This is a genomic window from Gordonia sp. Swx-4 (genome assembly GCF_030316175.1).
Taxonomy (GTDB): Bacteria; Actinomycetota; Actinomycetes; order Mycobacteriales; family Mycobacteriaceae; genus Gordonia; species Gordonia alkanivorans.
Genome location: NZ_CP128197.1, coordinates 3963490 through 4424862, shown reverse-complemented (window position 1 = coordinate 4424862; position 461373 = coordinate 3963490). Strand labels below are relative to the sequence as shown.

Annotated in this window: 373 protein-coding genes (2 of these 373 cut by a window edge); 244 read left to right on the top strand and 129 right to left on the bottom strand. The window is 67.7% G+C overall.

The features are described from left to right. The 8 genes from ftsH to PWF70_RS19995 all read left to right on the top strand — a co-directional run. On the top strand, positions 1-151 hold the 3' portion of the coding sequence (gene ftsH, locus PWF70_RS20030; protein ID WP_286352758.1) for an ATP-dependent zinc metalloprotease FtsH. The gene continues 2261 nt to the left of window position 1, outside the view; the window shows 151 of its 2412 coding nt (coding positions 2262-2412); its start codon lies off the left edge, out of view; the stop codon is at positions 149-151. A gap of 10 nt (positions 152-161) precedes the next feature. Further along, the gene (gene folE, locus PWF70_RS20025; RefSeq protein ID WP_005197834.1) at positions 162-773 is read left to right on the top strand and encodes a GTP cyclohydrolase I FolE; all 612 of its coding nucleotides are present in this window, start codon (positions 162-164) and stop codon (positions 771-773) included. A 17-nt stretch (positions 774-790) separates the two neighbouring features. After that, complete coding sequence (gene folP / locus PWF70_RS20020) at positions 791-1699, top strand: dihydropteroate synthase (protein WP_465396164.1); 909 nt, start codon at positions 791-793, stop codon at positions 1697-1699. Then, positions 1692-2060 carry a dihydroneopterin aldolase gene (gene folB, locus PWF70_RS20015; RefSeq protein WP_119033146.1) on the top strand — a complete coding sequence of 123 codons (369 nt, stop codon included), beginning with the start codon at positions 1692-1694 and terminating at the stop codon, positions 2058-2060. The genes folP and folB overlap by 8 nt, the downstream gene beginning before the upstream one ends. Further along, complete coding sequence (gene folK, locus PWF70_RS20010; protein ID WP_286352757.1) at positions 2060-2587, top strand: 2-amino-4-hydroxy-6-hydroxymethyldihydropteridine diphosphokinase; 528 nt, start codon at positions 2060-2062, stop codon at positions 2585-2587. The genes folB and folK overlap by 1 nt, the downstream gene beginning before the upstream one ends. Continuing rightward, positions 2584-3099 (top strand): DUF3180 domain-containing protein, encoded by a 516-nt coding sequence (locus tag PWF70_RS20005; RefSeq protein WP_286352756.1) that lies wholly within the window; start codon positions 2584-2586, stop codon positions 3097-3099. Before folK ends, PWF70_RS20005 begins: the two co-directional genes overlap by 4 nt. Before the next feature lie 160 nt (positions 3100-3259). Then, positions 3260-4444 carry a DUF6779 domain-containing protein gene (locus tag PWF70_RS20000; RefSeq protein ID WP_286352755.1) on the top strand — a complete coding sequence of 395 codons (1185 nt, stop codon included), beginning with the start codon at positions 3260-3262 and terminating at the stop codon, positions 4442-4444. Between the two features lie 291 nt (positions 4445-4735). After that, a complete protein-coding gene (locus PWF70_RS19995) occupies positions 4736-5521 on the top strand; it encodes a hypothetical protein (RefSeq protein ID WP_286352754.1) in 786 nt (261 codons plus the stop codon). A 68-nt stretch (positions 5522-5589) separates the two neighbouring features. On the opposite strand, the gene PWF70_RS19990 is transcribed toward PWF70_RS19995, so the two are convergent. Then, positions 5590-7011, bottom strand: a complete 1422-nt coding sequence (locus tag PWF70_RS19990; RefSeq protein ID WP_286352753.1) for a serine/threonine-protein kinase — start codon at positions 7009-7011, stop codon at positions 5590-5592. 302 nt (positions 7012-7313) lie between these two features. Here PWF70_RS19990 and PWF70_RS19985 point away from each other — a divergent pair, with 302 nt between their 5' ends. The 4 genes from PWF70_RS19985 to PWF70_RS19970 are packed head-to-tail and all read left to right on the top strand — an operon-like array spanning position 7314 to position 10641. Beyond that, positions 7314-8366: a Rossmann-like and DUF2520 domain-containing protein gene (locus tag PWF70_RS19985; RefSeq protein ID WP_286352752.1), complete on the top strand. Its 1053-nt coding sequence runs from the start codon at positions 7314-7316 to the stop codon at positions 8364-8366. After that, positions 8363-9367 (top strand): pantoate--beta-alanine ligase, encoded by a 1005-nt coding sequence (panC, locus tag PWF70_RS19980; protein WP_174718303.1) that lies wholly within the window; start codon positions 8363-8365, stop codon positions 9365-9367. Before PWF70_RS19985 ends, panC begins: the two co-directional genes overlap by 4 nt. Before the next feature lie 2 nt (positions 9368-9369). Beyond that, positions 9370-9810 (top strand): aspartate 1-decarboxylase, encoded by a 441-nt coding sequence (gene panD, locus PWF70_RS19975; protein WP_286352988.1) that lies wholly within the window; start codon positions 9370-9372, stop codon positions 9808-9810. Positions 9811-9837: 27 nt separating this feature from the next. Beyond that, positions 9838-10641, top strand: a complete 804-nt coding sequence (locus PWF70_RS19970; protein ID WP_286352751.1) for a type III pantothenate kinase — start codon at positions 9838-9840, stop codon at positions 10639-10641. A 53-nt stretch (positions 10642-10694) separates the two neighbouring features. Here PWF70_RS19970 and PWF70_RS19965 read toward each other — a convergent pair whose 3' ends face one another. Then, positions 10695-11282, bottom strand: a complete 588-nt coding sequence (locus PWF70_RS19965) for a TetR/AcrR family transcriptional regulator (protein WP_286352750.1) — start codon at positions 11280-11282, stop codon at positions 10695-10697. A 61-nt stretch (positions 11283-11343) separates the two neighbouring features. Here PWF70_RS19965 and PWF70_RS19960 point away from each other — a divergent pair, with 61 nt between their 5' ends. The 5 genes from PWF70_RS19960 to PWF70_RS19940 all read left to right on the top strand — a co-directional run bounded on the left by PWF70_RS19960 (position 11344) and on the right by PWF70_RS19940 (position 16764). Beyond that, on the top strand, positions 11344-12327 hold the full coding sequence (locus PWF70_RS19960; RefSeq protein WP_182372973.1) for an alpha/beta hydrolase: 984 nt from the start codon (positions 11344-11346) through the stop codon (positions 12325-12327). Between the two features lie 65 nt (positions 12328-12392). Then, positions 12393-13514, top strand: a complete 1122-nt coding sequence (locus tag PWF70_RS19955) for an FAD-dependent oxidoreductase (protein ID WP_286352749.1) — start codon at positions 12393-12395, stop codon at positions 13512-13514. Between the two features lie 153 nt (positions 13515-13667). Beyond that, positions 13668-14123, top strand: coding sequence for a rhodanese-like domain-containing protein (locus PWF70_RS19950; RefSeq protein WP_286352748.1), 456 nt, complete (start codon positions 13668-13670; stop codon positions 14121-14123). A 95-nt stretch (positions 14124-14218) separates the two neighbouring features. Further along, entirely contained in the window at positions 14219-15775 is a 1557-nt protein-coding gene (gene lysS, locus PWF70_RS19945; RefSeq protein ID WP_051989281.1) for a lysine--tRNA ligase, read from the top strand. A gap of 101 nt (positions 15776-15876) precedes the next feature. Next, positions 15877-16764 (top strand): type IV toxin-antitoxin system AbiEi family antitoxin domain-containing protein, encoded by an 888-nt coding sequence (locus tag PWF70_RS19940; protein ID WP_154884653.1) that lies wholly within the window; start codon positions 15877-15879, stop codon positions 16762-16764. A gap of 25 nt (positions 16765-16789) precedes the next feature. Here PWF70_RS19940 and PWF70_RS19935 read toward each other — a convergent pair whose 3' ends face one another. After that, entirely contained in the window at positions 16790-18373 is a 1584-nt protein-coding gene (locus PWF70_RS19935) for a FadD3 family acyl-CoA ligase (protein ID WP_286352747.1), read from the bottom strand. A gap of 42 nt (positions 18374-18415) precedes the next feature. On the opposite strand from PWF70_RS19935, the gene PWF70_RS19930 reads away from it, so the two are divergent. From PWF70_RS19930 to PWF70_RS19900, 7 genes are all read left to right on the top strand, one after another. After that, positions 18416-19690 carry an acyl-CoA dehydrogenase family protein gene (locus PWF70_RS19930; RefSeq protein ID WP_286352746.1) on the top strand — a complete coding sequence of 425 codons (1275 nt, stop codon included), beginning with the start codon at positions 18416-18418 and terminating at the stop codon, positions 19688-19690. Next, positions 19691-20515: an SDR family oxidoreductase gene (locus PWF70_RS19925; RefSeq protein ID WP_286352745.1), complete on the top strand. Its 825-nt coding sequence runs from the start codon at positions 19691-19693 to the stop codon at positions 20513-20515. A gap of 59 nt (positions 20516-20574) precedes the next feature. After that, the gene (locus tag PWF70_RS19920; protein WP_286352744.1) at positions 20575-21732 is read left to right on the top strand and encodes an acetyl-CoA C-acetyltransferase; all 1158 of its coding nucleotides are present in this window, start codon (positions 20575-20577) and stop codon (positions 21730-21732) included. A 303-nt stretch (positions 21733-22035) separates the two neighbouring features. After that, positions 22036-23565 carry an aldehyde dehydrogenase family protein gene (locus PWF70_RS19915; RefSeq protein WP_005197786.1) on the top strand — a complete coding sequence of 510 codons (1530 nt, stop codon included), beginning with the start codon at positions 22036-22038 and terminating at the stop codon, positions 23563-23565. Positions 23566-23674: 109 nt separating this feature from the next. After that, entirely contained in the window at positions 23675-24316 is a 642-nt protein-coding gene (locus tag PWF70_RS19910) for a TetR/AcrR family transcriptional regulator (protein ID WP_286352743.1), read from the top strand. Between the two features lie 48 nt (positions 24317-24364). Then, positions 24365-26269 (top strand): ABC transporter ATP-binding protein, encoded by a 1905-nt coding sequence (locus PWF70_RS19905; RefSeq protein WP_286352742.1) that lies wholly within the window; start codon positions 24365-24367, stop codon positions 26267-26269. Beyond that, entirely contained in the window at positions 26266-28002 is a 1737-nt protein-coding gene (locus PWF70_RS19900; protein ID WP_006360707.1) for an ABC transporter ATP-binding protein, read from the top strand. Before PWF70_RS19905 ends, PWF70_RS19900 begins: the two co-directional genes overlap by 4 nt. Positions 28003-28141: 139 nt before the next feature. Here the strand turns inward: PWF70_RS19900 and PWF70_RS19895 are convergent, their stop codons facing one another. Genes PWF70_RS19895 through echA20 form a run of 4 tightly spaced genes read right to left on the bottom strand, consistent with a single transcriptional unit; the run spans position 28142 to position 31710 of the window. Beyond that, complete coding sequence (locus PWF70_RS19895; protein ID WP_006360706.1) at positions 28142-29230, bottom strand: NAD(P)H-dependent flavin oxidoreductase; 1089 nt, start codon at positions 29228-29230, stop codon at positions 28142-28144. Further along, on the bottom strand, positions 29227-30027 hold the full coding sequence (locus PWF70_RS19890; protein WP_373278722.1) for a CoA-transferase subunit beta: 801 nt from the start codon (positions 30025-30027) through the stop codon (positions 29227-29229). Before PWF70_RS19890 ends, PWF70_RS19895 begins: the two co-directional genes overlap by 4 nt. After that, the gene (locus PWF70_RS19885) at positions 29994-30923 is read right to left on the bottom strand and encodes a CoA transferase subunit A (RefSeq protein WP_006360704.1); all 930 of its coding nucleotides are present in this window, start codon (positions 30921-30923) and stop codon (positions 29994-29996) included. Before PWF70_RS19885 ends, PWF70_RS19890 begins: the two co-directional genes overlap by 34 nt. 1 nt (position 30924) lies before the next feature. Beyond that, a complete protein-coding gene (gene echA20, locus PWF70_RS19880) occupies positions 30925-31710 on the bottom strand; it encodes a (7aS)-7a-methyl-1,5-dioxo-2,3,5,6,7,7a-hexahydro-1H-indene-carboxyl-CoA hydrolase (protein WP_006360703.1) in 786 nt (261 codons plus the stop codon). Positions 31711-31801: 91 nt separating this feature from the next. On the opposite strand from echA20, the gene PWF70_RS19875 reads away from it, so the two are divergent. The 3 genes from PWF70_RS19875 to PWF70_RS19865 are packed head-to-tail and all read left to right on the top strand — an operon-like array spanning position 31802 to position 33907. After that, positions 31802-32590: an SDR family oxidoreductase gene (locus PWF70_RS19875; protein WP_006360702.1), complete on the top strand. Its 789-nt coding sequence runs from the start codon at positions 31802-31804 to the stop codon at positions 32588-32590. A 43-nt stretch (positions 32591-32633) separates the two neighbouring features. Then, on the top strand, positions 32634-33530 hold the full coding sequence (locus PWF70_RS19870) for an SDR family oxidoreductase (protein WP_006360701.1): 897 nt from the start codon (positions 32634-32636) through the stop codon (positions 33528-33530). Beyond that, a complete protein-coding gene (locus PWF70_RS19865) occupies positions 33527-33907 on the top strand; it encodes a DUF8021 domain-containing protein (protein WP_006360700.1) in 381 nt (126 codons plus the stop codon). The genes PWF70_RS19870 and PWF70_RS19865 overlap by 4 nt, the downstream gene beginning before the upstream one ends. 80 nt (positions 33908-33987) lie before the next feature. Here PWF70_RS19865 and PWF70_RS19860 read toward each other — a convergent pair whose 3' ends face one another. Beyond that, positions 33988-34644, bottom strand: coding sequence for a GNAT family N-acetyltransferase (locus tag PWF70_RS19860; protein ID WP_006360699.1), 657 nt, complete (start codon positions 34642-34644; stop codon positions 33988-33990). 156 nt (positions 34645-34800) lie between these two features. On the opposite strand from PWF70_RS19860, the gene fadD8 reads away from it, so the two are divergent. After that, positions 34801-36447 carry a fatty-acid--CoA ligase FadD8 gene (gene fadD8, locus PWF70_RS19855; RefSeq protein ID WP_006360698.1) on the top strand — a complete coding sequence of 549 codons (1647 nt, stop codon included), beginning with the start codon at positions 34801-34803 and terminating at the stop codon, positions 36445-36447. 130 nt (positions 36448-36577) lie between these two features. On the opposite strand, the gene PWF70_RS19850 is transcribed toward fadD8, so the two are convergent. Continuing rightward, positions 36578-37525 (bottom strand): helix-turn-helix transcriptional regulator, encoded by a 948-nt coding sequence (locus tag PWF70_RS19850; RefSeq protein ID WP_006360697.1) that lies wholly within the window; start codon positions 37523-37525, stop codon positions 36578-36580. Between the two features lie 85 nt (positions 37526-37610). Between PWF70_RS19850 and PWF70_RS19845 the strand changes: the two genes are divergently transcribed. Then, positions 37611-38216, top strand: coding sequence for a TIGR03086 family metal-binding protein (locus PWF70_RS19845; RefSeq protein WP_006360696.1), 606 nt, complete (start codon positions 37611-37613; stop codon positions 38214-38216). Positions 38217-38225: 9 nt separating this feature from the next. Here PWF70_RS19845 and PWF70_RS19840 read toward each other — a convergent pair whose 3' ends face one another. Then, on the bottom strand, positions 38226-39470 hold the full coding sequence (locus PWF70_RS19840) for a cytochrome P450 (RefSeq protein WP_006360695.1): 1245 nt from the start codon (positions 39468-39470) through the stop codon (positions 38226-38228). Positions 39471-39904: 434 nt separating this feature from the next. On the opposite strand from PWF70_RS19840, the gene PWF70_RS19835 reads away from it, so the two are divergent. Beyond that, positions 39905-40513, top strand: coding sequence for a TetR/AcrR family transcriptional regulator (locus PWF70_RS19835; RefSeq protein WP_286352741.1), 609 nt, complete (start codon positions 39905-39907; stop codon positions 40511-40513). Here PWF70_RS19835 and PWF70_RS19830 read toward each other — a convergent pair. Both PWF70_RS19830 and PWF70_RS19825 read right to left on the bottom strand, forming a co-directional pair. Then, entirely contained in the window at positions 40510-41004 is a 495-nt protein-coding gene (locus PWF70_RS19830; protein ID WP_286352740.1) for a nitroreductase family deazaflavin-dependent oxidoreductase, read from the bottom strand. The two genes, PWF70_RS19835 and PWF70_RS19830, sit on opposite strands and share 4 nt — an antisense overlap. A 7-nt stretch (positions 41005-41011) precedes the next feature. Next, positions 41012-42175, bottom strand: a complete 1164-nt coding sequence (locus PWF70_RS19825) for a steroid 3-ketoacyl-CoA thiolase (RefSeq protein WP_006360692.1) — start codon at positions 42173-42175, stop codon at positions 41012-41014. Positions 42176-42519: 344 nt separating this feature from the next. On the opposite strand from PWF70_RS19825, the gene PWF70_RS19820 reads away from it, so the two are divergent. From PWF70_RS19820 to PWF70_RS19800, 5 genes are all read left to right on the top strand, one after another. Then, entirely contained in the window at positions 42520-43839 is a 1320-nt protein-coding gene (locus PWF70_RS19820; RefSeq protein ID WP_006360691.1) for a cytochrome P450, read from the top strand. Next, complete coding sequence (locus tag PWF70_RS19815; RefSeq protein WP_006360690.1) at positions 43836-44285, top strand: nuclear transport factor 2 family protein; 450 nt, start codon at positions 43836-43838, stop codon at positions 44283-44285. Before PWF70_RS19820 ends, PWF70_RS19815 begins: the two co-directional genes overlap by 4 nt. A gap of 177 nt (positions 44286-44462) precedes the next feature. Continuing rightward, entirely contained in the window at positions 44463-44942 is a 480-nt protein-coding gene (locus tag PWF70_RS19810) for an RNA polymerase sigma factor (RefSeq protein ID WP_006360689.1), read from the top strand. Then, entirely contained in the window at positions 44939-45562 is a 624-nt protein-coding gene (locus PWF70_RS19805; RefSeq protein ID WP_006360688.1) for a hypothetical protein, read from the top strand. The genes PWF70_RS19810 and PWF70_RS19805 overlap by 4 nt, the downstream gene beginning before the upstream one ends. Next, the gene (locus tag PWF70_RS19800; protein ID WP_006360687.1) at positions 45559-46107 is read left to right on the top strand and encodes a carboxymuconolactone decarboxylase family protein; all 549 of its coding nucleotides are present in this window, start codon (positions 45559-45561) and stop codon (positions 46105-46107) included. Before PWF70_RS19805 ends, PWF70_RS19800 begins: the two co-directional genes overlap by 4 nt. A gap of 43 nt (positions 46108-46150) precedes the next feature. Here PWF70_RS19800 and PWF70_RS19795 read toward each other — a convergent pair whose 3' ends face one another. Genes PWF70_RS19795 through PWF70_RS19785 form a run of 3 tightly spaced genes read right to left on the bottom strand, consistent with a single transcriptional unit; the run spans position 46151 to position 49421 of the window. Beyond that, positions 46151-47329 (bottom strand): thiolase family protein, encoded by a 1179-nt coding sequence (locus PWF70_RS19795; protein WP_006360686.1) that lies wholly within the window; start codon positions 47327-47329, stop codon positions 46151-46153. Then, positions 47329-48378: a thiolase family protein gene (locus tag PWF70_RS19790; RefSeq protein ID WP_006360685.1), complete on the bottom strand. Its 1050-nt coding sequence runs from the start codon at positions 48376-48378 to the stop codon at positions 47329-47331. Before PWF70_RS19790 ends, PWF70_RS19795 begins: the two co-directional genes overlap by 1 nt. Further along, entirely contained in the window at positions 48378-49421 is a 1044-nt protein-coding gene (locus tag PWF70_RS19785; RefSeq protein ID WP_006360684.1) for a Zn-ribbon domain-containing OB-fold protein, read from the bottom strand. Before PWF70_RS19785 ends, PWF70_RS19790 begins: the two co-directional genes overlap by 1 nt. Before the next feature lie 92 nt (positions 49422-49513). Here PWF70_RS19785 and PWF70_RS19780 point away from each other — a divergent pair, with 92 nt between their 5' ends. Further along, positions 49514-50551: an LLM class F420-dependent oxidoreductase gene (locus PWF70_RS19780; RefSeq protein ID WP_006360683.1), complete on the top strand. Its 1038-nt coding sequence runs from the start codon at positions 49514-49516 to the stop codon at positions 50549-50551. 15 nt (positions 50552-50566) lie between these two features. On the opposite strand, the gene PWF70_RS19775 is transcribed toward PWF70_RS19780, so the two are convergent. Beyond that, the gene (locus PWF70_RS19775) at positions 50567-51568 is read right to left on the bottom strand and encodes a TIGR03617 family F420-dependent LLM class oxidoreductase (protein WP_006360682.1); all 1002 of its coding nucleotides are present in this window, start codon (positions 51566-51568) and stop codon (positions 50567-50569) included. 16 nt (positions 51569-51584) lie between these two features. Continuing rightward, complete coding sequence (locus PWF70_RS19770; RefSeq protein WP_042377526.1) at positions 51585-52406, bottom strand: crotonase/enoyl-CoA hydratase family protein; 822 nt, start codon at positions 52404-52406, stop codon at positions 51585-51587. 61 nt (positions 52407-52467) lie between these two features. On the opposite strand from PWF70_RS19770, the gene PWF70_RS19765 reads away from it, so the two are divergent. Together PWF70_RS19765 and PWF70_RS19760 are read left to right on the top strand one after the other, a co-directional pair. Continuing rightward, positions 52468-54093, top strand: coding sequence for an acyl-CoA synthetase (locus PWF70_RS19765; protein WP_035754629.1), 1626 nt, complete (start codon positions 52468-52470; stop codon positions 54091-54093). A gap of 54 nt (positions 54094-54147) precedes the next feature. Then, entirely contained in the window at positions 54148-55287 is a 1140-nt protein-coding gene (locus PWF70_RS19760) for an NAD(P)H-dependent flavin oxidoreductase (RefSeq protein ID WP_286352739.1), read from the top strand. Between the two features lie 186 nt (positions 55288-55473). On the opposite strand, the gene PWF70_RS19755 is transcribed toward PWF70_RS19760, so the two are convergent. The 5 genes from PWF70_RS19755 to PWF70_RS19735 form a co-directional block, all read right to left on the bottom strand. Then, positions 55474-55716 carry a hypothetical protein gene (locus PWF70_RS19755; protein WP_035754632.1) on the bottom strand — a complete coding sequence of 81 codons (243 nt, stop codon included), beginning with the start codon at positions 55714-55716 and terminating at the stop codon, positions 55474-55476. A 349-nt stretch (positions 55717-56065) separates the two neighbouring features. Beyond that, the gene (locus PWF70_RS19750; RefSeq protein WP_006358688.1) at positions 56066-57457 is read right to left on the bottom strand and encodes a hypothetical protein; all 1392 of its coding nucleotides are present in this window, start codon (positions 57455-57457) and stop codon (positions 56066-56068) included. Positions 57458-58091: 634 nt separating this feature from the next. Further along, positions 58092-59621, bottom strand: coding sequence for an AMP-binding protein (locus PWF70_RS19745; protein WP_286352738.1), 1530 nt, complete (start codon positions 59619-59621; stop codon positions 58092-58094). Next, entirely contained in the window at positions 59618-60739 is a 1122-nt protein-coding gene (locus PWF70_RS19740; protein ID WP_006358685.1) for an acyl-CoA dehydrogenase family protein, read from the bottom strand. Before PWF70_RS19740 ends, PWF70_RS19745 begins: the two co-directional genes overlap by 4 nt. Positions 60740-60765: 26 nt before the next feature. Next, on the bottom strand, positions 60766-61971 hold the full coding sequence (locus PWF70_RS19735; protein ID WP_035754638.1) for an acyl-CoA dehydrogenase family protein: 1206 nt from the start codon (positions 61969-61971) through the stop codon (positions 60766-60768). Between the two features lie 145 nt (positions 61972-62116). On the opposite strand from PWF70_RS19735, the gene PWF70_RS19730 reads away from it, so the two are divergent. The 13 genes from PWF70_RS19730 (at position 62117) to PWF70_RS19670 (ending at position 75326) form a co-directional block, all read left to right on the top strand. Next, entirely contained in the window at positions 62117-62311 is a 195-nt protein-coding gene (locus PWF70_RS19730; protein ID WP_035754640.1) for a ferredoxin, read from the top strand. Between the two features lie 83 nt (positions 62312-62394). Next, positions 62395-63285: a 3-oxoacyl-ACP reductase gene (locus PWF70_RS19725; RefSeq protein ID WP_035754642.1), complete on the top strand. Its 891-nt coding sequence runs from the start codon at positions 62395-62397 to the stop codon at positions 63283-63285. A gap of 63 nt (positions 63286-63348) precedes the next feature. Then, the gene (locus PWF70_RS19720; RefSeq protein WP_279958340.1) at positions 63349-64113 is read left to right on the top strand and encodes an MlaE family ABC transporter permease; all 765 of its coding nucleotides are present in this window, start codon (positions 63349-63351) and stop codon (positions 64111-64113) included. Positions 64114-64116: 3 nt separating this feature from the next. Then, positions 64117-64968 carry an MlaE family ABC transporter permease gene (locus tag PWF70_RS19715; RefSeq protein ID WP_004022039.1) on the top strand — a complete coding sequence of 284 codons (852 nt, stop codon included), beginning with the start codon at positions 64117-64119 and terminating at the stop codon, positions 64966-64968. A 57-nt stretch (positions 64969-65025) separates the two neighbouring features. Then, entirely contained in the window at positions 65026-66147 is a 1122-nt protein-coding gene (locus PWF70_RS19710; protein WP_006358680.1) for an MCE family protein, read from the top strand. Further along, complete coding sequence (locus PWF70_RS19705; protein WP_006358679.1) at positions 66140-67198, top strand: MCE family protein; 1059 nt, start codon at positions 66140-66142, stop codon at positions 67196-67198. The genes PWF70_RS19710 and PWF70_RS19705 overlap by 8 nt, the downstream gene beginning before the upstream one ends. Then, the gene (locus tag PWF70_RS19700) at positions 67195-68418 is read left to right on the top strand and encodes an MCE family protein (RefSeq protein ID WP_006358678.1); all 1224 of its coding nucleotides are present in this window, start codon (positions 67195-67197) and stop codon (positions 68416-68418) included. The genes PWF70_RS19705 and PWF70_RS19700 overlap by 4 nt, the downstream gene beginning before the upstream one ends. A gap of 2 nt (positions 68419-68420) precedes the next feature. After that, positions 68421-69680, top strand: coding sequence for an MCE family protein (locus PWF70_RS19695; protein ID WP_035754644.1), 1260 nt, complete (start codon positions 68421-68423; stop codon positions 69678-69680). After that, positions 69677-70972 (top strand): MCE family protein, encoded by a 1296-nt coding sequence (locus PWF70_RS19690; RefSeq protein WP_006358676.1) that lies wholly within the window; start codon positions 69677-69679, stop codon positions 70970-70972. Before PWF70_RS19695 ends, PWF70_RS19690 begins: the two co-directional genes overlap by 4 nt. Continuing rightward, positions 70972-72411, top strand: a complete 1440-nt coding sequence (locus PWF70_RS19685) for an MCE family protein (protein WP_006358675.1) — start codon at positions 70972-70974, stop codon at positions 72409-72411. Before PWF70_RS19690 ends, PWF70_RS19685 begins: the two co-directional genes overlap by 1 nt. Continuing rightward, a complete protein-coding gene (locus tag PWF70_RS19680) occupies positions 72408-73334 on the top strand; it encodes an Rv1363c family protein (protein WP_006358674.1) in 927 nt (308 codons plus the stop codon). The genes PWF70_RS19685 and PWF70_RS19680 overlap by 4 nt, the downstream gene beginning before the upstream one ends. After that, a complete protein-coding gene (locus tag PWF70_RS19675) occupies positions 73334-73996 on the top strand; it encodes a hypothetical protein (RefSeq protein ID WP_006358673.1) in 663 nt (220 codons plus the stop codon). The genes PWF70_RS19680 and PWF70_RS19675 overlap by 1 nt, the downstream gene beginning before the upstream one ends. 406 nt (positions 73997-74402) lie before the next feature. Then, on the top strand, positions 74403-75326 hold the full coding sequence (locus tag PWF70_RS19670; RefSeq protein WP_143932415.1) for a hypothetical protein: 924 nt from the start codon (positions 74403-74405) through the stop codon (positions 75324-75326). A 40-nt stretch (positions 75327-75366) separates the two neighbouring features. On the opposite strand, the gene PWF70_RS19665 is transcribed toward PWF70_RS19670, so the two are convergent. From PWF70_RS19665 to PWF70_RS19650, 4 genes are all read right to left on the bottom strand, one after another. Further along, positions 75367-76095, bottom strand: a complete 729-nt coding sequence (locus PWF70_RS19665; protein WP_042377536.1) for a heme-binding beta-barrel domain-containing protein — start codon at positions 76093-76095, stop codon at positions 75367-75369. Positions 76096-76376: 281 nt separating this feature from the next. Further along, positions 76377-76682 (bottom strand): DUF1416 domain-containing protein, encoded by a 306-nt coding sequence (locus PWF70_RS19660; protein ID WP_006358670.1) that lies wholly within the window; start codon positions 76680-76682, stop codon positions 76377-76379. A 5-nt stretch (positions 76683-76687) separates the two neighbouring features. Then, positions 76688-77527, bottom strand: a complete 840-nt coding sequence (locus PWF70_RS19655) for a sulfurtransferase (protein WP_006358669.1) — start codon at positions 77525-77527, stop codon at positions 76688-76690. Between the two features lie 410 nt (positions 77528-77937). Beyond that, positions 77938-78795, bottom strand: coding sequence for an LmeA family phospholipid-binding protein (locus PWF70_RS19650; RefSeq protein WP_035755843.1), 858 nt, complete (start codon positions 78793-78795; stop codon positions 77938-77940). A gap of 207 nt (positions 78796-79002) precedes the next feature. Between PWF70_RS19650 and PWF70_RS19645 the strand changes: the two genes are divergently transcribed. The 6 genes from PWF70_RS19645 (at position 79003) to pstB (ending at position 84896) form a co-directional block, all read left to right on the top strand. Continuing rightward, on the top strand, positions 79003-79806 hold the full coding sequence (locus PWF70_RS19645; RefSeq protein ID WP_006358666.1) for a winged helix-turn-helix domain-containing protein: 804 nt from the start codon (positions 79003-79005) through the stop codon (positions 79804-79806). A gap of 4 nt (positions 79807-79810) precedes the next feature. Next, complete coding sequence (gene mshD, locus PWF70_RS19640) at positions 79811-80692, top strand: mycothiol synthase (protein ID WP_006358665.1); 882 nt, start codon at positions 79811-79813, stop codon at positions 80690-80692. 241 nt (positions 80693-80933) lie between these two features. Beyond that, entirely contained in the window at positions 80934-82007 is a 1074-nt protein-coding gene (pstS, locus tag PWF70_RS19635) for a phosphate ABC transporter substrate-binding protein PstS (RefSeq protein WP_006358664.1), read from the top strand. A 156-nt stretch (positions 82008-82163) separates the two neighbouring features. Further along, complete coding sequence (gene pstC, locus PWF70_RS19630) at positions 82164-83192, top strand: phosphate ABC transporter permease subunit PstC (RefSeq protein ID WP_006358663.1); 1029 nt, start codon at positions 82164-82166, stop codon at positions 83190-83192. 2 nt (positions 83193-83194) lie between these two features. Further along, a complete protein-coding gene (gene pstA / locus PWF70_RS19625; protein ID WP_006358662.1) occupies positions 83195-84094 on the top strand; it encodes a phosphate ABC transporter permease PstA in 900 nt (299 codons plus the stop codon). 25 nt (positions 84095-84119) lie between these two features. After that, positions 84120-84896: a phosphate ABC transporter ATP-binding protein PstB gene (gene pstB, locus PWF70_RS19620; RefSeq protein WP_006358661.1), complete on the top strand. Its 777-nt coding sequence runs from the start codon at positions 84120-84122 to the stop codon at positions 84894-84896. A gap of 61 nt (positions 84897-84957) precedes the next feature. Here pstB and PWF70_RS19615 read toward each other — a convergent pair whose 3' ends face one another. The 6 genes from PWF70_RS19615 to PWF70_RS19590 form a co-directional block, all read right to left on the bottom strand. After that, positions 84958-85107: a hypothetical protein gene (locus PWF70_RS19615; RefSeq protein WP_164905310.1), complete on the bottom strand. Its 150-nt coding sequence runs from the start codon at positions 85105-85107 to the stop codon at positions 84958-84960. A 167-nt stretch (positions 85108-85274) separates the two neighbouring features. Next, positions 85275-85937: a phosphate signaling complex protein PhoU gene (phoU, locus tag PWF70_RS19610; RefSeq protein WP_042377541.1), complete on the bottom strand. Its 663-nt coding sequence runs from the start codon at positions 85935-85937 to the stop codon at positions 85275-85277. A gap of 106 nt (positions 85938-86043) precedes the next feature. After that, on the bottom strand, positions 86044-88308 hold the full coding sequence (locus PWF70_RS19605) for an LCP family protein (protein WP_006358658.1): 2265 nt from the start codon (positions 88306-88308) through the stop codon (positions 86044-86046). Between the two features lie 175 nt (positions 88309-88483). Then, on the bottom strand, positions 88484-89569 hold the full coding sequence (gene dusB / locus PWF70_RS19600) for a tRNA dihydrouridine synthase DusB (RefSeq protein WP_035755863.1): 1086 nt from the start codon (positions 89567-89569) through the stop codon (positions 88484-88486). Between the two features lie 113 nt (positions 89570-89682). Beyond that, on the bottom strand, positions 89683-90675 hold the full coding sequence (locus tag PWF70_RS19595; protein WP_035755837.1) for an acyl-ACP desaturase: 993 nt from the start codon (positions 90673-90675) through the stop codon (positions 89683-89685). A gap of 338 nt (positions 90676-91013) precedes the next feature. Further along, entirely contained in the window at positions 91014-91565 is a 552-nt protein-coding gene (locus tag PWF70_RS19590; protein ID WP_006358655.1) for a nuclear transport factor 2 family protein, read from the bottom strand. Between the two features lie 116 nt (positions 91566-91681). Here PWF70_RS19590 and PWF70_RS19585 point away from each other — a divergent pair, with 116 nt between their 5' ends. The 3 genes from PWF70_RS19585 (at position 91682) to PWF70_RS19575 (ending at position 95929) form a co-directional block, all read left to right on the top strand. After that, complete coding sequence (locus PWF70_RS19585) at positions 91682-93571, top strand: protein kinase domain-containing protein (RefSeq protein ID WP_035755860.1); 1890 nt, start codon at positions 91682-91684, stop codon at positions 93569-93571. After that, complete coding sequence (locus PWF70_RS19580) at positions 93571-94407, top strand: fibronectin type III domain-containing protein (protein WP_280073074.1); 837 nt, start codon at positions 93571-93573, stop codon at positions 94405-94407. Before PWF70_RS19585 ends, PWF70_RS19580 begins: the two co-directional genes overlap by 1 nt. Before the next feature lie 121 nt (positions 94408-94528). Further along, complete coding sequence (locus PWF70_RS19575) at positions 94529-95929, top strand: WS/DGAT/MGAT family O-acyltransferase (RefSeq protein ID WP_006358652.1); 1401 nt, start codon at positions 94529-94531, stop codon at positions 95927-95929. 4 nt (positions 95930-95933) lie between these two features. Here PWF70_RS19575 and PWF70_RS19570 read toward each other — a convergent pair whose 3' ends face one another. From PWF70_RS19570 to PWF70_RS19555, 4 genes are read right to left on the bottom strand one after another with little or no spacing between them, the layout of a single operon-like run. Beyond that, positions 95934-97967 (bottom strand): NAD(+) synthase, encoded by a 2034-nt coding sequence (locus PWF70_RS19570; RefSeq protein WP_006358651.1) that lies wholly within the window; start codon positions 97965-97967, stop codon positions 95934-95936. 48 nt (positions 97968-98015) lie between these two features. Next, positions 98016-98840: an NAD(+) synthase gene (nadE, locus tag PWF70_RS19565; protein WP_286352737.1), complete on the bottom strand. Its 825-nt coding sequence runs from the start codon at positions 98838-98840 to the stop codon at positions 98016-98018. A gap of 44 nt (positions 98841-98884) precedes the next feature. Beyond that, positions 98885-99379 carry a SixA phosphatase family protein gene (locus PWF70_RS19560; RefSeq protein ID WP_006358649.1) on the bottom strand — a complete coding sequence of 165 codons (495 nt, stop codon included), beginning with the start codon at positions 99377-99379 and terminating at the stop codon, positions 98885-98887. Then, positions 99376-99663: a hypothetical protein gene (locus PWF70_RS19555; RefSeq protein ID WP_006358648.1), complete on the bottom strand. Its 288-nt coding sequence runs from the start codon at positions 99661-99663 to the stop codon at positions 99376-99378. Before PWF70_RS19555 ends, PWF70_RS19560 begins: the two co-directional genes overlap by 4 nt. A gap of 115 nt (positions 99664-99778) precedes the next feature. Here PWF70_RS19555 and PWF70_RS19550 point away from each other — a divergent pair, with 115 nt between their 5' ends. Next, a complete protein-coding gene (locus PWF70_RS19550; RefSeq protein WP_035755857.1) occupies positions 99779-100651 on the top strand; it encodes a DMT family transporter in 873 nt (290 codons plus the stop codon). Positions 100652-100691: 40 nt separating this feature from the next. On the opposite strand, the gene PWF70_RS19545 is transcribed toward PWF70_RS19550, so the two are convergent. Then, complete coding sequence (locus PWF70_RS19545; protein ID WP_006358646.1) at positions 100692-101135, bottom strand: flavodoxin domain-containing protein; 444 nt, start codon at positions 101133-101135, stop codon at positions 100692-100694. Positions 101136-101411: 276 nt separating this feature from the next. Here PWF70_RS19545 and PWF70_RS19540 point away from each other — a divergent pair, with 276 nt between their 5' ends. The 3 genes from PWF70_RS19540 to mmsB are packed head-to-tail and all read left to right on the top strand — an operon-like array spanning position 101412 to position 105063. Continuing rightward, positions 101412-102944: a CoA-acylating methylmalonate-semialdehyde dehydrogenase gene (locus PWF70_RS19540; RefSeq protein ID WP_006358645.1), complete on the top strand. Its 1533-nt coding sequence runs from the start codon at positions 101412-101414 to the stop codon at positions 102942-102944. A gap of 14 nt (positions 102945-102958) precedes the next feature. Continuing rightward, a complete protein-coding gene (locus tag PWF70_RS19535) occupies positions 102959-104134 on the top strand; it encodes an acyl-CoA dehydrogenase family protein (RefSeq protein WP_006358644.1) in 1176 nt (391 codons plus the stop codon). A gap of 59 nt (positions 104135-104193) precedes the next feature. Continuing rightward, positions 104194-105063 carry a 3-hydroxyisobutyrate dehydrogenase gene (mmsB, locus tag PWF70_RS19530; protein WP_006358643.1) on the top strand — a complete coding sequence of 290 codons (870 nt, stop codon included), beginning with the start codon at positions 104194-104196 and terminating at the stop codon, positions 105061-105063. 68 nt (positions 105064-105131) lie between these two features. On the opposite strand, the gene PWF70_RS19525 is transcribed toward mmsB, so the two are convergent. Both PWF70_RS19525 and PWF70_RS19520 read right to left on the bottom strand, forming a co-directional pair. After that, on the bottom strand, positions 105132-106001 hold the full coding sequence (locus PWF70_RS19525; RefSeq protein ID WP_280088714.1) for a type IV toxin-antitoxin system AbiEi family antitoxin domain-containing protein: 870 nt from the start codon (positions 105999-106001) through the stop codon (positions 105132-105134). A gap of 100 nt (positions 106002-106101) precedes the next feature. Next, the gene (locus PWF70_RS19520) at positions 106102-106605 is read right to left on the bottom strand and encodes a MarR family transcriptional regulator (protein WP_005201490.1); all 504 of its coding nucleotides are present in this window, start codon (positions 106603-106605) and stop codon (positions 106102-106104) included. Positions 106606-107431: 826 nt separating this feature from the next. Between PWF70_RS19520 and PWF70_RS19515 the strand changes: the two genes are divergently transcribed. Both PWF70_RS19515 and PWF70_RS19510 read left to right on the top strand, forming a co-directional pair. Beyond that, a complete protein-coding gene (locus PWF70_RS19515) occupies positions 107432-125731 on the top strand; it encodes a non-ribosomal peptide synthetase (protein WP_286352736.1) in 18300 nt (6099 codons plus the stop codon). A gap of 96 nt (positions 125732-125827) precedes the next feature. After that, entirely contained in the window at positions 125828-126811 is a 984-nt protein-coding gene (locus PWF70_RS19510) for a hypothetical protein (RefSeq protein WP_280073083.1), read from the top strand. Positions 126812-126889: 78 nt separating this feature from the next. On the opposite strand, the gene PWF70_RS19505 is transcribed toward PWF70_RS19510, so the two are convergent. Continuing rightward, positions 126890-127531, bottom strand: coding sequence for a TetR/AcrR family transcriptional regulator (locus PWF70_RS19505; protein WP_006358639.1), 642 nt, complete (start codon positions 127529-127531; stop codon positions 126890-126892). A gap of 219 nt (positions 127532-127750) precedes the next feature. On the opposite strand from PWF70_RS19505, the gene PWF70_RS19500 reads away from it, so the two are divergent. From PWF70_RS19500 to PWF70_RS19460, 9 genes are all read left to right on the top strand, one after another. Further along, positions 127751-129298, top strand: coding sequence for an amino acid permease (locus PWF70_RS19500; protein WP_006358638.1), 1548 nt, complete (start codon positions 127751-127753; stop codon positions 129296-129298). Between the two features lie 167 nt (positions 129299-129465). Then, positions 129466-130314, top strand: a complete 849-nt coding sequence (locus PWF70_RS19495) for an urea amidolyase associated protein UAAP1 (protein WP_006358637.1) — start codon at positions 129466-129468, stop codon at positions 130312-130314. A gap of 29 nt (positions 130315-130343) precedes the next feature. Continuing rightward, entirely contained in the window at positions 130344-131012 is a 669-nt protein-coding gene (locus PWF70_RS19490; protein ID WP_006358636.1) for an urea amidolyase associated protein UAAP2, read from the top strand. A gap of 53 nt (positions 131013-131065) precedes the next feature. Then, positions 131066-133120 carry a 5-oxoprolinase/urea amidolyase family protein gene (locus PWF70_RS19485; protein WP_035755822.1) on the top strand — a complete coding sequence of 685 codons (2055 nt, stop codon included), beginning with the start codon at positions 131066-131068 and terminating at the stop codon, positions 133118-133120. After that, on the top strand, positions 133117-134787 hold the full coding sequence (atzF, locus tag PWF70_RS19480) for an allophanate hydrolase (RefSeq protein WP_035755820.1): 1671 nt from the start codon (positions 133117-133119) through the stop codon (positions 134785-134787). Before PWF70_RS19485 ends, atzF begins: the two co-directional genes overlap by 4 nt. Before the next feature lie 231 nt (positions 134788-135018). Next, entirely contained in the window at positions 135019-136797 is a 1779-nt protein-coding gene (locus PWF70_RS19475; protein ID WP_280073086.1) for a hypothetical protein, read from the top strand. Positions 136798-136978: 181 nt separating this feature from the next. Further along, positions 136979-137173, top strand: a complete 195-nt coding sequence (locus PWF70_RS19470) for a hypothetical protein (RefSeq protein ID WP_006358632.1) — start codon at positions 136979-136981, stop codon at positions 137171-137173. Positions 137174-137347: 174 nt separating this feature from the next. Beyond that, positions 137348-138232, top strand: a complete 885-nt coding sequence (locus tag PWF70_RS19465; protein ID WP_035755854.1) for a DUF3558 family protein — start codon at positions 137348-137350, stop codon at positions 138230-138232. Further along, the gene (locus PWF70_RS19460; RefSeq protein ID WP_006358630.1) at positions 138229-138780 is read left to right on the top strand and encodes a DUF3558 domain-containing protein; all 552 of its coding nucleotides are present in this window, start codon (positions 138229-138231) and stop codon (positions 138778-138780) included. Before PWF70_RS19465 ends, PWF70_RS19460 begins: the two co-directional genes overlap by 4 nt. Before the next feature lie 45 nt (positions 138781-138825). Here the strand turns inward: PWF70_RS19460 and PWF70_RS19455 are convergent, their stop codons facing one another. Then, complete coding sequence (locus PWF70_RS19455; RefSeq protein WP_035755815.1) at positions 138826-139659, bottom strand: acyl-[acyl-carrier-protein] thioesterase; 834 nt, start codon at positions 139657-139659, stop codon at positions 138826-138828. Between the two features lie 100 nt (positions 139660-139759). Between PWF70_RS19455 and PWF70_RS19450 the strand changes: the two genes are divergently transcribed. The 5 genes from PWF70_RS19450 (at position 139760) to PWF70_RS19430 (ending at position 145453) form a co-directional block, all read left to right on the top strand. Then, positions 139760-141448, top strand: coding sequence for an FAD-dependent oxidoreductase (locus PWF70_RS19450; protein WP_075863984.1), 1689 nt, complete (start codon positions 139760-139762; stop codon positions 141446-141448). 2 nt (positions 141449-141450) lie between these two features. Next, positions 141451-142728 (top strand): glycosyltransferase family 4 protein, encoded by a 1278-nt coding sequence (locus PWF70_RS19445; protein ID WP_005201455.1) that lies wholly within the window; start codon positions 141451-141453, stop codon positions 142726-142728. Then, positions 142715-143443, top strand: coding sequence for a class I SAM-dependent methyltransferase (locus tag PWF70_RS19440; RefSeq protein ID WP_006358627.1), 729 nt, complete (start codon positions 142715-142717; stop codon positions 143441-143443). Before PWF70_RS19445 ends, PWF70_RS19440 begins: the two co-directional genes overlap by 14 nt. Then, positions 143440-144495 carry a prenyltransferase/squalene oxidase repeat-containing protein gene (locus tag PWF70_RS19435; RefSeq protein ID WP_035755810.1) on the top strand — a complete coding sequence of 352 codons (1056 nt, stop codon included), beginning with the start codon at positions 143440-143442 and terminating at the stop codon, positions 144493-144495. The genes PWF70_RS19440 and PWF70_RS19435 overlap by 4 nt, the downstream gene beginning before the upstream one ends. Positions 144496-144595: 100 nt before the next feature. After that, complete coding sequence (locus tag PWF70_RS19430; protein WP_035755807.1) at positions 144596-145453, top strand: LLM class F420-dependent oxidoreductase; 858 nt, start codon at positions 144596-144598, stop codon at positions 145451-145453. 7 nt (positions 145454-145460) lie between these two features. On the opposite strand, the gene PWF70_RS19425 is transcribed toward PWF70_RS19430, so the two are convergent. Then, complete coding sequence (locus tag PWF70_RS19425) at positions 145461-146063, bottom strand: TetR/AcrR family transcriptional regulator (RefSeq protein ID WP_006358624.1); 603 nt, start codon at positions 146061-146063, stop codon at positions 145461-145463. Between the two features lie 184 nt (positions 146064-146247). Here PWF70_RS19425 and PWF70_RS19420 point away from each other — a divergent pair, with 184 nt between their 5' ends. From PWF70_RS19420 to PWF70_RS19410, 3 genes are read left to right on the top strand one after another with little or no spacing between them, the layout of a single operon-like run. Next, positions 146248-147639 (top strand): flavin-containing monooxygenase, encoded by a 1392-nt coding sequence (locus PWF70_RS19420; RefSeq protein WP_035755805.1) that lies wholly within the window; start codon positions 146248-146250, stop codon positions 147637-147639. Further along, positions 147636-148592, top strand: a complete 957-nt coding sequence (locus PWF70_RS19415) for an alpha/beta hydrolase (RefSeq protein ID WP_035755801.1) — start codon at positions 147636-147638, stop codon at positions 148590-148592. Before PWF70_RS19420 ends, PWF70_RS19415 begins: the two co-directional genes overlap by 4 nt. After that, positions 148589-149347, top strand: coding sequence for an SDR family NAD(P)-dependent oxidoreductase (locus PWF70_RS19410; RefSeq protein WP_081724879.1), 759 nt, complete (start codon positions 148589-148591; stop codon positions 149345-149347). The genes PWF70_RS19415 and PWF70_RS19410 overlap by 4 nt, the downstream gene beginning before the upstream one ends. Before the next feature lie 25 nt (positions 149348-149372). Here the strand turns inward: PWF70_RS19410 and PWF70_RS19405 are convergent, their stop codons facing one another. After that, entirely contained in the window at positions 149373-150065 is a 693-nt protein-coding gene (locus PWF70_RS19405) for a class I SAM-dependent methyltransferase (protein ID WP_035755798.1), read from the bottom strand. 49 nt (positions 150066-150114) lie between these two features. Between PWF70_RS19405 and PWF70_RS19400 the strand changes: the two genes are divergently transcribed. The 7 genes from PWF70_RS19400 to PWF70_RS19370 all read left to right on the top strand — a co-directional run bounded on the left by PWF70_RS19400 (position 150115) and on the right by PWF70_RS19370 (position 157808). Continuing rightward, entirely contained in the window at positions 150115-151089 is a 975-nt protein-coding gene (locus PWF70_RS19400) for an NADPH:quinone oxidoreductase family protein (protein ID WP_035755796.1), read from the top strand. A 58-nt stretch (positions 151090-151147) separates the two neighbouring features. Next, a complete protein-coding gene (locus PWF70_RS19395; RefSeq protein WP_006358618.1) occupies positions 151148-151417 on the top strand; it encodes a DUF2277 domain-containing protein in 270 nt (89 codons plus the stop codon). A gap of 120 nt (positions 151418-151537) precedes the next feature. Next, entirely contained in the window at positions 151538-151906 is a 369-nt protein-coding gene (locus tag PWF70_RS19390) for a hypothetical protein (RefSeq protein ID WP_081724878.1), read from the top strand. Further along, positions 151906-154305 carry a TPR repeat domain-containing protein gene (locus PWF70_RS19385; protein WP_286352735.1) on the top strand — a complete coding sequence of 800 codons (2400 nt, stop codon included), beginning with the start codon at positions 151906-151908 and terminating at the stop codon, positions 154303-154305. The genes PWF70_RS19390 and PWF70_RS19385 overlap by 1 nt, the downstream gene beginning before the upstream one ends. 157 nt (positions 154306-154462) lie before the next feature. After that, positions 154463-155059 carry a hypothetical protein gene (locus tag PWF70_RS19380; protein WP_230461834.1) on the top strand — a complete coding sequence of 199 codons (597 nt, stop codon included), beginning with the start codon at positions 154463-154465 and terminating at the stop codon, positions 155057-155059. A gap of 265 nt (positions 155060-155324) precedes the next feature. After that, entirely contained in the window at positions 155325-157055 is a 1731-nt protein-coding gene (locus PWF70_RS19375) for an ABC transporter substrate-binding protein/permease (RefSeq protein WP_286352987.1), read from the top strand. Positions 157056-157058: 3 nt separating this feature from the next. Beyond that, the gene (locus tag PWF70_RS19370; RefSeq protein ID WP_006360327.1) at positions 157059-157808 is read left to right on the top strand and encodes an amino acid ABC transporter ATP-binding protein; all 750 of its coding nucleotides are present in this window, start codon (positions 157059-157061) and stop codon (positions 157806-157808) included. 4 nt (positions 157809-157812) lie between these two features. Here the strand turns inward: PWF70_RS19370 and PWF70_RS19365 are convergent, their stop codons facing one another. The 4 genes from PWF70_RS19365 to PWF70_RS19350 form a co-directional block, all read right to left on the bottom strand. Further along, positions 157813-158613, bottom strand: coding sequence for a FadR/GntR family transcriptional regulator (locus PWF70_RS19365; RefSeq protein WP_006360326.1), 801 nt, complete (start codon positions 158611-158613; stop codon positions 157813-157815). A 175-nt stretch (positions 158614-158788) separates the two neighbouring features. Then, positions 158789-159709: an amidohydrolase family protein gene (locus tag PWF70_RS19360; RefSeq protein WP_035753463.1), complete on the bottom strand. Its 921-nt coding sequence runs from the start codon at positions 159707-159709 to the stop codon at positions 158789-158791. A gap of 46 nt (positions 159710-159755) precedes the next feature. Beyond that, positions 159756-160748, bottom strand: coding sequence for an alcohol dehydrogenase catalytic domain-containing protein (locus tag PWF70_RS19355; protein ID WP_035753466.1), 993 nt, complete (start codon positions 160746-160748; stop codon positions 159756-159758). 4 nt (positions 160749-160752) lie between these two features. Further along, positions 160753-161394: a PaaI family thioesterase gene (locus PWF70_RS19350; protein ID WP_035753467.1), complete on the bottom strand. Its 642-nt coding sequence runs from the start codon at positions 161392-161394 to the stop codon at positions 160753-160755. A gap of 194 nt (positions 161395-161588) precedes the next feature. Between PWF70_RS19350 and PWF70_RS19345 the strand changes: the two genes are divergently transcribed. Genes PWF70_RS19345 through PWF70_RS19330 form a run of 4 tightly spaced genes read left to right on the top strand, consistent with a single transcriptional unit; the run spans position 161589 to position 166678 of the window. Beyond that, positions 161589-162386, top strand: a complete 798-nt coding sequence (locus tag PWF70_RS19345) for a 1-acyl-sn-glycerol-3-phosphate acyltransferase (protein ID WP_035753469.1) — start codon at positions 161589-161591, stop codon at positions 162384-162386. 21 nt (positions 162387-162407) lie between these two features. Further along, complete coding sequence (locus PWF70_RS19340; protein ID WP_035753472.1) at positions 162408-164057, top strand: AMP-binding protein; 1650 nt, start codon at positions 162408-162410, stop codon at positions 164055-164057. A 3-nt stretch (positions 164058-164060) separates the two neighbouring features. After that, positions 164061-165509, top strand: a complete 1449-nt coding sequence (locus tag PWF70_RS19335; protein WP_155225511.1) for a wax ester/triacylglycerol synthase domain-containing protein — start codon at positions 164061-164063, stop codon at positions 165507-165509. Beyond that, the gene (locus tag PWF70_RS19330) at positions 165506-166678 is read left to right on the top strand and encodes an alpha/beta hydrolase family protein (RefSeq protein WP_035753474.1); all 1173 of its coding nucleotides are present in this window, start codon (positions 165506-165508) and stop codon (positions 166676-166678) included. The genes PWF70_RS19335 and PWF70_RS19330 overlap by 4 nt, the downstream gene beginning before the upstream one ends. A 26-nt stretch (positions 166679-166704) precedes the next feature. Here the strand turns inward: PWF70_RS19330 and PWF70_RS19325 are convergent, their stop codons facing one another. The 5 genes from PWF70_RS19325 to PWF70_RS19305 form a co-directional block, all read right to left on the bottom strand. After that, a complete protein-coding gene (locus PWF70_RS19325; RefSeq protein ID WP_286352734.1) occupies positions 166705-168057 on the bottom strand; it encodes an alpha/beta hydrolase domain-containing protein in 1353 nt (450 codons plus the stop codon). Beyond that, complete coding sequence (locus PWF70_RS19320; RefSeq protein WP_035753484.1) at positions 168054-168443, bottom strand: carboxymuconolactone decarboxylase family protein; 390 nt, start codon at positions 168441-168443, stop codon at positions 168054-168056. The genes PWF70_RS19325 and PWF70_RS19320 overlap by 4 nt, the downstream gene beginning before the upstream one ends. After that, entirely contained in the window at positions 168440-169321 is an 882-nt protein-coding gene (locus PWF70_RS19315) for an NAD(P)-dependent oxidoreductase (protein WP_006360316.1), read from the bottom strand. The genes PWF70_RS19320 and PWF70_RS19315 overlap by 4 nt, the downstream gene beginning before the upstream one ends. Beyond that, entirely contained in the window at positions 169318-170058 is a 741-nt protein-coding gene (locus PWF70_RS19310; protein WP_006360315.1) for an SDR family oxidoreductase, read from the bottom strand. The genes PWF70_RS19315 and PWF70_RS19310 overlap by 4 nt, the downstream gene beginning before the upstream one ends. A gap of 92 nt (positions 170059-170150) precedes the next feature. Continuing rightward, entirely contained in the window at positions 170151-171617 is a 1467-nt protein-coding gene (locus PWF70_RS19305; RefSeq protein WP_035753614.1) for an aldehyde dehydrogenase, read from the bottom strand. Positions 171618-171681: 64 nt separating this feature from the next. On the opposite strand from PWF70_RS19305, the gene PWF70_RS19300 reads away from it, so the two are divergent. The 8 genes from PWF70_RS19300 to PWF70_RS19265 are packed head-to-tail and all read left to right on the top strand — an operon-like array spanning position 171682 to position 178626. Continuing rightward, complete coding sequence (locus PWF70_RS19300; RefSeq protein WP_006360313.1) at positions 171682-172263, top strand: TetR/AcrR family transcriptional regulator; 582 nt, start codon at positions 171682-171684, stop codon at positions 172261-172263. After that, positions 172263-173507: a cytochrome P450 gene (locus PWF70_RS19295; RefSeq protein WP_006360312.1), complete on the top strand. Its 1245-nt coding sequence runs from the start codon at positions 172263-172265 to the stop codon at positions 173505-173507. The genes PWF70_RS19300 and PWF70_RS19295 overlap by 1 nt, the downstream gene beginning before the upstream one ends. Further along, positions 173507-174343 carry an SDR family oxidoreductase gene (locus tag PWF70_RS19290; protein WP_006360311.1) on the top strand — a complete coding sequence of 279 codons (837 nt, stop codon included), beginning with the start codon at positions 173507-173509 and terminating at the stop codon, positions 174341-174343. The genes PWF70_RS19295 and PWF70_RS19290 overlap by 1 nt, the downstream gene beginning before the upstream one ends. Then, positions 174340-175707, top strand: a complete 1368-nt coding sequence (locus tag PWF70_RS19285; protein ID WP_006360310.1) for a cytochrome P450 — start codon at positions 174340-174342, stop codon at positions 175705-175707. Before PWF70_RS19290 ends, PWF70_RS19285 begins: the two co-directional genes overlap by 4 nt. After that, the gene (locus PWF70_RS19280) at positions 175707-175904 is read left to right on the top strand and encodes a ferredoxin (RefSeq protein WP_006360309.1); all 198 of its coding nucleotides are present in this window, start codon (positions 175707-175709) and stop codon (positions 175902-175904) included. Before PWF70_RS19285 ends, PWF70_RS19280 begins: the two co-directional genes overlap by 1 nt. An 11-nt stretch (positions 175905-175915) precedes the next feature. After that, entirely contained in the window at positions 175916-176461 is a 546-nt protein-coding gene (locus PWF70_RS19275) for a Cif family virulence factor (protein ID WP_035753617.1), read from the top strand. 6 nt (positions 176462-176467) lie between these two features. Continuing rightward, positions 176468-177736: a hypothetical protein gene (locus tag PWF70_RS19270; protein ID WP_006360307.1), complete on the top strand. Its 1269-nt coding sequence runs from the start codon at positions 176468-176470 to the stop codon at positions 177734-177736. Next, positions 177733-178626 carry an SDR family NAD(P)-dependent oxidoreductase gene (locus PWF70_RS19265; RefSeq protein ID WP_035753491.1) on the top strand — a complete coding sequence of 298 codons (894 nt, stop codon included), beginning with the start codon at positions 177733-177735 and terminating at the stop codon, positions 178624-178626. Before PWF70_RS19270 ends, PWF70_RS19265 begins: the two co-directional genes overlap by 4 nt. 13 nt (positions 178627-178639) lie before the next feature. On the opposite strand, the gene PWF70_RS19260 is transcribed toward PWF70_RS19265, so the two are convergent. The 5 genes from PWF70_RS19260 to PWF70_RS19240 all read right to left on the bottom strand — a co-directional run bounded on the left by PWF70_RS19260 (position 178640) and on the right by PWF70_RS19240 (position 184047). Then, positions 178640-179632, bottom strand: a complete 993-nt coding sequence (locus PWF70_RS19260) for an NAD-dependent epimerase/dehydratase family protein (RefSeq protein WP_006360305.1) — start codon at positions 179630-179632, stop codon at positions 178640-178642. Then, positions 179629-180684, bottom strand: a complete 1056-nt coding sequence (locus tag PWF70_RS19255) for a phosphotransferase family protein (protein ID WP_006360304.1) — start codon at positions 180682-180684, stop codon at positions 179629-179631. Before PWF70_RS19255 ends, PWF70_RS19260 begins: the two co-directional genes overlap by 4 nt. Then, positions 180681-181763 (bottom strand): TIGR03857 family LLM class F420-dependent oxidoreductase, encoded by a 1083-nt coding sequence (locus tag PWF70_RS19250; protein ID WP_006360303.1) that lies wholly within the window; start codon positions 181761-181763, stop codon positions 180681-180683. The genes PWF70_RS19255 and PWF70_RS19250 overlap by 4 nt, the downstream gene beginning before the upstream one ends. Before the next feature lie 4 nt (positions 181764-181767). Next, on the bottom strand, positions 181768-183357 hold the full coding sequence (fadD1, locus tag PWF70_RS19245) for a fatty-acid--CoA ligase FadD1 (RefSeq protein WP_006360302.1): 1590 nt from the start codon (positions 183355-183357) through the stop codon (positions 181768-181770). A 228-nt stretch (positions 183358-183585) separates the two neighbouring features. Beyond that, positions 183586-184047, bottom strand: coding sequence for a hypothetical protein (locus PWF70_RS19240; protein ID WP_006360301.1), 462 nt, complete (start codon positions 184045-184047; stop codon positions 183586-183588). A gap of 103 nt (positions 184048-184150) precedes the next feature. Here PWF70_RS19240 and PWF70_RS19235 point away from each other — a divergent pair, with 103 nt between their 5' ends. The 6 genes from PWF70_RS19235 (at position 184151) to PWF70_RS19210 (ending at position 191371) form a co-directional block, all read left to right on the top strand. After that, positions 184151-185092 (top strand): PaaI family thioesterase, encoded by a 942-nt coding sequence (locus tag PWF70_RS19235; RefSeq protein ID WP_006360300.1) that lies wholly within the window; start codon positions 184151-184153, stop codon positions 185090-185092. Between the two features lie 191 nt (positions 185093-185283). Continuing rightward, a complete protein-coding gene (locus PWF70_RS19230) occupies positions 185284-186087 on the top strand; it encodes a TIGR03084 family metal-binding protein (RefSeq protein ID WP_006360299.1) in 804 nt (267 codons plus the stop codon). Between the two features lie 60 nt (positions 186088-186147). Further along, entirely contained in the window at positions 186148-187311 is a 1164-nt protein-coding gene (locus PWF70_RS19225; protein WP_035753498.1) for an acyl-CoA dehydrogenase family protein, read from the top strand. A gap of 47 nt (positions 187312-187358) precedes the next feature. Further along, positions 187359-188531 carry an acyl-CoA dehydrogenase family protein gene (locus PWF70_RS19220; RefSeq protein ID WP_006360297.1) on the top strand — a complete coding sequence of 391 codons (1173 nt, stop codon included), beginning with the start codon at positions 187359-187361 and terminating at the stop codon, positions 188529-188531. 10 nt (positions 188532-188541) lie between these two features. Next, positions 188542-189186: a TetR/AcrR family transcriptional regulator gene (locus PWF70_RS19215; RefSeq protein WP_006360296.1), complete on the top strand. Its 645-nt coding sequence runs from the start codon at positions 188542-188544 to the stop codon at positions 189184-189186. A gap of 112 nt (positions 189187-189298) precedes the next feature. Next, complete coding sequence (locus PWF70_RS19210) at positions 189299-191371, top strand: FUSC family protein (protein WP_006360295.1); 2073 nt, start codon at positions 189299-189301, stop codon at positions 191369-191371. 37 nt (positions 191372-191408) lie between these two features. Here PWF70_RS19210 and PWF70_RS19205 read toward each other — a convergent pair whose 3' ends face one another. Together PWF70_RS19205 and PWF70_RS19200 are read right to left on the bottom strand one after the other, a co-directional pair. Beyond that, on the bottom strand, positions 191409-192527 hold the full coding sequence (locus tag PWF70_RS19205; protein WP_006360294.1) for an NDMA-dependent alcohol dehydrogenase: 1119 nt from the start codon (positions 192525-192527) through the stop codon (positions 191409-191411). A gap of 50 nt (positions 192528-192577) precedes the next feature. Next, the gene (locus PWF70_RS19200; protein ID WP_006360293.1) at positions 192578-194074 is read right to left on the bottom strand and encodes an aldehyde dehydrogenase family protein; all 1497 of its coding nucleotides are present in this window, start codon (positions 194072-194074) and stop codon (positions 192578-192580) included. 258 nt (positions 194075-194332) lie between these two features. On the opposite strand from PWF70_RS19200, the gene PWF70_RS19195 reads away from it, so the two are divergent. Beyond that, positions 194333-195484, top strand: coding sequence for an HPP family protein (locus tag PWF70_RS19195; RefSeq protein WP_006360292.1), 1152 nt, complete (start codon positions 194333-194335; stop codon positions 195482-195484). 29 nt (positions 195485-195513) lie between these two features. On the opposite strand, the gene PWF70_RS19190 is transcribed toward PWF70_RS19195, so the two are convergent. Then, a complete protein-coding gene (locus PWF70_RS19190; RefSeq protein WP_035753501.1) occupies positions 195514-197184 on the bottom strand; it encodes a sigma-54-dependent Fis family transcriptional regulator in 1671 nt (556 codons plus the stop codon). A 68-nt stretch (positions 197185-197252) separates the two neighbouring features. Between PWF70_RS19190 and PWF70_RS19185 the strand changes: the two genes are divergently transcribed. From PWF70_RS19185 to PWF70_RS19145, 9 genes are all read left to right on the top strand, one after another. After that, the gene (locus PWF70_RS19185; RefSeq protein ID WP_035753502.1) at positions 197253-198128 is read left to right on the top strand and encodes an exodeoxyribonuclease III; all 876 of its coding nucleotides are present in this window, start codon (positions 197253-197255) and stop codon (positions 198126-198128) included. Between the two features lie 163 nt (positions 198129-198291). After that, entirely contained in the window at positions 198292-198897 is a 606-nt protein-coding gene (locus tag PWF70_RS19180) for a DUF8020 domain-containing protein (protein WP_035753503.1), read from the top strand. 81 nt (positions 198898-198978) lie between these two features. After that, positions 198979-199641, top strand: coding sequence for a class I SAM-dependent methyltransferase (locus tag PWF70_RS19175; protein WP_006360288.1), 663 nt, complete (start codon positions 198979-198981; stop codon positions 199639-199641). Positions 199642-199648: 7 nt separating this feature from the next. Next, positions 199649-200452: a hypothetical protein gene (locus PWF70_RS19170; RefSeq protein ID WP_006360287.1), complete on the top strand. Its 804-nt coding sequence runs from the start codon at positions 199649-199651 to the stop codon at positions 200450-200452. A gap of 408 nt (positions 200453-200860) precedes the next feature. Next, positions 200861-201232 carry a 30S ribosomal protein S12 gene (gene rpsL, locus PWF70_RS19165; protein WP_004020596.1) on the top strand — a complete coding sequence of 124 codons (372 nt, stop codon included), beginning with the start codon at positions 200861-200863 and terminating at the stop codon, positions 201230-201232. A gap of 6 nt (positions 201233-201238) precedes the next feature. Continuing rightward, complete coding sequence (rpsG, locus tag PWF70_RS19160) at positions 201239-201709, top strand: 30S ribosomal protein S7 (RefSeq protein WP_005199940.1); 471 nt, start codon at positions 201239-201241, stop codon at positions 201707-201709. Positions 201710-201795: 86 nt separating this feature from the next. Further along, entirely contained in the window at positions 201796-203901 is a 2106-nt protein-coding gene (gene fusA, locus PWF70_RS19155) for an elongation factor G (RefSeq protein WP_006360286.1), read from the top strand. Between the two features lie 110 nt (positions 203902-204011). Then, complete coding sequence (tuf, locus tag PWF70_RS19150) at positions 204012-205202, top strand: elongation factor Tu (protein ID WP_006360285.1); 1191 nt, start codon at positions 204012-204014, stop codon at positions 205200-205202. Between the two features lie 220 nt (positions 205203-205422). Further along, on the top strand, positions 205423-206169 hold the full coding sequence (locus PWF70_RS19145) for an alpha/beta fold hydrolase (protein WP_035753618.1): 747 nt from the start codon (positions 205423-205425) through the stop codon (positions 206167-206169). On the opposite strand, the gene PWF70_RS19140 is transcribed toward PWF70_RS19145, so the two are convergent. Beyond that, a complete protein-coding gene (locus PWF70_RS19140; protein WP_006360283.1) occupies positions 206166-207104 on the bottom strand; it encodes an oxygenase MpaB family protein in 939 nt (312 codons plus the stop codon). The genes PWF70_RS19145 and PWF70_RS19140 overlap by 4 nt on opposite strands. A gap of 100 nt (positions 207105-207204) precedes the next feature. On the opposite strand from PWF70_RS19140, the gene PWF70_RS19135 reads away from it, so the two are divergent. The 10 genes from PWF70_RS19135 (at position 207205) to PWF70_RS19090 (ending at position 215640) form a co-directional block, all read left to right on the top strand. After that, complete coding sequence (locus tag PWF70_RS19135; RefSeq protein ID WP_006360282.1) at positions 207205-208191, top strand: o-succinylbenzoate synthase; 987 nt, start codon at positions 207205-207207, stop codon at positions 208189-208191. 93 nt (positions 208192-208284) lie between these two features. Beyond that, a complete protein-coding gene (locus tag PWF70_RS19130; protein WP_035753507.1) occupies positions 208285-209622 on the top strand; it encodes a cytochrome P450 in 1338 nt (445 codons plus the stop codon). A gap of 5 nt (positions 209623-209627) precedes the next feature. Continuing rightward, a complete protein-coding gene (locus PWF70_RS19125; protein WP_035753510.1) occupies positions 209628-210275 on the top strand; it encodes a TetR/AcrR family transcriptional regulator in 648 nt (215 codons plus the stop codon). Between the two features lie 75 nt (positions 210276-210350). Further along, entirely contained in the window at positions 210351-211250 is a 900-nt protein-coding gene (locus PWF70_RS19120) for an SDR family oxidoreductase (protein ID WP_035753517.1), read from the top strand. A 14-nt stretch (positions 211251-211264) separates the two neighbouring features. Next, positions 211265-211861: an Rv1363c family protein gene (locus PWF70_RS19115; RefSeq protein ID WP_035753619.1), complete on the top strand. Its 597-nt coding sequence runs from the start codon at positions 211265-211267 to the stop codon at positions 211859-211861. Continuing rightward, on the top strand, positions 211858-212367 hold the full coding sequence (locus PWF70_RS19110) for a hypothetical protein (protein ID WP_035753520.1): 510 nt from the start codon (positions 211858-211860) through the stop codon (positions 212365-212367). The genes PWF70_RS19115 and PWF70_RS19110 overlap by 4 nt, the downstream gene beginning before the upstream one ends. Continuing rightward, positions 212367-213053, top strand: coding sequence for a hypothetical protein (locus tag PWF70_RS19105; RefSeq protein ID WP_075863999.1), 687 nt, complete (start codon positions 212367-212369; stop codon positions 213051-213053). The genes PWF70_RS19110 and PWF70_RS19105 overlap by 1 nt, the downstream gene beginning before the upstream one ends. Continuing rightward, positions 213050-213613 (top strand): hypothetical protein, encoded by a 564-nt coding sequence (locus tag PWF70_RS19100; protein ID WP_035753521.1) that lies wholly within the window; start codon positions 213050-213052, stop codon positions 213611-213613. The genes PWF70_RS19105 and PWF70_RS19100 overlap by 4 nt, the downstream gene beginning before the upstream one ends. 69 nt (positions 213614-213682) lie before the next feature. Next, the gene (locus tag PWF70_RS19095; protein ID WP_035753523.1) at positions 213683-214888 is read left to right on the top strand and encodes an NAD(P)/FAD-dependent oxidoreductase; all 1206 of its coding nucleotides are present in this window, start codon (positions 213683-213685) and stop codon (positions 214886-214888) included. A gap of 5 nt (positions 214889-214893) precedes the next feature. After that, positions 214894-215640 carry a DNA alkylation repair protein gene (locus PWF70_RS19090; protein ID WP_035753524.1) on the top strand — a complete coding sequence of 249 codons (747 nt, stop codon included), beginning with the start codon at positions 214894-214896 and terminating at the stop codon, positions 215638-215640. A 4-nt stretch (positions 215641-215644) separates the two neighbouring features. On the opposite strand, the gene PWF70_RS19085 is transcribed toward PWF70_RS19090, so the two are convergent. The 3 genes from PWF70_RS19085 to mftR all read right to left on the bottom strand — a co-directional run bounded on the left by PWF70_RS19085 (position 215645) and on the right by mftR (position 217885). Further along, positions 215645-216034: a DoxX family protein gene (locus PWF70_RS19085; RefSeq protein WP_286352733.1), complete on the bottom strand. Its 390-nt coding sequence runs from the start codon at positions 216032-216034 to the stop codon at positions 215645-215647. 36 nt (positions 216035-216070) lie between these two features. Further along, positions 216071-217129, bottom strand: a complete 1059-nt coding sequence (locus PWF70_RS19080; RefSeq protein WP_035753527.1) for a ferredoxin--NADP reductase — start codon at positions 217127-217129, stop codon at positions 216071-216073. A gap of 126 nt (positions 217130-217255) precedes the next feature. Beyond that, complete coding sequence (gene mftR / locus PWF70_RS19075) at positions 217256-217885, bottom strand: mycofactocin system transcriptional regulator MftR (RefSeq protein ID WP_035753528.1); 630 nt, start codon at positions 217883-217885, stop codon at positions 217256-217258. A gap of 160 nt (positions 217886-218045) precedes the next feature. On the opposite strand from mftR, the gene mftA reads away from it, so the two are divergent. The 5 genes from mftA (at position 218046) to PWF70_RS19050 (ending at position 222109) form a co-directional block, all read left to right on the top strand. Further along, positions 218046-218153 (top strand): mycofactocin precursor MftA, encoded by a 108-nt coding sequence (gene mftA / locus PWF70_RS19070; protein WP_035753529.1) that lies wholly within the window; start codon positions 218046-218048, stop codon positions 218151-218153. Then, positions 218153-218512: a mycofactocin biosynthesis chaperone MftB gene (gene mftB / locus PWF70_RS19065; RefSeq protein WP_035753531.1), complete on the top strand. Its 360-nt coding sequence runs from the start codon at positions 218153-218155 to the stop codon at positions 218510-218512. The genes mftA and mftB overlap by 1 nt, the downstream gene beginning before the upstream one ends. A gap of 69 nt (positions 218513-218581) precedes the next feature. Beyond that, positions 218582-219871: a mycofactocin radical SAM maturase gene (mftC, locus tag PWF70_RS19060; protein ID WP_035753532.1), complete on the top strand. Its 1290-nt coding sequence runs from the start codon at positions 218582-218584 to the stop codon at positions 219869-219871. Between the two features lie 93 nt (positions 219872-219964). After that, entirely contained in the window at positions 219965-221164 is a 1200-nt protein-coding gene (mftD, locus tag PWF70_RS19055) for a pre-mycofactocin synthase MftD (protein WP_035753535.1), read from the top strand. A gap of 132 nt (positions 221165-221296) precedes the next feature. Continuing rightward, positions 221297-222109: a mycofactocin-coupled SDR family oxidoreductase gene (locus PWF70_RS19050; RefSeq protein WP_075864003.1), complete on the top strand. Its 813-nt coding sequence runs from the start codon at positions 221297-221299 to the stop codon at positions 222107-222109. Positions 222110-222262: 153 nt separating this feature from the next. Here the strand turns inward: PWF70_RS19050 and PWF70_RS19045 are convergent, their stop codons facing one another. Beyond that, a complete protein-coding gene (locus PWF70_RS19045; protein ID WP_286352732.1) occupies positions 222263-223372 on the bottom strand; it encodes a CaiB/BaiF CoA transferase family protein in 1110 nt (369 codons plus the stop codon). A gap of 178 nt (positions 223373-223550) precedes the next feature. Here PWF70_RS19045 and mftE point away from each other — a divergent pair, with 178 nt between their 5' ends. From mftE to PWF70_RS19015, 6 genes are all read left to right on the top strand, one after another. Next, positions 223551-224261 carry a mycofactocin biosynthesis peptidyl-dipeptidase MftE gene (gene mftE, locus PWF70_RS19040; RefSeq protein ID WP_280088728.1) on the top strand — a complete coding sequence of 237 codons (711 nt, stop codon included), beginning with the start codon at positions 223551-223553 and terminating at the stop codon, positions 224259-224261. Then, on the top strand, positions 224258-225859 hold the full coding sequence (gene mftF / locus PWF70_RS19035; protein ID WP_280088729.1) for a mycofactocin biosynthesis glycosyltransferase MftF: 1602 nt from the start codon (positions 224258-224260) through the stop codon (positions 225857-225859). Before mftE ends, mftF begins: the two co-directional genes overlap by 4 nt. Positions 225860-225894: 35 nt before the next feature. Beyond that, positions 225895-227226 (top strand): mycofactocin system GMC family oxidoreductase MftG, encoded by a 1332-nt coding sequence (gene mftG, locus PWF70_RS19030; RefSeq protein ID WP_279939718.1) that lies wholly within the window; start codon positions 225895-225897, stop codon positions 227224-227226. A gap of 137 nt (positions 227227-227363) precedes the next feature. Next, on the top strand, positions 227364-227795 hold the full coding sequence (locus tag PWF70_RS19025) for a PPOX class F420-dependent oxidoreductase (protein WP_279939719.1): 432 nt from the start codon (positions 227364-227366) through the stop codon (positions 227793-227795). After that, a complete protein-coding gene (locus PWF70_RS19020; RefSeq protein ID WP_483154512.1) occupies positions 227782-228468 on the top strand; it encodes a hypothetical protein in 687 nt (228 codons plus the stop codon). The genes PWF70_RS19025 and PWF70_RS19020 overlap by 14 nt, the downstream gene beginning before the upstream one ends. Before the next feature lie 169 nt (positions 228469-228637). Next, on the top strand, positions 228638-229501 hold the full coding sequence (locus PWF70_RS19015; RefSeq protein WP_279939721.1) for an LLM class flavin-dependent oxidoreductase: 864 nt from the start codon (positions 228638-228640) through the stop codon (positions 229499-229501). A gap of 91 nt (positions 229502-229592) precedes the next feature. Here the strand turns inward: PWF70_RS19015 and PWF70_RS19010 are convergent, their stop codons facing one another. From PWF70_RS19010 to PWF70_RS18995, 4 genes are all read right to left on the bottom strand, one after another. Beyond that, on the bottom strand, positions 229593-231221 hold the full coding sequence (locus PWF70_RS19010) for an NCS1 family nucleobase:cation symporter-1 (RefSeq protein WP_280088730.1): 1629 nt from the start codon (positions 231219-231221) through the stop codon (positions 229593-229595). A gap of 158 nt (positions 231222-231379) precedes the next feature. Then, positions 231380-232072 carry a GntR family transcriptional regulator gene (locus tag PWF70_RS19005; protein ID WP_279939723.1) on the bottom strand — a complete coding sequence of 231 codons (693 nt, stop codon included), beginning with the start codon at positions 232070-232072 and terminating at the stop codon, positions 231380-231382. 8 nt (positions 232073-232080) lie between these two features. Continuing rightward, entirely contained in the window at positions 232081-233994 is a 1914-nt protein-coding gene (locus PWF70_RS19000) for a S9 family peptidase (protein ID WP_279939724.1), read from the bottom strand. Continuing rightward, positions 233991-235790: an N-acetylglutaminylglutamine amidotransferase gene (locus PWF70_RS18995; RefSeq protein ID WP_279939725.1), complete on the bottom strand. Its 1800-nt coding sequence runs from the start codon at positions 235788-235790 to the stop codon at positions 233991-233993. Before PWF70_RS18995 ends, PWF70_RS19000 begins: the two co-directional genes overlap by 4 nt. A gap of 251 nt (positions 235791-236041) precedes the next feature. On the opposite strand from PWF70_RS18995, the gene PWF70_RS18990 reads away from it, so the two are divergent. From PWF70_RS18990 to PWF70_RS18975, 4 genes are all read left to right on the top strand, one after another. Continuing rightward, complete coding sequence (locus PWF70_RS18990) at positions 236042-237307, top strand: hypothetical protein (protein ID WP_155829518.1); 1266 nt, start codon at positions 236042-236044, stop codon at positions 237305-237307. Positions 237308-237419: 112 nt separating this feature from the next. After that, complete coding sequence (locus PWF70_RS18985; protein WP_139319580.1) at positions 237420-237749, top strand: hypothetical protein; 330 nt, start codon at positions 237420-237422, stop codon at positions 237747-237749. Positions 237750-237752: 3 nt separating this feature from the next. Further along, the gene (locus PWF70_RS18980) at positions 237753-239015 is read left to right on the top strand and encodes an Rv0964c family protein (protein ID WP_035753580.1); all 1263 of its coding nucleotides are present in this window, start codon (positions 237753-237755) and stop codon (positions 239013-239015) included. After that, positions 239012-239290, top strand: coding sequence for a hypothetical protein (locus PWF70_RS18975; protein WP_035753582.1), 279 nt, complete (start codon positions 239012-239014; stop codon positions 239288-239290). The genes PWF70_RS18980 and PWF70_RS18975 overlap by 4 nt, the downstream gene beginning before the upstream one ends. On the opposite strand, the gene PWF70_RS18970 is transcribed toward PWF70_RS18975, so the two are convergent. After that, complete coding sequence (locus PWF70_RS18970; protein ID WP_035753584.1) at positions 239283-239759, bottom strand: hotdog fold domain-containing protein; 477 nt, start codon at positions 239757-239759, stop codon at positions 239283-239285. The genes PWF70_RS18975 and PWF70_RS18970 overlap by 8 nt on opposite strands. Positions 239760-240164: 405 nt before the next feature. On the opposite strand from PWF70_RS18970, the gene rpsJ reads away from it, so the two are divergent. From rpsJ to PWF70_RS18895, 15 genes are all read left to right on the top strand, one after another. Further along, on the top strand, positions 240165-240470 hold the full coding sequence (rpsJ, locus tag PWF70_RS18965; RefSeq protein ID WP_003938093.1) for a 30S ribosomal protein S10: 306 nt from the start codon (positions 240165-240167) through the stop codon (positions 240468-240470). Positions 240471-240489: 19 nt separating this feature from the next. Then, complete coding sequence (rplC, locus tag PWF70_RS18960; protein WP_035753586.1) at positions 240490-241146, top strand: 50S ribosomal protein L3; 657 nt, start codon at positions 240490-240492, stop codon at positions 241144-241146. Next, complete coding sequence (gene rplD / locus PWF70_RS18955) at positions 241146-241835, top strand: 50S ribosomal protein L4 (RefSeq protein ID WP_035753588.1); 690 nt, start codon at positions 241146-241148, stop codon at positions 241833-241835. Before rplC ends, rplD begins: the two co-directional genes overlap by 1 nt. Before the next feature lies 1 nt (position 241836). Continuing rightward, positions 241837-242142: a 50S ribosomal protein L23 gene (gene rplW / locus PWF70_RS18950; RefSeq protein ID WP_005194638.1), complete on the top strand. Its 306-nt coding sequence runs from the start codon at positions 241837-241839 to the stop codon at positions 242140-242142. A gap of 30 nt (positions 242143-242172) precedes the next feature. Beyond that, complete coding sequence (gene rplB / locus PWF70_RS18945; protein WP_035753589.1) at positions 242173-243009, top strand: 50S ribosomal protein L2; 837 nt, start codon at positions 242173-242175, stop codon at positions 243007-243009. A 17-nt stretch (positions 243010-243026) separates the two neighbouring features. Beyond that, positions 243027-243308: a 30S ribosomal protein S19 gene (gene rpsS / locus PWF70_RS18940; protein WP_004020551.1), complete on the top strand. Its 282-nt coding sequence runs from the start codon at positions 243027-243029 to the stop codon at positions 243306-243308. Continuing rightward, positions 243308-243718, top strand: a complete 411-nt coding sequence (rplV, locus tag PWF70_RS18935; RefSeq protein WP_035753592.1) for a 50S ribosomal protein L22 — start codon at positions 243308-243310, stop codon at positions 243716-243718. Before rpsS ends, rplV begins: the two co-directional genes overlap by 1 nt. A gap of 2 nt (positions 243719-243720) precedes the next feature. Continuing rightward, the gene (gene rpsC / locus PWF70_RS18930; protein ID WP_004020549.1) at positions 243721-244527 is read left to right on the top strand and encodes a 30S ribosomal protein S3; all 807 of its coding nucleotides are present in this window, start codon (positions 243721-243723) and stop codon (positions 244525-244527) included. Positions 244528-244530: 3 nt separating this feature from the next. Further along, positions 244531-244947, top strand: coding sequence for a 50S ribosomal protein L16 (gene rplP / locus PWF70_RS18925; RefSeq protein ID WP_004020548.1), 417 nt, complete (start codon positions 244531-244533; stop codon positions 244945-244947). Then, positions 244947-245180 (top strand): 50S ribosomal protein L29, encoded by a 234-nt coding sequence (gene rpmC, locus PWF70_RS18920; protein WP_005194647.1) that lies wholly within the window; start codon positions 244947-244949, stop codon positions 245178-245180. The genes rplP and rpmC overlap by 1 nt, the downstream gene beginning before the upstream one ends. Further along, positions 245177-245467, top strand: a complete 291-nt coding sequence (gene rpsQ, locus PWF70_RS18915; protein WP_286352731.1) for a 30S ribosomal protein S17 — start codon at positions 245177-245179, stop codon at positions 245465-245467. The genes rpmC and rpsQ overlap by 4 nt, the downstream gene beginning before the upstream one ends. Before the next feature lie 123 nt (positions 245468-245590). Continuing rightward, the gene (locus PWF70_RS18910; RefSeq protein WP_006360248.1) at positions 245591-246880 is read left to right on the top strand and encodes a sensor histidine kinase; all 1290 of its coding nucleotides are present in this window, start codon (positions 245591-245593) and stop codon (positions 246878-246880) included. A gap of 120 nt (positions 246881-247000) precedes the next feature. Next, entirely contained in the window at positions 247001-247981 is a 981-nt protein-coding gene (locus tag PWF70_RS18905) for a DUF8320 family protein (RefSeq protein ID WP_232283189.1), read from the top strand. Continuing rightward, positions 247965-249194: a sensor histidine kinase gene (locus PWF70_RS18900; protein ID WP_006360245.1), complete on the top strand. Its 1230-nt coding sequence runs from the start codon at positions 247965-247967 to the stop codon at positions 249192-249194. The genes PWF70_RS18905 and PWF70_RS18900 overlap by 17 nt, the downstream gene beginning before the upstream one ends. Next, positions 249191-250291: a DUF8320 family protein gene (locus PWF70_RS18895; protein ID WP_157139170.1), complete on the top strand. Its 1101-nt coding sequence runs from the start codon at positions 249191-249193 to the stop codon at positions 250289-250291. The genes PWF70_RS18900 and PWF70_RS18895 overlap by 4 nt, the downstream gene beginning before the upstream one ends. A gap of 24 nt (positions 250292-250315) precedes the next feature. Here the strand turns inward: PWF70_RS18895 and PWF70_RS18890 are convergent, their stop codons facing one another. Further along, the gene (locus tag PWF70_RS18890; protein ID WP_006360243.1) at positions 250316-250687 is read right to left on the bottom strand and encodes a GNAT family N-acetyltransferase; all 372 of its coding nucleotides are present in this window, start codon (positions 250685-250687) and stop codon (positions 250316-250318) included. Continuing rightward, positions 250684-251181: a phosphoribosyltransferase gene (locus PWF70_RS18885; RefSeq protein ID WP_006360242.1), complete on the bottom strand. Its 498-nt coding sequence runs from the start codon at positions 251179-251181 to the stop codon at positions 250684-250686. Before PWF70_RS18885 ends, PWF70_RS18890 begins: the two co-directional genes overlap by 4 nt. A 453-nt stretch (positions 251182-251634) precedes the next feature. Between PWF70_RS18885 and PWF70_RS18880 the strand changes: the two genes are divergently transcribed. From PWF70_RS18880 to PWF70_RS18840, 9 genes are all read left to right on the top strand, one after another. Beyond that, complete coding sequence (locus PWF70_RS18880) at positions 251635-252480, top strand: glycosyltransferase family 2 protein (protein WP_232283188.1); 846 nt, start codon at positions 251635-251637, stop codon at positions 252478-252480. A gap of 411 nt (positions 252481-252891) precedes the next feature. After that, complete coding sequence (locus PWF70_RS18875) at positions 252892-254376, top strand: ATP-binding cassette domain-containing protein (protein WP_006360240.1); 1485 nt, start codon at positions 252892-252894, stop codon at positions 254374-254376. Between the two features lie 67 nt (positions 254377-254443). Continuing rightward, entirely contained in the window at positions 254444-255202 is a 759-nt protein-coding gene (locus tag PWF70_RS18870; protein ID WP_198136089.1) for an ABC transporter permease, read from the top strand. A 53-nt stretch (positions 255203-255255) separates the two neighbouring features. After that, positions 255256-256065 carry an ABC transporter permease gene (locus PWF70_RS18865; protein WP_232283192.1) on the top strand — a complete coding sequence of 270 codons (810 nt, stop codon included), beginning with the start codon at positions 255256-255258 and terminating at the stop codon, positions 256063-256065. Between the two features lie 372 nt (positions 256066-256437). Continuing rightward, positions 256438-264573 (top strand): non-ribosomal peptide synthetase, encoded by an 8136-nt coding sequence (locus PWF70_RS18860; protein ID WP_286352730.1) that lies wholly within the window; start codon positions 256438-256440, stop codon positions 264571-264573. 58 nt (positions 264574-264631) lie between these two features. Continuing rightward, positions 264632-306694, top strand: coding sequence for a non-ribosomal peptide synthase/polyketide synthase (locus PWF70_RS18855; protein WP_286352729.1), 42063 nt, complete (start codon positions 264632-264634; stop codon positions 306692-306694). Positions 306695-306787: 93 nt separating this feature from the next. After that, positions 306788-320650 (top strand): non-ribosomal peptide synthetase, encoded by a 13863-nt coding sequence (locus tag PWF70_RS18850; protein WP_006360235.1) that lies wholly within the window; start codon positions 306788-306790, stop codon positions 320648-320650. Positions 320651-320771: 121 nt separating this feature from the next. Continuing rightward, a complete protein-coding gene (locus tag PWF70_RS18845; RefSeq protein WP_006360234.1) occupies positions 320772-320999 on the top strand; it encodes an MbtH family protein in 228 nt (75 codons plus the stop codon). 305 nt (positions 321000-321304) lie between these two features. Beyond that, on the top strand, positions 321305-321622 hold the full coding sequence (locus PWF70_RS18840) for a hypothetical protein (RefSeq protein WP_006360233.1): 318 nt from the start codon (positions 321305-321307) through the stop codon (positions 321620-321622). A gap of 120 nt (positions 321623-321742) precedes the next feature. On the opposite strand, the gene PWF70_RS18835 is transcribed toward PWF70_RS18840, so the two are convergent. Together PWF70_RS18835 and PWF70_RS18830 are read right to left on the bottom strand one after the other, a co-directional pair. After that, the gene (locus PWF70_RS18835; protein ID WP_006360232.1) at positions 321743-322378 is read right to left on the bottom strand and encodes a hypothetical protein; all 636 of its coding nucleotides are present in this window, start codon (positions 322376-322378) and stop codon (positions 321743-321745) included. Between the two features lie 80 nt (positions 322379-322458). Continuing rightward, positions 322459-322992, bottom strand: coding sequence for an MTB12 C-terminal domain-containing protein (locus PWF70_RS18830; protein WP_006360231.1), 534 nt, complete (start codon positions 322990-322992; stop codon positions 322459-322461). Positions 322993-323124: 132 nt separating this feature from the next. Between PWF70_RS18830 and PWF70_RS18825 the strand changes: the two genes are divergently transcribed. Together PWF70_RS18825 and PWF70_RS18820 are read left to right on the top strand one after the other, a co-directional pair. Then, positions 323125-324225: an LLM class flavin-dependent oxidoreductase gene (locus PWF70_RS18825; RefSeq protein ID WP_006360230.1), complete on the top strand. Its 1101-nt coding sequence runs from the start codon at positions 323125-323127 to the stop codon at positions 324223-324225. After that, positions 324222-324917, top strand: a complete 696-nt coding sequence (locus tag PWF70_RS18820) for an FMN reductase (RefSeq protein ID WP_006360229.1) — start codon at positions 324222-324224, stop codon at positions 324915-324917. Before PWF70_RS18825 ends, PWF70_RS18820 begins: the two co-directional genes overlap by 4 nt. A 29-nt stretch (positions 324918-324946) precedes the next feature. Here the strand turns inward: PWF70_RS18820 and PWF70_RS18815 are convergent, their stop codons facing one another. Further along, positions 324947-325954 (bottom strand): pirin family protein, encoded by a 1008-nt coding sequence (locus PWF70_RS18815; RefSeq protein WP_006360228.1) that lies wholly within the window; start codon positions 325952-325954, stop codon positions 324947-324949. 48 nt (positions 325955-326002) lie between these two features. Beyond that, positions 326003-326758 carry an acetoacetate decarboxylase family protein gene (locus PWF70_RS18810; protein WP_204717486.1) on the bottom strand — a complete coding sequence of 252 codons (756 nt, stop codon included), beginning with the start codon at positions 326756-326758 and terminating at the stop codon, positions 326003-326005. A 419-nt stretch (positions 326759-327177) separates the two neighbouring features. Between PWF70_RS18810 and PWF70_RS18805 the strand changes: the two genes are divergently transcribed. After that, entirely contained in the window at positions 327178-327828 is a 651-nt protein-coding gene (locus PWF70_RS18805) for a helix-turn-helix transcriptional regulator (RefSeq protein WP_035755171.1), read from the top strand. A gap of 225 nt (positions 327829-328053) precedes the next feature. Then, on the top strand, positions 328054-328431 hold the full coding sequence (locus tag PWF70_RS18800; protein WP_035754971.1) for a LuxR C-terminal-related transcriptional regulator: 378 nt from the start codon (positions 328054-328056) through the stop codon (positions 328429-328431). 44 nt (positions 328432-328475) lie between these two features. Here the strand turns inward: PWF70_RS18800 and PWF70_RS18795 are convergent, their stop codons facing one another. From PWF70_RS18795 to PWF70_RS18765, 7 genes are all read right to left on the bottom strand, one after another. Next, positions 328476-329444, bottom strand: coding sequence for an alpha/beta hydrolase (locus PWF70_RS18795; RefSeq protein ID WP_419773243.1), 969 nt, complete (start codon positions 329442-329444; stop codon positions 328476-328478). Between the two features lie 160 nt (positions 329445-329604). Next, positions 329605-330429 (bottom strand): anti-sigma factor, encoded by an 825-nt coding sequence (locus PWF70_RS18790; protein WP_280088750.1) that lies wholly within the window; start codon positions 330427-330429, stop codon positions 329605-329607. Further along, on the bottom strand, positions 330422-331030 hold the full coding sequence (sigK, locus tag PWF70_RS18785) for an ECF RNA polymerase sigma factor SigK (RefSeq protein WP_280088751.1): 609 nt from the start codon (positions 331028-331030) through the stop codon (positions 330422-330424). The genes PWF70_RS18790 and sigK overlap by 8 nt, the downstream gene beginning before the upstream one ends. A 47-nt stretch (positions 331031-331077) precedes the next feature. Continuing rightward, positions 331078-331860: an ABC transporter permease gene (locus PWF70_RS18780; protein ID WP_280088752.1), complete on the bottom strand. Its 783-nt coding sequence runs from the start codon at positions 331858-331860 to the stop codon at positions 331078-331080. Then, positions 331850-333070, bottom strand: coding sequence for an ABC transporter ATP-binding protein (locus PWF70_RS18775; protein WP_280088753.1), 1221 nt, complete (start codon positions 333068-333070; stop codon positions 331850-331852). Before PWF70_RS18775 ends, PWF70_RS18780 begins: the two co-directional genes overlap by 11 nt. Continuing rightward, complete coding sequence (locus PWF70_RS18770) at positions 333048-333305, bottom strand: MbtH family protein (protein ID WP_143932523.1); 258 nt, start codon at positions 333303-333305, stop codon at positions 333048-333050. The genes PWF70_RS18775 and PWF70_RS18770 overlap by 23 nt, the downstream gene beginning before the upstream one ends. Beyond that, entirely contained in the window at positions 333305-347095 is a 13791-nt protein-coding gene (locus PWF70_RS18765; RefSeq protein WP_280088754.1) for a non-ribosomal peptide synthetase, read from the bottom strand. Before PWF70_RS18765 ends, PWF70_RS18770 begins: the two co-directional genes overlap by 1 nt. Before the next feature lie 572 nt (positions 347096-347667). On the opposite strand from PWF70_RS18765, the gene rplN reads away from it, so the two are divergent. The 4 genes from rplN to PWF70_RS18745 are packed head-to-tail and all read left to right on the top strand — an operon-like array spanning position 347668 to position 349147. Then, the gene (gene rplN / locus PWF70_RS18760; protein WP_005197644.1) at positions 347668-348036 is read left to right on the top strand and encodes a 50S ribosomal protein L14; all 369 of its coding nucleotides are present in this window, start codon (positions 347668-347670) and stop codon (positions 348034-348036) included. A 2-nt stretch (positions 348037-348038) separates the two neighbouring features. Then, on the top strand, positions 348039-348356 hold the full coding sequence (rplX, locus tag PWF70_RS18755; protein WP_005197643.1) for a 50S ribosomal protein L24: 318 nt from the start codon (positions 348039-348041) through the stop codon (positions 348354-348356). A 1-nt stretch (position 348357) separates the two neighbouring features. Then, positions 348358-348960, top strand: coding sequence for a 50S ribosomal protein L5 (gene rplE, locus PWF70_RS18750; RefSeq protein WP_035754990.1), 603 nt, complete (start codon positions 348358-348360; stop codon positions 348958-348960). 1 nt (position 348961) lies between these two features. Then, a complete protein-coding gene (locus PWF70_RS18745) occupies positions 348962-349147 on the top strand; it encodes a type Z 30S ribosomal protein S14 (protein ID WP_005197641.1) in 186 nt (61 codons plus the stop codon). Positions 349148-349496: 349 nt separating this feature from the next. Here PWF70_RS18745 and PWF70_RS18740 read toward each other — a convergent pair whose 3' ends face one another. Beyond that, the gene (locus PWF70_RS18740; RefSeq protein ID WP_279940824.1) at positions 349497-352916 is read right to left on the bottom strand and encodes a hypothetical protein; all 3420 of its coding nucleotides are present in this window, start codon (positions 352914-352916) and stop codon (positions 349497-349499) included. Between the two features lie 375 nt (positions 352917-353291). After that, positions 353292-353747 carry an SRPBCC family protein gene (locus tag PWF70_RS18735; protein WP_035754991.1) on the bottom strand — a complete coding sequence of 152 codons (456 nt, stop codon included), beginning with the start codon at positions 353745-353747 and terminating at the stop codon, positions 353292-353294. Positions 353748-353953: 206 nt separating this feature from the next. Between PWF70_RS18735 and PWF70_RS18730 the strand changes: the two genes are divergently transcribed. Together PWF70_RS18730 and PWF70_RS18725 are read left to right on the top strand one after the other, a co-directional pair. After that, positions 353954-354811, top strand: coding sequence for a ParA family protein (locus PWF70_RS18730; RefSeq protein ID WP_035754993.1), 858 nt, complete (start codon positions 353954-353956; stop codon positions 354809-354811). Continuing rightward, positions 354808-355299, top strand: a complete 492-nt coding sequence (locus PWF70_RS18725; RefSeq protein ID WP_006360211.1) for a hypothetical protein — start codon at positions 354808-354810, stop codon at positions 355297-355299. The genes PWF70_RS18730 and PWF70_RS18725 overlap by 4 nt, the downstream gene beginning before the upstream one ends. Before the next feature lie 30 nt (positions 355300-355329). Here PWF70_RS18725 and PWF70_RS18720 read toward each other — a convergent pair whose 3' ends face one another. Next, a complete protein-coding gene (locus tag PWF70_RS18720) occupies positions 355330-356739 on the bottom strand; it encodes an AIM24 family protein (protein ID WP_006360210.1) in 1410 nt (469 codons plus the stop codon). Between the two features lie 267 nt (positions 356740-357006). Between PWF70_RS18720 and PWF70_RS18715 the strand changes: the two genes are divergently transcribed. Beyond that, a complete protein-coding gene (locus PWF70_RS18715; protein WP_164905311.1) occupies positions 357007-357147 on the top strand; it encodes a hypothetical protein in 141 nt (46 codons plus the stop codon). 52 nt (positions 357148-357199) lie between these two features. Here PWF70_RS18715 and PWF70_RS18710 read toward each other — a convergent pair whose 3' ends face one another. Further along, a complete protein-coding gene (locus PWF70_RS18710; protein WP_035755178.1) occupies positions 357200-357799 on the bottom strand; it encodes a DUF4262 domain-containing protein in 600 nt (199 codons plus the stop codon). A gap of 132 nt (positions 357800-357931) precedes the next feature. Between PWF70_RS18710 and PWF70_RS18705 the strand changes: the two genes are divergently transcribed. The 13 genes from PWF70_RS18705 to PWF70_RS18645 all read left to right on the top strand — a co-directional run bounded on the left by PWF70_RS18705 (position 357932) and on the right by PWF70_RS18645 (position 369390). Beyond that, complete coding sequence (locus PWF70_RS18705) at positions 357932-358657, top strand: EthD domain-containing protein (RefSeq protein WP_035754995.1); 726 nt, start codon at positions 357932-357934, stop codon at positions 358655-358657. 254 nt (positions 358658-358911) lie between these two features. Continuing rightward, positions 358912-359310, top strand: coding sequence for a 30S ribosomal protein S8 (rpsH, locus tag PWF70_RS18700; RefSeq protein ID WP_006360199.1), 399 nt, complete (start codon positions 358912-358914; stop codon positions 359308-359310). A 13-nt stretch (positions 359311-359323) separates the two neighbouring features. Then, positions 359324-359860 carry a 50S ribosomal protein L6 gene (gene rplF / locus PWF70_RS18695; RefSeq protein ID WP_006360198.1) on the top strand — a complete coding sequence of 179 codons (537 nt, stop codon included), beginning with the start codon at positions 359324-359326 and terminating at the stop codon, positions 359858-359860. Positions 359861-359863: 3 nt separating this feature from the next. After that, positions 359864-360268 carry a 50S ribosomal protein L18 gene (rplR, locus tag PWF70_RS18690; protein ID WP_006360197.1) on the top strand — a complete coding sequence of 135 codons (405 nt, stop codon included), beginning with the start codon at positions 359864-359866 and terminating at the stop codon, positions 360266-360268. A 46-nt stretch (positions 360269-360314) separates the two neighbouring features. Then, positions 360315-360962, top strand: coding sequence for a 30S ribosomal protein S5 (gene rpsE, locus PWF70_RS18685; protein ID WP_005197623.1), 648 nt, complete (start codon positions 360315-360317; stop codon positions 360960-360962). A 2-nt stretch (positions 360963-360964) separates the two neighbouring features. After that, positions 360965-361144: a 50S ribosomal protein L30 gene (rpmD, locus tag PWF70_RS18680; protein ID WP_005197622.1), complete on the top strand. Its 180-nt coding sequence runs from the start codon at positions 360965-360967 to the stop codon at positions 361142-361144. A 3-nt stretch (positions 361145-361147) separates the two neighbouring features. Further along, entirely contained in the window at positions 361148-361588 is a 441-nt protein-coding gene (gene rplO / locus PWF70_RS18675; RefSeq protein ID WP_006360196.1) for a 50S ribosomal protein L15, read from the top strand. 200 nt (positions 361589-361788) lie between these two features. Beyond that, positions 361789-363117, top strand: a complete 1329-nt coding sequence (secY, locus tag PWF70_RS18670) for a preprotein translocase subunit SecY (RefSeq protein ID WP_035754997.1) — start codon at positions 361789-361791, stop codon at positions 363115-363117. Beyond that, entirely contained in the window at positions 363114-363668 is a 555-nt protein-coding gene (locus PWF70_RS18665) for an adenylate kinase (RefSeq protein WP_035754999.1), read from the top strand. The genes secY and PWF70_RS18665 overlap by 4 nt, the downstream gene beginning before the upstream one ends. A 22-nt stretch (positions 363669-363690) precedes the next feature. Next, a complete protein-coding gene (gene map / locus PWF70_RS18660; RefSeq protein WP_279939329.1) occupies positions 363691-364485 on the top strand; it encodes a type I methionyl aminopeptidase in 795 nt (264 codons plus the stop codon). Between the two features lie 186 nt (positions 364486-364671). Then, positions 364672-365661, top strand: coding sequence for an aldo/keto reductase (locus tag PWF70_RS18655; RefSeq protein WP_035755003.1), 990 nt, complete (start codon positions 364672-364674; stop codon positions 365659-365661). 262 nt (positions 365662-365923) lie between these two features. Further along, on the top strand, positions 365924-367216 hold the full coding sequence (locus PWF70_RS18650) for an alpha/beta hydrolase (protein WP_155225485.1): 1293 nt from the start codon (positions 365924-365926) through the stop codon (positions 367214-367216). After that, entirely contained in the window at positions 367213-369390 is a 2178-nt protein-coding gene (locus PWF70_RS18645) for a bifunctional lysylphosphatidylglycerol flippase/synthetase MprF (protein ID WP_279940826.1), read from the top strand. Before PWF70_RS18650 ends, PWF70_RS18645 begins: the two co-directional genes overlap by 4 nt. Positions 369391-369470: 80 nt before the next feature. Here the strand turns inward: PWF70_RS18645 and PWF70_RS18640 are convergent, their stop codons facing one another. After that, positions 369471-370898, bottom strand: a complete 1428-nt coding sequence (locus tag PWF70_RS18640) for an alanine--tRNA ligase-related protein (RefSeq protein ID WP_155225484.1) — start codon at positions 370896-370898, stop codon at positions 369471-369473. A 147-nt stretch (positions 370899-371045) separates the two neighbouring features. Here PWF70_RS18640 and PWF70_RS18635 point away from each other — a divergent pair, with 147 nt between their 5' ends. Further along, positions 371046-371195, top strand: coding sequence for a hypothetical protein (locus PWF70_RS18635; protein ID WP_155225483.1), 150 nt, complete (start codon positions 371046-371048; stop codon positions 371193-371195). Here PWF70_RS18635 and fdhD read toward each other — a convergent pair. The 5 genes from fdhD to PWF70_RS18610 all read right to left on the bottom strand — a co-directional run bounded on the left by fdhD (position 371185) and on the right by PWF70_RS18610 (position 374348). Next, entirely contained in the window at positions 371185-372045 is an 861-nt protein-coding gene (gene fdhD, locus PWF70_RS18630) for a formate dehydrogenase accessory sulfurtransferase FdhD (protein WP_075863937.1), read from the bottom strand. The two genes, PWF70_RS18635 and fdhD, sit on opposite strands and share 11 nt — an antisense overlap. 16 nt (positions 372046-372061) lie before the next feature. Continuing rightward, positions 372062-372511 carry a D-aminoacyl-tRNA deacylase gene (dtd, locus tag PWF70_RS18625; protein WP_035755010.1) on the bottom strand — a complete coding sequence of 150 codons (450 nt, stop codon included), beginning with the start codon at positions 372509-372511 and terminating at the stop codon, positions 372062-372064. A 54-nt stretch (positions 372512-372565) separates the two neighbouring features. Further along, positions 372566-373066: a hypothetical protein gene (locus PWF70_RS18620; protein ID WP_042376819.1), complete on the bottom strand. Its 501-nt coding sequence runs from the start codon at positions 373064-373066 to the stop codon at positions 372566-372568. 146 nt (positions 373067-373212) lie between these two features. Continuing rightward, on the bottom strand, positions 373213-373959 hold the full coding sequence (locus tag PWF70_RS18615) for an SIMPL domain-containing protein (RefSeq protein ID WP_035755013.1): 747 nt from the start codon (positions 373957-373959) through the stop codon (positions 373213-373215). After that, positions 373956-374348: a phage holin family protein gene (locus tag PWF70_RS18610; RefSeq protein WP_035755014.1), complete on the bottom strand. Its 393-nt coding sequence runs from the start codon at positions 374346-374348 to the stop codon at positions 373956-373958. The genes PWF70_RS18615 and PWF70_RS18610 overlap by 4 nt, the downstream gene beginning before the upstream one ends. 295 nt (positions 374349-374643) lie before the next feature. Between PWF70_RS18610 and infA the strand changes: the two genes are divergently transcribed. The 8 genes from infA (at position 374644) to truA (ending at position 379399) form a co-directional block, all read left to right on the top strand. Further along, on the top strand, positions 374644-374865 hold the full coding sequence (gene infA / locus PWF70_RS18605; RefSeq protein WP_004023539.1) for a translation initiation factor IF-1: 222 nt from the start codon (positions 374644-374646) through the stop codon (positions 374863-374865). Positions 374866-374984: 119 nt separating this feature from the next. After that, positions 374985-375098 carry a 50S ribosomal protein L36 gene (gene rpmJ, locus PWF70_RS18600; RefSeq protein WP_005207978.1) on the top strand — a complete coding sequence of 38 codons (114 nt, stop codon included), beginning with the start codon at positions 374985-374987 and terminating at the stop codon, positions 375096-375098. A 210-nt stretch (positions 375099-375308) separates the two neighbouring features. Then, entirely contained in the window at positions 375309-375677 is a 369-nt protein-coding gene (gene rpsM / locus PWF70_RS18595; protein ID WP_006360180.1) for a 30S ribosomal protein S13, read from the top strand. Further along, positions 375677-376084 (top strand): 30S ribosomal protein S11, encoded by a 408-nt coding sequence (gene rpsK, locus PWF70_RS18590; RefSeq protein WP_004023536.1) that lies wholly within the window; start codon positions 375677-375679, stop codon positions 376082-376084. The genes rpsM and rpsK overlap by 1 nt, the downstream gene beginning before the upstream one ends. 24 nt (positions 376085-376108) lie before the next feature. Further along, entirely contained in the window at positions 376109-376714 is a 606-nt protein-coding gene (rpsD, locus tag PWF70_RS18585; RefSeq protein WP_006360179.1) for a 30S ribosomal protein S4, read from the top strand. Between the two features lie 89 nt (positions 376715-376803). Further along, positions 376804-377856 carry a DNA-directed RNA polymerase subunit alpha gene (locus tag PWF70_RS18580; RefSeq protein WP_005197582.1) on the top strand — a complete coding sequence of 351 codons (1053 nt, stop codon included), beginning with the start codon at positions 376804-376806 and terminating at the stop codon, positions 377854-377856. Positions 377857-377937: 81 nt separating this feature from the next. Further along, complete coding sequence (gene rplQ / locus PWF70_RS18575; RefSeq protein ID WP_006360178.1) at positions 377938-378504, top strand: 50S ribosomal protein L17; 567 nt, start codon at positions 377938-377940, stop codon at positions 378502-378504. 19 nt (positions 378505-378523) lie between these two features. Next, complete coding sequence (truA, locus tag PWF70_RS18570; protein ID WP_286352986.1) at positions 378524-379399, top strand: tRNA pseudouridine(38-40) synthase TruA; 876 nt, start codon at positions 378524-378526, stop codon at positions 379397-379399. Here the strand turns inward: truA and PWF70_RS18565 are convergent. The 3 genes from PWF70_RS18565 to PWF70_RS18555 form a co-directional block, all read right to left on the bottom strand. Further along, complete coding sequence (locus tag PWF70_RS18565) at positions 379396-380028, bottom strand: TM2 domain-containing protein (protein WP_286352728.1); 633 nt, start codon at positions 380026-380028, stop codon at positions 379396-379398. The genes truA and PWF70_RS18565 overlap by 4 nt on opposite strands. 68 nt (positions 380029-380096) lie before the next feature. Further along, a complete protein-coding gene (locus PWF70_RS18560; protein ID WP_035755022.1) occupies positions 380097-380603 on the bottom strand; it encodes a hypothetical protein in 507 nt (168 codons plus the stop codon). A 48-nt stretch (positions 380604-380651) separates the two neighbouring features. Next, positions 380652-381722: an alpha/beta fold hydrolase gene (locus PWF70_RS18555; protein ID WP_035755024.1), complete on the bottom strand. Its 1071-nt coding sequence runs from the start codon at positions 381720-381722 to the stop codon at positions 380652-380654. Positions 381723-381914: 192 nt separating this feature from the next. Between PWF70_RS18555 and PWF70_RS18550 the strand changes: the two genes are divergently transcribed. Continuing rightward, entirely contained in the window at positions 381915-382586 is a 672-nt protein-coding gene (locus tag PWF70_RS18550; protein WP_241548712.1) for a DedA family protein, read from the top strand. A 9-nt stretch (positions 382587-382595) separates the two neighbouring features. Here the strand turns inward: PWF70_RS18550 and PWF70_RS18545 are convergent, their stop codons facing one another. Then, complete coding sequence (locus PWF70_RS18545; protein ID WP_280088756.1) at positions 382596-384086, bottom strand: MinD/ParA family ATP-binding protein; 1491 nt, start codon at positions 384084-384086, stop codon at positions 382596-382598. Positions 384087-384516: 430 nt separating this feature from the next. Between PWF70_RS18545 and PWF70_RS18540 the strand changes: the two genes are divergently transcribed. The 13 genes from PWF70_RS18540 (at position 384517) to ahcY (ending at position 395144) form a co-directional block, all read left to right on the top strand. Then, the gene (locus PWF70_RS18540; protein ID WP_127962580.1) at positions 384517-384903 is read left to right on the top strand and encodes a hypothetical protein; all 387 of its coding nucleotides are present in this window, start codon (positions 384517-384519) and stop codon (positions 384901-384903) included. An 8-nt stretch (positions 384904-384911) separates the two neighbouring features. Beyond that, on the top strand, positions 384912-385226 hold the full coding sequence (locus PWF70_RS18535) for a YbaB/EbfC family nucleoid-associated protein (protein WP_006360170.1): 315 nt from the start codon (positions 384912-384914) through the stop codon (positions 385224-385226). A 57-nt stretch (positions 385227-385283) separates the two neighbouring features. Then, a complete protein-coding gene (locus PWF70_RS18530) occupies positions 385284-385592 on the top strand; it encodes a type VII secretion target (protein WP_035755030.1) in 309 nt (102 codons plus the stop codon). Next, the gene (locus PWF70_RS18525; protein ID WP_280088757.1) at positions 385589-386932 is read left to right on the top strand and encodes a hypothetical protein; all 1344 of its coding nucleotides are present in this window, start codon (positions 385589-385591) and stop codon (positions 386930-386932) included. Before PWF70_RS18530 ends, PWF70_RS18525 begins: the two co-directional genes overlap by 4 nt. Continuing rightward, positions 386929-387240, top strand: a complete 312-nt coding sequence (locus PWF70_RS18520; protein ID WP_280088758.1) for a PE family protein — start codon at positions 386929-386931, stop codon at positions 387238-387240. Before PWF70_RS18525 ends, PWF70_RS18520 begins: the two co-directional genes overlap by 4 nt. 85 nt (positions 387241-387325) lie before the next feature. Beyond that, positions 387326-388390 (top strand): PPE domain-containing protein, encoded by a 1065-nt coding sequence (locus PWF70_RS18515; RefSeq protein ID WP_280088759.1) that lies wholly within the window; start codon positions 387326-387328, stop codon positions 388388-388390. Beyond that, positions 388387-389193 (top strand): ESX secretion-associated protein EspG, encoded by an 807-nt coding sequence (locus tag PWF70_RS18510; protein WP_035755037.1) that lies wholly within the window; start codon positions 388387-388389, stop codon positions 389191-389193. Before PWF70_RS18515 ends, PWF70_RS18510 begins: the two co-directional genes overlap by 4 nt. 118 nt (positions 389194-389311) lie before the next feature. After that, the gene (locus tag PWF70_RS18505; protein ID WP_006360164.1) at positions 389312-389626 is read left to right on the top strand and encodes a WXG100 family type VII secretion target; all 315 of its coding nucleotides are present in this window, start codon (positions 389312-389314) and stop codon (positions 389624-389626) included. A gap of 31 nt (positions 389627-389657) precedes the next feature. Then, positions 389658-389954: a WXG100 family type VII secretion target gene (locus PWF70_RS18500; protein ID WP_005197550.1), complete on the top strand. Its 297-nt coding sequence runs from the start codon at positions 389658-389660 to the stop codon at positions 389952-389954. 203 nt (positions 389955-390157) lie between these two features. Then, positions 390158-391735, top strand: coding sequence for a sodium-dependent transporter (locus tag PWF70_RS18495; RefSeq protein ID WP_241548714.1), 1578 nt, complete (start codon positions 390158-390160; stop codon positions 391733-391735). Then, a complete protein-coding gene (locus PWF70_RS18490; RefSeq protein WP_035755039.1) occupies positions 391735-391914 on the top strand; it encodes a methionine/alanine import family NSS transporter small subunit in 180 nt (59 codons plus the stop codon). Before PWF70_RS18495 ends, PWF70_RS18490 begins: the two co-directional genes overlap by 1 nt. 124 nt (positions 391915-392038) lie before the next feature. Then, on the top strand, positions 392039-393577 hold the full coding sequence (locus tag PWF70_RS18485) for an amino acid permease (RefSeq protein WP_035755041.1): 1539 nt from the start codon (positions 392039-392041) through the stop codon (positions 393575-393577). Positions 393578-393668: 91 nt separating this feature from the next. Continuing rightward, positions 393669-395144: an adenosylhomocysteinase gene (gene ahcY, locus PWF70_RS18480; protein WP_006360159.1), complete on the top strand. Its 1476-nt coding sequence runs from the start codon at positions 393669-393671 to the stop codon at positions 395142-395144. A 98-nt stretch (positions 395145-395242) separates the two neighbouring features. Here ahcY and PWF70_RS18475 read toward each other — a convergent pair whose 3' ends face one another. Both PWF70_RS18475 and PWF70_RS18470 read right to left on the bottom strand, forming a co-directional pair. Continuing rightward, the gene (locus tag PWF70_RS18475; RefSeq protein WP_241548715.1) at positions 395243-396004 is read right to left on the bottom strand and encodes a hypothetical protein; all 762 of its coding nucleotides are present in this window, start codon (positions 396002-396004) and stop codon (positions 395243-395245) included. A 130-nt stretch (positions 396005-396134) separates the two neighbouring features. Beyond that, complete coding sequence (locus PWF70_RS18470) at positions 396135-396767, bottom strand: dTMP kinase (RefSeq protein ID WP_040004319.1); 633 nt, start codon at positions 396765-396767, stop codon at positions 396135-396137. A gap of 98 nt (positions 396768-396865) precedes the next feature. Here PWF70_RS18470 and mtrA point away from each other — a divergent pair, with 98 nt between their 5' ends. Genes mtrA through lpqB form a run of 3 tightly spaced genes read left to right on the top strand, consistent with a single transcriptional unit; the run spans position 396866 to position 400970 of the window. Then, positions 396866-397543 (top strand): MtrAB system response regulator MtrA, encoded by a 678-nt coding sequence (gene mtrA / locus PWF70_RS18465; RefSeq protein ID WP_004023513.1) that lies wholly within the window; start codon positions 396866-396868, stop codon positions 397541-397543. Next, a complete protein-coding gene (gene mtrB, locus PWF70_RS18460) occupies positions 397540-399210 on the top strand; it encodes an MtrAB system histidine kinase MtrB (RefSeq protein ID WP_040004318.1) in 1671 nt (556 codons plus the stop codon). Before mtrA ends, mtrB begins: the two co-directional genes overlap by 4 nt. Then, positions 399207-400970, top strand: a complete 1764-nt coding sequence (gene lpqB, locus PWF70_RS18455; RefSeq protein ID WP_006360155.1) for an MtrAB system accessory lipoprotein LpqB — start codon at positions 399207-399209, stop codon at positions 400968-400970. Before mtrB ends, lpqB begins: the two co-directional genes overlap by 4 nt. 19 nt (positions 400971-400989) lie before the next feature. Here the strand turns inward: lpqB and PWF70_RS18450 are convergent, their stop codons facing one another. Continuing rightward, a complete protein-coding gene (locus PWF70_RS18450; protein WP_241548716.1) occupies positions 400990-401658 on the bottom strand; it encodes a ComF family protein in 669 nt (222 codons plus the stop codon). 385 nt (positions 401659-402043) lie between these two features. Between PWF70_RS18450 and hpf the strand changes: the two genes are divergently transcribed. From hpf to PWF70_RS18405, 9 genes are all read left to right on the top strand, one after another. Continuing rightward, a complete protein-coding gene (gene hpf / locus PWF70_RS18445; protein ID WP_006360153.1) occupies positions 402044-402865 on the top strand; it encodes a ribosome hibernation-promoting factor, HPF/YfiA family in 822 nt (273 codons plus the stop codon). Positions 402866-403040: 175 nt separating this feature from the next. After that, positions 403041-405854: a preprotein translocase subunit SecA gene (gene secA, locus PWF70_RS18440; RefSeq protein ID WP_280088927.1), complete on the top strand. Its 2814-nt coding sequence runs from the start codon at positions 403041-403043 to the stop codon at positions 405852-405854. Between the two features lie 52 nt (positions 405855-405906). After that, positions 405907-406512 (top strand): Rv3235 family protein, encoded by a 606-nt coding sequence (locus PWF70_RS18435; protein ID WP_279939311.1) that lies wholly within the window; start codon positions 405907-405909, stop codon positions 406510-406512. A 48-nt stretch (positions 406513-406560) separates the two neighbouring features. Further along, positions 406561-408036 carry a wax ester/triacylglycerol synthase domain-containing protein gene (locus PWF70_RS18430; protein ID WP_006360150.1) on the top strand — a complete coding sequence of 492 codons (1476 nt, stop codon included), beginning with the start codon at positions 406561-406563 and terminating at the stop codon, positions 408034-408036. Positions 408037-408114: 78 nt separating this feature from the next. Further along, complete coding sequence (locus PWF70_RS18425) at positions 408115-408681, top strand: DUF6912 family protein (protein ID WP_279939309.1); 567 nt, start codon at positions 408115-408117, stop codon at positions 408679-408681. 81 nt (positions 408682-408762) lie between these two features. Then, a complete protein-coding gene (locus PWF70_RS18420; protein ID WP_040004317.1) occupies positions 408763-409878 on the top strand; it encodes a ferredoxin reductase in 1116 nt (371 codons plus the stop codon). A 109-nt stretch (positions 409879-409987) separates the two neighbouring features. Beyond that, on the top strand, positions 409988-411106 hold the full coding sequence (locus PWF70_RS18415) for a GNAT family N-acetyltransferase (protein WP_006360147.1): 1119 nt from the start codon (positions 409988-409990) through the stop codon (positions 411104-411106). Positions 411107-411356: 250 nt separating this feature from the next. After that, a complete protein-coding gene (locus tag PWF70_RS18410; RefSeq protein WP_006360146.1) occupies positions 411357-412685 on the top strand; it encodes a fatty acid desaturase family protein in 1329 nt (442 codons plus the stop codon). Positions 412686-412754: 69 nt separating this feature from the next. Then, positions 412755-413951 (top strand): fatty acid desaturase family protein, encoded by a 1197-nt coding sequence (locus PWF70_RS18405; protein ID WP_241548717.1) that lies wholly within the window; start codon positions 412755-412757, stop codon positions 413949-413951. Here PWF70_RS18405 and rsgA read toward each other — a convergent pair. Genes rsgA through PWF70_RS18385 form a run of 4 tightly spaced genes read right to left on the bottom strand, consistent with a single transcriptional unit; the run spans position 413905 to position 416906 of the window. Then, positions 413905-414948 carry a ribosome small subunit-dependent GTPase A gene (rsgA, locus tag PWF70_RS18400; RefSeq protein WP_042377382.1) on the bottom strand — a complete coding sequence of 348 codons (1044 nt, stop codon included), beginning with the start codon at positions 414946-414948 and terminating at the stop codon, positions 413905-413907. The two genes, PWF70_RS18405 and rsgA, sit on opposite strands and share 47 nt — an antisense overlap. Then, the gene (gene aroA / locus PWF70_RS18395) at positions 414945-416210 is read right to left on the bottom strand and encodes a 3-phosphoshikimate 1-carboxyvinyltransferase (protein ID WP_042377380.1); all 1266 of its coding nucleotides are present in this window, start codon (positions 416208-416210) and stop codon (positions 414945-414947) included. The genes rsgA and aroA overlap by 4 nt, the downstream gene beginning before the upstream one ends. A 57-nt stretch (positions 416211-416267) precedes the next feature. Next, on the bottom strand, positions 416268-416651 hold the full coding sequence (locus tag PWF70_RS18390; RefSeq protein ID WP_042377378.1) for a VOC family protein: 384 nt from the start codon (positions 416649-416651) through the stop codon (positions 416268-416270). Beyond that, positions 416652-416906: a hypothetical protein gene (locus PWF70_RS18385; RefSeq protein WP_005197507.1), complete on the bottom strand. Its 255-nt coding sequence runs from the start codon at positions 416904-416906 to the stop codon at positions 416652-416654. A 183-nt stretch (positions 416907-417089) separates the two neighbouring features. Between PWF70_RS18385 and PWF70_RS18380 the strand changes: the two genes are divergently transcribed. Next, positions 417090-417467 (top strand): cupin domain-containing protein, encoded by a 378-nt coding sequence (locus tag PWF70_RS18380; RefSeq protein WP_039880293.1) that lies wholly within the window; start codon positions 417090-417092, stop codon positions 417465-417467. Positions 417468-417549: 82 nt separating this feature from the next. Here PWF70_RS18380 and PWF70_RS18375 read toward each other — a convergent pair whose 3' ends face one another. After that, on the bottom strand, positions 417550-419247 hold the full coding sequence (locus PWF70_RS18375) for a nucleobase:cation symporter-2 family protein (protein ID WP_042377375.1): 1698 nt from the start codon (positions 419245-419247) through the stop codon (positions 417550-417552). A 75-nt stretch (positions 419248-419322) separates the two neighbouring features. On the opposite strand from PWF70_RS18375, the gene PWF70_RS18370 reads away from it, so the two are divergent. Further along, positions 419323-419811 (top strand): NUDIX hydrolase, encoded by a 489-nt coding sequence (locus PWF70_RS18370; protein WP_042377373.1) that lies wholly within the window; start codon positions 419323-419325, stop codon positions 419809-419811. A gap of 87 nt (positions 419812-419898) precedes the next feature. Here PWF70_RS18370 and PWF70_RS18365 read toward each other — a convergent pair whose 3' ends face one another. From PWF70_RS18365 to PWF70_RS18290, 16 genes are all read right to left on the bottom strand, one after another. Next, positions 419899-421440, bottom strand: coding sequence for a PH domain-containing protein (locus PWF70_RS18365; RefSeq protein ID WP_042377368.1), 1542 nt, complete (start codon positions 421438-421440; stop codon positions 419899-419901). Further along, positions 421427-421945: a PH domain-containing protein gene (locus tag PWF70_RS18360; RefSeq protein ID WP_286352727.1), complete on the bottom strand. Its 519-nt coding sequence runs from the start codon at positions 421943-421945 to the stop codon at positions 421427-421429. Before PWF70_RS18360 ends, PWF70_RS18365 begins: the two co-directional genes overlap by 14 nt. A gap of 54 nt (positions 421946-421999) precedes the next feature. Continuing rightward, the gene (locus PWF70_RS18355) at positions 422000-422761 is read right to left on the bottom strand and encodes an SDR family NAD(P)-dependent oxidoreductase (protein ID WP_042377364.1); all 762 of its coding nucleotides are present in this window, start codon (positions 422759-422761) and stop codon (positions 422000-422002) included. 69 nt (positions 422762-422830) lie between these two features. Further along, a complete protein-coding gene (locus PWF70_RS18350; RefSeq protein WP_042377362.1) occupies positions 422831-424609 on the bottom strand; it encodes an acyl-CoA dehydrogenase in 1779 nt (592 codons plus the stop codon). Between the two features lie 329 nt (positions 424610-424938). After that, complete coding sequence (locus PWF70_RS18345; RefSeq protein ID WP_042377361.1) at positions 424939-426732, bottom strand: sigma-54-dependent Fis family transcriptional regulator; 1794 nt, start codon at positions 426730-426732, stop codon at positions 424939-424941. A 251-nt stretch (positions 426733-426983) separates the two neighbouring features. Next, on the bottom strand, positions 426984-428636 hold the full coding sequence (groL, locus tag PWF70_RS18340; RefSeq protein ID WP_286352726.1) for a chaperonin GroEL: 1653 nt from the start codon (positions 428634-428636) through the stop codon (positions 426984-426986). 46 nt (positions 428637-428682) lie between these two features. Then, positions 428683-429708, bottom strand: coding sequence for an NAD(P)-dependent alcohol dehydrogenase (locus PWF70_RS18335; protein WP_006360130.1), 1026 nt, complete (start codon positions 429706-429708; stop codon positions 428683-428685). 3 nt (positions 429709-429711) lie between these two features. After that, positions 429712-430512: an iron-sulfur cluster assembly protein gene (locus PWF70_RS18330; RefSeq protein WP_119032976.1), complete on the bottom strand. Its 801-nt coding sequence runs from the start codon at positions 430510-430512 to the stop codon at positions 429712-429714. Beyond that, positions 430509-431555 (bottom strand): amidohydrolase family protein, encoded by a 1047-nt coding sequence (locus tag PWF70_RS18325; protein ID WP_286352725.1) that lies wholly within the window; start codon positions 431553-431555, stop codon positions 430509-430511. The genes PWF70_RS18330 and PWF70_RS18325 overlap by 4 nt, the downstream gene beginning before the upstream one ends. A 154-nt stretch (positions 431556-431709) precedes the next feature. Beyond that, a complete protein-coding gene (gene mimD / locus PWF70_RS18320; protein ID WP_006360127.1) occupies positions 431710-432057 on the bottom strand; it encodes a propane 2-monooxygenase effector subunit MimD in 348 nt (115 codons plus the stop codon). Then, the gene (locus PWF70_RS18315) at positions 432054-433172 is read right to left on the bottom strand and encodes an aromatic/alkene monooxygenase hydroxylase subunit beta (RefSeq protein WP_042377350.1); all 1119 of its coding nucleotides are present in this window, start codon (positions 433170-433172) and stop codon (positions 432054-432056) included. Before PWF70_RS18315 ends, mimD begins: the two co-directional genes overlap by 4 nt. A gap of 29 nt (positions 433173-433201) precedes the next feature. Then, positions 433202-434242, bottom strand: a complete 1041-nt coding sequence (locus tag PWF70_RS18310) for a 2Fe-2S iron-sulfur cluster-binding protein (RefSeq protein ID WP_286352724.1) — start codon at positions 434240-434242, stop codon at positions 433202-433204. 136 nt (positions 434243-434378) lie between these two features. Continuing rightward, complete coding sequence (locus PWF70_RS18305; RefSeq protein WP_035755187.1) at positions 434379-436016, bottom strand: aromatic/alkene/methane monooxygenase hydroxylase/oxygenase subunit alpha; 1638 nt, start codon at positions 436014-436016, stop codon at positions 434379-434381. A 188-nt stretch (positions 436017-436204) separates the two neighbouring features. Then, the gene (locus PWF70_RS18300; RefSeq protein WP_035755089.1) at positions 436205-437344 is read right to left on the bottom strand and encodes a LuxR C-terminal-related transcriptional regulator; all 1140 of its coding nucleotides are present in this window, start codon (positions 437342-437344) and stop codon (positions 436205-436207) included. A 32-nt stretch (positions 437345-437376) separates the two neighbouring features. After that, complete coding sequence (locus tag PWF70_RS18295) at positions 437377-438759, bottom strand: FAD-binding oxidoreductase (RefSeq protein WP_286352723.1); 1383 nt, start codon at positions 438757-438759, stop codon at positions 437377-437379. A 423-nt stretch (positions 438760-439182) separates the two neighbouring features. After that, complete coding sequence (locus tag PWF70_RS18290) at positions 439183-440376, bottom strand: aminotransferase class I/II-fold pyridoxal phosphate-dependent enzyme (protein ID WP_035755095.1); 1194 nt, start codon at positions 440374-440376, stop codon at positions 439183-439185. A gap of 60 nt (positions 440377-440436) precedes the next feature. On the opposite strand from PWF70_RS18290, the gene PWF70_RS18285 reads away from it, so the two are divergent. Then, positions 440437-440910 (top strand): NUDIX hydrolase, encoded by a 474-nt coding sequence (locus tag PWF70_RS18285; protein ID WP_006360120.1) that lies wholly within the window; start codon positions 440437-440439, stop codon positions 440908-440910. Between the two features lie 87 nt (positions 440911-440997). Next, positions 440998-441192 (top strand): hypothetical protein, encoded by a 195-nt coding sequence (locus PWF70_RS18280; RefSeq protein WP_006360119.1) that lies wholly within the window; start codon positions 440998-441000, stop codon positions 441190-441192. 18 nt (positions 441193-441210) lie between these two features. On the opposite strand, the gene PWF70_RS18275 is transcribed toward PWF70_RS18280, so the two are convergent. Next, entirely contained in the window at positions 441211-441846 is a 636-nt protein-coding gene (locus PWF70_RS18275; protein ID WP_286352722.1) for a hypothetical protein, read from the bottom strand. Between the two features lie 353 nt (positions 441847-442199). Between PWF70_RS18275 and PWF70_RS18270 the strand changes: the two genes are divergently transcribed. From PWF70_RS18270 to malQ, 7 genes are all read left to right on the top strand, one after another. Continuing rightward, on the top strand, positions 442200-443573 hold the full coding sequence (locus PWF70_RS18270) for an oxygenase MpaB family protein (protein ID WP_286352721.1): 1374 nt from the start codon (positions 442200-442202) through the stop codon (positions 443571-443573). 97 nt (positions 443574-443670) lie between these two features. Further along, on the top strand, positions 443671-444537 hold the full coding sequence (locus tag PWF70_RS18265; RefSeq protein ID WP_286352720.1) for a ParA family protein: 867 nt from the start codon (positions 443671-443673) through the stop codon (positions 444535-444537). Positions 444538-444656: 119 nt separating this feature from the next. Continuing rightward, on the top strand, positions 444657-445106 hold the full coding sequence (locus tag PWF70_RS18260) for a lipoprotein LpqH (protein WP_006360115.1): 450 nt from the start codon (positions 444657-444659) through the stop codon (positions 445104-445106). A 206-nt stretch (positions 445107-445312) separates the two neighbouring features. Continuing rightward, positions 445313-445588: a GlsB/YeaQ/YmgE family stress response membrane protein gene (locus PWF70_RS18255; protein ID WP_035755099.1), complete on the top strand. Its 276-nt coding sequence runs from the start codon at positions 445313-445315 to the stop codon at positions 445586-445588. A gap of 127 nt (positions 445589-445715) precedes the next feature. Continuing rightward, positions 445716-446369 (top strand): NAD(P)H-binding protein, encoded by a 654-nt coding sequence (locus PWF70_RS18250; RefSeq protein ID WP_006360113.1) that lies wholly within the window; start codon positions 445716-445718, stop codon positions 446367-446369. 4 nt (positions 446370-446373) lie between these two features. After that, the gene (locus PWF70_RS18245; RefSeq protein ID WP_006360112.1) at positions 446374-447792 is read left to right on the top strand and encodes an FAD-binding oxidoreductase; all 1419 of its coding nucleotides are present in this window, start codon (positions 446374-446376) and stop codon (positions 447790-447792) included. Between the two features lie 12 nt (positions 447793-447804). After that, on the top strand, positions 447805-449946 hold the full coding sequence (gene malQ / locus PWF70_RS18240; protein ID WP_502876426.1) for a 4-alpha-glucanotransferase: 2142 nt from the start codon (positions 447805-447807) through the stop codon (positions 449944-449946). A gap of 46 nt (positions 449947-449992) precedes the next feature. Here the strand turns inward: malQ and PWF70_RS18235 are convergent, their stop codons facing one another. Continuing rightward, complete coding sequence (locus PWF70_RS18235) at positions 449993-451234, bottom strand: MFS transporter (RefSeq protein WP_035755101.1); 1242 nt, start codon at positions 451232-451234, stop codon at positions 449993-449995. Between the two features lie 111 nt (positions 451235-451345). Between PWF70_RS18235 and PWF70_RS18230 the strand changes: the two genes are divergently transcribed. Continuing rightward, complete coding sequence (locus PWF70_RS18230) at positions 451346-452536, top strand: ATP-grasp domain-containing protein (protein ID WP_006360109.1); 1191 nt, start codon at positions 451346-451348, stop codon at positions 452534-452536. Between the two features lie 73 nt (positions 452537-452609). Beyond that, entirely contained in the window at positions 452610-454106 is a 1497-nt protein-coding gene (locus tag PWF70_RS18225; RefSeq protein ID WP_286352719.1) for a flavin-containing monooxygenase, read from the top strand. Between the two features lie 10 nt (positions 454107-454116). Here the strand turns inward: PWF70_RS18225 and PWF70_RS18220 are convergent, their stop codons facing one another. From PWF70_RS18220 to PWF70_RS18210, 3 genes are read right to left on the bottom strand one after another with little or no spacing between them, the layout of a single operon-like run. Further along, positions 454117-454731 carry a TetR family transcriptional regulator gene (locus PWF70_RS18220; protein WP_006360107.1) on the bottom strand — a complete coding sequence of 205 codons (615 nt, stop codon included), beginning with the start codon at positions 454729-454731 and terminating at the stop codon, positions 454117-454119. A gap of 17 nt (positions 454732-454748) precedes the next feature. Next, on the bottom strand, positions 454749-455429 hold the full coding sequence (locus PWF70_RS18215; protein WP_035755109.1) for an ABC transporter ATP-binding protein: 681 nt from the start codon (positions 455427-455429) through the stop codon (positions 454749-454751). Further along, on the bottom strand, positions 455426-456553 hold the full coding sequence (locus tag PWF70_RS18210) for an ABC transporter permease (protein ID WP_035755111.1): 1128 nt from the start codon (positions 456551-456553) through the stop codon (positions 455426-455428). The genes PWF70_RS18215 and PWF70_RS18210 overlap by 4 nt, the downstream gene beginning before the upstream one ends. Positions 456554-456692: 139 nt before the next feature. Between PWF70_RS18210 and PWF70_RS18205 the strand changes: the two genes are divergently transcribed. Further along, on the top strand, positions 456693-457721 hold the full coding sequence (locus PWF70_RS18205; RefSeq protein WP_035755113.1) for a zinc-binding alcohol dehydrogenase family protein: 1029 nt from the start codon (positions 456693-456695) through the stop codon (positions 457719-457721). A gap of 1 nt (position 457722) precedes the next feature. On the opposite strand, the gene PWF70_RS18200 is transcribed toward PWF70_RS18205, so the two are convergent. Continuing rightward, positions 457723-458499 carry an SOS response-associated peptidase gene (locus PWF70_RS18200; RefSeq protein ID WP_035755199.1) on the bottom strand — a complete coding sequence of 259 codons (777 nt, stop codon included), beginning with the start codon at positions 458497-458499 and terminating at the stop codon, positions 457723-457725. Positions 458500-458561: 62 nt separating this feature from the next. Next, positions 458562-459056, bottom strand: a complete 495-nt coding sequence (gene ybaK, locus PWF70_RS18195) for a Cys-tRNA(Pro) deacylase (protein ID WP_006360101.1) — start codon at positions 459054-459056, stop codon at positions 458562-458564. A 182-nt stretch (positions 459057-459238) separates the two neighbouring features. On the opposite strand from ybaK, the gene PWF70_RS18190 reads away from it, so the two are divergent. Together PWF70_RS18190 and rsrA are read left to right on the top strand one after the other, a co-directional pair. Continuing rightward, on the top strand, positions 459239-460072 hold the full coding sequence (locus PWF70_RS18190) for a sigma-70 family RNA polymerase sigma factor (RefSeq protein ID WP_006360100.1): 834 nt from the start codon (positions 459239-459241) through the stop codon (positions 460070-460072). Continuing rightward, on the top strand, positions 460069-460356 hold the full coding sequence (gene rsrA / locus PWF70_RS18185) for a mycothiol system anti-sigma-R factor (protein ID WP_035755116.1): 288 nt from the start codon (positions 460069-460071) through the stop codon (positions 460354-460356). Before PWF70_RS18190 ends, rsrA begins: the two co-directional genes overlap by 4 nt. 122 nt (positions 460357-460478) lie before the next feature. Here rsrA and PWF70_RS24235 read toward each other — a convergent pair whose 3' ends face one another. Then, complete coding sequence (locus tag PWF70_RS24235) at positions 460479-460553, bottom strand: 50S ribosomal protein bL37 (protein WP_369758845.1); 75 nt, start codon at positions 460551-460553, stop codon at positions 460479-460481. A gap of 142 nt (positions 460554-460695) precedes the next feature. On the opposite strand from PWF70_RS24235, the gene PWF70_RS18180 reads away from it, so the two are divergent. Both PWF70_RS18180 and PWF70_RS18175 read left to right on the top strand, forming a co-directional pair. After that, positions 460696-460911, top strand: a complete 216-nt coding sequence (locus tag PWF70_RS18180) for a biotin/lipoyl-binding carrier protein (RefSeq protein WP_035755118.1) — start codon at positions 460696-460698, stop codon at positions 460909-460911. A 38-nt stretch (positions 460912-460949) separates the two neighbouring features. Next, a protein-coding gene (locus tag PWF70_RS18175) for a sensor histidine kinase (protein WP_035755120.1) crosses the window boundary here: on the top strand, positions 460950-461373 show its start. 1082 nt of this gene lie beyond the right edge of the window; the window shows 424 of its 1506 coding nt (coding positions 1-424); it begins with the start codon at positions 460950-460952; its stop codon lies off the right edge, out of view.

The following is a 461373-nucleotide window of genomic DNA, read 5'->3' as shown; positions in this document are numbered from 1 at the left end:
GCGCGATTGGTCGGCACCGGGATGGCCGCCGGAGCAGCCCTCGACAGATCGTCCCGCCTCCAACGGGACCAACGGCTGGGGCCGGCACGGCGACAACGGGAATGCCCGGCCGGACAGTGCCGGTGAGGGTGATGACGGGCGAAGCTCGTAAGGTTTGACGCATGACGATCAGCGAGGGGCGCGACACCGTGGTGAACGGACACCGGTCGGAGTTCGATCAGGCACGCGCCGAAGCCGCGGTTCGCGAGCTGTTGCTGGCGGTCGGCGAGGACCCCGACCGTGAAGGTCTGCTCCGGACGCCCACCCGTGTGGCCAACGCCTACCGTGAGATGTTCGCCGGGCTGTACACCGACCCCGACGAGGTTCTCGCCACCACCTTCGACGAGGACCACGACGAGCTGGTGCTGGTGAAGGACATCCCGATGTACTCGACCTGCGAGCACCATCTGGTGTCCTTCCACGGTGTCGCGCACGTCGGTTACATCCCCGGCGAGTCGGGCCGCGTGACCGGCCTCTCGAAGCTGGCCCGGCTGGTCGACCTGTACGCCAAGCGCCCGCAGGTCCAGGAGCGCCTGACCACCCAGATCGCCGACGCCATCATGCGGAAACTGGAACCCCGCGGCGTCATCGTGGTCATCGAGGCCGAACACCTGTGCATGGCGATGCGCGGCATCCGGAAGCCGGGGGCGACCACCACGACCTCGGCGGTCCGCGGAATCTTCAAGACCAGTGCGGTATCCCGCGGCGAAGCCCTCGACCTGATCACCCGGTGACCCCGGCCGATCTCCCGATGACTCCCTCGATCGCGGTCCCGACCGGTGGTGGGAACCACCGGACTCTGGTGATGGGCGTCCTGAACGTCACCGCCGACTCCTTCTCCGACGGCGGCCGCTACCTCGACACCGACGCGGCGATCGCGCACGGACTCCAGTTGATCGAGCAGGGCGCCGACCTCATCGACGTCGGTGGTGAGTCGACGCGTCCGGGCGCCATCCGCGTCGACCCCGACCTCGAGGCCGAGCGCGTCGCCCCGGTCATCGCAGCACTCGCCGCGCAGGACGTCGTCGTCTCGGTCGACACCATGCGCGCCGACGTCGCAGCCGCCGCGATCGAGGCGGGTGCATCGATCGTCAACGATGTGTCCGGTGGTCGCGCCGACGCCGACATGGCGCGCGTGGTCGCCGACGCCGGACTGCCGTGGATCCTGATGCACTGGCGGCCGGCGGGTGAGAGCACGGACCGTCGGTTCACCCACCGCATCGGTGATGTCGGCGGCTACCGCGACGTGGTCGCCGAGGTCAGCGGCGAGTTGCTGGCGCAGGTCGACGCCGCGGTCTCCGCCGGTGTCGACCCGGACCAGCTCATCCTCGATCCTGGACTCGGCTTCGCCAAGACCGCCGAACACAACTGGGCACTACTGCACGCGCTGCCGACCTTCATCGGACTGGGCTTCCCCGTCCTCGTGGGCGCCTCCCGCAAGCGGTTCCTCGGCACCCTCCTCGGTCGCGACGGCGTCGACCGTCCACCAGTCGGCCGCGACATCGCGACCGCGTCGATCTCGGCGCTCACCGCCGCGGCCGGCGCATGGGGCGTCCGCGTCCACGATGTGGCGAGCACCTACGACGCCGTGACCGTTGCCGAGGCCTGGCGTGCGGGCGGCTCACGCACCACATTCGGAGCAGGAGGGTCACATGGCTGACCGGATCGAACTACGCGGTCTGAAGGTCCGGGGGAATCACGGGGTCTTCGACCACGAGCGCGAGGACGGCCAGGACTTCTTCATCGACGTCGTCCTGTGGCTCGACCTGAGTGCTGCGGCCGACACCGACGATCTCGCCGAAACCGTCGACTACGGCGCACTGGCCCAGCAGGTCGCGGCGATCGTCGGGGGCGAGCCGCGCAATCTGATCGAGACGGTCGGCGCGGAGGTCGCGGAGACGATCATGGCCGACGAACGCATCTCCGCCTGCGAGGTCACCGTGCACAAGCCGTCGGCGCCGATCCCGCTGACCTTCGACGACGTCGCGGTGGTGACCCGCCGCTCCAGGAAGGGCATGTGATGAGTCGCGCGGTTCTCTCGGCCGGTTCGAATGTCGGGGACTCCCTGGGCCATCTGCGGTCGGTCGTCGAGGGTTTCGCCGACGAACTCGTCGCGGTCTCCGCGGTGTATGCGACACCGCCCTGGGGTGGGATCGAACAGGACACCTTCCTCAACATCACCCTGATCGTCGACGGTCCGTCGAGTGCACGGCAATGGCTGGACCGGGGCAACGGGTTGGAGCAGGCCGCCGACCGCACCCGTGAAGTGCGTTGGGGGCCGCGAACTCTTGATGTCGACGTCATCTCGGTGACGGAGTCCGGCCGGGTCGTCGTCGACGATGACCCGGTGCTGACGCTTCCGCACCCGCGGGCGGCGCAGCGCGCGTTCGTCCTCATCCCATGGCTGGAGATCGAACCGGAGGCCACGTTGTGGACGCCGGAAGGGGAGCGGCCCGTGCGTGACCTGGTCGATGCCCTCGACGCCGCCGAGCGGGACGCGGTGCGTGCCGTCGAGCGCATCGGCCCGGCCGGGGGTGGGGCGTCATGACGCTTCCCGACCCACGCCGTCCGGGGCAGGACGACGAGGAGGCCGGTCTCGGTCCCACCCGACTCCGCGACCTCGTCGTCATCGCCGCGGTCACTGCGATCGCCGCGTGGATTCTGGTGCGCTACAACTACAACGACTTCCCGCCGCTGCCGCTCCTGGCCGGGATCGTGCTCTATGTGCTGGCTGCCCTCGAGGTCGTCATCGCCTTCGTCGTGCGGTCGAGGGTCGAGTCCCGAGAGGTGGGCCGCGCTCGCGGACAACTGCATCCGCTGACCGCGGCGCGAGTGCTGGCCCTTGCCAAGGCATCTGCCTTTCTCGGGGCGATCGCCGTCGGCGTGTGGACCGGACTGCTGGTGTTCCTCCTCGGACAGCAGCACGTGACGGCCGCCGATCAGGACCGGCCCGGCGCGATCGTCGGTCTGATCGGCGGCGTTGTGCTGGTGTGCGCGGCGATGTGGCTCGAGTACTGCTGCCGGGCGCCCGAGGACCCACCCGCCGTCGGCGAATCCTGATATCCGCTCGCCGGCGAACCGCCGCAGGATTCTCGGGACGGGGGAGCGGAACCGATTCGGCGGACCTCGGCGAATATGGGCTACATAACACGTCGCCGATCTGAGAAACTCCGAACCCGGTTCGCGTGTGAATGTACTGACAGCGGGTAAGTTCACGATCATGACGACCTCGAACGGCCGTTCTGCCGACTCGCGACGCTCAAGTCGGTCGGCGGCGCAATGGCTGCTCGGTCTGTTGATCGTGCTCGCCCTCGCGGCCAGCGTACTGATGGTCTTCACCGACCGCCTGTCGATCCTGGGTTCGCTGGCGGTCATCGCTGCCCTGTGGGCGGCGGTCATCGGCGCGATCCTCGTGACCAAGTTCCGGCGGCAGGCCGAGAGCGCCGAGGCCAAGAGCCGAGACCTCCGACTGGTCTACGAACTGCAACTCGAGCGGGAGATCGCCGCGCGGCGTCAGTACGAGCTCGATGTCGAGACGACCATCCGCAAGGAGATCACCGCCGAGTCCAACGAGGAACTCTCCGAGCTCAAAGCCCAGGTGCTCGCACTGCGTTCGAGTCTGGAAATGCTTCTCGGAGAACCGCTCCCGGATCAGCGGGCCGCGTTGTCGAGCGAGAAGATGCGCGAGCTCGCCTCCGGTCTGTCCGGAGCCCACGCGGGTTCCTTCGGCGGGGAGTTCGGCGGCGTCCCGCCCTATCGCTCGACCTACGACGACGACGGCCTGCGCGCCGCACGCGACTTCGCGGCCACCGCGCCTACCGCGGACGACGGTCGCCACACCGGGCCCGTCGACCCGAACGAGATGACCGAGGTCATCCCCGTCATCACCGACGAACCGATCTCCGGCCGCATCGCCACCGAGGTCCCGGTCGAGGAGGTCGACCAGCACTCCGCCGGTTCGAAGCCGTTCGCCCCGGGTGCCGATGAGTCCTCGACCGCCGGCACCGATGCTGCCGAGGACGTGTCGGACGCGGAGGTCGTCGACGACGATCCGCGCGTCGCCGACGACTCGGCCGCCTACGTCGACGAGACGCCGACCGATGAGTGGGAGACCGCTGCGAACGCCGAAGCTCCGGCCGAGTCCGCCGAGACCGGCCCTGCACCGGAAGAGGAAGCGTCGGCGACCTCCGACGTCGAGGCCCCCGCGTTCCTCGGTGCCGCCGGTCGGCACGAAGGAAGTGCCGGACGACCCGCCTCGACGTACGGTGGTGGCCGCCGCCGACGCGCAGCCGACGACGACTCCGAGTCGGCGCATTCGGCGGGCCTGCCGGTCTCTGAACTGCTCAACCAGTTGCGTCAGCAGTCCGACACCACCGGTGGTGGCCGCCGGCGACGCGAGGGATGACATCCGCGCCGCCATAGTCGCCAAAACACCGGCCCGCCTTTTTCTTACCGGCGAGTCAATTCTTTTCGGGATTCACCGGAACCCGACCCGAATACGCCGGCAATCGTCGCGCGAACATCGCCCCGGGCGCCGTCGGACAATGCCGGCCGACCGTTTCCGCCCGTCGCTGAGCCGGTCGTCGGCAGACGCTTCGGCGAATTCGTATCAAATCCGTCATCTTGTCGGATCACTTCTGTGACGTAGGTGTTCATTCGTGCCGTAGAAGTTGGACGATCGCCCTAGACTGCCCCCATGAGCGGAGCTCTGGCAGGTGGTGAGCCCGATCTGGTCGACCGAGCCGGCGCCCCTTACGTGCCGCTCCGCCACACCGACCGCGGGACCGCGATCAAACGGTCGCTGGTGAGTGTGTCGCTGTTCCTGCCGCTGCTCGCGTGGTGGCCGATGGTGTTGTGGCTGTTCACCTTCGATCCGCTCAACGAGACCCCGTTCCCGGAGTACTACGCCGACTACGTCGCCAACGGGCCGGCGACGAGCCTGATCCTGATCTGGACGCTCACGGCGCTGATGCCCGTCTACATGGTCCTGGTACTCGCGTTCTGGTCACGCAGTGTGGTCCGCGCGGCCATCGCGGTCCCGGTCGGGGCGATCGGGGCGTTGGGTTTCTGGGGCGGTCAGGTCCCGGTGCTGGTCCGCTCGGGTGAGTACGGGATTCTCAATTGGTGTTCCGAGCACATGCCGGCGTGGGTCGTGTTGCTGATCGTCGCGTGGTCGATAGCGCGCCGGAGACAATTCTGGTGGGTTCTCGCCACTCCGGTGATCGCTTTGCTCGCGATCAATGCCTACGAGGGGTGGGCGGCGAATCCGGTGGACACGATCGTGAACGGCACCGGCGATCTCCTGGGGGTGCCTGCGGCCGAGGTCCTCGATCCCTTCTCGCCGCGCTTCCGGTCGCCGTTCGACGACTCCGTCGACATCATCGCCGGTGTGGTGACGCTGTGGATCGTCGACGCGGTGATCGGTGCGCTGGCGCGACAGGGCCGACCTGAGCCGACGACGTACACGAACGACCAGCTCTGAGCCTCGCCGTTCGCGGAAAGCGTCGTACGGGTGAACCCAGGAGTAGTCGGGTCACGACCGCCCGGGCGTCAGAACTGCAGGGCGATCGCCCGGCCGATGGTGAACCCGAGCAACCCGAGGCTGAGGAGCATTCCCAGGACGCACAGGATCCGGGCCAGTCGTGCCGCCGAGGAGGCGCGGCCGCGTCCGGCAAGGTACCAGCCGGCGACACCGACGGGCAGGCCGAAGCCTCCGACGACGCTGAGCGGCACCGCCGCGATCCCGCAGGCCAGCGATGCCGTGGTGTAGCGCGCCGGGTCGGTTTCGGGCGGTGGAGGCTCGATCACGTGCAGGTCCCCGGAGGCCCGGATCATCGTCGACTCGAGGGCGGGACCGGGGACCGTCTGTCCGGGGAGTTCCGAGTACGCCGTCGCCGCGGGGAACCCGTGACCGTGTGAGGACGCCGGGGGAACGTGGCCGGTGTCGGCGGGCCGCGGTCTCGCCGGTACCGGCGCGGCGCCCACGCCGGCGGCCTCGGTCGGCGGCAACACCCCGCGGACACGCATCGTCGTGGCCTGGGTTGGGATCGGACTGCTCGCTCCCATCCGGGCTCGGGGCGCCGCGGCACCGGGACGCGGGGCGGGAAAGAAGCCGGTGGTGTCGACCGCGTACCGGAACTCGGCGGCGAACGCGCCTGCCGAGGGCGGCCGGTCCGCGGGGTTCTTGGCCAGCCCGTGGCGCACCGCCTCCGACACCGCCGGCGGGAGGCCGCGGCGCAGGGACGACACGTCCGGCGGGGGTGTCGTGAGGTGATGATGGATCATCATCATCGGTGTTCGGGCGGTGAACGGAACTGTGCCCGTGAGCAGTTCGAAGGTCGAGCAGGCCAGCGAATAGACATCGCTGCGCGCGTCGAGGGTCTCCGCCGAGAGTTGTTCGGGTGACGAGTAGGGGAACGAACCGAGCACCAGGTTGGCCGACGTCAGCGATGTTCCCCCATCGGTCTGGCGGGCGATCCCGAAGTCCGCCAGGCGGATACGACGCTCATCAGCGCCACCGGTGTCGGATTCGGCTGCGCTGATGAGGATGTTGGCGGGTTTCACGTCGCGGTGCAGCAGCCCGTGGCGATGGGCATGGTCGAGGGCGGCGCCGATCGAATCGCACACCGCCGCGACGTCATCGAGCGGAAGTCCTCCGGGTGACGCCTTGACGAGGGCCGCCGCATCGGTGCCGGCCACGTACTGCATCGAGATCCACAGCCGGCCGTCGACCTCACCGCGGTCGTAGACGCTGACGATGCACGGATGGTCGAGTTGGGCGGCCAGGTCGGCTTCGCGAGTGAAGCGTGCCCGGAAGGTCGGATCGTTGGACACGTGCTCGGCGAGCACCTTGATGACGTCGAGGCGGGGGAGTCGAGGATGTTGCGCGAGGTAGACCGCGCCCATGCCGCCGGCGCCGATCTTGCGCACGATCGTGTAGCCGGCGAACTGGGTACCCGTTTCCAGGCTCATCTGCGGATCCCCTGAGGTCGGTCGATGGAGCGATGAACGCCTAGGACGGGCCTCAGCGTACGCCGGTTCGGCCCAGGTCACAGCTGGGTCTGTCGGCCGACGGACACCGACGGCCGTCAACTCGCCGTCGGCGGCGGACGAGAGCCCCGGGTGACACCTGTCACACAGTTGGCCCGGACCGCCGCGAGAGTCCTACCCTTGCTCTGCAACGTCTGGTACCCGTGCCGAGGCCGCCGTGGAGAGAACTTCATCCACGCGGAATCCGGCGAAGGCGGGACTGGAACGAACCATGGAGGACAGCGGTGACCTCACCGATCGGTGATCCCGGCGTGCCGTTCGCACGGCAGACCGGTGGCGACGACGCCCACGGCAGCACTGCCGAGGACGCTTTCGGTGACCGCCCGTATCCGGTCCGGTCCGATCCTTTTCCCGGTACCTCGAACCTGCCTGCACCCGCCCGCCTCACGGTCGGCATCGTCTCGGCCGGTCGTGTGGGAACCGCGCTCGGCGAGGCGCTCGAGAAGGCCGGCCACGTCGTCGGCGCGGTCGTCGCGCGGTCGCCGCAGTCGCGGGCCCGCGCCGCCCAGCGTCTCCCCGAGTCCGAGATCCTCGACCTCGAGGCCGTCGTCGCCCGTTCGGAGCTGCTGCTGCTGAGCGTGCCGGACGCCCGGCTGAGCGCGGTGATCGACGAGATCGCGGCATCGGGTGCGCTGCGTCCCGGCACGATCGTCGCCCATACCGCCGGCGCCCAGGGCGTGGACATCCTCGCGCCGGTGACCGCACGCGGCGCTCTCGGACTGGCGCTGCATCCCGCGATGACCTTCGTCGGCTCCGCTGAGGACACCGCGCGCCTGACCAATGCCTGCTTCGCGGTCACCGCCGCCGACCCCGTCGGCGAGGCCATCGCGTCGTCGCTCGTCCTGGAGATGGGCGGGGAACCGGTACGGATCGCCGAAGCCGACCGCATGCTCTACCACGCGGCACTCGCCCACGGCGCGAATCACCTGATCGCGCTGATCTCCGACGCTGTGGCCGCGCTGAACGTCGCGATCGACCACTCCGGACGCGACGCCGCGACCGTCGACGGAAGCGGCACGCGGCTCGCCGAACGCATTCTCACCCCACTCGTGACCGCGTCGTTGAACAACGTGCTCGAACTTGGCCCGTCGGCGCTCACCGGTCCGGTGGCCCGCGGCGACGCCGAGGCCGTCCGCCGTCACCTCGACGCACTGCGCGCCGTGCCCGGCGGGTCCGGCGACCACGGGATCGCCGAGGCGTACCGGACCCTCGCCCGCCGCGCCGCCGAGCGCACCGACGCCCCGGCCGCGCTCCTCGACTTCCTGGACGGGCGATGAGCACCGCCGAGCTCCGGACCACCGATCAGACACCGCCGATCAAAGGAGATGCCGTGAGTGTCCCGCCCGACGAGACGCCGACCTACAAGGCCGGTCAGATGACCGTGCACCGCGAACCGGCGACCCTCACCCGGGTGACCCGCGCGCTGCGCGCCGCGGGCAAGCGGGTGGTCCTGGTCCCGACGATGGGTGCCCTGCACGCCGGCCACCTGCAACTCGTGCGGGCGGCGAAGGCCAAGGGCAACACGGTTGTCGTCGTCTCGATCTTCGTCAACCCGCTGCAGTTCGGCGCCAACGAGGACCTCGACGCGTACCCGCGCACCCTCGACGCCGACCTCGCGCTGCTCGAGCCGCTCGGTGTCGAGCTCGTCTTCGCGCCCAATGCCGCGTCGATGTACCCCAACGGACAGCGGACGATGGTGCACCCCGGCGAGGCCGGTGGAATCCTCGACGGCATCTCGCGCCCGACCCATTTCGCCGGGATGCTGACGGTGGTTCTCAAGCTGCTCAACATCGTCGGACCCAACGCCGCCTTCTTCGGTGAGAAGGACTATCAGCAGCTCGTGCTGATCAAGCAGATGGTCACCGACCTCGATCTCGACGTCGAGATCGTCGGCGTCCCGACCGTCCGCGAATCCGACGGGTTGGCGATGTCGTCGCGTAACCGCTACCTGACGCCCGAGCAGCGCGAGCTGGCCACGACGCTGTCGGCCGCGCTGGTCGCCGGCGCCCATTCCGCCGAGGGTGGTCGGGACGCAATCGTCGCGGCGGCCCGGTCGGTGCTCGACACCGTCCCCGAGATCGATGTCGAGTACCTCGCTCTTCGCGGCCGTCAGCTGGAGGAGGCGCCGGAGAAGGGGGCCGCACGGCTGCTCGTCGCCGCGCGCCTCGGAACGGCGCGTCTCATCGACAACGTCGGCGTGAACGTCGGCGGGCTCGCCGCACTCGAAGAAGAAATCGCCTGGAACAACGCCGCCACCACCACGACAGAGGGACGATGACCATGCTGCGCACCATGATGACTTCGAAGATCCACCGCGCCACCGTGACCCAGGCGGACCTGCACTACGTCGGTTCGGTGACGATCGACCAGGATCTGCTCGACGCCGCGGGACTGCTCGAGGGCGAACAGGTCACGATCGTCGACATCGACAACGGCGCACGTTTGGTGACCTATGCGATCGCCGGTGAGCGCGGCAGCGGTGTCATCGGGATCAACGGTGCCGCAGCGCATCTCGTGCACCCCGGCGACCTCGTCATCATCATCGCCTACGGCATGCTGAACGAGGCCGAGCTGAAGGAGTACGCGCCGAACGTCGTCTTCGTCGACGACCGCAACCGGATCCTCGAAGCCGGCGATGACCCGGCCCACGCACCCGAGGGCTCGGGCCTGCTCGACCCGCGGCAGCTCGACGGCCCGGTCTTCGCCGACGCGACGGTCTGACGCCGGCGAACGACACGGAGCCCATCGATGCTGCTCACCGTCGACGTCGGCAACACCAACATCCACCTCGGCGCGTATGCCGGGACCGGGGATCACGCACGTTTGGTGCGTGATTGGCGCATCCACACCGACCCGCACTACACCGCCGACGAACTCGCCTGGGTCTTCCGCGGCATGCTCGGCTCCGACATCGAGCAGGTCACCGGCGTCAGTGCACTGTCGACGGTGCCGTCGTTGCTGCGCGAGCTGCGGGTCATGCTGCCCCGCTACTTCGGCGACGGCCCGCACATCCTGCTCGAACCCGGTGTGCGAACCGGTGTTCCGTTGCTGGTGGACAACCCCAAGGAGGTCGGCACCGACCGCGTCTCCAACTGCCTTGCCGCACATCACGAATACGGCGGGCCCTGCATCGTCGTGGCCTTCGGTACCGCGACCGTCGTCGACGCCGTGTCGGCAAAGGGGGAATTCCTCGGCGGCGCCATCGCCCCCGGCGTGAACCTGGCGGTCGAGGCGCTCTCCGAGCACACCGTGACCGTGCGCAAGGTCGAGTTGATGCCGCCGCGCAGCGTGCTCGGCAAGAACACGGTCGAAGCCCTGCAGTCGGGCATCCTGTACGGCTTCGCCGGCCAGGTCGACGCCCTCGTCGACCGCGTCTGCGACACCGTGCCCGGCTTCGACGGCGACGACGTCACCGTGGTCGCCACCGGATACCTCGCCCCGCTCATGTACGACGAATGCCGGTCCCTCACCGACCACCACCCGCACCTGACCCTCGAAGGACTGCGCCTCGTCCACGAGCGCTCGAAGGCGAATCCGCGTCGCGGCAAGTAATCCCACCATCGGCTGCCTGGAACGCTACGTCGCCCGCGAAGTCTTCGAAGACCTCACCGCCGACCCCGTAGTGCCCCTTCGGTGTACGCCACGATCTGTTCGGCCAGTTCGGCGGCCTCGAGTCCGGTGCCGGTCAGCTGGTGGATCTGCGCATCGATGGCAGGGAACACGAGGCGCAGATCGGCCACCGCGTCGTCCGGGGTCCATCCGTCGGCGACGAGGTGATCGCTCAGCCGCGCGATGAGGCGGGTCGCCAAGCCGGCATACAGCTCGCCGACGACCCCGGGGCTCGCCAGTTCGCGGAGCCGGCCATGTGCCCGACCGTGAGTCGAATTCTCGGCGACTGCGACGGCGACCACCTCGCTCAGCACGGTCGGCCAGGTGGCCGGTCGGACCGGATGTGCGTCGAGCACGGCCACCATCTTCGCCTCCGCTGCGACGAGATGACGCGCCGCCAGCTCGTCGAAGATTGCCTGTTTGTCGCCGAAGTACTGATAGATCGAACCGACCGAAACCCCGGCGGTCTCGGCGATCCGGTTGGTGGTCAGAGCATCGCCCTCGGTGTCCAGAAGCTGAGTCGTCGCCTCCAGGATCACCTCGACGGTGAACGAAGAGCGTTGTTGCCGTGGTTTTTTGCGCATGTTCGAGATTCTGGGTGAATGCGAGTTGTGCCGGTCTCCGCCAGCGCCCGACGATTGATGGGTGACTTCCGAATCGTACATACGCTTCCTGCCCGAACCCTGGCGTTCCACCGCCGCGGGCGTCGAGGCCACGTCGTCGTGGTGGAGGTGGCCGGCGAGCGAGACGCGCCCGGCGGGACCCGTCGACGTCCACATCCGGCGTGCGTCGCGACCGGCGGCGCCGCTACGGGTGCTCCTACTGCACGGGGGCGGCGGACATGGCGAACTCGTCTGGCCGCTGGGGGCCGTGCTGGCCGGTGAGGGGTACGACGTTCTGGCACCCGATCTGCCGCAGTACGGGCGAACGCGGGTTCCCGAACCCGGCCGGGTCCGCTATCAGGACTGGGTCGATCTGATCGGTGACCTGATCGCCCGCGAGTCGGAGCGCGACCCGCGGCCGATCGTCGTGTTCGGTGCGAGTCTGGGCGGGATGCTCGGATACGAGGTGGCCGCGCGCGGTTCCTCCGTCGCTGCGGTCGTGGCCACCTGCTTGCTCGATCTTGCCGGCGATCCGGCGGCGCGTCGGGCGGCCGCTCGGACCCCGATACTGGCCCGCCTGCTCCCGCTGATGTCGACCGCGGCGCGGGTCGGGCAGCTTGCCCGCCTGCGGTTCCCGATCCGCTGGGTCGCGCCGATGTCGAGGATCAGTCTGAACCCGGAGCTCGCGCAGGCCTGCATCGACGATCCGCGTGGGGCGGGTTCGGTTGTCTCTCTGGGTTTCCTGGCGGACCTGATGACCCACGAGGTTCCCGTGCCGGAGGACTATCGGGGGCCACGGGTGGTGCTGGTTCATCCGGCGGCCGACACCTGGACACCGCCGGAGATCAGCATCCGGTTCGCACAACGGATCGCAGCGCGAACCGACATCCACCTGCTCACCGGCTGCGGTCACTTCCCGGTCGAGCAACCGGGCGTCGACGAGCTGGCCGGGCGTCTGCGGACACTCGGCGCCGAGTTGATCGAGGCCGGGATTGCGGAGTCGGGGTCAGCCGAACACAGGCAGTAGTCGCCGAGCAGGATTGCGGACGGCGTTCGGCGATCTAGCCTCTTCTCCATGCGGAGGAGAACGTCGTGAAGGTCGCCGTGGTCGGCGCGGGCATCGCCGGTCTGTGTACGGCGGCCGGGCTGTCGTCGTCGGGCGCGGAGGTGATCGTGATCGAGCGTGCGCCCGAGGTTCGTGGGGGAGGGTCGGGGCTCAGCCTGTTCGGCAACGGGCTGCAGGCGCTGGAGTCGCTGGGGCTGCGATCGGTGGTCCCCGAGGCGCCCGGGGTTTCGCCCACCCTGAACGGAACCCGTCGTCCCGACGGCCGATGGCTCACCCGCTTCGACCCGTCGGCGATGGAGGACCTCCGCGTCGTGCGGCGCGGCGACCTCCACGAGGCGCTCCTCGGCAGGCTCGGATCGGGCGTCGAGATCCGGACCGGAACCGGCGTGCGCGAGGTGTGCGGCAGGACCGTCCGGTTCGACGACGACACCACGATCGACGGTTGCGACCTGATCGTCGGAGCTGACGGTCTGCGGAGTCGGGTGCGTCCCGCGGTCACCTCCGACCCGGGCGTGGCCTACCGCGGCTACGTCGCGTGGCGCGCCATCACGGCGCGGCCCGTCGCCCCCGACGCGGCGGGCGAGACGATGGGGCGCGGACAACGGTTCGGCATCGCGCCGCTACCAGACGGACACGTCTACTGGTTCGCCGCGGTCAACTACGACGCGGGTGTCGAAACGGGCGGCTTCGACCAAGTGCGACAACGCTTTTCGTCGTGGCATGCGCCCATCGGGGAGATCCTCGACGCGACCGATCCGGTGGACGTCGGGGTGCTGCCCATCGAAGAGCTCGCGCGGCCGCTGTCCTCCTTCGTGCGGGGCCGATGCGTGCTCGTCGGCGACGCCGCCCACGCGATGACGCCGAATCTCGGGCAGGGTGCCAACCAGGCGATGGAGGACGCGGCGACCCTCACCGCACTACTGGGCCGAGCAGGGGCAGACGTCGACGACGCTCTGCGAACCTACGACCGTCTCCGTCGGCGGCGTACCCAACGCATCGCGCGTCAGGCGTCCGCCGTCGGGAAGGTCGGGCAGTGGAGGTCGGCGCCCGCGGTCCGGTTGCGTGATCTGGCGATGCGGGCCGCCCCGGACGCGGTGCTCAACGCTCGGTTGCGACGCATTCAGGATTGGCAACCGCCCGTGCGGTGATCGTCACCGGAGTCTGGTCCGGCGCGCTGACCTGTGGCATACTCGTCGCCGTGATCAAGAGCTGTCAGGAGTGTTGTCAGGGCTAGTTCCGCATCCGCGGCTGCCCTACTTCGCGCTCCCCGCTCGTTTTCGATCACCTGAGGACTCCCTCTCATGACCGCTTCGGTTGCCACCCCTGTTCTGTCCCGCACCGTCTTCGCCGCGACCGCGCCGACCGTCGCCCCGGCCCCCGCTGCGCCCCTGTCGCTACTGGTCGGCGACTACAAGAAGGCCGTCGCCGAGGGGGCCACCCCGGTGGACGTCCGCTCGCATCGACGACGCCAGATCGACGGCGCACTGTTCGGCGCGCTCGCCATCGACGCCGTCGAGGTCCTCGACCGCCTCACCCCCGGCACCTCCGAGTCGCTGACCGCGGCCCGAACCGACTCCCGCTGGATCCTCGTCAGCGAGGACGGTCACGAGGCCGAGTGGCTGGCCTGGCACCTGCAGGCGCGGGGCGTCCACGGTGCGGTGTTCGTCGTCGGTGGGCATCGCCGGATGCGTCAGGCCAAGGTCAACGGCCGCATCCACCCGGACGAGCTCGCCATGATCTCCGCGCACGAGAGCTGAGCCGGTCCGTACGTCCCTGGCCCGTCCCTGTCGCGGCTGTCACAGCAGGTGCGGCGAGTTGGGAGTCGGTGACCGGCCCCGATAGTGTGCGTGGGGTGAGTGACAGCCCGACCAGTGCCGCTTCCACCGCGGCCGAGAAGACCACGGACGCCGACGACCAGACTCCCGAGCAGCTGCGAATCCGACGCGAGAAGCGCGAGCGCATCCTCTCCGAGGGTCGCGAGGCGTACCCGGTCTCGATTCCGCGCACCCACTCTCTCGGCGAGATCCGCGCCGCCTACCCCGACCTCGAGGCCGGCACCGAGACCGGTCAGCACGTCGGTGTCTCCGGGCGCGTGATCTTCCTGCGCAACAAGGGCAAGCTGTGCTTCGCGACCCTCCAGGAGGGCGACGGCACGCAGCTCCAGGCGATGGTCAGCTTCAACGGCGTCGGCGAGGAAGCGCTGGGCCGCTGGAAGTCCGACGTCGACCTCGGCGACATCGTCTTCATCTCCGGCGAGGTCATCAGCTCGCGCACCGGCGAGCTGTCGGTGATGGCCGATGGCTGGCAAATGGCGTCGAAGTCGTTGCGGCCGTTGCCGGTTGCCCATAAGGACATGAACGAGGAAACCCGGGTGCGTCAGCGCTACGTCGACCTCATCATGCGCCCGGAGGCCCGCGAAACCGCCCGCACCCGCATCAAGGTGATGGCCGAACTCCGTGCGGCACTGGGCCGTCGGGGATTCCTCGAGGTCGAGACCCCGATGCTGCAGACGCTGCACGGCGGTGCCGCGGCGCGCCCGTTCGTCACGCACTCCAACGCCTTCGACATGGACCTGTACCTGCGCATCGCACCGGAGTTGTTCCTCAAGCGCTGCGTGGTCGGCGGCATCGAGCGTGTCTTCGAGATCAACCGCAACTTCCGCAACGAGGGCGCCGACTCCACTCACTCGCCCGAGTTCGCGATGCTGGAGACCTATCAGGCCTACGGTACCTACGACGACTCCGCGAAGATGATCCGCGAACTCGTGCAAGAGGTTTCGCAGGCCGCGCTGGGTACCCAGACCCCGACCATGCCCGACGGTTCGACCTACGACCTGTCCGGCGAGTGGACCTCCCTGGAGATGTACCCGTCGCTGTCGGAGGCGCTCGGCGAGGAGATCGTGCCCGCCGGCAATCCGGACGAGACCACCGTCGAGCAGCTGCTGGCGATCGCCGAGCGTGTCGGCCTGGAGATCCCCAAGGACAAGGGCTACGGCCACGGCAAGCTCGTCGAGGAGCTGTGGGAGCACATGGTCGGCGAGAAGCTGGACCAGCCGGTGTTCGTCCGCGACTTCCCGGTCGAGACCTCTCCACTCGTGCGTTCGCACCGCTCGGTGACCGGCGTCGTCGAGAAGTGGGACCTCTACGTCCGCGGCTTCGAGCTGGCCACCGGGTACTCCGAGCTCGTCGACCCCGTCATCCAGCGCGAACGCTTCGTCGACCAGGCCCGCCTCGCAGCCGCCGGCGACGACGAGGCGATGGTCCTCGACGAGGAGTTCCTCGCCGCGATGGAGTACGGCATGCCCCCGACCACCGGCACCGGCATGGGTATCGACCGCCTCCTGATGGCCCTCACCGGCCTCGGCATCCGCGAGACCATCCTCTTCCCGCTGGTGAAGCCCCGCACCTAGCCGTTTTGGATTTCGTAGAAGTTATGGACGCTATATCCATGTAGCTTCTACGGATTTGTGGGGTGGGGAACCGCGCAGGGTCGGCGTGCGTCTGATGATGCATGCCTCAGGACCTGCGCGCGATGATCGCGGCACATGACGGAGTCTTCGGTACGACGCACCTGCGCGAGTGTGGGATCACAGCGGATGGGGTGCGTCATCGGGTCGCGACGGGGGAGTGGGTTCGCGAGGCGCGTGGCGTGTTCCGCGTTGCCGACCGACTCGTCGACGACCGGATGACCGCGCGACTCGCCGTCCTACGGGCCGGGCCAGGCGCGGCACTCGCCAGCGGATCTGCGGCCTGGTGGCATGGCCTCATCGACGCGGCGCCCGAGTCGGTGACAGTGATCGCGCCCCGTGGACGCCATGGCGATCCCATCGAGGGAGCGAACGTCTGGCACCGGACGCTCGACACCCGAGACCTCACCGAGGTCGACGGCCTCACCGTGACGAGCTGCGAGCTCACGGTCCTCGACGCCGCGGTGGATGTGGGAGTCAAGGTGATGGACTCGGCACTGCTGAAGAAGCGGGTCAAGCTGGCCGACCTCGACGCCGTTCAGCGGCGCAACGCGGGGCGTCGTGGTTCACCGCGTGCCCGCGCCATGCTCGAGGCGATGTCGTCGGGTGCACGGTCGGAGGCCGAGCGCATCACCGTCCGCCTCCTCCGGTCGTCGGGCCTCTGCGGGTGGAAGACCAACGTGCCCGCTTGCGGGTACGTACTCGACATCGCTTTCGAGGCCGAACGTGTCGACATCGAGATCGACGGAATGGCCTTCCATAGCGATGCGAAGGCGTTCCAGCACGACCGGACCCGTCAGAACGTGCTCGTTGCCAACGGTTGGACCGTTCTGCGGTTCACGTGGCGCGACGTCACCACTCGGCCGAACTGGGTGCTCGCGCAGATCCGCACCGCCCTCCGCCTGCGATCGGTAGAAAACACAGGCGCATAGAGCGCATTATCTCTACGAAATCCGTCTAGGGGAGATTGCGCTTGAGGATCTTGCCCGAGGCGTTGCGCGGGAACTCGTCGACGAACACCACCGAGCGGGGCACCTTGAAGTTGGCGAGGTGTTGCTTGGCGAAGGCGATGACCTTCTCCTCGTCGAGTTCGGCGTCCTTGCGGACGGTCAGGTAGGCGCGGCCGACCTCGCCGAGCCGGTCATCGGGGACGCCGACCACGGCCGACTCGGTAACACCGTCGAGGCGGGCGAGGGTCTGCTCGATCTCGGCGGGGTAGACGTTGAATCCGCCGCAGATGTACATGTCCTTGAGCCGGTCGGTGATCTTGAGGTTGCCGTGCTCGTCGATGGTCCCGATGTCGCCGGTGTGCAGCCAACCATCGGCGTCGATGGTCTCTGCGGTGGCCTCCGGGTTGTCGAGGTATCCGAGCATCACCATGTCGCCGCGGGCGAGGACCTCGCCGTTGTCGCCGAGCTTGATCTCCATGCCCTCGAACGCGCGCCCACAGGTGTTGGCGACGGTCTCGTCATCGTCATCGGGCGTGCACGTCGAGACGAAACCGCTGGCCTCGGTCAGTCCGTAGGCCGTGATCACGGTCTCGATGCCGAGTTCTGTCTGGAGTCGTTCGATGAGCACCACCGGAACGATCGACGCCCCGGTGACCACGAGTCGCAGGCTGGAGAGGTCGTAGTCGGAGCGCTTCGGGTCGTCGAGGATGGTCTGGAAGATGGTCGGGGCGCCGGGGAAGACCGTGGCGTGCTGGTCGGAGACGAGCTCCATCGCCTGCTGCGGCGAATACACCGCCAGCGGCAGCATGGTCACGCCGAACAGCACGCTCGGCAGGATGCCTGCCTTGTATCCGAAGGTGTGGAAGTACGGGTTGACCATCAGATAGCGGTCGTCCGGGTTCAGGCCGCCGTTGGAACCCCAGGCGTGCGCGCCGGAAAGCGTCTGCCGGTGGGTGGCCATGACGCCTTTGGACTTTCCGGTGGTGCCGGAGGTGAACAGGATGTCGGAGAGATCGTCGGGGGAGATCGCTTCGGCTCGGCGATCCGCCTCTGTCAGCGCGTCAGCGGTCTCGCGCGTCAGGAAGTCGTCCCAGTCCACCGCGCCGTCGGGGGTCGGCGACCCGCCGGACAGCGGCACCCGGATCACCAGATCCGGCAGCTGGTCGCGGTGGTCGCGTAGCAGCTCGGCCGCGTGGTCGGCGCCCAGGAACTCACCCGACACGACGATCCCGCGCGCGCCGGAGCGTTCGACGATCTCGATGGCCTCGCCCGCGGTGTAGCGGGTGTTCAGGGGGACCAGTGTCGCGCCGGCGTAGTGGACGCCGAGGGCGGCGATCGGCCAGTGGTAGCTGTTCGGCGACCAGATCGCCACGCGGTCGCCCGCCTCGATGCCGGAGGCGATGAGCGATGCGGCGAAGGTGCGCACCGCGTCGTGGATCTGCGACCACGTCAGTTCGAGCTGCCGATCTGTCGAAGGGGCCCACTGCCCGTCGACGATGGCGATACCGTCAGGCCAGCTGCGTGCTGCACGCTGCAACGCGGCCGGCGTCGTCGTCACGGAGAGAGTCCCTGTCCGGGAGGTCTGCGCCATGCGGCCCAACCTAGCACTTGCTTGGTGGGTTATGCTAGCGCCATGACCTCGATCAACCTTGCGGATCGTGGTGTCGACCTGGGTGAATGGGCCAAGTCGACGCCGAACGCCGCCGACGAGTTCGCTGCCGCTGTGCGGTCGTGGCTCGACGAGAACCTCGCGGGCGACTTCGCACATCTGAAGGGACGTGGCGGGCCGGGCAGCGAGCACGAGTTCTTCGCCGAGCGGCTCGAATGGGACCGGCACCTCGCGAGGGCGGGCTGGACCTGCATCGGCTGGCCGACCGAATACGGCGGCCGAGGCGCGACCCTCGAGCAGCGCATCGTCTTCCACCGCGAGTACGCCCGCGCGAACGCGCCCGCCCGCGTGAACCACCTGGGCGAGGAACTCCTCGGGCCGACGCTCATCGAGTACGGCACCGACGAGCAGAAGAAGCGGTTCCTGCCGGGCATCGTCGACGTCACCGAACTCTGGTCGCAGGGTTACTCCGAACCCGGCGCCGGCTCCGACCTCGCGGGCGTCTCGACCACCGCCCGCCTGCAGGAAGGCGGTGACACAGGCGGCAAGTGGATCATCAACGGGCAGAAGATCTGGACCTCGCTCGCCCATGTCGCGCAGTGGGTGTTCGTGATCGCGCGTACCGAGAAGGGGTCGGCGCGGCATGCCGGCCTCAGCTTCCTTCTGGTCCCGCTCGACCAGCCCGGCGTCACCGTGCGACCCATCCAGCAGCTCACCGGCACATCGGAATTCAACGAGGTCTTCTTCGACGACGCGGAGACCGACGCCGACCTGATCGTCGGCGAACCCGGCGACGGCTGGAAGGTCGCCATGGGTCTGCTGCAGTTCGAGCGCGGCGTGTCGACGCTGGGTCAGCAGGTCGGTTTCGCGCGCGAGCTGGAGAACCTCACCGAGGTGGCCCGGGCCAACGGTGCGGTCGACGACCCCGAACTCGCCTCGCGTCTCGCACGCGCCGACATCGGGCTGAAAGTGATGCGCGCACATGCGCAGCGGACACTCGACGGCGACGTGACGAGTCAGGCAGGCGCCGCATCGGTGTCGAAGCTGCTGTGGGCCAACTGGCATCGCGACCTCGGCGAGCTGGCGATGGACGTCGTCGGCGCGCCGACCCTGATCGGACCCGACGCGACCGCGGAGGGGCAGACCAACGACATCGCCGATCCCGAGCACGTCGAACTCGACGAATGGCAACGGCTGTACCTCTTCACCCGTGCCGACACCATCTATGGCGGCTCGAACGAGGTGCAGCGCAACATCATCGCCGAGCGGGTGCTCGGCCTTCCCCGAGAGGCACGCTGAATGACCGCAACGGATGCAGGTACCCAAGTGATCTCACCGCTCGCCACCCCACCCGCCGAAACCCCCGGTCACAACCTGTTGCTGGGCAAGAAGGTCGTCGTCACCGCGGCCGCCGGTACCGGCATCGGCTTCGCCTCCGCGCGTCGTGCGCTCCTCGAAGGCGCCGATGTCCTCGTCTCCGACTGGCACGAACGCCGTCTCGGGGAAGCGGCGGAGAAGCTGGCCGCGGAGTTCCCCGAGCGCACCGTCACCCAGCGCACCTGCAACGTGCAGGAGACCGCCGAGGTCGACGCCCTGATCGTTGACGCCGCAACGCAACTCGGCCGCATCGATGTCCTGGTCAACAACGCCGGACTCGGCGGCGAGACCCCGGTCGCCGAGATGACCGACGAGGAGTGGGACCGCGTCCTCGACATCACGCTGACCGGCACCTTCCGCGCCACCCGAGCCGCACTGCGTTACTTCGGTTCCGTCGAACACAACGGCGTGATCGTCAACAACGCCTCGGTTCTCGGCTGGCGCGCCCAGCGCGGACAGGCCCACTACGCCGCCGCGAAGGCCGGCGTCATGGCGCTGACCCGTTGCTCCGCACTCGAAGCCGCCGACGTGGGCGTGCGCATCAACGCGATCGCGCCGTCGATCGCCAAGCACCCCTTCCTCGCCAAGGTCACCAGCGACGATCTGCTCGACGAGCTCGCCTCCCGCGAGGCGTACGGACGCGCCGCCGAGGTGTGGGAGGTCGCCGCGACCGTCGCCATGCTCGCCAGCGACTACACCACCTATCTCACCGGCGAGGTCGTCTCGATCTCCAGCCAGAGGGCCTGAGTCCAGTTCCTGGACGGCGCCTGACCACGACTTACCCGAAAGACCAAGGAGTACCGCTCATGTCCACACCGCAGGCCTACATCGTCGACGCGATCCGCACCCCGGTCGGCAAGCGCAACGGCTCGCTCGCCAAGGCCCACCCCGCCGACCTCGGCGCCCACATCATCTCCGCGCTCGTCGAGCGCACCGGCATCGACCCGGCCGCCGTCGACGACGTCGTCTTCGGCTGCCTGGACACCATCGGCGGTCAGGCCGGAAACGTCGCCCGCACCGCATGGCTCGCCGCCGGTCTGCCGCTCGAGGTGCCCGGCACAACCGTCGACCGCCAGTGCGGATCGAGTCAGCAGGCCATCCACTTCGCCGCGCAGGGCGTCATGAGCGGCACGCAGGACATCGTCGTCGCCGGCGGCCTGCAGAACATGAGTGCGATCCCGATCTCGCAGGCCATGATCTCCGGCAAGGAGTTCGGATTCACCACGCCCACAGCCGAATCCAAGGGCTGGCAGGAACGCTTCGGTGATTCGCAGATCTCGCAGTTCGTTGGTGCCGACATGATGGCCGAGAAGTGGGACATCAGCCGCGAGGACATGGAGCGCTGGGCTCTGCAGTCGCACGAGCGCGCCCGGGCCGCGATCGCCGCCGGCAAGTTCGACAAGGAGAACGTCGCATTCGGTGACTGCGTCGTCGACGAATGCCCGCGCGAGACGTCGTTGGAGAAGATGGCCGGCCTGCAGGTCCTCGCCGAGGGCTCGCGCCTCACCGCCGCCGTCGCCTCGCAGATCGCCGACGGCGCGTCGGCCACGCTCGTGGTCTCCGAACGCGCCCTCAAGGAACACAACCTGACCCCGCGCGCCCGCATCCACCACATGTCGGTCCGTGGCGACGACCCGGTGATGATGCTGTCCGCACCGATCCCCGCCACCAAGCACGCGCTCGACAAGACCGGCCTGTCGATCGACGACATCGACGTCGTCGAGATCAACGAGGCCTTCGCTCCGGTCGTGCTCGCCTGGCTCAAGGAGACCGGCGCCGACCCGGCCAAGGTCAACCCCAACGGCGGAGCCATCGCCCTCGGCCACCCGCTCGGTGCCACCGGCGCCAAGCTGTTCGCCACCCTGCTCAACGAACTCGAGCGCACCGGCGGCCGCTACGGCCTCCAGACGATGTGTGAGGGCGGCGGGACCGCCAACGTCACGATCATCGAACGGCTCGGCTGAGATAGGCGGTCAGCCGCGGGTGTGAGGGCGGCGGGACCGTCAACGTCACGATCATCGAACGGCTCAGCTGATTGCCAGCGCGAACTGACACGTTCCAACCGAAAGGTCGGGACCTCCCCGGACATCCTCTCGGGCGAGGTCTCGACCTATCGCCGTACCGGTCGTACCCTTCTGGCAACCGACGTGCCCACATGCACGTGTGATCTGGCGCATACTATGGTGTGGGACAAGCGGACTTTTTTGTTTCAAAGTCCACATCGCCGCACGTCCGACCTGCAGCAAGAACTACCTGAGGGGATCTCGATGACAAAGCCTGCTGAGCACACCAGCACCGGGGCGCCGATCGCAAAGCGCGGCGTCTCGTCCGAAGAGCACACACTGACCGAGCTCGTCGAGATCCAGCGGGCCGCGTTCCTCCGTGACGGCATCCCCGACGCCGACACCCGCATCGACCGCATCACCCGTCTGGCCGCGCTACTGCTCGACCACTCGGACGAGATCGCCGCGGCGCTCACCGAGGACTACGGTTCGCGTCCGCGCGAGCTGTCGCTGGCCGCCGACGTCGCCGGCTGCATGATCGACCTCACGCACCAGCGTCGTGGCGTCAAAGAGTGGATGGGCGAGACCAAGTACGCCAAGGTCCAGGGCCTGCTGGGGTACAAGCAGAGCGTCCGCCACGACCCGCTCGGCGTCGTCGGCATCATGGGTCCCTGGAACTTCCCGCTGCAGCTGACGATCGTCCCCGCCGGATCGGCTTTCGCCGCGGGTAACCGCGTGATCCTGCGCCCGTCGTCGATCACCGCGAGGACCACCGACGTCATCGCCAAGTACGCGCCGGACTACTTCTCCATCGAGGAACTGGCTGTCGCCACCTCGAAGCACGGTTCGGGCTCGGACTTCGCGAAGCTGAAGGTCGACCACATGTTCTTCACCGGTTCGCCCGAGGTCGGCGCCTCGGTGGCCCAGGAGGCCGCCAAGAACCTGATCCCGGTCACCCTGGAACTCGGTGGCAAGAACCCGGCCGTGGTCGACCTCGACGCCGACATCGACAAGGCCGCGAAGATGCTCGCCGACGCCCGCCTGGTCAACGGCGGCCAGGTGTGCCTGTGCCCCGATTACGTCTTCGTCCCGGAGGCCAAGCTCGGCGAGTTCACCGACAAGGTCGTCGCCCGCTGGACCGAGCACTTCCCGACGATCTACGACAACGACCAGTACACCGCGACGATCAACCAGAAGAACTTCGATCGCATCGTCGGCCTCATCGACGACGCCGTCGAGCTGGGCGCCGAGAAACGCCAGGTCATCCCCGGCGGCGAGCCGCTGCCGAACGCCGAGCGTCGCAAGATCCCGCCGACGCTGCTCACCGGCGTCAAGGCCGGCATGAAGATCGAGGAGGACGAGGTCTTCGGTCCGGTGCTGACTGTGTACCCGTACCGTGAGCTGTCCGAGGTCATCAGCCACATCGCGTCGCACCCGCATCCGCTGACCATGTACTGGTGCGGCGATCGCAACGACCGCTTCGAGAAGCTGGCCGACAACACCCGCAGCGGTTCGATCAACGGCAACGACTTCGCCATCCACCTGTTCAGCGGTGACCTGCCGTTCGGTGGCGTCGGACGTTCCGGCATGGGCGGTTACCACGGCAAGACCGGCTTCGAGACCTTCAGCCACGCCCGCGCGGTCGCGTTCTCGACGCTGCCGCTCACCGTCGCCGAGATGATGTCCCCGCCGTTCCTGGCCAAGGACTCGAAGATGACCGATCAGCAGCTCAAACTGTTCAAGTTCTTCAACTCCCGCGCGATCAAGAAGGTGCGCAAGCGCCTGGGCGCGTGACACCGCCGCGCATGACCTGCGCATAGCAACTCCGCTTGGCCGGGTTCGTCGTACGACGTACCCGGCCAAGCGCTTGCTAGGGTGATGGGCAGACTCTCCAGGAGGATGCGTGTCCCCACGTGGCCAGACGAAGACCAATGACAAAGCCGGCGCCGACACCGCCGTCCGTTCGTCGCGCCGCGACGAGTTGCTCGCCACCGCCGGGCGGATGTTCGCCGAGAACGGCCTGCGTTCGACGACGGTTCGCGACATCGCCGACGCCGCGGGAATCCTGTCGGGAAGCCTCTATCACCACTTCGACTCGAAGGAGTCGATGGTCGACGAGATCCTGCGCCGATTCCTCGACGACCTGTTCGCCCGCTACCGCGAGATCGCCGGAGCGGGACTCCCGGCAAGCGAGACGCTCCGCGGGCTCGTCGTGGCGTCGTTCGAGTCCATCGACGCGGAACGCAACGCGGTCGCGATCTACCAGGACGAGGCCAAGCGGCTGTCGGGGCAGGAGCGCTTCGGCTACATCGGCGAGCTGAACGTCGAGTTCCGCCAGCTGTGGCACGCGGTCCTGCAGCGTGGTGTCGACGACGGTGAGTTCCGTCCGGATCTCGATGTCGAACTGGTCTACCGCTTCATGCGCGACACCGTGTGGGTGGCCGTGCGCTGGTACCGCCCGGGAGGTCCGATGACCGTCGAGTCGATCGCCGACCAATATCTGTCGATAGTCCTGGACGGCATCCTGCCCCGCCGACCGCAGTAAGTTAGGGTACCTTTTCCTACGGCGGCCGGCGGCCGATAAGGTGCGGCTATGACAATTGGCGGAACACAAGTGGCCGCACCTGCGCCGACTCCGGAGCCCGGGGACGCGCCCGACGATCCGAAGGCCGCGCGGATCAAGGCCCGTGCGGAGGCCAAGGCCAAGGCGGCGGCTCTCGCCGATGTGCTGGCACCGGTGAAGACGCGCACCGTTCTCGCCCAGTTCGTCCAGATCTTCGCCTCGGCGGCCACGGTAGTGCCCTTCATCGGCATCGTCGAACTCGGTCGCACGCTGCTGGCGTCGGGACCCACCGACACCGGCCGCGTGTGGTTGGTCGTGTGGCTCGTCGTCGGCGGGCTCGCGGCGCGGGCCCTGTTCGCGTTCCTCGCGCTGGCGATCACCCACTTCGCCGACCTCGACCTCCAGGCACAACTCCGAATCCGCATCGCCGACAAGCTGGGTCGGCTCCCGCTCGGCTGGTTCAGCCGCACCAGTTCCGGTGCGGTGCGCAAATCGGTGCAGAACGACGTCGCGGACCTGCACTACCTGGTCGCCCATGCCCAGGTCGAGGCGACCGCGGCGGTCCTGTCGCCGATCTTCGCGCTGATCTACTGCTTCGTCCTCGACTGGCGACTCGGTCTGCTCGCGCTGGCCACCGTGCCGCTGTACGCCCTGACCTACTCCTACATGGCGCGTGACCTGACCGCCGAGATGGAGAAGATGGACAAGGGTGTGGCCCGGATCAGCGCCACCATCGTCGAGTTCATCGCCGGCGTCGCGGTGGTCAAGACGTTCGGGCAGACCGGAAAGGCCCACCGTCGCTTTATCGATGCCGCCGACGAGTTCAACGACGACTTCGCCGGCTACATGGGCCCGATGCTGCGCGTGCAGGCCATCACGACGGTCCTGATCTCCGCTCCGCTGATCCTGCTGGTCAACCTCGGTGTCGGCTACTGGTTCGTCGACAAGGGCTGGGTCACGCCGATCGAGCTGGTCGGTTCGACGCTGATCGCGATGATCCTGCCGACTGCGCTGCTCACCGTCTCGACGGCGGTCCACACCCGTCAGCAGGCCTCGGCTGCGGCACTGCGCATCGCCGACCTGCTCGCCGAACCCGAACTGACCATCCCCGAGAACCCACAGGTCCCCGCCGGCCACGACGTGCGAATCGACAACGTGCACTTCACCTATCCGCCGCGTCTCGGCGTGCCGTCCGGGGTGAAGGCGCTCGACGGCGTCAGCGTCGAACTCGCCGAAGGCACCGTGACCGCGCTGGTCGGGCCGTCGGGCAGCGGCAAGTCGACGCTGGCGACCCTGCTGCCGCGTTTCGGCGATCCCGACTCCGGATCGGTGCGCATCGGCGGCGTCGACGTCCGCGACATCGCTCCCACCGAGCTCTACCGCCACGTCGGCTTCGTGTTGCAGGACGTGCAGCTGCTGACGATGTCTGTCCGGGACAACATCCGTCTCGGTCGGCCCGAGGCCACCGAGGAGCAGGTCCACGACGCCGCTCGTGCGGCCCAGATCCACGAGCGCATCCTGGAACTGCCCGACGGTTACGACACCGTCGTCGGCGACGGTGCACACTTCTCCGGCGGTGAGGCGCAACGCGTCTCGATCGCTCGCGCACTGCTCGCGGACACCCCGATCCTCGTTCTCGACGAGGCGACCGCCTTCGCCGACCCGGAGTCGGAGGCGCAGATCCAGCAGGCCATCGGTGCGCTGATGGTCGGGCGGACGGTTCTGGTCATCGCACACCGGCTCGGTTCGATCACCCACGCGGACAACATCGTCGTGCTGGACCGCGGGCGCGTCGTCGAACAGGGACGTCAGGACGAGCTGGTCGCCAACGGCGGTCTGTACGCGTCGATGTGGGCCAGTTACGAGGCCGGCACCACCCGGCAGGACGAGAAGATCGCGCTCGGCGTGGTCGGAAGTGACGAGGTGGCGCGATGATCCGCGGTTTCTACACGATCCTGGGTTCCGAGCGCGCCCGGATGGTCGTCTTCCTGAGTTGGGTCGTCCTCTACGGCGTCGCCCAGGGACTCGCGATGCTCACGCTCGTCCCGATCACCGAGAACCTCCTCGACGGTGACCTCTCGGCCGCCGCGAAGTGGTTGTGGCCGTTGGCCGTTCTGGTGTTGATCTGCACGGTCAGCGCCTACGTCCAGTCCCTCAAGGGCATGACGATGGCCCTGTACGCGATGCGTATGCTGCATCACCGGCTCGGCGATCACATGGTGACGCTGCCTCTCGGCTGGTTCACCCGCGAACGCATCGGCGACGTCTCGCAGATCGCCGTCAAGGGAACGATGTTCGTCGGCAGTACCGGTGCGCACTACATCACGCCGGTCGTCGTGAACACGGTCAGCTCGGTGGTCGTGGTGATCGGGATCTGCCTGTTCGACTGGCGCATCGGCCTGCTGATGGTCGCTGGAACGCTGGTTCTCATGTACATCGGCAAACTGTCCAGCCGGTTCCTGGCGAAGGCCGAGCGCCGCAAGCGGGCCGAGGCCGTGAAGGTCAACAACCGGGTGCTGGAGTACGCGCGTTGCCAGGCGGTGTTGCGTGCCTTCGGCGCCGCCGACTCCGCTCACGCACCGCTGGCCGAGGCGCTCGGTCAGCAAGCGCGCGTGGGCAAGTCGATGCTCTGGCGATCGATCCTCGGCATCCTGCTCAACGGCCTGTCGGTCCAGGTCGTGTTCAGCGCGGTCCTCGCCCTCGGTGCCTGGCTCGCGGTGGCCGGCCACATCGAGCCTGCCCTGCTCGTCGCGGTGTTCGGACTCGCGGCCCGCTTCTTCGGCCCGATCGGCGAACTCGCCGAGCTCGGTTCGACGCTGCGCATGTCGACCGACGAGATCAACCGCATCACCGGTGTCCTCGACACCGACCGCATGCCCGTCCCGGATCAGCCGAAGCCGATCACCGAGCCGGGCGCGGTCGAACTGTCCCACGTCGCTTTCGGTTACGAGAACGGCACTCCGGTGCTGCGGGACGTGTCCGTGCGGGCGCAGCCGGGCACGATGACCGCACTCGTCGGACCGTCCGGTTCGGGCAAATCGACCATCTTCCGGCTGATCGCCCGGTTCTACGACGTCGACGGCGGTTCGGTGAAGGTCGGGGGCACCGATGTCCGCGACCAGGAGACCGGCGCACTGATGGGCCAGCTGTCGCAGGTCTTCCAGGACGTCTACCTCTTCGACGACACCCTCTGGGAGAACATCAAACTCGGTCGCCCCGACGCCACCGACGACGAGATCCGCGCGGCTGCCGAGACCGCCGGCGTCACGTCCATCGTCGAGCGTCTGCCCGATGGCTGGCAGACCGTGGTCGGCGAAGGCGGGTCGGCCCTGTCCGGTGGTGAGCGCCAACGTGTCTCGATCGCACGCGCGCTGCTCAAGGACGCCCCGATCGTGCTCTTCGACGAGGCGACATCCGCCCTCGACCCGGAGAACGAGGCGCACGTCGCGGAATCCATCCGCCGCCTCGCCGACCGCAGCACCGTGCTCGTCATCGCGCACAAGCTGTCGACCGTGACCGCCGCCGACCAGATCGTCGTCCTCGACGACGCGGGCGGCGTCGACGACATCGGCACCCACGACGAATTGCTCAGCCGCGGTGGCCGTTACATGGAGTTCTGGAACCAGCGCACCGCAGCCGCCGGCTGGACGCTCACGGCGGCGAAGTAGCCCGACCCTCGCTGCCTGAGGTGCGAGGAGCGAAAGCGACGAGCCACGAAGGCCTGCTGACATGACGTCGGCGGCCCTTCGTGGCTCGCTCCGCTCGCACCTCAGGCAGCAGAGGGGTGGCCCGAAGTAGCGATTCTGCTCAACCCAGCGACCCGAGCGTCTTCAACCGCTCGTGGGCCTGGTGCATGATCGACTGGATCAGCTCGTCGCAGCTGGGCAGGTCCTCGATCATGCCGACGACCTGACCCGAGGCGAGGACACCCGCGCGGGTGTCGCCCTCGACGAGACCGGCCTTCAGCAGCATCGGGGTGTTCCCGGCCATGATGACCTGCTGCCACGTGCGTTCGCCCGACTTCTTCATCGTGCGACCGTCTCTGAGCATGGTGGTCCAGCGCATGCCGGTCATCTGCTTGAACTCGTTGGCATTTCGCGCGGCGGCGAACAGCGCCTTCACCGGGCTGCCGCTCTCGAGTGCCTCGACGAGCGGGGTACGCAGCACGCGGTGGGGCATACCGTCGACCTTCACCGAGACGACGGTGTCGTTGAGCCCGCGCTGCAGATACTCGTGCTTGACCGAGTCGGGGACCGCGCTGTCCGACGTCAGCAGGAAGCGGGTACCCATCGCGACGCCCTGGGCGCCGTAGGCGAGCGCCGCGGCCAGTCCGCGACCGTCGAAGAAGCCGCCGGCCGCGACGACCGGCATGTCGATGTTCTTGGCTGCCAGGGCATCGAGCACCGACGGCAGCAGCAGGGTGGTCGCGACCGGGCCGGTGTGGCCGCCGCCCTCGCCGCCCTGCACGATGACGGCGTCCGCGCCCCACGACGCGACCTTCACCGCGTGCTTGGCCGCGCCGATCGACGGGATCACGACGATGCCGTGGTCCTTGAGTTTCGCGATCAACTCGGGCTTCGGGGCGAGCGCGAACGACGCGACCTTGACGCCTTCACGGATCAGGAGATCGATCCGTTCCGGTGCGTCGGTGGCGTCGGCACGCATGTTCACACCGAAAGGCTTGCTGGTCAACGACTTTGTCTTGGCGATGGCCGCCTCGAGCTCGCCGTAGGTCATCGTCGCCGACGCCAGGATGCCGAGACCGCCGGCGTTCGACGTCGCCGAGGTCAGCGACGGCCCGGACACCCAGCCCATACCGGTCTGCACGATCGGGTACTCGATCCCGACGAGTTCGGTGAACGAGGTGGACAGGCCCGCAGCCCTGGCCGGACTCATCGGACTTCCTTGTTGCGAACGCCCCTGGGATCGAGCACGTCTCGGATCAGGCTCAGTTCCTCGGCGGTGGGCTGCCGCGTCTCCGGCGCGTCGGCCAGACCCTCGATCTCGAAGCCGGTGTTCTCTGCGACCTCGTCGGCGGTGACCCCCGGATGCAGCGACAGCGCGCGCATCGTGTGATCCGCCCCGCCGAAGTCGAAGACGCCCAGATTGGTGACGACGCGGTGGATGTCGAGATCGTCGAACGCCGGGTTGGCCGGGTCGACCTTGTCGAAGCCGACGCCGGAGACGATGTCCACCGAGTCTCCGAAGACCCGGGCGGAGTGGCGGGGCACCCAGTAGCTCGTCGGGTGGTTGATCGTGTTGCCGGGCGCGCCGCGCACACCGAACATCTGGCGTGTCGGCTTCTGCAGCGGGCCGAACGCGGAGAGGTTCTGATTGCCGTACCGGTCGATCTGGTTGGCGCCCATGACCACGTGGCGACGGCCCGACGCCACGACGTCGAATACCTTGCGGAACGGCATCCAGCCCTCGATGGGGCCCGACTTGCCGATGCCCGGGGTGTCGGCGAAGATCAGCGCCTCGCCGTCGGTGATCAGCAGGTCTGGTTCGGTGGTGAGGCGCGCCAGGCGGGCTCCCAGCAGGGGCACCGGCGCCATCGGCGACGCCATGATCTCGCCTGCACCGGAGAAGATGTCGGCACACGAGATGACGCAGTACTCGGCACGACCCACTTCTGCGGGGGCCTGGCTCTCGACGGTGCTCACTGTCCGTCCTCCTTCTGCTCGTCCTGCCATGCGCTGACCTCGCGCTGGTAGGTCTCCTCGTCGACCTGGAGGAACCTGCGGGAGAATGCCTCCCAGGTGTCGGGTTCCTTGGCGCTGGCGACGTAGAACTGCTGGAACTTCTCATCCCGCCCGTAGTCAGCTGTGACATTGGGCCCGCTCGCTGCGCTCCCGGCACCCGCGAAGGTGAAGTGGGCGCCGTTGGGCGTGTGCACCACCCGGTCGACGTTCATCCGGTTCAGCAGGAGTCGCTGATGCGGAACGGTTTTCACGAGCACCTCGGTCGACACGAGCTGGTCGGTCTCCAGGTAGCGGCGCTCGGCGGCCGCGCAGTAGAGGTCGTCGAAGTACGGGTCGACGCCGGTGTAGGCGGCGTTGCCGTGGGCGTCGGCGAGATCGAGGTGGACGAAGGCGGCGTCGAGCTTCAGCGCGGGCATCGCGATCAGCGTCTGGGTCCGGCCGTCGGCATCAGGGTAGGGCGACTGGACCGTCTTGAGTTCACCTTCCCAGAACTTCAGGACGTCGGAGCCGAGTCCGGCGCGGATCGGGAGGAACGGTAGACGGGCGGCCGCGGCCTCGAGGCCGCACTTGACCATGCCCTCGTCCATCTCGCGCACCTCGATCTCGCCGTTGGTGCGTGCCTTGGCGAACCACGGGTCGTAGAAGGGGGCGGAGTCGAGGGAGACGAATCCGTAGTAGGCGCGACGCACCTTGCCTGCGGCGCAGAGTAATCCGAGGTCGGGGCCACCGTAGGTCACGACCGTGAGGTCCTTGACGTCCGAGCGGGCGATCGCGCGGACCAGTGCCATCGGCTTGCGGCGCGAACCCCAGCCGCCGATGCCGATGGTCATGCCGTCGCGGAGTTCAGCGACGACGTCGTCGAGGGTGCTTGTCTTGTCGGTCGGCATCTCAGGCGTGTCCTCCGTTGTCAGAAGCGTTCGAGGCGAGGGGCTTACCGGTCGAGACGAAGGCGTCGCGATGTTCGTCGGCGACGCCGGCCAGGTTCAGCTCGAAGGTGAAGCCCTGTTCGAGGCGGTAACTGGCCTTCACGTCGACCGGGTCGATGTGGTTGATGGCCTCCTTGGCCGCCCGGATGACCCGGGTGTCCTTGGCGGCGATGGCCTCGGCGACCTCGAGCGCGGCGTCGAGGAGCTCCTCGCGGGGCACGACGCGGTACACCGAACCGAAATGCTCGAGCTGCTGGGCCGTCACGTTCTTCGCGGTGAAGTAGAGGGTGCGCATCATGTGCTGCGGCACCAGGCGGGCGAGATGTGTTGCTGCACCGAGTGCTCCGCGATCGACCTCGGGAAGGCCGAAGACCGCGTCGTCGGAGGCGACGATGACGTCGGCGTTGCCGACCAGGCCGATGCCGCCGCCGACGCAGAAGCCGTTGACCGCGACGATCACCGGGACCGCACAGTCGTAGACGGCGCCGAAGGCCGCCGCACATCCGCGGTTGGCGCCGATCAGGGCGTCGAAGCCCTCGGTGGCCTGCATCTCCTTGATGTCGACGCCGGCGTTGAAGCCGCGTCCTTCGGCGCGCAACACCACGACATGCGTCGCCGGGTCGACGCCGGCTGCGGTGACCGCATCGGCGAGTTCGAACCACGCCGCCGATGGCAGCGCGTTGACCGGCGGGTAGTCGACCGTGATGGTCACGATGCCGGATTCGGTACGTGTCGTGGTGATCGGCACGCGTGCTCCTCTCGTGGCTGCCTTGGCAACCTCGTGGGCTGCGCAAGCATTGAACCAAGCAAGTGCTTGGTTGTTTGGTAGGGTAGCACCCATGCAGACGCAGTCACAGGCCGAGCTGGGCCTGGTCGGGAAGGTTGTCCTGGTCACCGGAGGCGCGCGCGGCGTCGGGGCGGGTATCACCCGGGTGCTCTCGTGCCTGGGTGCCCGTCCGGTGATCTGCGGTCGCAACGCCGACAGCCTGGCCGACGACCTCCGCGAGTTCGATTTCTTCTCCTGCGACGTCCGCGACGCCGCCGCCGTCGAGGCGATGGTCGACGGCATCGTCGGCCGGGCCGGACGCCTCGACGGGGTGGTCAACAACGCCGGTGGGTCGCCCTTCGCGCTGGCCGCCGACGCCTCGGTCCGCTTCGCGAGCAAGATCGTCGACCTCAACCTCCTGGCGCCGCTCGCCGTGGCCAAGGCGGCGAACGCGGTCATGCAGACGCAGCCGGACGGTGGCGCGATCGTCAACGTCTCGAGCGTCAGCGGGCACCGACCCTCGCCGGGCACCTCGGCCTACGGTGCGGCGAAGGCCGGCCTCGACAACCTGATGACCTCGCTGGCCGTGGAATGGGCCCCGAAGGTGCGGGTCAACTCCGTCGTCGCCGGACCCGTCGAGACCGAACAGTCGCACCTCCACTACGGAGACGATGCCGGGGTCGCGGCCGTCGGCGCCACCATCCCGCTGGGCCGGATGGCGACGCCCGTCGACGTCGGGAACGCCGTTGCCTTCCTGCTCTCGCCGCTCGCCGGTTACATCAGCGGTTCGACGCTCACCGTGCACGGCGGGGGCGAGAAGCCCGCGTTCCTCGACGCCGCGACCGCCGGCAATGCCGTTTGATTCATCTGATCCACAAGTCTTTGCAGTTCAGAAAGGAAACACCGTGAGCAGCAAGTTGAATGAGGGCCGCGTCGTCATCGTGACGGGTGCCGGACAGGGCATCGGTCGGGCTCACGCCCTCGCCTTCGCCGCCGACGGCGCCAAGGTCGTGGTCAATGACTACGCGGAGAACCTGGCTGCCGGGGTCGTCGACGAGATCCGCGCGGCCGGCGGCGAAGCCGTTGCATCGGTGGGCGATGTCGCGGACTGGGCGAGCGGCGAGACCATGGTCGCCACGGCGCTCGAGACGTTCGGTCAACTCGACATCCTCGTCAACAACGCCGGTTTCGTCCGCGACCGGATGCTGGTGTCGCTCTCGGAGGATGAGTGGGACGCCGTCATCCGCGTGCACCTGAAGGGGCATTTCGTCGGACTGCGCCATGCCGCGGCCTACTGGCGCGCCGAGGCCAAGGCCGGCCGCACCCCGCAGGCGCGGATCATCAACACGAGTTCCGGTGCCGGACTGTACGGCTCGGTGGGCCAGGGCAACTACGTCGCCGCGAAGGCGGGAATCTCCGCGCTCACCATCCAGGCGGCCGCCGAGCTGGGTGGCTACGGCGTCACGGTCAACGCGATCGCGCCCGCGGCCCGAACCCAGATGACGATGGGCGCCGGCGACGAGATGGCCGCACAGATGGCCGCACCCGCCGATGGCTCCTTCGACGCGATGGACCCGGCGAACATCTCGCCGCTCGTGGTGTGGCTGGGTTCACCCGAGGCGGGGTCGGTGACCGGCCGGGTCTTCGAGGTCGAGGGCGGCAAGGTCTCGGTGACCGACGGCTGGCAGCGAAGTGTGGAGCGCGACAAGGGTTCTCGCTGGGAGGTCGCCGAGCTCGGCCCGGTGATCGAGGAGATCCTGGCCAAGGCGCCGGTCCCGATGCCGGTCTACGGCGCGCGGTGACCTCGGCGGACGACAGAGACCAACAGCGGGTCGCGGCGGCCCGGGCGTATGTCGACGCCCTGGTCAGCCACGACCCGTCAGCGGTGTCGCTGCATCCCGACTGCACCCGCGTCGAGTTCGGCGTGCGTACGGGGCGCAACGGACCGCACATCGCCCGCAGCCTCGCGAAGGGTCCGCAGTTCCGCCTGATCCATCGCGTCTCGGACTTCACCGCGACCGTCGACGGGCACAGCGTCACCACTCGCTACGTGGTGCACGTCCGCCCGCGGGCACTGCGCCTCGGTGCCCCGGTGTCGGAGACGTTCGTCGTCGACGAGGAGAACCGGATTCGCGCGATCGTCGCGCGGTTCGGGCTGCCGCGGCCCCAATCCGCCTGACCTGCAACGGAGAACGACGACGAAACGGCCGAACCCACCACCCCGTCGGGCAGTGGGTTCGGCCGTTTCGTGCTGTGAGACTAGGCGCCGGGTGCGCGCACGACCATCGGCACTCCGGGGAAGTACGCGGCCATCTCCGAGCGCGACTTGCGCAGGGCGGCGGTTCCATAGCCGGACTTGCGGTACTGCGGGTGAATCCAGATGCGCAGGTCGACCTCGCCGTTCTTGAGCTCGCCGAAGACGAAGCCCACCTTGGAGTCTCCCTCGACGGCGACGAGCCACACGGCCTCCTCGGCGTCGACGCGGTCGGTGGCGGCGCTGATCTCGGCGGCGACGTCACCGGCCGGTGCTCCCGAACCGTCGCCTGCGGTGCCGAGTTCGTCGGTACGGGCCGCGAACAGTTCGGCGTCGGCCTGCGGGTCGAACGGACGCAGGTCGAGGGTGTCCCCGCTACTGGCCGGACGCTCCACCAGGGTGAAGGTCAGGGCGTTGTTGAGGTCGTCGAGCTCAGCCTGATTCTTGCGGCGCTCGTCCTTGGTCAGCTGGTTCAGCTTCATGTCCAGGATCGCCTTCGCACCCAGCTGCGACTTGCCGAGCAGCTCGACGATGGCGGTGACGGCCTCGTCGTGATTCTCCGCGTCGACGATGGCGTCGAGGACCTCGTGTCGCCGCTCAAGCGCGGTGAGCAGGGCGTCGGCGATGTCGCGGCGAGTGGTGGCCAGGTCAAGATCAGTCATGCTTCGATCCTAGGACACCCCCGGCCCTTCCGGGGCTCGGCATCGTGGGTTCGAAACCGTGCCGGCGGCGTCGAGTTAGAACAGGTTCTACGCATCAGAACCGCCATTTTGGTGGAGGTTCTTTCGAGAACCTGTAACACGTCCTAGTCTTGTGGCATGACGAACGAGGGCACGACGACCGCACCGACCGACTTCGATCACCTTCGCGGGGGCACGCACATGGGCGACCTGATGGTCGCCGCGCTCAAGCGCCATGCCGATCGCACGGTGTTGTCCCTGGGGGACACCGAGATGACGGGTGGTGAGATGGCCGCCGCGATCAGCCGGTACATCCAGGCCTTCGAGGGTCTGGGCGCGGGCACCGGCACGGCGGTCGGTCTGCTGGCCCTGAATCGTCCGGAGGTGCTCTTCGTCATCGGGGCCGGCCAGACGCAGGGATGGCGACGCACCGCGCTGCACCCGCTCGGCTCGCTCGACGACCATGCCTACGTCCTCGCCGACGCCGGCGTCTCGACCCTCATCATCGACCCCGTGCCGATGTTCGTCGAGCGGGCGGCCGCCCTGCTCGAACGCGTCCCCGGCCTGAAGCAGGTGCTGACCCTCGGTCCGGTGCCCGAGCAGTTGTCGGCGCAGGCCCGTGACGTCATCGCCGAGGCGGAGAACTTCGAGCCGAAGCCGCTTGTCGCCGCGCATCTGTCACCCGAGCACGTCGTCTCGATCACCTACACCGGCGGGACCACCGGAAAACCCAAGGGCGTCATCGGAACCGCGCGTGCGATGGCGACCATGACGCAGATCCAGCTCGCCGAATGGGAGTGGCCGGAACACCCGCGGTTCCTGCTCTGCACCCCGCTGTCGCATGCGGGTGCGGCCTTCTTCATCCCGACTCTCATGAAGGGCGGGTCGATGGTGGTGCTGTCGAAGTTCGACCCCGCCGAGGTCCTCAAGACCATCGAGGAACAGAAGATCACGGCGACGATGCTCGTGCCGTCGATGCTGTATGCGCTGATGGATCACCCGGATTCGCGGACGCGTGATCTGTCGTCGCTGGAAACCGTGTATTACGGTGCGTCGCCGATCAATCCGGTGCGTCTCGCCGAGGCGATCGAACGGTTCGGCCCGATCTTCGCCCAGTACTACGGTCAGTCCGAGGCGCCGATGGTGATCAGCTACCTCGCCAAGGGCGATCATCCGGGTCCGGGGGAGGACCAGCGTCGCCTCAGCAGTTGCGGCCGGCCGTCGGCGTTCCTGCGCACGGCTCTCCTCGGCCCCGACGACAAGCCCGTCCCCCAGGGCGAACCGGGCGAGATCTGTGTCGCCGGACCGCTTCTCGCCGGTGGTTACCTCGGCCTCCCGGAGCAGACGGCCGAGACCTTCCGCGACGGATGGCTGCGTACCGGCGACGTCGCGCGTGAAGACGAGGACGGCTTCTGGTTCATCGTCGACCGCACCAAGGACATGATCGTCACCGGCGGCTTCAACGTGTTCCCCCGCGAGGTCGAGGACGTCGTGGCCGAGCATCCGGCCGTCGGCCAGGTCGGCGTGATCGGTGTGCCCGACGAGAAGTGGGGTGAGGCCGTCACGGCGATCGTCGTCCTGCGTGCCGATGCGGACGCCGACGACGCGGCCAAGGAACGCATCACTGCCGAGATCCAGCAGACGGTCAAGGACCGCAAGGGTGCGGTGCAGTCGCCGAAGCGGGTCATCTTCGCCGAGTCGTTGCCGCTGACCGCCCTGGGCAAGCCGGACAAGAAGGCGCTGCGGTCGCAGTACTGGGCCGACTCCGAGCGCGGGGTCGGCTGACCTCAGACGTCCACCTGAGAACCGCTCCTGACAAGCACCCCTGAAAACGCCCGCTGTGGCCGGGCCGTCGACATATTCGCCGAACCGCCTGTGGAGGGTCGACTCCAGGGGCAGATCGCATGGGCGGTTCTCAGTGGCGTGCGAGGACTGCCCGGGCGCGGTCGGCCAGGGTCTCCCGGACCCACTCCGGTTCGAGTACGACGATGTCGCGGTCGAACATCAAGCCCCACAACGCACCGGCGGCATGCCGATGGTCGGCGAACCGGAGTCCGACGCGCTGCCGATCTCCGGCATCACTCAGCGTCTCTGCGGAGAGTGCGGTTGCCCGGAGCGTCTCGACGTCCGCGGGGGCGCAGTCGACCACCACGTCGACCGGATCGAACGAGGACCGGAACGCCGCGCGCCGACGCTGCCAGATCTCGTCGAGATCCACGTCCTCGTCGCGTACCGCCGGCTCGTCGAGGACCTCGACCTCGCTCATCCGGGACAACCGGTACATCCGTTCCTCGGTCCCCTCACGCGACCCCGCACCGTGTGCGACGAGGTACCACGTGTCGCCGGCGATGATGAGTCCGACCGGATCGAGAAGCCGTTCGCGTGCCTCGTCGGCGTCGCGCGGGCGGTAGCGGGTGCGGATACGCCTGCCCGCGAAGACCGCGAACTGCACCGGATCGAGCGCATGGAGTTCTTCCGGCCTGCGCACGAATCCCTCGGGACGGACGAGTACCCGCTGTGCGGCCCTGACCGCGGTTCCCCGGTACGCCTCGGGAATGGCCGCGGTGACCTTGCGCATCGCACTGGCGAAGGCGGGGGAGTCGAGCCGACCCGTTCCGGCGAGCAGTGAGGTCGCCTCCTCGACTGTCAGACCGGTCAGGTCGGTGCGGTAGCCGGGGACCAGCGAGAAGCCGCCGTGCCTGCCGCGCTCGGCGTACACCGGGACCCCGGACAGCGAGAGTGCCTCGATGTCGCGCAGCACGGTCCGCTCCGACACCCCGAGTTCGGCGGCGATCGTCGACGCGGTCACCCGATCGTGTCTCTTGAGCAGCATCAGGACCGCGATGAGGCGTTCGGCGCGCATGCCCAATCATCTCGCAAAAATATGACAGAAGATGTCAGGTTTCACGGTTTGACTGGACTCGTCAGTCAGCGAGAGAGGAAAGAACATGAACGCACCGACCACCCCACCGGATCCCCGCCCGGCCTTCGCGGCCGCCACCACCTGGGTCACCGGACTGCTCTCCGAGGTGACCGCCGAGCAGCTGGCCGCGCCGACGCCGTGCGACGAGTTCGACGTCCGCACGCTCGGGGCCCATCTGCTGGCGACGGCCCAACGAGCGGCGGCGCTACCCGAGGGGGTCGACGTACGGGCCATGCCGTTCATCGCCGACCGTTTCGACGCGCAGGAGTACGCAACGGTCGTGGCGCGGGCGGTCGGCCTCTGGTCCGACGACGCCGTGCTCGCCAGGATGGTGCAGGTGCCGTGGGGTGAGGTGCCCGGCGCCGGCGCGTTGTGGGGTTACGTCAACGAGACGATCGTGCACGGATGGGATCTCGCGGTGGCGACCGGGCAGCCGTCGGAAGCGGTTCCGGAAGCCGCCACCGCCACCCTCGCGATCGTCCGCCGGTTCATCCGGCCCGAGATCCGCCAGGACCCGAACGTCCCCTTCGGCGTCGTCGTCGAACCCCGCGACGGGGCGGGACCCGTCGAGACCCTGGCGAACTGGTCCGGACGAGATTCTGCCGCATGGGTTTCGGCGGCAACCCGGTGAACCCGGTGATCAGCTGCGATACGCGACGTCGAGCTGTTTGACCCCGTTCAGCCAGCCCGATCGCACGCGACGCAGCTCGCCGAGTCGTGCGATGTCGGGCAGGGTGTCGGCGATGGCGTTGAAGATCAGGTTGAGTTCGAGCCGGGCGAGGTTGGCGCCGATGCAGAAGTGGGCGCCGTTGCCGCCGAAGGACAGGTGGGGGTTGGGATCTCGCGTGATGTCGAAGGTGAACGGGTCGTCGAAGACCTCTTCGTCGAAGTTCGCGGAGCTGTAGAACAGCCCGACGCGCTGGCCGGCCGCGATGTCGACGTCGCCGAGTCGGGTGTCGGCCAGTGCGGTTCGCTGGAAGCCGTGAACGGGTGTCGACCACCGCAGGATCTCTTCGATGGCGGTCGCGGGACGTTCGCGTTTGTACAGATCCCACGTCTCCGGGTGGTCCAGGAAAGCGTTCATCCCGTGCGAGGTCGCGTTGCGGGTGGTCTCGTTGCCGGCGGTGATGAGCAGGACGACAAAGAATCCGAACTCGATCTCGGTCATGCCCTCGCCGTCGATGTTGGCCTCGATGAGGGTGGTGATGAGGTCGTCGGTGGGGTTGTTGCGTCGTTCCTCGGCCATCGCATAGGCGTAACCGAGTACCTCGGCATTCGCGGTTGCCGGGTCGATCGTTTCCTCAGGATCATCGTTGTTGATCATCGCGTCGACGAGCACATGGAGGCGCTCGCGATCGGCCTGCGGGACGCCGATGAGGTCCAGGATCGACTGCAGGGGAAGGTGTACGGCGATGTCGTCGACGAAGTTGCCCCTGCCCTTCGCGGCCGCGGCCTCGACGATCTCGTGCGCCGAGGCGGTCAGCTGTTCCTTGAGCAGCGCGACGGAGCGCGGAGTGAACATGCGCGACACGATCTTTCGCAGTCGAGTGTGCTCCGGCGGATCATGGTTGATGAGCAGTGCCTTGGTCAGTTCGATCTGGTCCGGGGTCACGTAGTCGGGCAGGCACAGGATCGCGCCCTTGGCGTTGGTGGACCACAACTGGTGGTTCTTCGAGATCTCACGGATATGCGCGTGCTTGGAGATCACCCAGAATCCGCCGTCGGTGAAGCCGGACGTACCTTCCGGTTGCGCGTTCCACCAGACCGGCGCGGTGCGTCGTAGCTCGGCGAACTCCCGCACCGGCATGCCGTGCTGCTGGAGCAGGTCGGGATCGGTGAAGTCGAAGCCGTCGTGGAACGGGCCGGCCCTGGTCGGTGTCGTCATCTCGAACCTCCGGTCGACGGGCACGCGCGTACGCGGTGTGTGCTGCGTCACCACACCATACGTCAATTGGCTATCCGTATGGTCTATCGCGACACGCTCGCTCCCTGGTCCGAAGGACGCGGCACCAACCCTCGCTGACCGGGACTGAGGTGCGAGGAGCGCAAGGCGCCGGGCAGAGAGGTGACGAAGGGGAGTATCGAAGTCGACGGCCACGGCCTCGATGACCCTGGTATCGCGAGCCATCGGGCAGGTGCATCATTACGAGGACGAAAGTCTCGTCCCCCTGAGTACTGTCCGAGGGAACATTGCCCTCGTACATACCTCAGGGGGATGAGACGAGCTTCGGCTTGCGCGATGTCGCGTGGGCCGCTTGTTGAAGCCTTCCGAGACGACCTCGTCAGGGCCCTCGAACGGGCCGGTAGGCTCGTGAGCTGATGCGCACACACGGTTGGGGCGGCCAGGTTCCCGTCAACGATGCGGAGGCGGTTGCGCGCATCCTGGCAGCGACCCGCACGACCATCGACCGGCGCGGCACGGCCACCAGCATCGCCGACGTGGCACGCGAACTCGGGGTCACCCGGCAAACCGTCTATCGCTATTTCTCCGGCACCGAAGAGTTGTTGTCGGCGACGGCACTCGACGCCGTCGAGGGTCTGCTCGAACGGGTGATGACACGACTGGCCGGGATCACCGAACCCGACGCCGCCCTCGTCGAGGGCATCGCAGCAGTGCTCGAGGAGCTCGCCGAGGACGACTACGTCGGCGTGCTCCTGCGGGCCGACAAGCTGAGCGTTCCGGTGGCCGGCGGCTTCACCTCCGACGACGCCAGACGATTCGCGCGGACGATGGTCGACCGGCTGGAGGCCAGCTGGGATGACCACGGCTACGACGACGCCGCCCTTGACCTGATTGCCGAAATCGTTTTGCGCACATTGCAATCGATGGTGCTCGACGCAATGTCGCACCGGACCGGCGCCGAGCTGCGCGCGTTCCTCGACGCCTGGGCCGGCGCCGCGGTACGGGAGCTCGCGCGACGGGGTTAGCTCTGCGCCGGCTCGCAGATGACGACCGGGATCGTCCGGTCCGTCCACGCGACGTACGTGTCGAAGTCCGCGTAGACCTCGACCAGTTCCGGCCACACGCCGGCGCGTTCGGCCTCGGTGGCGGTACGCGCCGTGAGCTCGAAGGTCTCCTTGCCCAGCTGGATGGTGACGGCCGGATTGTCGCGCAGATTGAGGTACCAGGCCGGGTGTTTCGCCGAGCCGCCCTGCGACGCGACGACGACGAACTGGTCGCCGCGACGAAGGTAGACCAGCGGCACCGTCCGGGGTTCACCCGATTTGCGTCCGATGGTGGTCAGCAGGCACACCGGCGCGGGCTTCTTCAGGCCCGCGCCGACGCGCCAGGTGCCGCCGATGCGGCCGCCGGTTGCCTTGTACAGCCGCGTGTTGATCCGCGAGCCGACCTTGATGAGTGTGCCGACGATCGGCGAATCGAGCTGTGCGGGCTTCTTGTCCGGGTCGAGGAGGGGCATCCGATACTCAGATGCGCTCGAGGATGGTGCCGGTGGCCATGGCGCCGCCAGCGCACATCGTGATGAGAGCGGTCTGGCCGTCGCGGCGCTCGAGCTCGTGCAGTGCGGTCGTGATGAGGCGGGAACCGGTGCTGCCCACGGGATGTCCGAGGGCGATGGCGCCGCCGTTGACGTTGACGCGATCCATGTCGGCGTTGTGGACCTGGGCCCAGCTGAGCACGACCGAGGCGAAGGCCTCGTTGATCTCGACGATGTCGATGTCGGACAACGACATCCCCGACTTCGCGAGGACGCGCTCGGTCGCCTGGACCGGGCCGTCGAGGTGGAAGTGGGGTTCCGAACCGACGAGCGCCTGCGCCTTGATGCGGGCGCGCGGGGTCAGTCCGAGTGCGCGGGCCTTCGCCTCGTCCATGATCAGGACAGCGGCTGCGCCGTCGGAGATCTGCGACGACGTTCCGGCGGTGTGGATGCCGCCCTCGATGACGGGCTTGAGTGCAGCGAGGGATTCGAGGGTGGTCTCACGCAGGCCCTGGTCGCGGCTGACGTCGATGATGTTGCCGGTGAACTCGCCCTCCTTGGTCCGTTCGGGCGCCTTGAACGAGAGGATCTCGCGGCCGAAACGGCCTTCGTCCCAGGCTTGACGGGCGAGGCGCTGGCTGCGCTCACCGAGTCCGTCGACGTCGGCGCGGGTGATCCCGCGACGCTTCGCGATGCGCTCGGCCGCCTCGAACTGGTTCGGCAGGTCAACGTTCCACGAGTCCGCGTGGTACGGGCCGGCGCTGGTGCCGACATTCGCACCGAGCGGCACGGTGGTCATCGTCTCCACGCCGCAGGCGATGCCGACCTCGATGGCGTCCGAGGCGATGAGCCCGGCGATGAGGTGGTTGGCCTGCTGGGCCGATCCGCACTGGGCGTCGATCGTCGTGGCGCCGGTGTGCTCGGGGAGTCCGGCGGACAGCCACGCCTTGCGGGAGACGTTGCCCGCCTGTGAGCCGGCCTGCGTGACGCAACCGCCGATGACCTGCTCTACGAGTGCCGGGTCGATACCGGCCTTCTCGATGAGACCGCGCTGTGTGATGCCCAGCAACTCCTCTGCATGGAGGCCTGACAACCACCCGGCGCGCTTGCCGATCGGCGTGCGTACTGCTTCCACGATGACCGGAACGCCCATCTCAACTCCTTCGTTCACCCGGCGGAACCAGTCCGTCGTCTACGGGTCGACGGCGCTTCGACGGATGTGCCGAGGCCGTGTATTCAAGCTAGAACATGTTCTATGTTTGCGTCCATGGGCGGCATTGGAAGGCTGGTCGCGACCGCCTCGAGCGGCGATTCGAGCCCTCCCGCTGCCTACTGGAACGTAGTGGATGTTACTTGTTCCATGGATTAAGTCCGCAGGTGGGGGACCATCCGGTCATCCAAAACTAGAACAAGTTCTCATCGGGGGCTGTCGCGTGTGTCACAATGTGGTCTAATGAGAGTGAAACAGGTTCTAAATCTCCAGCGAGGTGGTGTGACGTGACCCAGGCCCAGAGTGCCCCGATCGGCAGTGAGCCGACCACGGCGGATTCTGCGCGCACGAGCCCTTCCGACGTCGTCGGCAAGTGTGCGTTCATGGAGCAGGAGGGGTGGGATTTCACCAACCCGGACCTGCTCGAGCAGGGAATCCCAGTGGAGGAGTTCGCGCAGCTCCGTAAGACCGCGCCGGTCTGGTGGAACGCCCAGGCACCCGGCAAGGGTGGTGGCTTCCACGACGGCGGGTACTGGGTGATCTCCAAGCACGCCCACGTCCGCGAGATCTCCAAGAACAACGATGACTGGGAGACCAACGCCAACGGCGTCATCATGCGTTTCGAAGACGACATGACCGCCGAGCAGATCGAGATCACCAAAGCGCTGCTGATCAACCACGATCCGCCGGAGCACACCCGCCTCCGCAAGCTGGTCTCCAAGCTGTTCACCCCCCGTGCGGTGCACTCGCTGGAGGAGAAGCTCGACGACGCCGCCCGCGAGATCGTGTCGCGTGCCGCGGAGAAGGGCACCGGCGACTTCGTCAAGGATGTCGCCGTCGACCTGCCGCTACTCGCCATCGCAGACCTCCTCGGTGTGCCCCAGGAGGACCGCGAGAAGCTGTTCGACTGGTCGAACTCGATGATGAACGCCGACGATCCGGACTACACGACGGATCCGCAGCAGGCCAACGCCGAGATCCTCGGTTACGGCTACCAGATGGCCGAGGAGAAGCGTCGCAATCCGGGCGACGACATCGTCACCACTCTCGTCAACGCCGACATCGACGGCCAGCATCTCGACGAGACGGAGTTCGGGTTCTTCTTCATCCTGCTGACCGTCGCCGGCAACGAGACCACGCGCAACGCGATCAGCCACGGTATGAACGCCTTCCTGGACAACCCCGACCAGTGGGAACTGTTCAAGAAGGAGCGTCCGGCGACCGCGGTCGACGAGATCGTCCGCTGGGCCACCCCGGTCAACTGCTTTCAGCGAACCGCCAAGCGCGACACGCAGATCGGCGGCGTCGACATCAAGAAGGGCGAGCGCGTCGGAATGTTCTACGGCTCGGCCAACTACGACGAAGATATCTTCGACGATCCGTTCTCGTTCAACATCCTTCGCGACCCGAACCCGCACGTCGGCTTCGGTGGCAACGGTGCGCACTTCTGCGTCGGCGCCAACCTGGCACGCATGGAGATCAACCTGATGTTCAACGCGCTTGCCGACCTCGTCCCGGACATCACCAAGCTCGACGCGCCTCGTCGTCTCCGCCACGGGTGGATCAACGGTGTCAAGGAACTCCGCGTCGACTACGGGACGAAGTGACCGCAGCTGAAGAGGCACCCGCCTACCTGAACATCGACCGCGAGAACCATCCCGCTGTCGTGGCGGGGCGTCGTTCCCGAGAGTTCGTGGAGTCCCGCGACAAGCAGGCGTGGATCGACAACTTCGCGCCGGACGCCATCGTCCAGGATCCGGTGGGCCCCTCGATGTTCGACCCCGAGGGTGTCGGATTCCGGGGATACGACCGCATCTCGGAGTTCTGGGACAAGTCGATCGCAGCCACCGAGAGCATCGAGTTCCGCTTCGACGAGGAGATCATCTGCGGGAACGAGGTCGCCTACATCGGCAGCATCGTCACCCACATCGCAGGTCACGTCTCCGAGGCACGCGGCGTGTTCACCTACCACGCCGACTCGGAGGGCCGGCTCTCGGCGCTCCGGGCCTACTGGGAGGTCGAGAGGACGATCAACTCGGTGCGCAAGGCCTGACCTCGCACAACGATCCGCCGCGGGCGGGACCGGTGACCACGTCACCTGTCCCGCCCGCGGTTTCTTCGTCCGATCCGTCGTTACAGCCGGCGGTGCCGGGCGGAAGATGAGTCGAGGGAACGTCGACACGAAAGGTGTGAGGACTCGGAGTCCGGCGCGATCGACCAGTTCGACGCGGTGTACCGCGAACACGTTGCGGGGGTCTGGCGCTACGTGCGTACACGCGTGCCGGGAGACGCCGACGCCGACGATGTGACCGCGGAGGTGTTCGCCAAGGCGATTCGTTCGCGGGGCGGCTTCGACGACCGGCGCGGCACGATAGGCGGGTGGCTCATCGGGATCGCCAGACACGTCGTGGCGGACTGGTGGGCACGCAATGCCCGGGAGGTGCCCGTGGCCGAGGTGGATGTCGACATCGACCGGCGCGGGGCCGCCGCGGATGATCCGGAGACGGCGATGCTGCGGGCCGCAGACGTCGAGGATGTCCGAAGCCGGTTGTGGGTGCTCACCGCCCGGGAGCGTGAGGCGGTCACGCTGCGATTTGCCACCGAGCTGACCTCGGAGGAGATCGGAGCGGCGATGGGTATCTCGGCGACCGCCGCCCGGATGCTCGTCTACCGAGGCGTGGCGAAGCTGAGGGAGGTGATGCCACAGTGACGTCGCCTGATCCGTACGAGGCCGACGTGGCCTTCGACCCTGTCGAGATCGCCGCCGCTGCGCGTCTCGACGACGACATCGCAGCAGTCCTGGCCGGCTCCGCCCGGCCGGGGTCGGTGGACCCCGACCTGGTGGTGCTGGCGAACGCGTTCCGGCGCGAGCCGTCCGCGTCGACGTACGCCGCCGTCGAACGACGGGTCGCCGAGGCGAGGCCGCGGGACAGTCGGTGGCGATGGTCGCTCGCGCAGGTTTCCGCAGCCGTGCTGGGCATCGTGCTGGTCGTCCACGGTGTGGTGAACATGGTTGCAGGCGAGTGGATCTCGACCTCGCTCGGCGAGCCGTACAACCAGCACGCGATGATCGACGGCGGCCTCGCGTTCATCGCGATCGGTGCCGCGATCGCGGTGGCGTCGACGCGTCGGCGTGGGCTGCCACTGGCGGTCATCGTCGGGGTGCCGCTCGGGCTGGTCATGGGCGGCCGTGGCGTGCACGAGATCGGGGTCTTCGCGTGGGGGGCCGTGGCGCACGGGTCGGCGGGGCTGGCGGCGATCGTTCTGCTGGTCACATACTTGATCGCGTGGCGTTACAGCCACCGGCGAGGACGGGAAGAACCGGTATGAGATCACTACATCGAATCCGACACTTCATTCGCGCATTCGGACGGGCGAAACGCAATCGCGCCGACCTCGTCCGGCACATCGGACGCCGTCCGCTGCTCGCCGGGGCGACGGTCGGGGTGGAGACCGCCATGCTGCTGTCGAACAAGGTGGACCCGAAGCTGAAGGATCTCGCCGAGCTGAAGGCCGCCGGAATGGTCAGCTGCGAGTTCTGCCTCGACATCGGGTCGGTGCTGGCGGCGAGCTCCGGCGTCACCGAGCAGCAGCTTCGCGATCTCCCGCGGTACCGGGACTCGCTGGCCTACAACGAGGTGGAGAAACTCGTCATCGCTTACGCCGAAGCGATCACCCTGACCCCGGCGGTCGGCGACGATCTCGCCGACCTGCGCCGGCGCCTCGGTGAACACCTCACGGAGACTCAGATCGTCGAACTCGCGATGACCGTCGCCTGGGAGAACCAGCGGGCACGCCTCAACCAGTCGCTGGGTGTCCGCCCGACCGGAATGTCAGATGGCGCGACCTGTGCTCTGCCCGAACGGATTTCGTAGCATTCATGCGCAGATGGCGCGCAAGAATGCTACGAAACGCCGGTCAGTGGAGCGGCTTGTCGGCTCCGACGAGCCACATCGAGAAGTACTGTGAGCCACCGCCGTAGGCGTGACCCAGGGCCTTACGGGCACCGTCGACCTGGTGGTCGCCGGCCTTGCCCATGACCTGGATCGCGGCCTCGGCGAAACGGATCATGCCCGACGCGCCGATCGGGTTCGACGACAACACGCCACCCGAGGCGTTGAGCGGGATGCGGCCGCCGATCTCGGTGTCACCGGATTCGGTCAGCTTCCAGCCCTGGCCTTCGTCGGCGAACCCGAGGTTCTCCAGCCACATCGGTTCGAACCAGGAGAACGGCACGTAGATCTCGGCGACGTCGATCTCGTCGAGCGGATTGCTGATCCCGCCCGACTTCCACAGTGCGGCAGCGGCATCGCGGCCGGCCTGCGGACTCACCACGTTGCGGTGGGCGAAGGACAGCGGTTCGGTGCGCATCGCGGTGGCGTGGATCCAGGCGACCGGGTTGCCGGCGGCGACCGCGTCGTCGGCAACCTGTTCGTCACCGATCACGACCGCACACGCGCCGTCCGACGACGGGCACGTCTCGTCGTAACGGATGGGGTCCCAGAGCATCTGCGAGCTCATGACCTTCTCGACGCTCTGATCCGGCTGGTGGAGATGCGCAAGGGGATTGAGGGCGCCGTTGCGACGGTCCTTCGCCGCGACCATCGCGCCGATGTGCTCCGGGGCGCCCGACTGGCGGATGTAGGAACGCACGTGCGGCGCGAAGAAGCCGCCCGCGCCGGCGCCGACCGGTTTGGTGAACGGCACCGGGATCGACAATGCCCACATCGCATTGGACTCGGACTGCTTCTCCCATGCGACGGCGAGCACGCGCTTGTGGACGCCGGCGAAGACCAGGGACGCGGCCACGTTCGCCGTCGAACCGCCGACCGAGCCGGCGGTGTGCACGCGGATGAGCCGCTTGCCGACCGCGCCGATCGCCTCCGCCATCGCGAGCTCGGGCATCATCGACCCCTCAAAGAGGTCGGGGGCCTTGCCGATGACGATCGCGTCGATGTCGTCGAGGGAGACCTTGGAGTCGATCAGTGCCGCATCGATGGCCTCGCGGACCATCCCGGCCATCGTGACGTCGGATCGCTTGGCAACGTAGCGGGTCTGGCCGGTACCGAGGACCGCCGCACGGTTCTTGTGCCCCATCAGTTTCCGCCTCCCGCGTTGTTCTGTGCGCTCAAGGTGACCACCATGTTCTGCTGCAGCAGTGGACCGCTCGTCGCGTGGGCGACGGCGGTTCCGGCGTTGCCGCTCAGGATCTCGTGGGCCGCGTAGCCGATACGCTGCAGGCCCGCAGAGAACAGCGAGTTGCCGGCCAGTGCGCCGCCGGACGGGTTGATCCGCACCGAATCCGGGAGACCCAGAGCGTTGCGCACGATGATCTCCTGGTGGGTGTACGGCGCGTGGATCTCCGCGACGTCCACGGCGCGACTCGCATCGCCGAACGCGGTGTCTCCGGCGAGCTTCGTCGACGGCGAGATGGTCAGGTCCCGAGCGCCGAAGTTCGGGGTGTCGATCCGGTGGTCCCAGCCGGTGACGAACGCCGGATTGGCCACCAGTTCACGGGCTTTGCGTTCGCTGGCGATGACGACCGCGGCGGCGGCGTCGGTGTAGGGCGCGATGTCGTGGCGGCGCAGCGGACTCGCGACGTAGTCGCTCGCCAGCAGATCGTCGACGGAACCGCCGGACGTGCGGGCCCCGATGGCGGCCATGTCGGCCTCGGTCCAGGTTCCGGCGTCGACGCCGGCGCGCGCCTGCAGGGCCGCGAGCGACCGGGCGTCCGGACGCAGCGGGGCGACCGTATAGGGGTCGGTCTGCAGCGCCAGGGTCTGGTCGGTGTTGCCCGCGGAAGCCTTGCCGAAGCCGTAGGCCAGCGCGAGGTCGACCTCGCCGGTGGCGATCTTCACCCACGCCTCATACAGCGCCCAAGCGCCGTCCATCTCGACGTGGGACTCGTTGATCGGCGGCATCGCCCCGATCGAGTCGATCGCGGAGATGAACGAGAAGGCGCGTCCGGCAAGGTAATCTGATGATCCGCTACACCAGAACTCGATGTCGGTGCGGGCGATGCCCAGTTCGGCGTAGAGCTTGTCGAAGCAGGGGATGAGCATCTCGACACCGTTGGTGGTGCCGTGGCTTCCCTCGATGTTGGGGCTGTGGGCGAATCCGATGATCGCGATCGGTGGCAGTGTCATCAGAGGTGATCCTTGTAGGTTTCGTAGTCGGCGTCTGGTTCGCCGGTGGGCGCGAAGTGGCTGATGTTGCCGATCGAGTACTCCCACTCGTCTTCGGGGAGCCAGACGGCCTTGACTCGCATGCCCATTCGGACATCAGCGGCCTCACAGTCGAGGATCAGGTGCAGGAACGGGATGTCCGCGCCGTCGAGGAGCACGTAGGCGGCCACGTAGGGCGGCTTGATCCGCTGGCCCTGGAACGGCACGTTGACGATGCAGAACGTCGTCACGATACCGGTGTGTGCGAGTTCGACGCGTTCGACGGCCCGTGACCCGTCGGCGGGACTCACCCCGCGGGGCGGGAAGTACACGCGACCTTCGTCGACGCCCGAACCGATGCGGGTGCCGATCAGCTTGCCGGCCTTCAATCCTTCGAGGTAGACGGACTCCTCCTCGTTGGCGGAGTGCGTGATCTCGGTGGTGACGGGGGTCGGGATGACGACGAGGCCGGTGTCGGCGCCCTTCGGTGCGTCCGCGGTGTTCTCGGGTGCGGCGTCGGTGCTCTCACCCGGGGCGAAGTACGCGATGTCGTCGATGCGGCCGATCCGTGCCGCGGAGAACACCGCGTGCACGCGCAGGCCGGTCGAGATCTCCGACGGGGAGTCCACCGAAACCGCGTGCAGCAGTGTGGTGTCCGCGCCGTCGAGTTTGATCAGGGCCCAGGCGAAGGGCTTGTCGAGCGGCTGTCCGGGCACCGGGGCGTCGTGCCAGGTCCAGCTGGTGACGGTGCCGACGGTCGAGACCTCCACGATCTCCGTCGACTGTTGTCCGGTGACGGGATCGAATTCGACCGGCGGCACAGACACTGCGCCGTCGCTGCCCTTCGACCCCACGATCCGGCCGTCGCGCAGTGCGAGCGCGAACTGGCTCAGCACCGGGCCCAGTGACCGGGTGTAGTCGAAGGAGTTGATCAGGGGAGCGGTCAGGATCGGGGACTTCGGCTCGGGCACCGTGGCAACGGGACTGGCGATGGGGTTGCCGGCGGCGGGAGACGTTACGCTCATGCTCACGACTTGAGTAGAACACGTTCTAGTATTGGACACAAGATGCATGTCAGGCCGCGAGATTCCCGACGGCCCGGCGAGAGGGGAGTGGAGTGAAACTCGGTCTGCAACTCGGATATTGGGGTGCCGATCCGATCCCGAACGCGCCGAAGTTGATCGCGGTCGCGGAGGAGTGCGGGTTCGACGCGGTGTTCACCGCGGAGTCCTGGGGATCGGACGCTTACACACCGCTGGCGTGGTGGGGCGCGGCGACGTCGCGCATCCGGCTCGGCACCGCGGTGGCCCAGCTGTCGGCACGGCCGCCGACATCGCTGGCAATGCATGCGTTGACCCTGGATCACCTGTCGAACGGCCGGCATATCGTCGGCCTCGGTGTCTCCGGGCCGCAGGTGGTGGAGGGCTGGTACGGCGAACCGTTCGGAAAACCGTTGGCGCGCACCCGCGAATACGTTCAGGTGGTCCGCGACGTGCTCGCGCGTGCCGACAAGGTGACCAACGACGGGCCGCACTATCCGCTGCCATATCCCGCCGACGCGCCCGGTGCCACCGGACTCGGCAAGCCGCTCAAGCCGATCACGCACCCGCTGCGCGCCGATTTGCCGATCTGGCTGGGCGCCGAAGGTCCGAAGAACGTCGCGCAGACCGCCGAGATCGCCGACGGCTGGCTCGCCATCTTCTTCAGCCTCGGACTCGCCGATCAGTACAACTCCTGGCTCGACGAGGGCTTCGCCCGCCCGGGCGCCCGCCGCAGCCGTGAGGACTTCGAGGTCGCCGCCACCGTGCAGGTCGTCATCACCGACGACGTCGCGTCGGCGATCGAACTCTACCGGCCCTCGACCGCGCTGTACGTCGGCGGAATGGGCGCCAAGGAGAGGAACTTTCACGCCGAGCTGTACAAGCGGATGGGTTACGGCGAAGCGGTCGACGAGATCGTGAGTCTGTTCCTCAGCGGCAAGAAGGCCGAGGCGATGGCCGCGGTGCCCGACGAGATGGTCCGCGAGACGATGCTCGTCGGCACCGCCGACGAGGTCCGCGCACAGATCAAGGAATGGGAGGCCGCCGGCGTCACCATGCTGATGGTCACCGCCCGCGACACCGACACCATCCGGCAGCTGGCGACGCTGGTGTGATCCGTGTTTGGGGCGCTACGCCTCGAGGCCGTCCATGATCTCGGCGAGCGTCTCGTCGGCGAGCGGGAACGGTTGGTAGATGGCGACATCCGTGGCGATGTCATCCGATCGTGCGCGGATCGTCGCGGCCACGTCGCGGGGGCTGCCGTGGGCGACGATGAGCTCGAGGAGCTCGTCGTCGACGAGTCCGACCATCTCGGCCCAGCGGCCCTGCTTCGACAGCAGGTTGAGTTCGGTCTGGAGGTCGCCGTAGCCGTGCAACTCCAGCACCGGCCGATAGGCCGGTGTGGAGCCGTAGAACGACAGCAGGCGCCGGGCCGCGTCGACCGAGGTCTCGAACTCCTCCTCGGTACGACCGGTGGCCACGATGATCTCCGGCATCACCGAGAAGTCCTCACGACGACGCCCCGACGCCGCCAGGCCGGCGTCGACACGCGGCAGGATCGATTCGCGGACGAACCGGTCGGTGGTGAACGGCATGACGAGCAGGCCGTCCGCATGTTCGGCGACGGCGCGGGTGAGGCGCGGTCCCAGGGCACCGACGAAGATCGGTGGCAGCCCGTGCGGATTCGGTCCGGGGTTGAACATCGGCGTCATGAGCCGATGGCGGTAGAACTCGCCGTCGAAGTCGAGGCGGGCGCCGTTCTGCCAGCAGTCGAAGATCGCGCGTAAAGCGGCGACGAATTCGACCATGCGGTCGACCGGACGCTCGAACGGCACCCCGAACCGCTTCTCGATCTGCGGGCGGATCTGAGTCCCCAGTCCGAGCGTGAACCGGCCGCCGCTGAGCAGCTGGAGATCATTGGCCTGATGGGCGACCGTGATCGGATTGCGTGGGAACGCGATCGCGACGTTGGTCATCAGCGCGACGTCGTCGACGCCGGACGCGCCGAACAGCGGGCTGAAGACGTCGTGCGGGCCGTCGAACGTGAACACCCCGTCGACTCCGACGTCCCGTAACGCCCGGGTGCGTTCGGCCGCGTGCTGTGGACCGAAAAGTGCGGTGTGGATTCTCACCGGCGGTGGGTGGCTCTCACTCTCCGGTGAACTCCGGGGTGCGCTTCTCCGCGAACGCGCGGGGTCCGACCTTGGCGTCCTTCGACTTGAAGACCGCGACGCCGATCTTCGCGTCGAGCTCGAAGGCGTCGAGTTCGTGCAGACCCTCGGTGTCGCGGATGGTCTTGAGGATGCCCTGGACGGCGAGCGGACCGTTGGCGGCGATCTTCTCGGCCAGCTCGAGCGCCTTGTCGAGTGCCTTGCCGTCCTCGACGACGTGGCCGATGAGGCCGTACTCGAGGGCCTCGCGTGCGGTGACGTGACGGCCGGTCAGCAGGATGTCGCAAGCGACGGTGTAGGGAATCTGGCGGACGAGGCGGACCGCGCTGCCGCCCATCGGGTAGAGGCCCCAACGCGCTTCGGACACACCGAACTTGGCGCTCTCGCCGGCGATGCGGATGTCGGTTCCCTGCAAGATCTCGGTACCGCCTGCGATGGCCGGGCCCTCGACCGCGGCGATCAGCGGCTTGGTCAGGCGACGGCCCTTCAGCAGCGCCGGCAGCGACGCGGGGTTCCAGGCGCCGGAGTCGACGGTGTCACCGGGGGCCTTCTTGTTCATGCTCTTCAGGTCGGCCCCGGCGCAGAAGTAACCGCCCGCGCCGGTGAGGATCGCGACCCGGATGTCGGGATCGGAATCGACCTGATCCCAGGCCTCGGTCATGATCCGCATCATCTCGGTGGAGAGCGCGTTACGCGCCTCCGGACGGTTCATCGTGACGATGAGGATGTGTCCGCGCTTCTCGACGAGGCACTCAGGAGCCTTGTCGGTGACGGACTCGGTGGGGGTGGCTGTGGTCATCGCTGTCTCCCGGTCATATTCCGCACTTGCCCAGAACGATAACACGTTCTAATTTTGAGCCATGGCCTATACGATCGCTGATCTCATCGAGCACGCCGTCGACCTTGTTCCGGAGCGGGTCGCCCTGGAATCCGGCGATCGCAGCCGTAGCTATGCCGAACTCGAGGCGCGGTCCAACGCCCTCGCCCACAAGCTCCGCGGACTGGGTGTGCAACCCGGTGACCGGGTCGGCCTGTACAGCAGAAACACCATCGAGTCGGTCGAGTCGATGATCGCGATCTTCAAGGCCCGGGCGGTCATGGTGAACGTGAACTACCGCTATGTCGAGGCCGAATTGGAGCACATCTTCACCGACTCCGGGATGAAGGTCCTGATCCACGAGCGCCGCTACTCGCCGCGGGTGTGCAACACGTTACCGAAATCGCCCTCCATCGAGTACCGCATCGCCATCGAGGACGGGACGTCGGAAGACCTGTGCTGTGAGGGCCACGGCGACGCGATCCGCTACGAGGCCGCCATCGCCGAGTCGTCGTCGGAACGCGATTTCGAGGAGCGGTCGAACGACGACCTGTACATGCTCTACACCGGCGGTACCACCGGGAAACCGAAGGGCGTCGTCTGGCGTCAGGAGGACGTGTGGCGCGTCCTCGGCGGCGGAATCGACTGGTACACCAGCGAACCCATCCCCGACGAGTGGCACCTCGCCAAGACCGGCGCCGACGGCGGCCAGCTGGTTCGGTACCCGATCCCGCCGTTCATCCACGGCGGCTCGCAGTGGGCGATCTTCCAGTCGCTGTTCGCCGGCGGAAAAGCCGTGGTGTACCCCGAGTTCAGCGGGTCGTCGGCCTGGGAGATCGTCGAGCGACACAAGGTCAACGTCGTGTTCATCACCGGAGATGCCATGGGGCGCCCCATGGTCGAGGCGCTCGGACAGGGCGAGGAGTACGACCTGTCGAGTGTCGTCTCGATCGCCTCGTCGGCCTGTCTGTTCTCGCCGAGTGTGAAAGAGCAGTTCCTGGAACGATTCCCGAACGCGGTGATCGTCGATGCGATCGGCTCGTCGGAAACCGGCTTCGGCGGTCTGGGCATCGTCGCGAAGGGCACCCCGCACACCGGTGGCCCGCGCGTGAACGCCGACAGCGAGACCCACGTTCTCCGCGAGGACGGTACGCCGGTGGAGCCGGGCAGCGGCGAGGTCGGGGTGCTGGCGCGGTCCGGGCATGTGCCGCTGCGCTATCACAACGATCCGGAGAAGTCGGCCAAGACGTTCAAGGTCTTCAACGGCGTGCGCTACTCGCTGCCGGGTGACAACGCCGTGCTCGAGGCCGACGGCAGCATCACGATGCTCGGTCGCGGCTCGGTGTCGATCAACACCGGTGGCGAGAAGGTCTTCCCGGAAGAGGTCGAGGGCGCGCTCAAGGCACATCCCGACGTCTTCGACACCGTCGTGGTGGGCGTCGCCGACGACCGTTGGGGTCAGCGCGTCGCCGCGGTGATCGCCGCGCGCGACGGAGCCCGACCATCCCTGGAGAGCCTCAACGACGTCGTGCGCAAGGAACTCGCGGGCTACAAGTGCCCGCGCAGCGTCTGGTTCGTCGATGAGATCAAGCGTTCGCCCGCAGGAAAACCCGACTATCGCTGGGGGGCGGCGGTCACTGCCGAACGACCCGCCGACGAAGCGCTGTAGCGCCGAAAATCTGACAGAGGCGCTGTAGAGCGCCGGAAACGAGTAGTAGCAAAAATGCGTACAGAACTCGCCGACAAGTTCGGCATCGAATACCCGATCTTCGGGTTCACGCCCAGTCAGGATGTCGCGGCCGCGATCAGCCGTGCCGGCGGACTCGGCGTGCTCGGGTGCGTGCGGTTCAACGAGGCCGAGGAACTCGACGAGGTCCTCGAGTGGATGCACGAGAACACCGACGGTAAGCCGTTCGGCGTCGACATCGTGATGCCGGCCAAGATCCCGACCGAGGGTTCCAAGGTCGACCTGGATTCGATGATCCCGCCGGAACATCGGGCGTTCGTGGAGCGCACGCTCGACGACCTCGGCGTTCCGCCACTGCCCGGTGAGGACCGCGTCAATGCGGGCGTGCTGGGTTGGCTGCACTCGGTGGCCCGCTCGCATGTCGACGTCGCCATGGAGCATCGTCGTAAGTACGGGCAGATCAAGCTGATCGCGAACGCTCTCGGTTCGCCGCCGTCGGACGTCATCCAGACCGCACACGACAACGGCGTGCTGGTCGCCGCGCTCGCGGGCGCGAAAGACCATGCGCTGCACCACGTCGAGGCCGGCGTCGACATCGTCATCGCCCAGGGATACGAGGGTGGCGGACACACCGGCGAGGTCACCTCGATGATCCTGTGGCCCGAACTCGTCGACGCGGTCGGCGACACCGCGCCGGTGCTCGCCGCCGGCGGCGTCGGTAGCGGCCGCCAGATCGCAGCTGCGATCGCGCTGGGTGCGCAGGGCGTGTGGATGGGGACCTACTGGCTCACCGCTGCCGAGTACAAGCTCGGAGTGCCGGAGGGATCGGACAGGCCGTCCACCGTGCAGCAGGCGCTGCTCAAGGCGACGTCGCGGGACACCGTGCGTCGTCGTATCTACTCCGGCAAGCCCGCCCGCCTCCTGAAGACCGCCTGGACTGACGCCTGGGACGCCGACAACGCACCCGAGCCGTTGCCGATGCCGTTGCAGAACCTGCTCGTCGCGGAGGCGCACGCGCGGATCTCGGCTGCCGACAACCCAGACGTCGTCGCGATGCCGGCAGGCCAGATCGTCGGGCGCTGCAACGCGATCACCCCGGTCGCCGATCTCATCGCGGACCTCGTGAGCGAGTACGAGGAGGCCGTCGGCCGGATGAACAAGACGCTCCACAGCTGACCCGCTCCACAAACCCATCCCTTTTCCTCAAACACGCCCCGACGACGACGGGCGGGTATACGGAAAAGGGGTGGGTTTGTGTCAGGGGCGGTAGGTACAGCGCCGGCCGCCACGATTTTGACGGACGCAATCATCCCTTGTTAGCTGGTTGCCCTCGGTGCCAGGGGGCCTGGAAAAGCCGCGTCGTCAATCCATCACGACGAAGAATGCGATCGCGAGACCTCCAAGGACAAAAAGAGTTCCGATCGCGACGCCGGTGCAAATATGCCTCGTTTTCCCGTGCGCGTACATCCCGATTGCGCCAGCAAGAAACAGAAGTATGTCGAGGACCAGTCCCGGCGCCCAAAGGAGCGTGTATGCGAGTAGAGATACCGCTGATGCTGCGACAGTGACGAACGGCGTCACAGGTCCGAAGAATCGCTTATCCATCAGTCAAGACTCCAGGACGGTCAACAGAACAGCGCTGGCGAAAACTGTTCCTGAGATGATTGCAGGCCATTCCCGCCACGGCTTCCCGATCGCCAGGAGGGCGCACGAGATAACAAGGGTTCCCGCCAGAAGAAGTAAGCGCGAGGCGACAGCTGGCCATGCCGGGATGACGTTGGGTATCAGGAATGTCACGTACATCAGTAGGACGGCCATGAACGTTTGCACCACGAAGGTGGTTTGGGGTGCGTGACGGTTCGAGTCGTTTTGACTCTCCTCTGGAGTCATCGGCCGAAGGGGTGATAAGAGTCGGAGAAAGAAAACCTCGTCAGACCGAGAACGTCTTGGCGATTCATCGCGCTCCTTCAAGCTCAGGAGGATCGTCCGCGCTACCCAGGTCGGTCATGCCGGTAATGTTGCCTAGGTCAATCGGATACGAGTGATTGCCAGGTGACGTGTACTTCTCCGTCGGAAAGCGATCGAGGTCATTGTCGTAGTCTCCGTAGTCGTGATGGAACTTGAGGTTCAACATAGGTCCGGTCTTGTCGTGGTCGCCCGCGTCGTCGCGGTGAAGGACCTCAGTGCGGCCGTCAGGTAGATGCTGGTACGTCTCCATCGACGGATAGTCTGTGGCCTCGCCTGAAACGCGAGCGCCGCCGGCCTCAGGTGTGACAATGGTCTGGCCATTCACGGACCAACCGAGGTCCGCTGCGATCTCAGGGGCCAGTGGATCTGAACCTTCGTAGACGATTGCGACCGTTCCGTCAGCCAGTTGGCTGGCCTTGACCGAGGGCGTCCCGGTCTTCACATTGCCGTGCTCATCGACAGATGGATTCTGGCGTGCGACGATTACGCCATTCTCATAATCGATGAAGTATGACACGCGGGTGTCTTCGGGTGCGAAGTTGACATCGAATTCGCGATTGTCGCCTAGATTCCTAGGGAGTGGCAGCGGTTTGTCCGCTTTCATGCCGGCGATGACCTCGTCAATAGGAATGAACAATCCAGTGGCTACAACGCCTTGCCCGGGGACAGGTCTTATCTTTATGACACTGATAGCCGGCGGCACGCCCTTGTTCTTCGGGTCGTAACTGTGCGGATCGAGGGCGGCGGCAATGCGCCAGTCGTTCGCCGTGGCGGGCATGTAGCCGTATACCTGCTCAAAGGCCTTCGCCTGATTGGTTGTTCGCGTCATGGTGCCGCTGGCGGTAGCGATGGACGCAGGGGTGATTCCACCGATTTCGCTGAGCGCCGATTCAATCGCGTTTTTGGTGTCGGTAACTGCCTGGTCGGATGCCGTGCCGTGAGCAGGCAAAGCCGTTTGATGTTGGAAGGCGAGATCTGCGCTGTACTCGGCGCCGGACGGGGCCGTGTTCGGGTCGAACGTAACGGTGTACTCGCGGCTTCCGCGGTCGAGGATATAACCTTGGTCGCCCGCCGCCTCCGTAGCGTTCTTGAGTGTGGTAACAGCACTCTCTATATTCGCCGCTCCGGAAGTGGCGGCGGATGCCAGATCGCCATACTCGTCCGCGACGTTCCTCAGCCATCGCGTGACCGATTCTGCTCTCGAATCAGCTGGTCCTCGGGCCTCGCCTGTCCATTCAGCGGGGGTGAGGTCGAGGACTGGGTTCCCGGCTAGAGGTGCTTCCAGGTCGAGGCTCGCTTTGAGCGCGAATATCCCGTTCGCGATGGAGACGAGGTTTGAGGGCTTCCATGACGTGACTTCGTTGTAGCTAGGCGGCATCTAACATGGCGCCCTCGTGAGTACGTCCATCAGGATTGGCACCGGAACCGGGTGGTCTGTCGCAGGTCCGACACGTGCGGGGTACGCGACCGCGTCGCGGATGAGCTTCCCGCTGCTCTGATCCGTTTCGACGGTGGTGTTTCGGCATGCCATCACCAGCTCTGCGAATGCTGATACAGCATTGGAGGCAGTCGACAAGGAGCTTTGGATTAGACGATCACCGTGCGCAGCGATACCTGACATGTCGTCAGTCGCGCCTCGGAAAGAGCCAGCGAGTGTGCTGAACGTTTGAGTCATAAAGCTGGTTCCGAGGCCAGCATTGAGGCTGAGGTCGCCGATGCGGGTCGCACAGTCGTGAATCTGGGTGGCGGCCGAAACCAGCGACGGCGGCTCTACGATTAGTTCTGACATCATCTCCCCCGCATGTTCCGGTCGAAGCTAGCACGCACAACGCAGTCCTGGCGTTTTGCCGTCGCCAACGTCGTTCACACCCTAGTGGGACCAGTGGGATCGCTGGGGAACGATCCACATGCAGCGGCAGGATCGCGGGCACAGGCGCCCACAAACCCACCCCTTTTCCGTAAATCCGCCCCGTTAGCGAGGGGCGGGTTTACGGAAAAGGGGAGGGTTTGCGTCAGGGGCGGTAGGCGCGACCGTCGCGCCGCCAGGTGGGCGGCTCCGGATTCGCCGCGAGCAGGCGCTTGACGGTCTTGAAGGTCGCGGTCTCGGGCAGCGCGTCGACGATCCGCACGCGATGTGGCCACTGTTTCGGGCCGAGATCGTCCTGCGCGGAGAGGAACTCGGCGAAGTCGTCGGGGTTCAGGCTTCCGTCTACGACGACCACCGCCTCGATCTCGTCGCCGATCTCCACCGGAACCCCGTGCACCGCGGCCTGTCGGATCGCGGGATGCCGCAGCAGGATTCGTTCGATGGGCCCGGTGCCGAGGTTCTCGCCGTCGACGCGCAGCCAGTCACCGAGTCGGCCGGCGAAGTGCAGGTAGCCGTCGTCGTCGACCCAGGCCAGGTCGCCCGTGTGGTAGATGCCGCCGTGCATGCGTTCGGCGGTGGAATCGGGATCGTTGTAGTAGCCGGCGAACAGTCCCGGCCCGGAGGAGTTCACGATCTCGCCGATCACACCGGTCGGCACGGGTTGTCCGGTCTCGACGTCGACGACGGCCGTCGGTTCACGCAGGGGACCCAGCGCGTCGTGCGGGGTGTCCGGCGTACGCGTGATGGCGACACCGCCTTCGGTGGAACCGAATCCGTCGACGACGCGGCAACCGAACCGCTCGGCGAATCGCTTCCGGTCCACCGCCGACGCCTCGTTGCCGTACATGATCCGCAGTGAACTCGATGCGTCGTCGGGATGCGGGTCGGTGGCGAGGATGTAGTTGAGGGGCTTGCCGACATAGTTGGCGTAGGTCACGCCGTAGCGGTGGAGGTCGGCGACGAAGCCGCGCGCGGAGAAGCTGCGGCGCAACGCGATCGACGCACCGCTGGCCACTGCCACACTCCAGCCCGCGATCATCGCGTTCGAGTGGAACATCGGCATCGACAGATAGACGACGTCGTCGGCGCCGATCTCGAAACGCTCGGCGAGCATCGGTCCGCTGACCGCGAAGGTGCGATGGGTGCAACGCACGGCCTTCGGATCGCCGGTGGTTCCCGACGTGAAGATCAGCATCAGCAGATCGTCGGGTGAAGCCTCGGCAAGCGGCGCCGCAGCAGCGGCAGAGACCGCCGACGACCACTCCCGCCCGTCGACGTCGACGACGCGGACATCGCCGAGGTCGACGTCGGTCAGCAACTCGCGGGTGTCGTTGCCGTACAGCACGATCTGGCAGTCGGCGCGTGCGACATCGGCCGCGAGCGCGGCTCCTCGGCGGGTCGTGTTCAATCCGACGAGGACGAATCCGTGCCGTGCCGCGGCCGCGAACAGGGCGGCGAATTCTGCTGTGTTGGAGAGCAGTACGCCGACGTGTGGAGGTCGCTCCGGCGACAACCACTCGAGCAGGACGCCGGCCCGGACCGCGGCATCGTCCAGATGACGCGCCCAGGGGGTGAATTCGTCCTCGAAGTGCACACCGCGATCGGTCACGGCGGACAGGTCGGCCAGCAGGCCGGCGACCGTGGACCGCTGGGTCACGGCTCCCGAGACGCTCACGCCGGGGTGGCGGCCAACTCGGTGCCGATGGCGCGCACCGACGCGGTCGCCGAACCGTAGGCGAACTCGTTGTGCTTGGCGCGCAGGAAGTACCGGTGGACCGGGTGGCTGGTGTCGAGGCCGACGCCGCCGTGGACGTGCACCGTCGTGTGCGCGACCCGATGACCGGCTTCAGCGGCCCAGAACTTGGCGGTGGCGATCGCATTGTTGATCTCACCGGCATTGTCCGAGTTGGCCAGCAGCCAGGCGGCCTGCGTGGTGGTCAGGGCGAGACCCTGGGCATCGATGTACCCATCGGCCAGACGCTGGGCGACGGCCTGGAACGAGCCGATCGCGCGACCGAACTGCTCACGCTCACGGGCGTATTCGGCGGTCAACTCGAGTGCGCGCCCCACCACGCCCGTCTGCTCGGCGCTGCAGGCCAGCGTCACCCGGACCCGAAGCGCGTCGGCCACGTCCGAACCCGCCAGCACGGCGTCGGAATCGACGGGAACGTCGGCGAACTCGACGTGTGCGGTGGGGATCAGGCCGGTCGCCGGGGTGGCGGTGATCCGGATGCCTTCCGCGGTGGTGGGAACCGCCACCACGACGACTCCGTCGGGGCCGGTTGCGTTGACCAGCAACAGATCCGCTGCCTCGGCGTAGGGCACGCCGACCTTGACGCCGGACAGTCGGGAGCCGTCGGAGGAGAGCGTCGTGGTGGGGGAGTCGGTCGGCGAACCCAGGTCCTCCTCGATGGCCACCGACACGACGAGACCACCCGACGCGGCGGACGCCAGCACCCGGTCGCGCAGACCGGACGAACCGTGTGCGGCGATCACGGGCAGCGCGGCCACCGCGTGCTGGCCGAACGGCACCCGTGCGAGCACCCGGCCGAGTTCGGTTGCGACGAGGGCGTTCTCGATGACGCTCAGGTCGCCACCGGCATCGCCGACGGCCGCCGACGACAGTTCGAGTCCCAGCAGACCGGCGCTGCCTAGTTGCTGCCAGAGATCGGAGTCGATCGGCGCGCGGGTCGACTCGAGGTCGGCGACGCGTTCGGGCGTGCTGACGGAGGTGGCGATGTCGCGGGCCAGGCCGCGGACGTCGTCACCGGATTCGGGGAGGGAGAAGTCCATGGTGGAGAGCCTTTTCGAGGGTGGGGTCAGCGACGCTGGTGCGGCAGGCCGAGGGCGAGCATGGCGATGATGTCGCGCTGGATCTCGTTGGTGCCGCCACCGAAGGTGAGGATCAGCGAGGTGCGCTGGAAGCGTTCGAGGCGACCGTTGATGTGGGCGCCGGGGCTGCCGGCGCGCAGCGTCGCGGCCGGGCCGACGACTTCCATGAGCAGGCGGTAGGCCTCGGTCGCGAACTCGGTGCCGTACACCTTGGTCGCCGAGGCGTCGGCCGGCGACGGCGCGCCGCCGGAACTGGCCGCCGAGGCGATCTTCCAGTTGATGAGCTTGAGGAACTCGACCTTCGCATGCACCCGGGCCAGGTTCTGCTGAACCCACGGGGCGTCGATGACGCGTTGGCCGTCGCCGGTCTTGGTCTGCTGCGCCCAGGCGATCGTCTCGCGCAGAGCGGTCTGGATCGGTGCCGCGCTGCACAGCGCGACCCGCTCGTTGTTGAGCTGGTTGGTGACCAGGGGCCAGCCGCCGCCCACCTCGCCGACCACCGACGATGCCGGCACCCGCACGTCCTGGTAGTAGGTGGCGCTGGTGTCGACCCCGGACATCGTGTGCACCGGCGTGTAGCTGAAGCCCTCGGCGGTCGTCGGCACGATGAGCACCGAGATGCCCTTGTGCTTCTTGCCGCCCTCCTGCAGCGTCGACGGGTCGGTGCGGCAGGCGAGCCAGATGTAGTCGGCGTACGGGACCAGGCTGGTCCACATCTTCTGGCCGTTGATCACGTAGTCGTCGCCGTCGCGGACCGCGGTGGTGCGCAGGGCGGCGAGATCGGTACCGGCGCCCGGCTCGGAGTAGCCGATGGAGAAGTGCAACTTGCCCGCGGCGATGCGCGGCAGGAAGAAGGACTTCTGCTCGTCGGTGCCGTAGTGCATGATCGTCGGCGCCACGGAGTTGATGGTCAGGAACGGTACGGGCGCACCCGCGATGGCGGCCTCGTCGGTGAAGATCAGCTGATCCATCATCGAACGGTTCTGGCCGCCGAACTCGGTGGGCCAGCCCAGGGCGAGCCAACCGTCGGCGCCCATCTGCTCGACGACGTCGCGGTAGGCGTCACCCTCGCCGAGCTCGCCACCGTCGCCGCCGGACAGAGCGGCCCGGCGGTCCTCGGTCATCAGGTTCGAGAAGTACGCGCGGAGCTCCCGCCGGAGCTCGGACTGTTGATCGGTATAGGCGATTCGCATCGAAACTCCATGGGTGGGTGGCTAGCGTCCGGACCCCGCTTGTGGTCAAGTTATGGGGGTAAGGCTCGTCTAGTTTCTGAAACACGTTCTAACCTGTTCTGGCAGCCCCGTCAACAGGCGACGAGCCGGTGAGGAGAAGGTTCTGATGCGTATCAAGGCAGATTTCGACCTGTGCGAGTCCAATGCCATCTGTGTGGGGATGGCGCCGGACTTCTTCGACCTGGACGATGAGGATTACCTGGTCATTCTCCAAGAAGAGATCCCCGCGGACCGCGTCGAGGAACTGCGACAGGTGGCGGCGAACTGCCCCAAGTCCGCCCTCACGGTCGTGGAGGACTGACCCAGCTGGAACTCCCGTTCGGTTCCATCCGACGGGGAATCATGCTAGAACAGGTTCTAGTTTCAGCTCAGGAGGAATGTCGGGTGGGTTACTCGTTGGACGGTCGCGTCGCGGTCGTCACCGGTGCAGGTGCAGGTCTCGGGCGGGCGGAGGCCATCGGCCTCGCGGCGGAAGGTGCCACGGTCGTGGTGAACGACCTTCCGGCAGCGCTCGATTCGAGTGATGTCATCGACACGATCACGTCGGCCGGTGGCCGCGCGGTCGCCGTCGGGGGTGACATCAGCGACTCGTCCACCGCCAGTGCCATCATGGCCGCGGCCACCGAGCAGCTCGGCTCACTCGACATCGTCGTGAACAACGCAGGCGTGGTCCGCGACAAGATGCTGTTCAACATGACCGACGACGAGTGGGATCTGGTCATCCGCGTTCACCTGCGGGGCCACTTCCTGCTCAATCGCAATGCGGCGTCGCACTGGCGTGCGGCGTCGAAGGCCGCTGGTGGCCCGGTCTACGGCCGGATCATCAACACCTCCTCGGAGGCCGGGCTGCTCGGCCCCGAGGGACAGGCCAATTACGGTGCCGCCAAGGCCGGCATCACCGCGCTCACGCTGTCCGCGTCGCGAGCACTCAAGCGTTACGGCGTCCGCGCCAACGCGATCTGTCCGCGTGCCCGGACCGCGATGACCGCGGACGTCTTCGGAGACGCGCCCACCGACGGCGTCGATCCGCTCGATCCAGCACATGTGGTCCGGCTCGTGAGCTACCTCGCCGGACCCGAGGCCGACGGCGTCACCGGTCAGGTGTTCGTCGTGTACGGCCCCAAGGTCACCCTCATGGCGGCACCCACGGTCGACGAGGTGTTCACCGCCGACGGCGATGCCTGGGACTCCGACGACTTGGCCAAGACCCTCACGGGCTTCTTCGCCGACCGCGATCCCGGACGCACGTTCTCGGCAAGCGCTCTGGTCAACTGAGCATTTCGTCGAGTTTCTGCGTGATAGGTTTCGCGATGGTTCGAGGGTGAAGGGGGTCCGCTGGTGCTGAGCAAACTGGCCACGCCCCTTGGGGGGATCGGCGACTTCGTGGCGCTCGGCGTCGAATCGGCGCGCGAGTTGTTCCATCGCCCGTTCCAGTGGCGGGAAACAGTAGAACAATCGTGGGCGATCGCCCGTGTTTCGATGGTGCCGACGCTGCTCGTCGCCATCCCCTTCACGGTGCTCGTCAGCTTCACGTTGAACATCCTGCTGCGCGAGATCGGCGCGCAGGATCTGTCCGGGGCCGGCGCCGCCCTGGGAACGATCACCCAGATCGGTCCGATCGTGACGGTGCTGATCGTGGCGGGTGCGGGTGCCACCGCGATCTGCGCGGACCTCGGTGCCCGCACCATCCGCGAAGAGATCGACGCGATGAAGGTGCTCGGCATCAACCCGATCCACCGGCTCGTCGTGCCGCGCATCGTGGCGTCGACCGGCGTCGCGCTGCTGCTGAACAGTCTCGTCTGCACCATCGGCATCGGCGGCGGCTTCATCTTCTCCGTCTATCTGCAGGACGTGAACCCGGGCGCCTTCGTGGCCAACCTGACGCTGCTCACCGGCTTCGGTGAGCTGATGATCTCCATGGTCAAGGCCGCCTTGTTCGGCCTCTTCGCCGGCATGGTCGGCTGTTACCAGGGACTCAACGTCAAGGGCGGTGCGAAGGGTGTGGGCGACGCCGTCAACGAGACCGTCGTGTATTCGTTCATGGCGCTGTTCGTGGTCAACGTCGTCGTCACCGCGGTCGGACTCAAAGCGACGGCGGGCTGAGCGATGGTACTTCCTTTCACAACCCGATTCCGGACCGCGCGCGTCGCGGTGAAACGAGCCGGCGAGGACTGGGACCAGATCGGCGATCAGGCACTGTTCTACTGGGACAGCGTCGTGTCGATCCCCCGCGCGATCAAGCACTACAAGAAGGAGACCCTGCGGCTCATCGCCGAGATCTCCATGGGTACCGGCGCGCTCGCCATGATCGGCGGAACCGTCGTGGTCGTCGGCTTCCTGACGCTGTTCACCGGCGGCACGATCGCCGTCCAGGGTTACAGTTCGCTGGCCAACATCGGCGTCGAGGCGCTCACCGGCTTCTTCTCGGCCTTCATCAACGTGCGCATCGCGGTGCCGGTGATCTCCGGTATCGCCCTCGCGGCGACCATCGGTGCCGGAGCCACCGCGCAGCTCGGCGCCATGAGGGTCTCGGAGGAGATCGACGCCCTCGAGACGATGGCGATCTCCTCGATCCCGTATCTGGTCAGCACCCGCATCATCGCCGGCCTGATCGCGATCATCCCGCTCTACGCGCTGGCCTCGCTCGCCTCGTTCCTCGCGAGCCGCTCGGCGACGGTGTTCCTCTACGGACAGTCACCGGGTGTGTACGACCATTACTTCGACACCTTCCTGATCCCGTCGGACATCCTCTGGTCCTTCGTGCAGGCCATCTGCATGGCCGTCGCGGTGATGCTCATCCACACCTATTACGGGTACAACGCCTCCGGCGGCCCGGTCGGCGTGGGCGTCGCGGTCGGCAACGCGGTCCGCGCGTCGCTCGTCGTGGTCGTCGTGATCACCCTGCTCACCTCCCTCGCCATCTATGGCGCGGACGGCAAGTTCAACCTGGCGGGCTAAACCATGAGCAGAAAACAAGAACGGACACGGAGAACCCGTCGCCTGGCCGCCGTCGCGATGGTCGCGGCGCTGCTCGCGCTGATCATCGGCGCCAGCGCGTCGTTCCTCGGCGCGTTCAAGGGCACCCAGCAGATCACCCTGGTCGCGCCGCGTGCCGGCCTGGTGATGAATCCCGACGCCAAGGTCAAGCTGCGCGGGGTCGAGGTCGGTCGCGTCGGCAAGATCGACGAGCAGGGCGGCAACGCGATCCTCACCCTCGACATCGCGAACGACTCGATGTCGAAGATCCCGGGCAACGTGGTCGCCGACATCAAGTCGAACACCATCTTCGGTGCCAAGGCCGTGAACTTCGTCGTGCCGGGCGAGGCCGAGGGACAGCTCAGCGCGGGCGACGAGATCTCGGCCGACCGCGTGGTCGTCGAACTCAACACCGTCTTCCAGCAGCTTGTCTCGGTACTCGCCGACCTGCAGCCGGAGAAGCTCAACGCGACGCTCGGCGCGGTCGACACCGCGCTGTCGGGTCAGGGAGAGGACATCGGTGTGGCGCTCGAGCAGCTGACCACCCTGTTGGGCAAGACCAATCCGCATCTGCCGGCGCTGAACCGGCTGTTCCGCGAGGGCGCGACGGTCACCAACGTCTACGCCGACTCGATGCCCGACCTGATGCGCACCGTCGACAACTTCACCACCGTCGGGAACACGTTGGTGGACAACACCTCCAACCTCGACGCGCTGCTGATCAACGCCACCGGGATGGCCAACACCATCGACGGCGTCATCGCACCGACGAAGAAGACCCTCATCGGTGCGCTGTCGGATCTGAATCCCATTGCGGCGCTGCTCGGTTACAACTCGCCGGGCATCAAGTGCTTCCTCACCGCGGGCGCCATCGCCTCCGAGGTCGCCGCGCCGTTCATGGGCGGCCGCAACGGTATGCTGATGCTCGACGCCGGTCTGCTGCCCGGTAGGGACCCCTACGCCTACCCGTACGACCTGCCCGAGGTCGGGGTCGAGGCACCGCCCACCTGTGCGGGTGGCCTGTCCGACCCGGGCACCACCGATCACGCCCCGTTCTTCGTGGGCGACAATGCACCTCAGCCCTACCAGCCCAGGACCGAGCCGAAGGCGAACTCGAAGAAGCTGTTCCAGATCTTGTTCGGGGAGCCGCCCCGTGGATAACCGCGCACGCGCATTCCGCGCGATCCTCATCAAGCTCGGCGCGTTCACCGTGGTGATGATCCTGGTGTTCGTCGCGCTGGTCGTGGTCTTCAGCCGCTACCGCTCCGGGGCGTCGAACGAGTTTTCCGCGGTCTTCACCAGTGCCTCGGCCATGAAGTCGGGCAGCAAGGTCAAGATCGCCGGCGTCGAGGTCGGGGCCGTCGGCGACGTGGGGCTGAACCGTGCCAACGAGGCAGTGATCACCTTCTCCGTCGACGAGCAGTACCCGCTCCCGAAATCCGTTCGGGCACTGATCCGTTACGAGAACCTCACCGGTGACCGCTATCTCGAGCTCCAGCAGGGGGCCGGCGACACCTCGACCTTCCTCGGCGGCGGCGCGCAGATCCCGGTCACCCAGACCGAACCGGCGCTCGATCTCGACAAGCTCGTCGGTGGCTTCAAGCCGCTGTTCCGCACCCTCAACGCCGACGAGGTCAACGCGCTCACCAGCTCGCTGATCGCGGTGTTCCAGGGACAGGGCGGGGCGCTGAACACCCTGCTGTCCAACACCGCGTCGTTCACCGATGCCCTCGCCGACCGGGATCAGCTCATCGGTGACGTCATCGACAACCTGAACACCACGCTCGCGACGCTCGACGGCGACCGCGCGGGACTCGACACCAGCGTCGACCTGCTGCAGCAGCTGGTGACCGGGCTCGCCGAGCAGAAGGGCACGATCGGCAACGCTCTCACGCAGACGTCTCGGGTCACCAACGGTCTCTCCGACCTCCTCTCGACGACCCGGCCCACGCTGCAGTCGATGGTCACCAACACCGGCCGGGTGTCGGAGGAGCTGCTGGCTGCCGAGCCGTTCGTCCGGAACCTGCTCACGCGCCTGCCGGAGGACTACAAGACCCTGTCCAACCTCGGTTCCTACGGGGCGTGGCTGCAGATCTACTTCTGCCGCCTGCGTCTCCTGCTCCCCGCACCCGGTGGGCAGACGATCATCTACACCTCGAACAACGTGATGGGTGACACCACCCGTGCGGGCGGAAGGTGTGACGGCTCATGAGCCTTCCCTTCGGCGGCATGTTCTCCAGCCGCAGAACAGAATCGGACCAGGCCGACATCGCGCGCGAGGAGAAGCACGGCGGACGCACCCGCGCCCAGGTCGGTGTCATCGGCATCGTCGTCATCGCCTTGGTGGTCATCACCGCGATGCAGATGGACAAGCTGCCCTACCTGGCGCCCATCAGCACCTACAGCGCGTACTTCGACGACGCCGGCGGGTTGGCCAAGGGCGACATCGTGTCGGTCTCCGGTGTGCAGGTGGGGACGGTCGAGGGCATCGAACTCGCCGGCACCGACCAGGGCACCAAGGTGAAGGTGTCCTTCCGGATGGACGACACCATCGAGATGGGCGACGAGACACAGGCCGCCATCCGCACCGAGACCGTGCTGGGCCGCCGCAACCTGACGGTCATCCCGCACGGCGGCGAACGCATCAAACCGGGCGGATCGATCACGCTGGGCAACACCATCGCGCCGTACTCGCTGCAGGACGCGCTCGAAGGTGCCACCGACACGATCTCCGGAACCGACACCGACCAGCTCAACACCGCGCTGAACACCCTCACGGTCACCTTCTCCGAGACCCCGGATCAGGTGCAGGGCGCGGTCGACGGCGTCGCCCGACTGTCGAAGGCCGTCGCCGACCGCGACGACGAACTCCGGGCCCTGCTCGCCAAGGCCAACCAGGTCAGCAAGATCGTCGGGGACCGCAACGACCAGATCAACCGACTGCTCATCGACGCCAACGCACTCGTCGGCGAGATCGAGATGCGCCGGTATGCGCTCGATCAGCTGATCAAGGGGATCGGCGACGTCACCACGCAGCTGCGCGGCTTCATCGCCGAGAACAACGCCCAGCTGACACCGGTGCTCGAGAAGTTCGACCGCGTGGCGAACATCCTCACCGACAACGAGAAGAACCTGAAGGAGACGATCGACCGGTTGGGTCCGTTCGCCAACACCCTCGGTGAAGCCGTCGCATCCGGTCCCAACTTCGATTCCCTGGTCGGCCTGAACACCTTCGGCGACTACACCGCCATCTTCCTGAACGCGCTGCGCGGCCGGTACCCGCAGGTCTGGCAGTCGCTGATGTACTCGGCTTTCCCGCTGATCCCGGACAACTACAAGCTGGGCCCGCCGGACAACACCGACACCCCGCGCGGTCCGCTGCCGTCCCCGACCTATCCCAAACCGGCACCGACCACGAGAGGAGGACGGTGACCATGACCATCGGACGCAAAGTCCTGCTCGGCGTGCTCGCCGTCGTGCTCGCCATCGCCCTGGTCGTCGTCGGGCGGACGGTCTTCCTGAAGTCCACGACCAACACCTTCACCGCCTACTTCGGCTCGGTCGCCAGCCTCTACGAGGGCGACCCGGTGCGGGTGCTGGGCGTCAACGTCGGCAGCGTCTCGAAGATCACGCCGCGCGAGAACGACGTCAAAGTCGAACTGCGCGTGGACAAGAGCATCGACATCCCCCAGGACGCGAAAGCGGTCATCGTCGCGCAGAGCCTGGTGTCGGGGCGGTTCCTCCAGCTGACCCCGGTCTACTCGGGCGGACCGACCATGCCCGACGGCCACGACATCCCGATGGATCGCACCGCCGTCCCGATGGAATGGGACGACATCAAGGCCCAGCTCACCAAGCTGACCGAGGCAATCGGTCCGGAGGGACCGGATCAGGGCTCGGCGGCCAAGGCGGTCAACGTCTTCGACGAGAACCTCGCGGGCAACGGTGCCGCGATCAACAAGTCGATCCGTGAGGTGTCCGATGTGATCGGCACCCTCGCGGCCGGACGCGGAGATCTGTTCTCGACCATCCAGAACCTGCAGAAACTGACCGATGCCCTCGCGGGCAGTCACGAGCAGCTCGTGCAGTTCAACGGCCGGATCGCCTCGGTCAGTTCGGTTCTCGCCGACAACACGACCGAACTCGACGAGGCGCTCAAGGGTCTGGACTCGGCCATGACCGACGTACAGGTCTTCATCGACACCAACAAGGATTCGCTGTCGTCGTCGGTGGAGCGTCTGGCGTCGACGACCAAGATCGTCGCCGACAAGAACGAGCAGGTCGAGGGTGTGCTGCACTCCGCACCCAACCAGCTCGCGAACTTCTACAACATCTACAACCCGCTCTCCGGTTCCCTGTCGGGTGTCTTCGGCCTCGCGAACGGCACCAACCTGATCACGCTGCTCTGCGGCTCGATGGATGCCACCAACCGGCCGGGGACGTCCAAAGTGGACATCGACAAGTGTGTGGAGATCCTCGCGCCGGTGCTGTCGTCGATCTCGATGAATTACCCGCCGTTCCTCGCCAACCCGGTGCAGGGAGCGAATGCGTTGCCGAGCCAGCTGCAGTACCAGAACGCGGACGTGAAGGCCCGCGCCCAGGCCGGTGTGCGTCGCATCGACAACGAGACCCGGCGGGACAACGCCGGCTCTCCGCTCGGAAACCTGCTGGTGCCGTTCGGGGGTGACCGATGATGTCGTCCCGCCTGCGGGGCGGACTCGCGGCGGGCGCGGTGGCGCTCACGACGCTGCTCGCCGGATGTTCCTTCGACGGACCGAATTCGCTGCCCGTCCCCGGTGCGGCCGGAACCGGCAGCGGGTCGTACCAGATCACCGCGCTCATCCCGTCGGCCGCAGGCCTTGTCAACAACGCACCGGTCCTCATCGACGACTCGACCGTCGGCAGCGTCGGCGACATCGAGGTCCAGGACTGGAACGCACTCGTGACGATCCGCCTCAACGAGGGCGTCATCATCCCGCGCGGATCGCATGTGATGGTCGGGATGACCAGCGTGCTGGGGTCGACGCACCTCGAGATCGTCCAGCCCGCCGAACCGGAGGGCGGACGCCTAGAAGAGGGCGACGAGATCCCGCTGACCAAGTGCCCCGAGCAGTCCAACATCGTCACCGATCCGAAGGTGCCGGCGGTGCCCGACATCAACGCCGCACAACAGGTTGCGGCCTGCACCTACCCCAGCACCGAACAGGTACTCAGCTCGCTGTCGGTGGTCCTCAATGGCGGCGGACTGTCGCAGGTCGGCGACATCGTGCACGAGATGAGCGAGGTGTTCGGCGGACGCGAGGACCAGATCAAGAAGCTCATCCCGCGACTGAACACCCTCGTCGCGGATCTGGATGCGCAGAAGGACAACATCATCCGCGCCACCGAAGGACTCGATCGGTTGTCCCGCACGATGAACGAGCAGAAGGACACAATCGAACGCGCACTCGACGCCAGCCCGCAGATCCTGCAACTGCTCGTCGACCAGCGTCAGCAGTTCCTCGACACCCTCGCCTCGGTGTCGAAGCTGTCGAAGACCGCCAACGACATCCTCGACGCCAACACCGAGGACATCGTCACGATCGTCGAGGGTATCGAACCCGCCCTCGACCAGCTGCAGGCCTCGGGACCGGCGATGACGCAGTCGCTGAACATCCTGCTGACCTTCCCGTTCTACGAGCCGACCATCCGGACGATCGTCAAGGGCGACTTCGTGAACTCCGACCTCGTACTCGATCTCACGGTGGACCGCCTGAGCGAGACCATGTTCGCCAGCCTCGGCGTCACCGGACCCGAAGGCGTCTTCGGTAAGCCGGCCGGTGCGGCCGCCCGCGGACTCAATCCGTTCACCGCGCCGCTGATCCCCGGCGGGGAAAAGCTCCCGGACACCGCGGAACCGGTTCCGGCGAACCTCATCCCGCCGGTGCAGGTGCCTTCGCCCACCGCCCCGCCGACGGTGCCCGCCGATCAGAAGGGCGGCCGCTGATGAAGATCACCAGATTCGTCCGGATGCAGCTGATCATCTTCTCGATCGTCACCGTGGTCGCGATGGTCGTGATGGCGCTGTTCTACATCCGCATCCCGTCGATGTTCGGCGTCGGCAGTTATCGCGTGCAGCTGAACATGGAGACCAGCGGCGGGCTGTACCAGAACGCCAACGTCAGCTACCGCGGCGTCTACGTGGGCAAGGTCGACTCGGTGAAGCTCACCGACGACGGCGTGCAGGCCACGCTCGTCATCGACTCCGGCACCGACATCCCGGCATCGGCCAAGGCATCGGTACGCAGCGTCTCCGCGATCGGCGAGCAGTTCGTCGAGTTCACCCCGAACCCGGATCCGCCTGCCGATGCCCCGACCGGTTACCTGCACAACGACTCCGAGGTCACCGTCTCCGAAGTGCCCGTGGAGATCTCGACGATGCTGGACCAGGCCGATGCGCTCCTGAAGGAGATCGGCGACACCAAACTCCGCTCGCTCGTCGACGAGGCCTTCGTCGCTTTCAACGGCACCGGTGAGTCGCTGCAGCGCCTCCTCGATTCGATGACCCTGTTCATCGGCGAGGCCAACAAGAACACCGACACCACGATTTCGTTGATCGAACAGGGTGCACCTCTGCTGGGCACACAGTCCCGCACGGCCGACGACATCCGGGCGTGGACCCGCAACGTCACCGCGTTCACCGATCAGCTCCGGGCCGACCGCCCCGAGATCGGCGACATCCTCCGCAAGGGACCGTCGACGACGTCGAAGGCGCAGGACCTGTTCGAATCGCTCGGCGGGTCATACCCGCTGCTGGTGTCGAACCTGGGCACGATCGCCCACACCCAGGTGGTCTACCTGCCGAACTGGAAACAGATCCTGGTGCTCTACCCGCGCCTGATCAACTCGTTGATCACCGCCCTGAACACCGGCACCAACAACTTCGGGCCGAACGTGAACTTCTCCCTGAGCTTCCAGGACCGGCCAGGGTGCAACATCGGCTTCCTGCCCAAGGAGGAGTGGCGGTGGCCGTCCGAACAGACCGCTCGCGAGCTGCCCCCGGGCATGCTGTGCCGCGTCCCGCAGAACTCCAACATCGCCGTGCGCGGCGCCCGCAACTACCCCTGTGCCGAGTTCCCCGGCCGCCGTGCGCCCACGCCGGCGGAATGCCGGACCGGGTACAAGCCGAACCCCGGCTCGGTGGATCCCTTCCAGAACGGCCTGCCGTTCGGCCTGAAATGGGAGCCCGCGTCCTCCGGTACCGTGACACCGGGCACACCGAAGGACTTCGAGGCAGAGCCTGCGGTGTACGCCACGACATACGATCCGGAGTCGGGCAACTTCATCGGACCCGACGGCAAGACGTACAACGCCGGCACGGGGCGTGAAGGGCAGGGACAGAGCAGTACATGGCAGACGATGATCAGCGGGACGGTCAGTCCGTGACCCCTGAGGGCACCGGCACCACCACCCCGGTCACCAGGAACCCGACCGACACCACACCGAACCGCACCGGCTCCACCGACCGTCGGGCGGCCAAGCGTCCGGTCCGATCGGCACCCATTCGCCGCGGCCGCTCGGGGGGAAAGAAGCCGTCACAGCGCTCAGCGGCAACCCCGGTGACCGAGACGGCCGTCGAGGACACAGCCACCCCGAATGCAGCCGCCCCGGATGCCGTGGAGACCCCGGCCGACCGGAACGCGGAGACCGCGACCGGTGCGGTGTCGCTCACGAAGCCGGACGCCGGGGAGGAGATCGCCCCCGATCCGTCAGAGGTCGAGAAAACCGTCAGCTACCGGGAGCGGCGTCGCAACCGACTGGCGTCGAAGACCCCGGAGAAGACGGGCAAGGGCAAGGTCCGCTACCGCGGCTCCGGCCGGCGGTCGTCGCGGACCGTGGTCGGCGTCGTCGTCGGGATCGTGCTCATCGCCGTCTGCGCGGTGGCGTCGGTGGTGTTCGCCCTCGGCATCGCCCGCCAGGACCAGCAGAACGACCTGCGGGCCGAGTACTCGGCATTCGCCTCGCAGGTGTTGATCAACCTGACGAGCATGAACCCCGACACCGTAGACCAGACACTGAAATCGGTGCAGGACGACACCTCCGGCAAGGTCAAGCAGGAGGTCCAGAACAACATCCAGCAGGTCGCCTCGCTCGTCCGCGACGGGAAGCTCGAGACCAAGTCGATCATCCTCAGCTCGGCGGTCACCAAGTCCGAACCCGACGAGGGATCGGTGATCATGGTGTTCGGCTGGCATCAGCAATCGCTCGACGGCCAGACCCCCGCCCAGGACAAGGTGTTCCGCTGGCGCGTCGACATGACCCGCATCAACGGTGAGCTGAAGATGACCGACTTCGAGTGGGTGGCGTGATGGCCGACAAGAAGCCCGGAACCGACAAGGGACGCCTCGGACTGATCGTGCTCACGGTGCTCGTCGTCGCGGCTCTCGCGGCCACCGCGTTCCTCGGCTACCGGTACATCGAGGGTCGATCGGTGGAGGATGCGCGCGAGTCCTCGCTCGCCGCCGCACGCGACTACGCGAACACCATGTTCGGCTACAACGCCGAGAACGTCAGCGACCACATCGACCAGTCCATGAGCGTGCTGACCGGCCCGGCCAAACCCGAGTACACCAAACTGATCACCGAGAACAACCTCGCCGCGGAGGTCCGCAAGCAGCAGGTCGTGTCCGAGGTGACCATCCAGGACGCCGGCGTGGTCACCAACACCGCCGACACCTCGAACGTGCTGATCTTCATGAACCAGTCGGTCACCCGCGGTCAGAAGGAACTCGTCAGCATCAACCCGTCACGGCTGACCTTCAACATGGAACTCCAGGGTGACCGCTGGATGATCAACAACATCGAGGTCATCACCGACGACACCTTCCGCTCCAAGCTCGAGGTCGTCGAGTCCCTGCCCCCGGACGCCAAGCCGTTGCCCGGGCAGTCACCGGCCCCGTCTCAGGCGCCGTCCGCACCGCCCGCGGCTCCGGCCCCCGAATCGGGCGCACCCGCGGTTCCCGTGCCCTGACACTCCTCCGAAATCCCGTTGCGGGACGCCGGAATCGGGCGTACTTTCGCGGGTACACAGGGAAGGAGGTGGTCTGATAGTGATATCTCATCGGACATGTGAGGTGACCATCCGTTAGCAGCTGACCGTGTGGCATTCGTGTCGCCGGAGGTGGATCCCCGCCTCGTCAGCGCCGACGAATACCAGGTGGTCACCCGGCCCCCGCATCCCGACCCGGTCCGGTCGGCACGAGGCTCGTATGAGCGATGCGGGGGCCGTTCCATGTCCGGGCATCGTGTCCGGACATTGTCGTTCGGGTGGTGGACTACTCGAGAGTTCGGGGTGCGGGCGTTATGAACCGGAGCAGTCCGGCGATGTACCTGTCACGAATACCTGCCACAGGGGACACCCGCCCGAGGAGAGAACGATGGTCGCCACGAACGCAGTCCGCGAACAGTCGGTCGGTCCTGGTCTCGGAGGTGCTGTCGCCGACGACGCCGCTGCTCGCGACGGCCGGTGGGACGATCTGTACTGGGGTCCCGGCGATCCCGACTTCGGAACCACGACGCCGCCCCGCTTCACCTTTGCCGACCCCCACGAGGCCGGACTCTTCCATGCCGACGACGAACACGTGTCCATCCACAACCGGGGTGCCGGCCCCGCGGCCGCGCTGATCTTCTTCGTCGACGGCCGCGTCGAGCTCCGGCGTCTCGGACCCGGCGAGATGATCATCCTGCCCGACGAGGATTCGTTCACCAACGTGCAGGCGCCTCGACGCGCCGACGGTCGTCCGGTGGTCTATGGCGGGGTGTGGGTCCAGCAGGGGAGGGCGAGGCCGGTGACCATCCCGATCCCGACCGAGCGGGAGTTCCTCGCCCAGCGTTACCTGACCCCGTGGAGCACGGATTGGGTCGGCGGACTCGCCGGCTGCCGCCTACGGGACCCGGCGGAGGATCGGATCTCATACCAATACCGGTCCGGTGGAACGACTTTCACTGTTCGCAATGCCGGCGACAGCTGGGTTGCGGTCGTTCATCGGGCCGGGACGGAGTACAGCGTCGTCGAATGTGGTCCGCGTGAGCGGGTCGACTTCCCGGTCTCCCCGCACTCAGCGCAGAGCGACGTGTTCTCGGTGGTGGGACAACGGCAGACCGGTTCGCCCGGACGTGGCCCCTACGTCTCGGCGTCGGGAACCGTGCACCCCGGATGGGCGGGTCGCCCCGGAGCCGCCACGGCATACGGATCGGTTGTGGTCATGCTCGGATCGCTGGTGTACAGCGCGCTACCGAAGCGCAACCTGTACGTGGCGTTCTCGGATCGCCGACGCGGCTGCAGCCGGGTGCATCGCTGAGCGACGCCCGGAGCGCGCGTCGAGAAGAGTGCGGCCGGGCTCAGCCGACGTGGCGTCGTAGTTTGGCCGACAGTCGGGGGAAGAGGTCACCGTCGGTGCCGACCCGTTCTTCGACGTAGGCGAGGTCGCCGTCGGGAACCAGACCGTAGAGCCGCTTGGCACCGCCGGCGCGACGTCCGGACTGGGACTTGATGACGACGTCGGTCGCAAGTTCCCACGAGGTCTGATTGAGAGGCGTGCCGTAGAAGAGTTCGACCGACCCTTCGGCGTGGGCGAGGAGCAACTCGATGGTGTCGTCCTCACCGATGCGCCAGAATCCCGATTCGCGAAGGTCGGGCCGCACGAAGGCGGCGTCGTCGTCGATGACCCACGAGCGGGACTCCCAGGTGAGGAAGTTCTGGCCGTCGTGCGAGACGACGATCTGCTGCGCGAAGTGGTAGTCGGTGTCGGCGTCGACGTCGTGGCCTTCGCCCTCGCCGCGCCATACACCGACCAGCGGCAGCAGTGCCAGCAGGCCGGGATGGAGGTCGGCGCCGAGACGGAGGTTCGCGGTGTCCGCGGGCAGCGGGAGGTCGTCCCACGTAGGGATGTTGCGCTCACGGCTACCGGACTCGACGGCGCGTGCCTCGGCCTGGTTGATCGCCTCGTCGCCTGAGCGATGGGCGCCACCGTCGGCGACGACACCGTCGCCAGAAGGCACACCGTCCCCGGAGGAGGCGGCGCCGACTGGCTCGTTGCCGGCGTCACCGGCTCCCGGGTGGGACGTCACGACTCGTCGGTGACCAGGCGGTAGAGGGTGTAGACACCAAACCAGGTGATCAGCACGGCGGCCAGGATCAGCAGGATTTCGAAGAAGAGGACCACGACGCAAATTCTAACCCGGGGATGTCCGGGAAGTTCAGGGGGTCACCCTTCGAAACGCTTCGCTCCTCAGGGGACGGAAGGGGTGGACACCCACCCCTTCCAACCCTCGGAAACGACGAACCCGGTCACCGCAATGCGGTGACCGGGTTCGTCGTGGGGTGTCAGACGCCCACGATCAGGATTGCATCACTTGGAGACGATGATGTCCTGCTCGTGGATGCCGGGACCCTCGGGGCTGATCGACGCATCGCCGTTGCCCACGGAAGACAGGGCGCGAACCGTCCAGGTTCCGGGAGCGGCGAAGAACCGGAAGTCACCGGTGGGCGAGGCGACGACCTCGGCGGTGAATTCACCGGTCGAATCGAGCAGACGCACGAAGGCGCCGGCAACCGGGTTGCCCGAGCCGTCGGTGACCTGTCCGGTGAGGACGGTCTCCTTCTCCACGTCGACGCCCGCAGGCAGCTTCTGTCCCTGCTTGGGTGCAGCACACATAGTTGTTACTTTCCTTCTCCGAGTTCGATCGGGGCGCCGACCAGCGAGCCGTACTCGACCCAGCTTCCGTCGTAGTTCTTGACGTTCTTCTTGCCGAGCAGCTCGGTCAGCACGAACCAGGTGTGGCTCGAGCGCTCGCCGATGCGGCAGTACGCGATGGTCTCGCGGCTGTCGTCGAATCCCTTGTCCGCGTACAGAGCGGTGAGCTCCTCGTCGGACTTGAAGGTGCCGTCCTCGTTCGCGGTGGTCGACCACGGGATGTTGATGGCGCCGGGGACGTGGCCACGCTGCTGCGCCTGCTCCTGCGGGAGGTGCGCCGGCGCGAGGATCTTGCCGGAGAACTCGTCAGGGCTGCGCACGTCGACCAGGTTCTTGGTGCCGATGGCGTCGATGACCTCGTCGCGGAACGCGCGGATGCTCAGGTCGGGCGAGGAGGCCTTGTACTCGGTGGCCGGACGGGTGACCGCATCCGAGGACAGCGGACGGCCGTCGAGCTCCCACTTCTTGCGGCCGCCGTCGATCAGCTTGACGTCGTTGTGGCCGTACAGCTTGAAGTACCAGTAGGCGTAGGCCGCGAACCAGTTGTTGTTGCCGCCGTAGAGGATCACGGTGTCGTCGTTGGCGACGCCACGCTCGGACAGCAGCTTGGAGAAGCGGTCGGCGTCGACGAAGTCGCGACGGACGCCGTCCTGCAGATCCTGCTTCCAGTCGAGCTTGATCGCGCCCGGGATGTGGCCGCCATCGTAAGCCGAGGTGTCTTCGTCGACCTCGACGAAGACCGTGTTGTCGGCGTTGAGGTTCTGCTCAGCCCACTCGGCGCTGACCAGGACGTCGGAACGTGCCATGTCTGGTTCCTTTCGGATGAATAACTGGTGATGGATGGATCGGATGGTGCGGAATAGCGGCGAGGCGCGGACGGCGCCCGCGGCTCTGTCTGTGATGAACGAGGAGGCGCATGGAGAAGACACTCAGGCCTCGGGAGAAACGCACCCCGTCGTCATCGGCGGTGCGCATGGCGCGGCTGCGGGGCAGCGCTTGTCATGGCACACCGTCAGCGGTGCGTGCGACAGCAACAATCGGCGACACGACAGAAGTCGATCGCCCGGCGACGTGTGAGCATGTACTCACGGCGCTGTTGCATGCCAACGAGGGTACAACAGTGCCGAACAGAGTCCGAAACCCCGGGTGGATTGCACTCTGACCTGCGAGAAAAGGCTGCGAACGGAATGTGCGCGAGTCTGGTCGCGGCGTCGGGTCAGAACCGGTCCGGACGCACGTCGGTGACGCCCGATTCGGACACCAGCTGGACGTCACCGCCGAAGCTCTCCGCGCGCTGGGCGACGAGCCCCCAGGCCATCGGGAGTCGGGGGAGGACCATGCTGAACCGGTCGAGCACGGCCGCGCGCATGTCCTCGCCGACATCGGCGTCCACGTGACGTTCGGGTCCGGTGTAGAAGTCGGTGGCCCGGATCTGCAGCGCACCGTTGGTCACCGAGAGGTCGACCGCGACGCTGACTCGAACCTTCGGACCGGTGTATGCCGACGCGGACGGCGGATCGTCGGCGTCGAGGCCGTCGTCGGGCGGCAGTGCCACCGTCCCGGTGAAGACGACCCCCTCCGACCGTGAGACGACCCCGTCCTGGGGGCCACCGCTGCCGGCCTTCCCGTCGGGGCCGGGCGTGCTGACGGTCAGGTCGGTGATGTGCAGATACCGCGCGAGGGTGACCGCATCGAGGCGGGTGTAGGCCGAGATCGAGTCGGTGTGCAGAACATCACTCGCGGAGAAATCGCCTCGTCCGGGACCCCGGAATCGGCCGAGTACGGCGCCGAGTTCGCCGCGACAGACGCCGCGTACGGGTTCACAACCCGGGAGTTCGACGCCGCGGGCGGCGATCGTCGCTCCCGAGTACTCACCGTTCGCGGCCTGCGTGAGAAAGGGGAACCCGGCGAGCGTGACCTCGGGATCGAATGGGACGCGGGGGGATTCGGCGAGGGCCCGGGACAGTCGGTGTTCGCCGCGGATTGCCGCGCCGACGTCGACGAGAAGCGCGGCCGCTGCGGCGACGACCGCCACGGTCACCGCCACGACGAGGATCTTCCGCATGCCCGGCATATCGGACGACCACCCTCCCCGTCATCTGCAGCGTTGCCCCGGCCGGCTTGTTAACAGCGAAGTGCGGCGGTGGCGCTATTCTGTCATCTATCTCGCACACGTTGGTAAGGCAGCGTAAACAATCCTCGGTGACGTGTGCGTAGTCGTTCACAGCGTGGTGAGCAGATCGGAAGGTCCGGGACGGGACGAACGAGATCGGAGTTCTAGGTGGATCTCTTGTTGTTGACGGCCGACCCCAATCCGGAGTCGGTCCTGCCGTCGCTGTCGCTGCTCGCCCACAACGTGCGTGTCGCTCCGACGGAGGTGTCCTCCCTCATGGAGGCGGGCAACGCGGATGTGGCATTGGTCGATGCGCGCGCAGACCTCGCTGCGGCGCGGGGACTGTGCCGACTGTTGGGTAGCACCGGTTCGTCGGTGCCGGTGGCGGCTGTACTGACCGAGGGTGGGCTGGTCGCGGTCAATGCGGACTGGGGCATCGACGAGTTCCTGCTGCCGGGTACGGGGCCGGCGGAACTCGACGCGCGATTGCGTCTGCTGGTGGCACGCACCCGTGGCGTGGCGGCAGAGGAGACGTCGGGCAAGGTCACGCTGGGGGAGCTGGTCATCGATGAGGGGACGTACACCGCGCGACTGCGTGGACGTCCCCTCGACCTCACTTACAAGGAGTTCGAACTCCTGAAGTACCTGGCGCAGAACGCGGGTCGCGTGTTCACGCGCGCCCAGCTGCTCCAGGAGGTGTGGGGGTACGACTTCTTCGGTGGCACACGCACGGTCGACGTGCACGTGCGTCGTCTGCGTGCCAAGCTCGGCAGCGAACACGAGTCGCTCATCGGTACGGTTCGCAACGTCGGATACAAGGCGGTGCGGCCGACGCGCGGCCGGGCATCGGCTGCCGAAATCGCGGACACGGCGGAAGGTGTTGCGGCGGATGTCGACTCGGCCGACTTCGACCACGATCTCGACGGACCCGATCCCTTCGACGAGGAGTTCAGTGCCAGCGCCGGAAACTGACGAGATGCAGGTACGACGAGGCGCCGCTCCGGCGGAGGTGGCCGCCGAAGCGCACCGCATGGTGTGTGCGGCGACGTCCGCCGACGGTGTCGGACCGCTGTCGGACGACGCGGTCAAAGCGATTGACGCAGCACCGGATTCGCCTGTCGTCCACGTGTGGTCGAAGGGTGCCTACGCGAACATCGTGCCCGGTCGTGACGGCGAGCCGTCGATGATCGAGGTGGTCGTCGACCCGGAGCGGCGACGGCGGGGGCTGGGCCGATCGTTGCTCGACACCGCGTTCGCCGCGGCGCGACAGGACGGCCTCGAGGCGCGGGTGTGGGCGCACGGCGATCTTCCCGGTGCGGTGGTCCTCGCCTCGGCGATGGGGCTGCAGAAGCGTCGGGAACTGCTGCAGCTACGACGCCCCGTCGGGGAGGGACACGAACTCCCCGAGCTGGCAGTCGATCCGGGACTCACACTCCGGACCTACGCCGGGCCGGCGGACGATGCGGAGATCCTGCGCGTCAACAACGCCGCCTTCGACTGGCATCCCGAACAGGGCGGCTGGGAGCTGGATCAGATCACCGAGCGGGTTGCGGCCGACTGGTTCGACCCGGAGGGTCTCTTCCTGGCGTTCGACACCGAGGACCCGACACGGCTTCTCGGCTTCCACTGGACCAAACAACACGACGCCGATCTCGGCGAGGTGTACATCGTCGGCGTCGATCCGCAGGCTCAGGGGCGCGGGCTCGGTCGGCTGCTGACGCTGGCCGGACTCCACCACCTCGCACAGCGTGGTGTCGCCGAGATCAACCTCTATGTCGAAGGCGACAACACGGCGGCGTTGCACACGTATGAACGCCTGGGCTTCACCAGGTTTGCCGTCGACGTCGCCTACGGCTGAGTCGCGATCTCCCGCGCGCGGTGCTGCGCTGTGTGCTGATGCCGACCGTTCCGTAGCGCAGATCACTCCGGGGCGGGGTGCCGAGGTCACGGAGATATCCGCACCGGACTGCCTTGGTCGGTTCACCTGTCGTTCACCTTCTGGCGGGGATTCGGCCACCCGGCGCGCATAGCTTTCCCTTCGGACACTCCGGACACCCGAGCCTCGGGACGGAGCACGAGACGGAAAGGCAACACCTGCGGTGAGAATCAAGCGGAACGGCGCTCTGGCGGCGGTGTCGACGATCGCGGCATTGACCCTGGTGACGGCGTGTGGTGGGGGAGACACCCAGACGGTGAGTGGAGAGGGTTCCACTGCCCAGCAGAAGGCCATGGAGCACTTCAGCCAGATCCTCTCGGACGACAGCGACATCGTCCTCGACTACACCGGCAGCGGCTCCGGTGACGGCATCAAGAAGTTCATCGCCGGCGACGTCGACTTCGCGGGTTCGGACTCGGCCCTGAAGGGCGACGAGATCACCCAGGCCAAGGAACGCTGCAACGGTAACGATCCCTGGCATCTGCCGCTGGTCGTCGGACCGGTTGCGATCGCCTACAACCTCGAGGGCGTCGACAACCTCAAGCTCGACTCCGCCGTGATCGCCAAGATCTTCAACGGCAAGATCACCAAGTGGAACGATCCGGCGATCGCCGCACTCAACCCGGGTGTGCAGCTGCCCGGTGGCGACATCGTCCCGGTCTACCGCTCCGACAGCTCGGGCACGACCGACAACTTCCAGCGGTTCCTGCAGAACTCGGCGCCGAACGACTGGCCGTATGAGCACAGCAAGGAGTTCGCTCCCAAGAACGTCGGTTCGGGTGCGTCCAAGTCGACCGGAGTCGGTGACACCGTCAAGAAGACCCCCGGCTCGATCACCTACGTCGAGTGGGGCTTCGCCACCGAGAACGACCTCGGCGTCGCCGACATCGACTTCGGAGCAGGTCCGGTGGAGCTGAACGCCGCCAGCGCCGGCAAAGCCCTCGACGAGCTGGCCTTCAAGAACCCGGACAGCAAGGACCTGGTCGTCGACACCGACGCGCTGTTCGCGTCGAAGGCCCCGGGTGCCTACCCGCTGCTGCTGACGCCGTACTCCATCGTCTGCTCGGCGGGCTACTCCGACGATGCGACCAGCACCACCCTCAAGGACGCGTTCACGAAGATCCTCGGCGACGGCCAGACCGGCCTCGAGGAGATCGGCTACGTGCCGGTGCCGCAGAACTTCAAGGCCAAGCTGCAGGGCAGCATCGACGCGCTCGCCGGCAGCGGCAACGCCTGACGTGACACAACTGAACAGCGCGTGCGGGGCCGCCACGGTTTGCGGCCCCGCACGCGCGGTTGACACACTGACACGACTCTTCGCGTGTTGCACGGACTGTGAGCGGTGGACCGGGAAGTGGCCCCAATGACCAGAGCGGAAGCACAAGAGGGACGCATGACGTCGCTGAGCAAAGAGGATGGCGCGGTCTCGCCGGATTCGGACGGGCCGGCCCTTCACGGGCCGCCGGACGGAGCCGCACCCGGCGGCCTGGATTCGGCCGCCCGTCACCGCGTGGCCGACCAGGTCTTCCGCACCCTGGCGGTCGGTTCGGGATTCGTGGTCTCGCTCGTCATCGGACTCATCGCACTGTTCCTCCTCGCACAGGCCGCCCCGTCGCTGGCGAAGAACGAGGAGAACTTCTTCACCTACACCGGTGACTGGATCACGAGCGGCAGCCAGCTCGCATTCGGCATTCCGCAGCTGTTCTACGCGACGGTCGTCGTCGCCGTCATCGCTCTCCTGATCGCGATGCCGGTCGCGCTCGGGATCTCGATCTTCCTCACCGAGTACGCCCCCAAGCGCCTGGTCGGACCGATCACCTACACCGTCGACCTGCTGGCCGCGGTGCCCTCGATCGTGTACGGCCTCTGGGGCATCCTCGTTCTTGGTCCGGCGTTGGTCCCGGTGAACGAGTGGCTCGTCGGCCACCTCGGCTTCCTGCCGTTCTTCCAGCAGCCCACGCAGGTCGCGAACATGTCCACCGGCGGCACGCTGCTCACCGCGGGCATCGTGCTCGCCGTCATGATCCTCCCGATCATCACCGCGGTCACCCGCGAGGTCTTCATGCAGACGCCGAAGGGTCACCGCGAGGCGGCCCTCGCGCTCGGCGCGACGAAGTTCGAGGTCGTGAAGCTCGCGGTGCTCCCGTTCGGCTTCTCCGGCTACATCTCCGGGTCGATGCTCGGCCTCGGTCGCGCGCTCGGCGAGACCATGGCGCTGCTGCTGATCATCTCCACGGCCGGCCCGATGAACTTCAACCTCATGGAGAGCGGCGAGACCTTCGCGACCAAGATCGCGAACAACGCGGCCGAGTTCGACTCGCCCGCCAAGACCGGCGCCTACATCTCCGCCGGCCTCACCCTCTTCGTCCTGACCTTCGTCGTCAACGCCGCCGCCCGCGCGGTCGTCGCCGGAAAGAAGTGACCATGACCGTCACCACCTCGTCGCCCACGGCCGACCCGGTAAAGAAGCCCTCGGGCTTCACCCCGCTGGCCAAGCGTCGGCGCCTCACCGATCACGTCGTGCGCGTGACCGTCATCGCCGCGCTGCTCGTCGCGCTGGTGCCCCTGGTGTGGCTGGTCTCGACACTGGTCATCCGGGGCATCGAACCGCTGCTCGACATCGACTGGTGGACGCTGCCGGAACGCAAGGGCGGCGCCGCGAACGCCATCGTCGGCACGCTCATGCAGACCGCGCTGGCGGCCGTGATCTCGATCCCGCTCGGCATCTTCGTCGCCATCTACCTCGTCGAGTACGCCACCAAGAAGTCGGTGCTGGCCCGGGTCACCACCTTCATGGTCGACATCCTCTCCGGTGTCCCGTCGATCGTGGCGGCCCTGTTCGTCTACGCGGTCTGGCGCACCACCCTCGGCCTCCCGCGCTCCGGTTTCGTCGTGGCGATCGCGTTGGTGCTGCTGATGGTCCCGCTGGTGGTCCGCGCGACCGAGGAGATGCTCAAGATCGTCCCGCAGGACCTGCGTGAGGCGTCGTATGCACTGGGCATCCCGAAGTGGAAGACCATCGTGAAAATCGTGCTGCCGACGGCACTCTCGGGAATCGTGACCGGCGTGATGCTGGCCATCGCCCGCGTGATGGGGGAGTCGGCACCCGTGCTCATCCTGGTCGGCTCGACGCGAGCGATGAACTGGAATCCCTTCGACGGCAATCAGGAATCGCTACCGCTGATGATGGTGCAGCAGTACAACAACGGGCCCGGCGCCTTCGACAAGGTCTGGGGCGCGGCCCTGTGCCTGGTCATCCTCGTGGCCATCGTCTACTTCGGGGCCAAGATCGTCTCGAAGATCTTCGCGCCCAAGACCTCCTGAACACCTCTGTAGAAACGGAAAAGTCATGGCGAAGCGCCTCGACATCAAAGACCTGAACATCTACTACGGCGACTTCCACGCGGTGAAGGACGTGACCCTCGAGGTGCCGCCGCGCTGCATCACCGCCTTCATCGGCCCGTCCGGCTGCGGCAAGTCGACGGTGCTGCGCACCCTCAACCGCATGCACGAGGTCACCCCGGGGGCGTACGCCGAGGGCAGCGTGTTGCTCGACGGCGAGGACATCTACGGGCGCAACGTCGACCCGGTGAGCGTCCGGGCCACGATCGGGATGGTGTTCCAGCGGCCCAACCCGTTCCCGACGATGTCCATCAAGGACAACGTGGTCGCCGGTCTGCGTTTGCAGGGCGTGCGCAACAGGGCCGAGCTCGACGAGGTCGCGGAGCGCAGCCTGCGTGGTGCGAATCTGTGGGAAGAGGTCAAGGACCGCCTCGACAAGCCGGGCGGCGGCCTGTCCGGCGGTCAGCAGCAGCGCCTGTGCATCGCGCGGGCCATCGCGGTCTCGCCCGATGTGTTGCTGATGGACGAGCCGTGCTCAGCGCTCGACCCCATCTCGACCCTCGCGATCGAGGACCTGATGGGTGAACTCAAGAAGGAGTACACGATCGTCATCGTGACCCACAACATGCAGCAGGCCGCGCGCGTGAGCGACCAGACCGCTTTCTTCAACCTGGAGGGCGTCGGCCAGCCCGGGCAGCTCGTGGAGATCAGCGACACCGAGACGATGTTCTCGAATCCGTCGAAGAAGGCGACCGAGGACTACATCTCGGGTCGTTTCGGCTAGATCTGCGGCGATTTCACTCCGACAGGGTCCTTCCCGCCACGGGAGGGGCCCTGTCTGCATCTCACATGTTGATCAGAAGGATGACGAGCAGAGCGGCGAGCGAGGCGATGACACCGAGGTAGGTGATGATCTGCCGGCGGTGAGCGGCGGCCGCGGCGTCCTCGTCGGTCATCGCATTGAAGTCGGGTTCGATCGGCTGATGCTGGCCCATGCCCGCCACCATAACGGGGACCTGTGTGGCTGCGAAATCGTTTCCGGGCACAAACGGCCCCAGATGTTCACTGATATGAAGAGAGGCCGAGTTCAGTTCGTCGAACTGAATTCTCGGCCTCTCGAGATGTGTGCCCTCGCTCGCCCCGGGGAGGTGAGCGAGGAAGATCACCCGACGTTCTGGAACTGCTCGGGCGTCTTGCCGGTCGCGGTGAACACCACCCGGCGACCGATCAGCACGGCGTGATCGGCGAAGCGTTCGTAGTAACGGCCGAGCAGGGTCACATCGACGGCGGCGGCGACGCCGTGCTGCCATTCGCGGTCCATCAGGACGGTGAACAGGTGGCGGTGGAGGTCGTCCATCGCGTCGTCGTCCTCCTGCAGGCGCAGCGCGGCCTGGGGATCGCGGGTCTCGAGGACCTCGTGAGCGCTCTTCGCGAGGGTCACCGCGAGCCGGCCCATCTCCGCGAAGTACCCGTTGACCTCCTCGGGGAGGGCCTTCGCGGGATGGCGTCGACGGGCGACCTTGGCGACGTGCAGGGCCAGCGCGCCCATCCGGTCGGCGTCGGCGACGATCTGGAAACCGCTGACGACGCCGCGGAGGTCCCCGGCGACGGGCGCCTGGAGTGCGAGAAGGGCGAAGGACTGCTCCTCGGCGCGGGCCGACAACTGCGTCATCCGCTCGGCGTCGCCGATGACCTCTTCGGCAACGGCGAGGTCGGCTTGCAGCAGTGCCTGGGTGGCTCGCGACATCGCGGTGCCCGCGAGTTCACACATCTCACCCAGGACGTGGGTCAGCGCCTCGAGTTGCTCTTGGTAGGCGGTACGCATGTTCCCAGGATACGTCGGGAATCGGTCCAGCCCGCCCACGGCCGATGAACGCAGCGTGAACGCCCGGTGCAGAACCTTCGATGTCGGTTCGTCCGGACCGGCCGGACTAGGTGCAGGTGGTGTCGCCCGCGTTGGTGACGGCGAGGTCGTTGGGCAGGTCACCGGAGTTCTCGGCCGGCGCGAGCTGCTCGACGTTCACTGTGGCGCCGGCGTCGGGCACCGACCCCAGCTCGCCGGTGAAGTCGGACCCGAGGATGAGTTCGACACCCGACTTGACCGTCCGGTCGAGCTGGATCTCGGCGCCGGGGAACATCGCGGCCAGCGTGGCGGCCGCGTTCTGCTGTCCCGGGCCGTACCGCACGACGGTGTCGTCCCGGTCCTCCGACGCGTCGGCGACGCCGCGGACGTCGAAGCCGTACGGGGTGAGCTGCTCGGAGACCTCGGCGGCCAGACCGGTGGTGGAGGTGCCGTTGAGCACGCGGACACCGACGTTGCCGGGGTTCTGCGCGGTGGCGTTGATCCGTCCCGGGGTCTCGGTCGAGTTCCGCGAACTCGGAGCCCGTGAGGGGGCCTTCGATGTCGGCTTCTTCTTCTCGACCTTCTCACCGGGCAGTGGGAGGTCGTCGATGATCGCGTTGAAGATCGCGTCGATGTCGTCGGTGCGCGGGATCTCGTTGTTCTGACCGTCCTCGGAGGTGCCGGAGGTGGGGATGGTCAGGAAGGAGACGCGGCCGGCCTCGATGCCCTGCATCGACTCGGCGAGATTGATCAGCGACTGGGTGTCCACACCGTCGACGTAGCTGTACTCGATGAAGGTGTTGACGATGCTGTTGAGCTTGTTCGGGTTGGACAGCACGTTGCCCGACAGTGTCGACCGCAGCAGCGACGACATGAACAGCTGCTGGCGCTTGATGCGGCCGTAGTCGCCGTTGCCCTCCGAGGCGATGTTGCGGGCGCGGACGTAGTTGAGCGCGCGGCGACCGGTCAACTTCTGCTTGCCGGGCTTACGGAGGATGTGGCCGATCTCGTAGTCGTAGAGCGGGACGGTCGAACAGACCTCCACGCCACCGATCGCACGGACGACCTTCTCGAAACCGTAGAAATCCATGCCGATGAAGTGGTTGATGTTGAGACCACTCATCTGGGTGATCACGCGGACCAGGCACTGCGGGCCGCCGTAGAAGTAGACGCTGTTCAGCTTCACGCCGGTCTGTGCCGGCATCTCCGCGCCGTACTCACCGGATTCGTTGTCCCACGAGTTGCAGGCGGGCTGGTCCACTTGGAGATCGCGCGGAAAGGACACCGCGACGACGCGCTCGCGGTTGGCCGGGACGTTGACCAGGATGACGGTGTCCGAACGCGCACCCTCGGCGTCGGCAGTGGTTCCTGCACCCACCTTCGCGTTGTTGCCGCCGCGCGTGTCGGTGCCGACGATCAGGTAGGTCTCGTCACCGTTCTGGGCGTCTTTGTTGCGGATGTTCTTGTCTTCGGCGTCGACGGCGGTGACGTTGCGCCAGTTGCCGTTCCACGACTGCAGGTAGTTCCAGACGAAACCGGTGCCGACCAGGGCGGTCACACACGCGATGGCCACCAGGATGCGTCCGGTGGCGGTGGTCTTGCGGACGAGTGAGCCGCGGCGGTCGCCGTCGCCGCGTCCCGGATGGCGGCGAGGGGTCTGGCGGAGTTGCAGCGGACCGGTCAGGTCGGGGGTTCGTTCGAGCGGTTCACGCCGGGCGGGCGGCTCGCTCGGGGTGGCGGGCGGCACCATGGCGTCCTGGGCGCGCGACTCCTCGATGGCCCGCTTCGCGGTGGCCCGGTCCGACAGGTCGGGTGCCGGGTCGCCGGGCTTGTCACCGATCGTGGGGATCTTCTGGGTGACGTCGTTGCCGAAGTGATGGATCTCGGTGGGACGATCGTCGCCCGCGGGCTGGCCCCGGTCGCTCCGTCCGAGCGGGGGACGCGGGGGCGGGACCTGGTCGGGTTGCGCCGGGTCGAAGCGACGCGACCGGCCGCGGGTGGTGGGCGGGATGGACGCGGATCGACCGGCCGGGGGTGCCTGGTCGGGGGCGTCGGCGCGGGAACGTCCACGACGCGGGGTGTCGGTCGGAGGTGTCCGCGGCTCCTCCGCGTTCATCTGCTCCATGAGCTCGCGGACGGTCAGACGCGTCCGCCCGCGGACGAAACGATCGCTGGCACGCGGTTCACGGAGACTCGGGTGCGCACTCGACGCGGAGGCATCCTGGGCGCGTGGTTCCAGCGGGGGACGGCGGTCGTTCGCATCGTCCGGGCGCCCGGCACGACGGCCACGACGAGACCTGTTGGCCTCGTCCCCCGCCTCCGGTTCGTCCGGGCCCGATGTCCAACGACTCAATGCACGTTCCTCATGCCCCGAGGTCTACAAAGCGCCAACCGCGCGTCGGGGCTGGTCGACGCGGTGCGCACGCACGTACGGACCCGGCAGGCCGGGACCTCCGCGCCATCTTACTGATCACACCTGAGAAGAGGCCTCAGCCAGAGGTGCGTTGTGACGGTTTTCGCAGAATGTGTCAGCCGCCGGAGTGCATGATCTCCGCGCCGGCGGGCACGACGTCCTCGTCGGGATCGTCGAGCCAGCCGTCGGGCAGCGCGACCTTCGCCGGCGAACCCTGACGGCCTCGCGGACCGTGGCCGTCGCTGGGGAACGGCGCGTCGGCGGGCAGTTCGGACAGCAGTTCCCGTAGCTCGTCGACGCTGCCGACGAGTGCCATCCGCCGCCGGATCTCCGAGCCGGCCGGGAATCCCCGCAGGTACCACGCCACGTGCTTGCGGATCTCGCGGCAGCCCTTCATCTCCCCGTGGTGGTCGACGAGCAGCTGGCAGTGCCGGACCATGATCTCGGCGACCTCGCCCAGGTTCGGAGGAGTGGGTGCGTCGAATCCGTTGAGCTCGGCGGCGAGTTCGGCGAACAGCCACGGGCGTCCGAGGCAGCCGCGGCCGACGACGACACCGTCGCAGCCGGTCCGGTTCATCATCGCGACGGCGTCGGCGGGTTCGAAGATGTCGCCGTTGCCCAGGACCGGCACCGAGGTGACGTGCTCCTTCAGACGGGCGATCTCGTCCCAGTCGGCCTCGCCGGAGTACCGCTGTGACGCGGTCCGGGCGTGCAGGGCGACCGCCGCGGCACCCTCCTCGGCGGCGATGCGGCCGGCGTCGAGGTGCGTGCGGTGGTCGTCGTCGATGCCGATGCGGAACTTGACGGTGACCGGGATGTCGGTGCCCTCGGTGGCCCGGACGGCAGCCGCGACGATCTTGCGGAACAGCGTCCGCTTGTAGGGGATGGCCGAGCCGCCGCCCTTACGCGTCACCTTCGGTACCGGGCAGCCGAAGTTCATGTCGATGTGGTCGGCGAGGTTCTCGTCGACGATCATCTTCGCGGCCTCGTATGTGTACTCCGGATCGACCGTGTACAGCTGCATCGACCGCGGGTTCTCGTCGGGCCCGAAGGTGGTCATGTGCATCGTCACCGGATGGCGTTCGACGAGTGCGCGAGCGGTCACCATCTCGCAGACGTACAGGCCGGAGACGGTTCCGGTGCGGGCGAGTTCGAGTTCACGGCACAGTGTGCGGAACGCGACGTTGGTGACACCGGCCATCGGGGCGAGCACGACGGGGCTCGCGAGTTCGATGGAACCGATGCGGAGTTTCGCGGACGACGCAGAACCGGCGCCTTCGGAGGTCGAAGGCGCCGGGCTGCTCAGGGTCGTGCTCAGGATGCCTGCTGCTCCCGCTTCTTGGCCTCGCGGGCGAGCGAACGATCGCGCATCTCCTCGAAGCGGATGGTGTCCTTCTCGAGCTGCTCGAGGAAGGCGGCCAGCTCCTCGCGGACCTTCTCGCCCTCGGCGGTGAAGTCGTCGCGCTCGAAGACGTTCCACTTGCGCAGAACCGGCATGACGACCTCTTCGAGGTGCTGGCGGAGGTCGTAGATGCCGTGCTTGGCCATCAGCACGCCGTGCCGACGGAAGTTGGGCATACCTGCGCCGGGCATCTGGAAGTTGGTCACGATGTCGGTGACCGCGCGCAGCGTCTGGTCGGGGGCGATGTCGAAGCCCGCGCCGCAGATGTTGCGGTAGAAGATCATGTGCAGGTTCTCGTCGGCCGCGATGCGCTGCAGCATCTTGTCGGCGATGGGGTCGTTGCAGGCCTTGCCGGTGTTGCGGTGGCTGACGCGGGTCGCGAGCTCTTGGAAGGTCACGTACGCGACCGAGTGGAGGAGGCCCAGTTCGTCGGCGTGCTCCTCGAGTTCGTCGACGCGGCCGGCGTCCGCCAGCATCGGGTCGTAGCCGTTGGTCATGTGGATCATCCGGGCCTCTTCGAGGGCGACCGGATCGACACCGCGGGTGACCACGAGGTAGTCGCGCATGACAATGCCGTGGCGGTTCTCCTCGGCGGTCCAGCGACCGACCCAGTGGCCCCACGCGGAGTCCATCGAGAAGTTGTCGGCGATGACCCGGTGGTACGAGGGCAGGTTGTCCTCGGTCAGCAGGTTCGTGATCATCGCGGCCTTGGCGACCTCGTCGAGGTGCGACTGCTCGGGGTCGTAGTCGACGCCGCCGAGGGCGGCGAAGTTGCGGCCCTCGTCCCACGGGACGTAGTCGTGCGGGTTCCAGTCCTTGGCGGTCTTCAAGTGGCGGTTGACGTTGTCCTCGGCAACGGGGGCGAGCTCCTTGAGAAGCTCGAGTTGCGTCAGCTCGCGTGCCATATAGATGTCCTCCGAAACGGTGTCCGCGTGTGTCGTCGTACGTGTGTCGTCATTGTCAGCCTCGCGGCGGTGCCACGAGTGTGATCGCGACATCGTCGTGGGCGGGTCGCGCCCACCCGGGCGGATCTTGGGTGGTCTCGGACACGCGGCCGCGCAGCCCTACCCCCACTGGTCAAAGCTCTAGCCTACGGCACTCGGGACCGCGTCCCAAGTCCGTCAGTGATGCTGTCGTGTCCTGCTGGTGCCGACGTTACGACCGTCCCCGGTGGTTTCGGTCACGGTCGTCGTGGCCGGCCGCCCGGCGGTCTCGTCGCAGGTGGGCAGGGTCCCTGCCGGTGTCAGTCCTTGCTGCGGGGCCGGGCGAAGAAGGCGCCGGTGGTCGTCATCCACTGTTCGGCGGCCTCGTCGAGGTTGCCGAATTCGCGGGCCTTCTCACACCACCGCATCGCCGCCCGGCCGAACTCCATCGGGTTGTAGACGTCTTCCTCCTTGTTCCACAGGCCGTCGCCCGCATAGGTGAGGATGGTGATGTTGGTGGCGGTGATGAGGCTCTGGTCGCCGGGGTCGCGCATCGGGTTGTCGACCTCGCAGATCACCCGGCTCGTCGGGGCGTCGACGACGTGCCACAGCGAAGGAAACGACGTCATGTGGCTGCCGGGGAAGGCCGTCATGGTGCGCCAGGCCCAGGCCCGGATCTCCTCGCGGCCCCGCATCGTGCCCAGCGCGTGCTCTACGAAGTCGGCGTCCTCGGTGAACATGTCGGCGTAGCGGTCCCAGTCTCCGCCGGCCGCGACCTCGGCGACCGTGCGCTGGAACCCTGCAAACGCCTCGTTCAGTTCGTCGGCGCTGAAGGTCCCGGTGGTGTCGGTGACTTTCTCGGTGGATTTCATCGTCGCCGATCCTAGGGTTCGGATGGTGTCCTCCGGCCGCGTTTCGCGACACTCGGTAGCATTCGGTGCCTACGCATCCGCCCGAAGGCATGGGTGCAAGGGCCGATGAGGACGACATGTACCAGGTAGGGGACCTGATCGCGGGGTACCGCGTCCTCGACGTGCTCGGACGAGGCGGCATGGGCGACGTCTACAAGGCGGCCCATCCCCGGCTCCCACGGTCGGACGCTCTCAAGGTCCTGCGGTCGGGTCATGCCACGGACCCGGTCTTCCGCGCCCGGTTCGAGCGGGAGGCCGACATCGTCGCGCCGTTGCACCATCCCAATGTCGTGACCGTCTACGACCGCGGTGTCTTCGACGGGCAGCTCTGGATCGCGATGGAGTACGTACCCGGTATCGACGTCGCGCGGATGCTCGCGGCCGACTCGCCGCTCGACCCCCGGCTGGCGTGCACGATCGTCACCGGGGTGGCGGCCGGACTCGACGCCGCCCACCGTCGCGGGATCATGCACCGCGACATCAAACCCGCCAACATCCTCGTCACCCCCGGCGTCGGTGGCGGTCCCGGCAACACCGGGTCGCTGCCCCCGGAGGCGGTGAAGGTCACCGACTTCGGCATCGCGCAGGTGCTCGACGAGGTCACGAACCTGACCGGCACCGGCATCACGATCGGGACGATGCACTACGCGTCGCCCGAGCAGATCGAGGGTCGCCGAGTCGACGCCCGCAGCGACATCTACTCGCTCGGGGCGACCGCCTACGAACTCCTGACCGGTGCACCGCCTTTCGACTCCCCGTCGTTGCACGGCCTGATGACTGCGCACATGTACCACGAGCCGCCGGCGGCGAGCAGTCGCAACGGGGCGTTGCCGACCGCGGTCGACGGGGTGCTCGCACGGGCGATGGCCAAGAACCCCGACGACCGGTATCCGGCCGCGGGTGAGTTCGCCGACGCCCTCCGCGATGCCTTCGACACCCGCCAGACCCTCGTCGGGTCGGGTCTGCAGCCGACTCCCGGTGGCTATCGGTCTTCTTCGGGGCAGGCCCCGGTGGCGCCGGCCACCGGACACCCGACATCGTCTGCGGCGCCTCATGATCAACCGACCGATCCGACGACCCGAGCGCGATTGGGGCCACCGCGGAGCGTCTCGGCAGAGACCCTGCACGGATGGTCGCCCGCGCCCGCCGCGGAACCGGCCCGGCCGGCCCGCCGTGGTGTCGCCACGGTGGTCGCGATCGGGGCGTCGCTGGCGCTGATCGCCGGAATCCTCGGTGCCGGAGCGGCATTCGTGAGCACCTCCGCGGGGAATCTGGAGACCCCCAGTCCGCCCGATGCGGAGGTGTCGACGACGGCGGTCGAACTGTCCTGGAGCCACGTCGACGATGCGACGAACTACGTGGTCACCCAGAACGACGAGGTGATCTACTCCGGTCCGGGCACCAAGTTCACCGCGCCGCGTCCCGTACCGGGGACCTACACCTATCAGGTCGCCGCGCAGGACGAGGACGGCCGGACCTCCGAGTTCTCCCGCAACTCCGAGGCGGTCGACGTCTTCATGACGTGGGGCGAACTGCAACCCATCGCCGACCTCTACCACGACCTGGTGCCGGCATCACCGTTGAGCACCAACGGTTTCGACGGCATGCGGTGCTGGGGCGAGGACGGCGACCTCGCGTTCGAGTCGTCCAAGCGCACGGTCTGGTGCACCCGCTACCTCGACGAGGAGGCCAAGAACGCCGACTACCAGGTGATCATCGACGTGTACGACACCCCCGAGGAGGCGCGGGCCGCGGCCGACGTGACCGCGTACAACCTGCGCGGGACCGGTTACACGACGGCCCAGGGCCACACCGGCACGCTGTATCTCTCGGACAAGCAGCGCGATCAGGGGCAGGCCATCCTCGCCCACGACACCGGTGACCGCGCGAAATCGGTTGTGTGGGTAGTGGTTCCCGGCAAGACGGCCGCAGCCGCGGCCGATCTGCTGAAGAGGCTGCCGATCTGATGGCGCAACCGGTCACCACCCAGCCCGCGGGGCCGCCCACCACCCCGCCGCGTACGCCGACCCTGCGGCCGTGGACCATCGCGGTGATCGTCCTCGCCGTGCTGTTGACGGCGGTCGGCTCGTTCTTCTCCGTGCGGGCGTTCACCAGCGTCGACGTGCCGGACACGCCCACCGGTCTGACACTCGACGCCGGTACGGGACGCCTCGTCGCGACCTGGGAACCGGTTCCGGGGGCGACGGGTTATCAGCTCGTCCGCGACGACGGGTTCGTCGTCTACCGCGGTACGGAGACCGAGGTCCTCGACGCGGCCGTGCCCGCGGGTGAGCACACCTACCGGGTGGCCGCACTGGACGGGAACGCCGTCTCGCCGCCGAGCCCGCCGCAGTCGGTACGGACCGGCGCGAGCTGGGGTGTCTACGCGCCACTCGTCGAGCAGTTCCCCGAACTCCTCCCGCAGACGCCGGACACCGCCGCGAAGTGGAACGACACCGAGTGCGTCCGCCGATACGCCGGTGGCCGCGACGAGGTCGGCCCGTCGGAGACCGGAAACGGCAAGGTGCGCACCGTGTTCGTGGTGCGCTGTGCCGCCGGGGCCGTCGACCGCCCCTTCGGCGTGTTCTGGTTCGCCTCGAGGGATGCGCTCAACGCCGAGTACTCCCGGTCGTCGGCGACCTCGCGTCCGGTGCGGTGGAGGCACGGCACCGGCCTGATCGACGAGAACGGTCGCGGCGTCTTCAAGATCACCGACGACCCGGCCCGGGAACTGGCGATGATCGTGGTGTTGCAGACCCCCGCCCAGAACGTCCTCGAGATGGTCGATTCGATGCCGATCTGAGTCCTCCTCGAGGGGATCGGTGGCAACCTGGACGAGCGACTGAGACGAACACACATCCGGGGTCTCCCGCGTGCGGCATGATGGCGTGGGGGCCCGGGGCCGGGACGGAAAGGCTGGTGTCATGCAGCGGTTGAGTGGTTTGGATGCGTCGTTCCTCTACCTGGAGACCCGCAGTCAGCTGATGCACGTCATCGGTCTCGTGGAGATCGATCCGAGCACCATGCCGGACGGGTACGACTTCGCCAAGCTGCGTGCGGAGATGGAGCGGCGCGTCGCCGCGATCCCGGCCTTCCGCCGCAAACTCGACAACTCCGTCTTCAACATCGACCACCCCGTGTGGATCGAGGACGAGGACTTCGACATCGAGCGTCACGTCCATCGGGTGGCCGTGCCCGCACCGGGCGGTGCCGGTGAGGTCGCCGAACTGTGCGGTCATCTCGCCGGTCAGACCCTCGACCGGGGCAAGCCGCTATGGGAACTGTGGATCATCGAGGGACTGTCCAACGGCCGTATCTGCGCGATGCTGCGCATGCACCACGCCGGCACGGACGGTGTCACCAGCGCCGAGATGCTCGCCCAGATGTGCACCCTCACACCGGAACCACCTGAACTCGACTCGTCGAAGATCCGCGAGTCGGCCGGTCCGCCGTCGCGCGCGACGATCGCCGCGACGGGGGCGCTCAACTACTTCGTCCAGCGCCCGCTGGCGATGGCCAAACTGCTGCCGCGAACGGTCAGCGTGCCGGTCGGGTGGCTGCGCCGCGCCCAGCACCAGTCGGCCATGCCCGCTCCGTTCATGGCGCCCCGGACGCGGTTCAACTCGACGATCACGCCCCATCGCAGCATCGGCCTCAGCCAACTGTCGCTCGACGACGTCAAGCGGGTGAAGAACCACTTCGGGGTGAAGATCAACGACGTCGTCCTGGCCTTGGTCGGCGGTGCGCTGCGCACCTACCTTCTCGAACACGACGAACTGCCCGACAAACCGCTCGTCGGGATGGTGCCGGTGTCGGTGCACGATGCCGACGAGAAAGATCTCGTGGTCGAGGGGACCAACAAGGTGACCGGGATGTTCACCCAGTTGCCCACCGACATCGAGGATCCAGTGGAGCGACTCGAGAAGCAGGCGGAGTTCAGCCGTACGTCGAAGGAACACCACGCCGAGATCGACGCCAACATCCTGCGATCCTGGGCGCAGTTCGCGCCCGGGACCACGTTGTCGACGGCGATGAAGGTCTACGGCAACCGGAAGCTGGCGTCGGCGCATCCGCCGATCTTCAATGTCCTCGTGTCGAACGTCGCCGGTCCCGACTTCCCGTTGTACTTCCTCGGTTGTCGGGTCACCGCGGTCTACCCGCTCGGACCGATCTTCCACGGACTCGGCCTGAACATCACGGTGTTCTCCGCCGACGGGAACCTCAACATCGGCATCCTGGCGTGCACCGATCAGACCCCCGACCCGTGGGAGATCGCCAACGCGTTCGACGATCAGCTCAAGCAGCTGCTCGCCGCCTGCGACTGAACGTCTACTCTCCCCGTCCGCCCGCGAGCTGGTCCAGCCAGACGCGTGCGGACGCGTCGGACGGCGACCGCCAGTCGCCGCGGGGCGACAACGAACCGCCCGAACCGATCTTGGGGCCGTTGGGCATCGCGGTGCGCTTGAACTGGTTGCCCATGAAACGCTTCAGGAAGACGCCGAGCCAGTGCTCGATGGTCGCGGCGTCGTACTCGTTGCGCTTGTCCTCGACGAGCAGCTCCGACCACGGCCCGCTCGAGCGGTCACCCCAGGCCTGCCGGGCGAGGTAGACGACCTTGGTCGGCCGGTACCCGAATCGAGTGACGTGGTAGAGGAAGAAGTCGTGGAGCTCGTACGGCCCGACGGTGTCCTCGGTGGACTGGATCTTGCCGTCGTCGCCGGCCGGGACGAGCTCGGGGGAGATGACGTCGTCGAGGATCTCGGCGAGCACCTCGGTGGTCTCCGCCGAATGGTGGCTGTTGCTGATCATCCACCGGATCAGGTGCTGGATCAGGGTTTTCGGCACCGACCCGTTGACGTTGTAGTGGGACATCTGGTCGCCGACACCGTAGGTGCACCAGCCGAGCGCGAGCTCGGACAGGTCGCCGGTGCCGAGGACGATGGCGCCGTGATGGTTCGCCAGCCGGAACAGGTGCGATGTGCGCTCGCCCGCCTGCACGTTCTCGAACGTGACGTCGTAGACCTTCTCGCCGCGGGAGTACGGGTGGTCGAGATCGGCGAGCATCTGCTCGCACGACGGCCGGATGTCGATCTCCTTGCCGCTCACGCCGAGTGAGTTCATCAACACGTGTGAGCGACGCAGCGTCGCGCCGCCGGTGGCGAAACCGGGCATCGTGTAACCCAGGATGTTGGTGCGGGGCAGGCCGAGTCGGTCGAAGGTGTCGACCGCGACGAGCAGGGCGAGGGTCGAGTCGAGGCCGCCGGAGACGCCGATGACGATCTTGTCGATACCTGTCGATCGCAGGCGCTGGGCGAGTCCCTGCACCTGGATGTGGCGGACCTCGGCACACCGCTCGTCGCGGTCGGCGGAATCGGCCGGTACATAGGGGAACCGGGGCACGACACGGCGCAGCACATCGTCGTCGCCGCCCAGCTCGCCGAATGAGAAACCGATGCGGCGCAACGACTTCAGGCGATCGGAGTAGTCGCCGGCCTGGTCGCGCAGGCTGATCATCCGCATGCGTTCCTGCCGGATCCGATCGAGGTCGATGTCGGCGGAGATCACCTGATCGGTGGTCGCGAACTGTTCGCTCCGTGCGAGTAGGGAACCGTTCTCGGTGATGAGGGCGTCACCGTCCCAGGCGAGATCGGTCGTGGACTCGCCGTAACCCGCAGCGACATAGACGTGCCCGGAGATCGTGCGCGCGGAATGGCCGGTGCACAGATTCTTCCGGTAGGACTCCTTGCCGACGGTGACCGGGCTGCCGGAGAGATTGGCCAGCACGGTCGCGCCACCCAGAGCGGCCCAGGTGCTCGGCGGGATCGCCACCCAACCGTCCTCGCAGATCTCCACATGCAGTGCGAAGCCGGGCAGATCGGCGGCCTCGAAGATCAGATCGGCCCCGAACGGGACCTCCTCGCCTTCGACGGTCACCGTGGTGGGCACCGCGTCGCGGGCCGCGGAGAAGAACCGCTGCTCGTAGAACTCGCGATAGTTCGGCAGATACGACTTCGGGACCACGCCCAGCACCGCCCCGTCGCGGATCACGGCCGCGCAGTTGAACAGTCCGTCGCCGACGACCATCGGCAGACCCACGACGACCAGCGGCCGCAGACCCCTGCTGGCCGCGACGATCTCACCGAGCGCGACGCGGCAGCCGTCGATCAGCGCGTCCTGGTGGAACAGGTCGTCGACGCTGTACCCGCACAGCCCGAGTTCGGGGAAGACCACCAGCGCGGCGCCGTCGTCGGCGGCCTGCCGCATCAACTCGATGGTGCGTGCGGCGTTCGCGGCGGGTTCGGCGATCGTGAGGACGGGCACGGCACCCGCGACCCGGACGAAGCCGTTTGCGTAGACAGACACGTCGACAACATTAAACGGCGCGGTGTGCGGTGAGCGCGATGTCTGTCGTCAGGCCCGCCACCACGTGTCGTCGAGTTCGACCGGCGTCGTGCGCTTGTGGCGATTGCGGTGCCAGGCCGCCTCGATCCTCTCCGCCGTCTCGACCGGGACCTCGCGGCCCTCGAGGTAGTCGTCGATGTGCTCGTAGGTCAGGCCCAACTCGTCCTCGTCGGTCTGGCCCGCCTTCTCGTCGAGCAGGTCGGCGGTCGGGACCTTCGCCCACAGTTGCCGCGGCGCGCCGAGGTGACGCAGCAGCGACCGGCCCTGGCGCTTGTTCAGACCGGCCAGCGGCAGGATGTCCGCGGCGCCGTCGCCGTACTTGGTGAAGAAACCGGTGACGTTCTCCGAGGCATGGTCGGCGCCGACGACCAGGAGCCCGCGATCGCCGGCCACGGCGTACTGGGCGACCATGCGGTGGCGTGCCTTGGCGTTGCCCTTGGTGAAGTCGGAGAGCGAAGTGCCCGTCGCCTCCGAGATCTCGTCGTTGAGGGCGTCCACCCCGGGCGCGACGTTGACGGTCAGCGTCTCGTCGGCCGCCACGAACTCGACGGCCGCCGCGGCGTCGTCCTCGTCGTGCTGCACCCGGTAGGGCAGGCGCATGCCCACGAACACCGCGTCCCCACCGTCTGCGCGGACGCGCTCGACCGCGATCTGGGCCAGGCGTCCGGCGAGGGTCGAGTCGACGCCGCCGGAGATGCCGAGCACATACCCCGAGGCGCCGATCGTGCCCAGGTAGTCGGTGAGGAATCGCACCCGCCGCTCGACCTCGTCGGCCGGATCGATCGAGGGTTTGACCCCCAGGACGTCGATGATGGTCCGCTGGGTCTCACGCATTCGCGCTCCAATGCTCGCTCGGGGTCTCCGTCGACCAGCCGAGGTCACTCCTCGCGGGGTATCCGGACGCCGACGAGGTGGGCGTCGGGGTCCGGGGTCATACCGAGTCGATCCCAGGGCTGCGACACGGTGAGTACCGCATAAGCGGATGTCGGAAACCGATCTATGGGACCGGAGGGGTCGAGCGTGAGCGCGGTCTGCGGCATCCCGGGTTCGTGACCGACGACGAGCAGCGTGGACGCCTCGACAGGCGCATGGATGCGGATGGCCTCCAGCACGTCGTCGGCGTCGCCGCCGTAGATGTCCTCGACGTAGGCGACCGGCGCCCGGACGCCGGTCCGCTCGAGGGTCTGGCGGGTCCGGGTCGACGTCGAGCACAGCACCGCGTCGACGCGCAGGCCCTCGTCGGACATCCACCGTCCCGCGAGAGCGGCCTGGCGATCGCCGCGTTCGGCCAGTGGACGGTCGTGGTCACGCGTCGCCGGGGGATAGCCCGACTTGCCGTGACGCATCAGGATCAGCGTCCGCATGCCGCTCATGCGATCCCGGTGCGCCGGGATCCGGCCGGATAGGCGTCGGGGTCGGCGGCGATGGTGCGCAGCAGGCGGACGGTCGCGCGCCACGCCGCGGCCTCCTGGCGGAGGAAGGCGGCGTGCTCGTGCTCGTCGTGCAACTCGGCCTCGTCGGCCAGCGCATCGAACTCGAGATGTTCGTCGACGGCACAACCGATGAGTTCGTCCAGAGTCGTGCAGTCGGCGCAGGCCCGCTCGATCGCGGCCGCGTCGAGGGTGGCCAGGCGTTCCAGATCCGACCGATACCGCATGGTTGTCGAATGTACGCCGTCGGCGCTGGTTGCCGGCGTTGCGACACCGGGTGCAGCGTCGCCGACCGGTGCCCGATTCGGGCGCGGGGTCCGCGACGCCCTTACCCTTGTGGACGTGCACACCTGGGTACCCGCGCTCCTGGCGGTGCTGGCGGCGTTGTTGATCGCGGCCGGCACCGTGCTGCGGCAGCGTGCGTCGCGGGTCAGCGGGGCGATCACCGCCGGATGGTGGGTGGGTGCCGTCATCGCGCTCTGCGGCTTCGGCCTACAGGCGTCCGCGCTGGGTCTCGGGTCGATCCTGCTGGTGCAGCCCCTCGTCGTGCTGGCCGTGCTGTTCGCGCTGCCACTGGAGGCCTGGGCCGATCACCGGCATCCCGCGCGGATCGAGTGGGCGTGGGGTGGGGTGCTGGTCGCCTGCGTCGCGACCTTCCTCCTCGTCTCCCGGCCGGAGCCGTCACTCCGAAGACCGGATGCGCTCCTGCTGTGGGCCACGGTCGGGGCAGTCGTCGGGATCGTCGTCGGCCTGGTGTTGCTGGCACGGCGCTCCAGCCCGCACTACAAGGCACTGTTCTACGGGCTCGTCGCAGGCACGATGTTCGGGGTCTCGGCGCTGCTGGTCAAGGCGGTGATCTATCAGATCACCCACGAGTTCTGGCGCACCTTCGTCCAGCCGGAGATCTACCTGTTCGTGCTGGTCGTGGTCGGTGCGGTGGTGGCGCAGCAGCTCGGTTTCGGAGCGGGTGACCTGCAGACCTCGTTCCCGTCGATGACGGTCGCCGAGCCTGCGGTCGCGATGGTGCTCGGCGTGCTGCTGCTCGGCGAGAACCTCAACGTCTCCGTGCCCACTGCGATGTTCCTGGGCATCGTGCTCGCGATCATGATCCGGGCGGTGTGCGAGCTGGCGAAACTGTCGGCCGTCCGCGGATACGAACAGGCGGTCGCCGCAGAAGCGGAGATGCCGCCGACCGCTGGGCGGTCGGCGGCATGATCGAGCCGTGATCAGACGGTACTGAGCCCGCCTGCTCCGATCAGCCCTCGACCAGCTCCGCGATGCCCTCGGCCCACTCCTCGGCCTGCTTGGCGGGCTTGACCGACGACGAGCTGTCGTGGCGGGCGTGCTCGCCGACCTGAACCGCGCCACGCTTCGTCAGCATCTCGGCGACGATCTCGCCGCCGCGGTTGAAGGTGTCGTAGATCGAGTCGCCGAGCCCGAACACGGCGAAGCGCAGTCCGCTCAGGTCGGGGTTGACGCTCTCGAGCTCGTCGGCGAACGGCTCGGCGCCGGTGGGCAGCTCGCCCTCGCCGTAGGTCGAGCAGACGATCACCAGGAAGTCGGCGGGATCGAGGTCCTCGACCGCGTACTCACTCATGTCGTAGATCGAGGGATCGTGCTGGTTGAGCGCGTCCGCGATCGCGTCCGCGACGAGCTCACCCGTTCCGGTCTCGGTTCCGTAGAGGATGACGACCGACATATGCAGAACTCCTCTCGACGTCGGCTTTTCGCCAGAGAGGCTAGCCTAACCCGCTCTCCGTGGCTAAATCGCAGGTGGGAAGGGGGTTGGAAGAAATACTTGGATGTCCTACTATGTGGTGACAGAGGCCATAACCCCGAACTCCCGGATCGGGGCGCTCGCCGCCGGCTCACAGGCCGGCGAGGCAGGTCCGAAAGCTCCGAATACACGTCAAGGCCGTCGAGGCCGGAAGACCCGACCAGACAACCCCCAGAGAAGAATCAAAGGTGATCTGAAGTGTCCGCTCCCGCTGTCCCGTCCATCCCGCACTTCCTGAACGGCAAGCGCGTCACCGCCGAGGGCGGCCGCTTCGCCGACGTCTTCAACCCCAGTACCGGTGCCGTGCAGGCCCAGGTGCCGCTCGCCTCGACCGACGAGGTCGCCGCCGCCATCGCCACCGCGTCCGAGGCACAGAAGGAATGGGCCGCGTGGAACCCGCAGCGTCGCGCGCGCGTCCTCATGCGCTTCGTCGACCTGGTCAACAAGAACGCCGACGAGCTCGCGACCACCCTGTCGCTCGAGCACGGCAAGACCCACGCCGACGCCCTCGGCGACATCCAGCGCGGCATCGAGGTCATCGAATTCGCCATCGGCATCCCGCATCTCATCAAGGGTGAGTTCACCGAAGGTGCCGGCGGCGGCATCGACGTGCACTCGATCCGCCAGCCGCTCGGTGTGGTCGCCGGCATCACGCCGTTCAACTTCCCGGCCATGATCCCGCTGTGGAAGGCCGGCCCCGCGCTCGCCTGCGGTAACGCCTTCATCCTCAAGCCGAGTGAGCGCGACCCCTCCGTGCCGGTCCGCCTCGCCGAATTGTTCACCGAGGCAGGGCTTCCCGACGGCGTCTTCCAGGTCGTCCACGGTGACAAGGAAGCGGTCGACGCGCTGCTCACCCACCCGGACGTCAAGGCCCTCGGCTTCGTCGGCAGCTCCGACATCGCGCAGTACATCTACTCGACCGCCGCCGCCCACGGCAAGCGTTCGCAGTGCTTCGGTGGCGCCAAGAACCACGCGATCATCATGCCCGACGCCAACCTGGACCAGGTCGTCGATGCGCTGATCGGTGCCGGTTACGGCAGCGCCGGCGAGCGTTGCATGGCCATCTCGGTCGCGGTCCCGGTCGGTGAGGAGACCGCAGACCGTCTGCGCGCCAAGCTGATCGATCGCGTCAACGCGCTGCGCGTCGGCCACAGCCTCGACCCGAAGGCCGACTACGGTCCGCTGGTCACCGCCGCCGCTCTCGAGCGCGTCCGCGGTTACATCACCAAGGGCGTCGACGAGGGCGCCGAGATCGTCATCGACGGCCGCGAGCGCACCAGCAACGAGCAGACCTTCGGGGATGACGACATCTCGAAGGGCTTCTTCATCGGCCCGACCCTGTTCGACCGGGTCACCAAGGACATGTCGATCTACACCGACGAGATCTTCGGTCCGGTGCTCACCATCGTCCGCGCCGGCGACTACGAAGAGGCTCTCGCTCTCGCGTCGGATCACCAGTACGGCAACGGTGTTGCGATCTTCACCCAGGACGGCGACGCTGCCCGCGACTTCACCGCGCGGGTCGAGGTCGGCATGGTCGGCGTGAACGTGCCGATCCCGGTTCCGGTGGCGTACTACACCTTCGGTGGCTGGAAGCGTTCGGGCTTCGGCGATCTCAACCAGCACGGCCCGGCGTCGATCCAGTTCTACACCAAGACCAAGACGGTCACGACCCGTTGGCCGTCCGGCATCAAGGACGGCGCCGAGTTCGTCATCCCGACGATGGACTGAGTGCGGCCACAGATATGACCACACTTGCCGAGGCCGCAGTCGCGCGGCTCGACGGTGACGAACGCGTCATCGTCGAGACCGCCGCGGCGTTCGCGGCCAAGAAACTGGCGCCGTATGCGCTGGAATGGGATGCGTCCAAACACTTCCCGGTTGCCGAGCTCCGCGAGGCGGCCGAACTGGGGATGGGTGCCATCTACTGTTCCGAGGATGCCGGGGGCAGCGGACTCCGTCGTCTCGACGGCGTGCGGATCTTCGAGCAGTTGGCCTACGCCGATCCGGCGGTCGCGTCGTTCCTGTCCATCCACAACATGTGCGCCTGGATGATCGACCACTACGGCACCGACGAGCAGCGCAACAAGTGGGTGCCGCGGCTGGCGACGATGGAGACCATCGCCAGCTACTGCCTGACCGAACCCGGAGCCGGGTCGGATGCGGCGGCGCTCGCCACCCGCGCCGAACGTCAGGGTGACGAGTACGTCCTCACCGGCGTCAAGCAGTTCATCTCCGGTGCCGGGTCGTCGGACCTGTACGTGGTGATGGCCCGCACCGGCGACGCCGGACCCAAGGGCATCTCCACCTTCCTGGTCGAGAAGGACACCCCGGGACTGAGTTTCGGTGCGCAGGAACACAAGATGGGCTGGCACGCGCAGCCCACCGCGCAGGTCATCCTCGACGAGGTGCGGGTCCCGGCGTCGAACCTTCTCGCCGAGACCGAGGGCATCGGGTTCGGCATCGCGATGAACGGCCTCAACGGCGGCCGGCTCAACATCGCGGCGTCGTCGCTCGGTGGCGCCCAGGCGGCCTTCGACAAGGCGGCCGCCTACGTCTCGAGTCGTCGTGCGTTCGGCAACTCGCTGCTCGACGAGCCGACCATCCGGTTCACGCTCGCCGACATGGCGACGTCGCTGCAGACCTCGCGGCTCATGCTGTGGCACGCGGCGACCGCTCTCGACGACAACTCCCCCGACAAGGTGGAGCAGTGTGCGATGGCCAAGCGATTCGTCACCGACAGCTGCTACGACGTCGCAGACAAGGCACTGCAGCTGCACGGCGGCTACGGGTATCTGTCCGAGTACGGAATCGAGAAAATCGTCCGCGACCTCCGTGTGCACCGCATCCTGGAAGGGACCAACGAGATCATGCGGGTCGTCCTCGGCCGTTCGATCGCGTCCCGCTACCGGGAGAGCTGACGCGAACTCGCGCCCAACGCAATGGTTTTCGCAGGCAAACACTTTAGGGAGCAATGACAATGACGACGATCGCTTTCCTCGGTCTCGGCAACATGGGTGGCCCGATGGCCGCCAATCTGGTCAAGGCCGGCCACACCGTCCGCGGGTTCGACCTGTCGCCCGAGGCGATCGAGACCGCCAAGTCCAACGGGATCGAGACGTTTCCCGCGGCCATCGAGGCGGTGTCCGGATCCGAGGTCGTGATCACCATGCTGCCCAACGGCGGCATCGTGAAGAAGGTCTACGACGAGGTCCTGCCGGCCGCCCAGACCGGTGCGCTCTTCATCGACTCGTCGACCATCTCGGTCGACGATGCGCGGGAGATCCACCGCCGGGCCGTCGACCACGGTTTCGCGCAGGTCGACGCCCCGGTGTCGGGTGGCGTCAAGGGGGCCACCGCGGGCACGCTGGCCTTCATGGTCGGCGGCGAGGACGAGGCCTTCTCCGCGGCGCGGGGAACCCTCGACCCGATGGCCGGCAAGATCATCCACTGCGGTGCGGCGGGTGCCGGCCAGGCGGCGAAGGTGTGCAACAACATGCTGCTCGCCGTCCAGCAGATCGCCGTCGGCGAGGCCTTTGTCCTGGCCCAGAAGCTGGGTCTCGACGAGCAGGCGCTCTACGACGTCGTGACCGGTGCCACCGGCAACTGCTGGGCCATCGAGACCAACTGCCCGGTCCCGGGCCCGGTCCCGACCTCGCCGGCGAACAACGACTTCAAGCCGGGGTTCGCCACCGCACTGATGAACAAGGACCTCGGTCTCGCGATGGACGCCGTCGCCAGCACCGGTGCCCGCGCCCCGCTCGGTTCCCACGCCGCTCAGCTGTACCGCGGCTTCGCCGAGCAGCACGGTGACCTCGACTTCAGCGCGATCATCACCTCGCTGCACTAGGTCGCAGCACCTGCTCTGGTTCTCTATGACGTTGTGCCCGGTTTACGGGCACAACGTCATACTGCTTTTCAGCTGGCGGCGCGCTGACGAGCGGCTCTGACCTCGTCCACGATCTCTGTCGGGCGTTCGACGAGGTCGGCCCAGGTGAAATTGAGGACGGTCCACCCGTTCGCGACCAGTAGGTTCCGCTTCAACCGGTCTCGCCGGAACGCGGCTGCGTCGCGGTGGAATGCGAAGCCGTCGATCTCCACTGCGACCTTCACGTGCGGGATCGCGAAGTCGATGATGTACCCGTAGGCGGGCATGTTCGCGATCCAGCCGGAGACGCCACCGGCCGACAGCAGGTTCGCGGTCAGTCTCTCGGCTTCCGACCTCGCGCCATCTCCCAGGAGCCGCAGATAGGACGCTGCGCTTGTCGCGCCATGGCTCCTCGGGTAGCGGGCGTGCGCCGCCTCGAGGTCTTCCACCGTGACTCGCTTGGTCAACAGGGCCGAGTCGAGGATGCTCATCCCGATGTCGAGCGACGCGTCGAGGACGGTCAGCGAGGGTGCTGTGGTCCGCAGCCCTTCGTGCACCGTGATGTCCGCGTCATCGAGAGGCCGGTATCGGGCCAGCGCCGTCGCCGACGACCGCCGGGCGGCGCCACGCGTCTTGGTGAACACGACGTGCTTGCGGGGCTCTGCATCGTGGAGACCCAGCCACCACGCGGCAGCAGCACCACCCAGTACCGCGTCGTTGTGCACCGACAGCACTGCGATCCGTGCCTGCGCCCGCGCCGACCGTGCGTGCCCGCTGACGAGGTAGACGCCTCGCGCCACGGCCTTCCATTCGCCGACGGCCACCTTGCGCTGGATCGATGAGGAGCTGACGCCGCACTCGCGTGCCTCCTGGGCCGAGAACACACCGTCTCGACGAACGGTCAGTTCGGTGATGTCCACGATGGATTGGACGCGAGCGGCGCCGAATCGGTTCCCGCGTTATGAGCCGCGGTGTTCCGTATGACGTTGAGCCCGGAAGCCGGGCACAACGTCATACACATCAGAAGTCGCCGTTGTGCTTCCGCAACGACTGGATGGCGCCGACGAGGCCGGCCATCTCGTCGTCGGTCATGCCCACGTCGGCGAAGACCTTCTCGTTGAGGGTCTTGGTGGCGTCTTCGACGGTGGAGCGGCCGAGGTCGGTGATCTCGACGAGGGTGGTGCGGCCGTCCGTCGGGTGTGGGACGCGGCGGACGAGGCCGCCTTCCTCGAGGCGACGGATCGCGTGGGTGACGCTGGTGACGTGGACCTGGAGGCGGTCGCTGGCCTTGGTGATCGGGAGCGCGCCCTGGCGAGAGAACGCCAGCAGTCGGAGGAGCTCGAACCGGGAGAAGCTCAGATCGAAGGGGCGCAACGTGGCCTCGACACGGGCCAGCAGGATCTGGTGGGCACGCATCACCGAGGTCACCGCGACCATGCCGTCGGCGACGTCGCCCCACCCGGCCTCGGTCCAGTTGTCCCGTGCCTCGGCGATGGGATCGAAGTCCATGCTGCGCCCTGCCATGAATCCACCCTAATCGGGTTGTCGCGTCACCGATCGACGGCGCGCCAGCCATCGCCGAGGCCGGCCCGACGGAGGCCGGACGGGCTCGGGCGGGGCAGGAGCCGGCCGATGACGCCGCCGTGTCCCGTGACCGACGACCCTCACCGGGTGACCAAAGTCCCTCGGTGAGTGATAGATGGCCTCGGCGGCAACGTAACAATATGTTCGCCATGCCAGGGCAATTGCTTGACTCGGTGTCGTTTCCTGAAACGACAACCCCCGAATCGAGACCAACTGTGCTGATTTGGAATGAAGGTGTAGCTTCAATATCGAAATGATCACGGCGCCGTTAGCAGAATTCTCCATACCCTTTAGCTACGCAATCTAAAGAAATCGCGATTTGAGCCCTATGGGCGATTTGTGGCAATTATCCAAGTCGGGTTGCCACTCGAAATCGATACCCCTGCAGGCAGATTCAGTACCATACCTGGTCGGATGTGAATCTGGATCCGAATCTGCTTCTGTCGCGCGCGATATGCAGAGGTGTCCGGGAAAAACACCCGGTCCGGAGAATGTCATCCGATCGGACCAATCGGCGGATGTCATCATTCCGAGACCTTTCTCTCCTGGGTCGTATGACCGATCTAGCTTCTCGGAAATCGTTGTGGCGGAAAGTTTCGCGAGAGTACGGTCAGTTCTTGTCGGCGGGGCGACAACTATCCAGGGGGGCTGCATTGCCCATTCTCGCTTCAGGCGCGAGACGGGCAATTTGTGGTCTGACGATTCCGCCCGGGCTGTGCCCCCAGGCTCGGCGGGTGCAGTCGATGAGGACGCATGGGGAGGCCGCGTGACCATCTCAGAGAAGAACTTCGAGTCAACCTTCGACGATGACTCGGGTGCTCGGTCACGGGTCGGCACCTTGCCGCTGTCCGCGGCGCAGCGGGGCATCTGGTTCGCGCAGCACGTGGCGGGTGACCTGCCGATCTCGGTGGCGCAGTACGTGGAGATCGAAGGCGAACTCGACACCGACGTGCTGGAGGACGCCGCACGGACGACCGGAACAGAGTTCGGTTCCGGATACCTGCGGCTGATCGAGGTCGACGGCGAGCCGCGACAGTACGTCGACGAGGCGTACGGGGCCCCGGTGTACACCCTTGATCTGCGTGAAGAGCCCGACCCGGTCGGGACCGCGCATCGTCTGATGTCCGAGGACTATTCGCGGCCGCTGGATCTCCTCGTGGACCACCTCATGACTAGCGTCGTCTATCGGGTCGGGACGAACCACTACTTCTGGTATCTGCGTGCACACCACATCGCTCTCGACGGATTCGGTGCGGTCACGATGGTCCGGCGGATCACCGAGCGGTACAACGCCGGCATCCACGGTGAGGAGCCGCCACCCTGCAAGGCAAGCGATCTCGCCGACATCATCGAGCAGGACGCGTCCTATCCCGGGTCGACCCGCTACGAGAACGACCGGAAGTACTGGAGCGAACACCTCGAAGGTGCCCCGCCGGTGGTCAGTCTCGCCGGCCGACTCGGTAAGCCCACGCTGCACCCGACCCTCGTGAGCACGCCGCTGCCGGAGGAGACCGCGCGTCTCCTCGACGACGCGTCGCACGACGGTGGGGTCACCCCGGTGATCGTCGCCGCCTTCGCCGTCTACCTCGCCCGGATGACCGGAAGTCCCGAGGTCCTCCTGAGCCTGCCGGTCTCGGGGCGGCATTCGGCAGTCCTGCGACGCTCCGGCGGCATGGTCGCGAACGTCGTGCCTTTGCGGGTCCCGGTCGCGGGCTGCACGCTCGACGAGGTCGTCACCGCCGTGAAGGGGGAGCTGCTGAGCGCACTCCGGCGGCAGCGCTACCGCCAAGAAGACATCTTCCGCGACATGGGGATCGCGCGCGACGAGGCGTCGTCGTTCGGTCCGGCCGTCAACCTGATGATGATCGACAGCGAGGTCGTGTTCGGCGACGTGGCGGGTCGCCTGCACGTGCTGACGTCCGGCCCGACCTCCGACCTCTTCGTCAACATCTATCCCGGTGCGGGTCACGACAGCACGCACATCGACTTCCAGGGCAATCCGAACGTCTACACGCCCGCCGAGCTCGCCGACCATCACCGTCGGTTCCTGATGTTCCTGCACGAGTTCCTCGAAGGCGCGTCGGACGACCAGGTGGGCCTGCTCGAGCTGCTCGACGAGCACGAGCGTGACGCGCTCCTGCCCGTGCGCGGTTCGGAAGATGTTGCGCCGCAGCTTCTCCCGGACATCCTCGCCGACAGTGTGGCGCGTAACGGCGACCACGTCGCGATCGCGTCGGACGGCCGCCGGCTGACCTACCGGGAACTCGACGCCGTGTCGTCCCGGATGGCGCGCCGCCTGATCGACATGGGCTGCGGGCCGGACACGTCGGTCGCGATTCTTCTCAGACGGTCTGCCGAGTCCGTCGCCGCCGCGTGGGCGGTTGCGAAGTCCGGGGCTGCCATCGTTCAGGTGGACCCGGACTACCCACGCAAGCGTATCGAGCACATCGTCGCCGACAGCGGCGCCGAAGTGGCCATCACAGGCGACGAATTCACCGACCGGCTCCCAGAGTCGATGCCCACGGTGATCGTCGACGGCGAGGGCGGTCTCGGGGAGGGGGCCGCCCTCGCCCCGGACGAAGTGATCGGGGACCGCGACCGCATCCGTCCGCTGCGTGCGGACAACGTCGCGTACATCACCTACACCTCCGGATCGACCGGTGTGCCGAAGGGCGTCCAGGTCACGCACAACGGCCTCGCGAACCTCATCTCCGACCGATCCGAGGTCTACGGCCTGGACTCGGGATCACGGGTGTCCTATGCCCTTTCCCCGAGTTTCGACGCGTCGATGGAACAGCTGCTGACCTGCTTCGCGAACGGGTCCGCGTTGATCGTCGTGCCGCCGGACGTGATCGGCGGGGAGCGCCTCACCCGCCTGCTGGCCGACGAGGGTGTCACCCACCTGACGCTGACGCCGGCGATGCTGGCCACCGTCGAGCCGGAAGCCCTGACCGACCTGCGGGCCGTCATGGTCGGCGGCGACAAGACCGCGCCGCGCATCGTCGAACGCTGGACGCGGTGTGCGCGGATGATCAACGAGTACGGGCCGACCGAGGCGACCATCACCGCGGCGAGCAGTGTCATCGACCCGGCCGAGGACCTGACGGTCGGCCGTCCGGTGCGCGGTGCGTCGATGATGATCCTCGACCCCGCGCTGCAGCCGGTCCCGATGGGTACCGCAGGCGAGCTGTATCTGGCGGGGCCGGGTCTCGCGCGCGGTTACGCGAATCTGTTCGCGCAGACCGCGGGCCGGTTCGTCGCCAACCCCCACGGCGAGCCCGGCGAACGGATGTACCGCACCGGCGATCTCGCCCGCTGGGTCGGCAGTCCGGCCGCGCTGTCGTTGGAACTGTTGGGTCGCACCGACTTCCAGCTGAAGATCCGTGGCTACCGGATCGAGCCCGGCGAGATCGACGCGGCTCTCGTCGGCCACCCCGACGTAGAGGCGTCGATCACCGTGCCGGTTCGCAACAACGCCGGCGCGACGGTGCTCGCGTCGTACGTGTCGCCCGTCCGCGACCATCGGATCGATGTCTCCGAGCTGAGTCGGTTCGCCCGCGAATCGCTTCCGCCGCACATGGTCCCGGCGGTGATCACCACGCTCGACGCGTTGCCGCTCAACGCGTTCGGCAAGGTCGACCGGAAGGCGTTGCCTGCTCCGGTCTTCGCGGCCGCCCGCACCGGACGGCCACCGTCGACGCCCGGGGAATACCGGCTGGCACAGCTGTTCGCCGAGGTCCTCGGTGTCGACGAGGTCGGTGCCGACGACAGCTTCTTCGTCCTCGGCGGCGACAGCATCTCCTCGATCGAACTCGTGGGCCGGGCCAAGGCCGCCGGGCTGGCGTTCTCGACCCAGGACGTGTTCGAGTGCAAGACCGTCGCGGCTCTCGCGGTACGGGCGACCGACGCGTCGGCCGACGACACCCTTCGGGAACTCCCCGGCGCAGGCGTGGGTTCGTTCCCGCTGGCGCCGATCATGCACGCGATGCTCGAGCGGGGACACATCGACCGTTTCGCACAGGCCGCGCTGATCGAGCTCCCCGACGATCTCCGGCGACCCGACCTCGTGCGCGCTCTCGGCGCTCTCGTCGACCGCCACGACATCTTGCGCGCGGTCCTGCGCGACCACGCCGGCGAGGGGTTCGTCGAGGTCCGGGAGCACGGGTCGGTCGACGTCGAGGAGACGCTGACCGAGGTGTGGCTGGAGCGTCGCGACGCCGACGAGATCGACCGGGAACTACAAGCGGCCGCCGATCTGCTGGACCCGCGCGCCGGGTTGCTGACGCGATTCGTCTGGCTGCGCGACCGCGACGGCTCGAAGCCGGACCTGCTGTGGCTGGTCATCCACCACCTCGCTGTCGACGGCGTGTCGTGGCGCATCCTGCTGAGCGACCTCGCGGTCGCCCACGGTCAGATCGCCGCGGGCGGCGACCCGCAGCTCAGCACGCCGACGACCTCCGTGCGCCGCTGGGTCCACGGCCTGGTCGAGAGGTCCTCGGGCCGTACCGCCGCCGAGCTCGATCTCTGGTCGGACACCCTCGCGGCCGGCGACCGCCCAGTCGGCGCACGCGCGCTCGACCCCGACCGGGACATCACCGCCTCGGCGGGACGCGTGCGCATGCGCATTCCCGCCGACGTCACCGAGACGATCGTGACGACCATCCCCGGCCGGTTCCACGGCAGCCCCAACGACCCGCTGCTCGCGGCACTGGGACTCGCGCTGGCGCGCTGGCGGTCGCTGCACGGCGAGGCGCCGGGTGGCGAGCTGATCGCACTCGAGGGGCACGGCCGTGAGGAGTCGGCTGTTCCCGGCGCCGATCTGACGGCGACGGTCGGCTGGTTCACCTCACGGTTCCCGGTCCGGATCGACCTCGACGACATCGACCTCGACGACGCCTTCGCCGGCGGGGCAGCCGCCGGTACGGCGATCAAGCGGGTCAAGGAGTTCCTGCGCGCGGTGCCCGACAACGGCATCGGTTACGGAATGGTCCGGCACCTGGATCCGGTCGGCTGCAACGAACTCCAGAACCGGCCCGAACCACAGATCAGCTTCAACTACCTGGGCCGCGCGGGCACCCGCGACGTCTTCGGGCCGTGGACGCCGTCGCGTGAATTCGACGCGCTGGCCGGCACCGCCGACCCGTGGATGGCCCTCCCGGCGATCCTGGACATCAACGCGATCGCCGAGCCGGGTTCGGACGGCCTCGAACTCGACGCGGTGTGGGAGTTCGCCTCGCTGGTGCTCGACCGCGCCGCGGTCGAAGAACTGTCGCAGTTGTGGGTGCAGGCACTCGAGGCACTCGCCCGCCATGCCCGGGCCGACGACGCCGGCGGGTACACCCCGTCGGACTTCCCGCTCGTCGAGACCACGCAAAACGAGATCGACGGCTGGCTGCGCGATCACCCCTCGATGGTCGACGTCTGGCCGCTGACGGCACTGCAGGCCGGGCTCCTGTTCCACGCCACCTACGACGGTATCGACACCAACGCCGCCGGCGGTGTCAGCGGCGCGGACGGCTACGTCGTGCAGGCCGAACTGACCCTCGGCGGATCGCTGCGGCCGGAGCGGATGCGGCGCGCCGCACAGGCGCTCATCGACCGTCACGACAGCCTGCGCGTCGCCTTCGTCGAGACCGCCGCCGGTCCGCGCCAGCTCCTGCTGCATGACGTGGCCGTCGACTGGACGGACTCCGACCTCACCGGCATCGCCGATCCCGGGGAGCGGCACCGCGAACTGCGTCGGCTGATCACCGAGTCGGCGACCCCCTTCGACCTGACACGGCCACCGCTGATGCGGTTCCACCTCATCCGGGTCGACGACGACGAGTTCATGCTCCTGCTGACCAATCACCACATCGTGCTCGACGGCTGGTCGATGCCGCTGGTCGTCCAGGAGTTGCTGGCGCTCTACATCACCGACTCGACGGACGGCGCCGCGGTCGGGCTGCCCACACCGCGGTCCTTCCGGGACTACCTGCAGTGGCTGGATTCCCAGGATCACGCGGCGACGGTCGAGGCCTGGGAGGAGATGCTGGCCGACATCGAGAGCCCGACGCGACTGACCGGCAATCCGGAGCGGGTCGCCACCGCCGAGGTCGCACAGGTCGACCTCGACCTCGACGCCGCAACCACCGACGCGGTGCTCGGACTCGGTCGCGCCCACGGCGTCACCCCCAACACCGCCATCCAGGTGGCCTGGGCGCTGCTGCTCTCCGCCATGACCGGTCGGTCGGACGTGGTGTTCGGCAACACGGTCTCCGATCGTCCGGCCCACATCGCGGGGATCGAGCGGATGATCGGCCTGTTCATCAACACCCTGCCGGTGCGGGTCCGGCTCGATCCCGACGAGACCGTCACCGAGCTGCTCACGCGGGCGCAGGCCGAACAGGCCGCCATGCTCGATCACCGCAACATCGGCCTCGCCGAGCTCCAGCGGGCCGCGGGGATGGCCGACATCTTCGACACCGCCACGGTTCTGGAGTCCTATCCCATCGACGCCGAAGGTGTGGCGGGTGCGCTCGCGGATGCCGGGCTGCAGTGGAAGGGCGTCGTCGCTCACGATGCGACGCCGTATCCGGTCAGCCTCCAGGTCACGCCGCCGCGGCCGTCGCGGGCCGGAAGCGAGCCGGGGCAGTACGAGCTGATCCTGAAGTACGCCTCCGATCGTCTCGACGCGCAGTCCGCAGGGCTGTTGCTCGAGCGCTTCGTCATGCTGCTGGGTCAGATCGCGGCGGACCCGGGCCGGAAGGTCGCGACGGTCTCTCCGTGCTGGGACACCGAATGGGCGGAGTTGGCCCGCGTCGAGGGGCCGCCGGCCATGACACCGCGGACACTCCGGGGCATCCTGTCCGACACCGCGCGCCGCCACCCCGACATGCCGGCCGTGCGTTCGAGAGAGAACACGCTGACGTACCGGGAGCTCGACCGACGGGCCGATCGTGTCGCCCGTGAACTCATGCGCCGCGGCGCCGGACCCGAGGGTTTCGTCGCGCTGGCGCTCCCGCGGTCGGTCGAGTTGATCGTTGCCATGTGGGCGGTGGCCAAGTCGGGCGCGGCCTTCGTCGCCCTCGATCCCGGCAACCCCGCATACCGCCTGGCCGAGTTGCTGGCCGATTCTCACTGCACGCTCGGCATCACGGTCGAGGAGGTCACGAAGAACCTCCCGGATTCCGTGGACTGGCTCGTCCTCGACGCCGCCGGCCGGTCGGATGACGAAGGGGCGAAGGCGGAGTGGTCGACGACCCCGGTGGAGGCCGACAGCAGTGCGTACCTGATCTTCACCTCCGGGTCGACCGGGCGGCCGAAGGCGGTCCACATCGCCCATCGGGGGCTGCGGGACCGGGTCACCGCACTCGCCGACTATTTCGGTGTACTGCCAGGTTCGGCAGTCCTGCAGGTGGCCTCCCCGGGTTTCGACGCCTGCGTCTCCGAGGTCCTCCTCGCCCATGGCAACGGGGCCTGCCTGGTGGTGGCGCCCCAGGACGTCTACGGGAGCGTCGATCTCGAGGAACTGATTCGGGCCGAGCAGATCTCGCACGCGATCATCACGCCGACCGCCCTCAACACGATGGACCCCGCACGGGTGCCGTCGCTGGCGACGATCGCGGTGGTCGGCGAGGCCACCGGCGCGGACATCGTGAACCGCTGGGCACCCGGCCGCCGGTTGATGAACCATTACGGACCCACCGAGACCACGATCTGGGCCACCGCGGCCGACGACCTGCAGCCCGGGGAACCGGTGACCATCGGGGAACCGGTCCGCGGAGTGTCCGCGGTCGTGCTCGACGCATGGCTGCGTCCGGTCCCGGTCGGCGTGGCCGGCGAACTGTACCTGGGCGGACCGGGTCTGGCCCGCGGGTACTTCGACCGGCCCGGCCTCACCGCCTCCCGGTTCGTCGCGGACCCGCGGTCGGCGACCGGCGGACGCATCTACCGCACCGGTGACCAGGTGCGATGGATTCGCGGACGCGACGGACTCGAACTGGACTACCTGGGACGCAACGACCAGCAGGTCAAGATCCACGGCCTGCGCATCGAGACCGGGGACATCGACGCCCATCTCGCACGGCACGAGGCCGTGGCGCAGGCCGTCACCCTGGTCCAACCGGGGCCGACCGGTCAGCCGGTCATCGTGTCCTACGTCGTCGGCACGCCGGGGGAGCAGCTCGACGTCACCGCGCTACGCGCCGATCTCGCGGAATCGCTGCCGCGCTACATGGTTCCGACCGCCATCCTCGAGCTGCCGGCGATGCCGGTGACCCGCACCGGCAAGGTCGACCGGAAGGCTCTCCCCGCGTGGGACTTCCGCGCCGAGAGCGCCGGCGGCCGAGCGCCGTCGACACCCACCGAGGAGCTCATATCCCGACTGTTCGCCGAGGCCTTGAACCTCGAGGCGGTGACCGCCGACGACAACTTCTTCGCCCTCGGCGGCGACTCCATCGTCTCGATGCGACTGGTGGCCCTGGCCAAGTCGGCCGGACTGAACATCACCGGCCGCCAGGTCTTCGAGGCCAAGACGGTCGCCGCTCTGGCAGCGCTCGTCGATCCGGGCAGCGTCGGACACGACGACGCTGCCCGGCCGGTCGCCGTGGTGGAAACCGGTTCCGACGATCACGAGGCGCTCTCCGCCGATGACTTCGCCGACGTCTGCGACTCCGATGCGGAGAACCTCCGTCATCGGTACCCGGAACTGTCGGAGATCTGGCCGCTGTCGCCGACGCAGTCCGGCATCCACTTCCACTCCACGCTCGACCCGGACACGGCGGACAACTACACCGTGCAGTCGACGATCCGGTTGTCCGGGTACCTCGACGGGTCGCGGCTGCGTCGAGCCGCGCAGGCACTGGTCGACCGGCACGACATCCTGCGTGCGGGTTTCGTCGAGACCTCCCGTGGCCCACGCCAGGTCGTGGTCGGCCACGCCGAGGTCGCCTTCCGCGAGATCGACCTGTCCGACCGGCCCGCCGACCGGGCCGGGGAGGAGGCCGAGCGCATCGCCGTGGAGGACGCGGATGCAGGCTTCGACCTGAGCATCCCGTCGCTCATCCGGTTCACCCTCATCCGTCTCGACGCCGAGGCGTTCGAACTGCACATCACCAATCACCACGTGATCCTCGACGGCTGGTCGATGCCGCTGCTCATCGGCGAACTCCTCGAGTTCTACGGCGAGCCGGAGCGGATCGAGCACGCCGGGTCCGCGCCCTCGTACCGCGACTACCTGCGCTGGCTGGCCCGGCAGGACCACGAGGCGTCCATCGCCGCATGGACTCGGGCCTACGCCGACGTCGAGGGAGCCACCCGCGTCAGCCGGCGCGACCCGGCGATGTCGGGTGATCTGGCCGGCGAGGTCGGCGCGGAGCTGCCCGCCCAGGAGTTCCTGCGGTTGCGTTCCGTGGCAGCAGATTCCGCGGTGACCGTCGGCACCGCGGTGTCGACGGCGTGGGCACTCGTCCTGCGTGTGCTGACCGGCGAGACCGACGTGATCCTCGGCTCGGCCGTCGCCGGACGACCGCCGGAACTGCCGGGCGTCGAGCAGGCCCTCGGCATGTTCCTGAACACCGTCCCGGTCCGGGTCCGGCTCGATCCCGCGGCGTCGTTGCGCGACCTGCTGGTCGGTGCCCAGGACAGCAACGCCGAACTGCTCGACCATCACTACGTGGGACTCCCGGCCATCCACCGGGCGGTGGGGCTCTCGGAGATGTTCGACACCGCGCTCGCCTTCCAGTCCTTCCCGCTTCGCGAGTCGACCCTGCAGGAGCTCGTGTCCTCGGCGGGACTCCGCGTCGACGGGATCACCGGCGTCGATGCCACCCCGTATCCGCTGAGTCTCGTCGTCGCACCGAAGAACGATGTGGGAGAGGGGGAGCCGGGTCTGTCGATCACGTTGCGCTTCCGCCGCAGCGACTTCGACCCCACCCGGGCGCGGGAGATCCTCGACCTCTTCGTCGAGTGCCTGGCCCGGATCGCCGACGACCCGGACACCCGCCTGGGTGTGCTCGCGCACGGCGGTGGCGAACTGGATCTGCCTGCGTCACCGCGGAATCTCCGGCCGGCGACGCTGCCCGACATCCTCGCCGCATCCGTTGCCCGCCAACCGAATGCCATCGCGGTGACGTGCGGTGCGTCGGTGTCGTACCGCTGGCTCGACGAGCGGTCGAACCGAATGGCCAGACTCCTCCTGCGCCGAGGAGTCGGATCACAAGATGTGGTCGCCTGTGTGTTGCCGAGATCGCTCGACGCGGTCGTCGCCATCTGGGCGGTGGCCAAGACGGGCGCGGCATTCCTGCCGGTGGACCCGACCCTGCCTGCTGAACGGATCGGATACCTGCTCTCCGATGCCGATGTCAGGCTGGGTCTCACGCACGCCGGGACCGCTACCCTGGACGGTCCCGGCGTGCCCCCCGGCATCGAGTGGCTCGAACTCGACGACGAACGGCACCCGTGCCTGCTCGACGCCGAGTCGGACGCACCGATCACCGACGCCGAGCGCGGTGGGCCGATCCGGATCGGTCAGACCGCCTACGTCATCTACACCTCCGGCTCGACCGGCATGCCGAAGGGCGTGATCGTCAGCCATCGCGGTCTGGCGCGGCTCGTCGAGGCGCAGCACCGCGTCCTCTTCGCCGACGACACCGCGAGCGTTCTCCAGGTGGCCTCGCCGAGCTTCGACGCCTCGGTGTTCGAGCTGCTGATGGCGCACGGTGCCGGTGGCCGCCTGGTGGTCTCACCACCCGACGTGTACGGCGGCCCCGAACTGGCCGAACTGATCCGACGCGAACACGTGACGCACGCGGTGGTGACGCCGTCGGCCCTGTCGACCGTGCCCGAGGCGGACCTCGACACGGTGCGCGTGCTCGCTCCCGCCGGTGAGGCCGTCGGCCCGGAGCTGGTCGCGCGGTGGGCGCCGGGACGCAAGATGATCAACATCTACGGCCCCACCGAGGTCACCATCTGGGCCACGGCGAGCGAACCACTCGATCCGCACGGGCCGGTGACCATCGGCCGCACGATCGGACCGGTCGCCGGAGTCGTGCTCGACACGTGGATGCGCCCGGTGCCCCAGGGCGTCGTCGGTGAGCTCTACCTCTTCGGACCCGGACTGGCCGACGGTTACGTCGGGAAGCCCACGACGACCGCGGCCCGGTTCGTCGCCTGCCCGTTCGGCGACACCGGCGAGCGGATGTACCGTACCGGTGACCTGGTCCGGCGGGCCGCCGACGATCAGCTGGAGTACTTGGGACGCAACGATTTCCAGGTCAAGATCCGCGGTACTCGCATCGAGGTGGGGGAGATCGACGCGGCTCTCGGCGGCCGGTCCGATGTCGCCTACGCGGTCACCATCGTCCGCAGCGACAACGGGATGCCGCAGATGTTGGTGTCCTACGTGGTGGCCGCGCCGGGGGAGGAACTGTCGGGCGATGGATTGCGGGACTTCCTGTCGCAGAGCCTGCCCGCGTACATGGTCCCGGCCGCGGTCGTCGTACTCGACGAGGTCCCGCGGACCCCGACCGGCAAGCTGGACCGGGGCCGGTTGCCCGAACCGGTGTTCGCGGCAACGGAATTCCGGGCGCCGTCGTCTCCCGCGGAGTCCGCGGTGGCCACCGCCTTCGAAGCGGTCCTGGAGATCGACCGGGTCGGTGCCGACGACGACTTCTTCGCCCTCGGCGGCGATTCGCTGAGTGCTTCGGTGGTGGCGGCGCGGGTGGGTTCGGCGCTGGGAGTCCGTGTCCCGGTGCGTGCCGTGTTCGAGGCGCCCACCGTGTCGGCACTGGCCTGCCTCGCCGGATCACTGCAGGAAGGGCACCGCGCACCGCTGATCCGCGGCCCGCGACCGGAGCGGATTCCGTTGTCGCTCGCACAGCAGCGCATGTGGTTCCTCAATCGCATGGAGCCGGAGTCGCCCGCCTACAACATCCCGGTTCTGCTGAAGCTGTCCGGACGCCTCGACATCGCGGCACTCGAGGATGCGCTCGCCGACGTGATCGGCCGGCACGAGGTGTTGCGGACGATCTACCCCGACGACGCCGGTGAACCGCATCAGGTGGTGCTGGACCACGTCGCGGCCGCCGTCGAGGTGCGGTACGTGCCCGAGAGCGCGGTCGAAGAAGTGGTGATCGAGTTCGTCCGTCGCGGTTTCGACGTGACCACCAGGGTGCCGATCCGGGTGGGCGTCCTGCGTATCGACGAGCCCGGCAAGCCGGCCGGCGGTCGGTTGGACCAGGCCGGAGAGTTCCTGCTGGTCCTCGTCGTCCACCACATCGCGGGTGACGGGCAGTCCATGGCGCCGCTGGCCCGGGATGTCATGGTCGCCTACGCGGCCCGGCTCGAAGGACAGGAGCCCGCCTGGGAACCGCTCGAGGTCCAGTACGCCGACTACGCACTGTGGCAGCGGCGGGTCCTCGGTGAACCCGACGATCCGCAGTCCCTCATGCATGCTCAGCTGGACTACTGGCGGTCGACGCTGGCGGAGATCCCGGATGTGCTGGATCTGCCGACCGACCGTCCACGGCCCGCGGTCGCGAGCCTGTCCGGCGGCCACGTCCCGGTGGAGATCGACGCGCAGCTGCACGATCGCCTCATGGAACTCGCACACTCGCGGAACGCATCGTTGTTCATGGTGCTGCACGCCGCACTCGCAACGCTTCTCGGCCGCCTGAGCGGTGGCGACGACATCGTCATCGGCACCCCGGTCGCCGGCCGCGGGGAGCCCGGACTCGAACCGCTGGTCGGGATGTTCGTGAACACCCTCGCCCTGCGCACGCCGCTCGACCGTGAGCAGTCCTTCGGCGATCTGCTGGGTCAGGTCAGGGACACCGACCTGCACGCTTACGAGCACGGCGACGTCCCGTTCGAGCGGATCGTCGAAGAGCTGAATCCCCAGCGCTCGACGGCACATCATCCGCTGTTCCAGGTGGCGTTGGCCTTCCAGAACCTCTCGAAGACCGACGTCGTGCTGCCCGAGGTGACCGTGTCCCGGGCGCAGGCCGACACCGGTGTCTGCCAGTTCGACCTGCAGCTCGTGGTCGCCGACTCGTACGGCGAGAACGGTGCCGCCGGAGGCATCTCGGGCGCGATGATGTTCGCCAACGACCTGTTCGATCCGGCAACAGTCCAGGGCTTCGTGCAACGACTGTGCCGGATGTTGGAGGCGATCGTCGACGATCCGGAGACCCCGGTCGGCGAGATCGATTGGCTCGACGCCGCCGAACGTACCGACCTGCTGTCCCGCGTCGGTCGTCCGCGTCTCGCCGTGGAAGGACCGACGCCCGTGCTCCTGTCGGAGGTCTTCGCCGCTGCGGTCCGGCGCAACCCGCGCGGACCTGCGGTGATCGCCGGCGGCGTCGAGCTGACCTACACCGAACTCGACCGTCGTTCGAATCGTCTGGCGCGGCATCTCATCCGACTGGGCGCCGCACCGGAGCGGCCGGTGGCCGTCGCGGTCGAGAGGTCCCTGGACTCCGTGATCGCCTGGTGGGCCGTGGTCAAGTCCGGGGCCGCCTACGTCCCGGTCGACCCGCACTACCCGACCGCCCGTATCGATCAGATGGTCACCGATTCCGGTGCGACGCTGGGCATCACGACGCTCGGCGCCCGCGCCGGACTCCCCGGGACGATCGACTGGGTCGTCGTCGACGATCCTGCCGACGCCGCACGCATCGACGCACTCGACGACGCCGAGGTCGAGCAGGCCGAACGCCTGCGGCCGGTACGTGCAGAGAACACGGCGTGGGTCGTCTTCACCTCCGGATCGACCGGCGTGCCCAAGGGTGTCGCGGTCAGCCACGCCGGGGTCGCCGACTACCTGTCCTCACTGTTCGTCGATCCCGAGAGCGGTCCCGGCTCCCGGGTCCTGCACTTCGCGTCGCCGTCCTTCGACGCCTCCCTGCTCGAGATCCTGCTGTCGATCAGTTCGTCCTCGGCGCTCGTGGTGGCGCCCACCGATGTGCGCGGCGGCAACGAGCTCGGCGACTTCCTCCGCGATCAGCGGGTCACCCACGCGTTCGTGACCCCCGCCGCGCTGGCGTCGGTCGATCCGGAGGGCCTCGACGACCTGCGCGAGGTTCTGTCCGGCGGCGATGAGGTGCCGACCGATCTGATCACCCGCTGGGTGGGTGACGATCCGGCCCGGGCCCGCCGGTTCCGGGTGCTGTACGGCCCCACCGAGGCCACGATCGTCGCGACCGCGACCGAACCGCTGGGCGCGGGGGAGCGCTCGACCATCGGTACGCCGTTGGCCGGGATGCAGGTACTGGTCCTGGACCCGCGGATGCAGCCCGTGCCGGCGGGTGTGGCCGGCGAGCTCTACCTGGCCGGTCCGGCACTGGCCCGGGGCTACCTGAACCGCCCCGGTGTCTCCGCGTCGCGGTACGTGGCCCATCCCTTCGGCCGGTCCGGCGAGCGGATGTACCGAACCGGTGACGTCGTCCGCTGGAATGCGGCCGGTTCGCTGGAATTCTTGGGACGCAACGACTTCCAGGTGAAAATCCACGGCTTCCGGGTGGAGCTCGGTGAGATCGACTCGGCACTGGGTGAGCATCCCGGGGTGTCGTTCGCGGTCACCGTGCCGCGGCGCGACAGCGGGGTCGGCATGCGCCTGGTCTCCTACGTCGTGCCCGCTCCCGGCGAGGTCGTCTCGGGCGAGAAGCTGCGGGCCCTGCTCCTGGACTCGCTGCCGCCGTACATGGTCCCGGCCGCGGTCATGGTCCTCGACGAGATCCCGCTGACGCCGAGCGGCAAGCTCGACCGCAAGGCCCTTCCCGCGCCGCTCATCACGACCCGTCGCTTCCGCGCCCCGTCGTCCCCGGTGGAGGAGATCGTGGCCGGTGTCTTCGCCGACGTCCTCGGGATCGAGGGCGGCGTCGGTGCCGACGACGACTTCTTCGACCTCGGCGGCAACAGCCTCGCCGCCACCCGCGTCGTGTCGAGGATCGGCGCAGCACTGGGCACCAATGTCCCGGTGTCGATGATCTTCGAGGCGTCGACGGTGTCGAAGCTGGCGGCTCGGGCGGAGTCCCACACGGCCATCGGACGGATCCCGCTGGGATCGCTGGACCGGCCGGAGCGCATTCCGCTCTCGTACGCGCAGCAGCGGATGTGGTTCCTCAGTCGCATCGAACCCGACTCACCTGCGTACAGCATCCCGATCGTCGTCCGGTTGTCCGGGCACCTCGACGTCGATGCCCTGCAAGCGGCGATCGGCGACGTCGTCGACCGCCACGAGATCCTGCGCACGGTCTACCCGTACATGGATGCCGAACCGACACAGGTGATTCTGCCGCCGGCAGCCGACCGCGTCCCGGTGGTTGTCAGCTCGGTGCCCGAATCGGAGATGCCGCGGGCGATGTCGCAGCTGCTGGCGCAACCTTTCGACGTCACGTCGGAGGTCCCGGTGCGGATCAGGCTGTTCTCGCTCGGCGACGACGAATGGGTGCTCGCGGTGGTCATCCACCACATCGGCGCCGACGGTTCGTCGTTGACGCCGCTGGCCCGGGACCTGATGAACGCGTACGCGGCCCGCACCAGCGGTGGCGAACCCGGCTGGGAATCGCTGCCGGTGCAATACGCCGACTACGCGATCTGGCAGCGGGTGGTGCTCGGTGCCACCGACGACCCCGACTCGCTGCTTCGTGCGCAGATCGACTACTGGACAAAGCAACTGGCCGACGCGCCCGCCCTGCTCGAACTGCCCGCCGACCGCCCGCGGCCGCCGGCGCAGTCCTACACCGGCGGTAACGTCCCGCTGACCGTGGACGCCGACCTGCACGCCGCGCTGCAACAGGTCGCACGCGCCCACAACACGACGCTGTTCATGGTGTTCCATGCTGCGCTGGCCGCACTGCTGGCCCGGCTCGCGGCCACCGACGACGTGGCGATCGGCACCCCCTACGCCGGACGCGGCGAACGCGAACTCGACGATCTGATCGGCATGTTCGTCAACACATTGGTCCTCCGCACGCGGCTGCGCCCGGACATGACGTTGCGCGAGCTGATCGACGACGTGCGGGACACCGATCTGGCGGCGTTCGGGCACGCGGACGTCCCGTTCGAACGACTCGTGCAGGAGCTCAACCCGGTCCGGTCCGACGCCTACAACCCGCTGTTCCAGGTGATGCTGGCGTTCCAGAACATCTCGTCGGCAGACATCGAACTGCCGGAGCTGTCGGTGTCCGCCGTCGAACCCGACACCGGGATGTCGCTGTTCGACCTGCAGGTCACGGTGTCCGACACCTACGACACGAGCGGCGCGCCGGCCGGGCTCCGCGGCGGGATCACCTTCGCGACCGACCTGTTCGACGCGTCGACGGTCGCCGGCTTCGGCGAACGCCTGGTGCGGATGCTCAGTGCGCTGGCTGAGGACCCCGCATGCCTGGTCCACGAGGTCGACCTGCTCGACGACGACGAACGTCATGCGGTCCTGGTGCGGTGCAACGAGACCGCTCACGCCGTCGACCCCACCGCCACGCTGGCGTCGCTCTTCGCGGACTCGGCGGCCCGGTTCGCCGACAGCCCCGCGATCACGGCAGGCGACGTCACCCTCACCTACGGTGAGTTCGCCGGCCGCGTCAACCGGCTGGCGAGGTGGTTCGTCTCCCGCGGGGTCGGACCCGATTCGTTGGTGGCGCTGCGGATGCGGCGTTCGCTGGACCAGGTCATCGCGATGTACGCGGTGCACGCCGCCGGCGGTGCCTACGTGCCGGTCGACCCGGACCACCCGGCCGAGCGGATCGACTACATGCTCGAGTGCGCCGATCCGGTCGTCGTCCTCACCTCGCTCGACGGTGTCGATCTCGACGCATTCGACGATGCGCCGCTCACCGACGCGGACCGGCTCGGCCCGCTGACCCCGGCGAATCTCGCCTACGTCCTGTTCACCTCCGGGTCCACCGGTAGGCCGAAGGGCGTAGCGGTGTCGCACCGTTCGGTGGTGAACCAGGTGCTCTGGATCAGCGATGAATACGACCTGAACGTCGCGGACGTCGTCCTCCAGAAGACCCCGGCCACCTTCGACGTCTCCGTATGGGAGCTCTTCGCCACCCTCGTGGTGGGAGCGCGACTGGTCATCGCCCGGTCGGACGGGCACACCGACCCCGACTACCTCGCCGACACGATCGCCCGGGAGCGCGTGACCATCACCTCGTTCGTGCCGTCGATGCTCGCGGTGTTCGCCGATTCGGCGAGAACCGTTGCGCTGGAATCATTGCGGGCGCTGCTCGTGGCGGGCGAGGCCTTCGGCCCGGACGTGGTCGCCGCGGTGCGGCGGATGCTGCCGGGAGTCGAGCTGCACAACCTCTACGGTCCGACGGAGTTCACGGTGCACGCCACGGCGTACGCTGCCCATCCCGACGACACGGGTGCCGTGCCGATGGGCAAGCCGGTGTGGAACGCCCGGGCCTACGTCCTCGATTCGAGACTGCAGCCCGTGCCGGTGGGTGTGACCGGCGATCTGTACCTGTCCGGGACCCAGGTGGCCCGCGGCTACCACGGCCGGCCCGGCCTGACCGCGGAACGGTTCGTGGCCGACCCGTTCGCACCGGGGGAGCGGATGTACCGCACCGGCGACCTCGTGCGGCGACGCCCGTCCGGTGACCTGGAGTACCTGGGCCGCAGCGACTTCCAAGTCAAACTGCGCGGTCTGCGCATCGAACTCGGGGAGATTGAGGCGGTGTTCGCCGAACACCCGAAGGTCGCCCGCGCGGTCGCCACGGTCACCTCGACCGAGACCGTCGAGTTCCTCGCGGTGTACCTCGTGCCGGCCACCGGCGATGCCGAATCGCTCGACACCGACGAGGTGACGGCCTTCGCATCGACGGAGCTGCCGGGCTACATGATGCCGACCGCCGTGCTGGTGCTGGAGACGGTGCCGCTGACCGCGTCGGGCAAGCTCGACCGCAAGCGACTACCCCATCCGACGCTGAACACCGCGCAGTTCCGCGAACCGTCGACGTGGCTGGAAGGTGAGATCGTCCGCACCTTCGAACACGTCCTGGGCGTGCAGCGGGTGGGTGTCGACGACGACTTCTACGAACTCGGCGGCAACTCGCTGAGGTCGGTGCAGGTGGTCAACGACCTGAAGAGCGAACTGCACATGGACATCCCGGTCCGGTGGATGCTCTCCGCCTCGAGCCCGGCCGATCTGGCCCGGCGGATCGAGGACTGGATGGGCAACGGCGAGGGCGCCGACGCGTCGATGGAATTCGATGCGCTGCCGCCGCTCGGTTTCGACGTCCTGCTGCCCATCCGTCCGGGCGGGGAGAAGCCGCCGCTGTTCTGCGTCCATCCTGCCTCCGGTCTCTCGTGGGCCTACCACACCCTCGGCCGGCACCTCGCGTCCGGGCGGCCGGTGTACGGCCTGCAGGCACCTCAGATCGGTGGCGAGAAGGACGGTCCCACAACGGTGTCCGGTCTCGCGCGGCGCTACCTCGACGAGATGCGGGCCGTGCAGCCGCACGGGCCGTACCACCTGCTGGGGTGGTCGCTGGGCGGCACGATCGCTCACGCGGTGGCCGCCGAGTTGCGGGCCGCCGGAGAAGAGGTCGCGCTGCTCGCGATGCTCGACACCGAGGCCGACGCCGTCGACACCGACGCGATCCAGACGATCACGGCCGGTGAACTGATCAGCAACCTCGGTCCGGTCCTCGGCATCGACTTCGTCAGCGCCGACGCGACCGCGGAAGAGGCGGCCGAGCAGATCGCCGAGCGTCTCGGGACCGGACTCGGCATCGACGCCGATTCCATCGAGAACCTCACCGAGACATACAATTTGCTGCTCCGGGCGCTGGGTGACTGGCAGCCACCCGTGGTCGACGTCGACCTGCAGTACTTCACCGCGGTGCGCGACCGGCGAGCGGATGCGGTGGGACACGACGGGTGGGCGCCCTACGTCCGCGGCGACATCTCGAACGTCGACGTCGAGGTGCACCACCTCGGAATGACCGAGAACGAGGCGATCATCCGGATCGCCGGGATTCTCGACGAATACATGACTCGCACAAACGGTCACGAAGCCGGCCGTTCCGGGTCTAGCGTTTTCAACAATGGGAGATTCACCATCGAAGAAATGAGGTAGTCCATGAGCAGGTCAAGGACTTCGACCGAGCTACGCCGAACGCGCTTCCAGGGCTTGCGTGTTCGACGCCCAGCGGTCGCGATGTTGGGGTGTGCGATGGCCGCGTCGTTCGCGGTTACCGTGCCCGCCCACGCCGCCACCCCGGCGGCGGGCCCGCCGACACCGGGGATCGCGACGGTGGGGATCCCCACGATGGCGCTTCCGGCGGGGGCATTGCCGGACCTCCGCCCGGTGTCCCAGGTGGTGGTGTCCACTTCCGTTGGGCCCAAACAGGAATCGGTGGTGACATCGACCTGGCCGCGGGTCAGCGCGGGGGACAACACGATCCACCCGACGCCCCTGGGGCCCGCCCGTCGGGTCGCCGACCAGACCGCCGCGGCCGGCGACGTCGTGCGGATCGGAAACCTCGAACTCCGCCGCCCGCGCGCCGTGTCTCCGCAACTCGCCTCGGACATCAGCGCTGGGTCCGGTGAACTCGTCGCTGGGATCTCCGATGTTCTTCGGAGTAACGGGGTTTCGACCGCCCGCGCCGACAAGGTCGCCGAACAGATGGTCGGGGACGCCGCGGTCGGCGGCGTGATCGGCGCCGGGGTGGCGGCTCCGCTCGCCCTCGCCGTCGGCGGTGTCGTCGGTGGTGGGCTCGGGCTTCTCCTCACGCTTCCGCTCTGGCCCACCGGTCTGGTGTTCGGGCCGCTCATCGGAACAGCCGTGGTCGCGACTCTCGTAGCGCTCCCGGCCGTCGCGGCCGGTGTCGCCATCGGCGCGGCGCACGGCTACGACAAGGGATGGAAGGTGCCGCTCAACCGCAAGCCGGCCAAGCGGCCCCAGCCGACGACGGCCTCGCTCGATCGGGCCCCGGCGCTGGTGGCGCCATCGGTACCGGCGACCTCCATCAAGCGGCTGACCCCGATGCCCGCCGTCAAGCAGGTGGCCCCGGCGCCCGTGGTGAAGCGCGTGACGCCGACACCGGCGGTGAAGCAGATCGCGCCGTCGGCGCCCGCCCGTCGTGATGCGTTGCCGTGCACGTGGGCACGGATTGCCGAGGTCGCACTACAGGGAGGTGCCATCGGCAGCTGCTGAGCGCACGCGAGAGATCGGCCCTGACGCAGTCGCGGACTGCGTCAGGGCCGATCTCTGCTCTGGCTGCTTTCGTTCTCGCTAAGGCCGATGCTCGATCAGCATCCGGACCGCGCCGACGATCGTGTCGACGAGACCCTCGGCGGTGTGGCCGCCGAGTTCGCCGCGCTGTTCGTCGGCGCGCATCATGATGACCGACTCGACGAGGCGGAAGGGCAGCAGACAGCGCTTGTCTGCCGGATCGCCCAGCACCGCCGAGGTAAGGGCCGCGTAGGCGGCCGCGAGTTCCTGTCGCGCGGAGCGAAATTCAACGAAGCGCGGTTCCCCGACCTCGGGCAGCAGGTAGAGCGCCCCGAGGTTCCAGCGTGCGCGGGCGAGCTGTTCCACGTCGTAGCGGGCCAGGGTGAGCAGTCGCTCCAGCGCCGGTCCGTCGGCATCGAGCAGCGTGCGGGCCTGCTCGACCGAGCCGACGACCGTGGTCTCCAAGAGGTGCGCCAGGATGTCGTCCTTGGTGCTGAAGTGGTGGTACATCGAGGCCTGCCTGATGCCCACCGCCTCGGCGATCATCCGGGTCGACGTCCCGGTGTATCCGTGGCGGGTGAAGAGCTCGGCCGCGGCGTCGAGGATCTCGTCGCGAGCGGTCTCGCCCCGGCGCCTCGACGGCACCAGGCGTGGGCGCCCGGGGCTGCCGGACGTGGTGGCCGTGCGCGTGCCGGTCGCCATGATTCCTCCTGCGTTGGTGGATGTTCTCGACCTAGTTGACCATGCTCGAGAGTCCCCGGATGGCCGTGCGATCCCGCGACCTGCGCCGATTAACGCAGTCGTTACCGACGTTTTCGCAGACGGAACAGAACGGTCAATCGAAAGAAACGTGCGTTCGCTTATCTGTCACCTGACAGATACGCGCTCAACGAGGAGCTCCTCGAGAAGAAAGAACGCATCATGACCTCAACCCCGGAAAAGACCGTCGCGCAACCGGTCACCGCCCCGGCCGGTGACTTCGACGCCGACGACCTCTCCGATCTCGGTTACGACCAGCAGCTGCACCGGTCGCTCGGCAAGTTCGCCTCCTTCGCGGCCGGCTTCTCCTTCGTCTCGATCCTGACCACGGTCTTCCAGTTCTTCGGCCTGGGTTTCGGGTTCGGCGGCCCGGCCTTCTTCTGGACGTGGCCGATCGTCTACGCGGGTCAGTTCCTGGTGGCTCTGTGCTTCGCCGAAATCGCTGCGCGCTATCCGATCTCGGGTGCGATCTACCAGTGGTCGCGCCGCATGGGTGGTGAGGTCATCGGCTGGTTCGGCGGCTGGTTCATGATGATCGCGCAGGTCGTCACGGCGGCCGCGGCGGCCATCGCCCTCCAGGTGGTGCTGCCGTCGGTGTGGATGGGCTTCCAGATCGTCGGCGACGATCCCACGCTCACCAGCACCAGCGGGGCGTCGAATGCGGTCCTGTTGGGTTCGATCCTGCTGGTGATCGTCACCGCCATCAACTGTGTCGGCGTCACCTGGATGAGCCGCGTCAACAGCATCGGCGTGGTCTGCGAACTCGTCGGCGTGATCGCGGTGATCCTGGCGCTGTTCACCCACGCCCAGCGCGGTCCGGGTGTCGTCTTCGACACCGGCGTCCCCGGTCAGCAGCCCGGTTACATCTGGGCGTTCATCGTCTCGGGGCTGATGGCCGCCTACGTGATGGTCGGATTCGGCTCGGCCGGTGAACTCGCCGAGGAGACCCGCGACCCGCGCCGCGTCGCACCGCGCACCATCCGGATGGCACTGACGGTCTCGGCCATCGGCGGCGGCCTGATGCTGCTGGGCGCGCTCATGGCCGCGCCGACGCTCAGCGAGGAACTCGCCATCGGCGGCCTGCCCTACGTGCTGGACTCGGTGCTCGGAAGCTTCTGGGGCAAGGTCCTGCTCTGCGACGTCGCGGTGGCGATCTTCATCTGCACCCTCGCCATCCAGACCGCATGCTCCCGCCTGATGTTCTCGATGGCACGCGACGGCCGGCTCCCGTTCTCGAAGCAACTGGCACACGTCAATTCGCGGACGGGCACCCCGATCGCGCCATCGATCCTCATCGGCGTGCTCTGCATCGGCGTCCTGGTGGTCAACGTTGGCAACTCCGCGATCTTCGCGACGCTCGCCAGCGTGTGCATCATCCTGATCTACCTGGCCTACCTCGCCGTCACCGGTCCGATGCTCTACCGCCGGTTCCAGGGCTGGCCGCACACCGGCGGTGTCGACGCCGGCGGCCGGAAACTGTTCAGCCTCGGCCGCTTCGGGATCGTGGTGAACCTCCTCGCCGTGCTCTACGGGGCACTGATGGTCGTCAACCTCGCCTGGCCACGTGCCGAGGTCTTCGATCCCGCCGGCGACATGCCGATCCTGCGCTGGGCCGGACCGATCGTCATCGCGGTGACCGTCCTCGCCGGCATCGCGTGCTTCCCTCGCGGCAAGGAACATCCGAAGCCCGTCGACCCCGCCAAGTCCTGACTCGGGCCGAGGGTTGCGCCCACCCTTGCTGCCTGAGGTGCGAGGAGCGCAAGCCGCCGGGCTGAGTAAGCGACGAAGGAGCGCATCGAAGTCGACGAGCCACGAAGGCCCGGTGACCCGAGCTCCACAAACCCCGACCACACCCACATTCCGAGGAGACATCCGACATGACCATCACCGCCACCGGCACCGGGACCACCGCGGGAGCCCGCGAACACGCCCGGTCGCAGGCCGGTCGCATCACCGACAGCATGCCGGTCGTCCCGGCGTCGAACTGGCCGAACCCGCCCGCCGATGTGGATCCCGCTTCCCTCACCTGGGCCGAGACCGTGCCCGGGGGGAGGTACACGAGCAAGGTCCTGGCCCGCGGCACGCGGCTGAGGCTGCACGACGTCGCCGGCTCGGCCTGCGCACACATCCTGCTGTGGCGCGCCGACGCACCGTGGGAGCGGCTCAATGCGGCCGACACCGTGAAGGTTCCGTGGCAGGCCTACCTCGGTTCCGGGCATCCGCTGCTCAGTGACCAGGGACGCGTCCTGGCAACGATCGTCGCCGACGGTTCCGGGCACCACGACGCACTCTGCGGCACCACGACTCTCGCGGCCAACACCGCGAAACACGGGGACGGGAAGGTGCATTCGGCCAGCCCGGCGGGCCGTGAGATGTTCACCCTCGCCGCCGCGAAGCACGGCTTGACCCCGACCGACGTCGCCCCCTCGGTGTCGTTCTTCCACGGTGTGAAGGTCGACGACGACGGGTCGTTGCGCTCCACCGGTTCCGCGGGAGCCGACACATCGGTCGACCTGATCCTGCACCTGCCGTGTGTCGTGGCGATCGCGAACACAGCACATCCCGTCGATCCGTCGCCGACGTTCGACACCACCTCGCTCGAGGTGCTCGCGTGGAAGGCCCAGCCCGATCTCGACGCTCTGCTGGCCGGTGTCGCGGACACCGATCCCGAGTACCAGCGTGCCGTCGCCAACTCCGAAGACGTCTGGGCCGCAGCTCATTTCTGAGCTGCCCAATCTGAGAGAGGACACCACTCGTGACCACCACCATCGATCTCACCGCGGCACCCGCGGCCGATCTCGCCCTCGCTGACGGCACGGTCGTCGACGACGCCATCGTGGGCGAACGCGGCCCCTGGTCGGGCGTCGTCGCCGCCGGCGACATACTCACCATCGTCGACCTCCACGGCAATCAGGCCGTCGACACCCTCTTCTACGGGGCGGCCGATCACGCCAAGCGCTACTCGGCGCAGGCCACGATCGCCGCGCAGGGCAACATCTTCCTGACCACCGGCACCGTCATCCGCGACCAGGAGAGCGAACCGCTGATGACGATCGTCGCCGACGAGGTCGGCAACCACGACACCGTGGGCGGCGCCTGCTCGCAGGAATCCAACACCCTCCGCTACGGCCACCACACCAGGCATCAGCACGCGTGCGTCGAGAACTTCCTGATCGAGGGCAGCCGCCACGGACTCGGCAAGGCCGATCTGGTCGGCAACGTCAACTTCTTCATGAATGTGCCGGTCGATCCCGACGGCTCCCTCGGCATCGTCGACGGCCTGTCGGCCCCGGGCAAGCGCCTGGCACTCCGGGCCGAGGTCGACACCCTGGTGCTGATCTCCAACTGCCCGCAGATCAACAACCCCTGCAACGGATTCGATCCGACCGCGGTCCGCGTCATCGTGACCCGGCCCGTGGTCTGACGGCCAGTCGCGTCGATTTCCGCACCGCACAACGACCTTCGAGGAACCACACCATGACTGCCTCCACCGGGGCCGCCACGCCCGCCCCCGTCACCGTCCTGCGGTCCGGTCCGCTCACCACCATCCAGGACTGGCCCGGTCGTATCGGGTACTGGAAGGTCGGCGTCCCACCCTCCGGGCCCATGGACGACCTGTCGTTCCGCCTCGCCAACCTCGCGGTCGGCAACCCCGAGACAGCTGCTGGTCTCGAGGTCACCCTGATGGGTCCGGCGCTGCGGTTCGACGCCGACGCCGTCGTGGCCGTCACCGGCGCACCGGTGACCGTCACCGTCAACGGACGGACTGTGTCGCAATGGGTTCCGCTGTCGGTGTCGTCAGGTGACGTCCTCGACGTCGGAACAGTGGGGACGCTCGGCATGCGGGCGTACATCGCGGTGTCCGGCGGGCTCGACGCCGAGGACTACCTCGGAAGCCGTTCCACGTTCACGATGGGCCGCTTCGGGGGTCTCGACGGCCGTCCGCTCGCGGCCGGTGATCAGCTCACCCTGCTCGGCGGATCGACCGGCCCGGCGCGGCGCATCCTCGGCGACGAGCAGCCCGCCTTCACCAACACCTGGCAACTGGCGGTGACCGTCGGTCCGCACGGTGCGCCGGAGTTCTTCACCGAGGCCGACATCGGCGACGTCTTCGCCACCGACTACGAGGTGCACTTCAACTCCGACCGGACCGGCATCCGGCTGATCGGTCCCAAGCCGCGATGGGCGCGCAACGACGGAGGCGAGGCCGGACTGCACCCGTCGAACATCCACGACAACGCGTATTCCGTCGGCGCCCTGGATTTCACCGGCGACACCCCGATCCTGCTCGGGCCCGACGGCCCGAGTCTCGGCGGGTTCGTGTGCCCGGTGACGGTCGTGACCGCCCAGCGGTGGAAGCTCGGTCAGCTCAAGCCCGGTGACACGATCCGGTTCGTGGCCGTTCGCAGCGAGGCGACCGCCTCGCCGAAGGAGACCGGTCTCGGCCGGCGTGCCAGCTTCGTCGACGTTCTGTCCGCGGGCGGCGACGCCGACAACGGCATCCTCGGCTCGACGACGACCGCCGACGGATCGACGGCGGTGACCTACCGCCGCTCCGGTGACGACAACATCCTCGTCGAATACGGTGACATGCAACTGGATCTGGCCCTGCGCGCCCGCGTGCACGCGCTGAGCGAACGCATCGCCGCCGAGAAGCCCCGGGGCCTCATCGATCTCACGCCCGGCATCCGGTCGCTGCAGGTCAAAGCCGACCCGGACATGTGGTCGCAGTCCCGGATGCTCCAGTGGCTCATCGAATGTGAGAGCCAGCTGCCCGCGGCCGAGGATCTCGTGGTCCCCAGCCGAACGGTGCACCTGCCCCTGTCGTGGGACGACCCGGCCACCCGCGAGGCCATCAAGCGTTACATGCTCGGCGTGCGCTCCGACGCTCCGTGGTGCCCGTGGAACATCGAGTTCATCCGCCGCATGAACGGTCTCGACTCCGTCGACGACGTCCACCGCACGGTCTTCGACGCCAGCTACCTGGTGCTCGGCCTGGGCGACGTGTATCTCGGTGCGCCGGTTGCGGTCCCGCTGGACCCGCGGCATCGGCTCGTCACCACGAAGTACAACCCCGCCCGGACCTGGACCCCGGAGAACGCGGTCGGCATCGGCGGAGCCTACCTGTGCATCTACGGCATGGAGGGCCCCGGCGGTTATCAGTTCGTCGGACGCACCACGCAGGTGTGGAACCACCGGCACCCACAGTCGGCGCCCGGCTTCGATCCCCAGCATCCCTGGCTGCTGCGCTTCTTCGACCGCATCTCCTGGTATCCGGTCAGTGCCGAGGAACTCCTCGACATGCGCGCCGATGTCGCGGCCGGGCGCGGGGACAGCACGAAGATCGTCGACGGTGTCTTCTCGCTCGCCGAGCACCAGCAATACCTCGACGACAATGCCGCCGACATCGCCCTCCGGCGCGAGAAGATGGAGATCGCCCGCGCCGAGGAGCGTCAGAGATGGTCCGCGCAGGGCGAGTTCGCCGCCGACCTGAGCGCGGTCGGGGCCGAGAACGAGGAGCGGGTGGCATGAGCAGGGTCGACGAGATCTACATGCGGATCGCCGAGGCGGACCGTCCCGAGGTATTCATCGCGCTGCGTCCGCAGGCGGAGGTCGCTGCCGAGTACGACGCGGCTCTCGCGGCCGGCGGGCCACTGGCCGGCACCGTCCTCGCGGTCAAGGACAATGTCGACGTCGCCGGGTTGCCGACCACGGCAGCGTGCCCGGGCTACGCCTACACGCCCGCGGCCGACGCCCCGGCGGTCGCGGCATTGCGGGCCGCCGGTGCGGTGATGATCGGGAAGACGAACCTCGACCAGTTCGCCACCGGCCTCGTCGGAACACGAAGTCCGTTCGGTGCCGTTCGGGATTCGCGACGGCCCGAATACATCTCGGGCGGTTCGAGTTCGGGGTCCGCGGTGGCCGTGGCACTCGGGTTCGCCGACATCGCGATCGGCACCGACACCGCCGGTTCCGGCCGCGTGCCCGCCGGACTCCAGGGACTTGTCGGGATCAAGCCGACGGTCGGGTCGATCTCCACCGACGGCGTCGTGCCAGCGTGTGCCAGCTATGACACCGTGACGATCTTCGCGGCCGACCTGCCACTGGCGAACCGTGCGATGGCAGCGATGTCCGCCGCGCAGGGACCACGGCCGTTCGGCACGTCGGCGCCCCTGGCCGCACCGGAACGACCCGTCGTCGCCGTACCCGCCGAACTGCCGGACCTCGACGAGGCGTGGCGTGCCGCATTCGCCGAGGCGGTGCTGCGGGCCGAGGACGCCGGACTCGTGATCAAGACCATCGACCTGTCGCCCTTCCTTGCGGCGGCGAAGCTGCTGTACGAGGATGCGCTCGTCGCCGAACGACACGACGCCGTCGGCGACTTCCTGGATGCGACGGACGCGGACGACGTCGGGCTCGATCCCACCGTCGCCGGGATCATCGGTGCTGCTTCCCGATTCACCGCCGTCGACCTCCTGCGCGCACGCCGACGCCTCACCGAACTCCGTGCGGAGGCCATGGGGGAGTGGGGCGACGCGACCGTGCTGATGGTCCCGACCGCGCCGGGGCACCCGACGATCGCCGAGGTCGCCGCCGACCCGGTCGGCGTCAACTCGCGAATGGGCACGTACACCAACTTCTGCAATCTCTTCGACCTCTGCGGAATCGCCGTGCCGAGTGGCGTCGTGGCCGAAACCCAGGGCAGCGAAGCACAATTCGGTGTCACCCTGCTGGGTGCGGCGCACGAGGACGCGGTTCTCATCGAAGTGGCGGCCCGGTTCCTCGGCGTCCCCGATGTCGGGGCGTCGTGGGTGGAGACCGAGGAGTCGGTCGAGCTCGCGGTCTTCGGTGCGCACATGCGGGGCGGTCCGCTCACGCACGAACTCAGCGAACGGGGTGCCCGCTGGGCGGGGGAGATCGCGACGACGCCGACCTACCGCCTCGTCGCGCTCGACACCACTCCGCCGAAGCCCGGTCTGATCCGCGATCCTGTTGTGGGACAGGCGATCCGGGGTGAGGTCTGGCGACTGTCTGCGTCCGCGCTGGGCGAGTTCCTCGCTGCTCTCCCGGAACCGATGATGCTGGGCAAGGTCGAGGTGGCCGCCGGGGAGACCGGTCCCGCACGATGGATCGTCGGCTTCGGCTGCGCGGCCGACGCCGGTGCTGCCGGAACGGAACTCGACCGCGACCGCTGGTAGTCACGGCGTAACCGCCCGCTCCTCATCGGTATGACATCGAACCCGCAAACCGGGCTCGATGTCATACGGAACCGAGCGCCTCGCGCGATGACTGTCGACGTCCGACCTGGTCGTTTGTCCAACCCGGTGGTTTTGTGACAGGCCTCGTTTCGGCTACCAATTTTCGATTTCCGATGCTTAACTTGCTCAGCGCAAGGGGTGGGGAGAAAGAAAGTTGGACGAGTGACCAGCATGGGGCGGAACCGAACTCAGCGTTCGGAGAAGGTCGCGCGGCGCGCGGACCGCAAGCAGAAGCGTCAGCACCGCGTCGTCGCGGGCGCGGCCGCGATCGCCACGGTGGCCGCGATCGGCGCCGGGCAGGCGATGGAGCCGGCGGCCGCGGAGGCGTCCGCGATCAGTGACCTCCGAGACTGGTCGAACAGCTTCAACAAGGGGAATCCTCTCGGCGAGCTGGTGAGCGGTGTCGGAAACGGCGCGCTCGCGGACATCGCCGAAGCCTGGCGCATCGAATCCTGTGTCTCCGACGGCGCCCGCGGCGGCGCCGACTGCTCGCAGTCCAGTACCGACTTCGGCGGGATCGGCATCGCCATCGTGCTTCCCGACCGGATCGAGATCGTTCCCATCGGCGTTTACGACCCCCTGAAGAACGTGTACGACGACATCTTCTCGGGCACATTCGGTTCGATCCTGAGGACGATCGTCGGCAATCTCGGCGTGAACCTGCCGGCGACGCTTGCCGACGCCCCTGCCACCGAGGGCTCGGCAAAGGTCATCGGCAACGGTTTCCAGCTGGCGGTGGCGTTTCGCAAAGGCGACGCGACCGCCATCTCGTACCTCCCGCTCAGCATCGCGACCGCGGGCGCGAGTGACGGCCGCACGGCCAAGTCCTTCGCGCTCCTCGGCATGGCTCATGCCTGGAACACCGGCGACCTCCCGGTCACCGTGCTGGGCAAGGAGATCCTCGAGATCCCCGGTATCAAGGGCGTCGGCTGCTACGGCGGCCTCACCGGCGCCTACGCCGACGGCGTCGGAGCCTGCGCGAATGTGCTGGGCACCTTCGACTTCCGTTACCAGCAGCCCAACGGTGAGGTGCAGTTCGCGCTCACCGACCCGACGGCGCTGCTGTCAGACCCGACGGGTGTCCTCGGCGACGCCGGTCAGGAAGCGCTGCAGGGAATCCTGGCGTCGATTCTGAGCGGTTCCGGCATCGACTTCGACGGCGACTGGATGTCCCTCTCCAAGGACTTCTCCCGCCTGAGCATCGGCGGCGACTACGACCTGTTCAGCGGCAACTTCCTCCGCCTCACCAGTGACTACGGCTTCACCGGGCCGATCACCGTCGACTGGCTGGGTTCCCAGGTGACGTTCCGCCCGCTGGTCGAGGTGAACGGCGAGTACCGTCCGAACCGCCTCGGCCTCCCGGTCATCACCTTCGGGCAGCTCGACACCGGCGAGATCGTCCCGGTCATCCACATTCCGAGCTATGAGTTCCCCTTCGGCATCCCGGCGACCGGCGGCGCGGTGATCCCGCAGTCGAACGCCGTCGCCCGGGTCGCGGCCTCGGCTCCCACCGCGTTCGCGGCGTCGACCTTCGCGGAGCCGGAAGCCGCAGAGTTCGTGGGCCCCGATCTCGTGGCGGCGCCCGAGATCGCATCCGACGACTCGGGCAGCGACGTCGTCGACGAGTACGTCGGCAAGCATCGGGCGGCCGATGACGGCTACGAAGGCAAGCACCGCGCCCCTGAGGCCTCCGACGCCGGGGATTCCGACGCCGGCCCGGACAACGGCTCTGACAACGGCTCCGACAACGGTGACTCGGATTCGGACGGCGGCTCGGACTCCGCGAGCTCCGGCGGCGACGCCGGCTCGGACAGCGGTTCCAGCTCGGCCGGTGACTCCGGTTCGGACAGCGGCAGCGGCAGCTCCGGCGCCGGCCGCGACGCCGACTCGGGCAGTGGTTCCGGCAGCGACTCGGGCTCGTCGAGCGGCTCCGGCGCCGAAGCGGCCTGACACCGGCCGCCCACAGACCGGCGCCCCGGCATTGGACTCGATCCGTGCCGGGGCGTCGACCATTCTCCAGCCCCCGACCGGGGAGTCAGGGCTCACGGTCGGTCGACGGATCGACCTCCGGCCGACCCGGACGACAAATGACTACGCTGGTCGAAAAGCGGAGCCGACCAGGGAGGCCGTGATGGCGATCGATCGCGACAGAAGCAGAGCAGTGTCGGAGGTCGTCCGGCAGCATCCGGTGATGAGCCTGGTCGCGGTGTCACCGGGCGTCGCCGTGTTCGTGGTCCTGCTGGTGCTCGACCAGACGTTCCTGGCGATCCTCTTCGCCATCCTGGCCGTCGGCGGCGGGGTGTACCTGCTGTCCCGCAAGCGGTGAGCACGACGCCCGCGCGGTGAACCCCGACTCGACGATCCGCGCGGCTACAGTGGTGGCCAATGAGCCCGACCGCATCGCTGCGCGGTGCCGGCGGGCACATGCGGGTGAAGGGAGTGTGGGCGCATGATCGACGATTCGGGACGTCACCACGGCCGGACGGCCGGGTCACTGACCATGTCCACGCGCGTCGATGCCTACATCTGGGCCATCCGCCTGACCAAGACCCGATCCGCGGCGGGTGCCGCATGCCGTGGGGGCCATGTCCGCGTCAACGGCGTGACGGCCAAGCCCGCCCAGCCGGTGGTTCCGGGTGACGAGGTCCGCGTCCGGCTCGACGGGCGCGAACGCATCGTCGAGGTCACCAAGACCATCAACAAGCGGGTGTCGGCGCCGATGGCCGCCGAGTGCTTCATCGACCGGTCGCCGCCACCGCCGCCCAGGGAGATCCTGGCGAGTCAGCCGCGTCGTGACCGCGGTGCCGGCCGACCCACCAAACGCGAACGGCGACAACTCGATCGGCTCCGCGACTCGAGCTTCCTCGTCGCCTTCCTCGCCGTCGTCGTGCTGCTCGTCGGTGGTTGTTCGGACGACGAGCCGTCCGACCCGAACAGGCCGAACACCCCCGAGGCGCCCGCGCAGGCCGGTTCCGGGCCGTTCTTCGGCAAATGCGGCGGCGTGACGCTGGAAGAGGTCACCCGCATCACCGGCTTCGGCGGACTCACCGAGACCGTCAACAACACGTCGGTGTGCGAATGGGACACCACCGGCTCGCGGACAGGGGCCGTCGCCTCGTTCAACTGGTACCGCGGTTCGCCGATCGGCCGCGAAGAGGCCAACGTGAAGCTGTCGCGCGACGTGACCAACAAACTCGAGATCGACGGTCACCAGGGGTTCATCGGCTATACCCAGTCAGGCCAGATCTGTGAGGTCGGTATGGGATTCGGCGCCGACTTCTTCGAGTGGTCGATCCGGGGCGACGCGGTCGAGGCGCGGCCCATCGAGCAGATCTGCGACGCCGCACGGGAGTTGGCGAAGCTGTCCATCGAGCGTGCCTCATGAGGCGGTCACTCGCAGTCCTCGTCGCGCTCCTCCTCGGCCTGACCGCACTCGTCGGTTGCGCGCGCACGGTCGACGGTGAGCCGGTGCCGGTGGGCGCCGCCGGACAGTCCGGCAGCAGCGACATCGACACCGATCAATTCGACAAACTGCTCCTCGAGTGCGACGTGCTACCCGACGCGATGATCGCCGACGTGGTGGCCGGCGGTGGGTTCGCCGAACGGTCCTTCAGCGGTGCCATCTGCCGGTGGCTGGTGTCCGGTGCCACCGACGTCGTCAGCGTGACGTTCAACTGGTTCGAGTGGGGCAACGTCAACCTCGAGAAGGAGACGGCCAAAAAGCTCGGCTTCCAGACCGAGAACATCAAGGTCGCCAGCCAGTCCGCCTTCACCCAGCGCAGCCCCGACCGACCCGGAGTCTGCGGCGTCACCGCGAGGGCTCCGAGTCGCGGGATCTTCACCTGGTTCGTCGAACCCCGCAGCGCGCCCGCGGGCGACCCGTGCGAGGCGCCGATCAAGCTGATGGAGCTGTTGCTCCAGGGCGGTCAGTAGCCCCGGGATTTCGTAGAAGAAATGCGTGCTATGCACGCGTTTCTTCTACCGATTGGTGGGTAGCGGACCCACCGCCACGCTCGCCGCAACGACGAGCTCGTCGCCGGTACCGGGCATCATCAGCCACACGGTCAGCTGGTCGCCCTCGCGGACACGACGCAGGGTGAGGCGCGTCCCCGGCACGATCGGCCGCAGGTACTCGATGACGACGCGGTGCGGCATGTCGACGAGATCGGGGTGCTCGACCAGCTCGTCCTCGATGGCCTCGAGGTAGGCGGCGTTGTTGAGGTGCTTGAAGGGGTCGAAGTCGGTGATCCGCAGGACGTGCTCACGGTCGGGGAAGGGGATGTCCTCGGCGGCCGGGGCCTTCTCGGGGTTCATCGACTTCCATCGCAGACGGTGCTCGTCGGTCATCGACGACAACATCTCGAAGGCCTCGTCGGACAGCCGTGACGGCACGCCCTTGTCGTTGACGTTGATCCAGAACGCCTCGGTCTCGATGAGGCCGGCGGGGCGGTGGTCGGGATTGAACCGGTTGGTCTCGTGCTCGGAGGTGAGCCGCACCCGCATGTTGGTCCAGCGGGTCGACAGCGCGCCGCACCAGCGCTGGGCGGTCACCGTCGCCGGCCAGGTGATCGGCCGGATGACGTCGATGATGGTGCGCCGGACGATCCAGAAGGGCTCGGTCCTGCCGAACTCGGTGGCCTCGAGATTGTCGTTGGCGACGTCCTGCAGGTACCGCGCGACGGCGTCGAGCCGCACCCGCATGTCCTGGTCGACATCACCGGTCCGGACCCGGTATCCCGCCTGGTAGAACCGGGCGCCCTCCTTGCGGTCGGGTAGTGATCCCGCTCTCTCGCCTGACGTAACCTGGCTCACTCGGGTCCCTTCGATGGGTCGCAGGTATCTTTGCAGTTAAGATACAGTCAAGACTGAAACTAGAACACGTTCTACGTGTGGAATTACGGAGAAACAGCAGATGGCGCATGTGATTACCCGTCCATGTTGCAACGACGCCAGTTGCGTGAGCGTGTGTCCGGTGAACTGCATCCACCCGACGCCCGACGAGCCGGAGTTCTTGACTGCCGAGGCTCTGTACATCGACCCGGAGACCTGTATCGACTGCGGCGCGTGCATCGACGAGTGCCCGGTCGAGGCGATCGTCCCCGACGATCAGCTCACCGAGCGCGACGAGCCGTACCTGCAGATCAACGCGGACTACTACAAGGACCACGACGTCGAGGGCGGGCTCGTCCCGCCACGCAAGGCGCCGCAGCTGCCCGACCGGGAACTGCACGTCGCGATCGTCGGTGCCGGTCCGGCCGCCTTCTACGCCGCCGAGGAACTCGTCCGCAAACCGGCCATCAAGGTCGACATGTTCGACCGTCTGCCCACGCCCTACGGCCTGGTCCGCGCGGGCGTCGCCCCGGACCACGCCGCCACGAAGGGGGTCGAGAAGACCTTCGCGTCGGTCGCCGCCAAGAAGAACTTCGACTACTACCTCAACGTCGAGGTCGGCAAGCACATCAGCCACGACGAGCTCGTCGCCCGCTACCACGCGGTCATCTACGCGGTGGGCGCCGCGACCGACAAGCGGCTGAACATCGAGGGTGAGGACCTGCGCAACTCCGTCGCGGCCACCCAGTTCGTCGCCTGGTACAACGGCCACCCGGACTTCGCCGACCTCGACGTCGACCTGTCCTCGGAACGGGCTGTCGTCGTCGGCAACGGCAACGTCGCGCTCGACGTGGCGCGCATCCTCGTCACCGACCCCGACGAACTGGCCAAGACCGACATCGCCGACCACGCCCTGGCGAAGCTGCGCGAATCGAACATCACCGAAGTCGTGCTGCTCGGCCGCCGCGGCGTCGCCCAGGCGGCCTACACCAACAGCGAGTTCCTCGCTCTCGGCGACGTCGAGGGCGTCGACGTGGTCATCGATCCCGAGGATCTGGTCCTCGACGAGGGTTCCGAGGCTGCCCTGGCCGATGACACGCTCGACTCGACGATCGCCACCAAGATCCGGCTGGCCCGCGAGTTCGCCGAACGTCCGCAGACACCGGGCAACAAGCGCATCGTCTTCCGTTTCCTGGCATCTCCCGCCGGAATTGCCGGTGACGGCGAAGTGACTACGCTGACGTGCGTGCGCAACGCCTACACCGAAGCCGACGCCGACGCCGCCGGCCGCGTGGCCGTGAAGGCCACCGACGAGCGATTCGACCTCGAGACCGGCCTCCTTCTGCGGGCCATCGGATACCGCGGCGTCCCGGTCACCGACCTCCCCTTCGACGAGGGGCGCGGCGTCGTCCCGAACGCCGGGGGACGCGTGCAGGCCGCGACCGAGGGCGACGTGATGCCGGGGCTGTACGTCACCGGCTGGATCAAACGCGGAGCGACAGGTGGCATCGGCATGAATCGTCTGTGCGGTCAGGAGACGGCACGTGCCGTGATCGACGACTTCGTCGCCGGCGCCATCGGCGATCCGTCGACCCCGCGTGACGATGTCGCCGCACTGTGCGCCGACCGCGGTGCCAACCGCATCGACCTCGCGGGATGGAAGGCCATCGACGCAGCGGAGAAGTCCGCGGGCAAGGCCGCCGGCCGTGCACGGGCGAAGTTCGTCAGCATCTCCGAGTTCGAGGCGGCGGCCGCCGCCGGAGCGCAGTAACCGTGCGGGTTGCACTGCTGTCCTACCGCAGCAAACCTCATTGCGGTGGGCAGGGCGTCTACGTCCGTCACCTCTCCCGCGAGCTCGCGCTGCTCGGGCACAGCGTCGAGATCTTCTCGGGACAGCCGTATCCGGAGCTCGACCAGTCGGCGATCGACGCCGGCGTCACGATCACCAAGGTGCCCAGCCTCGGGCTCTACGACGAGCCGGACCCGTTCCGTACGCCGAAGCTGAGCGAGTACCGCGACTGGATCGACATGCTCGAGGTCGGATCGATGTGGACGGCGAGCTTCGGCGAGCCGCTCACCTTCAGCCTGCGGGTCGCCCGGCTGCTGAAGGAACGGCGCGACGACTTCGACATCGTGCACGACAACCAGTGCCTCGGGTACGGACTGCTCGAGATCCAGAAGGCGGGCTTCCCGCTCATCGCGACGATCCACCACCCGATCACGCGTGACCGCACCCTCGCGGTCAAGGCGGCCAAGGGCTGGCGCAAGATCACCGCGTGGCGCTGGCACTCCTTCCTGCGTATGCAGGGACGCGTCTCGCGCCGGATCCCGGAGCTGCTCACCGTTTCTCGCAGCAGCGAGGTCGACATCCGCAAGGCGTTCGACATCCCGTCGGGCCGCATCACCACGATCCCGCTCGGCGTCGACACCGAGATCTTCACGCCCGGTGCCGACCGCGTCCCGGGCCGGATCGTCTGTGTCGCCAGCGCCGACGCGCCGCTCAAGGGTGTGTCGTACCTTCTGGAGGCGGTTGCGAAGCTCGCTGCCGAGCGTGACGACGTCAAACTGGTACTGGTGTCCAAGTTGGACCCTAATGGGCCGTCTGCCAAGATGATCGAGGATCTCGCGATCGCCGACCGGGTGTCGGTGGTCTCGGGGCTCGAGGACGCCGAGATCGCGGAGCTCCTGGCCTCGGCCGAGGTTGCCTGCGTTCCGTCGCTGTACGAGGGCTTCTCGTTGCCGGCCGTCGAGGCGATGAGCTGTGGGACACCGCTCGTGGCCACTCGCGCCGGTGCGATCCCGGAAGTCGTCGGCACGAGTGAAGAGGCCGCGTTGCTGGTGCCGCCGCGGGATTCCGGGCGCCTCGCACAGGCGATCGGACGACTGTTCGACGACGCCGAACTGCGTGCGCGTCTGGGCTCGGGAGGACGCCGCCGCGCCGAGGAGAACTACAGCTGGGCGGCGGTGGCCGCGAAGACTGCGGCCCACTACGAAACCGTGCTCGCCGGACACCGGCGAGCAACAGAAGGGACGTCGAGTGCTGACAGTTGATTTCGACCGTCTGGGCGTGGGCCCGGGCACCAAGGCGATCGACATCGGGGCGGGTCAGGGACGACACTCTTTCGAGATGTTCCGTCGGGGAGCGGATGTCATCGCCTTCGACATGTCGGAGAGTGACATGGCCGACGTCGCGGAGATGTTCGACGCCATGACGGCCGAAGGGCATGTGCCCGCCTCGGCCAAGGCGCGCGCCGAGGTCGGAGATGCGCTGCGTCTTCCTTACGCGGACAACAGCTTCGACGTGGTCCTCATGTCCGAGATCCTTGAGCACATCCCGACGGACGAGGGTGCGATCAGCGAGATGGTCCGCGTCCTCAAGCCCGGTGGCGTGGCCGCCGTGACGGTGCCGCGGTACTGGCCGGAGAAGGTCTGCTGGGCCCTTTCGGACGAATACCACGAGGTCGAGGGCGGACACGTCCGTATCTACAAGGCCTCGGAACTGGCCGACAAGCTGCGCAAGGCGGGCCTCGAGGTCACCGGCATCGATCACGCACACGCCCTTCACGCTCCGTACTGGTGGCTGAAATGTGCTGTCGGCGTGGAGAACAACGACAACCTGCTGGTCAAGGGATATCATCAGCTGCTCGTCTGGGACATGATGAGCAAGCCGTGGCTGACCCGTGTGGGTGAGCAGGTGCTCAACCCGATGATCGGCAAGTCCGTGGCCCTGTATCTCCGTAAGCCCGAGACTGCCGCGTCTTCATGACGGCCGCTCCGGCTGTCCCTGGAGTGGTCACCGCCGAGCAGATGCGCGCCACCGGCGCGGCCATCGTCGGCATGCAGGAGGAATCCGGCGCACTGCCCTGGTTCCCCGGTGGGCAGACCGATCCGTGGGATCACATCGAATCGGCGATGGCGTTGTCGGTGACCGGCTTTCACGCCGAGGCCGAGGCGGCATACGAATGGTCGCGGCGTAAACAGCGAGCCGACGGCTCGTGGCCGATCCGCACCGTGTGCGGCAAGGTCGAAGACGCCGGCACCGACTCCAACTTCTGCGCCTACATCGCGGTCGGGGTCTGGCACCACTACCTGATCACCGGTGACGACGCCTTCCTGCAGCGGATGTGGCCGGTCGTCTGGTCGGCCATCGACTGTGTCCTGCGCTTCCAGCGGGACGACGGCGCGTTCCGGTGGGGCGGCGACCACCGCACCGGCGCGATGTTCGGTGAGGCCCTGATCACCGGCAACGCCAGCATTTTTCAGGCTATCGACTGCGCGATCCGGATCGCGGCCGAGCTGGATCAGCCCGACGCCGCGTGGATCGCCGCGCACACCAAACTCGGTGACGCCATCCGTACGGACACCGCGCGCGACGCCGAGTGGGAGATCTTCACACCTCCGTCCGAACATTCGATGGACTGGTACTACCCGATCCTCGGCGGCGCGGTGCGTGGGGAAGAGGGGCAGAAGCTGATCGCCCGCCGCTGGAACGAGTTCGTCGTCCCCGGCAAGGGTGTGCGTTGCGTCGACCACCGTCCGTGGGTCACCGGTGCCGAAACCTGCGAGCTGGCATTGGCTCTCGACTCGCTCGGCGACACCGCCGACGCCATCGAGCTCATCGCCTCGATTCAGCATCTGCGCGATCCCGACGGATCGTATTGGACCGGACTGGTTTTCGCCGACGGCAAACGCTGGCCGGTGGAGAAGAGCTGCTGGACCTCTGCTGCCGTCGTCCTGGCGGCCGATGCCGTGAGTCGCACCAGTGTCGCCAACGGCATCTTCCGCGATGTCCGTCAGCGGCTGGCCGTCGCGCCCTGATCGCACCCCCTGGTCTCTGTGGCGCCCATCACCTAGACTGGTGTCCAGTCAACCGTCCGATTCTGTTCCGGGCGGCCGCAACGGTGCCCGGGGAGGCCTCATGGAGTTCGGAATCGTGCAGTTCACCAGCGATCGCGGGCTCAAGCCGCACGTGCTCGCGCCGCTGATCGAGAACGCCGGCTTCGCGTCGTACTACGTGCCCGAGCACGGCCACATCCCCACCCGCCGTGACGCCGCGCACCCGCAGACCGGTGACGAGACCCTTCCCGATGACCGGTACATGCGCACCCTCGATCCGTGGACGTCGCTCGCCGCCGCCGCTGCGGTCACCGAGCGCATCCGTCTGGCGACTGCCGTGGCGCTCCCGGTCCAGTCGGACCCGATCACCCTGGCCAAGACGATCGCCACCCTCGACCACATCTCCGGGGGCCGGGTGACCCTCGGCGTGGGATTCGGTTGGAACCTGGACGAACTCGCCGACCACAACGTGCCGCCGAAGCGGCGTCGAACCATGCTGCGCGAGTACCTCGAGGCGATGCGTGCCCTGTGGACGCAGGAAGAAGCCGAGTACAGCGGCGAATTCGTGAACTTCGGGCCGAGCTGGGCGTGGCCCAAGTCGACGCAGGGACACATCCCCGTTCAGGTCGGTGCGGCCGGCAACGAGAAGAACTTCAAGTGGATCGCCCGCAGCGCAGACGGCTGGATCACCACCCCGGGCGAGGAGGACATCGAGGGTTCCGTTGCACTGCTCAAGCGCATCTGGTCCGATGCCGGTCGCGAGGGTGAGCCGGAGATCGTCGTCCTCGACTTCAGGCCGGTGCCGGAGAAGCTCGTGAAGTGGCGCGAGATCGGCGTGACCACAGTGCTTTACGGCTTGCCCGACGACTCGGTGGAACGCGCGACAGGCTACCTGGCGAAGCTGGCCGGAAAACTCGACCTCGCGCCGGCAGCCGTCTAGCGCCGGGTCAGGCGAGCGGGTCGGTACGCAGACCGGGTATCACGAACCGGTCGAGATGGCGCCGGACCTGCTCGGCGTCGTCGATGTCGATCGTCTCGCCCGGCGATGTGCCGAGGCTGATCAGCACGCGCGCAACCCATTCGGCGACCTCGTGCAGGTCGTGTCCGGCGTGGATCTCCCCGCGTCGGGCGGCGGCCTCGATGTACGGGAACCAGAAGCCGGCGAGGTCGGGTACCAGTTTCACGACGCCGACGCCCGCGCATTCGGCGAACTCCGTCGGTTCCTCGGTGCGCAATCGCATGAGGAGGGTTCCGGGGTCATCGTAGGCGCCGCGCCCGATCCGTACGCCGGCGGTCAGCTGGCCGGCCAGATCGCCGATGTCGTCGAGCGTCGCTCGTGCGTCGCGCCAGAACGATTCCGTCAGCCGCACGATGGTCGCGCCGATCATCGACGGTTTGTCGGGGTAGTGCCGGTACAGCCACGCCCGGGAGACCCCGGCGGACTCGGCGACCTGCTGCATCGTCGTCGCCCGAATGCCTTTTTCGGCCAGCAACTTCTCGGTGGCGTCGAGCAACCGGTCGTGAACCGACGGGTTGGTCGTCTCGGTCACGGGGTCTCCTGCGTCGCTCGTCGCCTGGGTCTGCTCTGTCGTCAGCGCTCCGGCGAAGACTAACAAGCCCGTAGACAGTTCGTGGAATCTGTGTACACGGTTCAGGTCATGGTGTAGACACAAACCAGATTGTGTCTACACCGCGATGTTCGATCATCACCGAAGTTTGTCCAGAGGGGGCAGCGTGCCTTTACCAACCACCGCGATCATCGGCGCCGGGATCAGCGGCCTGACCGCGGGCAAGATGCTCACCGACTACGGCGTCCCGTACACCTGCTTCGAGAGCTCCGACCGCATCGGCGGCAACTGGGCATTCGGCAACCCGAACGGCCACAGCAGCGCGTACCGGTCGCTGCACATCGACACCTCCAAGCATCAGTTGTCCTTCCGGGACTTCCCGATGCCGGATGATTACCCGGACTTCCCGCACCACACGCAGATCAAGGCGTACCTCGACTCCTACGCGGAGGCCTTCGACCTCACCTCGTCGATCGAGTTCACCAACGGCGTCGAGCACGCCCGTCGACTCGACGGTGGAGGCTGGGAGCTGGAGACCCAACGAGGTGAACGACGCCGCTTCGATCTCCTCGTCGTCGCCAACGGGCACCACTGGGACCCGCGGTTCCCGAGCTTCCCGGGTGAGTTCGACGGCATCGAGATGCATGCGCACCACTACATCGATCCGCGGACGCCGCATGACTTCATGGGCAAGCGCATCCTGGTCGTCGGCCTGGGGAACAGCGCTGCCGACATCGCGGTGGAGTTGTCGTCGAAGGCGCTCGACAACAAGCTGACCCTGTCCACCCGCTCCGGTGCGTGGATCGTGCCGAAGTATTTCGGCGGCAAGCCCGCCGACAAGTACTACAAGACCTCGCCGCACATCCCGATGGCGTGGCAGCGCAAGTTCGTGCAGATCATGCAACCGGTGACAGCCGGCCGTCCGGAGGACTACGGTCTCCCGACTCCGAATCACAAGTTCTTCGAGGCGCATCCGACGCAGTCGGTGGAGCTGCCGCTACGCCTGGGCTCCGGCGACGTCATCGCCAAGCCGAACGTCAGCCGGCTCGACGGATCGACGGTCCACTTCGACGACGGTACCTCCGACGACTTCGACATCATCATCTATGCAACGGGATACAACATCACCTTCCCGTTCTTCGACCCCGACTTCATCTCCGCCCCGGACAACCGGATCGACCTCTACAAGCGGATGTTCTACCCCGGTATCGACGACCTCGTCTTCGCCGGGTTCGCGCAGGCCGTCCCGACGCTGTTCCCGTTCGTCGAGTGCCAGGCGCGCCTGATCGGTGCGTACGCGACGGGCCACTATCGTCCGCCATCGGTTGCCCAGATGCGGGACACGATCGCGGCGGACACAGAGTTCTTCACCGGCCACATGGTCCAGAGCGCGCGACACACGCAGCAACTCGACCACTACCTCTACGAACACAACATGCGTACCAAAGAGATTCCCGACGGTCGACGCCGCGCGCAGGAGCAGGGGCCGATGACCTGGGCCGGTGTCGCGGATTCCGTGCCCGTCGGCACCGTCTCGGAAGCGGGGGCCTCAGCATGACCGCAGCGGGCACGACCACAACGTCCGGGGCGGAGACCGTCCGCTTCCCGTCGTCCGGCACCGACTGCGACGCATGGTTTTTCGCTGGTTCGTCGGCTTCGCCCTTCGAGGTCGACGGCAAACGGCCCGTCGTCGTGATGGCGCATGGTTTCGCGGGCACCAAGGACTCGGGTCTCGAACCGTTCGCCCGGCGTTTCGCGGAGGCTGGACTCGCGGTCTTCGCGTTCGACTACCGCGGTTTCGGGTTGTCCGAAGGTCAACCGAGACAGCAGATCTCGCTGGAACGCCAAGCCGACGACTATCGCGCGGCGATCGTTGCTGCGAAGAAGCAGCCCGGCGTCGACCCGAATCGGGTGATCCTCTGGGGAGTTTCGCAGTCGGGCGGTCACGTCCTGACTGTCTCCGGTGGCCGAACCGACATCGCCGCGGTGATCTCGGTGATCCCCCTCGTCAACGGGCTCGCGGCCGGTCGCGTCGCCTACGACCAGGTCGGGGGTGCGGCGATCGCCCGATCCACCGCGACCGCGGTGGCGAGTGCGCTGTCGGCGAAGCTGGGGCGCGGCCCGAAGATGATGCGCGTCGTCGGCAAGCCGGGGGACCGTGATGCGGCACTGACAGCGCCGGGGTTCCTCGAGAGCTACCTGGCGATCGCCGGACCGTCCTGGCGCAACGAGGTCGATGCGTCGGTGGGTCTGGAGATCGGCGGTTTCCGTGCCGACAAGCATGTCCACGAGCTCGACGCGCCGGTGCTCGTGCAGATCGCCGACTACGACTCGGCCGCGCCTCCTCACGCCGCGGCGAAGGCGGCGTTCAAGGCACGCGCCGAGGTCCGGCACTACCCGTGTGATCACTTCGACGTCTTCGCGGGCAACGACTGGTTCGAACCGTGTGTGGGCCACGCGATCGCGTTCCTCACCCGCAAGCTCGCGGTCGAGACGGTGACCGCCCGGTGAAGCGCGCGATCGTCATCGGGGGAGCGTCGGGAATCGGGCTCGCGACGGTCGATGCGCTGACGGCCGGGGGAGTGGAGGTCGTCGTCGCCGATGTCGACGCCGAGCGTGCCGAAAAGGTTGCGGCCGAGCGTCTCGGCACCGTCCGCGCACTGCGGCTCGACGTCACCGACGAGGATTCGGTGGTCGCGGCGTTCGACGCGGTCGGAGAGTTCGACACGGTGGTGAACTGCGCCGGACTGTCTGATCCGGGAGCCCTGACCGAACTCGAGTTGAATGCCTGGCGTCACACCGTCGACGTCTGCCTCACGGGCACGTTCCTGGTGATCAAACACGCCGGCCGACGGATCGCCGACGGCGGTTCGATCACCTGCATCGCGTCGCTCAACGGTCGGCAGCCGGGTGCCGGGATGGGTTCGTACTGCGCGTCGAAGGCGGGTGTGCTGATGCTCGTCGAGGTCGCGGCCCTGGAGTTGGCGGAACGGGGGATACGGGTCAACGCCGTATCGCCGGGTCTGGTGTCGACGCCGCTGACCGAGGGCATCGGATTCGTGCCGGGTCTCACCGAGGAGTACATCGAGAACACACCGCTCGGACGCAGCGGCGAACCCGCCGAGATCGCCGACACCATCGTCTTTCTCGCCTCCGACAAGGCGCGATGGATCACCGGAGCAGCGTTCGACGTGAACGGCGGCGCACACCTCAAGCGGTATCCCGACGTCCTCGGGAAAGCGCGCGCGATGTTGGAGCAGGCATAGGGCGCCAACGCCTTTCGGTGCAGGGTCAGGCCTGCAGCGGCGCTCCGACCTCACCCGAGTCGCGTCGGAGCACGCGCAGCGATCCTTCCGCCCGGACCTCGGTGAACTGGCCGGTTTCCAAAGCCTGGCAATAGATCTCGTAGGGCGGACGTCCGCCGTCGGCGGGGTCGGGGAAGACGTCGTGGATCAGCAGGGCGCCGCCGATGCGCACCCACGGAGCCCAGCCGTCGAGGTCGTTCTGGGCGGCTTCCATGCTGTGGCCGCCGTCGATGAACACGAAGTCGGCAGGCTTGCCCCAGATGCGGGCGGCGACTTTCGACGGTGCGAGGAGTCCGACGACGGTCTTCTCGAGTCCGGCGTCGAACATGGTGCGGCGGAAACGTGCCGAGGTGTCGAGCGTGCCGGTGTGTGGGTCGACCAGCGATTCGTCGTGGTACTCCCAGCCGGGTTGGTGCTCCTCGGAGCCGCGGTGGTGGTCGACGGTGACGAGGACGGCGTCGTTCGCCTCGGCGGCGGAACCCAGGAACACCGTGGACTTTCCGCAGTAGGTGCCGATCTCCACGCCGACCTTCGTCGAATCTGGTTGGGACAGATACTCTCCGGCGATCTCGAACAGCGTCTGGGCCTCGTCGAGCGGCATGAAGCCGGGCGCCTCGTCGGCGACTTTGCGACGTTCGGGGGACGGTGCGTTCGGCGACGGTGCCGTGGACTGTGACATGGCACAGATCCTATCGGGTGTGTGAGGGGCGCCGCGTAGGGTGACCGTTATGAAAGCTCAGGTACTCAGTGCAGAGACAGGCCCTTCCGGACTCGAATTGACCGAGGTCCCCGACCCCACTCCCGCCGACGGCCAGGTCGTCGTCGACGTCAAGTCCTGTGGAGTGTGTTTCCCGGACCTCCTGATGAGCCAGGGCAAGTACCAGCTCCGCGTGCCGACCCCGTTCACCCCGGGTACCGAGGTCGCGGGCGTGGTGCGGTCGGCACCCGAGGGATCGTCGGTGAAGGTGGGGGACAAGGTCCTCGTCGCCTCGATCGTCGGCGGTTTCGCCGAGCAGGTGGCGGCCGCGCCGGAACAGCTGCTGCCGCTGCCCGAGGGGCTCAGCTTCGAGCAGGGCTCTGCGATGGGCATCAATTATCAGACCGCGCTGTTCGCGCTGAAGACCCGCGCACACACCCAGCCGGGTGAGGTCGTCGGTGTGCTGGGTGCCGCCGGCGGTGTCGGCACCGCGTCGATCATGGTCGCCAAGGCCATGGGTGCGAAGGTCGTGGCCATCGTCCACCGCAAGGGTGCCGAGGAACTGCTTCGCAGCGCCGGCGCCGACGAGATCGTGCAGCTCGAGGAGGGCTGGGGCGACATGCTCCGGGAGGTCGCGCCCAAGGGTGTCGACGTCATGATCGATCCGTCCGGAGGTGAGGTCTTCGACGAGGCGCTGCGCCAGGTCGCGCCGGACGGTCGCTACGTGGTCGTCGGCTTCGCGGCGGGCGGGATCCCGACGGTCAAGCTCAACCGCGTTCTCTTCCGCAACATCGCGGTCGTCGGCGCGGCCTGGGGCGAGTACGTGCGCACCCATCCCGAGCTGAATCTCCCCGCGAAGCTGCACGAGGAGCTGAGCCAGATGATCGCCGACGGCATGACCCCGCAGGTCAACGTCACCTACTCGCTGGATCAGCTGCCCGAGGCGTTGACCGATCTCGCCGAGGGGCGGATTCTGGGTAAGGCGGTCGTGAAGATCGGCGACTGAGGACATCGGCTCGGCCGGCGACGATCGCAGGAGACAGCCACCTGCGAAGGGAACCGCCATGTGCCGCAACATCACCGAACTCCGCGGACTGGAACCGCCCGCCACGGCCGACGAGGTCGAGGCAGCCGCGCGGCAATACGTCCGCAAGGTGAGCGGTGTTCGGCACCCGTCGCCGGCCAACGCCGAGGCCTTCGAGGCCGCGGTCGTCGCCGTCACCGCAGCGACCCGCACCCTGCTCGACGCCCTGCCCGAGCGTCGTCAACCGCCGAAGACGGTTCCCCCGCTTCGACGCCCCGAGGTACAAGCGCGGATCGCCGCGCGGGGATAGGCACCCGGTTCAGCAAGAGGTATCGCTCAGCGATACCTATTGCTGACTGCGTTCTGCTCTACCTGTGGAGTACCTGACAGCATCCCCATCCGTGAGCGGTTAGGATCGCGAGGATGTTTGATGCTGATCGTGGCTGCGCGCATGGTGGTCATCAGATTGGGTGGGGGAAGAGTGACACCGAAGCCTGTAGAGGTGAACCCGGGCAGTCTCGCTGACGCGGCGACGCACTTGCATTCGTACGGTACGTCGATTCGGGGGATTGAATCGCCGACTTTCGGAGCGATCCGAAATTCACTGGTTGGCTTCGAGACTGCATCAGCCACTGGCAGCGTCGATGCGTCAGTGAAGCAGGCGCTGACGACGATTGCAGGCCGACACGAACAGTTTGGCGATGCGCTGAAGTCCGCCTCGAGCGTGATGGTCAATGTCGACTACGTTGCCGCTCGACTACTAGAGTCGCTTGGCAATCTCAACCAGCGTCCTGAGTGATGGCGGCAAAGACACGCAGTGTTGTTCGCGATGCGCACCCCGAGGTTCTCGCTCATGCGGCGTCCGCCTTGGTACCGGTGTCGACCGCAATCGAGAGAAAAGCCGGGGAACTCCATGCGAAGGTAACTGGCCTCGATTGGAAGGGGGCCGCTCGTGACGGGGCGGTGACCCTCGCCGACTGGGAGAAAACGCAGATGACCCGTGTCGCGGACGCTGTCGAGGAACTCGGCGAAGCGTTCAAGTCGGGGGGCAGTCGAATGGCCCCGATGGTCGAGAACCTTAATACGTCAGCTACCAATCTCGAGAACGACCAGTTCTCCGTCTCTGAGGATTGGACCGTCCGTGACCTGAGAGACCACGCATCCGAAGAGAAGCGCAACGAGGGTGACTCCACGGCACTGTCTGAGATAGCCGAAGCTCGTCGCATCCGCGGCGAAGAAGCAACCAACGAGACCATCCGACTCCAGAGGCTTGCGCAGGAGTTGCACACTGCTGACGTCGACACGAAGCGCGCGATCAGTGAAGCAGAGGAACTCATCAGAACGCTCGCGCCCGTCACAGCGGGACTCAGTGTTCGTCAGTCCGAGCTAGACCTGAAGGCGCTCAAGGATGGCAAATTGTCGCCGGTGGCCGGAGAGCGACTGAGGCAAGCGACATCCTTGAGTCCCGAGCAGCTCGAAGCGCTCCGAGGTGGGCAGGCCACGGAGATCCCCCAGGGGCAGTACAACTACCTCAGCAGCATCATGACCGAGCTCAAGACAGCGAACATGGACGAGCTTCTCAAGGTTCATAACGCTGCGCCAGGCCTGCTCGGAGACGCCTTCCGCATCATGTCGTCTCCCAACGTACACACGAAAGCGGGCTCAACCGGCGGCCTTGACCGCTTGCCTGACTCGGTTGTGTCACTGCTTCGCGAGAATCCGATCAAGCGGACGACCGCAGGTATGTCGACGGGATACCCGTACTCCTTCGCAGGGGTTCCGCGTCTCGATGACTTCAAGGCTCTGAACACGATCTTGAGTGACCGTACCGACCGTGGTCTGCAGTTGGGCACTGACGTCGATCGAGGAATGCTCAAGCAGGCATCTGAAATCGCTGGAGCTCTTCCGGACGACGAAGATAAGCTCTTTGGTCTGTACGACGAAAATCAGCGCGTCGAGGACGTGCGAAAGCTCGCGAGCTCGATGCTCACCAACTCGAGTCACGACCGGCAAGCTGTCACCGATTTCCTGACCGGGGAACGGATGGGCGTGACGGTTGCCGAGGGGCATAGATACGACGCCGATGCGCACGTGCTGAACATTCTTTCTGAACGGTGGTCTGTCGACGGTGTGAAACTCGGTGCCGAAGGCGATTTGTCTGGCGGTAGAGATCTTTTCGATTGGATCGGGGCGGCGGCACCATCCGAGGGCTACGAAGGGCAGCTCGGTGGTAGGGCCGCCAATGCATTGGCGCGCATTCTGATCGATCACGAGAACGAACTCGATTCCTTGGTCGTCGAACGAGACTCAACAGGAAATAACAAGTACGAAACCTTCGGTGACCGGAATGCTCTGCTGTCGCAGGTACTTGCCAAGAACCTCGCGCCGTATTTCGGTAACTTCGCCGGTGCTCCGGATGGGGTCTTGGTCAACCACACAGCCGGTCCGCTCGAAGACACGGTGGAGTTCTCAAAACTCATCGGGGTGCTCTCCACGGATCCCGGTGCGGGTCGAGTTGCGTTGAGCGCAGCCGTGCAATGGGAGAATTTCCTCGCGCACGAGTACGGCAGCGACCCGGAAAACTCGGAGCTCGCCACTGCCGCTGCCAAAATACACAGGTCAATGGACGACGGCTTGACCAACGCGCTCTCAACCCTCGCCGACAACGACCACTGGGAGAGATTGCGGGAGTACAACGAGAAGTCCTTCTTGATCGACTCGGCCGGAGGGCTTTTGGCCGCTGGTGGGTTGAAGATCCCTGGGCTCTCCGAGGTCGCCGGCATGGCCGTGCCACTCGTGAAGATGGATGGGGTTGCGTTGCCGACCGCTGATCCGCAGGACAACGAATCTGCATGGAAGACAGAGCTTGAGAATCTAGGGACCGGCCTCGACAAGATGACGGCCGGGCATGATCGGGTTGTTCATGTGACGTCCGGCTATCTCGAGGATCGACCCGACCTCTGGGGTAAGGTGTGGACTGCGCGCGACGGTGCTCAGATAACATTTGTGAAGCCAGGCGGGTCTCTTGACCTGGAAGTGGTTCAGGCCAACGGCCGAGAATTCACGAGATTCTCGAAGGAAATCGGCGCGGAGAGTATTCGTTTCGAATACAACGACCACTTCGGTGAATCACTCGAAGATCCGACCATTAACGATTCCGACCAGTCCATGGAGGTAGTGGACCGTGCGCCGCGCTGACGTTGTCGCAGTTGCATTTCTGTGCCTTGGGCTTGTGACTTCCTGCAGTGACATCGGTATATCTCCACCCCCGGGATCTTCGGGCAATACCGCGTCCAGTTCGGTCCGATCTATGTCCCCCTCGGAAGCCCGGGCAGCAGACCGTCTGCAGTGGAGAATGCGCTGGCGTGAGGACGGGGCTGTTGACCTGTCATCACCGACTGGGACGTTCATTCGAGGGGTCATCGAAGGAGAAACCCTTCTGCTCTTCGATTGGGATGTTGAGGGTGAGTTTCCAGGCATCAAAGATGCGATTCCCAGCCGGAAGGATTGGATGCCGCCTCTGGGCAGCAACGACTACCAGACGGTGGATGAGATCTATAAGATTGCCAATATCCGTGACATCGGCGACAACTCTGCTGTCGCGCTTGTGTGCACAACCGGGCAGGTGAGTACCGATGAAGCGGCCTTTCCGCCCTACTTCGATTCGCAGGATGTCCCTGATGCCCGCGACAGGTTTGTGGCGGTCGAGCGCTTGACGTTTCATCGCGAGGGCGAGTCGCCGCCTGAAAGCCGGCCCGGTCCCAAGCTGTTTCCCGGGTATGACGTATTCGGAGATTGGTGGGTCTCGGAGTACACGGATTCGTGGGCGCCGCCGTCGGGTCCCGACGAGTGGGGGAGGGAACCGATGCCCGACCCGAGTATTTGCGGTGACATGGGCGACCTGACATCTCCAGGCCCGTCGTTCCCGGGCTGGTCGGGCGCTGGAGTCTGAGACGCCCGAACCCGTAGCGGGTCAGTCAGCAATAGGTTTCGCTGAGCGATACATATCGCTGATCCGTGCCGCCGCCAAACCTGGCGATTCAAAATAACCCCAGCTCACCGGGGTTAGGCTCACCGGTGAGCAAAAATTTGGGACGTGACCGCGGGGTCGGGCTAGGGTCCGAGTGGTGTCCAACCACCGATCTCACCGCGCTCATCAAGCCGCTCCGCGCGTGGTTCGCCTCCTCGCACTCGCGCTGACCGCCGCCATCGTCGGCATGCTGGCCATCCTCGGCGGACCTGCGCCCCGCGCGCAGGCCGCACCTGACGACAGCTGTGCGCCGGCCGGGCTCGCGTCCGCGTCGGCCGCGCCGGTCAATCTGGCCGCGGCGGAACAGGGCGGGGAGGACACCACCCCGAACACCACGCAGATCGACCAGCTCGACCTGAATGCGCTCGAGTTGCTCGCGCCGGGAAAGCTCTCCGTCGGCACCCTCTCCGACGCCGGGCCCAGCATCTGCGTGAACAGCGCCGGAGACTTCACCGGCTTCGACAACGAACTCCTGAAGGCCGTCGCCGCGAAGCTGGGTCTGCAGATCGAGTTCAACGGCACCGAGTTCGCGGGTCTGCTCTCGCAGGTCGCCAACAACCGGTTCGACGTCGGGTCGTCGTCGATCACCACCACCGACGACCGTCGTAAGACCGTCGACTTCACCAACGGCTACGACTTCGGCTACTTCTCGCTCGTCGCGCCCGAGGGCGGTTCGATCAAGGGATTCGGCGACCTGTCGGACTCCACGCGTATCGCCGTCGTACAGGGCACCGTGCAGGACGACTACGTGATCAACACCCTCGGCCTCGACCCGGTCAAGTTCCCGGACTATGCAACGGCTTACGCGAACCTCAAGAGCGGTCAGGTCGACGCGTGGGTCGCGCCGTCGCAGCAGGCGGAAGGAGCTGTCCGCGAGGGTGACGGCACCGCGATCGTCGAGAACACCTTCAGCGTCAACAACTTCGTCGCGTGGGCGGTCGGCAAGAACAAGCCCAATCTCGTCGAGGCGTTGAACTCCGGACTCGACGCCATCATCGCCGACGGCACCTACGCGAAGCTGTACGAGGACTGGGTGCCGCGAGAACTGCCGGCGGGCTGGAAGCCGGGCAGCAAGGCCGCGCCGGCACCCGAACTCTCCGACATCGCCGCGATCGCCGCGGAGAACGCCGAGAAGGCCGGCCCGACCGAGGCCACCAAGCCGAAGAGCACGCTCCAGCAGCTCGGTGACACCTTCTTCAACTGGGACCTGTACGAGAAGTCCTTCCCGGAACTGATCAAGACCGGTCTGGTGAACACGCTGATCCTCTCGGTCGTGTCCGGTGTGCTCGGCACCATCCTGGGCATGATCCTGGCGATCTGCGGCATCTCCCGTTCCCGCTGGTTACGCTGGCCCGCACGGGTGTACACCGACATCTTCCGCGGCCTGCCGGCGGTGGTCGTCATCCTGATCGTCGGCCTTGGCGTCGGGCCGGTGGTCAAGGGGATCACCGGTAACAACCCGTACTGGCTCGGCGCGGTCGCCCTGGCGCTCCTCGCGGCGGCCTACATCGGCGAGATTTTCCGATCCGGCATCCAGAGCGTCGACGACGGTCAGCTCGAGGCGTCCCGGGCGATCGGCTTCAGCTATCGGCAGTCGATGCGATTGGTGGTGGTACCGCAGGGTGTGCGACGTGTGTTGCCGGCCCTGATGAACCAGTTCATCAGCCTCATCAAGGACAGCTCCCTGGTCTACTTCCTCGGACTGCTCGCCAGCCAGCGCGAACTGTTCGCCGTCGGCCGAGACCTCAACGCGCAGACCGGAAACCTGTCGCCGCTGGTCGCCGCGGGCATCATGTATCTCATCCTGACGATCCCGCTGACGCACCTGGTCAACTACATCGACCGTCGCCTCCGTACCGGCAGGCCCGCAGATGTCCACGATGACCCGTTGCCCGTCACCGCCGTCGAGAAGGGATAGGCCATGCCTGCCACCACCACCACACGAAAAGCGGTGTCGCTGACCGGCACCGACCTACACCTGTCGTTCGCGAAGCACCATGTGCTGCGCGGCGTCGACATCCAGGTCGACGCCGGGACGACGACGACCGTCATCGGACCGTCGGGGTCGGGCAAGTCGACGCTGCTGCGGGTGCTCAACCGCCTGCACGAGCCCGACCAGGGAGACATCCTGCTCGACGGCCGGTCCGTCCTCGAGGACAACCCGGATGAGCTGCGCCGCCGAATCGGCATGGTGTTCCAGCACTTCAACCTCTTCCCGCACAAGACGGTCGTCGAGAACGTTGCGCTCGGCCCCCGGAAACTCAAGGGGCTCAGCAAGGACGAGGCCCGCGAGGTCGCGCTGAAGCAGCTGGAGATCGTCGGGCTGACCCAGAAGGCCGACGTTCGGCCGGCGCGCCTGTCGGGCGGTCAGCAGCAGCGCGTGGCCATCGCACGGGCGCTCGCCATGACGCCGGAGGTCATGTTCTTCGACGAGGCGACGTCGGCCCTCGACCCCGAGCTCGTCAAGGGCGTGCTCGCGCTCATGGCCGACCTCGCCTCCGAGGGGATGACGATGGTCGTCGTCACCCACGAGATGGGCTTCGCGCGCAACGTGAGTGACAACGTCCTGTTCATGGACCACGGCGCCGTGGTGGAGACCGGTGAACCCGGGCAGGTCTTCGACGACGCCAAGTCGGACCGCCTGCGCACCTTTCTGTCTCAGGTGCTCTGAGACCTCACATCCACTGGACGAGTTCGTCGGACCGTTCCGGGTGACGTTCCCGGAACCGTTCGACGACCTCGCTGATGTGGTCGTGCATCAGCGTCTCGGCCTTGCGCGGCCGGCCTGCGATGATCGCCTTGGCGATGTCGGCGTGGTCGTGGCTCATCGCGTCGTCCTCGGGGATGGTGTCGCGGCCCGTTCCGAGCACGTGTTCGACGACGATGTGGTCGATGGCTTGGGTCAGCAGGGTGAGCACCCGGTTGCCGCTGAGTTCGGCGATCACTGCGTGAAAGTTGTTGAGGTCGCTGAAGATCTCGCTCTCCTCATGCTCCTCGACATCGTAATCGAGGAACCGCGCGAAGGCCGCCTCCTTCAATCTGCGGTCCTCCAGCCGGGCGACCTTGGCCGACAGCTGCGGCTCGAGGATCTTCCAGGTGTCGAAGACCTCGTCGTACGTCGCGCCGGCGAGGTGGAAGTACAGGGTCGCGGTGCGCGCGAGGTAGGACGCATTGAGCGCGCTCACGAACGGGCCTCCACCCGGACCGCGCTTGAGCGTGATCAGACCCTGGACCTCGAGGATGCGCAACGCCTCACGCAGCGTCTCGCGGCTCACCGAGTAGTTGGCGAGCATGTCGCTCTCGGCAGGGAGTCGGTCGCCCCGTCGTAGGCCGAGACTGACGATGTCGGAGACGATCGCCGCGGCGGTGGTTTCCGACGCCTTCGGGGCACGCGTGGTCTCGGACCTCGCCGAGGAATGCATCTCTCCCGGGTTGTAGATGATCGGGAGGCCGGTGCGGGCCAGTTCGCGTGTCATCATCGACCTCTTCAATTGCGGTGAAACTGGCCCGGAGCCGCTGGCTGGAATCCGATCGGTTGCACTTTACGTGGTTGCCGGGACAAGACTCGGACAAATCGTACGAGTGAATGAAACCCCGCTACGTGTTCTAACACGCGGTCGGCATCGGCGCAGGGGAGCGCATGTCTGCGGTTCAGTGCTGCTCGATCGCGAACAACCGAGCCCCGTTGCGGTAGAACACATTGCGCAACCAGTCGTCGTCCATGCCGAGGCCGGTGATCACCTCGAGGGCATGCGTGTAGCCGTAGGGGATGTTGGGGAAATCGCTACCGAAGAGGATCTTGTCCCCGGCGTCGGCGAGGCGTGACCGCAGATCGGCGGGGAACGGGGCGTTCTCCTCGGCGAAGTCGGTGAACGCCATCGTGGTGTCGAGGTGGACGTTCGGGTATTCGAGTGCGAAGTCCAGGAAGGGCTCGTACTCGGGCATGCCCATGTGCGCAATGATCAGCGGCAGCGACGGGAACCGGTGCAGCAGAGCGCGAATCGGTTCCGGTCCGGTGTGGTTTCCGGGTGCGGGACCCGAACCGCAGTGGATGATCACCGGCACCTGCGTGTCGGCGATCTGCGACCACACGCCGTCGAGCAGCGAATCCATGGGGGAGTAGTCGCCGACCTGGATGTGGGACTTGAACACCCGTGTCCCGGCCTGGATGGCACGGGATACGTACGCGGTGGCCGATTCCTCCGGGTAGAAGGTCGCGGTGTGCAGACAGTCCTCGTGGTGGGCGGCGAAATCGTTGGCCCAGCCATTGAGCCACTCCGCCATGTCGGGCTTGTGTGGGTAGACGAGCGACGAGTAGGCGCGGATCCCGAAATCGCGCAGTGTCGACACCCGGACGTCTTCGTCGGCGCGGTAGGTGATGGGCCACTCGCGTCCGACGAGCGGGCCCGCGGAGTCGAAGTAGGCCCACACCTTGTCCATCACCGGACGTGGCATGAAATGCGTGTGGACGTCGACGATGCCCGGGAGGTCGAGGTCCTGCCAGACCGCGCGCACGCGATCCGCCTCGTGGGAACTGAACGGCACTGGGGACTCCGGAACGGCACTGTTCACCTGTACGACGGTACGCCCGGCGTCGGGCCTGGGGCACGGCGGCCGGTCAGCCGACGGCGGGGGAGATCAGCACCTTCCGATGGTCGTTGGGCGCCGACAGTTCGGTGAACACACGATGCACCGCATCGAGCCCGACGATCTCGCTGACCAGTGTCGACGACCCCACCGCGCCGCGGTTCAGTTCACCGGCAGCGGTGTCGAACTCGGCCTTCGTGTAGTAGGAGACGAAGTCCATCGACGCCTCCTTGACGATACCGGCGACGGGCATGAAGTGGTCGTCGCTCAGGCACACGCCGGCGACGACGATTCGTCCGTGCGTGCTCACCGCGTCGAGAGCCGCGGCGATCATCCCGGGTTTGCCGACGCATTCGATCACCACGTCGAATCCGTCCCGGATCTGCTCGATCACCGACTCCGGTGTGTGGACCTCGGACGCGCCGGCATCGAGTGCCGCGGCGCGACGACCGGGGGAGGGGTCGGAACAGATGACCTCGCCCGCGGTCCCGCGCGACAACCAGTGCAGCACAGCTGTCCCCACCGGACCGGCACCGAGGACGAGGACGCGGTCGCCGGATTCGACCGCAGCGCGCGTCACGGCGTGCAGGCCGACCGCGAGGGGTTCGACCAGTGCGCCTTCGACCGGGTCGATGCCGTCGATGCGCACGCTCTCGGCGGCACCGACGACGACGTACTCGGCCAAGGCGCCCGGCAACACACCCAGTCCGAGCGTGCGCGCGGACGGGCACCGCGCGACGTCGCCGGTCAGACAGGCGCGACACCGGTGGCAGCCTCGGACAGGCATCGACGCGACCTGGTCACCGACGCGGAACCCCGGCGCCGCGTCGGGGCCGACCGCTGCGACCTCACCCGCGAACTCGTGACCCATCACGGTGCCGGCGGGCAGGAACGGTGCGGTCGACAGATCGGAGCCGCAGATGCCGTTCGCGGCGACCCGGAGCACGAGTTCGCCGGGGCCGGGCGTCGGATCGGGGAGTTCCACGATCTCGAATCCGTCCGCCGAGGTGACCGCCGCCCTCATGGCCTCAGCCCGCCGACCAGCGCACCGGCGGGGCGTCGAGCGCCGATCGCGGCACGATGAAGACGCCCTCGGCCTCACAGGTCACACCCTCGGCGTCGGAGATGGTGCCGCGCGCGATGCGTTTGCGGCCGGTCTGCTCGGTGACCCAGGCCCGCGCGGTCAGCGCGCCCAGCCGGGTCGGACGGAGGTAGCGGATGGTGATGGTCCCGGTGTAGCAGGCGCTCTCGTAGCTGGCGGCGTTGCCGAGGAGGTGGTCCAGAAGCATCGCGCAGACACCGCCGTGCACACATCCCGGCGGGCCCTCGTAGGCCGCGCCCAGGGTGAACTCACAGCGCACCCCGTCGTCGACATGTTCGACGTTCAGCGGCGGCGCGAGGGCGTTGCGTACCCCGATGACCGCGTTTCCCCAGGCCATACCGGTGTTCTCGCGCGTGTGCCGCACCCCGTACGGCCCGTCCATCTGCTCTGACCGCAGATCGGCGACGATCTCGGCGATCCTCCGCTGGGCGACGGCGAGGGCGTCCTCACCGACTTCGGTCCTGATCACCGCGTCGACCAGGTCGCGGACGGTGTCGGTCAGGGGTGTGTAGACCCCGCGACGGCGCTCGACCTCGGCTTCGGCGATGTCCTCGAGGATGAACTGCATATGGCTACCCATCAGTAGGTGTGGCATAGGTAACGCCGACTGGCGACGTGCACTAGAACGTGTTCTAATTCAACACTAGAACGTGTTCTAGTTTTCCGCTTTGGCGGACATCGACCACCAGGTCATCCAGCCCGAGGTGACACGTCAGGAGCGGTGATCCGCCACCCGGAGACACAACCACAGGAGTTACGACGATGAGCGCCGGCACCTTCGACCTCACCGCCCGCGACGAGACCTGGGTCAAGCGGGTCCTGCCCGTCCTGAGACTCGTGGCCAAGAAGTACTTCCGGTCCGAGGTCCGTGGCATGGACAAGGTCCCCGACGGGGGTGTCCTGCTGGTCTCCAACCATTCCGGTGGCCTGATGGCCTTCGACGTCCCGGTGATCAGCGTGGCCTTCGCCGACGAGTTCGGAGCCGAACGGCCGCTGTACACGCTCGCGCACGACCTGATCTTCACCGGCGCGGGCAAGGACGTCTTCGGCAAGTTCGGCTTCCTGCCGGCCCATCCCAAGAACGCCGTCGCCGCGCTCGAGGCGGGCGCCGCGACCATCGTGTTCCCCGGCGGTGAGTGGGAGGTGCTGCGTCCCACCAGCGAGTCCGCGACCATCGACTTCCACGGTCGCACCGGCTACATCCGCACGGCCCTCGAGGCGGGCGTCCCGATCGTCCCCATCGTCACCATCGGCGGCCAGGAGACCCAGCTCTTCCTCAACCGCGGTGACGCCCTCGCCAAACTGCTCAAGCTGGACAAGCTGCTGCGCATCGACAGTGCGCCATTCGCCTTCGGCTTCCCGTTCGGGCTCACCGCTCATTTCCCGCCCAACATCCCGTTGCCCTCGAAGCTCGTCACCGAGGTCCTCGACCCCATCGACATCACCGCCGAGTTCGGGACGAATCCCGACCACGACGAGGTGGACCAGATGATCCGCAAGCGCATGCAGCACGCCCTCGACGGGCTCGCCCGCGAGCGCCGGTTCCCGGTTCTCGGCTGACCACAACAAAGGAGATCGACGATGATCAACCAGCTCCGCGATCGCGTCACCACCTACACGTGGCTCGTTCGCACCCTCATCCGAAGTGGCTTCCTCGGCTCACTGCGACTCGACCGGTACATGCGGATGGGTCTCAACCTGCGGCGCCACGGCGGCGCCTCCCCGGTCAGCGGCATCGGTCTCGCCGCAGCTCGCGCCCCGAAGGGGCTCGCCCTCGTCGATGAGGCGGGTGAGCTGACGTGGGGAGAGCTCGACGCCCGCTGCGACGCACTGGCCGTCGGACTGCGCGAGCTCCCCGGCGCTTCGGTGAACACCGTCGCCATCCTCTGCCGCAACCACCGCGGCCTCATCGAGTCCCTTGCCGCGACATCGCGTCTCGGCGCCGACGCGGTGCTGCTCAACACCGGTTTCGCCGGACCGCAGCTCGCCGACGTCCTCGAACGCGAGGGCGCCGACGTCCTGATCGCCGACGACGAGTTCGAGGCGGTCATCGCCCCTGCGGCAGACCGTCTTCCGGAGCTCCGTCGCGTCCACGCCTGGACCGAGACCAGTCCGGTGTCCGGAGACACGACCTACTCGCTCATCGACGCGAACCTCGGCCGACGCCCCGCTCGCCCCGAGCGTGCCGGCCGCATCGTGCTGCTGACCTCGGGTACCACCGGCGCCCCCAAGGGTGCACGCCGGGGTGGCAGCACAGACATCGCCTCGCTGGCCGCGATGCTCGACCGCATCCCTTGGCGCGCAGGCGAATCCACGGTCATCGCCGCACCGATCTTCCATGCCTGGGGCTTCGGGCAGGTGGCCATCTCGGCGACCATGACGTGCACGATGATCATGCGTCGGCGCTTCGACCCGGAGGCCACCCTCGACCTCGTCCGCGAGCACGAGGCGACCGGACTCGCCGTCGTGCCGGTGATGCTCGAACGCATCATGGATCTCCCCGACGAGGTCCTCGACACCCATCCGATGCCGAGTCTGCGGTTCGCCACCGCGAGCGGTTCACGGATGCGCACCGACGCCCTGGTCGCCTTCCTCGACCGTTTCGGCGACGTCGTCTACAACAGCTACAACGCCACCGAGGCCGGACTGATCAGTACCGCCACACCTGAGGACCTGCGCGTCGCCCCGGACACCGCAGGACGACCGCTGACGGGCACCAGCGTCCGCATCCTCGACGACGACGACCGCGAACTGCCGACCGGCGAGATCGGCCGCATCGTGGTCGCCAACAACTCCGGTTTCGACGGCTACACCACCGCCGACACCAAGGCGTTCAGCGACGGGCACATGGTGTCCGGCGACGTCGGACGGATCGACGAGAACGGCCGCCTGTTCGTCGTCGGCCGCGACGACGAGATGATCGTGTCCGGTGGCGAAAACGTCTACCCACTCGAGGTCGAGCAGGTCATCGGAGTCCTCGACGAGGTCCACGAGGTCGTGGTGATCGGCGTCGACGACGAGAAGTTCGGTCAGCGCCTGGCCGCCTATGTGGTGCGCGCCCCGCAGACCCTCATCGGCGCCGACCAGATCCGGCAGCACGTCAAGGAACAGCTGGCCGGGTTCAAGGTCCCCCGCGACGTCCACTTCCTCGACGAGCTGCCCCGCAACGCCACCGGCAAGATCCTCAAGCGCGACCTGCAGTCCGCCACCCCGGAACGAAAGGTGAGCTGAACGATGAACGCACGTAACACACTCCGCGTCACCGAGCTGTTGGCCGGCACCGACGCCACCCCGCACGACGCCGAGCGCATGACCGGTCCGGATGCACTGATGCTCAATATGGAGTCCCCGTCGAATCCGATGCACACGCTGAAGGTCGCGGTGCTCGACACGACCCGACGGGGCCGTCCGCTCACACTCGACGAGATCGCCGATGTGGTCCCGTGCTACCTCGGGATGTTCCCTCGCGCCACCCAGCGGGTGCGCTGGGTTCCCGGATGTTCTGCACGCCCGTTCTGGGTGCAGGACAACGACTTCGACGTCACCCGTCACATCGATGAGATGGAGATCGCGGCTCCGGGAGGGCGTGCCCAACTCGACGCGATGCTGTCCGAACTCGCCGTGCGGCAGCTGGACCGCGAACGGCCGCTCTGGGGGCTCACCCTGGTCCACGGTCTGGAGGGCGGTCGTCAGGCTGTCGTGGTCCGCGTCCATCACGCGGTGGCCGATGGGCTGGCGGCGCTCAACACGTTCATGGCGGCCACCGCCGAACCCGGCGAGCGGATTCACCCGGCACCCATCTCCGAGGCCCTCGAGCAGGACACGAGGACCCTCACGAAGGCGGCACGCGCGGAGTCGCGGCGCCTGGTCCGTCGACTCCCGTCCGTGGTCTCGGCGGGGCGGCGCGCGGTGCGGGCGCGACGCGAGGCGGCCAACGGTGACCTGATCCCCAAGCCGCTGACGGTGCGTCGCACCAGCTTCAACGCCCGCAGCGGGGCCGACCGCGTGTGTGCGTCGGCCGACATCGCACTCGCAGACGTCCAGCGGATCGCGCTGGCCGCGGGCACCACGGTGAACGGTGCGCTCCACGGCGTGATCGCCGGAGCGATCCGCAACGAGCTCCTCGCCCGGGGTGAGGAACCCGGTGACTCCGTGACCATCTTCGGGGTCTGCAAGGACCTCGCGTCGAATCGGGTGCACGGCAACGAGATCGCCGCCGCCATGGCGTATCTGCGCTCCGACCTGGCCGATCCGGTGGAACGGATCGTCGCGACGGGCGAGAGCTGCGGAGCCACCGTCGCGTGTCGTCGGGAGGTCGGTTTCGAACTGACCGAGAAGCTCGCCACCTACACCGGCCGGCTCGGCCCGCAGTTCCGCGGGCTGGCCGCCCATCAGATGCCGGTGGTGATGAACAACATCACCACCGCCAACATGCCCGGCCCGCGGACGACGCGCTGGATCGGTGACATCGAAGTGGTCGACTGGATCTCGTTCGCACTGGCCATTGCGCCCGCGGATGTGAACCTGACGACCTACAGTTACGCCGGACGGCTCAGCATGGGACTCATCGCGACACCGGAATCCATGCCTGATCCGGCCGGGTTTCTCCGCCGGGTCGTCGAGGCCGTCGACGAGGCGACCGATGCTCTCGGTATCGGCGCCATGGCACAGGAGGCCAGTTGATCGACTGGGAGACCGAGCGGGCCCGGCTGGGATTGTTCGCGGGCGTGCTGCCTCGCGCGATCGGCAGCTCGTTGGCCGCGAGACGGGGAAATCCGGAGACGGGTGTCCCGGCGGCCGGCTGCGGACCGCGGCAGATCGGGGAGACCGCGATCGACGAGATGTTCATCGCGATCAACTCCGTGATCCGGGACATTCCGCCGATGGAGTCGGTCGAGGACATGGTGGCGCGATGCGCCGACGTCGCCGAGGAGTTCGTACGCCTCGGACCCGCTGGGATTCATCGGGATCCGGGTCTGCCCCGCATACTCTCGCGCGACCGCAAGGTCTTCGGTACCACGTCGTTCGAGCACATCGACTTCTCCGTCGACGCGAAGCTGCCGGCGTCGGTGGCGTCCCTGGACCCGTATGCCGACGGCATCTCGTCGGTCCGGGTGATGACCAAGAACCGGGCCGGTACCCGATGGCTCATCTGGGTACACGGCGCGGCGCAGGGGCGGCCGGACGATCTGTACGCCTTCCGGGCGGCCCACCTGCACAAGAAGCTCGGCTACGACGTCGCCTTCCCGGTGCTGCCCGCACACGGTGGTCGGCGCGTGACGAAGGTGTCCTACCCGGGTTTCGACCCCCTCGTGAACACGCTCATCACCATCCGCGCCGTCGCCGAGATCCGGTCGTTGATCAGCTGGATCGAGCAGCACGACCCCGCCGAGATCGCCATCGCCGGGACATCTCTGGGTGGGCCGATCGCCGCGCTGGTCGCCTCGATGGACCCGCGCGTCGCCACCGTTCTCGCGGTGGTGCCGATGCTGGACATGCACGCGACGCTGGCCCACCACATGTCCCGCGGCGGACCCAAGGGTGAGCACCTCGCATCGTTGATGCGCGACGAGTCGGTGCGGGAAGTCGCAAGTGTCATCAGCCCGCTGCGGGTCCAACCGATAGCGCCGCCCGATCGCCGGATGGTCGTCGCCGCTCTCAACGACCGCGTGACCTGGGTGTCGGCGGCACAGCAACTCCACCAACACTGGGGCGGTCGCATCCACTGGTACCCCGGAAGCCATGTCGGTCACGCCATCTCGACCGGCATCCGGCACGCGACGGACGGTTTCCTCAGCGAACCCGCCCGCCCCGCCGGCCCGGCGGCGGAAGGCCGGCGCGCGGCGTTCTGAGTCGGTTTCCCGTGACGGGGTGCGCGCTACTCGGGCACCGACTCCGGGTTCGCGTCGGCGATCAGTTCGTCACGGTCTTCGACGAGCACGAATCCTGCGGCGATGGCCGCATCGGCGGCGTCGCGGTAGTGCTTCTCGTATTCGTCGCGGGTGCCGTAGCGTTCGGCGAGGAGATGTTCCGGCACCGGGTGGGTCGACCCGAACAGCAGACAGAGTCGGGAGATCGGTTCGGAGACAACGCCGCTCAGTACCTGGGTCGGTGCGTCGACGCAGGGGGTGCGGACGCCGCCGAGAACGTTGCCGATGTCGTCGACCTCGAACTCGGGCTCGGGAGTCGTGACGCCTCGGAGACGCAACGGGTCGGCGGCGGGTGGCGGATTCCCGCCGCCGGCCCACGCACGGAGGTGGCGGAGGCCGGCGCGCAGCACGAAGCGCTGCTGACCGCGGTTCACCGGGTCGGGGCAGCCGAGGAATTCCTCGAAGTCACCGATCTGATGCAGGTCGGCATGCGAGGTGCCGGCGATCTCCCACGCCCGCAGACGACCGGTGTCCGGTTGGCGCACGAGGTGGTAGCGGAAGTTGGTCAGCACATCGGTCTCGGTCTGGACGACGAGAACCGGCGCGTCGAGATCGGTGCGGATCGTGGTGGGTTCGCCGCTGAACACGGTGCTCACGTCGATCCCGGTACCGACCTCGCCCGCGGGAAGCCCTGCAGCAGCGCGACTGTGGATGAGGAACCCGTCGAAATCCCCATCTCCGGCAACCGCATTGACGTAGGTGGTCAGTGCCATCGCAGACTGGGATTCGCCGACCGCGAGCACCGAGCCGACGGTGAGCCCGGCGAGCGGGTGGTCCGGGGTCGGGCTCTCTCCGGAGTGGTCACCGCGGACCGCGAGGCCGATCGAACGGAAGATGTCGTAGCAGTACGCATCACCGGGATGATGCAGGCCTGCGTAGCGATCGGGGTCCTTGGCGGCGAGGCTCTGGGGTTCACCGGTGGCGACGCCCACTGATCCGGTGCCGCCCTCGATGCCGACGTACTGCGCCGACACTCCCACCCAGGCATAGCCGGCACGCACCAGCTCTGCGGCGACATACGAGTACTCCGGTGCGGCATCGCTGCCGCTGCTCACGTTCAGCCACTCCACGACGGCGCAGCCGTTGAACGCGGACGCGTCGGCGGGGCGTCGGACGACGAGCCGCGTCGTGAACTCGGCTGGTGGCGTGTCCGCGTCGCCGACGAGCCGCCGGGCCAGTCCCGACGCCGCGTACTCGGTGTCGGTGTATCCGGCGGCCACGAGGTCGGGGACCGGCGAGGCGCTCAGGAGCGACGAACCCTTGCCGTCGGTCAGGGGGCGAAACGTGATCTGCTGGTTCACTTCTGCTTCCGGTGCTTCTTGATGACCTCACCGAACATGAAGTGCATTTTGGTTCCCTGGGGCCAGCCGATGTAGTAGCAGAGGAAGAGGCTGATCTCCTCGAGCTGCTCGGGCGTGAGTTCGCCGTTGCCGAGTGCGGCACCGGCCTGGATCTCGGCGACGTCGATGTTGTTGCTCGCCGCGAGTGCACCGAGCAGTAAAAGTCGCCGATCCCGGTCGGAGAGGCCCTCGCGCGCCCACACGTTGCCGAACACCTGGTCGGCGGTGTGGGCGAAGTAGTCGCCTGGACCGTCGCTCATCTCCCAGCCGTAGACCTCGGACATCCGCTTGAGGCCGCGTTTGCGCACCTCGTCGGGTGCTTCGTCGGAGATGTTGGAGCGGGTCATGCGGTTTCTCCTTCGAGGTGGGGGACACCGAGCCCGGGGGCCAGCTCGCGGAGTGCGATCTGGCCGAGGGGCAGATCGACGCCGAGGTCGTCGGCGAGTGCGAGTGCCAACGACAGGTCCTTCTCGCCCAGTGTACGAACGCCGGTGAAGATGCCGTACCACGGATCGTCGGCGTCGAGTGTCGCCGTGGTCTCGCGCAGCATGATGGCGCCGGCACCGCCGGTGATGGCGTCGGTGTGCCGAACGACCCTGCCCAGCTTGGTGATGTCGAGCCCGGCGGCCTCGGCGAGTCGCGCGGCTTCGGTGGTGGCGGTGAACGAGATGAAGTGCAGGAGGTTGCGGGCGAGCTTCATCTTGGTGCCCGCGCCGACCTCGGCTCCCGCGTGCACGAGCATGTCCGAGGTGAGCCGGAAGGGCTCCTTCAGCTTCTCGTAGGCGTCGCGCGGGCCGCCGACCATGATCGCCAGCCGTCCCGACGCCGCGCCCATCGCGCCGCCGGAGATCGGGGCGTCGAGAAGGATGACATCGCGTTCTGCGCACTGCTTCGCGAGATCGATCGCGGTGTCCGGGCCGATGGTCGAGTGGACGGTGATGATGGTGCCCGGGCGGGCCGTCGACAGGAGTCCGTCGGCACCGGTGACCACCGACCGGACCTGCTCGTCGTTCAGGACGCAGATACCGATGATGTCGGCGGCGGAGGCGAGTTCGGCGAGCGAACCGGCCGCCTTCGCACCCTTGTCGACGACCTTGGCGATCGCCTCCTCCGACAGGTCGAACACCGTGAGGCCGCCCGGCCAGGCGGCCAGGCTGCCGGCCATCGGGCCACCGATGTTGCCGAGGCCGACGTACCCCAGCCGGATCGGGGTCTCCTCTGTCATGACCGGATGACCTGCCCGCCGTCCACGTTGAAGATCTGCCCGGTGATCCAGCCGGCCTCCTCGGACAGCAGGAACAGGCACATCCCGACGAGATCTTCCGGCGTGCCGAACCGCTTGAGCGGCAGACGGTTCACGATGTCGGCGACCATCTCCTTGGGCGTGGTGGTGCGGGTGGCCTCGGTGTCGATGGGGCCGGGGGCGATCGCGTTGACGCGGATGTTCTGGCCGCCGAGTTCGGTCGCGAGCTGCTGGGTCAGGCCGTTGACGCCGACCTTCGCCAGACCGTAGAAGCCGCTGTACAGCCATGCGGCGGTGGAGGACTGGTTGACGATCGCCCCGCCGCCGTTGGTCATGTGCGGGTAGACCGCGCGGGTCACGTTGAGCGCACCGTCGAGGTTCACGCTCATGAACTTCTTGTAGTAGTCCCACGGCACGGTGATGAGGAAATCGAGCTTCATCCCGCCGTAGATCGCAGCGTTGTTGACCAGGCCGTCGATCGAACCGTAGGCGTCGACAGTCGCCGCGGCGAGAGCTTTCGCCGACTCCTCGTCGGCGACATCGGTGCTGACGTACAGGCCACCGATGTCGGCGGCGACCTGCTTGCCCTTCTCGTCGGCGAGGTCGGCGACCACGACGTTGGCGCCCTCGGCGGCCAGTGCCCGTGCGTAGGCCTCACCGATACCGCCGGCGGCGCCGGTCACGATGATGGTCTTGTTCTCGAAACGCTTGGAACTCATTGTCCTGCTTCCTGTATTGGTATTGCTCCCTGAGGTGCGAGCTTGCGAGTGTTTCTCGCTCCCTGAGGTGCGAGCTTGCGAGCCACGAAGGGTCAGGCGGGCCGCGCGACGGCCTTGGTCTCCAGGTATTCCTCGAATCCGGCGACGCCCATCTCGCGACCGATGCCGGACTGTTTGTAGCCGCCGAACGGGACGTCGGCGGAATACCAGATGCCGCCGTTGACGCCCATGGTGCCGGTGCGAACACCGTTGACCACCTTGTTGATCCGATTCTCGTCGGTGCCGTAGACCATGCCCGACAGTCCGTAGGGGGAGTCGTTGGCGATGCGGATCGCGTCGTCGTCGCCGTCGTGGGCGATGATCACCAGGACTGGACCGAAGATCTCCTCCTGCGCGACGCGTGCCGAGTTGTCGAGTCCGGAGATCAGCGTCGGTTCGACGAAGAAGCCCCTGGATTTGTCGGCCGGACGGCCGCCGCCGATCTCGATCGTGCCGCCTTCCTGCTTGGCGATCTCGATGTAGGACTCGACGCGTTGACGCTGGCGCTCGGAGATCAGCGGCCCGCAGATCGTGCCCGAACTCGTCGGGTCACCGGCCGGCAGACCGGCCAATGCGTCGCGGGTCGCGGTGATCGCCTCGTCGAGCTTGGTGCGCGGGACCACGAGTCGCGTGGTGATCGCACAGCCCTGACCGGCGTGGGTGACGACGTTGAAAGCGGCCATCGCGCAGGCCGAACCGATGTCGGCGTCGTCGAGCACGATGAACGCGGACTTACCGCCCAGCTCGAGGAAGACCTTCTTCAACGACTCCGACGCCGCGGCCATCACCTTCTTGCCGGTCGCGGTGGAGCCGGTGAAAGAGACGAGGTCGACGCGGGGATCGGTGGACAGCTGCTCGCCGAGCCGGTGGTCGGTGGAGGTGACGATGTTCAGGACGCCGGGCGGGAAGTCGGTCTCCTCGGCGACGACCTTGCCGACCAGTGCTGCGCACCACGGGGTGTCGGGTGCGGGTTTGAGGACGACGGTGCACCCGGCGGCGAGGGCCGGCCCGATCTTGGCGAAGTTGATCTGGTGCGGGAAGTTCCACGGGGTGATCGCCCCGACGACGCCGATCGCTTCCGACCGCAGCTCGCGATGGTTCTTGATGCCCATCGGCTTGGCCGTGCCGAGATCGCGTGTCCACTCGTAACTCTCGGCGAGATCGGCGAAGTAGCCGAGATCGGTGACGGGACCCTCGAATTGCGGGCCGTGGGTGAGGAACGACGGGCAGCCGACCTCGGCGATCGTCAGCTCCCGGAACTCGTCGGTGTGGGCGAGCAGGGCGTCGCGGAGCTGGCGAAGGCAGCGGGCACGGAAGGCGTGGTCCCGCGACCAGTCGGTGGTGTCGAAGGCGGTGCGCGCGGCGGCGATCGCGGCGTCCATGTCGGCGGCGGTGGCCTCGGCAGCCTGCCCGATGACCTCCTCGGTCGCCGGGTTGACGACGTCGAAGACACCACCGCTGCCGGGGGTGAGTTTGCCGTCGATCAACAGGTCCGACGCGGATTCGGGGCGAAGGGTCATGAGCTGGAACTCCATCTGGACAGGTGTCTGGACTCGCGTTCAAACCTAGTGTAGCGTGGCTCACATGTCCAGCCCCGTGTCCCAGGAATCCACACGTCGCCGCCTGACACAGCAGCAGGCCGAGACGGTCGCGCGACTCACCGACGCGGCGGTCGACGTGTTGAACGCCGAGGGATTCGACGGGCTCACCGTGCGTTCGGTGGCCAAGCTCGCGGGCGTCGCACCCGCCACGGCGTACACGTACTTCTCGTCGAAGAGCCACCTGGTGGCCGAGGTCTTCTGGCGTCGGCTGTCCGCGGGCGTCTCCGAACCCGACCCGGCCGCCACGCCGGCCGAGCGGGTCGCCCAGGTGCTTCGCGAGGTCGCCCTCGTCGTCGCCGGAGAGGGGCAGCTCGGCGGCGCGGTCACCGTTGCGCTGCTGGGAACCGATCCCGACGTCGAGCATCTGCGCGTTCGCATCGGCGCGTTCATCCGTCGGCGTCTGGCGGCCGCGCTCGAGGAAGACCCGGAGAATCCGGGTCCATTGCTCGACACCCTGGAGATGATCTACTCCGGCGGCCTCGTCTACGCCGGCATGGGGCACATGACCTATGAGCAGACATCCGAACGTCTTGTCGCCGCAGCACATCTACTGATGGAGAAGTGATGACCGAAACGACATCGGTGCCGGGGATGGAGCGGGCGCTCCCCTTCGACCCGTATGCCTACGACTTTCACGAGGATCCGTATCCGACCTATGCGCGGCTCCGCCGGGAGTCGCCGGTCTACTACAACGCCGAGATGAACTTCTGGGCCCTGGCCAACCACGCCGACGTCCGCGCGGGATTCCGTGATGTGCAACGGTTCTCGAACAGCTGGGGCGTGTCGATGGACCCCTCGGCGTACGGGCCCGACGCGCACAAGTCGATGTCCTTCCTCGCGATGGACGACCCCAAGCACATGCGGATCCGCAAGCTCGTGTCGAAGGGCTTCACGCCGCGCCGTGTCAACGACCTGACCGGCCGGATCACCGCGCTGACGCACCAGCACTGGAGCAAGTGCCTCGACATGGGCGAGTTCGACTACGTCCACGACTTCGCCGCGCTCCTGCCGATGGATGTGGTCTCCGAGCTGCTGGGCGTTCCCGAGGCCGACCGTACGGATCTGCGTCACCAGTCCGATCTGCTCCTGCATCGCGAGGACGGCGTCCTCGACATCCCCGAGGCCGCGATCTACGCCTACATCGAACTGCACAAGTACTACTCGGAACTCATCGCCGACCGGCGGAAGAATCCCGGCGAGGATCTGGTCTCGGCCCTGATCGAGGCCGAGATCGACGACGACGAGACCGGGGAGAAGATCAAGCTCACCGAGGACGAGATCGTCGGCTTCATGGTGCTGATGGTGGTCGCGGGCAACGAGACGACCACCAAACTGCTTGCCAACGCCCTGTATTGGGGCTGGCGCAATCCCGACGAGCTCGCCAAGGTGTTCGCCGACCCCGAACTCGCGGTCCCGCAGTGGACCGAGGAGACGCTGCGCTACGACAACTCGACGCAGATCGTCGTGCGTCGCGTGGTCGAGGACGCACCGTACGGGGACTACGTGATCCCGGCCGGCGACCGCGTACTCCTCCTCGTCGGCTCGGCGAACCGCGATGAAGAGGTCTTCGGTCCGGACGCCGACAAGTACGACATCGGTCGCGACAACGGGCAGGCGCTGATGAGCTTCGGCCTCGGCGCGCACTTCTGCCTCGGCGCCCATCTCGCTCGCCTGGAGGCCAACATCGGTCTCGGCGAGGTGATCCGGTCGATCCGCTCGGTCGACATCGACATCGACAGGGCGGTCCGTGTGCACTCGGTCAACGTGCGCGGCTTCGCCGAACTCCCCGTGAAAGTGACGGTGCGCTGATGGCTTTTCGTCCTCATCCCGAACGTCGACCGGTTCTGGTCGCAGGAGCGTCGTCGGGAATCGGAGCGGCAACCGCCGAACACCTCGCCGCCGCAGGCCATCCGGTCGCCCTCGCGGCCCGGCGCGTCGAGAAGCTGCAGGAGTTGGCCGACAAGATCATCGCCGCGGGTGGCGAAGCGGTTGCGGTGCCGCTCGACGTGACCGACGAACAGTCGGTCATCGACTGTGTCGCGAAGGCGGAGGCCGCGCTGGGTGAACTCGAGATCGTGGTCGCCGGTGCCGGTGACCTCGCGGTCGGACTCTCCTATGAGACGAGCCCGGAGCACTTCGCCGATCAGGTCAACATCCACCTCACCGGCGCCTACCGCATCTACCGTGCGGTCATCGGCGGCATGATCGACCGTGCGCGAGGTGATTTCGTATTCATCGGCTCCGATGTCGTGCTCCATCCGCGGCCCTGGTCGTCGGCCTATGTGGCCGCGAAGTCGGGTATCGACGGACTGGTCTCGACCATCCAGCTCGAACTCGAGGGCACCGGCGTGCGTGCGGGTGTGGTCCGGCCGGGACAGACCTTGACCGGCATGGGCATGAATCTCGACCCGAAGACCACCGAGGACATGCTCAACGACTGGATCAAGCACGGTCTGGCGCGGCACGGCAACTTCCTCGAACCGCGCCACATCGCGCTCGCCGTCGCGGCCATGGTCACCATGCCGCGCGGCGCCCACATGCGCGCGGTCGAGGTGGAGGCCGAAGGGGCCGTCTCCCGCGACCGGAGTTCCGGCAAGACACAGCAAGACACACAGTCGACGAAGGACAAGGGGACCGATCGATGACCGCGATCACCGAATCAGGCCTGAAGAAGCCGCCTCGCGTTTCCGGGGGCGAGGGCGAACACGGACATCTCGACGAGCTCGCCACCGACCCGATCTCGCTGTTCTGGCGCGTCCGGGAGGAATGCGGCGACGTCGGCCTGTTCCAACTCGCCGACCGCGAGGTGGTGTTGGTGTCCGGGGCCGCGGCGAACGAGGAGTTCTTCCGCGCCCCCGAGGAGGACCTCGACCAGGCGGCCGCCTACCCGTTCATGACGCCGGTGTTCGGCGAGGGGGTCGTCTTCGACGCGAGTCCCGAGGAACGCTCCAAGGCGATCCACAACTCGGCCCTCAAGGGCGCCCACATGAAGCAGCACGCGGTGACGATCCCCAACGAGGTGGAGCGCATCATCGCCGAGTGGGGCGACGAGGGTGAGATCGACCTGCTCGACTTCTTCTCCGAACTGACGCTGTACACCTCGTCGGCGTGCCTTATCGGACGCAAGTTCCGCGAGCGTCTCAGCGCCCACATCGCCCACCTCTTCCACGACCTGGAGAAGGGCACCGACCCGATCGCCTACGTCGACTACAACGCCGACATCGAGAGCTTCCGCAAGCGCGACGAGGCACGCGCCGAGCTCGTCGAGTTCATCCAGGGCGTGATGGACGAGCGCATCGCGAACCCGACTCAGGACAAAGAAGATCGCGACCTGATGGACGTGCTCGTCCAGGTCGGCTTCGACGCGAACACGGTCACCGGCATGTTCATCTCGATGATGTTCGCCGGCCATCACACCACATCGGGCACCGCGGCCTGGACGCTGATCGAGTTGCTGCGCAACCCGGATTACATGAAGCGCGTCTACGACGAACTCGACGAGATCTACGGCGACACCCCCGACGGCGAACGTCCCGAGTACACCTTTGCCCACACCCGGCAGATGCCGCAGCTCGAGAACGCGCTGAAGGAGGCGCTGCGACTGCACCCGCCGCTGATCATCCTGATGCGCGTGGTGCAGAGAAACTTCCATGTCGAGGACTACGAGATCGCCGCCGGTCAGTCGATCGCGGTGTCGCCCGCGGTCTCCAACCGTCTGCCCGAGGACTTCCCGGATGCCGACGCCTTCGACCCCGACCGGTACGAGAAGCCGCGGCAGGAGGATCTGGTCAACCGCTGGACCTGGATTCCGTTCGGCGCCGGCCGACACCGTTGTGTCGGTGCGCAGTTCGCGATCATGCAGCTGAAGGCGATCTTCTCGGTGCTGTTCCAGAACTACGAGTTCGAGATGTTGCAGCCGTCCGAGAGTTACCAGAACGACCACTCGAAGATGGTGGTTCAGCTGCAGCAGCCCTGCCGCGTTGCCTACCGCAAGCGTCAGGATCGCTGATGCGCGTCGAGGTCGATCTGGATCTGTGCCAGGGGCACGGCATGTGCGAGCTCGAGGCCCCCGAGGTCTTCGCCGCCCATATGGACCATGTGGAGATCCTCGACGCCAACCCCGACGAATCCCGGCGAGCCGAGGTCGAGGCCGCCGTGCAGTACTGCCCGACGCAAGCGTTGCGTCTCATCGAAGATGACGAGTGAAGGTGGAACACATGTCTTTTGACCGTGCGGAACTGGAAGAGATGAAGGAACGGTGGCTGGCCGCCAACATCGAGGCGGAGAAGGCGGGGGACTGGAAGCCGCTCGCCGAGTTCTACACCGAGGACGCCACCTACGGCTGGAACTACGGCCCCAAGAAGGACTTCATGGCCGTGGGCCGCGAAGAGATCCGCGAGCTCGCGCTCGGTCAGGAGATGGAGGGCCTCGAGGGCTGGGAGTATCCGTATCAGGCATGGGTCATCGACGAGAAGACCGGCGACATGATCGGCCTCTGGAAGCAGGTCTACGAGGGCACCCGTGAGGACGGCAGCCATTACGCGCTCGAGGGCATCCAGGGCAGCTGGTTCAAGTACGGCGGCAACTTCCAGTTCTCCTGGCAGCGTGACTTCTTCGACTACGGCAACGTCTCCGCCCTGTTCATCGAGATGATGAAGAACAACGCGATGAGCGACGGAATGCTCAAGCGGGTGGAGAAGGCGGCGCCGGGCAACCTGCCGGGGTGGTACGACTTCGGTAAGGCGCCGGTCGCGTTCTGGTGACCTGACATGACTTCCACAGCCCCGACCTATCAAGGTCTGAGTCAGGCGCAGCTCGCCGTCCTGGTCCCCGAACTCCTGCTGTCCGGTCAGATGATCGACCGCAGCGGTATGGCCCACCTCATCAGCGCTTTCGGTCGAGATGTGATGGGCAGGATCGCCATCGAGGAATGGATGGCCGCGAGCCCGGTGTACACGCATCGCGTTCGGACGGCACTCGGAGTCGACGGTGACGGCGTTGAGGACATGTTCAAATGTCTCCAGCTCGACATCGGTGCACCGCCGCAGTTCATGGACTTCCGGTACCGCGTCGACGACAAGTACCACGGATCATTCATCCTCGATCATTGCGGCGCCCTGCTCGACGTCGAACCGCTCGGCGACGAGTACGTCACGACGATGTGCCACGACATCGAGGACCCGACCTTCGACGCGACGGCCATCGCGACCAACCGCCGGGCGCGTATCCGACCGGTGCATCGGCCACCTCGACGCCCCGTCGACCGGACTCCGCACTGCGAGTGGACGGTCACCATCGAACCGGACCGCGACGAACTGCCGCTTCCCCCGGATGCCGAGGAGATGTTCGGGACGCGCGCCGGCCAGATCGAGCTGTCCGCGATCGACGCGGCGTCGACCGACGGCTGGGTCGACTACCGAGGGCCACTCGTCGAGGATCTGCAGTTCGCGGAGTGGTCGACGTCGGCACTGGCGCGGATCGCGGAAGAGGTTGCGCTGCAACATCAGCTGCTGTCCCTCGGCTTCCTGATCAGCCTGCGGCGGTATGCGGAGAGCGAAGATCAGGTCGTCGAGATCTTCCGTAAGCAGCTGATCGGGATCGCCGGTCTCGCGGCGGACCGGATTCGCGCGGCCCTCGAGCTGTCGACAGACGCCGAAGGCCTGGCGCAGGTGCTGGCGCTGCATCCGTGCTTCGGGCCGGCGCAGTACACCGGTCTGACCGCGACCGCCGACGGCGACACCGTCTCCGTCCGGCTGCCCAGGGAATCCGACGCCATGACCGACGGCGGATGGATGTCGCTTCTCACGCCGGATCATCTGGAACCACTGCAGGCCGCCGCGACGGCGGTGAGTCCGTACCTGCGTGTCGAGGGTGCCGTCGAGACCGAGGATGCGCTCGAGATCCGGATCGTCACCTCGGACACGGCGCAGAAGGAGAGCGGCGAGGTGGCGATCGCACGGTTCAGCGGCGGCGCGAGTTTCGAGTTCGTCGATCGAGGCCGCTCGATCCCGATCACGCCGGTCGGCAGCTCGGCGTGAATCCGGACGGCGGCTGGTCTCCCGGGGCTGCCGGACTGGGCGGCCGGGTCGCCGTGATCGCGGGCGCCACCCGCGGGATCGGCCTCGCGGTGGCGTATGCGCTGGCAGGCCAGGGAGTTTCGGTCGTCGTCAACGGACGTGACGGAGATGCGCTCGAGGAGACCGTCGCGGAGATCCGCGGCGGCGGGGGACAGGCCGTCGGCGTCCGCGGCTCGGCCGGTGACGACGCCGTCGCCCAGCAGATGGTCGACGCCGCGCTCGGCGAGTTCGGCGCACTCGACATCGCCATCAACTGCGCGGGCATCGCCGAACCCGCCGGGTCGACGGTCCTGACCATCACCCCCGACGAGTTCCGGGCCCAGGTGGACGGACACCTCATGTCTGCGTTCCACCTCCTCCAGGCCGCGGGACGGGTCTTCGTCGAGCAGGGTTCGGGGTCGATCGTGCTCACCGGCTCGGCTGCGTCGCTCGGGATGTTCGGCGGCAGCGGCTATCCCGCGGCGAAGGGCGGCGTCAACGCGCTGGCCCTCGCCGCCGCCGCGGACCTGGCCGAACACCACGTCCGGGTCAACGTCGTGATGCCCGGCGCCAAGTCGCGGCTGTCGACCGGCGACGACTATGTCGCCCACATCGAGGGCCTGCATCGTCGGGGGATTCTCGATGACCTGACCCGGGAGGCCGCCCTCGATCCGGCGCCGCCGGAATACGTGGCACCGCTGTACGTCTTCCTGGCCAGCGATGTCGCCGAGCACGTCACCGGCAGCATCTTCAGCGCCGCAGGCGGTTTCATCGGACGGTTCGAGACACAGCAGGCGAGCTTCATCGCCTACCGCGATCACAAGGACACCTCGCCGTACAGCCTCGGCGAGCTGGCGGAACTCCTCGGCTGACCTGAATTTTTCGTCAGGACCGGCGGGCGGCCCGTCGCTCCAGCCAGAACCGTGCGCCCTCGGCGATCGCCTCGGTCACCGGTCTCGGCCGCCAGCCCAGGTCGCGCTCGGCCTTGCCGTGGTCCATCTCGGACATGAAGTGCATCAGCCGCACCGACGGGACGGTCAGCTGGACGGGCTTGCGGGTGAGGGCGGCCCGCGCCGAGCCCGCCGCACCGGCCGCGTACAGCGCAGGGCGGTTGAGCACGAGCCGGGGAGGCTCCCGGCCGGCGGTGCGGGCGGCGATCTCCACGATCTCGCCGGTGTCGATGGACCGCTCGGCGACGATGTACCGCTCGCCCACCTCACCCCGCTCGGCCGCCAGGGCGAGTGCGCGTGCAGCGTCGTCGATGCCCACCGACTCGGCCCGGCAGCCGCGAATGGTGAACGGCAGCTTGCCCAAAGCCGCACCGGCGACGAAAGACCCGTGTGGCGTCGGCTGCCAGTCGCCGGGACCGTAGGTGTTGGCGACGCACATCACGACGCCCGGCACGGCCCCGTCGCGGGAGTAGTCCATCAGTAGGTTCTCGGCGGCGACGCGACTCTTCACGTACCCGGGTGCGTGCTTCGGCCAGTTGAACGCATCGTCCTCGGTGGCCAGACGCCCCTGGACCCGCCCGATGGTGGCGGCGGTACTGGTGAAGACGAACCTGCGCAGCGGCTGTGTGGCGGCGACGTCCAGCACCGCCCGCAGGCCGTCGACATTTGTTCGGTACAGCGGTGCCGGATCCCGCAGCCAGGCACGGGTGTCGACGGCGCAGTGGAACACCACGTCGCAACCGTCCATCGCCGCGCGCACCGAGTCGGCGTCGAAGAGGTCGCCGGTGACGTGCTCGAAGTCCAGGCCGGACAGCGTGCGGAGATCGCTGGTCGGACGCGTGAGGACGCGTACGTCGTCCTCGTTCCCGACGAGATGACGGACCAGTCGGGCACCGAGGAAACCGTTGCCGCCGACGACGAGCTTCATCGTCCGGCCAGACCGCCCGGCACGAGATCCTCGATCGCGGCCGCGCTGCGGGACAGCATCGCGTCGAACATGGCGGTGCCGCGTTCGGTGGGTTGCGCGGCGGCCGAACCGAAGACGATGATCAGCGGCGCCTGGATGAGGTTGGCGACGTAGTCGTCCCAGCACTCGTCGAGCGTGTAGTCGGTGACGCCCTCGGTGACCACCGCACGGTGATACGACGCGACGATGCCGCGTTCGTGCTTTCGACGATCCTCGGTGGTCAGGCTGGTGCTGAGTAGAAAGGCGATGTCGCGCAGCGGGTTACCGGTGGTGATGGTCTGCCAGTCGATGACCGTCACCTCGCCGGTCGGGCTGAACAGCACGTTGTCCACACGTAGGTCTCCGTGGATGAGTGCGGTGTTCCGCAGAGGCGCGACCAGCCAGTCGCCGGCCTCGCGGACCAGCCAGTCGATGGCCGCCGAACTCTGCAGGTCGGGCGAGAAGCGGTCGCGGTAGACGTCGGCCATCGGGGCGAGGATCGTCTCCATCATCTCGCGTTCGGCGGCACCGGGCAGCGGCATCTCCTCGAGCAGTGCGGCGTCGTTCCAGCGGGGTGCGTGCAGACCGGCCGCCGCCACGGCGACCGACTCCGCCTGTGCCGGCGTGCATCCGGTGATCTGGTCGCCCTGCACCGCGTCGCCCATGTCCTCGAGCAGGAGCACGAACTCGGTGGCCGGGTCGGAGATGGTGGCGGCGTAACACCGCGGGATCGGGACGGTGAAGCCCGCGGCCAGATCACGGTAGAACCGGACCTCGTTGCGGAACACCCCGGACCCGAACTCCCGCTGCTCGGGAGCGCCGGTGGCCAGCTTGGCGACCATGGTGGCGGGCAGATCCGTCGGACCGTAGTGTTCGAGTGTCAGCCGATACGACCCGGCCATCTGCCCGGTCCCGACAGCCTCGGCGGTGACCGCGGTGATCGACGCGTCGTGGCCGTTCTCGCCGAGGAAATCCGTGAGCCACGTCGCCGTGAGTTGCTCGACGCTCGTGGGTATCTCGAGGGTTTCCGTCACGAGGGCATCCTTCCGGGGTTGGCCGGTAGTCCGACCGCGCGGTCGGGACGAATGTCGCGGTACGCCGAGACCACCGGTGCCAGTTCGGTCGGCGTCGCGCCATGCAGTATCACCGAGTCGACGCCGAGGTCGAACTGTTCGGCGATGGTCTTCGCGCAGTCCGACGGCGAACCGGTCGCGGAGTCGGCGACCCACGCCTCGGGGATGGTCTCGGCCAGTTCGGCGAGTTCGTTGTCAGTCGCGGTGGCATCGATCGGCCCGCGGGCGCCGGTGAAAGCGGTTGTCGCCCGCACTCGTTCGAGATCGGCGGGGTCCCATTGATTGGCACCCATGAGCTGGTCGGGGTAGCCCTGCAGGTAGGTCGCGAGGCGCCCGTACAACCGGCGCATCCGGTCGGCCGGGTCCAGGTCGTCGGACACCGTCGCCACGACCGACCAGATCCGGATCGACGCCGGGTCGCGGCCGGTGCGTTCGGCTGTCTCGCGCACGTGGGCGACGGCCCGTCGGGTGGCGTCCGCGCTGAAATAGGTGTGCAGGACGACGCCGTCGGCGATCTCACCGGCCAGTTCGAGGGTCTTGCGACTCATGGTCACCAGCATGATCGGCGGTGGGGAATCCAGGGTCACGCCGAGATTTAGCAACGGGTACGAGCCGATGGGTCCGTCGTGACCGACGACCATCTCACCCGCCCACAGCCTGCGGAGCAGCCCGGTGATGTCGCGCAGGGCCGCGCCGGTGACGAGCGGGACGCCGAGGATCTGCCACTGCGGGGTTATCCCGCGTCCGAGTCCGAGAGCGAAGCGACCGCCGGACACCTCGGCCAGGGTGGCGCCCATCGTCGCGGTGATGATGGGGTGCCGGGTGTTGTGGTTTGTTGCCGCCGTGGCGATCCCGAGGTTCTCGGTCGCACCGGCGAGAGCACCGCACAGGGCGGCCGCGTCCTTGACGTTGAACCGCTCCGAGACGAAGGCCGTCCCGAGTCCGATCTCGTCGGCGAACCGCGCCTCGCCGGCGAGCTCGCGGGGGGTGACCGGGTGCCGGGAGAGTGCGTAGTAGCCGAGCTCGGTGAGCTGTTCCATGGGCTCAGGCGCTCGCGCTGACGGCCTCGCGGTATTCCTGCGACCGCGCCTCGCGCACCCAGAGGGTGCCGTCGCCGGCGGTCGCACCTTCTTGCTTCAGGGTGCGCTTGAGGATCTTGTTGGTGGCGGTGGTGGGCAGGTCGTCGGCGATCCGGACGTATCGCGGCCAGGCCTTCGGCGACAGGTCCGCCTGTGCGGCAAGCTGTTCGGCGAAGGACTCCGGGCTCAGTTCGACGCCGTCCTGCAGCACGACGGCGGCCATCACGGCGTCACCGACGTGTTCGTCGGGCACCGCGTACACCGCGACGCGGTTGATCTCGGGCACCCGCAGAAGTATTCGCTCGATCGGCCCGGCGGCGAGGTTCTCGCCGTCGACCCGCATCCAGTCGCCGGTCCGGCCGGCCAGGTAGATCCACCCGTCGGCGTCCTTGTAGGCGAGGTCGCCGGACCAGTACATCCCGTGACGCAGACGCTCGTTGGTGGCAGCGGAGTCGTTGTAGTACCCCATGAACATCCCGCCGCCCTCGACGTTCACCAGCTCACCGATCGCCTCGTCGGGATTGAGAAGTGCTCCGGTGCCGTCGAATTCGGCTGCGGGACACTCGGTGATCGTGGAGGAGTCGTAGACCGCGACGTTGGGGAAGCCGCGGCCGATCGAACCGTGCGGGGTGCCCGGTTCGCGGGTGATGATGATCGCGAGCTCGGTGGAGCCGAAACCGTCCCAGACCGTGCAGCCGAAGCGGCGCGAGAACTCGTCGATGTCACGGTCGGTGGCCTCGTTGCCGAAGGCGACGCGCAGGGGATTGTCGGCGTCGTCGGGCTTCTCCTCGGTGGCGAGGATGTAGGCGAGAGGCTTGCCGACGTAGTTCATGTACGTCGCGTTGTAGCGGCGGATGTCGTCGAGGAAGGTCGACGCGGAGAACTTGGCGGGCGCGATCGCGGCCCCGCCGCACAGTGCGACGCAGTAGCCGCCCATCAGTGCGGCGCTGTGGAAGAGCGGCATCGACAGGTAGCAGACGTCGCCGGGGCCGATGTCGTACTTGTCGGAGAGGACGGGACCGGCGAACGGGATCATCATGTGCGCGAACTGAACCGGCTTGGGGTTGCCGCTGGTGCCCGAGGTGAAGATCAGCATGAACGTGTCCATCGCGCCCGGCACGGAGTGCGGGGTGAGGTCACCCGCCCCGGCGATGAGGTCGGTCCACTGCGGGGTCGAGGTGTCCAGGACCGTCACGCCGGGGAGTTCTAGGCCCTCGAGCAGGGGGCGGTGCTCGGCGTCGGTGATGAGGATCTGGCAGTCGGCGCGCAGGATGTCGGCGGTCAGGCCGTCGCCGCGTCGGGTGTTGTTGATGCCGGCGGTGACGTAGCCGCCGAGGGCTCCGGCCGCGAGGGCGATGAGCATGTCCGGGGTGTTCCCCAGCAGGGTGCCGATGTGCATCGGTCGAGAGGCGTCGGCCACGGACAGTATTGCGGCAGCGGTCTTCTCCGCATCGCGGACGTACTCGCGCCACGTCCAGCGGCGTCCCTCGTAGGTGATCGCCAGGTTGTCGTCGTCGGCTCGTGCCTGGAGGAGCTGGGTCACTGTCTCGGCCATGCGGCCAAATCTAGAACGTGTTCACCAGGTGCGTGTACAGATCTGAAATATTGTCTACTGCGCCGCGTCGGAGACGCCTGGGTGTGGCCGTCGGAGACGCCTGGGCATGACAGTCCGAGACGCCTGGGCATGACAGGCGGAGACGTTGCACCACGGCCGGGGTTCCCGGAAACAACTCGGTCGGGGACGCCGAAGCGTCCCCGACCGAACGGGTGTTGCTGTCTGCCGCTAGCGCTTGAACGAGCCGCTACCGGGCACGACGGTGAACGTGCGGTCGTTCTTGCCGATGATCGTCGTGGTGAACTCGATCGAGCCGGCACCGGTCGCGAGGGCCACGCCGTCCGACGGGCGTGCGTCGCTGCAGGCATCGAAGACGTCGCTGCCGGACTGGCCGGTGGACTTGTTGGTCCAGCTGATGCCGACGCGTGCGTCCTTGAGGTTGGTTGCGCAGGCCTCGGTCGGCGTCGTGTTCAGTGCGACCTGGGTAACACCCGGTTCGGTCGCGGATGCGAGGATCGAGGCGAGGAAGCCTCCGCTGACGCCGTTCGAGCCGACGGTGATGCCCGTGTTCGGGACCTGTTCAACGCTCAGCGCCTGCTCACCCGGGGCGGCCTGCGCGGTCGCAGCGCCCAGCGTCATCGCACCGAATGCCGCAACGGCTCCGAGTCCAGCAATGGTCTTGCGTCCCATGTGTATCTCCCGTCACTTTGGACACTTCGAATCTACAGCGTACGGGAGTGATGTTGGACTCCTCAAGGTGAGGTCGGCGGCATTCTGCTGATACAGAAGACGTATGAGCGATCCGCATCACGCCGAGTCATCGAACCCGGGGCCACACGACCCGCTGTCCGCCTTCCATCTCGGCGACCTCGCCGTCGAGGGCAAGGGCGTGCGCGCCGCTCAGTTGCTCTGCTCGCAGTTCGCCGACCATCGCGGCCTGATCGAGCTGCCCGCGCTCGCCGTTCTGTTCGATCACTGCGGAGGCATCCCGTTCCATCGCACCCACGACGACCCGGCGGCCGCCACGCTGCAGGCGCGGTTGTCGTTGTCGACGCACGGTCGCGCGAACATCGGTGACCTGCTCGCGGCGCGTGCCGAGGTGGTGATGCACGACGACGGCTGGGGCTCGACATACGTCGAGATCCGCTCCGGGGCAGGGCAACTGTGTTGTGTGGGCACCGCCCGCAATGTTCGCGTCGGGCGCGCCCTGACGGGTCAGACTCCGTCCGCCGAGATCGGGATGGCGATGCCCAGCTGCGACGACGACCACGGCGTGACGCTCCCGGCCGCCATCCCCGCGGATCTGACCGGGCGGGCGGTGGTCGAGGAGATCGCCACCAAGCAGCGGGACCCCGGACCGCTGGTCGAGATGCTCAACGGCACGGTCGAGGTGCTCGACGGGGCCATCGAGTGCGACGCCGGTATTCGGTTCCGCAGCGCCACCGACCCCTGGATGGGCAACATGTTCGGCACCATGCACGGCGGCGTCATCGCGACGATCGTCGGCCAGGCGGGGTCCTTCGCCGGGCACCTGCACGCCGGGGCAGGGCAGGAGTACTCGATCGGTGACATGGCGATCGGCTTCTACCGATCGCCGGCGGTCGACGGCAGCGAGGTCACCGTCGCGGTGACGCCGATCAAGACCGGGCGTCGGATCTCCTCCTTCGAGGCGACCATGACCTCATACGACGATGTCCTGCTGAGCCGCGCCACGCTGGACGTTCACTACCACTGACGGCGGTTGCTCCGCTCCGATAACCAACCCTGATGACCGCCCCTGGGATCTGCCCCCGGTAGCGGAGTCGCCGACATATCGTCGGCGGACTCGCTTTTGAGGGTTGATCGCAGGGGCGGTTCACTGTGCGTCGCCAAAGAAACAATCAAGCGCGCTTGATTCTTCTACGGTCCTGTGTGACGCTATGGCGCATGACCGATCGAGCAGCGGCCGTGTACGGCGTCGTGGCAGACCTCGAAGCCGAGTCCGACCAGCTCGATGCGCTGGTCGCCGACCTCGACGACGCGGGATGGGCCACGCCGACGCCGGCCCCGGGGTGGACCATCGCCCACCAGATCGCGCACCTTGCGTGGACCGACGAGGTCGCCGCCATCGCGGCGACCGATCCCGAGCGCTTCACCGAGCTGGTGACCGAGGCTCTGCAGAACAGCCCCGAGACCTACGTCGACGATGCCGCCGAGGCCGGGGCGGGTGCCCCGGTCGAGGAGATCCTCGCGGGCTGGCGACTCGCGCGAGCAAAGCTGGCGGACGCGCTCCGGGAAGTGCCCCAGGGTGTGAAGATCCCGTGGTTCGGCCCGCCGATGTCGGCGGCGTCCATGGCGACCGCGCGGCTGATGGAGACGTGGGCGCACGGTCTCGACGTCGCCGACGCCCTCGGGGTGACGGTGCTGCCCAGCGACCGCATCCGCCACGTCGCACACATCGGTGTGCGCACACGCGATTTCGCCTACATCGTCAACAACAAGGTCCCGCCGGCCGAACCGTTCCACTACGCCCTGACCTCGCCGTCGGGTGAGCTGTGGACCTGGGGTCCCGAGGACGCGTCGAACATCGTGCGCGGCTCGGCACTGGACTTCTGCCAGCTCGTCACGCAGCGACGTGCCGTCGCCGACCTCGACCTGGAGTTCGTCGGCGAGGATGCGCTCGAATGGTCCGGTATCGCACAGTGTTTCGCCGGGCCTCCGGGCGCCGGCCGCGAGCCGCGCGGCGCCTGAACGCCGCGTCGAACCCTCCACTCGTTCCACACCACGGTCACATCACCTAAGGAGCCTCGGGTGCCCATCACCAGCCCCAACGTCTGGGACACGCCGGAACGTCTCGAACTGCGTTCGATGGTCCGCAAGTTCGTCGAGAAGCACATCGTGCCCTTCCAGGACGACTGGGAGCGCGACGGCGAGATCCCGCGTTCGCTTCACCTCGAGGCCGCCAGGCTCGGCCTGTTCGGCCTCGGGGTGCCCGAGGAGGTCGGCGGCTCCGGCGGCGACGTCATCGACACGACGATCCTCGCCGAGGAACTGCACTACGCCGGTGCGGCCGGCGGTATCTTCGCGGGCCTGTTCACCCACGGCATCGCCCTGCCGCACCTGATCGCCGCCGGCGATCCGGAGCAGATCGACCGCTGGGTCCGCCCGACTCTCGCCGGTGAGAAGATCGGCTCGCTCGCGATCACCGAACCCGGCGGTGGCAGCGATGTCGGCCACCTGACCACCAAGGCCGAGCGCGACGGCGACTTCTTTGTCGTCAACGGCTCGAAGACCTACATCACCTCGGCCGTCCGGGCCGACTTCGTCGTGGCGGCCGTCCGCACCGGCGGACCGGGCGCCGGCGGCGTGTCCCTCCTCGTCATCGACAAGGACACCCCCGGATTCACCGTCACCCGCAAACTCGACAAGATGGGCTGGCGCTGCTCGGACACCGCGGAGCTGTCCTTCGTCGACGCACGCGTCCCGGTGAAGAACCTCGTCGGACCGGAGAACTCCGGATTCGCCCAGATCGCCATGGCTTTCGTCACCGAGCGGTCGGGTCTGGCCGTCCAGGCCTACGCCAGCGCCCAGCGGTGTCTCGACCTCACCGTGCAGTGGGCCCGTGATCGCGAGACCTTCGGCAAGCCGATCATCGCGCGTCAGTCGGTCCAGGACACCCTGACCGAGATGGCGCGTCGTATCGACATCGCCCGCGTCTACACCCGCGCCGTGGTGGAGCGGAAGGTGACCTCGCACGACGACCTCATCGCCGAGGTGTGCTTCGCCAAGAACACCGCGGTCGAGGCCGGAGAATGGGTGGCCAACAAGGCCGTTCAGCTGCACGGTGGACTCGGTTACATGACCGGCACCGAGGTCGAACGCCAGTACCGCGACATGCGCATCATCGGCATCGGCGGCGGCACCACCGAGATTCTCAACGGTCTGGCAGCCAAGCGACTCGGCTTCCACGCCTGAGTCGACGCCCCCATCCGAACCCGAACCCACACAGAGGAAAAGACGCGATGACAGCCTTGGAGAACCCCTTCGTCGAGACCCCGGAGCGCGCCGCGCTGCGTTCCGCGGTCGCCGGTCTGGCCGCGAAGTACGGCCAGGAGTACTTCCGGGATTGCGCCCGCGAGGGACGCAAGACCGATGAGCTCTGGCAGGAGGCGGGCAAGCTCGGCTTCATCGGCGTCAACCTCCCGGAGGAGTACGGCGGCGGCGGTGCGGGCATGTACGAGCTCGCGATCGTCATGGAGGAGATCGCCGCCTCCGGCACCGGTCTGCTGATGCTGGTGGTCTCGCCGGCCATCTGCGGCAACGTGATCGCACGTTTCGGCACCGACGAGCAGAAGCAGCGGTGGCTGCCAGGCCTCGCGGACGGCTCGATCACGATGGCGTTCGGCATCACCGAACCCGACGCCGGGTCGAACTCGCACAACATCACCACCACGGCCCGCCGTGACGGTTCGGACTGGCTGCTGTCCGGTCAGAAGGTCTACATCTCCGGTGTCGACCAGGCTCAGGCAGTTCTGATCGTGGCGCGCACCGAAGACGCGAAGACCGGCAAGCTGAAGCCGGCGCTGTTCATCGTGCCGACCGACGCGGAGAACTTCTCGTACACCATGATCGACATGGAACTGCAGAACCCGGAGAAGCAGTTCCAGCTGTTCCTCGACGACGTCCGGCTGCCGGCCGACGCACTCGTCGGCGACGAGGACGCGGCACTCAGTCAGCTGTTCGCCGGGTTGAACCCGGAACGGATCATGGCCGCGGCGTCGGCGGTCGGCATGGGGCGGTTCGCGCTCGACAAGGCCGTGTCGTATGTCAAGGAGCGCACGGTGTGGAAGACGCCGATCGGCGCACACCAGGCCATCGCCCATCCGTTGGCGCAGGGCAAGATCGAGCTCGAGATGGCCAAACTCATGATGCAGAAGGCCGCGACGATGTACGACGCGGGCGACGACTGGGGTGCCGCCGAGCCGGCGAACATGGCGAAGTACGCCGCCGCCGAGGCCGCGGTGAAGCTCGTCGATCAGGCCGTGCACTCGATGGGCGGCAACGGGCTGACGACCGAATACGGCATCGCGCCGATGCTGAGCCTCGTCCGCATCGCCCGCGTCGCACCGGTCAGCCGGGAGATGATCCTCAACTTCGTCGCGCAGGCCAGCCTCGGCCTCCCGAAGTCGTACTGAGGCACTACCGATGGTGTCCACGCGTGTGTCGTCGAATCGTCGTGAACCGCAGCAGGAACGCTCACGCCTGACGCGTGAGCGCCTGCTGCGGGCGACGATCGACGCACTCGCGGCGGATGGTTGGGCGGCGGCCACCGTCGCCGCGGTCGCCGAACGCGCCGGCGTTTCGCGAGGCGCTGCGCAGCACCACTTCCCGACGCGGGAGTCGCTCATCACCGCTGCACTCGAGCAGGTCTTCGACGACCTGACGACGGCGGCGGACAGCAGGTTCGGGACGTCGGCCGCGCCGGGCGAGCCGATCACCCCTGCACGAGTGCTGGCAGCCGTTCAACGCGTGGTCGACGTCTACACCGGAACGGAATTCAAGGCGGCCCTGCAGGTGTGGGCGGCCGCGGCCTCCGATCCCGCTCTGCGCACCTTGATCCTGCCGCTGGAGGCGAAGTTCGCCCGCGCAGCCCATCAGCGCACGATGGCGGCGATGGGGGTCTCGCCGGCCGACGAGAAGGGGCATCGTCTCGTGCAGGCGACGCTCGACTTCGCGCGGGGGCTCGGCCTGGCCGACACCCTGACCGACGACTCGGCGCGACGAGCGCAGGTCGTCGACACCTGGTGCGAGCAGCTCGCGGTGTCGTTCGGGGTCGACGAGACCGACTGACGAGCAGACGGGTTCAGGCCGACGCCCGCCGCGCGTGCACCCCGCCGTCGGTGGCACGAACATGCGTCGCCGCCATCCTGCGGTCCGACGCGACGATGAGAAGATTCCTCCCATGGCACCGCCCTTCGCACTGACCGCACTGCTGACGACGCACGACCCTGGTGCGGCGAGGTTGCGCAAAGCCGCGCGCGGCGCGTCGGCGATGGCCATCGGTGCCCTGGTGGTTCTCGCGATCCGATCGGTGGTGAGCATCCCGGTCGCGGCCGAGCTCTCGGCCGGCTTCCTCTCGCTGTGGGCGACGGTCGGTGCGGTCAAGGACACGACCGCGCGGGCTCGGATCCTCACGACCGTAGCGCTACTCGTCCCCGGCTTCGCGGCGGCACTCCTCGCCTGCCTCCTACATCCGTGGCCGGTCGCGCGGGCGGTCGCCTTCGTGGCGATCGCCGGTCTCGCCGCCTGGACGACGCGGTACGGGCCGCGGGGGAGTGCGCTCGGGTTCTTCGGGTTCTTCGCGTTCTTCTTCGCGGTGGTGATGGGGGCCGACCTGCACACGTTGCCGGTGCTGTGCGGCCTCGTCGTCATCGCCGTGGCGAGCGCACTCTTCGTGCGACTGGTGCTGGTCCCGGACCGGCCGGGTGGGGAACTGGTGCGCCTCCTGCGGAGCGTGGAGGTCTGCGCCGACGATCTGCTCCGGGTCGCGAGCGAACCGGCGGCGGGGCCGCAGCGGGTGGCGGCGGCGGTGACCCGGCTGTCGGCGGCGACGAGTGCGGTTGCCGGATGGCAGGAGAACTACGATGCGGCACACTACTCGGATGTGGATGACACGACCCTGTCACGACGGGTCTCCATGCTCCATCTGTCCTGTGAACAGGCAGCCTTCCGGGTGGTCGAGCACCGAGCGGATCCCGCCGTCGCCCAGTCGGTGTCGCAGGTCCGTGGTGCGCTGAGGTCGTCGGGCGACGCCGCCCCGGCGCTCGTCGGAACGGGTCAGATCATCGAGACGTTGCGCATCGTCGTGGGGGCGACAGCCGATCTGCGCGCGATCGCCGTCGGGCGCCAGAAGCCGACCACGCCGGCGACATCCACGGAGGCGACATCCACCGGCAAGACGTCGACGCCGGCAAAGACGACACCGAGGCCCGACACCACCCGATTCGCGCTCCAGGTCGTGGTCGCCTGCTCGGTGGCCCTCGCCGTCGGCGAGCTCATCTCGGCGAGCCGCTGGTACTGGGCGGTGCTCAGCGCCTTCATGGTCTTCAACGGGATGGCCACGCGCGGAGCCATTCTCACCAAGGCCGTCAAACGGGTGCAGGGCACGGTGGTCGGGCTGGTGATCGGTGTCGCCGCCGTGCTGATCATCGGCGAACACCCCGCGGTGCAGTACGTGATCGTGGTCTGCGCGGTCTTTTTCGCCTTCTACCTCGGCGCGATCTCCTACACCTGGACGATCCTGTTCATCACGATCGTCCTCACCAACAGCTACGACCTGCTCGGTGTCCTGGACCGCCACGTCCTCGAGTGGCGCATCGAGGAGACCCTGTGCGGTGCCCTCGTCGGCGCGGCCGCGGCCTTTCTCATTCTGAGTACGCCGACCTCACCCGTCCTCGACACCAAGCTGCGGGCGTATTTCGACGCCCTGGTCAACATGGCCTCGGTTGCCCTTCGCAGAGGCGAGAACAGGCCGGGGGAGCCCGACTCCGACGCGGCCCTTGCCGCCGTCCGAGTGCTCGACGGGGCCGAAGCCGCGATGCTCGACGCCGCGACCTCGGCAGTGTTCTCGCTCAGCCGATTCCATCGATCGACGTTGCGCCGTCTGCGGCCGCATCTTTACGAGACGACACGTGAGGCAAGAGGACTCGCGTGGTCGGCGACCGGCCTGACGCGGTCGGAGGACACCGGGAACGGCGACCGGGTCGATCCGGGGATCGAGCAGGACCTCGTCGAGGAGCTCCGGGGAGCCGCCGACGCGACGGTGTCGGCGATCGAACACGGCGGTGTGCCGTCGAGGATCGCGAAGTCGACCAGGGACGTGGAGGTCGAGTACACCTTTCAGGCAACCGAGCCCGCCGACGACTCGCCGGCCCGGCAGGCCCGACGACTCATCGCATCGGTGCAGCGCATGCGCGCGGCGATCGCCGGGCCCGTCCGAACTCCTCGTGCAGACGAACAGCTCGCCGGCGAATGACCTGCCGGCGAGCTGTTCGAGTGTTCCGGTTGTCGGCTCATTCGCCGTGGATGATGACCCCGCGCAGGTTCTTTCCGTCACGGAGGTCCTGGTAACCCTCGTTGACCTGGTCGAGGGTGTAGGTCGTGGTGACCAGCTCGTCGAGCTTGAGCTGACCCTGATCGTAGAGACGCAACAGTTTGACGATGTCGTACTGCGGGTTGGCCGAGCCGAACAGGCTGCCCTTGATCGTCTTCTGGTTCAGCGTCAGGTCGGTGCCCGACACGTGCACGGTGAGCTTGGCCGGATCGGCCAGCCCGGTGATGACCACGGTGCCGCCCTTGCCGACGACGGCCGTCGCGTTGGACACGACCTCCTCGTCGACCGTGCCCACCAGGATGAGGGCCTGATCGGCCCCCTGCCCCCACGTCAGCTCGTTGACCTTGGCAGCGGCCTCCTGCGGATCGGAGTAGGCATGCGTCGCACCGAATTTCAGTGCGGCGTCACGCTTCATGTCGACCGGGTCGACGACGACGATGAACTTGGCGCCGGCCGACACCGCGCCCTGGACGGCGTTGATGCCGAGACCGCCGATGCCGTAGATCACCACGGTGTCACCGGCCCGCACACCACCGGCGTACACCGACGTGCCCCAACCGGACGGCACACCGCAGCCGACGAGCACAGCCTTGTCCAACGGCAGCCAGTCGTCGACCTTCACCACCGAGTGCTGGGAGATGGTGGCCCGTTCGGAGAAGGTGCCCAGCATGCACATCGCACCGAAATCGTCCTTGCCCGAATGGAATCGGAAAGTGCCGTCGGGCATCGAGCCCTCGAGGATGGTCGCGCCCATGTCGCACAGGTTCTGTCGTCCCGTCGAGCAGTAACGACAGGTGCCGCAGTTGGGGATGAAGCTGCACACGACGTGGTCGCCCGGCTTCACCTTGGTCACGCCGGGGCCGACGGCCTCGATGATCCCGGAACCCTCGTGACCACCCACGATCGGGTAGCGGGGCGGCAGATCGCCGTCGGTGAGGTGGAGGTCGGAATGACACAGTCCGGCGGCGGTGTACTTGATCAGGACCTCACCCTCGCGGGGCTCGTCGAGATCGAGTTCCACGATCTCGAAAGGCTTTCCGGGGGCGGTGAGAACGGCGGCCTTGGTGGTGAGTGTCATGACGTGCTCCTTTGCACTTGGGGAAACTCTGAAGGAAAGCGGGACGCCGGTCACAGCGCGATGTTCACGGCCTTCGTCTGGGTGTAGAGGTCGATGGCCGAGGACCCGAGTTCGCGGCCCCAGCCCGACTGCTTGTAGCCGCCGAAAGGCATCGCGGTGTCGAAGCCGTTGTACTGGTTGACCCAGACCGAACCGGCCTTGATCTGACGGGCCGTCCGATGGGCCTTCGACAGGTCGGTGGTCCAGATCCCGGCGGCGAGACCGTAGATGGAGTCGTTCGCGGCGGCCGCGACCCCGGTGTCGGCGTCGAACGGCAGCGCGGCGACCACCGGCCCGAAGATCTCCTCCCGCACGATGGAGAAGTCCGGTTCGACGTCGACGAACACCGTCGGCTCGATGAAGAATCCCTCGTCGCCCCAACGCTTTCCGCCGGTCAGCGCACGAGCTCCGTCCGCGATACCGGCCGCGAGATAACCGGACACGCGGTCGAACTGTTCCTGACTCACCAGCGGACCGAGTTCGGTGGCGGGATCGAGACCCGGGCCGATCTTCGCCTGGGACGCCGCCTCGGCGACCGCCGCGGTGAAGTCGTCGAAGATCGGCCGCTCGACGAAGAGCCGGGTGCCGGCGACGCAGCACTGGCCGTGATTGAACATCCATGCGGCCACCGAACCGGCGACCGCCTTCTCGAAATCGGCATCGGCGAAGACGATGTTGGGGCTCTTGCCGCCCAATTCGAGCGAGACCTTCTTGAGGTTGCCCTTGGCCGCCTCGACGATCTTCTTGCCGACCTCGGTGGAACCGGTGAAGGCGATCTTGTCGACGTCGTCGTGCGCTGCGAGCGCGGCACCCGCCTCGCCGAATCCGGTGACGATGTTGACCACACCCGGCGGGAACCCGGCCTCGTCGAAGATCTCGCCGAGCAGGAGCGCGGTGAGCGGTGTCTGCTCGGCGGGCTTGAGGATGACGGTGTTGCCCGCGGCCAGCGCCGGTGCCAGCTTGAAGGCGGCCATCAGCAACGGGAAGTTCCACGGGACGATCAGTCCGCACACCCCGACCGGCTCGCGGAGCGTGTAGGCGTGGAACTCGCCTCCCGGCACGAACGGCATCGACACGTCGACCGTCGAACCGGTGATCTTGGTGGCCAGGCCCGCGTTGTAGCGGAAGATGTCGGCGGCCCAGGCGGTGTCGACGGCGGCGGCGATGGTCGCGGCCTTGCCGTTGTCGAGTGCTTCGAGCTGACCGAACTCGGCCGCCCGTTCGGTGAGGAGATCGCCGACGCGCCACAGCAGCCGTTCGCGTTCGTTCGGCTTCATCCGCGTCCACGGGCCGGAGTCGAAGGCCTCGCGGGCGGCGCGGACCGCGCGGTCGATGTCGGTGGCGTCGCCGTGGGCGACCGAGGTGAGCGGACGGGCGGTGGCGGGGTCGATGGTCTCGAAGGTGCGGCCCGACGCCGACCACACCCAGTCACCGCCGATCAGCATCGGGCGGTCGGAGCCGATGAAATCACGGACCTTCGGGAGCAGCTCGGTGGCGACTGCGGTCATGGGTACCTCCTGGTGAAGCGCTCGACGCGGGGGAGAGGCGAGCGGGCAGAGATGAGACGGTCAGGGGTGATCTGGGTCATAGCTGTGACCTGACTCATTTCTGCCACCTATCGGGGTGGTCGCCGTGTCCAGAAACTGAACAGTCCGCTTTGTCGTGAACGAATGACGTGAACAGGAGGTCGCGAAAGGCGAGTTGCGCGGCGTCGCTAGCGTGTCCGGGGGCAGCGATCGCTGCCTGTTCACGCAGAGAGGGAACCGATGGCAGCGCGCATGGCCGATCGTTTCAGCGGTGCGCTGCAGTCGTGGGGGCCGTCGGGGGCGTCCGTGCCGACGCGCGAGTCGGTGCGTGCCGGGGTCGGCTCGGCCCTGGGTCTCGGGCTCGTCGGACTCGTCCTCGCCACGTCCGGCGTCGACCTGAACGCGGGCCTGTTCCTGATCGCGCCGTTCGGGGCGTCGGCGGTCCTGCTGTTTGCCGCACCCAACAGTCCGCTCGCCCAGCCGTGGTCGGCGGTCGTCGGCAACACCGTGTCGGCGTTCGCCGCCGTGGCGGTGACACTGCTGGTCTCGCCGAGTCAGCTGCGCGTCCCGCTCGCGGTCGGTGCGGCGGTCGTGGCCATGGTGATCTGCCGGGCGGTGCATCCGCCGGGTGGTGCGGTCGCGATGACCGCCGGGCTCAGTCCGGACCTGGTCCACGCTCTCGGATTCCGGTTCGCCCTGGCTCCCGTCGCGGTCGGGACGATCGCGCTGGTCGCGCTCGCGGCGGTGTACGCACGCCTGACCGGACGCCGGTATCCGTACCGCCGGTTCGACGACGAGTCGTCGGCCACCGCACGGATCGGGCTGGACGAGGACGAGTTGACCGACATCCTCAACCGCTACAGCCAGTCCCTCAACCTCGGGGTCGCCGACCTCGCGCGACTCATCGGGGCCGCCGAACTCCAGGTCGCCGGCCATCGCGCCGACCCTCTCGTCACCGGTGACGTCATGTCCCGGGACCTCGTGACGGTGGGACCGGACTCGACCCTCACCGAACTGGCGCAGATGTTCGACACCCACCGGTTCACCTCGCTGCCCGTGGTGACGCGCGGAGGCCGGTTCCTGGGTGTCGTCTTCCAGATCCATCTCGTCTCCCGGCTACGCGGAGGTGCGACACGACGTGGGTCGGACCGCATGTTCGGCCGACTGCTGCGCCGCGACGGCAGCGTGCTTACCGCTGCCGACGTGATGGACACGACCTTGCCGATCGCGTCCCCCGACGCTCCGGTGACCGCGGTGCTCCCGATGCTCGCCGGCAGTGGCTGTGGCGCCGTGCCCGTGCTCGACGGGGATCTTCTGGTCGGCATCATCACGCAAACGGATCTCATCGCCGCCCTCGCGCGGCACACGCTGGCCGATCCGCTCGTCGACTGACGTCCGGCGCGGCAACATCGCGGTGTCTCCTAGATCCCGAGGGCTCGCATCCGCGCGTACAGCGTGGTGCGGCTGATCCCGAGGTCCCGCGCGGCGTGGACCTTGTTGCCGCCGGCACGGTCGAGTGCGTCGACGATCGCCGCGCGCTCGGCCTGCTCCCGTCCGGAGAGATGGGCCGCCCGGCTCGTCGTCCGATAGCCAGACGGCAGGTCGGTCGCCTCGATCACGCGTGCCATCCGATCCCGGCACGCTGCCGCGGCCTCCCGCAGGACCGCGATCAGCTCGGCGAAGTTGCCCGGCCAGTCCTGGCTGAGCAGGGCATCGGTCGCCGGGCCGGAGAGAGTGAGTTCCGGATCGATCTGACCGAGGACGCCGCTCGCGATGGCCGCCAGCTCGGAGCTGCGGTGACGTAGAGGCGCGGGATCGACGCGCCGCGCACACCGCCCGAGCAGGGCGGCGACCGCGGGAGACGCCTGCGCACGAGGACCGCTGACGAGGAGCAACGGAGAGGCCGCCGGCGTCGACGCCGTGGCGTGCGTGAGCAGCGCGATCGACCGGTCGTCGAGCAGATCCACGCCGTCGATCACGAGCGGGACGCCGGACGATCGAGCTCGGGTGAGGTCGGCGGCGACGTCCACCCGCCGGCCGTTGATCAGCGCGTCCGCGACGTCGACGACCACGGCCGCGGCCTCGGTGTCGAGCGCGTCGGTCCCCAGCGCTTCGGCGGCCAGTTCGAGGGCCAGCGTCGTGCGCCCGGTGCCCGGCTCACCGGATACGGCGACGGTCGTCGACGACGGCCGGACCGGGGTCGAGCGGGTCGGTGTCGGCGTGAGGAAGGGGCGGAAGCGGAACAGCGCGGCTCCGCGGGTACCGGCCACCGGTTCGACGGCGATCTCGACCTCGGCGCCCGAGACGAGTGTCAACGGCAGCGTCGTCGAACGCAGCGCCGGGTCGGTGGCGATCGCCCGCAGCGCGCCGATGTCGGTGGGGGAGAGCAGTTCGGCGGCCAGGGCATTGGTGAGCTGCAGGTCGTCGCCGATCGCGGCCACCGCGACGTCCCGGCGCGGGGCGGCGCGCTGGAAGGCGTCGAGCACGCGGCGCTGGTGCGCACGGGACCGGTCGAGCAACCGGTCGGCGATGTCGGCCACGATGCCGTTGACGACCGGGACCGCGAGCGGGTTGATGCGATCGGCGATCTCGGACATGCAGATGATCCCGGCCAGGCGCCGCGTCGCGGGATGGATGATCGGCTGCCCGAAGCAGCTGATCGTCCGGAACTGTTCGAGGTAGTGCTCGGTGCTGTTCACGATCACCCCGCCGCGCGTCTCCGCGGGTGTGCCGAGCGCGGTGGTCCCGACCATGTCCTCCCCGAACGGGACGCCGGGCGCCGCGCCGATCGCGTCGAGCCGACGTTCGACGGTCGTTCCGAACGCCACCCGCGTCACCATGCGGCACTCGTGATCGACGAGCAGCAGGGACACGTCGGTGTCGGCGAGACGAGCCGCCGCGTCGTCGAGGACGGGGCGCGCTGCGTCGAGCAGGGGGTCGGCGGAACCGATGTCGTGCGTACGTGCGGGAGTGTTGTCCTCCGGCCGCACTCCCGACATCGCCGACCGACGCCACGAGTGCTCGATGACGGGGCGCTGCGGCGTTCGATCGGGACGGGAAGGGAGAGTGTCGATGAGACCAACGTGACACACATCACCGACGAAGGAAAGCCCGGACGCCGCCTCGGATCGGCGTCGGTGTGTCGTACTACCGTGGGCCCATGCGCGTCGCGACCTGGAACGTGAACTCGGTGAAACAGCGGATTCCGCGCCTCCTCCCATGGCTCGACGAACGTCGCCCCGACGTCGTCTGCCTGCAGGAGACCAAGCTCTCCGACGACGCCTTCCACGAGGTCCTCGGCGCCGATCTCGCCGAACGTGGCTACGAGATCGCGCACGCGGGGCAGGGCCAGTGGAACGGTGTCGCGCTGCTCTCGCGGGTCGGGCTCGAGGACGTGCGCGTCGGCTTCGCCGGCATGCCGGGTTATCCGACGCCGGAGACGCTCGAGGCCCGCGCGATTTCTGCGGTGTGCGGCGGTCTGCGCATCCACTCCCTTTACGTGCCGAACGGCCGCAGCCCCGACTCGGATCACTACACGTACAAACTCGAATGGCTCGCCGCTCTCGCGAAGGCGGTCGCCGACCCGTCGACGACGCTCCTCTGCGGCGACATGAACATCGCGCCCGCCGACGCGGATCTGTTCGATCCCGACGCCTTCGCCGGGCACACGCACGTCACCCCTCCGGAACGTGCCGCGCTCGCCGAGTTCGCGGCGCTGGGTCTGCGCGACGTGGTCCGTGACCGCTGGCCGGATGACCGGGTCTTCAGCTACTGGGACTACCGTGCCGGAATGTTCCACAAGGACCTGGGCATGCGGATCGATCTCATCCTGGCGGGTGAGTCGGCCGCCGGCCGGGTCGAGGCGGCCTGGATCGACCGCAAGGCGCGCAAGGGCAGCAAGCCCAGTGATCACGCGCCGGTCATCGTCGACCTCGACGAGGCGCCCGACGGCGACATCGGTCCGGTGGTCCCGCCGCCGTCGAATCCGGCGAAACCCGGTGGCGCGAAGGTGAAACTGCCCCAGACCCCGGAGTGATCCCGCTCACGATTCTCAATCTTTCTGCGCGGCAATGTGATTCGTCGACCCGTTGGGCAGGATTGGCCTGTTGAGACGATTGCGGGGAGGTGTCTCTTCTCCGATATGATCATCGCGGCCCGAGCACGGGCCGAAAGATCCTCGTGAGAGAGAGAATCCACACATGAAGCACCTCAGGGCAGGGATCATGGCGCTGGCCATGATGGGTGCAGTACTCATCGCCGTTCCCGTTGCGACGGCACATGCGGTACCGGCGACGGTGGCGCTCCCGACGGCGTCCGCGGCGATCGCCGGGGACCACAAGAGCGTGATCGTCGACGTGCGCGGGGGCAGCGTCGTGGTCAGCCCGGCGGGGGCGCTGCAGATCCTCGATTCCCGCGGTCGCACCGTGTCGTCGATGCCGCTGTCGGGGCAGATGGACGGGTTCACCGTTCCGCTGCGCGCCGCGGTCAGCGTGGACCGGTCGCGGGTCACTCTGACCCCCACGGTCAGCCCGGACCTCCGTGCGCTGCTCGACTCGGCAGCCACCGACGCAGCCAAGCAGAAGCGTCTGACCAAGGCTCAGCGCTACGACATCATGTGGGCGGAACTGAACAAGGGCTGGCGGGGGAACACGCCCCTCTACACGCTGATCGGTGGCCTCATCGGGTTCATCGTCTTCGGTTGGATCGGTGCCGGCGTGGGTGCGTTCATCGGTGCGTACATCGGGTACGGCGAGTCGAACCCGAAGGCATGGCCGTCGGTCGTCGCCTGGTTCAACACTCCGTAGGCGCACGGCTTTCCACGACCCGCCCCCTGCCCGGATCCCCGGACAGGGGGCGGCGTCGTACCCGGGTCATATCGTGGGCGCATGCGCGCCGACCCCGTTGATCGACCGGCCGACCTCGACGCTGTCCGTGAGTCCTACGACCGTGTGGCCGACGACTACGTCCGACTGGTGGTGGACACCGGAATCGGCGACCCTCGCTGCCGTCCGTGGCTGAAGGCCGCACTCGATGCGTTCATCGATTCGGTGGCGGGCATCGGTCCCGTGCTCGACGTCGGCTGCGGACCCGGGACCGTGACCGCCTATCTCGCCGACCGCGGACTCGACGTGACCGGCGTGGACCTCTCGCCGCGCATGATCGAGAACGCGCGTCGCCTGCACCCGTCCTGCCGATTCGAGGTCGGCTCGGCGACCGAGCTGGATCTCGCCGATTCATCGCTGGGTGGTGTCCTGGGGTGGTGGTCGTTGTTCAATCTCCCGCGGGACGTTCTCCCGCAGGTGCTGGCCTCATTTGCCCGCGCATTGATGCCGGGCGGCTGCTTCATCACCGGTACCCACTCGGGCGACGAGGACGTGCGACGCACCGAGGCCTACGGCGGTCCTGTCGAGTGGACGACCCATCAGTGGTCGCCGGAGAAGTACGTCGGATTGATCGAGCAGGCCGGTCTGCGCCCCGTCGCCGAGCTCCGGCTGCCCGCCGACGAGCACGTCGGCCCCGGCCTGGTCGTCATGGCCGTGCGGGACTGAGACACTGATGCGCCGACGACTCCTCATCCACGTGGCTCGCGGTTACGGCCGGTTCCTCGGTGTCGTGCTGTCGCTCGCTCATCGAGTCGGAGGTGTACGTCTACCGGCGGGACCGGCGTCGACCGACGGAGTCCTCGTCGCCGCGCACGTCGCGATCGCCACGGTCTGGTTCGGGCCTCTGGGTCTCGTGATCGCCGGGATGGCCGGCGCCGCCGCAGGGATCGTCGCCCGCCTCAGTTTTCGGCACCGCCCCCTGTGCGATGAGGAACGGCGAACCGCCGAGCTCGTCTTCGGGCCCGCCGGATGGCTCGACGACGTCATCCTCACCGATCTCGCCGGACGAAGGGGACGCGCGTTCACCGTGCCCGGGGTCGATGGGCGCATCCTCTGCAATCTCGGCGCGATGTTCGACGCGCCCCTCGGGGCCGGTCCCGGGGCCTATCCAGTGCCCGGCCAACTGCTGGTCCATGAACTCGTGCACGCCCGGCAGATCGTTGGCGCCCGGTCCGCGGCGTCGTTCCTGGCCGATGCGCTCGCGGTTCAGGCGCGGCACGAACTCGGCGAGAACGTCTACGGCATCCGGGGGACGGGTGATGCTCACCACGCGTGGGCCGACCACAACCTCGAACGCCAGGCGACGATCGTCGACCGGTGGTTCGGCGGCCAGAGTTCGCCGATTGGGCGGCCGATGGATCCGGACAGTCCGTTCGCGGCATCGATCGCGAAGGTCCGGGCCCAGGTCGGAGCGCCGGCGGGTACCGGTCGGGCGGCGGTTCGCCGAAGGCTCGACGCGTCGGGTTCGGGGGTGTAAGAGTGGACAAGGTAATGCCATGTCTCAGCGTCGCCGGACCCCAGCGCACACGACCTGTTCACCTGCAGGTCGCGCGGAGGATCCGTTTTTTGACCTGTGCAAACCCGATCGGTAGAGTGGATCGTCGGTGCCCGGCCCATGCTGGGCCAGTCCGCATGCCCGGCCAACGGCTCTCGAGCCGGCCCTGAGATCGACCGACTCGGGGCACGGGCGGTCCGTGGGCTGACAAGCGAATCCGCTGTCGAGTGTATGACACGCCCGACCTCGGGGTAGCGAAAATGTACTGACCAGTGTGAATGCACTGGTGGGGCGAGTTGTGGAAGCACGCCGGAGGCGGCGTAGAGCCGAGATCCGTGAGCTTGCCCGGAGCACCAACCACAACTGACAACAAAGAGGAATGAACACCTAGTGCCAACAATCAACCAGCTGGTCCGCAAGGGCCGTCATGACAAGGCTGCAAAGACCAAGACCGCGGCCCTCAAGGGAAGCCCGCAGCGTCGTGGCGTGTGCACCCGCGTCTACACCACCACCCCCAAGAAGCCGAACTCGGCTCTTCGTAAGGTCGCCCGTGTGCGTCTGACCAGCTCTGTCGAGGTCACCGCGTACATCCCCGGTGAAGGCCACAACCTGCAGGAGCACTCGATGGTGCTCGTCCGCGGCGGTCGTGTGAAGGACCTCCCGGGTGTGCGCTACAAGATCATCCGCGGCTCGCTCGACACCCAGGGTGTCAAGGACCGCAAGCAGGCCCGTAGCCGCTACGGCGCGAAGAAGGGGAACTGATAAGTCATGCCACGTAAAGGACCCGCACCCAAGCGCCCCCTGATCAACGACCCGGTCTACGGTTCGCCGCTGGTCACCCAGCTGGTCAACAAGATCCTGCTGGACGGCAAGAAGTCGACCGCCGAGCGCATCGTCTACGGCGCCCTCGAGCAGGCCCGCGAGAAGACGGGCACCGACCCCGTCGTCACCCTCAAGCGCGCGCTCGACAACGTCAAGCCCACCCTCGAGGTGAAGAGCCGCCGCGTCGGTGGCGCCACCTACCAGGTGCCGATCGAGGTCAAGCCGAACCGCGCCAACACCCTGGCGCTCCGCTGGCTGGTGACCTTCAGCCGTCAGCGTCGCGAGAAGACGATGGTCGAGCGCCTGGCCAACGAGCTGCTCGACGCCTCCAACGGCCTCGGTGCTTCGGTGAAGCGCCGCGAGGACACCCACAAGATGGCCGAGGCCAACCGGGCGTTCGCGCACTACCGCTGGTGATCACTGCCGGCCGCGGCGGCCTTCGGGTCGCCGCGGCCGGACCCACCTCAGACCCAACAGCTCTAGCGAAATTGCGAGGCGAATAAGTGGCACAGGAAGTGCTCAGCGACCTGAACAAGGTTCGCAACATCGGCATCATGGCCCACATCGATGCCGGCAAGACCACCACGACCGAGCGAATCCTCTTCTACACCGGTGTGAACTACAAGATCGGTGAAACCCACGACGGTGCCTCGACCACCGACTGGATGGAGCAGGAGAAGGAGCGTGGTATCACCATCACCTCCGCGGCCGTGACCTGTTTCTGGAACAAGAACCAGATCAACATCATCGACACCCCCGGACACGTCGACTTCACCGTCGAGGTGGAGCGCAGCCTCCGCGTCCTCGACGGCGCGGTTGCGGTCTTCGACGGCAAGGAAGGCGTCGAGCCGCAGTCCGAGCAGGTGTGGCGTCAGGCCGAGAAGTACGAAGTCCCCCGTATCTGCTTCGTCAACAAGATGGACAAGCTGGGCGCGGACTTCTACTTCACCGTCCAGACCATCAAGGACCGTCTCGGCGCCAAGCCGCTGGTCCTGCAGCTCCCGATCGGTGCCGAGGACAACTTCGACGGCGTCGTCGACCTCATCGAGCAGAAGGCCATCACCTGGCGCGGCGTCGTGCCGACCGGTGCCGAGCCGACGATCGAGGAGATCCCGGCCGACCTGGTCGAGAAGGCTGCCGAGTACCGCGAGGCGCTGCTCGAGACGGTTGCCGAGTCCGACGAAGCCCTCATGGAGAAGTACTTCGGCGGCGAAGAGCTCACCGTCGAGGAGATCAAGGGAGCTATCCGCAAGCTGACCGTGAGCCGTGAGCTCTACCCGGTCATCTGTGGTTCGGCGTTCAAGAACAAGGGCGTCCAGCCCATGCTCGACGCGGTCATCGACTACCTGCCGTCCCCGCTGGACGTGCCGTCGGTCGAGGGTCACGCCGTGGGCGACGAGGAAGAGATCCTCTCGCGCAAGCCGTCCGCCGACGAGCCGTTCTCGGCTCTCGCGTTCAAGATCGCGGCTCACCCGTTCTTCGGCAAGCTGACCTTCGTGCGTGTCTACTCGGGCCACATCACCGCGGGCACCCAGGTGCTCAACGCGACCAAGGGCAAGAAAGAGCGCATCGGCAAGCTCTTCCAGATGCACGCCAACAAGGAGATGCCGGTCGAGGACGCCACCGCGGGTCACATCTACGCGATGATCGGTCTCAAGGACACCACCACCGGTGACACCCTCTGCGACTCGGCGAACCCGATCGTGCTCGAGTCCATGAGCTTCCCGGACCCGGTCATCAACGTCTCGATCGAGCCGAAGACCAAGTCCGACCAGGAGAAGCTGGGCACCGCGATCCAGAAGCTGGCCGAAGAGGACCCGACCTTCTCGGTCAAGCTCGACGAGGAGACCGGCCAGACCGTCATCGGCGGTATGGGCGAGCTCCACCTCGACATCCTGGTCGACCGCATGAAGCGCGAGTTCAAGGTCGAGGCCAACGTCGGCAAGCCGCAGGTGGCGTACCGCGAGACCATCCGCAAGACGGTCGAGAAGCACGAGTACACCCACAAGAAGCAGACCGGTGGTTCGGGTCAGTTCGCGAAGGTCATCATCAAGCTCGAGCCCCTCGTGGACGCCGAGGACGGTGCGACCTACGAATTCGACAACGCCGTCACCGGTGGTCGAGTCCCGCGCGAGTACATCCCGTCGGTGGATGCCGGCGCCCAGGACGCCATGCAGTACGGTGTCCTCGCCGGCTACCCGCTGGTCAATCTGAAGGTCACCCTGCTCGACGGTCAGTACCACGACGTCGACTCCTCGGAAATGGCCTTCAAGATCGCCGGCTCGCAAGCCCTCAAGGAAGCTGCGAAGATGGCCGGCCCGGTCATCCTGGAGCCGATCATGGCCGTCGAGGTCACGACTCCCGAGGATTACATGGGTGACGTCATCGGCGATCTGAACTCCCGCCGTGGCCAGATCCAGGCCATGGAGGAGCGCAGCGGTGCTCGTGTCGTCAAGGCACAGGTTCCGCTGTCGGAGATGTTCGGCTACATCGGAGACCTCCGGTCGAAGACCCAGGGCCGGGCAAACTACTCCATGGTGTTCGACTCGTACGCGGAAGTTCCCGCGAACGTGTCGAAGGAGATCATCGCGAAGGCAACCGGCGAGTAATCGCCTCGAGCTCGAGCAATCCGCGCTGGCCGACAAAGCGGGCGCACATCGTAAATCAGTAAATCTCCTGCTGGGATCCGCCCAGCAGCAACAGTCCAGGAGGACACAAAGTGGCGAAGGCGAAGTTCGAGCGGACCAAGCCGCACGTGAACATCGGCACCATCGGTCACGTCGACCACGGCAAGACCACCCTGACCGCGGCCATCACCAAGGTGCTTCACGACAAGTACCCGGATCTCAACAAGAGCTTTGCGTTCGATCAGATCGACAAGGCTCCTGAGGAGAAGGCCCGCGGCATCACGATCAACATCTCGCACGTCGAGTACGAGACCGAGAAGCGTCACTACGCCCACGTCGACGCCCCCGGTCACGCCGACTACATCAAGAACATGATCACCGGTGCTGCCCAGATGGACGGCGCGATCCTCGTGGTCGCCGCCACCGACGGCCCGATGCCGCAGACCCGCGAGCACGTGCTGCTGGCCCGCCAGGTCGGTGTGCCCTACATCCTGGTCGCCCTGAACAAGGCCGACATGGTCGACGACGACGAGATCATCGAGCTCGTCGAGATGGAGGTCCGCGAACTGCTGGCCGCCCAGGACTTCGACGAGGAAGCTCCCGTCGTCAAGGTCTCGGCTCTCAAGGCTCTCGAGGGTGACCCCGAGTGGGCCAGTTCGGTCGAGGAGCTCATGGCTGCCGTCGACGAGTCGATCCCGGATCCGGTTCGCGAGACCGAGAAGCCGTTCCTCATGCCCGTCGAGGACGTATTCACCATCACCGGCCGCGGCACCGTGGTCACCGGTCGTGTGGAGCGTGGCGAGGTCAACGTGAACGAGGAAGTCGAGATCGTCGGCATCCGCGAGAAGAGCACCAAGACCACCGTCACCGGTATCGAGATGTTCCACAAGCTCCTCGATTCCGCACAGGCAGGCGACAACGCCGGTCTGCTGCTCCGCGGCCTCAAGCGCGAGGACGTCGAGCGCGGTCAGGTCATCGTGAAGCCGGGCACCACGACCCCGCACACCGAGTTCGAGGGCCAGGCATACATCCTGTCCAAGGACGAGGGCGGCCGTCACACCCCGTTCTTCAACAACTACCGTCCGCAGTTCTACTTCCGTACCACGGACGTGACCGGCGTCGTGACCCTCCCCGAGGGCACCGAGATGGTCATGCCGGGCGACAACACCGAGATGAGCGTCAAGCTCATCCAGCCGGTGGCCATGGACGAGGGCCTGCGTTTCGCCATCCGCGAGGGTGGCCGCACCGTTGGTGCGGGTCGAGTCACCAAGATCACCAAGTGATCTTGTCCTGACGCACTGACTCACTGAGTCAAGGAGGCGCCCGGTCACGAAAGTGGCCGGGCGCCTTTGTCATCCCGGCACCGCCGAACCTCGATTCGACGACGCGACCTCGATCGACGTCGCATCGTCGAACTGGGGTCTGCCGGTCGTGATACGTGGGTACTGCACGAATCCCGAGTGTGACGAGGCGCGCAGGGCCGCCTTTCGTAGGCTCGAGGGCATGCGTGTGCTCAGTCGACGTGCCGAACCCGACCTGGCGGTCCGGGTGGCCGGTGAACCCGACCGTGGCGTGCCGGTGGTCCTCGTCCACGGGATGGCGTCGGATCATTCGACCTGGCGGCCGCTTGCCGCGTCGTTGCGACGGCAGGGTCGTGGTGTGGTCAGCGTCGATCTGCGCGGGCACGGCCGCAGCGGACGCCCCGACGGCCCGTACCGTCTCGACGATTTTCGTGACGACCTGGTGTACGTGCTCGACAATCTGGGGATTCACGTGGCCGACGTGGTCGGGCATTCGCTCGGAGCCCACACCGCGTTGCGGCTGGCGATGTACGAACCGTCCCGTGTGCGTCGGATGGTCCTCGAGGAGGTCCCGCCGATGCCGCGGGACGAGGCCGATCTCTCCGAGGGAATCACCATGAAAGCGACGCTCGGCGAGCAGATCCGTGGGCTCGTCGCGCTGGCGCGCAACCCCTTCCCGGTCTTCCGGTTCGACGGACGGATGGGCGACGAGATCGTCGCCGAGTTCGATGTCTGCGCACCGCAGTGGTGGTCGGAACTGCCTCGCGTCAGCGCCTCCACGATGGTCATCTCGGGCGGGGAGCGCAGCTTCCTGCCGCCCCGCCACCTGCGGACGGTCAGCGAGGCGCTGCCGGACTCACGGTTCGTCATCCTCGACGCCGGGCACAGCGTGCACCGCGACCGCCGTGCGGAGTTCATCCGGCACGTCGAGGGATTCCTGGGGCGTTAGGCCGCGGGCTTGTTGTGCAACGGGCGGGGGTCGATGCCGACCTTTTCCCACGCCTCGTACGCCCACGGGACGTAGAGGTACTTGAGTGGGAGCCTGTTGACCAGCGGGTTGATCGCACGCATGAAAGCGGCGAAGCGCTGGAAATTCTTCTCCTTCTTGTCGTTCCACTCCAGGTCGCAGACATCGCGCATCTGCTGGGGGAGTGTCCCCACGATGACCGTGCGGATGAACGCATTGAGCGGAGCCGACAGGACGTTCCACACCGGGGCCGGGATCTTCTTGGGTCGGGGCAGTCCCTGGCGGATGTAACCGGTCGCGTAGACGATCGTCTTGTGGGGGACGAAACGGTTGAGCATGTCCTCCCAGTAGGCGACGAACTCCTCGTACGTCTGGGGCTGGCCGCGGTCGCTGACACCGTAGAGCTGGTACCAGACCTTGCTTTCTTCGAAGATCTGGACCTTCTCGGCATAGGTGAGGCGACGGATGAACGTGTCGGTGATGTAGAGAACCTGGTCGACGAAGGTTGCGTGGGCCCAGTAGAACAGCTCCGGGTTCAGCGCGTGGTAGCGCGAACCGTCGCTGATGGTGCCCTTGATGTCGCGATGGAAGTCGCGCACCGTGCGGCCCCATTTCTCGGGTTCGGTGCTGTACACGGTCTTCATCACCGGCGGTCCGGTGCGCTTGGCGCGGCCGAGGAAGTCGCTGAAGATCACCGAGTGGTCGAGGACGGCCTGCCCGAGCTGCTCGATGCAGTTCTCGGTGCCGGCCAGGCGCTGAAAGCCGAGGATGCCCCGCGAGTCGCCGTAGAACTTCCACACGAGTGAGTCGGCTCCGAGCCGAGGCCGCACGATCTCGCCGGCGGTGTCCGGGGTGTCGTCGACGATCATCGGTTCCGCCTCGCGGATACCGGCATCGAATCCCTGGTTGACTGACATGAGAGCGAGGGTAGCGGACTTGGAACAAAGTGAAAAGGTTGTTCCATCGAATTCACACAACCCTCGTTCAAGGTTGACGCCAGCGACTCAGGAGGAAGCGATGCCCGGCGGCATGAGGGGCGAGTGGGAGCTCCCGGACGTGGAGGACCTGCTCGCGACGGCCGTGGTGGTCCGCCTCCCCATGCGGACCAGGTTCCGTGGGCTGACCTTCCGCGAGACGATGGTCTTCGCCGGGCCGGCGGGGTGGGGCGAGTTCGGCCCCTTCGTCGAGTACGAGGACGCCGAGGCCTCCGCGTGGCTGCGCGCCGGTATCGAGGCCGCCTATCTCGGTCCGCCACCCGCGGTCCGGGACACCGTGCCGGTCAACGCGACCGTGCCCGCCATCCCGGCCGACGAGGTGCCCGACCTGCTGAAGCGATATCCGGGCGCGGGGACCGCGAAGGTGAAGGTCGCAGAACCGGGTCAGACGCTCGACGACGACGTCGCGCGGGTCGCGGCGACACGTGAGCTGATCGGGAGGGTGCGGGTCGACGCCAACGGCGGCTGGTCGGTGGACGAGGCGATCACCGCCCTACGTGCGATCGGCGACGTCGAGTACGCCGAACAGCCCTGCCGCACGGTCGAGGAGCTCGCGCAGGTGCGGCGTGCGGTCGAGGTCCCGATCGCCGCCGACGAATCCATCCGCAAGGCCGACGACCCATTGCGCGTGGTCGCCGCGGATGCCGCCGATGTCGCCGTGGTGAAGGTGGCGCCCCTCGGGGGGATGCGTGCCACGCTCGAACTGGCCGACACCCTGGGTCTCGACGTGGTGGTGTCGAGTGCGCTCGACAGCGCAGTCGGCATGGCGGCCGGGGTCGCCGCGGCGGCGGCGCTGCCTCGGCTCGACCTCGCCTGCGGACTCGGCACGGGCTCGCTGTTCACCGCCGACGTCGCACCGTCGTTCCTGATGCGTGACGGTGTCGTCGAACCGCGCTGGTTCGGTCCCGATGCCGACGTCGACGCCGTTGCGCATGCCGCCCCGGAGGGCCGCAGACAGTGGTGGCGGGATCGGCTGCGGCGGTGTCATCGCCTGCTCGTCGAGGAGTGAGTTAGGAACGCTTTTACCGAATCGTCTCAACATGGTCTAGTATGCGATGTGGATCACATTCCGTAGGGCTCTCTGTTCGGAAGGAGACGGTCGATGGCATCGGTACTGGCGACCCCGCCGGCGGGTAGCGACCTGCAGGCCATCCCGTGCTCCGGCCGCAACAGCTCCCTCGAGATCATGTCGATGCGGCGTGACCCGTTCGGCTTCGCCGACCGTCGCCGGGCGCAGTTCGGCAACGTGTCCGGGCTGAACGCCTTCGGTGTGCAGATGGTCATGACCGGAAACCCGCGGGCCGCCCAGGAACTCCTGATGAACAAGGACCGGGCCTTCGCCAACGGTCCGGCGTGGAGCTATTTCATCGGTCCCTTCTTCAACCGCGGCGTCATGCTCCTCGACTTCGACGAGCACCGTCATCACCGGCAGATACTGCAGCAGGCGTTCGGCACCACCGCGCTCAAGGGTTACCTGCAGGAGATGCAGCCGATGATCGCCGAGCGCGTCGCGGAGTTCCCGGTCGGTTCGGTGAAGCTGTTCGACCAGTTCAAGGCACTCACCCTCGACCTCGCGCTCGAGGTCTTCCTCGGGCTGAACCTGCCCAGGGACGAGGCCGACCGGATCAACAAGGCGTTCATCGACACCGTCCGCGCCGGCGTTGCCTACGTACGCAAACCCGTGCCCGGTGGACGATGGTGGAAGGGACTGCGTTCTCGCAAGGTCCTCGAGGAGTTCTTCTACGCCAACATCGCGGCCAAGCGCGCGCGGGAGACGCCGGATCTCTTCTCGGTCCTGTGCCACGCGGAAACCGATGAGGGGCACAGCTTCGCCGACGAGGACGTGGTCAACCACATGATCTTCGTGCTCATGGCCGCGCACGACACCTCGACCATCACGATGACCCAGATGGCCTACAACATGGCCAAGCATCCCGAGTGGCAGGACCGCGCCCGCGCCGAGTCCCTCGAACTCGGACCGGAACTCGGCTACGACGCTCTCGCCGGCATGACGGCCCTGGATCTGGTGATGAAGGAGTCGCTCCGACTGTGCCCGCCGGTCCCGGCGCAGCCCCGTATGGCGGTCAAGGACACCTCGATCGAGGGCTTCTACGTCCCCGAGGGCACCATCGTCACCACGTCATCCCTGTCCAGTCATCGGGATCCCGAGTTCTTCACCAACCCTGACATGTTCGACCCGGAGAGGTTCGGTCCCGAACGCGCCGAGGACAAGTCCCACCGCTTCGCCTGGATGCCATTTGGTGGTGGCGTTCACAAATGTATCGGCCTGTATTTTGGCCAGATGGAGATCAAGACGATCATGCACCACCTGCTCCGCGGGTACGAGTGGTCGGTTCCGGCCGACTACGTCCTGCCCATGGACTACAGCGCGCTGCCCGTGCCCAAGGACAGGCTCCCCGTGACCCTCCGGCGTCGGTGAGTCGCGTGTCGGACAATCTCGTGAAGGACACCGTGAACAGCGCTGCAAAGGGGAAGGGCGTTCGCTCGTCCAACCGCAAGGTGCGCAACACCGCCAGCCCGGCCGACCAGGAGGCCGCGATCCTCGCCGCCGCGGGCTCGGAGTTCGCCGAGGTCGGGGTGCGGCGCGCCAACATCGACGAGGTCGCGGCCCGTGCGGGCGTCAGCCGCAGCACGCTCTACCGCCGCTTCCCCAACAAGGAGGCCCTCCTTTACGCCGTCGCCAACGACGCCTACGAGCGGGGCATGAAGAAACTCGAGGAATCGGTCAAGGGGATGGGCCCCAAGGATGCCCTGGTCGAGGCCTTCGCGGTGGGCGCCGAGCTGGTCAAGTCCGATCCGTCGCTGAGCCGGATCGTCCTCACCGACTCCGAGATCAAGAGCGTCACCGCGAAGATGACGTCGCTGTTCATCGACATGGTCACCGATCGGGTCGCCGCCACCCTGCGCGACGAGGGTGCGCAGATGCCGGTGGAGGACCTGCTCGAGGCCGTCGAGATCCATGTGCGACTGGTGATCTCGCTCCTGGAGACCCCGCCGTCGGACCCTGCCCGTACCGATCCGCAACAGGCCCGTGCGTTCGCCACGAAATTCTTCGCCCCGATGATCTGGTGATCAGCACGTGACTTTCGACGGCCCGTGGCGCCGTTACTCGCTTTCGATCCAACGACAACCACCCGAGGGGAACCAATGAGCCTGCGCGACAAGCTGTCCCGGACGCCCGATCACGACGCCATCCGAACGGCGCTGAAGGACAAGGTCGTCGTGGTGACCGGTGGTGCACGCGGAATCGGATTCGAGACCGCGACGCAGCTGTTCCAGGCGGGTGCGAAGGTCGCCATCGGGGACGTCGACGGCGAGGCGGTGGGCAAGGCCGCCGCCGACCTCGGCATCGAGGGCGTCGAGGTCGACGTCACCAAGCGGGAGTCCTTCGACGCCTTCCTCTCCGAGGTCGAATCCCGACTCGGACCGATCGACGTCCTCGTCAACAACGCCGGCATCATGCCGGTCGGTCCGTTCCTGTCCTACGACGACACGATCATCCGACGCACCTACGACATCGACGTCCTCGGTGTCATCATCGGCTGCCAGGAAGCCGCCCGCCGGATGGCCCCGCGTCGTACCGGCCACATCGTCAACATCGCGTCGACGGCCGGCCGTATCCCGACCCCGGGTCTGACCATTTACAACGGTGCCAAGGCCGCGGTGATCGAGTTCTCCGAGGCCCTCGGCGCGGAGCTGGAGCCGGAGGGCGTCACCGTCAGCGCCGTTCTCCCGACCTTCACCCGTACCGCCCTGATCTCCGGCCTGCAGACCAACAGATTCATCCAGACCGTCGCGCCCGAGGAGGTCGCAGCGATCGTGGTCGAGACCATCGCCCGCCCGGTGACCCGGGTCTACGCCCCGCGATCGATGCGCTGGGCCGACTCCAGTCCGCTGTTCCCGCAGGCGATGAAGCGGTTCACCCGCAAACTCACCAAGCTGGACTCGATCTTCCTGCGCCCCGACCAGGAGGCGCGCGCCGCCTACTCGAGCCGTATCCGCGGGGAGAAGATCGAGAACAAGCCGAACACGCGCCTGTCGTCGTAGAGGAGAGCGTGGCGTTGAGGGAAGGGGCGCGGTCGGGCGCCGCAGAGATCGCCGCGGAGCGCAGTGCTCGGCGTCAACTGGGCGAGGCGCTCGAAGAGTTGCACGCGCGCGAGGTCGACGCCGGCCTTCGCCGGCCGGTGCCGCGGCGCCGGTGGATTCTGGCGACGCTGGTGGCGGTCGTAGCCGTCGTCCTCGCCGGCGTCGCGGTGGTGGCGTGGTCCGACACGCGGAATGCCCCCACCGACGACGACTTCGAGCGCGCGGCCGCCGACCGTGTCGCCGTGCTGATCGCACCGGACCACCGCGATCCGAGTCGCGCGCGCAAGATCCTCGCCGGTGCCACCGGCACCTTCTATGACGAATTCGCCCAATCCGCCGACAGTTACAGCGCTTTCGTACAGGCCAACGGATCGGTGTCGGAATCCTCGGTCGACGGCACCGGGGTCTCCGCCCGGGACGGTGACAGCGCCACGGTTCTCGTCGCAGCGACCGTCGTATTCGACGCCGCCGGAGACACCGGGGAAGAGCAGGCACGCCGGTTCCGGCTTCGTGTGCTCGTGACCCCGGACGACGGTGCACTGAAACTCGGGGCGGTGCAATACCTTCCATGACCACATCCGGATACATCTCGGTGCGCGCCGGAGCTCTCCGAATGCTGGTGGCAGCGCTGGTTCTGGCCGCGGCGCTCGTCGCGGTGGGATTCGCGTGGCGTGCACACGCTGCGGGAGATGCGCTCCAGCAGAGCCGCGAACAACTCCGCGAACGCGCGGGCACGATCGTCGCCGACGTCTTCTCGGTGGATTCCACGCGGTGGCAACAGGATCGGTCGCGGGCTCGTGCGCTCGTCGCCCGCGACTTCCTCGACAGTTACGGCGCACAGCTCTCCCGGCCGCCGGAGCAGGGGACGGCCGCGGTCGTGTGGCGGCCGGAGGTCGTCAGCGTGGTCGACGCCGACGCCACCGAGGGGCAGGCGCTCCTCCGGGTGGCGGTGACGGTACGGTCCGACGCTCCCGCCCGGTCCGAAGCCGCCGCGACGACGGTCCGCCGATCGGTGCTGGCCCGCTTCGTCCGTGCCGACGACGCGTGGCTCCTCGCCGCTGCCGATGTGATCGGGTGATGGCGGTGACCGATGCTGCGAGAACCGAGTCTGTGACGACCGGCACGGCGACCACGGCCCGTGTGCAACTCGCGCGGGATCGGGTCGACGAGGCGCGAAGGGAAGCACGCACGACCAGGATCGCCGCAGCACCCGCGCTGCGGGCGCGTGCCGTGCGACGGACACGCCTGCTACGGACAGCCCTCATCGCCTCGGCGGGCGCCCTCGCGATCCTGGTGATCGCGGGTGCTGTCCTGGGATGGCAGATCCGCGGACAGCGGGCCGAGGTCGATCATCAAGCCGAGGTGCTGGATTCGGCGCGGGCGGGGGTCACGGCCATGCTCACCGCCGACCCGGCCGATGCGGACGGCTTCGTCGACGGCGTGCTCGCCGTGAGCACCGGCGCGCAGCGCGACCGCATCGACAGCGCGCGTGAAGCACTGGTCGCCGAGGTGCGCACGCAGACCGGACGCAGTGTCGGACAGGTGGTCTCGGCCGGGCTGGTGACCGACCCGACGTCGGACGACGCCGGCACCACCGTGGATGTGCTCGTCGTCGCGGACGCCACCAACCCGCTGCTGCTCGGTTCCGGAGGAACGGATGGGCAGGCCGCGGCCGTCGACACGACCGCCGAACGGATCACCGCGCTGATCACCATGGAACGCACCGGTGACGGCTGGAAGATCGCGGGGGCACGTCAGCCGTGAGCGACCTCCTGGAACCGCGCCCCACTCGCCGCCAACGCCACCGTCTCGCCGTCCTGGCCGCCGTCACGGTGACTGCACTCGTCGTCGCACTGATCGCCTGGATCGGGGTGCTGCGATCGGACCCGGGGCCCGCAGAGGACGAGCGCGCCGCCATCCTGTCCGCGGCGGGCGGGGCGGTCGCCGCACTCATGACCTTCGGGCCGGACGACCCACCCGACCAGCGTCGCCGAACCGACGCATTGCTCGCCGATCCATTGCGACTCGAGTACCGCAATCGTGGTGTCGACGTGGTGGTCCCGGGAGCGCGGGCCGCCTCGGTGTGGATGGTCGGACGCGTCGTCGGAGCCGGTCTGAACGACAGCATCACCGAACGGGCGAGGGTCCTCGTGTTCGTCGACCAGACGGTCTCGGTCCGAGACGACGGAAAATCTACGGGGTTTAGGGAACCGGCCGACGCGGGGGACGAGACGACCCCTATCGCGAGGTGGGCACTTATGCGTAAGGTCGACGGGAATTGGCTGTTGTCCGACCTGCAACCGGTCGGAGACGTAACCCGTTGAGGCGAGTCGCCGGGATGTCATCGGGCATCCCGGGCGGGACGGTGTCCGCGGGGTGAGAGGGGACGGAAGATGAGTGGATCAGTCGCGGGCGTCGTGATCGTCGGGGCGGGCCTGGGCGGGATCAGGATCGCGGAGAACCTGCGCAACAACGGGTTCACCGATCCGATCACCCTGGTGGGGGCCGAAGACCATCCGCCCTATGATCGTCCGCCTCTGTCGAAGTCGGTACTCCTGGGCAAGGACGATCGCGTCGACCTCAAACCGGCGGAGTTCTACGGCGAATCCGACATCACCCTGCGTCTGGGCTCCGCGGTGACCTCGGTGTCGCCGGCGGAGAAGACCATCACCCTGGCGTCCGGGGACACACTCGCCTACGACACTCTGGTGCTGGCCACCGGTCTTGATCCCCGTCCGTTCCCGGGTCTCGCCGACGCCGTCGCCGGCGTACACATGATCCGCACCTACGACGACGCGGTCGCTCTGCGCGAGGAGATCGATTCCGCCTCGACCGCCGTGGTCATCGGCGCCGGCTTCATCGGCTGCGAAGTGGCCGCGAGCCTCACCTCGCGCGGGTTGAGCGTCAGCCTCGTCGAACCCGCCCCCACCCCGCTGGCGGTGGCGCTCGGCGAGGAGATCGGCATGCTGGTGTCCCGGCTCCACACCGACAACGGCGTGGACCTGCGCACCGGGGTCGGCGTGGCCGAGATCGTCGTCGCCGACGATGCCGGCGGACCGAGGGTCACCGCGGTCAAACTCGCCGACGGCACCGAACTCCCGGCTGATCTCGTGGTCGTCGGCATCGGTTCCACGCCCGTCACGGGTTACCTCGAGGGCTCCGGGATCGAACTCGCGCCGCGTGAGGTGGGCGGTGGAATCGCCTGCGATGCAACCGGACACACCAGTGTCGACGATGTCTACGCGCTCGGCGACGTCGCCAACTGGCGTGACGACGACGGCACCCCGCATCGCGTCGAGCACTGGAATCACACGGTCGAACAGGCGTCGGTCGTCGCCCACCAGATCGCTGGTGGTGACGCGGTGACCGCGGCGGTCTCGTACTTCTGGAGCGACCAGTTCGATGTGAAGATCCAGGTTCTCGGCGCCCCTCGGGCCGACGACACCGTCCACGTCGTCGACGACGACGGCAAGAAATTCGTGGCCTACTACAGCAGGGACGGCATCCTCACCGCAGTCGTCGGCGCCGGCAAGGTCGGTGCGGTGATGAAGACCCGGCCGAAGCTGCTGACGCCGACACCCATCGCCGACCTGCTGTAGCACCGGTGGGTGCCGAGCTGACGGCTGCAGCGGTGCGCGCGGCCGCTGCCGAGGTCGCCGACCCGCAACGCGCCGTCGACCTCGCCAGGTTCTTCCAGGTGCGCCCCGGCGGCTACGGCGAGGGCGACGAGTTCATCGGCCTGCGCGTGCCGCAGCAGCGGGCCATCGCCAAGCGGTTCCGTGGCATCGACGCCGGTGAGGTTGTCGCGCTGTTGGATTCGCCGGTCCACGAGCATCGGTTCATCGCGTTGGCTCTGCTGCGGGGTGAGTTCGAACGTGCCCTACGGCCGCGATCGGGCCCGGACCGGGACGAGGCTGCGAGGTGGGTCGAGCTGTACCTCGACGCGGTTCGCCGGGGCCGGGTGAACAACTGGGATCTCGTGGACTCCTCGGCCGATCCGGTACTCGGTGAGTACTGCCGCCTGCGCGGCGACTCCGGCATCATCGTCGATCACGCCGCCGACGACGACCTGTGGCGGCGTCGGGTGGGGATCATCGCGACCTTCGCCCACATCAAACACGAGGACGCATCGGTCCTTCTGTCGGTGGCGCCACTCGTCCGCGACGACCGTCGGGACCTCATCCAGAAAGCTTTCGGATGGATGCTCCGGGAGACCGGCAAACGCGTCGACGATCGGATACTCCTGACGTACCTCGAGGAGAACGCCGGCCGAATGGGCCGCACCGCACTGAGTTACGCGATCGAGCACCGGAGCCCGGAGGAACGCGCGTACTTCCGTGCGTTGAGGTGAGGGGTCAGTCCTCGCGCGCCACGCGGATCGCCGCCCAGATCATCGGGAACTGGAACGGCAGGCGTGTCAGGGCGACGATCCGGTAGGGCAGTGGCTTGTCCCACCAGAGGCGCACCATGTTGAGGTTGGCGGGATAGACGGCGAGGAACAACAGCGCCGACAAAGCCGCGGAGAGACGACGGGTCCGCGGCACGAGAAGTCCGGCGCCCAAGCCGATCTCGGCGACACCGGACAGGTAGGTCAGGGTCCGCGGATCGCCGGGGATCTCCTCCGGGATGATCTCGTCGAACGGTTTGGGTGCGACGAAGTGAAGCACGCCGATGCCGAGGAGCATCACCGCCAGGCCGCGGGCGAGTTGGAGCGGATTCAGCCGAGACTTCCGGATGGTGGTCACGTCGTCGTGCTCCTTCGCGTTGGTCGGAACTGCCTGTCAGAACTCGATCTTGAGCGAGTCCGAGGTCGGGTGGGCCTGGCAGCCCAGGATGTACCCGTCCTCGATGTCCTCGGGGTCGAGGGCGCCGGCGTTGTCCATGTCGACGGTGCCCTCGGTGAGGGTGCAGGCGCACGAACCGCATTCGCCCTCCTGGCACGAGTACGGGGCGTCGAGACCAGCCGCCAGCATCACGTCGATGAGCGTCCGCTTGCGCGGCCAGCTGAGGGTGTGGGTCTCACCGTCGAGTTCCACCTCGACCGTGGCGGCGGAGGCTTGGTCCTCTTCGCTGACCTCTTCGAGTTCGACGTCGGCGAACGGGTCGCCGGACAGCGAGTTGTACACCTCGGTGTGGACGTTGTGATGCGGGAAGTTCGCCTGTGTCAACGCTTTGTGGACGGCGTCCATGAAGGGGCCGGGGCCGCACATGTAGGCGGTGTGGGTGGTCGAGTACGGCGCGAACACCGACGCGAGAGCCGCTGCGCTGGGCAGCCCCTGCAGGCTCTCCAGCCAGTGGACGACGGTGAGCCGGTCGGCGTGCGCGTGGAGCAGGTCGCGCAGCTCGGCGGCGAAGATGACGTCGCCCTCACTGCGGTTCGCGTAGAAGAAGACGACCGGAGCGCTGCTCTTCTTCAGTGCCGCCTTGAGGATCGACATCACCGGTGTCACGCCGCTGCCCGCGGCGATCAGGAGCAGTGGGTCGTCGTAGGACTTGGGTGTGAAGACGCCCGACGGCGGCAGCACCTCGACCTGGGAGCCGGGGGCGAGGTTGTCGCAGACCCAGTTGGAGCCGTAGCCGTCGACGGTGCGCTTCACGGTCACCTTGGGGCGTGCATCGGTGTACGGCGACGACGCCAGTGAGTAGCAGCGGGCGACCGAGCCGGTCTTCTCGCTCGGGATGCGCAGGGTGAGGAACTGTCCCGGCTTGTAGTCGGTGAAGGCGGCCGACGACGCCTCGGGGACCTCGAATGCGATGGACTTGGCATCGGACGTCTCATCGATCACCTCGGCCACCGTGAGGATCACGCTTCGTGAGCCGTGAGGGGTCAGGTCAGACATGTAGCAGCTCTCCGACGTCGAGGACCGGGGCGAACCGGCCGAATTAGAACACGTTCTACTTCAGGATAGCCCAATCGGTGGGTGTCCCACGAGGCCCTGTTGGAGCCGGTGTGGTCACGCCGCCGATCATGGCACGCGGGACAGCGATGCGACTCCGTTCGCGACGGTCCGCGCGCCGTCGGAGATCAGTTCCTCGAGGTCGGCGTCGGGGTCCGCGAGCCACTGCTCGTAGGCGGCGAGCGCCGCGCCCAGGCACAACCACCCGATGGTCTGGGGCAGGTGATCGTTCTCGTCGAGGCCGAGCCGGGCCGCGCAGAACTCGGCGATGACGTGACGCCAGTCGGCGTACATGATCATCGAGTGTGCCTGGAGCGCAGGAACTCCCAGCAGCAAGGACATGCGTCGGCGGTGGTTCTCCAGTTCCTCCGGCGGCACCCGGTTGAACACGACCAGGGCATCCACGAGGGCGTCGGCCATGGGGATGTCGGTGGGGATCTGGGCGAGGAGCCCGCGTAGCTCGCCCAGATGGTCGTCGAACTCTCCCCACGGGATCTCGTTCTTCGACGAGTAGTACCGGAACAGCGTGCGACGCGCGATGCCCGCGGCCTCGGCGATGTCGTCCACGCTGGTCTCCTCGAAACCCCGGGTGGTGAACAGGCCGATCGCGAGCGCGCTGATCCGGGCGCGCGAGGAGATCGGGCGTCGCCCGGGTGCGGCCCGCCCGGGGCCCGCATCCTGCTGTGTCGTCGCAGTCATCGAGACCTCACCATATGGGATCCGTTCGCGCGCAGCGGGTCGAAGGGGCCCGAACCGCCTGTCCGAACGGGCAGTTTTGCTCTAGCGGTAGAAATCTGCACTGAGTGCCACTATAGTCCATCGTGATCCGAGTCACTTAGAAGATCAGGAGGTATGGATCATGGCCGACCAGTCCGCGGTTACCGCTGCAAACTCGAACGAGACCGAACTCATCGCCGAGTCGCTCGTCGAAGAGGTGTCGATCGATGGGATGTGCGGGGTCTACTGATGTCAGCCCCGACATCGAATCCGACCTCCGGCGACCGTTCTGCGGTCGCCGGGGTCCGGTTCGACACCCCAGCCCCCGATGCCCCCGCCGGCTTCGACACGTTCGCCGCGTGGGAACTCAACCCGAAGGTGGCGCTGCGCCCCGAGCCGTTCGGCGCGTTGCTGTACCACTTCGGTACCCGCAAGCTCTCGTTCCTCAAGAACCTCACCGTGGTCGGGATCGTCCAGTCCCTCGCCGATCACGACTCCGCCGAGGCGGCCCTCCTGGCCGCGGGTGTCACGCCCGCCCAGCGGCCCCTGTACGTGCAGGCGCTCACGGCGCTGGCCGACAGCGCGATGATCACGCCCCGCGCGGCCTGACCGAGCTCCACCCCCGATCGACAGCCCCGATCGGCTCCCCGCTTCCGCCCAGACCCTAGGACCGACACGATGACGACCATCGAGATGCCGCCCACTGCAGCCGAACTCGTGACCTCACAGCGTGCGAGCGCGCCCGCCGACCAGGTGCCCAAGGTCGGCCGCCTCGTAGACCAGTTCGAGCGCGGCCTCGACGCGCCGATCTGCCTGACGTGGGAACTCACGTACGCCTGCAACCTGGCGTGTGTGCACTGCCTGTCGTCGTCGGGCAAGCGCGACCCGCGCGAGCTGTCGACCGAACAGTGCAAGGCGATCATCGACGAACTGCAGCGCATGCAGGTCTTCTACGTGAACATCGGCGGTGGTGAGCCGACCGTGCGCCCCGACTTCTGGGAGCTCGTCGACTACGCCACCAGCCACCAGGTGGGAGTCAAGTTCTCCACCAACGGTTTGCGCATCGACAAGAAGGTTGCCGCACGCCTCGCCGCGTCGGACTACGTCGACGTCCAGATCTCGCTCGACGGTGCCACCGCTGAGGTCAACGACGCCGTGCGCGGTCCCGGTTCCTTCGACATGGCGGTCCGGGCGCTCGAGAACCTCGCCGAGGCCGGCTTCGCCGACGCCAAGATCAGCGTCGTCATGACGCGGCAGAACGTCGCGCAGCTCGACGAGTTCAAGGCGCTTGCCGACCGCTACAACGCAACCCTGCGCATCACCCGCCTGCGTCCGTCCGGCCGTGGCGCCGACGTGTGGGACGACCTGCACCCGCTGCCCGAGCAGCAGCGTGAACTCTACGATTGGCTTGTCGCACACGGCGATCGCGTGCTCACCGGCGATTCGTTCTTCCACCTCTCGGCCTTCGGCGGGGATTCCGGCGGCGGCCTGCCCGGCCTCAACCTCTGTGGCGCGGGACGCGTCGTGTGCCTCATCGACCCGGTCGGCGACGTGTACGCCTGCCCGTTCGCGATCCACGAGAACTTCCTCGCCGGGAACATCTTGTCGGACGGCGGATTCCAGGAGATCTGGCAGCGTTCGGATCTGTTCACCGAACTGCGCGAACCGCAGAACGCCGGTGCCTGCACCAAGTGTGCGCACTTCGACGCCTGCCGCGGTGGCTGCATGGCGGCCAAGTTCTTCACCGGCCTGCCGCTGGCCGGACCGGACCCCGAGTGCGTGCAGGGTTACGGCGAGGAGCTCCTCGCCGGGGAGCGCACCAAACCGACGGCGAACAAGGATCATTCGCGCGGTACCCCGCTGACGCTGATGACCCGTCGACCCGACGGGGACCTCACCCCGGTCGGTCGGCCCACCAAGTCCTGTGATGAGAACCCGCTCGCCGGGTTCGCCCCTGCTGCGCGGTAATCCGCCCCGCGGCCCAACAGTGTCGAGTCCTCCCCGGGGTACACGGGGACCGCGGGCGATGGCACGCATCCGAATAGTGAGTGAGTAGGAGAAATGGCTCTCAACCCCTGGGCGAAAAACCCCTGGTTCGAAACGGTCACCGAGGCCCAGCGTCGGGCGAAGAAGCGACTGCCGAAGTCGGTCTACTCGTCGCTGGTCGCCGGCACGCAGGCCGGTGTGACCCTCGACGACAATGTGCAGGCCTTCAATGAACTGGGTTGGGCGCCACACGTTGTCGGCGCACAGCCGGAGCGTGAGATGACCACCTCGGTCATGGGGCAGGAGTTGTCCTTCCCGGTGATGATCTCGCCGACCGGTGTGCAGGCCGTCGACCCCGACGGCGAGGTTGCCGTCGCACGTGCCGCGGCGGCGCGTGGCACCGCGATGGGCCTGTCGAGCTTCGCCTCGCACGCCGTCGAGGAGGTCACCGCGGTCAACGACAAGGTGTTCTTCCAGATCTACTGGCTCGGCAGTCGCGAGGACATCCTCCGCCGCGCCGAGCGTGCAAGGGCCGCGGGCGCAAAGGGTCTCATCGTCACGACCGACTGGGTGTTCAACGTCGGCCGCGACTGGGGCAGCCCGGAGATCCCCGAGAAGGTGAACCTGAAGGCGCTGGTGCGTCTCGGCCCGGAGATCGCGGTCAAGCCGCGGTACGCGCTGGACTGGGTCAAGGGCGGCAAGGTCATCATCCCCGACCTCACCGCGCCGAACCTCACCCCGCAGGGTGTCCCCGGCCCGACCTTCTTCGGCGCCTACGGCGAGTGGATGGGCACCCCGCCGCCCACGTGGGAGGACCTGCAGTGGCTGCGTGAGCAGTGGGGCGGACCGTTCATGGTCAAGGGCATCACCCGTCTGGACGACGCCAAGCGCGCCGTCGACATCGGTGCGACGGCGATCTCGGTCTCCAATCACGGCGGCAACAACCTCGACGGCACCCCGGCGACGATCCGTCTGCTACCCGACATCGCCGATGCGGTCGGCAACGACATCGAGGTGCTGCTCGACGGCGGCATCCGCCGCGGTAGCGACGTCGCCAAGGCGCTGGCCCTCGGCGCCCGCGCCGTGATGATCGGCCGTGCCTACCTGTGGGGTCTCGCCGCCAACGGCCAGGCAGGTGTCGAGAACGTCCTCGATCTCATGCGTATGGGCCTAGACGGCGCGCTGATGGGTCTGGGGCACAAGAGCGTGCACGACCTCTCTGCCGACGATCTGATCATCCCGGACGACTTCAAGCGGTCCTTCGGACACGTCTGATCCGAGCAGACAAACACTCCCGCCCGCCGCCGGACATCCGGTCGGCGGGCGGGAGCGTCTCGGCCCTGTTGCCGGGCAGAACCCGCGGGAAACAGCACCCGCGACAGAACTAGAACGTGTTACAGTTCTGCCATGGGACAGTTCGACGGCAAGGTCGTCTACATCACCGGCATCGCCCGTGGTCAGGGCCGTAATCACGCGGTCCGGTTCGCCCGTGAGGGCGCCGCGATCGTGGGTCTCGACATCGCGGGTCCGATCATCGACCACGCGACCTATCCGCCCGCCACGGCCGACGATCTCGAGGAGACGATCCGGCTCGTCGAGGGTGTGGGCGGCAAGATCCTTGCCCGGCAAGGTGATACGCGGGATCTCGCGTTCCAGCAGCAGCTCGTCGCGGATGCGGTCGAGCAGTTCGGCCGCCTCGATCACGTCGTCGCCAACGCTGGTGTGCTCACCTGGGGCAAGGTGTGGGAGCTGACCGAAGAGCAGTTCACCGATGTCGTCGACATCAACCTCGTCGGCGCATGGAAGACGCTCAGGGCCACCGTCCCGGCGATGCTCGAAGCCGGCAACGGCGGCTCGATCACCATCATCAGCTCGGTCGCCGGATTGAAGGCGATGCCGATGCAGGCGTCGTACACGGCGTCCAAGCACGGCCTGGTCGGTCTGACGCAGACCGCGGCCAAGGAACTCGGCCACTACCGGATTCGCGTCAACAGCGTCCACCCCTACGCGGTCGACACCCCGATGGGAGTCGCCGACACCGAGGCCCACCGACTCTTCGAAAAGCCGTGGGTGACCCCGCATTTCGTGTCGATGCTGGACTACCACCCGGTCGCGTCGTGCGACGAGATCTCCGACGCCGTCCTGTACCTGTCCTCCGACAGCGCCAAGGGCATCACCGGTGCCGAGTTCCAGATCGACATGGGGCACTCGAAGGTCTGATCCCCTGCTCCCTGAGGTGCGAGCGAAGCGAGCCACGAAGGGCTGGTGAGGATTCTCGCCAGGCCTTCGTGGCTCGTCGCTTTCGCTCCTCGCACCTCAGGCAGCGGAGGGGAGTGCTCCTCGCTGCCTGAGGTGGTGGGAATCCTTGACGGATCAGGCCCAGAGGGTCTTCGGGTCGACGGCCTCGGTCGAGGGGCCGACCGGGGTCTCCGGCCGGGTGCGCGAGAAGCGCGGCGCGACCTGCGCCTGGGTGACGCCGTCGATGTCGATCAGGTTGGCGCGAGCGGCCATGTGCGCGTCGGCGGGCGCCTCGGCGAAGGTCAGCACCGGCGAGGTGCAGGCATCGGTGCCGTCGAAGACCTTGGCCCACTCGTCGCGGGTGCGGGACTTGAAGGTCTCGGTGAAGATCTCCTTCAGCGTGCCCCAGTTCGCGATGTCGTTCTGCGCCGGGAGATCGGCGTCGGCCAGGCCGAGGCCCTTCAGCAGCTCGGCGTAGAACTGCGGCTCGATGGCGCCGACGGCCATGTACTTGCCGTCCGAGGTCTCGTAGACCTCGTAGTAGGGGGCGCCGGTGTCGAGCATGTTGGTGCCGCGGTCGTCGCTCCACAGGCCGGTGCCGCGGAACGCCCACATCATCTGTCCCAGAACGGAAGCGCCGTCGACCATGGCCGCGTCGACGACCTGGCCCTTGCCGGAGATGCCGCGCTCGAGCAGAGCGGCGAGCACGCCCACGACGAGGAACATCGATCCGCCGCCGAAGTCGCCGGCGAGGTTGAGCGGCGGCACCGGACGATCGTCCTTGCGGCCGATGGCGTGGAGCAGGCCGGTGAGCGAGATGTAGTTGATGTCGTGGCCGGCGAGGTTGGCGCGGGGGCCGTCCTGGCCCCAGCCGGTCATACGGCCGTACACGAGGCCGGGGTTGACCTCGGCGAGGTCATCGGGGCCGAAGCCGAGGCGTTCCATGACGCCGGGGCGGAAACCCTCGATGATGACGTCAGCCTTGGCGACGAGATCGAGGATCGTCGCGCGATCGGTCTCGTCCTTCAGGTTGGCCTCGACGACGCGACGGCCGCGCAGCAGCGCGTCGGCGTTCACGCCGGGCTTCGGGAGCGTGCCGGGACGCTGGACACGGACCACGTCGGCGCCGAGATCGGCGAGCAACATGGCCGCGTGGGGTCCCGGGCCGATACCAGCGAACTCGATGACCCGGATGGAGCTGAGTGGGCCGGGTTTTCCGCTGTTGTGGGGTGTCGTACTGCTCATGTGTCGTCCTCCGGTCGTTGTACCGCCACTGTGTCAGGCGTCACGTGTCACGCAATAGCATTCCATAACCGATCGAACGCTCGTCAATGTGGTCGGCACGACGTTTTCGGCCCGTTTTTCTTCCTGTTTTTGGGCCGAGGGGCAGAAGCCTGGGAGCGCGATGGCTAGCATTGGTCAGATGACAGGACCGTCGACGCTGGGGCAGTGCAGCTGGCCGGACCTCGATGGAAAGGTGGTCACTCTCGTGGTACCTCTCGGTTCTGTCGAGCAGCATGGTCCGCACCTGCCTCTGGACACCGACACGCGAATCGCCGCGGCGGTCTCCGACGTCGTGTGTGAGCGCCTCGGGGATTCCGACATTCTCCGTGCCCCCGACCTCAACTACGGCGCGAGCGGCGAGCACGAGGGTTTTGCCGGGACGATCTCGATCGGACACGACGCCCTGCGCGGGATGCTCATCGAATACGGCCGCAGTGCCTGCCGATGGGCGCGGCGCATCGTTTTCGTCAACGGACACGGCGGCAACACGCGCACGCTGATCGACGCGGTGACCCGACTCCGCTACGAGGGACGGGATGCCGCCTGGTTCCCGTGCGCCTTCCCGGGCGCGGACGCACATGCCGGTTTCACGGAAACCTCGGTGCTGCTTCATGTCTCGCCGTCGTCGGTCGACACGTCACGGGCGGTCGCCGGCAATCGAGAGCCGGTCGGCGCACTGCTCGGTGCCATGCGCGAGGGTGGTGTCGGGGCGGTCAGCCCGAACGGTGTCCTGGGTGATCCCACCGAGGCCTCCGCCGACGAGGGGCGACGCCTGGTGGCCGAGGTGACCGATCGCCTCGGTGCGGCGCTCGTCTCCTGGGAGGTCGACGACCAGGGGCGACTCGGATGACCGCACTCGACGATTCGGCCCCCCGTGGCCGTGGCGCGGCCCAGGGCATCAGTGGTGACGACGTGACCGAGGGCAGGGACGTGACCGACCGGGACACGATCGATGGCGACGCCGCCAATGAGGGAAACGTCGGCGCACAAGAGGTTTCGGAGAGCGACTCGGGTGAGGATGCCGATTCGACGGACGCGAGGGCGACGGGGAACCCCGCCGACCTGCCCGACGGGTTCCAGGTCCAGATCGACCTGCGCTCCGCGCGTGGCGGCGACCTCCGGTACCTCGTCGGCGGCTCGCCGACGCGGTTGATGCGCATGTCCGACACCGCGCTCGGCATGACCTCGGACGACGGTCGAATTGAGGTGTGCGACAACGTGACCCGTCGTCTCGCGCGTGCTCTACTCGACGCCGGGGTCGCCAACCCGCGTCCGATGTTCGGCCCGAAGCCCGCCGACGTCACCGTGGTGATACCGGTCAAGGACAACCAGGCCGGCGTCGACCGCCTTCTCGACGCCCTCGACGGGTTGACCGTCGTGGTCGTGGACGACGGGTCGGACGCCCCGATCGTCGCCGAAAGGCCGGGCGTGAGCGTGATCCGATTCGACGAGAATCGTGGTCCGGCGGCTGCACGGAACGCCGGAGCGGCCGCTGCCACCACCGATTTCGTGGCCTTCCTGGACTCCGACGTCGTGCCCGATCCGGACTGGCTGACGGTGCTGCTCACCCATTTCTCCGACCCCACGGTCGGGATCGTGGCCCCGCGTATCGTGGGACTCCGGTCCGCCGCCCGGTCGTCCTCGCTGGCCGAGTGCTATGAGAACGGCTGGTCCTCGCTGGATATGGGCCCCGAGGAGTCCGCGGTCCTGCCGTCGACCCGTGTGCCGTACGTGCCCAGCGCGGCAATCGTGGTGCGGCGCAGCGCATTCTGCGGTTTCGACGAGTCGCTCAGGGTGGCCGAGGACGTGGACGCGTGCTGGCGTATGCACGCGGCGGGATGGCGGATTCGGTACGACCCGGTCGCACGGGTGGCACATGATCACCGCACCGACATGCGGTCGGTGCTGTCTCGCCGGTGCTTCTACGGAACCGGCGCAGCCCACCTCGCCGCACGTCACGGCAACCGGGCCGCCCCGCTGGTGATGTCGGTGCCGATGGCCGCGGCCGTCGCAGCTCTGCTGACCCGAACCCGCTTCGGCACCACGCTGGCGATGCTCATCCTGACCCATCTCGCGACCCGGCTCCGCAAACGGTTGGGCGACCTACCGTCGGCGCCGCTCGTCTCGGCGCAACTCACCGGTCGGGCCGCCGGATTCGGCCTACTCCAGGCGGCTGATGCGATCTGCCGGCACTACTGGCCGGTGGCCCTGCTCATGGCGCTCGTGTCGAGACGTTTCCGGACACTCGCGATCCAGGTGGCGATCGTCGAGGGGGTGGTGTCCTGGTTCCGGGATCTCCTCGCGGACCCGACGACCCCACCGGCGCTGGGTCCGTTCCGCTACCTGCTGATGCGCCGCCTCGACGACCTCGCCTACGGCGCAGGTCTGTGGCAGGGCGTCATCACCCATCGAGACGCGGAGGCATTGCGCCCGGTCATCTCGCGATGACGTTGCCGCGCAATGATCGTCTGACGCCCGATGACATGAGCGCCGAAGTCCTGAGCGCCGACGTCGTCATCGTCGGTGCGGGGAGTGCCGGCTGCGTCCTCGCGGAGAAGCTGTCGAGGGAACCCGGGCGGCACGTCGTGCTGCTCGAGCGCGGACCCGGGCGCTGGCCGGGGCCGGAGGCGCGGGACCTCCGACGTCTCCCCATCGGCGATCACGCGCCCTACGCGGTCCGGCACACCACCGATCTCGACGGCCTCACCGCCGCGCGGGGGTGTGCGATCGGGGGCTCCTCCGCGGTCAACGGCGGATACTTCCTGCGCTGGCATCCGGAGGACTTCGCGGACTGGCCGGACAGCTGGGGCCTCGACGCGATCGACGCCGCCTACTCCGAGCTCGACGGGGGTGGGGGTGGGGGCACGATGAGTGTCTCACCGGTGTCCGACGATGAACTCGGTGATGCCGGAAGGGCTTTCGAACGGTACTGGTCGGCGCGGACGGCTGTCCGTCCGTTCGACGACCGCTGGCCGGTCACCGGCGTGAACCGGGTACTCGGCAACCGATCCGGGATGGAGCGCCGGACCGCGGCTCAGGCCTACCTCGAGCCGGCGCTCGGCCGGCCGAATCTCCGCGTGGTGGCCGACTGCGAGGTCCGGCGGCTCGAGGTCTCCGGCGGGCGGCGCGTCACCGGCGTGCGTACCGATCGGGCCACCTTCAGAGCCGGCGAGGTGATCCTCGCCGGCGGCACGCTGGGCACCGCGCAACTACTACTCGCTTCAGACCTCGAGCCGCTCGGCGGGGCCGCATTCCTCGACGCCGGTGAACACCGGGGACTGGCCGTCTCCTATCGCCGAAAGGGACCGGCCGAACCCGGGATGGTGCTGCCGTCGGTGGTGCACACTGTCGATGGTCTCGAGATCCGTTGTTACCGGGATGATTTCGCGGCCTACATCGACGGTCTCCCGTACAGCGGGCCGATGGTCGAGGTGACCGCGATGGACCTATCGCCGGTGCGACTCGTCGCCGACGGCGAGCGCGTCCGTCTCGTGTTCGGAGAACCGTCGGCCGAGGTCACCGCCGCGATGCGTGCGGGCGCCGACCGGGTGGTGGAGATGCTGCACTCGACCGAGTTCGCCGGCATCGTCGTTCCGGGCAGCGTCTCGGTGGCCGCGGTGCCGGGGTTCTCGCAGCACACGTGGGGCTCGATGCCGATGGGTGTGCGCACCGACGCGCTCGGTGCGGTGCACGGGACGGAGGGGTTGCGTATCGTCGACGGATCGATCCTGCCGACGGGCGGCCACAGCGGGCCGCACGCCACGATCATGATGGTGGCCGTCCACATCGGCAACCGGCTCTCGGATGAGGGGTGAGCGAGCAGTTCTTCGTCCTGGATACCGCATCCTTCCCGCGGTGTCTGTTTCCTTCCCGCAGGCGCTGTCCGGTAAGCGGGAAGGAATCGGCCACGCGGGAACCTGGACCTTCGGCCGGGAACACCTAGGCTGGATACATGTCTGGAACGTCGCTGTCGGATCCCGTGGTCCGGGAATTCCTGGCCTCCGGTACCAAGACCGGGCACCTCGGATACACCGCCGCCGATGGCAGGCCCCTGGTGGTCCCGGTCTGGTTCGTCCTTGACGGAGACCGCCTGGCCTTCAACACCGGTGCTACCACCGCGAAAGGTCGTGCGCTCCTGCGCGATCCGCGTGTCGCGATGTCGGTCGACCTGCAGGAACCGCCGTTCGGCTTCGTCCAGGTGCAGGGCCGGGTGGTGGTGACGGAGGACCTCGACGAAGTGCGGCGGATCGCCACGCTGTGCGGTGCGCGATACATGGGTGCCGAACGGGCCGAGGAGTTCGGTGCGCGCAACGGCGTACCGGGTGAACTGGGCGTCTGGATCGAACCGAGCAAGGTCATCGCGGAACTCGATGTCACCGCGTGAGTCCTCAGCGCGATGGACGGCGACGCGGCGTCGTGCCTGGCCCACTGCGCCGTTCGCACCCACGCTGCCGAAACAGTGCTGGGGTTTCATGGTCGGGTCCGCCCTGTTCGCCCTCGGGTCGGCCCCCGGACTCGGGCAGCTCGCCGGCGCCGACGTCGTCAACCTGTGCTATTTCGTCGGCGCCTGGTTCTTCACCGGGGCCGGCTTCATCCAGTTGGTGCGCAGCGCGTCGCCGGCCGAACTGGAGTCATCTCTTCCGGGGTCGGCGGTCCGCGCCGAATGGCTGAGCGCCGCAACCCAATCCGTCGGTACGATCCTGTTCAACATCTCGACGACGAGCGCCCTGTTCGCCCACACGGTTGCCGGTGAGCGCCACCTCGTGTGGTCTCCCGACGCCGGTGGCTCGGTTGCCTTCCTGATCAGCGGCGCGGTCGCCTTCGCCGCGTACTCCCGGTCGACGGGTCACGGTCTCGACTTCGAGGACCGGCGCTGGTGGTCGGTCCTGATGAATTGGGTGGGGTGTGTCGCGTTCGGGGTGTCGGCCGTCGGTGCCTTCGTCAACAAGGACGGGGTGACAGCCGATGCCATCGCCGCCAACGCCGGGACATTCGTGGGCGCGCTCTGCTTTTTCGTGGCGTCTGCGATCGTGCTGCCGGAAACCCGGCACCGCTGATCCGCGTCGCACGGGAGAATGTGACGATGCCGGCCGGGATCTCCGTCGGCGCAACCGGTGCCGCGTTCTCCGCTACCAGCGTCTCCGTGACCACGCACGCAGGATCGGTCGTCGAGATCCCCGGCGCGGTCCCGCAAGTCGCCCGGCGAGCCGAAGTACAGTGTGAGCCGTGCGCTACGGCATCTGCATCCTCCCCGATCTGACCTGGGAACAATCCCGGCCGCGGTGGATTCTGGCCGAGGCGATGGGTTTCGACCACGCCTGGACCTACGACCACCTCGTCTGGGGCGGCCTGCCGGACTCGCTCTGGTCCGGCTGCATGCCGTTGTTGTCGGCGGCCGCCGTGGTCACGAGCACCATCGAACTCGGTGCCTTCGTGGTCTCGCCAAACTTCCGTCACCCGGCGGCGTTTTCGCGCGAGGTCGAGACTCTCGTGGACATCTCGGACGGCCGCTTCCTGTTGGGGCTGGGTGTCGGCGGCACACCGGACGACGCCGTGCTCGGGCAGCCGGAACTGACCGTCGGGCAGCGGGTCGACCGATTCCAGGAGTTCGTCGGACTCCTCGACCGGACATTGAGCGAGGACCACGTCGACGCGGACGGCCGCTACTTCCGCACCCGCGACATGCGCCTGGGACGTGGACCGGTACGAGACCGGGTGCCTTTCCTGCTCGCCGGCAACGGTCCACGCTCGGTGCGGTTCGCCGCCCGTCACGGTGACGCGTGGGTGACCACCGGCCAGGCGACGGAGGGCCTCGACGAGTGGTTCGCATCTGTCGGACGGGCCGTCGCCATCGTCGACGAGGAACTGGGTCGGCGACCGGGCCGTCGGATCGACCGATACCTCAGTCTCGAGGCCGCCCCGCGTAACCCGCTCGAGAGTGTCGGCCTGTTCGACGACATGGTCGGCCGCGCAGCCGAACTCGGCTTCACCGACATCATCGTGCCCTGGCCGCGGGACACCGAACCCTACAAGGCGTCGATGGACGTTCTCGAGGCGATCGCGGAGCGCGGGCTGGGTCAGAGCCGGTAGACCCGGAACGGGCCGCGCGACGAATCGCGCGGCCCGATCGATCAGCGCCGACTTCCTCCCGGGAGGTGTCAGGGTGATGACGTTCGTCGCATCAGTTGCCCGGTGCCTCTTCGGCGGTGACCCCGGCGACCGCCGGCTCCGGGGCCGGGTAGCCCACGGGTTCACCCGTGGCGTCGACCGCGATGTCGGTGGTGGTGTGAGCGGTGAGTGCCGCACCGTAGATCAGATGGGTGGGAACGACTTTCATGCCCAGCCAGTAGACCGCCAGGCCGAGGCCGGCGCCGATGAACCAGGTGAAGCTGGCCTGGTAGGCGGTGCCGAAGATGACGACACAGATCGGCAGGATGGAGGCGACGATGGTCGACGCGACCGCCACCGGATTCCATCCGTTGCGGTACCAGTAAGCGCCTTCCGGCTTCATGGTGAACAGGTCGTCGACGACGATCTTCTGCTTCTTGACCAGATAGAAATCGGCGATCAGGATGCCGAACAGCGGACCGATCACGGCGCCGAGCGTGTCCATCGTGTAATGGATCGCGGTCGGGTTGTTGAAGAGGTTCCACGGGGTGATCAGGACCGAGCCGACCGCGGCGATCATGCCGCCGGTTCGCCAGCTGATCCTGGTAGGGGCCACATTCGAGAAGTCGAAGGCGGGGGACACGAAGTTGGCGACGATGTTGATGCCGATCGTGGCGATGGCGAAGGTCAGCACACCGAGCACCGCGGCGGTGGTGTTGTCGATCTTGTCGACGATGTGGACCGGGTCGGTGATGATGTTGCCGTCCGCGTCCTTGCCGATGACCGTCACCGCCGCCGAGACCGTGCACACGACGAGCAGCGAGAAGAACAGGAAGTTGACCGGCAGGCCCCAGAAGTTGCCCTTCTTGACCTCGCCGAAACTCTTTCCGTAACGGGAGAAGTCGCCGAAGTTGAGCATCGGTCCGGAGAAGTAGGAGACCACGAGCGCGAACGCGCTGATCATCATCGTGATCGACGACCATCCGGTGAGGCCGTCGCCGACCGAGAGGTCGAGGCTCACGTTGCTCCAGCCCGCCTTGACGATCAGATAGCCGGCGAGCGCGATCATCACGACATAGACAGCGGGACCGCAGAAGTCGATGAACTTGCGGATGGTGTCCATGCCGTTCCAGAAGACGAAGGCCTGCAGGACCCACATCAGGAGGAAACCGGCCCAGCCGAGCAGCGACAGTCCCAGGAAGCCGTGCTGGTCGACGTCACCCCACGGTTCGAGGCCCGGCCAGAACTTCAGCGCGAGCAATCCGAATGCGACCGAGGCGAGATAGGTCTGGATGCCGTACCAGACGACCGCGATCGCGCCGCGGATGATCGCCGGGATGTTGGCGCCCTTGACACCGAAGGACACCCGCGTCGTCACCGGGTACGGGACCCCCGCGATCTGAGACGGTTTGGCGACGAGGTTGCAGAGGATGTTGACGGCGACGATGCCCACCAGCAGGGCGACGAGGACCTGCCACGCGGCGATCCCCAGCGCGAAGAGGCTGCCGGCGAAGACGTAGCCGCCGACGCTGTGCACGTCGGACATCCAGAACGCGAAGATGTTGTACCAGGTCCACTTCTGTTCCTTCAGCGGTGCGAGATCGGTGTTGGTGAGTCGTTCGTCGTAGCTTGCCTTGATGACGCTCTCGCCCGCGGCGCCGTGATGCGACTGGGCCGCCTCGGCAGGGGTCGGTGTGGACATGTGTTCTCCCGGTTCGTCTCTCAGCGTGGAAACCCGCTCTCAGGTGCGGAAATGCTGATGGGACAAAAGTAGGAACGGTTTGTTACCTGACGATGAACGCGCAAATATATTCCGCTGGGCACATCGACGGGTGCCCGATTCGACGGTCCTGGGACGGGTCAATCGTGGCGGACGTCGAGGAGATCGGCCGCTTCGACGATCGCGCTCTCGAGTCGCTGGTGGTGCCGGCGTGCGACCTCGAGAACCGCCGGGGTGTCGCGGTCGGCGAAGGCATCGAGGAGGTCTTCGTGGTCGGTGTTGAGTGCGGCCTGGGTCTCTGAGGTCACCGCCCGCATCATCTGGAAGGGTTCGGTGAGGTTCCAGGTCGCCTCGAACATGTTGAGCAGTCGCGGCATCGCGCACGGGGTGGTGAGGGCGCGGTGGAACTCGCGGGACACGTCATGGAATGCCTTGCCGTCGTTGTACTTCACCGCGACGAGGAGCTCGGCGTGACGGTCCCGGGCGATCTGCAGTGCGGACTCGTCGATGAGCTCGACCGATCGGGCGAGAGCGGCCTGTTCGAGGGTTCCACGGACGAAGTAGATCTCGCGGAGCTCGTCGGTGGACGGCTGGCTGACGTGGTACCCGGCGTTGGGTCGATGGACGACGAGACCCTCACCGACAAGGGTCTTCAGCGCTTCGCGCACGGGTATCGGACTGACCTGGAAGGCGTCGGCGATCTCGGCGGGCGGGATCTGGGTTCCCGGAGGTGCACCACCGGACAGGATCAGCCGACGGAGTTCCTCGAGTACGTTGGCGCGCTCGTTGCCGGTTCGGGTGTCCGCGAGCTGCGCGATCAACCGGTCGGTCATCCGCCGGTTCACCGCATCACCCCGGGCCGCGTCGGGTACTTGGCGATCCACTCGGCGACGGCCTCGGTCAGTCGATGCTGATTGCTGCGCTTGACGATCTCGTGGCCCTCGTCGTCGAACATCAGCATCTCGGCGACCGCACCACGTGCCTGCAGCTCGGCGACGATCTGCTGTGACTCGCTGACCGGGACGTTGGTGTCGTGCGCGCCGTGTACGACGAGCAGGGGTGCGCGCACGTCGTCGATGCGGTGGATGGGGGAGAGGTCGGCGAGTAGCTCGCGATCCGATTCGGGGTGCCCGTATTTGGTGTAGGCGGCGACGGCGATCCACGGTTCGGTGTTGCGGAAGAACGACTCGAGGTCACTCATGCCGCAGATGGCGATACCGGCCGCGAACAGGTCGGGGTGGAAGGTCAGGCAGGCCAGGGTCAGGTAGCCCCCGTAGGAGCGGCCCGAGCAGTACACCGCGTCCGGATCGGCGATCCCCAGGCGGCACAGCAGTTCCGCGCAGTCCGCGGCGTCGTCGATGCCGGCATACCGGCCGTAGCGATCGTCTGCGTGGGAGAAGAGTCGGCCGTAACCCGACGAGCCACGGACGTTGGGGGCGAAGACCGTGATCCCGGCATCGACGAGCGGGCCGAAGAGGAACTGGTAGTCAGGTCGGGTTTGTCCCTCGGGGCCGCCGTGGAAGTAGAGCAGCGTCGGGCCGGGTCGCTCGTCGCGGGTTTTCTTCGCGGCCCGATACAGAAAACCCGACAGCGGCATGCCATCCCGCGCGAAGAACTCCACGAGCTCGGGGCGGAGAAGGCTCGATGGACCCTCACCGGTGACGACGTCGTCCCGCACCGGCGTCACCCTCCGGTTCGCGACGTCGATCAGGTGGACGAGCGGAGAGTGCTGCGGGCTCGACACGGTCACCGACACCACCGATCCCGCCGCACTGATCGAGAGATCATGGGCGACCTCGCCGGGGAGCTCGACCGGCGGATGCAGCGTCTGATCGGGGAGGGTGAGGATCTGCAACTCGCTGCGGCCCTTGACGTTCCACAACAGGGCGACGGTCGACTGATCGTGGCTGACGGCGAACTCGTCGAGCCCGATGTCGACGCGTTGCGCCATCACCCGGAAGCGGACGCCGAACTTGCTCACCTCGACGCCGAGGAGCCGGGGGAACTTCGCGTCGAAGTCGCTGCGCACCAGCGCCTGGACGCTGTCGAGGTCGCGGATGGGTTCGTTCGGCGCGGGGACGAAGACAAGTGACGTGTGATCGAAACCCTGGTCGAGCACATAACCCTGGTCGGTGACCGCGCCAGGATCCTGGGGGAGCAGCGGCGTCATCGTGACCTCGTCGTCGGGCGAGTCGGGACGGCGCCGGATCAGGAGCATGTCGTGATAACCGCGCGGGCCGACGCGGACGAGGGTCGCACCCTTCCAGGAGTCGATCAGTTCGCTGCCGACGCGCAGGTCGAGGGTACGGGGGGTCTGGGTGCCGGGGTGGACGCGCAACGCATGCGTGGTGCCGTCGTGGTCGATCGCGGTGAGCAGGACCCAGTCGGTGTCCCAGCCGACGAGGCGGACGGTCCCGTAGGACCGGCCGTCCGGGCGGGTGGCCGCGATCCGGTGCGCGGTGTCGTCGTCGGGGTCGGTGGTGACCACCCAGACCTGGTGGTGCTCACCGCCGCTCGGTGCGATCTCGACGGCCAGCCAGCGGCTGTCGGTGGAGTGCACGATCTTTCGGACCGGACCGGTGGACCGCAGCTTGACCCAGCGCAGGTCGCCGACCCCGTCCCGGGACAGGGATCGTTGCGCCGCACGGGGGTACCCGTTGCCGTCGTCGACGATGTAGGCGAACGCACTCCCGTCGGGTGAGAGGGAGGCGCCGTATGTCTTCCAACCGCGGTCGTCGAAACGCAGAGCGGTCACCGGCGGGCGTTCGCTTCCATCGTCTGGAGCCACATCTCGATGAGCGCGACCTGCCAGAGTTCGTTCCCGTCGAGGCGCGTGCGGATGCCGTTGGGGTCGCCGAAGAGCTTGTCGAGCGCCTCGGGTCGGTAGAGGCCGCGGTCGACGGCGGACTGCGACCGGAGGGTGTCGTTGACGAGGTCGAGGACCCCGCCGGTCAGGTGGCGGATGCCGGGCACCGGGAAGTAACCCTTGGTCCGGTCGATCACCGCCGACGGCAGGAGCGTCCGGCTCGCCTCCTTGAGAACACCCTTGCCGCCGTGCGCGAGTTTGAGCTCGGCCGGGCAGGTGGCGGCGAGTTCGACGAACTCGTGGTCGAGGAAGGGCACTCGGGCCTCGAGACCCCACGCCATCGTCATCGTGTCGACGCGCTTGACCGGGTCATCGACGAGCATGACGGTGGTGTCGAGCCGCAGCGCCGCGTCGACCGAGGTGTCGGCGCCCGGAGCCGACTGGTGTGCTTGGGCGAAGGCGAAACTGGGGTCGTAGCCGGACTCGAGGAGGTACTCGTCGGCGAGGATGCTGCGGATGTCGGCGTCGTCGCGGTCGAAGAAGACGTTCGCGTAGGCGCGGGTCGTGTCCTGGCGCGGCACACCGCGCAGCGGCGGATACCAGCTGTAGCCGCCCAGGATCTCGTCGGCGCCCTGCCCGGACTGGACCACCTTGATGGACTTGCTGACCTCCTGTGACAGGAGATAGAAGGCCACGCAGTCGTGACTGACCATCGGCTCGCCCATCGCGGCGACGGTGTCGGGGATCGCGGGCAGCAACCGGTCGGTACCGATGTGGATCTTGTGATGATCCGTCGCGAAAGTGTCGGCGATCAGGTCGGAGTAGGCGTACTCGTCGCCGGATTCGCCTGCCGCCGAGTCGAATCCGATGCTGAAGGTGGCCAGGTCGGTCTGTCCCTGCTCGGCGAGCAGAGCCACGACGAGCGACGAGTCGACGCCGCCGGACAGGAGCACGCCGACCGGGACGTCGGCGACCATGCGGCGCTTCACCGAGGTGCGTAGGGAGTCCAGGAGCTCGGCATGCCATCGCTGCTCGTCCCAGTCGGCGCGATCGGGGTGGGCCTCGAAGCTCGGCTCCCAGTACTTCCGTTCGGTGCGTCGACCATCGGGATGGACGACCATGACGGTGGCCGGGGGCAGCTTGCGGATGCCGTTGTAGATGGTGTGCGGGGCCGGGACCACCGCGTGGAAGCTGAAATAGTGATGCAGCGCAACACGATCGATCGAGGTGTCCACGTCACCGGCACGGAGGAGTGCCTGTACCGATGATGCGAACCGTAGACGTCCCGGGGTGTCGGCGAGATAGAGCGGCTTGATCCCGAGGCGGTCGCGGCCGAGGGTCACCACGCCGGTGTCGGTGTCGACGATCGCGAAGGCGAACATACCGATGAAGTGGTCCACGCAGTCGGGACCCCAGGCGTGGAAGGCCTTGAGGATCACCTCGCTGTCGGCGTGGGAGAAGAAGGAGTAACCCTTCGCCTCGAGTTCGGCCCGCAGCTCGTGATGGTTGTAGATGCAACCGTTGAAGACGAGCGCCAGTCCCAGGACCGGGTCGATCATCGGTTGGCTGCCCTTCTCGGACAGGTCGATGATCTTCAGGCGCCGATGTCCGAGAGCGACAGACCCTTTCGCGAAGACGCCGCTCCCGTCGGGCCCGCGGCGCGTCATCTCGCAGGTCATCGCGTCGACTGTCGAGACGTCGGGCACGCTACCGTCGAAACGGATCTCGCCGCAGATTCCGCACATGATCTCTGTCCTCCTGCTCGGTGGCGCCTGTCGGTCGGTTCCCCGTCGATACCGTCCCTCTTCGATACTGCCGCACTCCAGGGCCGGGCCCCGGGGTTCTTGCCCCGCTCCGGCAGGAGTGGCGTCGACGGCGGGACCTTCTCCACCCTATGAGCATCGTTGCCGGGAGGCAGGCCGAGACGATATCGCGGGATCAGCCCGGCACGCAGGTGAGCTGTGGCTACGATCGCCGCGAGGCGGAGGGAGAAAACATGTTCACACAGGTCAAGCATCGTGTCGGAGCCATCGTCGGCTTCATCGTCGGTGCGGTGCTCGCGGCGGTGGCCGGCGTGGTGCCTGCCCCGGCATCGGCGGCCCCGCAGGGGTATGCGCCGGGTCCGGGATGCGCGTGGCAGTTGATGTCGAACAGCACTGACCTCAATGTCGCCTTCCCCGACGCCAACGCGACCTACTGGATACTGCCGTATGCGCTCGGCCCGGGGGATTCGATCCGCCTGTCGGGGACCTTCCCGGCTGCCCGGTACTTCTCGCTCAACACCTACGGCACCGATCTCGACACGGTCGACACGCTGCGTGACAACCAGATCCGGCCTGATGCGGGCAGCATCAACCCCTTCGCTGCGCCGGTCCGCATGCCGCCGCCGTCCAAGCGCACATGGCGCGCGACTGTCGTGCCCGGCGCCGCCGACCACTCGCGCAACGAGATTCGCGGGCTCCCCGCCGGTGGGCAGAACGTGCCGGTCGGCTTCCTCATCGTCCGGATCTACGTCCCCGACGATCCGAAATCCCCGAATGGCGGCGTCACCCTGCCGAACGTGACCTTCTCGATCGCCGGGCAGTCCGTCCCTGTCGCGCCGTGCGCGCAGCCGTTCAACCCGCGGAACTACAACGGACCGATCGCGCAGGCGCTCACCAGGGTGTTCGACGATGCGATCGGCAACGCCGCATCGGGGTCGTTCCCCGGCGACGCCGCCGAGGCCACCTTCGTCAATCCAGCGAGCACCTCGGGTCTGTTCCCCAACGGTGACAACAAGTACATCGGCTCGCTGCTCACCTACCGACCCGGCCGCGTCGCGGTGATCCGCGGCAAGGCGCCGAGCTTCCCGAACAGCCGTGCGGGGCAGTCGCCGGCCACCCCGGGCGAACAGCTCCGATACTGGTCGATGTGCCAGAACGACAAGGTGACGCCCTACCCGGTCGTCGCCTGCGCGGCCGACTACGCGACCCGGATCGACGCCGACGGCTATTACACCTATGTGGTCGCGGCGCCGTCGGACCTGACCGCACAGGTGGCCGGCTCCGACCTCACCGTCATCCCGTGGGGCAGCACGTCGGTGTCGAAGGTGGTGTTCCTCCGCAACATGCTGCCGTCGGCGGGCTTCTATCCGAACAGCGTGCAGGCGTCGCAGGCGACCAAGTCCGACCCGGCGTCGACGATGGGTCCTTACTATCCGCGCGCGACCTACTGCGCGGCGGAGACGGTGCGCACCGCCGGATGGCAGGCCTGCTACCGCTGACTACTTGGGGGGCGACCCTGGCAATGAACCCTGCGCCGCTCGCACGTTGGACCCGACCGGGTTGTGGATGGCCACGTCGACGTGGCTCAGGGGGCGGATATGCTTCCCACTCGTGACACAGGGGGACAGAGCAAAGAATGTTGCGGTCGATCTCGGGGAGCTCGCAGCGGCGGCACAGTTGACCGGGGTCTGGACCGAAGACTGCGCTGACCGGTTCAGTACCGCCGGCAGACGGATGAACGACAGTCTCAGCGGCTGGGCCGGTACTTCAGGTGCAGCGATGGAAAAGATCACGACCCGCTGGGTTGAAGCCAATCGCCGGCTCGTCGAGCACGTGGGAACCCTCTCAGGCGGACTGCAACTCGCGCACTACGAACTGTCGTCCGCTGATCGCGAAAGTGCCGACCGGATCGAGCGCCCCAAACTGCTGAACCTGAACTGACACGTGGTCACTGTTCCAGACATCGACAGGTGGGATGCAGAGCAGGTTCGCGAGGTGTTCCGTCAGACGGAAGCGAACATCCAGAACTGCGACACAATGGTCACACGGTTCGCGAATCTGGCGGTCTTCGAAACCTGGTCCGGGGATTCCGCGGACGCCGCGGGTTCCCGTGTGGCGACGGCGGTGAATGACTTCACGAACTTCCGCAACGAATCCGCTCTTATAGGTATGGCCGCTCGTCAGGCTGAGGCTGCGGAGTCCATCGATGAAGTCAAGCGACGATTGGAAGCAGTTCGCGAAGGAGCGCGGCAACTGGGACTGACCGTCACCGAGGCGGGGACGATCGACGGACCCACCCCGTCGCCTTCGGACACCACTTTTCCGCTCTTCGAAGTGCTGGCGTTCCTCTCGATGAAGGAAGATCTGCAGGAGCAGCTCTCTCAGCTACTCGCCGACGCCGCTCAAGTCGATCAGGACCTGGCAGCCGTCATCGAGGCAGCAGATGGCGACTTGCCCGTCACCGACGTCGATCCGATCACGGGAACCAGCAGTATCTCGAGGCGAGCCAATCAGACAAAGGTGTTCGAAGACCGGTTCGATCGGCCTCCATCGACGCCGAGCGAGTGGAAGCTTGCGGAAGCCATGGACCCGAACACCTACGATCCTCGGTACAAGGGAACGGACTCTGCCGTCGTCGTGAAGTCGATAGACAAGGTTCCGGGCGGAGGTCTCGTGCGTGTGAACGCATTCATCCCACGTGACAACGTCCACAACATCCCGCACGACAACGCCGGCGACAGCAGGGGATTCGATGGGAGCGCGGGCGCTGAGGACTGCAGGGTATCCATCTACATCGACTACGACAATGGCGTTGTCGTGATGCGTCAGAACCCGTCGGTCGAAATACCGTCTGGGGCTGTGAAGGTCGGTAGCCCCACCCTCGGTGTGGCGCAGGATGGAGAGCGCGTGCAGGTGACCTTCGAAGCGAAGGATCCGTTCATGCCCTTCTACGACCAGGAAGTAGGAAAGTGGGCTTCGAGCACGGTCGGGGCCAGCGTGCGAGGAACCTTGGTCGCAGAGCCATACGACGGTATGGAGCCAAGATTGGAAGGCCAGCTCACCAACTACCCAGCCTGGGAGGTCTACGCCGACTCCGACTCCGGAGTTCCGACGCAGGTCTACGGACACATGCCGGACCCGACCGACCCGTGGGGACCCCTGAGGCACCTGCCGGGGCACCACGACGTGAAGGTAGGCGGCAATTGATCGGACGATGGTTCCGCCCGTACTCGCTCAGGCTCGCGGTCATCTGCCTGCCGCTGAGTTACTTGGTCTTCGTTGCGGCCTTCTGGGGATGGACCTACTGTGCCGCCGCCGAGACCGCCACGACGAGCGCCGCCGATGGGCTGGTTGTTGTCTCTGCCTGGTACGGCATGTCCTTCTACGTCTGGGCGCCGCTGCTGTGGTTCCTCGTCTCGTTGGTGGGGGTCCTGATCGGGCAGTTGCGAGCGCGGAGACGTCGAGCGGAAGCCGTTACCTAGGCGTCACCCAGGTGGTGATGTCGCAGTGGACCACCTCGACGCCCTTGGTGTCGGTGATGCTGACCGACACCGTGACGTCCGTGCCCTCGGTGAGGGTGGCGAAGTCGATCGGCTCGGCCAGGCGGGCCTCGGCGATGAGTCGAGTGGTGGCCTTAGCCAGGTACTGAGTCTCCATCGCCTTCGGGATCCAGCGGTGCGACGTCGGGGTCGTCGCCTCCATCAGCACGCCCATCGCGGCCTCGGCCAGGTTGCACGCGGCAATCGCGTGGAAGGTGCCGATGTGGTTGTGGACCCCGAACCAGTTGGGGGCGGTGACCTTGGCGAAACCGGGCTCCATCTCCTGGACCAGAGGGAAGACGGTCCCGAAGTAAGGGGCCTTGGCGACCAGGCCGACCGAGAACAGGACGTTTCCGAGAGTGTTGTCGGGAAGCTTCTTGCGCAGGGCGTAGGTGGAACCGATAGCAGCCATGCGCGTATCTTACTCACGAGTCAGTTGAGCGGTCCGGGGGTGTGACGAGGTCGGATTTGAATCGGCACCCGTCTCTGTTGCATACTTGTCGGGTTGCCTTGACCGGCAGACGCACGTCGCACTCTGTGCCGACACCGCCGATGTGGTCAGGTGAATGACTCCCAGGCCCGGTTTACGGGGACTGGCGTGTAACGCGTGCTCCGAATCAGGTTCACGGACTCGACACGCCCGACCGCGGGTGCCGGAGCAAACCGGTTCGTTCCAGAGACGAGCCAACGTACAACGACAGATGAACAGCGTCGATTGCCGAATCTCACACGGCGGTCATGTGCTCAGCCGGCGAGAGCCTGCCCCTGGTCACGCGGTGTTTGTCTGTCGAGAACAACTGACGGAAGAGGACACAGCGTGGCGGGACAGAAGATCCGCATCAGGCTCAAGGCCTACGACCACGAGGCGATCGACGCTTCGGCGCGCAAGATCGTGGAGACCGTGACCCGTACGGGTGCACGTGTCGTTGGCCCGGTGCCGTTGCCCACCGAGAAGAACGTGTACTGCGTCATCCGTTCGCCGCATAAGTACAAGGACAGCCGCGAACATTTCGAGATGCGTACCCACAAGCGACTCATCGACATCCTCGACCCGACCCCGAAGACGGTCGACGCGCTCATGCGCATCGACCTGCCGGCCAGTGTCGACGTCAACATCCAGTAGGACGGGGGCGAGATAAATCATGAGTAACCAGAGTTCATCCAAGGGCATCCTGGGCACCAAGCTCGGCATGACCCAGGTTTTCGACGAGAACAACCGCGTCGTTCCGGTCACGGTCATCCAGGCCGGCCCGAACGTGATCACCCAGCTCCGTACGCAGGATCGTGACGGCTACACCGCCGTCCAGATCGCCTACGGCGCCATCGATCCCCGCAAGGTGACCAAGCCGGTCGCCGGCCAGTACGAGAAGGCCGGGGTCACCCCGCGCCGCCACCTGGCCGAGATCCGCGTCAACGACGTCAGCGAGTTCGAGATCGGTCAGGAACTGACCGCCGAGATCTTCGCCGACGGCGCGCTGGTCGACGTCACCGGCACCTCGAAGGGCAAGGGTTTCGCCGGCGTCATGAAGCGCCACGGCTTCGCCGGTCTGGGCGCCAGCCACGGCGCTCACCGCGTGCACCGCGCACCGGGCTCGATCGGTGGCTGCGCCACCCCGGGTCGCGTGTTCAAGGGCATGCGGATGGCCGGTCGTATGGGTAACGACAAGGTGACCACGCAGAACCTCACCGTCCACAAGGTGGACGCCGAGGCCGGCCTGCTGCTGATCAAGGGAGCGATCCCGGGTCGCAAGGGCGGCATCGTGGTGGTCCGCGACGCAGTGAAGGGTGGTGCGAAGTAGTGAGCACCGAGACCACGACCAAGTTGACGCTGGACGTCAAGACCGCCGACGGCAAGACCAACGGAACCGTTGACCTGCCGGCCGCGCTGTTCGACGCTCCCGCAAACATCGCGCTGATGCACCAGGTCGTCGTGGCCCAGCAGGCCGCGGCTCGCCAGGGCACGCACTCCACCAAGACCCGCGGCGAAGTCCGCGGTGGTGGCGCCAAGCCGTACCGCCAGAAGGGCACCGGCCGTGCGCGTCAGGGTTCGACCCGTGCACCGCAGTTCACCGGTGGTGGCACCGTCCACGGCCCGCAGCCGCGTGACTACAGCCAGCGCACCCCCAAGAAGATGAAGGCCGCCGCCCTGCGCGGTGCCCTGAGCGATCGCGCTCGCAACGAGCGCATCCACGTGATCACCGAACTGGTTGCGGGGCAGGCCCCCTCGACCAAGTCGGCTCGCGATTTCCTGGAGAGCCTCTCCGATCGTCGCAAGTTCCTGGTCGTTCTCGGCCGTGAGGACCTGACGGCGTGGAAGAGCGTGGCGAACCTGGAGAACGTGCTCCCGATCGCGCCCGATCAGCTCAACACCTACGACGTCCTGGATTCGGACGAGGTGGTGTTCAGCGTCGAGACGCTCAATGCCTTCATCGAGCAGAACACGGCGGATGCCAAGGCTGCCGTCGAGAAGACAGCAGAGGAGGCCTGACATGACGACCGTTGCCGATCCGCGCGACATCATCCTGGCGCCCGTGATCTCCGAGAAGTCCTACGGACTCATGGAGGACAACGTGTACACCTTCCTGGTGCACCCGGAGTCCAACAAGACCGAGATCAAGATCGCGATCGAGAAGATCTTCGGTGTGAAGGTTGCCAGCGTCAACACGGCGAACCGACAGGGCAAGCGCAAGCGGACCCGCTCCGGCTACGGCCAGCGCAAGTCGACCAAGCGCGCCATCGTGTCGCTGACCGCAGACAGCAAGCCCATCGAGATCTTCGGAGGCTCGGTCAGCTGACCGGGGCTCCCAGAGAAGGACTAGATACTCATGGCTATTCGTAAGTACAAGCCGACGACCCCGGGTCGTCGTGGGGCCAGCGGCTCCGACTTCGCCGAGGTCACCCGTGACCATCCGGAGAAGTCGCTGGTGCGTCCGCTGCACGGGCGCGGTGGCCGTAACGCTCACGGCCGCATCACCACTCGTCACAAGGGTGGCGGCCACAAGCGTGCCTACCGTCTGATCGACTTCCGTCGTAACGACAAGGACGGCATCAACGCCAAGGTCGCTCACATCGAGTACGACCCCAACCGCACCGCGCGCATCGCGCTGCTGCACTACGTCGACGGCGAGAAGCGCTACATCATCGCGCCGAAGAACCTGAAGCAGGGCGACATCGTCGAGAGCGGTCCGGCCGCCGACATCAAGCCCGGCAACAACCTGCCGCTGCGCAACATCCCGACCGGTACCCAGGTCCACGCCGTGGAGCTGCGCCCGGGCGGTGGCGCCAAGATGGCACGTAGCGCCGGCGCGTCGATCCAGCTGCTCGGCAAGGAAGGCACCTACGCCACGCTGCGTATGCCTTCCGGCGAGATCCGTCGTGTCGACGTGCGCTGCCGCGCAACCGTCGGCGAGGTGGGCAACGCCGAGCAGAGCAACATCAACTGGGGCAAGGCCGGCCGTATGCGCTGGAAGGGCAAGCGCCCGACCGTCCGCGGTGTCGTCATGAACCCGGTTGACCACCCGCATGGTGGTGGTGAGGGCAAGACCTCCGGTGGTCGCCACCCGGTCTCGCCGTGGGGTAAGCCCGAGGGCCGTACCCGCAAGAACAAGGCCAGCGACAAGCTGATCGTCCGTCGCCGTCGCACCGGCAAGAACAAGCGATAACAGGAGGAGGTAAGAGAATGCCACGCAGCCTCAAGAAGGGCCCGTTCGTCGACGACCACCTCCTGAAGAAGGTGGACGTTCAGAACGAAAAGGGAACCAAGCAGGTCATCAAGACCTGGTCCCGCCGTTCGACCATCATTCCCGACTTCATCGGTCACACCTTTGCCGTCCACGACGGACGCAAGCATGTGCCGGTGTTCATCTCGGACTCGATGGTCGGTCACAAGCTGGGCGAGTTCGCCCCCACCCGCACCTTCAAGGGTCACATCAAGGATGACCGGAAAGCGAAGCGCCGCTGATGACTACGCAGACCGATAATCCGACCGCCAAGGCCACCGCGAAGTTCGTTCGCGTCACGCCGATGAAGGCCCGCCGCGTGCTGGACCTCATCCGCGGGAAGAACGTGGACGAGGCCCTGGACATCCTGCGGTTCGCCCCGCAGTCGGCGTCCGAGCCCGTGTACAAGGTGCTGGCCAGCGCTGTCGCCAACGCAGAGAACAACCTGGATCTGGATCGCCGGACCCTGGTCGTCGCCACCGCGTTCGCCGACGAGGGCCCGACCCTCAGGCGCTTCCAGCCGCGTGCCCAGGGCCGCGCATTCCGTATCCGCAAGCGCACCAGCCACATCACCGTGGTCGTGGAGAGCCTGCCGGAGAAGGCAGCCGGCGGCCGTGGCCGTTCGCGTCAGCCGAAGAAGAAGGGAGCCTAGTAGTGGGCCAGAAAATCAACCCGCACGGCTTCCGTCTGGGCATCACCACCGACTGGAAGTCGCGGTGGTACGCCGACAAGCAGTACGCGGACTACGTCAAGGAAGATGTCGCGATCCGCAAGCTCCTCTCGACGGGGCTCGAGCGCGCCGGCATCGCGAAGGTGGAGATCGAGCGCACCCGTGACCGGGTTCGCGTCGACATCCACACCGCGCGGCCGGGCATCGTCATCGGCCGCCGTGGCGCCGAGGCCGATCGCATCCGCGGCGACCTGGAGAAGCTGACCGGTAAGCAGGTCCAGCTGAACATCCTCGAGGTCAAGAACGCAGAGTCCGAGGCCCAGCTGGTGGCCCAGGGCGTCGCCGAGCAGCTGAGCAACCGTGTGGCGTTCCGCCGCGCGATGCGCAAGGCGATCCAGTCGGCGATGCGTCAGCCGAACGTGAAGGGCATCCGGGTCCAGTGCTCGGGTCGTCTGGGCGGCGCTGAGATGAGCCGCAGTGAGTTCTACCGCGAGGGACGCGTGCCGCTGCACACGCTGCGCGCCGACATCGACTACGGACTCTACGAAGCCAAGACCACCTTCGGCCGTATCGGCGTGAAGGTGTGGATCTACAAGGGCGACATCGTCGGTGGACGTCGCGAGCTGGCTGCGGCCGCTCCGGCAGCCGAGGATCGCCGTCCGCGCCGGCCCAGCCGGCCCCGGCGTAGCGGTGCCTCGGGCACCACTGCGACGAGCACCGACGCCGCTCGCGCGGCCGAGGCCGCTCCTGCCGAGGCCACTGCTGGTGCGGCTGAGAAGCAGGAGGGCTAGGCCATGTTGATCCCACGTCGGGTCAAGCACCGCAAGCAGCATCACCCCAGCCTGAAGGGGCAGGCCAAGGGCGGCACCAAGGTGACGTTCGGCGATTACGGCATCCAGGCTCTGGAAGGCGCGTACATCACCAACCGTCAGATCGAGTCCGCTCGTATCGCGATCAACCGGCACATCAAGCGTGGCGGCAAGGTCTGGATCAACATCTTCCCGGACCGCCCGCTCACCAAGAAGCCGGCCGAAACCCGCATGGGTTCGGGTAAGGGTTCGCCCGAGTGGTGGGTCGCCCCGGTCAAGCCGGGTCGCGTGCTGTTCGAGATGACCTACCCGAATGAGGAGATCGCTCGCGAGGCCCTGCGCCGCGCACAGCACAAGCTCCCCATCAAGACCCGGATCGTGACACGAGAGGAGCAGTTCTGATGTCTCTCGGAGTTGCTGCGAACGAGCTGCGCGAGCTCAACGACGCCGATCTGGTCGACCGCCTGAAGGAGTCGAAGGAAGAGCTCTTCAACCTTCGCTTCCAGATGGCCACCGGCCAGCTCGACAACAACCGCCGTCTGCGCACCGTGCGTCGCGAGATCGCACGTATCTACACCGTCATGCGTGAGCGTGAGCTGGGCCTGGCGTCGGGACCGGAAGGTGAAGACGCATGAGTGAGGACCAGAAAGTGACCGAATACCAGGCTGCCGAGCGTAACCGCCGCAAGGAGCGGATCGGCTACGTGGTCAGCGACAAGATGCAGAAGACCATCGTGGTCGAGCTGGAAGATCGTAAGAGCCACCCGCTCTACAAGAAGATCATCCGGACCACGAGCAAGGTCAAGGCACACGACGAGAACGGCGATGCCGGCGTCGGTGACCGCGTGCGGATCATGGAGACCCGCCCGCTGTCGGCGACCAAGCACTGGCGTCTGGTCGAGGTGCTGGAGAAGGCCAAGTAAGCCCTCTCCCAACGAGTTCTACCGTCACCGGCCCGTTCCCCACAGGGGGCGGGCCGGTTTCGTCGTATTTGGTCTCAACAGGGGATTGACCGGTCGAGCCGGACGGTGTGAGGCTGAGACGCGATGCCCACCACCGATCTCGCGAGCGGCGACACCCCCGCACGACCCGCGTGGGTGCGGCGCGCATTCGAATCGGATTCGGCGGAGCCGGATCTGGACCGCGTCCGCCGGGTGGGCGCCCGCTTCCTGGGCCTGGGTTTCATCGGTTACCCCGTGGTCTCCGCGGCGTCGATCCTCGCCTCGGCGCCGCTGACCGACGCCTGGTGGCCACCGCTGAGCATCCTGCTGTCGGTCGGACCAGGAATCCTGGTGATCGCGGCGACCTTTCGACCGGGCACGGCGTGGCTCACCCCGCTCGCCCTGACGACCTGGGCCGGGTACATCCTCGGCCTGGGTCTGTGGTTCGTGGCCTGGAACGGGACGACCCTGACGAATCCCGACGACTCGGCGCAGTGGATGGTCGCCTTCTGCGGTATGCCGAGCATGGTGCTGATGCTCGTGCGGCCTAGTCTCGCAGTGGCGGGTCTGCTCGTGTCGTCGACCCTCGCGCACATCTCCCAGCAGCTCGGCCGATTCAGTGAGGTGACTTCCGATGCGCCCGTGGAGATCCTGTGGTCGCTGGTGTTCACCGGTGTCTTCCTCGCGGTCGTGCTGGTCGCGACCCGCACCGGCCGAGAGCTCGACGAGACGCGTGAGGAGACCTACCGCACCGCGGCCAACGTGGCCGCGGCGTCGGCCCGCGAGGTGGAGAAAGAGCGGTTCGACGCCATCGTGCACGACCGGGTCATCGCCTCACTCCTGGCCGTCCGGCCGGGGCGTCCCGACGAGCGGCTCGCCGCCCAGGCCGCGTCGGCCCTCGACGAACTCGCCCGGGTGCCGGGACCCGGGGATGCGGACACCGTGACGGATGTCGAGGTGGTCCGGCGCATCAGGCTGGCCGCCGCCGACATCTCCGAACGATTCGACGTGGAGGTCGTGGGTGGCCGGAACGCCGATGACCAGGACCCCGGTGACCAGGACGGCGTGGAGGTTCGGCGTGCCGAGCCGGCCTCGTATCCCGTCGAGGTCCTCGATGCGGTCGTCGAGGCGATGTTGGAGTCGTTGCGGAACGTGCTGCGCCACGCCGGGGACGATGCCGAATGCGCCGTCATCGTGCAGTTGGCATCCGACGCCCTGAGCATGGCGGTCGTCGACGACGGCGTCGGGTTCGATCCGGAGTCGGTGGCGGTCGGCCGGCTGGGAATCGCGGTGAGCATCCGCGGTCGTCTCGCGAGGCTGCCCGGTGGCCACGCGCGGGTGCACAGTCGCGCCGGGCGGGGGACCACGGTTCAGATCCGATGGGAGCGGCCGTGAGACGAGAGTGTTCTCGCGGCGTCGACGACGCCGAACGCGGCGAGGTCGTCAATGCGTTCGGCATCGGGTCGCGGCCCCTCTGGCTGATGATGGGGCGCGTTCGCATGCGGCTACTTCGCCGTGACGCTCTATGCCGACTCGTCCATCACCGGGTGGTGGCAGTGGACCGGGGTGTTCGTCGGGTTCGTGTTGTTCGTCGTGGCCGGGATGACGATCCTCGATTCGCCCGGGGATCCGCTGCCCGGGTCGACGACCTCCGTCATCGCCGCGATGACCGTCTCGGCGGTGGCCGTGACGCTGTTCTCGTTGCCGTCGCCGCCGTCGCATGTGATGCAGACTGGGCCGCCGATGGGGGCATCGGTGATCATCCTGGCCTTCGTCGCGGTGCGCGGTCGTCCCCTGGCGGCGTGGCTCGCGAGCGGTTGCATCAGCGTCATCGCGGGCGTGTGGGGCGCCGTCTCGACCGCGGGAGCGGTCTGGGGACTGTCGATCACCCTGCCGGGATACGCGATCATGATCATGGGGTCGCTGTTCTCCGTCATGCTGCGCCCGATGGCCCGCAACATCTACGAACTACGCGAGGCCAGCGAACGCCAGGCGGCGCTCGACGCCGCCGCCGCTGCGGCCACCGAGGTGCGGGACCGACGTCTCGCCGCTCTCGACGAACGCGCACGCCCCGTCCTCACACGCATGGCGCGCCGCGAGACCTTCACCGCCGACGAGGTGGCCACGGCCCGGCTGCTCGAGGCGCAATTACGCGACGGCATCCGTGCCTCCGGGCTCGACCTCCCGATGGTCCGGGACGCGGCGTGGCGGGCGCGTCAGCGGGGTGTGCGCGTCGTTCTGCTCGACGACGGCGGGCTGGCCGCGCTCGACGACGCGCACGCGGCCGTGGCGCGCGAACGGCTGGCGAACGCGGTCGCCGAGCTGCTGGACGAGGTCGAGGACGGCCGCGTGACGGTACGCATCCAACCACCGGGTCGCGACGCGCTCGCGTCGGTCGGAGTGGACGCGAGCCACGTCTCTCACCGGGTCGAGTTCCACCCCCGTGTGCTGGTCCGCACCGAAATCGGGCGCGAGGCACGTGCTGAGAACGTCTAGCGCTCGGACGGTCGACGACGGCGCTGCCACCGACGCGGAACCCATCGCGACCAACGCCGATCTGGTACGCGCACAACAGTATGCGGCTCGCTTCGTCGGAGCGGGCGTGATCGCCTACTCCGCGGCGATGCTGCCGGTTCTGATCGGTTCGGCCTCGCTGACGGCTTCGTGGTGGCCGCCGCTCAGCGCAGCACTCATCGTCGGACCCGCGATCGCACTGCTCGTCGGTAGTTTCCGTCCGACGACGGGATGGATACTGTCGGCGGGCATCTGCAGCGCCGCCGGTTACCTCCTGGCGACGGCATTGTGGTTCGTCGCATGGAACCCCGACACCGCGGGCGGGTACGGACGGTGGCCGGTGTGGCTGGTGCAGTTTCCCGGCGTCCCCGGGCTCGCGTTGGTGATCGCGCTCCGGTTCGGCTCGGCGATCGGCTATCTCGTGGTGGCGACGGCGATGGTGCACACCGCCAATCAGCTGGCCGTGTTCGGTGGTGTCCGGGCGACGATGTACACGAGTACCGCCCTGACCATCGGGCTGACGGGGGTGTTCATGGCGGTGGGGATTGTGACGATGCGAACCGCTCAGAAGCTGGGGGAGACGCGCTCCACCGCGGTGCGGGCGGCGGAGGTGACCGCGTCGGCGGTCGCACGGGAAGCCGAACGCTCCCGCTATGACGCGTTGATACACGATCATGTGATCGCCTGCCTCCTCGCGCTGCGGCCGTCGACCCAGGACCAGCGGGTGGCCGAGCAGGCCCGACAGGCTCTCGGCGAGATCGACGCCTGGCGTCGCGGCGACCGCGATGTGGGCGGTGACGTCGTCCCGACAGAGTTGCTCCGGAAAGTCCGGCTGACGACCGCACAGATCGACGACGACGTGGAATTCACCGTCCACGTCGTCGACAACGGCCAGACCTATCCAGCGGAGGTCGTCGAGGCCGTGCTCGCCGCTCTGTCGGAGGCGATGCGCAACAGCGTGCGCCATGCCGGGGACCACGCGGAGCGGGTCGTCGGTGGTGAACTCGCGGCCGACGCGCTCTGGGTGGGCGTCGCCGACGACGGAGTGGGGTTCGACCCCGGACATCTCGACTCGTCGCGCTTCGGCGTCGACGCCGGACTCATCGGTCGAATGCGCGCGATCGGCGGCGACGCGGAGGTGCGCAGCGCTCCCGGCCGCGGGACGGTGGTGAGGCTCTCATGGTCGCCGAGATGAGCGGCGCAGGCATCCAGGCGTCCGCCGCAACTGCTTGCGCGGCCGCCGGGACCGGCGGTCAGGACGACGACCTCTTCGGGTTTCGATCCCGCGCAGTGCTTGTCGCGCTCGTCGGATTCGCGGTCGCGTACGTGACAGTGACCGTCGGAACCGGCCTGCACATCACCTCACCCCGTCGATGGGCAGGCTTGATCGTGGCATTCGGGCTGCTGGTGGTCACGGCACGACGGGTGGTGCGACTCCCGGACGGCCGATGTGATCGACGGTCGGCCGTTGCGGCCGCCGTCGCGGTGCTCGCCGCGACCGGGATTTCGTGGTGGTCGCTGCCCGCCGAGCAGTACATGACGCTGCAGAACGGCCCGGCGACCGCAGGAGGAATCGTGGTGCTGACGCTCGTCGCGGTGCGTGGGCAGCCGGGAATCGCGTGGGCCGGCGCAGTGGCGATGAGCGTGCTGTGCGGGCTGTGGGGTCTCGACCGGGGCATCGGCTTCGTTCCCGGCGTGACGATCACCGTGTGGGCATACCCGGTTCTCGTCCTGTCGGCGCTGTTCCTGCTCATCCTCCGGCCGATGGCCGATCAGAATGCCGAACTGCGGGCCCGGTCCCTCCGGGAGGCGTTCGACGCAGCATCGACGGAGGCGGCCGCCGACGAGCGCCGGCGCAATTTCGAGGACTTCGAGCAGCGTGCGCGCCCGGTCCTGGAGCGCATCGCCGCGGACGACGAGTTCTCGTCGTCGGAGATCGCCGAGATGCATCTGCTCGAGGCCCAGCTCCGCGACGGCATCCGGGCACCCGACTGGGACACGCCCGCGATCCGGGATGCGGTGTGGGCGGCGCGAGCCCGCGGGGCGGTGGTGATCCTGCTCGACGACGGGGCGCTGCAATCGCTCGATGAAGAAGACCGCGCTTCGTCACGCGATCGGATGGCGCGCCTGTTGCTCGATGAGTTGGCTGCCGACAACGAGCGGGTGACAGCCCGGATCATGCCGCCGGGCCGACCGGTGGCGGCGTCCGTGGTCGTCTCGTCGCGAGACTGCACGCGTCGGATCGAGATGACCGCAGAGGGCGAGGTGGTGCGGAGCGTCTCGGGCACGTGAGGACGAGATTCAGACCAGTCCGGATCAGGAGCGCAACCACTCGAGGACGGCCGGCGTCACCGGAGCGGTCGCGTCGGCATATTCCGGGTGTTTCTTCAGGAACGAAGCCACCAGCGGGCACACGCCTACGATCGTGAGGTTGCGTGCGCGGGCGTCTTCGAGGGCTTCGCACACCAGGATCGTCGCGAGACCGCGTCCGCCGAACGCCGGGTCGACCTCGGTGTGGAAGAACACCCGCTCGGTCGTCGGAGCGTCGTCGGTCCCGGAGACCCGGTCGCGGTACTCGGCGAAGCCGGCCAGTGCGTCACCACCGGGCGCGTCGACGTGGATGTCGTAGCGGCGTGCGGCGGGGTTGTCGCGGACCGTGGTCTCGGCGCCGGTCTTGTCCGCGGTCATCGCTGCACCGCCACGATCGGGCCGTGCACGGACGAGGGGAAGTCGATCCACTTGTCGGTCGTCCGCCAGCTGTAGTCGGGGATCGTGATGGTGTGCGGCTTCTTGTAGAGCACGGCGTTGCGGACCTCGGCGACCCGTCCCTGCTCCTGGCAGAAATCGTTGACCAGTTTGAGGGTCTTGCCGGTGTCGGCCACGTCGTCGACGACGAGCACCCGCTGGTCGGTCAGACCGCTCGACTCAAGGAGCGAGGGCAGCATCACCGGTTCGGACAGTGTCTCGCCGACGCCGGTGTAGAACTCGACGTTCAACGAGATCATCAGCTTGCAGTCCAAGGCGTAGGCGAGGGCGCCGGCCGGGATCAGGCCGCCGCGGGCGATGCCGAGGATGATGTCCGGGACGAACGCGTCGGCGGCCACCTGCTCGGCGAGCTCACGGCAGGCGACGCCGTTGAGCTCCCAGGTGAGCACCTCGCGCTCGGGAGATGGAGTGGTCATGGGGACACTCTTCCAACCAGCGCCCAAGTGCACCACCTGGGGGGCGTTGAACAGGAGTCATCGCACACCTGCCTTGCCGCCGCCAGGTGTTCGCCCGTGACGGCGAAAGCGGAGTTTGGCACTCGCCTGCGCGTTGTACGTTCGTGCGGCCAGAAGATGACAATCAGGCGCCGAGATCGTTAGCTCTTGAGAAAGAAGTCTGTACGTATTGCCGCGTACACGTTTCTCTTGCGCTCTGCGGAATGTCTTGACGGGGGCTGTATGTGACCGTATTATCGATCCTCGTCGTGTCCGAGTATCGTCGCCAGCACATATCCGCATGCTTGCAGATCATGGAGATTCTTTCGTCAAGCGCAAATAACTGGGGGCTCGTGATTCGTCGACCGAATATCGATTTGGTCTACTTACATCACCCCGGGGCTGGAGGCTCATTTGAGTACCTTGACTGTTGTAGTGCCTGCATACAATGAGGCCAAGCGAATCGCTGCATGCCTCGAGCATTTGGTCAACCAAACTAGGACAATCGACCAGATTATCGTCGTGGATAATTCATCGACGGACGAAACTGGTGAAATAGTCGACGAGTTTGTCTCGGCTCATGAGAATGTAACCCGAGTCGTAGAATCACAGCCCGGCGTTATCCACGCCAGACGGCGCGGGTTCGATTTGGCGACCTCGGATCTCATTGCCAAGACCGACGCTGACTCCCGTGTGAGAGAAGATTGGGCCGAGCGAATCGTCTCGTTTTTCGACTCCGACCTTGGGCGCGACTATGCAGGTCTCACCGGATTGGTGCTGTGCTGGGACGGCCCAGCGCCCGGATTTCAACGCAAGCTTTTGACATGGAACCTCGGCCGTTTGAAGGATGGCGGTCAGATCGGCAGCTTGAACGGTATCAATTATGTGATCAAGCGGACGGTTTGGACTCAGGTTCGTGGCACCCTGCAGACCAATCCGGATAGCTGGGAGGACTTAGATCTCGGCCTCGCGCTATCGGAATCAAATTTCAAAATGTACTTCGATCCACGGGTGCATGTCGATACATCGTGTCGGCAACTGCGACACTCTCCGTGGAAGAATCGCTTTTATATCAGCGGTGGTGTACGGACTGCAGCACGTAGAGGGAACAAACGTGCAGTAAAGGCCCTGAAGATCGAGCGGCCCTTTCGTTTCGCTTCTTTTACCGTCATGTGGCTCATGTTCCGACCTTGGGACCCCGAGAAAGGGAACTGGCGGCCACACCGACTGCTGACGAGGCTGCCACGTGAGCGTGCGCTCGTCACAGAGGCGAGGTCCTGAGTAGGTCTCTGTCAGTTGTGCAAATGGGAAGTTTTACAGCACGGAAGCTGGCTTCCGTCACCGACGTCGTACACCCGGACACCTGGTCAACGAACCACGGAACCCAACCCCGACGGAAGTCCACGAACCGACACCGCCCGAGCTGGTGGGGCCGAGTTCATTCGGTTGACCGATCTCGAGGTGGGAGGTACACGGCTACGCCCATGCAGGGTATCGCCAGGGTAACGCTCTACGGTGCGATCTCGACAGTCAATAAGGACTGGCCGGGCCTGATTCGTGCGCACGCGCAAATCGTGCGTAAGTTTGTTGGTGTGGATGCGACTTGCGCTTGCTCTTGGGGTCGTGAAGGCCGAACGATGTCGTCCCGGCTTCAAGTCCGTCTACTCCTGTCCCCGACGCGTAGAGGAAGACATGTCCGACGCTAGTGGTCAGCGACCATACGGCGCCTCCCACGGGCCTCGGCACGAGCGGCAGGACCCGCCCCTGGTGCCGTTGTCAGAGGATCCGTTTGTCATGCCGGACCCCGTCGAGGAGCAGCTTCGACGCTGGCGTAGTGAGCGTGCCTACCGTCCGTTGCGCATCATCGACGATGCTAACCGCGGAGACCCCTCCGAAAACGGTGGCGCACCTGCCGGGACCCCGCAGGACCCTTCTGTCTACGAGGCGGACTCAAGTCACACCGAATCTGAGTCGTCTCATTACGCGGCGCCCAGTGTCGCGAAGATGGATGTTCCGCCGACGCCCGTTCCGGCATCCGTCTCAGAGCGCTTCGGTTTGCCGTCACCGAAGACTCGGGGGCGGAATGGATACACAGTTGCGTCTACGACAGACAAAGTGGCGTCCGGTGCTGTTCCCGCGTGGCAGACACGGTCGACCGACGGCCCCGAATCCAGCACAAAATCGATCCGCACACTCCAGGCTCCGACCGAACCCGCCGTCTTGCCTGCGCCGGCCATCGAGGCAAAGAACCTCCATAAGCGTTTCAAGGACATGGTTGCTGTCGAGGATGTCAGCTTCACAGTTCCATCGGGCAGTATCGTCGCGCTCCTAGGGCCGAACGGTGCGGGCAAGACGACAACGGTCAACATGCTTTGCACCCTGCTGAAACCGGACGGTGGCACCGCCACAGTGAACGGATACCACGTTGAGGTCGACGCGGCCGCAGTCCGGAAGTCAATCATGCTGACTGGTCAATTCGCTGCGCTCGACGAGTCGTTGACCGGACGCGAAAATCTGATTCTGTTCGGGCGGCTGCTCGGTCTCGACAAACCTGCCGCACGTGCCAGGGCGGACGAGCTTCTCGACGTCTTCGCGTTGACGGATGTTCGTACCAAGCGTGTCCGAGAGTACTCGGGCGGTATGCGCCGGCGCATCGACATCGCGTGCGGTCTGGTCACTTCGCCGAAGGTCGTCTTTCTGGACGAGCCAACCACCGGTCTCGACCCACGCAGCAGACAAGAAGTATGGACGCTGGTGGAGAAACTCCGAGACTCAGGCGTGACAATTCTTCTGACGACTCAGTACTTGGAGGAGGCCGATGTGCTTTCCGACAACATCGTCGTCATCGACAAGGGCCGAGTCATCGCCGAAGGGACCTCCGACGAACTGAAGGCATCCACGGGGTCCGCGTGTTGCGAGATCACGCCGACCGATCCTGCCGATCTCGTCACGTTGCGTACGATCCTCGCCGATCTGATCGGTGATCACAGTCAAGAGGAGACCGATCACTTTGTTGCGGTTCCGGCGCCGGGTGGGCCGGAGACTCTCGTCGAGGTGATACACCGCACGTCTGCTGCTGGGATCGCGCTCTCCGATGTAGCGATGCGTCGCCCGACCTTGGATGAAGTCTTCCTGGCACTGACCGATCCACGACGGGACCGGAGTAACTCGCAGTGAGTATCGGCAACCCGAGTCAACCGGGAGGACCAAGGTGGGCCCTGTCACTGTAGTGATCGAACCGCGAGTGCGCCCCGTGCAGCAATGGTGGACGCTGTTTGGCAGAGGCATCAATCAGGTAATTCGTGGCGGTGAGGCAATCTTCGCATTTATCTCACCGGCGATGTTGGCAATCTGCTTTTATCTCCCACTGCGGAGCATCGTCGAGGTTGCGCCAGGCGTGAATTACGGACAGTTCCTGATGCCGATCATTTTGCTGCAGTCGGTCAACTTCGCTGCGTCGTCAGCAGCGATGCGGGCGGCGTTCGACGGCGTGCAGGGGATCAACACCCGCTTCCGAGTGATGCCGATGTCTCCACTGGTGCCTATGCTCGCGCGCACCGCGACGAACGCGGTGCTACTCACAGTTTCGCTATCTTGTGCGGCTGTCGCGTGCCTGCTCATCGACTGGCGGCCAGGCGGTGGAGTCGTCGGTACGATTGGTCTTTTCGGGCTAGCAGCTTTGGTCGGTGCGCTTTTTTCTTGGGTAGCCGACGGAATAGGACTCGTTGCGGGCAGCCCCGAGGCGACAAGCCAGGCGTTGGCACTACCGACCCTCATCCTTGGGATGATGTCGACGGGGTTCGTACCTCTCTCGCAATTTCCCGAGTGGATTCAGCCGTTCGTTCGTAACCAGCCGATTTCGCAGTTCTCTGACGCGATGCGTGCGTTGGACAGCGGGGCTGCGACGTGGTCAATCTTGCAGCCGTCGCTGTGGTGGTGTGCAGGGTTGGCGGCGACGGCTCTTCTTCTTCTGGCAGTCAATGTTCGGAGGACTCGGAAGTGAGCGTGGTTCCCAAAACGACGGACGACAAGTCGGAGCGCCCGCAAGGCGGATTTATCGCGCGCGTGCCAACCAATGTCCCTGCGGAGTCTTCGCTACGTGCGTTGTGGCGGCAGAGCATTCCGTTGGCCGGAAGACAGATCGTAGTGTTCGTTCGCGACAAGCCGACGCTGGTTCAAGCGCTCGTGTTCCCGGCGCTGAGCATGGTCATGTTCAAAGTCGTCCTGGGAGACGCAATCGGGTCCGCTACCGGTCAGAACAGTGCTTACGGAACGGTGCCGCTGGTGATACTTGTCGGAGCTATGTTCGGCTCAATCGCGTCTGCGACTCGCTTGAACCGGGAACGGTCCACCGGCTTGCTCGCACGGCTGTTCGTGTTGCCGATCCACCGCGCCGCCGACCTGACGTCTCGGGTGGCCTCCGAGTTGGCTCGGATTCTCGTCACGACTGTCATTCTTCTGGCCGCCGGGCACTTGATCGGCTTCCGCTTCACTCAGGGGTTTGGATCTGCGGTCGGTTTGATACTGGTCGCGCTAGCCTACGGCGCCGCGTTCGCGACTCTCACCCTTGCGCTTGCAGTCAGTGCACGGCCGGGCGCCCCGATCGTGCCGTATCTTGGCTTGGTCTCGAGCCTACTGATGTTCTTCAACTCGGGATTTTCCCCAGTAAGTGCCTACCCGACCTGGCTTCAGCCGATAGTTGAGAATCAACCCATGTCGCCAGCCATCGAGTCCATGCGCGCGCTGGCAGCGGGTGGTCCGCTCGCCGAGAACCTGGTGAAAGTCGCGGTTTGGACCGTGGTGATTCTGGTCATTTCCATTTATCCAGCTCTTCGCGGTTATCGAAAAGCCGCAAGGGACCGATGATCGCGAACCGATCCAGTGGCGTCCGGGTAACGAATGACGCTCGGTATGGCTTCAGCCCCGCCGACGCGGACCGCCCCGCCATCGGACGCGAGCTCATTAACGCTGGCCAGCGGCCTATGGGCCGAGTGCGGCGCTCGCCGGGTGCGGTCGTCTCGCCGGGCTCGGACACGCCGCGGCGCGTAACAAGGAAGGCGGGTACGGCGATGGCATTCTCAGAGGCTGGCCCCGCATCCCGATTTCATGAGACCCCCTCGCGTGAAATAGCATGGAGATTCTGTGTCGGCGTCCGATGTGGAGGGTCTGAACGATTACTAACAGCAGTGTCGTGAGGTCTAATCGACTGCAGGACTAGCGAGGGAGAGTTCAGAGGACGTGGCAATCGCCGATTACCGTGCGGATACGCCGGGTGAGGTGGACGAGACCATTCAGGTCCTTCCGCTCACCGCGGCGCAGCGCGGCATGTGGTTCGCCGAGTCGCTGTCGTCCGAGTACTCGGTCAACATCGCTCAGTACGTGGACATCCGCCATGCGCCGGGCGGACTGGATGTCGAGCTCTTCGCCCAGTGCTGTGTCGAGGTGGGCAAACTCGTCGAGTCGCCGTTCGTCCGTCTGACCGAGATCGACGGAATCCCCATGCAGTACGTCGACGTCGACTTCGACCAGTCCGTCGACATCCTGGACTTCCGCTCCGAACCCGATCCGGTCGCGGCGGCGATGCAGTGGATGCAGGCCGAGTACCGGCAACCGGTCGACCTCCTGACCGACCAGTTCATCATCGTCTCGATCCTGCTGATCTCTGACGATCGCACGTTCTGGTACAACCGTGCCCACCACATCATCATCGACGGGTACGCCGCCCTGTCGATCATGCGTCGCACTGTCGATCGCTACAACGCCCTCCGCCGGGGCGAGGAACCGCGCGACAAGCTGCCGGCCTCGATGGCCGAGATAGTCGCCTACGAGGAGTCCTATCAGGGCAGCACCCGCCGGGAGACCGACCGCGCGCACTGGCTCGAACGCGTCGCGGACCTGCCGGAGCGGGTGACGCTGTCGAAGGTCGGCACCACCGGTTCGCTGTCCTTCGACAACGTGGTCGCCAGTGCCGCCCTGGGCCCGGATCGGCAGCGCCGGTACGAGGCCCTCGCCGGCGAGCTGAACAGTTCCCTGGCAGTCCTGATGACCTCTGCGTTCGGTGCGTTCCTGGCACGCATGAGCAACCACGACGACATCGTCCTCAGCCTTCCGGTCACCGGGCGGGCCACCGCGAAGATCAAGATCTCCGGCGGCATGGTGTCCAACATCCTGCCGATCCGGTTGCGCGAGGTCTCGTCGAAGTCGGTCCGCGAGCTGATCCAGACCGCGCAGCTCGAACTGACCGGTGCCCTGCGGCACCAGCGGTACCGCTCCGACGACATCCGCCGCGACGCCGGTCTCGACCAGAGTTCGGTCTCCTTCGGACCCACCATCAACATGGTGTTCTTCGACGAGCAGGTCGCCATCGACGGCACCGACATGGAGTACCGAATCCTCACGTCGGGCATCCTCGAGGACCTCCTGATCAACCTGTATCAGTCGAGCCCCGGGGCGCCGCTCGTCGTCGACCTGCACGGAAACCCGCACCTCTACTCGCACGGTGAACTCGACGGGCTGCATCGGCGGTTCCTGACGTTCCTCGACCGGTTCCTCTCGGCCGGGGCACTCGACACCCCCGTCGCCGATGTCGATCTGCTCGCCGACTCCGATCACCGGCTCCTCGACTCCCTGCCGCAGCCGCTACCGCGGCCGACGACGCCGACCCTGGTGGAGATGTTCGACGAGGTCGCGACCGCCCACCGTCACCGGGGAGCGGTCTCCGATGCCGACGGCGCGACGCTCAGCTACGCCGAACTCGCGACCCGTTCGGATGCGATGGCGCGATCGTTGCGTGCCCGTGGCGTCGGAGCCGGCGATCTGGTCGGGGTCGCCACCGCGCGTGACACGAGCCTCGTGGTCGTTCTGCTCGCCGTGCTGAAGGCGGGTGCCGGGTATCTGCCGCTGGACACCGGCAACCCGGAGGAGCGTCTGCGCTACATCGTCGATGACGCCGCCCCGGCGTGCCTGGTCGTCTCCGACGGCGAGGCGCCCGGATGGGCAGGGGAGTGCGAGGTCGTCGAGACCGGAGCGCTCCTCGCCGAGGCCGAGACACCCGAGGTCTCCGCGCTCCCGGCGCCGCGTGGACCCGCGACTCCGGAGGCGACGGCCTACGTCATCTACACCTCCGGGTCGACCGGGGCGCCCAAGGGCGTCGAGATCGTGCATCGCAACGTGGCCACGCTGCTCGACGCAGCGTCGGCCGACTTCGATTTCACGCCCGAGGACGTGTGGTCGGTCTTCCACTCCTATGCCTTCGACTTCTCCGTGTGGGAGATCTTCGGTCCGCTGCTCACCGGCGGACGGGCCGTGATGGTCGACCGTATGGTCGCCCGGGCCCCGGCCGAGTTCCTGCAATTGCTCGCCGACGAGGAGATCACGGTGGCATCGCTGACGCCGTCGGCGTTCAGCATCGTGGCCGACGTCCGTCGCCGTACCGGGACGCCACTGGCGTTGCGCTACATCGTTTTCGGCGGCGAGGAGCTGCGCTTCGACGAGGTGCACAACTGGTACGAGTCGTTCGGCGACGAGATCGAACTCGTCAACATGTACGGCATCACCGAGACGACGGTTCACGTCACCTACCGTCCGCTCGACCCCGACCTCGTGCGCGGGGAGAGCGCCAGTCTCATCGGTCGTCCGCTGAACTCGCTGGGCCTGCGGGTGCTCGACAACCGCCTGCACCCGGTGCCCGAGGGCGCCGTCGGCGAGATCTACGTCGTCGGTGGGCAACTCGCGCGCGGATATCGCAACCGCCGCGCTCTCTCGGCCACCCGGTTCGTCGCGGACCTGCACGGCACCGGTGAGCGGATGTACCGAACCGGCGATCTCGGCCGGCGTATCGGTACCGACGTCCAATACCTGGGGCGTGCCGACACCCAGGTGCAGCTGCGGGGATTCCGGGTCGAACTCGGCGAGGTCGAATCGGCTCTGCGGGCCGTCGACGGAGTGGCGGCGGCGGCCGCCGTCGTCACCGACGCCGCGTCGGCCGGTGGGGCGAAGCTGATCGGCTACGCGGTCACCGAAACCGGTGGCGGGCTGGACGAATCCCTCATCCGGGAACAGGTCCGCGCCCACGTGCCGGGATACATGGTGCCCGACGTCGTGATGCTGATCGACGAGCTGCCCCTCACCGCGAACGGAAAACTCAACCGGCAGGCGCTGCCCGCCCCGGTGTTCGCGCGCGACGAGAAGGTGGCCTATGTCCCGCCCTCGACCCTGCGGGAACGCGAAGTCGTCGCGATCGTCGAAGAGCTGCTCGACATCGAGCCGATCGGGTTGCAGGACAACATCTTCGCGCTCGGTGCGGATTCGCTGACCGCGGCCCGGCTGGCGTCGCGGCTGCGTACCGTCGCCGGCCTCGACATCAAGCTGGCCAACGTCTTCGAGAGCCAGAGCCTCGGCGACATCATCCGCGTGGCGACGCCGGTGGCCGACGACGCCGCCACGCGCCGTCCGGAGCTCCGGCCGCTGCCACGTCCGGACCGGATCCCGTTGGCGTTCAGCCAGCGTCGCCTGTGGTTTATCAACCGGCTCGACCCGACGTCGGCGGCGTACAACATCCCCGGCGCGGTACGGCTCGGCGCCGACGTCGACGCGGCCGCGCTGGCCGGTGCGATCGACGACGTCATCGCCCGTCACGAGCCGCTGCGGACCACGTTCCCCGACGAGGACGGCGAGACCTTCCAGTTCATCCATTCGGCCGAGGCCGCCGCCGCGGCCCGGTTGTTCGACGTGGTCGACGTCGCACCGGCGGATACCGAGCGCAGGCTCGCCGACTTCGCCGTGACCGGCTTCGACCTGAACTACGAATATCCGGTCCGCGCACGACTTTTCCGCGCCGTGTCGACCGACGGAACGCTCGATCACGTCCTGGTCGTGGTCATGCACCACATCGTCGGCGACGGCGCCTCGCTCGGACCGCTGATCACCGACGTCCTGACGGCCTACGCCGCCCGGCTCGCCGGCCGGCCACCCGCCTGGCGTCCGCTGCCGGTGCAGTACGCCGACTACGCACTGTGGCAACGCGACGTCCTCGGCGAGGCCTCCGACGAATCATCGCTGATGTCGGCCCAGCTGGACTTCTGGCGCACCGAACTGGCGGGCATGCCCGAACTCATCTCGCTGCCCACCGACCGGGCGCGTCCCATCCGGCCGTCCGGCGCGGGCGGCTACGTCGACACGATGCTCGACGCCGACACCGTCGCCCGGCTGCACGCGGTTGCCGCCCACCACGGGGTGACCGTCTTCGCGATCTTCCACGCAGCTCTCGCGGTGATGCTGTCGCGTCTCAGCGGCAGCGACGACGTGGCCATCGGCACGGCGATCGCCGGGCGGGACGAGCCGGAGCTCACCGACCTGATCGGCATGTTCGTCAACACGCTCGTGCTGCGCACCCGCGTACACCCCGACACCGATCTCACCAGCCTTCTCAACGAGGCCAATCACACTCGCGCGCAAGCGCTCAGCAACGCCGACGTCCCCTTCGAGCAGGTCGTCGACGCGGTGGGCGCACGCCGCTCCACGGCGCATTCGCCGCTCTTCCAGGTCGAGCTGGTGATGCAGCACGATCAGGTCGAGCGGCTCTTCGAGGACGAGGCCGGAATCAGCCTCATCGACGCGCGGGCCCCGTTCGCCAAATACGACCTGTCGCTCAGCGTCGTCGAATACGCCGACTCCGGCGACCACGCCGGGCAGATCTCGGTGGCGTTCGGCTATGCCCGCGATCTCTTCGACGAGCCGACGATCGAACGGTTCGCGCGCTACCTCCACGACGTGCTGGGCACGATCGCCGGCTCGCTCGAGCGTGACGACGCCGGACAGGCGCTGCGCGTCGACGATCTCTTCGCGTTCCCCGAGGCCGAGGTGGACACGGCCCGGGGCTGGTCGCGTGGTGCCCCACTCGAACTGTCCGCGCCGGATCTGTCCGCCGCGCTGCTGACCGGGTACCGACAGGACCCCGAGGCGGTCGCACTGGTCTTCGCCGACCGCGAAGTCACCTACGGCGAATTCGCTCTCCGCGCAACGGCTCTGGCCCGCCAGCTGATCGCCGACGGCGTCGGTCCGGATGTCGCGGTGGCCGTGTGCATTCCGCGCTCGGTGGAACTACTCGTCGCGGTGCACGCCATCGTGCTGGCAGGTGGTCAGTACGTGCCGCTCGACACCGAGGCGCCGGTCGACCGCGCCGACTACATGCTCGAGACCGCCGGTACCCGGCGCGTACTCGTCGGACCGGGGCCCCGCCCCGCCGTGGTCGACGACCTCGCCGACCGCGTCACGGTCACCGTGGTCGACGCCGCGGCCGAGGTCGACTCGGACGCGGCACCGCTCGCCTCGACCGAGCGTTGCGGGCCGCTCGGTCCGGAGAACGCCGCGTACACGATCTTCACGTCCGGGTCGACCGGACGCCCCAAGGGTGTCGTCGTGTCCCATCGCGCGATCGTCAACCGCCTCGACTGGATGCAGGAGCACTACACGCTCACCCAGCGCGACGTGGTGCTGCAGAAGACGCCGGTGACCTTCGATGTGTCGGTGTGGGAGCTGTTCTGGCCCTTCATCTCCGGATCTCGGCTGGTGGTCGCCGAGCCCGGCGGGCACGGGGATCCGTCGTACCTCGTGGACATCATCCAGGACGCGGACGTGACCACACTGCATTTCGTGCCGTCCATGCTGTCGACCTTCCTCGACGTCGTCGGTGCGGACCGGCTGGCCGAACTGAGCTCGTTGCGTCAGGTGTTCACCTCGGGGGAGGCATTGACCGCCTCGACCGCGAGTGGCCTGCGCACCGCGCTGCCCGCCGTCGGGTTGCACAATCTGTACGGGCCCACCGAGGCCGCGGTCGACGTCACCGAGCACAACGTCCGCGGTTCGGAGACGGTCGTACCGATCGGGCGACCGGTGCCCAACACGACGATCCACGTCCTCGACCACCGGCTGCGTCCGCTCCCGGTCGGCGTGCCCGGCGAGATCTATCTCGGCGGCTTCCAACTGGCGCGCGGATACGTCTCGCAGGGCCGGCTCACCGCTGAACGCTTCGTGGCCGACCCGTACGGTTCGGCCGGGTCGCGGCTCTACCGCACCGGCGATCTCGGTAAATGGAGCCCCGCCGGAGAGATCGAATATCTGGGCCGCAACGACTTCCAGGTCAAGCTCCGGGGTCAGCGCCTCGAGCTCGGCGAGATCGAGTCGGCGCTGATGTCGGTGCCGGGCATCGTCCACACGGCGGTCACCGTCGCCGACCTCGCTGCCGGACAGAGTCTCGTGGCCTACTACTCGCCCGACTCCGTCACCCCGGCCGAGGCGCAGTCGCATCTGACCGGAACCGTGCCGGAGTTCATGGTGCCGACGATCTGGATGCCGTTGCCGAGCATGCCGCTCAACTCGGCGGGCAAGGTCGATCGAAAGGCGTTGCCCGCGCCGGTGATCGAGACCGCCGAATTCGTGCCGGCGAGCACGGAGACCGAACGGATCGTCGCGCGGGTCTTCGCCGATGTCCTGGGCGTGGATCGGATCAGCGTGGCCGAGTCGTTCTTCGACCTCGGCGGGAACTCGCTGAGCGCGACCAAGGTCGCCGCCCGGTTGTCGGCCGACCTCGAGGTCGACATCCCCGTCGCCGCGGTGTTCGGTGCACCGTCGGTGCGCGCGATGGCGACGTTCGCCAGCGACCACGGAACTCCCTCGCGCCGGCCACGTCTGTCGGCTCGCACGCATGGGGACCGCGCGCCGCTGTCGGCCGTGCAGCGCGGGATGTGGCTGATCAACCGCGCCGATCCGGCGTCGCCCGCCTACAACGTCGCGATGGCGTTGCGACTGTCGGGACAGTTGGACACCGACGCGATCGGTGGCGCCATCGAGGACCTCATCGACCGTCACGAGTCGATGCGGACGCGCTATCCGCTCGTCGACGGTGAGCCGATCCAGCTCGTGCTCGACCGAGACGCCGCGCTGGATCTGCTCGAGCGCAGCGTCGTCGACGTCGACGCCGATCCGGTTCCGGTGATCGCCGAGTTCACCGGCCGCGGCTTCGACGTCACGGTCGCACCGCCGCTGCGGATGATGTTGCTGCGGCTCACCGAGACCGAGCACATCCTGGTCTTCGTCGTGCATCACATCACCGCGGACGGCGCCTCGATGCTGCCACTGGCCACCGATGTCATGACCGCCTATTCGGCGAGGGTGGCCGGCCGCCGGCCGGAGTGGCAGCCGCTCGCGGTCCAGTACCTGGACTACACGCTGTGGCAGCAGGAGGCCCTTGCCGTCCCCGGGCCCGACGGGACGACCGAGGCGGACCGACAGCTCGCCTATTGGGCCGACCGGCTCCACAACGCGCCGGCCCGGCTGGAGTTGCCGACCGACCGTCCCCGCCCGCGGACGCCGTCCTTCGTCGGCGAGGAGGTGCGCTTCGACATCGACGGCGGCCTGGTACGCAAACTCGAGGCGGTCGCGCGCCAGCACAACGCGACGCTGTTCATGGTGATGCAGACCGCACTGGTGGTGTTGCTGAGCCGGCTGACCACCCAGCGCGACATCGTGATCGGCACGCCGTTCGCCGGGCGGGGTCAGCCCGAGCTCGACGGCGTGGTCGGGATGTTCGTCAACACGCTGGCCCTGCGCTCGCGGCTGCAGGACGAGGAGAAGTTCGCCGAGCTCCTGCAGCGTGTCCGCGACGAGGATCTGGCCGACATGGCGAACGCCGAAATCGCGTTCGATACGATCGTGTCATCTGTTCTCTCCTCTCCGCCCACCAGTTACAGTCCGATCTATCAGGTGATGTTCGCCTACCAGAACTTCACCATCCCCTCGCTCGACATGGACTCGATGACGATTTCCCCGGTATCCGAGCAGTTGACCCCAGCCAAGGTGGATCTCCAGCTCACGTTGTTCCCGGACGATTTCGGTGCACCGGCAGCAAAGGACGCTGATTCAATGACGGGCCAGTTGATCTACGCCGCCGACATCTTCACCAAGAGCACGGTCGAGACCTATGCGCAGCGCTATCTGCGCGTCCTCGAGGAGGTGTCGGAGAACCCGCAGGTGCTGGTGGGTGACATCGACATCGCGACCGCCGCCGAGCAGGTGGCGGCCGATGAGATCGCCGGCGCCGAACTCGCGGTCGCGCTCCCCGATCTGGTCGCCCGGGCCACGGCCGCCGCGCCCGACGCCATCGCGGCCGCACATCAGGATGCGCAGGTAACGTTCACGGTGCTGTCGTCGATCAGTGATGCGATGGCTGCCGCACTCCCTGACCCGGACTCTGCCCTCACCACCGCGCTGATGAGCTTGTTGCCCGGCCTCGCGGTGTCGGGGCCCGACGCACTCGGTGACGTACTGGGAGAGCTCCGCACCAACGCCCTCCGGGTTCTGGATGGCGCGCCGTGACCGGAGGCGGGTCCCGCGGGAACGAAGCAGTGCAGTCGACCAAAGGAATGACTCAGACGTGACCGATGTCGATTCAACGGCCTCCAACATCTCTCTCACCTGGGGCTCGCGGCCTTCGACATTGCACCTGATCGCCTTCTCGGCCGGCGTCGCACCCTCCGAGACCGCCTACGAGGCGGCGTCCGGTCCGGTCACCTTCGGTGAGCTGTACGCACGGGTCTCGGCTACGGCCCAGATCTTCGTCGCCCAGGGGCTCGACACCGAGGCAGCCGTCGGCGCCGGGGTCACCCAGACCGAGGCCGCCGCCGGCCGCGCACCCGCGGAGATCGCCGACGCCACCCGGCGCGCGATCGGGCTGATCCGAGAGCGGGCCCTGGAGCTGATCGGCAGCACCGACCTCGGCTCACTGCCCGGTCTCGTCCGTTCCGCGGTGGCCCGCCACGCCGACCGGCCCGCGGTCAGCGACGCGACCGGCACCGTACTGTCCTATCGCGAGCTCGACGAGCGGTCCGAGGTGCTGGCCGGCGCACTCCGCGCCATCGGCGCAGGTCCGGGTCGCCTCGTAGGTGTCGCGCTCGCGCGCCGTGCCGAGCTGATCGTGGCCCTGCTCGCCGTCCTCAAGACCGGGGCGGCGTACCTGCCTCTCGACCGCTCCCAGCCGGTTGCGCGCGCGCAGTCGATCATCGACGACGCCGCGCCGCTGCTGGTGCTCGCCGACGCGGAACTCGCCGCGGCGTGGGACGTCATCGACGTGCGGTTCGCGGCGCCCGAGGAGTTGGCAGCCGGGGAGTTCCCGGCAGCGGGGGCGGACCCTTCGAGACGCCCCTCCGCAAGCTCCGGGGCTCCTCAGGGAGCAGAGGAGGCACGCCCCTCCGCAAGCTCCGGGGCTCCTCAGGGAGCGGGGGAGGCCCTCGACGAGCGGCTGCCGGCCTACCTGATCTACACCTCGGGTTCGACGGGCCGGCCGAAGGGCGTCGTCGTCTCGCATCACGAGGTCGTCGCGCTGATGAAGGCCGCGGCGGAGGAGTTCTCGTTCGGTCCGGACGACGTGTGGACGCTGTTCCACTCCTACGCGTTCGACTTCTCGGTCTGGGAGATCTGGGGACCGCTGGTCACCGGCGGGCGCGTCGTCGTGGTCGACCAGGACACCACGCGCGATCCGGACGCCTTCGTCGAGCTGCTCGAGACCGAGCGGGTCACGGTGCTGAGCCAGACGCCGTCGGCCTTCTACCAGCTCATCACCGCCCAGCGGCAGAAGCAGGCCGCGTTTGCGCTGCGCTACATCGTGTTCGGTGGCGAGGCGCTGAGTTTCGAGCAGGTCCGGCGCTGGTTCGACGACAACCCGGCCGATCCGGCGCAACTGGTCAACATGTACGGCATCACCGAGACCACGGTGCATGTCAGCTACCGCGCCCTGGACCGCGACGCGGTGTCGGCGGGTGACGCGTCGTTCATCGGACGGCCGTTGTCGTCGCTGGACATCCACATCCTCGACTCGCGGCTGCGGCCGGTGCCCGAGGGCGTCATCGGCGAGATGTACGTCACCGGAACGCAACTCGCGCAGGGTTATCTGCGCCGAGCCGGACTGAGCGCCACCCGTTTCGTCGCGAACCCGTTCGCGCCCGACGGCTCCGGTGACCGGATGTACCGGACCGGCGATTTGGCGCGTCGCGTCGGTGGGGACATCGAGTACCTCGGGCGCTCGGACGCCCAGGTCCAGCTCCGCGGATTCCGTATCGAGTACGGCGAGATCGAAGCCGCACTCGTCGGTGTCGACGGGATCGCGGCGGGTGCGGCGAACGTCGTGGATCTGCCCGACCGGGGTGAGATCCTCGCCGCCTACGTGGTTCCCGAGCAGGGCACCGAGGTCGATGAACAGGTCGTGCGCCGCCGAGTCGCGGCCACGGTGCCGGAGTACATGGTCCCCGACGTCGTCATGACGGTCGAGCGGCTGCCGCTGACGCAGAACGGCAAACTCGATCGCGGCGCACTGCCGCGGCCGGTGCTGGCGTCGACGACCGAGTTCGTCGCGCCCGACAACGACACCGAGGCAGCCCTGCGGGACATCTTCGCGGAGGTGCTCGGACTCGAGGACATCAGCGTTCTGGAGTCGGTCTTCGACGTCGGTGGCAACTCGCTGCTGGCCGCCCGCATCGTCGGCCGCGCCGCGGAGACGCTCGGCGTCGACCTCACCGTCCGTGACCTCTTCGATGCCCCGACGGTTCGCGACCTCGCACTGGCCGCGGCGTCGAAGCGCCCGGGGTTGCCCCCGATCGAGCCCGTCGCCGACCGTCCGGACCGCATCCCGCTGTCGCTTGCACAGCAGCGCATGTGGTTCATCAACCGGTTCGACCCGGCCTCGCCCGCCTACAACATCCCGATGGTCCTGCGGCTGTCGGGCGACGTGGACGCCGACGCGCTGCGTGCGGCGTTGCTCGACGTCATGACGCGCCACGAGGTCCTGCGGACCACCTATCCCGAAGCCGACGGCGACGCCTATCAGCTCGTCCACGAGCCGTCGGCAGCGGCTGCGATGCTCGACTGGCGCGAGGTGCCGCAAGCGGCGCTGCCGCACGTGATGCTCGGCGGGTTCGACCTGGTCGCGGAACTGCCGGTGCGCGTCGGCTTCTCCCGGATCTCAAGCACCGAGGCGGTCCTCGGGATCGTGGTGCACCACATCTCGTGCGACGGCGAATCCCTGGCGCCGCTGGTGACCGACCTGATCACCGCATACACCGCACGGGTCGCCGGGCGTGCGCCCGCGTTCGAACCGCTGCCGGTCCAGATGGCCGACGTCGCGCTGTGGCAGCGTCGGGTGTTCGGCGCCGCCACCGACGACTCCTCGCTCATCGGGGCACAGCTCCAGTACTGGGCGCGGCAACTCGACGGCGCGCCCGACGTGCTCGAGCTGCCCACCGACCGCCCACGTCCGGCCGTGGCCTCACAGCGCGGTGCACGCGTCGAATTCAGTGTGCCGCAGGAGGTCTCGGAGCGCGTTGCGCGTCTGGCCCGCGATCGCGGGCTGACCCCGTTCATGGTCGCGCATGCGGCGCTCGCGGTGTTGCTCTCGCGCCTGTCCGCGACCGAGGACATCACCGTCGGAACGCCGATCGCCGGTCGTGGCCAGTCGATCCTCGACCCGATGGTCGGGATGTTCGTCAACACGTTGGTCCTCCGGACCGGAGTCGACTCCTCGGCCGGCTTCGGCCAGCTGCTCGACGACGTCCGCCGCACCGATCTCGAGGCCTTCGCGAACGCGGACATCCCCTTCGAGGCGGTCGTCGAACGGGTGAACCCGCTGCGCACCGAGGCCTACGCGCCCCTCGCGCAGGTGTGGCTCGCCTTCGACCAGTCGGCCATCGCCGACCTGGCCTCGCAGACGCTGACGATCGGCGGGGGGACGATCGACGAGGCCGGCGGCCTGGCCGTGACCCCGGCCGAACCGGACGAACTCTCCGCGCGCGTCGACCTGACCGTCGGCATCGCCGACAACGGCGACAACTGGCAGGGCTCCGTGCTCTATGCGACCGACCTGTACGACGCGGAATCGGTGCGCCTGTTCGCCGATCGGTTCGTCCGCCTTCTCGACGCCCTGACCGCGGACCCGGATGCGCCTGTCGGCGACGCCGAGCTGATGACCTCGGCCGAGCACGAGGCGATCGAACGATGGGTCGGTGCGGCTGACACCGACGCCGGTCCCGGGCAGGTCGTCACGGTCGCGGATGCGCTGGCGGACTCGTTCGCCCGCAACGCTTCCCGCCCCGCCGTCCGCGCGGGCGGGCGCACCTACGACCATGCCGAGTACGGTGCGCTGGTCCACGCGTTCGCACGACGACTGCTCGAGCAGGGTGTCGGGCCGGATGTGGCGGTCGCGGTTGCCGTTCCGCGGTCGGTCGAGATGCTCGTTGCGATCCACGGGATCGTGCTCGCCGGCGGAACCTACGTGCCGATCGACCCGGAGGCGCCGGCCGAGGTCGTCCGCCGGCAGCTGGCGCTGTCCGGTGCGTCGACGGTGATCGTCGCCGGGGCACGTCCGAGCTGGGCCGAGGCCGCGTCCACCGTTCCGGAAACCTTCGTCACCGTCGATCTCGACGCGCTCGCGACCGCTGCGTCGGCTCCCCTCACCCCCGCGGATCGTCCGGTGGCGCTGCGCGCCGGGCACCCGGTCTACACGCTGTTCACCTCGGGCTCGACCGGACAGCCCAAGGGTGTGACGGTCACCCACCGGGGCCTGCACGACATGCTGTCCTGGTTCGGGGCCTACACCGGTGACCCGGCGGACGAACGGGTGCTGGTGAAGACCCCCTACACCTTCGACGCCTCGGTCTGGGAGCTGTTCTGGCCGTTCGTCGCGGGCGCCACCGCCGTGGTCGCAGCACCCGACGGCCACCGTGATCCGGCGCATCTCGCCCGCGTCATCGCCGACGAGCGGGTCACCTCCGTTCAGTTCGTGCCATCGCTGCTCGCGGTGTTCCTCGACGAGAGCTTCGATCCCGCCACCGGTCTGTCCTCGGTGCGTCAGATCTTCACCGGCGGTGAGTCACTCACCCCCGCGGTGACGCAGCAGACGCTCGCGGCCGCCCCGCACGCGGTGGTCGTCAACCAGTACGGGCCGACCGAGATGACGGTGGACGCGACGATCCGGCCCCTGGTCGAACCGGTCGAGGTCGTCACCATCGGCCGCCCGGCGCCGGGCGTGACGGCCCGGGTCCTCGACAACCGCCTCCGCCCGGTGCCGCCCGGCGTTCCCGGCGAGCTGTACCTGGGTGGCGCGCAGATGGCCCGCGGGTATGCCGGCGCTCAGGCGCTGACCGCCCAGGCGTTCGTCGCCGACCCGGCCGGCCCAGCGGGCTCGCGGTTGTACCGGACCGGCGACCTCGCACGCTGGCGCGCCGACGGTGAACTCGAGTATCTCGGCCGAGCCGACTTCCAGGTCAAGATCCACGGACAGCGCATCGAACTCGGCGAGACCGAGGCAGTCCTGTCCGCCGCGCCGGGCGTGGTCGCCGCTGCTACCGCGGTGACCACCACCTCCGCGGGTGATGCGCTCGTCGCCTACCTGACGGGCCATCCGGGCGACACCGTGGACGTCGACACGGTCCGCGCCTTCGCCGCGGAACGGTTGCTCACCCACCTGCGCCCGACACTGTGGGTCGTCCTCGACGAGATGCCCCGTAACGCCTCCGGCAAGGTCGACCGGCGCGCGCTGCCGGCGCCCACCGTGTCCGAGTCCGAGATCGTCGAGCCGACGACACCGGCCGAGCAGGCCCTGGCAGCTGTCGTCGCCGAGGTCCTCGGGGTCGAGCGGGTGTCGGTCGTCGACTCCTTCTTCGATCTCGGCGGCAACTCCCTGGCCGCGATGCGGGTTGCGGCCCGCGCCGGTGCGGCGCTCGGCGTCGAGGTCAGCGTCCGCGACCTCTTCGACGCACCGAGCGTGCGTGAGCTCGCACAGCGTGTCGCCGACCGCGTACCCGGCCTCCCGCCGGTGACCGCGGTGCGCCCGCGCCCGGATGAGATCCCGCTGTCCTATGCGCAGCAACGCATCTGGTTCATCAACCAGTTCGACACCAGCTCGGCGGCCTACAACATCCCGATCGCCCTGCGCCTGCGCGGCAAGCTCGACCTCGCCGCGCTGCGTGCCGCGATGGTCGACGTCGTCGAGCGTCAAGAAGTGCTCCGCACGGTGTTCCCGTCGATCGACGGCGCACCGCAACAGGTCATCGGGGACGCCACCGGTGTGGGCGCCGAACTCGACTGGGATGTCGTCGACGAAGAATCCGACCTGTTCGCCGCCGCCGGCGCGGGTTTCGACGTCGCGGTGCAGCGACCGATCCGCATCCGCGTGCATCGCGTCGACGACCTCGAACACATCGTCCTCATCGTGATCCACCACATCGCCGGCGACGGCGAATCGATGCGCCCGCTCGTCACCGACGTGGTGACCGCGTATGTCGCGCGCTCCCAGGGTCGTTCGCCCGACTTCGCCGAGCTGGAGGTGCAGTTCGCCGACGTCGCGCTCTGGCAACGTCGTGAGCTCGGCTCGATCGACGACCCGGATTCGCGGGTCTCGGCGCAGGTCGACTACTGGCGCACCGCGCTGGCCGGGCTTCCCGAGGTGCTCGAACTCCCCGCCGACCGTCCGCGTCCGAAGGTCGCGTCGATGGCCGGCGCCGAAGTCGGTTTCGAGATCGACTCGGCGACAGCAGATCTCGTCCGAAATCTCGCCATCGAGCGTGGTGTCACCGAGTTCATGGTCATCCATGCGGCACTGGCGGTGCTGCTGTCGCGACTCTCGGCCACCGACGACATCGCCATCGGCACCCCGATCGCCGGACGCGGCGACGCCGCGCTGGATCCGCTGGTCGGCATGTTCGTGAACACGCTCGTGCTGCGGACCGTGGTCGACCCGGCGCAGCGGTTCGCCGACCTTCTCGACGCCGTGCGGGTCACCGATCTCGACGCCTTCGCCCACGCCGATGCCCCCTTCGAGGCGGTCGTGGACGCACTCGCGCCGTCGCGCTCGGAGGCCTTCGCGCCGCTGACGCAGATCCTGCTGACCGTCGACCCCACTCCCGCGGATCCGTCCACTCTCGTCGCCGACATCGACGATCTCGCGGTGGAAGTGGTGGAGACCGAGGAGAACTCGGCCAAGGTGGACCTGACGGTCGGACTCCGCGGGGGTCGCGGCGGATCCTGGATCGGCCGCGTCAACTACGCCACGGACCTGTTCGACGAGGCGACGGTCGCGCGGATGATGGATCGATTCGCGCGGTTGCTGCACGAGCTGGTCACCGACGCGACCGTGCCGGTGGGTGACGCCGACCTGTTCGACACCGACGAGCGCGAGCTGCTGACCCCCGTGGGCCGTCAGCCCGCGACGCCGGCCGTGCCGCTGGCCGAGCTGTTCGCCGCCGCGGTCCGGCGCGGCGGAGCGGACCGGACCGCGGTCGTCGACCCCGAGCGGTCATTGACGTACGGCGAGCTCGATGCCGCGTCGAACCGGCTGGCTCGTCACCTGCTGGATCGGAGCATCGGCCGCGGCACCCTGGTCGCGCTGCTCATCCCGCGGTCGGCGGAACTGATGGTCGCGATCTGGGCGGTGGCCAAGACCGGGGCCGGGTACGTACCGATCGACCCGGATTACCCGGCGGATCGCGTGTCGCACATGATCACCGATTCCGGTGCGCGGCTCGGGCTCACGCTCGGCGACGTGGCCGGGCCCGGGATTCCCGGCAGCGAGTGGCTGGAACTGGACTCGCCGGAGCTCATCGAAGCCGTTGCGGCGGCCAGTGATTCGCCTGTGACCGACGCCGACCGGCCGAGCGCGGTCGGGGCCGACGACACGGCCTACGTGATCTACACGTCCGGATCGACCGGTACGCCCAAGGGCGTCGAGGTCACCGCGGGCGGCCTGCGCAACTTCGGCGTCGAGGCCGCGGAGAAATCCGGAATCACCCCGGACTCACGCGTCCTGGGTTTCGCCTCACCCAGTTTCGACGCCTTCGTACTCGAGTATCTGCTCGCCTTCACCGTGGGTGCCTCCGTCGTGTACCGGCACCGCGACGCGGTGGCCGGTGCACCGCTCGCGGACTTCATGCGCGAGCACCGCGTGACCCATACATTCCTCACCCCGACAGTGCTCGCCTCCCTCGATCCGGCCGACCTCCCGGATCTGCACACCGTCTACGCGGGCGGTGAGGCGGTCCCGGACACCTTGCGTGACCGCTGGGCACCACTGGTGCGCTTCCAGAACCTCTACGGACCCACCGAGGCCACGATCGGTGTCGCGATCGGCCCGCCCATGCGGGTCGAGGAACCGGTCCTCGTCGGACCGCCGATCGGCGGCGTCGACCTGCTGGTGCTCGACTCCCGGCTCCGCCCAGTTCCGGTCGGGGTGGCGGGCGAACTGTACGTGAGCGGCCCGGCCCTGGCGCGCGGCTACCTCGCGCGCCGCGGTCTGACCGCGGAGCGCTTCGTCGCCAACCCCTTCGGCGCGCCGGGCGACCGGATCTATCGCACCGGGGACATCGTCCGCTGGGCCCGTGACCGCGACGGGTCGCTCTCGGTGGACTATGTCGGTCGTAGCGACGACCAGATCAAGCTTCGCGGTCTGCGTATCGAACTCGGCGAGATCGAGAGTGCGCTCGGCGATCACCCCGCGGTGGCCTCCGCGGTCGTCGTCGGCGTCGACTCCGACGGCGGGCTCGCCGCGAGTGGACAGTCGGTCGTCGCGGCGCTCGCCGCCTACGTGGTGTTGCGCGACGCAGTCGACATCGCCACGCTGCGTGAACATCTCGCCGACCGGTTGCCGTTGTTCATGGTGCCGGCCGGGATCGTCGTGCTCGACGCACTGCCGCTGACCCCGGTGGGCAAGCTCGATCGTCGGGCTCTCCCCGCGCCGACCATCGAGGTCGACTCCGATCACGTCGACGCCGAGACGCCGGTCGAGCAGCAGCTCGCCACGATCATCGCCGGACTCCTGGGTCTCGAACGCGTCAGCGTCACCGACTCCTTCTTCGCCCTCGGCGGCGATTCCATCATGTCCATTCAGGTCGCTTCGGCCGCGCGGGCCGCCGGGATCGATGTGTCGCCTCGAGACATCTTCGAGCACAAGACCGTTCGGGCGATTGCCCGCGCCGTCGGCGCCCGTGGCGAGCGGGTGCCCGCCCTTGAGGAACCGGCCGGCGGCGGGATCGGCCCCATGGCCGTGCCGCCGGTGGTCTCGTGGATCCTCGATCAGACCGACGTGGTCACCGACTTCGCCGATTTCTCCCAGTCCATGGTGCTGACCGCGCCGGCCGGACTCACCGTGGAGATCGCGCAGGAACTCCTCGCGCAGGTCGTGTCCGTGCATCCGATGCTCAGCGCGGCGGTCGAACCCGGGCAGGCCGATGGCGAATGGCTCATGCGCACCGGCGTCGCGCCACTGCATCCCGGCGCCGTCACCGCCCTCGCGAGTCCGGTACGGACCGCTGACCTCGGCTTCTCCGACACCGTCGTCGCGGCCTTCGAGGACGCCTCGCGGCGTCTCGACCCGACCACCGGGCAGCTCGTCGCGGCCGTTCTGGTCACCGACCCCGACGCCGCCGCACGGCTCGTCGTCGTCATCCACCACCTGGGCGTCGACGCCGTCTCGTGGCGGGTCATCATCGAGGACCTGCTGACCGCGTGGGCGCAACATCAAGGCGGTCAGGCGTATTCGTTGCGACCGGAGGTCACCTCGGCGCGCGCCTTCACCGCCGCGCTCGACGCCCAGCGGGCCGGGCGATCCGACGAGCTGCGCTACTGGCTCGAACGGTCGCCGGAACGGGTCACCGACCTCGGGGCGGAGGTCGACCGCGCGCGTGACCGCATGTCGACCACCGAGACCGTGGTGCACACGGTCGGCTCGTCGGTGACCGAGGCGCTGCTGACGTCGGTGCCGACCGCCTTCCGCGGCAACGTCAACGACGCTCTCGTGGCTGCTCTGGCGCGCGCTGTCCGGTCGTGGCAGCAGGCCCGGGGCATCGCCGACGACCGGCCGGTGACCATCCTGCTCGAGGGTCACGGCCGATACGAGGAAACCCTGCTACGCGGAACCGATCCGCGGACCGTGGATCTGTCCCGGACCGTCGGGTGGTTCACGACCATCGCGCCGATGGCCGTCGACGTCCGCGGTGACGCCGTCCACACGGTCAAGCTCGCCAAGGAGGAGCGGGTCCGCCAGCCCGACAACGGGATCGGTTACGGACTCCTCCGCTACGGCGACACCGAGCTGTCCCGGCGACCGTTGCCGAGCATCGGCTTCAACTACCTCGGCAACGTCGCGGGAACCGGGGCCGGCGGCGAGAACGCCTCGGCCGTGGGCGAGGCGGGCATGCCGTTCCTGCCCGACCCCGCCGCACCGCGCCTGCCCGGCACGGTCACCGGCGCCATGGTCGTGCCGAACCTGCTGAGCATCAACGCGGGAATCGCGATCGGCGACAGCGGTCGCGAGTTCGTCGCGGGATTCACGTTCCCGCGCGGCGCGATCGACACCAAGGCGGTCGACGACCTCGCGCGGCGCTGGGACGCCGAGCTCGCGACCATCGTCGACGAGGTCGCCCGCGTCGGCGATCCGGGACTCTCCCCGTCGGATGTCCTCGGTGCGCGCGTCACCCAGGACGATCTCGATCACCTGGCCCGGCGGTATCCGGGCGCCGACGTGTGGCCGCTGTCGCCGCTGCAGCGCGGCCTGCAGTTCCAGGCCGAACTCGCCGCGGCGGGCCGCGAAGCCGGGGCGGTCGACGTCTACACTGCGCAGGCGGTTCTCACGCTCAAGGGCGAGGTCGACGCCACCCGTCTCGCCGAGGCCGTGCGCGAGGTCTTCGCCCGCCATCGGGTACTCCGCTCCAGTTTCGTCCGGGTACCCAGCGGCGAGGTCGTCGCGGTGGTTCCGGAGACGGTCGAGATCCCCTGGCGGACAGTGGATGCGGATAACGGCGACGACGCGATCGACGCGGTCGCGCAGGTCGAACGCGCGACGCCGTTCGACCTCGAGTCCGGCCCGCTCATGCGGTTCGTTCTCGTCCGCAGTGGCACACGCTCGACGTTGGTCGTCACCAGCCACCACATCCTGATCGACGGCTGGTCGAGCCCGCTGATCATGGCCGACCTGTTCGCGCTGTACGCCACCGGTCAGACCTACACCGGCACCGTCGCCGCCGAATCCGGGGCTCGGGGAGACTACTTCGACTACCTGCGGTACATCGCCGCCTCCGACACCGAAGCGGGACTGGCGGCCTGGCGGTCGGTGCTGTCCGCCGTCGACGAGCCGACCCTCGTCGGCTCCGGCCGCGAGGCGACCTCCGATCAGCTTCCGCGCGATCACAGCGTGCTGCTCCCGGCCGAGATCACCTCCGCCGTCGACGACCTCACGCGCGCACGGGGAGTCACCGTCTCGACGGTGATGCAGTTCGCCTGGGCGGTGCTGCTCTCGCGCATCACCGGCCAGCGCACGGTCGTCTTCGGCGAGACCGTCTCCGGACGTCCGGCCGATCTGGACGGCGTCGAGACGATGGTCGGCCTCTTCATCAACACCTTGCCCGCGGTCGCGGACGTCGACCCGGGCGCCCGCGCCGCCGACGTCCTGGACGCGCTGCAGGCCTCGAAGGTCGTAGTGCTCGACCACCAGCACCTCGGACTGTCCGAGCTGACCGCACTCGTCGGTCGCGGACAGCTGTTCGACACCCTCGCGGTGCACGAGTCGTATCCGGTCGACGCCCAGTCGCTGAAGCAGGGGGCCGACGCCGGCGGCATCGGGATCGAGGATCTCGACGCCACCGACTCGACCCACTACCCGCTGAATCTGGTGACCGGCGTGGTCGGCGACCAGATCGAGCTGAAACTGAAGTATCTGCCCGCCGCCTTCGACGAGCGACAGGTCCACGTGTACTCCGATGCGCTCGTCCGCATCCTGCGTGCGCTGGTCGACGACCCGACGGTTGCGGTCGGCGCCATCTCCCTGCTCGACGACGCCGAGTACCGGAGCGAGCTCACGCCGCCGGTGACCCGGACCCGCAACACCGACGCCTCGCTCGCCGAGTTGTTCGCGCGGGCAGCGCGCACCCACGCCGATCGTCCGGCGGTCACCGACACCACGTCCACACTCGACTACCGCGAGATCGACGAACGTTCCGCCGCGGTCGCCGCGGCCCTGAGTGCGCGAGGAGTCTCCACCGGCGATCTCGTAGCCGTGGCGACCTCCCGCGGCGTCGATCTCGTTTCCTCGATCCTGGGTGTGTTGCGTTCCGGCGCGGGCTATCTGCCGCTGGACACCACCAATCCGGTCGACCGCCTGCGTTTCATCGTCTCCGATGCCGCGCCGAGCGCGGTGATCATCGACGACACGACCGCGGACTTCGAACTGTGGTCCCAGTTGGGCACCACGCCGGTGGTGCCGGTCGCGCAGCTGATCGCTGAAGGTGCCGCTGCGACTTCGGAACCGGTTACGGTTCATCCCGATTCGCGTGCCTACGTGATCTACACGTCGGGTTCCACGGGCCGGCCCAAGGGTGTCGAGGTCACCCACCGCGACGTGGTGACCCTGATGGACACCGCCGACGATGATTTCGACATCGACGAGACGGACGTGTGGACGATGTTCCATTCGTACGCGTTCGACTTCTCGGTCTGGGAGCTGTGGGGACCATTGCTGTCCGGAGGTCGTCTGGTCCTGGTCGACCGGGACCTGGCGCGGGCGCCGGAGGAGTTCCTCGACCTGTTGGCGCGCGAACGGGTCACCGTGCTGAGTCAGACGCCCTCGGCGTTCTATCAGCTCGCCGAGGCCCGCCGGCGCCGTGGGACCGCACTGTCGTTGCGCTACATCGTGTTCGGCGGCGAGGCGCTCAGCTTCGAGCAGGTCCGACGCTGGTTCGACGATCATCCGGGCGAGGCCACCTCGCTGGTCAACATGTACGGCATCACCGAGACGACCGTGCACGTCAGCTTCCGTCCGCTGAACCCGTCGTCGGTGGCGGCCGATGACGCGAGCTTCATCGGTCGTCCGCTGTCGTCGCTGGCCATCCATGTGCTCGACGAGCGTCTCCGTCCGGTGCCAGAGGGCATCGTCGGCGAGATGTACGTCACCGGTGGACAACTGGCGCAGGGCTACCTGAAACGCGCCGGCCTGTCCGCGACGCGATTCGTGGCCTCGCCCTATGGCGAGCCCGGGTCCCGGATGTATCGCACCGGCGACTTGGCGCGCCGGGTCGGCGATGACATCGAGTACCTCGGCCGCGGCGATGCGCAGGTGCAGTTGCGCGGTTATCGGATCGAGTTCGGTGAGATCGAGGCGGCACTCCTGGCGGTGCCGGGTGTGAGTGCGGCCGCGGCACGTGTCGTCGACATCCCCGGCCGCGGTGAGCAACTCATCGGTTACCTGGTCCGCGACGCGGGCGACGCGGTCGAGGCCGCCGAGGTCCGGCGCATCGCCGGGCGCGCGGTGCCGTCGTACATGGTCCCCGACCAGATCATCGACGTCGACACGCTGCCGTTGACGGCCAACGGCAAACTCGACCGCGATGCCCTTCCGGTACCCGACTCGGCCACCGTCGTCGAGGAGATCGTCGCGCCCACCGGCCCGCAGGAGACCGCGGTCGCGCAGGTCTTCGCCGAGGTGCTCGGTGTCGACGAGATCGGGGTCACGACAAGCTTCTTCGATCTCGGTGGCAACTCGCTATCCGCGACCCGCCTCGCCTCGCGCGTTGCCGATGCACTCGGGACCGAGGTGTCGGTGCGGGACGTGTTCGAGGCGTCGTCCGTCCGCGATCTCGTCGCCGCGGTCGCCGGACGCGGATCCGGTCTGCCGCCCGTGGTCGCGGTCTCGCCGCGCCCGGAGCGGATCCCGCTGTCGTTCGCCCAGCAGCGCCTGTGGTTCATCAACAGGTTCGAGCCCGCGTCGTCGGCCTACAACATCCCGATCGCGCTGCGCTTGCGCGGCGACCTCGACACCGAGGCCCTGCGCGCGGCGGTCGCCGACCTCGTCGCACGGCAAGCCGTGTTGCGCACCACCTTCCCCGAGGTCGACGGTGTACCCCATCAGCACATCGCCGGCCCGGACGAGGTCGTAGACCGGCTGGACTGGGCGGTCGTGGGTTCCCAGGGGGAAATCGAGTCAGCAGTGACCGGCGGCTTCGATGTGACCGTCGACTGGCCGATCCGGGCGCGCCTATGGCCGGTGGCCGACCATGAGTTCGTCTTCGTGGTGGTCGTCCACCACATCGCCGCCGACGGCGAGTCGATGAAACCGATGCTGGCCGACCTGCTCACCGCGTACGGTTCCAGGGTCGAAGGCCTGGACCCGGTGTTCGCGCCACTCGAGGTGGAGTTCGCCGACTACGCGCTCTGGCAGCACGACGTCTTCGGTTCGACCGGGGACCCCGATTCGCTGATCGCCGCCCAGCTCGACCACTGGATCGGCCGGCTCTCCGGTGCGCCGGAGCTGCTCGAGTTGCCCACCGACCGCCCGCGTCCGGCCGTGGCGTCGCAGCGCGGCGCCCGGTTCGACTTCGACATCCCGGCCGAGATCGGGACCGCGATCGAACGCGTGGCCGCCGAGCGGGGCGTCACCCCGTTCATGGTCGTCCACGCAGCACTCGCCGTGCTGCTGGCGCGGCTCTCGGCCGGTGATGACATCGTGGTCGGTACCCCGATCGCCGGCCGTGGGCGGGCCGCTCTCGACCCGCTCGTCGGCATGTTCGTCAACACGCTGGTGCTCCGGGTCCCGGTCGACGCGGGCGAGTCCTTCGAGACCCTGCTGGACCGGGTCCGGACCACCGACCTGGATGCCTTCGCGAACGCGGACGTCCCGTTCGAGACGCTGGTGGAGAAACTCAACCCGGTCCGCACGGAGGCGTTCGCCCCGCTCGCCCAGGTGAATCTCACGTTCGACCAGTCGGCCTCCGCCGACTTCGCGATCGACGCCGAACAGAGTGGTTCCATCGGCGATCTGGGTTTCGAGCCCCTTCCGCCGGCCGCGCCGGGTGCGAAGGTCGACCTGAACTTCGCGATCGACCGGGGAGACGACGGGCGCCGGTGGTCCGGATCGGTCATCTACGCCACCGACCTGTTCGACGAGTCCTCGATCGACACCCTGACCCGTCGACTCGTCGCCGTGCTGACCGGAGTCCTGAGCGCGCCGTCGCGTCCTGTCGGTGACGCCGGGCTCGTGCTGCCGGACGAGTCATCGCGTCTCGACGACTTCGCGACCGGCGCCCGGGTCGCGGTGGGATCACCGCACATCGTGGCCGACCTCGTGGCGTCGAACGCCGCCTCGGCTCCCGATGCGCCTGCGGTCATCTTCGACGACCGCGTGGTCGATCAGGCCGAGTTCGCCGCCCGCGTGTCACTCCTGGCGCGCGAACTCATCGACGCGGGTGTGGGTCCGGATGTCGCGGTCGGCGTCTGTCTCGACCGGTCGGTCGAGATCATGGTCGCGGTACACGGAATCGTCGCCGCCGGTGGGCATTACGTTCCCGTCGACCCGGAGAGCCCGGCCGAACGCGGGCAGTACATCCTCGACACCGCGCAGGTGGCGACCGTCGTCGTCGGTCCCGGAGCGATCCCGTCCGTCCTCGACGAGTTCGGTGGCCGGATCGTGCGTGTCGACGCCTCGACTCCGCTCCCGGACGCGCACGTACCTCCGGTGACCGAGGCCGACCGTCTCGGGGTCGTCCATCCGGACAACGCCGTCTACACGATCTTCACCTCCGGATCGACGGGACGCCCGAAGGGTGTCACCGTCACCCACGGTGCGCTGCGCAACACCCTAGCGTGGTTCAGCGAATCGAACGGCGAAGGGCCGCATTGCTTCCTGCTGAAGACGCCGTACACCTTCGACGCCTCGGTCTGGGAGTTCTTCGGGCCGGTGTTCAATGCCTCGCCGGTCGTCGTCGCCGAACCGGGCGGCCACCGCGATCCGCGTCATCTCGCCGGGCTCATCGAGCGCCACGGCGTGACCACGGTGAAGTTCGTCCCCTCGATGCTCGCCGCCTTCCTCGACGGGGCCACCGGTGTCGGCATCGAGCGGCTCGCCAGCCTGCGCCGGATCTTCTCCGGCGGCGAGGCGCTGCTGCCCGGCCTCGCGTCGGGACTGGCGGCCGCACTTCCGAATGCGCTGTTGGTCAACCAGTACGGTCCCACCGAGGCCGTCGTCGACATCACCTACGGTGCCGTTACCGGGCCGCCGCCGCAGAATATCCCGATCGGAACCCCGGTCTGGAACTCGTCGGTGCGCGTGCTCGACGCGCGGCTGCGTCCGGTGCCCGTCGGCGTGGCCGGTGAGCTGTACCTCGGCGGAGCCCAGCTGGCACGCGGGTACGCCTCCAGGCCCGGCCTGACCGCCCAGACCTTCGTCGCCGACCCGTTCGGGCCGGCCGGTGCGCGGTTGTACCGCACCGGTGACCGCGGACGCTGGAATGCCGCCGGTGAACTCGAATACCTGGGTCGCAACGACTTCCAGGTGAAGCTGCGCGGCCAGCGCATCGAACTCGGCGAGATCGAGTCGGTGCTCGGATCGGCCCCCGGTGTCGTGCACACCGCCGTGGTGGTCGCCGCCCCCGCCGGGGGAGGCGAGCGGCTGGTGGCCTACCTGGCCGCCGGGCCGGGCGTCGATCTCGACGCCGACACGGTGAAAGACGTTGCGCGGCGCGGGCTCCCGGAGTTCATGGTCCCGACCACGTGGATGGTCCTGGACCAGATGCCGCTGACCACCTCGGGCAAGGTCGATCGTCGCGCGCTCCCCGCGCCGCAGTTCACCGCGGGTGAGTACGTGGCGCCGGCCTACGGCCAGGAGACCGAGGTCGCCGAGATCTTCGCCGGGTTGCTCGACGTCGATCGTGTCGGTGCGACCGACGACTTCTTCGCCATCGGCGGCACGTCGCTGTCGGCGATGCGGTTGGCCTCGCGTGTCTCGGATGCGTTGGGGCGTGATGTCTCGGTGCGCGATGTGTTCGACGCGCCGACGGTGCGGGAACTCGTCGGCCGTGCAGGTGGGCGCGGGCGAGCGTTGCCACCGGTGGCTGCGTACCGTCCACGTCCGGAGAGTCTGCCGCTCACCTTCGCACAACAGCGGATGTGGTTCATCAACCAACTCGACCCCGGACAGGCGACTTACAACATCCCGATCGCTCTGACGCTGCGTGGCGATCTGGACGACGCGGGGCTACGCGACGCACTCGCCGATGTCGTCCGTCGCCACGAAGTTCTCCGTACGACCTTCCCGTCCGCGGACGGGGTGCCACACCAGGTCGTCCACTCCGCCGACGAGGTCGACGGCCGGATCGACTGGGCCGTGGTCGGGACCACTGACGATCTCTACGCCGCGGCGACAACGGGGTTCGACGTCACCATCGACTGGCCCATGCGTGCGCGACTGACGCGGACCGGTGACCACGAACACGTGTTCTTGATCGTCCTGCACCACATCGCGTCGGATGGTGAGTCGCGTCCGGTTCTGGCCCGCGACCTACTGACGGCCTACTCAGCCCGCTGCGTCGGACAAACGCCCGCATTCTCCGCTCTCGACGTGCAGGTCGCTGACGTCGCGCTGTGGCAGCACGAAGTTCTCGGCGACGCCAGTGATCCGACTTCGCCGGTGTCGCAACAACTCCGGTACTGGGAACAGCAGCTCGCTGGCCTTCCGGAGGTCATCGATCTACCCGCCGACCGACCGCGGCCGGCTGTCGCGAGTCAGCACGGTGCGCACCTGCCTGTCGAGGTCCCCGGGGAACTGGGCGACGCGATCAACGGGATGGCCCGCGAGCACGGGGTGACCGCGTTCATGGTGATCCATGCAGCGTTGGCGGTGTTGCTGAGCCGTACGTCGCTGGTCGACGACGTGGCCATCGCGACACCCGTCGCCGGGCGCGGTCAGCCCGAACTCGATCCGCTCATCGGCATGTTCGTCAACACCCTGGTGTTGCGTACCCGTGTCGATCCCGCCGCGACCTTCCTCGACATCCTCGAGCAGACCCGCGACACCGACCTCGATGCCTTCGCCAATGCCGACCTGCCCTTCGAGCGTCTGGTCGACCACCTCAACCCGGTCCGGTCCGAGGCCTTCGCCCCATTGGCTCAAGTCCTGTTCACCCTGAACCAGGCGACGCTGCCGGAACTCGGTGGCGAGTTGGGCGCGGTCGTGGTGGACGGTCTGACCGTCGAAGCCGTGGACAACGAAGTCACCCCGGCGAAGGTGGACCTGACCATCGGGCTCGCGGCCGCTGCCGCCGGCCAGCCGTGGCGCGGTTCCATCGTCTACGCCACGGACTTGTTCGACGAGTCGACTGTCGTCCTGTTGAGGGAACGGTTCCTGCGTCTCCTCTCGGACCTCATCGCGAACCCGGCGATCGGAGTCCTCGACGTCGGACTCATGTCGCCCGACGAGGTCGCCGCGGTCCGCGGGTTCGAGCAGGGCCCGGATGTGACGCTGCCGGATGTCGTTTCTGTCGATGCCGCGGTGATGCGGACGGTCATCCGGGACAGCGGTCGCACCGCGCTCATCGCCGGCGAGCGCGAGGTGTCCTACGGCGAGTTCGGCGCGCGGGTCAACACGCTCGCCCGGACGCTGCGAGACCTGGGCGTCGGACCCGATACCGCAGTGGGCCTGTGTATTCCGCGCTCGGTGGAGATGGTCGTCGCGATTCACGCGGTGGTCGCCGCGGGCGGACAGTACGTTCCGATCGACACGTCGGCGCCCGCTGAACGCGTGCGGTACATGGTCGAGACAGCAGGTGTCTCAGTGGTGCTCGTCAGCGGGGACCGGACCCCGCCCGCCGTCGCCGAACTCGGCGACCTCGTGACGATGCACGCGATCAGTGCCGACGCGGCGGTCGACCTGTCCACGCCGCCGCTGACCGATGCCGAACGCGTCCGTCCCATCCGCGGCGACGACGCCATCTACACCCTCTTCACCTCAGGGTCCACCGGACGTCCGAAGGGTGTCACGCTCTCCCATTCCGCGGTGCTGAACCGCCTCTGGTGGGGCCTGGACGAACTGCCCATCGGCACCGTCGACCGCGTGGTGCTGAAGACCCCGTACACCTTCGATGTGTCGGTGCCCGAGTTGTTCGCGCCCCTCATGGTCGGCGCGTCGATGGTCATCCTCCAAGCCGACGGTCACCTGGACCCGGTCTATGTCGCCGACGAGGTCAGTCGGACCAGGGCGACGATGGTCCACTTCGTGCCGTCGATGCTGTCGGTCTTCCTCGAGGTCGCCGGTGAGGAGCGGGTACGGGCCTGGAAATCGGTGCGCATCATCTCCACCACCGGCGAGGCTCTACCACCGGCGTCGGCCGGCCGGGTGCGCGACTGGTTGCCGCAGGTGTTGTTCTACAACCTCTACGGCCCGACCGAAGCTGCGGTCGAGATCACCTATGAGCGGATCGAGGCGGTCCATTCCGAGGATCCGTCGGTGCCGATCGGCATACCGATGTGGAACTCGTCGTCCGTGGTGCTCGATTCCCGACTGCGGCGAGTGCCGCCCGGTGTCCCGGGTGAGCTCTACCTCGGGGGCGTTCAGTTGGCACGCGGGTACGCCGCCCGACCGGACCTGACCTCGGAGCGTTTCGTCGCCAGTCCCTTCGGTCGTGGCGAACGCCTCTACCGCACCGGCGATCTCGTCCGTCGACGCCGCGACGGGGTCCTGGAATACCTGGGCCGCACTGACTTCCAGGTGAAGTTGCGTGGCCAGCGCATCGAGCTCGGTGAGATCGAAGCGGTGATCGCCACTGCGCCCGGGGTGGTGCACACCGCCGCCACGGTCATCGACGCACCCACCGGGGACCAGCATCTGGTTGCCTACATCGCCGGGCCCGCCGGGGTCTCGGGTATCGATCTCGACGCCGTCAAGGGTGTCGTGGCCGACGCGTTGCCGGAGTACATGCGCCCGACCGTCTGGGTTGTCCTCGACGACATCGCACTCAACAGCGCGGGCAAGATCGACCGAAAGGCGTTGCCGGAACCAGAGTTCGCGGCCGCCGAGTACGTGGCGCCGGAGACCGAGGACGAGACCGGGGTCGCCGAGACCTTCGCCGAGGTCCTCGGCGTGGACCGGGTGTCGGTCGTCGAACCGTTCTTCGACCTCGGTGGCAACTCACTCTCCGCCATGCGCGTCGTGGCGCGACTGTCCGACGCCTTCGGCGTCGCCGTGACCGTGCGCGACCTGTTCGACGCGCCGACCGCGCGCGGCCTCGCCGAGGTTCTGGGCGTGCGCGCCGGGCACGCGGCGACCACAGTGGACAGCCCGGTACGGACGGCGCACTTCGACCGCATCCCGTTGTCCTTCGACCAGATCCGGATGTGGTTCATCAACCGGCTCGAACCCGACGCGCCCACGTACAACATCCCGGTGGTCATGCGGCTCACCGGGGCGCTCGACGTCGCAGCACTGCATGCCGCAGTCATGGATGTGGTGGCCCGGCATGACATCCTGCGGACCGCGTTCCCGGAACGCGATGGGGAGCCCTATCAGGACATCGCGCCGGTCGAGGAGATCGGATCACGCCTCGACTGGGCAGTCGTCCATTCCGAAGAGGCCATGTGGACGGCGGCACTCGGCGGCTTCGACGTCACGTCGCACTGGCCGATCCGGGTCCGGTTGTACCCGGTCGCGGACGACGAGCACATGCTCGCGGTCGTCCTGCACCACATCGGTGCCGATGGCGAGTCGATGGGTCCGCTGGTCGCCGATCTCGTGACCGCTTATTCGGCTCGTGTCCGCGGCCGTGAGCCGCAGTTCACCCCCCTGGCAATGCAGTTCGCAGACTTCGCGATCTGGCAGCACGCCACGCTCGGGTCACCCACCGACCCGCACTCGGTGGCCGGGACGCAATTGGCTTACTGGGCGGAACAACTCGCAGGACTACCGGACGTGCTGGAACTACCGGCGGACCGCGCGCGGCCGAAGGTGGCATCGGGGCGCGGCGGACGTGTCGCCTTCGAGATCCCGGCGTCCGTCGCGAACCGGATCGGCGAATTGGCGCGTGACGCGGGAGTCACCCCCTTCATGGTGGTCCATGCGGCGCTGGCGGTCCTGCTGTCCCGCATGGCGGCCACGGATGACGTCGCAGTCGGCACCCCTGTCGCCGGTCGCGGGCGGGCCGAGCTGGACCCGATGATCGGTATGTTCGTGAACACCCTGGTGTTGCGGACCGCCGTCGGCTCCGGCGACTCGTTCGAGGCGCTTCTCGAGCGCGTCCGTGACGTGGATCTTGACGCGTTCGCGCACTCGGATGTGCCGTTCGAAACCGTGGTGGAACGGATGAATCCCGTTCGGTCCGAATCGTTCGCGCCTCTTGCCCAGGTCTGGTTGACCTTGGACCAGTCGGTGGTCCCCGAGTTGGCGGGGTCGGGTCTGGCCGGTGGCGAGGTCGCGGACGTGCGGGTCACGCCCGTCGAGGTGCCGCAGCTGACCGCGAAGGTCGATGCGTTGTTCGGGATCGGGACCGCCGGACCCGGACAGCCCTGGCCCGCGGTGATCCAGTACGCCACCGATCTGTTCGACGAGCGGAGCGTCGCCCGTCTGGCCGATCGGTTCGTCGCGGTTCTGACCGCCTGCGTCCACGACCCGGCGATCGCGACCGGTGACGTCCCGGTGCTGTTCGACTCGGAGATCGCCGAACTCGCCGCCCTGCCGCTCCCGGCCACCGACACGGTCAACGCGGGTGCGTCCCTCGTCGACCTCTTCGGCCGGACGGTGTCGGCACATCCGCATCGTCGTGCGGTGACCGCGGGTGAGACAACGCTCAGCTACGCCGAGTTGGATGCGCGGTCGTCCGCGATCGCTGCGGCGCTGCAGGCGCGCGGTGTACGCGCGGGTGATCTGGTGGCGGTGGCACCGTCTCGTTCGGTGGACCTGGTGAGTTCGATTGTCGGTGTCTTGCGTTGCGGTGCAGGCTATCTCCCGCTGGACACGACGAACCCGGTGGATCGGTTGCGATTCATCGTCGCCGATGCAGCGCCGTCTGTGGTCGTGACCGATCAGACCACTGCCGAAGCCGAACTCTGGACCCAACTGGACTCCACCCCGGTGGTGACGGTCGAGGACCTCGTCCGAGAGGGCCACCAGACGTCGCCGGGCCAGGTGGCGATCCATCCGGAGTCGCGCGCGTACGTGATCTACACGTCGGGGTCGACTGGTCGTCCGAAGGGCGTCGAAGTCACCCACCGCGATGTGGTGACCCTGATGGACACCGCTGCAGGCGATTTCGACTTCTCCGAGGCGGATGTCTGGACGTTGTTCCACAGCTATGCCTTCGACTTCTCGGTGTGGGAGTTGTGGGGTCCGCTGCTGAGCGGAGCCAGGCTCATCGTCGTCGACCGGTACCTCGCGCGGTCACCGGACGAGTTCCTGGAACTCCTGGCCCGCGAACGGGTCACGGTGTTGAGTCAGACACCGTCGGCGTTCTATCAGCTGGCGGAGGCGCGCCGGCGGAATCGCACGGCGCTCGGGCTGCGATACATCGTGTTCGGTGGTGAGGCACTGAGTTTCGAGCAGGTGCGTCGCTGGTTCGACGATCATCCGGCGGAGACCACGCAGCTGGTGAACATGTACGGCATCACCGAGACCACCGTGCACGTCAGCTTCCGGCCGCTGGAACCGGAGACAGTGACTGCTGACGACGCGAGTTTCATCGGTCGTCCGTTGTCGTCGCTGAGCATCCACGTGCTGGATGATCGTCTGCGGCCGGTGCCCGAGGGCGTGGTCGGCGAAATGTACGTGACCGGCGGCCAGTTGGCGCAAGGCTATCTGAACCGGGCCGGCCTTTCCGCGGCCCGCTTCGTGGCGGCTCCACACGGTGAGCCCGGGACCCGGATGTATCGCACCGGGGACCTGGCGCGTCGAGTCGGCGGTGACATCGAGTACCTCGGGCGCGGCGATGCGCAGGTGCAGCTCCGCGGTTACCGGATCGAACTCGCGGAGATCGAGGCGGCATTGTTGTCGGTGCCGGGTGTGAGTGCGGCAGCCGCCAGAGTCGTCGAGATCCCGAGGCGCGGCGAGCAACTCATCGGATACGTGATCTCCGACGGTTCCCACGACATGGATCTCCACGAGGCACGTCGCACAGTGGGTCGGCGCCTCCCGGAGTACATGATCCCGGACATGGTCGTCGAGGAGCTGTCGTTCCCGCTCACCGCCAACGGCAAACTCGATCGCGACGCGCTACCCATCCCGGAGATCAACGTCGACTCGGACGACTTCGTCGCACCGGCCACCAAGACCGAGGCGAGCCTGGCACGGGTGTTCGCCGACGTGCTCGGGGTGGACCGGGTGTCGGTCGACACGTCCTTCTTCGATCTCGGCGGCAACTCGTTGTCTGCCATGCGGGCGGTGGCACGCGCCTCGGATCATCTCGGTGTAGAGGTCTCGGTTCGCGACATCTTCGACTTGTCGACCGTCCGTGAACTGGCCGCCGCGCTGGCGCGCCGTGGTGCCGGATTGACGCCGGTGACCGCGCATGTCGTGCGGCCCGAGCGGGTCCCGGTGGCTTTCGCTCAGCAGCGGATGTGGTTCCTCAACCGCCTCGCTCCGGACTCCGTCACCTACAACATCCCCGTGGTCGTCCGCCTGACGGGCGACCTCGATGTGACCGCGTTGCGTACCGCGGTCGTCGACGTCGTGATCCGCCACGAGGTCTTGCGGACGACGTTCCCGGAGTACGACGGCCTGCCGTATCAGCGGGTCTCGCCCGTGGAGCGCGTCAACGCCGAACTCGATTGGGCCGTCGTCGATTCCGAGGAAGAGTTGATCCGGGTGATGTCCGGGTTCGATGTCACCGTCGACTGGCCGATTCGCGTCCGCCTGTGGAAGTCGGGCGACGGCCAGCACGTCCTGGCCGTCGTGCTGCACCATATCGGCGCCGACGGCGAGTCGATGCGGCCTCTGCTGACCGATGTGCTGACGGCCTACGAGGCCCGGGCAAACGGCGTGGAGCCCGCGTTCGCGCCGCTCGAGGTGCAGTTCGCCGACTTCGCCCTGTGGCAGCACGAGGTTCTCGGCGACGGGTCCGATCCCACCTCGGTGACGGGCCGGCAGTTGGCCTACTGGACGGGCAAACTCGCAGGCCTTCCCGAGGCCCTGGAACTGCCCTTCGACCGTCCCCGCCCGCTGGTCGCCTCGCAGCACGGCGGACGCGTGCGAGAGACGATCCCCGCAGTCGTCGGCGAACGAATTCGCGCTCTCGCTCACGACGCGGGCGTCACCCCGTTCATGGTCGTGCATGCCGCGCTCGCGGTCCTCCTGGCGCGCCTGTCGGCGACCGAGGACATCGCGATCGCGACGCCGATCGCCGGACGCGGCCAGCGCGCGCTCGACCCGCTCGTGGGCATGTTTGTCAACACCCTGGTGTTGCGTACCGAGGTCCGACCGAACATGAGCTTCGCCGAACTGATCGAGCAGGTCCGCGAGACCGATCTCGAAGCCTTCGCCAACTCCGACGTCACCTTCGAGACCTTGGTCGAACGACTCGACCCGGTGCGCTCCGAGGCCTTCGCCCCGCTTGCACAAGTCATGTTGACCTTCGGACAGACCGCCATTCCGGAACTGGCCACCGACACCACCTCCGCTTCCGTTGCCGGTCTGCTCATCGAACCGGTCACCGACCCCGACCCAGCTGCCAAGGTCGACCTGACCGTCGGCGTCACGGCTCCGGAAGGTGCGGGCGACTGGCCGCTCGAGATCGTCTATGCCCGTGATCTGTTCGGCGAGGAGTCGGCGACCAGGCTCGTCCGACGGTTCGTCGGCCTTCTGGGACAGCTCGTGACCGACATCTCGGCATCTGTGGCTACGGCCACGTTGCTCGAACCGGCGGAAGTCACCGAGATACTCGCGCGCTCGCGCGGTATCGACTTGGCGATGCCGGTCACATCCTTGACCGAAGCCCTGGGCCGACACGGACGGGCCGCCCGCGAGGGCATCGCGGTGGTTCATGGCGGCCGACGGGTTACCTATCGCGAATTCGACTCTCACGTAGCAGGTCTCGCGCGTGAACTACTAGGCCTCGGTGTCGGACCCGAGGTGCCGGTGGCAGTATGCATCGACCGCGGAATCGACATGCTGGTGGCTATTCACGCCGTTGTTGCGGCCGGCGGGCACTACGTGCCGGTGGACACCGCCGCGCCGCGTGATCGCGCCGTCTACATGCTCGAGACCGCAGGCGTCGGGATCGTCCTCATCGGACCGCGCCCGGTGGACACCGATCTGTCCGGCCTCGACGACGTCCGTTTTGTCACCGTCGACACCGCTCGCGACCCCGGGTCGGACATCGCGCCGATCACCGACGCCGACCGGGTCCGACCGATCCGCGGTGACGACCCGGCTTACACCCTCTTCACTTCCGGTTCGACCGGTCGGCCGAAGGGCGTGACGGTCTCGCACCGCGCGATCGTGAATCGCCTGGACTGGATGCGCGACTGGTACGCGATCGGACAGGCAGACGTCTTCGTGCAGAAGACGCCGATCACCTTCGACGTCTCGGTGTGGGAACTGTTCCTTCCGTTCGAGGTCGGAGCGACCCTGGTGATTGCTGATGCCGGCCGGCACGGCGACCCGGAGTACCTCGCCGATCTGATCGGAACACAACGGGTCACGATCATTCATTTCGTGCCGTCGATGCTGTCGGTGTTCCTCGACGTTCTCGGGGACAGGACGGGTGACCTCGCGTCGCTGCGACTGACATTCACCTCTGGTGAGGCGCTCACGGTGGCGGCCGCCCGATCGCTGCTCGCCGCGCTACCGGGCAACGAGTTGCACAACCTCTACGGTCCGACGGAGGCTGCGGTCGACGTGACCGCCCACCACGTGCAACCGGGCGAGGATGTCGTGCCCATCGGCGTACCGGTGCCTAACACCGCGACATTCGTTCTCGATGCGCGGCTGCAACGCGTACCGGCGGGCGTGCCGGGCGAGTTGTACCTCGGCGGAGTGCAACTCGCGCGCGGGTACTCCGCACGGCCGGGACTGACCGCCGAGCGTTTTGTCGCCAATCCGTTCAGCGGGACCGGAGAACGTCTCTATCGCACCGGTGACCTGGTGCGTTGGAATACAGAAGGGCAGCTGGAGTATCTGGGTCGTACCGACTTCCAGGTGAAGTTGCGCGGACAGCGCATAGAGTTGGGCGAGATCGAGTCGGTCATCGCGACCGCACCTGGAGTCGTGCACACTGCCGTGACGGTGTACTCGACACCGGACACCGGAGAACACCTCGTCGCCTACGTGGCAGGGGCCTACGGATCACGGGTAGACCTCGATGCGGTGAGGGACGTCGTGGCCCGATCGCTTCCGGCGTACATGCGGCCCACCATCTGGGTTCCCGTCGAGGAGATGGTGCTCAACACCGCAGGCAAGATCGATCGACGCGCACTGCCTGAGCCCGAGCTCGTCGCGGCATCGGCCGCCGAGTTCGTCGCACCGGCGGATGAGTTCGAGGCCGAGGTGGCGGAGGTGTTCGCCGGGGTCCTCGGTCTCGAGGCGATCGGCGTCACGACGAGCTTCTTCGACCTGGGTGGTAACTCGCTGTCCGCGACCCGCCTGGCGTCACGGGTCGCGGCCGCGTTGGGTACCCGAGTGACCGTCCGCGACGTATTCGATGCGCCGTCGGTGCGGGAACTCGTCGCCGCAGTGGCTGATCGCGGCGCAGATCTTCCACCAGTGACGACAGTGTCGCCGCGGCCGGATCGGATCCCGCTGTCCTTTGCGCAGCAACGGCTCTGGTTCATCAACCGGTTCGAACCGGGTGAGGCGATGCACAACATCCCCGCGGTCCTGCGGATGCGCGGTGGCCTCGATGTCGAGGCACTGCGTGCGGCACTGGTGGATGTGGTCTCTCGTCACGAGGTGCTGCGAACCACGTTCCCGGACGAGGCCGGTGTGCCATATCAACTCGTCCATCCCAAGTCCTCGGTCGTCGAGCACCTCGATTGGCTTGTCGTCGACTCCGAGGCCGACCTGGTCGACGGGGCGACCGCCGGCTTCGACGTCACCTCCGAATGGCCGATCCGTGCCCGTCTGTACCCCGTCGCCGACGATGAGCACATCCTCGCCATCGTCCTGCACCACGTCGGCGCGGACGGCGAGTCGCTGTCGCCGCTGGTGTCCGACCTGGTCACCGCCTACACCGCGCGGGCCGCCGGTCAGCAGCCCGAATTCGCCCCGCTCCCTGTACAGTTCGCTGATTACGCGATCTGGCAGCACGAGGTGCTCGGCTCGGTCGACGATCCCGAATCCGTGGTTGCTCGTCAACTCGCCTACTGGACAACTCAGCTCGCAGGCCTGCCCGACGTCCTCGAACTACCCGCTGATCGGCCGAGGCCCGCCGTCGCATCCGGTCGTGGTGCGCGCGTCGGCGTCGACATCCCGGCCGATGTCGCCAGTGCTGTCGCCGATCTCGCCCGTGCGGGTGGAGTGACTCCCTTCATGGTCGTGCATGCTGCCCTCGCAGTTCTGCTCGCACGACTCTCGGCGACGGACGACATCGCGGTGGGCACGCCGATCGCCGGTCGAGGCCAGGAAGTGCTCGATCCGCTGGTCGGCATGTTCGTCAACACGCTCGTCCTGCGGACCGGCGTCGACGGTGGCCGGTCGTTCCAGGAATTCCTCGCGGATGTTCGCGAGACAGACCTGAGCGCCTTCGCTCACGCCGACATCCCGTTCGAGACCCTCGTCGACCGACTCAACCCGGTTCGCTCCGAGGCGTTCGCTCCACTGGCGCAGGTGATCTTCTCCTTCGACCCGGCCGCGTCGGTGACCGAAGCTCTCGGCGAGGCCGGCGGACTGACGGTCACGCCGTACGATGACGTGGCCGCGATGGCGCAGACCGACCTGTGGATCACGGTGTCGTCTCGCCCGGTCGGCCAGGTATGGCCGATGTCGATCACCTATGCCACCGACCTCTTCGAGGAAGCGACCGTCCTTGAGTTCGCCAACCGCTTCACCCGCCTGCTCGGTGCGTTGACCGCGGCGCCGGGAACCGCAGTGGGCGACGCGCCCTTCGTCGCGCCGGCGACGGTGGCCGAGATCGAGACCGCTGAATGGGGCGATCCCGTGGAGTTGCCGGCCGTGCAGACGGTCAGTGACGCCGTGGCCGCGCAGGCCCGACGCACTCCTGACGCGACCGCGCTCGTCTTCGGTGAGCGTGAGGTGTCCTACGCGGAGTTCTCGGCCCGGGTCAACACGCTCGCCCGTGCCCTGATAGCCGCCGGGGTCGGTCCCGATGTCGCTGTGGCGCTGTGTGTTCCGCGATCGGTCGAGATGATGGTGGCCATCCATGCCGTCGTCGCCGCCGGTGGTCAGTACGTACCCGTCGACGTGGCCGCACCCGCGGACCGCGTTCGCTACATGTACGAGACCGCCGGTGCGCGAGTGCTGCTGGTCGCCGACGCGGACGGGGTACCCGGCGCGGTGAACGCCGCGGACGAGGCCGGGGTCCGTGTCATGACCGTCGACGCCTCGGCGCTGCTGGACGTCGACGCGGCGTCCGCCGCCCCGGTGTCCGACGACGAGCGACTCGCGCCGCTGCGCCCGGACGATGCGGCATACACCCTCTTCACCTCCGGGTCGACCGGACGTCCGAAGGGTGTGACCCTCTCACACGCGGCCGTGCTCAACCGCCTGTGGTGGGGCCTGGACGCGCTGCCGATCGGCCCCGACGACGTCGTGATGCAGAAGACGCCGTACACCTTCGACTGCTCGGTGCCGGAACTGTTCGCGCCGTTGGCGATCGGCGCGCGCGTGGTCGTCCTCGCCGACGGTGGTCACCTCAATCCGCGGCAGGTGGCCGACGAGATCGCCCGCACCGGCACGACGATGGTGCACTTCGTGCCGTCCATGCTCTCGGTGTTCCTCGAGGTCGTCGACCGCGAACAGCTCGCCGCGCTCGACACCCTCCGGATCGTCTCGACCACGGGTGAGGCGTTGCCGCCGGCGGTCGCGGCACCGGCGCGCGAACTGTGGCCGGATGCCTGGTTCTTCAACCTGTACGGCCCGACCGAGGCCGCGGTGGAGATCACGTTCGAGCGGATTCACTCCGTCGCCGCGGATGATCCGACGGTGCCCATCGGCGTTCCGGTCTGGAATTCGTCTGCAGTGGTGTTGGATTCGCGGTTGCGCCGGGTCCCTCCCGGCGTGCCCGGCGAGCTCTACCTCGGCGGGGTCCAACTCGCCCGCGGTTACGCCGCCCGCCCGGACCTCACTGCCGAGAGATTCGTCGCCGACCCGTACGGCGAGCCGGGCTCGCGTCTGTACCGCACCGGCGACCTGGTGCGCCGCCGTCCCGATGGCGTGCTGGAGTATCTCGGCCGCACCGACTTCCAGGTCAAGCTGCGCGGACAGCGCATCGAACTCGGTGAGATCGAGGCGGTCATCGCGTCGGCGCCCGGCGTCGTGCACGCTGCGGCGACGGTGGCCACCGCACCCGGTGGCGGCGAACACCTCGTCGGTTACGTGGCGGGGGCCCCGGGCGAGCGTCTCGACATCGACGCGGTGAAGTCCGTTGTCGCGGCGTCGCTCCCGGAGTACATGCGGCCGAGCGTGTGGATGCCCGTCGAGGACATCGCGCTGAACACCGCAGGCAAGATCGACCGTCGTGCACTGCCTGAGCCGGTGTTCTCCGCCGGTGAGTACGTCGAGCCCGCCGATGAGTCGGAGGCCGCGGTGGCGGCCGTGTTCGCCGACGTCCTCGGCCTCGGCCGCGTGAGCGTCACCGACTCCTTCTTCGACCTCGGTGGCAACTCGCTGTCGGCGATGCGGTTGGCCGCGCGCGTCGGTGAGGTCACCGGCAGCGAGATCTCGGTCCGCGATCTGTTCGACGCGCCGAGCGTGCGAGAACTGGCCCGTGCCAGCGCCGATCTCGACGCAGCCCGGGCGCCCATCGTCGCGGTCAGTCCGCGTCCGGAACGCATCCCGCTGGCCTTTGCGCAGCAACGGATGTGGTTCGTCAACCAAGCCGATACCACCTCGTCGGCCTACAACATCCCGGTGGTGTTGCGGCTGTCCGGTTCCCTCGACGAAGACGCTCTGCACGCCGCCCTGATCGACGTGGTGTCGCGCCACGAGTCGCTGCGGACCACGTTCCCGTCCGCCGACGGCACGCCGTATCAGAAGATCAACCGCGCGACCTCGGTCGCCGCGCGTCTGGACTGGGATGTGGTCTCCTCGCAAGAGGAGATCGAGGCCGCGGTGTCGGCCGGCTTCGACGTCTCGCGCGACTGGCCGATCCGCGCCCGGATCTGGGAGGTGGCGCCGGATGAGCACGTGTTCGCGGTCGTCACCCACCACATCGCCTCCGACGGTGAGTCGATGATGCCCCTGGTGAGCGATGTCGTCACCGCTTATCTGGCCGAAACCGCGGATGCCGACCCGGATTTCGCAGATCTCGAGGTCCAGTTCGCCGACTTCGCGATCTGGCAGCACGACGTGCTCGGCTCGCCCGACGATCCGGAATCCGTTGTCGGTCGCCAGCTCGCCTACTGGGTCGAGCGGTTGGCCGGTCTGCCGGACGTGATCGACGTGCCCACCGACCGCCCCCGCCCGGCCCGTGCCAGCCAGCGCGGCGGACGCGTCTCCTTCACGGTGCCGGCCGAGGTCGGTGACCGGATCGCGCGCGTCGCCCAGGACACCGGCGCCACGCCCTTCATGGTTGTGCACGCGGCGTTGGCCGCGCTGCTCTCGCGACTGTCGGCGACCGATGACATCGCGATCGGCACCCCGGTCGCGGGTCGAGGTCAGCGCGTGCTCGATCCGCTGGTCGGCATGTTCGTCAACACGCTCGTGCTTCGCACCAGCGTGGACCTCGACCGCGGCTTCGACGATCTGCTCGAGGCCACCAGAGAGGCCGATCTCGGCGCGTTCGCGAATGCCGATGTGCCCTTCGAGATCGTCGTCGATGCTGCCGGTGCCCAACGGTCGGCGGCCTTCGCTCCGTTCACCCAGGTCTGGCTCACCTTCGACCAGTCCACCCTGCCGGAGCTCGCCGGCGCCGACCTGTCGGTGGGGGAGGTCGCCGGCCTCCGGGTGAGTCCGGTGGACACCGGTCAGACCCCGGCGCGCGTCGACCTGCTCATCGGGATGACCCAGCCCGGCCGCGGCGAGGAGTGGGCAGGCACCATCACCTACGCCACGGACCTGTTCGACGAGTCGACCGCGGTCCGCCTGGGCGAGCAGCTCGTCGGACTGCTGACCGAGGCCGTCGACGATCCCCGGACCCCGCTGCGGCAGATCACGCTCGGCGACACGATGTCGGTTGCCGAGCTCGCCCGCGCCGCAGCGCAACCCGAGCCCCAGCGCCAGACGGTGTCGATCGCCGACTCCGACGCGGTCGTGACCGGGGGGGCGGGAACCGAGCCGGTCGTCCTGGGCGACCTGTTCGCACAGTCCGCCGCGAAGTGGGGACCGCGCCAGGCCGTCGTCGACGCCGACAACGTCTGGCTGTCCTACGCGGACCTCGACGCGCGGTCGAACCGCCTGGCGCGCTGGCTGATCGGTCAGGGCATCGGCCCGGAGAAGCTGGTCGCGCTGGCGATCGGCCGCTCCGCGCAGCTGCTCACCGCTATCTGGGCGGTGGCCAAGACCGGTGGTGGGTATGTGCCGATCGACCCGGACTATCCCGCCGAGCGGGTGGCGAACATGGTCGAGGATTCGGGCGCGGTCCTGGGCCTGGCCGTCGAGGCGTCGGGAACCCTGCCCGGGGATCGCTTCTCGTGGCTCCGTCTCGACGACGCCACGCTGTCCGCCGAGATCGAGAGATTGTCCGACGCGCCGATCACCGCATCGGATCGTCGTGCGCCGGTGCGGGTCGACAACGTCGCCTACGTGATCTACACGTCTGGCTCGACCGGACGCCCGAAGGGTGTCGCCGTGACACATTCGGGTCTGGCGAACTTCGCCGCCGAGGAGATCCGCCGGTCGGGTGCCGACGAGTACTCGCGGGTGCTGGGCTTTGCCTCGCCCAGCTTCGACGCGTCGGTGCTCGAGTATCTGCTTGCGACCGTGTCCGGCGGCGTGTTGATCTATCGTCCCGCTGACGCCGTCGGCGGTCCGCCGCTGCAGGACTTCATGATGCGGCAGGCGATCACCCACACGTTCCTGACGCCGACCGTGCTCGCGACCATCGAACCGCAGGCGGTTCCCGCACTCCGGGTCGTGTATGCCGGCGGCGAGGCCGTGCCGCAGGCGCTCAAGGACAGCTGGGCTCCGTTCCGGCGGATCCAGAACCTGTACGGCCCCACCGAAACCACGATCGGCGTCACCATCAGTGCGCCGATGGCGGTGGGCGAGCCGGTCTCGCTCGGCGGCCCGCTCGCCGGCGTGGGCCTGATGGTGCTCGACGCGCAATTGCGTCCGGTCCCCATCGGGGTCGCGGGTGAGCTGTATGTCAACGGCGGCGCGCTGTCGCGCGGATACCTCGACCGCCCTGGCCTGACCGCCGAGAAGTTCGTGGCCAACCCGCACGGGCACCCGGGTGACCGGATGTATCGCACCGGTGACATCGTGCGGTGGAAACAGGATTTTACCGGCGCCCCGGTCATCGAGTACTCCGGACGCAGCGACGACCAGGTGAAGCTGCGCGGGCTGCGCATCGAACTGGGTGAGATCGAGGCGGTTCTCGCCGAGCACCCGGCGGTCCGCTCGGCCGTGGTCGTCGGTGTCGGCGGTTCGGTCGCCACCGCGCTGGCCGCCTATGTGGTCGCCACGGGCGCCGACGTCGATCCGGCAGAGCTGAGAGCATTTGTCGGCGAACGACTTCCGGCGCACATGGTGCCGGCATCGGTGGCTGTGCTCGACGAGCTCCCGCTGACCCCGGTCGGCAAGCTCGACAAGGCGGCGCTCCCCGCACCGGTGATCGAGGTCGGCGAGATCGTGGCCCCGGAGACCGAGCAGGAGGCTGCGGTCGCCGCGGTGTTCGCCGAGGTCCTGGGCATCGACCAGGTCAGCGTGACCGAGTCCTTCTTCGACCTCGGTGGCAACTCGCTGTCGGCGACGCGCGTCGCCGCCCGGGTGGGCGAGGTACTCGGTGTCGAGACCTCGGTGCGTGACCTGTTCGAGGCGCCGACAGTACGTGCGCTGGTGGGCGAGGTGTCCGGACACGCCGCGGCGCTGCCCCCGATCGTCGCGAATGCCGAACGGCCGGAACTCGTTCCGCTGTCGTTCGCACAGCAACGGATGTGGTTCATCAACCAGTTCGATCCGTCGCTTCCGACCTACAACATCCCGGTGGTGTTGCAGGTGACCGGACCTCTGGACACCGACGCACTGCGCCAGGCGATGGCCGACGTGGTGGGCCGCCACGAGGTCTTGCGCACCACCTTCCCCTCCGTCGAGGGGGCGGCATATCAGCTCATCCATCCGCGCGAGCAGATCGCCGAACGCCTCGACTGGGGGATCGTGGCGGATCAGCGCGAGCTGGAGAGCGCGATCGTCGCGGGCTTCGACGTGAGCGCCGACTGGCCGGTCCGTGCGCGGGTCTGGCCGGTCGAGCCGGGCCGATCCGTGGTCGCAGTGGTCGTCCATCACATCGCTGCCGACGGCGAATCGATGAATCCGCTCCTGGCCGACGTGATGAACGCCTACGACGCGCGGGTCGCCGGGCGGGCACCCGACTTCGAACCGCTCGAGGTCCAGTTCGCCGACTTCGCGCTCTGGCAGCACGATGTCCTCGGCGACGGGTCCGACCCGGACTCGGTGATCGGCGCCCAGTTGTCCTACTGGGCAGACAAACTCGCCGATCTGCCCGAGGTGCTCACGCTGCCGTTCGATCGGCCGAGGCCGCTCGTCGCCTCGCAGCGGGGCGGCCGGGTCGGTGCCGCGATACCGGCCGAGATCGGCGACCGCGTGCGCGACCTCGCTCGCGAGGCCGACGCGACGCCGTTCATCGTGGTACATGCGGCGCTCGCGGTTCTGCTGGCGCGTCTGTCGGCGGGGGAGGACGTGGCGATTGCGACGCCGGTGGCGGGCCGCGGCCAGCGTGTCCTCGACCCGCTGGTCGGTATGTTCGTCAACACCCTCGTCCTCCGCACGCAGATCGCTCCGTCGATGACGTTCGCCGAACTCCTCGAGCAGGCGCGCGAGACCGATCTCGAGGCGTTCGCCAACGCCGACGTCGCGTTCGAGACGCTCGTCGAGCGACTCAACCCCGTACGGTCGGAGGCGTTCGCACCACTGGCGCAGGTCATGCTGACCTTCGGTCAGACGGCTCTCCCCGAGATGGGAGCCGACACGGCCCCGGCCTCCGTTGCCGGTCTCGACATCGAACCGATGTCGCCCGCAGACCCGCCGGCGAAGCTCGACCTCACCGTCGGTGTCACCGTCCCCGAGCGCGACGGCGACTGGCCGCTCGAGTTCGTGTTTGCACGGGACCTCTTTGATGAGGACACCGTGGCTCAGCTGGCCCGCAGGTTCGTCGCGATCCTCGATCAGCTGACGGCGCGGACCGAGGCGCCGGTGGCTGAGGCGGCGCTCCTCGAACCCGCCGAGGTTGCGGACATACTGCGTCGGTCCCGTGGCACCGAGATCGTCATCGCAGCGGAATCCGTTGTCGCCGGGGTAGAGGCCGGCACTACCCGGCATCCCGACACGATCGCGCTGACCTTCGCTGACCGTGAGCTGTCTTATCGCGAATTCGGAGCCCGGGTCGCAGATGTGGCGCGCGAGCTGCTGGCGCTGGGCGTCGGTCCCGACGTCGCGGTGGCGGTGTGCATCGATCGCGGCGTGGAGATGGTCGTGGCGGTCCACGCGGTGACCGCGGCGGGTGGGCAGTACGTGCCCATCGACACCGCGGCCCCGGGCGACCGCGTGCGCTACATGGTCGAGACCGCGGCCGCGCGGGTCCTCCTCGTCGGACCGCGGCCCGTGGCGGCCGACCTGTCCGGTCTCGACGACGGGATCCAGCGTGTCGTCGTCGATTCGACCCGCGACATCGATCCGTCGACTCCGCCGGTCACCGACGCCGAGCGCGTGCGGCCGATCCGCGGTGACGACGCGCTGTACACCCTGTTCACCTCGGGTTCGACGGGACGGCCGAAGGGCGTCACCGTCTCGCACGCGTCCGTGGCCAACCGGTTGTGGTGGGGACTCGACGAGTACCCCTGGACCGTGGGTGACCGGATCATCCAGAAGACGCCGTACACCTTCGACGTCTCGGTGCCGGAGCTGTTCGCGCCGTTGCTGACCGGTGCGACGATGGTGATCGCGGAACCGGGCGGTCACGCCGATCCGCTCTACATCGCCGACCTGATCGCGTCGAGCGGCGCCACCTCGGTGCACTTCGTCCCGTCGATGCTGTCGGTGTTCCTCGATGTCGTACCGGCCGAGACGATCTCGCGCCTGGGTACGCTCCGCTGGCTGTTCGCCTCCGGTGAGGCGCTACCGCCCGCGGTGGTGGCCCGTGCCCACGAGCTGCTGCCACACGTGCGGATCGTGAACCTGTTCGGTCCCACCGAGGCGGCGGTCGAGGTGGCCTACGCCGACGTGACCCGGGCACCGTCGGTCGTGCCGATCGGCGTGCCGGTCTGGAACACGACCACCCATGTGCTCGACGCGCGACTGAATCCTGTCCCGACGGGAGTCCCGGGTGAGCTCTATCTCGGTGGCGATCAGGTGGCACGCGGGTATGCCGCGCAACCGGGATTGTCCGCCGAGCGCTTCGTGGCCGACCCGTTCGGCCGGCCCGGCTCGCGGCTCTACCGAACCGGTGATCTCGTGCGGTGGAACACCGACGGGGAGATCGAGTACCTCGGCCGCACCGACTTCCAGGTGAAGCTGCGCGGCCAGCGCATCGAACTGGGCGAGATCGAGTCCGTCGTCGCGGCCGCGCCCGGCGTCGTGCACGCCGCGGTGACGGTGGTCGACGCGCCGGGGGGCGGACAGCATCTGGTCGCCTATGTCGCGCCGTCGACCGTGGACCTCGAGGTCCTGCGCGACGCGGTGACACAGGCACTCCCGGAGTACATGCGTCCGACACTGTGGATGCCGATCGACGACGTCGTGCTGAACAGCGCGGGCAAGCTCGACCGCCGCGCCCTGCCCGCCCCCGACTTCGCGGGGCTCGACGCCGATCACGTCGCGCCCGCCAACGCGACGGAGGAGACCCTGGCGAGCATCGTGGCGGGTCTGCTCGGACTGGAGCGGGTCTCGGTCACCCAGTCGTTCTTCGCGCTCGGCGGCGACTCGATCATGTCGATCCAGCTCGCCTCGGCGGTTCGCGCGGCCGGGTTCACGCTGACACCGCGAGACATTTTCGAGCAACGGACCATCCGGGCGATGGCCCGCGTGGTCGCCGGCGAGGCCCACCGCCTGCCGGCGCTCGACGAACCCGCGGGCGGCGCGCACGGCGACCTGCCGCTGCTGCCGGTGATGTCGTGGATGATCGAACACTCTTCGGAGCCGGGCGATCTCGCGGACTTCTCGCAGTACCGGGTGCTTCATGCACCGTCGGGGCTCACCGTGGACGCGTTGTCGGAGTTGCTGTCCGAGCTCATCGCGGTGCACCCGATGCTGTCCGCGCGTCTCACCCGCAACGGTGACCGCTGGCGACTCGTCGCCGGTTCCGGCGTGAGCCCAGATGGTTCGGGAACCGATGGCCCGAGCGCAGCGCCGTACGTGTTCGCGCGGTCCTCGGCCTCGTCGGTGGGTACCCCCGGCCACGACGAGGATGTGCGCGCCGCGCATGGCGAGGCGCTGGCACACCTCGATCCGTCGACCGGTGTACTCGTCGCGGCGGGCATCGTCACCGACGTCGACGGCGTCGGCCGGGTCGTCCTGGCGATCCACCATCTCGGTGTCGACGCGGTGTCCTGGCCGATCATCGTCGAGGACCTGGTGACCGGATGGGCGCAGCGGGCAGCGGGTCAGCCGATCGCCCTGCGTGCCGAGGCGACGTCCGAGCGGGCGTGGGCCCACGCGGTCGGCGCACAGGCCGACCGGCGCGCCACCGAGCTGCCGTACTGGCTCGAGCGGCTCCCGGCCCGGCCCACTGATCTCGGGATCGACTTCGACGCGTCGCGGGACCGGTTCGCCACCGAGGTGTCGGTGGTCCACTCGTTCGACGCGCAGGTGACCGAGGCCGCGCTGACCTCGGTGCCGGAAGCGTTCCGCGGCAACGCCAACGACGTCCTGTTGGGAACGTTCGCACGGGCGGTCCGGTCGTGGCAGGCCGCGCGCGGCATCGCCGACGTCGCACCCGTGACGGTCCTGGTCGAGGGCCACGGTCGCAAGGACGAGATCGTCACCGCCGACGGCGAACGCGCCGTCGACCTGTCCCGCACGGTCGGCTGGTTCACCACGATCGCCCCGGTGGCCGTCGATCCGTCCGCCGACGTCACCCATGCGGTGAAGTCGGCCAAGGAAGAACGCCTCGGGCAACCCGACGGCGGGCTCGGATTCGGTGTGCTGCGCTACGGCGCCGACACCGAGCTGGCCCAGCGTCCGCTGCCGAGCATCGGGTTCAACTTCTTCGGCGCCGGCCGAGCCGGACGTCCCGCGGCCGAACCCGCGCACGACGTCATCCCATTCACCGGCGCGCCGAGCGCACCGGGGATGCCGCCGTCGGTGTCGGGCGCGATGGTCGCGCTGAACCCGTTGAGCGTCAACGTCGGAACGCGGAGCGACGGCGAAGCCCGTCGTCTCACTGCCAACTTCACGTTCCCGTCGGCTCTGTTCGGCACCGACGACATCACCGCACTCGCCGAACTGTGGGCGGCCGAACTCGCCGCTGTCGCAGAGCACGTCGCGACGGTCGGCGACCCGGGCCGGTCGCCGGCGGACGTGCCGGGCACGCCGGTCACGCAGGATGAACTCGACGCCCTCGCGGTGCGTTTCCCGGGTGCGGACGTCTGGCCGCTCACGCCGCTGCAGGCGGGTCTGTACTTCCAGTCGCAGATGGCGGCGCGCGACCCGTCGGGCGCCGACGATGTGCCCGCGGCGGGAGCCGGCAGCGTGGACGTGTACGTCACCCAGGCCGTCCTGCATCTCGGGGGCGACGTCGACCGATCGCGATTGCGGTCGGCCGCAGCGGAACTGGTGGCGCATCATCGCGTGCTGCGCAGCGGATATGTGCGTACCCCCGGTGGTGCGCTGGTGGCGGTCGTGCCCCCGCGCGCCGACCTGCCGTGGTCCGAGGTGTCCCTGGACCCGGGTCTCGACGACGTCGACGTCGCACGACGGGTGCGTGAGATCGCCGACGCCGAACGGATCACGCCGTTCGACCTCGAGGCACCGCCGCTCATGCGGTTCGTCGGTGTCGAGCACGCCGCCGGTTCCGAGACGACACTGAGCCTGATCGTGACCAACCACCACATTCTGCTCGACGGCTGGTCCGGGCCGCTGGTCCTCGCGGACCTGCTCGCGCTGTACGCCGGGGTCGGCCCGTACACGGCCACCATCGCCGCGGAGACCGACTTCGGTGATCACGTCCGGCGTCTCGCCGCCACCGACCGGGCCGCGGGTCTCGCCGCGTGGCGGGAGGTGCTGTCGCCGCTCGAGGAACCGACGCTGGTGTCCGGCGTCGAGGAGGCCACGACCACCTCGTTGCCGCGCAACCACGAGGAGTGGATCGACGCCGGGACGACGGCCGCGATCAACCGGGTCGCCCGCGAGCGCGGCGTCACGGTCAGCACGATCCTGCAGTTCGCGTGGGCGGTACTGCTGTCGCGTATGACCGGTAACCGGGTCGTCGCCTTCGGTGAGACCGTGTCGGGCCGCCCGTCCGACCTCGACGGTGTCGAGGGCATGGTCGGCCTGTTCATCAACACGGTCCCGAGCGTCGTCGACGTCGACCCGAACGCCGCCATCGGTGACGTGCTCGCCGCGATGCAGGCCGACAAGGTCGCAGTCCTCGACCATCAGCACGTCGGCCTCGCCGACCTCACCGCGCTGGCTGGGATGGGTGCCCTCTTCGACACCCTCACCGTGTTCGAGTCGTTCCCCGTGGACTCCGACTCGCTGTCGACCGCGGACACGTCGCTGGCCGGCGGTCTGCAGATCGTCGGCGTGGATGCCGACGACTCGACGCACTATCCGCTCAACCTCGCGTCGTCACCGTCGGGAGACCGCCTGCTGCTGAAGCTCAAGTACCTGCCGTCGGCCTTCGCCGACGACCAGGTGCGCGTGTTCGGTGCGGCGCTGCGCGAGATCCTGCGGACGACCGTCGACGATGCGGATCGGCCGACCTCGACGATCGCCCTCCTCGACGCGGCGGCAGCCGCCGAGCTCGCCCCGGTGAACGGTCCGGCGGCGCCGGAGCCGCGACTGCTGGGCGAGGTCTTCGCCGACGTCGCGGCCACGCATGCCGAGATCGTCGCGGTCACCGACGGCACCGGCGCATCGCTCACCTACGCCGAGCTCGACGAGCGGTCGAATCGTCTCGCGCGGTGGATGACCGGTCGGGGCATCGGCGTCGATCACGTGGTGGGGCTCGCGGTGGGACGCACCGTCGACCGTCTGGTCGGGCAGTGGGCCCTGGCGAAGCTGGGTGCGGCGTACCTGTCCGTCGACCCGACGCTGCCCGCCGACCGCATCGCGCACATGATCACCGATTCCGGTGTGCGACTGGTCATCACGTCCGATCGACGAGGCCCGGACTCGGGCGTCGACGTCCCGGGCGACGTCGAGTCGATCGATGTGCACACCCTCTCCGAGGCGGTGCGCGAGGTCGACGGCAGTCCGCTCACCCCGGGCGACATGGCTGGTGACCCGCGTCTCGACGCGCTCGCCTACGTCATCTACACCTCCGGCTCGACCGGTGTGCCCAAGGGTGTCGCGGTCACCCATCGTGGTGCACACGCCTTTGCGGTCGCCGAGGCGCAGCGGTTCGGTATCCGTCCGGGTTCACGTGTACTCGGTTACGCCTCACCGAGTTTCGACGCCTCGGTGCTCGAGTGGCTGCTCGCCTCGACCTCGGGTTCGACGCTGGTCTACCGGCCGGACGAGGCCGTCGGCGGCGAGGTGCTCACCGGATTCCTCCGCGAGCACGCGCTGACGCACGTGTTCCTGACACCGAGTGTGCTGGCGACGGTCGAACCCGACGAGCTGCCCGCACTGCGGATGCTCGCCTCGGGTGGCGAGGCGGTCTCCACCGCCCTCGTCCGCGCGTGGTCGCACCGGGTCGCGTTCCACAACGCCTACGGTCCGACGGAGACGTCGGTGGCGGTCACCATCAGCGGTCCGCTCGATCCGGACGGACCGGTGACCATCGGCGCGCCCGTGCCGGGTACCGGTCTGCTGGTCCTCGACCAGCGCCTGGCGCCGGTGCCCGTCGGGATGGCCGGCGAGCTGTACGCCACCGGCGTCTCGCTGGCACGCGGTTACCTCGGGCGCCCGCAACTGACCGCCGAACGGTTCGTGGCGTCCCCGTTCGGGGTGCCCGGCGATCGCATGTACCGCACGGGCGACCGTGTCCGGTGGGTGCGCTCGGCGTCAGGTGAGCTGGTGCTCGAGTACCTGGGACGTTCGGACGACCAGGTGAAGCTGCGCGGGCTGCGCATCGAACTCGGCGAGATCGAGAACGCGCTGTCCTCGTATCCCGGTGTCCAGACGGCCGTGGTGCTCGGGGTGGGCGGGTCGGTCGCGACCGCCCTGGCCGCCTACGTCGTGCCGACATCGGACGCGCAAGCGGGCGGGGCCGCGGCCGTCGACGTCGGCGAGCTGCGCGACCATCTCGCGGATCGGTTGCCGTCGTACATGATCCCGGCGACGATCACGGTCCTCGACGCCCTGCCGCTCACCCCGACGGGCAAGCTGGACAAGCGGGCCCTGCCCGCCCCGGAGATCGCGGCGGACGACCTCGTGGCCCCGGAGACGGCGGCCGAGGCGCGCGTCGTGGCCGTCTTCGCCGACCTGCTGGGCGTCGACGCGGTGTCGGTGACGGGTGACTTCTTCGCCCTCGGCGGCAACTCGCTGTCGGCGACCCGCTTGGCCGCGCGCGTCGGCGACGCGTTGAACGCCGACATCGGCGTCCGGGACGTATTCGAGTCGCCCACCCCGCGGGCCCTGGCCGCTCTCGGAGAACACCGCGGCGGGTTGCGCGCTCCGGTGATCCGGGTCGAGCCCAGACCGGCGGAGATCCCGCTGTCGTTCGCGCAGCAGCGGATCTGGTTCATCAACCGCCTCGATCCGGCGTCGGCGGCGTACAACCTGCCGATCGGTGTCGAACTCGGCGGCGAGCTCGACGTCGAGGCCCTGAGCGCGGCGATCGGCGACGTCGTCGCCCGGCACGAGATCCTGCGGACCACGTTCCCCGCCGTCGACGGCCGGCCGACGCAGGTCGTCCACGACGCCGACGGTCCGGCCGCGCTGCCCCGGCTCGTCGAATGTGCCTCGGAGGCCGAGCTTCTCGACGCGCTGTCGGCCGGGTTCGACGTCACCACCGAGGTGCCCGTCCGGATCCGGTTGTGGCAGCGCGGCGAGGGTTCGTGGGTCCTGCTCGCGGTGCTGCATCACATCGTGGGTGACGGTGAGTCCATGCGGCCGCTGTTGGCCGATGTCGTGACCGCCTACCGCGACCGTGCGGCCGGCCGCACGCCGGAGTTGCCGCCGCTGCCGGTCCAGTTCGCCGACTACGCACTGTGGCAGCAACGCGAGCTCGGGGCGGTCGACGACCCGACGTCGGTGGTCGGCCGGCAACTGTCGTACTGGCTGCGTCAGCTCGCCGGGGTTCCCGATGTGCTGGAACTGCCCGCCGACCGCCCGCGCCCGACCGTGGCGTCGATGCGGGGTGCGCGGGTGGACTTCGAGATCCCGCACGACGTCGCGACGCGGATCTCGGCGCTGGCGCGCGACCGCGGGATGACGCCGTTCATGGTGGTGCACGCGGGCCTGTCGGTGCTGCTCGCCCGGGTCACCGCGACCGACGACATCGCGGTGGCCACGCCCATCGCGGGTCGCGGACGCGCCGAGATCGATCAGCTGATCGGTATGTTCGTCAACACCCTGGTCCTGCGGGCCGAGGTCGACCCGTCGATGAGCTTCGCCGAACTGCTCGAGGACACCCGGGTCGTCGACCTCGACGCCTTCACCAACGCCGACGTGCCGTTCGAGACACTGGTCGAACGTCTGAACCCGACCCGGTCGAGGGCGTTCTCGCCGCTGGCACAGGTCATGCTCACGCTGACCAACGCGGGCAGCGGTTCACCGGTGCTCGAGGCGGAGGGGCTGCGGGTCGCGCCACTCGAGTCGCCGGTCACGTCCGCCCAGCTCGACCTGACGGTCGCGGTGGTCGCCCGTCCGGACCGGTCCTGGTCGGCGTCGATGGTGTACGCCACGGACCTGTTCGACGAGGGGACCGTCGAACTGCTCGCGCAGCGCCTGGTTACGCTCCTCGACGGGCTCACCGCCCGACCGGATGCCGCGGTCGGGGAGTGTCCGCTCGTGACGCCCGCGGAACGTGATCGCGTGCTGGCGTGGTCGGCGGGTGCCGCGACGCGGCCGACCGGTGCGACCCTGCCGGGCATCATCGGATCCCGGCAGCCCGGCGCGGGGGAGCCGGGAGTCGGCGAGAACGGTGTGACCGGCCGCGAGGTCGGGTACAACGGTTGCGGCGGGTACAACGGCCTGAACGGGGACGCGGGTCGCTACGGTGACGATGGTTCCGACGGCAGTGGTCCCGGTGGGGATGACTGAGCGGAGAGAACACCCGGGGCGCAGCGAACACACGGGGGGAATGGGGAACGCAGGACGAGACGGCAGGCGACGAGGCGAGATGGAGGCCCAACGGTGACCGATGTGGTGTATGTGGCGACGAGGTCCGACGTACCGGCCATCGTGTTCGGTTCGCGTCGCGTCAGCTACGCCGAGTTCGGTGCACGGGTCGACTCACTGGCTCGTCATCTGATCTCCATCGGTGTCGGACCCGACGTCGCCGTCGCGGTCGCCATCCCGCGGTCGGTCGAGCTTCTCGTCGCCATCCACGGCGTCGTCGCGGCGGGCGGTCACTACGTTCCGCTCGACATCGACGCGCCGTCTGACCGCACCCGGTACATGCTCGACACCGCGGACGCCCGGCTGGTCCTCGTCGCCGCCGATTCCGCCGTCGAGCTGCCGGCGGACGTCACCGCGGTCGTGGTCGACACGACCGCCGAGGTCGATCTCGCCACAGCACCGGTCACCGACGACGAACGGCTCGCGCCCCTGCAGCCCGCCGATGCGGCGTACACGTTGTTCACGTCGGGGTCGACGGGTCGGCCGAAGGGTGTGACGGTGTCGCATGCGGCGATCGTGAACCGTCTGGAGTGGATGCGGGACTGGTATTCGATCAAGGACTCGGATGTCTTCGTGCAGAAGACCCCGGTGACGTTTGATGTGTCGGTGTGGGAGTTGTTCCTGCCGTTCGCGGTGGGGGCGACGCTGGTGGTGGCTGAGCCGGAGCGGCATGGTGATCCGCGGTATCTGGCGGAGTTGATCACGGCTGAGCGGGTGTCGGTCATCCATTTCGTGCCGTCGATGTTGTCGGTGTTCCTCGATGTCCTGGGCGATCGGGTGGGTGAGCTGTCGTCGTTGCGGTTGACGTTCACCTCGGGTGAGGCGTTGACCGCGCCGGTGGCGCAAGCGTTGGTGGCGGCGTTGCCGGGCAACGAGGTCCACAATCTGTACGGTCCGACCGAGGCGGCGGTGGATGTGACCGCTCATCAGGTGCGGGCGGGGGAGACGTCGGTGCCGATCGGCGTCCCGGTGCCGAGCACCACCACCTTCGTCCTCGACTCGCGACTGCAGCTCGTGCCCTCGGGCGTGCCCGGGGAGCTGTATCTGGGGGGCGTGCAACTCGCCCGCGGTTACGCCTCGCAGCCCGGCCTGACCGCCGAACGCTTCGTCGCCAGTCCCTTCGCGGCTCCCGCACGCGGCGAGGCGGCCGGCAACACCGAGGGTTTCGGTGAACCCGGCGAACGTCTGTACCGCACCGGCGATCTCGTCCGCTGGAATGCGCGTGGCCAGCTGGAATACTTGGGCCGCACGGACTTCCAGGTGAAGCTTCGCGGACAGCGACTCGAGCTGGGGGAGGTCGAGTCCGTCCTCATGTCGGCGCCGGGCGTCCTCCACGCGGCGGCCACCGTGGCGAAGGTGTCCGGGCAATCGCACCTCGTCGCCTATGTCTCGCCCGCGTCGGTCGACATCGACGCGGTGAAATCGGTTGTCGCGCTGACACTGCCGGCCTACATGCGGCCCACGGTGTGGATGACACTCGAGCAACTGCCGCTGAACAGTGCGGGCAAGGTCGCCCGGCGTAAGCTGCCGGTCCCCGAACTCACCGTCGAGGAATTCGCCGCACCCCAGTCCGACGCCGAGACCTCGATCGCGACCATCGTCGCCGATGTGCTGGGCGCCGACCGGGTCAGCGTGACGCAGTCGTTCTTCGACCTCGGCGGCAACTCGCTGTCCGCGGCGCGTGTGGCGGCGCGCGTGGCCGACCTGCTCGACGTCGACGTGTCGGTGGGCGACCTGTTCGACGCGCCGTCGGTGCGGGATCTGGCCGCCCTGGTGTCCGGACGCGGCCGGAGCGTCCCGCGCGTCACCGCGATGCCGCGGCCCGCGCGGTTGCCGTTGTCGACGGCGCAGAGCCGCATGTGGTTCATCAACCAGTTCGACACCGCCTCGGCGGCCTACAACATCCCGATGGCCCTGCGGCTGACCGGAGCCCTCGACCTCGACGCGCTCGCGGCCGCGGTCGGCGACGTGGTCGCCAACCACGAGATCCTGCGCACCACCTACCCCAGCGACGAGCAGGGGCCGTTCCAGCTCGTCACCGATGCCGACACGGCCCGCGCCCGCCTCGACTGGCAGGCGGTGGAGACCGAGGAGGATCTGTTCGTCTCGGCGACCACCGGTTTCGACGTCGCCGCCGAGTTCCCCCTCCGGGTCCGGGTGCTGCGCCGCGATGCCGAGGTGGTGGACGTCGTCGTCACCGTGCACCACATCGCCTTCGACGGTGAGTCGACCCCGGTCTTCGTGCGCGACCTGCTCGGTTCGTACCTGGCCCGGACGAACGCCGCACCACCGGTCGCCGCGCCCGCGGTCCAGTACGCGGACTTCGCGCTGTGGCAGCGCGAATACCTGGGCGCCGCAGATGATCCCGGCGCACCGATGGGTCGTCAACTCGCGCACTGGCGCGAGGTCCTCGCGGATCTGCCCGCGGTGACCGATCTGCCGATGGATCGCCCGCGGCCGGCCGTGCTCGACACCGCGGCCGCCGTCGAGTCCGTGACCGTCGACGACGCGCTCGCCGCCGCCCTGGAAGACCTGGCGCGCAACCGCGACGTCACGGTGTTCATGGTGCTGCACGCGGCACTCGCCGTCACCGTCGCGCGGCTCGCCTCGACCCGGGACGTCGTCATCGGCACACCCATCGCCGGCCGCCCCGACGCCGCGCTCCACGACCTCGTCGGCATGTTCGTCAACACGCTCGTGCTGCGCACCGACGTCGACCCGGCATCGACCGTCGACGACCTCATCGCCACGATCCGCGCCACCGACCTCGATGCCTTCGCACACGCCGACGTGCAATTCGATGATCTGATCGAGGAACTCGCGCCCGAGCGGTCCACGGCCTATCCGCCGCTGGTCCAGATCGCCTACACCCTCGTCGCCGCCGGGGGACAGCCGGAGGAGATCGACCGGGTCGAGCTCTCGGGTCTGAGTGCCGAACCGCTCGGGGCCGCCGCCCCGATCGCCAAGTTCGACCTCACCGTCTCGGTGTCCGAGCGGACCGGGTCGTCGCCGATGCGGGCCGACTTCCTGTACGCCACCTCGTTGTTCGATGCCGCGACCATCCGCCGCTTCGCCGAGGTCTGGCTGCAGGTGATCGCCGCGATGGCCACCGACCCGTCGCTGCCCGTCGGAGACGTCGACATCGTCGGCATCGACGCGGCCACCCTCAGCGCGCCGAGCCGCAACTCCATCGGCGAGACGGCGCCGGCCGCCGACGACGGGGTCACCGAGCCGGTGACCCTCACCGAACTCCTCGCGCGGCGCGCCCTCGACCCGCATCGTCCGGCACTGGTCCACGACGGCAACGAGATCTCGTACACGGAGTTCGAGGAACGAACCAATCGTCTCGCACGCCAGCTGATCTCCCGTGGGGTCGGGCCCGGCGACGTGGTCGCCGTCGGCCTCGAGCGGTCGATCGGGTCGGTGGTCGCCGTGTTCGGTGTCATCAAGGCGGGTGCCGCCTACGTGCCGATCGACCCCGCCTACCCGAGTGACCGCATTGCGTTCATGGTGGCCGATTCCGGTGTGCGCCTCGGCATCACCGATGCGCCGACGCGGGACCGGTTGGGAGAATCATCCTGCGAATGGCTCGAACTCGCCTCGCTCGACGATCCGGCCGTCGCCGGTGGACCCGTCACCGACGTCGAGCGTCATCGGCCGGTCCTTCTCGACGACCTGGCCTACCTCGTCTACACCTCCGGTTCCACCGGACGGCCGAAGGCGGTCGGGGTTCCGCATCGCGGCATCGCGAACTTCGTCGCCGCGCTGACCGAGGTCACCGGAACGCCGGCGCAGGCCCCCGACACCCGTGTCCTGCACGTCGCCTCCCCGAGCTTCGACGCCTCGGTGCTGGAGATGATGTGGTCGATCGCGGTCGGACACACCCTCGTCGTGGCGCCCGCGTCGGAGTACGCCGGCGATGCACTGGGCCGCATCCTCGAGCGCGATCGGGTCACCGACACCCTCATCACCCCCACGGTGCTTGCGACCGTCGACCCCCGCCGGGGCCGCACCGTCCGCAACCTCGTCACCGGTGGCGAGGCCTGCCCGCCCGAGCTGATCGCGCGGTGGGCCACACCGGAATCCGGCCGCCGGATGTTCAATTTCTACGGCCCGTCGGAGGCCACCGTCTGGGCGACCACCGGACGATCCGAGCCCGGCGCGCCCGTGACCATCGGACGACCGGTCCGCGGCTTCGCCGCCTACGTGCTCGACGGCCGTCTGCACCCGGTACCCCAGGGTGTGGTGGGTGAGCTCTACCTGTCGAGCGGCGACTCGTTGGCGCGCGGATACCTCGGCCGCCCCGGCCTCACCGCGTCGTCCTTCGTGGCCGACCCGTTCGCCCGCGAGGCGGGCCACCGCATGTATGCCACCGGCGACCTGGTGCGGATCACCGCGACCGGCGCGATCGAGTTCGCCGGGCGCGCCGACCACCAGGTCAAGATCAACGGCCAGCGAGTCGAACTCGGCGAGATCGAATCCGTTCTCGGTGACCAGCCGGGCGTCGGCTCGGTCGTCGTGACCGGTGTCGACGACGACCACGGTCGCACCCGGCTCGTCGCCTACCTCGTGGGCGACGACACCGCCGGCGACCGCCTCGACGCCGACGCCGTCCTGGCCGGGGCGGCGGATCGGCTTGCCCGACACATGATCCCGCACTCGGCGATGGTGCTCGACGAGCTGCCCGTGACCCCGGGCGGCAAGCTCGACCGGCGCGCACTGCCGGTGCCCGAGTTCACCACGCCCGCCGACGGATACGTCGCACCGGCGACGACCGCCGAAGAGACCCTCGCGGCGATCGTCGCGGGGCTGCTGGGTCTCGACACCGTCTCGGTCACCGAGTCCTTCTTCGCGCTCGGCGGCGACTCGATCATGTCCATCCAGCTCGCGTCCGCCGCGAAGGCCGCCGGGTTGTCGCTGTCGCCGCGAGAGATCTTCGAGCAGAAGACCATTCGCGCGATGGCGCGGGTGGCGTCGGCAGGTGGGGACCGGTCCCCGATGCTCGCGGAGCCCACCGACGATCCGGCCGGACGGGTCGATCTCCCGCCGATCGTGTCCTGGCTCGTCGACGCCGCTCGGACGCCGGCCGACCTCGCCGACTTCAACCAGTCGATGGTGCTCACGGCGCCGGCCGGACTCACCGTCGCCCACCTCGGCGCGGTGCTCGGCGCGGTCGTCGACGCGCATCCGATGCTGGGTGCGCGCCTGGAGTCCGTCGGGGACACCCAGACCCGTGACACTTGGACCCTCACCACCGGAACACCTTTCGATCCCGGCGCCTCGATCGTCTCGGTGGCGACGGATACCCTGCCCGGCGAGGCCGGGTTCGCCGATGCGCTGGTCGACGCGCATGCGCAGGCGGCGCGCCGCCTCGACCCGGCCGCCGGGCGGCTGGTCGCCGCGACGGTGGTCAGCGGCGCCGCCCCGCAGGGTTCTCCCGACGAGGCGGATCGGTCCGTACGAATAGTGCTGGTACTGCACCACCTCGCCGTCGACGCGGTGTCCTGGCCGATCCTGATCGAGGATCTGCTCACCGTCCACGCCCAGCTGACCGCGGGGCAACCGGCGGCGGTCCGCGCCGAGGAGACCTCGCAACGTGCGTGGCAGCGGGCACTCACCGCGCAGCTCGACGCCCGTCGTGGCGAAGCCGGGTACTGGCTCGAGCGCTCCCCGGCCGTCCCGACCGACTTCGGTGCGCCGCTCGACCCCGACCGCGACCGATACGGCACCCTGACCTCGATCGTCCACCGCGTCGACCCGGCCATCGTCGACCCGTTGACGACGACTGTGCCCGAGGCGTTCTCGGCGTCCGTCGTCGACGTCCTGCTCGGCACCCTCGCGCGCGCGGTCCGCTCCTGGCAACATGATCGCGGCATCGCCGACGCCGCTCCCGTCACCGTGCTCACCGAGGGGCACGGCCGATACGAGGACGTCCTGCTCACCGGCCCGGACCCGCGTCGCGCCGACCTGTCGCGCACGGTCGGCTGGTTCACCTCGATCGCCCCGCTCGCCCTCGATCCGGCCGACGACGTCGTCCACGCGGTCAAGGCGGCCAAGGAAGAACGCCTCGGCATGCCCGACTCCGGGATCGGGTTCGGCCTGCTGCGTTACGCCGCCGACGGCCGCGGCCCCGGCGACCCGGCCGCGCAACTGCATTCGCGTCCGCTGCCGACGATCGCGTTCAACTATCTCGGGACCCGCGGTACGACCGGTCAGAGCGAGGACCCGACGACCCCGGACGGGGCCGACCCCCTGTCGTCGGTCGCCCCGTCGTCCGACACCGCAGCACCGGCCGGTGCGGGCTTCCTGCCCGCACCCGACGCGCCGTTCCTGCCGGCCACGGTGTCCGACGGGGTGGCGGCCATGAGCGTGCTGACGGTCAACGCGAGCACCGGTGCGTCCTCGAAGGGGCGTGTGCTCTCGGCCGATCTGCAGTTCCCGGCGGCGATCCTGTCGCCGGAGGATGTCCGCGACATCGCACGACGGTGGACCGCGGAACTCGCCGACGTCGTCCGCCTCGTCACCGACGGCGTCGACGTCGGCCGCTCGCCGTCGGATGTCCCGGGTGCCGAGGTGACCCAGCATGACTTGGACATCGTGGCGCAGCGGTTCCCCGGTGCGCATGTCTGGGCCCTGTCGCCGCTGCAACGCGGGCTGTACTTCCAGTCCCAACTCGCGGGCGCCGATGAACTCGATGTGTATGTGACGCAAGCGGTTCTGCACCTCGAGGGTGAGGTCGACCTCGAGCGGCTGCGCACCGCGGTGGTCGCACTGCTCGATCACCACCGCACCCTCAAGTCCGGGTTCGTCCGGGTGCCCAGCGGGCACGTGGTCACCGTCGTGCCCGAGACGGTGCCGCTGCGCTGGCGCGTGCTCGACGTGCCGACCACCGCCGAGGTGGATGTCCGGGCTGCCGTCGACGAGGTGTCGGCGGCCGAGCGCACCGAACCGTTCGACCTCGCCGACCCGCCGCTGCTGCGAGCGGTGGTCGTGCGCCACGCACAGGGCACGAGCGTGGTCATCACCAACCATCACATCCTGTTCGACGGCTGGTCCGGGCCGCTGGTGTTGGCCGACCTGCTGGCGCTCTACGCGACGGGGACCCCGTTCACCGGTCAGGGAACGACCGAACGCACCGACTTCGCCGACTACCTGGCCCGCATCGCCGACACCGACCTCGACGCCGGTCTCGCGGCGTGGCGGCGGGTCCTCGAACCGGTCGAGGAGCCGACCCTGGTCGCCCCCGGACTCACCGGCCACGCCGTCGAGGATGCCGAGAACGACTCCGCGGCAGACCATCTGCCGCGCGAGCATCGCTGGGTCCTCGAACCCGACCTGGTCTCGGGGCTCGAGCGGACGGCGCGGCAATCCGGTTCGACGACGGCCACGGTGTTGCAGCTCGCCTGGGCGGTGCTGCTGTCCCGGCTGACCGACAACCGGGTGGTCACCTTCGGTGAGACCGTGTCCGGACGTCCCGCCGGACTCGACGGCGTCGAGTCGATGGTCGGCCTGTTCATCAACACGCTGCCCGCCGTCGTCGACGTCGACCCGGAGGCGACGATCGCCGAGGTCCTCGGCCGGTTGCAGTCGGACAAGACCGCCGTGCTCGATCACCAGCACATCGGCTTGCCCGAGATCCTCACCGCCGTCGGACGGCCGCAGTTGTTCGACACCCTGACCGTGCACGAGTCCTATCCCGTCGACAACGACTCACTGGCCGGCGGTGCCGCCAGTGCGGCAGTGGGACTGGCGATCCGGGACGTCGAGGTCTCCGACGCCACGCACTACCCGCTCAACCTCGCGACCTCGCCGACCGCGTCGGGCATCGCGGTCCGCTTGACCTACCTTCCCGACGCCTTCGCCACCGACGAGATCGCCGTCTTCGCGCGGTCCCTCGAGCGCATCCTGCAGGCCATCGCGGGCGACGCACAGACCCGGATCGCCGACATCCCACCGATGTCGAAGGACGACGAGGCCCGCCTCGACACATGGTCGACCGGCCCGGAGCTGATCCCGTCCGGCACCCATGTCGCCGATCTCCTGCTCGAGCGCGTCGCCGCGTCGCCCGGCGCGATCGCGGTGGAGAGTCCGGCCGGGGCCTCGACCCGCGCGCAATCGACCTATGCCGAATTGGGAAGCAGGGTGAGCGTTCTCGCCCGACGGCTCGTGGGTCTGGGGGTCGGACCTGAGGTCGCGGTCGGCGTGTGCATCCCGCGGTCGACGGAGATGATCGTCGCCGTCCACGCGATTCTCGCCGCCGGTGGGCAATTCGTGCCGATGGACCCGGCCGCGCCGGCCGATCGCATCGACTATCTGGCGCGCACCGCCGATGTCGCGGCGGTGCTGATCGGCCCGGGACTGGTCCCGGCGGGCATCGAGGCCCTCGACCCCGGTGTGACCGTCGTGGCCGTCGACGACGACTCGGACGCTGGTGAGCCGGCGTCGCTCTTCGCGCCGGCGGAGCGTTCGTCGGCAGTCGTCGGCGCGAATCCGGCCTACACCATCTTCACGTCGGGTTCGACCGGTCGTCCCAAGGGCGTCACGGTGAGTCACGAAACCCTGCGCGCCCATCTCGACTACGACCGCGGCGCCTACGATTTCGGCCCCGGCGACGTCTTCCTGCAGGTGCTCGAGCTGACCTTCGATCCGTCGGTGGGCGAGATCCTCCGCCCGCCGCTGTCGGGTGGCCGCCTGGTGGTCATGGAGCCGGGTGCGCATCGTGACCCGGTCGCCGTCCTGCGCTACCTCGCGGACTTCGGTGTGACGTCGGCGACGCTGGTGCCCTCGATGCTCGCCGTGCTCACCGAGGTCGCCGATCCCGAACAGCTGCGCGGTCTCTCACGACTGCGCTACCTGCACACCGGCGGAGAGGCGCTCCCGCAGAGCGTCGCCGAGACGGTACGGGAGCTGATCCCGCACGCGCCGATCCACAACCAGTACGGACCGACCGAGGCGACGATCTACGCGACCGTCGCGCGGGTCGCGGGCGACTCGGTCTCCATCGGACGGCCCGTCGCGAACACGACCGCGCTGGTGCTCGACCATCGGTTGCGCCCGGTGGCACCGGGATTCACCGGCGAGCTGTACCTCGGCGGTGTCCAGCTGGCCCGTGGATACACCTCGCGACCCGCGCTGACGGCCGAACGCTTCGTGCCGAACCCGTACGGCGTTCCGGGGTCTCGCCTGTACCGGACCGGTGACCTGGTCCGCTGGCGAGCCGACGGTGAGCTGGAATACCAGGGCCGCACGGACTTCCAGGTGAAGCTGCGTGGCCAGCGGATCGAGCTCGGCGAGATCGAGTCGGCCCTCACGTCGGCGCCGGGCGTCGTGTACGCGGCGGCGGCCGTCGTCGAGACCCCAGCCGAGCAGCAACTCGTGGCCTACCTGACGCCGGCCTCGGTGGACCTGGATGCGGTCAAACACTCGGTGGCGCAAGCGCTCCCGGAGTTCATGCGTCCCGGGATGTGGATGCTGATCGACGAGATGCCGCTGAGCAGCGCGGGCAAGATCGTGCGACAGCAGTTGCCCGCGCCGACCGTCGACACCGCCGCGATCGTGCCGGTCGCCGGCCCGCGGGAAGCGGCGGCGGCGTCAGTCTTCGCCGAGCTGCTGTCGATGTCGCCGGAGAACGTCGGCGCCACCACGAACTTCTTCGACATCGGTGGCAATTCGCTGTCGGCGATGCGGGCGGCGGCCCGGCTCGGAGACGCTCTCGGTGTCGACGTGACGGTGCGTGACGTCTTCGAGGCGCCGACTCCGCGCCTGCTGGCCGAACGCCTCGGCGACCGTACTGGCGGACTCCCGCCCATCGTCGCGGTGTCGCCGCGGCCGGAGCGGATTCCGTTGTCTTTCGCTCAACAGCGGATGTGGTTCATCAACCGCTTCGATCCGACGCGGGCGGCCTACAACATCCCGGCGGTGATGCGCCTGACCGGTGATCTCGATCCGGCCGCGCTCGGCGCCGCGATCGCCGACGTCGTCGCGCGCCATGACATCCTCCGCACCACCTATCCCGAGACCGGCGGTCAGCCGGTACAGCTGATCGCCCCGGTGGCCGACATCGCGACCCGGCTCGACCACGAGTTCGTGCCGACCGCAGCCGGGCGCGACGGGGCAGCGGTCGTACTGGCCGCCGTCACAAACGGATTCGACCTCGCCGTCGAGTGGCCGGTGCGGACCAGGCTGATCGAGATCGACACCGGTTCCGGGGCAGCCGAGTACATTCTCGCGGTGGTCCTGCACCACGTGGCGTCCGATGGCGAATCCCTCGGGCCGCTGGTCACCGATCTCACCGCCGCCTACCTGGCACGGGCCGCCGGTACACAGCCGTCGTTCGAGCCGCTGCCCGTCCAGTACGCCGACTACGCCATCTGGCAGAGCCGCGCCCTCGGCGACGTCGACGACGCGGCGTCGGTGATGGGTGCGCAACTGGAGTACTGGAGCGCGCACCTGGCCGGCATGCCGGATCTGCTCGAGTTGCCGACCGACCGACCACGCCCGGCAGTCGCGTCGCAGCGTGGCGCCCGCGTGCCGTTCACGATCCCGGCCGACGTCACCACCCGGATCGATACCGTCGCCGACGAGTTCGGGGTCACCCCGTTCATGGTGCTGCACGCGGCGCTGGCGGTCCTGCTCGCCGACCTGTCGGGAACCGACGACGTGGCGATCGGCACGCCGATCGCCGGACGTGGTGCCGCGGTACTCGATCCGCTGGTCGGCATGTTCGTGAACACGCTCGTGCTGCGTACCGCCCACGCGGCCGGTGACACGTTCGTCGACGTCCTCGGTCGCGTCCGACGCACCGACCTCGATGCCTTCGCCCATGCCGATCTGCCGTTCGAGACCCTCGTCGACCGGCTCAACCCGGTTCGTTCCGAGGCGTTCGCCCCGCTCACCCAGGTGTGGCTGACCCTGGACCAGGCGGTGGTCCCCGAGCTCGCCGGACAGTCGCTGTCGGCCGATCTCGGCGACATCTCGGTCAGCCCGCTCGACGCGGGCGAGGTGCCGGCGAAGGTCGATCTGCTGTTCTCGATCGCGAAGGCGGAGGCGGGCGAGACCTGGTCGGCGGCACTGCAATACGCCACCGATCTGTTCGCGGAATCCACCGCCACCGGCTTCACGGCCCGATTCGTCAACCTGCTCGGCGCGCTCACCGCGACCCCGAGCGCCCCGGTCGCCGCGGCGCCCATCCTGCTGGCCGGTGAGGCCGAGTCGCTGGTGCCGGTACACGGCGGCCAGGCCGCCGAGGCCGTGTTGCTGGGCGAGCTCTTCACCGAGGCCGGCACGCGGTACCGGCGTCGTACCGCGGTGGTCGACGCCTCGGGCGCCACCCTGTCGTACTTGGCGCTGCACGCCCGGTCCAACCGCCTGGCGCGCTGGCTGATCGGTCGCGGCGTCGGTGCGGAAACACTGGTGGCGCTTGCGATTCCCCGGTCCGTCGACCTGTTGGTCGCGATCTGGGCGGTCGCGAAGACCGGCGGCGGTTACGTTCCCATCGATCCGGATTACCCTGCCGAACGGGTCGCGACGATGGTGGAGGACTCCGGCGCCCGGATGGGTCTGTCGGTTCACGCCGTCGGCGCGTTGCCGGACGAGGGCTTCGAGTGGCTCCGCCTCGACGACGCCGCGGTCGCCGCCGAACTCAACGCCACGTCGGATGCCCCGGTGGACCCGGCCGAGCAGACCGGTCCGGTCAGAACCGACAACGTCGCCTACGTCATCTACACCTCGGGGTCGACGGGACGCCCCAAGGGTGTCGCGGTGTCACATTCGGGACTGCGCAACTTCGCCGTGGCGAAGTCGACGGCGCTGGGAACCGAGGACGGGGCGGTGGTCCTGGGATTCGCGTCCCCGAGCTTCGACGCCTCGGTGCTCGAGTACCTCCTCGCGACGGTCAACGGGGGCACGCTCGTCTACCGGCCGTCGACCGCGGTCGGCGGTGCGGAGCTGCAGGAGTTCATGCAGCGACACGAAGTCGCCACGACCTTCCTCACGCCGTCGGTGCTGTCGACGCTCGACCCGGCCGCGCTGCCCAGCCTGCAGGCGGTCTCCGTCGGCGGCGAGGCCGTGCCGCAGTCGGTGATGGACGCCTGGGCGCCGCACACGCGCATCCACAACGGATACGGCCCGACGGAGACGACGATCATGGTCGCGGTCTCCGACGCGGCGACGCCCGGCGACCCGGTCCGCCTCGGTGGTCCGCTGCCCGGCCTCGAGTTCCTCGTGCTCGACGCCCACCTGCGGCCGGTGCCGGTCGGTGTGGCGGGGGAGCTCTACGTCCTCGGCCCCGCACTCTCGCGCGGCTATCTCGACCAGCCCGGCCTGACCGCCGCGCGGTTCGTCGCCAGTCCCCTCGCCGGGTCCGGACGCCGCATGTACCGGACCGGCGACGTCGTGCGCTGGCGCGAGTCACCGTCGGGCGACCTCACGCTCGAGTACTCCGGTCGTAGCGACGATCAGGTGAAGCTCCGCGGCCTGCGTATCGAACTCGGCGAGATCGAGGCGGTGCTGCGCTCGGCGCCCGAGGTGCGTTCGGCGGTCGTCGTCGGCATCGGCTCGTCGGGCACCCCGAGTTCGGTGGCGTCGAGCCTCGCCGCGTATGTCGTCGGTGACGGTGTAGAGGTGGACGCTCTGCGTGGTCTGCTGGCCGCGCAGCTGCCCGGACACATGGTGCCTGCCTCGATCACGGTGCTCGACGAGTTCCCGCTGACCCCGGTCGGCAAGCTGGACCGAGCGGCGCTGCCGGCTCCCGAGGTGGCTTCCGTCGAATTCGTCACCCCGGCCACCCCGGTCGAGCAGGCGATCGCCGATGCCTACGCCGAGGTCCTCGGCGTCGAACAGATCGGTGCCACCGACAGCTTCTTCGACCTCGGCGGCAACTCCCTCTCGGCCACCCGGGTCGCGGCGGCGCTGCGCGACCGCAACGGCTTCGACATCGAACTCGCGTGGTTGTTCAGCGATCCGACCGTGCGTGGTCTGGCCCGCCGACTGGCCGAGGACAACGCGGTGAGCAACGACGTGGTGATCAGCCTTCGCGGCGAGGGTTCGCGGCCGCCGCTGTTCTGCGTGCACCCGGCCGGCGGCCTGGCGTGGTTCTACGGCGGGCTGGCACCGCACCTGCGGGATCGGCCCATCTACGGACTCCAGGACCCGCATGTGGTGACCGGAGAGCCGAGCGTGACCGACGCGCGGGTGCTGGCCCGGCGCTATGTCGAGGAGATCCGGCGGGTCCAGCCGCATGGCCCCTACCATCTGCTCGGCTGGTCGGTCGGCGGCGTGATCGCCCACGCGATGGCCGTCCACCTCGTGGAACTCGGGCAGCAGGTCGCCTACCTGGGGATCATGGACTCCCGCCCGGAGGACGAACCGGTGATCGTCCACGACGTCCCCCAGCACGGGGAGCCGGTCGAGGCGGCCGCGGCGGAGCCGGGGCCGGTGATCGAGCCGGACGCCTCCACCGTGGTCGACGTCCTGGGTGGCTGGCGGGATCTCTTCGATCTCGGCGACGACGTGCAGGCGTCCAGCCCCGAGGAGGTCACCGCGATCATCCGGCAGCAGATCTCCGGCATGGGCCTGCTGGCGGAGGACCAGGTGGAGCGCATCATGGACAGCTTCGAGTCCTCGACCCAGGTGGTCCTCGACTACCGTCCGGACGTCTTCACCGGCGACATGCACGTGTTCACCGCGACCGCGGACAAGGACGACCCGTCCCTGTTGGCGGGCGCCTGGCGTCCGTTCGTCACCGGCGCCGTCGACAACGTCGATGTGGCCACCCACCACCTCGGGATGGCGAACGCCGACGCGCTCGCGGTCGTCGGCCCCGCGCTCGATGCCCAGCTGTCGCAGGTCGACGGCCTCGGCGAGCGGACACCGGAATGAGGGGGTTTGCGTGACATCATCGACCTGACCTCGCGTGAATCCGGGCGGCGAGCCACTACGTTCGACAACAACAAAGCAGGCGGGTGACGACAGTCGCCGTGCCGATGGAGAAAGGACACCCATGACGAACCCATTCGACGACGAGGACGGCCGCTTCTACGTGCTCGTGAACGACGAGAACCAGCACTCGCTGTGGCCGACGTTCGCCGACATCCCCGCCGGGTGGACCAAGGTCTTCGGCGAGGACAGCCGCGCCGCGTGCCTGGAGTACGTGGAGCAGAACTGGACCGACCTCCGGCCCAAGAGCCTCATCGAGGCGATGGAGGCGGACAAGAGCGGCGACGCCTGAGTCGGTGACGGGCCCCGACACTCGCGATTGCGAAAGTCGGTCGTGCTCGAATATCGGGACAGTTGCACGTGGATAACAGGTAAAGAATCAACCCAGTGGTGACCTGTCGCAACTGCAGTCACAGCCGTAACATCGGATTGCAGCACAGTTACCGAAATTGTTGTGGAATATCCCACACATGTTGAGTCAGTGTTCTACTAGTTGAATGAGGTAGGGCACACTTGGTTGAAGGATCGCATGAGTACCAACGTCAGGGGAGGCGGGGACACAGCGATCGACGCTCCACGGGCGGGAAGGCAGTAATCATGGACCAGCTACTACTGGATGACATCCAGACACGAGGGGCGATCACGCCCCACCTGACCGCTGTTCGGCTGGGCGATGACGCTCTCACCTACGGTGAACTCGCCGATCGCGTCGAGGACTACGGCAGCGTGCTGGCCGAGTACGGGATGTCGCCGACCTCGGCGTTCTACGCCGCACTGATGCACTGCATGCCGTCTCTCGTGGACATCGACCCGGTTGATTCCCGGTTGCAGGTCATCGGCGAGATCCAGGCCTGGCTCGGCCGCGAGCGCGGCGAGGTCGCCTCGGTCCGGCCCCGACTCCGCGCGGTCAGCTAGAGTCCCGCACCGACATACCGGACGAGACCCGCCGACAGGCGGGTCTCGTTGTTTCTGCGGTCGTGCGACTGTGGCGGCGACAAGCGTGGCGGCGACAGGCCTCGAACAGTGCGCCTGCGGCTACAGTCCGGCGAGGAGCAGAACGAGGAAGAGGATCGGGCCGCCCACGATCACGCTGCCGGCGCCGGTCACGATGCCCGTGATCGCGCGACCGGTGCCCTTGCGCTCCGCGGGGGCGCGTCGAACCTGCCTGACTCCGACCGCGCCGGCGACGACGGCGATCAGTCCGAGGATCGCGCCCAGTCCCAGCAGGAGGGTCAGGGGTATGGAGATCAGCCCGGAGGTCAGAGCCAGCGAGGCAGCCGGTGCGACGGAACGGCCGCCGACGGGCCGGGTCAGGTACGGCGCCGAGCGCGCCGGAAAGGTCCGCGCGGGCAGCGGCATCGCGGCAAGGGGTGCTCGGCGGGCGTTCTCCAGGTCCCAGAAGTCGCCCACCGGCGGCAATGCGGCATGTTCCCGTGCCGGCAGCCGGCCGGCGTTGCGCGTCACCATCCACGGTGACGATTCCGCCGCGGGCTCGACCCTGGTCGGCAGCTTCGGCGACGCGGGTACCGCAACATGCACGTCGACCCGCGTGCCGGTCGGTTCGGCCGCAGCCGGCAACTCGGTGTCGTCGAGATCATTGACCAGCGGCCACCGCGCGTGCCGCTGGGTCACCGGTGGAGCGAACGGTTGGGTGGGTTGATCGGTACGCACGTACACCTCCTCGCCGCCCGGCTCCGGGTCGGAACCACACCCGTCCGAGTGTAGGCGAGGAGGCGACGTGCGCCGTGGGTCTAGTTGCCCTCTTGCTGGCCGCTGCCCATGCTGATCAGCTGCTGAATGGCGTCACCACTGAGCTTCCAGTCGCCGTCGACCTTGACGAAGCCGAGCTGGATGTCGACCGGTGTCGAGGAATGCGGACTCTTCACGGCGACGGTTGCGGTGGCCTTGTCGCCGTCCTCGGTGACCTCTTTCACCGAGAACGCGTCCGGGGTGTATCCCGCGGCGGACGCGCCCTTGGCGAAAGCCATCGCGGCCGGTTTGGTGGCGGGATTGGTGACGTCGATGACCTGGTCGAGCTCCTCGGAGGAGGTGTTCGGGTCGATGGCCTGGCGCAGGGTTTCCTGTGCGTCGTCATTGCTGAGCCCGGTGACCTCGTCGACCGCGTCGCTGGCGGCGGTCTCGACCTGGCTCGCCGCGGACTCGACGGCGGTGGACACCGCGCTCGTCGCCTCGTCGACGGTGTCGGTGGACTCCGAACAACCGGTGGCGACGAACAAAGCGGCCCCGGCGAGGGTGACGGCAGCGACGGACTTCCGGATCTTCATGCGACTCTCCTCGATGCAGTTGTCTATCCGCGGCGCTTCTCCGCAGTGAGCCAACACTAACTCACCGGCCACCGGAATTAATCGGACCGCGGTCCGGTTATGCTCGGTGTAACCATCACAAGGAGGCGCGACATGCAGTTCGGACTCTTCAGCGTCAGTGACATCACCACCGACCCGACCACGGGCACGACGCCCACAGAACACGAGCGGATCAAGGCGATCGTGCAGATCGCCAAGAAGGCCGAGGACATCGGGCTCGACGTGTTCGCGCTCGGTGAGCACCACAACGAGCCCTTCTTCTCGTCGTCGCCCACCACGACCCTGGCCTACATCGCGGCGCAGACCGAGCGTCTGCAACTGAGTACCGCGACCACGCTGATCACGACCAACGACCCGGTCAAGATCGCCGAGGACTTCGCGATGCTGCAGCATCTGGCCGACGGGCGCGTCGACCTGATGCTCGGGCGCGGCAACACCGGTCCGGTCTATCCGTGGTTCGGCCAGGACATCCGCCAGGGGATCCCGCTGGCGATCGAGAACTACCACCTCCTGCATCGGTTGTGGACCGAGCACGTGGTGGATTGGGAAGGACAGTTCCGGACCCCGCTGACGTCCTTCACCTCGACGCCCCGCCCGCTCGACGACGTGGCACCGTTCGTCTGGCACGGGTCGATCCGTAGCCCGGAGATCGCTGAGCAGGCGGCGTACTACGGCGACGGCTTCTTCGCCAACAACATCTTCTGGCCCAACGAGCACTTCCAGCGGCTGATCAACTTCTACCGCGAACGGTACGAGCACTACGGCCACGGCAAGGCCCACCAGGCCATCGTCGGGCTCGGCGGACAGTTCTTCATCCGACCGAAGTCGCAGGACGCGGTGCGCGAGTTCCGCCCGTACTTCGACAACGCGCCGGTGTACGGACACGGTCCGTCGCTCGAGGACTTCACCTCGCAGACGCCGCTGACCGTCGGCAGCCCGGCCGAGTTCGTCGACAAGACGCTGACCTTCCGGGAGACCTTCGGCGACTACCAGCGTCAGCTGTTCCTCGTCGATCATGCGGGACTGCCGCTCAAGACCGTGCTGGAGCAGCTCGACCTGCTGGGCGAGGTGCTACCGGACCTGCGCGCCGGGTTTGCGGAGGGACGTCCCGACGACGTTCCCGACGCGCCGACGCACGCCTCGCTCGTCGCCGCCCGCCAGGAAGCCGATCAGGATGTGGAGGTGTCCTCGTGACCGCCCTGCGGATCGTCGCGGTGAACGCCGGTCTCTCCGAACCGTCGTCGACGCGGATGTTGATCGACCGGCTGACGGTGGCGGTGACCGACGCACTCGGCGAGGGCGAGCGCGTGGTCGACGTTCAGGTGATCGATCTGCGGGATCTGGCCGTCGATCTCGGCCGTGCGATGACCGGCGGGTTCGCCCCCGGGCAGGCCCGCGCCGCTCTCGACGCCGTGGAATCTGCTGACGCGTTGATCGTGGCGTCCCCGGTCTTCAACGCCTCCTACAGCGGACTGTTCAAGATGTTCTTCGACCTGGTCGACGTGGACGCGATGTCCGGCAAGCCCGTGCTCATCGCCGCCACCGGCGGCAGCCCGCGGCACTCCATGGTGCTCGATCACGCGCTGCGCCCGCTGTTCTCCTACCTGCGAACCGTGATCGTGCCGACCGGGGTGTACGCGGCGTCAGAGGACTGGGCGGGCGCCGAGTCGGCTGGTGATGGCGGTCTGAGTGGTCGAATCGACCGTGCGGCAAACGAACTCGCGGGACTCATCGAGCCGCGGGCCGCGGGTGGTGCCGCGTCAGACACCCGGAGCCGCGTCGGCGACACACAGCACGACGCGCGTGGTACGGGACCCGACGTGCGCCAACAGACGATCGAGGCGGCGGGCATCGCCAACTTCGCCCGGTTGCTCGGCCCTTCGTGATGGCCCTCCCCAGGGAGCGGGGCTCGGCGTCAGGCGCGGCCCGGAGTGTTCTTCCGGGGACGTAGCCGAGAGTGCGGCAAAGCGGGTGCGGGCAGGTGCTGGATGTCGCCGTCGTATCCCTGTACCTGTCCAAACCGTTCGCTGTGGGCCATCCACTCGTCGCGGAACCCGACGATCTCCTCGTGCGTGCGGCCGATGAAGTTCCACCACATCACGATGTCCTCGCCGAACGGGGTGCCGCCGAGCAGGATCACGCGGGCGGCGTCGTCGGCGACGTTGGTCAGCGTCAGTCGCGACGCACCCACTCCGACGTAACCGAGCTCGGTGCGCTGGAGAGGTGCGGCACCGGTGTCGGCGACCTCGATGGTTCCCGCGTCGACGAGGATGCCGTGCTCGAAGGCGGGATCGACGTCGAGGTCGACGGTGGCGCCGGGCGCGAAGTCGAGCTGGGCGCCCAGCAGTGGCGTGAACGTGTGTACCGGCGAGCGGGTGCCGAGAAGCTCGCCGAGGAACACCTTGGCCGTGACCCCGTCGAGCTCGATGTCCTCGGGGCGGTGATGGGCGAAATCCCTTGCTGTGTCGACGGCATCGGCGGGCAGCGCGGTCCACAGCTGTACGCCGTGCAGGATCGTGGTCTCCGGGGTCGACACCTCGGTGTGCGCGATGCCGTGTCCCGCGGTCATCAGGTTGATCTCGCCGGGGCGGACCCTCGCGTGGTTGCCCATCGTGTCGCGATGCTCGACTTCGCCGGTGAACAACCAGCTGACCGTCTGCAGGCCGGTATGCGGATGCGGCGGCACATCCATCCCGCCGGTACTCGCCACGTCGTCGGGCCCGTAGTGGTCCACGAAGCACCACGCGCCGATGAGCGACCGCGAGCGTTGGGGGAGGGTCCGGTGGACGGTCATCGCGCGCGGACCGCCGAGGGGTACGTCACGTGCGGTGAGGACCTCCAGACGAAGGTGTCCCGACCCGGTCGCGTTCTCGGCGTCGGTGTGGCATTCGACCTCGGCCGGCTGGATCTCCAGATTGCTCATGGCGACCATTCTCCCCGGCGTCGGGACCCCGGTGTCCGCAACCGGGACTCAGACGACGGTCGGGTTCTCGAATCGCATGGTGATCTTCTCCACCGAGCTGGTCATCAGCGCATGCCGGCCGAGCCGCAGCGAGCGGAGTTCGGCGGCGATCGGGTGGTCGCCGAGCGTGAGGCTCGCCCCGCCGAGGCGGGTGCGGGTCCCGCTCACCGATGTGAGGCGCCACGGGGTGAGCCGGGTGACGCCGTCGAGCTGGGAGTAGGCGTGCAGGACGGTGTCGGCGGTCGTGTCCGGGACCTTGACGCCGGGTTTGATCCGCAGGTCGGCGATCAGCGAACCATCGGCCTCGAGCCGGCCGCGCCGGGTCGACGAGGTGTGGTCGACGTCGAACTCGGCCAGGGTTTTGGGGAAGCCCCAGATCCCGCGCCCGGCCGCGAGGGTGAAGTCGCCGTCCACCGGGAGGCGGTGCACGAGCGCACGCGCGTCGCCTTTTGCGAGAGAGCGGAGCGCGCGGAGCGGCGAGGTAGGGGGTTGTGACGGGTCGTCGACGAGGAAGCAGACACCGAACTCGTTGTATGGCCCGAGGTCGCCGTCGACGTAGTCGACGAAAACCAGCATGCACATCGCGCGTCCCGGTCGGACGCGCAGTGGACGCAGGGTGCCGGGGCGTGCGGACTCGCTGTCGATCGCACGCTGGACCGCGGCCGCGTCTGCGGTGAAACCCGCGACGAAACACTGCGCATGCCGGATCTCGACGGGCATGGTCACCGTGGTGCCGAGGATGTCGTGGGACGAGGGTGCGGTCACCGGTACTCCTTCTACTGGTCTGACGTGGGTCTGCCGGGACGGTTCGACGCAGACTAGAACGTGTTCTAGTCTTGCATGATCAGGCCGTGGAGACGTCGGAGAAGGCGGATGTCCCCCATCCTGTGGACAGGGAAGGCGACGAGGCGAGACGGATTGTCGCATGTCCGGGCCGGAAAGCGGCCGGTGTCCGACATGTCGTATACGGTTCGCCTCGTGTGCGGACGCGCCACACTGTGTAATTGCTGAGAGACGCGTGAATGCCGCACGGTGAGCCGACGAAAGGGGGCGTCGTCGATGCCCGAGGGTAACGTCGCATCGCCGCACCGAAGGGGTGCCGCGCCGAGTCGGATGTCGACGGCGAGGTGCGCACGGTGACGGCGAACGATGTGGTGGCGGAGGGTCGTGTCATCCGCGTGGGGATGATCGACGATCACCGCTCGCCGATCTGGGGGATCGAGCGGGTGTTGGACCCGGTCGACGACATCTCGCTGGCATGCTCGGCGTCCACGGTCGCGGGCGTGCTCGCGGGGATGCCACTCGACGTCGTGCTGCTCGATCTGCGCCTCGACGACGGCACCACGCCCAGGGAGAACGTCAACACGCTCTCCGCGGCCGGTGTCGCCACGGTCGTGTACACATCCGGTGAGCATCCGGCGCTCCTGCGTTCGGCAGCCCGGGCGGGCGCGCTCGGAGTCGTACTGAAGTCGGCCGAGGAGTCCGTCATCATCGACGCGATCCGGGCGGCCGCCAAGGGGCGGGCGGTCCTGACCACCGAGTGGGCCGCGGCCATCGACGGTGACCCCGAACTGGCCGCGGTCGATCTGTCGCCGCAACTGCAGAAGGTGCTGGCGCTGTACGCGTCGGGGGAGACCTCTTCTCGGGTGGGAGCGGCCCTCGGGGTGTCCGCGGAGACGGTGAACGAGTACCTCAAACGAATTCGTCAGAAGTATGCAGACGCCGGCAGGCCGACCCGGACGAAGGTCGACCTGTTCAAGCGTGCGGTGGAGGACGGCTGGCTCCCGGTGCCCCAACGGCACCGGAGTCGTGGCGCTTCGGATCGTCGACAATAGGTCGATCCGGATCGGGCCCAGGGACTGTCCGGTTCGGAATCAGTAGGCAGACAAGGGGAATGGTGGGGAATCAGTGGGCGATCGGCGCCGGAACAGTAGGAGTCCCCATTTCTGGGTCTACCGGGCGACCGACAGCAGCACTACTTTCAGATCATTGGGAATGACGCGTGGAGCGTGCGGCGTCGGGGGACGTGGGCGATGCGCCAGAAATTAGGGGATGGACCAGTGACGGCCACTTCAGAGTTCTACCGAACCGCACAGTCCCGAGGGGCCGTGGACCAGCGCCGTGTCGGCTCGCCGGAGTCGATGCTCCACAACGGGATCACCCGGCTTTCGGATTACCGCCCGGCCGTCGACCGTGCACCGGCGGCGCTGCCGCGGCCGAGCCTGTCCGACCGCGAGGTCGAGGTTCTGCTCGGCTGGCTCGCTGCCGAGTCGAAGGAAGAGGCGGCCGCCCGGCTCTTCATCTCGGCGTCGACCGTGAGTACCCACCTCGCACGAATCCGTGCCAAGTACACCGCGGTCGGCCGTCCGGCCCCGACGAAGACGCACCTCTTCGCCCGCGCCCTGCAAGACGGATACACCAGCCTCGATCGCTGGTGACCGACCCGTCACACGCGCGGCCTGCGGTGATCCCGGAACGGGGGTCAGCGCAGGTCGCGCGCCAGTTTCGGCCAGGTTGCGTACAGGTCGTCCTGCCAGTAGCCCCACGAGTGGGTACCGGTGGGACGTAGATTCACCTGGACCGGCAGCCCGAGTGCGCGCATCCGCTGCACCATCTGACGGGTACAGATGTCGATGGCGACCTCGATGCCGCCACCCACGACGGCCTGGTTGACCAGGTCGAAGGCGCTGCCGTCGATACTCGGATCCCCGAGCTGCTCGTGCGAACCGGGCAGGCCGGTCCCGCTGGTCATGTACACCTTGGTCCCCCGCAGCTTCTCGGCGTTGAGGTACGGGTCGTTCGCACGCCACCCCGGTCCGCTCAGCGGGCCCCACATGTTGACCATGTTCGCCCCGCCACGATCCTCGACGACCATCCGGATGTACTGCTGTCCGGCCGGATCACTCGTCCGGGCACAGCCGCTGAACGCGGCCACGGATCGGTAGAGCCCCGGGGCGGCGATGGCCAGATTGAGCACCGAGGTCCCCGCCATCGAGATACCTGCGATGGCGTTCGCGCCGGTGGTCGGGAACTCCTCGTCGATGATCGGCGGGAGTTCCTCGGTCAGGAACGTCTGCCACTTGTTGCGGCCGAGTACCGGATCGTCACGCTGCCAGTCCGTGTAATACGAGAAGGCGCCGCCGATCGGCGTCACCACGTAGGCGTTCTTGTCGGCGAAGTACTTCTTGTATGTTGTCCGGGCGTCCCAGGTCGCCGAGTCCTCGCCGCCGCCGGCCCCGTTGAGCAGGTACAGAACCGGAGCCGGTCGAGACCGGTCGCGTGGCGTGAGGACGGTCACCGCGACCGACCGGTCCATCGCCGCCGAGTGCACCAACAGCGTCGTCTGCTGGGGGTCGTCGACGTAGCGGTCGATGACCCGCGATCCGGGTTCCGCGCCGGCGGGTGATGCGGATACGAAGCCGTGCGCGGCGAGTAGCACCGTCACCGTTATCAGAACCGTCCGGAACCGTCCGCCGTTCACGCCCACCGCGCCCCACCTGTCTTCTCTGATTCATCCCACCTCTGCCGACGCAGGACGCGCCGGCCGGCGAAGTGGCCCCGCCGTCAGTGTAGGCATCGTTCGCAGTCGTACTCGGCGATACCGCTTCGGCTCAGAGACGGACCTGGGCCAGGATCGGCGTGGTCGGCTGCGGGGAACCGCCCGCGGGCTCGATGGTCACCGCCAGCACCTGTGCGTCGCCGAGCCCGTCGACGACGACCGGTTCGGTGTCGCCGCCGGGGATCAGACCGGCCGGGACCGGATTCTCCGCTCCGCCGACCAGCCAGAGCTGAAAGGTGCTGTCCGGTGAGATCGGACGGCCCGGATCCCGGATGAGGGTCACCGCGCGGCCGGCGGTCTCGGAGGTGATGACGGTGATCGTGCCGTGGTCGTCCGCCAGGGGTTCGGCGGTGATGGTCGCATCACCGGCCGCGAGAACGGTGAGGACCTCCTGCTGCGTCTCGCCGACCGAGGTCGCGGCGGGCGAGGGTTCCGGTGCCGTGGTGCGGCCGATCAGGACGCCGGCGCCGAGAGCGACGACGACGGTCACCGCGGCGGCGGCGAGCACGGCCGTCGTCCGCTGTGGACCCTGTCGGCGTCCGCCGATGGGCACGGGCTCAGGAATCGGAGGCGGTGTCGGCGCATCGAATCCGGCGGCCCCGTCGAAGACGTGGGTCAGTACCCGACCCCGAAGGCCGGAAGGCGTCTCGAGTGCGTACGTGCTCGAGAATCCGGCCATCGCGGTGTGGATCTCGACGATCCGGTCCTCATAGGCCGATCGTGCGTCCGGCGGGAGCGCGGCGAGTTCCCGTTCCGCCCGGAGTGTCTCCTCCGGGGTCAGGGCGGAAACGGCGTACAGCTCGATGTGGTCGTCGAGCCAGGCGGACATTCGGTCGTCGGGCTCCGCGTCGGTGGTTGTCATGGGCAGGTCAGGCATCCTCCTGCGTCCTCAAGCACTGTTTCAGGCGGCGTAGGCCGTCCCTGATGCGTGACTTGATGGTGGGCAAGGGGGTCTCGGTCTGCTCTGCCACCTCCGGATAGGTCAGACCGCCGAAGTAGGACATCTCGATGGAGCTTCGTTGCAGTTCCGTGAGCTCGCCGAGGCACGTCCGTAGCGTACGCGCCTCGTCGGCGTGGACAACCACCTCGAGCGGAATGTTGCGTGGGGTTTCCACCGAGGCAGCGCCGTAGTCGGACATCCGTTCCTGCTGGAGTTGCTCGGTGCGCACGCGATCGACGGCGCGACGATGGGCGATGGTCATCATCCAGGTGAGGACCGACCCCCGGGCGGCGTGGTACTGGCCCGCCTTCTGCCAGTACTGCAGGTAGGCCTCCTGCACGATCTCCTCCGCGTATTCGCGGTCGCGGACGACGCGGAACGCGAGCCCGTAGATGCGCGAACTCGTCAGGTCGTACAGACGCGTGAACGCGGCACGGTCCCCGGTGGAAGCCGATTCGAGAAGATCGCGCAACAAACGAGATTCGTGTCCACGTCCGTGGTCCGCATCGGGGGTCGCGCTGCCGTCGTCCGATGTCACCTCTTCACCGTAACCGGAATGGCCGGGAGTTCTCCGGCGATCCGCGATCACCGGTTTGCTGACCTTCGGTAAAGGACAAGGGACACAGGGACGCACACGGCCAGGATGACCAACGACGAGCCCACCGCATACCCCACGGCATGGTCGGCGACCCACCCGGTCGCGGTCGGGAACATCGGTGGTGCCTCGTTCCCGAACAGCTGACGGCAGGCGGTCGCGACGGCGGTCACCGGGTTCCATTCCGCGATGGTCCGCAGGGGTCCGGGGAGGCTCTGCGCGGAGATGAACGCGCTCGACAGGAATGTCACCGGGAACATCCAGAGAAAGCCTATGCTCTGTGCCGCTTCGACATTCGGCGCCGCCAGGCCGCTCACGGCACCGACCCAGGCCATCGCGATGGCGAAGAGTCCGATGATGCCGAAGGCGATTGCGGCGTCGGCGGCGCTGCCGTAGATCCGCCAACCGATCGCCAGTCCGCAGGCGACCATCACCGCAAGTCCGACGGCGCCCAGGAGCATGTCCGAGGTGACCCGGCCGCTGATGACCCCCAGGCGGGACATCGGCAGTGAGCGGAGGCGGTCGATGATCCCGTCCGAGGTGTCGTTCGCCAGACCGACAGTGGTGAAGGCGGCATTGAACACGACGGTCTGCGTGAAGATGCCCGCCATCAGGAATTCGCGGTACGAACTACCGCCGAAGGTCGCTCCGAAGACGTAGGCGAAGAGAAAGACGAACATCAGCGGCTGGATCGTCGCGCTGATGAGGAGCGTCGGTATACGTTTGACGGTCAGCAGGTTTCGCTCGACCAGTACTGCGGTGTCAGTGAACACGGGCTCGCTCCGATCGGCTGGGCGGAATGTCGGTTACGTCCGTGAAGTTGTCATCTGTTCCGACGACAACGTCGGCAAATCTGTTGACCGCCTCGCCATTGATGTCCGCTTCGGCGACCGTGATGTCCGACTCGGTTGGCACGTCGGCGATCTCGTCGACCGGGGGAGTTCTGTCACCGGAACGCTCGGTGAGTGTCAGGAAGACGTCGTCGAGGGTGGGTGTCGACACGGATGCGTCGACGACCTCGATGCCGGCGGTCGACAGCGCCCGGACCGCCGCCACGGCACTGCGGGTGCCGGCGTCGACGGGAACCGACCAGCGCGCCGAATCGGTGCCGGTGCCACCGTCCGATCCCAGGCGTTCTGCGGGTCCGACGCCGATACCGGTGAGGGACGCCGACACCTGCGCGTCGGCGTCGTCCGTATGGGGGACAACGACTTCGACGGTGAGGATCGATCCCCCGGTGGCGGACTTCAGTTCCGCCGCGCTTCCCTGGGCCCGGATCGTGCCGTGGTCGATGACGGTGATCTCGTCGGCGAGGGCGTCGGCCTCCTCGAGGTACTGCGTCGTCAGCAGAACCGTCGCGCCGGAGCTGACCTGCTCGGCGATGACCTCCCACATCTGGCGTCGTCCGCGCGGGTCGAGTCCGGTCGTCGGCTCGTCGAGGATCACCAGTGAGGGGCGATTGATGAGGGCGCCGGCGAGGTCGAGGCGACGCCGCATCCCGCCCGAGTAGGTCCGCATCGGTCGGTCGGCGGCGTCTTCGAGGTTCAGCTCCGCGATCAGTTCGCGGGCACGTTCCGATGCCACTGCACGCGGTTGCCCGTACAACTGGCCGACCATGCGGAGATTCTCGAAACCGGTCAGGTTCCCGTCCACGGCGGCGTACTGGCCGGACACCCCGACGATCTTCCGGACCGCGCCGGGATCGGCGATGGCATCGATACCGTCGACGATGACCGAGCCCTCGTCGGGGGTCATCAGCGTCGCCACCGCGCGGACCGTGGTCGTCTTGCCCGCGCCGTTGGGGCCGAGGAGGGCGTGCACGGTTCCGGTGGGGACCGAGAGATCCAGGCCGTTCAGGGCGTGGACCCGCGGGCCGCGGCCGAACAATCCGGTGCGGAAGGTCTTCTCCAGCCCGCGGAGCTCCAGCGCGTACGGAGACGCCCCACGGTCAGGGGTGTCGTCAGCGATACTGTGTCGCCCCACGGGTGACCTCGCTTCCCTCGTCCTGTGCACTTTCCATCGTCCGGATCAGGCTGGCGGGCCGCATGTCTCGCCAGTTCTGTTCGACGTACTCGAGGCATTCGTCGTGACCGGACGGGCCGAAGACGGGCCGCCAGCCGTCAGGCACGGGTGCGAACTCCGGCCACAGCGAGTGTTGGTTCTCGTGGTTGACGAGCACCCGGAAGACTCCGTCGGTGTCGTCGAAGGGATTGGTCATCACTTCTCCTGTCGTGTGGCGGACGCCGGTTCTCCCGGCGATACACCGATGGCATGTACCCAGTCGGACACGTGCTCGGGCAACATCATTCGTGCGTGCGTGCTGTGCGACTCGATCTCGACGACCCGTCCGGTCACCTTCGAGTACCAGGCCTCGACGGCGGGCGCGCCGGGCTGGGGGTCGACGGTGGCGGTGACGAAGGTCAGGTCGCCGTTGTAGACACGCGGCCGCCACTTCTCCGCCAGCGGTGAGGCGTGGCGGAACACCTCGTGGACCGTGCCCAAAGTGTCCCGCGTGAGGCCACCGAGCGCTCCGCCCACCGAGGAGATGATGCGGTGGGCATCGGCTACGGTGAGTTCGTCTGTGCCGGAGAGCTCTTCGCTGTCGAGGTCGAGACCGAACTCGCGCATCAGGTCGGTGATCGACGCCTCCGCGTCGAGGTCCGGCCGCTCGGAGATGACGTAACTGTCGAGCACGACGAGCCGGGCGACCTCGTCGCCCGCCTCGCGCAGCTGAACCGCCATCTCGTGCGCGATGAGTCCGCCGAGCGACCACCCGACGAGGTGGTACGGACCCTCCGGTGCGACGGTCCGGATCTGCGCCACGTATTCCGCGGCGAGGTCGCCGATCGAGCGAGGGCAGCGCTTCCCGGACAGTGCCGGATGTTGCAGTCCGTACAGCGCCCGGCCGGCGGGCAGGTGGGGCAGGAGCGAGGTGAAGCTCCACGACAGCCCGATCGCCGGATGGACGACGAACAGCGGTGGCTCGCCGGGATTCCCTGTGGTGTCACCGCGTTGCCGACGCAGCGGCAGGAGCATGTCCAGCCCTGCCGTGCCGGACTGTTCCGACGGGTCGCTCGGAGCCGCCCCGTCGATGCCCAGTGCCGCAGCGAGTTCCGCCGGGCTCGGCGCGCCGAAGAGCGACTGCGCGGACACCTGGCGGCCGGTCCGTTCGGTCAGGCGGGAGGTGACGGCGGTGGCCAGCAGGGAATTGCCCCCGAGGTCGAAGAAGCCGTCGTCGGCTCCGATGGTGTCCGGGGCGACCTCCAGGACCTCGGCGAAGATCTGCGCGATCGTCGTCTCGCCGCCCGGGGCCGGTGCGCGACGCGCGGCGTCGTCGGTGGGCGCGGGCAGCGCCTTGCGGTCGAGCTTGCCGGTGGGGGTCAGCGGGATGGAGTCGAGCAGGGTCACCGAGGTCGGCACCATGTGCCGGGGGAGCCGGCGACTCACGCGGCGTCGTAGATCGGCGGGGTCCGGTGCGGTTGCGTCGGCCGCGGTGACGTAGCTGCGGAGCTTCGCCGCCGCGCCGGTCCCTTCGACGAGGGTCACCGCGAAGTCGACATCCGGCTCGGTCGTCAGGGCGTCGTCGATCTCGCCGAGCTCGATCCGGAAGCCGCGGACCTGCACCTGGGTGTCGCTGCGGCCCACGTAGACCAGTCGCCCGTCCTCGGTCCAGCGGACCAGGTCGCCGGTGCGATACATCCGACGACCGGCGAAACGCGGTCCGGTGACCATCGGCGCCGGCACGAAGCGGGTCGAGGTGAGGCCCGGCCGGTGATGGTAACCCCGGGTGACCTGCGGTCCCATGAGATAGAGCTCGCCCACCACCCCGGCCGGGACGGGATGCAGACGCTTGTCGAGGACGAGCGCTCCCACCCCGTTGTTCGGCGTGCCGATCGTCAATTGCCGGTCGGGGGCGAGGGATTCGCTGCCGGTGATGATGATCGTGGTCTCGGTCGGACCGTACACGTTGATCAGGGTGCGTCCGGGAGCCCAGCGCCGGACCAGGTCGGCGCCGTAGTCCTCACCCCCGACGGCGAGCGCCCGCAGCGAGGGCACCGCGGCCGGTGACATGCTCGCGACGGCCGCCGGCGTGATGAACGCATGGGTGACCTGCGCGGAGTCGATGACATCGCTGAGGGCCTCACCGCCGTAGACCTGCGGTCCGACGATGACCAGCGGCGCCGAACCGGCAAGGGCGAGCAGCATTTCCAGGACCGAAGCGTCGAAGCTGGGCGACGCGAAGTGCAGCACCCGCGACATCGGGCCGGGGGCCAACCGGTGGGCGAGTTCGTCGTGCACCGGACGCAACCCGGAATGCGGCACGAGTACGCCTTTCGGACGGCCGGTCGAACCGGACGTGTAGATGATGTACGCGAGCTGATCGGGCCGGATCGTCGAACCGCGTTCGGCATCGGTGATCGGCGACGGCGACGAGTGCTGCAATCGGGTCATCGTCGTCGCGTCGTCGAGGACGAGCAGCGGTGTCGGTTCCCCGGCCATCCCCGCGGCGATGGATTCGGTTGCGGCCGAGGTCGTCACGACGAGCCGTGCACCGCTGTCGCCGAGCATGTGGGCGATCCGGTCGGCAGGATAAGTGGGGTCGATCGGCACATAGGCGGCACCGGTCTTCACGATGGCCCAGATCGCCACGAGAGACTCGATGGACCGCTGCACGGCCATCGCGACCACGTGTTCGGCGTCCGCGGCGCCGACGCCGCGACCCAGCAGGACGCGGGCCAGCCGGTTCGAACGGGCGTCGAGCTCGGCGTAGGTGATGGTCTCGGGAGAATCCGGCGATCCCGCCATGGCGGCCAGGCCATCCGGGTTGCGCTGCACAGCTTGCGCGAACAACCGGTCGAGCGTGGTCGGCATCTGTGCAGGGCGACCGAGTGACGGTGTGCGCTCGGCGATCTCGAGTGGGTCGGTGATCCGGATGTCGCCGATCGGGCGCCCCGGGTCACCCAACATGCCGCGTACGACCCGCATCAGGCGCGTGGCCAGGAGTTCGGCATCCTGTCGCCGGTATCGAGCCGTGTCGTAGGTCACCTGGAGGGCGGCGTCGCCGTCGCGCATGCCGGTCAGTGTGAACTGCAGGTCGAACTTCGCTTCCGGGGAATCGAATTCGGCGATCGACGCGCGGAGTCCCGCATCCATCTCGATGGTCGTCGCCGGCAGGCCCTCGGTTGGTCCCTCGGTGTTCCCGGCGGTGTAGTCGTGGACGGACAGCGCCACCTGGAACAGCGGGTGCCGTCCCGGGGTGCGCGGCGGGTTCAGCGACGCGACGATGTCGTCGAACGGGAGGCCGCGGTGGTCGAGCGCGTCGACGTCGGCGTCGCGTACCCGGCGGACGAGTCCGGCGACCGTGTCGGCCGCCTTCAGGCGCGTCCGCAGCGGCACGACGTTGACGAACATGCCCACCACACCGCTGTAGTCGTGGTCGGCGTCGTGGCCGAGGCGATTGGCGACCGGGCTGCCGACGACGAGATCGTCGCCGAGGCCGAGCCGGTTCAGCAGGATCGCCAGTGCTGAGTGCAGGACCGAGAACGGCGTGGTCGACTGCTCGCGGGCGAAGGCGATCAGGCCCGCCCGCGTGTGTGCCGGAAGTGCGAGACTCACGGACCCTGCTCCGGATTCGGACGGCTGTGCAACATCCGTCAGCGGTGCGACGGTGGTCTCCGCCGGGGCGTCGGCGAGGGTCTCCTCCCAGAAGCGGAGGTCGTCGGCGAGGCTCTCGGCGTCGGCACTCTCGACCGCGTGGTCGCGGTAGTCGACGTCGGCCGGGGGCCAGTTCTCGGTACGGCCGCGTCGACGTTCGCCGTAGGCACGGGTGAGGTCGGCCACGAGGATCGGCAACGACGCACCGTCGGCGGCGATGTGATGCACGACGAGCACGAGTACGTGCTCGGTCTCCGAGCCGGTGGTCGAGCTGTCCGCGACGAGTGTTGCGGTGATCGGCGCATGTCGGGCGAGATCCATCGGCCGGGTTGCGTGCCGGGCGATCTCGGCGGCGACGTCGGTCGTCCACTGCACGGCGAGGTCCCCGATCACCGCCTCCGGGTCGTCGAGCACGCGACCCATGGGGCCGTGCTCGCCGGGTTCGAAGACGGTACGCAGGCTGGTGTGCCGGGCCACGATGTCGACGAGTGCGCCGCGCAGGGCCGGCACGTCGAGTTCTCCGCGAAGACGCAGCACGAAGGGCATCAGGTACTCCGTGGATTCCGGGTTCGCGGTGGCCATCGAGTGGAGTCGACGTTGGGCGGGCGCCAGCGGGAACCGCTCGGGTCGGACCGGAATGCGTTCGGATGCGTCGTCTTCGGATGAACCGGCGTCGGCCGCGGCCGGTGCACTCACGTTCCAACCCTCCGGGAGCGTGAGCAGCGGCGCCAGCGATTCGGGTGTCGGATGGTCGAAGACGTCGCGGACCCGGAGCCGTTCGCCGACGTGGACCCGGTTGATCCGGCTGACAAGGGTGGTCGCCTGCAGCGACGTGCCACCGAGGAGGAAGAAGTCGTCAGTGGCGCCGACCTCGTCGGGACGGAGATCGAGAACGTCGGCGAGGATGTGCGTCAGCGTGGTCTCGGCGAGAGAACGCGGAGCCCGTCCCGTCGACGACAGTGCTGTCGTGGCGGGATCGGGGAGAGCGCGATGATCGAGTTTTCCGTTGCGGGTCAACGGGATCGAGTCGAGCACGACGATCGCGGACGGGACCATGTGACGCGGGAGTCGCTGCCGGACGGTGTCGAGTATGGCTGCGATGTCCGGCGCGTCGGCCGGGTCGGTGAGGGTGACGTACCCGACGAGCACGGAGTCGGCCCCCTGCCCGCGGACGATCGTCGTCGCGAAGTCGACACCCTCGGCTGCTCCGAGCGCGGCGGTGACCTCGTCGAGTTCGATACGGAAACCGCGCACCTTGACCTGGTTGTCGCTGCGGCCGTGGTAGATCAGCGATCCGTCGGCGTCGCGCCGGACGATGTCACCGGTGCGGTACATGAGGTCGCCGGAACCGTCGGGTCGGGCGACGAAACGGGCGGCGGTCGGGCCGCGCCGGTCGAGATAGCCACGGGCGACCCCGGGGCCGCTGATGTACAGCTCACCGGGGACGTGATCGGGCACCGGGCGCAGGCGATGGTCGAGGACCAGTGCGGTGCAGTCGACGACCGGGGTGCCGATGGTGATCGGCGTTCCCGGACGGAGCGGCTCCGACATGACGGCGACGATCGTGGTCTCGGTCGGGCCGTAGGAGTTGATGTAGCTGCGGTCGGCTCCCCAGCGCGCCACCAGCTCCGGCGTGGAGGCCTCGCCTCCGACACCGAGTGTGCGCAGCGCAGGGAGTGGATGCGGCGCGGCGGTGGCCAGCGCAGCCGGGGTGATGAACGCGTGGGTGACCGCGTGGTCGTCGAGGAAGTCGACGAGTTCGTCGCCGCCGTAGATCGTCGACGGGACGATCACCATCGTCGCGCCGACCTCGAACGCCAGGAGGAACTCGAGCATCGCGGCGTCGAAGGCGGGGGAGGCGAAGTGCAGCGTGCGGTCTCCGGGCGCCACCCGGTAGCGATCGCGTTGCGCTGCAGCGAATGCGGCCAGGCCACGGTGGGTCACGCTGACGCCCTTGGGTTTTCCGGTCGATCCGGAGGTGTAGACCACATAGGCGAGCGAGTCGACGTGGCGCGGACCCGTGAGCGAGTCGGCATCCGGGGTCGGGTTCTCCCACGGGACACCCAACATGCCGGGGGAGGCCCACCAGATCTCCTGCGGCACATCCGCGAACCGGTCCGCGGTCGTGATGCCCAGCCTCGCCCCGGAGTCGGCGATCATGTGGGCGATCCGGTCGGCGGGGTATCGGGTGTCGACCGGGAGGATCGCGGCCCCGCTCTTGGCGATCGCCCAGGTCGCGATCACCGACTCGATGCTGCGATCGAGTGCGACGGCGACGACGTCGTCGGTGCCCACCGCGAAGGCCTGCAGGTTGTGCGCCCAGATCGTCGAGAATTCGTCGATCTCGGAGTAGGTCAGACTGCGATCGGAGTCCTCCACGGCCACCCGGTCGGGAAACCGGCGTGCGGTTGCCGTGATGATGTCGGCGAGGTGACGCGGCGTGATCGTGGGCTCGGTGTTCGGTTGCCGGGCGGCGATCGCCGTCGTCGTCAAGGGGAGATCGTCGATGGGCACGTCGGGATGTGCCGTCGCGGCGTCGGCGAGTTCGGCGAACATCCGGGCCAGGGCCTCGACGCGAGGGCGGGTGTGGACGTCGGTCGCATAGGTGAACCGCGCACGCCCGTCCCGGATGCGGAGCTCGAGATCGAAACGGGCCACACCGGTGTCGATCTCGTCGGCGTCGATGCGGAGGTCGGAGATTCCGGAGTCGCCGTCGAGCGGACCGGATGTCCCGATGCCGGTGGAGGCGTCGCTCGTCTGGGCGTCGAAGGCGAGCGCGATCTGGAAGATCGGATGCCGGCCGGTACGAGGCGGATTGACCATCGAGACAATCCGCTCGAACGGCATGTCGGACTGCGACAGCGCCTCGAGGTCACGGTGGCGAACGGAGTCGAGCAGCGCCGTGAAGCTCTCGCGACCGTCCACCGGTGTCCTCAGGACCACCGAGTTCACGAACATCCCGACGACGTCGGCGAGACGGGGGTCGTTGCGCCCGGCGACTGGAGTGCCGATGACGATGTCGGAGGCCGCGCCGCCGACATGGGTGGCCGGATCGGCGTGCAGACGGTGGAGCAGCGCCGCGAACAGCGCGTGCACACTCATGAATTCGGTTGCGCGACCCGGGGACACGGCCATCAGCCGGCCACGGATCTCGGCGCCGAACTCGACCTCGACGACCTCGGCACGTCGCGTCTGTCCGGCCGGGGCATCGGGGATCAGGATGGGCCCCGCGTCGACCCCGTCGAGTTCGCGTCGCCACCATTCCGCGAGCTCACCGTGATCGGCGAGGTTCTCGGCCTGCCAGCGCAGGTAGTCGAGGTAGTCGATCGCGGTGTCGGGCCGGTCGGTCTCGGTCGCGTCGCCGCGACCGAGTTCGGCGTAGGTGCGGGTGATGTCGCGGTGAAGCGGGATCATCGACCATCCGTCGGCGGCGATGTGGTGGATGACGATCGACAGCCGGTGGTGCATGGTGTCGCCGTCGATCCGGTGCAACGCGGTCCGCAGCGGGAGGTCGGTGGTCAGGTCGAACGGGCGGCCGGCGAGAGCACGGGCCAGGTCCGGCCACTGCGCCTCGGTGGTGTCGGTGACCGCGAGGTCGAGAGTGACCGCGTCGGCGGGGCGCACGTCGAGAACAGGCCTGCCGTCGAGATCGGGATAGACGGTTCGCAGCATCACGTGACGGTCGACGGTCCGCCGGATCGCGGTGGCGAGCGCGTCGACGTCGAGCCGGCCCCGGAGGTCGAGCGCGAACGCGATGGCGTAACCGGCTGTCGCCGAGCCATCTCCATCAGTGACCTCGCCGATGGCGAGCTGGTTGAGGAACCAGAGCTGCTGCTGGGCCGGGCCGGGCTCGACGGGCGCGTCGGGGTCGTGCACGAGACGGGGGATACGCGTCTCGTCTGTGGCCGACCGGCCGGTCTCCCGCCCGGGCACGAGCCGCGCGATGGCAGCGACGGTCGAGTTGTCGAAGACCTCACGTACCGGTATCCGGTGTCCGGTCAGGTGCTCCAGCGCGCCGACGATCTGGGTCGCCAGCAGCGAGTTCCCGCCGAGGTCGAAGAAGTCGTGGTGACGGCCGACGGTACCGGGTTCGAGGTCGAGGCGTTCGGTGATGAGGTCGGCCACCGTCTGCTCGATCGGTGTGATCGGTGCGACGTACACGACGCCGGTGTTCGCCGGCAGGGTCTCCGGTGCGGGCAGCGCGCGCAGGTCGACCTTGCCGATCGGAGTCGTCGGGATCTCGTCGAGCTCGACGATCGCCGACGGGATCATGTGCCGCGGAAGACGGTCCGACAACCGTTCACGCACGTCGGATGCCGTATCGGAGGTTCCGTGCGCCATCGTCACATACGAGACGAGATGAGCGCGGTCGCCCTCGCCACGGGTGGTGGTGACCGTCGCACGCACCGCGGCGTCGGAGACGAGCACGGCGTCGATCTCACCGAGTTCGATGCGGTGACCGCGGATCTTGGTCTGATGGTCGGCACGGCCGCGGAACTCGAGTTCGTGATCGGTCGTCCAACGCACCAGGTCGCCGGTGCGGTACATCCGCTCGCCGGGATCACCGAACGGGTTGGCGATGAACCGTTTCGAGGTCAGCGGGCGCACCCCGTGATACCCGCGGGCGAGATGCTCACCGGCGATGTACAGTTCGCCGATCGCCCCGGGGGCCACCGGCCGCAGGCGTTCGTCGAGCACGAGCGCGGAGACCCCGCGGATGGGCCGGCCGATGGTCAGCGTCGTGTAGTCGGGTTCGATCGGCGCCGACACGGCTGCGACGACCGTGGTCTCGGTGGGGCCATAGGCGTTGAACAGCCGCGGTCCGCTCGACCACGTACGCACCACTTCCGGGTTCGGATGCTCGCCGCCGATGACGAGGGCCTCGAGTTCGGGGACGTCGTCGGGCGACATGGTGGTCAGCACGGACGGGGTCAGGAATGCATGGGTGACATGGCCTTCCCGCATCAGCTCGGCCAGTTCGGCGCCGCCGACGATGCCCGGCGGGATGATGTGCATGGTCGAACCGGCCGCGATGGCCATGAGGATCTCGAGCACGGTCGCGTCGAAGCTGGGGGAGGCCATGTGCATGGTCTGGCTGTCGGGAGTGATCCCGTACTGCGTGACCTGCTGCGCCCCGAAGTCCGCGAGACCTCGATGACCGACCACCACACCCTTGGGTGTGCCGGTGGTGCCGGAGGTGTAGATCAGGTAGGCGGGCTGGTCGACGTCGAGCGGGCCCGGCCGTTCCGAGGACGACACCGGGGCGGCGGACTTCTGGCGCACCGACTTGATGACCTCACCGTCGTCGAGAGCGAGAATCTGCGGGAGATGCCCGGGGTTGCTTGAGGATTCGTCGGCCAGTGCCGGCCGCGGGTCGGCGGACCGGTCGGTCAGGAGGAGGCAGGAACCGGAGTCGGTGAGCATGTGCGCGATACGCGCCGGCGGGTAGGCCGGGTCGACGGGCACCCACGCGGCTCCCGACCGGGTCACCGCCCACATGGCGATCATCCAGTCCACGCCACGGGGGAGTGCCACCGCGACATGACGTTCGGGCCCGGCGCCCCGTTCGATCAGCAGTCGCGCGAGCCGGTTCGACGCGGCGTCGAGATCCCGATACGTCAGCGACCGGGTGCCGTCGGTGATGGCGACCCGATGCGGGGAGGAGGCGGCGGCCGTGGACAGCAGCGTAGTCAGATGTTCTACGGGTCGGCGGCCCTCGCCGACCGCGGGCACGAGATCGAGTCGCTCGTGCAGGTCGAGGACCGGGAGGTCGCCGACCGCCGAGCGCGGCTGTGCGGTGGCCGCCTGGAGCAGGCGGTCGAGCCGTGACGTGAGTGCGGTCACCGTGGACCGGTCGAACAGTGCGGTGGCATAAGCGATCTCGAGACCGATTCCGGCGGGCTCCCCGTCGGTGTCCTGCACCTCGGTGAAGGTCAGCTGGAGATCGAAGGTGGTGTGGCCGGTGTCGACCCGCGACGCGGTGGCCGCGAGGCCGGCGAAGTCGAGGCGGATGGCCGAACGGTCCTCCAGAGCGAGGGACACCTGGAAGAACGGATGGACATGCAACGACCGGTCGGGGTTCAGTTCGGTGACGAGACGGTCGAAGGGCAGGCCGGCGTTGTCGAAGGCGTTCAGGTCGACGTCGCGCACATGCGTCAGCAGGTCGACGAAACCGGCGTCCTTGTCGACCTTTGTGCGCAGTGCCAGCGTGTTGACGAACATGCCGACGAGGCCGTCGAGGTCGGCGTCCCCCCGGCCGGCGACGGGAGTTCCGACGACGACGTCCGACGATCGGGACAGCGACCGCAGCAGGGCGGCCACGGCGGCGTGCAACACCATGAACACGGTGGAACCGGTGGCGGCGGCCAGTTCTCGGATGGCGCGGTGTGTGTCGGTCGAGACCGTGTGGGTCACCGACGCGCCCGATGCGTCACCACGGCCGGTGCGCGGGCGGTCGAGCGGCAGATCGGTCTCGCCGGGGGCGTCCGCGAGTGTGGCGCGCCAGAAGTCGAGTTCGGCGGTGGCGTCGGCAGACTCGGACAGCCAGGCATGGCGATCGGCACTGACCTGCGAGTAGGTGACGGGCAGTGCCGCCCAGTCGGGTTCGTTTCCTTCCCGCCGGGCGCGATAGGCCGTCGCCAGGTCGCCGGCGAGGGGTGCCAGTGACCATCCGTCCGCGGCGATGTGGTGGACCACCACGGTGAGACGGTGGTCGTCGTCGGAGGTACGGACGAGTCGCGCACGGATCGGCAGGTCGGCGCCCAGATCGAAGGTCTGCGAAGCGAACTCGCGGTCGGGGAGATCGCGCACATCCTCCGTCCGCAAGACCGGCAGGTCGACGGTCACCGTGTCCGGCGATCGCGGCGACATGAAGGCTATGCCGTCTTGTTCGACGACGATGCTCCGCAACGGCTCGTGCCGGACGATGACGTCGGTGAGGGCCTCCCGCAGGGCATCGGTGTCGAGCGTGCCGACGAGTCTGACGGTGAAGGGCATGTTGTAGGTCGCCGCGCCGGCCGGGTCGAGCCGGGTGGCCAGCCACAACCGATGCTGTGCCGGTGACAGTGGCACCGGTGAGTCGGCGAGGAGGGCCGAAGCGGCGCGGGCCGAGGTGGTCCCCGGGGAATCGTCGACTCCGACACCCAGTTCGGTGAGCGCGTCGACGATCCCGCCGACATCCTCGGCGTCGAAGATCGTGCGGATACCGATCCGCCGTCCCGTCGCCTTCGACAGACGGGACGCCACCCGGGTCGCGGACAGCGAGGAGCCGCCGATCGCGAAGAAGTCGTCGCGCAACGAGATCGGTGAGCTCCCCGTCGGATCGGGGTCCAGTCCCAGGACATCGGCGACGGTGCGCACGACGAACCGGTCGAGCGCGGTTTCCGGCGCGACGAACTCGCGGTCGGTGCGGAGCTCTGGGCGGGGGAGCGCACGGCGGTCGAGCTTGCCGTTCGCGGTGGTCGGGAGCTCGTCGAGCACCATGACCACCGTCGGGATCATGTGCCCGGGCAGGGCTGATGCCAGTTCGGTCCGGAGCTCGCGGTTGTGCAGGTCGGCCGTGCCGCTGACGTAGCCGACGAGGACGGGTCCGTCGGCCACGAGATCGTCGCGCACGAGGACACCCGCGGCAGCGACTCCGTGCAGGGAGCCCAGCGCCGACTCGACCTCGCCGAGTTCCACCCGCTGGCCGCGGATCTTCACCTGGGAGTCGGTGCGTCCCAGGTACTCCAGTTCACCGTCGTCGTTCATCCGGACCAGATCGCCGGTGCGGTAGAGACGTTCGCCGGTTCCGTCGGGGGAGGCGATGAATCGCGCCGCGGTCAGATCGGGCCGTGACCGGTAGCCGCGGGCGAGCTGGACGCCGCCGAGATACAGCTCGCCGACCGCTCGGGGCGGCTGCGGGCGCAACCGGTGGTCGAGGACGTGGACGCTGGTGTTCCACACCGGTCGGCCGATGGGCACGACCGGCACGTCGGCGCGGCAGGCGTCGTGGTGGGTCACGTCGATGGCCGCCTCGGTGGGGCCGTAGAGATTGTGGATCGGGGCGGAGGTGAGTGCCGCCGTCGCACCGACCGTGCCCGGTGTCAGGGCCTCGCCGCTGGTGAAGATCTGGCGCAGCGAGCCAAGAGTCCTCTCGTCCCGCCGGTGCGCACCGCCGGGTGTGTCGGAGTCGGCGGACAGCGCGGCCGAGAACGCGGTGAGCATCGACGGGACGAAATGCGCCGTGGTGATGCGATGTTCGTCGATCACGTCGCGGAGATACCAGGGGTCGCGGTGTCCGTCAGCGGACGGCACGACTAGGGCAGCGCCGGTGACGAACGGCCAGAAGAACTCCCAGACCGACACGTCGAAGGTGGCCGGGGTCTTCTGCAGAACACGGTCGGATTCGTTGAGGGGATACCGCGCCTGCATCCATCCGAGCCGGTTGACGATCGCACGGTGGGTAATCGCCACGCCTTTGGGCTTGCCGGTGGAGCCGGACGTGAACAGCAGGTACGCGGTGTTGTCGGGACCGGCGACAGTCACCGGCTCTCGCCGGTCGGGGTTCGCCCGCAGCTCGGCCAGGCTCGCTTCGCCGATGATCAGATCGGGGGCCGCCACCGCCAGGATGTGCTCGAGACGATCGGCCGGCTCATCCGGGTCGACCGGGACGAAGGCCGCGCCCGCCCGGACGACGGCGTGCAGAGCCAGCACCTGATCGAGGCTGCGTCGGAGCTGGACGGCGACAACGCTTTCCGCTCCGACGCCGCGATCCTGAAGCGCCGCTGCCAGTGATCGCGTCTGTCGCGCGAACTCGGCGTGGGAGAGAGGGCTGGACTCGGCCGGGTCGCGTGGGTGCGCCGCGACGAGGACCGGCGCCTCGGGGTGGGCCGCCGCGGCCTCGTCCAGCAGGTCGACGAGCGTGCGCCCGCCGAGCTCGACATGTGCACCCGTGGTGCCCTGGGGCAACTCCGCGGCTTCACACTCGCGCAGCACGCTGACATGCGACACCGGGGTCTCGGAAGTGGCGGTGACGAGAGCTTCGAGGAACTCGACGAGTCGCCGGTGATGGGTGACGATCTCGTCGTCGGAGTAGATGTTCGGATTGGCCTCCAGGTCGACGCTCATGCCGCCGTCGAGACTGTCGTAGACGTTGACCGACAGGTCCTCGATGGGTCCGGTGGACAGCACATTGAGTTCGCCGTGCACCGGCCCGAAGTCGATGTGTTGGAAGAACAGCATCACGTTGACCAGCGGTCCGAAGAACCCACGGCGGGCCCCGGCGGCGTCCAGGATGTCGGCGACGATGTCCTCGTGTCGGTACTTCTGGTGGCGCACAGCGCTCTTGATCTCCGCGTTCACCGAGGCCAGCAGATCGGCGACGGTGGCGTCGTGGTCGAGGGCGACGCGTAGCGGGACGACGTTGGAGACGAGGCCCGCGGAGGTACGCAGGACGTCACGGTCGCGCGCGGCGACCGGAAGACTGAGGACGGCCTCGTCACGGTCGGTGAACCGGGCGACATAGGCGGCGACGGCAGCGGTGATGACCGACGCCGGCCGCACCCGGTGGGCCCGTGCCAGGGAGCGGATGCGAGTGACCAGGTCGTCGTCGAGCACTGCCGATCGGACCGTCGACAACGGTGCCGCCGGACCGGAACGCCTGGTCAGAGTGGCCAATTCGGGCAGATCGGCCAGATGCTGCGACCAGTACTCCCGATCGTCGAGGAACTTCTCCGACGCACGGTAGGCGACGTCCATCGCGGCGATCTCGGCCATCGTCGCGGTGTCTGCCAGGGGAGGCGGAGCATTGTTGACAATCGCCGTGTAGTGCGACGAGACGCGGAGCATCAGATACATGGCGGCATAGCCGTCGTACCCGATGTGATGCCCGCGGCAGTACCAGATCGAATGTCCCGAACCGATTTTGAGCAGGTGTGTGTCGAGGAGAGGATCGGAGAACATGTCCGGACTCTTCGACCGGTGGTCGTCGATCCAGGCCAGTGCGGCTGCACGCGGGTCCGCGGCGTCGCTGAAATCCTGTGTGCCGAGGACCAATCGGCGCGACCGGTCGATGGTCAGGGTCGGTTCGGCGTCATCCGTCGGGGTCAGCCGCAGCATGGACGCTTCCGTCTCCAGCTCGGTCAGCGTCGTCGCGCGCTGGAGGATCTCGGGATCGATGTCGACCGGAGCGCCGTCGGAACCCGATGTGTCGCCACGGAACTCGATGTACGCGTCGATCGTCAGCGGTACATCGGGTTCGAGCTGCTGGGCATAGAAGATGCCGCGCTGGGCGGCAGTCATCGGGATGGCGGGGTCGCGGTCGGATGTGCTCTCGATACGGCTGGTGTGCCGGATCGTGTCTTCAGTGGTCACGCATGCCTCCCCTGTGGACGGGCGCCTGGCAGCCGGGAACCGAAGTCGTGAGAAGGCCAGGTCGCGCGTTTCGTGCTGGACGTCGGACCCCGATGGCGTGAAAACGTGGTCACGCTCGGGTCGAAGCAGATCCCCCCGGAACTCGTCACACTCGTCGGGTGCCCCGTCGGTCGCAGGTCTGCTTCCTGCGCACCGGATGGTGAAGCCGTACTGATCGCTCGTGGTTTGAATCGGCCAGTGCGGGCTGGTCTCGTCCCATGGGTGCTTCGTGTGGGGCACCGGGCCAGATGGGTCCGGTTCGAAAATAGTTTTGCCCGGTACGGGTGATGGCCAAACGCCTGACGGGGGTCCGCAGCGCGGATTTGGCTCCCACCTGCACGTTCCCCTACACTTATGGGGTTGCCTGCGGCACGGCTGTGTCGCGAATCGGCTCACGAACCCACTGGGCGATCCGTCCAGGTGTCACAGCCTGGTGGAAAACCCCAGGCAGGCGTGTGTTCGGTGGCAACGGACCGTGTGCGTCGGGTCGGAAATCCGCCGTACATAAGAAGCCAGGTCAAGGAGACTAACGAGTGATTCAGCAGGAATCTCGCCTGCGGGTCGCCGACAACACCGGTGCCAAGGAAATCTTGTGCATCCGCGTGCTCGGCGGTTCCTCGCGGCGCTACGCCGGCATTGGTGACGTCATCGTCGCCACTGTCAAGGACGCCATCCCCGGCGGCAACGTCAAAAAGGGTGAGGTCGTCAAGGCCGTCATCGTGCGCACCACCAAGGAGCGCCGTCGTCCGGATGGCAGCTACATCCGCTTCGACGAGAACGCCGCCGTCATCCTCAAGGGTGAGAGCGACCCCCGCGGTACCCGCATCTTCGGCCCGGTCGGCCGCGAGCTGCGTGAGAAGAAGTTCATGAAGATCGTGTCGCTGGCACCGGAGGTGATCTGAGCATGAAGGTTCACAAGGGTGACACCGTGATCGTCATCTCGGGCAAGGACAAGGGCGCGAAGGGCAAGGTCATCCAGGCCTTCCCGAAGACCCAGCGTGTCCTCGTCGAGGGCGTCAACCGAATCAAGAAGCACACCGCCGCGTCGGCCAACGAGCGCGGTGCCTCCTCCGGCGGCATCGTGACCCAGGAAGCCTCGATCCACGTCTCGAACGTGATGGTCGTCGATTCCGACGGCAACCCGACCCGCGTCGGCTACCGCGTCGACGAAGAGACCGGCAAGAAGGTCCGGATCTCGCGCAAGAGCGGGAAGGACATCTGACATGACCTCTACCGAAATCGAGAACGGCTCCGCCGGGACCAAGATCCAGCCGCGCCTGAAGACTCGCTACCGCGAGGAGATCAAGGGCCAGCTGAACGAGCAGTTCGAGTACCCCAATGTGATGCTGATCCCCGGCGTCGTGAAGGTCGTCGTGAACATGGGCGTCGGCGACGCCGCCCGTGACGCGAAGCTGATCAACGGCGCTGTCGAGGACCTGGCCAAGATCACCGGTCAGCGTCCGGAGATCCGCCGCGCTCGCAAGTCCATCGCGCAGTTCAAGCTGCGTGAGGGTATGCCGATCGGCGCCCGCGCGACCCTGCGCGGCGACCGCATGTGGGAGTTCCTGGACCGCCTCGTGTCCATCGCACTCCCGCGTATCCGCGACTTCCGCGGTCTGTCGGACCAGCAGTTCGACGGCAACGGCAACTACACGTTCGGTCTGAACGAGCAGTCGATGTTCCACGAGATCAACATCGACAACATCGACCGCCCGCGGGGTATGGACATCACCGTCGTGACGTCTGCCCGCACGGACGAGGAAGGCCGCGCGCTGCTGCGTGCCCTGGGCTTCCCGTTCAAGGACAACAACGTTAAGGACAACTGACATGGCAAAGAAGGCTCTGGTCAACAAGGCCAACAAGAAGCCCAAGTTCGCCGTGCGGGGCTACACCCGATGCAACAAGTGCGGTCGTCCGCACTCGGTGTTCCGCAAGTTCGGCCTGTGCCGAATCTGCCTGCGCGAGATGGCGCACGCGGGCGAGCTCCCGGGCGTGCAGAAGTCCAGCTGGTGACTTTCACCCGAGGCTGACGCTTTGACGAACGGCCCCACCTCTTCGCGGAGGTGGGGCCGTTTGGCGTCGATGGGTCATCGATGGTCTGGAACTCCGTGTCCTTGTAGGTGTCGACGCGGGTGAACTCTCCTCGCCAGTCCACCGTGCGGCCGAGGACGCTTCTTGCCTTTCCACTGTGCGCCGACCGCGACCGGATCGTCGGAGAGCGGGGTGATCTCCACGGTGCCGGGAAGATATGCGGCAGATGTTCTCTGGGGCGGTGGAGTACTCCCAGGCGGTTTCGACGGGTTGCTCGATGAGGACGGATGCGCTCGCTTAGAGCATGATTGAACCTGAATGGACGCGTGCTCTAGGTCGCCCGTTCCGGTGTGGACTGTTGGCGCGCAGTCTCTTCGGTCGTTTCAAGGGAGTCGACCGGCATGAGCGGGATGCTCACCGAGATCACCGTCGACGAGCCGTGTTCATCGGAGACGAGAACGGCGAAATCGTGGGTGGTCGGCCCCGGCGTCGCTCGTCGTTGGTCCTCCGTCGGCGTGAAAACGAATGTGCCACTGCCGGAATCGAGCGCCACCTGGGTGTCCGTGGTCAGGTAGCTCAGGGCGCAGGAAGCGCAGGCCGCGTCGGCCACCGACCCCGACACGGTGCCGGTATCCGGGTCGACGTCGTCAATGGTCGGGGTGACGTCGAACACCATGGCCGCGGCGGGATCGGCGGCGTGGCGCCCGCCGCCGTTCGCCATCTGAAGCGGGCGGATCGTCGTGGCGCCGGCATCGCCGGTGAGCAGGATGACGTCGTCGTCGAGCGTGAGGACGGGCCCGTGCGTCGAGTGGCCGTAGAACTCACCGGCCTCGACGGCCGGGCCGTCGGGGTGGAAGACCACCAGAGTCGTCTTCGGCCAACGGGTTTCGGGACAGAAGCGGGTGAGCGGCAGGTATGTGCGGCCGTCGTGTGCGATCGCCGGGGGGCCGGCCGGTTCGCCGACGACGGGCGCGGACACCGCGGTCGCGGAGTCGGGGTGTACGACGGCGAGGGAGATCAGTGGGTCCCCACTCGCCGGGTCGGTGGTGAGCATCGGAAGATGGGCGGCGCCGTGTCGGTCGAAGTGAACCGAGACGGGGGTCCCGTCGACGCGCGTATCGCCCGTCGTGCCGTCTCCGCAGATGACCGTCACGGTGGTGATGTCCTCGCCGTCCGGCGTGAGGGTCGTCGCCGTGAGGAAGACGGTGCCGCTCTCGTCGGCCCGGACCCATGCCTGCCCGATGCCCGCGGTCATCACCCTGGATTCACCGTTCGGCGAGATCCCGACGACGGTGTTCTCCCCGGTGAGGGTATTCGCCAGCGGGAGGTAGAGATGGTCGTCGGGTCCGGCGACGGCGTCGGAGTCGCTGGTGCCGGGAAGGACCACGGACCATCTGCGCCCACCGGAGTGCGCCGCGGTGACATGGACCGAATCGGGTGACCGGGAGACCACGTAGACGGCGGATTCGGTGGGGACCACAGAGGCCACCCGGCCGGGTATCCCATCGACGGTGTTCAGTGAACCGTCGGGGGCGCGAATCGCGAGCGTGGCGACCGGCGCGCCCGGATCGCCGTGATGACGAACGAAGTACAGCGAGTCGCCGCGCCGGGCCCAGATGTCGCCGCCCTCACCGTCGAACACCTGCCCGACGAGTGACAGTCCACCGGGGCCGGCTTCGTGGAGACGGGTTCCGTCGGCGTCCGACGTCGAGACGAACACCTTCCCCGACGGGGGCAGGATGAGCCGGCTGTCGGCGCCGGGAACGCGAGACAGAGTCGACGCGATGCCGTCGAGGCCCAGAGCGGTGAGATAGGTGTACGTCCGGCCGTCGTCGTCGGGCCAGGTGGTCAGCAGATAGCCGACGCCCGCCTCGTCGAACCCGAGGTGATCCGCGGGTAGGCCGAGGATCGGGTCCGTGGTCGACGCGGCCCCGGTCGGATCGATCCGGGTGATCCGAACCGATGTCCGGATGGTGCCGTCGGAGAATTCCGTGAGCTCGGTGAGCTGATGGGCCCGACCGTCGGGGCCGAGGACGACGCCGCGGTCGGGCTCGGTGGGAGAACCCGCGATGGGGACCGACGTCACCGTCATGGTCTTCGGTCGGACCACGGAGACCTGTGTGCACCCGTCCCCGCGCTGGGTGGTCACGAAGGCGACGTCCTCGTGCCCGACGACGACCTCGTCGATCTGGCAACCCGGCACGGTCACCTGCCCGAGCGAGTACGGGCTCGTGATGGGCAGGGCGACCGTGATCGGAGTCGTACCCCCGCGGCCGTTGTCGGCGGTGATCATGACGGAGTCGAATCGTACCGATTCCGGGGCTCCCGGCGCGCTGGCCGCGATGCGCGCCTGCAGGGCGGGCGTGTAGGTGTAGGCGCCGGTCGGTGCGTCGTAGCTGAACATGCTGCCGCTTGCGGTGCGGAAGGTGCGGTCGCCGGTGGGCGTGACGCCGTGCAGCGTCGTCGGGATCGGGTTCCCGTCCGGATCGGTGAATCTCAACGAGCCGTGCAGGATGCCGGTCGGGGCCGGTGTGAGAACCGGTTCGGCATGTGTTCGGTCCGGCACCGGGATCGTTGATGTCGGACCGTCCGCAGTGATCGTCACCGCCGCCGAGATGCGCTTGCGGCTGAGGAGTGCGGAACCGAAGACGAGGCCGCCGACGAGAGCGAACTGCGGGACGGGACCGGTCGTGTCCGGACCGTCGGCCGCGGTCAGGAACTGGTCCGGATCGCTCACCAGTCCGAATGTGTAAGGGGTGGCAGGGGATTCGGCGGATGCCACCGGTCCCTGGGTGCCGAAACGCCGTATCCACCACAGGAGCGTCCACGGCGCCGGGCTGGCCGCGCCGGTGCTTCCGCCGCCGAGGATGTTGATCCCCAGGAATGTGAGGATCCCGATGGCGCCGGTCCTGGCCGGCTGCGGGGCCACGGCGACCGGCGGGGTGGAGGTCTTGAGGAGGGGAGCCCAGGGAGGCGGATCACCGGATGGCGACACGTTCCGGCCGAACTGGGATCGGGTGACGTCGGCGGCTCGAGCGGCGAGGGCGGTGTCCCCGGGCCGCGGGCCGTCGGCTGCGGGCGGTGGCGTGGTGTCGGCACCGGTGCGGTCGGGCCCGTCGGGCTGGGCCGGAACGGGTTTCTTGGAGATGTCGACATCGAGGGAGGTGCGGTTCGGGGTGGAGTCGGAGGAGGACTCCGGGGCGGGCTCGGTCTCCACGGCGGCCGGCGGCACAGCCGCCTCGCCCGCTGATGATCCCTCGCTCTGGATGGTCGGATCGGGGTACACCGGGAAGATGTCGTTCTCCGCGGTGGGGCCCGAAGGTTCGCCCGTGGGATCGCCGGGGTCGGAATCCGGGATCGTACCGGTATCGGTTCCGGATGCGGGCCCGCCATCCCCGGAATCACCATCACCGGATCTGGTGCTGCCCGACCCCGAGTCGCTGCCGCCGGAACCGCTGCCGCCCGACCCGCTACCGCTGCCGCCGGAGCCGCTACCGCTTCCGCTGGAATCGCTGCCGCCGGAGTCTCCACCGCCCGAGCCACTGCCGCTGCCGCCGGAGTCACCCCCGCTGGAGTCACCACCGCCCGAGTCGCCGCCGGAACCCGGGGCGTCGACGCTGTGTGATCCGACGCCGAAGGGGCTCGGTTCGGCTGTCGCGGGGGCTTGGCCTCCCCAGTAGAGGGCCAGTCCCACGGCAGCTGCAACCGCGAGCGCCCGGACTCGGCGGGGTCGCGCAGTGGTCATGGTCATCTTCGGAGGACCTTCGATACGAAGCAGCACATTGACCGCGAACGACGACGGGTGAGGACATCACCACCGCGGACACAGTCGATGCCTCTGACGGTAGCCGTTGGTGGTCGCGATCACTAACACTTCGTCGGACGGTTCATCCGGCCGGATTCCAGCGGGTGATCGACGGTCGCACGGACCCTCGAGGGCCCCAGAACGGGTGACATCCGGGTTGTGCTGTTGTGCAGCGCTTCCGGTGCCGGTCCGGCCCCCGGGTTCGGGTCGTCGGCGGCGAGATGATCCGTCGTCCGGATTCACCTCGGTCATTCGTGCGAGGTGAAAACCGTCCGACCGGACGACAGTCGTGTCGTGTCCTCCCGGCGGGGGTCCAGTGGTTCAGCGCCGTGCCGCCCACTCGTCGACGAGGCGCGGCAGCCTGCGGGCGCTCGCCGCGAGCGACCGCTGGAAGGCGCGGATGGCCAATGCGTCGGCGATCCTGCCGATCGCCCCGCCCCCGACGCCGTCGTTGTGGACGCGGTAGGTGAGACGTACTCCGTCGCGGGCGTCGTCGAATGTCGCGGAGATGGTGAACCCGAACGGCGACTCGGTGGAGGTGAACTCGGTCCCCTGCGCAGGGTCGACGCGGGTGAACTCGCCGACCCATTCGACCGTGCGTCCCAGAGCCCTCATCTGGCCCTTCCACGTGGTGCCGACGCGAGTGGGGCCCTCCGACACCGACGCGATGCCGACGACGCCCGGCGTGAGCGCCGCGACGTGTTCCGGGACCAGGCAGTACTCCCAGACCGTGTCGGCCGGCAGCTTGATCACGACGGAGGCGGAGGCTTCGGGCATCGTCGAACTCCTGCGGTGGTGGCGGTGTGTGGCATCGACGGTACCCACGCCCCGGGATTCCGACGCGAAAGAGCGGATATGGTGAGCATTTCGCCACGGGAGGGGGTGTTAAGCTCTCACGCCGGGGCGGCTGATCAGTGCGATGGGACGACCCGTTTCCCTGCCTACTGCCGACGCATGACCGCAGGGAAGGTGGAGATTCTTCGATGGCCAAAGTGATCGCGACGATCAGCTTGAAGGGCGGGGTCGGCAAGACCACGGTGACCGCGGGGCTGGCCGAATACATGTCGGCGGAGTTCGGTCAGCGGGTGCTGCTCATCGACCTCGACTCACAGATCAATCTGACCACCATGATGATCAGCGAGGAGCGCTGGCTCGAGCTGAACACCAACGGTCGGACGCTCGCCACACTGTTCTCCGATGCGGTCAAGGGCACCCGGTACTTCCGGCTCGACGAGGCCGTCGAGCGGGGTGTCTCACCGGTGAAGAAGGTGAACTCCGTGGACCTCCTCGCGTCGTCGCTGGACCTCATCGAGGTCCAGGAGGACCTGAGTGCGCTGCGCGTCGAGGGGCGGGTGCCCAACGGTGGCACCGGCTTCCTCCGCGAGGCGATCGAACCGGTCCTCGACTTCTACGACTACGTGCTGATCGACTGCCCGCCCAACATCGGGCCCATCACCCTGAACGGCCTGGCCGCCGCGGACGCCTACATCATCCCCACGATCCCAGATGTGTTGTCCACGTACGGAATCCCACAGATCCAGACCCGGGTGCGGAAGATCGGCCACGAGATCGGCCGGACCATCGTCGAGCTCGGTGTGGTGATCACGAAGTACAAGGCGAACTCGGCCGTGCACCGGTCGACAGCGATGCGCCTGCGCCGTGACCCCACCATTCAACATGTGCTGCCCAGTTACATCAACGAGGCGAATTCCGTTGCCGCAGCTGCGGAGTTCACGTCGTACGGGACGCTTCGGGTCAAATACGGCAATCAAGGACAGTTCGACCAGTTCCGTGGCCTGACCATGGACGTGATGACCGAGGCGCAGGAGAAGATCCGATGAGTTCCGACGACACCCGCCGGCGCATGGAGTACCAGGCCGTCGGCGGTGCGCTCGCGCAATTGGACGCGAAGAATCCACAGGCCGCACAGCTGATCGCGGGGCTGGTCACCGTGATCATCGCCGAGGCCGAGCGGTCCTCGCGTTTCGCTTCCGCGCTCACCGGGGTGGTCGACGCGCTTCGTCCGGTCGACATCGCGCTCGACGGCGCTCCCGTGGCGGCGCCGCGGAAGCGGGCGGCGGCGCCGAAGAAGCGGGTGACACGTCAACCGGGCGCGTTCGATCCGTTCGTCGTCTACCGCGAGGGCGGTGGCCAGGAACTGTCGGCGCGACTCGGCGAGCTGACCCTCGACCAGCTCCGGGACATCATCGCCGAGCAGGAGCTCGACACCCGCAAAGAGACGAGCCGTAAGCGCAAGCCCGAGGTGCTCGTCTCGTGGATCGTCGAGCGCGTCGAAGCGTCCGAGAACAAGGGGAGCGTCTTCCGGTAGTCGGCCTACGCCGGTAGGCGATCGCCGGGCTCAGCGGCCCAGGATGCCGCCCAGTACCCCGCCGGCGCCCGAGCCCGCGGCCCCACCACCGCCGGTGCCGCCGATGAACCCGCCCGGCGGCAACTCCGACGGCTGCACGACGACGAAGCCCTGGCCGGAGAACGCGAGGGTGAAGCGTTCGCCGGTGCTGCGGCCCATCAGGGTGCCGAGGTTGAACGAATCGTTGGACTTCACCGAGGTGCGCAGGCTCGACGACCAGGCGACCGCGGCCTGCGGGTCGGCGTAGGTCGCGGCGTCGACGTTGAGGACCACCGGTGTGCCGTCGGTGGTGATGGCGATACGTCCGCGGCCGGTGAACACGCAGTTGTACAGGCCCGCGTTGCTCATCGCGCCCGCGCCCTGGACGCGCTGGATGTCGTAGCGAAGGGTCGAGTCGAAGGCGAGGACATTCGCGCCGTTGATGGTCAGGCCGTCGGTGCCGTCGAGGTCGATCAGATGGACGTCGGACGCGGCGTTGGCGAGGAACAGGTCGCCGCGACCGGTGACCTTCATCAGGGGGACACCCTCGCCGGTCATCGCCTGACGCATCATCCGGCCCAGACCGCCGGACCCGAGTGCTTCGAAGTGGAGATCACCCTGGTAGGCGACCATCGAACCGGTGCGGGCCATGACCTCACCCGAGAGGCCGACGCGGCACATCTTGCTGCCCTGCTTCTGGATTCCCTGGCCGCTGACCTCGGCGTGGGACGGGGCGAACAGATCGCTGTGCATGGGGACTCCCGAGGGTTGGGTCGTGACCGGAGGGTGGGGCGGGGTGGCCGGCGGCGGTGCGGCCGGAGGCGGTGATTGTGGTTGTGGGACCGGCTGATTCGTCGGCGGCCACGGCTGCGGATCGGTAACCCGCGGTGGCTGACCGGGAGGCGGCGGCGGTGCCGGATCGTCCTCGACGTCGATGCCGAACGCGGACACCAGACCGGCGAGCCCTGCGTCGTAACCCTGGCCGACGGCACGAACTTTCCAGGTATCGTTGCGGCGGTAGATCTCGAGGCAGACCACGGCGGCCTCGCTGGTGAGACCCGTCGGCGTGAAGCCGAGTTCCTCGCCGCCGCCGCTCAGGGTCGCGGTCAGTGCGCCGGCGGTCGCGAAGGTGGACGGGCCGGTGCCGTCCAGGCTCGCGGCGACGACGACCGTCGTGATGTCGCGGGGTAGGGCTGCGGTGTCGACGGTGACGATGTCGACCGCACCCGACGAGCGATAGCCGACACCCGGGCCGGTGGGCTGGTTGTAGAAGATCAGATCGGCGTCGGACCGGACGCGACCGGCATCGGTGAGCAGGATCGCCGAGGTGTTGACCGGCGATGCCGAACGCACCGACACCGTCACGGCCGACGACGGCAACGGACGGTTCTCTCCGGCGGACAGCGTGAGCACGTTGTCCATTGTGCCAAGTGCGGGCGCATGAGGAGATCGCTCTGTCGACCGACCGGCGCGTCACCGGCTGAGAACCGCCTCTCCGACGGCCATATGCACGGTGCTTCGCGGAGGCGTTTCTCAGCGCGTGAGCACTCTCCGGCCACAAAAAACAGTGGCGCCCAACGGCGGTTCCGCGCAACCATGTTCGGCAACAGTTCGTCACGGGAAGCCCGGGGCGATCCCAACGGTCCCGCAACGTGGTTCGCGGTGCGGAGCGAGGTGAAGGGGGTCGTCATGGCCGCAGTACCACTGGCAATCGTGTGCGGTCTCGTCCTGCTCGCGAGCATCGTCCGCACAGTTCTGGCCGTCGCCGGTGACGGCCGCCGGCGGGTGAGGTACCGGGAGGCGTACGACACCCGACGGCCGACCCTCTGACCTCAGCCGACTACCCCATTCGTCAAGGCGGGCAACGGATATCCGGCACGCCTCAGTGCCCCGAGATCCGGCGGCCCCGGCGGGGGCGGGTTCGGTCGGGTCCCGACTCGGTGGTGATCACGTGGGCGGCCCGTCGCGCGTGCGCCGAGAGATCCGGAATCCCCTTCACCGGCTGGTGCATCGGCAGCAGGATGTAGCCCTCCTCCCAAGGGAACCGGCCGTACTCGTCGGGCCAGACCACCTGCAGCGTCGGGTAATCGGGGAACAGCAGGTTGGCGAGGATGAGTTCGTCCTTGTCGACCTGCTCGATGAGTCGCACCGACACCGCGACCGTCTGCAGCCGGATGTCGGACTGGTCCGCGACGAGATCGCGCCAGTCCTCGCGGTGGAGGAGATCGCCGAGCTCGTTCAGGATGTGATGCGCGGGGAGCGGGTCGACGCCGTAGATGGCCAGTTCGGGGATCGCGTGCAACGAGAGCCCGGCGGTGTAGGAGAAGCCGCAGTCGGTCTCGCGACTGTTCGCCTCGGGAGATCCTTCGCCGACGGAGGTCACCTGCCATCCACACCGGCGGATGGTGTCGATGGTCGAGCGGATGACGGGATTGGGATGCCACCGGGGCAGACCTCGGATCGCGGCAGCGTGGTCTGACATGGATCGCTCCTTTGTTCGAAGGGTGACGACATGACACCACGGGGGTCCGACAAGTTCCGGTGCGGAGATATCTCGACGTCGGGAGTGGCGAACCGCGCCTGCCGGGACCCCGATATCCGTTAGCGTGCCCGCATGACGAAGGTGATGGTCGCGCTGCGTGCACCCGGGCCCGGTGTCGAACTGCCCGGTGCCGACCTGCTCGGTGTCGAACTGCTCGGTGTGGAGCTGCTCGGGGCAGGTTTCCGGCGGACGTGCGAACGGTCGGGTGCGCGTCGCGTGCAGGTGCACATCTCCGACGACGCGGTCACCGGTGCCATGCGGATCTCCGAACTCGACCCGCCGATCGAGGCGGTCGTCAGTCTGTGGGACGCCGACGTGGACATCGTGCTGACCGCCCTCGGCGAGTTCGCGACCGTGGTCGGTGCCTGGCGGGTGGCCGAACGTGCACCGCTCGATCCCGACCTACCCGCCGACGGCACGCGCGTCGACGCCCTCGCCAATGTCGCCTTCCTGCGTCGGCCGGCGGGGCTCGACCCGCAGGAGTGGCGTCGGATCTGGCTCGAGGAGCACACGACCGTGGCCATCGAGACCCAGGCGACGTTCGGCTACTACCAGAACGTCGTCGAAGACGCGCTCACACCGGAGACACCGCAGGTGGACGGCATCGTCGAAGAACTCTTCCCGATGGCCGCGGTCAGCGACCTCCATGCGTTCTACGGAAGCGGGGGAGACCGGGCGGAGCTCGAGCACCGCATGACCCGGATGCTCACCAGCGTCGGGAGATTCGGCGCCGACCGACACCTCGACGTGGTGCCGACGTCGCGCCACGACCTCGTGCTCGAGGTGCCCGCCCGGTAGTGTCCGACGAGGCGGTTGCCGGACGCGATTTGGGTCTGGCCAGCAGATTCCCTACACTAGACCGGTTGCCTGTGCACCTCAGGTGCCCGGGACACAACTGAATAGTCTCCGGTGCCGGCGAAAAGCCAAGGGCACCGGCGGCGAGAACCTTCAGAGAAACTATCCACTTCGTGGAAGGCCCACCGCAGGTCAGGGGAGATTTCCCCGGATCGGCGCTGTATGGGAACCGCCACGAGAAAGGTTGACGGTCACCCATGACCATGACTGACCCGATCGCAGACTTCTTGACACGTCTGCGCAACGCCAACTCGGCGTACCACGACGAGGTGAAACTCCCGTCGTCGAAGATCAAGGTGAACATCGCCGAGATCCTCAAGCGTGAGGGCTACATCACCGACTACCGCATCGAGGATGCGGAGGTCGGCAAGAGCCTCATCGTCTCCCTGAAGTACGGCCCGAGCCGTGAGCGCTCCATCGCTGGACTGCGCCGCGTGTCGAAGCCGGGCCTCCGGATCTATGCAAAGTCCACCAACCTGCCCAAGGTGCTGGGCGGCCTCGGCGTGGCCATCATCTCCACGTCGTCGGGTCTGCTCACCGATCGCCAGGCAGCCAACCAGGGCGTGGGCGGCGAAGTCCTCGCCTACGTCTGGTAGGGGAGGGAACGACATGTCGCGTATCGGAAAGAACCCCATCGAGATCCCCGCGGGCGTCGACGTCACCGTCGACGGACAGCGCGTGGCCGTGAAGGGCCCCAAGGGCGAGCTCTCGCTCACCGTCTCGGAGCCCATCGAGGTCGCCAAGGAAGACAACACCATCGTTGTCACCCGCCCCAACGACGAGCGTCGCAGCCGCGCGCTGCACGGCCTGAGCCGTTCGCTGATCAACAACCTGGTCATCGGCGTCACGCAGGGCTACACCACGAAGATGGAGATCTTCGGTGTCGGCTACCGCGTCCAGGCGAAGGGCAAGGACCTCGAGTTCGCCCTCGGTTACAGCCATCCCGTGCCGATCGAGGCCCCCGAAGGCATCACCTTCGCAGTGGAGTCCCCGACCAAGTTCTCGGTCACGGGTATCGACAAGCAGCAAGTCGGCCAGATCTCGGCGAACATCCGCCGCCTGCGTCGTCCGGACCCCTACAAGGGCAAGGGCATTCGCTACGAGGGTGAGCAGATCCGTCGCAAGGTCGGAAAGACGGGTAAGTAAGCCATGAGTGACACAGCTACCAAGACCAGCCGTAAGCCCCTCGGCAAGGACGTGTCGACGCGTCGTCGCAAGGCGACCGTCAACCGGCACTTCCGTCTCCGCAAGAAGGTCAGCGGAACCCCGGCTCGCCCGCGTCTCGCGGTCAAGCGCAGCTCGCGCCACATCCACGTGCAGCTCATCGACGACCTGGCCGGCAAGACGCTGGCCGCCGCGTCGTCGATCGAGGCCGACGTGCGCGCGGCAGGCGGCGACAAGTCGGCCCAGGCCCGCAAGGTCGGCGAGCTCATCGCCGCCCGTGCCAAGGCTGCCGGCGTCGAGGCCGTCGTATTCGACCGCGGTGGCAAGGACTACCACGGCCGTATCGCCGCGCTCGCGGATGCCGCCCGTGAGGGAGGCCTGAGCTTCTGATGACCATCTTCACCAGCTACACCCACAACACCGGAGGGAACCTCTGATGCCCGGACGTCAGCGTGACGGCGGAAACGGACCCGCCGGTAACGACAACAACCAGAACAATGCAGGTGGCGGCAACGACCGTCGCGGCGGTGGCCGCGGAGACCGTCGCGATCGCGGCGGCCGCGACCAGGACCGCAACCAGCTCGAGCGCGTGGTGACCATCAACCGCGTCTCGAAGGTGGTCAAGGGTGGACGTCGTTTCTCGTTCACCGCTCTCGTGGTCGTCGGCGACGGCCAGGGCATGGTCGGCGTCGGCTACGGCAAGGCCAAGGAAGTTCCGGCCGCGATCCAGAAGGGCGTCGAAGAGGCTCGCAAGAACTTCTTCCGCGTGCCGCTGATCGGTGGCACCGTGACCCACCCGGTTCAGGGTGAGGCTGCTGCCGGCGTCGTCATGCTGCGCCCGGCCAGCCCCGGTACCGGTGTGATCGCCGGTGGCGCGGTGCGTGCCGTGCTCGAGTGCGCGGGCGTCCACGACGTTCTCGCCAAGAGCCTCGGCTCCGACAACGCCATCAACGTCGTCCACGCCACCGTGGCGGCACTGAAGATGCTGCAGCGTCCCGAAGAGGTCGCGGCCCGTCGTGGCCTGCCGATCGAGGACGTCGCCCCGGCGGGTATGCTGCGCGCTCGAGCGGGACAGGGAGTCTGATCATGGCCGAGCTGAAGATCACCCAGGTCAAGGGCACCATCGGTACCAAGAAGAACCAGCGTGACAGCCTGCGGACCCTCGGACTGAAGGGCATCCGCCAGACCGTCACCCGCGAGGACACGCCGATCAACCGCGGCCTCATCAACGCGGTTCGTCACCTCGTGACAGTCGAAGAGGTTTAAGCAATGACCATCAAACTCCATCACCTTCGCCCCGCACCGGGGTCGAAGACCGACAAGACCCGCGTGGGTCGCGGTGAGGGGTCCAAGGGTAAGACCGCGGGCCGCGGCACCAAGGGCACCAAGGCACGTAAGAACGTGCCCGCCGGCTTCGAGGGTGGCCAGATGCCGATCCACATGCGGCTGCCGAAGCTCAAGGGCTTCACCAACCGCAACCGGGTCGAGTACCAGGTCGTCAACGTCGGCGACATCGCGCGTCTCTTCCCGCAGGGCGGCACCATCGGCGTCGACGAGCTCGTCGCCGCGGGCGCTGTGCGCAAGAACCAGTTGGTGAAGGTGCTCGGCGACGGAGAACTCTCCGTCAAGGTCGACATCACCGCCGACAAGTTCACCGCCTCCGCCAAGGAGAAGATCGCCGCTGCCGGAGGCAGCGTCACCGAACTCTGACGGAACAAACCCGCGGTCGGGCGGCAGCTACGCTGCCGCCCGACCGGGGCGTTTCGGCGTCACTGTTAGAGTTTCAGACGTTGTCTGCCGCATCCGCAAGATCGCCGCATCCCGAACATTGTCGATTGCCGAGCACACGGGGATCGGGTCGTGACCGACCCGGAAGATTGCCCTCGCGTGGTCGTTCCTAGGAGGAGTTAGTGCTTTCCCCCCTCTTCGCGGCCATACGGACGCCGGACCTGAGGAAGAAGATCCTCTTCGTTCTCGGCATCATCATCCTGTATCGCCTCGGCGCGACCGTGCCGTCGCCCGGCGTGGACTACCAGGCCGTCCGGGCCTGTCTGGACGAGGTCTCGGCCGGTGAGTCGAGCTCGGTCTACTCCCTGATCAACCTGTTCTCCGGCGGCGCGCTGCTGCAGCTGTCGGTGTTCGCGATCGGCATCATGCCGTACATCACGGCGTCGATCATCGTCCAGCTGCTCACGGTGGTCATCCCACGGTTCGAGCAGCTGCGCAAGGAAGGTCAGGCCGGCCAGGCCAAGATGACGCAGTACACGCGTTATCTCGCCGTGGCCCTGGCGCTCCTCCAGTCGACCGGCATCGTCGCCCTCGCCGATCGCGGTCAGCTCCTCCCGCAGTCCTGTGCGACCAGCGGTGAGGTCCTCAACGACTCCAGCATCTTCGGTCTGATGATCATCGTGCTCGTCATGACCGCCGGCGCCTGTGTGGTCATGTGGTTCGGCGAGCTCATCACCGAGCGCGGTATCGGCAACGGCATGTCGCTGCTGATCTTCGCCGGTATCGCCGCCCGTATCCCGGCCGAGGGTCGTACCATCCTCAACACCCGTGGCGGACTCGTCTTCGCCCTGGTGTGTGTCGCCGCGCTGATCATCGTCGCGGGCGTGGTCTTCATCGAGCAGGGCCAGCGCCGCATCCCGGTGCAGTACGCCAAGCGCATGGTCGGCCGCAAGATGTACGGCGGCTCGTCGACCTACCTGCCGCTGAAGGTCAACCAGGCCGGCGTCATCCCGGTCATCTTCGCCTCGTCGCTGCTGTACCTGCCGCAGCTGATCGTCGAACTGACGCGCAGCCCGGACGGCACCCAGTCGACCTGGCAGGAATACGTCACCAAGTACCTGACCGATCCCAGCAACGGGGTCTACATCGCGGTCTACTTCCTGATGATCATCTTCTTCACGTACTTCTACGTGGCGGTGACGTTCAATCCGGAGGAACGCGCCGACGAGATGAAGAAGTACGGTGGCTTCATCCCGGGTATCCGGCCGGGCGCCCCGACCGCGGAGTACCTGGGTTACGTGCTCAGCCGCATCACTCTCCCGGGTTCGATCTACCTCGGTATCATCGCGGTCCTGCCGAACCTCTTCCTCGAGATCGGTAACAGCGGCAACGTCCAGAACCTGCCGTTCGGCGGTACGGCCGTACTGATCATGGTCGGTGTGGGCCTGGACACGATGAAACAGATCAACAGTCAGTTGATGCAACGCAAGTACGAAGGATTCCTCAAGTGAGACTCGTAATTCTCGGCCCGCCCGGAGCAGGCAAAGGCACGCAGGCTGAACTGCTGAGCGAAGCCCTCGGCATCCCGCACATCTCCACTGGTGATCTGTTCCGCGCCAACATCTCCCAGGGCACCCCGGTCGGTATCGAGGCCAAGAAGTACCTCGACGCCGGCAACCTGGTCCCGTCCGAGATCACCGTCGACATGGTCCGTGCCCGTGTGGGCGAACCTGATGCGGCCAAGGGCTTCATCCTCGACGGCTTCCCGCGTTCGACCGAGCAGGCCGACGCACTCAAGGAGATCCTCGCGAACCTTGACGCCTCGCTGGACGGCGTGCTGTCCTTCGTCGTCGACACCGACGTCGTCGTGGAGCGCATGCTGGCCCGCGGTCGCGCCGACGACACCGAAGAGGTCATCCGCAACCGGATGGACGTCTACACCAAGGAGACCTCGCCGCTGCTCGCGTACTACGGCGACCAGGTCAAGACGATCGACGCGGTGGGCGACATCCAGGATGTCCACCAGCGTGTGCTGAGCGCCCTCGGCGCCGGCGTCAACTGACATCCCGAGACTGCGTCCGCTGATGGGTTTTCGCAAACGCAAGCGCGTTCCGTTCCGCTCCGCCGGCGAACTGGATGCGATGGCAGCAGCGGGCGCAGTCGTCGGATCGGCCCTCGTGGCCGTCCGCGCCGCCGCGAAGGCGGGGGTGAGCACCCTCGACCTCGACGAGGTCGCGGAGACCGTGATCCGCGAGGCCGGGGCAGTTCCCTCGTTCAAGGGCTACAACGGTTTCCCCGGATCGATCTGCAGCTCGGTCAACGACGTCGTGGTCCACGGAATCCCGTCGTCCGATGTCGTTCTCGCCGAGGGTGATCTGGTGTCGATCGACTGCGGTGCGGTTCTCGACGGCTGGCACGGCGACTCGGCCTGGACCTTCGGCGTAGGTGAGTTGTCGCAGCCCGACGCCGAATTGTCCGAGGCGACCCGACTGTCGATGGAGGCGGGTATCGCCGCCATGGTCGACGGCGCCCGCCTCACCGACATCTCCCACGCGATCGAACTCGGCACCCGCGCCGCCGAGAAGAAGTTCAATCGTCCGTTCGGCATCGTCGACGGCTACGGCGGCCACGGGATCGGCCGTGAGATGCACATGGATCCCTTCCTCGCGAACGAGGGCGAGCCCGGCAAAGGGCCGCTGCTGGTGATCGGGTCGACGCTCGCAATCGAGCCGATGCTGACCCTCGGCACCGTGGACACCACCGTCCTCGAGGACGACTGGACCGTCGTCACCGACGACGGATCCCGGGCCGCGCACTGGGAACACACCGTCGCGGTCACCGCCGACGGTCCGCGGATTCTGACTCCGCGACCCGAATGATTTTCTAGGCCCGACCTCCGAGATCTGCTGCAGAGTAAGAATCTGCCGTGCCTCGAAGTCCTGCTGCGCGGCCGGCATGGCGAAGAATGATTGATTGCGGCGGTGGCACTCGTCTCTGGTCATGACCTCGGCGAGCGGACCTGCCAGGCAGATGGCGAGTGTCGAGCAGAGGAGAGTTCGAGGAAGATGGCCACGGTGGAACTCGGTGATGGACTGACGGTTTCAGCTCTCGGATTCGGCGGTATGTCGCTGACCGACGTCTACGGGGCGGTATCCGATGACGATGCCTTCCGCACCCTCGCCCACGCGGTCGACAGCGGCGTGACGTTCATCGATACCGCGAACGTGTACGGGGACGGCCGAAGCGAGACCACGATCGGCAGGTTGCTCAAGACCCGCCGCGACGAGGTTCAGCTCGCCACCAAGTTCGGCATCGTCGGTCAGGGCGGCGTCGGGCAGCGCGGAGTCCGCGGTGACCGAGAGTATGTTCGCGAGCAGGTCGAACTCAGCCTGGCACGACTCGGCACCGATCGCATCGACCTGTACTACCAGCACCGCGTCGATCCGGTCGTCCCGATCGAGGAGACCATCGGCGCGGTCAAGGAACTGGTCGAGGAGGGCAAGGTCCTGCATATCGGTCTGTCCGAGGCGACCGGTGACGAGATCCGCCGCGCGGTCAGTGTGCACCCGATCGCCGCCATCCAGTCCGAGTGGAGCGTCGTCTCCCGAGACGTCGAGCGCTTCGTGGTACCCGCTGCCCGCGAGCACGGACTCGGGTTCGTCTCCTACTCGACGCTGGGCCGTAAGTGGCTGGCCGGGCTCCTCGACCACAACGATCTGGTCGAAGGCGATGTGCGCCTGAACATCTCGCGCTACACGCCCACCAACCTGGCATACAACAAGCCGATCCTCGAGGAGTTTCTGCAGATCGCCGACGAGGTCGGTGTCACCGGTGCACAGCTGGCGCTGGCCTGGTTCTACACCAAGGGTCGCGAGTTCGATCTCCCCGTCGTCTCGATCCCGGGTTCCCGGTTCGCCGAGCGTGTCTCGGAGAACCTGGCCGGCGTCGACGTCGAACTGACCGCGCAGCAGGTCGAGCGACTGGATACGTTGGCCGCCCGGATTCGCGGTCATCGGTCCGCTCAGCCGCAGTTGGTGTCGTCCGCACGCGAGTGACCCGCGACCGCACCACTGCGGGGTGAGTATCGGTCGCCTTCAGGGTGAACGTCGAATTGGTGTCGTGGTGAACGCGTCTCAAATTCGATGTGTCGAACTACAGACAGCCGCGTCACTCCTGCCTTACGATTTCCCTTGTCTCGCAAGAGAGCGAGGGGGATGCGCCGGTTGGGGTGCCCTTGATACGTTCGATCCGTATGTCCTCCACTAGGGTTTCCTCGGCTGTGGCCGCACGCCCGAGTCCAGGTGACGGAGGTGCGGAGTGGTCCTGTCGGCGTCGTTGTCCATCGTCAGTGGACCGGTACCAGTCGTCGTCACCGTCCTCGGTGTGATCGGTTTCCTGTGGCTCATCTTCTATCCGTCGGTCCGCTATCTCCTGATCGTCGTCCCGGTCTCGATCGCGGTCGCCGTCGGCGGCACGCTGTTGGCGCACTACCTGGTCGAGGATGTGTGGCGTCCGTTTCCGGAGGCGATCGAGACCGGTGTCTACATCTCGAGTTGTGTTGCCGCCCTTGCGCTGATTCTCGGGGTGGCCCGATTCGTGGCCGGTCACGGATGGTTGCAGAAGCTGATCACCGTGCTCGCCGGACTGTTCGCGGTGCTGATGGCGTTGTCGCAGATCAACGTCACCTTCGCCTACTATCCGACAGTTGATGCGCTGCTGGGTCATTCGGGTGCGCGGTCGGTGACGCTCGAGGAACTCGACGACGACTCACTGATCGTGGTGCCGATCGACAAATGGCGGGCACCGCAGAACATCCCGAGCGGAGGGCGGATCCTGACGGCGCCCATCCCCGGGACCAAGTCCGGATTCACGGCACGTCCCGCGAAGATGTATCTGCCGCCGGCTGCTCTCACCTCGCCGACACCGCGGTTGCCGGTGCTGCTCCTGCTGGCGGGTCAGCCGGGCGCCCCGGACGACTGGCTGCTCGGCGGTCAGCTGGTCGCCACGATGGACGCGTACGCAGCAGAGCACAACGGCCTGAGCCCAATCGTCGTCGTCGCCGACGGGACCGGATCGACGATGGCCAACCCGATCTGTGTGGACTCCAAGCTGGGCAACGTCGCGACCTATCTGTCGCAAGACGTGCCGGACTGGGTCGCGGCCAACCTCAAACTCGCGAACACGGACAGCAGGTCGTGGGCGGTCGGTGGCTTGTCCTACGGCGGAACGTGCGCGCTGCAACTCGCGACGAACTATCCGGACGTCTATCCGACGTTCCTCGACCTGTCGGGTCAGATCGAACCGTCCCTGGGGTCGCGTCAGCAGACCATCGACACGGCGTTCGACGGCGACGAGGCTGCGTTCAAGGCGGTCAATCCGATGGATCTGATGGTCACGCGGCAGTATCCCGACACGGCCGGTGCGTTCGTCGTCGGACGAGATGACGCGATGTACCGCGCCGGTCTCAAAGAGGTGTTCGAAGCTGCGCGGCGTGCCGGTATGGACGTGCATTTCAGCGAGGTGCCCGGTGGGCACAGCTTTGCGGTGTGGTCGGTGGGCCTGCGTCAGGAGATGCCATGGCTCGGTAAACGATTGGGGATTCCGGAATGAGCGCACCCGTTGTCGAGACAGAGCGAGACGACGCCGACGGCCCCCGCGAGAGTGCGGTGCTGAACAAACTCAAGGCGTACGCGGCGGTGCTGATGCGGCTACCGTTCACCCTCGCGTTGTGGCTGACCGTCTTCGGTCTGGCGCTCTTCACGGGGTCGTTGTGGAGTCACGCGGCTCGGAAGTCCTGGTACCACGACGTCGCTTTCGGGGTCCCGGCGTTGGAGGACGGCAAGTGGTGGACCATCGTCACCTCGTCGTTCTTCGAGCCGAGCCCGGGCAAGTACGTGCTCGCGCTGATCTTCATCGCGGTCGGAATCGGTTGGGCCGAATACCGGTTGGGCACCGCGCGGGTCGCGGTGGTGGCATTCGGTGGCAAGATCGTCACCGAGTTGATCACGGTCGGTCTGGTCTGGTTTTTCAGCCGCGATTTCACTTCGTGGGAGTGGGTCGAACGCCTGTCGCACGTGCACAGCGCGAGCGCGATCACGATGGTCGTGGCGGCGGTGGCGGTGGCGACGGCCACGCTCCGGTCACCCTGGCGCCTACGCATCCGGGTCGCCCTCGGGGCTGTCGTGGCGATCGCTTTCCTGTTCGAGGGCACGTTCAGCACGGTCCAGTATGTGATCGCGGTACTCATCATGCTGCCGGTGGGCGAACGGTGGTTCAGTACCGCCGAGCACGGCTATCTGCCACGTACCCGACGCGAGGTGCGCATGCTGGGCTGTGCGGGCCTGCTCGTCATCGCGGGCGCGAACCTGCTGGTGTTCTTCTTCCCGGGTAGCGGGCCCCTCGGGCCCACCGACGCCAACGACGAGTCCACCTTCACGATGATCATCGGCCTGGTGATCAACCTGCTGATCGCCGACCAGTTGCGTCGAGGTCGGCGGTGGGCCTGGTGGGTTGCGGTGGTCTACGGCCTGCTCAACGTGGTTGTCACGATCGCGGTGGTGGCGTTGGTCGCCTTCACCGACTTCGCCGCAGAGGGAGGCGTCACCGTTGGCACCACGCTGCTGTGGGTGGTGGTCCTGGCGATTCTGCTGCCGGGGCGGTTCGCCTTCCGGGTGCCGTGGCGGACCCGCCTGACCGGCGATGTCGACGGCGATCCGCTGGAACGGGTCAAGGACCTGCTGCACACCCACGGCGGCGGCACGATGTCGTGGATGATCACCTGGCCCGGCAACAACTACCTGTTCCCGGCGGGCGGCCCCGGTGCGGGTGGACCGTCGGGTGTGGTGGCCTATCAGCACCACATGGGAACGCTGCTGGCACTGTCGGATCCGGTGTGTGCGCCGCAGGATCGTCGGGCGGCGGTCCAGGACTTCATCGACAAGGCCGAACACAGCGGCAAGGTGCCCTGCTGGTTCTCGGTCGGTGCCGAGACGGCCCAGATCGCCGAAGAGCTCGGCTGGCGGAGCCTCCAGATCGCCGAGGACACCATCATCGACCTGCCGAATCTGGCCTTCAAGGGCAAGTCGTGGCAGCACGTGCGGTCGGCACTGAACAAGGCGACGAAGGAGAACATCAGCTTCCGCCTGGTGACCCTGGCCGACGAACCGTTCGGCATCCGTTCACAGGTGCGCGCGATCTCCGAGGAGTGGGTGGGGGACAAGGGGCTTCCCGAGATGGGCTTCACCCTCGGCAGCGTCGACGAGGCGATGGACCCGGAAGTCCGTGTCGCGCTTGCCGTCGACGAGGCGGGCGATGTCCACGGCGTGTTGTCCTGGTTGCCGGTGTACGCGGCGTCCGGCGCCGACGGTGCGTCGGTACCTGCCGGAACCGTGCGCGGTTGGACGCTCGACGTGATGCGGCGTCGTACCGACGGATTCGGCCCGGTGATCGAATATCTCATCGCCTCGTCCGCGACGGCGTTCAAAGAGGAAGGCGCGCTGTTCGTCTCGTTGTCGGGCGCACCGCTCGCGCGGAGCGGCGACTCGGTCGAAGAGGGGATGGACCGCCTGCTCGACAGTCTGGGAGCCGCGATGGAGCCCTTCTATGGTTTCCGGTCGCTGCACGCGTTCAAGAAGAAGTTCAGCCCGCGCTACGAGCCGGTGTACCTGGCCTTCCGGGACGAGAGTGACCTGCCCCGTATCGGTCTGGCCATCTCGCGGGCCTACCTCCCCGACGCGACCCCCGGACAACTCGTCCGACTCGCCGCCTCGGGCAAGGGCAACTGACCGTCGACCGGGCACCACCTGTTCCCTGAGGTGCGAGGAGCGCAGCGACGAGCCTCGAAGGGCCCGCCGACCGGGCAGAGTCAGTCGTGCGCGCCGAGTTTGGTCGCCGTCTGGGACCGTAGACGCTGTTCCTCACGGAGCGCATCGAACTCGGCACGCCAGTCGGTGGTGAGTGTCAGCCCCTGACGCCCGGCCTCTTCGGTGCTGAGTTCGACGGGGAAGCCGAACGTGTCGCTGAGGGTGAAGAAGTCGGCTCCGGTGATGGGGCGGGCTTCTTTGACGATGTGCCGCAGCTCGCGCAAGCCCTTGCTGAGCGTGCGACGGAAGGCGCGCTCTTCCTTCTGCAGGACTTTGACGATGGTGTCGCGCTGCTCGCCGACCTCGGGATAGGCGTCGGAGTAGATGTCGGCGATCACCTCGACGAGTGGTGTCAGCACGTTGTTCTCGACGCCCAGTTCGGTGGCGAAGCGGATCGCCCGGCGCAGGAGCCGACGCATGACATAGCCGGCTTCGCGGTTCGAAGGGGTGACACCGTCGGCAGCCAGGAAGACCGCTCCGCGAACGTGATCGGTGACGATGCGCATGGCGTGGGTGGTGTCTTCGTAGCTCGTGCCCGAGAGTTCCTGGAGTTTCTCGATGATCGGCCACAGCAGGCTGACGCGGAAGACGTCGGGGCTGTCGATCGACGCCGCGGCGATGCGTTCGAGGCCGCCGCCGTAATCGACATTGCGATTGGGGAGCTCGGCAAACGACACGGCGCCGGGGGCGTCGGACTCGGCGCGGCGGTACTGCATGAACACCGAGTTGCCGATCTCCATGTACTGGCCGCCGTCGGAATTCTGGTGTGGGAAGCGACCGTACGTGGTGTCGTGTTCGACCTGCGGGAAATAGTAGAAGACCTCGGAATCGGGTCCGCCGGGGTCGCCGACCGGCATCGCCTCGGGGCCGCCGGCCCGGGACCACCAGTTCTTGTCCTGGTAGAACGCAATTCGTGCGCCCTGGTTACCGACCTCGTTGCCGTGTTCCTCGGTGATGAGGTCGACCCGGTCGTAGGAGACGCCCGCGGCCTTGAAGAGTTCGGTCCAGATGTCGGCGCTCTCCTCATCGCGCGGTATGCCGTTCTCCGGGTCACCGGCGAAGACGGTCACGTAGATCCGGTTGGGATCCAGGCCGACGACGTCGACCAGGAACGACCAGAACATCGGGATCTGCCCGGCCTTGAAATAGCTTCCCAGGCTCCAGTTTCCGAGCATCTCGAAGAACGTGGTGTGGCGGTTGTCGCCGACCTCGTCGATGTCTTGGGCGCGAACGCACGGCTGGACGTCGGCGAGCATGGTGCCGGCGGGGTGTGGCTCGCCGAGCAGGTGGTTGAGTAGCGGCTGCATTCCCGAACCGGTGAAGAGTGTCGTCGGGTCGCCCCGGGGCACCAGCGATGCCCGGTCGATGAGGGCGTGTCCACGCTCGGCCATCATCGCGAGGTAGGCCGAACGGATCTGCTGAGCGTCCATGACTGGCATTGTGCGGTCCGGCCTGGTGATATGGGCCGTGATTCGGCAAGGTGGGCGCGGTTCTGCCGATGCTCCGCTCACCGTTTCCGCTCCCGCTCACCCGATTTCGGTGAGCGGGAACGGATCGTGTGAGCGGCCCGCTGATCCGTGGCACATCTACGGCCGGGCGTCGCGGTGTGGTCGGTGCTCGCGGTGGTCGAGTACGCATACCGTCTCTGGATGACGACAGAGGACCCGGCAGTCTCGTTGCTGAACCATATCGACGCCGCGATCGCGGCATCCGCGTTCAGCGACTGACGGTCTGGGGGCGGTCAGCCCGCGCGCCGACGACCCGATCCGCCCGCGTGTAGACGACCATCGACTCGCCGCGGGAGAACCCGATCAGGGTGATGCCGAAGTCGTCGGCGAGGTCGGCGGCCAGGGACGAGGGTGCGGACACCGCGCTCAGCATCGGGATACCCGCCATCGCCGCCTTCTGTACCAGCTCGAAGCTGGCGCGACCCGAGACCTGAAGAACGGTGCCGGACAGGGGAAGTCGGTCGGCGAGGACGGCCCAGCCGATGACCTTGTCGACGGCGTTGTGCCGGCCGACGTCCTCGCGGACGACGAGCAGTTCGCCGTCGGCGTCGAAGAGTGCCGCTGCGTGCAGCCCGCCGGTCTTGTCGAAGACATCCTGCTCGGCGCGGAGACGGTCGGGGAGGCCGAGCAACGTGTCGACGTCGACCGTCAGCGTGTCCGCGGCCGGATCGTGAGCGGACGCGGTGTGGACGGATTCGATGCTGTCCTTGCCGCACACTCCACAGGCGCTCGTCATGGTGTTGCGACGGGCGACGCCGGGTGCGGGCGGCGGAACGTGGGGGGCGAGGGAGACGTCGACGACGTTGTAGGTGTTGGCGCCGGTCGAGTCGGTGCCCGCGCAGTAACGGGCCGTCGAGTAGTCGCCGCCCGCGGTGATGACGCCTTCGGAGACGAGGTACCCGGCCACGAGCTCGAAGTCGCTGCCGGGGGTGCGCATGGTGACGCTCAGCGGCTGACCGCCCACGCGGATCTCCAGTGGCTCCTCGACGGCCAGGGTGTCGGCGCGTTGCGTTGGGGCCGCATCGCGTCGGATGCGGGTGACGCGGCGTCGTGCGGTTACTCGTCCCACGCTTCGACCTTAGTCCTCAGACGTCGAGGATCAGGGTGACCGGCCCGTCGTTGACCAGGCTCACCTGCATGTTCGCCCCGAACCGTCCGGTGGCGACGGTGGCCCCGGCGTCGCGCAGGGCAGCGGCGACCGCGTCGACGAGCGGCTCGGCCACCGGGCCCGGGGCGGCGGCGTTCCACGACGGCCGGCGTCCCTTGGCGGTGTTGGCGTACAGGGTGAACTGGCTGATGACCAGGATCGGTGCGTCGATGTCGGCGGCCGCCTTCTCGGGTCCGTCGTCGCCGTTGAAGATCCGCAGGCGCCAGATCTTGTCGGCGAGTTTCGCGGCGTGGTCGGGGGTGTCGTCGTGGGTGGCGCCGACGAGGGCGACGATGCCGGACCCGCCGGCCGGGATGTCGAGTTCGCCGACGATCTCACCGTCGACGGTCACGCGGGCTTCGCTTACTCGCTGGATGACGGCTCGCACCGACCCAGGATGCCAGGCTGAATGGTCCCTTACCGGAGCAGGTGGGCGACGCGGCTACTTGATCTCGATGTCGCCGTCGAACTCGTAAGGAGTCGCCGCGGGCTCACATCCGCTGAACGAACCGGTTGGTGCAGGACCGTTCACCCCGACCTTGCTCGGATCGCCCTTTCGTACCGTGATCTGCACGGCGAGCGCGTCCTGCAACGGGGCGGGGATCAGATTCGGGTCGGTCGCGCTGATGGGATAGACCAGGGACGCGGTGTCGCCGTCGGTGTGGATGCAGGTGATCGGTCCCTTGACCTTGAACGGCAGGGGATTGTCGTCGTCGCCGGCCAGCAGCGTGGCTTCGTAGGTGCCGGTGGTCTTGCCCTCCGCGTTCGTGGCGCCCACGGCCTTGATCGCGAGGAGGTCGAGGTCTGCGATCTCGAGTTCGCCCTCGATCATCAGCGACTTGGTCTCCGCGGCATCGGCCGGTGCCGAGACCCCCAGTGTTGCGAACACTGCGGCGGCCGCCAGGGCGGTGGTGCTGAGAGCGCGTGCTCGGAAACCCGTCATGACAATCTCCTTCGGTCGACCGTGGTCGGGTACCCAGGGGCGGACCCTGAAAACCATCCCCGAAGTACGCCCTCCACAGACCGTCTGACGACACTGTGCCGCCGGCGGCGCTGCCGAGGGTGCCTCTGAGGGGCGCTTCTCAGCGCTCAGTTGAGCCCGAAGGTCACCGTGACCGTGAAGGTCAGCTCCTGCTCGCCGGGCTCGATGGGCACGGGCGACGCGGCGACGTCGCGCTCGAAGGTGCCGGGGGAGGCGGGCTGTTCCTGACCGCTGGTCGTCTCCTTGATGGTCAGCACCTTGCCGAGTGAGTCGTCGGCGAGCGAGGCGTACTGCTCGGCGCGGCCGCGGGCGTCGTCGAACGCCGCTTCCCGGGCCTCCTTGAGGAGCTGCGAGTCGTCGTCGATGGTGAAGGAGACGTTGCTGATCCGGGTGTTGTCGCCGCCCGCGGTGGCGGCTGCGCTCAGGACCGTGGAGGCCGTGGAGATGTCGCGGATCGTGACGCGGATGGAGTTGGTCGCCATGTAGCCGCTGATCTGACTGCTGCCACCGGGGGCGGGACTGGAGTACTGCGGGGTCACCGACACCTGCTGGGTGGCGACGTCCTTGCGTTCCACGCCTGCGTCGACGACGGCATCGGTCACCGCGCGCACCTTCTCGCTCGTCTCGTTCAGTGCGGTCGTCACGTCGCCCGCGGTCGCCTCGACGCCGATGTCGGCGCGAAGGGTGTCCGGCGCGCCGCTGACCTGTCCGGTGCCGACGACGGTGACCGAGCGCTGTTGGTCGACGGCGCCGTCGCTGCCGCACGCGGCGAGGGCCAGGACGAGTGCGGACACGACGGCCGCCCCGAGTCCTGCGCGTCGCACGCCGACCGATGACCTCACAACCGCCCTCATCGGTCCACCGGATCCCGCATCAGCAGCCCGAGCAGCCAGCCGACGACCGACACGACGATCGCGCCGAAGATCGCCGACCAGAAGAAGTCGTCGACCTCGAGACCCCAGTGCGTGGTGTTCCGGGTGATCCAGGCGGTGATCTCGAGCATCAGCGCATTGATCACGATGTGGACGAGCCCCAGCGTCAAGATGTAGAAGGGGATCGAGATGATCTGCACGATCGGCTTCACGAACGCATTGAGGACGCCGAAGATGACCGCCACGACCAGCGCGATCCCGACCTTCTCTGCAGTCGTCGACCCGCCTACGAACTCGATTCCCGGGACGATCAGAGTCGCCACCCACAACGCCACCGCGGTGCACACGGTGCGGACCAGAAATGCCAGCATGCGCAACAGTCTGCCAGTACGACCGTGCCGGAAACGGCCGTCTGATGTCCGAGTCGGGCGGAATGCGGTGGCCGAACGGCACGCATTTGGACTGTTCCCGCAGTTCGCGTAACATAGATCGTCGGTGCGTCTCGCGTGCCCGCATCCGCGTGTCCCCACGCGGATCGGAGCGCTCGCACCGGGTGTTGGTCCTCGCCGAGCGGTGACCACACCTTAACGGACAAACACTGATTCAACCGGGCCAACGACGCAGCACCACCCGGGTGTCGCGGAAACGGCCAGGATCGCGGAGGAAATGGCGAAGAAAGACGGGGCCATCGAGGTCGAGGGTCGAGTGATCGAACCCCTGCCCAATGCGATGTTTCGCATTGAGCTGGAGAACGGTCATAAGGTTCTCGCCCACATCAGCGGCAAGATGCGGCAGCACTACATCCGCATCCTGCCCGAGGACCGGGTCGTCGTGGAACTCTCGCCCTACGACCTTGCTCGTGGGCGAATCGTGTACCGCTACAAATAAGACTTTCCCGGCCTCGCCGGGAGAAGACTTCCCGGACATCCGTCTGGGAGGAGACCGACACCCACGTGTACGGCCGTGTTCAGGCGTGCGCGCGGGCGAGCCGAGCAGGAGAGATTGACGTGAAGGTTCAGCCGAGCGTCAAGCCGATCTGCGAGAAGTGCAAGGTGATCCGCCGCAACGGTCGGGTCATGGTGATCTGCGAGAACCTGCGTCACAAGCAGCGTCAGGGCTGATCACGCGCACCCTCCGGGTCGCTTGAGTCAGAACAACTGAATACAGACAACTGAAGATCAGAAGACCTCTCAGCACCAGCGGCGACAGACGCGTCACCGCCTACCTCCGGATCAGAGGCCGGAGCCCACGAGGCCGGACACACGGTTCGGCACCAGCTCGCGGGACGGACTGGGAGAAGACCTCTGGAAATCGAAAAGGAAATCCGCCACATGGCACGTGTTGCTGGTGTGGATCTCCCCCGCGAAAAGCGGCTGGAGATTGCACTGACCTACATCTACGGAGTTGGACGCACCACCTCCAAGGAGATCCTCGCGGGAACGGGCCTCAGCCCCGACCTCCGGGCGAAGGATCTCACCGACGCAGACGTCTCGAAGCTGCGTGAGTACATCGAAGCCTCGGTGAAGGTCGAGGGTGACCTGCGTCGCGAGGTGCAGGCCGATATCCGACGCAAGATCGAGATCGGCTGCTACCAGGGTCTGCGCCACCGTCGTGGCCTGCCCGTCCGCGGACAGCGCACCAAGACCAATGCCCGCACTCGTAAGGGCCCGAAGAAGACCATCGCCGGGAAGAAGAAGTAATGCCTCCGAAGTCACGTAGCGCAGGCCCCAAGAAGGGCACCCGCCGTCGCGATAAGAAGAACGTCCCGCACGGCCACGCGCACATCAAGTCGACGTTCAACAACACCATCGTGTCGATCAGCGATCCCAGCGGAAACATCATCAGCTGGGCGTCGTCGGGCCACGTCGGTTTCAAGGGCTCGCGCAAGAGCACCCCGTTCGCGGCTCAGCTCGCGGCCGAGAACGCTGCGCGCAAGGCCCAGGAGCACGGCGTCAAGAAGGTCGACGTATTCGTCAAGGGACCGGGTTCGGGTCGCGAGACCGCGATCCGCTCCCTGCAGGCAGCCGGCCTCGAGGTCGGCACCATTTCCGATGTCACCCCGCAGCCGCACAACGGTTGCCGTCCGCCCAAGCGGCGTCGGGTCTAGTCGGGAAAGGGAGGAACAGAGAAAATGGCTCGTTATACCGGCCCCGCAACAAAGAAGTCTCGTCGCCTTCGCGTCGACCTGATCGGTGGTGACGCCGCATTCGAGCGTCGCCCCTACCCGCCCGGCCAGCACGGCCGCTCGCGGATCAAGGAGAGCGAGTACCTGCTCCAGCTGCAGGAGAAGCAGAAGGCGCGCTTCACCTACGGAGTGATGGAGAAGCAGTTCCGTCGCTACTTCGAGGAAGCCAATCGTCGCAGCGGCAAGACCGGTGACGAACTGCTGAAGCTCCTCGAGACCCGTCTCGACAACGTCGTGTACCGCTCGGGCATCGCACGGACCCGTCGTCAGGCCCGCCAGCTGGTCAGCCACGGCCACTTCACCGTCAACGGTGTGAAGGTCGACGTCCCCAGCTACCGCGTCAGCCAGTACGACATCATCGACGTCCGTCCGAAGTCGCTGCAGACCGTCCCGTTCCAGATCGCCAAGGAGCTCGTCGGCGATCGTCCGGTCCCGGGCTGGCTCCAGGTCGTGCCCTCGACCCTGCGTATCCTCGTGCACTCCGTGCCCGAGCGCGCTCAGATCGAGGTCCCGCTGACCGAACAGCTCATCGTCGAGTTCTACTCCAAGTAGACGCTCGAGCAAGACCAGCCCGACAGCTACCTGCTGTTCGGTTCACTTTCGAGGTCGTCATATAGCGGGCGGCCAAAGGAGAAAACGAAATGCTCATCTCACAGCGACCCACCCTCACCGAGGAAGTCATCGCCGAGAACCGGTCGAAGTTCGTCATCGAACCGCTCGAGCCGGGCTTCGGTTACACCCTCGGTAACTCGCTGCGTCGTACCCTGCTCAGTTCGATCCCGGGTGCTGCCATCACCAGCATCCGCATCGACGGAGTGCTCCACGAGTTCACCACCGTCCCCGGGGTCAAGGAAGACGTCACCGACATCATCCTGAACCTCAAGGGCCTCGTGGTCTCCTCGGACGAGGACGAGCCGGTCACCATGTACGTGCGCAAGCAGGGTCCGGGCACCGTCACCGGCGCCGACATCGTGCCCCCGGCCGGTGTCACCGTGCACAACCCCGATCTGCACATCGCCACCCTGAACGACAAGGGCAAGCTCGAGATCGAGCTCGTCGTCGAGCGGGGCCGCGGCTATGTGCCGGCCGTGCAGAACAAGGCGTCGGGTGCCGAGATCGGCCGTATCCCGGTCGACTCGATCTACTCGCCGGTGCTCAAGGTGACCTACAAGGTCGAGGCCACCCGTGTCGAGCAGCGCACCGACTTCGATCGGCTCGTGCTCGACGTGGAGACCAAGAACTCGATCAGCGCGCGTGACGCGCTGGCGTCGGCGGGCAAGACCCTGGTGGAGCTCTTCGGGCTCGCCCGGGAGCTCAACGTCGAGGCCGAGGGCATCGAGATCGGACCGTCTCCGGCGGAGGCCGACCACATCGCGTCGTTCAGCCTGCCGATCGAGGATCTCGAGCTGACCGTCCGTTCGTACAACTGCCTCAAGCGCGAGGGTGTTCACACCGTCGGCGAGCTGGTTGCCCGGACCGAGTCGGATCTGCTCGACATCCGCAACTTCGGCCAGAAGTCGATCGACGAGGTCAAGGTCAAGCTGCACGCACTCGGCCTGTCCCTCAAGGACAGCCCGGCCAGCTTCGATCCGTCGCAGGTCGCCGGATACGACCCCGCCACCGGTACGTGGTCGGAAGACGCGTCGTTCGACGCCGATTCCGGTGAGGATTTCGCCGAAACCGAACAGCTCTAGTCGCCTCCGGCGGCGGCTGTCACGCTCGCCCAAACCCTGACTTCCCGCTCGAGTGATCGGGAGTCCTCCTAGGAGAAGACAATGCCCAAGCCCACCAAGGGACGCCGCCTCGGCGGGTCGGCCAGCCACCAGAAAGCGATGCTGGCGAACCTCGCCACCTCGCTCTTCGAGCACGGCCGCATCACCACCACCGAGGCCAAGGCCAAGCGCCTGCGCCCGTACGCGGAGAAGATCATCACCCACGCCAAGGCCGGCAAGCTGGCCAACCGCCGTGAGGTGCTGAAGGACATCCGCAACAAGGACGTCGTGCACACGCTGTTCGACGAGATCGGCCCGTTCTTCGCCGATCGCAACGGTGGATACACCCGCATCATCAAGACGCTGCCGCGCAAGGGTGACAACGCCCCCATGGCCGTGATCGAGCTGGTTCGCGAGACCACCGCGTCGAGCGAGGCGTCGCGCGCGACCCGTGTCGCCGCGTCCAAGAAGGCCGAGGAGAACGTGGTGGAGGCCGTCGAGGCCGACGCCACCGACGCCGAGGTCGCCAACGCCGACGCTGTCGCCGAGGCCGTCGACGACGAGTCGACCGCTGCCACCGCCGTCGAGGCGGAAGAGGCGACCACCGACGCAGACGACGACAAGAAGTAGTCGACTGAGTCGAGAACTGCTGACCGAACCCGTCGGCCCGGATTCCGGTGCCGGCGGGTTCTGTCGTCTGCGCTTCGACCTCGGCTACGACGGCACCGATTTCGCCGGGTGGGCACGGCAGATCGGGCAGCGCAGTGTATGCGAGGAACTCGAGACCAGGTTGTCGACGATCCTGCGGGTCCCGGTCCGGCTGACGGTGGCCGGGCGGACCGACGCCGGTGTGCACGCCACGGGGCAGGTCGCACACGCCGTCGTCCCGCGGTCGGCGTTGGAGACGCGGTCGATCGCCGGGGACCCGTCGACGCTGGTCGGTCGGCTGGCGAAGATGTGCCCGGACGACGTCCGGGTGAAAGAGGTCCGGGTGGTCCCGGACGCATTCGATGCGCGTTTTTCCGCGTTACGACGCCACTACCGCTATCGGCTCGACGACTCGCGATGGGGACCGGAACCCGTGGTGGCCCGCACGACCGCGACCTGGCGTCGCCCGCTCGACGTCGACGCGATGAACGTCGCGTCGTCGGAGCTGCTGGGGCTGAACGACTTCGCCGCGTTCTGCCGCCGGCGTGAGGGCGCGACCACGATCCGCGACCTGCAGCGCTTCTCGTGGACCCGTGACCAGGACGGCGTCCTCGTCGGCGAGGTCAGCGCGGACGCGTTCTGCTGGTCGATGGTGCGCTCGCTGGTCGGTGCGGTCGCCAGCGTCGGCGACGGTCGGCGGAGCGTCGACTGGTGCCGCGCTCTGTTGGCCGAGAAAGCACGCAGTCCGCAGGTGCCGGTGGCCGAGGCCAGGGGACTGTGTCTGGTCGGCGTCGACTATCCTGCCGACGACGAACTGGCCGCCCGCAACACGGTGACCCGCGACGTGCGCGGGTCCACCGGTTGCTGTGGCGGCTAGTTCCCGAGCTTCAGGCCGTTCTTGTCGCGGACACTTCCGGTCAGCATCATGATGCCGTCGACGAGCGCCCAGATCGCGACACCGAAGATCAGCACGAACCCGATGAGGAAGATCGCGGTGATGTAGCCGATGATCGTCAGTCCGAGCTGGATGCCGCCGATGGTGTTGTCGCCGATGTAGAAACGGCCGACGCCGAGCGTGCCCAGGAAGATCTGCAGCAGACCCGCCACGAGCTTCGACTTGTCCGACAGCGGCTCACCGGTCGCGGGGTCGCGGCCGTACGGCGCGGTCGGGTCCGGAGCCCCGGGATATCCATAGCCGGCCGGTGCGCCGTACTGGGGCGCACCGTACGACGGAGCACCGTACTGGGGTGCGCCGTACTGTCCGGCCCCGTACTGCTGCCCGCCCCCGTACTGCGGCGGGGTGCCGTATTGCTGCTGGGCCTCGTATCCCTGCGGTGTCCCGTATCCCTGTGAGGCATTGTCGGGTGTCCCGGACGGCGGCGGCGCGTACCCCGCGTTCGGGTCGGTGCCGTAGGTGGGGGTGCCCGGCTGGGAGGTGTCCGCGGGCGGGGGTTGTTTCACGAACGGATCGTACGGCTTGTCGCCGGGGTTCTCCGGGCTGGTCATCGGTCGGTCCTCCTCGGTGGGTCCTGCGTGGTGTCGTCGGGTCGGTGTGGTCGTGTCGGGTCTGATGGTCAGGCCATCGCGGCCAGGGTGCGGGCGTAGTTGACGCGACCCGAGACGTCACCCATGGTGACCGGCGAATACGCCGGGATGTTGGTGACGTGCAGGAAGCCGCCCGCGCCGCGCACGGTCACCTGGATGTATCCGGTGGTACTGCGTTCCTTCATCAGCAGGAACAGCAGGCTGAGAAAGCACACCATGAAGAAGCCCACGATGGCCAGTACCAGCCCCGTCTGTGACATCCGTTCGGTCGACACGGACATGTCGGTGACGACCCACTGCGTACCGGCGATGGGGCAGGTACCCGACGGCGTGATGACGAAGCTCTGGGTGCACGTGATGTCGCCGATGACGACGAGCGGCTGCTCGGGGACCGGTGCGCCGCCGTACTGATACGGTGCCGGATTCGCTTGTGGCGCACCGTACCCGGGCACGGCGAAACCGGGGCTCGAGTCGTACTCGGAAGGTTGGTGGCCGAACGGCGTCGTACCGTCCGGCCCGTCGCCCGGGTGGGTCATGGACTCATGGTTGCACAGACCTGTGACGGAGGACGGCGGTGCGCGGACTCAGGTCGCGTTGCGCTCGTCCTCGAAGGCCTCCATGACGATCTCGAGTGTGTCCTCGTCGTCGATGAAGTCCTGCGGATGCGCGCCCTCGGACAGCAGATGCCGCCAGTTCAGCGGATCGAACACGATGGGGTCGTGCCGCGACAGGAAGTCGATGACCACCCGGCAGAACCGTTCCGGGTCGTCGCGGAACGGGAAATGTCCTGCGCCTTCGAACGTTTCGAGTTCCGAGTGGGGGATCGCGGAGTGGGCGAGTTCGGCGTGGTGATAGGGGATGACGATGTCCTCGTCGCCCCAGATCAGCAGGACCGGGAGTCGTTCGGTGAGGTAACAGCGGTCGAGCATGGTGACCGACTGTCCGCGCCAGTCGACGACGGCCCGCAGGGTTCGCAGGAACGCCGCGTAGGCGGTTGGGTCGGCGAGATCGCCGAGGACGCGCATGAGGTCCTCATGGTCGGCGAGAAGGCGTTTGGGTGTGGCGGTCACCGGTGCGAACGGGAGCACCGGGGCGGCCGCGACGGCCTTGGCCGCGACTCGCAGTCCCGGCACGACGCCCGGAATCCGCAGCGCGGACAGGGCCTGGTGCACCACGGGCAGCGAGATGAGGCGCAGGGCCGGATTGACCTCCCGCGTCACCCCGCCGGCCGCGACGAGGACGAGACGCTCGACGAATCGCGGGAACTGGTAGCAGAACTGCATGGCCACGCCGCCGCCGAGGGAGTGACCGACGACGGTGACCTTGGTGTGGCCCAGGACGACCAGCAGATCGCGCATCCCGTTGGCGAACGCGGGGACGGAGTAGTCGGCGCGCGGCTTGTCGGAGCGGCCGTGGCCGAGGAGGTCCGGCGCGATGACCGTGTAGTGCTGCGCCAGGATCGGGATGACCTCGTCCCACGTCGACGAATTGTCGCCGATCCCGTGGATGAGCAGGAGCGCCGGACCGCTGCCGGCGATCCGGTAGGCGCGGCGGTAACCGTGGATCGTGTGATACTCGATGCGAACGTCGGTGTCCGAAACAGGACGCAGGGCCGGAGCCGGTGGCTTCGACGGACCGGGGGTCCTCGACGGCATTGTGGTTCCCCCTTCTTGCTCGAGGTGCGCTGCTTACGGTCGAGTAAACCCCACCTGCGTGGAGTTCGCGCGTCGGCGGTCGGGTGGGACGGATGACCCGACCGGCCGTCCCCGGCGACGCCACCGCGGCCCGCGGGGTCGTTCGGTCGGATCACCGCTCTCACCTGCGCGAACCGTTTACTGTGGGCCCTGATGAATCCGTTCGACGTCGAGTCCTTCGTGGCCACCGGTGGCCTGATCGGTCTGTGCGTCCTCGTCTTCGTCGAGACCGGGTTGCTGTTCGGTGTGATCTTTCCCGGGGACTCGCTCCTGTTCACCGCGGGTGTGTTCGCCGCGCAGCCGGACCCGTTCGCGCCGGTCTGGCTGGTGGTCCCCCTGGTGGCGCTCGCGGCGATCGCCGGGGACCAGTGCGGTTACTTCATCGGTCGCCGCCTGGGACGCAGCGTCGTCGAGGGTCGGATGATGCAGCGCATCGGGCCGCAGTACGTGACGCGAACCAACGCCCTCTTCGACCGATTCGGGCCGTTGACGGTGTTCTTCGGCCGGTTCATCGGCATCGTCCGCACGCTGGTGCCCCTCACCGCGGGCTTCAGCGGGATGCCTTACCGCGCGTTCACGTTCTTCAGCGTCCTGGGCAGCTTCGCGTGGGCGGGCGGGATCATCGTGGCCGGGTACCTGCTCGGCAACGTGCCGATCATCCGCGACAACATCGAGATCCTGATCATCGCGTCGGTACTCACGGTGGTGGTGCCGATGTCCGTCCACGCCGCGCGACGCTGGCGGGCGACGAGACGCCGGCAGGGCGTCGTCGCCGCAATGGACGTGACCCCGCCCGAGGATGAGGCGCCGCCGGAGGAGCGCTGATCCGGCGGTCTACCCGAGGTACGGCTCTTCCCGCGGCAGCGTGGTGCCCGAGAAGTCGTCGGCGATGGTGGCCGCGAGTTCGACGAACGACCGCTTGGCGGCCTTCGACATCAGTTCGAGGTCGACGTCGGCGCCCTCGGCGAGATGGTCGTCGAACGGGATCTTGTGGACCGCACGGCACCTGGTGAGGAAGTGCTGACCGAGCTGGTCGGTGTCGATGGTCGACGACCCCGGACGCGACGAACTCAGCACGACGACGGCCCGCGACACGAGGTGACCGAAGCCGTGGGCCTCGAGCCAGTCCAGGGTGGCGCCGGCACTGCGTGCGCCGTCGAGCGCCGGTGAGCTGACAAGGATGATCGTGTTCGCGAGGTCGAGGACACCGTTCATCGCCGAGTGGCTCAGACCGGTGCCGCAGTCGGTGATGATGATGTTGTAGAACCGCTGCAGGATGGTGACGACCCCGCGGTACTCGTCCTCGTTGAACGCCTCGGCCATCGCCGGATCGCGTTCGGAGGCAAGTACTTCCAGTCGGCTAGGGGCCTGCGACGTGTGGGCCCGGACATCGGAGTAGCGGTACACGTTCTGATCGGCGAGCAGGTCGCGAACCGTCGAACGCGTCTGCTGCGGGATACGTTGCGCGAGCGTGCCGAGGTCGGGGTTGGCGTCGACGGCGATCACCCGGTCCCCGCGCAGGGAGGCGAAGGTCGAGCCGAGACCGACGGTGGTCGTGGTCTTTCCGACGCCGCCCTTCAGCGACAGCACCGCGATGCGGTAGTCGCCGCGCACGGGTCGGTTCACCCGTTCGAGCAGCTGCTGGTAGGCGATGTCGCCCTGCGACTCACCGGGATTGATGGCACCGGCCGACATGGTGTGCACGGCGCGCCGCCAGCCGCGACTCGGTGCGCGTCGGGCCTTGCGGATCAGTGCGACCTCGTCCAGCGACGGACCACCCAGTGGCGGACCGTAACCTGCGGGCGCCTGCTGGGCCGCATACGCGGGTGCGGGTCCGGCGCCCGGACCGAACTGCCCCGGCGGCACCTGTCCGTTCCCGACCGGCGGACCGGCGGGATGTGCGGGGCCGGGAGCCCCGGTCTGCGGGAACGGTGGCGGCTGGTGAGTCGCCGGCGGGGGTGTGTGGTCGAACGTGGGCATGGGTCCCGGCCCGAACGGCGGGCCGGCGGGCGGCGTGTGGAAGTCCCGTCCTCGAGGCGTGTCGGGGAAACGGGCGGGTTCCGGGGCCGGCGGCGTGTGGGCACCGGCGGTTGCTTCCTCCGGTGGGCGCGGTGCATCGGGGCGCGGCGCCGGAACGGGATTCGGCGGCGCGATGCCGGGGGCCGGCGGGAAATCCGTCTCCCGGTCGTCGTTCGCGGGAGTCCGAGGCGCCGACGGTGGCTGAGGAGCCGGTGTCGGCTCCTGCGGAGGCGGCGCGAACTGCAGCCACGGGGGTGGTGCCGGCGCATCGGCGCCGTCGGGCGTCGTCGAGTTCTCGTACGTCATCGGGGAATCCTCTGGTCTTGCGGCCGGGCCGACCTGGCGAGCCGTGATCTGTGCGCGAGCATGATCACCGGCAGCATGCGAGGATCGATGAGGCATCGATCCTCGGTGCGATCTGCTTGCACTCTGACCGACTCCGGCAGCGTCGACGAGAGTCTACCCAAGGGTATGAGAGGATTTCGGACGAGATCCACAGTTCATCTCACACTCTCGCTTCTACATACCGAATTCGGCGTGTGGTGGCGTTGATCGAGTTGTGGCAGGATTAGGCACTTGAACCCCAGGTGCGAGGCGGGGCGGCACCGTGGTCGTGGCTGGTCGACGACCCGGTGAACCGGCATCTGGGGGAGGCGGTTTCATCGAACGGGAATTCGATGGAACCGGGAGGAACCCCGTCTGCGTCTAAATCGGCGTGAAGGGGGGTTCGGCTTCTATGAGCTACACCGAAGGGGCGGCAGCGCATTCCGACGATGCGCGCGCCGGCGACGATCCGTGGGCCGTCGTCCACCAGTTCTCGCAAGCGCGTTCGCGTTCGGGCGGTATCGCCGTCCGGACCACGGCCCAAGGCCTGCCGGTGGCCGTGCGCATCGCCTCCACCGAACTCGACAAGCATCCGGAACTGTTGGCCGCCGAGATCCTGCGCCTCTGCAAGCAGTCCGCGATGTCGGCCGGAATCCGGTTGCGCGAGAACCTGCTCGCGGCCGGGGTGGATCGCGATCTCGTCAACGAGATGAAGCTGCCGCAGCCCGAGGACCTGGCCGCGGCCGAAGAACGTGACGACGAGGAAGCCGACGCCATGACGTCGTGGTTGCGGCGATGAGTTGGGCGATGGACGAACTCGAGGCACGTGCCGCCCGTCAGCTGGACGGCCTGCGGTCCTTCCAGGAGAACCTCGAGGCGATCGCGGTGACGGTGACCTCGGCCGACGGCCTGGTGACGGTCGAGGTGGACGCCAAGGGCGCCCTGGTCGACCTCCGACTCGCACACGGCGCGAACGAACTGGGCGCCACCCGGCTCGGTGAGCAGATCGTGGCGACGTCGGCTCTTGCCGCACAACGGGTCTACGCGCGGGTGGCATCGGTGACCGAGGATTTCAACGAATCATTCGGCGACATGCTCGGCGCGCGTCCGGCGGGTGAATGACGTGAACCGGCCGACAGACGGTCGATCGACAGGACTTGCACTCACAAGGGGGTTGCGATGACGAACGTGAAAGTGACATACGAGGCGCTCGAAGGCTTCGCGGCGACGAATGCGGCGATGGCTTCCGCAATCGGGACGGCCGGGTCGATCGACGCCGCCGCCAACACTGCCGCAATGGTCCCGGTCTTCGGCCTCATCGGGCAGGAGTTCCTCGCGTCGTTCATCTTCGCGCAGGCCAACCATCTGATGTCGGTCGGGCAGCTCGCCGCGGTACACGCCGCGACCGCCGCCTCCACCGTCGCGGGTCTCGCCGAGTACGAAGGCACCGATGCCGCGACCGCTGCGGCGATCCGTTCGGTGCTGTGACCCCGTTCCCTCCGTTGCCGGGCCCGTTGCCCGGCGTCCCGGATGTACCTGCGCTCAGTCACATGACCGTGCAGGAGATGATCGATGCCAGTCCGCTGGGACCGATTCTCGATCGCACGGTCGCGGATGTGCTCGGGGGCCTTGGGCTTCCCCCGCTGCCGGTACTGCCGCCGTTGCCGCCGATGCCCGGGCTGCCGCCGATGCAGCCGCCCGATCTCGACATGTTCATCAAGCCGATCACCGATCTGCTCGGTGGTTTCGGCAGTGGTGACCTGAGCGGCGCCGGCTTCGACCCGACGATCATCTTCGACAGCCTCACCAAGGTGCTCGAGACGTCGATGACGATGGGGCAGAGCGCACTCAAGCTCGCCGATCAGCTGTGGGCGGGTCAGGGTGCGGTCGGTGCGGCCACCAAGACCGCCGAGGCCGGAACCAACAGCACTGCCCTGGCCGCGCAGGGGTCCGGGATCTCGATCGACACCAAGATGGCTGCCGCCATCGTCGCCAAGGGGCTGGCCGTGGTGCAGGGCATCGTCGCGGCGACGGTCGCCAAGATCTCGGCTCTGGTGCCGGTCATCATGAGCCCGGCGATCGCGGTCGGACTCAGTACCGCCGCCGTCGTCGCCGGGGCCGGGCTCGAGCTGGCCACCGCGGCGGTCGCCGTGACCCGGGCCGAACTGCTCGCCCCCACGACCGCCATGACCGCCAACGGTGCGCCGGTCGCGATCACCGGCGCACCGACCGCGGGTGCAGGGCAATCACCCTTCGCCCTGGCCGGCTCGGTCCTCGACGTGGTCTCCCCGGCGGTGTCGACGGCCACCGAACTGCCGTCCACGCTCATGCAGCCGATCAGCAAGATGCTCAGCGTCAATCCGGATTCGGCGATCGTCGCGCCCGCCGGGAGCCCGCTCACCAAGGCCAAGGGTGCCGGAGGCGGCGGCGGAGGTGGAGGCGGCGGCGGTGGCGGCGGCGGAATCGCCGGCATGATGACGCCGCTGAGCGCCTCCCGGCCGACGGTGCCGACCGGCTTCGGCGGCGGCGAACCCTCCCTGGGATCGTCGGCGGCCCCGCGTGTCTCGACCACGCCCGCGGCGATGCCGATGGGCGGCGCCCCGATGGGTGCGGCCGGCGCCGGTGCACGCGGGGCGGGCGCCTCCGAAGGCCAGCACAGCGTGCCGGACTACCTCGTGACCGAGGACAACGGGCGTGCGGTGGTCGGTGACGACCCCGAGGTCGCACCGGCGGTCATCGGCCACGAAGAGGCGGCCGAGGCCGATTCGGGTCCCGACATCGAACTACGGCTGGGCGTGCCCGGTCTGACACGAAACGAGGAAGCATGAGCAACGCACAACTTCGCGTCGAACCGGCCGAGTTGATCTCGGCTGCAGTCGATCTCGACAAGATCGCGGATCGGCTCGAGCTGGCGCTGAACGGTGCGGGGCCGAAGCTCACCGTCGACGCCCAGGGGCGCGACGAGGTGTCGACCGCAACCGCGGCCAGCTTTACGACGGTCGCCCGGGAGTTCGAAAAAGACACCGCCGGCGGCGTTCTCGAGCTCCGCAAGATCGCCGCGCTGCTACGGGCGCAGGCCTCCGGCTTCCTCGAAGGCGAGGCCGAGGCGGCCGCCGCCTTCGAGCTCCAGGTGTGATCCGACACAACTGACCGCTGCCGCCGCTGCGGCAGCCCGACTCGGACATCGCATCAGACTCGTCGCCCAGCAGAGGGGAGGGACCATGACCAGCACGACCGGAGCCGGCTTCACCGGCGTCAACTGGGACTCACGTACCAGTGAACAACTGGCCGCCGACCTTGGCGCCGGGCCGGGGCCCGCGCCCCTGGTGGAAGCGGGGGCCGCGTGGGCGTCACTCGCGACCGAGATCGGCGAAGCCGGGATCGAATACGCGGCGGTACTCGGACGGCTGGGCGTGCACTGGCAATCCGCGCACACCAGTGCAGCGTTCGAGAAACTGACGAAGCTCGCGCCGTGGTTCGCCGAGACCGCCACCGAGGCCGCCGAGAACGCCGTCCGTGCGGAGGCGCAGGCCGCGGCCACCACTGTCGCGCGCCTGAACATGCCCAACCTCGCCGAGGTCGAGGTGGTGGAGAAGTTCCACGAGATCGCCACCACCGCAACGGCTGTCGCCCCCATCATCGCCGGGGCCGCGGCCGAGGCCGAACGCGCGATGACTCAACAACGCATGCGCGCCGCTCGCGTCATGCAGACGTACGAGAATGCGACGGAGCCCGTGGGCACGCCGTGGCCGTCCTCCCGCCGGGCGCCCGACCTGGTGTCCGGAGAAGCCCTCGCATCGGAGGAGGCCGCCGCGGCCCGTGCCGCCGCCCCGCCCACGGTCACACCTCCGGTGACACCGGCCATGCCGCCGATGTTGGGTGCGATGCCCGGGGTGTATGCGCCGCCCGCCGAAAAGCTCCGGTATGCGCCGACTGTCGTGGCGAGTGCGGTATCCCCGTCCGCCACCCCTGTTTCGGCACCCACGAGTTCGACCACCACGCCGGGGCCCGGCGTGCCGCCACCGATGGCACCCGGGATGGCGGCGACCGGTGATCGCGGTGCCACGATCCGCGGTGTCGCCGTCGAATCCGAGGCGGCGCCCACCGACGAAAGCCTGGCCCGCGCGTCGGACAGCCTCGACGCGCCGCTGACGTGGGCGGACATCGAGACCTCCGATCGTCCTGCGGCCTACTATGTCTCGGCGTCGGACGCCGAGTCTCCGAAGGTCGATCCGCGGTACCTCTCGGAGAAGCTGCTGCTCGGGAACCCGGGGGACCGCGCATGATGGTGACGACCCACGACGCCCCCGTTGCGCTCGACGCGGCCGTGCTGCGCCGACTCGGCGATCGTTTCGGCGTGCAGACCTGGCCGGTCGTCCTCGACATGCCCGTCGGCGCCGCGGACGAGACCGCACAGCGTCTGGCCGACCGCGAGAGCGATGCCGCCATCGCCGCCCTCGACCTGGTGGACCACGACGAACCCGTGCCGTGGCTGGCCACCGTCCTCCGCGTCCTGTCGCGGCCCGAACGCGAGATCGAGATGCGCGGCTTCACCGAGACCGGCGTGCGACGGATTTGCCTGGCCCGCAGGGGTTATGAGCACATTCTGGCCGAACGTGCGGGCGACCGGCTCGACCTGGCCGTCGTCGAGGTCGCCGACCTCGATGCCGTGGCCGACCTCCTGCGTTCCCGGTTCGACGACGCCACCGCGTGCGAGTTCACGTCGTTCTCGGTTCCCACCGACGACCTGGTCGACGGTCTCGGACGCAGCGGATCGGCCACCGAGATCACCGACGCGTTGTACACGCTCGGCGCGCCGCTGTCCGATGCCGTCGTCATCTCCTCGGCATTCGCGTCCTGCCGGGTGCGCACCGAGATCGTCGCCTCTGCGAACGAGGACGGACGATTCTCCCAATCTTCTGGGGCCCTGGCCGTTTTCGACACCGCCCGGGGGCGGATCGTGTCGAGTCCCAGCAAGTCTCCGGACGGTCGGGTGTGGACCACCCTCTCGCCGGGTTCGGGTCATCGGATCGCGCAGGCCGTGCGCCTGCTGATCGAGACCCTCCCGGACGGGACGTGGTCGACGTGATCGGGGTCGGGGGATCTCGCGGTCCATACCTCCGCGGGAGACAACTGTCAGCGGTATCTGTGTCACGGATACCAACGGGGGCATCGCCAAACGGTGCCGTTACACAGGAGGAGAACTCATGCTGAATCTGCCGGGAGCAGGCGGCGCCGGAGTGAAGGTCGATGTCGCGGAGGGTCAGGCCACCGCAGCGGCGGTCGGCGGGATCGTCGCGGACATGAAGGAGACGATCGGGGTGATCCAGAAGCACGCTGCGAACACCACCCCGACGTGGCAGGGCAAGGCGGGTGCGGCTTTCGACGGCACGCACACCGACTGGAACAAGGAAGCCAACACGCTCAACCAGCTTCTCGATCAGATCAAGGCGCAGATGACCAACGGCTTCGCCGGTTACGAAGACCAGGACTCGGCTGCCGCCGGGCACTTCGGCGTCTGACCTTCCCACCCTCTCTTCGAAAGGCACTCTCATGACCATCAATTACGACTTCGCGGCCCTGGGCGACCTGAGCAGTGGGCTCGGCCGCGCCTTCCAGCAGCTCGACGACCAGAACACGCAGCTGAAGAACCAGGTCGCCGCGCTCGACGGCAACTGGAACTCGGCGCAGGCGAAGGCCGCCTACCTCGAGGCCCAGGCGAACTTCGACCGTGCCTTCGCACAGTCGCGCGAGCGTCTCATGGCGCTGCAGAACGGCGTCACCAACGCCAGCCGCACCATGTCCGACACCGACTCCTCCATCGCGAGCGGCTTCCGTTCGCTCGCCTGAGTGAGCTGAATCGACGGGGACTCCGCGGTCACACGCGGGGTCCCTGTCGTCGTCTGTCCGAATGACGCGGTGTCCGCCCGTGGGCGTTTCGACAGGCCGACCACAACCTCCGCGGGCGAGGGGATGAGTGCGATAGCGTCAGCACCTGACAGTCCCCGGGGCACCCGTGTCCCGCGGACTCAGCGTTCGATGAGGAGGTAGCAGTGACGTCTGCGAAAGCCGCTGGAGGAAACCGGGAGACCTTCACTCGGAACTCCGGATTCATCTTCGCCGCGATCGGTTCCGCGGTGGGGCTCGGCAACATCTGGCGCTTCCCGGGCGTCGCCTACGAGAGCGGCGGAGGGGCCTTTCTCATCCCGTACCTCGTCGCGCTGCTGACCGCCGGAATCCCGGTGCTGTTCCTCGACTATGCGGTCGGCCATCGCTTCCGCGGGACGGCGCCGCTGTCGTTCCGGCGGATCAAGAAACCGGTCGAGGCGCTCGGTTGGTTCCAGACCGGCCTGCTGTTCGTCATCAGCGTCTACTACGCGGCGGTCATCGCCTGGGCGCTCAGCTACTTCTTCTTCTCGTTCAACCAGAGCTGGGGCGATGATCCGGCCGCCTTCTTCACCGGCGAGTACCTGAAGGTCGGTGATCCGGGGGTCTCCACGACGATCGTCGGCGGAGTCGCGCTCCCGCTGATCGTGGTGTGGCTCGCGGTTCTCGCGGTGCTGCTGCTCGGTGTCGCGAACGGCATCGAGAAGGTCAACATCGTCTTCATCCCGCTGCTGTTCGTCGGGTTCGCCGGACTGGTGATCCGCGCGGTCACGCTGCCCGGTGCCGTCGATGGCCTCAACGCACTGTTCACCCCGCACTGGGAGGCGCTGAAAGACCTCGACGTGTGGATCGCGGCGTACAGCCAGATCTTCTTCTCGTTGTCGATCGCATTCGGCATCATGATCGCCTACGCGTCGTTCCAGCGGCGGAAGGCGAACATGACGAGCTCCGGGCTCGTCGTCGCGTTCGCCAACTCCTCCTTCGAGATCCTGGCCGGCATCGGAGTGTTCTCTGCGCTCGGATTCCTCGCCTACCAGCAGCAGGTCGCGGTGTCCGATCTGGAAGGGCTCACCGGCCCGATCCTGTCGTTCGTGACGTTCCCGGCCGTCATCTCCGAGATGCCCGGCGCGGCGTTCTTCGGCGCGCTGTTCTTCGGCTCGCTGGTGATCGCCGGCTTCACGTCGCTGATCTCGCTGATGATCGGTGTCTCCGCGGGCATCCAGGAGAAGTGGGGTCTCTCGCGCACCAAGGCCGCGGTCGGTGTGTCGGTGGTGTGCGGTCTCATCTCGATCGGGCTGTTCTCCACCACCTCGGGTCTCATCGCCCTCGACACCGTCGACATGTTCGCCAACAACGTCGGCGTGGTCTCCTCGGCCATCCTGATGACGATCATCCTGATCTGGGTGCTGCGGCGCGGCGACATGTTGCGCAACCACCTGAACGCGGTGTCGACGTTCAAGGTCGGCAGGATCTGGCTGGGACTCGTCGGCGTCGTCGCACCGATCTTCCTGACGATCATGCTCGTCCAGAAGGTGTGGTCGGTGATCGACGAGGGATACGAGGGATACCCGACCTGGTACATCAGCGTCTTCGGTTGGGGCACAATCGCTCTGGTGATCGTCGCGGCGGTCGGTCTGTCCCTGCCGTCGTGGAAGGGTCGCGACGATCCCGACTTCTTGCCGTGGCCGCCACTACCCGAACGCGTTCGCGGAACCGACCACAAGGCCAGTAAGGAGACAGTCTGATGAGTGGGATCGCCATCGTCATGCTCCTCATCTCCATCGGAATCGTGTGGGGAGGGCTGGTCGCGAGCGTCATCTTCCTGAACCGTCACCCCGAGGTCGACGGTCTCCACGAGGACCCCGATCTCGTGCGGGACGACGAGGAGCGCGCGGCGCAACCGCACCCGTTCCGCGACACCTGATCCGCAACCGCTCCACCTCTCGGCGCACGTCGCCCTCGATGCGAGCGCGACGTCCGATGAACCGTCTGTCCGAGATAGCCTGGAAAGATCGCGGGGCGCGCGACCCTCGGCCCGAGGAGGCACGATGAGTAACCCGTTCAAGCGCGTCAAGTCGGTCGAGCAGTCGATCAGCGACACGGACGAACCGGACACCAAACTCCGCAGAGACCTCACCGCGTGGGATCTCACCGTCTTCGGTGTGGCGGTTGTCGTCGGCGCCGGTATCTTCACGCTCACCGCACGCACGGCGGGCAATCTGGCCGGCCCGTCGGTGTCGGTGGCGTTCGTGCTGGCCGCGATCGCGTGCGCACTCGCGGCGCTCTGTTACGCCGAGTTCGCCTCGACCGTGCCTGTCGCCGGTAGTGCCTACACCTTCTCGTTCGCCACCTTCGGTGAGTTCGTCGCATGGGTGATCGGGTGGGATCTGATCCTCGAGTTCGCTCTCGCTGCGTCCGTGGTCGCGAAGGGCTGGTCGCTCTACCTGGGCAACATCCTCGGATCGGCGGCATCGGTCGAGCTCACCGACTCGATCAGCTTCGACTGGGGCGCGGTGCTGCTGATCGCGGTGCTGACCGTCCTGCTCGCGCTCGGCACCAAGCTGTCGTCTCGGGTGTCGCTGGTCGTCACCACCATCAAGGTCTTCGTCGTCTTGCTGGTCATCGTGGTCGGCGCGTTCTACATCAAGCTGAAGAACTACGACCCGTACGTGCCGCCCGCCGCTCCGCCGGCCGAGGGCGACACCGGCCTCCACCAGACACTGTTCTCGGCGATCACCGGCGCAGAGGGCAGTACTTTCGGCTGGTACGGCCTCCTGGCGGCGGCCTCGCTGGTGTTCTTCGCCTTCATCGGTTTCGACGTCGTGGCCACGACCGCGGAGGAGACGAAGAACCCGCAGAAGGCGATGCCGCGCGGCATCCTCGGATCTCTGGCCATCGTGACGGTCCTCTACGTCGCGGTCAGTCTTGTCGTGTCCGGGATGGTCCCCTACCCGGAACTGGCCGACAAGACAGATCCGGTGACCGGCGAGGTCACCGGGTCCACCCTCACCACGGCATTCGAGGCGAACGGTGTCACGTGGGCGGGCTGGGTGATCGATCTCGGTGCGCTCGCCGGCCTGACCACGGTTGTGATGGTGCTGCTGCTCGGCCAGACCCGCGTCGGGTTCGCGATGGCGCGCGACGGACTGCTGCCCAGATCGCTGGCACACACCGGCAAGCGCGGTACTCCGGTGCGCTTCACGGTCGTCGTAGGCGTCGTCTCGGGTGTGCTCGCGGCGTTCTTCCCGATGGGCACCCTCGAGGAGATGGTCAACATCGGAACCCTGTTCGCGTTCGTGCTGGTGAGTGTCGGGGTCATCGTCCTCCGCCGAACCCGGCCCGATCTCGAACGTGGGTTCCGGGTGCCCCTCGTGCCGTTCATCCCGATTCTGTCGATCCTGGCCTGCCTGTGGCTGATGCTGAACCTGTCCGTGGAAACCTGGATCCGGTTCGTGATCTGGATGGTGCTGGGTGTGGTCGTGTACTTCGCCTACGGCTACCGCAACTCGGTCTTCGCCCGGCGGGAGCGCGGTGAGGAGGTCGGAACGGCGGAAGTCGCGGCCGGGGAAACCGGGCCCGACACCTGACCATGGGCTCGGCGGGCATGGTCCGATAGCCTGGATCGAACGCACAGATCGCTGCACACGCGGCGCACGAAGCGAACGACAAGGGGATCAGATGACGACTGCTCAGGACGAGCTGAAGGCCGACAGCCGCAACGGGATCGACTACAAGGTGGCCGACTTGTCCCTGGCGGACTTCGGCCGCAAGGAGATCGAGCTCGCCGAGCACGAGATGCCCGGACTCATGGAACTGCGTCGTGAGAACGCAGATGTCTTGCCGCTCAAGGGTGCTCGAATCTCCGGATCGTTGCACATGACCGTGCAGACCGCCGTGCTGATCGAGACACTCGTCGCGCTCGGCGCCGAGGTCCGCTGGGCGTCGTGCAACATCTTCTCGACCCAGGATCACGCGGCTGCGGCCGTCGTCGTGGGTCCGCACGGCACCCCGGACGAGCCCAAGGGCGTCCCGGTCTTCGCCTGGAAGGGCGAGACCCTCGAGGAGTACTGGTGGGCGGCCGAGCAGATGCTGACCTGGCCCGAGGCGGACAAGCCGGCCAACATGATCCTCGACGACGGCGGCGACGCCACCATGCTGGTGCTGCGCGGTGCCGAGTTCGAGAAGGCCGGCGTGGTGCCGCCGACCGAGGACGATCACCCGGCCGAGTACAAGGTCTTCCTCGAGCTGCTCCGCGAGCGCTTCGAGACCGACAAGAACAAGTGGACCACCATCGCCGAGTCGGTTCAGGGCGTGACCGAGGAGACCACCACCGGCGTGCTGCGGCTCTACCAGTTCGCCGCTGCCGGTGAGCTGACGTTCCCCGCGATCAACGTCAACGACTCGGTCACCAAGTCGAAGTTCGACAACAAGTACGGCACCCGCCACTCGCTGATCGACGGGATCAACCGCGGCACCGACGTTCTCATCGGTGGCAAGAAGGTCCTTATCTGCGGTTACGGCGACGTCGGCAAGGGCTGCGCGGAGTCGCTGGCCGGCCAGGGCGCCCGCGTCCAGGTCACCGAGATCGACCCGATCAACGCGCTGCAGGCCCTCATGGACGGCTACGACGTGGTCACCGTCGAGGACGCGATCGGCAACGCCGACATCGTGATCACCTCCACGGGCAACCTGGGCATCATCACCCTCGACCACATGCGTCAGATGAAGCACCAGGCGATCCTGGGCAACATCGGCCACTTCGACAACGAGATCGACATGGCCGGCCTCGAGCGTTCGGGCGCCAAGCGCATCACCGTCAAGCCGCAGGTCGACCAGTGGATCTTCGAGAGCGGCAAGTCGATCATCGTCCTGAGCGAGGGTCGTCTGCTCAACCTCGGCAACGCGACCGGCCACCCGTCGTTCGTGATGAGCAACAGCTTCTCGAACCAGGTGATCGCGCAGATCGAGCTGTGGACCAAGAACGACGAGTACGACAACGAGGTCTACCGCCTGCCCAAGCATCTCGACGAGAAGGTCGCGCGCATCCATGTCGAGGCACTCGGCGGCAAGCTGACCAAGCTCACCAAGGAGCAGGCCGAGTACATCGGCGTCGACGTCGAGGGTCCGTACAAGCCGGAGCACTACCGCTACTGAGGTAACCCGCTCACGCAAACCCGCCCTTTTTCGGCAGATCCACCACCCTCGCTGGGGGTGGAAATGCCGAAAAAGGGTGGGTTTGCGGCGTTTTGGGGTCAGGCCCCGATGTCGGGTTCGGCGTCAGGGCAATAGATCCACGAGCCGCGTTCCTTCAGGAACCGTTCCTTGGATTTCTCGGATTCGGTTCGGCGGCTGCCCTTTTCGAGATGGGACACGACCTCGGATTGGGCGACGTTGCCGTCGAAGACCGTGTCGAGGAAACCGTCGAGCACGATCAGGCCGTCCTCGGTGGGCGGTGGACCGGTGATGCGCTCCCGCGATTGGCTGCAGACCGCGGCCTTCATACGTACGACGTCGCGGGCGTTGCGTGCCGCCACGTAGTTCTGCAGAGCCGCACGGATCTGGGAAAGCGCTGCGTAGTCGGCGGATTCGGGGTCGGAGTCGGTGCTCGTCGAACCACCCGGAGAGGTGCTCGACGAGGTGCTCGAACCTGTCGCGACAGAGGAATCCTCCGGTCCGGACGACGTCACGACCAGGGTGACGACGAGGGCGACCAGGGCGATGACGGCGACGCCGCCGGTGATCCAGGCGACGATCGCGCCGGTGTTGCGCTCGGGCGGCGGGGGACCGCCGGGAGGGCCTCCGTAGCCGCCGCCCGGGGCATAGGGCCCGGGTCTCTGGACGCCGTAGGGCGGCGGGGCTCCGTACGGGCCGTAGGGAGGTCGCGGCTGCGACGCGGGCGGGAACTGCCCGGAATACGGCCGCTGTCCACCGGGGCCGGGCCCCTGGGGGTACCCGGGCCGACCGGGCCCGAACGGTGGCGGTGGGCCACCGGGTGGTGGCGGCTGATAGGTCATTCGACCCCCTCCCCAGTCATTGATCCAGGCTAGCGAAGAGCCTTGTCGACGGCAGAGCCCGGTCGGCGGGGTGGCGTACGTCCGAATGACGCCCGTCGGGGTGACTTGCGGTCGACGGATCGGTCGGAGGTCAGCGGGTCAGGAGGCCGGCCAGCGCGGCGATGTCCTCGCCGTCGTACCGGTGCCACGGGGACGTCCAGTCGGCCTCGGCGAGTTGGCGATACACCGCGTCGACGCGGCGCTGCAGGTCGCTGTCGCGTTCGTAGGCATCGCGTGCCCGGCTCGCGTCGACGGCGGCCCGGCTCTCGGCACGCTGCATGGCCACCTCGGCGGGCACCCCCAGCAAGACGTGGCGGTCGGGGACCGGCATGCCGAACCGTCCGTACTCGAGGTCGGCGACCCACCGCACGACCTCGCCGTCGGCGTCCTGTTCCAGGCGACCGGCGTTGTAGGCCGCGTTCGACGCGACGTAGCGGTCGAGGATGACGATGTCGTTCGATCCGGTCGCCGCGGTGATGTCCGCGGCGGCGTCGGCCCGGTCGAGGGCGAAGAGCAGCGCCATGGCATACACGCTGTCCCGGAGATCGCCGTGCGAGCCGTGAAGTGCCTCCGAGGCGATGTCGGCGGTCGCCGACTGCCCGTAGCGGGGGAAGGTGAACGTCGCGACCCGCAGGCCCGACGCCGTCCAGCGCTCGACCAGACCGGCCACCAAGGTGTTCTTACCGGCGCCGTCGAGCCCCTCCACCGCTATCAACTGACCCACGCGGAGGAGTCTATGGGGTGGGACGAATCGGGCGAGAACGTACGCCTCCGGCGCGTCATTCACCACGCTTTCATCACGATGGTGTCACCATTGGACACATGAAGCCTCGCATCCTCGTCGTCGACGACGACGCCGCTCTCGCCGAGATGCTGACGATCGTGTTGCGCGGCGAGGGTTTCGAACCCTTCGTGGTCGGTGACGGTACCCAGGCACTCACCGCGGTGCGGGAGATCCGCCCCGACCTGGTGCTGCTCGACCTCATGCTCCCGGGCATGAACGGCATCGACGTGTGCCGTGTGCTGCGTGCCGACTCCGGCGTCCCGATCGTCATGCTGACCGCGAAGTCAGACACCGTCGACGTCGTGCTGGGTCTCGAATCCGGCGCCGACGACTACATGGTCAAGCCGTTCAAGCCGAAGGAGCTCGTCGCCCGTGTGCGCGCCCGCCTGCGCCGCACCGACGAGGAACCGGCCGAGCTGCTGTCGATCGGCCCGGTGGAGATCGACGTGCCCGCGCACAAGGTCACCCGCGACGGTGTGCCGATCTCGCTGACCCCGCTCGAGTTCGACCTGCTGGTCGCGCTCGCTCGCAAGCCGCGGCAGGTCTTCACCCGCGACGTGCTCCTCGAGCAGGTGTGGGGCTACCGTCATCCGGCGGACACTAGACTCGTGAACGTGCATGTCCAGCGTCTGCGCGCGAAGGTCGAAACCGACCCGGAGAACCCTGAGGTCGTCCTGACTGTGAGGGGGGTCGGCTACAAGGCCGGCCCGCCGTGATCGGTCGATCTCGACGACGGGTCAACAGCACTTTCGGGCGTTTCACCCGCGCTGCCGGCGCTGTCGGACGTGCCTTCGGGCACATCTGGCGGCGCTCGTTGCAGCTACGGGTCGTGGCGTCGACGTTGTTGCTGTCGGTCGTTGTGCTGCTCATTCTCGGTTTCGTGCTGGTCTCCCAGATCACCGACCGCCTTCTCGACGTGAAGCTGGCCGCGGCCACCGAGGAGATCGACCGTGCCCGTATCTCGGTGGAACGCGACCTGTCCAGCGGCGCCGGCAACATGTCGGTGCAGAACCGGCTGCGTCAGACGCGATCGCTGCTCACCGACCGTGATGCAGACACCGGGCAGGCGTCCGGCACGGTCGGCGCCTTCGACACCGTGCTGCTCGTCCCCGGCGCGTCCGAGAGCAGTGCTGCCAGCGGTGTCGGCCCGACCGCCGAGGTGCCGTCGAACCTGCGGGACATGGTCCGCGGCGGCCAGGTGGCCTACCAGTACACCCAGGTGCCCGACGGTTCCGGCGGACAGGCGCCGGCCCTGATCGTGGGTACCCCCACCAACGCCTCGGTGCCTGGGCTCGAGCTGTATCTGGTGTTCCCGCTGACCGCGGAACAGAACACCGTCGACCTCGTCCGCGGCACCCTGCTGACCGGCAGCATCGTCCTGCTGGGTCTGCTCGCGGCCATCGCCTGGCTGGTCTCCCGGCAGGTCGTCATCCCGGTGCGGTCCGCCTCCCGGATCGCCGTCCGGTTCGCCGACGGCCGTCTCAAGGAGCGCATGCCCGTTCGCGGCGAGGACGACATGGCCCGTCTTGCGATGTCGTTCAACGACATGGCCGAGAGCCTGTCGAAGCAGATCACCCACCTCGAGGAGTTCGGAGGCCTGCAGCGCCAGTTCACCTCCGACGTCAGCCACGAGCTGCGGACACCACTGACCACCGTGCGGATGGCGTCCGACGTGCTCTACGAGGGCCGCGACGAACTCGACCCGGTACGGAAGCGTTCGGTCGAGCTGCTGGACAAGGAACTCGACCGGTTCGAAACGCTGCTCAACGAGCTGCTGGAGATCTCCCGCCACGACGCCGGGATGGCCGAGCTGGCGGCGGAACGGATGGACATGGCCATCCCGATCGACGGCGCGCTGGCCACCGTCCGGCACCTGGCAGAGGAGACCGGGACCGAGCTCGTCCTCGACCTGCCCGCCGAACCGGTGCTCGCCGAGATCGATCCGCGCCGCGTCGAGCGAATCCTGCGGAACCTGCTCGCCAACGCGATCGACCACGGCGAGCGGAAACCGGTGACACTCACGATGCGGTCCGACGGCGACGCCGTCGCCATCACGGTCCGCGACCAGGGCATCGGGCTGCGGCCGGGTGAGGAGAAGCTGGTGTTCAACCGGTTCTGGCGTTCGGATCCGTCGCGGTTCCGACGCTCTGGCGGCACGGGTCTCGGCCTGGCCATCAGCATCGAGGACGCCCGCCTGCATCAGGGCCGACTCGAGGCGTGGGGTGAACCCGGCAAGGGTGCCTGCTTCCGGCTGACGTTGCCGCTCGTCCGTGGCCACAAGGTGCTCGGTTCGCCCCTGCCGCTGAAGTCCGTCGGCTCGGCACCCCGGGCCGCCGCCAAGACGGGTGGCCGCACACCAGGTGTGGAGGCTGGTGCCGAATGAGCGTCGAACGTCATCCGGAACACCCCCGGCGGAGTGTTCTGGGGCTCCTGATCGCCGTCGCGACGGCGACCGTGGCGATGGTCGTGGTGTCGGCGTGCGGGTCGATCCCCAATGACTCCTCACCGCAGCCCATCAAGTCCTTCCAGCGCGAGGGTGCCACCAACGCGGCCCCGGTGCCGCAGGCCGACATGGACCCCGAGGCCCTCGTCCGCGCGTTCTTGAAGTCCACGGTCGATCCCGAGTCCGGCCACGATGCCGCGCGCGCTTTCTTGACCCCGGTGGCCTCGCAACAGTGGGACGACCGCGGTGACGCCCTGATCCTCGACGAGATCAGCATCTTCGTCGACCAGCGCAACGAGGACTCCGTACGCATGCGGCTGACCGGCGACAACGTCGGGACGCTCAAATCCGACGGGCAGTTGCTGCCGGCGTCGGGACGGGTCGAGACCAGCATCAGCCTGACCCGCCAGGGAGACCAGTGGCGCATCGACGGGCCGCTGCCCAACGGGGCGATGATCGACCGCGACCAGTTCGACAACACCTACCGTCCGGTCTCGCTCTACTTCTCCGACCGCACCGGCCGGCGACTCGTCCCGGACCCGCGCTGGTTCTACGCAGGACAGGCGACCGATCCGACGGTGCTGGTCAACCGGCTCATCGCCGGACCCGCCGCCGACCTGTCCGCGGCCGTGGACAGCGGCTTCCCGAGCGGTTCGACACTGCGCGGGCCGGTTGTCGGCCTCGCCGGCGGCGGGGTACGTGTCGACCTCTACGGCATCGGCAACGCGTCGAGCCGGGATCGGACGGTGCTGGCCGCGCAGATCGTCTGGACCCTCGACGACGCCGACATCTCCGGGCCGTACGTGATCGACGCCGACGGTGCGCCCCTCGCCGCCGAACGCGCCTCGGGATGGCAACCCGCCGACCTCCGCTCCTTCGATCCGAACGCGGTGCCGTCCACCGACGTCGGCCTGAACGTCGTCACCGGCGGCGCATTGCGCGCGGTGACCGACACCGCGACCGTGCCGGTGCGCGGACCTCTCGGTTCGTCTCGCGACGTGCGGGCGGCGACGATCTCCGACAACGGCGCGCGGGTCGCCGCGGTGCGGACGGCTGGAGACCGCCGGCTCGAGTGCGTGATCGGCGACTACGGCGGCGACGTCGGGCCGATCGTCAGCGGGGTGTCCATCACCCGTCCCTCCTTCGGCGCCGACGAGAACGCTGTGTGGGTGGCCGTCGACGGGAAGCCGGTGCAGTGGCAGCGCGACGACGACGGCACCCAGACCGTCCCGGTCGAGGCATCCTCGATCCCGAGGGTGGCGCGCGGCGCGATCACCGAGATGCAGGTGGCTCCGGACGGTGTCCGGGTTGCCCTCGTCGTAGGCGGGCAGATCGTGTTCGCCGTGCTGTCGACGAACGCCGAGGGGCAGGTGTCGTTGACCAGCCCGCGGATCGCGGCCTACAACATCGGCAACCGTGCGGTGTCCTTGGACTGGGCGTCACCGACGACTCTGGTCGTCGCCCGGGAGGCGCCGGAGTCCCCGGTGGTGCAGCTGTCGATCAACGGCACCCCGGCGGTCGGCCTGCTCAGCGGGAACGTGTCCCCACCGGTGCGGGCCGTGGTGGCGAATGCCTCGACCATCTACGTCGGGGATCAGCGCGGCGTGCTGCGCCTCGGCAGCAACAACGGGCAGCCCGACCAGTACTGGACCGAGGTCGAACCCGCCATGATCGCCGGGGCGATCCCGGTTCTGCCCTGATCGCCGGGGCGGGATCTTCCTAGGCGGCGGCCAGGACGACGACCGCCGCGACCCCGATCCCGGCGGCGTGCAGAACGCGGACCGACTCGGTTGCAGTGGCCCCGGTGGTCAGCACGTCGTCGACCAGGAGCGCCGCGGCACCGTGCGGTGGACGCGCACCGCCGCGGAGACGGACCGCCCCCGCGAGGTTGCGAGCACGTGCCCGGGCGTCGAGTCCGGCGGAGTCGCGGGCGGTCGCCGCGGTCATCAGCAGCGGTGCGACGGTCACACGGGAACCCAGGAGTGGTGCGGCGTGTTCGGCGATCGCGGCGACCCGATCGCCGCCGCGGCGTCGTGCGCTCAGCCGGCGGGTGGGCGCGGGGATCAACGCCAGTCGGTCGGCGTCGGGTAGCTCGCCCCACCCGGCCAGCACCCGCACGGCGTGGGCGAGTGCGGCGCCCAGCGGCGGGATCAGATCACGGCGGTCGTGTTCCTTGACGGCGATGATCCCGTTCCGGTGGGGACCCCGGTAACGACCGAGGGCCCACACCGGCACACCCGGTGAGACGCGCGGGCAGGCGGCGACCGGAGCGTCGTGCCAGGCGGTCTCGCAGCGGGCACACCACGGAGTCCCGGGCCGTGCGCACCCGCCGCAGACCACCGGGAAGACCAGATCCGCCGCCGCGGCCGGCACCTGACCCCAGACCATGTCCCGACCGTAGACCCGGGCGCCGCACGCCAGGTGTGGCCGGCGGAGCCTGTGGAGAGATCCGCCCTGTTCGGTGAGTTGTCCGAGTCCTTGGGATCACCGCGCGCGGGCCCTCGGTCCCGACTTGTCCCGGGATACCCGACGCGGCGGGGCAAAACGTGGCCGATACCCGAACTTGCGACTACGGTCTTGGGTACATCGGGTTGCCGGGAGGACAGTTGAGTCCCCGCGCCGGACACGACCGATTTTCGGGAGGTGATGCCCCTGTCGATGAGTGTCAGCTGTCAGCTGGCATGGACAAATCCTCGGCGTCGGCCAAATTATCAGTGCGACAACAGATCACGATGACCCCACCGCCGCCGGGAACAATTCAGGAGGTAGTTGAATGTCCACAGTCATCCATCGCAAAGGCCAGCGCGAACCGAAAATCGCAGACCCCAGGCCGACCGTGGAGGAGGGCCTCGAGCCCGACCACCAACCCGCCCAGAACGACTCCGACGACCAGGAGTTCGCGTTCGTCCGCCCACCCGGAACGGTGGACGCCGACGAACCCGCCGAGCCCATCGCCAAGGTCGTGTTCAGCGGCCGGAACGTCGAGATACCCGACCATTACCGCATCTACGTCGGCGACAAGCTCGCCCGCCTCGAGCGTTTCGATCCGACGATCTACCGATTCGACGTCGAGCTGAACCACGAACGCAACCGGAGACAGTCCAAGGTCTGTCAGCAGGTGGAGATCACCGCGACGGGTAAGGGGCCGATCGTCCGTGCGCAGGCCTGCGGTGAGAACTTCTACGCCGCCCTGGAGCACGCACTCGACAAGGTCGAGTCGCGGCTGCGGCGAGTGAAGGACCGTCGGCGCGTGCACTACGGCAACCGGCGCCCACAGTCGGTGGCCGAGGCCACCGAGGTCGGAGCGCCGCTGCTGCGCGACAACCAGTTGACCGTGGAGGGGCATGTCGGCGACCCCGGCATGCTCGAGGCCACCGAACGCGGGGAGTGGGACGACGGTGTCGACGAGTACATCCCAGGTCAGATCGTCCGCGTCAAGGAGCACACCGCGGTACCGATGACCGTCGACGACGCGCTCTACGAGATGGAACTCGTCGGGCACGACTTCTTCCTGTTCCACGACAAGGAGAGCGACAAGCCGTCGGTGGTCTACCGCAGGCATGCCTTCGACTACGGCCTCATCCGCCTGACATGAACACGGGCTGAGCGGTTCCGGACGGCCGCGGACGAATCCGAACGATGAAGTCGTCTCGGTTACGTGCCGGTCGATCAGGGTCTGCTCAGCTCACCTCGCTACCATGGGATCCGGTCTGTGCGTTCGCACGGGCCGGATTCCGTGTGTTTTCTACAGGTGAGGGACTCGATCCACGGTGCTGAACAAGCTGTTGCGTGTCGGCGAAGGCCGCATGGTCAAGCGACTCGACGCTATCGCGTCGCACGTCGAGGCGCTGTCCGACGAGTTCGAGGCGCTCTCCGACGCCGAACTGCGAGCCAAGACAGACGAGTTCAAGAAACGTATCGCCGATGGTGCGACGCTCGACGAACTGCTGCCCGAGGCCTTCGCGACGGCCCGCGAGGCGGCCTGGCGCGTGCTCGACCAGAAGCACTTCCACGTCCAGATCATGGGTGGCGCGGCGCTGCACTACGGCAACATCGCCGAGATGAAGACCGGTGAGGGCAAGACCCTCACCTGTGTGCTCCCGGCGTACCTCAACGCGCTGTCCGACGAGGGCGTCCACGTCGTCACCGTCAACGACTACCTCGCCAAGCGTGACTCGGAGTGGATGGGACGCGTCCACCGCTTCCTCGGCCTCGAGACCGCAGTGATCCTCACCGGGATGTCCTCGGCCGCGCGCCGCGAGGCCTACGCCGCCGACATCACCTACGGCACCAACAACGAGTTCGGCTTCGACTACCTGCGCGACAACATGGCGCACTCGCTCGCCGACCTCGTCCAGCGCGGCCACGCCTACGCGATCGTCGACGAGGTCGACTCGATCCTCATCGACGAGGCCCGCACCCCGCTGATCATCTCCGGCCCCGCCGAGGGGTCGAGCAAGTGGTACACCGAGTTCGCGCGTATCGCGCCGCTGCTCGAGAAGGATGTCCACTACGAGGTCGACATCAAGAAGAAGACGATCGGCGTGCACGAGGCCGGCGTCGAGTTCGTCGAGGACCGTCTCGGCATCGACAACCTGTACGAGGCGGCCAACTCGCCCCTGGTCAGTTACCTGAACAACGCGATCAAGGTCAAGGAGCTCTTCCAGCGCGACAAGGACTACATCGTCCGCAACGGAGACGTCCTGATCGTCGACGAGTTCACCGGTCGTGTGCTCGACGGCCGACGCTTCAACGAGGGCCTGCATCAGGCGATCGAGGCCAAGGAAGGCGTGGAGATCAAGGCCGAGAACCAGACCCTCGCCACGATCACCCTGCAGAACTACTTCCGCCTGTACGACAAGTTGTCGGGCATGACCGGTACCGCCGAGACCGAGGCCGCCGAGTTCGACCAGATCTACAAGCTCGGTGTGCTGCCGATCCCGACCAACCGGCCGATGGTCCGCAAGGACCAGGGCGACCTGATCTACAAGACGGAAGAGGCGAAGTTCGCCGCGGTCGTCGACGACATCGTCGAGCGTCACGAGATCGGCCAGCCGGTGCTGATCGGTACCACCAGCGTCGAGCGTTCGGAGTACCTGTCTCGTCAGCTGAAGAAGCGCGAGATCCCGCACAGCGTCCTGAACGCCAAGTTCCACGAGCAGGAAGCCCAGATCATCGCCGAGGCGGGCCGCCTCGGGGCGGTCACGGTGGCCACCAACATGGCCGGCCGAGGTACCGACGTGGTGCTCGGCGGCAACCCGGACATCATTGCCGACACCCGCCTGCGCAAGGCCGGACTCGACCCGGTGAACACCCCGGACGAGTACGAGGCCGCGTGGGACGAGGCCATCGAGGTCGCGCGCACCGAGGCCGCCGAGGAGGCCGAGGCCGTGCGCAAGGCCGGTGGCCTGTACGTGCTCGGCACCGAGCGCCACGAGTCCCGCCGTATCGACAACCAGCTGCGCGGCCGTTCGGGTCGTCAGGGCGATCCGGGTGAGTCGCGGTTCTACCTGTCCGTCGCCGACGAACTGATGCGCCGCTTCAACGGCGGTGCGCTCGAGGCGATCATGAGTCGCCTGCCCGACGACGTGCCGATCGAGGCCAAGATGGTCACCAAGGCCATCCGTAGCGCTCAGACCCAGGTCGAGCAGCAGAACTTCGAGATGCGCAAGAACGTCCTCAAGTACGACGAGGTCATGAACGAGCAGCGCAAGATCATCTACGCCGAGCGCCGCCAGATCCTCGAGGGCGAGGATCACCACGAGCAGGTCAAGCAGATGATCGACGACGTGGTCAGCGCCTACGTCGAGGGCGCGACCGCAGAGGGCTACGCCGAGGACTGGGATCTCGACGAGCTGTGGACCGCGCTGCGCACCCTGTACCCGATCGAACTCGACCCCAAAGAGGTCGTCAACGAGACGGAATACGGTGAGCGCGAAGACATCTCAGCCGAAGAGCTGCGCGAGACCCTCGTCAACGATGCGAAGGCCGCCTACGACAAGCGCGAGAAGGCCATCGACGAGATCGCCGGCGAGGGCGCGATGCGCCAGCTCGAGCGCAGCGTCCTGCTGAGCGTCCTCGACCGCAAGTGGCGCGACCACCTGTACGAGATGGACTACCTGCGCGAGGGCATCCACCTGCGGTCGATGGCGCAGCGCGACCCGGTGGTCGAGTACCAGCGCGAGGGCTTCGACATGTTCACCGGCATGCTCGAGGGTCTCAAAGAGGAAGCACTCGGCATCCTCTTCAACGCCCAGGTGCAGACCGAGCAGCCGGCACCGCAGGCGCCGCTGCCCACCGCCGCCGACCTGCGTGCCGCGGTCGGTGCAGGTGTGCCCGCGCCGGCGGCCGACTCCGGTTCGCAGGTTCCCGCAGCGCTGCGTGGTTCCGGGGCCTCCGGCGGCGATGTGCCGATGACGTTCTCCGGACCCGACGAGGGTGGTGGCACGGTCGTCCACTCCGAGGAGGAGGAACTGGCCGGTGCCGCCGACTCGGCCAGTCGGCGCGAGCGCCGCGCGGCCGCGCGGGCGAACACCAAGGGCAGCCGTCCGAAGCCGCCGAAGGCCAAGAAACAGCGCCGCTGAAAAAATCCGGGAGAAAGCGGAACCCGACGGGGAGTGGCTGCGTCCAATCTCCATGCAAACACTCACCTCCGCTCCTCCCGTCTCCACACGGACGACGCGGGTTCGGGTACTGCCCGCCCCGACGTATGAGCCGGCCGGCCCCGGTGCGATGGGTGCCGGGGCGGTCGGTTCCGGGACGGTGCGCGCCGTGTTCCCGGGGCCGCGTCCCGATGCGGGACCGTCACGCAAGACCCTGACCGCCGCGGTGGAGGCCCGGCGGTTCACCGTCGCCACGTCGCGACTGCTGTTCGAGGTGATCGACCGTCGACGAGGGATCGCGCACCTCGGTGACTCCGTGTCGCCGTCGATCGTCGATCAGGTGGCGGCGCTGGTTCGTCACGACGCCTTCCGTGTGGCCGAAATCGCCGGTGCCCCTGGAGGTCCACCCGCTCGCGGTACGGTCCTCCAGCGCGTGCACGTCCAGTTGTGCGACACCAGTGCTGCCGAGGTGTTCGGCTCCTACCTCAGCGGTGGGCGCGTCCGCGCCTTCGCCGGGCGCGTGGAGCGCAAGCCGCGCCGTGTGCGCGGGAACGATCCGCGGCCCGGCGGCGCCGGCCCGCGAACCGGTCTCGGCCAGGTCGAATACCGCTGGCAGCTCGTGGCGCTCGAGTTCTGCTGAGCCCGTCGAGTCCGGCCCCGACGCAGCCGAACGGCTAGGATCGGCGGCGTGGTGAACCGTTTGTCGCCGCGCGACGCGATGTACTACTTCCTCGACGATTCCCGGTCGACGACGCATCTCGGGGCGTTGCTGGTCGTGGACCCCTGTGTCGGCGAGGGGAAGAAGTCCGGCGACCCGACGCCCGGGGAGAACGGCACGGCTTCGGCGACCCGTCGACCCGCGCTCGACTACCAGTCGCTGGTGTCGTTGGTCGAGAACCGGCTCCAGCTGGCGCCCCGGTACCGGCAGGTGGTCCGTGAGGTCACGCTCGGACTGGCCCGCCCGGTGTGGGTCGACGACCGGGATTTCGACATCAACTTCCATATCCGGCGCTCGGGGTTGCCGCGGCCGGGTGGTCCCGCGGACCTCGCCGAGCTCATCTCCCGGGTGATGTCCAGGCCGTTGGATCGCACCCGGCCGCTGTGGGAGATGTACCTGATCGAGGGCCTGGCCGACGGCAGGCTCGCGATCCTGACCAAGTCGCACCGGTGCCTGATCGACTCTTCGGGCGATCCGGAGATCAGCGAGGTCATCTGCGACCTCACCGACGAGCCGGAGCAGCTGCCCGAGGAACTGTGGATGCCCGGGTCGCCGCCGGGATCGGCGAACCTGGTCGTGGGTGCACTCGCCGAGGCGATGGCCCGTCCGGGCGATCTCGTCGAGACCATGGTGCATGGCAACGGTCTGGTCTCCGAGGTGCGCTCGGTGGTCGGCAGAACCGTCCGTCGGGCCGGTGACGTCGTCGGCCAGCTCACCGACTCCGCTCCTCGCAGCCCACTCAACAACACGGGCACGACCACCCGCACCTTCACCACGGCGTCGGTGCCGCGGCGCGACTGCGCCAAGATCGCCGAACACCACAACTGCACCGTCAACGACGTGGAACTCGCCATCATCTCGGGGGTGGTGCGGCGATGGATGCTGTCCGTCGACCCGGCGGCGGTGCCTGCCGACACCGTCCGCGTGGTGATCCCGCTGTCGCCGCGGGACCCCGGGGTGGAGGTCGAGGCGGGGGCCGAACCGGGCTGGATCAACCTCGGCAAACCGAGCTTCGTGACGGACCTGCCTGTCGGGGAGTCGAATCCGACGGTGCGTCTCGCCCAGGTGGCGGGCCTCGCCGAGCGTTATGCGCAGTCGTCGCGGCGGATGAGCACGGGCCCGAGCCCGCTGTTCCCGGAGCTGGGTATGGTGCCCTTCGCCGACTTCAGCTCCCGCGCGTTCCGGTCGCTCGACAGTCGCGCGTACAACGTCCCGGTGGCGATGAGCACTTCCCCGGTCGCCGACCGGTTCGTGCTCGGCGTGCCGGTCCGCGAGATCTTCTACATCCCGGTTCTCGTCTCGCAGCGGGCGCTTGCGGTCAGCGTCGTCGAATACGGTGACCGGCTGCAGTTCTCGTTCATGGCCGACCGCGGGGTCATTTCCGACCTGCCCGTGCTGGCGGACTACGTCACCGAGTCCTTCGAGGAGTTGCTGATCACCGACTGAGTCGGGGGCGCGGCTAAGGTGAGCGGGTACCGCAATCGGACCGCCAGGAGCGGGGGTCGTTATGAGAGCGATGGTCGAATGAGGGTCTACCTGCCGGCGACGTTGGCAATGCTGATGGAGCTCAACTCCGATGGCGAGTTCCGTCCGATCGGCGGAACCGGGTTCGCGTTGACCCCGGCTCTGCGCGAGGCGTTCGTCGCGGGCGACGACGAGGAGCTCTCGGACGTCGCGATGCGCGAGGCCGCGCGGGCGTCGCTGCGTCTCCTGGCCGGGGAGGCGCCGGAATCCGGCGACGCCGAGGCCGAGCGCGATCTCGCCGCCGACGAGGCGCTGACGAAGCCGGGCGTGACCCCTTCGCTGCCGCCGCGCCGCGTGGTCGTCGCCGCCGACGTCGAGGACGTCAAACTCCGTCCCGATCTCGACGATGCCGTGGTCAAGGTCGGCGGGACGATCCCGCTCTCGGCGGTCGCCTCGGTCCACGTCGACGTGAAGGAGGCGGAGGACAAGGTTCGCGCCGCTGTCGTCGTCATCGATGCCGCCGACATGGGTGACCTGGACGCCGAACTGGCCGTCGGCGACATCGAGGACTTCGACCTCGCCTGGTACGCCACCCAGGAGCTGCCGTTTCTCCTCGAACTGCTCTGATACTCGTGTGAGATCCTGGATGGCGCTAACCTACGGTTGCGTAGGTTAGAGTGTTCGGAGACGTTGAAGGCGGTGTGTGAGTTGGGTCTGCTCGAGCGATTCGAAGAACCGGTGGCCGGGGTCGCGGCGCGTAGCCGCGGTGCGCAGTGGGTTCGTGCGGCGGTCACCCGCATCACGACGCCGTTGCTCCCCGACGACTACCTGCATCTCGCCAACCCGCTGTGGTCGGCCCGTGAGCTGCGGGGCAAGGTCATCTCGGTGAGGGGGGAGACCGAGGACACCGCAACGATCCGGATCCGTCCGGGCTGGGGGTTCTCGTTCGACTACGCGCCCGGCCAGTACGTCGGTATCGGCGTGCTGATCGACGGTCGATGGACGTGGCGTTCGTACTCGCTCACCTCGACCCCCGACGCGTCGGCGAACGACAAGACCATCGCGATCACCGTCAAGGCGATGCCGGAGGGTTTCCTGTCGACCCACCTCGTGAACGGCCTGACGCCGGGCACCGTGGTCCGTCTCGCCGCGCCCCGCGGCGAGTTCGTCCTGCCCGACCCGCTGCCGGAGAAGATCCTGTTCGCGACCGCCGGCAGTGGCCTCACCCCGATCATCTCGATGCTGCGCACGGTCAGACAGCGGAAGCAGAACACCGATATCCGGCTGATCCATTCGACGCCCTCCGAGACCGACCTGCTGTTCGCCGACGAACTCGAGGCGATGGCGTCGTCGGGTCTCGTCGACCTGCACGTGCAGTACACCCGCACGGACGGACAGGTCACCCCGGAGTCGCTGCCGAGCCTGTGTCCCGACTGGCGCGAGCGTCAGACCTGGGCATGTGGACCGGCGGGGTTCCTCGACGGCCTGCATCGTCTCTACTCCGACGCCGACCTGGGCGAGCGGCTGCACATCGAGCGGTTCGCCCTCGAACGCGGTGTGGTGGGTGCCCAGGGCGGCACGGTGACGTTCAAGCGCTCGGGCAAGACCGCCGAGGTCGACGGCGCGACCACCCTTCTGGAGGCCGGGGAGGCCGCGGGCACGATCATGCCGTTCGGCTGCCGGATGGGCATCTGCCAGAGCTGCGTGGTGATGCTCGACAAGGGCTGCGTGCGAGATCTGCGGTCCGGCGTCGAACACGTCGAGGGTGAGCGTATCCAGACGTGCGTCAGTGCGGCCGCCGGGGATTGCACGCTGGACGTCTGACCTGGCTGTTCGTCTATGACCCGGCGATGCCCCGGGAACTGCCGGTACGCTCGAAAACGTGCTTGATCACAGTGCTGGGACCCGTCCCGTTCGGCCCGAGGGCTGACCGGTGAAAGCCGCGGTCCGGATTCCCGAAAACGTCCCCGTTCTCACCGACGGCGGGGTGACACTGCGGCCTCATGAGCCCCGAGATCTCGATCGCATGGTCGAGCTCGCGGCCGATCCGGCCATGATGCGGTGGACACCCGTCCCGGCGCCCTACAGTCGCGCCGCCGCCGAGAGATTCGCCCTCGACTATGCACCCAGGTCCTGGGCGGACGGCTCCCGCATGTTGTGGGCCGTCGAGTTCGACGGCAGGTTCGTCGGCACCGTCGACCTCGCCGGGGAGGGCCCGCTCAGCAGGCTCAGTTACGACCTCCATCCCGACGCCCGCGGCTGGGGCGTGATGAAACGCGCCGTCCTGCTCGCGGTCGACTATGCCTTCACCGAGGCCGGCAAGGAGGTCGTCCGCTGGACGACGGTCGCCGGGAACATCGACGCGTTGCGCGTCGCGCACTCCTGCGGATTCCGGCTCGACGCCGCGGTCCCGGACGGGGTCGAGGTCCGCGGCCACATCCGTGACGCGTGGGTCGGCTCGCTGCGAGCAGACGACGCACGGGAGCCGCAGACCGAGTGGCGCACCGACGTCTTCGAGACCGAGCGGTTCCGCCTCCGGCCCCTCGCGGAGCACGACGACCCACGCATCCGCGAGACCCTCGACGACCCGACCTCCCGCAAGTACCTCTTCGCGCGGCCCGACCCGCTGGAGCTCGAACACGCGGCGGCCGAACGTCTGCGCAAGTGGTGGACCGCTGCGCAGGGCGTCACCTGCACATGGGCCGTCGCCGACCTCGAGACCGACGACTACCTGGGCGACATCACCCTCCTGCACATCGACGAGGTCACCGGCGCCGAGGCCGGCTTCTACACCCATCCCGAAGCGCGCGGGAAAGGCGTGCTGGCAGAAGCGTTTCCGGCGTCCGTGCGATATGCGTTCGAGAAGTTCGGTTTCCGGCGGCTGACGCTGTTCGCCGCCGACAGCAACGAGGGCAGCAAGAAGCTCGCCCGCGCAGCCGGTTTCCGCGAGGTCAGCAGGCAGAAGCTCGCCGCCCGCTCCGACGGTGTCTTCGAGGATCTCATCGGCTTCGAGCTGTTCATCGACGACTACCGTGAGGCCGCGGACAGCTGATCCCGCCGGTTTCCGCCGGTTGAGCCCACCCTGCCGGTCGAGCCCACCCTGCCGGTTGAGCCTGTCGACCCCCCGCGCAAAAAACCGTGCCGTCAGGGCGGCTCACCGCTGGACACACCCGCGCCCCGTAACCTACGCTTGCGTAAGTTACGGAAACGTAAGGGTCGGAAGATCCGGCGTGAGCCGGTCGGTGTAGAGGTCGTCGTCGACCCCCACCGAGACCCATCCCACCTGCGAAGGGACCACACGTATGGCGATCACGGACATCCCCGAATACGCACACCTGTCCGAGGCGGACGTCGAGGCACTCGGCGCCGAGCTCGATGCGATCCGCGCGGAGGTCGAGGCCAGCCGGGGTGAACGTGACGCCCGCTATCTCCGCAACACCATTCGCTTCCAGCGTGGCCTCGAGCTCGCCGGACGCGCACTGCTCTTCGGCTCCACCAAGAAGTCGCTCTGGTGGGCCGGCGCTGGTGCGCTCGGCGTGGCGAAGATCGTCGAGAACATGGAGCTCGGGCACAACGTGATGCACGGGCAGTGGGACTGGATGAACGATCCCGAGGTGCACAGCTCGACGTGGGAGTGGGACAACACCGACCCGTCGGCGCACTGGAAGCACACCCACAACTACATCCATCACAAGTACACGAACGTGCTGGGCATGGATGACGACGTGGGCTACGGCCTGCTGCGCGTCACCCGCGACCAGCGCTGGCGTCCGTTCAACTACGGCAACCTCGTCTACAACACGATCCTCGCGCTGGCGTTCCAGTACGGCGTCGCCGTGCAGCACCTCGAGCTGGGCAAGAAGCGACGGACGCCGGAGGAACGGGAACAGTACAAGCGCGACGTCGCCGACGTGCTGTCGAAGATCGGCAAGCAGGTCGCCAAGGACTACCTCGCCTACCCGGCGCTGGTCAGTGCGACCACCGGGCACAAGGTCGGCTACGTCAACGCCTACCGCAAGGCGGCCACCGCGACCGCGCTCGGCAACGTCATCCGCAACGTGTGGAGCAACGCCGTCATCTTCTGCGGGCACTTCCCCGACGGTGCGGAGAAGTTCACCAAGCAGGACATCGACAGCGAGTCCCAGGCCGAGTGGTACCTGCGCCAGATGCTGGGCAGCGCCAACTTCGACTCCGGTTTCGTTCTCGCGTTCATGAGCGGCAACCTGTCGTACCAGATCGAGCATCACATCTTCCCGGACCTGCCGAGCAACCGGTACGCCGAGATCGCGGTGAAGGTGCGCGCGCTGTGCGACAAGTACGACCTGCCCTACACCTCGGGTCCGTTCCCGGTGCAGTACGCCAAGACGTGGCGGACCATCGCCAAGCTGTCGCTGCCGGACAAGTACCTCAAGGCGACCGCCGACGACGCGCCGGAGACCGCGTCGGAGCGCCGCTTCAAGCAGGGGCTGCCCGAGGGTGCCCGGCTGCGGGCCACCATCGACGAGCAGACCGGTACCCGTCGCGGACTGCGCTCGGCCATCGCCGGGCTGCGTGAGCGTCGTCGCGCCGGTCGCGGACGTGCCGTGGTGACGCCGCTGCGTGCGACGCGTGACGACGAGGCCGCCGCCTGATCGGCGATGGCGGGTGGTCGGACCCCGCGCCGGGGCAGGGAATCGAAAAGGTCGGCATAATGGGGCTCAATGGCCATCACTGACATCAATGAGTACGCGCATCTGACCGACGCCGACGTGGAGGCGCTGGGTGCCGAACTCGACACCCTTCGCCGCGAGATCGAGGCGGATCGGGGGATGCGTGACGTCAAGTACCTGCGACGCACGATCCTGGCGCACCGCGCGCTCGAGGTGACCGGACGCGTCGCGCTGCTCGGCAGCCGCTCGCGGCCGCTCTGGCTGCTCGGTACCGGCGCGCTCGCTCTCTCGAAGATCATCGAGAACATGGAGCTCGGGCACAACGTGATGCACGGGCAGTGGGACTGGATGAACGACCCGGAGGTCCACTCGACCACCTGGGAATGGGACATGGTGTGCGCCTCGCCGCACTGGAAGCATTCCCACAACTACATCCATCACAAGTACACCAACGTTCTCGACATGGACCACGACGTCGGTTACAAGACGTTGCGCGTCACCCGGGACGATCCGTGGCAGCCCAAGCTGCTTCTGCAGCCGCTGACCAACGTCGTGCTCGCGGCGCTGTTCGAGTGGGGGATCGGTCTGCACGACCTGGATCTGAAGGACGTCATCTCGGGTGCCAAGCCCAAGGAGATCGCGAGACCGCAGCTCAAGTTGTTCGCCCGTAAGGTCGGCAAGCAGATCGTGAAGGATTACGTGTTGTTCCCGACGTTGTCCGGTCCGAACTTCACACACACGCTGACGGCGAACCTCACCGCGAACCTGATCCGCAACCTGTGGGCCTATGTGGTGATCTTCTGTGGCCACTTCCCGGACGGGGCAGAGAAGTTCACTGCGGACATCCTCGAGAACGAGACACAGGGGCAGTGGTATCTGCGGCAGATGCTCGGGACGGCGAATTTCGACGCCGGGCCGGCGATGGCCTTCCTCAGCGGTAACCTCTGCTACCAGATCGAGCACCATCTCTATCCGGACCTGCCGAGCAACCGCTACGCCGACATCGCCGAGCGGGTGCGGGCTCTATGTGACAAGTACGACCTGCCCTACACCACGGGTTCGCTTGCGGTGCAGTACTTTCAGACGCTGCGCACGATCAACAAGCTCGCCCTGCCCGATCAGCTCTTGCGGGCGACCGCCGACGACGCTCCGGAAACCGCGTCGGAGAAGCGCTTTGCCGGGATGCCGCGGACGACCGGGCTCAAGACGGCGATTCGTCAGCTGCGGGCGCGGCGACGTCGTCGCTGAGCGTCCCGCCTACCGCTGCCAGCAGATGCCGCACGGCCATGCCGCGCCGGTAGGAGTGGCCCTCGAGTTCGTCGAGGCGACACTCCGGATCGGCCGGCGGGCCGAGATGCGTACAGCCCCGGGGGCATTCCTCGATGGCGTCCCGCAGATCGTCGAACGCCGCGATGATGTCGTCTGCACCGACATGAGCGAGTCCGAACGACCGGATGCCGGGGGTGTCGACCACCCAGCCGCGCGGGATCGAGTCCCCGGGTAGGGGCAGCGCCACCGACTGGGTTGACGTGTGGCGTCCCTTGCCTACCCCGGACACGACGCCGGTCGCCCGATATGCGTCGGGGACAAGACGATTCACGAGTGTCGACTTGCCGACCCCGGAGTGGCCGATGAATGCGGTGATACGGCCCCGGAGCGTCGCGAGGATCTCGTCGAGCGGATCGTCGCGCCCGGCCCGGATGACCGGCAGGTCGAGATCGGCGAAGGCGGCGATGAACTCGGTCGGATCGGCGAGATCGGATTTGGTCAGGCACAGGATGGGGGACAGGCCGCCGACGTAGGCCGCCGCGAGTGTGCGTTCGACGAATCCTGTGCGCGGCGGCGGGTCGGCCATCGCGGTGACGATCAGCAACTGGTCGGCGTTGGCCACCACGATCCGCTCGTAGGGATCAGAGTCGTCTGCGGTGCGGCGCAACACACTTCGCCGTTCCGCGACGCGGACGATCCGCGCCAGGGTGTCGGGCTTGCCGGAGAGGTCGCCGACCACCGACACGTCGTCACCGACGACGATGGGGGTCCGGCCCAGTTCTCGCGCGCGCATCGTCACGACGCGACGGTCCGGATCGCCGCCGAGGACGACACCCCACCGGCCGCGGTCTACCGACACGACCATGCCCTGCTCGGCGTCGTCGTGGGATGGGCGGGTCTTGGTGCGCGGACGGGTGCCCTTCCCCGGACGAACCCGGACGTCGGACTCGTCGTAGCTGTTGGCCCGCCGGCTCAAGGGCGCCCGATCATCTTCTGCCACATGCCGGGAAAGTCGGGCAGGGTCTTGTTGGTCGTCTCGATGTCGTCGACCACGACGTCGGGCGTCACGAGTCCGATGATGGCGCCGGCGGTGGCCATGCGGTGATCGGCGTAGGACTCCCAGGTCCCGCCGTGCAGGCTCGTCCCGGTGATCCGGAGTCCGTCCTCGGTCTCGGCGCAGATCCCGCCGAGACGGGTGATCTCGGTGGTGAGGGCCGCCAGCCGGTCGGTTTCGTGGCCGCGCAGGTGGGCGATGCCACTCAGCGTCGACTCGCCGTCGGCGAGGGCGCAGAGGGCGGCGATGGTCGGGGTCAGTTCACCGATGTCGCGCAGGTCGAGGTTCACGCCCTTCAGCACCTCGGGTCCGCGGACGCTGAGGGTGCCCTCGAGGTGCTCGACGGTGCATCCCATTGCGGCCAGGACGTCGGCGATGCGGGCGCCGGGCTGTGTGGTGACCGCCGGCCAGTACGGCACCCGGACCTCTCCGCCGGTCACCGCGGCAGCGGCCAGGAACGCCGCCGCGTTCGACAGGTCGGGTTCGACGGTCCAGTCGACGGCCCGGATCGGACCGGGCGACACGCGCCAGACATCGGGTTCGGAGGTGTCGACCTCGACGCCGGCGGTCGCCAGCATCTCGACGGTCATGTCGATGTGGGGAGTCGACGGGACGGGCGGTCCGACGTGGCGGATGACGAGCCCCTCGTCGAACCGGGCCGCCGACAGCAGCAGACCCGACACGAACTGCGAAGACCCGGACGCGTCGATGGTGACCTCGCCACCGCGCACGCGTCCGGTGCCGTCGATGGTGAAGGGCAGCCGGTCACCCTCGATCGCGACCCCCAGCCCGCGCAGGGCGTCGAGGATCGTGGTCTGGGGCCGGACCCGGGCCTGCGGGTCGCCGTCGAAGCGCACCCGGCCGGCGGCCAGCGCGCCGAGCGGCGGCAGGAATCGCATCACCGTGCCGGCGAGACCGCAGTCGACGTCGGCGCCGTGCAACGGTCCTGGGGTGAGCGAGACGGTGGTCTCCGCCGCGGGGTCGATGCGCACCTGCACACCGAGTGCCTCCAGAGCACTCAGCATCAGGTTGGTGTCTCGGCTGCGGAGGGTTCCGCGGACGGTCGACGGGCCGTCGGCGAGCGCGGCGAGGGCCAGCGCGCGGTTGGTGATGGACTTGGAACCGGGCAGCTCGACGGTGGCATCCAAGCCGCTCGCGCAGGTGGGCGCGTTCCAGGAACTCATGCGATCCAGTTTGTCATGCCCGGTCCGGCCGGTTTCATCACCGCCGATGCCCTCCGGCTAGCGGTTGTCCTTGCGCAGCGGATGACCGGTGGGGATCTCGACGACGATGATCGTGCGTCCGTCAGGGTCCTCGGCGTGCATCTCGATCAGGCCCCACGGCTCGGTCCGCGGCTCGCGGGTGACCGTCACCCCGCGATCCCGGAACTGCTTCCCGGTGGCCTCGGCGTCGCGTACCTGCAACCAGAGCACCGCGTTGCTCATCGGGTCGGGGGCGTCGGTCTTCATGTGCGTCGAGATCTCGATGAGCCCGTTGCCGGCGAAGAACACGATGCCGCCGGGGTACTCCCGATGGATCGGGAGACCCAGCTGGTCACGGTAGAAGGCCTGCAGACGCTCGGGATCTGCCGAGAGTAGGAGCACCCGGCTGGACAAGACCTCCATCTACTGCCCCTCGGTGCTTCCGGCGGAGCCGCCCACGGCGTGGCCCCGGTTGTAGTCGGTGTGACCGGCGGCCTCGTACGCCGCGCGTTCACGCGCCAGGCGATCTGTCTCGCCGATCGGCGTCGCATCCCCGAAGGCGAAGGCCGACGCGTGCGGCCACTCGTGCGGTACGTCGGGGTCGACGATGCGGTCGTCGAGGCCGTCGGCTGCGGAACCGTCGTCGGCGCCGGGGCCGGGTTCGAATCTGGAGGACATGGAACCCACGATATGCCGATTCGCGGCGAGGGGGGCCGTGTCCGGGGTCCCGCGGCGTCGTGTCGGGCGGAGGCGGCTTCGGCGCCCCCACCTGCGCCGGATCGTGTGCCGACCGCTACCGAACCGCAAGGTCGGGTTCGTAGCGTCAGAGGAGGGTCGGGTGGATCCAAACCGGAGGGAATCATGACCGCCACCAAGCATCGCACCGAGCACCGCGACTTCGCCTCACCCGACGAGGTCCGCACCTTCGGTCACGGCCGGATGAACGTGCTCAACGTCGGGGACTCCGAGATCGGCCGGCTCGAGTTGCAGCCCGGCTGGCGGTGGTCGGTCGACGTGAAACCGATCGCCGGCACCGAACTCTGTGAGGCGCCGCATTTCCAGTACCACGTCTCCGGGGTGCTGCACATCGTGATGGCCGACGGTACCGAGTTCGACGCCGGGCCCGGGCAGATCACGTCGCTGCCGTCCGGGCACGACGCCTGGGTGGTCGGCGATGAGCCGGTGGTCACCGTCGATTTCTATGGCGCGAGCAACTACGCGAAGGCCGATGCGGGGTAGGGCGCGCCGAGAACTGAATCGTGGATGTCGCCTGCCGTGACGCCGGTCGACACGTTCGGCGACATCTGGACGGTCCGCCCGTTCACGAACCGCGCCGCGAGAACCCGCCGTCGGTGTAGCCGTCCCAGGTCTCGAAGACCCGCATCACCTTGGGATCGCCGAGGCCTCTGATGTGGTCGCACAGGTCCTTCGGGCTCGACGGGTTGGTCACGATGAACTGGTGCAGCGACGCGTCGTGATCGGCGAGGTAGCGCAGGGTCTCCGGCGGGGTGTCGGGGTCGGCGGCCGCAAGGGCGTCCCGCGGGTCGAACGCCGGTGCCCGGACGCCGTCGGAGGCCGAGACCGTGGGTTCGCCGACGACCGCGATGTCCCCGGTGTTGTGGTAGTCGACCGGATCGGACGACACGCTGCGGGTGTTGAGCAGCAGGTTCAGCAGGATCGCGGTGATGGCGCCGGCCGAGATGCCCGAGTGGAAGATGGTCTGGAACCAGTCCGGGAACTGCGAGTACATGTCGAGCACGACGTCGACCGGGGCATCGCCGAGAGCGCGGTCGGTGTAGTAGATCTTCGCCTCGGTCAGCATCGCAACGCCCACCGAGATCGCGACGACGAGCACGTTGACGTTGTTGAACTTCACCTTGGTGAGGGTCCGGATGCCGCTGGCCGCGACCATGCCGAACAGTGCCACACCGGCGCCGCCGAGCACCGGGAGCGGGATGCCCTCGACGACCGCCGCCATCTTCGGCAGCAGACCGAGGACCACCAGGATGATGCCGGCACAGGTCGCCACGTGGCGCGTGCGGACGCCGGTGATGGCGACGAGGCCGACGTTCTGTGCGAACGCCGTGTACGGGAACGTGTTGAAGATGCCGCCGAGGACGGTGCCGAGTCCGTCGGCGCGCATGCCGTCGGCCAGGCGGCGCGGGGTGATCTTCTCGTCGACGATCTCACCGACCGCGACGATGTCGCCCGTGGTCTCGGTCATGATCACCACGCCGACGATGATCAGCGAGATGATCGCGCTGATCTCGAAGGTCGGCGCGCCGAACTGGAACGGCTGCGGCACACCCACCCACGGGTATTCGCCGACCTTGTCCCAGTGGGTCATCCCGAACGGGATGGACACGAGCGTGCCGATCGCCAGGCCGAGGAGGATGGAGACACGGCGGACGGCGTCGGGTGCGAAACGCTCGATGGCGACGATGATCGCCAGGGTGAGGAAGCCGAAGCCGATGTTCTTCGGGTCGCCGAAGTCGGGGCCGGAGGCGGTGCCGCCGCCGAACCAGCCGGCCGCCACCCGCATCAGCGAGACGCCGATGATCAGGATGATCGTGCCGGTGACCAGCGGCGGAAAGAACCGGATGAGCCGCCCGACGATCGGTGCCACCGCGATCATGAACACGCCGCACGCGATCACCGAACCGTAGATGGCGGTGATGCCGTAGCTGGTGCCGATGGTGATCATCGGGCCGACGGCGGCGAAGGTCACGCCCTGCATCAGCGGGAGCCGGACGCCGAACCGCCAGAACCCGACGGCCTGCAGGATCGTCGCGATACCGGCGACTAACAGGTCGGCCATGATCAGGTGGACGATGTCGCCCTGCTGTAGCTGCCCGGCCCCGACCATCGCGCCGCCGACGATCAGCGGGACCGCGACCGCACCCGCGTACATCGCGAGCACGTGCTGGAGGCCGAGCGGGAACAGTTTGACGAACGGCGGGATCTCGTCGACCGGACGCGCACCGGTCTTCCCGTTCTTCACGACGTCGATTAACGGCATGACTGGTTTCTACGTACCCGGTATTTCCGCGGAGGCGCGTCCGTGTGTCGGCGGTGTTTCCGCGAAGATATATCGGTGACCGTATCCTCGACTCGCCGCAGCGCGGGCATCCTGCTGTTCCGCCGTAGCGGCCCCGACGGCGTCGAAGTGCTCATCGCTCACCCCGGCGGCCCGATCTGGGCCCGCAAGCCGGACGAAGGCTCGTGGTCGATCCCGAAGGGGCTGGTCGACGCCGACGAATCGGAGTGGGACGCCGCGCGTCGTGAGTACCTCGAGGAGATCGGCAGCCCGCTGCCCGGCGGTCCGCACATCGACCTCGGCGAGGTGAAGCTCAAGAGCGGCAAGACCGTCATCGGCTTCGGCGTCGAGGGCGATCTCGACGTGACGACCGTCGTATCCAACACCTTCGAGATGGCGTGGCCGCCGCGGTCGGGCCGCATGCGATCGTTCCCGGAGATCGACCGCGCCGAGTGGTTCGACCCGGAGACCGCGAAGAAGAAACTCAACCCCGCTCAGGCGGCGTTCGTCGACCGGCTGCTCCAGGCGCTACCCGACGCCGGGTGATCGACGATCCCGCCTGTCGGATTCCTTCCCGCCGATCGAGCTCGGTAGGCGGGAAGGAAATCACCATGCGGATGCGGGGCCGTCGACCTACTCGGCCATCGGACGGAGGAACGGTGCCACCCAGTCGGGTGTCACGTCGGAAGTGATCGCCGCGGCGGTCGCATCGTCGACGTCGACGAGCGAGTAGTGCTCGGAACCGGCGGCCGTCGCGAGGATCAGCGTGCTCACCCCGGCACGGCGTTGGAAGACCGATGACCGGCTCGCCCAGCCGATCACGCCGGCGCGGTCGACGACGATCCGCTGCCGGGCGACCGTCGGGGGAGCGATGACCACCGACCGGGCGGTGAGACGGTGACCGAGGTGCCGGGCCCGGACCATGCCGAGACCGATCGAACCCGCGAGCGCGAGCACACCCACGGCGATCCAACCGACCGGGATCGCGCCGCCGATGACCGCGATCGAGATCCCGGCGAGGATCACCAGACCCGAGAGGAATCCCCGGTTCAGGCGGCGGATGCGGGCGACGCGGCCGTGTCCGGTCAACGCGGCGGTCAGTTCGGACCGCTCGTGGGTGACGAGGTCGGCGACCCGCATCGCCTCGGACATCGGGGCCGGCGGCAGCAGCAGCGGGTGTTTGGTCGCACCGGTCGCGATCGCCTGCAGACGGGCACCCTTCAGCGGTCGCATGAGGATCGGTTCGGTCAGGTGGCTGCCGCGGATGCGCTTCTCGTCGAAGCTGATCGAGTTGGTGGTGAGTAGTCCGCGTTCGGTGCGCAGGGTCCCGTCGGGATGCCGGGTGAGGCGGAAGTCCCAGTAGCTCAGGACATATCCGATCACCGAGAGGACGGCGCCGATGAGGATCACGGCCACCACGGCCACGGCGATGACCAGTGCGAGCGGGATCGACCGCACGGTGTCGAAGGCGTCGCGTGCGAGGCCGACCCCCTCGTCGAACATGCCTGCGTCGTTGGCGATCTGGACCCCGACGCCGGCGACCGCGGCGGCGATCGCGAGACCGCCCATCGAGAACGGCGAGTACCGCAGCCAGGCGTTCTGGAAGCTGGTGAGCACCTCGGGTGCGGCCGTCGGCATCTCGGCAGCGAACTGCTCCTCCGACGCTGCTGCCGCAGACCGGGTTCCGGCCGTCGGCATCAGGTTGTCGTGCAGGGCGCGCGCCTCGGGGAGGGTGACGGCGCGGAGTTTGACCTGCGACGCCTGTTCGTCGCCGCCGGTACCGATGGTGACCTTCTGCAGATTCAGCACACGGTGGACGAGTGAGGCGGTGAGGTCGACGCTGCGGATGCGGTCGCGGCGGGCGGTGGCGACCTTCTTGGTGACCAGCCCGCTCCGGACCCGGACGTGTTCTGCGGTCACCTGATAGAAGGTGGTCAGCCACGGCACCACCGTCACCAGCGGCACGAGGACCACGGTGGCGAGAAGTGTCACCAGGGGCGCGCTCCGCCCGGCGAAGACCAGTGCGATGAGGACCGGAACCAGCGACGGGAGCGATTCGACGACGGTCACCGCCATCATCCACGGGGACAGTCGATGCCATTCGTCCGGCGCGTCGATGTAAAGGCCCGGGGTGGCCGGCGGCACCGCACCGGGTTGCGGCTCAGGTCGCGTCATCGGTGAACGCCTGGGTGCGGATGGTCAGGTCGGATGCGGTCGCGCGGGCGAGTTCGGCGTCGAGCCCCTCGATGTGGATCGTGCCCGCCGACGACGCCGTGGTCACCGTGAGCTTCCCCAGTTTCAGCAACTGTTCCAGGGGATCGGCCTCGGTGTCGACGACCTGGATACGTGCGATCGGGATGATCACCCGGTGCCGGACGAACCAGCCCGATTGGGCGTACACCGCATCCTCGCTGACCTCCCAGCGGTGAAAGCGATACCGCCACAACGGGACCACCACCGTGTAGAACACGGTCAGCAGGGCCAGGGCGATCGCGGCGAGCGTTGCACCCCACCGTGCGTCGGGCACGACGACCGCGACCACGATGGCCGCGATGGTCGCCGGTACGCCCAGGATCAGCGGACCGATGCGCCACAGGGTCTTGGCGCGCGGATCGACCTGGTTGACCGGCTCTCGCAGGGTGGGATGCAGCGGATTGTCGGGAGCGGGTGCGGATTCCATTGCGACCAGTCTAGGGCCGCCCCCGCCGCCGACCGCGGCAATCGCGTGCCGCTTCTAGGTGATGGTGACGCCACCGTCGACTGCGAGGGTCTGCCCGGTGACGTAGCCGGCGGCCGCCGAGGACAACCAGATCGCGGTCGCGGCGAGCTCTTCTCCGTAACCGGTGCGACCCAGGACGACCCGCGGCATCTGCGAGTCGAGGTAACCGGGCTGGTAGGTGTCGGTCATCTCGCTCTCGAAGAAGCCGGGGGCGATGGCGTTGACGCGGATTCCCTTGCGCGAACCCCACTGCTGGGCCAGGTCCCGGGTGAGACCGATGACGCCGGCCTTGCTCGCGGCGTAGGCGGCCTGCGGCAGCCCCGCGGTGGTGATGCCGAGGATCGACGAGATGTTGACGATCGCGCTGCCCGGCTGCATGACCCGTCCACACGACTGGGCCATCCAGTAGGAACCGTTGAGGTTGATGTCGATGACGTTCCGGAACTGTTCGGGGGTCTCCCGAGTCGCGGGATAGGCGGTGCCGACGCCGGCGTTGTTGATGAGGACGTCGACCTTTCCGAACGTTTCCATCGCCGCGTCGACGACGCGCTGGCAATGCTCGGGGTCGGAGACGTCGGCGGGGACGACAAGAGCCTTGCGGCCCAGCGCTTCCACGGCGGCAGCGGTGTCGGCGAGCTTCTCCGCTCGACGCGCGGCGAGCACCACGTCGGCGCCGGCCTCGGCGAAGCCGCGGGCGAAGGAGACACCGAGTCCCGACGAAGCGCCGGTAACGATGACCACCTTGCCGGTGGTGTCGAACAGATCCATCACGGACATCGTTGTCTCCCTTGCGTGTTTCTCCGGTGACGCGGCGCAGAGGCGCCGCGCCGTGATCGGCGGGTGTGGTCAGAACCAGGACGGTTCGACGTCGAGGGTGGTGCGGTCGAGCGCGGTGAGGAGGTCGAGCTGCGGACCGGTCTTCGGTAGTTCATACCGGAAGAAGTACTGCGCTGCAGCGCGTTTGCCGTCATAGAAGTCGCCGGTCCGGCCGTCCGCGGCGAGGAGTTGTTCGAGCCACATCCAGGCGATGACGATGTGGCCGGTGGCCTCGAGGTAGAGCGTGGCGTTGGCGAGCGCGAGCTTCGGGTCGCCCGACGACCAGATGTGTGCGGTCACTTTGACGAGCCGGTCGACGATCGACTGCAGGGTCTCGGCGTATCCGGCGGCGGCCGGCACCTCGAGTGCACGTGCGACGGTCGCGCCGATGGTCTCGGCGAGCAGTGCCAGACCGGCACCGCCCTGCATGATCACCTTGCGGCCCAGCAGGTCTAGGCCGTGGATGCCATGTGCCCCTTCGTGGATGGGGTTGAGGCGGTTGTCGCGGTAGTACTGCTCGACGTCGAACTCACGGGTGTATCCGTACCCGCCGTGGACCTGGATCGCCAGGCTGTTGGCCTCCAGGCACCACTGCGACGGCCAGCTCTTGGCGATCGGGGTCAACACCTCGAGCAGCAGCTCGATGCGGGCGCGTTCCTCGGCGTCGGCGGTCGTCGCGGCCTGGTCGACGAGAACGCTGCAGTACAGCTCGAAGGCGAGCGCGCCCTCGACGTAGGACTTCTGGGCCAGCAGCATCCGCCGGACGTCGGCGTGCTCGATGATCGGCACCGGCTTCGAGGACGGATCCTTCTGGTCGACGGGGCGTCCCTGCGTGCGCACCTTCGCATACTCCAGCGACGCCTGGTACCCGGCGTAACCCAGTGCGGTGGCGAGGAATCCGACGCCGATGCGTGCCTCGTTCATCATGTGGAACATGTAGGAGAGGCCGCGGTGCTCCTCGCCGACCAGATATCCCACCGCGCCGGGGGTCGTGTCGGGGGAGAAGGTGCCGTCGCCGAAGTTGAGCAGCGTGTTGGTGGTCGCGCGGTTGCCCATCTTGTGGTTGAGGCCGACCAGGGCGACGTCGTTGCGGGTGCCGTCCGGCAGGAACTTCGGCACGATGAACAGCGAGATCCCCCTGACGCCGGGACCGCCACCGGGCGCTTTGGCCAGCACGAGATGCACGATGTTCTCGGTCAGTTCGTGGTCGCCGGCCGAGATCCACATCTTGGTCCCGGTGATCCGGTAGGTACCGTCGCCGGCCGGTTCGGCCTTGGTGGTGATGTCGGCCAGCGACGACCCGGCTTGCGGTTCGGACAGGCACATCGTCCCGGCGAAGCGGCCTTCGACGAGCGGGCGGACCCAGGTGTTGCGTTGTTCGGGGGTCGCGTACTCGGCCAGCAGGTTGGCGTTGCCGACCGTGAGGAAGTTGTAGGACGACATGGCCGCGTTCGCCGCCTGGAACCACACCGCGGACGCTTGCCGGATGACGGTCGGCAGCTGCATGCCGCCGAGTTCCTCGTCGAAGGAGGCGGCGATGAGGCCGGCCTTGCGGAACTCGGCGAGGCCCGACACCACCGCGTCGGGGAGGACGACCTTGCCGTCGTCGCCGATGTAGGGCTCGTTGGCGTCGCCGATCTTGTTGGCCGGGGCGAAGCATTTCATCGCGATGTCGGCGCTGAGCTCGAGGACGGCGTCGAAGGTGTCGCGCGAGTGCGCCGCGAAACGGTCTCGGGAGGTCAGGGCCTCGACGTCAAGCCATTCGTACAGCAGGAACTCGAGGTCCCGCCGGGACATGGGTGTGGCCATCGCACTTCCTCGTGATCGGACCGCCGTTGTGGTGCCGTTCAGGGGCACCCGTTCATCATGCATCTACCGATCGTCCGCTCGGTATCCGACCCTATTTGGAGGGGCCGCTTTTAACCATCGCTCGACGGTTGTTACGAGTATCACACCTTGTCACTTCTCCTTGTAAAGGTGTGTGGCCCGTGATGGACTACTGACGATTCACGATCGTGAATAACTTCGGTTATGGCGTGAAGATGCAGGTCACGGGGACGGTGCCATTCGGCGGGGGTGGCATCGTCCCGACCTGCCCGCCGCCGATCCCGACCGCCGATCCCCGGTGCCGGCGCCGACTACACGTCGATGCCGAACTCCTTGATCTTTCGATAGATCGTCGCCCGGGAGATGCCGAGTGCATGGGCCGCCGCGACCTTGTTCCGACCGTTCTCCTCCAGGCTCCGCACGATCGCATCCCGTTCGAGCGCCTCGATGCGGGTGAGGGTGTGCCGGCTCTGTGCGCGATAGGTCGGCGGCAGATGCTGCGCCGTGATCGTCCCCGACCGATGGTGGATGACCACGTCCCGTAGCGCCTGCCGGAGTTCTGCGACGTTGCCCGGCCAGGTGTACTTGCTCAGCTGCCGCATGGCGTCCGGCGCGACCTCGAGTTCCCGTCCGCGCGTGAGTTGCAGGAGGATGGCCGGCACCAGCACCTGAAGGTCCTCGATGCGATGGCGCAGTGGCGGTACCTCGATGGTGTGCGAGAAGAAGGGGAGCAGGGTGACGCCCAGGGTGGGTGTCGCGTCGCCGGCGCTGAGGGTCATCCCCAGCCAGCCCGCGTGCTCGCGTCCCTGCATCACCTCGGCGACGTCGAACAGCATGTCGTCGTCGAACTCGTCGGCATCGCGCAGGATGATCGCGAAGCCGTCCGTGTCGAGCTCCGCGGCGAAGCTGTCGAGGGTGTCGGTGTCCTGGAAGTCTGCGGCGGCGTACACGCGAATCGTCCCGTGCCGGCATTGTCCCGCCGCTGCGCGGAGAACCGCCGACCGCCCCGAACCCCGTTCGCCCGACACCGCGATCCAGTGGCCGGCACCCACGTGCTGGGCGATGCGGTCGCTCGCCTGCCGCCACGATGAGCTGCGGCCGACGATCCCGGGCAGCATTGAGGCCGTCGAGGGTCGGCGCTGGGGTGAGGTGGCGGTGGCCGAATCCATCAGGTGCACATGGAAAACCGCGATGCCGGCCGCTGCGTCAGAGAACTCGACGACCGGCGCGAGTCGTACCGAGCGGCCGCTGGGCAGCGTGTTCACCCGCCGCCCCGCGGCGACATCAAGGGTCTGGTCGACGGCGTGCTCGAGCATCGACACCTGATCCTGCGGGTCGATGCTCTGCCGAAGACGTCGGTTCATCAGCACGACGTCGGCGGCGATGGCGAGGACCATCATCTGGGGTGCGCGTCGACAGGTCGCGAGATAGGCCGAGAGGAGCCGGGATTCGCTTTCGCTGGCGTTCGCGAGCATCTGCTGTTCGATCTGCACGGTCGCCGACTTGGCCAGGGACAGCAGCAGGGAACCGCCCTTCTCCACCCACCCGGTGAGGTCGAGGGCCCCGACGACGCCGCCGGAGAACGGGTTTCGGATAGGTACCCCGGCGCAACTGAGCTGGGCGAGGCATCCCGCATAGTGTTCGGCACCGGTGACGAGGGTGGCCTGCCGGGTTTCGAGGGCGGTGCCGATCCCGTTGGTGCCGGCGTGCTCTTCGCTGTAGCTGTAACCGGGTGCGAGTGACACCGCGTCGAGCTGGCCGAGGAGTTCGCCGCTGCCGGCGGCACGGGACAGCACCACACCGTCCGGCGAGGTGAGGATGATGCTCACCGGTTCCGACGAGAGGTCGGTGGCGAGCTGGTCCAGCACCGGCCGGGCCGCGGTCATCAGCGGACTGTCGGTGTTCGGCTCGCGGACGAACGGGAGTTCCAGCCGGTCTGTCTGCACCTTGAACGAGCGCGAACGGCGCCACGAGGTCGAGATCGCATCTCGAACGGCACCGGTCAGGCGATCGTCGACGACACCGTCTTCGCTGAGGAATCGCTCGCGCGCCCGTGCTACGTGGGCGACGGGTTCACGAGACTGGTCTGTTGGCTTGGGCTTCACCGGGACCGCAACTCCCTACTGTGATGTAGGTCTCATTCCAAGGCAGTGTAGCGGACGAGCCTACGTTCACGCGCGTGAACGACCAGGTGTCTTCATCCGATTCGTACTGGTCAAGGGGCATACGGGTGACATTTCGGGCAGCCGGAAGTGGGCCGGTCGCGATCCACGCCGAGAACGAATCTGCAATCGCGACCGGCCCCCGTCGCCGCTGCAGCGACGACGTCCCCGCCGGGGTCTTGGAGGAGGGCGGACTAGTAGATGTTGGAGGGCCGCACCATCCCCTCGGCGAGATCACCGAAGCCCGGGGCCTCGATCGCGCCCGGATGCGTGAACACCTCCTCGACGACGGCGGTCTCGGTGGTGATCAGCAGTGCGGCGATCGACGCGGCGCTCTCCAGCGCGGCCTTGGTGACCTTTGCCGGATCGATGACGCCCTCGTCGAACATGTCGCCGTAATCGCCTGTCATGGCGTTGAATCCGTGACCCAGGGGCAGACCGCTCACGACCTTGACCACTTCCTCGCCGTCGAAGCCGGCGTTGGTGGCGATCCAGAACAACGGTTCGGCCATCGACCTGCGGACGACGCCGATGCCCGCCCCTTCGTCACCACCCACGTCGCCGAGCGCGTCGAGTGCCCGATGTGCCTGTGCCAGCGCGGTTCCGCCGCCGGAGACGATGCCGTCCTCGACCGCCGCCCGCGTCGCGGCCAGGGCGTCCTCGACGCGGAGCATGCGCTCCTTGAGTTCGACGCTGGTCACGCCGCCGACCCGGATGACCGCCACCCGGCCGGTGAGTCGCGCGATCCGTAGCTCCAGGCTGTCCCGGTCGGCGTCGATCCGTGCACGTGCGTGCTGCGCCTCGAGTTGCGCGACGCGAGCGTCGACGAGGGTCTGGTCGCCTCGCGCACCGACGATCGTGGTGGAGTCCTCGGTGACGGTGACCCGGTCGCATTGGCCGAGATGGTCGAGGGAGACCTCGTGCAGCTCGAGGCCGGTGTCCTTGGCGATGACGTGACCGCCGAGTGCGACGGCGAGATCCTCGAGTTCGGCGACACGGCGATGACCGAAGCCGGGTGCGCGGACCACCACCGACTGCATCGTCTTGTGCATGTTGCCGCCGACGAGCAGCTGCAGTGCGGGACCGTCCACGTCCTCGGCGAGCACGACCAGCGGACGATCGGCGCGTTTGGCCGCCTCGATGCTCGGCATGATCTCCTGCACCGAGGTGATCTTCTTGTTGGTCAGCAACACCACCGGGTTGTCCAGAACCGCCTCCATCCGTTCGGGATTGGTGACCATGTACCCCGAGATGTAGCCGTGGTCGAACTCGATGCCGTCGACGACATCCACCGACAGGCCCAGGGTGTCGCTCTCCTCGGTGGTGATCACACCGTTGCGGCCGACGTACTCGACCGCGGCGGCGATGGCCGAACCGATGACCTCGTCGTCACTCGCGGCCAGGGTCGCGATGCGTTCGAGATCGCTGCGGCCACCGAGGGCGACGGACTGTTCGGACAGGGCATCGATCACCGTGGTGATCGCCCGCTCGATACCTCGGCGCACCCGCATGGGATTGGCGCCCTGCTCGACGGCGCGTAGACCTTCGCGAACCATGGCCTGCGCCAACACGGTTGCGGTGGTGGTGCCGTCACCGACAACCCCGTTGGTCTTCATCGCCACTTCCTTGACCAGCTGTGCGCCCATGTTGGCGAACGGATCACGCAGCTGGATCTCGCGGGCGATGGTCACCCCGTCGTTGGTGATGGTCGGTGGGCCGGTGAGCTTCTCGAGGACCGCGTTGCGGCCCTTCGGTCCCAATGTCACCTTGACCGCGTCGGCGAGTGCGTTCACTCCTCGCTCGAGCCGCAGTCGCGCTTCGGCGTTGTAGCGCAACTCCTTGGCCATGGTCGTCCTGCCTTTCTGTGGTGTTCTCGGCTGAAAAATCGAAGGGTCAGGGCACGAGGATCGCGCGACCGCGCACGCGGCCGGCGTCGAGATCGTCCAGTGCCTGCTGGAAATCGGCGAGGGCGTAGGTGCTGGTGTGCAGCTTCACCTTTCCCCGGGCGGCGAGGTCCATCAGCTCACCGAGGTCGTTGTAGGAACCGACCAGGTTGCCGATGAAGTTGATCTCGGTGGAGATCACGTCGATGGTGGGGACGTCGATGTTCTCGCCGTAGCCGACCACGAAGAAGCTGCCGGCGCGGCGCAGCATCGCGGTTCCCTCGGCGGTCGCCCCGCCCTCGCCGACGAAGTCGAGCACGGCCTCGGCACCGTGTCCGTCCGTCAGGTCGAGGACCTGTTGCACATGTGTTCCGTCGGCGACGATGCCGATCTCGGCACCCACCTCCGTGGCGAGTTCCACCGCATCCGGGTTCCGGTCGACGACGACGATCCGCAGGGCGGAGATCGCGGCCAACACCTGGATTCCGATGTGTCCCAGACCTCCTGCGCCGATGACCACGCAGGTGTCGCCGGGCCGCGTCATCCGCGCGACCTTGGCGGCCGCGTGGTAGGCGGTGAGGCCGGCGTCGGCCAACGCCGCCACGTCGGCGGGTTCGAGGGAGTCGTCGATCTTCACGACGCTGCGTGCGGTCGTCTTGAGGAACTCCGCGTAACCGCCGTCGGTGTCGATGCCGGGGAACCGGCTGTTCTCGCAGTGGACGTCGTCGCCGAACCGGCAGGCCCGGCAGAGTCCACAGGTGATCAGCGGATGCAGGATCACCTTGTCCCCGACGGCGACGTTGGTGACCGCGTCACCGATGGCCTCGACCCAGCCGGCGTTCTCGTGGCCGATCGTGTAGGGAAGGTCGACACCGCTCTTCGCCTCCCACTGGCCCTCGAGGATGTGCAGGTCGGTGCGGCAGACACCGGCACCACCGATCCGGACGATGACGTCGTGCGGCCCGGTGATCTCAGGGGCCGGGACCTCGTTGAGTTGCAGTTTGTCGTGGTAGCCGACGACCTGGACTGCGCGCATGGCTTACTCCTGTTCGCTTCGGTGGTGTGCGCGAGGGGTTTCGCGGAGGTTGGTGATGACCGGGCCGCTGGCCCCGTCGCATTCGTCGTCGTCGGCATAGCGGGTGGCGAGCAGACCACGACAGAAATGGCTGTTGCCCTCCATCGAGATGCGCACGGACCGTGCGAATCTCAACCGCATCGGGATCTGGTCGGCCGGCAGCGTGTGCCCCTCCTCGTCGACGACGACGAGGCTGTTGGGGCATATGCTGAGGCCCAGCTCCAACCGGCGTCGGAGGAGCGCCGCCTTGTGGCGACCGCGTGGTACATCCCGCAGCGCCAGCCGATCCACGTCGGCCACGGTGACCCGACCGGCAGCGATCTCGGCGGCCACACATCGTTCCATCGCGGCGGTGTGGGCCTTGCGCTGGAAGGTCAGGCGCAGCTCGTCGAGGCTGTCGAGGGCCTCGACGCCGAAGGTGCCCTTGTATCCGGCACGGGCGTCGAGTCCGGCGTTGATCTTGTCGCTGTCGTGATGATCGTCGAGCAGCACCCGGACCTGCCCGACGCCGTTGACGTCCTCGAGCGCGTCGAGTGCATCCGACCCCATCAGGTAGGCGAAGTTGGGCGAGCAGAACGACGTCGGGAGACGCAGGTGCACGGTCACGCCCACCTCGTCGATCAGGATCGACCGCACGAATCTCAGTTCGGTGATCGGTTGGTCGAGTTCGGGATCGAGGACGGTGTCGAGCGCGGCGAGGACGTCGCGCTCGAGGTCCGTCGCGGCATCGGCGACATAACCGGGGGGAGGTGCGATCGTGGTCATGCCGTCACCACGTCCTTCGCGCCGGCGGCCACCTCGACTTCCGGATCGGCGGCGCTGGTCGGGAGCTTGAGTTCCTCCGGCACCTCGATGTGCGGGTAGAGCGCTGCCGCGTTGAGGCCGAGGATCTTCTTCTTCTGTTCGACGGTGATCGGGGCGTATTCGGTCATGTCCTCCGGGATCTGGAAGTCGACGAACCGCTCCACGAGCCACTGCGGCGTCCACAGCGCGTAGTCGCTGGCGAACAGGATCTTGTCCTCACCGATCCAGTAGAGGAGTTCGCCGATGATCTGCGCGAAGTACCGGGGCCGGGTGTGGATGAACGGGATCGCCACGGCGAGACCGCCGAACACGTTGGACTCCTGGGTGGCGATCCAGCAGAAGTCCTCGAGCCGCGGCAGGCCGACGTGCTCGATGATGAAGTTCAGATCCGTGTAGTCGGTGGCCACCTTGTCGACGTCGGCCACGTCGAAGGCATCCCGGTCGAGGGGCCGGATGGTGGGTCCCTTGTGGACGTGGATGTTCTTGATGCCGAGTTTGATGCACTCCTCGAGGTAGCGGCGTGACCAGGCGTCGTCGAGCTTGTAACCCCGTGAGTCGCCGATCCATTCGGCGGTGTACAGCTTCACGCCCTTGAGGTTCATGTTGTCGGCGTCCTTGCGGAGCTGCTCGAGGCCGGCCTCGCCGTGGCGGGGATCGTAGGCGTGGTTGTAGGTGAGCAGCTTCGGGTTGTCCTCGCACAGCTTCAGCGAGTCGTCGACCTGGGCGAAACCGTTGACGTAGAAGTCCTTCAGGATCGTCGCCTGGAAGATGGCGTGATCGGCCGGGCCCTCCTCGAACAGGTCGCGCATCAGCCGGTCGGGACCGTAGTAGGTGTAGGTGTCGTAGTCCCAGACCTCTTCCTCGGGGCTGAGATTGCGGTGGTAATCGTAGAAGCAATCGATGAACTGCTTGCCGTGGATGTTGCGCTGATTGGATTCACGGGCGTCCCAGAGGTGGACGTGTGCGTCGACGATGAAGTACTTGTCGCCATTCTTCTCGTACATCGATGACTCCTTGATCGTTCTCGGTGGAAGCGGGCTGCATCCGATGGGGTTGGCGGGGATCGAGAGTTGTTGCCGGCGGGGATTTCTGGGGTGCGTCATGGCCGCCGGGGTCCTCGCCGGCGGCCACGACGCAGATCGGGGGTGGGGCCTGCGCTCAGCTGGACGCGGTGAGATCGAACCCGATGAACTCGGCGGCGTCCTCGGGGCTCGCGAACAGGAAGGTCCGGTCGTCGAGGTGCACCATTCGCCCGTAGTGGGTGGAGCTGATCTCCTCGAAGATCGATCCGTCGAACTCCTGACCCAGGGCGTCGGTGAGCTCGTCGTAGTCGAACTCGAGCCGGTTGACGCCGTCGACGCGGATCATCGACGGGTACTCGGTGAGTTCGACACCCTCCTTGGCGCCCATGACGTCGGCGACGACGCGGCCGATGGGCGTGTTCATCAGGGTGACGCCGCACATGTTGGAGAACTCGGTCTGTGCGCCGAATTGCATGCTGCTCATTGGTTCAGCTCCTCGGGGATGTCGACTTCGATGGCTTTGAGGACGTCACGGAACTTCTCGGTCGCGGCCTCGAGGCTCGTGGCGAAGGTGACCGACTTGTCCGCCGGCTGCGACCAGATCGGTTGCAGCCCACGCGCAGCGTCGAGGCAGCGCGGCACCCATTCCGACAACCACTCGCCGAACAGTGCCCGGTTCTGCGCGCCGTACTGTTCGTCGCGGGAGAGCATCAGGAACAGGGCCCGGGTGTAGTTCAGGTCGCGGTCGTAGTCGTACTCACCGGTGCCGACGATCGTCGGGGTGATGTAATCGCCGTTGCGCGCCGCGACCTGCATGATCAGCTCGGTCCGGAACAGCGAGCCGACGAGCTGCTCGAAGACGATGTTGGTGCAGAACAACAGCTTCGCCCAGTCACCGATCGCGGTCAGCCGCTCCACGGCCTCCCGGGTCGGCTGCCATTCCGGCGCCGACTGCCAGACCTCCTTGTGCGCCGACCCGTCGAAGGCCTCCTCGGCCTCGGCGAGATCGAGGTTGAACAACGCGAGGTCCTGGGCGAAACGCAGCTTGTGCGCCGCACTGACCGCGACGGCGTTGTTGATCATGTTGGTCGGAGCCGACCGCTGGATCGAGGTGAACACGTGCAGGCCCATGCCGCTCTCGGCGTGCATCCAGGCACCGAGGTTACGCTCGATGAACTTGAGCCACGAAGGATTCCAGCCGTCGTACACGCGGGCCCGCTTGGCATTCTGCAGACACAGATCGACCTGGTGGACCACCGCCGAGTTGTTGCGGAAGATGGTCTGTTCCCACTCCTCGTTGGGATCGAGGAAGGCGTGCCAGTTGCTCGACTTCGCGGCCGTCCACTCCTGCGGGTAGCCGCCGGGACCGCTGCCGAAGCCGTAGATCCAGCCCTGGGTCAGGTGGCGCTCCGGGTCGGGCTGCACGTCGACGGTGACGTCCTCGTAGATCGTCGCCCGCTTCTTGGCCGGCTGATAGTAGTTGTACTTGCGGCTCTTGCTGCTCGGGAATTCCTTGGCGCCGGCCTCGGCGTCGGTGAATTCGATGCTCGGGAAACTGCGTTCGCGCTGTGGTGATTTCGGCGCGGTGGGTGCGGACATACCTGTCGTTCCTCCTCGTTCGGCGACTGCTAGTCGAAAGCCGGGCTGGTGAACTTGTCGTAGAAGGTCTGGTCCCGGGGGACCGAATGTTGGTCGGCGAGAGCGAGAGCCGCATCGACCATGGGTGGGGGGCCGCAGAAGTACACCTCCGTTCGGGCGAGATCTGATTCGTGTTCGGCGACGATGTCGGTGACATTGCCCTGTGCCACCTCGACCCCGTCGGGTGCGCCGTCGGCGGACTCCGACAGGCAGGCGAGGAACCGGAAGTCGGCGATCTTGTCGCCGAGCGCGGCGATCTCGTCGAGATAGAACAGATCCGCCGGGGTCCGGGCACCGTAGTAGAAGCGCACCGGCCGGTTCAGGCCGGTCTCGCTGATGTGACGCAGCAGCGAGAGCAACGGAGCCATCCCGGCTCCGCCACCGATACAGATGATCGGCAGCACATGGCCGTTGCGCAGCGTGCACGACCCGTACGGACCGTTGATCATGATCTCGTCACCGGGCGCCAGCCCCTTCTCGAGGAGGCCGGCGAAGAGACCACCCGGATACTTCTTGATCAGGAACTCCAGCTTGTCCGGGGTGGCCTGGGTGGTTGCGATCGAGAAGGAGCGCTTCTCGTCGGTACCGGGGACCGAGAGGTCCACGTACTGGCCGGGTTTGAACTCGAAGGTCTCGGGTTCGACCACGTCGAGGCGCAGTGACACGATGTCCTTGGACACCGGTTCGATGGCGGTGACCCGGGTGCGGACGTCCTGGATCGGTGCGCCCCCGAGCAACTCCTCCTCGTCGAAGTTGAGCAGTTCGATCTCGCAGTCGCTGTAAGCGTAGGACCGGCAGAGCAGCACATAACCCTCCGCCTCCTCCGCCTCGTTGCAGGCGAAGGTGGAGTAGTCGTCCATCTGGACGTCGCCGTCGAGCATGTACGACTTGCACGCCGAGCACCGGCCTTCGCGGCACCCGTGCATCAGGTGGATACCCTGCCGGAACGCGGCGTCGAGGATGGACTCGTCCTCGGTGACCTCCATCTCGATGTCGACGGGGGCGAAGTTGATGCGATGTGTGTCGGCCACGGAAACTCCTGTCTGAAAGGGGGAGATGCTGCGCTCCTCAGGGAGCTGGGGGAGGCGACGGCTTGCGGTCGTCACCGCTCCCTGAGGAGCGAGCTTGCGAGCGACCCTGCGGAGGGGCGCGCTCACCTGCGTGCCGTCAGGCCGGCACGGCCCCATTGGGATTCGCGCGATACGCCGCGATGTGCGCATCCCGCTCCGCGTCGGACATCTCGTTCAGCAACACGTTGGGACTGTTGAAGACGTTGCCGCGGACGTCGTCGAGCGTCCACATCTTCTTGGGGTCCAGGTCGAGGTGCGGCTGCGGGATGAGGGTCTTGCCGTCGTCGCGGACGTAACCCAGGTTCTCGATGATGTCGGCGAGATCCTTGCCGTGATGCAGGGTCTCCCATTCGCGGAACCCGGTGAGCCGTCCCATGTTCGGGGTGTCCCGGCCGTCGTACTGATCGCGGAAGGCGACCGCGTCGGTCCAGTGGCAGGTCTCCGAGCAGTAGGTGCGCCACTGGTCGTCGACCTTGTCGACCACCATGTCCTCACGGATCAGGCAGGGCACCATGCAGGTCCAGCAGCGGTGCGGGTACTCGTAGCCGACGTCCTCGAAGGCGATCGGCTTGTTGCGGCCCGGGTAGGCCAGGCGGTTGTAGTTCTCCCACCACTTGCCGAACTTGTTGTACCAGCCGGGGTACTTCTCCTCGAACCACTCGAAGTCCTTGTCGGTCATGGCGTCGATGCGCCAGTAGTTGACCGGCCAGCCGGTGGCGAAGAAGCGTGCCACCTCGTGGACGTAGTGCTTGTTGGTGATCCGGTTCCAGGCCTCCTCGACCAGATCGTGTGGGATGGTGAGTCCGTACTTCTCCAGCGGCAGAAGGTAACTGCGGTAGTAGTCGTCGTAGATCCACCGGCGCCACATCTCCGCGTAGCTTTCCCGGTCCTTGCGCCGGTCCTTGGTGCCGTACTCGATGAAGGTGCCGATCGCGGCGTCGACGACGCAGTGGTTGTTCCACCACGCGTACCGCAGATCACGTTCCAGCAGAGGACGATTGCGCTCGTCGGCGAGCGCCATCAGCAGAATCGAGTAGCCGTTCGAGATGTGCCGCGACTCGTCGGACTGCACCGAGTGGAAGACGGTGGGGAGCAGGTAGTCGCCGTTGGCGGCAGCTTCGTCGGGCATCGCGACGAACAGCGTGTTGGTGAAGGCCGTTTCGGCGACCACGGTGAGGTAGATGTTGGCGGCGGTGATGGCGTCGCCGGTGATGAACCCCTCGCCGAACTGGCGGCCGATGGTGCCGGCGTAGTTGTTGGCGAAGGCCTTCTCGGTGATGTCGAAGCCGGCCGGGTCGATGTAGTTGTTCATGTACAGCTTCTTGAGGTTCATCTGGATCGTCGAATGACGGACCTCGTCGATCATCTGCACGGCCAGCCCGTTGTGGATCTCGGGGTTGGGGACCGCGTCGATCGCCATCGGCATCGCGCGGGCGGCCGAGATCTCGGGGAACGGGATGATCGACAGGAACAGCTTCTGCCATTCCAGCCACCGTTCCTGGACCTGCCGGAACATGTTGCCGCGGATGGCGCCGTCCATGGCGCCGTATACGCGGTTGTCCTTCTCCTCCTCCATCGGGAAGTACGACCGCATGATCTGCTTCAGCGGGTCCTTCTTGGGTGCCTTCTCGAAGGTGTAGTCGGTTCCGAATCGGGTTGCCGGGGTCGCGAAGGTGGGTTCCCAGGACAACTCGGTGATCTTCGCATGTGCTTTGGTCAAGCTCTGCCTGCTCAAAGTGCGCCTCCTCTTAGAGGGAGCCGACGGGTGTGCCGGCCCGTATGAACTGGAGCGACTTCGATACAACCGTGTGAGCCAGGTAACAAACGTCTCACTGTGAGACGACCGACCGAGTCAGGTGGTCTGCGGACGGAAAAGGAGGGTCCGCGATGCGGACCCTCCGGGAAAGTGCAGGTGAGTTGTGGTTACTCGGCCGACGCGTAGGAGCCGGACGGCGTCAGCGGATCGTTGAGACGCTGTGCGTACTGGTCGAAATAGACGCGGGCGATCAATTCGCGACGGCTCCGGACCCCGGCCTTGTCGAAGATCGACTTCAGGTGATCCTGCACCGTGTACGCCGACACGTGCAGGGTGGCGGCGATGTCCTTGGTGGCGACGTTCTGCAACACCATCTGGGTCACGTCACGCTCACGCGCGGTGAGCCCGAAGGCTTCGACGACCAGGGGGATGATCTCCGGCGGGCGCGCCTCCTCGATCGTGACGACGACCTCGCCCGGACGGCCGTCGGCCGAGGACAGCGGGGATGCGTTGATGACGAGCCACATTCCCGACCGGCCGCGGACCCGCAGACGCGGCGGTACCTGCGTCTCGCCTGCGCCGTAGCGTCGTGCGGCACCGATCAGGCCGTAGATGGGGTTGGCCGCCGCTGCACTGTTCGGTCCGGCGGCGAGGTCGTCGATGCGCTCCTGGCTGCCGGCGCTCATCTGCACGATCTCGTTGTTGCGATCGATGATCAGCACGGCGGGTCCGCTGGTGATCGAGGGGCGCTGTTCGGCGACGACCGTGCTGAGCAATCCGATCCGAACCCCGTGGGCGAGCGTCTGGGACAGCGAGCCGAGGAAGTCGATCTCGTCCTCGGTGAACGGTCGGCAGCCCGCTCCGCTGCGGAACAGCGCGATCCCGGCCCACACCCGGTCCCCGTCGCGGAGCACGACGCGCGCCTCGTCGTGGAAGCAGTACTCCGGGATCATGAGTTGCGTCATGCGTTCGGACTGCTGGGTCCGGCCCCGGGTCAGGAGGTTGAGGCCGACGGCATCGCGCTTCTGCGCCACCAGTTCTCGGTAACTGGAGGGCTCGACCTGCCCGTACTCGAGGAGACCCCATTGAGGGTCCTTGTGGTCCTGACCGAGCAGGTCCCCGTACTTGCGGGCGGAGGTCAGCATCACGGTGTTGGGGTCGAAGGTGCCGATGCAGGCGGCATCGACGGGGACCGCACGGCGCAACGAATCCACGGTTTCCGCGAAGAAGTCGTCGAGGCCGAGGCCGGCGTGCGCCACGACTTCGATGTCGCGGCGCACGCGCTCGGCGGTCAGGCTCGATGTCATTCCGCAATCATGTTCCTGAGCTGCACCGATGTCTATCCCACAAAGCTGGGATCATCCACCCGGAGGACCCCGGTCGGATCATGACGGCGGCGGATCGTCTCCAGGCGTACCCGCTGCTCGGGTGTCCAGAGCTGCTCGCGTTCGGCGGCACCGAGTCCGCAGAAGTTCAGCAGCGCACCCGCCGACCACGGTGAGACGGCCCGGGTGACCGCGGTCAGATGCGATCCGACCTGGTCGCCGAGGGGGCCGGCGGGCACACCGATCGCGATGACGTTGAAGGCGCCGTGGCGTCCGGCGACCGCGTTGGGAACGCGCTGCGGCCGCGTCAGTGCACCGCCCATCAGACGGACCTCGACGATGGCCAGGGGGCTCGCGACGTGCGGTCCGGCGACCTCGAGGAGGGCGTCGACGGCCGCAGCGGGGAACTCGCGCAGGATGCTGCCGCGCTCGGCGGACGGCATCGGGCCGGGCGGGTCCATGTGAACGGCGTCGAGAGCGGCGGTCGGCAGCACGTCGATGTTCTCGAGAAGAATGGGGCCCGCCGAGCGCATCGGGGCGAGAAGCGCTGCCGCGGCGGCCGGGTCGCCGGTGTGGGTGTAGCGGACGTGCACCGCGAGCCGGCCCTGCAGCGGGGCAGGCAGGCCGGGATCCGGCGGGAGGCGCAGGATCGCGACCGAGGTACCGGCCTCCTCCGGGAGGGTCGGCGCCCACTCACGCCAGGCGTGGAGCACGTCGGCCGCCGCCGGGCCGGCGAAGAAGATGCCGCCGCCGTAGACGGTGGGGAGTTCGAAGAGATCGAACTCGATGGCGGTGACGACACCGAAGCCGTCGCGTCCACCGAGGATCGCCCAGTACAGGTCCGAACCGGCCGAGGGGTCGACCGTTCGGATGATCCCGTCCGCGGTCACCAGTTCGATCGATCGGACATGGTCTGCAGCCCAACCGAATCGGCGTCCGAGCGGGCTGAGGCCGCCGCCGAGGTGGTAGCCGACCACGCCGACCGACGACGACGAGCCGGCGAGGCCGGTCAGTCCGTGGGGCGCGGTCGCCGCGGCGAGGTCACGCCAGCGGACGCCGGCACCGACGCGGGCGGTCCTGGCAACCGGGTCGACGACGATGTCGGTCATCCGTGAGGTGGTGATGACAACGGTGCCGCGCCCCTCGATCGGGGCCCCGTGTCCGGTGGCCCGGGCGCCGACCCGAAGTCCGTTGGCCCGCGCGTATCGCACTGCGGCGGCGACGTCTTCGGCGCCGGTCGCGCCGACGACGACCTGGGCGGCAGGGATGGTCACCAGGTTGAAGCCGGTCAGTTCGGCGGTGTAACCGTCGTCGGTCGGCGTCAGGACGGGGCCCGCGACGGTGGTGACGAGCGCGTCGAGGTCGGTGAAATCGATCGGTTCGGAGGTGATGGACACAGTCTTGTTCCTTCGCGGGTCGGTGATCGGAGCGGATGGTGGCGCAGGGTCGGGTGCGGTGATCCGTACCGCGGGTCCCGATGTCTTCATGACACTCAGAGTCGCTGAGCACCTTTTGTTCCCGCCATCCCTCGAACACCGGAGATGTTGCGGCGGAACCTCTGGAACCGGTGGGCCCCCAGATATCTGGGGGTCGGCGTCGTCGGGTTCAGCCGGCCGGCCCGGCGTGATGCCGGAACTGACCGACGACGCCGAATTCACCCGGGATTCGCGGCCGTCCGCTCGCGCAGGACCGTGCCCGCCTTCTCCGCGATCCGCTTCGGGTCCACGGTGTCGAGATCGCCGGTACTCATGGCGACGTCGCCCGGGCTCGAAGAGCGTTGCAGGCCATGCACTTTCCGCGGGTTCGACGTCAGCCGCGGATCATGCGGGGTTTCCGGCCCGCACGAAGGCCCCGAGCCGATCGACCGCGAGAGCGAGATCCTCGGTCGACGCCGCATAGGACAGCCGGACGAAGCGATCGGCCCCGGCGAATCCGAAATCCTTTCCCGGCGTGAGGGCGACGTGCGCCTCGCGTAGGGCGCGGTCGCAGAACTCCGCCGAACTCAGCCCGGTCGAACTCACGTCGAGGTAGACGTAGAACGCCCCGTCGGGGACGACCGGTACGTCGAGCCCGATCCGCGCGAGTCCGTCGATGACGAGATCCCGGCGGCGTGCGAACTCGCGCCGGTTGTCCTCGGCGACGGCCAGGGACTCCGGGGTGAAGCAGGCCAGCGCGGCGTACTGGGACGGGGTGGGCGGGCAGACGTAGAAGTTCTGTGCGAGCCGTTCGATGACCCCGACCAGCTCGTCGGGCACGATGCACCAGCCCAGACGCCAGCCGGTCATGCCGAAGTACTTGGAGAAGCTGTTGATCACGACCGTCTCGGCCGTACCCGGGGTGTCGGTGGCGAGAATGCTGCGCGGTGCCCGCCCGTCCGGATCGGGGTCGGACAGACCGAGGTAGATCTCGTCGACGATGGACCAGCCGCCGCGGGCGGCGACGAGATCGGTCATCGTGACCAGCTCGTCGTAGGGCATCGAGGTGCCGGTGGGGTTCGACGGGGTGGCGACGATGACACCGCGGGTGGTGTCGGTCCAGGCCCGTTCGACGTCATCGGTGGTCAACTGGAACCGCGCCTGCGCGGTGGTCTCGATCAGGTCGACCCGCGCACCGAAGGCGTGGGCGAACTGGCGGTTGCACGGGTAGGAGGGATCCCCGATGATCACCCCGTCGCCGGGATCGATGAGCGCGGCGCACGACATGAGCAGAGCGGCCGAGGCCCCGGATGTGACGGCGACCCGTCGAGGGTCGACATCCGCACCGAAGTGGTGCCCGTAGAAGCCCGCGATCGCGGCCCGCAGCTCCGGGAGTCCGAGTGCACCGGTGTACGCCAGCGGCCGGCCGTCGCTGACCTCCCGGGCCGCCGTGAGAACCGCGGGCGGCGGTCCGAAATCGGGTTCGCCGATGTTGAGCTTGACCACGTGGTGGCCCTGCGCTTCCAACTCGGCCGCATTCCGCGCGAACTCCATCGCATAGAACGGGGCGATCCCTTCGGCCCGTCGGGAGATCTTCATGAGTCACATTGTGCGCGCCGCCGCGACGCGCCCCGATGCATGGGCGTGCAGGATGTGAGGATGCCCATCCCTGACTTCATCCGCGACCTGCGTGCCCATGTCGGTCACCGCGAACTCTGGCTGTCGGGTGTCAGCGTGGTCGTCCGTGACGCCGACGGCCGCCTGCTGCTCACCCGGCGCGTCGACAACGGACAGTGGGCGGTCGTGTCCGGGGTGCTCGAACCCGGGGAGGAGCCCGCCCGCGCGGCGCTGCGCGAGGTCGCCGAGGAGACCGCCGTGACCGCCGAGATCATCCGTCTGACCAGCATCGACGTCACTCCGCTGATCACCTACCCCAACGGCGACCAGACGCGCTACCTCGACGTCTGTTTCCTCGCGAGGTACGTCGACGGCGAACCGCATGCGGCCGACGACGAGAACTCCGACGTCGCCTGGTTCGCGCCCGACGAACTGCCCGACAACCTGACCGACACCTCGCGACTGCGGATCTCCAAGGCCCTGAACGGCAATCCCGAGGCCTGGTTCCAGCGCTAGGGACGGACCTCAGGGATGTCCCTGAACTTCGCCCCATATGCCGTCTGACCTGTGGCTTTTCGCGTGGTTCGGGCGGAGACTCGGGGCATGAGCACATCAACGAATTCAGGAACCACGTTCTGGAAGGTCCTCGGGATCATCGCGGTCGTCCTCATCGCGCTGGCGGTGATCGGACCGCTCCTCGAGGGTCTCTTCTGGATCGCACTCATCGGGCTGGCCCTCTACGGCGGGTACATGCTGTTCCGCTCGAAGACCAAGGACGATCACCCGACTCCGCTGTGACGCAGCGTCGGTGAGCGATCAGAACCTCGGCAGCGGGTAGCAGGCCCACGGGGCGCAGATCTGCTCGGGGATGTCGATGTTCGGGAAACCCGGGACGGTCGGCCTGGCAGGTGCCTCCGACTCGGGTGCCGGCGCCGTCGGCCCGGCACCCGGAACGCTGACGCGGATCGGCGCCGCCGTCGGGGTCATGTTGGTCAGCGGCGGGTTGGTTCCCCAGAACTGTTCCCGGGCGGAGCCCGGCGGCAGGGTGATGGTGGCGCAACCCCAGTAGATGTCGTAGGTCCCGTCGGGGATCGTCGTGGACCCCGTGAGCGTCGGCGGGGTGCCCGCAGTGACCCTCATCGGCACGTTCTTCGACGCACCTGGCGAGATCAGGGCGCCGAGTTCTTCCGGGGTCTGGTAACCGAAAACCACGACCGACGCGGCGGGGGAGGTATTGGCCTTGACGCCGAAGATCTCGCAGCCGATCCGCTTGTTCGCATTGTTGGAGACCTTGAGGGTGATCGTGTTGCCGGCCAACGACGGCGAGACGGTGACATCGGCCGGGGCTGCCGACGCGGACGGTGCCAGTGCGGTGGCGAGCGCCACGGCGGCGGCGAATCCCATTCCAGCGGACAGCTTTCGGAGACGAGTGGTCCGGGGTCGAGTGGTCATGACGGTCCTTCCCTCGCGGAAGTCGTGCGGCCGCGGCCGGTGATCTGCGGGTACTTCCTGAAACGAAGAGAATGCGGATCGGTGCGTGTTTCCGGATTCCATGAAATGTGCCGATGGTGTCCGCACGGTCTCGGCGAGAATGTTCGGCGACGTCATTCTTGCAGATATCGACAATGTCGGCAGAACGGGGTCGATGCGAATCCGCGATTCTGCGCGCGTGTCGACGCGGCTCCCGAGGAGTCGGGCGGCCGGCTCGAGTTGACGATTCGCCCTGTGAAGTCCGCCGCCCATGAGGTAAGTTGGCTAACCAAGATAACTAAGTTGACTGACCTCGGACCGTACGGAGCGCCACCTTGACCGTCCTCGATGATCACCTCGATGCCCTCGCCCCGCCCCCTGCGCCGGACGCCCCGGTGGATCCTGTGCTGGGACGCCCGCTCCGGCCGGCCCCGGCGCTGCGGCCGAAGTTCAATCCGGACTGGACGCCGGCTCGTCATCGACTCCTCGACGGCTGGGTCGACGTACAGGACCGACTACCCGAGACCGAGGGCATCGTCGCCCGCGCGAAGGACCACCTCTGGGTCGGCGACCCGGAGATGGATGCGGTGGTTCAGATGTTCCGCAGGCTGCCCCCGCGAACCGGCCGGCAGATGTTCGAAGACGCCCTCGACAACGGTCTGGACACCATCGACAGTCCACCTGAGGAGCTCGTCGCGCTCTTCGATCACATCGACAATCCGCCGGCCTGGATCACCAAGGGTCGTGTCGATCGTGGCGCGATCGTCGCGAACGAGGTGAGCCCGGCAGGCAAGGCGTCGCTGATCTTCCTCAACACCCTGGCCACCGTGCAGGGCGGTTCGGTGGGTGATGCGGTCGGAACCATGGGGCGCATGCAGCGCAACATGATCAACCGGTCGCTGGAGTCCGCCGAATTCTGGTTGCACCTGCCGGCTCCCGGCGCGCTGGATCGCTTCGGCACGGCGTTCAAGAACGCCGTCCGGGTGCGGCTGATGCACGCACAGGCTCGTGTCATGCTGCGCAAGAAGTGGGGCGAGGAGTGGGTCGCCCAGCATGGCGTGCCGATCTCCAACGCCGAGATGTCCGGTGGGATACCGTCGTTCGGTGTCGCCAACCTCATGTACGACATCAACTACGGTCGCCACTACGACTACCGAGACCTCGAGGATCTCAACATCTTCTGGTCGTATATCGGACACATCATGGGCATCCGTGAGGCGATGATCCCACGCACGTTCGGCGAAGCGGTTGAACTGCTGGACTACGGCTATGCGGTGATGGAGCCGCCGTCGGAGTTCTCCGAGGCGCTCAACGACGTCTCCGAGATGATGCTGAACACTCTCATGGACAAGGTGCAGATTCCGCTGATCGACCCACAGGTGAAGTCGGCGATCCATCAGACGCTGCACGGCCTGTACTTCTTCATCGGCGGGACGTTCCTCGGGCGCCGCATCACGGGTACCCCCGAGCCGACCCGGATCGGACGGATCGCACCGAAACTCATCACCGCGCAGGCGAAGCTCGCGAATCTGGACCGGCGCATCCCCGGCTACTGGAAGCGGGCCGACAAGCGTCGCGCCAACGGAGACACCTACTGGGCCGTCATGCACGACGCCTTCACCAAGCTGGCCGCCGAGCAGGACGGCGGGCGCGGTCCGACCTTCGCCCACCACGACAAGCCGGTCGAGGCCCTCGGCAAGGCCGGCTGAGAGGATCGTGCAAGACCGGTCGAGAGTCGCTGCGGCGCGAGTGCCACCCGGTTAGTCTGATTCGCGACGCAGGCCCACCGACCAGACCGGGGATCCCATGCCGACGGTGATCGCGACCATCAGTCTCAAGGGCGGGGTCGGGAAGACCACGCTCACGGCCGGCCTCGCCGATTTCCTCGCCGGCGTCTTCGGCAAGAAGGTGCTCCTCGTCGATCTCGACGCCCAGACCAACCTCACGACGATGACGATCGGGGAGGACGGCTGGGAGGCCTGTAATGCCCGCGGGCACACCGTCGCGACCCTGTTCGCCGACGTTCTCGACGGCACCCGGCGGTTCGACCTGGAGAGCACCGTCCAACGGGACGTCTCGTCGATCGATGGGCTCGCGGGGATCGATCTCCTCCCGTCCTCGCTCGATCTGATCGACCTGCAGGAGGAGATGAGCGCGCGCCGAGTCGCCGCCGACGACCATCTCGCCGCCGTCGAGGTGCTGCGAGGCGCGTTGGCCCCGATCATGTCTCGCTACGACTACGTCCTCATCGACTGTCCGCCGAACGTCGGTCCGTTCAGCCTCAACGGATTGCTCATGGCCAGTGGATATCTCATCCCGACAATCCCGGACGTGTTGTCCACGTACGCGATTCCGCACATTCAGCGACAGGTCGCGGACTTCGGTGCCGAGATCGGCCGCACCATCGTCGAACTGGGTGTCGTCATCACCAAGTACCGGGCGTCGTCGTCGCTGCACCGCGACACCGTCCACCGGCTCCGGCGTGATCCGACTATCCAGAACATCCTGCCCGCATATCTCCCCGAGGCCAACGCGATCGGCGCGGCCGCGGACCACACGCGGTGGCCGGGTCTGCACGCGAAATACGGCTATCACGGGCACTACGAACAGTTCCGCGATCTGACGCGTGCGGTGATGATCGAGGCCGACGCGAAACTGCAGTCGATCGCCTGAGACCCACTGCGGTGCCGAAGGTCCCGAGATTCAGACATTTCTGTGCCAATGCGCAGCTCACGGGCTAGATTCTTCTCAGTCCGCCAGTCGGCGGCGTTCACGACTGCCCAGGAGTTCTCATGATGAACAAGGTGCACATCGCTTCAATCCTCGGCGCGGCGGCACTGGCCGTCGCGGCAACCGCATGCGGCTCGGACGACTCGGGTTCCGGGAGTACCGACGCGGAGGCCAAGGTGACCGTCGACGGCCAGGAGGTGGAACTGGCGGACAAGACCGTCGGCTGCACCGATGCCGCCGGAAAGGTGACGATCGGAATCGGTTCCGGGTCGGGCACCTCGGGCGTCGGCGTCGTGCTGTCGTCGGGGGATTCGCCGGAGGTCGAGTCGGTCGGGCTCGGTTCCGTGGACGGCGTGACGCTCGGTTATCAGAAGGGTGTGGGTGAGGGCAGCGCCGAGGTCGACAAGGACGGCTCCACCTACAAGATCACCGGCGAGGCGTCGGGGGTCGATCTCGCCAACCCGACCGAGAAGGTGACCAAGTCCTACGAGATCGAGGTGACCTGCCCCTGAATCCGACGACGCTGCAGGTCGAACGGCCTTACCGGCGGAGAAGGTCTCGGCATGACCGTCGTACCGGTCTCGATGTGCACACAGATCCACGCGCGCAGGTTTGGTCCTGAGGTTCCTGGGTACTTTGAGTCCTGTAGCAAATCGCACGATCTGGACGATTCGGACGATTTACGCACGCAGGATCAACAACTACCTAGGAGGCAGACATGCTGGGAATTGGCATCATTGCGTGGATCATCATCGGTGGTCTGGCCGGCTGGATCGCCAGCAAGATCATGAAGACCGATGCGCAGCAGGGGATCATCCTCAACATCATCGTCGGTGTCGTAGGCGGTCTCCTCGGCGGCTTCTTGCTGCAGCTCTTCGGCGTCGACGTCGAGGGCGCCGGATGGATCTTCAGCTTCATCACCTGCTTGATCGGCGCTTGCGTCTTGCTGTTCCTGGTCAAGCTCGTGACCGGGCGCGGCCGGACCCGCGTCTGATCGCAGCACCCACCGCGAACCCCGCCCCGGTTTCCGACGCACCTCGCGTTCGGGCCGGGGCGGTGTCGTTCGTGGATGGGTACGTTGGAGAAGAACGAGTGACGTCGACCGCGAAAGTGAGCAACCAGTGACCCGAGTGGCCATCATCGGCGGACACGGCAAGATCGCGCTGCGCCTGGCGAAGATCCTGACCGACCGAGGCGATCAGGTGACCTCGATCATCCGAAACCCAGAACACGCGCAGGACGTCGCGGAGACCGGCGCGGTACCCGTCGTCGCCGATGTGGAGACCCTCGACACGACCGGGATCGCCACGGCGATCTCCGAACACGACGCCGTGGTCTGGTCGGCGGGCGCAGGTGGGGGTGAGCCGGCACGGACCTACGCCGTCGACCGGGACGCCGCGATCCGCTCGATGGACGCCGCGGCGAAGGTCGGAATCCACCGGTACGTCATGGTCTCCTACTTCGGTGCCGGTCCCGATCACGGCGTGCCCGAGGACAATTCGTTCCACGCGTATGCCGAGGCCAAAGCGGCCGCCGACACCTATCTGAAGTCGGGCGACCTCGACTGGACGATCCTCGGACCGAGCAAACTCACCGACGAGCCGGGGACGGGCAAGATCGCCATCGGCGGCACGCGCGGCGGTGGCGACGAGGTCAGTCGCGACAACGTGGCCGCGGTCGCCGCAGCGGTTCTCGCACGACCCGAGACGGTGCACAAGGTCATCGAGTTCAACGACGGGCCCACGCCGGTCGTCGACGCGGTCGCACAGGTCTGACGCCGTGTCCGCGCATGCGGACGCCCTGCTGACACAGTTGCGCGCGGTGGTCGGCGCGGGCAACGTGCTCACCGATCCCGAGTCCATCGAGGGTTTCCTCGTCGACTGGACCGGCCGGTACCGGGGTGAGGCGGATGCGGTGGTGCGGCCGCGTACCACCGAGGAGGTCTCCCGGGTCGTCGGCGAGTGCGCCTCCATCGGCGCCCGAATCTGCGTGCAGGGCGGGAACACCGGACTCGTGGGTGGCTCGGTGCCGCCACCACGCAACGACACCGGACGGCCGGTGATCGTGTTGTCGACGGCCCGTATGACCGACATCGACGAGGTAGACGCGGTCGGCCGCTGCGTGGGTGCCCAGGCCGGTGCCACCGTCGACGCCATCGACGGCAAGGCCGCCGAGGCCGGCTTGGCCTTCCCCGTCGACCTGGCCTCCCGCGAGTCGGCCACCGCGGGCGGGGTGGTCTCGACGAATGCCGGCGGCATCCGCATGATCCGCCGTGGCAACACCCGTTCCCAGGTCCTCGGGATCGAGGCGGTCCTCGCCGACGGCCGCGTCCTGCGCCGGTGGACCTCGCTGGTGAAAGACAATGTGGGATACGACCTCCCGGCGCTCCTCGCCGGTAGCGAGGGCACCCTTGCGGTCATCACTCGCGTGCTGTTCAAACTCGTCGTGCCGCCGTCGACGGCGACCGTCGCAGTGGCCGCGGTCGAACACGTCGAGGATGCGATCGGACTGATCGCCGCCGCGTCGTCGCGCGGCCTCACCGTCGAGGCCGCCGAACTCATGACCGAGGCCGGCATCGAACTGGTGCACGAACACGGACACCGTCGGCCGACGGCGACACCCGGGCCCTTCTATGTCCTCCTCGAGGTGTCCGGGGTCGGCGACATCGAGACGACGATGGCCGAATTGCTCGGCGACACCGGCGGACTCGTCGACGCCGTCCTCGAACCGGCGCCCGCTCGAGCACTCTGGGGCGCACGCGAGAGCCACACCGAGACGATTGCCCGGTCGAGTACGACGCCGGTCGTCAAACTCGACATCTCCGTACCCATCCGCGCATTGCCGGAGACCTTCGCCGAACTGGCCGAGGTCGGTGCGGCAAGCGACTTCCCCTGTCGCCCGATCCTTTTCGGCCACGTGGGTGACGGAAACATCCACGTGAACCTGCTCGACGTCCCAGAAGAACACGCCGAAACCGTCACCGGCCGGGTCTTCGGAGTAGTCGCGGCCAACGGCGGGTCCATCAGCGCCGAACACGGCATCGGCCGCGCCAAGACTGCCTGGACGCACCTCGGCCGGTCCGACGTCGACCTCGACACCATGCGAGCGGTCAAGGCGGCCTTCGACCCACAGGGGTTGCTGAATCCGGGTGTCATCCTCGGTACCGGCGCACGCAGCGCGGACCCGCCCGAATCCTGAGACGATGGCGAGGTGGCTGACGTGATCCCGGAGAGATTGACCGAACTGGCGCATCGTCACGGTGTGGCCACCAGCTATGTGGGCTGGGACCAAGAGACCCACGAGGTGAGTACGGAGACGCTGGTCGCCGTCCTCACCGCCCTCGACGTCCCTGCGGACTCACCCGAGGCGATCGAGGAGTCGATCCGCACGGTCGACGAGCGGCCGTGGCGCGAGTTCGTCCCGGCGGTCACGGTGGTCACCGAGGGCGGCGGCGACACGTTCTGGATCCACGTCCCGCACGGAAACCTGGTGAAGGTGTGGATCGCCACCGAGGACGGCCGCGACGTCGCGCCGGAACAACTCGACGTGTGGGTGGACCCGCGCGAGATCGACGGCGCGCTCGTCGGGCGGGCGACCTTCGCGATCCCCGACGACCTCGAACCCGGATACCACCGGATCAAGGCCCTCGACCTCGACGACTCGACGGCGTCGAGTGCACCGCTGATCGTCACCCCGCGCCGGCTGCACACCGCAGACCGGCTGCTCGGGCGGCAGCGGTGGGGCCTGGCCGTACAGCTCTACTCGATCCGTTCGGCGGACTCGTGGGGCGTCGGCGACTTCGCCGATCTGGCGGGCATCTGCGAGGTCGCGGGTAGCGCGTACGGCGCCGATTTCGTGCAGGTCAACCCGTTGCACGCGGCGCAACCGGACCCCCCGGTCGAGGCCTCGCCGTACCTGCCGGTCACACGCCGCTTCCTCAACCCGATCTACATCCGGGTCACCGACATCCCTGAACTCGACGGATTGCCGAAGGCCCAGCGCAAGTGGTTGAACAAGCTCGCCCGCGGGTTCTTGGGCGAGAACACCGCCACCGACAAGATCCGGCGCAACAAGTCCTACCGGGCCAAGCTGGAAGCACTCGAACTGATCTACGACGTGCCGCTGAGCCCCCGGCGCAAAACCGCCCTGCGCGAGTTCCGGCAGCGGGAGGGCAAAGGCCTCAAACGATTCGCCACGTGGTGCGCACTGGCCGAGCGCTACGACGCCGACGATCCCCGCTGGCAGGACAAGTTCCTCGATCCGGCACACCTGAAGAAGAAGCGCCGGAAACTGGCGCGGCGCATCGACTTCCACATCTGGCTGCAGTGGATCTGCGACGAGCAGCTCGCCACCGCGGCACATGCCGCGAAGTCCGCGGGAATGTCCATCGGCGTGATGGCCGACCTCGCGGTGGGGGTCGGCCGGCACAGCGCCGACGCCTGGGCACTCGGCCATGTGCTCGCCTCCGGGGCGACCGTGGGCGCACCGCCGGACGGCTTCAACCAGCAGGGGCAGGGCTGGGATCAGCCGCCCTGGCATCCCCGCCGTCTGGCCGAGGCCGGTTACGAGCCCTACCGCGACATGATCCGCACCGTGCTGCGTCACGCCGGCGGCGTCCGCGTCGACCACATCCTGGGACTGTTCCGGCTGTGGTGGATCCCCGACGGCATGGGACCGGCCGGCGGCACCTACGTGCACTACGACAGCGAGGCACTGATCGGCATCCTGGCCCTCGAGGCCCAGCGCGCCGATGCGGTGGTCGTCGGCGAGGACCTCGGAGTCTTCGAGCCGACGGTGCAGGACACCTTGCGCGGGCGCGGAATCCTGGGCACGTCGATCCTGTGGTTCGAGCAGGACCGCAAGGCGGCAATCGCGCCGGAACGCTACCGCGAACTGTGCCTGACGTCGGTGACGACCCACGACCTCCCGCCGACGACGGGTTACCTGGCCGGTGACCACATCGCACTGCGGGCACGGCTGGGGCTGCTCGAGACCGGGGAGGAGGCCGAACGGGACCGCAACGAACGCGAACGCGACGCCGTCCTCGAACTCGCCTACGAGCGCGGCCTGCTGTCGCGGGACACCCCGCTGTCGGACCCGAAGGTCGTCGACGCCCTCTACGCCGTCATCGCGCACACACCGTCGGTGCTGCTGAGCGTCGCACTCGTGGACGCGGTGGGGGAGCGGCGGATTCAGAACCAGCCCGGTACGAGTGCGGAGCAGTACCCGAACTGGTGCATCCCGCTCGCCAACGCCGACGGTGAGGTGGTGCTGGTGGAGGACCTCGTCAGCAGCGTGCGCTTCCGTCAGCTGGTGAACACACTCAACGAGTACGGGGTCCCGGGCGCCTGACGGTATATCGATGGTCAGTCGCCGAGGCGCCTGACGGCGATGATGGTCAGTCGCCGAGGCGCCTGACGGCGATGATGGTGAGTATCAACGCCACCAGCGCGAGAACCGCGACGCCGATGTTGAAGGCGATGCCGGCCGGCCTCAGTCCCCACTGCTGTGCGGCCACACCCTGCCCGACGATGGGCAGTGAGATCGCGACGTAGGCGACCACGAAATAGGTTGAGGTGACCTCGGCGCGTCGATCGGCCGGGCTGGCCGCGACCACCGACGCCAGCCCCTTGCTGAACGACATGCCCTGCCCCACACCGCACACCACCGCGCCACCCAGCAGAGCGGCGGTCGACGTGGCGACCAGGCCGACGATCGACAGGCAGGTGCCGCCGATCAGGATCGCGCAACCGGCGATCAGCGCGGACTCGGTGGGCATGCGCCGCACCACGATCTGCGTGACCGCCGAGGAAGCGAACAGCACGAAGACGAGGAAACCGGTGAACGCGCGGTCGTCGATGCCCAGTATCTGAGTGACGAACGAGGGCATGACGCCGGTGAACGTCCCCATGACCGCGAAGCCGGCGAACGCGGCGATCGACGCGCGGACGAACACGCCGCGTACGTCGGCCGGTACGGAGAGCCGCTGAACACCAAGACGGGCACCGGGTTTGACGTCGACCGTCTCCTGCAGTCGCCAGATGCCGGCGAAGGCGAGAGCCAAGAGGGCGAGGTCGAGGAAGAACGGGGTGTGCAGGGGATTGGGCGCATACTCGGCGATCAGGCCGGCGATTAGCGGTCCCATCCCGAGTCCGCCGATGTTGGCCGCGGTCGCGACGGCGGGCCCCCGGCCCCGCCACGACGGCGGTGCCAGTTCGATGACCGCGGTCGTCGCGGCGCCGGCGTAGATCCCCGCCGACAACCCGGACAGCACCCTGCCCACCAGCAGCTGCCAGACCGGTCCGGCGGTGAGGAAGACCACGGCGCTGGCCACTGACAGCAGGGCGCCGGCGATGAGCAGCTTGCGCCGCCCGATCACATCGGACCAGCGGCCGAAACCGATCAATGCGGCGATGACACCGACCGCGTACACCCCGAAGACGACCGTCGTCGTGGCGACACCGAAGCCGAGCTTCTCCCCGTAGAGCGAATAGAGCGGTGTCGGCAGCGTCGTCCCGAGCATGACGACGGCGAAGGCGTAGACCGCCGCCACGAAGGAGGGGGTGGTCGAACGAGGCGCGGCCGATGCCGATGCACCTCGGCCGGAACGGGATGACGGGGTGCCGGATCGATCAGTCATGAGACTGCCAAACTACCGCCGGACCGGATCGGGGCGCTCACCGGTAACAGATCCTCGTCATCTGTCCGTCATCACGGGCCGGGTGCCGTCGCGTCGCCTATCGTCCCTGCCATGCAGGCCTCTGAACCGCACATCCTCGTGACCACATCCCGGATGCCGTTCGCCGTCGACGAGATCCACAAGCTCGGGGAGACCGGGCGGGACGTCACCGCCGCGGACACCTTCCGAGCGGCGCCGGGAAGTCACTCCCGCGGCGCGCGACGCCATCTCGTGTTCCCCGCACCCACCCAGCAGACCACCGCCTTCGTCGACGCGGTGATCGATGCGATCGGCGAGCACGGCATCACCTGGCTGCTCCCGATGTTCGAGGAGGTCTTCTACCTCGCCAGACACCGCGACCGCATCTCCGCCGCACACCCCGACGTCGAGTTGTTCTTCCCCGATTTCGAGACCCTCGCCCGCGTCCACGACAAGGTCGGGTTCACCGCCCTGTGCCGCGAACTCGGACTCCCGGCCGCGGAATCGGTGACCACGACGAGCCGCGACGAGCTGCGCGAGGCCACCGAGAAGTGGCCGCACTGGTTCGCCCGGGCGGCCTTCGGTCGCGGCGGGCTCGACGTCCTCACCAACACCGGGCCGCTGGCGGGGGAATCGTCGATCGACGACGTCAGCCCGACCCCCGCCGATCCCTGGCTCGTCCAGGAGTACCTCACGGGCGCCGACCGGTGCAGCTGGAGTGTCGCCCATCACGGCGAGATCGTGCTGCACTCCTGCTACGAGCACCCCCTCGCGATCGACGACCGCGGCGGCATCGTCTTCCAATCCGTCGACTCGCCGGAATCGCTCGCCGCAGCGCAGACCATTGCGCGAGAACTGAACTGGCACGGGCAGATCAGCTTCGACTACCTCGTCACCGACGACGGCGTCCACCACATGGTCGAGTGCAATCCCCGACCGACAGCGGGGTGCACGGTCGCGAGCGCCGAGGAGTTCGACGCCGCCTTGTTCGATCCGGGTGACCTCGTCGTCGTCCCCGCGGGCCGCAAGAAGATGATCAAGGCCGCGGTACTGCGTGATGCGCTCAAGCACCCTTCTCATCTGCGCCGGAATCTCGCCGTGGCCAAGGGAGCGGGCGGCGTGTACGACCAGCCGGGCGACCACCTGCCGCTGATCTACTCGGCCCTCTCGCTGCAGCACATCCTGGCCTATCGCAAGGAACTCGGACTCGACCGGAACAAGCGCGAGGAACTGATGGCGACACAGTTCTTCGATGTGCTCTGGGACGGCACCACGATCGCCTGACCAGGTCCGATACACACGACGGCGGTGTGTGCTAAATTACAGTAACTGTCGGTTACAGTTATTGGGGTCTCTCATGCAACCTGCACACGACGCGCCTGCCCACGACGTGCTGATCGTCGGCGCCGGCTTCGGCGGAATGGGTGCCGCGATCGCCTTCAAACGCCTGGGCATCGACGACATCGCGATCCTCGAGCGCGAGGACGACCTCGGCGGGACCTGGCATGTCAATCACTACCCGGGTCTCGCCGTCGACATCGCCTCGGTCACCTACTCGTATTCCTTCGAGCCCAACCCGAACTGGTCGCGTCTGTTCGCGCCCGGTCCCGAGCTCAAGCGCTACGCGCACCATGTCGCGGACAAGTACGACCTCAAACGGCACATGGAGTTCGGGACGACCGTCGACTCCGCCGAGTGGGACGACGACGCGCGGCGGTGGCGGGTGCGGACCGGTGACGGAACGGAGCGCACCGCCCGCTACCTCGTCACCGCGACCGGCTTCCTCTCCCAGCCTCACGTCCCGGACTTCCCGGGGATCAAGAACTTCCAGGGGACGATCCTGCACACCGCGGCGTGGGAGGACGGCTTCGATTTCACCGGCAAGAAGGTCGCGGTCATCGGAACCGGTGCGACGGCAGTCCAGCTGATCCCGGAGGTGGCCGAGCGTGTCGATGCGCTCACCGTCTTCCAGCGGACGCCGATCTGGGTGGTGCCCAAGATCGACTTCGCGATCCCGTCCGCGGTGCAGCAGCTGTTCCGGCGAATCCCGTTGACGCAGAAAGTGGCTCGCCTGGTCAACACCTCGCTGCTGGAGCTGCTGATGGTCTCCGGCGTCCTGCATTTCAAGCAGCTCAAGCCCGGCAACAAGCTGGCGGCCCGGCTGGCCAAGGCGCACCTGCGGTCCCAGGTCTCCGACCCGGAATTGCGTCGGAAGCTGACACCCGACTACGACTTCGGCTGCAAGCGGCCGACCTTCTCCAACACGTACTTCGCCAGCTTCACCAAGCCGAACGTGATCCTGCAGACCAACGGCATCGCCCGCCTCGAGGCCGACGGGATCCTGGCCGGCGACGGCACGAAGACCGAGATCGACACCCTAGTACTGGCAACGGGATTCAACCTGTGGGACGTGAACTTCCCGGCCTTCGACATCGTCGGTCGTGAGGGGCGCAACCTCGGAAAGTTCTGGCGAGAGGGCAGATTCCAGGCCTACGAGGGTGTCACCGTGCCGAAGTTCCCCAACTTCATCTCGCTCAACAGTCCGTACTCGTACAGCGGCTTGTCGTACTTCACCACGATCGAGGGGCAGATGAAGCACATCACCCGGCTCTTCGGTGAACTCCGACGCCGCGGGCAGGACACCTTCGAGGTCACCGAGCCCGCCAACGACGCCTTCCTCGACGAGGTGACCGACCGTCTGCAGTCCTCGGTCTTCTACAACGGCAACTGCGTGGGCTCGCGCAGCTACTACTTCAACCAGCACGGCGAGGCGACGCTCCTGCGTCCGGCCTCCACGCTGCGAACCCTGCGGGAGATGGACTCGTTCCCGTTGAGCGACTACGCCTTCCGCTGAGCGGCTCGAGTCAGCGGTCGGTCAGTCCCAGGTAGTCGCCGATCAGCCGGCGGATCATCGCGGTGATCTCCGCGCCTTCGGCTCGTGTGGGATCCTCGGTAGCGGTCGTGGAATGCTCGGCCCCCCACGACCTGCACGCCTGGACGATCATCGAGTCGATCAGCTGCGCGACCTCGAGCGGGCGCGGTTCGCCGTGCGCGATCAGGGCGTCGACGAGCGGTTCCTGCAATTCCCGGTGGAACCGTTGCATCGGCTCCTGCAGGACGCTCGGATCGACGATCCGGACGAGCGCATTCGCCACTGCCTGTTCCGACCCGACGATCAGCTCGACGTTCGCACAGATGTATCCCCAGATCTGCTGTCCCGGTTCGGTCTGGGCACCGACACGATCGCGGACGAACCGATCCCAACTGGGGAGGAGATCGGCCAGGACCGCGGCCACGAGTTGCTCGCTGGACGAGTAGTACTGATACACGCTCGAGCGGGCGAGGCCCACGCGCTTGCCGACCGCGGCAAGGGTCGGTGCCTCGCCGGTTTCCGCGAGGATGGCCTTCGCGCCGTCCAGGATCGCCTGCTCCTGCTTACGGCGGTGCTCGGCGACGGTGGGCGCCTCGATGCGTGGCAAACGCCCACCTCCTCAGCTCATGCGGACGCCGCAGACCCTTCGTTCAGATGTCCGTCGACCATCTCGTACACCTTGTCACAGTGTAGGAGAACGTCCTGGTCATGGGTCACCATGACCGTCGCGACGCCGTGTTCGTGGGCCTCGCGAGCGAGCAGTTCGACGATCTCGTGACTGCGCCGCCGGTCGAGGGCCGCGGTGGGCTCGTCGACGAGGAGGACATCCGGCCGGGTCATCAGCGCTCGCGCGATGCCGACGCGCTGCCGCTCACCGCCCGACAACTGATGGGGGCGGCGCTTCGCCTTGTGCGACATACCGACACCGGCGAGCAGTTCGGCCGGTGAGCGGGCCTCGGCGACGCGACCGAACGTGAGTGGCAGACGCAGCTGGTCCTCGACGGTCAGCGCGTCGAGCAGGTTGCCGCTCTGGAACACGAATCCGATGTGTTCGCGACGGATCCGGGTCAGCTCGCGCTTCGGCGCGGTTCCCAGGTCGGCGTCGCCGACGGTGACCGTCCCCGACGTCGGGGTGATGAGACCGCCCGCGACCGCGAGCAGGCTGGACTTGCCGGAACCGGACGGGCCGACGACGGCGACGAACTCGCCTGCGGCGACCTCGAGGGTCACCGCGTCGAGTGCGGTGACCACGTCTTCCCCGTCACCGTGGACGAGACTGACGTCGTTGAGTGCGAGCGCGGTCATCGGTTGCCTCCCAAGGCGGTCAGGGGGTCGACCCGGGTGATGCGGAGCACCGCGACGGCGGCGCCGATCATGCCGAACAGGATCAGCAGCCCGCCGGCCGCGGCGACCGAACCGGTCTCCAGGGCGAAGGGCATCGGGGTGGAACCGATGGCGGCACCGAGGCCGACGCCGATCCCGATGCCGATGCCGGCAGAGACGAGCAGCAGGATGAACGACTGCATCAGCGAGTCGCGCAGAAGGTAACCGGTCGAGGCGCCCATCGCGCGCATCACGGCGATCTCCTGCCTGCGCTGGATCGTCCAGACCGTGAAGAACGCGCCGACGACCAAGGCCGAGATCGCGTAGAGGAAGGCCTGGATCAGCGTGAGGGTCGAGGTCTCGGCGGTGTAACCCGGTGAAGCGCCGAAGGATTCGTCGAGAGTCAGCGAGGTGGTGTCGGCGGCGGCGTCGCCGGCGGCCAGATCGGCCGAGCTGTCGGTCTTCACCGCGACGGCGGTGATGTCGTCGTAGACGCGCGGCGGCACCGGCTCGCCGGGACGAGCGCCGGCGCGGATCTCCTGCCACGTCTTCAGCGGCACGAACGCGACGTCGACGTGTCCGAAGGTGCTCTGGCCGTCGAGGATTCCGACGACCCGCAGCTGTGTGCCGAGCGGCTCGACGGTGACCGTGTCACCGATCGAGAGTCCGTCCTCGGCGGCGGTCTCGCTGATGACGAGCTCACCGGGGGTGTTCGACAGCGACTTGCCCTCGGAGGCGGCGGGGCTGACGAAGCTGCCCGGTTCCACGCCGAAGAGGGCGAGGTCGATGTCGACGCCGGTGTTGGTACGTCCGTTGATCAGAGTGTTGCCGAAGGGTGCGGCGTCCTCGACGCCCGGCTGCTCGGCCCATGTGCCGACCGCCGACGTCGGCACCAGGGACCGGGAGAAGGCGGAGTCGGTGGCGATGTCCTTCTGGAAGGCGAAGGAGGTCACCGGCAGTTTCTTCAAACCGGAGACACCGTCGTTGACCAGACCCACCGACAGGCCGCTCAGCAGGACCATCAGGATGGCGATCAGCGCGACCACCGACCCCATCAGGGCGAAGCGTCCGCGTGCGAATGAGAGTTCTCGAAGGGCAAGGAACACGTCACTGCCCTCGCATGTTTACCGACACCATGTCGGCAACGATACCGACACTGTGTCGGGAAGGTGTACCCCGTTCGGTGTGAGACCGGTCATTCGCAACTCCGTGCCGCACCGTGCGGGCGGGTTTAGCCTGAAGTACATGCGCGCTTGGGCGGTGACCGAGCCGGGGCCGATCGACATCCGACCACTCCGGCTCGTCGACAAACCGGACCCGCGGCCCGGGGCCGGCGAACTGCTGGTCCGGGTTCGTGCCTGCGGTGTCTGCCGTACGGACCTCCACGTCGCCGAGGGCGATCTGCCGGTCCGCCACGCAGACGTGACGCCCGGGCACGAGGTCGTCGGGGAGGTCGTCGAACTCGGTCCGGACGCCGCCGGCTTCTCCCTCGGTGACCGCGTCGGCGTCGCCTGGCTGCACAGCACCGACGGGACCTGTGATCGCTGTGTCCGCGGTGCCGAGAACCTTTGTGCGGCATCGGTGTACACCGGGTGGGACGTCGACGGCGGCTATGCCGAGCTGGTGACCGTGCCCGCGGGCTTCGCCTATCCGCTGCCGTCCGGCATCGACGACGTCTCGATCGCGCCGCTGTTGTGCGCCGGGATCATCGGCTATCGCGCGCTACGGCGGACCGGCCTGCTCGACGACCTCGGAGCCGACTCCGATCGTCCGAAGCGACTGGGGCTCTACGGTTTCGGCGGGAGTGCGCACCTGTGCGCACAACTGGCGATCGCCCTCGGGATCGAGGTGCACGTCCTCACACGTGGCGAGCAGTCCCGACGCCTGGCCGCCGACCTCGGTGCGGCGTCGGTCGGCGATGCCACCGATGTGCCGCCGGTGTCGCTCGACGCCGCGATCACCTTCGCCCCGGTCGGCGAGCTGGTGCCGGTGGCGATGCGCGCGCTCGATCGCGGCGGCGTCCTGTCGATCGCCGGCATCCACCTCACCGACGTACCGCCGCTCAACTACGAGCGGGAACTGTTCTACGAGAAGGAGATCCGCTCGGTCACCGCCAACACCCGCGCCGACGGCGCCGAGTTCCTGACGCTGGCCGCCCGGCACGGCGTCCGGGCGACGACGCACGAGTACCCGATGTCACAGGCCGACCGCGCGCTCGCCGACCTGGCCGCCGGACGGTTCGACGGGGCAGCGGTTCTCGTCGCCGACCTCTGAGTCAGAGCGGGTTGAGCAGCTCCGGCCCGTTGTTGGCGACGCGGTTGACCAGCGGCGCGACCCCGCGGATGTCGATCGCCTCGGCGAGCGATTCGGCCGGCGGCGCGAACAGGTCGTCCGGTGCCCGGTGATCCGGATCGAGCCAGGCATCCCAGTTGTCGTACGGCATGATCAGCGGCATCCGGTCGTGGACGTCGCGCAGTTTGCCGACCGCATCGGTGGTCAGGATCGAGCAGCTCAGCAGCGGCGGGGCGTGATCGGAGTGCTTGTCATGCCACACCGACCACAACCCGGCCATGAACAACCGGGTGCCGTCCCGCGGGGACATGTAAAACGGGATCTTGGTGGGCTTGCCCCTGCTGTCGAGCGGGCCTTTCTTCCACTCGTACCAGCCGTCCATCGGCACCAGGCACCGCTTGGACTTCACCGACGCGCGGAACGAACTCTTCTCCGCGGCGGTCTCGGCACGGGCGTTGAACAACAGTGGCCCCTTGCCGACCTCTTTGCTCCACGGCGGCACGAGCCCCCAGCGCATGGCGCGGATGCGCAGCAGCGGATCGTCGTCGGGATCCTCCGGCGAATGCCGTTTGACCACGGTCATCACCGTGGTCGTGGGCGCGACGTTGTAGTTGGGGCCCAGTGCGCGAGGTGCGGGGGTGTCGAGGTCGAGGGCATCGGGATCGGCCGGTTCCTTCGCCGGCTCGGGTACCTCGTTGACCGCGTCGATCTCCGCCGCGAGCTTCGCCGGATCGGTGGTCACCGCATAGCGTCCGCACATGGCCACCATGCTGCCCTACGCCTGACCTCCGGTAGTAGATGTTCCCGCGGGAAGAGGAACCCTCACACCGCGATGTCGGCGACCACTGCTTTCGTCACCGCGACGAGGTCTGCGGGTGCCAGTGCGATCTCCAGTCCACGCCTGCCCGCGCTGCAGAGAATCCGGTCGAACTCGAGCGCCGAGGAATCGACGACCGTCGGCAGAGCGGTGCGCTGGCCGACGGGGGAGACGCCGCCGAGGACGTAGCCGGTGCTGCGGGTGACGGCCTTGGCCTCGGCCATCTGGGCCTTCGACGCCCCGAGCGCGGCGGCGGCCGCCTTCACCGACAGCTTGCGGGGAACCGGGACCACGGCGACGGCGAGACCGGGGCGGCTACCACCGGACAGTTCGACGACGAGCGTCTTGAAGACCTGTTCACCGACGATGCCGAGGGTGTCGGCGAGCTCGTCCACTGCTTCGGTGCCGAAGGACTCCGACCGCGGGTCGTGGTCATAGCGGTGGACGGTGTGCGCGATCTTCGCGCGTTCGAGGGCCGCGATCGCGGGTGTTGCCGCCATGGTCGGGGTGCCTCCTGGTGGGACGTGTCGGTGTCTGACCTGGAGAGCGTATTCGACCAGCGCTCTGTTCACCGTGACGAAAAGGGGTGCCGGTCACGTCGGGAACAAACCGCCCGGCCCGACCTGTTGTGACTGGTTGCGACACGAAGATCGCCGAGCGCATGCGAGGAGGTAGAACCGAGATGAGCACAACGGCGGTACTCGAGCCACCGGTACTCGTGGAGGCGACGCACCTCCTGGCCGGGCCGGGGTCGGTAAGCTTGACCGGCAACGTCCCAGTGACGCCTCTCATCGAAGGGATCGTAGTGGCCGAAGCCGAATCAGCCGACACCGAAGCAGCCGTTACGGAGTCCACCGCGACCGGAACCGCTGCGCACGTGTCCGCCGAGAAGGGTGCGCCCCGACGCGCCGACCCGAGCGAGTCCCCCGAGGAGCTCACCGAACGGTTCGAGCGCGACGCATTGCCGTTGCTCGACCAGATGTACGGTGCCGCCCTGCGGATGACCCGCAATCCCGCCGATGCCGAGGACCTGGTCCAGGAGACCTACATCAAGGCGTTCACCGCTTTCGCGTCGTTCCGGGAGGGCACCAACCTCAAGGCGTGGCTCTACCGGATCCTGACCAACACCTACATCAACGGCTACCGCAAGAAACAGCGCCAACCCGCGCAGTACCCGACCGACGAGATCACCGACTGGCAGCTCGCGGCGACCGCAGAACACACCTCCCAGGGGCTGCGCTCGGCGGAGATCGAGGCCCTCGACGCCCTTCCGGACGACGAGATCAAGGCCGCGCTGCAGGAGCTTCCGGAGGATTTCCGGATGGCCGTGTACTACGCCGACGTGGAAGGCCTGCCGTACAAGGAGATCGCCGAGATCATGGACACCCCCATCGGCACCGTCATGTCCCGACTTCACCGAGGACGTCGTCAGCTGCGTGAGCTGCTGGCCGACGTCGCCCGGGAGCGTGGTTTCCACAGATCTGCCACGGCCAAGGGTGCGGAGGTGGCGCGATGAGCGACATCGATCCGGAAGTCACCCAGCTCGACTGCTCGGCCGTCATCGCCGACGTCTGGTTGCTGCTGGACAACGAATGCGACGAGAACGCCCGCATGCGGCTCCAGGGGCACCTCGACACCTGCCCGTCGTGCCTCGCCCACTACGGCATCGAGCGGCAGCTGAAGGCGCTCGTCAACCGCAAGTGCGGCGGCGACCAGGCACCTCAGGGGCTGCGTGATCGTCTGCGCGTGGAGATCCGCCGGACGGTCATCATCCAAGAGATCGCCGAGACCGACCGCTGAATCGCCCGTCACCCCCGGCGAATCCCGGGGGTGACGGCATGAAAAAGCCCGGGTGGCCATGAAGGCCGTACCCGGGCGTTTTTCTTGGTGCTCGTTCGCCGAACCCCGCCGTGAGGCGAAGATCAGGCGTTCGGACGCTTGCCGTGGTTGGCAGCGTTCTTCTTACGAGCGCGCTTCTTGCGTCCGCGCTTTCCCATGACGCATCTCCTTTTGCCGGCGGATGGGGACATCACAGTGTCTCAGGCATTCTCCCACGTGCCAAAACCCGGTCGGCCATCGCCCGGTCGAGACCGGGCCCGACCCGTCGTCGCCGGTGACCCCGTGGGCTAACTTGAGTGCATGGCTGAAGACGTGGTGGCAGAGATCGTCGCGAGTGTCCTCGAGGTCCTGGTCGCACCCGGACAGCAGATCGAGGTCGGTGACACGCTGGTGCTGCTCGAGTCGATGAAGATGGAGATCCCCGTTCTCGCAGAGGAAGCGGGCACCATCGCCGACCTCAAGGTGAAGGTGGGCGACGTCATCCAGGCCGGCGACGTCATCGCCACCTTCGAATAGCCCGCGCCGCACCCTCTCCGCGAACCCGGAGCCTTCCCATGTCGACACTTGCCGACCTGCTCGCCGAGCACACCACCCTCTCCGACGCCGCTGCGGCGCACCTGCAGCGACTCGTCGCCGAGTGGCAGTTGCTCGCCGACCTCTCCTTCGCAGATTTCCTCCTGTCGGTGCGCACCGACGAGGGGGCCGTGGTCACCGTCGCGCAGTGCCGGCCCAACACCGCGTCGACCGTCTTTCCCACGGACGAGGTGGGCCGGGTCATCGACACCGCGGTGCACCCGCAGGTGCTCCGCGCCTTCGATTCCGACAAGGTCCTCCGCGACGAGGACCCGACGTGGTTCGGGGCCACCGCGATGCGGCAGGAGGCGGTCCCGGTCGGCTTCGACGGTGCGGTGATCGGTGTGCTGACCCGCGCCGTCGACCTCACCCATCCGCGGCTGCCGTCGCCCCTGGAGCTCGCCT

Excerpts from the sequence above, each read along its gene's own strand:
- folE (WP_005197834.1), top strand. The coding sequence starts at position 162 with ATGACGATCAGCGAGGGGCGCGACACCGTGGTGAACGGACACCGGTCG.
- folP (WP_465396164.1), top strand. The coding sequence starts at position 791 with ATGACTCCCTCGATCGCGGTCCCGACCGGTGGTGGGAACCACCGGACT.
- folB (WP_119033146.1), top strand. The coding sequence starts at position 1,692 with ATGGCTGACCGGATCGAACTACGCGGTCTGAAGGTCCGGGGGAATCAC.
- folK (WP_286352757.1), top strand. The coding sequence starts at position 2,060 with ATGAGTCGCGCGGTTCTCTCGGCCGGTTCGAATGTCGGGGACTCCCTG.
- PWF70_RS20005 (WP_286352756.1), top strand. The coding sequence starts at position 2,584 with ATGACGCTTCCCGACCCACGCCGTCCGGGGCAGGACGACGAGGAGGCC.
- PWF70_RS20000 (WP_286352755.1), top strand. The coding sequence starts at position 3,260 with ATGACGACCTCGAACGGCCGTTCTGCCGACTCGCGACGCTCAAGTCGG.
- PWF70_RS19995 (WP_286352754.1), top strand. The coding sequence starts at position 4,736 with ATGAGCGGAGCTCTGGCAGGTGGTGAGCCCGATCTGGTCGACCGAGCC.
- PWF70_RS19990 (WP_286352753.1), bottom strand. The coding sequence starts at position 7,011 with ATGAGCCTGGAAACGGGTACCCAGTTCGCCGGCTACACGATCGTGCGC.
- panC (WP_174718303.1), top strand. The coding sequence starts at position 8,363 with ATGAGCACCGCCGAGCTCCGGACCACCGATCAGACACCGCCGATCAAA.
- panD (WP_286352988.1), top strand. The coding sequence starts at position 9,370 with ATGCTGCGCACCATGATGACTTCGAAGATCCACCGCGCCACCGTGACC.
- PWF70_RS19970 (WP_286352751.1), top strand. The coding sequence starts at position 9,838 with ATGCTGCTCACCGTCGACGTCGGCAACACCAACATCCACCTCGGCGCG.
- PWF70_RS19965 (WP_286352750.1), bottom strand. The coding sequence starts at position 11,282 with ATGCGCAAAAAACCACGGCAACAACGCTCTTCGTTCACCGTCGAGGTG.
- PWF70_RS19950 (WP_286352748.1), top strand. The coding sequence starts at position 13,668 with ATGACCGCTTCGGTTGCCACCCCTGTTCTGTCCCGCACCGTCTTCGCC.
- PWF70_RS19940 (WP_154884653.1), top strand. The coding sequence starts at position 15,877 with ATGCCTCAGGACCTGCGCGCGATGATCGCGGCACATGACGGAGTCTTC.
- PWF70_RS19935 (WP_286352747.1), bottom strand. The coding sequence starts at position 18,373 with ATGGCGCAGACCTCCCGGACAGGGACTCTCTCCGTGACGACGACGCCG.
- PWF70_RS19930 (WP_286352746.1), top strand. The coding sequence starts at position 18,416 with ATGACCTCGATCAACCTTGCGGATCGTGGTGTCGACCTGGGTGAATGG.
- PWF70_RS19925 (WP_286352745.1), top strand. The coding sequence starts at position 19,691 with ATGACCGCAACGGATGCAGGTACCCAAGTGATCTCACCGCTCGCCACC.
- PWF70_RS19920 (WP_286352744.1), top strand. The coding sequence starts at position 20,575 with ATGTCCACACCGCAGGCCTACATCGTCGACGCGATCCGCACCCCGGTC.
- PWF70_RS19915 (WP_005197786.1), top strand. The coding sequence starts at position 22,036 with ATGACAAAGCCTGCTGAGCACACCAGCACCGGGGCGCCGATCGCAAAG.
- PWF70_RS19905 (WP_286352742.1), top strand. The coding sequence starts at position 24,365 with ATGACAATTGGCGGAACACAAGTGGCCGCACCTGCGCCGACTCCGGAG.
- PWF70_RS19900 (WP_006360707.1), top strand. The coding sequence starts at position 26,266 with ATGATCCGCGGTTTCTACACGATCCTGGGTTCCGAGCGCGCCCGGATG.
- PWF70_RS19895 (WP_006360706.1), bottom strand. The coding sequence starts at position 29,230 with ATGAGTCCGGCCAGGGCTGCGGGCCTGTCCACCTCGTTCACCGAACTC.
- PWF70_RS19890 (WP_373278722.1), bottom strand. The coding sequence starts at position 30,027 with ATGGCAGGACGAGCAGAAGGAGGACGGACAGTGAGCACCGTCGAGAGC.
- PWF70_RS19885 (WP_006360704.1), bottom strand. The coding sequence starts at position 30,923 with ATGCCGACCGACAAGACAAGCACCCTCGACGACGTCGTCGCTGAACTC.
- PWF70_RS19875 (WP_006360702.1), top strand. The coding sequence starts at position 31,802 with ATGCAGACGCAGTCACAGGCCGAGCTGGGCCTGGTCGGGAAGGTTGTC.
- PWF70_RS19860 (WP_006360699.1), bottom strand. The coding sequence starts at position 34,644 with ATGACTGATCTTGACCTGGCCACCACTCGCCGCGACATCGCCGACGCC.
- fadD8 (WP_006360698.1), top strand. The coding sequence starts at position 34,801 with ATGACGAACGAGGGCACGACGACCGCACCGACCGACTTCGATCACCTT.
- PWF70_RS19850 (WP_006360697.1), bottom strand. The coding sequence starts at position 37,525 with ATGCGCGCCGAACGCCTCATCGCGGTCCTGATGCTGCTCAAGAGACAC.
- PWF70_RS19845 (WP_006360696.1), top strand. The coding sequence starts at position 37,611 with ATGAACGCACCGACCACCCCACCGGATCCCCGCCCGGCCTTCGCGGCC.
- PWF70_RS19840 (WP_006360695.1), bottom strand. The coding sequence starts at position 39,470 with ATGACGACACCGACCAGGGCCGGCCCGTTCCACGACGGCTTCGACTTC.
- PWF70_RS19835 (WP_286352741.1), top strand. The coding sequence starts at position 39,905 with ATGCGCACACACGGTTGGGGCGGCCAGGTTCCCGTCAACGATGCGGAG.
- PWF70_RS19830 (WP_286352740.1), bottom strand. The coding sequence starts at position 41,004 with ATGCCCCTCCTCGACCCGGACAAGAAGCCCGCACAGCTCGATTCGCCG.
- PWF70_RS19825 (WP_006360692.1), bottom strand. The coding sequence starts at position 42,175 with ATGGGCGTTCCGGTCATCGTGGAAGCAGTACGCACGCCGATCGGCAAG.
- PWF70_RS19800 (WP_006360687.1), top strand. The coding sequence starts at position 45,559 with ATGAGATCACTACATCGAATCCGACACTTCATTCGCGCATTCGGACGG.
- PWF70_RS19795 (WP_006360686.1), bottom strand. The coding sequence starts at position 47,329 with ATGGGGCACAAGAACCGTGCGGCGGTCCTCGGTACCGGCCAGACCCGC.
- PWF70_RS19790 (WP_006360685.1), bottom strand. The coding sequence starts at position 48,378 with ATGACACTGCCACCGATCGCGATCATCGGATTCGCCCACAGCCCCAAC.
- PWF70_RS19785 (WP_006360684.1), bottom strand. The coding sequence starts at position 49,421 with ATGAGCGTAACGTCTCCCGCCGCCGGCAACCCCATCGCCAGTCCCGTT.
- PWF70_RS19770 (WP_042377526.1), bottom strand. The coding sequence starts at position 52,406 with ATGACCACAGCCACCCCCACCGAGTCCGTCACCGACAAGGCTCCTGAG.
- PWF70_RS19765 (WP_035754629.1), top strand. The coding sequence starts at position 52,468 with ATGGCCTATACGATCGCTGATCTCATCGAGCACGCCGTCGACCTTGTT.
- PWF70_RS19760 (WP_286352739.1), top strand. The coding sequence starts at position 54,148 with ATGCGTACAGAACTCGCCGACAAGTTCGGCATCGAATACCCGATCTTC.
- PWF70_RS19755 (WP_035754632.1), bottom strand. The coding sequence starts at position 55,716 with ATGGATAAGCGATTCTTCGGACCTGTGACGCCGTTCGTCACTGTCGCA.
- PWF70_RS19750 (WP_006358688.1), bottom strand. The coding sequence starts at position 57,457 with ATGCCGCCTAGCTACAACGAAGTCACGTCATGGAAGCCCTCAAACCTC.
- PWF70_RS19740 (WP_006358685.1), bottom strand. The coding sequence starts at position 60,739 with ATGGACTTCTCCCTCCCCGAATCCGGTGACGACGTCCGCGGCCTGGCC.
- PWF70_RS19735 (WP_035754638.1), bottom strand. The coding sequence starts at position 61,971 with ATGCGAATCGCCTATACCGATCAACAGTCCGAGCTCCGGCGGGAGCTC.
- PWF70_RS19730 (WP_035754640.1), top strand. The coding sequence starts at position 62,117 with ATGCGTATCAAGGCAGATTTCGACCTGTGCGAGTCCAATGCCATCTGT.
- PWF70_RS19715 (WP_004022039.1), top strand. The coding sequence starts at position 64,117 with ATGGTACTTCCTTTCACAACCCGATTCCGGACCGCGCGCGTCGCGGTG.
- PWF70_RS19710 (WP_006358680.1), top strand. The coding sequence starts at position 65,026 with ATGGTCGCGGCGCTGCTCGCGCTGATCATCGGCGCCAGCGCGTCGTTC.
- PWF70_RS19700 (WP_006358678.1), top strand. The coding sequence starts at position 67,195 with ATGAGCCTTCCCTTCGGCGGCATGTTCTCCAGCCGCAGAACAGAATCG.
- PWF70_RS19695 (WP_035754644.1), top strand. The coding sequence starts at position 68,421 with ATGACCATCGGACGCAAAGTCCTGCTCGGCGTGCTCGCCGTCGTGCTC.
- PWF70_RS19690 (WP_006358676.1), top strand. The coding sequence starts at position 69,677 with ATGATGTCGTCCCGCCTGCGGGGCGGACTCGCGGCGGGCGCGGTGGCG.
- PWF70_RS19685 (WP_006358675.1), top strand. The coding sequence starts at position 70,972 with ATGAAGATCACCAGATTCGTCCGGATGCAGCTGATCATCTTCTCGATC.
- PWF70_RS19675 (WP_006358673.1), top strand. The coding sequence starts at position 73,334 with ATGGCCGACAAGAAGCCCGGAACCGACAAGGGACGCCTCGGACTGATC.
- PWF70_RS19670 (WP_143932415.1), top strand. The coding sequence starts at position 74,403 with ATGGTCGCCACGAACGCAGTCCGCGAACAGTCGGTCGGTCCTGGTCTC.
- PWF70_RS19660 (WP_006358670.1), bottom strand. The coding sequence starts at position 76,682 with ATGTGTGCTGCACCCAAGCAGGGACAGAAGCTGCCTGCGGGCGTCGAC.
- PWF70_RS19655 (WP_006358669.1), bottom strand. The coding sequence starts at position 77,527 with ATGGCACGTTCCGACGTCCTGGTCAGCGCCGAGTGGGCTGAGCAGAAC.
- PWF70_RS19650 (WP_035755843.1), bottom strand. The coding sequence starts at position 78,795 with ATGCCGGGCATGCGGAAGATCCTCGTCGTGGCGGTGACCGTGGCGGTC.
- mshD (WP_006358665.1), top strand. The coding sequence starts at position 79,811 with ATGCAGGTACGACGAGGCGCCGCTCCGGCGGAGGTGGCCGCCGAAGCG.
- pstC (WP_006358663.1), top strand. The coding sequence starts at position 82,164 with ATGACGTCGCTGAGCAAAGAGGATGGCGCGGTCTCGCCGGATTCGGAC.
- pstA (WP_006358662.1), top strand. The coding sequence starts at position 83,195 with ATGACCGTCACCACCTCGTCGCCCACGGCCGACCCGGTAAAGAAGCCC.
- pstB (WP_006358661.1), top strand. The coding sequence starts at position 84,120 with ATGGCGAAGCGCCTCGACATCAAAGACCTGAACATCTACTACGGCGAC.
- PWF70_RS19615 (WP_164905310.1), bottom strand. The coding sequence starts at position 85,107 with ATGGGCCAGCATCAGCCGATCGAACCCGACTTCAATGCGATGACCGAC.
- phoU (WP_042377541.1), bottom strand. The coding sequence starts at position 85,937 with ATGCGTACCGCCTACCAAGAGCAACTCGAGGCGCTGACCCACGTCCTG.
- dusB (WP_035755863.1), bottom strand. The coding sequence starts at position 89,569 with ATGGCCGGTGTCACCAACGTCGCGTTCCGCACACTGTGCCGTGAACTC.
- PWF70_RS19595 (WP_035755837.1), bottom strand. The coding sequence starts at position 90,675 with ATGGCACGCGAGCTGACGCAACTCGAGCTTCTCAAGGAGCTCGCCCCC.
- PWF70_RS19590 (WP_006358655.1), bottom strand. The coding sequence starts at position 91,565 with ATGAAATCCACCGAGAAAGTCACCGACACCACCGGGACCTTCAGCGCC.
- PWF70_RS19585 (WP_035755860.1), top strand. The coding sequence starts at position 91,682 with ATGTACCAGGTAGGGGACCTGATCGCGGGGTACCGCGTCCTCGACGTG.
- PWF70_RS19580 (WP_280073074.1), top strand. The coding sequence starts at position 93,571 with ATGGCGCAACCGGTCACCACCCAGCCCGCGGGGCCGCCCACCACCCCG.
- PWF70_RS19575 (WP_006358652.1), top strand. The coding sequence starts at position 94,529 with ATGCAGCGGTTGAGTGGTTTGGATGCGTCGTTCCTCTACCTGGAGACC.
- nadE (WP_286352737.1), bottom strand. The coding sequence starts at position 98,840 with ATGCGTGAGACCCAGCGGACCATCATCGACGTCCTGGGGGTCAAACCC.
- PWF70_RS19560 (WP_006358649.1), bottom strand. The coding sequence starts at position 99,379 with ATGAGCGGCATGCGGACGCTGATCCTGATGCGTCACGGCAAGTCGGGC.
- PWF70_RS19555 (WP_006358648.1), bottom strand. The coding sequence starts at position 99,663 with ATGCGGTATCGGTCGGATCTGGAACGCCTGGCCACCCTCGACGCGGCC.
- PWF70_RS19545 (WP_006358646.1), bottom strand. The coding sequence starts at position 101,135 with ATGTCGGTCGTCATCCTCTACGGAACCGAGACCGGAACGGGTGAGCTC.
- PWF70_RS19535 (WP_006358644.1), top strand. The coding sequence starts at position 102,959 with ATGACCACACTTGCCGAGGCCGCAGTCGCGCGGCTCGACGGTGACGAA.
- mmsB (WP_006358643.1), top strand. The coding sequence starts at position 104,194 with ATGACGACGATCGCTTTCCTCGGTCTCGGCAACATGGGTGGCCCGATG.
- PWF70_RS19520 (WP_005201490.1), bottom strand. The coding sequence starts at position 106,605 with ATGGCAGGGCGCAGCATGGACTTCGATCCCATCGCCGAGGCACGGGAC.
- PWF70_RS19510 (WP_280073083.1), top strand. The coding sequence starts at position 125,828 with ATGGCCGCGTCGTTCGCGGTTACCGTGCCCGCCCACGCCGCCACCCCG.
- PWF70_RS19505 (WP_006358639.1), bottom strand. The coding sequence starts at position 127,531 with ATGGCGACCGGCACGCGCACGGCCACCACGTCCGGCAGCCCCGGGCGC.
- PWF70_RS19500 (WP_006358638.1), top strand. The coding sequence starts at position 127,751 with ATGACCTCAACCCCGGAAAAGACCGTCGCGCAACCGGTCACCGCCCCG.
- PWF70_RS19495 (WP_006358637.1), top strand. The coding sequence starts at position 129,466 with ATGACCATCACCGCCACCGGCACCGGGACCACCGCGGGAGCCCGCGAA.
- PWF70_RS19485 (WP_035755822.1), top strand. The coding sequence starts at position 131,066 with ATGACTGCCTCCACCGGGGCCGCCACGCCCGCCCCCGTCACCGTCCTG.
- atzF (WP_035755820.1), top strand. The coding sequence starts at position 133,117 with ATGAGCAGGGTCGACGAGATCTACATGCGGATCGCCGAGGCGGACCGT.
- PWF70_RS19475 (WP_280073086.1), top strand. The coding sequence starts at position 135,019 with ATGGGGCGGAACCGAACTCAGCGTTCGGAGAAGGTCGCGCGGCGCGCG.
- PWF70_RS19470 (WP_006358632.1), top strand. The coding sequence starts at position 136,979 with ATGGCGATCGATCGCGACAGAAGCAGAGCAGTGTCGGAGGTCGTCCGG.
- PWF70_RS19465 (WP_035755854.1), top strand. The coding sequence starts at position 137,348 with ATGTCCACGCGCGTCGATGCCTACATCTGGGCCATCCGCCTGACCAAG.
- PWF70_RS19460 (WP_006358630.1), top strand. The coding sequence starts at position 138,229 with ATGAGGCGGTCACTCGCAGTCCTCGTCGCGCTCCTCCTCGGCCTGACC.
- PWF70_RS19450 (WP_075863984.1), top strand. The coding sequence starts at position 139,760 with ATGGCGCATGTGATTACCCGTCCATGTTGCAACGACGCCAGTTGCGTG.
- PWF70_RS19435 (WP_035755810.1), top strand. The coding sequence starts at position 143,440 with ATGACGGCCGCTCCGGCTGTCCCTGGAGTGGTCACCGCCGAGCAGATG.
- PWF70_RS19430 (WP_035755807.1), top strand. The coding sequence starts at position 144,596 with ATGGAGTTCGGAATCGTGCAGTTCACCAGCGATCGCGGGCTCAAGCCG.
- PWF70_RS19415 (WP_035755801.1), top strand. The coding sequence starts at position 147,636 with ATGACCGCAGCGGGCACGACCACAACGTCCGGGGCGGAGACCGTCCGC.
- PWF70_RS19405 (WP_035755798.1), bottom strand. The coding sequence starts at position 150,065 with ATGTCACAGTCCACGGCACCGTCGCCGAACGCACCGTCCCCCGAACGT.
- PWF70_RS19400 (WP_035755796.1), top strand. The coding sequence starts at position 150,115 with ATGAAAGCTCAGGTACTCAGTGCAGAGACAGGCCCTTCCGGACTCGAA.
- PWF70_RS19395 (WP_006358618.1), top strand. The coding sequence starts at position 151,148 with ATGTGCCGCAACATCACCGAACTCCGCGGACTGGAACCGCCCGCCACG.
- PWF70_RS19390 (WP_081724878.1), top strand. The coding sequence starts at position 151,538 with ATGCTGATCGTGGCTGCGCGCATGGTGGTCATCAGATTGGGTGGGGGA.
- PWF70_RS19385 (WP_286352735.1), top strand. The coding sequence starts at position 151,906 with ATGGCGGCAAAGACACGCAGTGTTGTTCGCGATGCGCACCCCGAGGTT.
- PWF70_RS19380 (WP_230461834.1), top strand. The coding sequence starts at position 154,463 with ATGCGCTGGCGTGAGGACGGGGCTGTTGACCTGTCATCACCGACTGGG.
- PWF70_RS19375 (WP_286352987.1), top strand. The coding sequence starts at position 155,325 with ATGCTGGCCATCCTCGGCGGACCTGCGCCCCGCGCGCAGGCCGCACCT.
- PWF70_RS19370 (WP_006360327.1), top strand. The coding sequence starts at position 157,059 with ATGCCTGCCACCACCACCACACGAAAAGCGGTGTCGCTGACCGGCACC.
- PWF70_RS19365 (WP_006360326.1), bottom strand. The coding sequence starts at position 158,613 with ATGACACGCGAACTGGCCCGCACCGGCCTCCCGATCATCTACAACCCG.
- PWF70_RS19355 (WP_035753466.1), bottom strand. The coding sequence starts at position 160,748 with ATGAGGGCGGCGGTCACCTCGGCGGACGGATTCGAGATCGTGGAACTC.
- PWF70_RS19350 (WP_035753467.1), bottom strand. The coding sequence starts at position 161,394 with ATGCAGTTCATCCTCGAGGACATCGCCGAAGCCGAGGTCGAGCGCCGT.
- PWF70_RS19345 (WP_035753469.1), top strand. The coding sequence starts at position 161,589 with ATGAGCGCCGGCACCTTCGACCTCACCGCCCGCGACGAGACCTGGGTC.
- PWF70_RS19340 (WP_035753472.1), top strand. The coding sequence starts at position 162,408 with ATGATCAACCAGCTCCGCGATCGCGTCACCACCTACACGTGGCTCGTT.
- PWF70_RS19335 (WP_155225511.1), top strand. The coding sequence starts at position 164,061 with ATGAACGCACGTAACACACTCCGCGTCACCGAGCTGTTGGCCGGCACC.
- PWF70_RS19320 (WP_035753484.1), bottom strand. The coding sequence starts at position 168,443 with ATGACCCGCTCCAACATCTCCGACGAAGCACCCGACGAGGTGCGCAAA.
- PWF70_RS19315 (WP_006360316.1), bottom strand. The coding sequence starts at position 169,321 with ATGACAGAGGAGACCCCGATCCGGCTGGGGTACGTCGGCCTCGGCAAC.
- PWF70_RS19310 (WP_006360315.1), bottom strand. The coding sequence starts at position 170,058 with ATGAGTTCCAAGCGTTTCGAGAACAAGACCATCATCGTGACCGGCGCC.
- PWF70_RS19305 (WP_035753614.1), bottom strand. The coding sequence starts at position 171,617 with ATGACCCTTCGCCCCGAATCCGCGTCGGACCTGTTGATCGACGGCAAA.
- PWF70_RS19300 (WP_006360313.1), top strand. The coding sequence starts at position 171,682 with ATGTCCAGCCCCGTGTCCCAGGAATCCACACGTCGCCGCCTGACACAG.
- PWF70_RS19295 (WP_006360312.1), top strand. The coding sequence starts at position 172,263 with ATGACCGAAACGACATCGGTGCCGGGGATGGAGCGGGCGCTCCCCTTC.
- PWF70_RS19290 (WP_006360311.1), top strand. The coding sequence starts at position 173,507 with ATGGCTTTTCGTCCTCATCCCGAACGTCGACCGGTTCTGGTCGCAGGA.
- PWF70_RS19285 (WP_006360310.1), top strand. The coding sequence starts at position 174,340 with ATGACCGCGATCACCGAATCAGGCCTGAAGAAGCCGCCTCGCGTTTCC.
- PWF70_RS19280 (WP_006360309.1), top strand. The coding sequence starts at position 175,707 with ATGCGCGTCGAGGTCGATCTGGATCTGTGCCAGGGGCACGGCATGTGC.
- PWF70_RS19275 (WP_035753617.1), top strand. The coding sequence starts at position 175,916 with ATGTCTTTTGACCGTGCGGAACTGGAAGAGATGAAGGAACGGTGGCTG.
- PWF70_RS19270 (WP_006360307.1), top strand. The coding sequence starts at position 176,468 with ATGACTTCCACAGCCCCGACCTATCAAGGTCTGAGTCAGGCGCAGCTC.
- PWF70_RS19260 (WP_006360305.1), bottom strand. The coding sequence starts at position 179,632 with ATGAAGCTCGTCGTCGGCGGCAACGGTTTCCTCGGTGCCCGACTGGTC.
- PWF70_RS19250 (WP_006360303.1), bottom strand. The coding sequence starts at position 181,763 with ATGGAACAGCTCACCGAGCTCGGCTACTACGCACTCTCCCGGCACCCG.
- fadD1 (WP_006360302.1), bottom strand. The coding sequence starts at position 183,357 with ATGGCCGAGACAGTGACCCAGCTCCTCCAGGCACGAGCCGACGACGAC.
- PWF70_RS19240 (WP_006360301.1), bottom strand. The coding sequence starts at position 184,047 with ATGGGACGCAAGACCATTGCTGGACTCGGAGCCGTTGCGGCATTCGGT.
- PWF70_RS19235 (WP_006360300.1), top strand. The coding sequence starts at position 184,151 with ATGAGCGATCCGCATCACGCCGAGTCATCGAACCCGGGGCCACACGAC.
- PWF70_RS19230 (WP_006360299.1), top strand. The coding sequence starts at position 185,284 with ATGACCGATCGAGCAGCGGCCGTGTACGGCGTCGTGGCAGACCTCGAA.
- PWF70_RS19220 (WP_006360297.1), top strand. The coding sequence starts at position 187,359 with ATGACAGCCTTGGAGAACCCCTTCGTCGAGACCCCGGAGCGCGCCGCG.
- PWF70_RS19215 (WP_006360296.1), top strand. The coding sequence starts at position 188,542 with ATGGTGTCCACGCGTGTGTCGTCGAATCGTCGTGAACCGCAGCAGGAA.
- PWF70_RS19210 (WP_006360295.1), top strand. The coding sequence starts at position 189,299 with ATGGCACCGCCCTTCGCACTGACCGCACTGCTGACGACGCACGACCCT.
- PWF70_RS19205 (WP_006360294.1), bottom strand. The coding sequence starts at position 192,527 with ATGACACTCACCACCAAGGCCGCCGTTCTCACCGCCCCCGGAAAGCCT.
- PWF70_RS19200 (WP_006360293.1), bottom strand. The coding sequence starts at position 194,074 with ATGACCGCAGTCGCCACCGAGCTGCTCCCGAAGGTCCGTGATTTCATC.
- PWF70_RS19195 (WP_006360292.1), top strand. The coding sequence starts at position 194,333 with ATGGCAGCGCGCATGGCCGATCGTTTCAGCGGTGCGCTGCAGTCGTGG.
- PWF70_RS19185 (WP_035753502.1), top strand. The coding sequence starts at position 197,253 with ATGCGCGTCGCGACCTGGAACGTGAACTCGGTGAAACAGCGGATTCCG.
- PWF70_RS19180 (WP_035753503.1), top strand. The coding sequence starts at position 198,292 with ATGAAGCACCTCAGGGCAGGGATCATGGCGCTGGCCATGATGGGTGCA.
- PWF70_RS19175 (WP_006360288.1), top strand. The coding sequence starts at position 198,979 with ATGCGCGCCGACCCCGTTGATCGACCGGCCGACCTCGACGCTGTCCGT.
- PWF70_RS19170 (WP_006360287.1), top strand. The coding sequence starts at position 199,649 with ATGCGCCGACGACTCCTCATCCACGTGGCTCGCGGTTACGGCCGGTTC.
- rpsG (WP_005199940.1), top strand. The coding sequence starts at position 201,239 with ATGCCACGTAAAGGACCCGCACCCAAGCGCCCCCTGATCAACGACCCG.
- PWF70_RS19145 (WP_035753618.1), top strand. The coding sequence starts at position 205,423 with ATGCGTGTGCTCAGTCGACGTGCCGAACCCGACCTGGCGGTCCGGGTG.
- PWF70_RS19140 (WP_006360283.1), bottom strand. The coding sequence starts at position 207,104 with ATGTCAGTCAACCAGGGATTCGATGCCGGTATCCGCGAGGCGGAACCG.
- PWF70_RS19135 (WP_006360282.1), top strand. The coding sequence starts at position 207,205 with ATGCCCGGCGGCATGAGGGGCGAGTGGGAGCTCCCGGACGTGGAGGAC.
- PWF70_RS19130 (WP_035753507.1), top strand. The coding sequence starts at position 208,285 with ATGGCATCGGTACTGGCGACCCCGCCGGCGGGTAGCGACCTGCAGGCC.
- PWF70_RS19120 (WP_035753517.1), top strand. The coding sequence starts at position 210,351 with ATGAGCCTGCGCGACAAGCTGTCCCGGACGCCCGATCACGACGCCATC.
- PWF70_RS19110 (WP_035753520.1), top strand. The coding sequence starts at position 211,858 with ATGACCACATCCGGATACATCTCGGTGCGCGCCGGAGCTCTCCGAATG.
- PWF70_RS19105 (WP_075863999.1), top strand. The coding sequence starts at position 212,367 with ATGGCGGTGACCGATGCTGCGAGAACCGAGTCTGTGACGACCGGCACG.
- PWF70_RS19095 (WP_035753523.1), top strand. The coding sequence starts at position 213,683 with ATGAGTGGATCAGTCGCGGGCGTCGTGATCGTCGGGGCGGGCCTGGGC.
- PWF70_RS19080 (WP_035753527.1), bottom strand. The coding sequence starts at position 217,129 with ATGTCTGACCTGACCCCTCACGGCTCACGAAGCGTGATCCTCACGGTG.
- mftR (WP_035753528.1), bottom strand. The coding sequence starts at position 217,885 with ATGACTGCGACGACACAGCAGGATGCGGGCCCCGGGCGGGCCGCACCC.
- mftA (WP_035753529.1), top strand. The coding sequence starts at position 218,046 with ATGGCCGACCAGTCCGCGGTTACCGCTGCAAACTCGAACGAGACCGAA.
- mftB (WP_035753531.1), top strand. The coding sequence starts at position 218,153 with ATGTCAGCCCCGACATCGAATCCGACCTCCGGCGACCGTTCTGCGGTC.
- mftC (WP_035753532.1), top strand. The coding sequence starts at position 218,582 with ATGACGACCATCGAGATGCCGCCCACTGCAGCCGAACTCGTGACCTCA.
- mftD (WP_035753535.1), top strand. The coding sequence starts at position 219,965 with ATGGCTCTCAACCCCTGGGCGAAAAACCCCTGGTTCGAAACGGTCACC.
- PWF70_RS19050 (WP_075864003.1), top strand. The coding sequence starts at position 221,297 with ATGGGACAGTTCGACGGCAAGGTCGTCTACATCACCGGCATCGCCCGT.
- PWF70_RS19045 (WP_286352732.1), bottom strand. The coding sequence starts at position 223,372 with ATGAGCAGTACGACACCCCACAACAGCGGAAAACCCGGCCCACTCAGC.
- mftE (WP_280088728.1), top strand. The coding sequence starts at position 223,551 with ATGACAGGACCGTCGACGCTGGGGCAGTGCAGCTGGCCGGACCTCGAT.
- mftF (WP_280088729.1), top strand. The coding sequence starts at position 224,258 with ATGACCGCACTCGACGATTCGGCCCCCCGTGGCCGTGGCGCGGCCCAG.
- mftG (WP_279939718.1), top strand. The coding sequence starts at position 225,895 with ATGAGCGCCGAAGTCCTGAGCGCCGACGTCGTCATCGTCGGTGCGGGG.
- PWF70_RS19025 (WP_279939719.1), top strand. The coding sequence starts at position 227,364 with ATGTCTGGAACGTCGCTGTCGGATCCCGTGGTCCGGGAATTCCTGGCC.
- PWF70_RS19020 (WP_483154512.1), top strand. The coding sequence starts at position 227,782 with ATGTCACCGCGTGAGTCCTCAGCGCGATGGACGGCGACGCGGCGTCGT.
- PWF70_RS19010 (WP_280088730.1), bottom strand. The coding sequence starts at position 231,221 with ATGTCCACACCGACCCCTGCCGAGGCGGCCCAGTCGCATCACGGCGCC.
- PWF70_RS19005 (WP_279939723.1), bottom strand. The coding sequence starts at position 232,072 with ATGACCGACCGGTTGATCGCGCAGCTCGCGGACACCCGAACCGGCAAC.
- PWF70_RS18995 (WP_279939725.1), bottom strand. The coding sequence starts at position 235,790 with ATGTGCGGAATCTGCGGCGAGATCCGTTTCGACGGTAGCGTGCCCGAC.
- PWF70_RS18990 (WP_155829518.1), top strand. The coding sequence starts at position 236,042 with ATGTTCACACAGGTCAAGCATCGTGTCGGAGCCATCGTCGGCTTCATC.
- PWF70_RS18970 (WP_035753584.1), bottom strand. The coding sequence starts at position 239,759 with ATGGCTGCTATCGGTTCCACCTACGCCCTGCGCAAGAAGCTTCCCGAC.
- rplC (WP_035753586.1), top strand. The coding sequence starts at position 240,490 with ATGAGTAACCAGAGTTCATCCAAGGGCATCCTGGGCACCAAGCTCGGC.
- rplW (WP_005194638.1), top strand. The coding sequence starts at position 241,837 with ATGACGACCGTTGCCGATCCGCGCGACATCATCCTGGCGCCCGTGATC.
- rplB (WP_035753589.1), top strand. The coding sequence starts at position 242,173 with ATGGCTATTCGTAAGTACAAGCCGACGACCCCGGGTCGTCGTGGGGCC.
- rpsS (WP_004020551.1), top strand. The coding sequence starts at position 243,027 with ATGCCACGCAGCCTCAAGAAGGGCCCGTTCGTCGACGACCACCTCCTG.
- rplV (WP_035753592.1), top strand. The coding sequence starts at position 243,308 with ATGACTACGCAGACCGATAATCCGACCGCCAAGGCCACCGCGAAGTTC.
- rplP (WP_004020548.1), top strand. The coding sequence starts at position 244,531 with ATGTTGATCCCACGTCGGGTCAAGCACCGCAAGCAGCATCACCCCAGC.
- rpmC (WP_005194647.1), top strand. The coding sequence starts at position 244,947 with ATGTCTCTCGGAGTTGCTGCGAACGAGCTGCGCGAGCTCAACGACGCC.
- rpsQ (WP_286352731.1), top strand. The coding sequence starts at position 245,177 with ATGAGTGAGGACCAGAAAGTGACCGAATACCAGGCTGCCGAGCGTAAC.
- PWF70_RS18910 (WP_006360248.1), top strand. The coding sequence starts at position 245,591 with ATGCCCACCACCGATCTCGCGAGCGGCGACACCCCCGCACGACCCGCG.
- PWF70_RS18895 (WP_157139170.1), top strand. The coding sequence starts at position 249,191 with ATGAGCGGCGCAGGCATCCAGGCGTCCGCCGCAACTGCTTGCGCGGCC.
- PWF70_RS18890 (WP_006360243.1), bottom strand. The coding sequence starts at position 250,687 with ATGACCGCGGACAAGACCGGCGCCGAGACCACGGTCCGCGACAACCCC.
- PWF70_RS18885 (WP_006360242.1), bottom strand. The coding sequence starts at position 251,181 with ATGACCACTCCATCTCCCGAGCGCGAGGTGCTCACCTGGGAGCTCAAC.
- PWF70_RS18875 (WP_006360240.1), top strand. The coding sequence starts at position 252,892 with ATGTCCGACGCTAGTGGTCAGCGACCATACGGCGCCTCCCACGGGCCT.
- PWF70_RS18845 (WP_006360234.1), top strand. The coding sequence starts at position 320,772 with ATGACGAACCCATTCGACGACGAGGACGGCCGCTTCTACGTGCTCGTG.
- PWF70_RS18840 (WP_006360233.1), top strand. The coding sequence starts at position 321,305 with ATGGACCAGCTACTACTGGATGACATCCAGACACGAGGGGCGATCACG.
- PWF70_RS18830 (WP_006360231.1), bottom strand. The coding sequence starts at position 322,992 with ATGAAGATCCGGAAGTCCGTCGCTGCCGTCACCCTCGCCGGGGCCGCT.
- PWF70_RS18825 (WP_006360230.1), top strand. The coding sequence starts at position 323,125 with ATGCAGTTCGGACTCTTCAGCGTCAGTGACATCACCACCGACCCGACC.
- PWF70_RS18815 (WP_006360228.1), bottom strand. The coding sequence starts at position 325,954 with ATGAGCAATCTGGAGATCCAGCCGGCCGAGGTCGAATGCCACACCGAC.
- PWF70_RS18805 (WP_035755171.1), top strand. The coding sequence starts at position 327,178 with ATGATCGACGATCACCGCTCGCCGATCTGGGGGATCGAGCGGGTGTTG.
- PWF70_RS18790 (WP_280088750.1), bottom strand. The coding sequence starts at position 330,429 with ATGCCTGACCTGCCCATGACAACCACCGACGCGGAGCCCGACGACCGA.
- PWF70_RS18770 (WP_143932523.1), bottom strand. The coding sequence starts at position 333,305 with ATGACCAATCCCTTCGACGACACCGACGGAGTCTTCCGGGTGCTCGTC.
- rplX (WP_005197643.1), top strand. The coding sequence starts at position 348,039 with ATGAAGGTTCACAAGGGTGACACCGTGATCGTCATCTCGGGCAAGGAC.
- rplE (WP_035754990.1), top strand. The coding sequence starts at position 348,358 with ATGACCTCTACCGAAATCGAGAACGGCTCCGCCGGGACCAAGATCCAG.
- PWF70_RS18745 (WP_005197641.1), top strand. The coding sequence starts at position 348,962 with ATGGCAAAGAAGGCTCTGGTCAACAAGGCCAACAAGAAGCCCAAGTTC.
- PWF70_RS18740 (WP_279940824.1), bottom strand. The coding sequence starts at position 352,916 with ATGACCATGACCACTGCGCGACCCCGCCGAGTCCGGGCGCTCGCGGTT.
- PWF70_RS18735 (WP_035754991.1), bottom strand. The coding sequence starts at position 353,747 with ATGCCCGAAGCCTCCGCCTCCGTCGTGATCAAGCTGCCGGCCGACACG.
- PWF70_RS18730 (WP_035754993.1), top strand. The coding sequence starts at position 353,954 with ATGGCCAAAGTGATCGCGACGATCAGCTTGAAGGGCGGGGTCGGCAAG.
- PWF70_RS18725 (WP_006360211.1), top strand. The coding sequence starts at position 354,808 with ATGAGTTCCGACGACACCCGCCGGCGCATGGAGTACCAGGCCGTCGGC.
- PWF70_RS18720 (WP_006360210.1), bottom strand. The coding sequence starts at position 356,739 with ATGGACAACGTGCTCACGCTGTCCGCCGGAGAGAACCGTCCGTTGCCG.
- PWF70_RS18715 (WP_164905311.1), top strand. The coding sequence starts at position 357,007 with ATGGCCGCAGTACCACTGGCAATCGTGTGCGGTCTCGTCCTGCTCGCG.
- PWF70_RS18710 (WP_035755178.1), bottom strand. The coding sequence starts at position 357,799 with ATGTCAGACCACGCTGCCGCGATCCGAGGTCTGCCCCGGTGGCATCCC.
- PWF70_RS18705 (WP_035754995.1), top strand. The coding sequence starts at position 357,932 with ATGACGAAGGTGATGGTCGCGCTGCGTGCACCCGGGCCCGGTGTCGAA.
- rpsH (WP_006360199.1), top strand. The coding sequence starts at position 358,912 with ATGACCATGACTGACCCGATCGCAGACTTCTTGACACGTCTGCGCAAC.
- rplF (WP_006360198.1), top strand. The coding sequence starts at position 359,324 with ATGTCGCGTATCGGAAAGAACCCCATCGAGATCCCCGCGGGCGTCGAC.
- rplR (WP_006360197.1), top strand. The coding sequence starts at position 359,864 with ATGAGTGACACAGCTACCAAGACCAGCCGTAAGCCCCTCGGCAAGGAC.
- rpsE (WP_005197623.1), top strand. The coding sequence starts at position 360,315 with ATGCCCGGACGTCAGCGTGACGGCGGAAACGGACCCGCCGGTAACGAC.
- rpmD (WP_005197622.1), top strand. The coding sequence starts at position 360,965 with ATGGCCGAGCTGAAGATCACCCAGGTCAAGGGCACCATCGGTACCAAG.
- rplO (WP_006360196.1), top strand. The coding sequence starts at position 361,148 with ATGACCATCAAACTCCATCACCTTCGCCCCGCACCGGGGTCGAAGACC.
- map (WP_279939329.1), top strand. The coding sequence starts at position 363,691 with ATGGGTTTTCGCAAACGCAAGCGCGTTCCGTTCCGCTCCGCCGGCGAA.
- PWF70_RS18655 (WP_035755003.1), top strand. The coding sequence starts at position 364,672 with ATGGCCACGGTGGAACTCGGTGATGGACTGACGGTTTCAGCTCTCGGA.
- PWF70_RS18645 (WP_279940826.1), top strand. The coding sequence starts at position 367,213 with ATGAGCGCACCCGTTGTCGAGACAGAGCGAGACGACGCCGACGGCCCC.
- PWF70_RS18640 (WP_155225484.1), bottom strand. The coding sequence starts at position 370,898 with ATGGACGCTCAGCAGATCCGTTCGGCCTACCTCGCGATGATGGCCGAG.
- PWF70_RS18620 (WP_042376819.1), bottom strand. The coding sequence starts at position 373,066 with ATGACGGGTTTCCGAGCACGCGCTCTCAGCACCACCGCCCTGGCGGCC.
- PWF70_RS18615 (WP_035755013.1), bottom strand. The coding sequence starts at position 373,959 with ATGAGGGCGGTTGTGAGGTCATCGGTCGGCGTGCGACGCGCAGGACTC.
- PWF70_RS18610 (WP_035755014.1), bottom strand. The coding sequence starts at position 374,348 with ATGCTGGCATTTCTGGTCCGCACCGTGTGCACCGCGGTGGCGTTGTGG.
- infA (WP_004023539.1), top strand. The coding sequence starts at position 374,644 with ATGGCGAAGAAAGACGGGGCCATCGAGGTCGAGGGTCGAGTGATCGAA.
- rpsM (WP_006360180.1), top strand. The coding sequence starts at position 375,309 with ATGGCACGTGTTGCTGGTGTGGATCTCCCCCGCGAAAAGCGGCTGGAG.
- rpsK (WP_004023536.1), top strand. The coding sequence starts at position 375,677 with ATGCCTCCGAAGTCACGTAGCGCAGGCCCCAAGAAGGGCACCCGCCGT.
- rpsD (WP_006360179.1), top strand. The coding sequence starts at position 376,109 with ATGGCTCGTTATACCGGCCCCGCAACAAAGAAGTCTCGTCGCCTTCGC.
- PWF70_RS18580 (WP_005197582.1), top strand. The coding sequence starts at position 376,804 with ATGCTCATCTCACAGCGACCCACCCTCACCGAGGAAGTCATCGCCGAG.
- rplQ (WP_006360178.1), top strand. The coding sequence starts at position 377,938 with ATGCCCAAGCCCACCAAGGGACGCCGCCTCGGCGGGTCGGCCAGCCAC.
- PWF70_RS18565 (WP_286352728.1), bottom strand. The coding sequence starts at position 380,028 with ATGACCAGCCCGGAGAACCCCGGCGACAAGCCGTACGATCCGTTCGTG.
- PWF70_RS18560 (WP_035755022.1), bottom strand. The coding sequence starts at position 380,603 with ATGACCCACCCGGGCGACGGGCCGGACGGTACGACGCCGTTCGGCCAC.
- PWF70_RS18555 (WP_035755024.1), bottom strand. The coding sequence starts at position 381,722 with ATGCCGTCGAGGACCCCCGGTCCGTCGAAGCCACCGGCTCCGGCCCTG.
- PWF70_RS18550 (WP_241548712.1), top strand. The coding sequence starts at position 381,915 with ATGAATCCGTTCGACGTCGAGTCCTTCGTGGCCACCGGTGGCCTGATC.
- PWF70_RS18545 (WP_280088756.1), bottom strand. The coding sequence starts at position 384,086 with ATGACGTACGAGAACTCGACGACGCCCGACGGCGCCGATGCGCCGGCA.
- PWF70_RS18540 (WP_127962580.1), top strand. The coding sequence starts at position 384,517 with ATGAGCTACACCGAAGGGGCGGCAGCGCATTCCGACGATGCGCGCGCC.
- PWF70_RS18535 (WP_006360170.1), top strand. The coding sequence starts at position 384,912 with ATGGACGAACTCGAGGCACGTGCCGCCCGTCAGCTGGACGGCCTGCGG.
- PWF70_RS18530 (WP_035755030.1), top strand. The coding sequence starts at position 385,284 with ATGACGAACGTGAAAGTGACATACGAGGCGCTCGAAGGCTTCGCGGCG.
- PWF70_RS18520 (WP_280088758.1), top strand. The coding sequence starts at position 386,929 with ATGAGCAACGCACAACTTCGCGTCGAACCGGCCGAGTTGATCTCGGCT.
- PWF70_RS18515 (WP_280088759.1), top strand. The coding sequence starts at position 387,326 with ATGACCAGCACGACCGGAGCCGGCTTCACCGGCGTCAACTGGGACTCA.
- PWF70_RS18510 (WP_035755037.1), top strand. The coding sequence starts at position 388,387 with ATGATGGTGACGACCCACGACGCCCCCGTTGCGCTCGACGCGGCCGTG.
- PWF70_RS18505 (WP_006360164.1), top strand. The coding sequence starts at position 389,312 with ATGCTGAATCTGCCGGGAGCAGGCGGCGCCGGAGTGAAGGTCGATGTC.
- PWF70_RS18500 (WP_005197550.1), top strand. The coding sequence starts at position 389,658 with ATGACCATCAATTACGACTTCGCGGCCCTGGGCGACCTGAGCAGTGGG.
- PWF70_RS18490 (WP_035755039.1), top strand. The coding sequence starts at position 391,735 with ATGAGTGGGATCGCCATCGTCATGCTCCTCATCTCCATCGGAATCGTG.
- PWF70_RS18485 (WP_035755041.1), top strand. The coding sequence starts at position 392,039 with ATGAGTAACCCGTTCAAGCGCGTCAAGTCGGTCGAGCAGTCGATCAGC.
- ahcY (WP_006360159.1), top strand. The coding sequence starts at position 393,669 with ATGACGACTGCTCAGGACGAGCTGAAGGCCGACAGCCGCAACGGGATC.
- PWF70_RS18475 (WP_241548715.1), bottom strand. The coding sequence starts at position 396,004 with ATGACCTATCAGCCGCCACCACCCGGTGGCCCACCGCCACCGTTCGGG.
- mtrA (WP_004023513.1), top strand. The coding sequence starts at position 396,866 with ATGAAGCCTCGCATCCTCGTCGTCGACGACGACGCCGCTCTCGCCGAG.
- lpqB (WP_006360155.1), top strand. The coding sequence starts at position 399,207 with ATGAGCGTCGAACGTCATCCGGAACACCCCCGGCGGAGTGTTCTGGGG.
- PWF70_RS18450 (WP_241548716.1), bottom strand. The coding sequence starts at position 401,658 with ATGGTCTGGGGTCAGGTGCCGGCCGCGGCGGCGGATCTGGTCTTCCCG.
- hpf (WP_006360153.1), top strand. The coding sequence starts at position 402,044 with ATGTCCACAGTCATCCATCGCAAAGGCCAGCGCGAACCGAAAATCGCA.
- PWF70_RS18435 (WP_279939311.1), top strand. The coding sequence starts at position 405,907 with ATGCAAACACTCACCTCCGCTCCTCCCGTCTCCACACGGACGACGCGG.
- PWF70_RS18425 (WP_279939309.1), top strand. The coding sequence starts at position 408,115 with ATGAGGGTCTACCTGCCGGCGACGTTGGCAATGCTGATGGAGCTCAAC.
- PWF70_RS18410 (WP_006360146.1), top strand. The coding sequence starts at position 411,357 with ATGGCGATCACGGACATCCCCGAATACGCACACCTGTCCGAGGCGGAC.
- PWF70_RS18405 (WP_241548717.1), top strand. The coding sequence starts at position 412,755 with ATGGCCATCACTGACATCAATGAGTACGCGCATCTGACCGACGCCGAC.
- aroA (WP_042377380.1), bottom strand. The coding sequence starts at position 416,210 with ATGAGTTCCTGGAACGCGCCCACCTGCGCGAGCGGCTTGGATGCCACC.
- PWF70_RS18390 (WP_042377378.1), bottom strand. The coding sequence starts at position 416,651 with ATGGAGGTCTTGTCCAGCCGGGTGCTCCTACTCTCGGCAGATCCCGAG.
- PWF70_RS18385 (WP_005197507.1), bottom strand. The coding sequence starts at position 416,906 with ATGTCCTCCAGATTCGAACCCGGCCCCGGCGCCGACGACGGTTCCGCA.
- PWF70_RS18380 (WP_039880293.1), top strand. The coding sequence starts at position 417,090 with ATGACCGCCACCAAGCATCGCACCGAGCACCGCGACTTCGCCTCACCC.
- PWF70_RS18375 (WP_042377375.1), bottom strand. The coding sequence starts at position 419,247 with ATGCCGTTAATCGACGTCGTGAAGAACGGGAAGACCGGTGCGCGTCCG.
- PWF70_RS18365 (WP_042377368.1), bottom strand. The coding sequence starts at position 421,440 with ATGACGCGACCTGAGCCGCAACCCGGTGCGGTGCCGCCGGCCACCCCG.
- PWF70_RS18360 (WP_286352727.1), bottom strand. The coding sequence starts at position 421,945 with ATGGAATCCGCACCCGCTCCCGACAATCCGCTGCATCCCACCCTGCGA.
- PWF70_RS18355 (WP_042377364.1), bottom strand. The coding sequence starts at position 422,761 with ATGTCCGTGATGGATCTGTTCGACACCACCGGCAAGGTGGTCATCGTT.
- PWF70_RS18350 (WP_042377362.1), bottom strand. The coding sequence starts at position 424,609 with ATGGCCACACCCATGTCCCGGCGGGACCTCGAGTTCCTGCTGTACGAA.
- groL (WP_286352726.1), bottom strand. The coding sequence starts at position 428,636 with ATGGCCAAGGAGTTGCGCTACAACGCCGAAGCGCGACTGCGGCTCGAG.
- PWF70_RS18335 (WP_006360130.1), bottom strand. The coding sequence starts at position 429,708 with ATGCGCGCAGTCCAGGTCGTCGGCTACCACGACAAACTGCAACTCAAC.
- PWF70_RS18330 (WP_119032976.1), bottom strand. The coding sequence starts at position 430,512 with ATGACCACGATCGCACCTCCCCCCGGTTATGTCGCCGATGCCGCGACG.
- PWF70_RS18325 (WP_286352725.1), bottom strand. The coding sequence starts at position 431,555 with ATGTACGAGAAGAATGGCGACAAGTACTTCATCGTCGACGCACACGTC.
- mimD (WP_006360127.1), bottom strand. The coding sequence starts at position 432,057 with ATGAGCAGCATGCAATTCGGCGCACAGACCGAGTTCTCCAACATGTGC.
- PWF70_RS18315 (WP_042377350.1), bottom strand. The coding sequence starts at position 433,172 with ATGTCCGCACCCACCGCGCCGAAATCACCACAGCGCGAACGCAGTTTC.
- PWF70_RS18300 (WP_035755089.1), bottom strand. The coding sequence starts at position 437,344 with ATGACATCGAGCCTGACCGCCGAGCGCGTGCGCCGCGACATCGAAGTC.
- PWF70_RS18290 (WP_035755095.1), bottom strand. The coding sequence starts at position 440,376 with ATGAAGATCTCCCGACGGGCCGAAGGGATCGCCCCGTTCTATGCGATG.
- PWF70_RS18285 (WP_006360120.1), top strand. The coding sequence starts at position 440,437 with ATGCCCATCCCTGACTTCATCCGCGACCTGCGTGCCCATGTCGGTCAC.
- PWF70_RS18280 (WP_006360119.1), top strand. The coding sequence starts at position 440,998 with ATGAGCACATCAACGAATTCAGGAACCACGTTCTGGAAGGTCCTCGGG.
- PWF70_RS18275 (WP_286352722.1), bottom strand. The coding sequence starts at position 441,846 with ATGACCACTCGACCCCGGACCACTCGTCTCCGAAAGCTGTCCGCTGGA.
- PWF70_RS18265 (WP_286352720.1), top strand. The coding sequence starts at position 443,671 with ATGCCGACGGTGATCGCGACCATCAGTCTCAAGGGCGGGGTCGGGAAG.
- PWF70_RS18260 (WP_006360115.1), top strand. The coding sequence starts at position 444,657 with ATGATGAACAAGGTGCACATCGCTTCAATCCTCGGCGCGGCGGCACTG.
- PWF70_RS18255 (WP_035755099.1), top strand. The coding sequence starts at position 445,313 with ATGCTGGGAATTGGCATCATTGCGTGGATCATCATCGGTGGTCTGGCC.
- PWF70_RS18235 (WP_035755101.1), bottom strand. The coding sequence starts at position 451,234 with ATGACTGATCGATCCGGCACCCCGTCATCCCGTTCCGGCCGAGGTGCA.
- PWF70_RS18230 (WP_006360109.1), top strand. The coding sequence starts at position 451,346 with ATGCAGGCCTCTGAACCGCACATCCTCGTGACCACATCCCGGATGCCG.
- PWF70_RS18225 (WP_286352719.1), top strand. The coding sequence starts at position 452,610 with ATGCAACCTGCACACGACGCGCCTGCCCACGACGTGCTGATCGTCGGC.
- PWF70_RS18215 (WP_035755109.1), bottom strand. The coding sequence starts at position 455,429 with ATGACCGCGCTCGCACTCAACGACGTCAGTCTCGTCCACGGTGACGGG.
- PWF70_RS18205 (WP_035755113.1), top strand. The coding sequence starts at position 456,693 with ATGCGCGCTTGGGCGGTGACCGAGCCGGGGCCGATCGACATCCGACCA.
- PWF70_RS18200 (WP_035755199.1), bottom strand. The coding sequence starts at position 458,499 with ATGTGCGGACGCTATGCGGTGACCACCGATCCGGCGAAGCTCGCGGCG.
- ybaK (WP_006360101.1), bottom strand. The coding sequence starts at position 459,056 with ATGGCGGCAACACCCGCGATCGCGGCCCTCGAACGCGCGAAGATCGCG.
- PWF70_RS18190 (WP_006360100.1), top strand. The coding sequence starts at position 459,239 with ATGAGCACAACGGCGGTACTCGAGCCACCGGTACTCGTGGAGGCGACG.
- rsrA (WP_035755116.1), top strand. The coding sequence starts at position 460,069 with ATGAGCGACATCGATCCGGAAGTCACCCAGCTCGACTGCTCGGCCGTC.
- PWF70_RS18180 (WP_035755118.1), top strand. The coding sequence starts at position 460,696 with ATGGCTGAAGACGTGGTGGCAGAGATCGTCGCGAGTGTCCTCGAGGTC.